This is a genomic window from Sneathiella aquimaris (assembly GCF_026409565.1).
Taxonomy (GTDB): Bacteria; Pseudomonadota; Alphaproteobacteria; order Sneathiellales; family Sneathiellaceae; genus Sneathiella; species Sneathiella aquimaris.
On sequence record NZ_CP112881.1, the window covers coordinates 2,947,601 to 3,408,973 of the forward strand.

At 48.7% G+C, this 461,373-nt stretch carries 428 protein-coding genes, 4 tRNA genes, 2 other RNA genes and 1 pseudogene (2 of these 435 only partly in view); 234 read left to right on the forward strand and 201 right to left on the reverse strand.

Annotation, left to right across the window (positions count from 1 at the left end; genetic code table 11):
- The 6 genes from OIR97_RS13830 to OIR97_RS13855 form a co-directional block, all read right to left on the reverse strand.
- Positions 1–1,155, reverse strand: partial view of a xanthine dehydrogenase family protein molybdopterin-binding subunit gene (locus OIR97_RS13830; protein ID WP_169542848.1) — the 5' portion only. Its footprint begins 1,005 nt before the window's first position; 1,155 of the gene's 2,160 nt are visible here — the first part of the coding sequence; it begins with the start codon at positions 1,153–1,155; its stop codon lies beyond the left edge, outside the window.
- Positions 1,152–1,619 (reverse strand): (2Fe-2S)-binding protein, encoded by a 468-nt coding sequence (locus tag OIR97_RS13835; RefSeq protein WP_169542849.1) that lies wholly within the window; start codon positions 1,617–1,619, stop codon positions 1,152–1,154. The genes OIR97_RS13830 and OIR97_RS13835 overlap by 4 nt, the downstream gene beginning before the upstream one ends.
- Before the next feature lie 112 nt (positions 1,620–1,731).
- A complete protein-coding gene (gene speB / locus OIR97_RS13840; RefSeq protein WP_219821517.1) occupies positions 1,732–2,634 on the reverse strand; it encodes an agmatinase in 903 nt (300 codons plus the stop codon).
- 5 nt (positions 2,635–2,639) lie between these two features.
- Positions 2,640–3,668, reverse strand: coding sequence for a 1,9-bis(guanidino)-5-aza-nonane synthase (locus OIR97_RS13845; protein ID WP_169542850.1), 1,029 nt, complete (start codon positions 3,666–3,668; stop codon positions 2,640–2,642).
- A 7-nt stretch (positions 3,669–3,675) separates the two neighbouring features.
- Complete coding sequence (locus OIR97_RS13850) at positions 3,676–4,875, reverse strand: type III PLP-dependent enzyme (protein WP_169544244.1); 1,200 nt, start codon at positions 4,873–4,875, stop codon at positions 3,676–3,678.
- 185 nt (positions 4,876–5,060) lie between these two features.
- Positions 5,061–6,965: an ATP-binding protein gene (locus tag OIR97_RS13855; protein WP_246201898.1), complete on the reverse strand. Its 1,905-nt coding sequence runs from the start codon at positions 6,963–6,965 to the stop codon at positions 5,061–5,063.
- A gap of 258 nt (positions 6,966–7,223) precedes the next feature.
- Between OIR97_RS13855 and OIR97_RS13860 the strand changes: the two genes are divergently transcribed.
- Entirely contained in the window at positions 7,224–7,532 is a 309-nt protein-coding gene (locus OIR97_RS13860; RefSeq protein ID WP_169542852.1) for a putative quinol monooxygenase, read from the forward strand.
- A gap of 36 nt (positions 7,533–7,568) precedes the next feature.
- Here the strand turns inward: OIR97_RS13860 and OIR97_RS13865 are convergent, their stop codons facing one another.
- The gene (locus OIR97_RS13865; RefSeq protein ID WP_169542853.1) at positions 7,569–8,486 is read right to left on the reverse strand and encodes a LysR family transcriptional regulator; all 918 of its coding nucleotides are present in this window, start codon (positions 8,484–8,486) and stop codon (positions 7,569–7,571) included.
- A gap of 115 nt (positions 8,487–8,601) precedes the next feature.
- Between OIR97_RS13865 and OIR97_RS13870 the strand changes: the two genes are divergently transcribed.
- From OIR97_RS13870 to OIR97_RS13885, 4 genes are all read left to right on the forward strand, one after another.
- On the forward strand, positions 8,602–8,895 hold the full coding sequence (locus OIR97_RS13870; RefSeq protein ID WP_169542854.1) for a DUF1127 domain-containing protein: 294 nt from the start codon (positions 8,602–8,604) through the stop codon (positions 8,893–8,895).
- 244 nt (positions 8,896–9,139) lie between these two features.
- Positions 9,140–9,901: a crotonase/enoyl-CoA hydratase family protein gene (locus tag OIR97_RS13875; RefSeq protein ID WP_169542855.1), complete on the forward strand. Its 762-nt coding sequence runs from the start codon at positions 9,140–9,142 to the stop codon at positions 9,899–9,901.
- Positions 9,902–10,002: 101 nt separating this feature from the next.
- On the forward strand, positions 10,003–10,446 hold the full coding sequence (locus OIR97_RS13880; protein ID WP_169542856.1) for a macro domain-containing protein: 444 nt from the start codon (positions 10,003–10,005) through the stop codon (positions 10,444–10,446).
- Positions 10,447–10,556: 110 nt separating this feature from the next.
- Positions 10,557–11,783, forward strand: coding sequence for an MFS transporter (locus OIR97_RS13885; protein ID WP_169542857.1), 1,227 nt, complete (start codon positions 10,557–10,559; stop codon positions 11,781–11,783).
- Here the strand turns inward: OIR97_RS13885 and OIR97_RS13890 are convergent.
- On the reverse strand, positions 11,774–12,484 hold the full coding sequence (locus tag OIR97_RS13890; protein WP_219821520.1) for a trimeric intracellular cation channel family protein: 711 nt from the start codon (positions 12,482–12,484) through the stop codon (positions 11,774–11,776). The genes OIR97_RS13885 and OIR97_RS13890 overlap by 10 nt on opposite strands.
- Positions 12,485–12,523: 39 nt before the next feature.
- Between OIR97_RS13890 and OIR97_RS13895 the strand changes: the two genes are divergently transcribed.
- Positions 12,524–13,720, forward strand: a complete 1,197-nt coding sequence (locus tag OIR97_RS13895) for a serine hydrolase domain-containing protein (RefSeq protein ID WP_169542858.1) — start codon at positions 12,524–12,526, stop codon at positions 13,718–13,720.
- A gap of 42 nt (positions 13,721–13,762) precedes the next feature.
- On the opposite strand, the gene OIR97_RS13900 is transcribed toward OIR97_RS13895, so the two are convergent.
- From OIR97_RS13900 to OIR97_RS13915, 4 genes are all read right to left on the reverse strand, one after another.
- The gene (locus tag OIR97_RS13900; protein WP_169542859.1) at positions 13,763–15,190 is read right to left on the reverse strand and encodes an MATE family efflux transporter; all 1,428 of its coding nucleotides are present in this window, start codon (positions 15,188–15,190) and stop codon (positions 13,763–13,765) included.
- A gap of 188 nt (positions 15,191–15,378) precedes the next feature.
- Complete coding sequence (locus OIR97_RS13905; protein ID WP_169544248.1) at positions 15,379–16,818, reverse strand: aldehyde dehydrogenase family protein; 1,440 nt, start codon at positions 16,816–16,818, stop codon at positions 15,379–15,381.
- A gap of 207 nt (positions 16,819–17,025) precedes the next feature.
- A complete protein-coding gene (locus OIR97_RS13910; protein WP_169542860.1) occupies positions 17,026–17,562 on the reverse strand; it encodes a hypothetical protein in 537 nt (178 codons plus the stop codon).
- 32 nt (positions 17,563–17,594) lie between these two features.
- Entirely contained in the window at positions 17,595–18,617 is a 1,023-nt protein-coding gene (locus tag OIR97_RS13915; protein ID WP_219821521.1) for an adenosine deaminase, read from the reverse strand.
- 213 nt (positions 18,618–18,830) lie between these two features.
- Between OIR97_RS13915 and OIR97_RS13920 the strand changes: the two genes are divergently transcribed.
- Together OIR97_RS13920 and OIR97_RS13925 are read left to right on the forward strand one after the other, a co-directional pair.
- Positions 18,831–19,481 (forward strand): hypothetical protein, encoded by a 651-nt coding sequence (locus tag OIR97_RS13920; RefSeq protein WP_169542861.1) that lies wholly within the window; start codon positions 18,831–18,833, stop codon positions 19,479–19,481.
- 143 nt (positions 19,482–19,624) lie between these two features.
- Positions 19,625–20,113 (forward strand): thermonuclease family protein, encoded by a 489-nt coding sequence (locus OIR97_RS13925; RefSeq protein ID WP_169542862.1) that lies wholly within the window; start codon positions 19,625–19,627, stop codon positions 20,111–20,113.
- 75 nt (positions 20,114–20,188) lie between these two features.
- Here the strand turns inward: OIR97_RS13925 and OIR97_RS13930 are convergent, their stop codons facing one another.
- Positions 20,189–21,496 carry an alpha/beta hydrolase family protein gene (locus OIR97_RS13930; protein WP_169542863.1) on the reverse strand — a complete coding sequence of 436 codons (1,308 nt, stop codon included), beginning with the start codon at positions 21,494–21,496 and terminating at the stop codon, positions 20,189–20,191.
- A 232-nt stretch (positions 21,497–21,728) separates the two neighbouring features.
- On the opposite strand from OIR97_RS13930, the gene OIR97_RS13935 reads away from it, so the two are divergent.
- The 6 genes from OIR97_RS13935 to OIR97_RS13960 all read left to right on the forward strand — a co-directional run bounded on the left by OIR97_RS13935 (position 21,729) and on the right by OIR97_RS13960 (position 26,723).
- On the forward strand, positions 21,729–22,616 hold the full coding sequence (locus OIR97_RS13935; RefSeq protein ID WP_169542864.1) for an ABC transporter substrate-binding protein: 888 nt from the start codon (positions 21,729–21,731) through the stop codon (positions 22,614–22,616).
- A 210-nt stretch (positions 22,617–22,826) separates the two neighbouring features.
- The gene (locus OIR97_RS13940) at positions 22,827–23,282 is read left to right on the forward strand and encodes a PAS domain-containing protein (protein WP_169542865.1); all 456 of its coding nucleotides are present in this window, start codon (positions 22,827–22,829) and stop codon (positions 23,280–23,282) included.
- Positions 23,283–23,458: 176 nt separating this feature from the next.
- Positions 23,459–24,007 carry a DUF3429 domain-containing protein gene (locus tag OIR97_RS13945; RefSeq protein ID WP_169542866.1) on the forward strand — a complete coding sequence of 183 codons (549 nt, stop codon included), beginning with the start codon at positions 23,459–23,461 and terminating at the stop codon, positions 24,005–24,007.
- Positions 24,004–25,008, forward strand: coding sequence for an NAD(P)/FAD-dependent oxidoreductase (locus OIR97_RS13950; protein ID WP_169542867.1), 1,005 nt, complete (start codon positions 24,004–24,006; stop codon positions 25,006–25,008). Before OIR97_RS13945 ends, OIR97_RS13950 begins: the two co-directional genes overlap by 4 nt.
- Positions 25,001–25,720: an SDR family NAD(P)-dependent oxidoreductase gene (locus OIR97_RS13955; RefSeq protein WP_169542868.1), complete on the forward strand. Its 720-nt coding sequence runs from the start codon at positions 25,001–25,003 to the stop codon at positions 25,718–25,720. Before OIR97_RS13950 ends, OIR97_RS13955 begins: the two co-directional genes overlap by 8 nt.
- 199 nt (positions 25,721–25,919) lie before the next feature.
- On the forward strand, positions 25,920–26,723 hold the full coding sequence (locus OIR97_RS13960) for a substrate-binding periplasmic protein (protein WP_169542869.1): 804 nt from the start codon (positions 25,920–25,922) through the stop codon (positions 26,721–26,723).
- Positions 26,724–26,963: 240 nt separating this feature from the next.
- On the opposite strand, the gene OIR97_RS13965 is transcribed toward OIR97_RS13960, so the two are convergent.
- Entirely contained in the window at positions 26,964–27,344 is a 381-nt protein-coding gene (locus OIR97_RS13965; RefSeq protein ID WP_169542870.1) for a VOC family protein, read from the reverse strand.
- A gap of 149 nt (positions 27,345–27,493) precedes the next feature.
- Positions 27,494–28,432: a DMT family transporter gene (locus OIR97_RS13970; protein ID WP_169542871.1), complete on the reverse strand. Its 939-nt coding sequence runs from the start codon at positions 28,430–28,432 to the stop codon at positions 27,494–27,496.
- Positions 28,433–28,605: 173 nt separating this feature from the next.
- Here OIR97_RS13970 and OIR97_RS13975 point away from each other — a divergent pair, with 173 nt between their 5' ends.
- The 5 genes from OIR97_RS13975 (at position 28,606) to OIR97_RS13995 (ending at position 33,139) form a co-directional block, all read left to right on the forward strand.
- Entirely contained in the window at positions 28,606–29,484 is an 879-nt protein-coding gene (locus tag OIR97_RS13975) for a helix-turn-helix transcriptional regulator (protein WP_169542872.1), read from the forward strand.
- Positions 29,485–29,499: 15 nt separating this feature from the next.
- On the forward strand, positions 29,500–30,015 hold the full coding sequence (locus OIR97_RS13980) for a hypothetical protein (RefSeq protein WP_169542873.1): 516 nt from the start codon (positions 29,500–29,502) through the stop codon (positions 30,013–30,015).
- Between the two features lie 138 nt (positions 30,016–30,153).
- Entirely contained in the window at positions 30,154–30,966 is an 813-nt protein-coding gene (locus tag OIR97_RS13985) for a hypothetical protein (protein ID WP_169542874.1), read from the forward strand.
- Between the two features lie 185 nt (positions 30,967–31,151).
- Positions 31,152–31,937: an AbiU2 domain-containing protein gene (locus OIR97_RS13990; protein ID WP_169542875.1), complete on the forward strand. Its 786-nt coding sequence runs from the start codon at positions 31,152–31,154 to the stop codon at positions 31,935–31,937.
- 176 nt (positions 31,938–32,113) lie between these two features.
- On the forward strand, positions 32,114–33,139 hold the full coding sequence (locus tag OIR97_RS13995; protein ID WP_169542876.1) for a hypothetical protein: 1,026 nt from the start codon (positions 32,114–32,116) through the stop codon (positions 33,137–33,139).
- A 145-nt stretch (positions 33,140–33,284) separates the two neighbouring features.
- Here OIR97_RS13995 and OIR97_RS14000 read toward each other — a convergent pair whose 3' ends face one another.
- Both OIR97_RS14000 and OIR97_RS14005 read right to left on the reverse strand, forming a co-directional pair.
- Complete coding sequence (locus OIR97_RS14000) at positions 33,285–36,572, reverse strand: adenylate/guanylate cyclase domain-containing protein (protein WP_169542877.1); 3,288 nt, start codon at positions 36,570–36,572, stop codon at positions 33,285–33,287.
- Between the two features lie 479 nt (positions 36,573–37,051).
- A complete protein-coding gene (locus OIR97_RS14005; protein WP_169542878.1) occupies positions 37,052–38,599 on the reverse strand; it encodes a winged helix-turn-helix domain-containing tetratricopeptide repeat protein in 1,548 nt (515 codons plus the stop codon).
- 125 nt (positions 38,600–38,724) lie between these two features.
- Between OIR97_RS14005 and OIR97_RS14010 the strand changes: the two genes are divergently transcribed.
- The 3 genes from OIR97_RS14010 to OIR97_RS18820 all read left to right on the forward strand — a co-directional run bounded on the left by OIR97_RS14010 (position 38,725) and on the right by OIR97_RS18820 (position 40,961).
- Positions 38,725–39,327 (forward strand): DUF1326 domain-containing protein, encoded by a 603-nt coding sequence (locus OIR97_RS14010; RefSeq protein ID WP_169542879.1) that lies wholly within the window; start codon positions 38,725–38,727, stop codon positions 39,325–39,327.
- Entirely contained in the window at positions 39,327–40,112 is a 786-nt protein-coding gene (locus OIR97_RS14015; protein ID WP_169542880.1) for a DUF2182 domain-containing protein, read from the forward strand. Before OIR97_RS14010 ends, OIR97_RS14015 begins: the two co-directional genes overlap by 1 nt.
- Positions 40,113–40,403: 291 nt before the next feature.
- The gene (locus OIR97_RS18820) at positions 40,404–40,961 is read left to right on the forward strand and encodes a DUF6151 family protein (RefSeq protein WP_169542881.1); all 558 of its coding nucleotides are present in this window, start codon (positions 40,404–40,406) and stop codon (positions 40,959–40,961) included.
- Positions 40,962–41,099: 138 nt separating this feature from the next.
- Here the strand turns inward: OIR97_RS18820 and OIR97_RS14020 are convergent, their stop codons facing one another.
- Positions 41,100–41,519, reverse strand: a complete 420-nt coding sequence (locus tag OIR97_RS14020) for a hypothetical protein (RefSeq protein WP_169542882.1) — start codon at positions 41,517–41,519, stop codon at positions 41,100–41,102.
- Between the two features lie 203 nt (positions 41,520–41,722).
- Positions 41,723–41,799 (reverse strand) — tRNA-Met (locus tag OIR97_RS14025).
- A gap of 206 nt (positions 41,800–42,005) precedes the next feature.
- On the opposite strand from OIR97_RS14025, the gene OIR97_RS14030 reads away from it, so the two are divergent.
- Complete coding sequence (locus tag OIR97_RS14030) at positions 42,006–43,220, forward strand: DUF3095 domain-containing protein (RefSeq protein ID WP_169542883.1); 1,215 nt, start codon at positions 42,006–42,008, stop codon at positions 43,218–43,220.
- Here the strand turns inward: OIR97_RS14030 and mnmA are convergent.
- The 3 genes from mnmA to flgK all read right to left on the reverse strand — a co-directional run bounded on the left by mnmA (position 43,198) and on the right by flgK (position 47,502).
- A complete protein-coding gene (gene mnmA, locus OIR97_RS14035) occupies positions 43,198–44,331 on the reverse strand; it encodes a tRNA 2-thiouridine(34) synthase MnmA (protein ID WP_169542884.1) in 1,134 nt (377 codons plus the stop codon). The two genes, OIR97_RS14030 and mnmA, sit on opposite strands and share 23 nt — an antisense overlap.
- Positions 44,332–44,419: 88 nt before the next feature.
- Positions 44,420–45,382, reverse strand: a complete 963-nt coding sequence (locus OIR97_RS14040; RefSeq protein ID WP_169542885.1) for a flagellin — start codon at positions 45,380–45,382, stop codon at positions 44,420–44,422.
- Positions 45,383–45,405: 23 nt separating this feature from the next.
- On the reverse strand, positions 45,406–47,502 hold the full coding sequence (gene flgK / locus OIR97_RS14045; RefSeq protein ID WP_169542886.1) for a flagellar hook-associated protein FlgK: 2,097 nt from the start codon (positions 47,500–47,502) through the stop codon (positions 45,406–45,408).
- A 515-nt stretch (positions 47,503–48,017) separates the two neighbouring features.
- Here flgK and OIR97_RS14050 point away from each other — a divergent pair.
- The 14 genes from OIR97_RS14050 (at position 48,018) to OIR97_RS14115 (ending at position 64,511) form a co-directional block, all read left to right on the forward strand.
- Positions 48,018–49,658 carry a flagellar hook-length control protein FliK gene (locus OIR97_RS14050; RefSeq protein ID WP_169542887.1) on the forward strand — a complete coding sequence of 547 codons (1,641 nt, stop codon included), beginning with the start codon at positions 48,018–48,020 and terminating at the stop codon, positions 49,656–49,658.
- Positions 49,659–49,688: 30 nt separating this feature from the next.
- Positions 49,689–50,390, forward strand: coding sequence for a flagellar hook assembly protein FlgD (locus tag OIR97_RS14055; RefSeq protein ID WP_169542888.1), 702 nt, complete (start codon positions 49,689–49,691; stop codon positions 50,388–50,390).
- 61 nt (positions 50,391–50,451) lie between these two features.
- On the forward strand, positions 50,452–51,780 hold the full coding sequence (gene flgE, locus OIR97_RS14060) for a flagellar hook protein FlgE (protein WP_169542889.1): 1,329 nt from the start codon (positions 50,452–50,454) through the stop codon (positions 51,778–51,780).
- A gap of 152 nt (positions 51,781–51,932) precedes the next feature.
- A complete protein-coding gene (gene sciP / locus OIR97_RS14065) occupies positions 51,933–52,232 on the forward strand; it encodes a CtrA inhibitor SciP (RefSeq protein ID WP_169542890.1) in 300 nt (99 codons plus the stop codon).
- Between the two features lie 233 nt (positions 52,233–52,465).
- Positions 52,466–54,181, forward strand: a complete 1,716-nt coding sequence (gene fliF, locus OIR97_RS14070; protein WP_169542891.1) for a flagellar basal-body MS-ring/collar protein FliF — start codon at positions 52,466–52,468, stop codon at positions 54,179–54,181.
- Between the two features lie 14 nt (positions 54,182–54,195).
- Positions 54,196–55,209 (forward strand): flagellar motor switch protein FliG, encoded by a 1,014-nt coding sequence (fliG, locus tag OIR97_RS14075; protein WP_169542892.1) that lies wholly within the window; start codon positions 54,196–54,198, stop codon positions 55,207–55,209.
- Positions 55,210–55,221: 12 nt separating this feature from the next.
- Complete coding sequence (locus tag OIR97_RS14080; RefSeq protein WP_169542893.1) at positions 55,222–55,863, forward strand: FliH/SctL family protein; 642 nt, start codon at positions 55,222–55,224, stop codon at positions 55,861–55,863.
- A gap of 154 nt (positions 55,864–56,017) precedes the next feature.
- Positions 56,018–56,302 (forward strand): flagellar motor switch protein FliN, encoded by a 285-nt coding sequence (fliN, locus tag OIR97_RS14085; protein WP_343052792.1) that lies wholly within the window; start codon positions 56,018–56,020, stop codon positions 56,300–56,302.
- A 13-nt stretch (positions 56,303–56,315) separates the two neighbouring features.
- Entirely contained in the window at positions 56,316–57,089 is a 774-nt protein-coding gene (locus OIR97_RS14090; protein WP_169542894.1) for a motility protein A, read from the forward strand.
- 19 nt (positions 57,090–57,108) lie between these two features.
- Positions 57,109–58,497 carry a sigma-54-dependent transcriptional regulator FlbD gene (gene flbD, locus OIR97_RS14095; protein ID WP_169542895.1) on the forward strand — a complete coding sequence of 463 codons (1,389 nt, stop codon included), beginning with the start codon at positions 57,109–57,111 and terminating at the stop codon, positions 58,495–58,497.
- Positions 58,498–58,536: 39 nt separating this feature from the next.
- A complete protein-coding gene (gene flhA / locus OIR97_RS14100; RefSeq protein WP_169542896.1) occupies positions 58,537–60,648 on the forward strand; it encodes a flagellar biosynthesis protein FlhA in 2,112 nt (703 codons plus the stop codon).
- Positions 60,649–60,660: 12 nt separating this feature from the next.
- Positions 60,661–61,845, forward strand: a complete 1,185-nt coding sequence (locus tag OIR97_RS14105; RefSeq protein ID WP_169542897.1) for a flagellar biosynthesis protein FlhF — start codon at positions 60,661–60,663, stop codon at positions 61,843–61,845.
- Positions 61,842–62,651, forward strand: a complete 810-nt coding sequence (locus tag OIR97_RS14110) for a MinD/ParA family protein (protein WP_169542898.1) — start codon at positions 61,842–61,844, stop codon at positions 62,649–62,651. The genes OIR97_RS14105 and OIR97_RS14110 overlap by 4 nt, the downstream gene beginning before the upstream one ends.
- 15 nt (positions 62,652–62,666) lie before the next feature.
- Entirely contained in the window at positions 62,667–64,511 is a 1,845-nt protein-coding gene (locus OIR97_RS14115) for a hypothetical protein (RefSeq protein WP_169542899.1), read from the forward strand.
- A 6-nt stretch (positions 64,512–64,517) separates the two neighbouring features.
- Here OIR97_RS14115 and OIR97_RS14120 read toward each other — a convergent pair whose 3' ends face one another.
- From OIR97_RS14120 to fliI, 3 genes are all read right to left on the reverse strand, one after another.
- Positions 64,518–64,943 (reverse strand): hypothetical protein, encoded by a 426-nt coding sequence (locus tag OIR97_RS14120; protein WP_169542900.1) that lies wholly within the window; start codon positions 64,941–64,943, stop codon positions 64,518–64,520.
- A 4-nt stretch (positions 64,944–64,947) separates the two neighbouring features.
- The gene (locus tag OIR97_RS14125) at positions 64,948–65,367 is read right to left on the reverse strand and encodes a hypothetical protein (protein ID WP_219821523.1); all 420 of its coding nucleotides are present in this window, start codon (positions 65,365–65,367) and stop codon (positions 64,948–64,950) included.
- An 85-nt stretch (positions 65,368–65,452) separates the two neighbouring features.
- Complete coding sequence (gene fliI / locus OIR97_RS14130; RefSeq protein WP_169542901.1) at positions 65,453–66,799, reverse strand: flagellar protein export ATPase FliI; 1,347 nt, start codon at positions 66,797–66,799, stop codon at positions 65,453–65,455.
- A 184-nt stretch (positions 66,800–66,983) separates the two neighbouring features.
- Here fliI and ctrA point away from each other — a divergent pair, with 184 nt between their 5' ends.
- On the forward strand, positions 66,984–67,685 hold the full coding sequence (gene ctrA / locus OIR97_RS14135; protein ID WP_169542902.1) for a response regulator transcription factor CtrA: 702 nt from the start codon (positions 66,984–66,986) through the stop codon (positions 67,683–67,685).
- 135 nt (positions 67,686–67,820) lie between these two features.
- On the opposite strand, the gene OIR97_RS14140 is transcribed toward ctrA, so the two are convergent.
- The 6 genes from OIR97_RS14140 to OIR97_RS14165 form a co-directional block, all read right to left on the reverse strand.
- Complete coding sequence (locus OIR97_RS14140) at positions 67,821–68,657, reverse strand: CheR family methyltransferase (RefSeq protein ID WP_169542903.1); 837 nt, start codon at positions 68,655–68,657, stop codon at positions 67,821–67,823.
- Positions 68,654–69,778, reverse strand: coding sequence for a protein-glutamate methylesterase/protein-glutamine glutaminase (locus OIR97_RS14145; RefSeq protein ID WP_343052793.1), 1,125 nt, complete (start codon positions 69,776–69,778; stop codon positions 68,654–68,656). Before OIR97_RS14145 ends, OIR97_RS14140 begins: the two co-directional genes overlap by 4 nt.
- Before the next feature lie 44 nt (positions 69,779–69,822).
- On the reverse strand, positions 69,823–70,188 hold the full coding sequence (locus OIR97_RS14150; RefSeq protein WP_169542904.1) for a response regulator: 366 nt from the start codon (positions 70,186–70,188) through the stop codon (positions 69,823–69,825).
- 24 nt (positions 70,189–70,212) lie between these two features.
- The gene (locus tag OIR97_RS14155; RefSeq protein WP_169542905.1) at positions 70,213–70,668 is read right to left on the reverse strand and encodes a chemotaxis protein CheW; all 456 of its coding nucleotides are present in this window, start codon (positions 70,666–70,668) and stop codon (positions 70,213–70,215) included.
- The gene (locus OIR97_RS14160; protein ID WP_169542906.1) at positions 70,665–73,484 is read right to left on the reverse strand and encodes a hybrid sensor histidine kinase/response regulator; all 2,820 of its coding nucleotides are present in this window, start codon (positions 73,482–73,484) and stop codon (positions 70,665–70,667) included. The genes OIR97_RS14155 and OIR97_RS14160 overlap by 4 nt, the downstream gene beginning before the upstream one ends.
- A 270-nt stretch (positions 73,485–73,754) precedes the next feature.
- On the reverse strand, positions 73,755–74,393 hold the full coding sequence (locus OIR97_RS14165; protein ID WP_169542907.1) for a histidine phosphotransferase family protein: 639 nt from the start codon (positions 74,391–74,393) through the stop codon (positions 73,755–73,757).
- A gap of 111 nt (positions 74,394–74,504) precedes the next feature.
- Between OIR97_RS14165 and OIR97_RS14170 the strand changes: the two genes are divergently transcribed.
- Genes OIR97_RS14170 through OIR97_RS14185 form a run of 4 tightly spaced genes read left to right on the forward strand, consistent with a single transcriptional unit; the run spans position 74,505 to position 79,849 of the window.
- Positions 74,505–74,699 carry a DUF3553 domain-containing protein gene (locus OIR97_RS14170; protein ID WP_169542908.1) on the forward strand — a complete coding sequence of 65 codons (195 nt, stop codon included), beginning with the start codon at positions 74,505–74,507 and terminating at the stop codon, positions 74,697–74,699.
- A 31-nt stretch (positions 74,700–74,730) separates the two neighbouring features.
- Positions 74,731–76,434, forward strand: a complete 1,704-nt coding sequence (locus tag OIR97_RS14175; protein WP_169542909.1) for an NAD(P)H-dependent oxidoreductase subunit E — start codon at positions 74,731–74,733, stop codon at positions 76,432–76,434.
- Positions 76,431–79,166, forward strand: a complete 2,736-nt coding sequence (gene fdhF, locus OIR97_RS14180) for a formate dehydrogenase subunit alpha (protein WP_169542910.1) — start codon at positions 76,431–76,433, stop codon at positions 79,164–79,166. The genes OIR97_RS14175 and fdhF overlap by 4 nt, the downstream gene beginning before the upstream one ends.
- A complete protein-coding gene (locus OIR97_RS14185; RefSeq protein ID WP_169542911.1) occupies positions 79,166–79,849 on the forward strand; it encodes a type 1 glutamine amidotransferase in 684 nt (227 codons plus the stop codon). Before fdhF ends, OIR97_RS14185 begins: the two co-directional genes overlap by 1 nt.
- Here OIR97_RS14185 and OIR97_RS14190 read toward each other — a convergent pair whose 3' ends face one another.
- Entirely contained in the window at positions 79,850–80,731 is an 882-nt protein-coding gene (locus tag OIR97_RS14190) for a DMT family transporter (RefSeq protein ID WP_169542912.1), read from the reverse strand.
- Positions 80,732–80,835: 104 nt separating this feature from the next.
- Between OIR97_RS14190 and OIR97_RS14195 the strand changes: the two genes are divergently transcribed.
- Positions 80,836–81,534 (forward strand): HAD family hydrolase, encoded by a 699-nt coding sequence (locus tag OIR97_RS14195; RefSeq protein WP_169542913.1) that lies wholly within the window; start codon positions 80,836–80,838, stop codon positions 81,532–81,534.
- Here the strand turns inward: OIR97_RS14195 and OIR97_RS14200 are convergent.
- The 3 genes from OIR97_RS14200 to OIR97_RS14210 form a co-directional block, all read right to left on the reverse strand.
- Entirely contained in the window at positions 81,521–81,898 is a 378-nt protein-coding gene (locus tag OIR97_RS14200) for a RidA family protein (RefSeq protein ID WP_169542914.1), read from the reverse strand. The genes OIR97_RS14195 and OIR97_RS14200 overlap by 14 nt on opposite strands.
- A gap of 73 nt (positions 81,899–81,971) precedes the next feature.
- The gene (gene mmsB / locus OIR97_RS14205; protein WP_169542915.1) at positions 81,972–82,859 is read right to left on the reverse strand and encodes a 3-hydroxyisobutyrate dehydrogenase; all 888 of its coding nucleotides are present in this window, start codon (positions 82,857–82,859) and stop codon (positions 81,972–81,974) included.
- Between the two features lie 62 nt (positions 82,860–82,921).
- On the reverse strand, positions 82,922–84,415 hold the full coding sequence (locus OIR97_RS14210) for a CoA-acylating methylmalonate-semialdehyde dehydrogenase (RefSeq protein WP_169542916.1): 1,494 nt from the start codon (positions 84,413–84,415) through the stop codon (positions 82,922–82,924).
- 116 nt (positions 84,416–84,531) lie between these two features.
- Between OIR97_RS14210 and OIR97_RS14215 the strand changes: the two genes are divergently transcribed.
- Both OIR97_RS14215 and OIR97_RS14220 read left to right on the forward strand, forming a co-directional pair.
- A complete protein-coding gene (locus OIR97_RS14215; RefSeq protein WP_169542917.1) occupies positions 84,532–85,431 on the forward strand; it encodes a LysR family transcriptional regulator in 900 nt (299 codons plus the stop codon).
- Between the two features lie 85 nt (positions 85,432–85,516).
- On the forward strand, positions 85,517–85,915 hold the full coding sequence (locus tag OIR97_RS14220) for a DUF3775 domain-containing protein (protein WP_169542918.1): 399 nt from the start codon (positions 85,517–85,519) through the stop codon (positions 85,913–85,915).
- Positions 85,916–85,926: 11 nt separating this feature from the next.
- Here the strand turns inward: OIR97_RS14220 and mobA are convergent, their stop codons facing one another.
- A complete protein-coding gene (mobA, locus tag OIR97_RS14225; RefSeq protein WP_169542919.1) occupies positions 85,927–86,535 on the reverse strand; it encodes a molybdenum cofactor guanylyltransferase MobA in 609 nt (202 codons plus the stop codon).
- Complete coding sequence (locus tag OIR97_RS14230; protein ID WP_169542920.1) at positions 86,532–87,398, reverse strand: formate dehydrogenase accessory sulfurtransferase FdhD; 867 nt, start codon at positions 87,396–87,398, stop codon at positions 86,532–86,534. Before OIR97_RS14230 ends, mobA begins: the two co-directional genes overlap by 4 nt.
- 109 nt (positions 87,399–87,507) lie before the next feature.
- Between OIR97_RS14230 and cysQ the strand changes: the two genes are divergently transcribed.
- Complete coding sequence (cysQ, locus tag OIR97_RS14235) at positions 87,508–88,275, forward strand: 3'(2'),5'-bisphosphate nucleotidase CysQ (protein ID WP_219821525.1); 768 nt, start codon at positions 87,508–87,510, stop codon at positions 88,273–88,275.
- A 37-nt stretch (positions 88,276–88,312) separates the two neighbouring features.
- Here cysQ and OIR97_RS14240 read toward each other — a convergent pair whose 3' ends face one another.
- Entirely contained in the window at positions 88,313–89,632 is a 1,320-nt protein-coding gene (locus OIR97_RS14240) for a dihydroorotase (RefSeq protein WP_169542922.1), read from the reverse strand.
- A 133-nt stretch (positions 89,633–89,765) separates the two neighbouring features.
- Between OIR97_RS14240 and ygfZ the strand changes: the two genes are divergently transcribed.
- From ygfZ to OIR97_RS14260, 4 genes are all read left to right on the forward strand, one after another.
- Entirely contained in the window at positions 89,766–90,665 is a 900-nt protein-coding gene (gene ygfZ, locus OIR97_RS14245; protein WP_169542923.1) for a CAF17-like 4Fe-4S cluster assembly/insertion protein YgfZ, read from the forward strand.
- Between the two features lie 76 nt (positions 90,666–90,741).
- Complete coding sequence (locus OIR97_RS14250) at positions 90,742–91,341, forward strand: DNA-3-methyladenine glycosylase I (RefSeq protein WP_169542924.1); 600 nt, start codon at positions 90,742–90,744, stop codon at positions 91,339–91,341.
- A gap of 12 nt (positions 91,342–91,353) precedes the next feature.
- Entirely contained in the window at positions 91,354–91,542 is a 189-nt protein-coding gene (locus OIR97_RS14255; protein WP_169542925.1) for a hypothetical protein, read from the forward strand.
- Positions 91,543–91,581: 39 nt separating this feature from the next.
- Positions 91,582–91,923 carry a DUF1491 family protein gene (locus OIR97_RS14260; RefSeq protein WP_169542926.1) on the forward strand — a complete coding sequence of 114 codons (342 nt, stop codon included), beginning with the start codon at positions 91,582–91,584 and terminating at the stop codon, positions 91,921–91,923.
- On the opposite strand, the gene OIR97_RS14265 is transcribed toward OIR97_RS14260, so the two are convergent.
- Positions 91,920–93,518 carry a glycosyltransferase family protein gene (locus OIR97_RS14265; RefSeq protein ID WP_169542927.1) on the reverse strand — a complete coding sequence of 533 codons (1,599 nt, stop codon included), beginning with the start codon at positions 93,516–93,518 and terminating at the stop codon, positions 91,920–91,922. The genes OIR97_RS14260 and OIR97_RS14265 overlap by 4 nt on opposite strands.
- A gap of 122 nt (positions 93,519–93,640) precedes the next feature.
- Between OIR97_RS14265 and OIR97_RS14270 the strand changes: the two genes are divergently transcribed.
- The 8 genes from OIR97_RS14270 (at position 93,641) to OIR97_RS14305 (ending at position 98,375) form a co-directional block, all read left to right on the forward strand.
- A complete protein-coding gene (locus OIR97_RS14270; protein ID WP_169542928.1) occupies positions 93,641–94,435 on the forward strand; it encodes a thymidylate synthase in 795 nt (264 codons plus the stop codon).
- A 15-nt stretch (positions 94,436–94,450) separates the two neighbouring features.
- The gene (locus tag OIR97_RS14275) at positions 94,451–94,966 is read left to right on the forward strand and encodes a dihydrofolate reductase (protein ID WP_181017824.1); all 516 of its coding nucleotides are present in this window, start codon (positions 94,451–94,453) and stop codon (positions 94,964–94,966) included.
- Positions 94,967–94,980: 14 nt separating this feature from the next.
- Positions 94,981–95,310, forward strand: a transfer-messenger RNA (tmRNA) gene (ssrA, locus tag OIR97_RS14280).
- Between the two features lie 39 nt (positions 95,311–95,349).
- Positions 95,350–95,871 carry an SspB family protein gene (locus OIR97_RS14285; RefSeq protein ID WP_219821526.1) on the forward strand — a complete coding sequence of 174 codons (522 nt, stop codon included), beginning with the start codon at positions 95,350–95,352 and terminating at the stop codon, positions 95,869–95,871.
- Between the two features lie 86 nt (positions 95,872–95,957).
- On the forward strand, positions 95,958–97,571 hold the full coding sequence (locus OIR97_RS14290) for a fumarate hydratase (protein ID WP_169542929.1): 1,614 nt from the start codon (positions 95,958–95,960) through the stop codon (positions 97,569–97,571).
- Positions 97,555–97,806: a ribbon-helix-helix domain-containing protein gene (locus OIR97_RS14295; RefSeq protein WP_219821527.1), complete on the forward strand. Its 252-nt coding sequence runs from the start codon at positions 97,555–97,557 to the stop codon at positions 97,804–97,806. Before OIR97_RS14290 ends, OIR97_RS14295 begins: the two co-directional genes overlap by 17 nt.
- Positions 97,807–97,893: 87 nt before the next feature.
- Positions 97,894–98,088, forward strand: a complete 195-nt coding sequence (locus tag OIR97_RS14300; protein WP_169542930.1) for a DUF4169 family protein — start codon at positions 97,894–97,896, stop codon at positions 98,086–98,088.
- Positions 98,089–98,216: 128 nt separating this feature from the next.
- Positions 98,217–98,375 (forward strand): hypothetical protein, encoded by a 159-nt coding sequence (locus OIR97_RS14305; RefSeq protein ID WP_169542931.1) that lies wholly within the window; start codon positions 98,217–98,219, stop codon positions 98,373–98,375.
- 71 nt (positions 98,376–98,446) lie between these two features.
- Here OIR97_RS14305 and OIR97_RS14310 read toward each other — a convergent pair whose 3' ends face one another.
- Positions 98,447–100,075 (reverse strand): 3-(methylthio)propionyl-CoA ligase, encoded by a 1,629-nt coding sequence (locus OIR97_RS14310; protein ID WP_169542932.1) that lies wholly within the window; start codon positions 100,073–100,075, stop codon positions 98,447–98,449.
- A 222-nt stretch (positions 100,076–100,297) separates the two neighbouring features.
- On the opposite strand from OIR97_RS14310, the gene OIR97_RS14315 reads away from it, so the two are divergent.
- The 4 genes from OIR97_RS14315 to OIR97_RS14330 all read left to right on the forward strand — a co-directional run bounded on the left by OIR97_RS14315 (position 100,298) and on the right by OIR97_RS14330 (position 102,955).
- Positions 100,298–100,723: a hypothetical protein gene (locus OIR97_RS14315; RefSeq protein ID WP_169542933.1), complete on the forward strand. Its 426-nt coding sequence runs from the start codon at positions 100,298–100,300 to the stop codon at positions 100,721–100,723.
- Positions 100,710–101,621, forward strand: coding sequence for a sterol desaturase family protein (locus tag OIR97_RS14320; protein ID WP_169542934.1), 912 nt, complete (start codon positions 100,710–100,712; stop codon positions 101,619–101,621). Before OIR97_RS14315 ends, OIR97_RS14320 begins: the two co-directional genes overlap by 14 nt.
- Positions 101,622–101,656: 35 nt before the next feature.
- Complete coding sequence (locus OIR97_RS14325; RefSeq protein ID WP_219821528.1) at positions 101,657–102,325, forward strand: ureidoglycolate lyase; 669 nt, start codon at positions 101,657–101,659, stop codon at positions 102,323–102,325.
- Between the two features lie 108 nt (positions 102,326–102,433).
- Entirely contained in the window at positions 102,434–102,955 is a 522-nt protein-coding gene (locus OIR97_RS14330) for a DUF1499 domain-containing protein (protein ID WP_169542935.1), read from the forward strand.
- On the opposite strand, the gene OIR97_RS14335 is transcribed toward OIR97_RS14330, so the two are convergent.
- Complete coding sequence (locus tag OIR97_RS14335) at positions 102,952–103,875, reverse strand: alpha/beta hydrolase (protein WP_169542936.1); 924 nt, start codon at positions 103,873–103,875, stop codon at positions 102,952–102,954. The two genes, OIR97_RS14330 and OIR97_RS14335, sit on opposite strands and share 4 nt — an antisense overlap.
- A gap of 135 nt (positions 103,876–104,010) precedes the next feature.
- Here OIR97_RS14335 and OIR97_RS14340 point away from each other — a divergent pair, with 135 nt between their 5' ends.
- On the forward strand, positions 104,011–105,417 hold the full coding sequence (locus OIR97_RS14340) for an aspartate aminotransferase family protein (protein ID WP_169542937.1): 1,407 nt from the start codon (positions 104,011–104,013) through the stop codon (positions 105,415–105,417).
- Between the two features lie 18 nt (positions 105,418–105,435).
- Here OIR97_RS14340 and OIR97_RS14345 read toward each other — a convergent pair whose 3' ends face one another.
- The gene (locus OIR97_RS14345) at positions 105,436–106,173 is read right to left on the reverse strand and encodes an SDR family NAD(P)-dependent oxidoreductase (RefSeq protein WP_169542938.1); all 738 of its coding nucleotides are present in this window, start codon (positions 106,171–106,173) and stop codon (positions 105,436–105,438) included.
- 146 nt (positions 106,174–106,319) lie between these two features.
- On the opposite strand from OIR97_RS14345, the gene OIR97_RS14350 reads away from it, so the two are divergent.
- Positions 106,320–106,661 carry a PilZ domain-containing protein gene (locus OIR97_RS14350; RefSeq protein ID WP_169542939.1) on the forward strand — a complete coding sequence of 114 codons (342 nt, stop codon included), beginning with the start codon at positions 106,320–106,322 and terminating at the stop codon, positions 106,659–106,661.
- 5 nt (positions 106,662–106,666) lie between these two features.
- Here OIR97_RS14350 and OIR97_RS14355 read toward each other — a convergent pair whose 3' ends face one another.
- The 3 genes from OIR97_RS14355 to OIR97_RS14365 all read right to left on the reverse strand — a co-directional run bounded on the left by OIR97_RS14355 (position 106,667) and on the right by OIR97_RS14365 (position 113,209).
- Positions 106,667–108,712 (reverse strand): ATP-binding protein, encoded by a 2,046-nt coding sequence (locus OIR97_RS14355; RefSeq protein WP_169542940.1) that lies wholly within the window; start codon positions 108,710–108,712, stop codon positions 106,667–106,669.
- Positions 108,713–108,977: 265 nt separating this feature from the next.
- A complete protein-coding gene (locus OIR97_RS14360) occupies positions 108,978–112,085 on the reverse strand; it encodes an efflux RND transporter permease subunit (protein ID WP_169542941.1) in 3,108 nt (1,035 codons plus the stop codon).
- On the reverse strand, positions 112,082–113,209 hold the full coding sequence (locus OIR97_RS14365) for an efflux RND transporter periplasmic adaptor subunit (protein ID WP_169542942.1): 1,128 nt from the start codon (positions 113,207–113,209) through the stop codon (positions 112,082–112,084). The genes OIR97_RS14360 and OIR97_RS14365 overlap by 4 nt, the downstream gene beginning before the upstream one ends.
- Before the next feature lie 121 nt (positions 113,210–113,330).
- Here OIR97_RS14365 and OIR97_RS14370 point away from each other — a divergent pair, with 121 nt between their 5' ends.
- The 6 genes from OIR97_RS14370 to OIR97_RS14395 are packed head-to-tail and all read left to right on the forward strand — an operon-like array spanning position 113,331 to position 119,432.
- Entirely contained in the window at positions 113,331–114,260 is a 930-nt protein-coding gene (locus tag OIR97_RS14370) for a histone deacetylase family protein (protein ID WP_169542943.1), read from the forward strand.
- A 32-nt stretch (positions 114,261–114,292) separates the two neighbouring features.
- Positions 114,293–114,544 carry an exodeoxyribonuclease VII small subunit gene (locus tag OIR97_RS14375; RefSeq protein WP_169542944.1) on the forward strand — a complete coding sequence of 84 codons (252 nt, stop codon included), beginning with the start codon at positions 114,293–114,295 and terminating at the stop codon, positions 114,542–114,544.
- Positions 114,545–114,583: 39 nt separating this feature from the next.
- Entirely contained in the window at positions 114,584–115,474 is an 891-nt protein-coding gene (locus OIR97_RS14380) for a polyprenyl synthetase family protein (protein WP_169542945.1), read from the forward strand.
- 29 nt (positions 115,475–115,503) lie between these two features.
- Positions 115,504–117,414 (forward strand): 1-deoxy-D-xylulose-5-phosphate synthase, encoded by a 1,911-nt coding sequence (gene dxs / locus OIR97_RS14385; protein ID WP_169544264.1) that lies wholly within the window; start codon positions 115,504–115,506, stop codon positions 117,412–117,414.
- A 4-nt stretch (positions 117,415–117,418) separates the two neighbouring features.
- Positions 117,419–118,165, forward strand: a complete 747-nt coding sequence (locus OIR97_RS14390; protein WP_169542946.1) for a TlyA family RNA methyltransferase — start codon at positions 117,419–117,421, stop codon at positions 118,163–118,165.
- A complete protein-coding gene (locus tag OIR97_RS14395) occupies positions 118,158–119,432 on the forward strand; it encodes a class I SAM-dependent RNA methyltransferase (RefSeq protein WP_169542947.1) in 1,275 nt (424 codons plus the stop codon). The genes OIR97_RS14390 and OIR97_RS14395 overlap by 8 nt, the downstream gene beginning before the upstream one ends.
- On the opposite strand, the gene OIR97_RS14400 is transcribed toward OIR97_RS14395, so the two are convergent.
- Entirely contained in the window at positions 119,429–120,730 is a 1,302-nt protein-coding gene (locus OIR97_RS14400) for an EAL domain-containing protein (protein ID WP_169542948.1), read from the reverse strand. The genes OIR97_RS14395 and OIR97_RS14400 overlap by 4 nt on opposite strands.
- 709 nt (positions 120,731–121,439) lie before the next feature.
- Between OIR97_RS14400 and OIR97_RS18825 the strand changes: the two genes are divergently transcribed.
- The gene (locus OIR97_RS18825) at positions 121,440–121,661 is read left to right on the forward strand and encodes a sulfurtransferase TusA family protein (RefSeq protein WP_169544266.1); all 222 of its coding nucleotides are present in this window, start codon (positions 121,440–121,442) and stop codon (positions 121,659–121,661) included.
- Between the two features lie 3 nt (positions 121,662–121,664).
- Here OIR97_RS18825 and OIR97_RS14405 read toward each other — a convergent pair whose 3' ends face one another.
- Positions 121,665–122,894 (reverse strand): mechanosensitive ion channel family protein, encoded by a 1,230-nt coding sequence (locus OIR97_RS14405; RefSeq protein ID WP_169542949.1) that lies wholly within the window; start codon positions 122,892–122,894, stop codon positions 121,665–121,667.
- Positions 122,895–123,014: 120 nt separating this feature from the next.
- Between OIR97_RS14405 and OIR97_RS14410 the strand changes: the two genes are divergently transcribed.
- On the forward strand, positions 123,015–125,459 hold the full coding sequence (locus OIR97_RS14410) for a methyl-accepting chemotaxis protein (protein WP_169542950.1): 2,445 nt from the start codon (positions 123,015–123,017) through the stop codon (positions 125,457–125,459).
- 33 nt (positions 125,460–125,492) lie between these two features.
- Here OIR97_RS14410 and OIR97_RS14415 read toward each other — a convergent pair whose 3' ends face one another.
- Genes OIR97_RS14415 through OIR97_RS14425 form a run of 3 tightly spaced genes read right to left on the reverse strand, consistent with a single transcriptional unit; the run spans position 125,493 to position 127,351 of the window.
- On the reverse strand, positions 125,493–126,524 hold the full coding sequence (locus OIR97_RS14415) for a threonine aldolase family protein (RefSeq protein ID WP_181017825.1): 1,032 nt from the start codon (positions 126,522–126,524) through the stop codon (positions 125,493–125,495).
- Positions 126,525–126,550: 26 nt separating this feature from the next.
- On the reverse strand, positions 126,551–126,976 hold the full coding sequence (locus tag OIR97_RS14420; protein ID WP_169542951.1) for a M67 family metallopeptidase: 426 nt from the start codon (positions 126,974–126,976) through the stop codon (positions 126,551–126,553).
- A gap of 12 nt (positions 126,977–126,988) precedes the next feature.
- Positions 126,989–127,351, reverse strand: a complete 363-nt coding sequence (locus OIR97_RS14425) for a hypothetical protein (RefSeq protein ID WP_169542952.1) — start codon at positions 127,349–127,351, stop codon at positions 126,989–126,991.
- A 42-nt stretch (positions 127,352–127,393) separates the two neighbouring features.
- Here OIR97_RS14425 and OIR97_RS14430 point away from each other — a divergent pair, with 42 nt between their 5' ends.
- Positions 127,394–128,368 (forward strand): RluA family pseudouridine synthase, encoded by a 975-nt coding sequence (locus OIR97_RS14430; RefSeq protein WP_169542953.1) that lies wholly within the window; start codon positions 127,394–127,396, stop codon positions 128,366–128,368.
- A gap of 117 nt (positions 128,369–128,485) precedes the next feature.
- Complete coding sequence (gene rpoH / locus OIR97_RS14435) at positions 128,486–129,364, forward strand: RNA polymerase sigma factor RpoH (RefSeq protein ID WP_169542954.1); 879 nt, start codon at positions 128,486–128,488, stop codon at positions 129,362–129,364.
- Between the two features lie 65 nt (positions 129,365–129,429).
- Here rpoH and OIR97_RS14440 read toward each other — a convergent pair whose 3' ends face one another.
- From OIR97_RS14440 to OIR97_RS14470, 7 genes are all read right to left on the reverse strand, one after another.
- Positions 129,430–129,789 (reverse strand): putative quinol monooxygenase, encoded by a 360-nt coding sequence (locus OIR97_RS14440; protein WP_169542955.1) that lies wholly within the window; start codon positions 129,787–129,789, stop codon positions 129,430–129,432.
- Positions 129,790–129,857: 68 nt separating this feature from the next.
- Positions 129,858–130,355, reverse strand: a complete 498-nt coding sequence (locus OIR97_RS14445; RefSeq protein WP_169542956.1) for a hypothetical protein — start codon at positions 130,353–130,355, stop codon at positions 129,858–129,860.
- 8 nt (positions 130,356–130,363) lie between these two features.
- A complete protein-coding gene (locus OIR97_RS14450; protein WP_169542957.1) occupies positions 130,364–132,415 on the reverse strand; it encodes a serine/threonine-protein kinase in 2,052 nt (683 codons plus the stop codon).
- Positions 132,416–132,598: 183 nt separating this feature from the next.
- Positions 132,599–133,891, reverse strand: a complete 1,293-nt coding sequence (locus OIR97_RS14455; protein ID WP_169542958.1) for an adenylosuccinate synthase — start codon at positions 133,889–133,891, stop codon at positions 132,599–132,601.
- Between the two features lie 25 nt (positions 133,892–133,916).
- The gene (locus OIR97_RS14460; protein ID WP_169542959.1) at positions 133,917–135,059 is read right to left on the reverse strand and encodes an ATP phosphoribosyltransferase regulatory subunit; all 1,143 of its coding nucleotides are present in this window, start codon (positions 135,057–135,059) and stop codon (positions 133,917–133,919) included.
- 119 nt (positions 135,060–135,178) lie between these two features.
- The gene (serA, locus tag OIR97_RS14465; protein WP_169542960.1) at positions 135,179–136,756 is read right to left on the reverse strand and encodes a phosphoglycerate dehydrogenase; all 1,578 of its coding nucleotides are present in this window, start codon (positions 136,754–136,756) and stop codon (positions 135,179–135,181) included.
- A 26-nt stretch (positions 136,757–136,782) separates the two neighbouring features.
- Positions 136,783–137,952 (reverse strand): phosphoserine transaminase, encoded by a 1,170-nt coding sequence (locus tag OIR97_RS14470; RefSeq protein WP_169542961.1) that lies wholly within the window; start codon positions 137,950–137,952, stop codon positions 136,783–136,785.
- A gap of 212 nt (positions 137,953–138,164) precedes the next feature.
- On the opposite strand from OIR97_RS14470, the gene OIR97_RS14475 reads away from it, so the two are divergent.
- The 5 genes from OIR97_RS14475 to OIR97_RS14495 all read left to right on the forward strand — a co-directional run bounded on the left by OIR97_RS14475 (position 138,165) and on the right by OIR97_RS14495 (position 142,484).
- A complete protein-coding gene (locus OIR97_RS14475) occupies positions 138,165–138,644 on the forward strand; it encodes a DUF1203 domain-containing protein (protein ID WP_169542962.1) in 480 nt (159 codons plus the stop codon).
- 166 nt (positions 138,645–138,810) lie between these two features.
- Positions 138,811–139,890, forward strand: a complete 1,080-nt coding sequence (locus OIR97_RS14480) for an aminotransferase class V-fold PLP-dependent enzyme (protein WP_219821530.1) — start codon at positions 138,811–138,813, stop codon at positions 139,888–139,890.
- A gap of 1 nt (position 139,891) precedes the next feature.
- Positions 139,892–141,064, forward strand: coding sequence for an aminotransferase class V-fold PLP-dependent enzyme (locus OIR97_RS14485; protein WP_169542964.1), 1,173 nt, complete (start codon positions 139,892–139,894; stop codon positions 141,062–141,064).
- A gap of 162 nt (positions 141,065–141,226) precedes the next feature.
- Positions 141,227–141,673 (forward strand): hypothetical protein, encoded by a 447-nt coding sequence (locus OIR97_RS14490; RefSeq protein ID WP_169542965.1) that lies wholly within the window; start codon positions 141,227–141,229, stop codon positions 141,671–141,673.
- Between the two features lie 16 nt (positions 141,674–141,689).
- Positions 141,690–142,484, forward strand: coding sequence for a putative metalloprotease CJM1_0395 family protein (locus tag OIR97_RS14495; protein WP_219821531.1), 795 nt, complete (start codon positions 141,690–141,692; stop codon positions 142,482–142,484).
- An 11-nt stretch (positions 142,485–142,495) separates the two neighbouring features.
- Here OIR97_RS14495 and thiD read toward each other — a convergent pair whose 3' ends face one another.
- The 22 genes from thiD to OIR97_RS14605 all read right to left on the reverse strand — a co-directional run bounded on the left by thiD (position 142,496) and on the right by OIR97_RS14605 (position 162,335).
- Positions 142,496–143,299 (reverse strand): bifunctional hydroxymethylpyrimidine kinase/phosphomethylpyrimidine kinase, encoded by an 804-nt coding sequence (gene thiD, locus OIR97_RS14500; protein WP_169542966.1) that lies wholly within the window; start codon positions 143,297–143,299, stop codon positions 142,496–142,498.
- A 12-nt stretch (positions 143,300–143,311) separates the two neighbouring features.
- Positions 143,312–144,661: a phosphoglucosamine mutase gene (gene glmM / locus OIR97_RS14505; RefSeq protein WP_169542967.1), complete on the reverse strand. Its 1,350-nt coding sequence runs from the start codon at positions 144,659–144,661 to the stop codon at positions 143,312–143,314.
- Positions 144,662–144,696: 35 nt separating this feature from the next.
- Positions 144,697–145,836 (reverse strand): dihydropteroate synthase, encoded by a 1,140-nt coding sequence (folP, locus tag OIR97_RS14510; protein WP_219821532.1) that lies wholly within the window; start codon positions 145,834–145,836, stop codon positions 144,697–144,699.
- Positions 145,772–147,703 carry an ATP-dependent zinc metalloprotease FtsH gene (gene ftsH / locus OIR97_RS14515; protein WP_169542968.1) on the reverse strand — a complete coding sequence of 644 codons (1,932 nt, stop codon included), beginning with the start codon at positions 147,701–147,703 and terminating at the stop codon, positions 145,772–145,774. Before ftsH ends, folP begins: the two co-directional genes overlap by 65 nt.
- Before the next feature lie 125 nt (positions 147,704–147,828).
- On the reverse strand, positions 147,829–149,154 hold the full coding sequence (gene tilS, locus OIR97_RS14520; protein WP_169542969.1) for a tRNA lysidine(34) synthetase TilS: 1,326 nt from the start codon (positions 149,152–149,154) through the stop codon (positions 147,829–147,831).
- A 20-nt stretch (positions 149,155–149,174) separates the two neighbouring features.
- The gene (ybgF, locus tag OIR97_RS14525) at positions 149,175–150,242 is read right to left on the reverse strand and encodes a tol-pal system protein YbgF (protein WP_169542970.1); all 1,068 of its coding nucleotides are present in this window, start codon (positions 150,240–150,242) and stop codon (positions 149,175–149,177) included.
- A gap of 190 nt (positions 150,243–150,432) precedes the next feature.
- Positions 150,433–150,972 carry a peptidoglycan-associated lipoprotein Pal gene (gene pal / locus OIR97_RS14530; RefSeq protein WP_169542971.1) on the reverse strand — a complete coding sequence of 180 codons (540 nt, stop codon included), beginning with the start codon at positions 150,970–150,972 and terminating at the stop codon, positions 150,433–150,435.
- 137 nt (positions 150,973–151,109) lie between these two features.
- On the reverse strand, positions 151,110–152,450 hold the full coding sequence (gene tolB, locus OIR97_RS14535; protein ID WP_169544273.1) for a Tol-Pal system beta propeller repeat protein TolB: 1,341 nt from the start codon (positions 152,448–152,450) through the stop codon (positions 151,110–151,112).
- A 5-nt stretch (positions 152,451–152,455) separates the two neighbouring features.
- Entirely contained in the window at positions 152,456–153,427 is a 972-nt protein-coding gene (locus OIR97_RS14540) for a cell envelope integrity protein TolA (protein ID WP_169542972.1), read from the reverse strand.
- A gap of 14 nt (positions 153,428–153,441) precedes the next feature.
- Positions 153,442–153,909: a protein TolR gene (tolR, locus tag OIR97_RS14545; RefSeq protein ID WP_169542973.1), complete on the reverse strand. Its 468-nt coding sequence runs from the start codon at positions 153,907–153,909 to the stop codon at positions 153,442–153,444.
- A 4-nt stretch (positions 153,910–153,913) separates the two neighbouring features.
- The gene (gene tolQ / locus OIR97_RS14550) at positions 153,914–154,633 is read right to left on the reverse strand and encodes a protein TolQ (RefSeq protein ID WP_169542974.1); all 720 of its coding nucleotides are present in this window, start codon (positions 154,631–154,633) and stop codon (positions 153,914–153,916) included.
- Complete coding sequence (ybgC, locus tag OIR97_RS14555; RefSeq protein WP_169542975.1) at positions 154,633–155,109, reverse strand: tol-pal system-associated acyl-CoA thioesterase; 477 nt, start codon at positions 155,107–155,109, stop codon at positions 154,633–154,635. Before ybgC ends, tolQ begins: the two co-directional genes overlap by 1 nt.
- On the reverse strand, positions 155,099–156,145 hold the full coding sequence (gene ruvB / locus OIR97_RS14560; RefSeq protein ID WP_169542976.1) for a Holliday junction branch migration DNA helicase RuvB: 1,047 nt from the start codon (positions 156,143–156,145) through the stop codon (positions 155,099–155,101). Before ruvB ends, ybgC begins: the two co-directional genes overlap by 11 nt.
- Positions 156,142–156,774 carry a Holliday junction branch migration protein RuvA gene (gene ruvA / locus OIR97_RS14565; protein WP_169542977.1) on the reverse strand — a complete coding sequence of 211 codons (633 nt, stop codon included), beginning with the start codon at positions 156,772–156,774 and terminating at the stop codon, positions 156,142–156,144. Before ruvA ends, ruvB begins: the two co-directional genes overlap by 4 nt.
- Complete coding sequence (gene ruvC / locus OIR97_RS14570) at positions 156,771–157,286, reverse strand: crossover junction endodeoxyribonuclease RuvC (RefSeq protein WP_169542978.1); 516 nt, start codon at positions 157,284–157,286, stop codon at positions 156,771–156,773. Before ruvC ends, ruvA begins: the two co-directional genes overlap by 4 nt.
- Before the next feature lie 24 nt (positions 157,287–157,310).
- Positions 157,311–158,063 carry a YebC/PmpR family DNA-binding transcriptional regulator gene (locus OIR97_RS14575; RefSeq protein ID WP_169542979.1) on the reverse strand — a complete coding sequence of 251 codons (753 nt, stop codon included), beginning with the start codon at positions 158,061–158,063 and terminating at the stop codon, positions 157,311–157,313.
- A gap of 196 nt (positions 158,064–158,259) precedes the next feature.
- Positions 158,260–159,933, reverse strand: coding sequence for a hypothetical protein (locus OIR97_RS14580; protein WP_169542980.1), 1,674 nt, complete (start codon positions 159,931–159,933; stop codon positions 158,260–158,262).
- A gap of 131 nt (positions 159,934–160,064) precedes the next feature.
- Positions 160,065–160,877, reverse strand: coding sequence for a TIGR00282 family metallophosphoesterase (locus OIR97_RS14585; RefSeq protein WP_169542981.1), 813 nt, complete (start codon positions 160,875–160,877; stop codon positions 160,065–160,067).
- Entirely contained in the window at positions 160,874–161,470 is a 597-nt protein-coding gene (locus tag OIR97_RS14590) for a 5-formyltetrahydrofolate cyclo-ligase (protein ID WP_219821534.1), read from the reverse strand. The genes OIR97_RS14585 and OIR97_RS14590 overlap by 4 nt, the downstream gene beginning before the upstream one ends.
- A 31-nt stretch (positions 161,471–161,501) precedes the next feature.
- A non-coding RNA gene (gene ssrS, locus OIR97_RS14595) (6S RNA) lies at positions 161,502–161,660 on the reverse strand.
- Positions 161,661–161,670: 10 nt separating this feature from the next.
- On the reverse strand, positions 161,671–161,979 hold the full coding sequence (locus tag OIR97_RS14600) for a cell division protein ZapA (protein ID WP_169542982.1): 309 nt from the start codon (positions 161,977–161,979) through the stop codon (positions 161,671–161,673).
- Between the two features lie 5 nt (positions 161,980–161,984).
- Complete coding sequence (locus OIR97_RS14605; protein WP_169542983.1) at positions 161,985–162,335, reverse strand: DUF4164 family protein; 351 nt, start codon at positions 162,333–162,335, stop codon at positions 161,985–161,987.
- 321 nt (positions 162,336–162,656) lie between these two features.
- Here OIR97_RS14605 and tkt point away from each other — a divergent pair, with 321 nt between their 5' ends.
- The 10 genes from tkt (at position 162,657) to OIR97_RS14655 (ending at position 174,083) form a co-directional block, all read left to right on the forward strand.
- Positions 162,657–164,660: a transketolase gene (tkt, locus tag OIR97_RS14610; RefSeq protein ID WP_169542984.1), complete on the forward strand. Its 2,004-nt coding sequence runs from the start codon at positions 162,657–162,659 to the stop codon at positions 164,658–164,660.
- 54 nt (positions 164,661–164,714) lie between these two features.
- Positions 164,715–165,722 carry a type I glyceraldehyde-3-phosphate dehydrogenase gene (gene gap / locus OIR97_RS14615; protein ID WP_169542985.1) on the forward strand — a complete coding sequence of 336 codons (1,008 nt, stop codon included), beginning with the start codon at positions 164,715–164,717 and terminating at the stop codon, positions 165,720–165,722.
- A gap of 26 nt (positions 165,723–165,748) precedes the next feature.
- Positions 165,749–166,945, forward strand: a complete 1,197-nt coding sequence (locus tag OIR97_RS14620; protein ID WP_169542986.1) for a phosphoglycerate kinase — start codon at positions 165,749–165,751, stop codon at positions 166,943–166,945.
- Positions 166,946–166,965: 20 nt separating this feature from the next.
- Positions 166,966–167,976: a class I fructose-bisphosphate aldolase gene (locus tag OIR97_RS14625; RefSeq protein ID WP_169542987.1), complete on the forward strand. Its 1,011-nt coding sequence runs from the start codon at positions 166,966–166,968 to the stop codon at positions 167,974–167,976.
- 144 nt (positions 167,977–168,120) lie between these two features.
- A complete protein-coding gene (gene thiE, locus OIR97_RS14630; RefSeq protein ID WP_219821535.1) occupies positions 168,121–168,711 on the forward strand; it encodes a thiamine phosphate synthase in 591 nt (196 codons plus the stop codon).
- 49 nt (positions 168,712–168,760) lie between these two features.
- A complete protein-coding gene (gene efp / locus OIR97_RS14635; protein WP_169542988.1) occupies positions 168,761–169,324 on the forward strand; it encodes an elongation factor P in 564 nt (187 codons plus the stop codon).
- 44 nt (positions 169,325–169,368) lie between these two features.
- Positions 169,369–170,172, forward strand: coding sequence for an inositol monophosphatase family protein (locus tag OIR97_RS14640; protein WP_169542989.1), 804 nt, complete (start codon positions 169,369–169,371; stop codon positions 170,170–170,172).
- Between the two features lie 193 nt (positions 170,173–170,365).
- The gene (locus tag OIR97_RS14645) at positions 170,366–171,481 is read left to right on the forward strand and encodes an OmpA family protein (protein ID WP_169542990.1); all 1,116 of its coding nucleotides are present in this window, start codon (positions 170,366–170,368) and stop codon (positions 171,479–171,481) included.
- A gap of 2 nt (positions 171,482–171,483) precedes the next feature.
- Complete coding sequence (locus tag OIR97_RS14650) at positions 171,484–172,680, forward strand: flagellar motor protein MotA (RefSeq protein ID WP_181017828.1); 1,197 nt, start codon at positions 171,484–171,486, stop codon at positions 172,678–172,680.
- 17 nt (positions 172,681–172,697) lie between these two features.
- Positions 172,698–174,083, forward strand: a complete 1,386-nt coding sequence (locus OIR97_RS14655; protein ID WP_219821536.1) for a peptidoglycan -binding protein — start codon at positions 172,698–172,700, stop codon at positions 174,081–174,083.
- Between the two features lie 5 nt (positions 174,084–174,088).
- On the opposite strand, the gene OIR97_RS14660 is transcribed toward OIR97_RS14655, so the two are convergent.
- Positions 174,089–175,276 carry a CaiB/BaiF CoA transferase family protein gene (locus OIR97_RS14660; protein ID WP_219821537.1) on the reverse strand — a complete coding sequence of 396 codons (1,188 nt, stop codon included), beginning with the start codon at positions 175,274–175,276 and terminating at the stop codon, positions 174,089–174,091.
- Between the two features lie 70 nt (positions 175,277–175,346).
- Positions 175,347–177,092, reverse strand: coding sequence for an ABC transporter transmembrane domain-containing protein (locus OIR97_RS14665; RefSeq protein WP_169544284.1), 1,746 nt, complete (start codon positions 177,090–177,092; stop codon positions 175,347–175,349).
- 226 nt (positions 177,093–177,318) lie between these two features.
- Here OIR97_RS14665 and rpmE point away from each other — a divergent pair, with 226 nt between their 5' ends.
- A complete protein-coding gene (rpmE, locus tag OIR97_RS14670) occupies positions 177,319–177,540 on the forward strand; it encodes a 50S ribosomal protein L31 (protein ID WP_169542991.1) in 222 nt (73 codons plus the stop codon).
- A 74-nt stretch (positions 177,541–177,614) separates the two neighbouring features.
- Here the strand turns inward: rpmE and OIR97_RS14675 are convergent, their stop codons facing one another.
- Complete coding sequence (locus tag OIR97_RS14675; RefSeq protein WP_169542992.1) at positions 177,615–178,058, reverse strand: DUF1465 family protein; 444 nt, start codon at positions 178,056–178,058, stop codon at positions 177,615–177,617.
- A gap of 196 nt (positions 178,059–178,254) precedes the next feature.
- Between OIR97_RS14675 and OIR97_RS14680 the strand changes: the two genes are divergently transcribed.
- Positions 178,255–178,707 (forward strand): Hsp20 family protein, encoded by a 453-nt coding sequence (locus OIR97_RS14680; protein WP_169542993.1) that lies wholly within the window; start codon positions 178,255–178,257, stop codon positions 178,705–178,707.
- Between the two features lie 18 nt (positions 178,708–178,725).
- On the opposite strand, the gene OIR97_RS14685 is transcribed toward OIR97_RS14680, so the two are convergent.
- The 16 genes from OIR97_RS14685 to OIR97_RS14760 form a co-directional block, all read right to left on the reverse strand.
- Positions 178,726–179,178, reverse strand: coding sequence for an acyl-CoA thioesterase (locus tag OIR97_RS14685; protein ID WP_169542994.1), 453 nt, complete (start codon positions 179,176–179,178; stop codon positions 178,726–178,728).
- An 11-nt stretch (positions 179,179–179,189) separates the two neighbouring features.
- The gene (gene rfbD / locus OIR97_RS14690; protein ID WP_169542995.1) at positions 179,190–180,023 is read right to left on the reverse strand and encodes a dTDP-4-dehydrorhamnose reductase; all 834 of its coding nucleotides are present in this window, start codon (positions 180,021–180,023) and stop codon (positions 179,190–179,192) included.
- Positions 180,020–181,075, reverse strand: coding sequence for a dTDP-glucose 4,6-dehydratase (rfbB, locus tag OIR97_RS14695; RefSeq protein WP_169542996.1), 1,056 nt, complete (start codon positions 181,073–181,075; stop codon positions 180,020–180,022). Before rfbB ends, rfbD begins: the two co-directional genes overlap by 4 nt.
- On the reverse strand, positions 181,075–181,644 hold the full coding sequence (rfbC, locus tag OIR97_RS14700; protein WP_169542997.1) for a dTDP-4-dehydrorhamnose 3,5-epimerase: 570 nt from the start codon (positions 181,642–181,644) through the stop codon (positions 181,075–181,077). Before rfbC ends, rfbB begins: the two co-directional genes overlap by 1 nt.
- Before the next feature lie 15 nt (positions 181,645–181,659).
- On the reverse strand, positions 181,660–183,144 hold the full coding sequence (locus tag OIR97_RS14705) for an amidase (protein ID WP_169542998.1): 1,485 nt from the start codon (positions 183,142–183,144) through the stop codon (positions 181,660–181,662).
- A gap of 80 nt (positions 183,145–183,224) precedes the next feature.
- On the reverse strand, positions 183,225–184,904 hold the full coding sequence (gene ettA, locus OIR97_RS14710) for an energy-dependent translational throttle protein EttA (protein WP_169542999.1): 1,680 nt from the start codon (positions 184,902–184,904) through the stop codon (positions 183,225–183,227).
- Positions 184,905–184,989: 85 nt separating this feature from the next.
- On the reverse strand, positions 184,990–185,703 hold the full coding sequence (locus OIR97_RS14715) for a transporter substrate-binding domain-containing protein (RefSeq protein ID WP_169543000.1): 714 nt from the start codon (positions 185,701–185,703) through the stop codon (positions 184,990–184,992).
- Between the two features lie 208 nt (positions 185,704–185,911).
- Positions 185,912–186,880, reverse strand: a complete 969-nt coding sequence (locus OIR97_RS14720; RefSeq protein ID WP_169543001.1) for an AEC family transporter — start codon at positions 186,878–186,880, stop codon at positions 185,912–185,914.
- Positions 186,881–187,353: 473 nt separating this feature from the next.
- Positions 187,354–187,944 carry a VPLPA-CTERM sorting domain-containing protein gene (locus OIR97_RS14725; protein ID WP_169543002.1) on the reverse strand — a complete coding sequence of 197 codons (591 nt, stop codon included), beginning with the start codon at positions 187,942–187,944 and terminating at the stop codon, positions 187,354–187,356.
- Positions 187,945–188,163: 219 nt separating this feature from the next.
- The gene (locus tag OIR97_RS14730) at positions 188,164–188,967 is read right to left on the reverse strand and encodes an enoyl-CoA hydratase (RefSeq protein WP_169543003.1); all 804 of its coding nucleotides are present in this window, start codon (positions 188,965–188,967) and stop codon (positions 188,164–188,166) included.
- 78 nt (positions 188,968–189,045) lie between these two features.
- Complete coding sequence (locus OIR97_RS14735; protein WP_219821540.1) at positions 189,046–192,549, reverse strand: indolepyruvate ferredoxin oxidoreductase family protein; 3,504 nt, start codon at positions 192,547–192,549, stop codon at positions 189,046–189,048.
- A 164-nt stretch (positions 192,550–192,713) separates the two neighbouring features.
- Positions 192,714–193,409 carry an ABC transporter ATP-binding protein gene (locus tag OIR97_RS14740; RefSeq protein WP_169543004.1) on the reverse strand — a complete coding sequence of 232 codons (696 nt, stop codon included), beginning with the start codon at positions 193,407–193,409 and terminating at the stop codon, positions 192,714–192,716.
- The gene (locus tag OIR97_RS14745) at positions 193,402–194,157 is read right to left on the reverse strand and encodes an ABC transporter ATP-binding protein (protein WP_169543005.1); all 756 of its coding nucleotides are present in this window, start codon (positions 194,155–194,157) and stop codon (positions 193,402–193,404) included. Before OIR97_RS14745 ends, OIR97_RS14740 begins: the two co-directional genes overlap by 8 nt.
- A gap of 1 nt (position 194,158) precedes the next feature.
- Positions 194,159–195,451, reverse strand: a complete 1,293-nt coding sequence (locus tag OIR97_RS14750; protein WP_169543006.1) for a branched-chain amino acid ABC transporter permease — start codon at positions 195,449–195,451, stop codon at positions 194,159–194,161.
- Positions 195,448–196,398, reverse strand: coding sequence for a branched-chain amino acid ABC transporter permease (locus OIR97_RS14755; protein WP_169543007.1), 951 nt, complete (start codon positions 196,396–196,398; stop codon positions 195,448–195,450). The genes OIR97_RS14750 and OIR97_RS14755 overlap by 4 nt, the downstream gene beginning before the upstream one ends.
- Positions 196,399–196,509: 111 nt before the next feature.
- A complete protein-coding gene (locus OIR97_RS14760; RefSeq protein ID WP_169543008.1) occupies positions 196,510–197,784 on the reverse strand; it encodes a branched-chain amino acid ABC transporter substrate-binding protein in 1,275 nt (424 codons plus the stop codon).
- 484 nt (positions 197,785–198,268) lie between these two features.
- Here OIR97_RS14760 and OIR97_RS14765 point away from each other — a divergent pair, with 484 nt between their 5' ends.
- Complete coding sequence (locus tag OIR97_RS14765) at positions 198,269–198,679, forward strand: YbaN family protein (RefSeq protein WP_219821541.1); 411 nt, start codon at positions 198,269–198,271, stop codon at positions 198,677–198,679.
- Here OIR97_RS14765 and OIR97_RS14770 read toward each other — a convergent pair.
- Together OIR97_RS14770 and OIR97_RS14775 are read right to left on the reverse strand one after the other, a co-directional pair.
- Positions 198,672–199,616: a nucleoside hydrolase gene (locus OIR97_RS14770; protein ID WP_169543009.1), complete on the reverse strand. Its 945-nt coding sequence runs from the start codon at positions 199,614–199,616 to the stop codon at positions 198,672–198,674. The genes OIR97_RS14765 and OIR97_RS14770 overlap by 8 nt on opposite strands.
- A gap of 52 nt (positions 199,617–199,668) precedes the next feature.
- Positions 199,669–201,057, reverse strand: a complete 1,389-nt coding sequence (locus OIR97_RS14775; RefSeq protein WP_169543010.1) for an aminotransferase-like domain-containing protein — start codon at positions 201,055–201,057, stop codon at positions 199,669–199,671.
- Positions 201,058–201,153: 96 nt separating this feature from the next.
- On the opposite strand from OIR97_RS14775, the gene OIR97_RS14780 reads away from it, so the two are divergent.
- Positions 201,154–201,762 carry a LysE family translocator gene (locus OIR97_RS14780; RefSeq protein WP_169543011.1) on the forward strand — a complete coding sequence of 203 codons (609 nt, stop codon included), beginning with the start codon at positions 201,154–201,156 and terminating at the stop codon, positions 201,760–201,762.
- Positions 201,763–201,764: 2 nt separating this feature from the next.
- On the opposite strand, the gene OIR97_RS14785 is transcribed toward OIR97_RS14780, so the two are convergent.
- Positions 201,765–203,483, reverse strand: a complete 1,719-nt coding sequence (locus OIR97_RS14785) for a PAS domain-containing sensor histidine kinase (RefSeq protein WP_267177730.1) — start codon at positions 203,481–203,483, stop codon at positions 201,765–201,767.
- Positions 203,484–203,780: 297 nt separating this feature from the next.
- Entirely contained in the window at positions 203,781–204,377 is a 597-nt protein-coding gene (locus OIR97_RS14790; protein ID WP_169543013.1) for a TetR/AcrR family transcriptional regulator, read from the reverse strand.
- A gap of 103 nt (positions 204,378–204,480) precedes the next feature.
- Between OIR97_RS14790 and OIR97_RS14795 the strand changes: the two genes are divergently transcribed.
- Complete coding sequence (locus OIR97_RS14795) at positions 204,481–205,074, forward strand: NAD(P)H-dependent oxidoreductase (RefSeq protein WP_169543014.1); 594 nt, start codon at positions 204,481–204,483, stop codon at positions 205,072–205,074.
- Between the two features lie 26 nt (positions 205,075–205,100).
- Here OIR97_RS14795 and OIR97_RS14800 read toward each other — a convergent pair.
- From OIR97_RS14800 to OIR97_RS14815, 4 genes are all read right to left on the reverse strand, one after another.
- A tRNA-Ile gene (locus OIR97_RS14800) sits at positions 205,101–205,177 on the reverse strand.
- A 150-nt stretch (positions 205,178–205,327) separates the two neighbouring features.
- A complete protein-coding gene (gene rpoD / locus OIR97_RS14805; RefSeq protein ID WP_169543015.1) occupies positions 205,328–207,361 on the reverse strand; it encodes an RNA polymerase sigma factor RpoD in 2,034 nt (677 codons plus the stop codon).
- A gap of 61 nt (positions 207,362–207,422) precedes the next feature.
- Positions 207,423–209,312, reverse strand: coding sequence for a DNA primase (gene dnaG, locus OIR97_RS14810; RefSeq protein WP_169543016.1), 1,890 nt, complete (start codon positions 209,310–209,312; stop codon positions 207,423–207,425).
- A gap of 52 nt (positions 209,313–209,364) precedes the next feature.
- The gene (locus tag OIR97_RS14815; protein WP_169543017.1) at positions 209,365–209,823 is read right to left on the reverse strand and encodes a GatB/YqeY domain-containing protein; all 459 of its coding nucleotides are present in this window, start codon (positions 209,821–209,823) and stop codon (positions 209,365–209,367) included.
- A 211-nt stretch (positions 209,824–210,034) separates the two neighbouring features.
- On the opposite strand from OIR97_RS14815, the gene carA reads away from it, so the two are divergent.
- The 3 genes from carA to greA all read left to right on the forward strand — a co-directional run bounded on the left by carA (position 210,035) and on the right by greA (position 214,995).
- Positions 210,035–211,210: a glutamine-hydrolyzing carbamoyl-phosphate synthase small subunit gene (gene carA / locus OIR97_RS14820; protein WP_169543018.1), complete on the forward strand. Its 1,176-nt coding sequence runs from the start codon at positions 210,035–210,037 to the stop codon at positions 211,208–211,210.
- Positions 211,203–214,427, forward strand: a complete 3,225-nt coding sequence (gene carB / locus OIR97_RS14825; protein ID WP_169543019.1) for a carbamoyl-phosphate synthase large subunit — start codon at positions 211,203–211,205, stop codon at positions 214,425–214,427. Before carA ends, carB begins: the two co-directional genes overlap by 8 nt.
- A gap of 94 nt (positions 214,428–214,521) precedes the next feature.
- The gene (greA, locus tag OIR97_RS14830; protein ID WP_169543020.1) at positions 214,522–214,995 is read left to right on the forward strand and encodes a transcription elongation factor GreA; all 474 of its coding nucleotides are present in this window, start codon (positions 214,522–214,524) and stop codon (positions 214,993–214,995) included.
- Positions 214,996–215,066: 71 nt separating this feature from the next.
- Here the strand turns inward: greA and OIR97_RS14835 are convergent, their stop codons facing one another.
- The 3 genes from OIR97_RS14835 to OIR97_RS14845 all read right to left on the reverse strand — a co-directional run bounded on the left by OIR97_RS14835 (position 215,067) and on the right by OIR97_RS14845 (position 219,004).
- Entirely contained in the window at positions 215,067–216,968 is a 1,902-nt protein-coding gene (locus OIR97_RS14835; RefSeq protein ID WP_169543021.1) for a propionyl-CoA synthetase, read from the reverse strand.
- Positions 216,969–217,119: 151 nt separating this feature from the next.
- Entirely contained in the window at positions 217,120–217,878 is a 759-nt protein-coding gene (locus OIR97_RS14840; protein ID WP_169543022.1) for a DUF1013 domain-containing protein, read from the reverse strand.
- Between the two features lie 124 nt (positions 217,879–218,002).
- A complete protein-coding gene (locus OIR97_RS14845) occupies positions 218,003–219,004 on the reverse strand; it encodes an NAD(P)H-quinone oxidoreductase (RefSeq protein WP_219821542.1) in 1,002 nt (333 codons plus the stop codon).
- A 121-nt stretch (positions 219,005–219,125) separates the two neighbouring features.
- On the opposite strand from OIR97_RS14845, the gene OIR97_RS14850 reads away from it, so the two are divergent.
- The 3 genes from OIR97_RS14850 (at position 219,126) to OIR97_RS14860 (ending at position 222,013) form a co-directional block, all read left to right on the forward strand.
- Positions 219,126–219,308 carry a DUF1192 family protein gene (locus tag OIR97_RS14850; RefSeq protein ID WP_169543023.1) on the forward strand — a complete coding sequence of 61 codons (183 nt, stop codon included), beginning with the start codon at positions 219,126–219,128 and terminating at the stop codon, positions 219,306–219,308.
- 589 nt (positions 219,309–219,897) lie between these two features.
- A complete protein-coding gene (locus tag OIR97_RS14855; RefSeq protein ID WP_169543024.1) occupies positions 219,898–221,214 on the forward strand; it encodes an O-acetylhomoserine aminocarboxypropyltransferase in 1,317 nt (438 codons plus the stop codon).
- A 10-nt stretch (positions 221,215–221,224) separates the two neighbouring features.
- Complete coding sequence (locus tag OIR97_RS14860) at positions 221,225–222,013, forward strand: alpha/beta fold hydrolase (protein WP_169543025.1); 789 nt, start codon at positions 221,225–221,227, stop codon at positions 222,011–222,013.
- Between the two features lie 11 nt (positions 222,014–222,024).
- Here the strand turns inward: OIR97_RS14860 and OIR97_RS14865 are convergent, their stop codons facing one another.
- From OIR97_RS14865 to OIR97_RS14875, 3 genes are all read right to left on the reverse strand, one after another.
- Entirely contained in the window at positions 222,025–222,303 is a 279-nt protein-coding gene (locus OIR97_RS14865) for a hypothetical protein (RefSeq protein WP_219821543.1), read from the reverse strand.
- A gap of 152 nt (positions 222,304–222,455) precedes the next feature.
- Positions 222,456–224,075, reverse strand: a complete 1,620-nt coding sequence (locus OIR97_RS14870; protein ID WP_169543026.1) for an acyl-CoA synthetase — start codon at positions 224,073–224,075, stop codon at positions 222,456–222,458.
- A gap of 42 nt (positions 224,076–224,117) precedes the next feature.
- Complete coding sequence (locus OIR97_RS14875) at positions 224,118–224,606, reverse strand: Lrp/AsnC family transcriptional regulator (protein ID WP_169543027.1); 489 nt, start codon at positions 224,604–224,606, stop codon at positions 224,118–224,120.
- 159 nt (positions 224,607–224,765) lie between these two features.
- Here OIR97_RS14875 and OIR97_RS14880 point away from each other — a divergent pair, with 159 nt between their 5' ends.
- From OIR97_RS14880 to OIR97_RS14890, 3 genes are all read left to right on the forward strand, one after another.
- Entirely contained in the window at positions 224,766–225,746 is a 981-nt protein-coding gene (locus OIR97_RS14880; protein ID WP_169543028.1) for a mitochondrial fission ELM1 family protein, read from the forward strand.
- A 106-nt stretch (positions 225,747–225,852) separates the two neighbouring features.
- Positions 225,853–226,824: a thioredoxin-disulfide reductase gene (trxB, locus tag OIR97_RS14885; protein WP_169543029.1), complete on the forward strand. Its 972-nt coding sequence runs from the start codon at positions 225,853–225,855 to the stop codon at positions 226,822–226,824.
- Positions 226,825–226,956: 132 nt separating this feature from the next.
- Positions 226,957–227,847, forward strand: coding sequence for a LysR family transcriptional regulator (locus OIR97_RS14890; RefSeq protein ID WP_169543030.1), 891 nt, complete (start codon positions 226,957–226,959; stop codon positions 227,845–227,847).
- Between the two features lie 855 nt (positions 227,848–228,702).
- Here the strand turns inward: OIR97_RS14890 and msrP are convergent.
- From msrP to OIR97_RS14910, 4 genes are all read right to left on the reverse strand, one after another.
- A complete protein-coding gene (gene msrP, locus OIR97_RS14895; protein ID WP_169543031.1) occupies positions 228,703–229,674 on the reverse strand; it encodes a protein-methionine-sulfoxide reductase catalytic subunit MsrP in 972 nt (323 codons plus the stop codon).
- Between the two features lie 122 nt (positions 229,675–229,796).
- The gene (locus tag OIR97_RS14900; RefSeq protein ID WP_169543032.1) at positions 229,797–231,824 is read right to left on the reverse strand and encodes an elongation factor G; all 2,028 of its coding nucleotides are present in this window, start codon (positions 231,822–231,824) and stop codon (positions 229,797–229,799) included.
- Between the two features lie 206 nt (positions 231,825–232,030).
- Positions 232,031–233,233 carry a pyridoxal phosphate-dependent aminotransferase gene (locus OIR97_RS14905; RefSeq protein WP_169543033.1) on the reverse strand — a complete coding sequence of 401 codons (1,203 nt, stop codon included), beginning with the start codon at positions 233,231–233,233 and terminating at the stop codon, positions 232,031–232,033.
- Positions 233,234–233,409: 176 nt separating this feature from the next.
- A complete protein-coding gene (locus tag OIR97_RS14910) occupies positions 233,410–234,336 on the reverse strand; it encodes a transcriptional regulator GcvA (RefSeq protein ID WP_169543034.1) in 927 nt (308 codons plus the stop codon).
- Between the two features lie 150 nt (positions 234,337–234,486).
- On the opposite strand from OIR97_RS14910, the gene OIR97_RS14915 reads away from it, so the two are divergent.
- Positions 234,487–234,714, forward strand: a complete 228-nt coding sequence (locus OIR97_RS14915; RefSeq protein WP_169543035.1) for a DUF1127 domain-containing protein — start codon at positions 234,487–234,489, stop codon at positions 234,712–234,714.
- 159 nt (positions 234,715–234,873) lie between these two features.
- Positions 234,874–237,039 carry an excinuclease ABC subunit UvrB gene (gene uvrB, locus OIR97_RS14920; RefSeq protein WP_169543036.1) on the forward strand — a complete coding sequence of 722 codons (2,166 nt, stop codon included), beginning with the start codon at positions 234,874–234,876 and terminating at the stop codon, positions 237,037–237,039.
- A gap of 19 nt (positions 237,040–237,058) precedes the next feature.
- On the opposite strand, the gene OIR97_RS14925 is transcribed toward uvrB, so the two are convergent.
- Positions 237,059–237,517, reverse strand: coding sequence for an SRPBCC family protein (locus OIR97_RS14925; RefSeq protein WP_169543037.1), 459 nt, complete (start codon positions 237,515–237,517; stop codon positions 237,059–237,061).
- A gap of 140 nt (positions 237,518–237,657) precedes the next feature.
- Between OIR97_RS14925 and OIR97_RS14930 the strand changes: the two genes are divergently transcribed.
- The 10 genes from OIR97_RS14930 (at position 237,658) to OIR97_RS14975 (ending at position 246,360) form a co-directional block, all read left to right on the forward strand.
- Positions 237,658–238,581, forward strand: a complete 924-nt coding sequence (locus OIR97_RS14930; protein ID WP_169543038.1) for a TraB/GumN family protein — start codon at positions 237,658–237,660, stop codon at positions 238,579–238,581.
- Between the two features lie 169 nt (positions 238,582–238,750).
- Positions 238,751–239,728, forward strand: a complete 978-nt coding sequence (locus tag OIR97_RS14935) for a calcium/sodium antiporter (RefSeq protein WP_169543039.1) — start codon at positions 238,751–238,753, stop codon at positions 239,726–239,728.
- A 51-nt stretch (positions 239,729–239,779) separates the two neighbouring features.
- Positions 239,780–240,520, forward strand: a complete 741-nt coding sequence (locus OIR97_RS14940) for an SDR family oxidoreductase (RefSeq protein WP_169543040.1) — start codon at positions 239,780–239,782, stop codon at positions 240,518–240,520.
- Between the two features lie 4 nt (positions 240,521–240,524).
- Complete coding sequence (gene folB, locus OIR97_RS14945) at positions 240,525–240,947, forward strand: dihydroneopterin aldolase (RefSeq protein WP_169543041.1); 423 nt, start codon at positions 240,525–240,527, stop codon at positions 240,945–240,947.
- 405 nt (positions 240,948–241,352) lie between these two features.
- Positions 241,353–243,251, forward strand: a complete 1,899-nt coding sequence (gene uvrC, locus OIR97_RS14950; RefSeq protein ID WP_169544289.1) for an excinuclease ABC subunit UvrC — start codon at positions 241,353–241,355, stop codon at positions 243,249–243,251.
- A gap of 82 nt (positions 243,252–243,333) precedes the next feature.
- Positions 243,334–243,906 (forward strand): CDP-diacylglycerol--glycerol-3-phosphate 3-phosphatidyltransferase, encoded by a 573-nt coding sequence (gene pgsA / locus OIR97_RS14955; protein ID WP_169543042.1) that lies wholly within the window; start codon positions 243,334–243,336, stop codon positions 243,904–243,906.
- Positions 243,903–244,403, forward strand: a complete 501-nt coding sequence (mobB, locus tag OIR97_RS14960) for a molybdopterin-guanine dinucleotide biosynthesis protein B (protein WP_169543043.1) — start codon at positions 243,903–243,905, stop codon at positions 244,401–244,403. The genes pgsA and mobB overlap by 4 nt, the downstream gene beginning before the upstream one ends.
- A gap of 3 nt (positions 244,404–244,406) precedes the next feature.
- On the forward strand, positions 244,407–245,660 hold the full coding sequence (gene moeA, locus OIR97_RS14965; protein WP_169543044.1) for a molybdopterin molybdotransferase MoeA: 1,254 nt from the start codon (positions 244,407–244,409) through the stop codon (positions 245,658–245,660).
- On the forward strand, positions 245,657–245,908 hold the full coding sequence (moaD, locus tag OIR97_RS14970) for a molybdopterin converting factor subunit 1 (protein WP_169543045.1): 252 nt from the start codon (positions 245,657–245,659) through the stop codon (positions 245,906–245,908). The genes moeA and moaD overlap by 4 nt, the downstream gene beginning before the upstream one ends.
- A 2-nt stretch (positions 245,909–245,910) precedes the next feature.
- Positions 245,911–246,360, forward strand: a complete 450-nt coding sequence (locus OIR97_RS14975) for a molybdenum cofactor biosynthesis protein MoaE (protein WP_169543046.1) — start codon at positions 245,911–245,913, stop codon at positions 246,358–246,360.
- A 33-nt stretch (positions 246,361–246,393) separates the two neighbouring features.
- Here OIR97_RS14975 and OIR97_RS14980 read toward each other — a convergent pair whose 3' ends face one another.
- Together OIR97_RS14980 and OIR97_RS14985 are read right to left on the reverse strand one after the other, a co-directional pair.
- Positions 246,394–247,836: an SEL1-like repeat protein gene (locus OIR97_RS14980; protein ID WP_169543047.1), complete on the reverse strand. Its 1,443-nt coding sequence runs from the start codon at positions 247,834–247,836 to the stop codon at positions 246,394–246,396.
- 182 nt (positions 247,837–248,018) lie between these two features.
- Positions 248,019–248,903: a branched-chain amino acid aminotransferase gene (locus tag OIR97_RS14985; protein ID WP_169543048.1), complete on the reverse strand. Its 885-nt coding sequence runs from the start codon at positions 248,901–248,903 to the stop codon at positions 248,019–248,021.
- A 103-nt stretch (positions 248,904–249,006) separates the two neighbouring features.
- On the opposite strand from OIR97_RS14985, the gene OIR97_RS14990 reads away from it, so the two are divergent.
- The 3 genes from OIR97_RS14990 to OIR97_RS15000 are packed head-to-tail and all read left to right on the forward strand — an operon-like array spanning position 249,007 to position 251,565.
- Positions 249,007–249,501: a MarR family winged helix-turn-helix transcriptional regulator gene (locus tag OIR97_RS14990; RefSeq protein WP_169543049.1), complete on the forward strand. Its 495-nt coding sequence runs from the start codon at positions 249,007–249,009 to the stop codon at positions 249,499–249,501.
- 19 nt (positions 249,502–249,520) lie between these two features.
- Positions 249,521–250,204, forward strand: coding sequence for a response regulator (locus OIR97_RS14995; protein WP_181017830.1), 684 nt, complete (start codon positions 249,521–249,523; stop codon positions 250,202–250,204).
- The gene (locus tag OIR97_RS15000) at positions 250,192–251,565 is read left to right on the forward strand and encodes an ATP-binding protein (RefSeq protein WP_169543050.1); all 1,374 of its coding nucleotides are present in this window, start codon (positions 250,192–250,194) and stop codon (positions 251,563–251,565) included. The genes OIR97_RS14995 and OIR97_RS15000 overlap by 13 nt, the downstream gene beginning before the upstream one ends.
- A 10-nt stretch (positions 251,566–251,575) precedes the next feature.
- Here OIR97_RS15000 and OIR97_RS15005 read toward each other — a convergent pair whose 3' ends face one another.
- The 6 genes from OIR97_RS15005 to OIR97_RS15030 all read right to left on the reverse strand — a co-directional run bounded on the left by OIR97_RS15005 (position 251,576) and on the right by OIR97_RS15030 (position 254,680).
- The gene (locus OIR97_RS15005; protein WP_169543051.1) at positions 251,576–251,923 is read right to left on the reverse strand and encodes a hypothetical protein; all 348 of its coding nucleotides are present in this window, start codon (positions 251,921–251,923) and stop codon (positions 251,576–251,578) included.
- Positions 251,924–251,932: 9 nt separating this feature from the next.
- Complete coding sequence (locus tag OIR97_RS15010; RefSeq protein ID WP_169543052.1) at positions 251,933–252,283, reverse strand: tRNA-binding protein; 351 nt, start codon at positions 252,281–252,283, stop codon at positions 251,933–251,935.
- 58 nt (positions 252,284–252,341) lie between these two features.
- The gene (locus OIR97_RS15015) at positions 252,342–252,767 is read right to left on the reverse strand and encodes a hypothetical protein (RefSeq protein ID WP_169543053.1); all 426 of its coding nucleotides are present in this window, start codon (positions 252,765–252,767) and stop codon (positions 252,342–252,344) included.
- 52 nt (positions 252,768–252,819) lie between these two features.
- Positions 252,820–253,629: a pyrroline-5-carboxylate reductase gene (gene proC, locus OIR97_RS15020; RefSeq protein WP_169543054.1), complete on the reverse strand. Its 810-nt coding sequence runs from the start codon at positions 253,627–253,629 to the stop codon at positions 252,820–252,822.
- 3 nt (positions 253,630–253,632) lie between these two features.
- Entirely contained in the window at positions 253,633–254,226 is a 594-nt protein-coding gene (locus OIR97_RS15025) for a type III secretion system chaperone family protein (RefSeq protein ID WP_219821544.1), read from the reverse strand.
- A gap of 130 nt (positions 254,227–254,356) precedes the next feature.
- Entirely contained in the window at positions 254,357–254,680 is a 324-nt protein-coding gene (locus OIR97_RS15030; RefSeq protein ID WP_169543055.1) for an accessory factor UbiK family protein, read from the reverse strand.
- Positions 254,681–254,802: 122 nt separating this feature from the next.
- Between OIR97_RS15030 and lgt the strand changes: the two genes are divergently transcribed.
- From lgt to OIR97_RS15095, 13 genes are all read left to right on the forward strand, one after another.
- Positions 254,803–255,609 (forward strand): prolipoprotein diacylglyceryl transferase, encoded by an 807-nt coding sequence (gene lgt, locus OIR97_RS15035; RefSeq protein WP_169543056.1) that lies wholly within the window; start codon positions 254,803–254,805, stop codon positions 255,607–255,609.
- Positions 255,609–256,691 carry a class I SAM-dependent methyltransferase gene (locus OIR97_RS15040; protein ID WP_169543057.1) on the forward strand — a complete coding sequence of 361 codons (1,083 nt, stop codon included), beginning with the start codon at positions 255,609–255,611 and terminating at the stop codon, positions 256,689–256,691. Before lgt ends, OIR97_RS15040 begins: the two co-directional genes overlap by 1 nt.
- A 2-nt stretch (positions 256,692–256,693) precedes the next feature.
- A complete protein-coding gene (gene pgeF, locus OIR97_RS15045; protein ID WP_169543058.1) occupies positions 256,694–257,464 on the forward strand; it encodes a peptidoglycan editing factor PgeF in 771 nt (256 codons plus the stop codon).
- Between the two features lie 84 nt (positions 257,465–257,548).
- Positions 257,549–258,406 (forward strand): hypothetical protein, encoded by an 858-nt coding sequence (locus OIR97_RS15050; RefSeq protein ID WP_169543059.1) that lies wholly within the window; start codon positions 257,549–257,551, stop codon positions 258,404–258,406.
- Between the two features lie 153 nt (positions 258,407–258,559).
- The gene (locus OIR97_RS15055; RefSeq protein WP_169543060.1) at positions 258,560–259,495 is read left to right on the forward strand and encodes a ribose-phosphate pyrophosphokinase; all 936 of its coding nucleotides are present in this window, start codon (positions 258,560–258,562) and stop codon (positions 259,493–259,495) included.
- A 96-nt stretch (positions 259,496–259,591) separates the two neighbouring features.
- Positions 259,592–260,230, forward strand: coding sequence for a 50S ribosomal protein L25/general stress protein Ctc (locus OIR97_RS15060; protein ID WP_169543061.1), 639 nt, complete (start codon positions 259,592–259,594; stop codon positions 260,228–260,230).
- A 14-nt stretch (positions 260,231–260,244) separates the two neighbouring features.
- Positions 260,245–260,850: an aminoacyl-tRNA hydrolase gene (pth, locus tag OIR97_RS15065; protein ID WP_169543062.1), complete on the forward strand. Its 606-nt coding sequence runs from the start codon at positions 260,245–260,247 to the stop codon at positions 260,848–260,850.
- 2 nt (positions 260,851–260,852) lie between these two features.
- The gene (gene ychF / locus OIR97_RS15070) at positions 260,853–261,950 is read left to right on the forward strand and encodes a redox-regulated ATPase YchF (RefSeq protein ID WP_169543063.1); all 1,098 of its coding nucleotides are present in this window, start codon (positions 260,853–260,855) and stop codon (positions 261,948–261,950) included.
- Positions 261,951–262,002: 52 nt separating this feature from the next.
- Positions 262,003–262,467 carry a MaoC family dehydratase gene (locus OIR97_RS15075; RefSeq protein WP_169543064.1) on the forward strand — a complete coding sequence of 155 codons (465 nt, stop codon included), beginning with the start codon at positions 262,003–262,005 and terminating at the stop codon, positions 262,465–262,467.
- Positions 262,464–262,934 carry a MaoC family dehydratase gene (locus OIR97_RS15080; RefSeq protein WP_169543065.1) on the forward strand — a complete coding sequence of 157 codons (471 nt, stop codon included), beginning with the start codon at positions 262,464–262,466 and terminating at the stop codon, positions 262,932–262,934. The genes OIR97_RS15075 and OIR97_RS15080 overlap by 4 nt, the downstream gene beginning before the upstream one ends.
- A gap of 112 nt (positions 262,935–263,046) precedes the next feature.
- Positions 263,047–264,027: an SPFH domain-containing protein gene (locus tag OIR97_RS15085; protein WP_169543066.1), complete on the forward strand. Its 981-nt coding sequence runs from the start codon at positions 263,047–263,049 to the stop codon at positions 264,025–264,027.
- Entirely contained in the window at positions 264,027–264,494 is a 468-nt protein-coding gene (locus OIR97_RS15090; RefSeq protein WP_169543067.1) for an NfeD family protein, read from the forward strand. Before OIR97_RS15085 ends, OIR97_RS15090 begins: the two co-directional genes overlap by 1 nt.
- A 3-nt stretch (positions 264,495–264,497) precedes the next feature.
- Positions 264,498–265,169, forward strand: a complete 672-nt coding sequence (locus OIR97_RS15095; RefSeq protein ID WP_169543068.1) for a dienelactone hydrolase family protein — start codon at positions 264,498–264,500, stop codon at positions 265,167–265,169.
- Between the two features lie 21 nt (positions 265,170–265,190).
- On the opposite strand, the gene OIR97_RS15100 is transcribed toward OIR97_RS15095, so the two are convergent.
- The 6 genes from OIR97_RS15100 to petA form a co-directional block, all read right to left on the reverse strand.
- Positions 265,191–266,048, reverse strand: a complete 858-nt coding sequence (locus OIR97_RS15100; protein ID WP_169543069.1) for a VOC family protein — start codon at positions 266,046–266,048, stop codon at positions 265,191–265,193.
- A 17-nt stretch (positions 266,049–266,065) separates the two neighbouring features.
- On the reverse strand, positions 266,066–266,602 hold the full coding sequence (locus OIR97_RS15105; protein WP_169543070.1) for an adenine phosphoribosyltransferase: 537 nt from the start codon (positions 266,600–266,602) through the stop codon (positions 266,066–266,068).
- Positions 266,603–266,609: 7 nt separating this feature from the next.
- Positions 266,610–267,485 (reverse strand): S-methyl-5'-thioadenosine phosphorylase, encoded by an 876-nt coding sequence (locus OIR97_RS15110; protein WP_169543071.1) that lies wholly within the window; start codon positions 267,483–267,485, stop codon positions 266,610–266,612.
- A gap of 123 nt (positions 267,486–267,608) precedes the next feature.
- On the reverse strand, positions 267,609–268,376 hold the full coding sequence (locus tag OIR97_RS15115) for a cytochrome c1 (RefSeq protein WP_169543072.1): 768 nt from the start codon (positions 268,374–268,376) through the stop codon (positions 267,609–267,611).
- Entirely contained in the window at positions 268,369–269,607 is a 1,239-nt protein-coding gene (locus OIR97_RS15120; RefSeq protein ID WP_169543073.1) for a cytochrome b, read from the reverse strand. Before OIR97_RS15120 ends, OIR97_RS15115 begins: the two co-directional genes overlap by 8 nt.
- Before the next feature lie 12 nt (positions 269,608–269,619).
- On the reverse strand, positions 269,620–270,147 hold the full coding sequence (gene petA, locus OIR97_RS15125; protein ID WP_169543074.1) for a ubiquinol-cytochrome c reductase iron-sulfur subunit: 528 nt from the start codon (positions 270,145–270,147) through the stop codon (positions 269,620–269,622).
- A gap of 147 nt (positions 270,148–270,294) precedes the next feature.
- Here petA and OIR97_RS15130 point away from each other — a divergent pair, with 147 nt between their 5' ends.
- Together OIR97_RS15130 and hemF are read left to right on the forward strand one after the other, a co-directional pair.
- The gene (locus tag OIR97_RS15130) at positions 270,295–270,753 is read left to right on the forward strand and encodes a tRNA (cytidine(34)-2'-O)-methyltransferase (RefSeq protein WP_169543075.1); all 459 of its coding nucleotides are present in this window, start codon (positions 270,295–270,297) and stop codon (positions 270,751–270,753) included.
- 15 nt (positions 270,754–270,768) lie between these two features.
- Positions 270,769–271,611 carry an oxygen-dependent coproporphyrinogen oxidase gene (hemF, locus tag OIR97_RS15135; RefSeq protein WP_169543076.1) on the forward strand — a complete coding sequence of 281 codons (843 nt, stop codon included), beginning with the start codon at positions 270,769–270,771 and terminating at the stop codon, positions 271,609–271,611.
- A 694-nt stretch (positions 271,612–272,305) separates the two neighbouring features.
- Here the strand turns inward: hemF and upp are convergent.
- Positions 272,306–272,956 (reverse strand): uracil phosphoribosyltransferase, encoded by a 651-nt coding sequence (gene upp, locus OIR97_RS15140; RefSeq protein ID WP_169543077.1) that lies wholly within the window; start codon positions 272,954–272,956, stop codon positions 272,306–272,308.
- A 153-nt stretch (positions 272,957–273,109) separates the two neighbouring features.
- Here upp and OIR97_RS15145 point away from each other — a divergent pair, with 153 nt between their 5' ends.
- Positions 273,110–274,213, forward strand: coding sequence for a C45 family autoproteolytic acyltransferase/hydolase (locus tag OIR97_RS15145; protein ID WP_169543078.1), 1,104 nt, complete (start codon positions 273,110–273,112; stop codon positions 274,211–274,213).
- Positions 274,214–274,228: 15 nt separating this feature from the next.
- Here OIR97_RS15145 and OIR97_RS15150 read toward each other — a convergent pair whose 3' ends face one another.
- Positions 274,229–274,780, reverse strand: coding sequence for a hypothetical protein (locus OIR97_RS15150; protein ID WP_169543079.1), 552 nt, complete (start codon positions 274,778–274,780; stop codon positions 274,229–274,231).
- 48 nt (positions 274,781–274,828) lie between these two features.
- The gene (locus OIR97_RS15155) at positions 274,829–275,035 is read right to left on the reverse strand and encodes a hypothetical protein (RefSeq protein WP_169543080.1); all 207 of its coding nucleotides are present in this window, start codon (positions 275,033–275,035) and stop codon (positions 274,829–274,831) included.
- Positions 275,036–275,264: 229 nt separating this feature from the next.
- On the opposite strand from OIR97_RS15155, the gene OIR97_RS15160 reads away from it, so the two are divergent.
- Genes OIR97_RS15160 through add form a run of 10 tightly spaced genes read left to right on the forward strand, consistent with a single transcriptional unit; the run spans position 275,265 to position 287,682 of the window.
- Complete coding sequence (locus OIR97_RS15160; RefSeq protein WP_169544292.1) at positions 275,265–276,248, forward strand: BMP family ABC transporter substrate-binding protein; 984 nt, start codon at positions 275,265–275,267, stop codon at positions 276,246–276,248.
- A gap of 21 nt (positions 276,249–276,269) precedes the next feature.
- Entirely contained in the window at positions 276,270–277,838 is a 1,569-nt protein-coding gene (locus tag OIR97_RS15165; RefSeq protein WP_169543081.1) for an ABC transporter ATP-binding protein, read from the forward strand.
- On the forward strand, positions 277,838–278,959 hold the full coding sequence (locus tag OIR97_RS15170) for an ABC transporter permease (protein WP_169543082.1): 1,122 nt from the start codon (positions 277,838–277,840) through the stop codon (positions 278,957–278,959). The genes OIR97_RS15165 and OIR97_RS15170 overlap by 1 nt, the downstream gene beginning before the upstream one ends.
- A gap of 7 nt (positions 278,960–278,966) precedes the next feature.
- The gene (locus tag OIR97_RS15175; RefSeq protein ID WP_169544293.1) at positions 278,967–279,932 is read left to right on the forward strand and encodes an ABC transporter permease subunit; all 966 of its coding nucleotides are present in this window, start codon (positions 278,967–278,969) and stop codon (positions 279,930–279,932) included.
- Positions 279,932–280,798, forward strand: a complete 867-nt coding sequence (locus OIR97_RS15180; protein ID WP_169543083.1) for a purine-nucleoside phosphorylase — start codon at positions 279,932–279,934, stop codon at positions 280,796–280,798. Before OIR97_RS15175 ends, OIR97_RS15180 begins: the two co-directional genes overlap by 1 nt.
- Positions 280,779–281,771, forward strand: coding sequence for a deoxyribose-phosphate aldolase (deoC, locus tag OIR97_RS15185; RefSeq protein WP_169543084.1), 993 nt, complete (start codon positions 280,779–280,781; stop codon positions 281,769–281,771). The genes OIR97_RS15180 and deoC overlap by 20 nt, the downstream gene beginning before the upstream one ends.
- A gap of 10 nt (positions 281,772–281,781) precedes the next feature.
- Positions 281,782–284,166, forward strand: coding sequence for an aldehyde dehydrogenase family protein (locus OIR97_RS15190; RefSeq protein ID WP_169543085.1), 2,385 nt, complete (start codon positions 281,782–281,784; stop codon positions 284,164–284,166).
- A gap of 5 nt (positions 284,167–284,171) precedes the next feature.
- The gene (gene deoA, locus OIR97_RS15195) at positions 284,172–285,509 is read left to right on the forward strand and encodes a thymidine phosphorylase (protein ID WP_169543086.1); all 1,338 of its coding nucleotides are present in this window, start codon (positions 284,172–284,174) and stop codon (positions 285,507–285,509) included.
- On the forward strand, positions 285,506–286,714 hold the full coding sequence (locus tag OIR97_RS15200) for a phosphopentomutase (protein WP_169543087.1): 1,209 nt from the start codon (positions 285,506–285,508) through the stop codon (positions 286,712–286,714). The genes deoA and OIR97_RS15200 overlap by 4 nt, the downstream gene beginning before the upstream one ends.
- Positions 286,711–287,682 (forward strand): adenosine deaminase, encoded by a 972-nt coding sequence (gene add, locus OIR97_RS15205; RefSeq protein ID WP_169543088.1) that lies wholly within the window; start codon positions 286,711–286,713, stop codon positions 287,680–287,682. The genes OIR97_RS15200 and add overlap by 4 nt, the downstream gene beginning before the upstream one ends.
- A 2-nt stretch (positions 287,683–287,684) precedes the next feature.
- Here add and OIR97_RS15210 read toward each other — a convergent pair whose 3' ends face one another.
- Together OIR97_RS15210 and OIR97_RS15215 are read right to left on the reverse strand one after the other, a co-directional pair.
- Entirely contained in the window at positions 287,685–288,269 is a 585-nt protein-coding gene (locus OIR97_RS15210) for an OmpH family outer membrane protein (RefSeq protein ID WP_169543089.1), read from the reverse strand.
- Positions 288,270–288,390: 121 nt separating this feature from the next.
- The gene (locus OIR97_RS15215; protein WP_169544294.1) at positions 288,391–288,951 is read right to left on the reverse strand and encodes a nitroreductase family protein; all 561 of its coding nucleotides are present in this window, start codon (positions 288,949–288,951) and stop codon (positions 288,391–288,393) included.
- A 261-nt stretch (positions 288,952–289,212) separates the two neighbouring features.
- Between OIR97_RS15215 and OIR97_RS15220 the strand changes: the two genes are divergently transcribed.
- Positions 289,213–290,037, forward strand: coding sequence for a universal stress protein (locus tag OIR97_RS15220; protein WP_169543090.1), 825 nt, complete (start codon positions 289,213–289,215; stop codon positions 290,035–290,037).
- Positions 290,038–290,095: 58 nt separating this feature from the next.
- Here OIR97_RS15220 and OIR97_RS15225 read toward each other — a convergent pair whose 3' ends face one another.
- Positions 290,096–290,677, reverse strand: a complete 582-nt coding sequence (locus tag OIR97_RS15225; protein WP_181017831.1) for a pseudouridine synthase — start codon at positions 290,675–290,677, stop codon at positions 290,096–290,098.
- 223 nt (positions 290,678–290,900) lie between these two features.
- On the opposite strand from OIR97_RS15225, the gene OIR97_RS15230 reads away from it, so the two are divergent.
- Positions 290,901–291,926, forward strand: a complete 1,026-nt coding sequence (locus OIR97_RS15230) for a DNA-binding response regulator (protein ID WP_169543091.1) — start codon at positions 290,901–290,903, stop codon at positions 291,924–291,926.
- 230 nt (positions 291,927–292,156) lie between these two features.
- On the opposite strand, the gene OIR97_RS15235 is transcribed toward OIR97_RS15230, so the two are convergent.
- Entirely contained in the window at positions 292,157–294,292 is a 2,136-nt protein-coding gene (locus tag OIR97_RS15235; RefSeq protein ID WP_169543092.1) for an HD domain-containing phosphohydrolase, read from the reverse strand.
- Between the two features lie 224 nt (positions 294,293–294,516).
- Here OIR97_RS15235 and OIR97_RS15240 point away from each other — a divergent pair, with 224 nt between their 5' ends.
- Positions 294,517–295,125: a transglutaminase-like cysteine peptidase gene (locus OIR97_RS15240; protein WP_169543093.1), complete on the forward strand. Its 609-nt coding sequence runs from the start codon at positions 294,517–294,519 to the stop codon at positions 295,123–295,125.
- Between the two features lie 82 nt (positions 295,126–295,207).
- On the opposite strand, the gene OIR97_RS15245 is transcribed toward OIR97_RS15240, so the two are convergent.
- Complete coding sequence (locus OIR97_RS15245) at positions 295,208–296,551, reverse strand: TolC family outer membrane protein (protein WP_169543094.1); 1,344 nt, start codon at positions 296,549–296,551, stop codon at positions 295,208–295,210.
- An 869-nt stretch (positions 296,552–297,420) separates the two neighbouring features.
- On the opposite strand from OIR97_RS15245, the gene OIR97_RS15250 reads away from it, so the two are divergent.
- Genes OIR97_RS15250 through OIR97_RS15265 form a run of 4 tightly spaced genes read left to right on the forward strand, consistent with a single transcriptional unit; the run spans position 297,421 to position 303,823 of the window.
- Positions 297,421–299,688: a type I secretion system permease/ATPase gene (locus OIR97_RS15250; RefSeq protein WP_169543095.1), complete on the forward strand. Its 2,268-nt coding sequence runs from the start codon at positions 297,421–297,423 to the stop codon at positions 299,686–299,688.
- 43 nt (positions 299,689–299,731) lie between these two features.
- Positions 299,732–301,060 (forward strand): HlyD family type I secretion periplasmic adaptor subunit, encoded by a 1,329-nt coding sequence (locus tag OIR97_RS15255; RefSeq protein ID WP_169543096.1) that lies wholly within the window; start codon positions 299,732–299,734, stop codon positions 301,058–301,060.
- Positions 301,060–301,761 (forward strand): transglutaminase-like cysteine peptidase, encoded by a 702-nt coding sequence (locus OIR97_RS15260; protein WP_169543097.1) that lies wholly within the window; start codon positions 301,060–301,062, stop codon positions 301,759–301,761. The genes OIR97_RS15255 and OIR97_RS15260 overlap by 1 nt, the downstream gene beginning before the upstream one ends.
- Positions 301,754–303,823, forward strand: coding sequence for an HD domain-containing phosphohydrolase (locus OIR97_RS15265; protein WP_169543098.1), 2,070 nt, complete (start codon positions 301,754–301,756; stop codon positions 303,821–303,823). The genes OIR97_RS15260 and OIR97_RS15265 overlap by 8 nt, the downstream gene beginning before the upstream one ends.
- 57 nt (positions 303,824–303,880) lie before the next feature.
- Here OIR97_RS15265 and OIR97_RS15270 read toward each other — a convergent pair whose 3' ends face one another.
- The 3 genes from OIR97_RS15270 to OIR97_RS15280 form a co-directional block, all read right to left on the reverse strand.
- Positions 303,881–304,201, reverse strand: coding sequence for a hypothetical protein (locus OIR97_RS15270; protein ID WP_169543099.1), 321 nt, complete (start codon positions 304,199–304,201; stop codon positions 303,881–303,883).
- A gap of 223 nt (positions 304,202–304,424) precedes the next feature.
- Complete coding sequence (locus OIR97_RS15275) at positions 304,425–305,213, reverse strand: trypsin-like serine peptidase (RefSeq protein ID WP_169543100.1); 789 nt, start codon at positions 305,211–305,213, stop codon at positions 304,425–304,427.
- Positions 305,214–305,258: 45 nt separating this feature from the next.
- Complete coding sequence (locus OIR97_RS15280) at positions 305,259–305,516, reverse strand: hypothetical protein (protein ID WP_169543101.1); 258 nt, start codon at positions 305,514–305,516, stop codon at positions 305,259–305,261.
- Positions 305,517–305,632: 116 nt separating this feature from the next.
- Between OIR97_RS15280 and OIR97_RS15285 the strand changes: the two genes are divergently transcribed.
- Together OIR97_RS15285 and OIR97_RS15290 are read left to right on the forward strand one after the other, a co-directional pair.
- Positions 305,633–306,196 carry a DUF924 family protein gene (locus tag OIR97_RS15285; protein WP_169543102.1) on the forward strand — a complete coding sequence of 188 codons (564 nt, stop codon included), beginning with the start codon at positions 305,633–305,635 and terminating at the stop codon, positions 306,194–306,196.
- Positions 306,197–306,233: 37 nt separating this feature from the next.
- Positions 306,234–307,004 carry an SDR family NAD(P)-dependent oxidoreductase gene (locus OIR97_RS15290; protein ID WP_169543103.1) on the forward strand — a complete coding sequence of 257 codons (771 nt, stop codon included), beginning with the start codon at positions 306,234–306,236 and terminating at the stop codon, positions 307,002–307,004.
- 5 nt (positions 307,005–307,009) lie between these two features.
- Here the strand turns inward: OIR97_RS15290 and OIR97_RS15295 are convergent, their stop codons facing one another.
- Both OIR97_RS15295 and OIR97_RS15300 read right to left on the reverse strand, forming a co-directional pair.
- Positions 307,010–307,750, reverse strand: coding sequence for a hypothetical protein (locus OIR97_RS15295; RefSeq protein ID WP_169543104.1), 741 nt, complete (start codon positions 307,748–307,750; stop codon positions 307,010–307,012).
- A gap of 68 nt (positions 307,751–307,818) precedes the next feature.
- Complete coding sequence (locus OIR97_RS15300; protein WP_169543105.1) at positions 307,819–308,604, reverse strand: ABC transporter ATP-binding protein; 786 nt, start codon at positions 308,602–308,604, stop codon at positions 307,819–307,821.
- Positions 308,605–308,766: 162 nt separating this feature from the next.
- On the opposite strand from OIR97_RS15300, the gene cobA reads away from it, so the two are divergent.
- Positions 308,767–309,543, forward strand: a complete 777-nt coding sequence (gene cobA / locus OIR97_RS15305) for a uroporphyrinogen-III C-methyltransferase (RefSeq protein WP_219821550.1) — start codon at positions 308,767–308,769, stop codon at positions 309,541–309,543.
- A 9-nt stretch (positions 309,544–309,552) separates the two neighbouring features.
- Here cobA and hrpB read toward each other — a convergent pair whose 3' ends face one another.
- Both hrpB and OIR97_RS15315 read right to left on the reverse strand, forming a co-directional pair.
- The gene (hrpB, locus tag OIR97_RS15310; protein ID WP_181017832.1) at positions 309,553–312,057 is read right to left on the reverse strand and encodes an ATP-dependent helicase HrpB; all 2,505 of its coding nucleotides are present in this window, start codon (positions 312,055–312,057) and stop codon (positions 309,553–309,555) included.
- A gap of 17 nt (positions 312,058–312,074) precedes the next feature.
- A complete protein-coding gene (locus tag OIR97_RS15315; protein ID WP_169543107.1) occupies positions 312,075–314,183 on the reverse strand; it encodes an efflux RND transporter permease subunit in 2,109 nt (702 codons plus the stop codon).
- A gap of 69 nt (positions 314,184–314,252) precedes the next feature.
- On the opposite strand from OIR97_RS15315, the gene OIR97_RS15320 reads away from it, so the two are divergent.
- Positions 314,253–315,029, forward strand: a complete 777-nt coding sequence (locus OIR97_RS15320) for a GNAT family N-acetyltransferase (RefSeq protein WP_169543108.1) — start codon at positions 314,253–314,255, stop codon at positions 315,027–315,029.
- On the opposite strand, the gene OIR97_RS15325 is transcribed toward OIR97_RS15320, so the two are convergent.
- The 5 genes from OIR97_RS15325 to OIR97_RS15345 are packed head-to-tail and all read right to left on the reverse strand — an operon-like array spanning position 315,002 to position 318,745.
- Positions 315,002–315,514: an ureidoglycolate lyase gene (locus OIR97_RS15325; protein WP_169543109.1), complete on the reverse strand. Its 513-nt coding sequence runs from the start codon at positions 315,512–315,514 to the stop codon at positions 315,002–315,004. The two genes, OIR97_RS15320 and OIR97_RS15325, sit on opposite strands and share 28 nt — an antisense overlap.
- 10 nt (positions 315,515–315,524) lie before the next feature.
- On the reverse strand, positions 315,525–316,529 hold the full coding sequence (alc, locus tag OIR97_RS15330; protein WP_169543110.1) for an allantoicase: 1,005 nt from the start codon (positions 316,527–316,529) through the stop codon (positions 315,525–315,527).
- Between the two features lie 33 nt (positions 316,530–316,562).
- On the reverse strand, positions 316,563–317,075 hold the full coding sequence (gene uraD / locus OIR97_RS15335) for a 2-oxo-4-hydroxy-4-carboxy-5-ureidoimidazoline decarboxylase (RefSeq protein ID WP_169543111.1): 513 nt from the start codon (positions 317,073–317,075) through the stop codon (positions 316,563–316,565).
- Between the two features lie 3 nt (positions 317,076–317,078).
- The gene (puuE, locus tag OIR97_RS15340) at positions 317,079–317,990 is read right to left on the reverse strand and encodes an allantoinase PuuE (RefSeq protein WP_169544298.1); all 912 of its coding nucleotides are present in this window, start codon (positions 317,988–317,990) and stop codon (positions 317,079–317,081) included.
- A gap of 23 nt (positions 317,991–318,013) precedes the next feature.
- Positions 318,014–318,745 carry a GntR family transcriptional regulator gene (locus OIR97_RS15345; RefSeq protein WP_169543112.1) on the reverse strand — a complete coding sequence of 244 codons (732 nt, stop codon included), beginning with the start codon at positions 318,743–318,745 and terminating at the stop codon, positions 318,014–318,016.
- A 314-nt stretch (positions 318,746–319,059) separates the two neighbouring features.
- Between OIR97_RS15345 and uraH the strand changes: the two genes are divergently transcribed.
- From uraH to OIR97_RS15405, 12 genes are all read left to right on the forward strand, one after another.
- A complete protein-coding gene (uraH, locus tag OIR97_RS15350; RefSeq protein WP_169543113.1) occupies positions 319,060–319,413 on the forward strand; it encodes a hydroxyisourate hydrolase in 354 nt (117 codons plus the stop codon).
- 72 nt (positions 319,414–319,485) lie between these two features.
- Complete coding sequence (locus OIR97_RS15355; protein ID WP_169543114.1) at positions 319,486–320,838, forward strand: uracil-xanthine permease family protein; 1,353 nt, start codon at positions 319,486–319,488, stop codon at positions 320,836–320,838.
- 109 nt (positions 320,839–320,947) lie between these two features.
- A complete protein-coding gene (gene xdhA / locus OIR97_RS15360) occupies positions 320,948–322,417 on the forward strand; it encodes a xanthine dehydrogenase small subunit (protein ID WP_169543115.1) in 1,470 nt (489 codons plus the stop codon).
- Entirely contained in the window at positions 322,410–324,761 is a 2,352-nt protein-coding gene (gene xdhB, locus OIR97_RS15365) for a xanthine dehydrogenase molybdopterin binding subunit (RefSeq protein ID WP_169543116.1), read from the forward strand. The genes xdhA and xdhB overlap by 8 nt, the downstream gene beginning before the upstream one ends.
- A complete protein-coding gene (gene xdhC / locus OIR97_RS15370; RefSeq protein ID WP_169543117.1) occupies positions 324,758–325,810 on the forward strand; it encodes a xanthine dehydrogenase accessory protein XdhC in 1,053 nt (350 codons plus the stop codon). The genes xdhB and xdhC overlap by 4 nt, the downstream gene beginning before the upstream one ends.
- An 80-nt stretch (positions 325,811–325,890) precedes the next feature.
- A complete protein-coding gene (locus OIR97_RS15375) occupies positions 325,891–327,444 on the forward strand; it encodes an ABC transporter ATP-binding protein (RefSeq protein ID WP_169543118.1) in 1,554 nt (517 codons plus the stop codon).
- Positions 327,437–328,510, forward strand: a complete 1,074-nt coding sequence (locus OIR97_RS15380) for an ABC transporter permease (RefSeq protein ID WP_246201913.1) — start codon at positions 327,437–327,439, stop codon at positions 328,508–328,510. Before OIR97_RS15375 ends, OIR97_RS15380 begins: the two co-directional genes overlap by 8 nt.
- Positions 328,507–329,436 (forward strand): ABC transporter permease, encoded by a 930-nt coding sequence (locus OIR97_RS15385; RefSeq protein WP_169543119.1) that lies wholly within the window; start codon positions 328,507–328,509, stop codon positions 329,434–329,436. The genes OIR97_RS15380 and OIR97_RS15385 overlap by 4 nt, the downstream gene beginning before the upstream one ends.
- Positions 329,437–329,469: 33 nt before the next feature.
- Positions 329,470–330,546 carry a BMP family ABC transporter substrate-binding protein gene (locus tag OIR97_RS15390; protein WP_169543120.1) on the forward strand — a complete coding sequence of 359 codons (1,077 nt, stop codon included), beginning with the start codon at positions 329,470–329,472 and terminating at the stop codon, positions 330,544–330,546.
- 82 nt (positions 330,547–330,628) lie between these two features.
- Positions 330,629–331,639 (forward strand): adenosine deaminase, encoded by a 1,011-nt coding sequence (locus OIR97_RS15395; protein ID WP_169543121.1) that lies wholly within the window; start codon positions 330,629–330,631, stop codon positions 331,637–331,639.
- Positions 331,636–332,799, forward strand: a complete 1,164-nt coding sequence (locus tag OIR97_RS15400; RefSeq protein WP_169543122.1) for a cysteine desulfurase family protein — start codon at positions 331,636–331,638, stop codon at positions 332,797–332,799. The genes OIR97_RS15395 and OIR97_RS15400 overlap by 4 nt, the downstream gene beginning before the upstream one ends.
- Positions 332,800–333,243, forward strand: coding sequence for a group III truncated hemoglobin (locus OIR97_RS15405; RefSeq protein ID WP_219821552.1), 444 nt, complete (start codon positions 332,800–332,802; stop codon positions 333,241–333,243). It begins immediately after the preceding gene.
- Here OIR97_RS15405 and OIR97_RS15410 read toward each other — a convergent pair.
- On the reverse strand, positions 333,235–334,131 hold the full coding sequence (locus OIR97_RS15410) for a LysR family transcriptional regulator (protein ID WP_169543123.1): 897 nt from the start codon (positions 334,129–334,131) through the stop codon (positions 333,235–333,237). The genes OIR97_RS15405 and OIR97_RS15410 overlap by 9 nt on opposite strands.
- Before the next feature lie 136 nt (positions 334,132–334,267).
- Here OIR97_RS15410 and OIR97_RS15415 point away from each other — a divergent pair, with 136 nt between their 5' ends.
- A complete protein-coding gene (locus tag OIR97_RS15415) occupies positions 334,268–335,470 on the forward strand; it encodes a urate hydroxylase PuuD (RefSeq protein WP_169543124.1) in 1,203 nt (400 codons plus the stop codon).
- Between the two features lie 88 nt (positions 335,471–335,558).
- Entirely contained in the window at positions 335,559–336,578 is a 1,020-nt protein-coding gene (locus OIR97_RS15420) for a glycosyltransferase (RefSeq protein WP_169543125.1), read from the forward strand.
- Positions 336,579–336,596: 18 nt separating this feature from the next.
- Here the strand turns inward: OIR97_RS15420 and OIR97_RS15425 are convergent, their stop codons facing one another.
- The 3 genes from OIR97_RS15425 to OIR97_RS15435 all read right to left on the reverse strand — a co-directional run bounded on the left by OIR97_RS15425 (position 336,597) and on the right by OIR97_RS15435 (position 339,442).
- Complete coding sequence (locus tag OIR97_RS15425; RefSeq protein WP_219821553.1) at positions 336,597–337,373, reverse strand: class II aldolase/adducin family protein; 777 nt, start codon at positions 337,371–337,373, stop codon at positions 336,597–336,599.
- Positions 337,374–337,402: 29 nt separating this feature from the next.
- Positions 337,403–338,557 (reverse strand): acyl-CoA dehydrogenase family protein, encoded by a 1,155-nt coding sequence (locus OIR97_RS15430; protein WP_169543126.1) that lies wholly within the window; start codon positions 338,555–338,557, stop codon positions 337,403–337,405.
- 78 nt (positions 338,558–338,635) lie between these two features.
- Entirely contained in the window at positions 338,636–339,442 is an 807-nt protein-coding gene (locus OIR97_RS15435; RefSeq protein ID WP_169543127.1) for an IclR family transcriptional regulator, read from the reverse strand.
- 147 nt (positions 339,443–339,589) lie between these two features.
- Here OIR97_RS15435 and OIR97_RS15440 point away from each other — a divergent pair, with 147 nt between their 5' ends.
- The 11 genes from OIR97_RS15440 (at position 339,590) to OIR97_RS15490 (ending at position 352,113) form a co-directional block, all read left to right on the forward strand.
- On the forward strand, positions 339,590–340,735 hold the full coding sequence (locus OIR97_RS15440; RefSeq protein ID WP_169543128.1) for a TAXI family TRAP transporter solute-binding subunit: 1,146 nt from the start codon (positions 339,590–339,592) through the stop codon (positions 340,733–340,735).
- Positions 340,726–342,729 (forward strand): TRAP transporter permease, encoded by a 2,004-nt coding sequence (locus OIR97_RS15445; RefSeq protein WP_169543129.1) that lies wholly within the window; start codon positions 340,726–340,728, stop codon positions 342,727–342,729. The genes OIR97_RS15440 and OIR97_RS15445 overlap by 10 nt, the downstream gene beginning before the upstream one ends.
- A 280-nt stretch (positions 342,730–343,009) precedes the next feature.
- Entirely contained in the window at positions 343,010–344,173 is a 1,164-nt protein-coding gene (locus tag OIR97_RS15450; RefSeq protein WP_169543130.1) for a TAXI family TRAP transporter solute-binding subunit, read from the forward strand.
- Positions 344,174–344,193: 20 nt separating this feature from the next.
- Positions 344,194–346,185 (forward strand): TRAP transporter permease, encoded by a 1,992-nt coding sequence (locus tag OIR97_RS15455; RefSeq protein WP_169543131.1) that lies wholly within the window; start codon positions 344,194–344,196, stop codon positions 346,183–346,185.
- A 3-nt stretch (positions 346,186–346,188) separates the two neighbouring features.
- The gene (locus OIR97_RS15460; RefSeq protein WP_169543132.1) at positions 346,189–346,914 is read left to right on the forward strand and encodes an AsmA family protein; all 726 of its coding nucleotides are present in this window, start codon (positions 346,189–346,191) and stop codon (positions 346,912–346,914) included.
- A gap of 80 nt (positions 346,915–346,994) precedes the next feature.
- Positions 346,995–347,360, forward strand: a complete 366-nt coding sequence (locus OIR97_RS15465) for an ArsR/SmtB family transcription factor (protein ID WP_169543133.1) — start codon at positions 346,995–346,997, stop codon at positions 347,358–347,360.
- Positions 347,332–347,799 (forward strand): SRPBCC family protein, encoded by a 468-nt coding sequence (locus tag OIR97_RS15470; protein ID WP_169543134.1) that lies wholly within the window; start codon positions 347,332–347,334, stop codon positions 347,797–347,799. Before OIR97_RS15465 ends, OIR97_RS15470 begins: the two co-directional genes overlap by 29 nt.
- A gap of 112 nt (positions 347,800–347,911) precedes the next feature.
- The gene (locus OIR97_RS15475) at positions 347,912–348,520 is read left to right on the forward strand and encodes a TetR/AcrR family transcriptional regulator (RefSeq protein WP_219821554.1); all 609 of its coding nucleotides are present in this window, start codon (positions 347,912–347,914) and stop codon (positions 348,518–348,520) included.
- A gap of 318 nt (positions 348,521–348,838) precedes the next feature.
- Complete coding sequence (locus OIR97_RS15480) at positions 348,839–350,659, forward strand: 2-oxoacid:acceptor oxidoreductase subunit alpha (RefSeq protein ID WP_219821555.1); 1,821 nt, start codon at positions 348,839–348,841, stop codon at positions 350,657–350,659.
- Position 350,660: 1 nt separating this feature from the next.
- Positions 350,661–351,683 (forward strand): 2-oxoacid:ferredoxin oxidoreductase subunit beta, encoded by a 1,023-nt coding sequence (locus OIR97_RS15485; protein ID WP_169543135.1) that lies wholly within the window; start codon positions 350,661–350,663, stop codon positions 351,681–351,683.
- 100 nt (positions 351,684–351,783) lie between these two features.
- On the forward strand, positions 351,784–352,113 hold the full coding sequence (locus OIR97_RS15490; RefSeq protein WP_169543136.1) for a TraR/DksA family transcriptional regulator: 330 nt from the start codon (positions 351,784–351,786) through the stop codon (positions 352,111–352,113).
- Here the strand turns inward: OIR97_RS15490 and OIR97_RS15495 are convergent, their stop codons facing one another.
- The 3 genes from OIR97_RS15495 to OIR97_RS15505 all read right to left on the reverse strand — a co-directional run bounded on the left by OIR97_RS15495 (position 352,114) and on the right by OIR97_RS15505 (position 366,109).
- Positions 352,114–352,398: a DUF6460 domain-containing protein gene (locus tag OIR97_RS15495; RefSeq protein WP_169543137.1), complete on the reverse strand. Its 285-nt coding sequence runs from the start codon at positions 352,396–352,398 to the stop codon at positions 352,114–352,116.
- Positions 352,399–352,554: 156 nt separating this feature from the next.
- Positions 352,555–360,885, reverse strand: coding sequence for a calcium-binding protein (locus OIR97_RS15500; RefSeq protein WP_267177731.1), 8,331 nt, complete (start codon positions 360,883–360,885; stop codon positions 352,555–352,557).
- Positions 360,886–361,147: 262 nt separating this feature from the next.
- Positions 361,148–366,109, reverse strand: coding sequence for an Ig-like domain-containing protein (locus OIR97_RS15505; protein ID WP_169543139.1), 4,962 nt, complete (start codon positions 366,107–366,109; stop codon positions 361,148–361,150).
- Positions 366,110–366,440: 331 nt separating this feature from the next.
- On the opposite strand from OIR97_RS15505, the gene OIR97_RS15510 reads away from it, so the two are divergent.
- The 8 genes from OIR97_RS15510 (at position 366,441) to OIR97_RS15550 (ending at position 375,952) form a co-directional block, all read left to right on the forward strand.
- On the forward strand, positions 366,441–366,830 hold the full coding sequence (locus OIR97_RS15510) for a flagellar biosynthesis repressor FlbT (RefSeq protein ID WP_169543140.1): 390 nt from the start codon (positions 366,441–366,443) through the stop codon (positions 366,828–366,830).
- A 313-nt stretch (positions 366,831–367,143) separates the two neighbouring features.
- The gene (locus OIR97_RS18715; protein WP_169543141.1) at positions 367,144–368,322 is read left to right on the forward strand and encodes a flagellin; all 1,179 of its coding nucleotides are present in this window, start codon (positions 367,144–367,146) and stop codon (positions 368,320–368,322) included.
- Between the two features lie 224 nt (positions 368,323–368,546).
- Entirely contained in the window at positions 368,547–369,332 is a 786-nt protein-coding gene (locus tag OIR97_RS15525) for a DUF1217 domain-containing protein (protein WP_169543142.1), read from the forward strand.
- 72 nt (positions 369,333–369,404) lie between these two features.
- A complete protein-coding gene (locus OIR97_RS15530; RefSeq protein WP_169543143.1) occupies positions 369,405–371,663 on the forward strand; it encodes a methyltransferase domain-containing protein in 2,259 nt (752 codons plus the stop codon).
- A gap of 278 nt (positions 371,664–371,941) precedes the next feature.
- Positions 371,942–373,135: a flagellin gene (locus OIR97_RS15535; RefSeq protein ID WP_169543144.1), complete on the forward strand. Its 1,194-nt coding sequence runs from the start codon at positions 371,942–371,944 to the stop codon at positions 373,133–373,135.
- Positions 373,136–373,196: 61 nt separating this feature from the next.
- Positions 373,197–373,598, forward strand: a complete 402-nt coding sequence (gene flaF / locus OIR97_RS15540) for a flagellar biosynthesis regulator FlaF (protein ID WP_169543145.1) — start codon at positions 373,197–373,199, stop codon at positions 373,596–373,598.
- A 101-nt stretch (positions 373,599–373,699) separates the two neighbouring features.
- The gene (locus tag OIR97_RS15545) at positions 373,700–375,253 is read left to right on the forward strand and encodes an acyl-CoA carboxylase subunit beta (protein WP_267177732.1); all 1,554 of its coding nucleotides are present in this window, start codon (positions 373,700–373,702) and stop codon (positions 375,251–375,253) included.
- A gap of 60 nt (positions 375,254–375,313) precedes the next feature.
- The gene (locus OIR97_RS15550) at positions 375,314–375,952 is read left to right on the forward strand and encodes a YbhB/YbcL family Raf kinase inhibitor-like protein (RefSeq protein WP_219821556.1); all 639 of its coding nucleotides are present in this window, start codon (positions 375,314–375,316) and stop codon (positions 375,950–375,952) included.
- 34 nt (positions 375,953–375,986) lie between these two features.
- Here the strand turns inward: OIR97_RS15550 and OIR97_RS15555 are convergent, their stop codons facing one another.
- Entirely contained in the window at positions 375,987–377,726 is a 1,740-nt protein-coding gene (locus tag OIR97_RS15555; RefSeq protein WP_169543146.1) for a thiamine pyrophosphate-binding protein, read from the reverse strand.
- A gap of 1 nt (position 377,727) precedes the next feature.
- Positions 377,728–379,338, reverse strand: a complete 1,611-nt coding sequence (locus OIR97_RS15560; RefSeq protein WP_169543147.1) for an FAD-binding dehydrogenase — start codon at positions 379,336–379,338, stop codon at positions 377,728–377,730.
- A gap of 153 nt (positions 379,339–379,491) precedes the next feature.
- Between OIR97_RS15560 and OIR97_RS15565 the strand changes: the two genes are divergently transcribed.
- Positions 379,492–381,087 carry a DUF427 domain-containing protein gene (locus OIR97_RS15565; RefSeq protein ID WP_169543148.1) on the forward strand — a complete coding sequence of 532 codons (1,596 nt, stop codon included), beginning with the start codon at positions 379,492–379,494 and terminating at the stop codon, positions 381,085–381,087.
- On the opposite strand, the gene OIR97_RS15570 is transcribed toward OIR97_RS15565, so the two are convergent.
- The 9 genes from OIR97_RS15570 to OIR97_RS15610 form a co-directional block, all read right to left on the reverse strand.
- Positions 381,084–382,361: an amidohydrolase family protein gene (locus tag OIR97_RS15570; RefSeq protein WP_169543149.1), complete on the reverse strand. Its 1,278-nt coding sequence runs from the start codon at positions 382,359–382,361 to the stop codon at positions 381,084–381,086. The two genes, OIR97_RS15565 and OIR97_RS15570, sit on opposite strands and share 4 nt — an antisense overlap.
- A gap of 12 nt (positions 382,362–382,373) precedes the next feature.
- A complete protein-coding gene (locus tag OIR97_RS15575) occupies positions 382,374–383,315 on the reverse strand; it encodes an ABC transporter permease (RefSeq protein ID WP_169543150.1) in 942 nt (313 codons plus the stop codon).
- Positions 383,316–383,326: 11 nt separating this feature from the next.
- Positions 383,327–384,376, reverse strand: coding sequence for an ABC transporter permease (locus OIR97_RS15580; protein ID WP_169543151.1), 1,050 nt, complete (start codon positions 384,374–384,376; stop codon positions 383,327–383,329).
- Positions 384,366–385,913 (reverse strand): ABC transporter ATP-binding protein, encoded by a 1,548-nt coding sequence (locus OIR97_RS15585; RefSeq protein WP_169543152.1) that lies wholly within the window; start codon positions 385,911–385,913, stop codon positions 384,366–384,368. The genes OIR97_RS15580 and OIR97_RS15585 overlap by 11 nt, the downstream gene beginning before the upstream one ends.
- A gap of 54 nt (positions 385,914–385,967) precedes the next feature.
- Positions 385,968–386,942, reverse strand: coding sequence for a BMP family protein (locus OIR97_RS15590; RefSeq protein ID WP_407696683.1), 975 nt, complete (start codon positions 386,940–386,942; stop codon positions 385,968–385,970).
- Between the two features lie 334 nt (positions 386,943–387,276).
- Complete coding sequence (locus OIR97_RS15595) at positions 387,277–387,924, reverse strand: glutathione S-transferase (protein ID WP_169543153.1); 648 nt, start codon at positions 387,922–387,924, stop codon at positions 387,277–387,279.
- Between the two features lies 1 nt (position 387,925).
- On the reverse strand, positions 387,926–388,555 hold the full coding sequence (locus OIR97_RS15600) for a LysE family translocator (RefSeq protein WP_169543154.1): 630 nt from the start codon (positions 388,553–388,555) through the stop codon (positions 387,926–387,928).
- Positions 388,556–388,565: 10 nt separating this feature from the next.
- On the reverse strand, positions 388,566–388,763 hold the full coding sequence (locus OIR97_RS15605; protein WP_169543155.1) for a DUF1737 domain-containing protein: 198 nt from the start codon (positions 388,761–388,763) through the stop codon (positions 388,566–388,568).
- Positions 388,764–388,765: 2 nt separating this feature from the next.
- Positions 388,766–389,314, reverse strand: a complete 549-nt coding sequence (locus OIR97_RS15610; protein ID WP_169543156.1) for a hypothetical protein — start codon at positions 389,312–389,314, stop codon at positions 388,766–388,768.
- Positions 389,315–389,566: 252 nt separating this feature from the next.
- Here OIR97_RS15610 and OIR97_RS15615 point away from each other — a divergent pair, with 252 nt between their 5' ends.
- A complete protein-coding gene (locus OIR97_RS15615) occupies positions 389,567–390,775 on the forward strand; it encodes a hypothetical protein (protein ID WP_169543157.1) in 1,209 nt (402 codons plus the stop codon).
- Between the two features lie 169 nt (positions 390,776–390,944).
- On the opposite strand, the gene OIR97_RS15620 is transcribed toward OIR97_RS15615, so the two are convergent.
- Entirely contained in the window at positions 390,945–391,811 is an 867-nt protein-coding gene (locus OIR97_RS15620; RefSeq protein WP_169543158.1) for a LysR family transcriptional regulator, read from the reverse strand.
- Positions 391,812–391,912: 101 nt separating this feature from the next.
- Here OIR97_RS15620 and OIR97_RS15625 point away from each other — a divergent pair, with 101 nt between their 5' ends.
- Positions 391,913–393,484, forward strand: coding sequence for a proton-conducting transporter transmembrane domain-containing protein (locus OIR97_RS15625; protein WP_169543159.1), 1,572 nt, complete (start codon positions 391,913–391,915; stop codon positions 393,482–393,484).
- 12 nt (positions 393,485–393,496) lie between these two features.
- Positions 393,497–395,929: a YbcC family protein gene (locus tag OIR97_RS15630; protein WP_169543160.1), complete on the forward strand. Its 2,433-nt coding sequence runs from the start codon at positions 393,497–393,499 to the stop codon at positions 395,927–395,929.
- A gap of 101 nt (positions 395,930–396,030) precedes the next feature.
- Here the strand turns inward: OIR97_RS15630 and OIR97_RS15635 are convergent, their stop codons facing one another.
- Positions 396,031–396,276 (reverse strand): hypothetical protein, encoded by a 246-nt coding sequence (locus OIR97_RS15635; protein ID WP_169543161.1) that lies wholly within the window; start codon positions 396,274–396,276, stop codon positions 396,031–396,033.
- Positions 396,277–396,704: 428 nt separating this feature from the next.
- Between OIR97_RS15635 and OIR97_RS15640 the strand changes: the two genes are divergently transcribed.
- A complete protein-coding gene (locus OIR97_RS15640; protein ID WP_169543162.1) occupies positions 396,705–397,916 on the forward strand; it encodes a DNA cytosine methyltransferase in 1,212 nt (403 codons plus the stop codon).
- A gap of 1 nt (position 397,917) precedes the next feature.
- Positions 397,918–398,532, forward strand: coding sequence for an Eco29kI family restriction endonuclease (locus OIR97_RS15645; protein WP_169543163.1), 615 nt, complete (start codon positions 397,918–397,920; stop codon positions 398,530–398,532).
- Positions 398,533–398,575: 43 nt separating this feature from the next.
- Here the strand turns inward: OIR97_RS15645 and OIR97_RS15650 are convergent.
- The 4 genes from OIR97_RS15650 to OIR97_RS15665 form a co-directional block, all read right to left on the reverse strand.
- A protein-coding gene (locus tag OIR97_RS15650) for an IS3 family transposase (RefSeq protein WP_169543164.1) occupies positions 398,576–399,714 on the reverse strand; the annotation gives its coding sequence in 2 pieces (ribosomal slippage) (positions 398,576–399,477 and positions 399,477–399,714; 1,140 coding nt in all).
- Positions 399,715–399,770: 56 nt separating this feature from the next.
- On the reverse strand, positions 399,771–401,540 hold the full coding sequence (locus OIR97_RS15655; protein ID WP_169543165.1) for a site-specific integrase: 1,770 nt from the start codon (positions 401,538–401,540) through the stop codon (positions 399,771–399,773).
- A gap of 84 nt (positions 401,541–401,624) precedes the next feature.
- A tRNA-Thr gene (locus tag OIR97_RS15660) sits at positions 401,625–401,699 on the reverse strand.
- Positions 401,700–401,924: 225 nt separating this feature from the next.
- Complete coding sequence (locus tag OIR97_RS15665; protein ID WP_169543166.1) at positions 401,925–402,488, reverse strand: DedA family protein; 564 nt, start codon at positions 402,486–402,488, stop codon at positions 401,925–401,927.
- Positions 402,489–402,737: 249 nt separating this feature from the next.
- On the opposite strand from OIR97_RS15665, the gene OIR97_RS15670 reads away from it, so the two are divergent.
- Positions 402,738–403,145 carry a MarR family winged helix-turn-helix transcriptional regulator gene (locus tag OIR97_RS15670; protein ID WP_169543167.1) on the forward strand — a complete coding sequence of 136 codons (408 nt, stop codon included), beginning with the start codon at positions 402,738–402,740 and terminating at the stop codon, positions 403,143–403,145.
- A 423-nt stretch (positions 403,146–403,568) separates the two neighbouring features.
- Here OIR97_RS15670 and OIR97_RS15675 read toward each other — a convergent pair whose 3' ends face one another.
- Both OIR97_RS15675 and OIR97_RS15680 read right to left on the reverse strand, forming a co-directional pair.
- Complete coding sequence (locus OIR97_RS15675; RefSeq protein WP_169543168.1) at positions 403,569–403,781, reverse strand: hypothetical protein; 213 nt, start codon at positions 403,779–403,781, stop codon at positions 403,569–403,571.
- Between the two features lie 99 nt (positions 403,782–403,880).
- Complete coding sequence (locus tag OIR97_RS15680; protein ID WP_169543169.1) at positions 403,881–404,621, reverse strand: hypothetical protein; 741 nt, start codon at positions 404,619–404,621, stop codon at positions 403,881–403,883.
- 214 nt (positions 404,622–404,835) lie between these two features.
- On the opposite strand from OIR97_RS15680, the gene OIR97_RS15685 reads away from it, so the two are divergent.
- From OIR97_RS15685 to OIR97_RS15750, 14 genes are all read left to right on the forward strand, one after another.
- Positions 404,836–405,234, forward strand: coding sequence for a helix-turn-helix domain-containing protein (locus OIR97_RS15685; protein ID WP_169543170.1), 399 nt, complete (start codon positions 404,836–404,838; stop codon positions 405,232–405,234).
- A gap of 105 nt (positions 405,235–405,339) precedes the next feature.
- Entirely contained in the window at positions 405,340–405,510 is a 171-nt protein-coding gene (locus tag OIR97_RS15690; RefSeq protein WP_169543171.1) for a hypothetical protein, read from the forward strand.
- Positions 405,511–405,605: 95 nt separating this feature from the next.
- Entirely contained in the window at positions 405,606–406,160 is a 555-nt protein-coding gene (gene dcd / locus OIR97_RS15695; protein WP_169543172.1) for a dCTP deaminase, read from the forward strand.
- 135 nt (positions 406,161–406,295) lie between these two features.
- A complete protein-coding gene (gene murA, locus OIR97_RS15700) occupies positions 406,296–407,585 on the forward strand; it encodes a UDP-N-acetylglucosamine 1-carboxyvinyltransferase (protein ID WP_169544307.1) in 1,290 nt (429 codons plus the stop codon).
- Between the two features lie 25 nt (positions 407,586–407,610).
- A complete protein-coding gene (locus OIR97_RS15705; protein WP_169543173.1) occupies positions 407,611–408,057 on the forward strand; it encodes a DUF2948 family protein in 447 nt (148 codons plus the stop codon).
- Between the two features lie 126 nt (positions 408,058–408,183).
- Positions 408,184–408,786: an ATP phosphoribosyltransferase gene (hisG, locus tag OIR97_RS15710; protein ID WP_246201915.1), complete on the forward strand. Its 603-nt coding sequence runs from the start codon at positions 408,184–408,186 to the stop codon at positions 408,784–408,786.
- Positions 408,776–410,077: a histidinol dehydrogenase gene (gene hisD, locus OIR97_RS15715; RefSeq protein WP_169543175.1), complete on the forward strand. Its 1,302-nt coding sequence runs from the start codon at positions 408,776–408,778 to the stop codon at positions 410,075–410,077. Before hisG ends, hisD begins: the two co-directional genes overlap by 11 nt.
- 20 nt (positions 410,078–410,097) lie before the next feature.
- Positions 410,098–410,580 carry a UPF0262 family protein gene (locus tag OIR97_RS15720; RefSeq protein WP_169543176.1) on the forward strand — a complete coding sequence of 161 codons (483 nt, stop codon included), beginning with the start codon at positions 410,098–410,100 and terminating at the stop codon, positions 410,578–410,580.
- 7 nt (positions 410,581–410,587) lie between these two features.
- Positions 410,588–411,055, forward strand: coding sequence for an arsenate-mycothiol transferase ArsC (locus OIR97_RS15725; protein WP_169543177.1), 468 nt, complete (start codon positions 410,588–410,590; stop codon positions 411,053–411,055).
- A gap of 132 nt (positions 411,056–411,187) precedes the next feature.
- Positions 411,188–411,406: a translation initiation factor IF-1 gene (gene infA, locus OIR97_RS15730; protein ID WP_169543178.1), complete on the forward strand. Its 219-nt coding sequence runs from the start codon at positions 411,188–411,190 to the stop codon at positions 411,404–411,406.
- A 42-nt stretch (positions 411,407–411,448) separates the two neighbouring features.
- Positions 411,449–412,093, forward strand: coding sequence for a Maf family nucleotide pyrophosphatase (locus tag OIR97_RS15735; RefSeq protein WP_169544308.1), 645 nt, complete (start codon positions 411,449–411,451; stop codon positions 412,091–412,093).
- Positions 412,090–413,478, forward strand: coding sequence for a ribonuclease E/G (locus tag OIR97_RS15740; protein ID WP_169543179.1), 1,389 nt, complete (start codon positions 412,090–412,092; stop codon positions 413,476–413,478). Before OIR97_RS15735 ends, OIR97_RS15740 begins: the two co-directional genes overlap by 4 nt.
- The gene (locus OIR97_RS15745) at positions 413,475–413,657 is read left to right on the forward strand and encodes a DNA gyrase inhibitor YacG (RefSeq protein WP_169543180.1); all 183 of its coding nucleotides are present in this window, start codon (positions 413,475–413,477) and stop codon (positions 413,655–413,657) included. Before OIR97_RS15740 ends, OIR97_RS15745 begins: the two co-directional genes overlap by 4 nt.
- A 151-nt stretch (positions 413,658–413,808) precedes the next feature.
- Positions 413,809–413,884, forward strand: a tRNA-Phe gene (locus OIR97_RS15750).
- 429 nt (positions 413,885–414,313) lie between these two features.
- Here the strand turns inward: OIR97_RS15750 and OIR97_RS15755 are convergent.
- The 7 genes and pseudogenes from OIR97_RS15755 to OIR97_RS15785 form a co-directional block, all read right to left on the reverse strand.
- Positions 414,314–414,540, reverse strand: a pseudogene (locus OIR97_RS15755) (IS3 family transposase); the annotation flags it as partial.
- An 87-nt stretch (positions 414,541–414,627) separates the two neighbouring features.
- A complete protein-coding gene (locus OIR97_RS15760; RefSeq protein WP_169544309.1) occupies positions 414,628–416,274 on the reverse strand; it encodes a tetratricopeptide repeat protein in 1,647 nt (548 codons plus the stop codon).
- A gap of 296 nt (positions 416,275–416,570) precedes the next feature.
- Positions 416,571–417,308 (reverse strand): proteasome-type protease, encoded by a 738-nt coding sequence (locus OIR97_RS15765; RefSeq protein WP_169543181.1) that lies wholly within the window; start codon positions 417,306–417,308, stop codon positions 416,571–416,573.
- 33 nt (positions 417,309–417,341) lie between these two features.
- Entirely contained in the window at positions 417,342–418,142 is an 801-nt protein-coding gene (locus tag OIR97_RS15770; RefSeq protein WP_169543182.1) for a transglutaminase family protein, read from the reverse strand.
- 3 nt (positions 418,143–418,145) lie between these two features.
- The gene (locus OIR97_RS15775) at positions 418,146–419,087 is read right to left on the reverse strand and encodes an alpha-E domain-containing protein (RefSeq protein ID WP_181017861.1); all 942 of its coding nucleotides are present in this window, start codon (positions 419,085–419,087) and stop codon (positions 418,146–418,148) included.
- Between the two features lie 6 nt (positions 419,088–419,093).
- The gene (locus tag OIR97_RS15780; RefSeq protein ID WP_407696684.1) at positions 419,094–420,506 is read right to left on the reverse strand and encodes a circularly permuted type 2 ATP-grasp protein; all 1,413 of its coding nucleotides are present in this window, start codon (positions 420,504–420,506) and stop codon (positions 419,094–419,096) included.
- A 701-nt stretch (positions 420,507–421,207) separates the two neighbouring features.
- Positions 421,208–421,831 (reverse strand): substrate-binding periplasmic protein, encoded by a 624-nt coding sequence (locus OIR97_RS15785; protein ID WP_169543184.1) that lies wholly within the window; start codon positions 421,829–421,831, stop codon positions 421,208–421,210.
- A 435-nt stretch (positions 421,832–422,266) separates the two neighbouring features.
- Between OIR97_RS15785 and OIR97_RS15790 the strand changes: the two genes are divergently transcribed.
- The 5 genes from OIR97_RS15790 to OIR97_RS15810 all read left to right on the forward strand — a co-directional run bounded on the left by OIR97_RS15790 (position 422,267) and on the right by OIR97_RS15810 (position 427,966).
- Entirely contained in the window at positions 422,267–423,157 is an 891-nt protein-coding gene (locus OIR97_RS15790) for a DUF2189 domain-containing protein (protein WP_169543185.1), read from the forward strand.
- Positions 423,158–423,414: 257 nt separating this feature from the next.
- The gene (gene arsB / locus OIR97_RS15795) at positions 423,415–424,437 is read left to right on the forward strand and encodes an ACR3 family arsenite efflux transporter (RefSeq protein ID WP_169543186.1); all 1,023 of its coding nucleotides are present in this window, start codon (positions 423,415–423,417) and stop codon (positions 424,435–424,437) included.
- 129 nt (positions 424,438–424,566) lie between these two features.
- The gene (locus OIR97_RS15800) at positions 424,567–425,793 is read left to right on the forward strand and encodes an MFS transporter (RefSeq protein ID WP_169543187.1); all 1,227 of its coding nucleotides are present in this window, start codon (positions 424,567–424,569) and stop codon (positions 425,791–425,793) included.
- Positions 425,794–425,899: 106 nt separating this feature from the next.
- A complete protein-coding gene (locus OIR97_RS15805) occupies positions 425,900–427,210 on the forward strand; it encodes a sulfite oxidase (RefSeq protein ID WP_169543188.1) in 1,311 nt (436 codons plus the stop codon).
- A 57-nt stretch (positions 427,211–427,267) separates the two neighbouring features.
- A complete protein-coding gene (locus OIR97_RS15810) occupies positions 427,268–427,966 on the forward strand; it encodes a c-type cytochrome (protein ID WP_169543189.1) in 699 nt (232 codons plus the stop codon).
- 8 nt (positions 427,967–427,974) lie between these two features.
- On the opposite strand, the gene OIR97_RS15815 is transcribed toward OIR97_RS15810, so the two are convergent.
- Both OIR97_RS15815 and OIR97_RS15820 read right to left on the reverse strand, forming a co-directional pair.
- The gene (locus OIR97_RS15815) at positions 427,975–428,751 is read right to left on the reverse strand and encodes an anti-sigma factor family protein (protein WP_169543190.1); all 777 of its coding nucleotides are present in this window, start codon (positions 428,749–428,751) and stop codon (positions 427,975–427,977) included.
- A 4-nt stretch (positions 428,752–428,755) separates the two neighbouring features.
- Positions 428,756–429,307, reverse strand: coding sequence for an RNA polymerase sigma factor (locus OIR97_RS15820; protein WP_169543191.1), 552 nt, complete (start codon positions 429,305–429,307; stop codon positions 428,756–428,758).
- Positions 429,308–429,508: 201 nt separating this feature from the next.
- On the opposite strand from OIR97_RS15820, the gene OIR97_RS15825 reads away from it, so the two are divergent.
- Both OIR97_RS15825 and OIR97_RS15830 read left to right on the forward strand, forming a co-directional pair.
- Positions 429,509–430,228 (forward strand): haloacid dehalogenase type II, encoded by a 720-nt coding sequence (locus tag OIR97_RS15825; protein ID WP_169543192.1) that lies wholly within the window; start codon positions 429,509–429,511, stop codon positions 430,226–430,228.
- Positions 430,229–430,272: 44 nt separating this feature from the next.
- Complete coding sequence (locus OIR97_RS15830) at positions 430,273–431,025, forward strand: SDR family oxidoreductase (RefSeq protein ID WP_169543193.1); 753 nt, start codon at positions 430,273–430,275, stop codon at positions 431,023–431,025.
- Between the two features lie 51 nt (positions 431,026–431,076).
- On the opposite strand, the gene OIR97_RS15835 is transcribed toward OIR97_RS15830, so the two are convergent.
- Positions 431,077–431,826, reverse strand: a complete 750-nt coding sequence (locus OIR97_RS15835) for a dienelactone hydrolase family protein (protein WP_169543194.1) — start codon at positions 431,824–431,826, stop codon at positions 431,077–431,079.
- A 256-nt stretch (positions 431,827–432,082) separates the two neighbouring features.
- Between OIR97_RS15835 and yghU the strand changes: the two genes are divergently transcribed.
- A complete protein-coding gene (gene yghU / locus OIR97_RS15840; protein ID WP_169543195.1) occupies positions 432,083–432,961 on the forward strand; it encodes a glutathione-dependent disulfide-bond oxidoreductase in 879 nt (292 codons plus the stop codon).
- Positions 432,962–433,016: 55 nt separating this feature from the next.
- Here yghU and def read toward each other — a convergent pair whose 3' ends face one another.
- Positions 433,017–433,529 carry a peptide deformylase gene (gene def / locus OIR97_RS15845; RefSeq protein ID WP_169543196.1) on the reverse strand — a complete coding sequence of 171 codons (513 nt, stop codon included), beginning with the start codon at positions 433,527–433,529 and terminating at the stop codon, positions 433,017–433,019.
- Between the two features lie 138 nt (positions 433,530–433,667).
- Here def and OIR97_RS15850 point away from each other — a divergent pair, with 138 nt between their 5' ends.
- The 4 genes from OIR97_RS15850 to OIR97_RS15865 all read left to right on the forward strand — a co-directional run bounded on the left by OIR97_RS15850 (position 433,668) and on the right by OIR97_RS15865 (position 437,824).
- Positions 433,668–434,789 (forward strand): acyl-CoA dehydrogenase family protein, encoded by a 1,122-nt coding sequence (locus OIR97_RS15850; RefSeq protein ID WP_169543197.1) that lies wholly within the window; start codon positions 433,668–433,670, stop codon positions 434,787–434,789.
- Positions 434,790–434,799: 10 nt separating this feature from the next.
- The gene (locus tag OIR97_RS15855) at positions 434,800–435,840 is read left to right on the forward strand and encodes a DUF2804 domain-containing protein (protein ID WP_169543198.1); all 1,041 of its coding nucleotides are present in this window, start codon (positions 434,800–434,802) and stop codon (positions 435,838–435,840) included.
- Between the two features lie 124 nt (positions 435,841–435,964).
- Positions 435,965–436,828, forward strand: a complete 864-nt coding sequence (locus OIR97_RS15860; RefSeq protein ID WP_169543199.1) for a DMT family transporter — start codon at positions 435,965–435,967, stop codon at positions 436,826–436,828.
- A gap of 93 nt (positions 436,829–436,921) precedes the next feature.
- Positions 436,922–437,824 carry a TauD/TfdA dioxygenase family protein gene (locus tag OIR97_RS15865; protein ID WP_169543200.1) on the forward strand — a complete coding sequence of 301 codons (903 nt, stop codon included), beginning with the start codon at positions 436,922–436,924 and terminating at the stop codon, positions 437,822–437,824.
- Here the strand turns inward: OIR97_RS15865 and OIR97_RS15870 are convergent.
- Positions 437,804–438,709, reverse strand: coding sequence for a LysR family transcriptional regulator (locus OIR97_RS15870; protein WP_169543201.1), 906 nt, complete (start codon positions 438,707–438,709; stop codon positions 437,804–437,806). The genes OIR97_RS15865 and OIR97_RS15870 overlap by 21 nt on opposite strands.
- A 166-nt stretch (positions 438,710–438,875) precedes the next feature.
- On the opposite strand from OIR97_RS15870, the gene egtD reads away from it, so the two are divergent.
- Positions 438,876–439,844, forward strand: a complete 969-nt coding sequence (gene egtD / locus OIR97_RS15875; RefSeq protein ID WP_169543202.1) for an L-histidine N(alpha)-methyltransferase — start codon at positions 438,876–438,878, stop codon at positions 439,842–439,844.
- Positions 439,841–441,130: an ergothioneine biosynthesis protein EgtB gene (gene egtB, locus OIR97_RS15880; RefSeq protein ID WP_169543203.1), complete on the forward strand. Its 1,290-nt coding sequence runs from the start codon at positions 439,841–439,843 to the stop codon at positions 441,128–441,130. The genes egtD and egtB overlap by 4 nt, the downstream gene beginning before the upstream one ends.
- 4 nt (positions 441,131–441,134) lie before the next feature.
- Here egtB and OIR97_RS15885 read toward each other — a convergent pair whose 3' ends face one another.
- Positions 441,135–441,515, reverse strand: coding sequence for a winged helix-turn-helix transcriptional regulator (locus OIR97_RS15885; protein ID WP_169543204.1), 381 nt, complete (start codon positions 441,513–441,515; stop codon positions 441,135–441,137).
- A 135-nt stretch (positions 441,516–441,650) separates the two neighbouring features.
- On the opposite strand from OIR97_RS15885, the gene gstA reads away from it, so the two are divergent.
- The 4 genes from gstA (at position 441,651) to OIR97_RS15905 (ending at position 443,660) form a co-directional block, all read left to right on the forward strand.
- Positions 441,651–442,265, forward strand: a complete 615-nt coding sequence (gene gstA, locus OIR97_RS15890; RefSeq protein ID WP_169543205.1) for a glutathione transferase GstA — start codon at positions 441,651–441,653, stop codon at positions 442,263–442,265.
- Positions 442,266–442,305: 40 nt separating this feature from the next.
- A complete protein-coding gene (locus OIR97_RS15895; protein WP_169543206.1) occupies positions 442,306–442,680 on the forward strand; it encodes a nuclear transport factor 2 family protein in 375 nt (124 codons plus the stop codon).
- A 12-nt stretch (positions 442,681–442,692) separates the two neighbouring features.
- Positions 442,693–442,899 (forward strand): tautomerase family protein, encoded by a 207-nt coding sequence (locus OIR97_RS15900; protein WP_169543207.1) that lies wholly within the window; start codon positions 442,693–442,695, stop codon positions 442,897–442,899.
- Positions 442,900–442,961: 62 nt separating this feature from the next.
- Positions 442,962–443,660, forward strand: a complete 699-nt coding sequence (locus tag OIR97_RS15905) for a VOC family protein (protein ID WP_169543208.1) — start codon at positions 442,962–442,964, stop codon at positions 443,658–443,660.
- Positions 443,661–443,715: 55 nt separating this feature from the next.
- On the opposite strand, the gene OIR97_RS15910 is transcribed toward OIR97_RS15905, so the two are convergent.
- Positions 443,716–444,312 (reverse strand): HD domain-containing protein, encoded by a 597-nt coding sequence (locus tag OIR97_RS15910; protein ID WP_169543209.1) that lies wholly within the window; start codon positions 444,310–444,312, stop codon positions 443,716–443,718.
- Positions 444,313–444,511: 199 nt separating this feature from the next.
- Here OIR97_RS15910 and OIR97_RS15915 point away from each other — a divergent pair, with 199 nt between their 5' ends.
- Positions 444,512–444,757, forward strand: a complete 246-nt coding sequence (locus tag OIR97_RS15915) for a YdcH family protein (RefSeq protein ID WP_169543210.1) — start codon at positions 444,512–444,514, stop codon at positions 444,755–444,757.
- Here OIR97_RS15915 and OIR97_RS15920 read toward each other — a convergent pair.
- Complete coding sequence (locus OIR97_RS15920; RefSeq protein WP_267177733.1) at positions 444,754–445,431, reverse strand: putative 2OG-Fe(II) oxygenase; 678 nt, start codon at positions 445,429–445,431, stop codon at positions 444,754–444,756. The two genes, OIR97_RS15915 and OIR97_RS15920, sit on opposite strands and share 4 nt — an antisense overlap.
- Positions 445,432–445,608: 177 nt before the next feature.
- Between OIR97_RS15920 and OIR97_RS15925 the strand changes: the two genes are divergently transcribed.
- Entirely contained in the window at positions 445,609–447,024 is a 1,416-nt protein-coding gene (locus OIR97_RS15925) for an amidase (protein WP_169543212.1), read from the forward strand.
- Entirely contained in the window at positions 447,021–447,950 is a 930-nt protein-coding gene (locus OIR97_RS15930) for an arginase family protein (RefSeq protein WP_169543213.1), read from the forward strand. Before OIR97_RS15925 ends, OIR97_RS15930 begins: the two co-directional genes overlap by 4 nt.
- A 1-nt stretch (position 447,951) precedes the next feature.
- On the opposite strand, the gene OIR97_RS15935 is transcribed toward OIR97_RS15930, so the two are convergent.
- From OIR97_RS15935 to OIR97_RS15960, 6 genes are all read right to left on the reverse strand, one after another.
- On the reverse strand, positions 447,952–448,653 hold the full coding sequence (locus OIR97_RS15935) for an ABC transporter ATP-binding protein (protein ID WP_169543214.1): 702 nt from the start codon (positions 448,651–448,653) through the stop codon (positions 447,952–447,954).
- Position 448,654: 1 nt separating this feature from the next.
- A complete protein-coding gene (locus tag OIR97_RS15940) occupies positions 448,655–449,425 on the reverse strand; it encodes an ABC transporter ATP-binding protein (RefSeq protein ID WP_169543215.1) in 771 nt (256 codons plus the stop codon).
- Complete coding sequence (locus tag OIR97_RS15945) at positions 449,422–451,287, reverse strand: ABC transporter permease (RefSeq protein WP_169543216.1); 1,866 nt, start codon at positions 451,285–451,287, stop codon at positions 449,422–449,424. The genes OIR97_RS15940 and OIR97_RS15945 overlap by 4 nt, the downstream gene beginning before the upstream one ends.
- A 75-nt stretch (positions 451,288–451,362) precedes the next feature.
- The gene (locus tag OIR97_RS15950; RefSeq protein ID WP_169543217.1) at positions 451,363–452,580 is read right to left on the reverse strand and encodes an ABC transporter substrate-binding protein; all 1,218 of its coding nucleotides are present in this window, start codon (positions 452,578–452,580) and stop codon (positions 451,363–451,365) included.
- Between the two features lie 212 nt (positions 452,581–452,792).
- The gene (locus OIR97_RS15955) at positions 452,793–453,875 is read right to left on the reverse strand and encodes an SO2930 family diheme c-type cytochrome (RefSeq protein ID WP_169543218.1); all 1,083 of its coding nucleotides are present in this window, start codon (positions 453,873–453,875) and stop codon (positions 452,793–452,795) included.
- Between the two features lie 10 nt (positions 453,876–453,885).
- Positions 453,886–455,169, reverse strand: a complete 1,284-nt coding sequence (locus tag OIR97_RS15960; RefSeq protein WP_219821562.1) for a parallel beta-helix domain-containing protein — start codon at positions 455,167–455,169, stop codon at positions 453,886–453,888.
- Between the two features lie 178 nt (positions 455,170–455,347).
- Here OIR97_RS15960 and OIR97_RS15965 point away from each other — a divergent pair, with 178 nt between their 5' ends.
- Positions 455,348–455,959, forward strand: coding sequence for a TetR/AcrR family transcriptional regulator (locus OIR97_RS15965; RefSeq protein ID WP_169543219.1), 612 nt, complete (start codon positions 455,348–455,350; stop codon positions 455,957–455,959).
- Here the strand turns inward: OIR97_RS15965 and OIR97_RS15970 are convergent.
- Together OIR97_RS15970 and OIR97_RS15975 are read right to left on the reverse strand one after the other, a co-directional pair.
- A complete protein-coding gene (locus OIR97_RS15970) occupies positions 455,956–456,705 on the reverse strand; it encodes an SDR family oxidoreductase (RefSeq protein WP_169543220.1) in 750 nt (249 codons plus the stop codon). The genes OIR97_RS15965 and OIR97_RS15970 overlap by 4 nt on opposite strands.
- A 17-nt stretch (positions 456,706–456,722) precedes the next feature.
- Positions 456,723–458,090: an MFS transporter gene (locus OIR97_RS15975; protein ID WP_169543221.1), complete on the reverse strand. Its 1,368-nt coding sequence runs from the start codon at positions 458,088–458,090 to the stop codon at positions 456,723–456,725.
- A 244-nt stretch (positions 458,091–458,334) separates the two neighbouring features.
- Here OIR97_RS15975 and OIR97_RS15980 point away from each other — a divergent pair, with 244 nt between their 5' ends.
- Positions 458,335–458,868 carry a hypothetical protein gene (locus tag OIR97_RS15980; protein ID WP_169543222.1) on the forward strand — a complete coding sequence of 178 codons (534 nt, stop codon included), beginning with the start codon at positions 458,335–458,337 and terminating at the stop codon, positions 458,866–458,868.
- 10 nt (positions 458,869–458,878) lie between these two features.
- Here the strand turns inward: OIR97_RS15980 and OIR97_RS15985 are convergent, their stop codons facing one another.
- Entirely contained in the window at positions 458,879–459,607 is a 729-nt protein-coding gene (locus OIR97_RS15985) for a hypothetical protein (protein ID WP_169543223.1), read from the reverse strand.
- A gap of 161 nt (positions 459,608–459,768) precedes the next feature.
- On the opposite strand from OIR97_RS15985, the gene OIR97_RS15990 reads away from it, so the two are divergent.
- Both OIR97_RS15990 and OIR97_RS15995 read left to right on the forward strand, forming a co-directional pair.
- Entirely contained in the window at positions 459,769–460,983 is a 1,215-nt protein-coding gene (locus tag OIR97_RS15990; protein ID WP_219821563.1) for a multidrug effflux MFS transporter, read from the forward strand.
- Positions 460,984–461,373 carry the 5' portion of an MFS transporter gene (locus tag OIR97_RS15995; RefSeq protein ID WP_169543225.1) on the forward strand. 867 nt of this gene lie beyond the right edge of the window, so 390 of the gene's 1,257 nt are visible here — the first part of the coding sequence; it begins with the start codon at positions 460,984–460,986; its stop codon lies beyond the right edge, outside the window.

Here is a 461,373-nt window from a genome sequence, read left to right on the forward strand (position 1 = left end):
GATTTGATCTTCGCTGAGGTCAAAAAAATCGGCGATTTGGCGATGAGCAATCGTTACATCCTGAGATCCCGTCCAAATTTCGAGTTGCGGATGTTTACTCTGTTGATAACGCGCAATGGCTGTTCTTGGCTCCATCGCAGCATGGGCGGCCAATGGTACGGTCAGCGTTATATCAAGTTGGGGCTTACCCTTCCCTATGTCACCCTGATGCGCCAGCACATGTTCTAGAGATCCCGGTTCTGTGTGACCAGATAACGACAAACCGTCGTTCTGCACGGGCTGGGCAGGCAAATCCCAACTCGCCGTTCTCAGATATTCCGCGTGAACCCTTTCAAGACTGTTTCGGTTTGTAGCGACGACAGCCAACAAACCGTCCTCCTGCACAAAATCAACATACCCCGGGATGTCCGGCGCTTTATTCTCCGCAATGGAGGCCAAGCCCCCGTTCGAATTCGGGGATGTTAAAAGGCGGGCATAGACCATATCCGATAAATTGATATCATCGACAAACATAGGTTGAGACGCCGTCACCAATGACTTTATGAGAGGCGTCGGTGTTGCCTGACCTATGAACCGCCCTGTTCGCCCGGCTTTGAAAGAAACCGGCTTTGCCTGACCAATTAGATCTTCACTCAGCAATAACGGCTCTGCCAGCAACTCAGCCAATGGAATTGATTGTTTGTCTGGCAACTTGAACGTTGCACCATGAATAACACCTTCGTCACCCGATCTGCCCAGTTTGGCGTCAGCGCGCCCAACAAGCTCCTTCCGAATGGCCGCAGCAGCAGCCGCGATCACTGGCCCGAACGAAAGAATTGATTCAGACCCCACGGTCGCCTTTACTGCGTTAAAACGATCGGTTCGCGGATGAATATACCGAACTTGATGGAGGTCAATTCGAATTTCTTCAGCAATAATCTGTTGGATTCCAATGGAAATACCCTGCCCCATCTCCGCGCGCGGGCTTACAAATTCCACGGTGCCATCTGGCAATAAGGCGATCCATAACCTTGCCTCTTCCGCAGTTGGATCATTCCTATGCGGTAGCGGCGGAAACGCACATCCGTTCAGGCAGGTTGCAGAGATACCGGCGGTAGACCAGCCGAGTAGCTTTAAGAACTCTCTTCGGGACGCCTTGGAGAGGTTGGATGTCATTTTGTACCTCCCATTTTTAACTGAGCCTGCCGAAGGGCCTTTCTTATGCGCGGCTGGGTTCCACACCGGCACCGGACCCCACTCATTTGCTCTGTGATTTCTGCCTCTGTCAACGGTGGGGTTGATGCCAGTAACGCCGCGCCGGTCATAATCTGACCATTTTGGCAATATCCGCATTGCGGAACATTTTCCTTTATCCAGGCTTCCTGAACCGGGTGCAGATCATCAAGAGTGGCCAACCCCTCCAATGTGACCAGATCACTGTTTTCGATGTCAGATACTGTTAGGGAGCAGGATCGTTCCACATTGCCGTCCACATGGACACAGCACGCACCGCAAACACCAATCCCACACCCGAATTTTGGACCTGTAAGCTTAAAATGATCTCGCAAGACCCATAGCAACCGATAATCTGACCAGTCATTTGGCACTGTGACAACGGTTCCGTTTAGATTGAAATTCATCGCGCACCCTCCTTGAATAAACAGAAGGTACCCAATTCACATTCAATTTGATTGAACGATTACGCCAAAAAATCAGCTTCGTTTCAGGCGATATCTGGCTTCCGAAACGTAGCTATTTAGCAAGCGCGTAATTCAAGATCTTATAAGCGAGTTTCGCAGCGAGAAAGTTTGGCGCAGAGAAATTCGGAATGGGTGCCAATTCATTGATGTCAGCACCGACAATTGTTCCCATACCAGAAGCAGCCCGAATAATATTAATCGCCTCCGACCAAAAGAAACCACCGGGCTCCGGGGTGCCGGTTGCAGGCATCAGGGAGCTGTCAAAACCATCCAGATCAAAGGTAAGATAGATGGGCCGGCCTTTTAAAGGTGAAACAATCTCATCAATATTCCAGCTTTCACGATCTTTTCCCCAGTGAACTGTAATACGATGGCTGTTGGCCTCCAGAAACGGGATCTCTTCTGCAGAAATATTTCGAATGCCGACAGACACAATTGAAACCGTAGGATGATCCAGTACCCGGCGAATGGCTGCCGCATGCGAAAAATGTTCACCCTCATAACCATCTCGAAGATCAGCATGTGCATCAAAATGCAGGATGATCAAGTCATCAAACTTCTTTAGAAACGGCCTTATTGCTCCTGGAGTGATGGAATGCTCCCCACCAAAAACCAGCGGAAATTTCCCGGTCTCTAAAATCGCATGTGTAATGTTTTCAAGCCGGGTCAAAGCCGCCGCTATATTTCCGCTTTCTACGGGCTGATTTTCCAACGTTGTCAGCCCGTATTTCCGAAAAGGCTCGCACCAGAATTCCTCGTCAAACAGCTCAACCTGATGACTTGCTTCAATCATAGCGGCAGGCCCCTTGGAAGTACCCCCACCATAACTGACAGATGCCTCCAGGCCAAAGGGAACGATCACAGCCTTTGCATCAGATACGGCATGACTGTCTGATTCTGGCAGCCCCAGAAATCCATCTTCTGAGGGCATAAACGCAAGGTCTGTGATCGACATAAGAGTTACTTTTCGAAAAGTTTTGCAAAATTCCGACGCGGTCGATCTTTACCGCCGCCATCATGGTAAACAGAGGAGGCAAGCAAAGGAACAACCGTTGTCGCTTCAGCATACACCATCTGCTCCAGGGCCGTATCAACCTTACCCCAACTGGATGCCTCTTTTAAAGTAGAAGACGAACAGGCACCATCACGCACATCAGCAACAGTAATCTGCACTGCGTATTTATGCATATCAACTTCTTTACCCAGAATTTCCGCGCAAACGACGGTGTCTTGGACAAAGTTTTTAGGAACACCGCCGCCAATCATCAACAGCCCGGATGTACCCGCCGCCATTTTGATTTCCGTAAGCTCCCTAAAATCCGCAACGCTATCGATGCTCATATAATTGCCGGGATTCTCCACCTGGTGTTTCACAAGACCGAAGCCCGCGGAACAATCGGAGAAAGCAGGCACAAAAATCGGCACATTATGGTCATAGCAGGTTTCGATGAGGCTCTCTTTCTTGACAGCGTTCTCCTTCAACCAGCGCCCCATTTCCCAGATAAATTCCCGGGAAGAATAGGGACGCCGCTCTAAACTGTCTGCAATGACTTTTGTTGCTTCATCGCAGGCCTGAAGCTGTTCTTCATCAATATAGGTATCGTAAATTCGATCAATGTAGAGATCTCGTAATTGGGTATCATCCGCAAACGGGTCGCCTTGATAATGCTTGAACCCAAGAGCCTCAAAAAAGTCCATATCAACGATGGACGCGCCGGTCGATACAATGGCATCAACCATGCCAAATTTCACCAGATCCCTATATACGTCCATGCACCCGCCAGCAGAGGTCGACCCTGCAAGGGTCAAAATGACGGCACAATCCGGATCCTTCACCGCCATTTCAAAAATCCGTGTCGCACGCGCCAGATCCCGGGATGAAAAAGACATATTTTCCATGGCCCGCACAATGGGACGGGCGTCAAAACTCGTGATATCGATATGCTCGACGGGCTTGATCAATAAATCAGATTTTTTTGTCATACTCATGCGTTCCTTAATCGATCGCAACAACTGTTTCTGAATAAAACCCGTTAAACTGGGTCTGCATGGCGTAACCGTACGCGCCCAGATTCTGAAACAGGATCCAGTCTCCTTCGTTGATGGTTGCATCCAGCTGGAAAGGTCCGCGCATCACATCAAGGCTATCACAAGTCGGGCCATACAATTGAAAATTAGCGCCGGGGCCCGCCTTTAAAGCACCTTCGCTTGAATAGACTTCCAAAGGATAGGGCCATTTGGAAATGCCAGCATCGAACAAAGAGCCATAGGTCCCATCGTTTAAATAAAGCGATTTCCCTTTTCTAAGTTCCACCCGGACAGCCACACTGCCGGCTTCCGCAATAAGGGCTCTACCCGGCTCACAAATAATATCAACATCCGCCAGACCTGCTGACTGGATAGCAGTGTCAATCGCATCAAAGTAGGATGTGAGTGGCTGCACGTCCATGCCCGGATAATAGACAGGAAATCCACCCCCTACATCAAGCCGATCAATAGGGATACCTGAGGAGGAAAGCATCGCCGCAATCTGATGAATGGACCTGCCATAATCCTGAGGGTCCATACACTGCGATCCGACATGAAAAGTGACGCCAATTCTTGATGCATGCAAAGAGGCCCTTTGCAGCAATAAAGGGGCTTCATGAATGGACGCACCAAATTTACCGTTGAGCGGATGGACGGCTGTTTTCTGTTCAACCTGAACCCGCAAATACAAATGAAGCCCTTCCACCTGAGCGGTTTCGATTTCAATTTTCTTCAGCTCTTCCAGACCATCAAAAGCAAAATGCCGAACACCCATTGCACAGGCTTCACGAATGGCACGGCGGCTTTTCACCGGATGCATAAAATACAGCGTTGCTTCTGGAAAAAGACCAAGAACATATTTCACTTCCCGAAGGGAGGCGACTTCAAAATCACGAATGCCTTCATCCCACAATAATTTCAGAACAGCCATATGCGGGTTGGATTTAACCGCATACATGCTTTTTCCTTTAAAGTGGTCCCTGAAAAGAGATGCCTGCATCCTGACTTTTTCGCGGGAAAGAAGATGCAACGCGTCCTCGCATTCTTCTGTGACAATCGCATCAGAAGGGCTTCTATAAACGCGCAGATCAGTCAACGCGCAGAGATCGGATGCACGGTGAAGAGAATTCTCAAAAGCAACAAACTTTGGTTGTGACGGTCGGACCATGTCAGCAAACCCCTCAATCAATCCAGCCGAATAATTCGGCAAACCAAAAAAGGACATTTGCGTCGTTGCCCGTACAATATCTCAAAAATTGAGGAACGCGTCGTGGCACGTGCGCTTAAACGTCGAGGCACTTCTGCATTTAAACAAATTCAAAAGCAAGCGGTTTTTTACCGGATCAGTTGTCTCTAGTCAGACAACAGGATGACAGGGGAATTGACAAGTCTTTTGTAAGGCAAGCGAATTTCAACACGAGTGCCTTCATTTTCCCGGCTTTTTAATTTCAGATCGCCATCATGCATTTCAATGATGGATTTTGAAAGGGGCAGGCCAAGGCCCGTTCCTTCAATAGAGCTGGACGTCGAAAATGATGTCCGAACAAAAGGTCGCATTACAGAATTAATCTCTGATTCTTCTATTCCATGACCATTGTCTTCGACAATAATACTGAAGTAATCCTCGCGATCAGCCGAAACCGAAATCTTTACATACCCATTTTCAGGCGTGAATTTTACCGCATTACTCAGCAGATTAATCATGACCTGCTTCATTTTTCTCTTATCCGCCAGAATGCGGTAATTGGTTTGCTCGCAGACGTCAATTTGGATTGATTTTTCTCGGGCCTTTGTTTTCAGCATGACCACAGTCCAGTCAATAATTTCGGCCAAAGAAAATTCTTCTTCATCCAGTTTCTGTTCTCCCGCTTCCAGACGGGAAAAATCAAGAATATCATTGATCAGCGACAAAAGATGCTGTCCGGACGATAAAATATTTTCAGAATATTCATGGTATTTCGCGTGGTGGATCGGACCAAATATTTCCTTTGCGATTACTTCGGCAAAGCCAATGATGGCATTTAACGGCGTCCGCAGTTCATGGCTCATATTGGCAAGGAACAATGACTTGGCTTTTGTGCCTTCCTCCGCTTGCAATTTCGCATCTATCAGTTCAAGTTCTGCGAAATGTTCCTGCGTTATGTCCTGCAAGGTCCCCCCCAGCAAAACGGGCTTTCCGCTTTTATCAAAATGTAACCGTCCAATTTCCCGAACATAGATCATTGTCCCGTTCGGACGCACCATCCGATATTCAATTTGATAATCATCATGATTTTCAATTGCCCATTTGACAACGGAATCCATGCGCTCCAGATCATCCGGGTGGACCCTGCTGCGATAACTTTCCGCCGCCGGCTTTATGTCTTCCGGATCGTATCCCATAATCCGTGATGTTTCTCGCGACCAGTCATAGAAATCGCCGTCCAACTCGTGAATCCAGTTTCCAATATGGGCAACGGACTGGGCTTCTTCGAAACGCTCGTTCAAGTGTTGAAGTGCTTTTTCCCGCTCTCTGAGTTCCGTAATGTCCGTCCGAATTGCAACAGTACCGCCAGAGACAGTCTTGAATTCTGACAGCCTGTAAATCCGTCCGCCTTCGAAAATCTGTTCTTTTGGTTCAGACGGATTTCGATGCTCATGAAGTCGCGCCTGCACCCATTGTTCGGCCGCGTCAAGATCAACAAAATAATTAGACTGTGCGGCTTGATGACGGATAAGCTCTTCGAAATGCACACCGGGTGCCAGAATATCCTCAACAGAAGAAAAAAGTTCTACATAACGCTTGTTAAAGGCGACAACCCGATCATCAACATCAAAAATAATGAACGCATCCGAGATGGATTCCAGTGCCTCCACTAGAACCTTTTCTGCTTTTTCGGCGCGCGATTTGGCGATTTGCAAATCCGCGGTTTGGGCCAGAAGTTTTCGCTGCGTAACCTCCTGGCTTCCCACTTCCGCATTTAGGGACGCTATTGCAGGCAGAAAAGCCGAGATACCAAAGGAAATGAAAATCAACCCCGGCAGATACCCGAAGATCCGCCAGATTTCGATAAATTCCTCACCGGAAAGACTGACAGGCGCTGCGAAATTGGGTCCAACAAAAAGAAAATCGAAAAAAGACGTAAAACTCACCAATCCCAAGCCGATGGTCAACAAACTATGGCCAATTTTTACCCGCGAAAACTTGCTTCGCTGAACTATAAAATAGGCAAAGGAAAGGAATAAGCACAAAAACAGTACAAGTTCGCCAAACACCATCACTGTTTTACATATTCCTTATCTGAGCGAGGTCTAGACCTCGCCGTTATTTTTTTCGACAGTATGACCTGTGAATACCACAGCAGCAATCTAGATATACAAAATATGTTGCTGAGTTGTTAAGAAACAAGTGAATTCACCTTTTAGGTTTTTTGCGAAAGGCAAAGAAGGATTGTTGAAAAAATCCTTTTTCACTGCGTATTATTCTGTAAGCTGTGATCCAGCACGATAAAAAAACGAAAAAGAAAAGGAACGCAGATGCTGAATATTGTTGCCATGATTACCACAAAACCCGGGAAACGCGCCGAAGTCCTGGAAGCTTTTAATGCTAATGTTCCTGCCGTGTTGGCAGAAAAAGGATGCATCGAATATGCCGCGGTCGTTGATGCCGAAGACATCGGTCCCTTTCAAGCAAAACTGGGCGAAAACTGTTTTGCTGTTATTGAAAAATGGGAAAGCAAAGAAGCCCTTATGGCTCATGCGGTTTCACCACATATGAAAGAATACGGCAAGAAAACTAAAGACATGGTCGAAGATAAGGCCATTCACATCTTGTCAGCAGTCTAACCAGACCCCCGGGGTATGCAGTGCTCTGGATATCCCTTACAAGCATTCCAGTTCGCCGACCTTGAACGCTTCAAAGCTGGCGATAACATGTTCGCGCACAGCTTGAGCGACCTTGTCAAGGTCTGGGCGCGCACGCAACCGGATCTGATAGACACCGAGATCCTGAAACCCTTCTGTCTCAGTTAAACGAACAATTGGCTCATCGATGAAGGATCTCGGGGCGACAGCAACAGCCAGATCCGACTGGATGGCGGCTCTTTGTGCAACCGTCGAAGAGGTCATATACGCTGATCTGTAGCTTCTGTTCATCCCTTGCAAGGACCGGATCGCCAATGCCCGCCAGACGCATCCCGCTTCCCACATGGCAATCGGCAGAGGGTCTTGCAGATGAGCATGCCCCCCTTTCAATCCCACCCATACCAACGGCTCTTCCAATGCAACGATTTCATCTTTATGCATTGGTTGATCAGGAGAAGCTGTCAATAATATAACATCCACTTCTCGTTCTTCCATTCGCTCAATGAGGCGCTCGGTTGTATCAATAACCACATCTACGGTCACCTGTGGATGAGTACAGGCAAATTTCCGCAAAATAACCGGCAACAATCGGCTACCATAGTCATCAGGCGACCCCAGTCGCACAGTCCCTGTCATTTCAGGTTCTAGAAAACGCGCCAATACTTCATTATTCAACGCCAGTATCTGTTTGGCATAGCCCAGCAACATTTCCCCATCTTCGGTCAATCTCACTGATCGCGCATCTCGCACAAATAATGAAGCTCCCAGCGTATCTTCCAGTTTCTTTATCTGCATGGATACTGCAGACGGTGTTCTAAAGACCTGTTTGGCTGCCTTTGAGAAGCTTCCAACTTCGGCAATGGCGATGAATGTTTTCAAAAACTCCATATCCAAACTTGACAGCAATTGATCTTTAAAAATTTCGGCTGGTTTCATGCAACACCTCCGTGTTCAAAAAAATTGAACGTTACCTTCAAATCTATTCGTTTGATTGAACCATCAATATCATTAAATGTCCAGTTATAGAAACTCTGATGAGAGGAGAATAAAAATGACATCCCCAGTATGCTGCGACAATGGTTATGGAAAATGCCACAATGCCGAACCTCTGAACCCGACTTTGAGGATCTGGGAATGGGCAGCCCGGACCTTGAAAAAATATCGTGATAACCGAGCCAGTCAGAAAACGTTCAGTTTATTACTCGAACATGATGATTATATACTCCGGGACATCGGGATTAACCGAAATGACATCTACCGCCTGAGAGCGCAAAGTTTCGATTACGATCCTATTGTTGAGTTACAACGCCTGCGACGCGAACGGCTCCGCAATCCTACGGATTAATCACCGACCGGGCATCACCCTTGGCACAATCACACCAGCTGACTTTGGGGGGGCTCATCCCCAAAGTTAAGAATGATTTGTTGTCCCCAACTTGGTCCGCACCGTTTCTTCAATTGAAATGGTGCCTACCTTTTAAAGACTGACCCTGCACTGTCATATCCAGCAAGGACGATCAATCATACGGGATAAATCAGTTTGCTCTTCCTCCCCTTCTCGTCAATACTGATACAAAAAGGAGAGCAAAATGGCTCAGAAAATCCTGATCCAGAAAGACGGCCCGATCACCATCATCACGCTTAATCGGCCAGAAGTCAGAAACGCCCTTGATCACGAAAGTGCTGACCTTCTTGCGGCCGCATTGCAGGAATTTGATCAAGATGGTGAGCAGCGCGTTGGTATTATTACAGGCGCAGAAGGGAGTTTTTGCGCTGGTGCCGATTTAAAGGAAGCGGCCGAGAATATTAATTACAAAGCCTGGGCCGGTCATCCTGACGGCCCGCTGCACAAGCCTTTATCCAAGCCTTTGATTGCCGCTGTCTCTGGCGCGGCTGTCGCTGGGGGTCTGGGTATCACCTTATATTGTGACATTCGAATTGCCGATGAAACCGCTGTTTTTGGGGTTTTCTGTCGGCGATGGGGCGTCCCGATGAGTGATGGAACGCCGACCCGACTGCCGCGGCTGATCGGAATAGGGCCCGCGATGGATATGATGCTTACAGGCAAAGGCGTGACTGCCGGGGAAGCGAAAGAGCTTGGTCTGGTAACCCGATTGAGTAAGTCGGCACACCTTCTGGACGACGCAAAGAAACTGGCTCATCAAATTGCGGCGTTTCCGCCTCTCGCGATGCTGTCAGACCGTCATGCTCTACTGGATCAGGAAGGCCGGACTGAAGCAGAAGCCCTTCAACGCGAAATGGAATTTGCACAAGAAGCACAGTTCAATGAAGCTCAATCTGGTGCAGACCGTTTTGCTAAGGGAGAAGGCCGACATGGACGATTTCATTAAAGTACCTCCTGTAAAATGAATGACAGAGGGCAAGTCGTCAATATAGACGGACCAATGAGGAGAATAGCCCATTGTTTGTGGAAACCGGCAGATTCATATGTATGGCGAGCCTAACACTCACCCTGTCAGGCTGCACGAATGTGGCTCGCGTTGAAAGTGAGCGCGCAAAAACGGACTTGATAGGCCTGACCAAGACAGACTTGATGACCTGCGCTGGCGTTCCTGAACGTGTCGGGCAAACCACTGATGGACAGGAATTTTACAGTTATTCCAGCAAGAAATCTGTTCAAGTACCCTCAGATGCAGGCTATCCCGGATTTTATCCGAGTGTCGGGCTCGGGGGCCGGCGCCACAATATGTTTGGGACTTGGCACTTTTATGGGGGAAGTCGCACCGAAACGCGCGAATGCGTTGCAACGATTGGTCTAAAGGATGACAAAGTTGCATCGATTTCCTTTCGGCAAAATGATGCTGATGGGTTTGCTATTGCACAATGTTATCAGATAATCCGAAACTGCCTTCCGCCTGCCAAAAACAAGCAATAGCCGCAAACACCTTGCGAATGTCAAAAAGAGTAGCCTTTCCTAAAGTGCTCCTTATGCTGTCCTAAACCTATTTCAAAATCTGGCCAATTACTGGAATTCGGATCGCTCTTATGTTTTTAACGTCCAGCACATTGCCATTTCTAATTCGGGAATGGCGGTTTTTACTATTTGGCCTGTTGCTTACTTTCTGGTCCGGCCCGGGGCAGACATTTGTGATCTCATTGTTCGGCAAACAGATCCGCCAGGATTTTTTGTTAAGCCATAGTGAATACGGCGCTTTATATACCGCAGGCACGTTACTAAGCGCCCTTTGCCTTTGGAAAGCAGGTCCGCTTGTCGATCGAACTCCCCTCAGACAAATCGCTTTTAAAATGGCCGTCTTAATGGTTGTTGTGACGGCTTTATTCCCCTTCGCGTTTGACCTCATCAGCTTGTTTCTTGGTATCTTTGCCTTGCGCTTCTGTGGTCAGGGAATGCTCAATCATATCTCGCTCACTGCCATGGCACGCAGGTATGAAAACGAGCGAGGACGGGCCCTTGCGATTGCCGGTCTCGGGTTTCCTCTAGCAGAGGCCCTGCTGCCCCCATTGATCGTTTACGGACTTGCCATCACTCAATGGCAGACCCTCTGGTATCTTCTTGCAGCCTGCATGGCCCTGACATTACTTCCCCTTATCCCATATCTGATTGTACGCACCCCTGATCAGGACGGCGGCGGAGCGTCCACGGCTGATGGACAAAGGGAAGATCAACAGACAAATTGGACAAGGGCACAAATTCTGAAAGACGGTCGGTTTTACCTGATTGCCATCACACCGATGATGCAATCCGCTGCCATCACTGCGTTTTTCTTCCATCAGGTCTTTTTAATCGAAGAAAAAAACTGGTCCTTTGGATGGTGGAGCCTGTGTTTTACATTTTTTGCGGGCTTTAGCCTGCTCGGTGGTGTTTTTTCGGGCATTCTGGTGGACCTTTTCCGAGCACGCCGGCTAGTGCCCTTCATCCTTCTCCCTCTCGCGTTAGGGATCTATCTTTTCGGCCAATCCGAACAATCGTTTATGGCAGCGGTTATTATGTCTACCTTGGGCTTTGGTGCCGGCATGACAAACCCTGTTATGTCGTCCTTGCTACCCGAACTATATGGCACCCGCCATTTAGGAGCGATCCGGGCAGCCGCGACCGTTGTCATGGTGTTTGGATCCGCCCTTGGACCAATCCTTCTGGGATGGGCCTTGGATGCGGGTTTTGATATCATCAATATTTCCAACAGTATTGCAGTCGCTGGATTAATCAGTGGGTTACTTTGCTACATTGCGGTTAAGCAGGATCAGCCGTAATCCCGCCCCGCGCGCCCTTTATACCTTGGCAATGACCATCCAAGTGCTATCCCGCCTGCTCGGATCAGGAAACCTACCAATATGGCAATAAAGACAGCGAAAACCTGTGCAAGTCCTGCATAGGTAAGGCCAAGATAACTTCCGGCCGCGAATAAAGCCGCCGTTACATAAACTTCGGGCTGTAACAGCAACGGTTTTTCGCCAGCAGCAATGTCGCGCGCCAATCCGCCAAATGTTGCTGTCATAACCCCAAAGGCGACAGAAGCCAACGGAGATGCCCCACTTTTCATCGCAATATGCGCGCCCATCACACCAAAAGCGGACAGTCCGACCGCATCTGCCCACAACAACGCTACATAGCGTTTTTGAAGTTTATGCGCCGTAAAGAAAACAAGAACGGCAACTCCAAAACAAACGACAAGATATCTTTGGTCCGTGATCCAAAAAACCGGGCGATCCAAAATGAGATCCCGCAAAGTACCTCCACCAATACCGGTCAATGTCGCCATCAGGGTAAATCCGACGATATCCATTTCCTTGCGGCTGGCGACCAGGCTCCCGGACGCTGCAAAAACGGCAACTCCCACCAAGTCGAGTATCGAAATGAGCAAATTTAATTCCATGGTCAAACTATGGCATAGAAGCTTCAGCAGGAAAACGCTTGATAACAAAACAGCACCCGCTAAAGTAAAATAACTCAATAATAATACTTTTCCCCACCATCCGGGAGGCAACATCGCATGAGATTTCTGACATTCGCCGCCATTTTATTGCTGTTCTCAGGTCCCGTAATTGCCGAAGAAACAACACCGCCCGAAAAAGTTGGATTGTCGTCAAAGCATCTTGAAAAAATTGACCAGGGCCTGAAGGACCATATCGCAGAAGGAAAAATAAACGGTGCCTCTCTCTCCATCATGCGTAAAGGAAAATTGGTCTACCATAAGGCCTTTGGTACCCGCGGCGGCGACGCAGCTAAAGGGCCATTGAAGGTAAACGACATCCACCGGATCTATTCGATGACCAAGCCGATCACCTCTGTCGGCATCATGATGCTCGTTGAAAAGGGGAAAATAAACCTGAACGATCCGGTGTCCCGATACATTCCTGCTTTTAGCAGATCAAAAGTTTTGAAACAGGGGCAGCTTCTGCCCGTGGAGAAGGCCATCACCATCAAGGACCTGCTTCGTCACACATCCGGTATTGTTTATGGTTTCTTTGGAGATACAGAAGCACGAACAGAATATAAAAAGATAAATCTATACGATATAAACAAACCAACTGCGCAGATTATTGATGAGATTGCGTCTCTGCCGTTAGAGCACCAACCGGGAACAACATGGGAATACAGCCATTCAACAGACGTTCTTGGTCATATTATCGAAATTGTTTCGGGCCAAAAACTGGACACTTATCTGTCAGAGAAAATTCTGTCCCCGCTTGGAATGAAAGATACAGCCTTTTCCGTCCCGCTTGCCAAGAAAAACAGAGTTGTTGAACCAACCTTTCAAGGATTAAGCGACCCTTTTGCGGATCGGAATTACCTCTCAGGCGGCGGTGGATTATTTTCAACATCAGAAGACTATCTTAAGTTTACCTCAATGATGCTGAACAAAGGCATCTATGACGGCACCCGTTACCTCGAAGAGAAAACCATTGAGATGATGACAAGCAATCAACTGGGCAGCATCAGACCCGGTAATTATGATTTGCTTGGAAAGGAAAACGGCTTCGGTTTGGGCGTTTCTATTCGGCTCACCAAGGACGGGCAACCCGCAGGTAGCAAAGGAGATTATTGGTGGGGTGGTTACGCCGGCACCTATTTCTGGATTGATCCACAGAAAGAAATGATCGCAGTGTATATGATGCAACAACCGGATCAACGCCGGGCCATGCGGTCATTGATCAGAAACTGGGTCTATGCTGCACTCATGGATTAATACCAGTGGCGATAGGGAAAAGGGCTACTGAAGGCCCTTTCCCTATCCAATTGTTGAATTTGACGCACCGCCGATCAAATGGGCTCGATTGGCACGCCGCCACGAACCCAGAAGTAGTGGAAGGGCAGAAAAAACGCCATAGGCCACAAAGCTGGCCGCAATACAGTACAACAACGCCATAAACGAGAACGTTTGCGCTACAACCAGATGGCCCAAACCGACAGCGATAATCAGCCGACCGATGCCAGCAAGGACGGGCCAAAGAACAGCGTGGGCGCCTTGTGAAGCAAAATATAAAGAAAGACCAAGCCCAAAGAAAAAATAACAGGGACCAACGACCGCAAGATACTGTCCTGCAAACCCAAAAACAGCCATATCTTCAGTAAACAAACCCGCCCAGCTTGTTGGAAACAATCCAACCCAAAGTCCAATTCCCCCACAGACACCCGCCGCGATACCGCCGCCAATCCAGGCGATCTTCTCTGCACGCTTGACCTGCCCGGCACCAATATTACTGCCGACAAGAGAGATCATCGCGGCCCCCAACCCAAACACCACAGGAACCAGCACAAATTCAAGCCGTGCGCCAATACCAAACCCGGCAAGAGCCTGCTCACCAAACGTTGCGACCAGTGAGGTCAGAAAAACAATTGAGGCGATCGATAAAAACGGATTGAGCGAGGCAACCATTCCTACCTTAAAGAAATCACCCCAAATGGACCGGTTCATTTTGAAAAATTTCTGTTCAAAAGAAATTGTAGATTGCCCTGAATGAATTTTCAGAAACACAATTAATGCGCCGATCGCGTTCGCAATGACCATCCCCCATCCAATACCCGCGATACCCAGATTTGGCATGCCAAACCATCCCTGGCTCAATCCCCCTCCACAAAAAATTTGAATAATTGCAGTCAGGATCATTGCCCGAGCCGGAGATTTCATATCGCCAGCGCCCCTCAATAGGCTACACAAAATATTGAAGAACCAGACAAAAACCACGCCTGTAAACAGTGCTTCTGCATACAGAACCGCCTGATCGAGGCTCTCTCCTTTTCCGCCGACAAGACCAAAAATTTGCACACTGAAATTCAGGAATATCAACGAAAATAAAACCGGCGCGAAAACGGCGACGACACTAGCATGCCAAACAATGGCCTGCGCTTTCGCATGATCCCCGGCACCAAGAGATCTTGCCAGAGTGGCAGCTATAACACCCCCCATCGACCCGGCACTCAACATCTGCATCAATATAACCATCGGAAAAGCGAGAGCCAAACCAGCAAGCGCAGAAGTCCCCAACTGACCAACGAACCATAATTCGGCCATCGTTACCAACGCCATAATCACAAATCCTGCAATATTGGGCGCGGCTAGTTTTAGAAGCGTCGGAACAATGGGCGCCGTCAAAATCCTGGTAAGGGGCGGCACCGTCATTTTAGGGGGCCGTTGGTCGATTTTGGGTCTGGTCATTCCAAGAACGCTCCGTAAGTTTATTTTTTGTACTCACTACATTAATGAACAAATCCACATTGTCAATCACTCACCGTGTCTTGTTTATTAAATTTAACCGGTTTATACTATTTTACATGAATTACATTGAGGGCAATAAAAAAGGCGCCAAATTTCGGCGCCTTCTTCTTAATGATACTCGTTCAGGATTAGTTGTTGCTCCAACCACTAACGGATTTCACTTCAAGGAAATCTTCGAGTCCCCAAACGCCACCTTCGCGACCATTACCGGATTGCTTGTATCCACCGAAAGGTGCTCCGGCACCGCGCATCTGACCGTTCATTTCAACCATGCCCGAACGCAACCGACGTGCGACCCGGCGAGCTTTGTCCATATCCGTTGTCTGAACATAATTGGTCAAACCGTAAACAGTGTCATTGGCAATTTCTACCGCTTCCTCTTCCGTATCAAACGGGATCATTGCCAGAACAGGACCAAAGATCTCTTCCCGCGCAATTGTCATCTCGTTATTGACATCCGCAAAAACAGTAGGACGCACGAAATAACCTTTTTCAAGTCCTTCTGGACGCCCTAACCCGCCAGCAACAACTCTTGCACCTTCAGAGATCCCTTTTTCAATCAATCCCTGAATTTTATTGAATTGGGCTTCGGAAACAACCGGTCCAATATGGCGACCTTCTTCAGCAGAAGGGCCAACAGCAACACCAGCAGCAACTTCTGCAGCAATATCAACCGCTTTGTCATAAATTGACCGCTCGACCAACATACGGGTCGGTGCATTACAAGATTGGCCAGTGTTATTCATGCATTGGATGATACCGCGCTTGACCGCTTTTTCATCCGCGTCGGCGAAGACCACGTTCGCGCCTTTACCGCCGAGTTCCAACGCCACCCGTTTGACGGTATCCGCAGCGTTCTTCGAAATGGCAATACCAGCCCGTGTAGAACCGGTAAAGGAAATCATATCAACGTCTTTGTGGCCAGAAAGCTGGCTTCCAACGCCCATGCCATCACCGTTCACCAGATTGAAGACACCGGCGGGAATGCCTGCTTCGTCTACAAATTCTGCAAATAACAGTGAAGACAACGGTGCAATTTCAGATGGTTTCAAGACAACAGTACAGCCGACTGCCATTGCTGGAACTGCCTTCAACGTCACCTGGTTCATTGGCCAGTTCCAAGGCGTGATCAGACCACACACCCCCACCGGCTCATATAAAATCTGATCGTTGGGCGCATGCGCCCCTAGTTCACGGTCGAATTCAAAGGATTTGAAGGCCCGGATAAAATTCTTGATATGCGCGTATCCAGACCCGGACTGAGCAGTCTGTGCCAAAGAGATGGGGGCCCCCATTTCCATGGAAATGGCTTCACCCATTTCAGCGCTGCGTGCTTTATATATCTCAGCGAGCTTTTCGATATAACCAATGCGCTCTTCTGCTGATCTTTCGCTCCACGGAATAAAGGCATCTTTAGCCGCTTTAACAGCAGCATCTGTGTCTGCCTGACTACCCAGTGAAATAACCGCACACGCTTCTTCCGTAGAAGGGTTAATCACGTCCAGGTCATTTTCCTTGGCCGGTGAAACCCACTGACCATTGATATAAAATTTGCGTTTGTCTAACACAATTCGGCTCCCGTTCTTTTTCATTTTTCTACACCAGCATTTTAGCCTTCATCACATATGAGATGAATTCCGGTCCAAAGGCTGTCGATAAATAGCTCGTGTTTCTGATAGACTAAAGGTGCAACTAATTACCGCACTGCACAAGTCAAAATTTCGGATTATTTATGTAAGGTCTGCAAATCATCTTCAGAACAGGCCTATTTCCAATCACACATATTGCAGCCGTTTCTTAGGATCAAAAACCGGCTCGTGATTATAAACCAAAAGCCTGAGCTTGTCTTTGCTGGTCGTTGCGTAGAAATCATCACCCGCTTGATCCCATTCCCTGTTGCCGCCTGTTAATTTATTGTCTGCCCGGCGAATGGAATGGCAGGGCCGGTTACCTAAAAAGGCAAGGCGCGCCTTGCGGTTGTTTCCCCACACTCCCATTCCCCGGAATTCGGGCCGCACCGCGACCCAACAGGATTCAACACTATAAGGATTATACATTTCGATAGCGCCCGCCCTCTCAAACAGATGACGATGATAGGCTTCCTGTGCGAAACGAACCGCCCCAACGCCTAAAATATGAGAGGTTTCATCAATGGTCAGAAACAGCATCTCCGACATCGGTAATCCCCGCTTCAGATTTGCCAATGGGACTTCACCGCTGGCCAGAACAATTTTCGCAAACGCATCCAGGGCTTTTTCCGGGGCATTTACAGGACGCACACACAAGGTGCGTATTTTTTTAACCTCTACCATCGGGCTCTCTCCTCATTCCGGGGAACAGCTTTTCAGGAAACCTGTGTAGTCTCACTGTAGGTATGCAATTGCGACAACATAATCTGTTTTTCCGTGTCGCTCAGCCATGAACCGCTAAACGCATTTTTTACTAACGTTGTCACGTCCTGCTTTGTTAATCCTGCGTCCCGTTGCGTCGCAATCAGATTTTCGTTCATGTAACCCGGAAAATAGGCAGGATCATCTGAATTGATCGTGACCCGCATTCCCTTTTCAAGCATTTTTTTAACCTCAGCCGTTTTACGGCTTTGTGTCACATACCCATTTGAAATTGGGCAGACGGTCAGCACCATTTTTCGCTTGACGAGTTCCCGACACAAAGCCTCATCTTCCAAAGAATTCACACCGTGATCAATTCGATCAACGCCGATCTCGTTCAGCGTTTGCCATATATGATCAACGGAACTCATTTGATCCACATCACAGTGCATGGTCAGTTTATATCCCTCATTCCGGGCGTTTCGGAACACCTCTTTGAATTTAATTGGTGGATTACCTGCTTCATCAGAGTCCAGCCCGACACCGACAATCCAGTCCTTATAAGGGATTGAAGCCTCCAGGGCATCCTGCGCCGACGCAGCGTCCATATCCCGCAAAAAACACATGATCAATTGGCTCTTCACGTCCCAGCGTTCCTCAGCCTCCAATTGGGCCCGACGGATCCCTTGAATTACCGTGTCAAATGATACACCACGTACCATATGGGCCTGAGGGTCAAAAAAGAGCTCGGCATAGATGACATTCTGTTCAACACATTTCTTAAAATAAGCCAGTGTCAGATCATAAAAATCAGTTTGCGTGAGAAGGACACTCATTCCCTCGTAATACACTTTCAGAAACGAGGGCAGATCATCAAATCCATAAGCCGCGCGCATCTCCTCAACCGTGTGGTAAGGCAGCTTGATGTTATTTCGTTCAGCGAGTTGAAACTTGAGTTCCGGTTCCAAAGTTCCCTCAATATGCACATGCAACTCTGCCTTTGGCATCTGACTGATATACTGATCCATTTTTGACATTTCAAAATCCTTCTACTGAACGACCGCACTGTAAAACACGAAAACAGTGAGAGCAATACGAAGTGCCAACCACCAAAAAACAATTTAATGGGGTTTTATATTTAAAAAATACACCTATATGTTTTTTAATGACTAAAAACAGGAGCAAGATTGATGGAGCCCCTTCACCCATCTGACATATTCCCATCGAAAACCCAATCTTTGGAAAATCAGATGAACCAAATTCGAGAAGACCTCGAAAATGGACGGCCTGCCGGCACTGTTCTTGTCTATTTGATCACCCTTGCTAAAGCCTTTAATGCAGAAAACGCCGATCAGGAGAGGAAGGAAGCGGGCAACAAGAGCGAAGCCTTGCCACCACTAGACTCGTTTCTGATTGGACCGCGCCACGTGAACGAAATTGTAATCATGCGCGTTGAAAAAATTGTGGAAAAGATATTGTGGGGCCTTGATGGTTGGCTGGATAAACGTCTTCTGTGGATAGCCGCACAGAACGCCCCCCAAGAAACCAGTTTTCCCAATCAGGAGCAGAGACAGGACGAACCTCAATCATTGACATTCTCCTATCTACAATCGTTGCTCAACCAAATGGAACAATTATCCCAAGACCCCTTGGAAAATGACGCCTTAAATCAGCTCATTCATCTGCAAGATCTGGTTACCGGTATTCATCAGAAAATCATCCGATTAAGACAAAAGCTGATACTGCTTGTCTGGCGAAGCACCGCATCGCATTTCCCTATTGACCTTCACCACCAACTCGGAAACGAAACGATGACTCTCATCATGAGTTATTTCCTGGATGATATACCCGCAAGGAACCTACCGGACAGATCGGCATTGGAACCCCCTGGTGCCCGCTAAAAATATGGACAGCAGCAAGCGAAACAAATACCCAACCCGCCCTGTCAAAAGACGATCGGTTTTGGCGGACAATCTTGAACTGCAAATCCTTTTCACCTTAGGATAGGCGCCAACGCAGCAGATATGGAAAACTAGGAGGTCACATGATCAACAACAGAATATGGCTCTTGTGTGTTCCAATATTCCTTTTGATGATCTCCTCTTCCTGGGCGAAAGGACCTGAATATCCCGGTCCCTACTCGGCAGAGGTTTATTATATCACCGATGGTGATACATTTTTCGCACGGGTCAATCTATGGCCAGGCATCTATACTGACGTCAGTATTCGCATCCGAGGTGTAGATACGCCGGAAAGTTGGCGGCCTAAATGTGATCAGGAGAAAATTGCAGGAAAAGCAGCAACGGACTTTCTGATCAATCGTTTCAATAGTCCGTATCGAGGCGCCGTTTTAGGAAAACCAATGGCCAAGGTTACCTTAAAAAATGTTAAGCTTGGCAAGTATGCCGGCCGAGCCCTGGCAGATGTACTACATGATGGCGAGGATGTTGCAAGCCTTATCATCGAAGAAGGCCACGGCAGGCCTTATCAGGGCGGTAAACGTCAAAGCTGGTGCTTACCGGACGATGACTAATCAGGTGCTTACCGCAGATAAACCGTTCAATAGGACCGATGCTATCACGGGCCCTATTGAACCATTTCCCACAGTTTATTTTTTAGGTAAATACTGAAGCTTCAATCCCTTTGCAGTCCGATTGGCAAAGCCTTTCCAATAGGTATGCTCCGGTTTCAAAGTACCGTCTTTTTCGGCGGCATAGACACCCTTTTGCGCATCTTCCACTAAGTCCAGATAGGGCTGCATTTCTTTATCTGCCCGCAAATATTTTCCGAAATACGCCGTCGCAAAATGCTGCGTAATGTTATTCATGCGAAGCGTATCCCAAACAGCGTCAGCATAATGGGCAAACGGAATGAAGTCTAAATGCTCGCTTGGTTTCCAGGCCTCTGCCGGGGCAGGGATTGGTGCCGCTGCATTATGATTTGCGTTCTCAAACGTCAGCAAATACCGATCAATATTCACGGTATTTTCAAAAATAGCCTTTGTCCCTTTTTCGTAGCCAGAAACGTCATCAACACTGCCGGCCATAAAGAAGATGGGAACACGAACGCCTTCTAGTCCCTTGGCATCCCAAAAACCAGTATTCATTCCCCACGGAGCAATAGAAATTATCGCCTTGAAACGATCATCCATCAAAGCCTCATGCTCCTTTGATCCCGCCATCATCCGCGTTAAAGTTCCATCAGGTGCCCCCCACTTATATTCCGTACTTGCTTTTGTGACGCCGCCGCCTGCCGTGATCACCGATCCGTATCCGCCCATAGAATAACCGATCAAGCCTGTCGTCGACGCATCGACGATACCCTTCAAGAAATGACCGTCCTGTTTACTGAGCCGGTCGATTTCGTTTAGTACGAAATTTTGGTCCAATGCTCGGTTAACCAGCGTGCTGCCAAAGGCGGCTTTGTAATCATAGGTACTTTCCGTATGATCGATGGATACGACGACATATCCCTTGGACGCCAGATTTTCACCTAAATGGCTCATCAAAAAGCGGTTTCCCGGATATCCGTGCGAGATAAGAACCAACGGGGCCGGTGAAGCTGGCTTTACCGGCTTTGCATCGCGAACGGCCTTACCATGGAGGGTGACCTTTGTTTTTCCGTCGCGAATATAAACATTTTCATACTGTCCCCCTTCCCGGTTCTCCGCCGAGGGATACCAGACTTCCACTGTCAAAGGACGATCATAGGTTGGATGCGGTTCGCCTACTTTTACATTCAGGATGTCGGTCTGTTCTTTGTGGACCAACTGCAATGTCCGCACCCCAATTTTCTGATCTCCCGGCGCGGCCAGCTCCGGCGCATCCGGTCGCAATCCGTCAATTCGATTATCTGCCGCCACCCCAGTATTTGCGATTAAAATTCCCAACGCCACACCCATCACGAGTTTTTTCATCAAACTCTCCCATAGTTATTATTCTTATATGCCAAGCCATACGAGCTTAGTCTTTTCACCTTGATACTGGAATAGAATTTTTAGCCACCACAATGAAAAGCGAACGAACCGAAGGAGCATTCTGTGCGAGCAGTCGCTGTAGGCAGCCGCCTTTACATAAGAAGAGGACAATATTAATCTGTGCTTCCCATACAATAAACGCACAGGGTGCAAAAAAAGGAATTTAAAGGCTATGGAACAAATCAACATTCAGTTCACGTTATTCTCAGCCTTTTATTCTCCCTTGATTTGCACGATCGCCGGCCCCTTTTTAAAAGAAGAAGGCCTGACACCCGATTGGTCTGTTGCCGCCCCCGGTGTGTCGGCCATTAGCGCTTTGGAAAATGGTACAGCCCATGTCGTACAATCTGCACTGAGTCAGGGTTTTAGCGTTCTAGATCAGGGGAAGGTGCCAACAGCCGTTCATTTTGCCCAAATCAATGAAATGGATGGATTTTTCCTAACGGGACGCAACGCCGATCCAGACTTTACCTGGAACAAGCTGGAGGGTGCTGACGTCATTTTGTTCGGGGGTGGACAACCTCTGGCGATGTTTAAATATGCCTGCCACAAAGCAGGGATAAACTATGAAAAAATCAATGCCCTGCATGTCGGCAATGCAGTTGAAATGGATAAAGCTTTCCGGTCAGGGAAAGGGCAATATATTCAGCAACAAGGCCCGTTCCCACAACAGCTGGAAGCCGATGGCATTGGGCATATCGTCGGGCAGGTTGGAACATTAATTGGTCCGTGTGGTTTCTCAAGCCTTGCGGCAAAACCGGATTGGCTGGCCAGTGATATGGCGGGGGCATTTATGCGCGCCTACCGGAATGCCCGTCACTACATAAATGACGCCCCGGCGGCGGCGATTGCTAAACTGGAAAAACCGTTTTTTCCTGAAATTGAAGAACCTGTTCTTGCCAAATGCATAAAGAGTTATCAACAGCTAGGATGCTGGACACCTCATGTAGAGATCACCCAAGACGCATTTGACGCCACTGTGGAAATATTCGCGTATAACGGCCTTGATGTTAAGAAATACAGGTTCGATCAGATTTGCGCATCAGAACCAGTTGGTTGAACAGGCCTAAGCGATATAAAACGCTGGACCATCCAGTTAATGTTTATTTGATATAAACAGCCATATAGGCTACCCTGACGCCTTTATTATTGCCAAAAAAGTTAGCTTGTGTACGTGAATTCGGATGAGTCAAAAAAAATAATAAACTGGCAATATGGTCTCTGCCCTCTGACCTCAGACCCAAACCTTTTTGGACCCTTTGAAGGCTTGGTGTCTCTTTGGCAAAGCAAATGTACCCCGACATCACTTCCGCATAGAAAAGATTTTGACTTTCCGGATTTTCGGGGATGGTGGGGTAAGATTGCGATCGTAAAGTTTGAAAAAGACCCCTTTAACGTGCGTTTTGTTTTATGGGGCAGCCAACTGACCGAATGGTGGGGCGTCGACTACACCAACAAACTTCTGGGAGAAGAATCTCTTTCGCCCGCTATCTGGGAAACGGTAGAAGGGCGATATTTCAAGGATATGGTGAAAAACCCTTTCATTGGCCTTGTTCAGGGACAACTGGATCAACATGACCGCTCGCACAGGAAAGTTGTTGGCGTTGACCTCCCACTAATTGATGGCAATGAAGTAACGCAGGTAATTCTAGCTCATTTAGAACTCGAAGAGGGAACGACATTTGATGACCTTTTCCCCAATGATCCAAGCACGCGATACTTCTGACAGGGTTTCCCAGTCTCCTCGCCATGCACCGACGTTTATCCAGAATATCCTGAACAGTACTTTTATTTTCCGAATATTTTCATGATCCTGACGAAAGGGTTCGGGAAAGAAGTCGCGTTGCCAACATACATGCTTTGTGTGGCAGGGCCGCTTACTGCCTCTGTTAAACACCATTGATGAAGGCGATGCCTTTAATACTCTCCCACCACTTAAGAGCCCCGAACCTAAACCATTTGCGCCCCTGCTACGTATACAGTTCGAGCAGTAATGAAATTCAAATGAAACAAGGATGTATGAAAGCTTTCTATCCCTATCTGACCTTGTCAGGCGCACTTCCTTTTATTTTCTGTTCACTCCTGCTTTTTGCCGGGGTAGACACGGTTCCGTTTTTTGGAAACACTGAACATGTTCTAAAAACCTATGCTCTCATAATTGCATCTTTTCTAACAGGCATTCACTGGGGACAGCATTTGAGTCTGACAGGAAAATGGAGCCGTTATCTTCCTGTTTTAAGCAATATCAATATCATAGTGCTTTGGCTCTTATACTTAATGCTGCCGTTTCAAGCTTTGCTCTTTGCTTTTGTCCTGAGCTTTTTGACGTCTCTCGCAATTGACCGAAAACTGTATCAAGAGGCACTTATTACGCCGGTTTATTTCAAAACCCGCTGCAGCGCATCCGTTCTTGTCATTCTCTCTTTAATAGCGTCAGGATTTTTCATGTGATCAACATCGCAATCATTGGCGCAGGTCTGTCAGGCCTGACCGCTGCAAATATGTTAAAAGACCGGTTTTCAATTACACTTTTCGATAAATCGAGAGGTGTCGGCGGACGCTTGGCGACACGGCGTTCACACCCTTATAATTTTGACCATGGAGCACAGTTCTTCTCTCCCAAAACAGATGACTTCAAAGCCTTCATCGCACCGATGATCCAAGCCGGTGTCATTGAACCCTGGGAGGCGCGGTTTGCAGAAATTGACGGAAGGAAGGTGACGCAGCAATGGCAATGGGACACACAAAAACCTCACTATGTTGGTGTTCCCGGCATGAACGCGATTGGGAAATATTTGGCAAAGGGCCTAGAGGTCAAACTGAACACACCTGTAAAATCTATAAAGCAGATTGGCGAAAACTGGCACCTTGACGATGAACATGGCAATGCTTTGGGGGCCTTTGACTGGGTTATATCAACAATTCCCCCGAAACAGGCTGCCCAACTAGTTCCTGCCAATGACCCTGTACAACAAATCCTGGAGGCAACTTCAATGAGCGGGTGCTTCTCAGTGATGCTCGGATTTGAAACACCCTTGCCGCTTGCGTTTGATGCCGCTTTGGTGGTCAACGAGAATATCAGCTGGATTTCGGCGAACCAAACCAAACCCGGCAGAGAAAATAGCTATAGCCTTTTGGTTCATTCAACAAACAAATGGGCAGATGCCCATCTGGATGACGACCGCGAGGACGCCTTGAAATATCTATGCGAACATGCCAGTGAGATTGTTGGTCACGACCTAAGCAAGGCAGTACACAAATCGATCCACGGCTGGCGCTTCGCCAACATTGAAAAGCAATCAGGGCCATCGCATTTTTGTGATGCGCAGAGAAAAATCGCCCTCTGTGGCGATTATTTCATTCAAGGCCGTATGGAAGCGGCGTTCACCAGCGGCAAACAGGTTGCACAAACTGTTCTTTCGGCTGCATCGCAAGGAAACACTAATGCCTGAAAACATCGTCATCATTGGCACTTCTGGCGCAATCGGGAGTGCTTTTACACGAAGAATGTCTGCTTTGCACCCGGCTTCAAAGATCCATGCGTTTTCTCAATCGTCAACGCCAACATCTGAGGGTAATATCACCTATCACCCGATCTGTTATGCTGACGAAGCCTCCATACAGGATGCTGCCTCACTTGCCGCAGAAACGGGCCCGTTGGACACTGTCATTGTTGCAACCGGTCTATTACATGAGGGCGATATTAGACCTGAAAAATCACTCAAAGACCTGTCGGCGAAGAAATTCATGAAAATTTTTGAAGCAAATACCATTACTCCGTCCCTTCTTGCGAAACATTTTATACCCAAACTAAACAGAGACAACAAAGCAACCTTCGCAGCAATCTCCGCACGCGTCGGCAGTATTTCTGATAACCGGCTAGGGGGCTGGTACGCCTACCGCGCTTCAAAAGCAGCGCTGAATATGATCCTTAAAAACGCCGCATTAGAAACTGCCCGGCGCAATAAGAATGCGGTCATTATTGGCCTGCATCCCGGCACTGTCGATACTGACCTGTCAAAACCGTTTCAGGCAAATGTGCCATCCGGAAAACTCTTCACGCCTGATTTCGCAGCAACAAAAATGCTAAAAGTCCTAGACTCGCTGTCACCTCAACACAGTGGTAAGATTTTCGCCTGGGACGGTCAGGAAATTTCCCCCTAGATCTACAAAAAATCAATATTGTATTGGAGGTTCATTGACGAACGTCAGAACCACGATCAACAGGGCCTGTCAGCCTCATCAAGCGTTCCGGATATTGATTTAGTTAGTGTTTGGATTTATCGTCATCACCCTAATTGATCTGGACTATACGCTTCCATCTGATAGTCCAGTGCCAAAGGAATAAGGAGCATTACGATAAATGCTTTCAATCAGCCTGAGACCGCAGCCGATAACAATCCTTCAGTTCTTATTGATCTTTTTGATTGGCCTTGCGCTATCGGCGGCCACTCAAGCAAAACCTCTTAATAAGTTTCAACTGATAACCGAACATTGGGCTCCTTATCAGTATGAAGAGAAACAGGAGCTAAAAGGGTATGCGGTTGATGTTGTAGTAGAAATATTGAAACGGGCAGGTTCCTCCCAAACAAAAGAAGAAATACAGTTACTTCCGTGGGCCAGGGCCTACCGCCAACTGGAAACCACTAAAAACACTCTTTTATTTTCTGTGACAAGAACACCCGAACGTGAAAATAAGTTTAAATGGGTTGGCCCTATTTTTTATAATACGACCTATTTGATCGCACTTAAAGACAGCCACATAAAAATAGAAGACGGACATTCTTTAAATAAATATAAATTTGGAACAATTCGAAACGATGTGAGCGAGCTGTATCTTAAACGGTATAATGTCGCCCCCCGAAACTTCTCCCATCATAACGATACAAGATCAAATCTGGAGATGCTCATGCGCCGCAGGATTGACATGATCGTGGTGGGGTGGGAAGCGTTCAAAAATGATGCCCAGTCCCTCGGCCTAGAGCCCGATAATTTCGAAAAGGTCTTTGAATTGGACAATTCCGAAGTCTCAATTGCATTTCATCCAGAGACCCCTAACTGGATAATCGCTCGCCTTCAACGCACGTTGGATGAAATCAAATCAGAAGGTATATTAGAAAAATTCAAACAAAAATATGGCATACAAGAACCGATAATGCCTCATTAAAAAACGCAGGAGCAGTTTGCCTGTTTTGTTTGACTAACGTTGATAAATAAAACGATAAGTTGGCTAAAATGAATGGCAGCCAACGAATAAAAAAACGCCGCCAAAATCAAATATAACAAATTGAAAAACCACTCCCCGGCCCAACAAAGAACCGGGGATATGAAAAGTGTCCTATTGAACAGAAATTAAAAAGCGCTTATCAGCCAATAATCACGTTCAGAACCTGCTTTGTTTTATCTGCTAGCCCATGCGGTGGAGGGCGCAGATTTTATTACCTGAAGGATCGCGCAAATATGCAAGATACAAATCACCTTTAACGCCTTCACGCACGCCCGGAGGATCTTCGCAAGTCGTACCGCCATGTGCAAGGCCTGCTGCGTGCCACTTGTCTGCAGCTTCCGGATCCGCCGCAGTAAAACCAATGGTGCTACCATTGCCGTGGCTGGCGGCCTTTCCGTCAATGGGTTTCGAGATGGAAAAAATACCTTCTCTTGTGAAGTAAAAGCACCGCCCTTTGTCGTCCATTACACCTGGTTTATGTCCCAACGCGCCAAGGATAGCATCGTAAAAAACCTTTGCTTTTTCGACATCATCTGCCCCGACCATAATATGACTAAACATCTAAATTCCTTTTTCATTCTTATATATTCTGGTATTCCGCGGGCATGTTAATATGACTGACTTAAGATTACGAACATTTTACGGCCCGACTAGAATATTTTAAGAAATACCCCCCAAAACTCAGGCCCTTCGTTATGCTGTGCCGGAGTTCAACGTGCTCGCCCGTGTTCCATCTCTCGTTCAGACCGTTTGAAAAATTTTGATAAAACCTGGCTAACGAAATTTGCGGGCATAAAAACAATCGCGTTGCCCAGAAGGACGATGATGATGCCTGATGTGGCAACCATGTTCCAGAAATACCCCTCAAAAAAAGAAGAGAACACCAGCGCTATGACAGGAAATAGCACGGTGGAATAAGCCGTCTTTTCCGGACCAATGCGTCCCACCAATGACAAATAGGCTGTAAAACCAATCACCGATCCCGGGATCGCCAGATAAAACAGGGCCCCAATATAGGAGAGCGAGAAATCAATTGTCAGAGGATCTCCAAGGAAAATTGTGAACGCAAAGAGGACGGACGTGCCATACAGCATCGCATAGGCGTTGCCGGTTATTGTATTCACATTATTGGCCGCGTTCCACTTTCCAATCATATTGCCCAACGAAAAGAAATAGGTACCGCAAAATGCCAGAAGCAATCCAATAAACATGTCTAAAAAACTCCGACTTCCATCCAATGTCGGCAGTAACAGCAAAATAAGACCGATTAACCCCAATGCGCCGCCGAACACTGTCTTTAAAGAAATCGCAGTGTTGAAAAACAACCGGCTATTCAGCACGTTAAAAATCGTCGCGAGGGAGAATACAACAGAGACAAGCCCGCTTGGAATGCGATCTGTCGCATAGTAGAAGCACATGAAATTAAGTGAAAAAAGGCACAGCCCCTGCCCAAACAACCTTAAGTGAGCCTTTTGAGGCAAGCGCATCCCCTTTCGCATAATCACAAGGCCGCTGAATAAAACAATCGACGCCAAGGCAAACCGATAGGCGATTGATTGCGCGACAGGGACAGTTCCCAATTGCAACGATATTGCGAACCATGTTGTCCCCCAGATCATTACAGTCAAAATGTACAAAAAACCTGACATAAAACACTCCTTAAACAGGGCTGCTGTCATGCCAGAACCGTTTGCGCCGTTCTTTCACCTTCTTGCATTTTTTACATATTCTTGCGGTTTAGTGACGCAGACCAAGAGCCGCCTATTGTCACCGGTTTCCATTCGCCGTATTTAGAGAGGGAAATGTCAACAAATGGACCCCAATGAACAACCCAGTTTCTGATCAAGATGTCTTTGGTATATTGAAGGATGCAGGCGCGACGATCCTGCGATCCGTGGACATTGGCAACGGCCTGTCGGCCGCTCAGTGGTTCAATCAAAATGGTGAAGCGGCGTATGATCAACCGGGCCATCACACCTTCAGTGTTTACTTGAACGGCGGCGAAGCGGTAGAGCGTATTGACAAACATGGCGCACATATTGGTGGCGCGCCCGGCAAGATCTGTTTGTTGCCTGAAGACCACAGATCTCGATGGAATATTCCGCAGAAACTGGAAATGTTTCACCTGTATTTTGACTCTCAAAAGATTAAATCGCTGGCGTTACAGGCTTTTGATCGGGACCCGCGTCAAGTAGAATTGCAAGATCTGACATTTGAGGCAGATACCTATGCAGAAAACATACTAAAGCATGTCATCCTTCCCTTGGATTGGTCGGAACGGGCAAACCGACTGGCATTATCAAGTGCAGGCGACCTGTTGCTCATCCATATCCTGAAAAACTATTCACAAACACCGCTAAACTTGCCTCCTGTCACAGGCGGCTTACCGCCGTCAATTCGCAAAAAAATCGCCGATTACCTGGATTCACATTTCGGCGACCCCATCAGCATCGACACCCTGGCCAGTCTTGCCGGATATAGCAGCTTCCATTTTGCTCGCATGTTCAAAGAGAGCTTTGCCCTCCCGCCTCATCGATATCTGGAAAAAATCAGGATTAAAAAATCAAAAGAAATGCTAAGGGCTAACGATACACCTTTGGCACAAGTCGCCATAGCTTGCGGATACTCTTCACAGGCTCACTTTACCGCTCGTTTCAAAAACGCTGTCGGTCTCACGCCAAAACAGTTTCAAAAACTGTAGTTCGGAATGGAGCCCTTGCAGCAAGCCGAAAAAACAAACATCCCGGATGGCAGTTTCATGCAGGTTTACGACAAAACACCCGGCTGTTTAACTGATGCATTCCGCTGCAAAGTCGATTTCTCCGTTAATCTGGAACATTTTATTCAAGCTTTCTTTGACAGCTCTGTTTTTAGGCTGGAACGGCTACTGATCCAGATCCTTACCCGCAAGCAGGCGGACTTAACACAGGTAAAAAAACTGGCCTCTGGCACAGATAAGACGTTTGCCGTCTGGCAGGTCGCACAAAGATCCAACTTTGAAATACTGATGAAGGTCGGTACCGGCCCAATTAGAAGCTGGCTTGCAGCCTATCCGGATCAGGATGGAGGGACATCCCTCTATTTTGGCTCCGCTGTCCTCCCGACAAAAGGGGACAAAAATGGAAATCAGCAGGTTGGTTTTTTATTTCAGGCAACAGTTTGGTTTCATGAATTTTATTCTCGTCTGCTTTTAAAGTCAGCAGTAAGAACCTTGACGAAGCAACCGGCCTAACGCTAGGGCACCCAGAACCGAGACTTGCCTGAACGACATCAAATACATCATATCGGTGTATTGTATTTTAATTTCACTAGTTTAAGTTATGTTGCACCTCACCTAAGTGCATTCCTTTAGCGCAAAAAAGGTAATGCCATGAAGCCACTCACGTTATTTAACATTTTCATTGAAACCAGATATCCGGATGATGTCCCTCTCGGGACAATTTATGGCGATCTTTGCTACGGCAGATCACCTGGTGAAACCCTTGAGCAACTCGCCCGCCTTGGAAATGGAGAAGAAGCCGTCCAGGAGGAAAAAGACGATGCAATCGACAGCGCAGAGCTGGACCTTCCTTCCTTCCCTCGTCTTGGAAAATCCAGTATTGAGGCTATGGTCGCCCTGAACAGCAATGGTATCCTGGCGCAAATGCTGGGCGGAATAAATATCTGGCTTGAAGAATGTGACAATTTATCAGATCAGGAACTATTCAATGCCTTCATGAGAGGGCAAGCCGGTGACAATTACGAAGATGAACTGAACCCTTACGAAAATCTGAACTTTGCCTATCTGAGCTATCTCGCCGGTCAACTCAGAACCGTAGGAAGGCTCTTTCGCGCCCGCGACGTTGAAAATGAAATGCAGGAAAGGCCGATTGCCCTTCTTCAACTGACCCAGAGGCTCGTTCACCGAATCCGGCACCGTCTTCCCTTCGTTCTTTGGCAAAATGCACGACCAGAAGTAAAGGAAAATCTGAACCCGACGTTAAATGATGACATTATGAACATTATCCTGGGTTATTGCATCGATGATGAATTGGCCGCTGTAATATGCCCCCCTGCCCCTTCATCTGCCGGCCCTTCAAGATCGGCAAGGCGCATGGCGGCTGACCTATCCCGATTTAAAAATGAAGAGGGAAAAGAAGACGGCCCCGAAGACGACGGAGGCGATGGTCCCGCACAAGGCTAACCCCACTCCCACAGAAGGAAGCTCATCCGAGCTTCCTTCCCGTTTTTTGACCATCCAAACACCATAAGTTAGATTTCTAGTTACGAGTTCTCTCCATCAAAATGGATGCAACCAAAAGACCAATGGCCCGACAAGCGAAGAACCTGACATTGAGGAGCGCAAGCACGCGGGAGGAGGAGGGTAAAATGACAAAAAACAAGAAAATGAAATGGCCCGAAAATCTCTCTGATGAGGAGAGGATACAAAAAGCGAAAGAGTTGACCGACATACTTGTTGATCACGCTCGCGCTTTATTGCCGGTTCAGGCAAACGCTCAACATATTGTCTATTCCTCTTCATTAGCCAACCAGATCCCCATGTCATATGCAGCGAACGCGTTCATCACCTTGCAATATAGTGTGCATTTTTTTCTACTCGTACGTCTTTGCGCAATTTGGGATAGCGGGGCAATTGACCGTGAAAGTATTTTAACGGTCCATGCACTTATCAACACACCGCAGATAAAAAAGAAGATCGTCGAAGATATCTGTCAATGGCACCTCGATGATCGGCAGTTCCATCCAAATTCGGCTGATGATACTGAAATTTTCAGAGCCGAACTCTCACTCGATCAAAAAAATGCTCAACAACCCTCAGAAACAATAGAAGGCAAAACAACACAATGGCTCGAAGATGTGACCACCAGGATTGAAAAAGCAAACACCCGCTATGTCGATAAAAAGCTCAAGGCAAATAGGGACATGTTCATTGCCCACAATCTGGCATTGGCTGTGGGGCACAAGCAATTTCCCGAAAAAATTAAATATGGTGATGAAAAACCGCTACTCGCTGAAACAATTAAAATTATTACCCTCTTGCATCGGGTGCTCAACAACGCGGACTTTGATTGGGACAAGGCCAAAAAGCAGACCGACCGGAATGCAGAACAGCTTTGGTCAAACTGTACTTTTTCAATTCAAAATAAGCATTGAAGCAATAACAGACAGACGAGGCCCAACAACTCCTTAATCGCAATCCGCTTTTCTTGAGACTGGATCATACTGCGCATCTTGAAGTTTTTATGACTTGCTCTTTATTTTATATTTTTCTAATGTAAAATTATGCCATTACATTGTTGATGGCTATAAAACGGTTCTGGGGGGGAACAATGAAAAATATATTCAAGCGAATTCCCGTATATTTAGCGTTTTTCTTTATACCGTTATCAGCCTGCGCCCAACAGCCTGTTCCAGATTCTACTGGAAAGCCATGGCAGGCAATAACACCAACCAATTTGGTCCTTGCAGAAAATTTTGACCTGGCAGCCATGAGGCCTGCGAAACCCCGCGCGCCAATGCCTGTCAATAAGGCGCTTTCAAGTGAAGAAAACCTGGTTGAAGCCCTGAAAATCTTTAATTCGATCAAAAAAGGCGATGACAAGGCAGGTTATTCGCTAACCCAGTTGTGGAACGAAGTCACTACGCAAAATGTTCCGCGTACGCAAAATGGAATTGGAGGCGTTCCGTCTTATGCTTTTTTATCGGCTGCAGGAAAGGCACTTCTATTAACGACCGATCCTGGAGGGCCCGTGAAATTTAACAATTCTGTCCGTGTCAGGCTTTCCATGTCCGGCCAAATACTGAACTACAAATTTGACAAAATGACAGGCAGCGGCGTGTTGATTGCTGCAACCTACCTGACCACAACGGTAACGCCCGTTGTCACTATGACAAATCCTTTCTCAAACTCCCCGAAACCCGAACCCGTAATGGGACAGGCAAGTGTCGAAGCTGAAGCCTTCATTTGGAAAGTCCGTGTAAAACCGGGTGGATTCACGATTGTCAATAAATGGCGCGATGATGATCCTTTTCCCGGAACAATTCCTTTTACGCGTGAAATGGTGGCAAGATCAAATGCATTGGGTCACAACTACAAGCTTTGGGCGAAAGGTAAAAAAATAAGGATCAAGGATGTCTGGCATGCTGAGATGTTGAACGGAAACTGGAATTGGGAAAGGGTCGATAATTCAAGCTCGTCCACCTCTCCCTATAAGCACCTTTACACCTCTAGCGACGACAATTGCATTGATATGCTGTTTCAGGGATACCCTCCAGCCGATCTGGCAGACATGGCGCCGCCGCTCTATTGTCTGGGCCGATGCACGAACCCGCTTATCGTCAATACAGGCATGTAAGCCATCCAGCACCGAGTTCACCATGGCTTTCACTTTAACGGCTCATTCGTTTGATGGGCCGGAAAGATTGATCATCGCCAATCTCAATTCTGCTCACCAAGGCCGCCATGCCAGCCCCTAACCGGCTGGGATTATCGGACCTTTGTCAGTTGATCTTTTGCAGCAGACGGGACTGTAAAACAACGCCGTAATATGCTTCAATTCCAGAGGCAAGCTTTGCGATCTTCTCTTCTGTAATTGCGTTGGTTCGCGCCGCGTTGATCAAGGCGCGTTGCTCCAGCGCCAAAGCCTTTTGTTGCCTGGCAACAGCCATGGCCTTGTTCAGACAATCCTGTACCAAAGCAGAACCCGGATTAACCGAATGGGTAAACTGGCTCATCAAGCGCAAGGTTTCCGCTTCATAAAAGCTGACGTCGGTTTCGCTGTTTTCAACCAAGGCCTGTTGCAACAATCCCAAACCCGTTTCATATCGGCCCGCCCAGCCGTGGATCTCGGCCTCCAGCGTCAGGCTGTAGGGCTTAATCTGCAAGGCCCCGGTACTTTCATATATCGCCTGTCCCTCGCGCAATATCTTTAGCCCCTCATCGCACTCCCCCGACCCGGCGATAGACCATCCGAATATAATCGACGCCCACCCCAACCAATAGGGAAACGAAAACTCAGCCGCAATCTCTCTGGCTTCAGACGCATACTTTTGGGCTTTTTTATAATCCTGATCTGTTTGGCAGACTGAGGAGGCAATCGATTTTGCATATGCCGTGCTGAACGGATGATTTAGTCTATCCGCAAACGCGATTGCTTCTTTCATCTGCTTATTGGCCTCGCCGGTCTTACCCAAAAACCAATTTGCCCAACTTCTTACGCTGACGGCAATGACGTTTGGATCCGTTCCCTGATCAAAAGCCTGAACGCTGTGCAATTTCTGATCATACAGTGAGATAGCCTGAGACAAGTGATCCGCCGCATATCGAAAATCACCTGCAAAAAATCCACACATGCCAACAGATCGATGTCCCCCCATCAATAACGTCTGATCATTTTGCTCGATCGCTGTTTCCAGTTCCTGATCTGCAAGCGTTCGGGCATCGTTGATTTTACCGTTCAGGAAAAAGACATTGGCAAGTCCATGCGAAGCGGCCACCCGTTGATGGATCGTTCCAACCTTCTTCCCTAACGTTGCGGCCTTGTCGTAGTTCTCTTTGACGTCAGACGCTGACCAACCATGTATCGCCAGTAAGGATGCCCCGAGGGCAAGGCGGATACCCAGCTCATATTCGTCCTGTTGGACATCGACAGTAAAATATTTCAATTCACGCAACGCTTTTTCAAGGTTGAACACTGCTTCTTGTTGTTCTGACCTTTCAGCCGCCCGCTTACCCGCCAATATCCAAAAATCTGCCGCTTCAACAGGTCGGTGCGCCTTGGAAAGGTGATGGGCAATTTGCTGTGGATAGTCTGAGATTACTTCAGGATAGTCGCGGATATACACATCCGCAATCTGGCTATGATAGGTCAGCCTTTTGCTTTTAAGAAGCGCTTCATATGCGGCGTTTTGAATTAACGCATGCTTGAAAACATAATGCACGTCCCCGCCATGTTGATGTTCCGTCACCAGGCCGGAGCGAACCAAAAGGCGAAGCGTGTGCTGGATATCCTCTTTATACATTGGCACCAGCATTTCAATTAACGTTCCGCTGAATTCACGCCCGATAACCGCTCCAATCTGGGCAACAATTTTCCCTTCTGCCAGACGATCCAAACGCGCAATGAGCGACGCCTGCAGGGATATCGGTATTTTTTCCGTTTTCGATCCATTGTCGAGCAACGAACGGGTCATTTCCTCCACATATAGTGGAATACCTTCCGCTCGTTTAGCAACTTCCTCAATGACCTTGGGCTTTAAGACATTACCCCCAAGTCTGTTGGCTATCTTCCTGCAATGCTCCATTCCAAGGCGCTTGAGATTGATTACTGTTGTCGGTGTTTCACTGCTGGAAGGAGGGGTATAATCCGGGCGATGGGAAACTATCATCAGAATAGGAAGATCTTTTAGAAATGGCATGATTTCCAAAAACAATGTTTCCGTTGTCGGATCAATCCAATGAGCGTCTTCCAGCACGAACAGTACCGGCTGCGACTGAGCGCATTTCTTTAATTGATTTACAATGGCGTCCATCAACAGAACGCGCCTTTGATGAGCGGGCAAATTCAACGGCTTGTATTGTCCGAGATAAGGTAATGAAAGAAGCGAAGCGAAAAGAGGGACATCTCGCGGCAGATCTTCTGAAATATCCTCCAGCAACATCTCGAGTTTATTAAGGCGATTTTCATTCGTGTCGTCATACGTAATATTGGCCGCCAGTTTAATGCGCTGAATGATGGGGAAAAATGCACTATTTGCATGAAAAGCCGAGCATTGATGCTGAAGGTCAAGGTGGCGCATTCCTCGTATCTCATGCCGGATCTCTTCAATAATCCTCGACTTCCCAATTCCCGCTTCCCCTGAAATAATCAGAAACTGGCCCTGCCCATGGCAGGCCCGACTCCAGGCATCTCGGATAATCGACAATTCCCGTGTCTGCCCTACAAATTCTGATATCATTTTTTCATGAAAAATGCTGAACCGACTCCCCACTGACGCCTCTCCAACGACCAACCACATGGGGACTCGCTCTTCAAATCCCTTTAAATTAACAGGAGCCAATTCTTCAAGGATGAAAGACTGCCCAACCAGCTCCTTTGTCATGGCACTGATTGCAATTTGATCTGGTTTCACCGCGCTTTGTAGACGAGCAGCCAAATTGGGGGTCACTCCTGTGACCTCACCGATACCCCGCTCTGTTTCACCGTCCAGATTACCGACGACCACTTCTCCCGAAGCGATACCAACGCGCGTTCTCAGTTTCAGGTTTCCAATGACCGATAAATCCTTCACCGCCGATATAATATCCAGACTGGCATATATGGCCCGCACGGCCTGATCTTCATGGGCCAACGGCCACCCAAAATATATTAACGCGCCATCCCCCAGAAACTTAGCAACGAACCCGCCATACTTTTTCACCACAGTGATGATGGTATTTTCATATTGATTTATGAGATGGCGAAGATCCTCCGGATCAAGCTGTTGTGATAACGCCGTAGACCCAACAAGATCACAGAAAACGACTGTCAGAAGCCGACGCTCTGCTGCGGTTCGCGGGATCTCTGCCAACCCTTTTAAAACAGATCCAGTGCTTTTATCTGGTGTCAGGCCTGCTGGATTTACCGCGCGCAATATTCTTTTCCGAGGACCCATTGGCAGTCCAAGTTCTTTTAAATCCGCATCGTTCAGATCCGAAACATCCTCAAAAGTGATCTCATTTTCCCGAAAAACCTCGATATACTTATCAAGGTCAAGATCAGTCAGCCATTGTCGTAAAGTATCGGACATCGACATTTCTCTTTATTTTGACGACAGGAAAGAAATTTACAGTTGGAACAAGCGTATATTCAGGGGAACTGTAATAATAAGAGTAGTAAATCGCGCCTTATACTTCCCGAACAATATTCTTTATATCAGAATTAAAGAATATAGTTAAGATATCAAGTAGAACCCCAATTATCCCGGATGTTAAAAGCTTGGCTTGGGCAATTCTCCAGTCGCAAAAGGGGCACCTGTCATGGATATCAACAGATGTTCGATTGCCCTTGATCTACGTCAGTTTCATTGAAAAGGATCAATTCTGTTTCAGATCAAAGCATGGTTTACCCGAAGATTTGAAGGGTAGCCCTCCAAAGAATGAATTTTGTTCTGTAACCATTTCCGGGCCAGACACCGGGATATGACAATCAGGGAGACCGTTTCAGGAGTACTTAAAACCCGCCTGTTTCGACCAGATTGAAACGATTTCGTGGTCGCCATTCGGCTTCCTATTCAGGGTGGCCGGCCTTACGCAAACCTTCCATAATGTGATCAAAATCATCCGGTGCCAGGTTCCATTTATGCATTTCAGCGGCAACGGAAATATCTGGCTTCAGTTTGTTCATCTGATCAAGCGAGCGCGCCGCTTCCTCTCGGCCCAATTGACCCAAGGCAGCCGCATTCAGAAGATGTGTCCAGTAAAAATCAGGCATGCTGATACGGGCAATATCGACAAGCGTCTCTTCATAGGCGCCTTCATGATAATGGAACCGGGCATTAGCAAAATGATACCACCCCGGATGCAGTGGGTTTAATGCCTGTGCCCGTCTTGACAACTCGGTCCCGCGATCAAATTCTCCCATATAAGCAAGGAAATGACCAATATCGGCTAGAATTTCTGGATCATTCGGATTGAGATCCAAGGCCCGTTTGGCCTCAGCCTCGAACTTTGCGTTGTCTTTTTGGAAAAAATGGACAATTGCCAACCAGCAATGAGCGTAGGCATTTTCTGGATCGAGCCGGGTAGCCGTAAGCGCCATCCTCAAGGCACGGTTCACAGGGTCAGGCCGCGGGTTGGCATCAAATCGATATTCTGCGAGATAAACATTGGCAAGCAACGCATATGCATCAGCATAATTCGGATCAAGCGAAATAGCTTTTTCCAGGAGATCGCGCGCCTCGGCATGCATTTCCTCGTTAAGTGTTGCGGTGTAGCGCCGGGCCCGTAGCAGGCAATCATACGCGTCAAGGTTCGAAGGACTTTTTTCAAGCGACCGCGTCAACGCAGCGTTTTGAATTTTAATGCCCAGGGAAGCAACAATCATGTGGGTCACGGCATCCTGAACAGCGAACAGGTCCGACATTTCCCGATCGTACCGATCCGCCCATATGGAAACACCACTGGCGGCCTCAACCAGTTGAACGGCAATACGCAATCGTTCTCCGTCACGCCGAACGCTCCCATCAACGATGAAATCGGCCTGCAGTCTTTCGGCGATTTCAGAGGCTCTCAATAACCGATCTTTAAAATGAAAGGACGACCCTCCGGCAATCACGCGAATTTCACTGAAATGAGTTAGGTTGGAAATTATGTCTTCGGTCAAACCATCACAGAAATACTCATCAAAGCCGTTACTTGATTTCTTGAACGGCAAAACCGCCAGTGTTGTCGTGACCGTTGCTTTGCAAGGCGTTACGTCAGGCAGAGGCCACAGAGTATCAGAACTTGCCGGATCGCTTGATGCCTCGTTCGCAGTTACCTCGCCGACAAACCGAAAACCACGACGCGGAATGGTGCGAATAAGGGCTTGGGTCCGCCCCGTATCGCCAATGGCACGCCTGGTGGCAAAAATTCGGCTGCTCAACGTGGTGTCAGAAATTGCCCGCCCATCCCAGATTGCGCTAATCAGCTCGTCTTTTGACACGACACGATCCCGGTTTTCGACAAGATGCTGAAGCAAACTGAATACTTGGGGCTCTATATCCAGTGCCTCTCCGTCGCGGTTGAACTCAATTTTCACCGTATCCAAATGGTATTCGCCAAACCGGTAAATCATTTTTTAGCCCAATCATGACCAGAAATCATTGGAATCTGAATGTAATCTCAATCTTCTCTTCAAGCAATGGTTGCTGATTGCTCCTAACGTCGGATGGTCATTCTTACTAAAAAAGGAAGAAAACCATGTCCTGGTCACTAAGCGGTACCTATTTTGAAAGCTGTAACTGCAACGTTGTCTGCCCGTGTATTTTCTTAGGCCCGCCAACCACCGGTGAATGCACCGCCCTTGTTGGCTGGCATATTGACGAGGGGGATGACGAAGGGGTTTCACTCTCAGGCTTGAATGTCGCGCTTGCGGTCCACACTCAAGGAAATATGGCTGAAAACCAATGGAATGTCGCCGTCTATGTTGATGCGCGTGCCGACGAAAAACAGAATGCCAGTCTCATGAAAATTTACGGCGGTCAGGGCGGCGGACACCCGGCCCGTCTTGCCAGCCATATCGGCGAAATTGTCGGGGTCAGACAAGTGCCCATTGAATTCACATCTGCCAACGGCAAGCATTCTTTAAAAATACCCGAAATTGCGCATACCGAGATTGAAACCAGCACCGGGCAGGGAGATGGACCAATTTCAATATCCGGCCATCCTTTATGCATTGCACCGGGACAAACCCTGACAGTGGCAAAATCAAACAGCTTTTCCTATGCTGATCATGACATGGCGTGGGAGTTTTCTGACAAAAGTGGTCTTTTCTCGCCGTTCAGCTATCAAAGTGAACAATAATGACCGACGGAGCAAAAGCCAGCACGGGTTCGCCCTCCTCTGTCGCCAGACTAGCCCTCGTGACAACCGGACCGATTGCCATTGCAATTGGCAGCTGGATCTATCTAGGGGTAATGATTGCCGATATGTCTGCCATTCCGGGCATGTCGGCAATGATGATGAACCCCGCAATGCTCGATCCACTGCAACTTTTCGGGTTGTTTTTAATGTGGGCGATAATGATGGCTGCCATGATGCTTCCGACAGCCGCACCAATGATCATCGCCTATGCCCGCATGCAGATGGTGGATCGGAATAATGGCGCAGGCTGGATGCCCGTCTTTATGTTCTCAGGCGGCTATGTTGTCGCCTGGGCAGGCTTTAGTCTGGTGGCGGCAGTCATGCAGGCAGGCCTTACTGAATTTTCCGCGATGTCACCGATGATGATGAAGGTGGCCGCGGGCCCGATTGCCGGCACAATCGTTATCATCACCGGAATATATCAGTTTACGCCACTCAAACAATCGTGCCTGCGTCAGTGCCAATCGCCGATCAGTTTCCTGATGACCCGATGGAAAAACGGTAGCAGGGGCGCTCTGCGAATGGGACTTTCGCACGGTTTGTTCTGTGTTGGCTGTTGTTGGGCGTTGATGGGATTGCTATTCGTCACCGGTATCATGAATACAGGCTGGATCATCGCCATTACCGCCTATGTATTGATCGAAAAAATCGTGCCCAGCCCCCAACGTCTTTCAAAACCAATTGGGGCAGTCTTGATTGCCGCCGGGCTTTGGATGGTATTCTGAAACGCCCGGAGATCTCTCTGCCGGCATCATCTGTAACGGCGCCCGCAAACGAACAGTGACCACCGGACAAAAAAAGCTTGAACATACTGTCTGACGAGGGCTTGCAGCACCCTTACGGTCGTCGATTAATGCACCAGTATTGGATGCTGACTGCGCGTCCAAAAATGTCTTGGTCACAAAAAGAACACAGGGCACGCAAAAATTGTATATCAGATAAGCTTAACCCCTTTCATCCTTTCATAACACTGATAACGTGGGAACATCCAAGCGTGATGACAGACAGGATACCCCATGAAAATTCAATGCCAGTGCGGCAAGGTTCAGGCTCAACTGACAGGCTTTCCAAGACACACACCCGGTAGGCTTGTATGTTATTGTAACGACTGCCAGAATTTTCTGGAAAAAATCAACCGTACCGATCTTTTGGATGAGTACGGCGGAACCGAAGTCATTCCAGTTTACCCGAGTGAAATTGAAATTCTAAAGGGCAAGGAATTTTTGCGGTGCAATCGCCTTACTCCGGAGGGCCTAAACCGATGGACGGCTGACTGCTGTAATTCACCCATTGCAAACACCAAATCCAATTTTCCTTGGGCGGGTTTAATGCACTCAGTATTTACGGTGGAGGATCCCAATTTTCTCCAAAATTTCGGCCCGATCCGCGCCCGGATCATGGGGCAATACGCAAAGAATAATCCGGCATTTAAAATTTCAGACAAAATAAGCCTCTTGGATATGCTCAAAGTTTTTCCCTTCATACTCAAAGGAAAAATCCTGAAAAAACACAAACACTCACCATTCTTTGAAGACGATGGCACAACGCCAGTTTCGCCGCCAAAACTGCTTTGATCGTTGGTGGGTCGTCCTCCCCCCATCTCCAGATCGGCCGCCGAAGGTTCCGTCAACGATAGGATAAGTAGCATTACGAGAGGCTATTCGCTGTCAATAAAACCGGGCGCTATTTAATGGGTGGGAATATTAGCTATACTAACCTAACGCATATTCGCTCAAGCACCTCTCCAACACCACACTTGGTTTCGCTGTTGAATATACACCTTCCGAATTCCACTGGACTTCTTCGCCCTTTTTCCCAACATTTTCTCGAAATATATCCAGTAGAATATCGTGTTCTACGAGATACCATCGCTTCGCTTTTTTTATCGGAAAAGCAATGCAAATGTCTTTATCCGTATATTTTTTAGAAACAGTTGGTCGTGCCTTTAATTGTACTTTTAGTGTTAGATCCCCATCGCAATGAACGGCTAAAAAATCTGCACCGCCCCAATCGTCTGAAAGCTTTATGCAATTGAATCCGTATTCAGCCAATTGTCCAGCAACAACTTGAAAATTGTAGATTTCTTTTTGCTTCGCATTGAGTTCTTTATAGTTGATCTTGGTAAGCTTCATTATGGAATTAGGCCCCAACCCATTACGTGCACAAAGGCATCTCAGACACCGCAGTCAGAGTGTACACAGCCAGTGCCCAACGAACCAAAAACACCCGCACGGCCATCGACATTCTGGAACAATAAGACAACAAAAGTGGAAAACCATAGTGGAAAACTACAGCAGCTATACTGTCGCATATTTTGATAAGTGATTGAAAGTATTGGTAGCGGAGGAGGGACTCGAACCCCCGACACGCGGATTATGATTCCGCTGCTCTAACCAGCTGAGCTACTCCGCCACACGGTATATGAAAACATATACGAGGACACCCGAAGGTGTGTCTGGAAGCCGGTTTTTAGGGTCTTTTTACAGCGCTGTCAAGCGCGTAAATCAAGAAAATGCATGCTTATTTCGACGGTATCCTGTTTTTTACTTCTCAATTTCTTTTGGATGCCTATCCTAATAGAAATCAAACTGAAAATTTTACTAAGGCAATTCCCGTTCATGGAGCAGTCAAAAGATTTTTTTGCGTCTTTAACGCCCGTTTCAGAATTTTCTGCCGTGACCCAGAATGATGCCTATACGCCTTTACCTAAAGACTGGATCATTGTTCTTGCTGATGTAAAAGGATCGACCAAAGCCATTCAGGAAGGTGCCTACAAGAACGTCAATATGGTTGGCGCGGCCTGTATAATGGGCATTCTTAATCTGCTTGATGAAACGGACCTGCCCTATGTTTTTGGCGGCGATGGCGCGACCCTAGCGATCCCTGCCTCTTTTCAACAGGTCGCAGAAACATTTCTGATCCAGATCCGCGCTCTGGCCGCCACAAATTTCGGCCTCAGCCTGCGGGTTGGGATCATCCCGGTGTCAGATATTCTGGATAAAGGGCATTCCGTTGATGTTCTTAAATATGAGGTCAGTCCGAATTTATTCCTCGCAATGTTCTCTGGCGGTGGCCTTCTGGAAGCTGATCGTCTGCTGAAGGATGAGTCCCCGGACAACCCCTATATCATTTCTCCCGAGGCGAAACCTGAAACACCGCCTGACCTCCATGGCCTTTCCTGCCGCTGGGAGCCCATCGTCTCGCGCAATGGCCGAATGGTCAGCCTGATGATTAACAGCCCCTCAGGAAGTGCGGACGAGAAATCCCGCTTATATCGTGACATTCTTGAAAAACTGAACAGCATTCTGGACCAGAGAGTGGCCGCCTTTCGGCCGACGACCGAACAAAATCTTAAACTGCGCTGGCCCCCGCGCGGTTTGTGGGCAGAAGCCAAGCTCACCGCGCAAAACCAGAATGTGCTGAAGGTCTTTGCCGGATTGATCTGGCAAAGCTTTATCCATTACGTTCTGGATGCATCCGGTAAAAAGGCAGGCAGCTATGACGGCACGGTTTACCGAACAGAGCTGATCGCCAATACTGACTTTCAGCGTTTTGACGACATGATCCGACTGGTCTTGGATTGCCGCGAAAATCAGATCGCTGCAATGGAAACCTATCTGGATGCGCTCCATGAAGAGGGGAAAATTGTCTATGGTATGCATCAATCAGACTCTGCCTTGATGACCTGCCTGATTTTCAATCTGGCGAAAGGCGCCCATATTCATTTTGTTGATGGCGGAGATGGCGGCTTTGCCCTTGCCGCGATAAACATGAAAAAACAACTGGCAGAGCTCGCCCAAAAGAAGGTGTCTAAGCAGACTGAGAAACCGTAACCGGTGCTTCCGTACCGGCAATCCACCCGCCGCCTAAAAGACGCTCCCCGTCATACATGACGCACGCCTGCCCCGGAGAAACGCCCGCTTCCGGATCCGCTAACCGCACTTCAGCCCATCCATCGGGCGCACCGAAAACAGTCGCTTTCATAGGCTCCTGCGTCGAGCGCACCTTGACCATGACCTCTGTTCCCTGGTCAGAAAGCGGAGTGTCACCAATCCAATTCATCTCCCGCAGGGAAATCCCGGCAACAAGAAGGGCTTCAGGCGGACCAACAATCACACGGTTCTGAACCGGATCCAGACGAACCACATAGATCGGTGTCCCGGTGGCAATGCCCAAACCCCGCCGCTGCCCAATTGTGTAATTAATAATACCAGAATGCCGGCCCAGTATATTGCCGGCCAGATCAACAATGTCGCCTTCTTTGCCCGCACCAGGGCGGATCCGTTCGATCACGCTGGCATAATTTCCGTTGGGCACAAAACAGATATCCTGACTCTCCGGCTTCGCCGCCACAGACAAATTGTATTTTTCGGCAAGCGCCCGGGTTTCTTCTTTCGTCAATCCCCCCAACGGAAAGCGCAAATAATCTGCCTGTTCCTGTGTTGTTGCGAACAGAAAGTAGCTTTGATCTTTTATCGAATTCTGCCCGCGATAAAGCCTGGCATTTTTAAGCCCGCCTTCCCGGCGAATGTAATGACCGGTCGCCAACGCAACCGCCCCCAAATCCTGAGAGGTTTCCAGCAAATCGCGGAATTTAACAGTTTGGTTACACCGAACACACGGCACCGGGGTTTCTCCGCGCAGATAGCTATCCGCAAATTCATCCATTACGCTGTCTTGAAAGCGATTTTCATAATCCAGCACGTAATGGGGAATACCGATCGCATCGGCAACACGCCGCGCATCGTGAATGTCCTGACCGGCGCAACAGGCCCCTTTTTTCTGAACCGCAACGCCATGATCATACAGTTGTAGCGTGATCCCGACGACGTCATAGCCCTGATCTTTCAGCAGGGCAGCCGTAACCGAGCTGTCCACGCCACCAGACATGGCAACGACAACGCGGGTTTCTTCCGGTGCTGTATCAAAACCTAATGAATTCATGGCGCGCACTATAGGCCCCATTTAGCAGGATGCAAGTTTTCTGAGCGCAGGCGTTATCGCCATCACATTTTAAGGCCTAAAAAGCCCTTTAACGCAGGAAATTAAGAAGACTAAGCCGGTTTACCTGACTCAATACATTATAGGACGCTTCCAGCGCAAAATTCTTCTGATTGAGATTCGTAATAGCCTCTGCCGCATCGACATCTTCAATATTACTGATAAACACTTTTGACTGGTCGATCTGCGCATCCAGTGAAACAAGTGTCTCATCAACAATCTTCTGGTTAAGACCATTAATACCCCGTTTTTCAGCAAGATTTTTTACCAGATCTTCCAAATTCGCGATTTCACCGGTCAGGAAAGCCTGATCAGAAGCACTCAGCGGCGTTGATGCTGGTCCTGCCGGACCGGCCGGAACCGGGGCGGTCGATGGAACAGTACCATTTTGCCATAAAACGATGCGTTGGATGGCCGTCATGATTTCAAGGCCGACATCATCCGCCAGTATGCCCAGCTCGATCGACCGGTTTTCATCAATTTTGATTGTCTTTTTCAAAGAGTTGTTTACGAAAATATCAGTTGGAGGCTCTGCCGCTGTTAGCAAGTCACTCACCTGTGTGATATTCAGCGGCGATGTATCCTGTTTGGAGCCACTGAACAAATATCCTTCACTGGTCTGACTGTTCAAAAAATTCATCGTTGCCTCAAAGGCCCCTTCAATCGCAGCATCAAAACCCAGTGCCGTCGATGAGTTAATCGCGCCGATGACAGCCTCTTTCACATCCGTACCCGCCTTTTCAAGCCCGCCCAATGCTTGATCGTAGCTGAAGAGTGTCGATTTGATGACCCCGCCATTTTCTTTATGCTGCTCCAGGCGAGCAAGCAACGATTTTGCGCCCGTCAGGCTTGCCGTATCCTGATAAATATCCTTGTAGAAGTCCGCGACATGACCCGTGGACACCTGCCGTTGAGCCTTGTTCGCGGCCTGCTGGTTCTGCAACATGTCGTTTAACAGAAGCTGACTTTGCTGAAATGTTGAAACTCGTGTCATTTCTTTTCTCCTACAGGGCCCACTTAAACAATATTAAGCAGGATATCGTACATATCGCGCGCTGTTGTAATCACTCTAGCCGCCGCGTTATACGCATTTTGATACACAATAAGGTCTGCCAGTTCCTCGTCCATATTGACGCCGGAAATCGTCGCGAGCTTGTTTTCCAGTACCCCTTTTAACGCTTCACGATCTGAATAAAGGCTATCCGCACGGGCAGCATCCAGTCCGGCTTTGGCCAGAATTTGAGAAGCGTATTCTGACAGGGTAACATTTGATCCCGGCAGGCCACCGACCGTGCCAAAATTGGTTTTTGTCGATGTCAGGTTTTGAAATGCCAGTGCACCACGGTTATCAGAAAGGGTAATGGCCGGGGAGCCGGTTGGATCGATGTCGGCAAGTGCCATTGTCATTGGCAACACCAGAATATCGGACCGCACGGTAAAGCCCAACGCCTGATCTCCTGGAAAACGTAGACCAACACCAAACATATCGGGGAAGGATAAATTGGTGGCGCCACGCACAGTTGAATCATTTGAAACAGATAGTGTGTAGTTTTCGTAACCCGTTGCATAACTGATCTGAATGGAACCGTCGGAGGCAAGTGATGCGGTTCCGGCAGAACCAAGCCCCGTATTTATTTCTGTGATCACATCGTTCATCGTGGCCCCTATTGCGCCGAAATCCACCGTAAAAGTTGATGAATTTTCGCCGTTTGGACCCCGCACGATCATTTCTGTTATACCGGTAAAACCATGGCCATCCGTGCCTGACAGGCCGGTTGCAAAACTGGATTCTACTGTTGCTTCAACAAGATCGTTCATTCCGAAAAAATGAGAAAAGCCTTTACCGCCACGTTCTGAGGGCGTTGTTGCATCTTGCGCCATTCCAACGCCCGTTGCACCGCCTTGCGCGGTCATTGCCATGACCCCATTGGTCAGCGTCAAGGTTCCCGCGCCCAACGCACCATTTACTTCTGCCATTACATCAGCAACTGTGACCGTCCCGACATTATCAAAATCAACGGTGTAAGAGGCCGCGATATCATTATTGGCATCAAAGCTGTAAAAAGTCGCCTGCCCCGTAAATCCATGTGCATCAGTCGACAAAACACCAGAATTCTTTCCCGTCAATGTTGCCGGTGGCGGCACGGCGATATTATCGTTATGAACCGCATTGAACTGTTCTGCAGTTGCCGCAGCAAGGGTACCGATCTGATTATAAAGCGATGGCAATTCCACATTGCGCATATCAAGCCAGCCACGCAGCGAACCACCTGTCAATTCCGGGTCCAGTGGCAACCCGGTTGGTTCAATTGTCTGCGTGATGGTGTCGTATATGTTCAGGGAAACCTGATCAAAAACTGTTTCTGATGTTACCGTCGCAGCCGCATCATAAACAAGCTGCCTTGGCTGAAAATCAAGCAATTGCTGACCCGCGTTAGTGACGATCGCAAGTGATCCATCGCCTTGCGGGTAGGTTTTGACATCAACGATTTTCGAGATTTGATCAATGGCCTGATCCCGTTGATCTTCAAGTTCCCCCGTTGGCTGCTCTCCAACCGTTGCTGAAACAATCTCCAGGTTCAGCTCATAAATTCTTAAAATGGCCTGATTTACTGTATTGATTTCATTTTCAATGCGATTGTCAGCTTCTTTTCGAAGGCTCTGGATTTGCGTTTGCAATCGGTTGGTTTCAATTCCAAAGTTTTGAATTTCAGTCAGAGCTGCCGTGCGGGAAACTGACAAAGAGGGATCAACTGTCATCGCCGCAAAGGACGTGTGAATGCTATCCAGCTTGCCTGTTAAAGAGGTGTTTGCCGCTGGGTCCCCCATAAGCGCCTGTAAATCGCCATAAATCTCAGACATTGCACGATATTGTTCTGAACCAGCCGTTGATAGTCTCAGCTCTTTGGTAATGAACTGGTCTGTCACACGCCGGACATCTTCAACATTAACGCCAGATCCAATGCCGTTCAGCACCACAGAGGAATACAGAACCTCTTTTCTGGAATAGCCTTCGGTTTGGACGTTGGCAATATTGTTAGATGTAACGGACAGGGCCTGCTGATGAGACAGCATACCACTGACGCCAGAATTCATAATTGATGACAAGCTCATTTCAGGTTCTCCCGACTATTGGATCATCGCTAGGTAAAAAGATCCCTGAAATCTGTGTTTGACCGAAAATGTCATCCTGACGGCAGTTTTTTCCACACTGAAAAAACCGGACCCTTTCCAAACCAACACATTGATTTTCATATCTTTTTTTCAAAACAAACCTATTTTCTGATCCATAGATAACGACACAAATGTCGCGCTTTGACCTTTACAATGCAAAGAAGATGCCAAATCGATCTGTTTTGAGGAAACGCCAATTTTCCCTCTCACACGCCCCTATATATAAAGAGTGAAAACGTGATTTCAGAGGCGACATTTCCTGCCCGGCAGTTTTGGGCAATGATCCGGAAGTTTTTTCCCGCACCTCACAAACAGGGCCAGGTTGCTTTCACAATATTTGCCTGAAATGCCCGTAAAACTGCCAATTTAATTTTCTTCCCAAAACTGGCCCGCAGTTTGCATTAGTTAGGGCGAGACACAGACCGCAATAGGTAACTTGTAGAGAAAGTAAGAAAATGGATGTATCACAAACAGGAAAAAGTGAACGCACCCAATTTGCATGGGACATCGCCTATAAGAGTTCGCACACTGAAGATTTCTCCTCTTACATCAAAGAGGATCGAAACGCAGACGAACCTGTGCGTGAAGCCAAAGAAAAGCCAAGATATGACGATCGGCTGGAAGACGAACAGGATTATGATAAATCTGATGACGATCGTGACGCAGATCCCAGCGCCGCTTCTGACCAGCAGGATCTTAAAACCGACCCTGCTTATTCATCCATAGCTGCAGCCGCCCCAGTAAATACGGAAAGCACAGATAAATCAGCCACCTCTGCTGCGAACGCAGCCCCAATAACAGGCGCGGCAGAGAAAACAGCCGCCCAGACAGCGGCGACAGACGTTAAAGGTGCCCCATCCGGATCGGCGGAAAAAGCAGCGTCCGCTCCTGTCGCACAACAGGGCTTGACTGCCGGCACGACAGACCAGACGGCGGAACAAATGGCAGCCGCTTCCCAAAGCGAACCAGCCGACAAAGCCAAAGGCCCGCAGAAAGCAGCTGAACTGGGTTTGGCGGCCCAAGGGAACGCCGCAACAAACGCGATGGTTGGAAATGCAGCCGCTGCGGCGCAGAAAAACAATTCAAAAGCCAAGGGTGTTGACACAGTCACAAACCCGAATGCCGCATCTGCCCCAGGAAAACAGAGCGATCTACCGGTTAAAGCAGCCGCCGCTGAACACTCTTCTTCGGCAAAACAGGCTGAGTTACCGGCTGGGACTAATAAAGAGCAACCCAACGCATTAGGACTATTGCGCGCTGATGAAATGGCAAAAATGTCTGAAAAGGATGTTCTTTCTGCAAAAATCACTGAAATGCTCAACAGTGCGAAAGGGAAAGTCTCCCTGACCAGCACGCAGCCTCAAACAGCTGCGGGATCGAATTCCACCTCCCTGTTAAGCAACCAGACAGCCTTCTCTGCAACATCAGCCGCGACCCAAAATGCTGCGAACGGATCCACGGCAATAGACACGGTAACGCAGGCTGCACAGCAGGCTGAAACCCCTATTCACGTTCAAACCCCGACAACAGCCCCTGCTCCGATTATCCAGCAGGCATCAACGGACCCTTCATTAACAGGGAATTCATCCATGCAGGGTGCCGCCATTCCGGGTGTGGAAGCATCGTCAAGCAGTAGCAATAGCCAAGCAGCCAATAGTGCCCGTGCGACAATGCATGGAGGAAGCCCTGCTGAACAGGTTTCCAGACAAATTACCGCGGCCGTGAGAGAAGGAAATGACACGCTTAAAATCCAGCTCAACCCGGCAGAGCTCGGCCGCGTTGATATCAAACTGGAAATCGCACAAGACGGCAGAATTCTAGCGGCCATTGCGGCCGACAATCAGGACAGCCTTGATCTACTGCAACAAGATTCAAAAGCCTTGGAAAAAGCTTTGCAGGACGCTGGATTTGAAACCAGTGAAGACAGTCTGAGCTTTAGCTTGAACCAGCAACAACACCAGGACCGTGACTTTGATACCGCGCAAAACGGCAACACAGATGGAACGGAGCCCGCATTGGAAGAAACTGACACCAATCCAACCCCTCAACAAATTGCAAACCAGCTGAGTGACGGCGGTTTGGATATCGCGGTTTAAGATGCGGATCCGGAAACAGGAGTAACGTTAATGAATATTTCCGAGGCAAATGCCCAATACTATAACGAGGAGTCGAAGGCGGGCCAATCTGCGGTCAAGCTTGCCGATAACTTCGATGACTTCCTGACCCTGTTGACAACACAACTGCAAAATCAGGATCCGCTGAACCCAACAGATTCAACTGAATTTACCAATCAGCTGGTTTCCTTTACACAAGTTGAGCAAAGCATTGCGTCCAACCAAAATCTGGAAGCACTTATTAATCTGCAGTCGATCAGCCAGCAGAATAATGAGGCAACCATTCTTATTAACTATCTGGGCAAAACCATCGGATCGAACCTCAATATTGCAGGGCTCGACGAAGGTGAAGCAACCTGGAATATGGAGTTTGGCGCTACCGCTGACGAAGTCTCTTACTCGATTTATGATGAAGCGGGTAACAAAGTTTATACCATCGATGACACGGATGGTGTGGGCAAAGGACCGAATACCTTCACTTGGGATGGTACCATTAATGGCGGTGGACAGGCCCCGGAAGGTACTTACTTCCTAACCGTCGATGCCAAGACTGAGGGCGGCAGTGTTCCTGACGTCACCTTTAACTTCAAGGGACTTGCAACAAGTGCAGAAACAGTCAATGGCGTTCCCGTTTTGATGGTCAATGGTCTTCCAATCGGACTTTCAAATATCACCTCTGTTGAGGTTCCAGATTCATCAGGAGGAGCATCCTGATGTCATACACATATTTAAAATTGCTTATGGCAGGCAAGCAGTATTCTAAAGGAGTAAAAAAATGAGTCTTACAGCAGCAATGTTTTCCGGTGTATCCGGCTTGGCAGCACAATCCATGTCCATGGGAATGATCTCAGACAATATCTCCAACGCCAATACAATTGGCTATAAGGATACGCGCGCTGTCTTCTCTACCCTGGTAACAGAAAGCGCAACAGCCACAACTTATAGTCCGGGTGGTGTTACAGTTCACCCGACATCCCGTGTGGATCACCAAGGGCTGGTAACCGGATCATCCAACAGTACCAATATGGCCCTCGCTGGTCAGGGGTTCTTTGTTGTGCACACACTGGCCGACACCACTCAGTCTGGCGGTAACTATCTGTTTACCCGCGCAGGAACGTTTGAGCCGGATAGCGAAGGCCGCCTGAGAAACGCGCAGGGTTACTATCTGCAAGGATGGGAAATTGATCCAAACGGAAACATTCCAACCAACCAGTCAGATCTATCTGCATTGGAGCCAGTAAACGTTTCAGGTTTGACCGGTAACGCCGAGCCAACCTCTACTATTGGCCTTAAAATGAACCTGGCAAAAACTCAGGCAAGCTTTGGCGCGGGTTATGTTGCTGGCGACATGACAAACGGCACAACGACACCTCATTTCGTCCGTTCTTTCCAAGTCTACGATAGTGTTGGCGCGGCTCACTCCGTCAGTTTTAATTTCCTGAAAACGGGAACAGGTGCCACACCGAACGAATGGACTGTGGAAATCACCGCGGATCTTGACGACGACGGCACAGAAGATGTTTTGTCCACAGAGGTCGTGTCCTTTAACACAGACGGCACCCTTGATCTTTCTTCTGGTAATACGACCCAGACGAATACGATTACAATCCCGTGGGCCGCCACATTAGGTATTACAAGCCCGCAAAACATCACCCTTAATTTCGGGTCAGATGATCAGTCGGACGGCTTCACCAGTTTTGCTGGGAACTCGGAACTGGTTTCATCAGAAGTAAATGGTGCGCTTTTCGGAGCCTTTAACTCTGTATTTATTGATGAAGAAGGTAACGTTATTGCGAAATTCGATAATGGTACATCCCGTTATATCTATAAAATACCGGTCGCGACCTTCCCCAATCCTAATGAATTGACCAATAAGGACGGGAATGCGTATGACGAAACCCCTGAATCAGGGACCTTCACCCTGCGAGAGGCCACGCTTGGCGGTGCCGGTCGAATAATCTCCTCGGCAACGGAGGCATCGACGGTGGATATTGCGGAAGAATTTACCCGAATGATTGTCACCCAGAGGTCATATTCAGCGGCAAGTAAAATCATCACGACAGCTGATGAAATGCTTGAAGAATTGATCAGAATTAAACGATAACTTTTAACCTATTGATTTAATTAATGTTTCGCTCTCTTAAGTCAGAAAAAGGGAGCGAAACAAAAAATTAACCAACCTCTTTAGCGGTTTGTTAAATCCACGGCGGTACATTGGCCTCATAGGAAGTTAAGTCGGAGCAAGGTAGCGCCAACATGCAGTCCCAAACTGACATAAAAATTAGCCAGATCATTGGATTGGACGGAAAGCCCATGACAATAGAGGATCTGCCACCAAAGAACACGAAGAGGTGGGTCATTCGTCGTAAAGCAGAGGTCGTGGCCGCTGTTCGAGGCGGCCTGATCAGCCTGGATGATGCGTGTAATCGGTACAAACTATCGGTTGAGGAATTCTTATCCTGGCAGAAAGCTATTGATAAGCACGGCCTCCCCGGTTTACGGACAACCCGTTTACAGCAATACCGTCCCCCCGGTTTTCCGGTCGTCGGCGATTAACCTCGCCCATTACCATAACGAATTCATCCGCAAGATTATAACCCGGCGTCTAAACGTCGGGTTTTTTGCGTTTTATTTTACTTATCTAATTCAAACACTTACACAGATAGGCAAAAATTTCCTGTTACTGGGCAAATATTGCCGCTTGTTAACGTTCTGTTTATCAAGTCAGTCTAAATTCCGTTCTAGAGGATAGTCTTCGACGTCAATACTTTTTGCTTATAGGTGCCCGCGTGAACGGTTTAAACCAATTACTCCAAAGCCTCGGAACAGTGCGAATAGCGATACTTGCAGGTGTCGCTGTTGGTTTACTCGCATTGATAATGTTCATGGCAACCAGAATCAGCAGCACAAATTACGAATTATTATATGGGAATTTGGAAGCTGAAGATTCAGGCGCGATTGTCAGTAAGCTTGAAGAATTGAATATTCCCTACGAATTAAGCAATAATGGCCGAAGCATTTTAATTCCGTCGGATCAGGTTTCTCGTATTCGCCTGCAGATGGCACAGGATGGTGTTCCAAACGGTGGCTCGGTCGGATACGAGATCTTTGACAGTTCAGATACCTTCGGCACGACTAACTTTGTCCAAAATGTTAATCTCATTCGCGCTTTGGAAGGCGAATTGAGCCGGACCATTCGTGCCATGAAAAATGTCTCTGCTGCACGTGTACACCTGGTTTTGCCTAAAAGAGAAGTCTTTAGCCGCGAAAAACGCGAAGCATCCGCCTCAATCGCCCTAAAGCTAAAAGGTCGTTTGATGGAAGAACAGGTTACTGCCATCCAGTATCTGGTTGCAGCGGCTGTCCCAACGCTGAACACCAACCGAATTTCAATCGTTGATGATCGCGGAAATCTGCTGGCGCGTGGCGATGGCAAAGATACCCCCGGCAATGGTATGGGCAGTCAGACTGATTATTTACGCATTACCCATGAAAGCCGCTTGAAAGACCAGATTGAATCACTTCTTGAGCGGTCTCTTGGTAAAGGCAACGTGCGCGCTGAAGTAAGCGCCGTCATTAACTTTGATCAAAGAACAGTTCAGTCTGAAACCTATAACCCTGATGGACAGGTTGTTCGCTCGACACAGGTCGTCGAAGAAACCAGCTCTGCAAATGAAGGGGAAGGCGGAAATGATGGTACCGTAACGGTTGCCAACAATCTTCCAGAAGCAGACGCTGGAAATGGCGGCGGGACGACCAGCCAGAATTCAGCCAGCAGAACAGAAGAAACCGTCAATTACGAAATTTCCAAGACCGTAACGACCGAGGTTCGTGAAGCCGGCCTCATTCAGCGGCTTACCGTGGCTGTTTTGGTGAACGGGCGTGCCGTTGTCGATGCTGACGGCAATACGACTTATGAGCCATTGGATAATGATGCGCTTGAACAGGTTTCCGCGTTGGTCAAATCCGCAATCGGGTTTAATGAAGAACGCGGTGACGTGGTGGAAGTGGTCAATATGCCCTTTGTGCAGATCCCAACCGAAGTTATTGAAGGCGACCCGGCGGAAGAAGAAATCTTCATGGGCTTGAACAAAAAAGACCTGTTCAAAATGGGGGAAATGGCTGTTCTCGCGATCGTCGCAGTCCTTGCATTGTTGCTGGTTGTTCGCCCTCTTCTAAATCGCGCCTTGAATATCGACAGTACAGCAGACCCCCTTATTGGCGCTGACGGTTCAATGGGAGCCCTAGCCGGTGCGCTTCCAGGTGGTGGAACCGCTGCCCTCCCGGGAGGTGGTGGCGTTGATGGCGGCAATGTGCTCACTGGACCCGACGGCGAAGCTGGCCTGCAGTCGGAAACACTGACAGAGCTCGACGAAATGATCGACATGGCCAAGGTCGAAGGTCAGGTAAAAACATCAGCCCTTAAAAAGGTCGGTGAAATCATTGAAAAACACCCAGATGAAGCGGTCACGATTGTTCGTAGCTGGCTTTACCAAGACAATTAATTCAGGACAGAATTATGGCTATCTCAGATATTAAACAACTTTCAGGTCCCGATAAAGCCGCCGTCCTCATGCTGGCGCTTGGTGAAGAGCATTCTGCAACCATCTGGAACCGTTTGGACGACGAGGAAATCAAAGAAATTTCACAGGCAATGTCTTCATTAGGTACGGTTCCAGCTGAAGTTATGGAAGCCCTGTTTATGGAATTTGCGGGCAGCATCTCGTCAACCGGTAACCTGATCGGTAACTATGAAGCCACCGAGCGTCTTCTGCTTAAGTCGTTACCAAGTGACCAGGTCGAAGGCATCATGGAGGAAATCCGTGGACCAGCCGGCCGAACCATGTGGGACAAACTGGCGAATGTGAACGAAGCCGTCCTCGCCAACTATTTGAAAAACGAATATCCGCAAACTGTTGCTGTGGTCATGAGCAAAATTAATCCAGATCACGCGGCCAAGGTTCTCGCAACACTGCCCGAGGACTTTTCGTTGGAAGTGGTCAACCGGATGCTTCAGATGGAGTCTGTACAAAAAGAGGTTCTTGATAAAATTGAAGACACCTTACGCAGTGAATTCATGAGCAACCTTGCGAAGACCAGCAAAGCCGACAGCCATGAGATGATGGCCGATATTTTTAATAACTTTGACCGAAACACGGAAGGCCGCTTCATTGCCGCCCTGGAAGAGAGAAACAGAGATAGCGCCGAAAAAATCAAGGCGCTGATGTTCACCTTCGAGGATCTGTTGAAACTGGATCCTGCTGGTGTTCAAACACTGCTTAGAAATGCCGATAAAGACCGTCTTGGCATTTGCCTGAAAGGTGCCTCTGATGCAGTAAGGGATCTATTTTTTACCAATATGTCTGAACGCGCGGCAAAAATCCTGCGCGAAGATATGGAAGCCATGGGCCCTGTTCGCCTGAAAGACGTAGATGAAGCACAGATGGAAATTGTCTCTGTCGCAAAGGATTTGGCAGATAAAGGTGAAATCATGCTTGCCGATAGTGGCGGTGATGATGAGCTGGTTTATTAAGGTCATTAGTTTATGAGTAGCAACTCCAAATTTCTGTTCGATACTGAGTTCGGGACGGCTTCAATTCCTTCGAAGAAGACGGAAACGGAACCGGAAGCGCCGCCCTTATTGTACACCGAAGAAGATAAACAGGCATTGTGCCTGGAAGCACAGCAAGCCGGATTTGCCGAAGGTCAGGCTCAGGCCTTGAACGGTGTTGAGGCCGCGATTACGCAAGTGCTGGAGAATATGAACCAGCAGTTGCAGCAATTAAGCCAACAGCATACTGGACAGCTGGAAAATATGAGATGCGAAGCCGCAAGCATGGCCTATGCCATCGCTGACAAGCTAGCACCGGCCTTGATCAGTCTTCATCCTGAAAAAGAAGTAATGAAGATGATCGAAAACTGTTTGATCGATTTACACGACGAGCCGCGGATCGTTGTCCGCGCCAGTGAGCCTGTTTGTAATGCCCTATCCGAAAGAGTAGAGACACTCACTCAGGCAACCGGGTTTCAAGGCAACGTTATTTTGCTTCCCGATGATACCAAACAAAATGCGGATTGCCGTGTTGAATGGGCCGACGGCGGCGTGGAAAAGAACCTGGACGACACCCGGGAAAAAATCAGTGAAATTGTTGACCGGTTTGTTCGGTCTGGCGGCAACACCAATTAGAAAATTCACCAATATTCGACTTGGTGCTTAAAGGAGAAGAACTGTGGCAGATAATGAAGATCTAGAATTGGACGAGCTCACAGCGGAGAACGCTGGTGACACCACAAATATGGATCCAGACGCTGAAGGCGGTGAAAACGCTGACACGTCCAATATGGACATGCCATCAGATGATTCAGAAATTTCAAGGACAGCCGCCGATCTGGAAGCCGTGTTCGATATCCCCGTTCATGTATCGGCCGTTCTGGGCAAATCACGCATGCAGGTCAGTCAGCTTTTAAAGCTTGGCCGTGGCGCGGTAGTAGAGCTAGACCGCAAAGTCGGTGAAGCGATTGATATATACGTTAATAATAGATTGGTTGCCCGTGGTGAGGTTGTTGTGGTTGAGGATCGCCTTGGTGTCACGATGACCGAAATCATCAAATCGGACCGCCGATAGGAAAATAACAAAAATGAATCTTGATTTCGCAACACTCTTTGGACTTTTTGGCGGCTTCGCTGTTGTTACAGCGGCTGTTATTGTCGGGGGCTCTATGACAGCCTTCTACAATCTGCCCTCTGTCCTCATCGTTATCGGGGGAACCTTTCTGGTTACGATGATGAGTTTTTCAATTCTGGAAGTTCTGAGATCGCAAAAACTGATTTTCAGAACTCTTCTGACTGCAAACCGAAAAGCAAATGACATTGCGGTCAATATGCTTGAGCTTGCTGAGCAGTGCCGGGGCAAAGGCGTCCTGCACCTGCAAAACCATTTGCAGTCTGTGAGCACGGAAAGCTTTCAGCATAAAGCCCTTCAACTGGTCGTCGACGGATTGCCTGCAGAAGAAGTAAACCGTATCCTGATGAACGATTTAAACGGCATGATGGCCAGGCACTCGTCGTCTGCGGGGATCCTGCACAGAGCCGCAGAAGTGGCGCCTGCAATGGGATTGATCGGCACATTGGTCGGCCTGGTTCAAATGTTGAGCAATCTGAACGACCCGTCGGCGATTGGCCCGGCGATGGCTGTTGCGCTATTAACGACATTCTACGGGGCTGTGTTGGCAAATATGTTTTTCAGCCCACTCGCCACCAAGCTGGAGCGGAATTCCGCTGAAGAAGTTCTAATGAACCGTATCTATATCGCTGGGGCGACGTCTATTGGACGTCAAGAAAACCCACGCCGCCTCGAAATGGTACTTAACACATTGCTGCCGCCTGAAGAACGCGTGCAGTTTTATAAATAAGTTGTAGGAGAGTAAGCAGATGCGTTTGCTTATAATTGGATCACTAAACGGTCAAATCGGTGCTGCTAGTCAGATTGCAATGTCACGCGGGGCAAAGGTAAGCCAGGTGGACGATATTGAAATGGCATTATCATCCCTGCGTTCTGGTAAAGGGGCCGATATGGCAATGATTGACGTCAATCTTGCGATCAGTCATCTTGTCGAAAGCCTGATCAATGAGCGGATCAATCTTCCTATCATTGCCTGCGGGGTCAATACAGAAGCCACTGCAGCCGCCAATGCAATTCGGGCCGGCGCAAAAGAGTTTCTTCCCCTGCCCCCAGATCCAGAACTGATTGCCGCCGTCCTTGAAGCCGTCGCGGAAGAAAGTTCTCAGCTTGTCTTCAGTGACCCGGCAATGGCCGAAGTTGTCAAGTTAGCCGATCAAATTGCCCCGTCAGCGGCTTCCGTTCTCATCAATGGAGAAACCGGAACCGGTAAAGAGGTTATGGCGAGCTACCTGCATTCGAAAAGCAACCGCGCGGACAAACCTTTTGTCTGTGTGAACTGTGCTGCTATTCCAGAGAACCTGCTTGAGTCAGAATTATTTGGCCATGAAAAAGGGGCTTTTACCGGCGCGATCGCTCGGCGCATTGGTAAATTTGAAGAGGCCAATGGCGGCACGCTTCTTCTCGATGAGATCAGCGAAATGGACATTTCGCTCCAGGCCAAATTGCTACGGGCTATTCAGGAACGCGTGATTGATCGTGTCGGCGGCACTAAGCCGGTCCCTGTTGATATTCGCATTCTCGCAACGTCAAACCGCAATCTGGCGGAAGCCGTGCAGGAAAAAACGTTCCGCGAAGATCTTTTGTTCCGCCTTAATGTGGTGACCCTTAAAATTCCACCGTTGCGCCAACGGCCTTCTGATGTCGTAACGCTGTCCAAACATTTCGTGAAAAAATATTCCGAAATGAACGGTATTGAATTACGGGAAATAAGTGACGCCGCTATGGCCAAACTGAAAAAGAATCCGTGGCAGGGCAATGTCCGGGAGCTGGAAAACAGCATTCACCGCGCCGTTCTATTGGCAACCGGTCCGGATATCGGCCCGGAAGCAATCTTAATGCCTGACGGCAGTGACATCCCCTCTTCTGCGATGAGCAGCACTCCTTCCGTCACCTCGGCGAGCGGATCTGCTGGCTCTCCTGAGGGTCAGGGCTCTGAGGCAGCGCTGGTCGGCCGAACCGTCGCGGATGTGGAAAAGGACTTAATTCTGAATACACTCGAGCATTGCCTTGGAAACCGGACACATGCGGCTAATATTCTTGGCATCTCCATTCGGACGTTGCGCAATAAATTGAAATTGTATTCCGGTGAAGGAACCCCTGTTCCTCAAGCGGGAACTGCCCAGCGGGCACTCTATTAAACTCTGACCTTCGGTTGGAAACAGAAAGTCCTGATGTAAATGAGTGATAGCCAACAACAGCCTGCTGGAGACCAAAAGGGGTTATCTTTTGGAAAACTGGCGAGGATTATGGGACAGGGCGATATTGGCCTGGCCCTCGGTGTGGTCGGGATCCTTGTGGTTCTTATTCTGCCGATGCCAAGCTGGCTTCTGGACTTCAGCCTGGCGATCTCCATCACCTTCTCGGTCATCATTTTGATGACCTGCCTGTTTATCAGCAAGCCCTTGGATTTTTCGTCTTTTCCAACGGTTTTGTTGATTGCGACCATGCTTCGCCTATCGCTTAACCTTGCATCAACACGATTGATTTTATCCGAAGGCCATACAGGTCCCGGGGCTGCTGGTAGTGTTATTGAAGCCTTTGGTGACTTTGTCATGGGCGGTAATTTCGTAATTGGTATTATCGTCTTTGCCATTCTGGTGATTGTAAATTTTGTCGTTATTACAAAGGGTTCAGGCCGTATCGCCGAAGTCGCAGCACGGTTTTCTCTGGACGCAATGCCCGGTAAACAAATGGCGATCGACGCCGATTTGTCTGCAGGGATGATTGATGAAAATACTGCTCGGGCCAGACGGAAAGAACTGGAAGATGAGAGTGCCTTTTTCGGATCGATGGATGGTGCTTCAAAATTTGTTCGTGGTGACGCCATTGCGGGCCTGCTGATTACATTCATCAACATAATTGGCGGCATCATTGTCGGCGTTGCACAGCAGGGAATTACTTTCTCTCAAGCAGCAGAAAGTTATACTCTTCTTACCGTTGGCGATGGTCTGGTCAGTCAGATTCCAGCACTTATCGTGTCTGTTGCCGCAGGTATGCTTGTATCCCGCGGGGGTGTTGTCGGAACGGCAGACAAGGCGCTTATCGGGCAGCTTGGCGGCTATCCACGGGCACTTGGTGTCAGTTCATTTTTATTGATTTCCCTTGCCCTGTTACCCGGCATCCCGATGCTTCCCTTCCTTCTGCTGGCCGCAGGAACTGGCTACGCCGCCTTCGTGATGTCCAGACAACGAGAACAGGTTGCAGAGGATGAACAGCAGCAACTTCTGGAAGAACAGAAGGAGGCCGTGCCTGCAGAAGAGCCGATCTCAACGGCATTGGCCATTGACGACTTGAGGCTAGAGCTCGGTTATGGCCTCCTAACACTCATCAATGACAATGAAGGATATCGCCTGACCGACCAGATCAAGGCTCTTCGTCGGCAGATCGCAAGCGATATGGGATTTGTGATGCCCAGTGTCCGCATTCTGGATAACATGCAGTTGCCAGCCAATAACTATGTCATTCGCGTGAAAGAACTGGAGGCCGGTGAAGGCAACGTCCGCCCGAACCACCTGTTGGTTATGGACCCACAAGGTCTTCCAATCGACCTGCCGGGTGAAGAGACAACGGAACCAACTTTTGGCCTTCCTGCCGTCTGGGTGGACGAAGGACAACGCGAAGAAGCCTCCTTCCGTGGCTACACCGTCGTTGACCCGGCGACCGTCATCACCACTCACCTGACCGAGCTTATGAAAGACCATATGCCTGATCTGCTCTCTTATGCGGAAACGCAGAAGTTGATGGATGAACTTCCAAAAGCACATCAGAAACTGGTGGCCGACATGATCCCGACAATGATTTCTGTAAGCGGGGTTCAGCGTGTTCTTCAGAACCTTTTGACGGAGCGCATCTCTGTACGGGATCTGGCGACCATTCTTGAAGGAATTTCAGAAGCCTGTGGGTACACTCAGAATATCAATATGATTACTGAACATGTACGCGCACGCTTGGCCCGCCAGATTTCTGCGACAAATACTGCGATGGATGGTTTTATTCCGCTTGTCACCCTGTCCCCGCAATGGGAACAGAATTTTGCAGAAAGCCTTGTTGGACAAGGTGAAGAAAAACAATTGTCCATGGCCCCTAGCCTATTGCAGGAATTCATTGGCAATGTACGCGAAATTTTTGATACCCTTGCCCAGCAGGGGCACAATCCAGTTCTTCTGACAAGCCCGGGAATTCGCCCTTATGTTCGCTCGATCGTTGAAAGGTTCAGGCCGTCAACTGTGGTCATGTCGCAGAACGAAATTCACCCAAAAGCAAAACTTAAAACACTTTCGCAAGTCTAGGGAAACTAAAGGATGCGTATAAAATCCTTCACTGGACCAACGGTTACAGACGCCATGAATAAGGTTCGCCTTTCTCTGGGTGATGAAGCCATCATTCTGGCGACTCAGGATCTGCCTACCGGAGAAATTCAGGTAACGGCGGCGATTGAACAACCGGATCCGACACCGCAAAAAATAAAACTGGAAGATAATTGGGCTTCCGGTTGGGATAGCGACTGGAAATTGGAAGCGGATCAACAAAAGCCAAAGAAAGCGGCGGCAACGAAAGTAGCCTCTAGGCCAATTGATCCAACACCTGAGCCGAAGCCCTTTGTTACGGCGAAGCAAACCAAGACTGTCCAAAAATCGCGCGACGTGGCGCCAAAAGCGGCCCCTGAAAAGCCTAAGGCCGAGGCCGTCACGCCCGACATGGAAATGCTGGTTCGCGCAATGGCATATCACGGCATTCCAACGCTGCTTGCAGAACGCATTTGCAGAACAGCCCTGTCGGTTGAAACCGATGATCTGGCATTGGCGCTGGCTGCCTCACTGGATCGCCATTTTAAATACTCACCGCGATTTTCTGCCCGCAAAGCACCCTTGATGTTAATCGGGCCTCCCGGGGTTGGTAAAACGATGACAATTGCAAAAATGGCAGCGTCCGCGAAAATGGAAAACCGGGATGTCAATGTTATTACAACGGACATGAGCCGTGCTGGTGCCGTCGACCAACTGAAATCGTTCACCGATATTCTGGGTTTGCATCTGCACGTGGTTGAAAATGCTGAAGCCCTTCATAAACTAATGCAGAACAGGAAGTTTAAGGACGGCACCCACACCCTTATCGATACGGGCGGCATTAATCCATATGATGAAGAAGAGGTTGGAGACCTGACCGCCAAAATCATCGCAGCACAGGGTGAAGCCGTCGCTGTGCTGGCGGCTGGAACCGACAGCTCCGAAATGAGTGACATGGCAAATCGCTTTGCTTCAATTGGCGCGAAACGCCTTATCGCAACACGGTTAGATACAACCCGCCGGTATGGTGGATTATTTACCGCCGCAGATACCGCAAATTTAAGCTTTTCCTACGCGAGTGTGTCCCCAGCAGTTGCGACAGGATTACATGCAATTACCCCCGTCAACCTGGCACGACTGATCCTCAGAGATCCGACCCAATCTGACATCAGTAACGAATTTAGCAAGGCAACAAAATGACAGAACTAGAAAGCCCAATGACACAACGCCCTGATGCGCATCCTGCGACACAGGGAACCGGGAAAAATCTAATCACCGTTGCTTCCGGTAAAGGGGGCGTCGGTAAAACAATCCTGTCCACCAGCCTTGCACATGCGCTGGCAAATGCCGGTAAAAAAGTATTGTTATTCGACGGTGATGTTGGCCTCGCTAATGTGGATATCCAACTGGGACTCATGCCGGAATTTGATCTGGCGTCGGTGATTGCCGGGGACAAGAAATTATCTGAAGTGGCCTTTCATTATGAGGAAGGTAATTTCGACATTATTGCAGGACGGTCTGGTTCGGGGTCGCTGGGTACTCTCGATAGTGAGCATCTTAGCGCTATCCATCAGGAACTCATTCGCTTGGGAAGTGTCTACGATTTTATTATTCTTGATCTTGGTGCTGGTATTGATGAAGCGGTTCGCACATTAGCATCGGCCTCCGGACCAAAGCTGGTCGTCACAAATGGAGAACCGACCTCTCTTACAGATGCTTATGCCTTCATCAAAGTGACTCATCAGCAACAAAACGGTTCTGATACCAGAATTCTAGTAAATATGGTAAAGTCAAAGAATGACGGGCAAAAAGTCTATGATAAACTACTTACCGCCTGCCGCAATTTTCTGAAATTGGACCCACCGCTTGCCGGTATTGTTCAACAGGATGATAGGGTTGCAGGTGCTATTCGGTCGCAGGCCGCATTATTAAGTCGTTATCCGACAAGCCCGGCAGCAGCTGATATCGAAGCCATAGCGGCTTCGTTAATCCGGAGTTCTGTTTAATGACAGAAAGGCACTATGAGCGGGATAAAATCGACACCTGGTGGTGCAGTCACACCGTCTGTTGACACCAATAGAGGGGCATCTTCTACACAACAGCAGATCACCCCGGTCACACCCACATCCCCTACAGGAGGGGGAACGGGTTCGACGATTCCACATGCCTCCAGCGTTTCTGATCTTTCTGAAGGGGCGCGAATTGCGGCCATTGTAACCGCCCGGGCATCCGGTGGTGATACCATGCTCCATGCAGAGATTGGCAACTTCAGAATGACAACAGCAAACCCGTTACCGGTTGGCGCGCACATCGTTCTGGAGGTCGACACGGTTGACGAATTGATCGTCGCCAGGATTATTGCGATCAATGGTGAAAAGCTCGCCGCACCTCCTTCTGTCAAACTGCTGTCCATTGTACCGGCACGAACTCCTCTGGAAGGATATGGATCCGGCCAGATTCCAAAAACCGCCGACCTGCCTGCTCTTTCAAAAAACCTTGCGGAAATTTTGGGGCACAAAACACCCTCGTTGTCGCAAGCACACCCATCGGCATCGGCGGCGGCGGCATCAACGTCATCCACGACAACAACAGCACCGGCTCCGTCACAGGCAACCGCTCAGACAACAGCACCAGCACCAACGCCCGGAAGTAACTTTTCGAATGTTTCAGTGCCGTTGGCATCGATGAATGTTGGCGACGGAAAGGTTCCTGGCGGACAATCTGCTCAGTCTGGCGTCGCCGCCTATGCACATACCAAATCACCCGGCATTCCCTTTATACCGCCATCTGTTAATCCCATGGCAACCAGAATGGATCCGATCCCTGAAGGTTCGGTTATATTGGTGCGGGCAACCGTGCTTAATACTGATCAAAACCCTCTTACACGATTTGGCGCCCTGACCAGCGGCGAAAAAATATCGTTATCCATCGCGCCGAATTCAGCAAAAGCCTCCCTTCCGGCCGCGTCACTAGCTTTAAACGGCGTTATAACAAGCGCGACGACGCCAAAAATTACTGGAATGGGCCAAAATATTGCTGTGTCAAATGTTACGGCGCTAGTTCAAGGGCTTGGTAATGTTCAATATTCGGCCCAAACCGCGCCGCAAGTGGGCGTACAGATAACGGCCGCTTTTCGGGAAGATTTGCAAACTTTTCCACTTACAACACCTCCCACAGCCACAGGCATCTTTAAAATTCCCCACTTGGCAATTCTGAACGATTGGGAAAATCTGCGCGCAGCAATGAACCTGCTTGCGCTGCAAAATCCAGAGCAGGCAGCCGCCCTGATGAACACCCGAATTCCAACGGCCAATAACCAGCTTGCCAGCAGTCTTCTGTTTTTAATTTCTGCATTAAATGGTGGATCTATGGATAAATGGCTTGGTCAGGAGTTCAGGCGGTCGCTTGAAAGTACGGGCAACAGAAATCTCCTTCAAAAGCTCGACGATGATTTCTCAACATTTGCGCGATTGAACACCGATAGTGGTGGTCAGGACTGGAAACTATTTTCATTTCCCTTCCTTCATGAACACGCGTTACGACAGATCAAAATGTATTACCGCCAGCATCATGAAAACCCGGACACCAATGAACGCGAATCAACCCGGTTTGTTATTGAACTGGATTTAACGAAAACTGGTCCTGTGCAATTGGATGGCTTATTCAAGGATGCCCGTTTTGATTTGGTTTTCAGATCTCAGCTTCCTGTTGAAGACACCTTAAAACAACAAGTGGGCGAAATATTCACGACGAACCTTGAAATAACAGGAATTAAAGGAAGCCTTGTTTTTCAGAAAATCATGCCGTTCCCGGTTCATCCGACGGAAGAATGGGAAAATACCGGGCCTGAATTCATTCGCACATGATGCTCGCTATCCGCTGACCATCTTCCGGCGATGCATTTCGATGGACAGGGCGTCCATTTCTTCCTGTAGTCGCTTGTTTTGCTGCTCTTTTAGCAAACGCAGGCGGGTTTCCTCAGAAATTTCGTACTTTTTAAGATCCTGAAAGATTTCGGCAACTTCTTCTTGTGCAATCGCGACCATCTGTTCTGTTTCTTCAATGCTCGCAATCAAATTCTGCCGACGCGCCTTTGCAGCTTTCGCATAATTGGCATAGGCAAAACCCGTCTCTGCACTTTCTGATGCTATCCGTTGCTCCACTTCTTGCTCTCGATCGAGCTTAGCAAGCTGGTCCTGAAAACCGGCAAGCAGGTGCTCCATATCGGAAATTGCCCGACGTTTTTCGTCCAATTTCCATTTATGGATGCGGATCAGATTTGTAATGCCATTTGCCACCAACTTATGCCTCCGCTTCGCCTTGTAATAACAGAATATATTCTTCAACCTGCTCTAGTTTCAGCTTTGTATCCGGATTGTCCTTTTTTAAGCCCGCATATATTTCTTCCGCCGACTGACCGCTTCCATATCCCTTAGCTATTTTGAGCTTTGTTTGCTCCCGATTCTCTATCGAACTGGCAACAGCAATGCGAACCGAGGCATCCTTTGCTTCCAGCAGACGCTGCAAGGCAATCATTTTTTGCGGATGATCCGGCAACGCATCAACAAGTGAATGCGCCAGCGTGTGAAAAGGCTTGCTGAACTGCTGGAGACTCGTCGGTAAATGCCCATAATCAAAAAATGAAAGCATATCCCGATAGGGAGCTTTGCGAATTTTAGCGTGGCGTTTCATGATCCCCTCGAGTTTGTCAACATCTGACATTTTCGCATTCCTTTTCACTGGGCTGTTCACTAGCAACAGTACGCAACGATGATTTCCAAAAGGTTATCAAGGCAGGAAATAATTTTTAGTTTTGTTGAAATTCTTCCTGCTCAACCGTCATTTCTGTATTCAGAATGCGAGCAAGTTCAGCGTAGCAGTCCTCAAGGCTGGTATTTTCTTCTTTTTGCTGAGACATGAATTTTTCCAACAAGGGGAAATAGAACATTGCGGCATCAACATTCGGATCTGTTCCACGCCGATACGCCCCCAGGCGAATCATTTCTGACATGTCGTCATAAGTGGACAATAACTGTTTTGCGACACTAACAATCTGGTTCTCTTCTTCATTGTTACAGCCAGGCATTGTGCGCGACACAGATTTCAAAACATTAATTGCCGGATACCGGCCCCGTTCTGCAATTTTCCGTTCCATTACAATATGCCCATCAAGGATACCGCGTACAGCATCCGCGACCGGCTCATTATGATCATCGCCTTCGACCAAAACAGTAAACAACCCTGTAATGGTTCCTTTACCGGGTCCAGGCCCTGCTCTTTCAAGCAGCTTGGGCAATTCACTGAAAACAGTAGGCGTGTAGCCTTTGCTGGCTGGTGGTTCGCCCCCGGAGAGGCCAACATCGCGCTGCGCCATGGCAAAACGGGTTACACTATCCATCAAACACAGAACATCCTTATCCAGATCCCTGAAATATTCAGAGAGCGCAAGGGTCAGATAAGCAGCCTGTCGGCGCATCAGGGCCGGCTCATCAGATGTAGCAACAACAACAATACTGCGGGCAAGGCCTTCAGGACCCAAATCATCTTCAAGAAATTCCTGAACCTCGCGTCCCCGTTCCCCAATCAGGCCAATCACATTCACATCCGCGGCTGTATTCCGCGCAAGCATGGATAAAAGAACTGATTTACCAACACCAGAACCAGCAAAAATGCCCATCCGTTGGCCCCGGCAGCAAGTCGCAAATGAATTTAGCGAGCGCACACCCAAATCGATTTTTCCGCCCACCCGTTGCCGGGAATGCGCAGGCGGCGCGAGACTTTTGAGCGCGACCCCAATATTTCCTTTTCGAAGCGGCGGCCCCCCGTCTACCGGCTCACCCATGGCATTCACCACTCGGCCAAGCCAACTTGCATCGGGATAGATGACAGGATCCTGTTCTGCTATCAGCGCCTTGCACCCCATGCCGATCCCATCCAGCGATCCGAACGGCATCAGTAAAGCCCGGTCATTTCGAAATCCAACAACTTCACATGGCACCAGATTATTCCCGCGAGCCAACAATTCAACGCGACTACCAATGCTTAAGTGGCGCTGAATACCGCCCACCTCGACAAGCAGTCCCTGAATGCCCGCAACCCGGCCATAAAACTGTTCAGGACTCACTCGATGAATTTCAGAAATTACACTTAGCACGACGTCTCCACAGCACCGTTAATAGGATTTCTTATCGAATGAGAGCATACTGACATCTAATTTTTAAGGTTTGGTTAAGGATAAATCCGCACCCCCTGTTAATTTTAGTTAATTTTTATTTATGGCATTTACCTTTTATTAAGTTAAAATGTTAACAATATCGCCTTACAGGAGGTTTATCTCAATGCGGGTATTATTGATCGAAGACGACAGCTCAATGGCGAGAGGCATCGAATTGATGCTGAATGCAGAAGGGCTCAACGTATATTCCACGGATCTCGGCGAAGAGGGCGTGGATCTTGGTAAGCTGTATGACTATGACATCATCATTCTGGACCTTGGTCTCCCTGATATGTCCGGTTACGATGTTTTAAAGAAACTGAGAACAGCTAAAGTGTCGACACCTATCTTAATCCTGTCAGGCATGTCTGAACCGGATGATAAGGTTAAGGGGCTGGGCTTTGGTGCAGATGATTATCTAACCAAACCTTTTAACAAGGACGAACTTGTGGCACGGATACACGCCATCGTCCGACGCTCGAAAGGTCATGCACAGTCCACAATTAACACAGGAAAACTGACTGTTAATCTTGATTCTAAATCTGTCGAGGTCGATGGGCAGCGCCTTCACCTTACCGGTAAAGAATACGGCATGCTGGAGTTACTCAGCCTTCGCAAAGGAACGACCCTGACCAAAGAGATGTTTCTAAATCATCTTTATGGCGGTATGGACGAGCCTGAACTGAAGATCATCGATGTATTTGTCTGTAAGCTCCGTAAGAAACTTGCATCGGCCACAAACGGCGACAACTATATTGAAACAGTCTGGGGACGTGGTTACGTGTTGCGTGATCCGGATGAAGGCAATCAAGCCAAGGCCAGTTAAACACCAATTCAATCAAAAAAAACCGCATCTGACACTGTCAAATGCGGTTTTTTATTGAGCAAATTCTAGAGTTAAGCAATCCAGCGGAACTTTGAACACAAACGAAACATCAAGAGGCGGCCTGTCGTTCTACGCCTACCCTGTTTGCGCCATCATTCCGGCTGACGCTGATGTATACACACCTTTCAGGCCGGTAATCGGTTTAAGCTCATCGCAAATACCCAAGACAGTCTCGGCACCCCCCAAGAACAACGCACCGTCTTTTTCAAGAATTTTGTGCATTTGGGTAAGCACTTTCCCTTTGGTTTCATGATCGAAATAAATCAGGACGTTACGACAGAAGATCACGTCGAAACTGCCAAGAAGGGCAAGGTTGTCCAAAAGGTTCATTTTCTGAAATTTGACCATCGCGCGGATAGAGCTGTCAATCTGCCACATTTCGCCCATCTGCTGAAAATATTTAATCAGCAGCTGGATCGGCAGGCCCCGCTGCACTTCGAACTGAGAATATAATCCGGCTTTGGCTTTTTCCAGAACCTCATTGGATATATCAGTAGCAAGAATTTCTACGCGCCAGCCTGCCATCTTGGCCGCTTCTTCTTTTAGAAGCATTGCCACCGAGTAAGGCTCTTGCCCAGACGAACAGGCCGCATTCCAAATCCGTAAGGATTTCTTTGAACTGCGGGTTTCTAGCAGGCGGGGCAGTACAGTTTCCTTGAAGATGTCGAACGGTTTTGTGTCTCTGAAGAAAAACGTCTCATTCGTCGTCATTGCTTCAGTTATTTCTTCTTTCAGCTTCTCGTCATTCGTCCGGCGAAGTTCGTTTGCCAGATCTTCAAGGGTGTTCATTCCTCTTTGACGGGCCAACGGAACAAGGCGGCTTTCAAGAAGATAAACTTTTTCTTCTGTCAAAACCAAGCCGGACCGTTCAAAAACAATACCGCTTAAAAGTTGGAAGTCCTGAGTGTTCATAGAGGCCTCCCCATAACTGCGTTTTCAATTGCTGCTGGAATATCCTGTATTGGAAGAACGGAATTGCATAAGCCGGCTGTTGCGACGGCTCCAGGCATGCCCCAGACAACACTTGACGCTTCGTCTTGTGCAATAAGGGTACCGCCAGCCTGCGAAAGGAGTTCACTTCCCTTTAATCCATCATGTCCCATTCCTGTCAAAATTACAGTCAGAACGCGAGATCCGTAAACATCGATCAGGCTACGCAACATTGGGTCCACTGCGGGACGGCAGAAATTTTCAGGGGGGTTTTGATTCAAACTCAGAACCGTGTCCGTACCGTCTTTCTTTACCGTCATATGCCAATCTCCTGGCGCCAGATAAACTCTATTGCCAACAACCTTTTCTCCATCAATGCCCTCTGCAACAGGCAATCCGAAGATTTTGGTCAGGTGTTCGGCAAGAATTGCTGTAAATGTGGCAGGCATATGTTGAGTTACAAAGATGGGCAAAGAAATTTTGCCTTTTAACTTTTCGAAAACCGAAAATAGTGCCTGCGGTCCACCTGTGGATGACCCGATTGCCAGCGCCTGCGGCAATCCAATCGCTTTATTCGGGCGTAATGTTACCGTTGTATTTCGATATAAACTCTTCTTAACCGGCTCAGCAGAGGCCGTTGGCCGTTTGACCTGCCCATCTGATGAAGGCGCCGCCTGACCAGATTTTTTGCGACGGGTTGCCCCCAGCGCCTTGATCTTCTCAACAAGTTCCCGTTGGAAATTGTCTTTGTCTTTGGCTTCGCGTGTGCTTTCAGGCTTTGGAATATAGTCTGCCGCGCCTTTGGCCATTGCCTGCATGCTGATATTGGCATTTCGTAAGGTCAAGGTTGACGCCATGATCACTTTTACATCGGCATCCATCTCGATCAATTTTGGCAGGGCAGTCATACCATCCATCTCTGGCATCTCAATGTCCAGAACAACGACTTCAGGCCGCGCCCGCTCAAACTCACGAAGGGCATATACGCCATTACTTGCAGAAGCAACAACTTCAATTGACTCTTCGTCTTTCAGCCATCGGGTCAGAAAACCTCTGATCACAGCGGAATCGTCAACGATCATTACCCGATAGGGATGTTGCATTTTACCATCTGTTTCTTTTACTACGGGTGTCCCCAGAACGCTCACTAGAGTACCCCTACCTGAGAGAATTTTGCTTCGATAATCGCTCGGTCGAACGGCTTCATGATATATTCATTGGCACCGGCCGAAATGGCTTCACGGATGTGGGCCATATCATTTTCTGTTGTACAAAAAACAACGACCGGATCGGCACCTCCTTCGGTCTGCCTAAGAGAATGCAGAAACTCGATGCCGTTCATGACCGGCATATTCCAATCCAGCAGAATGACATCTGGCATCGTTTCAAGGCACTGATCTAAGGCACCCCTGCCATCTTCCGCTTCCAGAATATCAAATTTCAGGTCTTCCAGAATACGTCGGGCGACCATTCGTACCACTTTTGAATCATCAACAATCAGACAAGAAGCCATAATAACTATCAACCTTGTTTTGTGTTAGGCAGCGACATTTGCACCGACGGCAAAGTCCAGAAGACGGTCAATTTGAAGAATTACCAACAGTTTATCTTCCGTCCGATAGATACCAGAGGAGACTTCGCGCCAGCGAGCATCCATCGTGCCTGGATTCATTTCCAGTTTATCCTGGCGCAGGCTCAATACCTCTCCGACTGAATCAATCAGGAGACTATATGGCTCTCCGTGATGTTCAACGACCACGCTCATTGGATTTTTATGTTCCTCTGAAGGGCTCAGGCCAAGGCGTTTGCGAACATCGATGCAGGTCACAATCCGACCGCGAAGGTTCAGGGCGCCGGCAACTTCAGGCGGTGCCAAAGGAATATTTGTCAGTTTTACACTGCCAAGGACATCATGCACCTGCAATACGGGGATACCAAATCTCTGATCAGCAATCCTAACGGTTACATATTCCTGCATTTCAGTGTTACTCATTTTGCACCTCCACTCGCGCGCAACGTCTGCGACAATGTATTCATCAAGGCATCCCGATCAAATTTTGCGACATAATCAGAGAACCCGACTTTGCGCCCACGATCAAAATCCTGTGGTGTTGTATGAGAGGACAAAGCGACAATCGGGGTGTCGGCCCAGCGTTCATCTCCCAACACTTCTTCAGCAAACTGGAAACCATCCATTTCCGGCATTTCAATATCACTCACGATGACGTCAAAATGCTTGCCCGCATCTCTCATTGACAATGCTTCCAACGGATTTTCTGCGGTACTGACTTCATATCCAGCAACAGACAAAAGAGGGACCAGCATGTTACGGAAGAACGGACTGTCATCGACGAGCAAGACACGTTGTGACGAAGACTGGCTGCCATATGCGGCGGTTTCACCAGATGCAAACCAATCACCAAAACATTTCTGCAGGTAGAACCCGACATCAATAATATCGGTCGCCTTCCCACGAATGACCGCGCTACCAATCGTACCTTCAACGCTTGATGCCATCTCAACGTTCAGTTGCTCGTCCACGATGTCGACGATTTCATCAACAACCAGCCCCATCGTCCGGTCATTATCGCTGAACACCAGAATAGGCTGTCTGCCAGTTTCGACAATCTTCGCATCTTCGTTCATTGTAACCAGTGGCATGATTTTACCGCGATACTGAACGACCATCCGACCATTTGTCGTTTCAATCGTATCAACGTCGACCTCTTCCAAACGAGCAACCAGAGACAGTGGAACTGCTTTTGGCTCTTGCCCGCCTGCCCGGCAAATCAACATCGCAACTTTGTCATTTTCAGCCGAAACGTGTTGACCTTCTTCTTCAATAGAGTGATCACCCACAACATTTTCTCCGGATTTGGCAGCAATACCATTCGGATCAAGGATCATAATAACGCTACCATCACCCAGAATTGTATTTCCAGAGAAGATAGACAGATCCCGCAAGATCGGGGCAACCGGTTTCACAACAATTTCTTCTGTGTCAAACACACGGTCAACAACGATACCAAACGTATAGGCACCAACCTGACTGACAATAATGAACTCTTCAGAGCCTTTATTTTCACTTTGTTCGGCGACTTCGTCCGCTGCCGTTTCAAGGCGAAGAATATCATTAAGGTGGACCAGTGGCAGTAGTCGATCCCTCAATCTCAGGACTGGACTGTCATTGATCATTTCAATTGTGTTATCACTACGACCATCTGTAGAGGCGCGGACAAGCTCCACTACACTGATCTGAGGAATAGCAAAACGTTCATGGCAACATTCGACGATCAGGGCGGAAACAATTGCTAAGGTCAGCGGGATTTTGATAGTAAAGACTGAACCCTTACCATCTTCTGATTTAAGCTCGATTGTTCCGCCGATTTTCTCAATGTTGGACCGGACAACATCCATACCAACACCACGGCCCGAAACGTTTGTTACTTTTTCAGCAGTCGAGAAACCGGCGCGCATGATAAAGTTCTGAATTTGCTGGGTGTTCATTCCATCCAGTTCAGCTTCAGAAGCCAGGCCATTTTCCATAACCTTGGCTTTAATTTTATCACTGTTCAAACCGCGACCATCGTCAGAAATGGTAATGATGATGTGACCACCTTCGTGATACGCATCCAGTACAATTTTACCCGTTTCTTTTTTACCAGCAGCCAGACGCTCGCCCGGTGTTTCAAGACCGTGATCAGCAGAGTTCCTCACCATGTGGGTCAACGGATCTTTAATAAGTTCCAGCACCTGTCGATCAAGTTCCGTTTCGGCGCCATGCATGATCAAATCAATTTTCTTGTCCAGATCATGGCTGAGATCACGTACAATACGCGGTAACTTCGACCAGGCATTCCCAATCGGCTGCATCCGGGTCTTCATCAGACCTTCCTGCAATTCTGTTGTAACGTGACTTAGACGTTGCAACGGCACCGTAAATTCGTTGTCATCCATACCCCGAACCATCTGAAGCAGCTGATTTCGGGTCAGGACCAGTTCACTCACCATCGTCATCAGATTTTCAAGCAATTCGACGTTGACGCGAATACTCTGATTGGCAAGCGATGTTTCTTTATGGGCCACTTCAGGGGCAGCTTTTGCCTCTTTGGCTTTTTCTGGAACAATCTTTGGAACAGGCGCGACTTCGACTTCTTCTGCAACAGGTTCGGCAATTATCGGATCTGCTGCAACATCGTCTTCGGGGCCAGGTGCGGCTGCGAAAGCGGCTTCCAATTCGGCTTCAGAAACTTCTCCAGGACGCAATTCAGGCTCACTTTCTGCAGCAAGCTCCTCTGGTCCTGGGGCCGATGCAAACGCGGCCTCCAACTCAGCTTCAGAAACTTCACCGACCTTCAACTCTCGTTCCTGCACAACCGGTTCCGGTGTTGGCTCAGGCTCTGGTGCTGCGGCAGGTTTTGCCGCCGCGCCGCCGCCATAAGCGACTTCGTTCAAACGTGTAATAAGATCAGCATCGTTCCCTTCTGGTTCCGCTTCCGTTTGCTCCAGAACTTCAAGAACGTCTTTAATGACATCCATTGCTTCGAGAATGATGGTGACGACATCAGCGGTAACCGCAAGTTCGTTGTCTCGTATTTTACCTAGAACATTTTCACCGGCATGAGCAACGGCTTCCAATCTTGGAAGGCCCAAGAACCCGCAGGTTCCTTTGATGGTATGTACCAGTCGGAAAATATTATCGATCTGTGTACCGTCATCCGGATTTTGCTCAAGCGCAACCAAAGCCGCATCTACAATACCGATATTCTCGTTGGTTTCGGTCAAAAATTCGCTTAACAGGTCATCCATGGTGCTCTTCTCTCCCTACTCAATCGCAGGTCCGCAAATAAACAATTTAGTCTTCCCAATTTGCGTTAGAATGCGCGAAAGAGGTTAACAAGCAGTTACGGTAAACGGATCGAGAAGCAGAAAAATCAAACTTATCTAAAATATTGTCTATCCCAAGGGAGTTGAAGCGTAATGCGGGCATTAAAGGGCCTAATTAGCGGCTCAATCTGCAATCGACATAAAAAAAGCCTGACAGAATGCCAGGCTTTAAATCAGTAAATGTGAAAAAACTTAAGAAGACGCCACACTCAATACAACTTTATCTTCTTCAATAGAATCGATCGCAACCTTAAATCCATTATTTGCAGATAGCGCCATTATATATTGGGCGGCCACATTCTGCGCGGTCAGCTGTTCTTCATCATAGCCATCCAGCAATGTACGGGTAATTTCTTCCCGCAAGCCCGCCCGTGGTCCTGTTGCTGTGATGGAAAAGCCCCAATTTTCTGATGTCACGTCCCCGGCAACCACCAGATTTCCGCCCCGTGGCAGGGCTCCCGCCGCAATTGCCACAAGATTACAGACGATCTTCACGGCATCTTTTGACAGACTGTCTGCGGCCCCAGCATCATCGGGCCAATCTAAGGTAACTTTGCCGTAACTCATAAATTCGCGGCATAATGTGCGACCATCACGGATCGAAACCTCTGCCCCCAATCCACCTGCCATGCCAAATGCCAATCGGTAAAACTGGAGCCTGGCGGCTGCTTCGCCAGCACTTTGGCTAACAAGATCCATTGCCTGGTCTCGCATATCAGCATTAGATTCGTCATTTAAAAGCTCCACGCCATTGTTAATGGCACCCACCGGCCCAATAACATCATGGCAGAGTTTCGAGCTCATCAAGGCTGCCAGCTTTAAATCTATCATTCTTTCACCATACACATGACCATTACCTATGAGACACAATGGAACAATTTTTGTCGTCTCGGCAACAGTTTGCTACACTCCCTATGTAACAATCAACAGAGTGATGTAATTATGTTAGCTTTTTTTTCGCCGGGACAATATGTCAAGCATCCTCAACAACCGGACTGGGGGATTGGACAGGTTCAATCCTGTGTCGCCGACAGAATTACAGTGAATTTTGAACATGCTGGAAAGCAACTCATTATTGCCAGCGTAATTGAACTCGTCACGGTAAGTGAGGAAGACGTTCGCAAAGAACGAAATTAGACATTTACGCGGCTGGGTAGGGAATAAGTCTATGGGCAAGTCTGCCTCATTTCAATTAAGTTCAAAGGCGCCAGGCCTTGGAAAACGAAAAGCCAAACACTATGCGAAAGGGCGCCAGCCAAAAAGCGACGCCGTCGCCGATGTCAAAGCGCTATTAAGCAATCAACCGTCTGGGCGTGATCAGCTCATTGAACATCTCCACCTTCTGCAGGATCATTTTGGGGCGCTCACCCACGATCATCTGGTCGCCCTTGCGCAGGAAATGAAGCTTGGCTTGGCTGAAGTGTATGAAGTTGCAACTTTTTATCATAATTTCAACGTTGTCGGAAACCTAACCGACATTCCTGAAATGACTATTAAGGTATGTGACAGCCTGACCTGTGAACTGGCAGGTTCCAAGGCACTCAGAACAGAACTCCACCAGATTTATGGAGATAAAATCAAGGTTACGCATGGTGCCTGCATGGGACGCTGTGACAAGGCCCCCGTTGTCCGACTGAAAAACCAGTATGTTGAAACGGCGACAGCCACAAAAACAAAAGATGCTCTGGCCGAAGAAGGAACACCACAGGATCCCCCTCAACCGACTGTCTCTTATTCAGACTATTGCACATCAGGCGGCTTTAGCGTTCTGAAAGATTTACAGGCCTCAGCCCTTACCGCCGAAGAAATCATAGAACAGTTAAAGACCAGTGGTCACCGTGGTTTAGGCGGGGCGGGCTTTCCCCATGGCGCTAAACTTGAATCGGTTCTGTCCATCCCCGGACCAAGATATATGGCCGTGAACGCAGATGAAAGCGAGCCCGGAACTTTTAAAGACCGGCATTACATGAACACCAACCCTTACCAGTTTCTGGAAGGGATGCTCATCGGCGCCGAAATCGTCAAGGCAGAGGCTATATATATCTTCCTGCGCGATGAATATCCTGATACAGCCCGGATTTTATCCAAAGCAATTGAGACCGTTCAAAGCGAAGGACTGAACAAGGAGCGTCCTATCTTCTTGAGGCGAGGGGCTGGCGCCTATATTTGCGGTGAAGAAAGTGCCATGCTGGAAAGCCTGGAAGGAAAACGCGCACTGCCCCGCCATAAGCCCCCCTTCCCTGCACATGTAGGGTTGTTCGGCCGTCCGACCCTGATCAACAATGTGGAGACGCTTTATTGGCTCCCTGAAATTATTGCAAAAGGCGCAAACTGGTATCAGCAGGGCGGACGACACGGATCAAACGGATTTCGAACATTTTCTCTGTCCGGACATATCAACAAACCCGGCGTCTATTTAACACCCGCCGGTATAACAGCTCAGGAACTGATTGATGAATTCGGTGGGGGCATGAAAGACGGCCACAGCTTTAAAGGATATCTGCCAGGCGGTGCCTCTGGTGGTATTCTGCCTGCCTCAATGGCCGATATCCCGCTGGATTTTGGCAAACTTGAACCCCACGGGTGTTTTGTCGGATCTGCCGCCGTCATCATTCTATCCGATAAAGATGACCTGAAATCGGTCGGCCGAAACCTGATGCGTTTCTTTGAAGATGAGAGCTGCGGACAATGCACACCTTGCCGGGCCGGCACTGAAAAGGCTTTGGCCCTTATGCAACATGAAAATTGGGATCAGGACCTGTTGATTGAATTAAGTGATTGCATGAGGGATGCCTCCATTTGCGGGCTGGGCCAGGCTGCTCCGAACGGCCTGCTCTCGCTTATCAAGTTTTTCCCGGAGGATTTGGCATGACCGATTTAGTAACCTTCTCCTTGGACGGAAAATCAGTAACCGCTCGCGCTGATCAATCCATTTGGGATGTCGCCAAAGAAAAAGGAACCTTAATTCCCCATCTTTGCCATGCTGACAAACCAGGCTATGAAGCCGATGGAAACTGTCGGGCCTGTATGGTTGAAATCGACGGAGAACGTGTGCTCGCCGCTAGTTGCGTTCGCAAGCCTGCAGAAGGCATGGTCGTCTCGACTAAAAGCAATCGCGCCAGCAATGCTCGAAAGATGGTGATTGAACTGTTAAACGCGGACCAGCCCAAAGGGGCGCGCGGCTATACAAACGGCAGTCATTTTGCAAAAATGGCAGACCTCACGAACACCCATGGCAGTCGGTTCCCCCGCAGATCTACACCTGCCGCGGATGTCAGTCACCCTGCAATGGCCGTCAATCTGGACGCGTGCATCAATTGCAATCTGTGTGTTCGCGCCTGTCGAGATGTTCAGGTGAATGATGTTATTGGCATGGCTGGCCGGGGGGCGCATTCAAAAATCGTTTTTGATTTCGATGACCCCATGGGATCAAGTACCTGTGTTGCTTGCGGTGAATGTGTTCAAGCCTGCCCAACCGGTGCTTTACTCGAAAAAACGATGTTAGACAGCCCTGGAACTGAAAAGGAAATTGATAGCGTATGCCCCTTCTGCGGGGTGGGGTGCCAGCTGACCTATAAAGTGCGGGACGAAAAAATTGTAGCCGTTGAAGGAAGAAATGGACCAGCCAACGAGGGACGTTTATGCGTGAAAGGCCGGTTCGGTTTCGACTATATTCACAACCCGGAACGGTTGACTAAACCTCTTATTCGTAAAGAAGGCGTGGCAAAAAGTGACGTCTCGACACTTGATCCGGCAAACCCCTTCACCCATTTTCGCGAAGCAAGCTGGGAGGAAGCGCTTGATATCGCGGCCAACGGCTTGAAAAAAATAAGAGACGAACAAAACGGAGACGCCTTGGCGGGCTTTGGCTCAGCAAAAGGGTCAAACGAAGAAGCATACCTGTTTCAGAAACTGATCCGGACTGGCTTTGGTACAAACAATGTCGATCATTGTACTCGTCTGTGCCATGCATCCTCGGTTGCAGCCCTGCTTGAAACCGTTGGTTCTGGCGCCGTATCTGCGCCGTTTAACGAGGCTGCCAATTCAGACGTGATCCTGGTGATAGGCGCTAATCCAGCCGTCAACCACCCAGTGGCAGCAACCTTTTTCAAAAATGCTGTGAAACGAGGGGCGAAACTCATCGTTATCGACCCTCGCGGCCAACCTTTATCCAGATTGGCGACCCATGAATTGAAAGAAAAACCAGGGTCTGATGTGGCATTGCTGAATTCAATCATGCATGTGATTGTTGAAGAAGGTCTGACCGATGAAGATTATATCTCTCGCCACACAGACGATTTTGTGGCATTGGCCGATCATCTAAAAGACTATGATCCAATTCGTATGGAAGAGCGAACGGGAATTGCAGCGGAAGAAGTCCGAACTGTTGCTCGCCTCTTTGCCACTGCGAAATCGGCCATCATTTTCTGGGGAATGGGCATCAGCCAGCATGTTCATGGGACCGATAATTCCCGTTGCCTGATATCACTGGCCCTAATGACAGGACAAATTGGCAGACCCGGAACCGGCCTGCATCCTTTGCGGGGGCAGAACAACGTGCAGGGGGCATCCGATGTTGCGCTGATCCCAATGTTCTTACCAGACTATCAATCCGTTGAAGATCCTACGATCCGGGAAAAGTTTGAAACCTTCTGGGGCACCAAAATTCCGGAAAGAAGCGGACTAACGGTTGTTGAAATTACCGAAGCGATCCACAAAAAAGAAATTACCGGTATGTATATCATGGGCGAAAATCCGGCGATGTCAGATCCCAATGTCACCCATGCTCGTGAAGCCCTATCCATGTTGGACACCCTCGTCGTTCAAGACCTGTTTGTCACAGAAACCGCCGCCTATGCCGATGTCATTCTACCCGCATCTGCATGGCCTGAAAAGGATGGCACTGTTACAAACACAAACCGTCAAGTCCAGATGGGCCGTGCTGCTGTTCCTTTACCGGGGGATGCTCGCCAGGACCTTTGGATCATTCAGGAAATTGCCAGAAGAATGGGTCTGAACTGGAACTACACGCACCCGAAAGAAGTGTTTGATGAGCTTACCCAGGTCATGAACAGCATAAAGGGACTTAACTGGGACCGTGTTGACCAGGAAGATGCGGTTATTTATCCGTGCAAAACTACCGAGGATCCCGGGCAGGCCATCATTTTCACCGATACATTCCCGACCGTATCGGGGCGGGGTAAATTTGTGCCCGCAAGTCTGATTTCACCGGATGAGACACCCGACAAGGACTATCCTGTTATTCTGACGACGGGTCGCTTGCTGGAACATTGGCATACCGGATCTATGACCCGGCGGTCCCATGTGCTGGACGCCGTCGAGCCGGAACCTACCGTTCAGATGCCCCCATCGATGTTCGAAGAATTGGGCATCAATGCCGGAGACAAGGTCTCTATATCATCACGGCGGGGTCATTTGAAAATAAAAACACGCATGGATAGCGCCGTTCAAAGTGGCATGGTTTTTATCCCCTTTTGTTTTACAGAGGCAGCCGCTAATCTTTTAACGAACGATGCGCTTGATCCATTTGGTAAAATCGCTGAAGTGAAATTTTGCGCCGTAAAAGTTGAAAAATTAGCATAATGAAGAAAACAGTTGGTATTTTACGCACCGGATATATTGGTGGCTCTCTGGGCGCTGATCATGGCGAATACCCAGAAATGTTCATTTCAATGTTGGGCGAAAATCGGTTTGACTACAGAACCTATTCTGTTGTTGACGGAGAATTTCCCGATGCACCAACGGACTGCGACGCCTGGATTATCACAGGCTCCAAACACGGTGTTTACGAAGATCATGCCTGGATACCGCCACTCGAGGATTTTATTCGCCAATTGGCGGCAAGCCAACAACCGACTGTCGGGATCTGTTTCGGCCACCAAATCATGGCGCAGGCACTGGGCGGAAAAGTTGAAAAATCGACCCGCGGCTGGGGGATAGGACCACATGAATATCTGAATGTGCGTTCCGGAGAAACAGTGAAACTTCTCGCGTTTCATCAGGATCAGGTTGTTGCATTGCCGCCCGGAGCAGAAATCACTCACCGGTCTGATTTTTGCCCCTTTGCAGGTCTGCAATATTCAGAAACGTGCTATTCTTTACAACCACACCCGGAGCATACACCCGACTTCGTTGCTGATTTGATTTCCGAACGACGGCGCACCGTCTTACCCGATGACCTTGCGGAACGAGCTTTGTCCCGCCTTCCCCAACCTAACCATCAGGATGAATATGGGCGGAAAATCAGCGCTTCTCTGGACAAATAATTATAAGGCTTTGGACCGCTTTTGCTCACGGTAAAAGGTATAAATACCCATCGCAACAACGATTGAACTGCCGACGATTGTCCACTGATCGGGATAGTCACCGAAAAGAACGATCCCAAGCAATATTGACCAAAGTAAAATCGTATACCGAAAAGGGGACACGAAAGCGATTTCCCCAATCCTGACCGAGGACACGCTTAAGACATACCCAAAAACGACGAAAAATGAAGCGGCCATTAAAAACGATACATTATGAACAGATAATGGCGTCCACTCTGAAAATGGAAGCAGGGCACCGGCAACAATCATTATGGCAAGTGATGTAAGAAACGAGACCATTAACGAAGAAACAGACGATGATATTCTTCGGGTAGATAGATCACGAACAACGATAAACCCAATGGCAGCAATAGCGTAAAAAGCATAGCTGTTAAAGCCTTCAGCGCCCGGCCGAACGATAATCAGAACCCCGGTAAATCCGATCAAGATCGCACCATATCGACGCCAACCAATTTTTTCCCCCAGGAACAGACCTGCGCCCAGCGTCACAGCAAGAGGCAAGGACTGTAAAATCGCTGTTGCATTAGCAAGCGGCATATTAAAGATGGCGGTCAAAAAGAAATAGGCCCCGCAAACCTCCGCGGCCACACGCACCGCGATTAATTTACGGTCTTTAGACGGCACCACCGACTTGAAGGCCCCCTTATAATAAGCAAATGCCCCGATTAGAACAGTCGTGAAAATAGATCGGACAAAGATTGCCTGAACCAGAGAAAAATGGTCTGAACCCAGCTTCATCAACGCATCGTTGATCCCAAAAGCCGCCATGCAGGCAGCCATAAAAAAGGCCCCGCGAATATTGTCTGAATTTTTTTCTATCATTTTGTATTAGTCTGCCAGATTGTATGAAAGCGCAACTTTATTTGGCAGGCAGGAAAGCCTATCCTAACGCATAAGCATGAATTTCTCGTCTGTAAAGGTTCAACATGTTATCCACCCTCGCTTTTGATGCTGACGACACTTTGTGGGAAAACGAAGAGATTTTTCATCTGACGGAAGCGCGGTTTCATGACCTGATCGCGCAGCATGTCGATGCGGCAGATCTGTCAAAAACATTAATCGCCACGGAAAGGCGCAATCTGGGTTATTACGGCTATGGGATCAAAGGATTTACTTTATCCATGATCGAAACCGCAATTGAAGTCACGGGCGGTCAAATCCCCGCGCAGGATATTCAGGAAATCATACAGGCAGGACGAGAAATGAAGGACCATCCAACGGCCCCGCTTGCTCATGTTGAAACTGTTTTAAAACAGTTATCTGACGATTTTCGACTGATCGTCATTACAAAAGGCGATCTTTTTGATCAGGAACAGAAGCTGGCGCAATCCGGTCTCGGTGACTATTTTGACGGCGTTGAAATTGTCAGCGAAAAGTCAAAAGAAACCTATCAAACTATTTTTGATCAATATGGGGACGGCCCGAAACGAAGCATGATGATCGGAAATTCACTAAAATCTGACATCCTGCCCGCCCTTAACGCTGGTGCCTATGGCGTTCATATACCCCATAGCAAAACCTGGGCCCTGGAGCATGCGGAGACCCCGGAAGACAGCCATCATTTCTGGCAACTCGATTCTATAAGCGCGTTGCCTGCCCTCGTTCAGAAACTTATGAAAGCCTAGCCGTCACTTCGATTTCTATCTTCATATTCGGATCCATCAACCCCGCAACAAACATGGTGGCCGCTGGCTGCGCCACGCCTAGATTTTCCCGAATAATTGGCCAGCAGGCAGGGAAATCATCCCGGTTGGGCAGGATATAGTGAACCCGCACCACATGATCTAGCGACGAGCCGGCATTTTTTAGTGCTTCTTCTATATTCTTAAAACAAAGCACCGTTTGTTCCTCAATGCTTTCAGGCAAGGTCATTGTTTCATAGTCAAACCCGGTTGTACCCGAGACGAAAACATAATTTTCATCCACGACAGCCCGGGAATAGGCAATGTCTTTTTCAAACGTTGAACCAGATGTGATTTTTTTTACCATTCACCCCTCCAATAAAAATCCCGGACAAGCTACGCCTGCCCGGGATGATATCTAGCAGAATAGCTGACAGATGTCAGGATTCTCGGATCATATTGATTATACCCGAGAAATCGGCGGCTTCGCCGTCTCCAGAAACGTAGCTCTTATACAATTCTGTCGCAGCTTTACCCAAGGCCGTTTCGGCATCAAAACCATCGGCAGCTTCTTGAGAAAGCATCAGGTCTTTCAACATATTCTGCGCAGAAAATCCTGGCTTATAATCGTTGTTAGCCGGTGAGGCCGGCACGGGACCCGGAACCGGGCAATAACTTGTCAATGACCAGCATTGCCCTGATGCGGTGGAGGCAATATCGAAAAGCGTTTGATGTTCAAGACCCAATTTTTCGCCCAGAACAAATGCCTCAGAGACTGCGATCATGGAAATACCCAAAATCATGTTATTACAGATTTTGGCAGCCTGTCCGTTCCCTGAAGCGCCCGTATGCACAATATTTTTGCCCATCGCTTCAAGGATAGGTTTCGCCGCTTCAAAAGCGCCTGCTGGACCGCCAACCATGAAGGTAAGGGTTCCAGCCGCTGCCCCGCCAACACCGCCACTTACAGGCGCATCGACCATCAGCATGCCTTTTGCCGCCGCAGCGCCCGAAACTTCGCGTGCTGTTGCAACATCAATTGTCGAACAATCGATAAACAATGTGCCTTCGTCTGCAGCTGCAATCGCTCCGTCTTCGCCAAGATAGACCGCCCGGACATGATCCCCTTTTGGCAACATACTGACAACGATATTAACGCCTTTTGCGGCGTCAGTCGCACTTTCGGCGGCGACACCACCTGCATCCGTGCAAATCTTGACAGCTTCTTTTGACAGATCAAAAACCGTAACCGAATGACCCGCTTTCAATAAATTGAGGGCCATTGGGCCGCCCATGTTACCGACACCAATAAAACCGATTTTTGCCATGATATCCTCCCGAATTGCTTTACGCCCCGGTCATCCGGAGCGTAAAGCATATCAACTGATGTTTATTTATGCGTCGGCATCACGAATTCTGCACCGGCTTTAATTGAATCCGGCCAGCGAGACGTTACAGTTTTAACTTTCGTGTAGAAACGAACACCTTCAGGGCCGTGCTGGTTATGATCGCCAAATGCAGACGCTTTCCAACCACCAAAGCTGTGGAATGCCAGCGGAACAGGAATAGGAACATTCACGCCGACCATACCAACTTCAACATTGTTCGAGAACGCACGAGCCGCGTCACCATTACGGGTGAAAATAGTCGTACCATTTCCAAATTCGTGCTTATCGATCATTTCGATACCGGCATTAAAATCAGGCGCCCGAACGACGGACAGTACTGGTCCAAAAATTTCTTCTTTATAGATGCGCATATCTGTCTGAACATTATCAAACAGGCAACCGCCCATATAGAAGCCATTTTCATAACCCTGCATAGAGAAATCACGGCCGTCGACCACAAGGTCGGCACCTTCTTCGATACCAAGATCGACATAACCCTTAACTTTGGCAAGATGTTCTGCGGTTACCAGTGGTCCCATATCGCCATCAGCGGCACTCGGTCCAACTTTCAATGCGCGCACGCGCGGGGCCAAACGTTCAACAAGCTGATCACCGGCATCACCGACAGCAACCGCGACAGAGATTGCCATACAACGTTCACCGGCAGAACCATAACCAGCACCAATCAACGCATCTGCGGCTTTATCCATATCAGCATCCGGCATGATCAGCATGTGGTTTTTAGCGCCACCCATTGCCTGAACGCGCTTGCCAGCGGCGGCTGCACGTGAGTAAACATACCGCGCAATAGGAGTGGACCCGACAAAGCTGATCGCCTTTACACGCTCATCGTCAAGCAACGTATCAACAGCGACTTTATCACCATGAATAACGTTCAGGACACCTTTTGGCGCGCCCGCTTCCAGCATCAGTTCAGCCAACCGTGTTGGCAGTGAAGGATCTTTTTCAGAAGGCTTCAGAACAAATGTGTTACCGCAGGCAATGGCCACAGCAAACATCCACATTGGAACCATAGCCGGGAAGTTAAAAGGTGTGATACCTGCAACAACGCCCAAAGGCTTGCGCATGGAGTACATGTCAATGCCAGAAGAAACATTATCAGAGAATTCGCCTTTTAGAAGATGCGGAATACCGCAGGCAAACTCAACGACTTCCAGCCCACGAATAATGGAGCCTTTCGCGTCGGAATGTACTTTACCGTGCTCAGAAGAAAGCAACGCTGCAAGGTCATCGATATTGGCTTCAACAAGTTCTTTAAACTTGAACATCACACGGGCGCGGGTAATCGGCGATGTTGCCGCCCAACCCGGGAATGCTTCCAGACTGTCCTGAATGGCATTGCCGACTTCTGCTTCTGTCGCCAGTGGTGTTTCCGCAGACTGTTCACCTGTGCTTGGATTATAAACCGGACTAAAACGCCCTGATGTACCGGCAACATGCTGTCCGCCGATATAATGCTTGATCTGTTCTGTCATTTGTTTCGCTCCCCGCGAGAGATTTCGATTCTTCGACTTTACATGGGTAAAAATGCAAAGTAATTAGATAAGATTGCACAAGCTATGTGCATATTTACACACTGAAGAGGGGCACCATGTTCGACTGGAATGACATACGATTTTTCCTCGAACTCTGCCGGAAAGGCCGCTTAACGGAAGTCGCAAAAGCCTTAAAGGTGGACCATACTACCGTCAGCCGCCGCATCCTGTCTTTAGAAAAACAATTAGATGCCAAATTGTTCGAAAGCACAACCCGCGGATATGTTTTGACACAAGCGGGTGAACGGTTGCTTCCACATGCCGAAGCAATGGAGAGTGCGTCTGCAACCATTCAGGATCATGTGGGCGGCGAAAACCGAAACCTTACAGGTGTGGTTAGACTTGGCGTTCCAGAAGGATTTGGCAGTCAGTTCTTATCCAAGGATATGCCTTCCTTTCAGGCCCTGCATCCGGAAATCGAGCTGGAATTTGTTGCCAATGATCGGTTTGTAAGTCTTTCCAAAAGGGAAGCCGACCTGTCCATCACCTTGGAACGGCCACGTTCAGGCCGGTTGATTTCAAAAAAACTGACCGATTACAGTCTTCGGCTTTATGCAAGCCGCGATTACTTAGCAAAACATCCCCCCATTAAGACGGTGGAAGATCTGAAGGATCACAACTTCATTTCCTATATAGACGAGCTGGTACCCGATCCACAGATGCTATACTTGAGCGAGTTTGTCGCAAGCCCCAATGTGACTTTGAAAAGCTCAAGCATCGTTTTTCAGTTTCAAGCGACTGTCGCCGGTGCCGGGATCAGTATCATGCACTGCTTCGTCGCAGACGAGCACCCCGATCTTGTGTGTTTGCTCCCTGAAGAGATAGAGGTGAATAGAACTTTTTGGCTGAACACACCGGAAGATATTCATGATCTGGCACGAATAAAGGCTGTAACGCAGTTCTTGACCGAACTTGTGGATCGCCAAAAGAAGAAACTCCTCGGCGTGCTCGAATAACAATCAGAATTAAGGCAGCTCTTGATAATAGTTTTAATTTAGATTTTTATGATATAGTTTTAATTTCAGATAGGAGGAACGCTGAATGCTTCAAATTGCTGTCGAAAAAGTCTGTGATCTGATTATCAACTCTTTAGCCTTGAATGCGACATTAGACTCAGGCGGCGATGATTTCAGTGAAATCCCTACGATTGATGAAACAATCGAATTTTCACCCCCAAAGGATGATCGATATCTCGATCTCAAACGGATTATAGATAAATTCAACGAAGAAGAACGGCAGCATCTGGTTGCTCTAGCCTGGCTTGGGCGCGGAACGTTCTCTCTTGATGAATGGGAGGATGCACTGGAAGAGGCGACTCAATTGGAAGATACTCATATTTCTGACTATCTGGTTCGAATGCCACAGTTGGGAGACTATCTCGAAGAAGGACTGGCTGAACTTGGCTATTCTTCTGAGGGGTTTGAAACTGGCATTCGTTGATTCCCAGCGCGTCAAGGCCCCAGCAGTTTTTCCGCTTCAGAAAAATCTTCTGGTTTATTAATATTATAAAACGGATCCCCTTCCTCTTCTTTCCAATACACTTTGCTAAGACTATACCGTTCCGCAAACACCAAAATCTTTCGAAGATCCTCTTTACAAATAGCTTTGCGCAAGGCCCCTGCCAATGAGAAGGGCCACAAAGCAACGACGGGATGAATGCGCCCTTTCGAATAGGCCATGACAATGGCGGGCGACGATGAAGAAAGACCCGCCTGCAAACGGGTGACCAGATTATCGGGAATAAACGGAGCATCAGCGGGAATGCTCAACATATGCGTCCCGGCATCCCCTTTTTCCAGAAAATACTCCAACCCTGTCAATATCCCGGCCAAGGGTCCCAAATGCCCCCCCAGACAATCAGGCACAACAGGGTAACGCATTTCGTCCAGATCAGAGTTGCTACTGATCAGAATATCGCCAACCTGCGGCTCAATTGTATCCAGAACATGATCCAGAATTGATCGCCCCCCAAGACGTTTCAGGAATTTGTCTCCCCCTCCCATCCGGCGCGACTGTCCACCCGCTAACACCAGGCAAGGAATTTTCGTAAACTCTGTCATAAGCTGGACTTTCTTTTATGTTTCTTTTCTTCATCCGGAACGAGATCCGGGTTTTCATCATACAGCAAACGTTCAGGGGCAGATAAACAGGTAAATCGTTTTCCTTTCGCGCGACCAATGAGCGTGAGATTAGCCTGACGGGCCAGATTAACGCCCCACGCCGTAAAGCCACTTCTGGAAATCAGAATCGGAATTTGCATTTGAACCGTCTTTATGACCATTTCCGACGTCAGCCGACCTGTCGTATAAAAAATCTTGTCCGGCGCCGAGATTTTGTGTTTCCACATGTAGCCTGCGATTTTATCAATTGCGTTATGACGCCCCACATCTTCCATATAAATCAGTGGTGTATCGCCGCAACATAAAACACACCCATGAATGGCCCCTGTTTCAAGATACAAAGACGGTTGCAGATTTATTTTTTTCGACAATTTATACAACCAGGATGTTTTAAGGGTGGCGTCAGGGGACAGAGAAATCTCGTCAAATTTTTCCATCAAATCGCCAAAAGCGGTGCCTTGAGCACATCCAGAAGTTTGTGTTTTCTTTTTGAGTTTTTCTTCAAAATCCGTTTGCCGGACAGTCCTGACAATCACAACGCCGAGATCGTCATCATAATCAACGCCTGTCACTTCGTCATCCGCTAGCAACATATTCTGGTTGATAAGATAGCCCAGCGCCAGATATTCAGGATAATCACCGATCGTCATCATGGTGACAATTTCCTGCTTGTTTAAAAACAGCGTCAGCGGTTTTTCCACAACAACCGGAATTTGGACGGGATTTCCCAGATGATCAAGGCCGCTGATCGTTTCACTCAAAGCGGGGTTTTTTGGATCTGGTGTCAGTTCAAACTGTTTCATATAGTCTAATCAATCCAAAGGCCGAAGGATCTGACAATCAACAGGTGACAGATCAACAGATATCGATATTGTGCAGCTTATCGCAATGCCTATGAATGCAGGAAGCCCAATGTTGAGTGATCGAAAAAAATTATGTGAAACCATCACTGATATTGCCCTGAAAGCCGGGGAAAAAATCCTGTCGATTTATAACGAGGATTTTGATGTCTCACTGAAAGGTGATCAGTCACCTGTCACTGAAGCTGATGTCGCGGCTGAAAAGATCATCATCGACGGATTGCTAAAAGCCACACCAGAAATTCCGATCCTCGCTGAAGAAAGCGTTGCAGGTGGCCATATTCCCGACTTGTCTGGTGGCACCTTCTGGCTGGTTGACCCTTTGGATGGGACAAAGGAATTTGTCCATAAACGCGGTGAGTTCACTGTAAATATCGCGTTGATCGAAAATGGTAGGCCGACGATGGGCGTCATTAATGTGCCTGCGAAAGACATTACATATTTTGCTTTCGCAGAAGGAGAAGCGTGGATGTTCAATGGCGCAGACACACCAACCCGGATTTCTGCTCGGACGGCGCCAGCCAACGGCCTGACAGTCGTCGCCAGCCGATCCCACCGCACGCCCGAAACAGACGCCTATATTGCCAAGTTCGAAGTTGCTGAACTCGTCTCTGCGGGATCCTCGTTAAAGCTATGCTTGCTTGCTGAAGGCAAAGCAGACCTTTACCCAAGGCTCGGCCGGACAATGGAGTGGGACATCGGTGCCGGCCAAGCGATTTTGGAAGCGGCGGGCGGATCCGTTGAAACGCTGGAAGGCGCTCCGCTGAGATATGGCAAAGACGGCTATGACAACCCTGATTTTGTAGCAAAAGGCAAATAAGAAGCCTGCGCCCTTAACAGGACCGCAGGCTAATCTATTAAAGCGTTTCCTGAAAGCGCACTGGTTGACCGGCTGACGATCCAAGCAATTGACCGTCGCGCATTACCTGCCGGCCCCGAATAATGGTCCCTACGGGCCATCCGGTAACGGTTTTTCCAGTAAACGGTGACCAGCCGCATTTTGAGGCAAGCCAGCTTTCTTCTATTTTCTGTTTTCGTTTTAAATCAACCAGCGTGATGTCCCCATCAAAGCCGAGGGAAAGCCTGCCCTTTCCGGCGATACCATACACGCGGGCTGGCCCCGCCGACGTAAGGTCCATCAGATGCTGCAAGGACAGTTTGCCGTTGTTACAGTGATCGAGCATCAGAGGAAACAAAGTCTGCACCCCAGGCATACCAGACGGCGACTGAGGATAAGGTTTTGCTTTTTCCTCTTTGGTATGCGGAGCGTGATCCGATCCAATGACATCCACGACACCTTTTTGCAAGGCTTCCCAGAGGCCTAACCTGTGTGTCTCTTCCCGAATTGGTGGGTTCATCTGCGCATAACTTCCCAATTCTTCATAACAATCCGGGGCCTGCAAAGTCAGATGCTGCGGGGTCACTTCAACGGTTGCGACATCCTTGTATTTGGCAAGCAGTGCCATTTCTTCTTTCGTTGTAATATGCAGAACGTGGATTCTGCGACCGGTTTCACGGGCAATCCGCAAAACCCGCTCTGTCGCCAGCCTTGCACATTCCACATCACGCCATACCGGGTGATTGACGGGCGTATCGACCGCAAGATGCTGGCGTGCCAGCAACCGGGGCTCATCCTCCGCATGAATTGCCACGCGGCGAACACCATTTTCAAGGACTTTGCGAATATCTTCATCCCGGTCAACCAGAAGGCTTCCTGTAGAGGATCCCATAAACAACTTAACACCAGCAACGCCTTCCTGACGTTCCAGCGACGGTAGATTTGGAACATTTTCTGCGGCTGCACCGATGAAGAATGCAAAATCAGTCCACGCCTTTTCCCGGCCGCGTCTTACTTTGTCGGCCATATCCTGGGCTGTCAACGTCAAGGGTTTGGTGTTTGGCATTTCAAAAATTGCGGTAACACCGCCCATGGCTGCAGCGGCCGTACCGGTCGCCAGATCTTCTTTATGCTCCAATCCTGGCTCGCGAAAATGAACCTGACTATCAATAACACCTGGAAACACATGCAGTCCGGATGCATCTACTTCCTCGCTGGCCGACCAGTTGGATAAAGATCCGATTGCAACGATTTTCTCGTTTTCAATCGCAATATCTGCTTGTTCAATTCCGCGAGCAGAGACAACGGTTCCGTTTTTGATCAATAGATCGGCACGCATGTGTTTAGCCTTTCAATTTAGAATGCCCTTTATTACCCCCACCGTCACAAAATGCCAACCCCCCAGCCCTTGCATACTGAATAAGGGATGGTAGGATACCCACGCCCTGCATTTCAAAAAAAGAAGCTGTATTATGTCTGTCGCATCCATTGCAAAACTTGAAAACCGTTGCCTGTTGTCTCTCGCTGGAGAGGACGCTTTTGCGTTTCTGCAAAACCTTGTGACCAATGATCTAACGCTTTTGGAAAAAGCACAGGCTATTTATTCAGCGCTCCTAACACCGCAGGGTAAATTCCTGCACGATTTTATCATCAGCAAGAAAGAAGATGCCCTTTATCTGGATTGCCCGGCAAGCCGCAAAGATGATTTAATCAAACGGCTGACGATGTATAAACTTCGGGCAAAGGTCGACATTCAGGATGTCACGGCTGACTTTCACCTTTATGCACTATTTGGAGATACTGCACAGGCTTTGGCAACATCCTACCATGATCACCAGGGCGCACAGGAGGATAAGAGCAGCCTCCTTTTTGCGGATCCCCGGCTACAGCAACTGGGCTATCGTTTCTATTGCCCGGTCACAGCGGCACAACCCGACTTTTTTTCAAGCGCCGCGCTTGTCCCCTTTGACGACTATACGAAATTCAGATTGGCCCTTGGTGTGCCTGAGGGCGGCAGCGACATCGAACCTGAGAAAAATTTCCTGTTGGAAATTAACTTTGAAGAGCTAAACGGGGTCAGCTTCTCAAAAGGGTGTTATGTGGGACAGGAACTGACAGCCAGAACCAAGCACAGAGCAAAAATTCGCAAGCGCCTGTTTCAGTTTACAAGCGATGAGAATATTTCTGTCGGCGACGTTTTCAAAGTGGACGGTAAGGAAGCCGCCACTGTTTTATCCTTCACCGCCCCCTTTGGTCTTGCCCTTACACGACTGGATGCGTGGGAAAAAATTGAACAAGGTGCCCCCGTTAGCCCGGAGAATATTGCAATTAGCAAGCCGGCTTATGTTCATCTGCCGGAACATTCTGAGTAAATATTGTTTGCGAAACACAAAAATTAACGATAATTATTTGCTGAGAACAAAAAAAGAACATGAGGATTAATCCGTAATGCTTGGCGATGTAAACGTAGATGCGAACGGAATTCGGCGCTGTAAATGGTGTGGGGATGACCCACTTTACCAAGCCTATCACGACACCGAATGGGGCGTCCCGGTATGGGATAGCCGTGCTCTTTTTGAAAAACTCATTCTGGATGGTTTTCAGGCCGGTCTATCCTGGATCACCATTTTAAAGAAACGGGACAATTTCATTGCTGCCTTCGATGGATTTAATCCCGAAATCATCGCCCGCTACACGCCGGAAAAAATTGAAAGCCTGATGCAGGACAAGGGCATTGTAAGAAACAAGGCCAAGATTCTGGGAACAATCACAGGGGCGCAGCTTTTTCTGGAGATAGAAGAAAAAGAAGACGGTTTTTCAAACCTCCTTTGGAATTACCTTGATGGTGTTCCCCTCCAAAACAGCTGGACCAATATGGCAGAGGTGCCGGCTCAGACCGCGCTTAGCCAGCGCATTTCAAAAGATCTTAAGAAACGTGGGTTCAAATTTGTCGGACCGACAATCGTGTATGCCTTTATGCAGGCAGTGGGAATGATAAACGACCATCAGGTTGATTGCTTTCGCCATACCGAAGTCAAACCAGAGTAGAGGAGAGTTTTAATGAGCCGTCATGAACGCTTGTCTTTTACACTTTGCCAGCACTACCAGAATAAATACGGACCGGATGTTTTGGAAAGGCTGGAACAGGACGCTTCGTTTTGCGAAACTCAAAATGATCTGAGACGGCGAAATTTGTTGCTTCGGGTACGCGACCAGATCCTGCTTGAGGAAGCAACCATTTCCCCGTAGGGTCTGCCGGATTTACAGAATGATCGGACAGGAGATCTTATGGAACCGCGACTGAAAGCTGAGATTTGGATAAAAGCGCATATTCGTAAATGCAGTTTTCTAAACATCCCTGTTTTTGTGACCAGACGCGGAGATGAAACAGCTGGATCCGCGCTCATAAAAGTAAATCGACTGAACAATCAATGTATGGTCTTAACCCCAACAACCAACTTTGAAGATGGCTCTCGCAAATGGCTACAGGGAACCGGTGCCAACTGGGTCGATGAAGAAACCGCCGATCGCTATATTGAAAAACAAATCAATTTCGACAGGGATTTATGGGTTTTGGAAATTGAAGATACCGAGGGCCGTCACTTTCTGGATGAAAAAGTAGAAAGTTAGCGGGCAAAATGGGTTAAACGCTCGGCTAACGCATCGTCCAGCTTTTCAATGTCTTTTAACAAACCCCGATACCAGTTTTCACGCTCGGTCAGATGCAGGGAAAGCAGTCTGTTCTTCCGCACATACTGCACGCCGTTTTTCTGAAGTCTCTGCCGTTTTTCAGTATTGTTTAATAGCTCCGCGACAGCCTCCCCAAACGCCTCGTCCTGATGACAGATGATCGAAAATTCACCCTCTGGGTCACATGCAGGATAGACCACTGCACTTGCGATTGGCACCGCGCCATGCCCCGCAGCTTCGACAAATTTCAAGTCAGACTTCATCCGGTTAAAGGTCGTGTCCTGCAAGGGAATGAGCACAATATCCGCCTGTCTTAAATGAGACTTGTAAAGATCATAATGACAAAGTGGTGTGAACGTCTTCTGATCTGTCTCCAGAGCTTCATAAAACTCTCTGTCCATCACAACATCGACCCAATAGGATGCCTTCGCCTCTGATAGTGCCTTGTTAAGCGATGGCATGATTGGCCGCCAATCATCCCCGCGGTTGATCGCACCAAAGAACAGCCGAACCGGCGCTTCACTGGACTTCTGGTGTTCAGAAGGTAACCGATCCAATTGGTTTGCAAATATCTTAACAGTCGGATTAAACTCTCGAAAATACTTGGCGAGTTCGGGCGTGGTTGTCTGAACAGCATGCACTCCCCGAAACGAGAGATATCCATTTTTTTCGATTTCCGGCCACAGAGAAGGGTAATCGTCAAATTCAGTTATGATAAGATACCCCGCTTCGCGCATCTTTTGTATCTCAGCCAATGCAGGCTCGATTTTCAAAATGGGCCGGTGGAGAAGAATGATTTTATCAACATTCGCTGGTTGCGGCTTCAAAACAACCTGCCTAGACGCATGACAAGTCACCCCCGGCAATGACGCCATCGCGCGCAGCGGCTCATTTATACGGACATCGTTGACCCCGCCCACAGGTTTGAGAACCTTCGCCTGAATTTGCAAGCGGGAAACAGGGTTTGGTGTAAGGCGATATAAAAAAAACGGAGCACAAAGCAGTTTTTTCATCTGAGGGGAAAGCCCGCTCTGGATCGCATAACCATCCATCCACGCTCCAAATTCCTGGACCGAGCTGCGCGATATCCGGGTCTGGTCAACAAAAAAACCACTGTCCCCCAACCCATCCAAAATGTTCTTTTTCGTATGGGCCCATTGTTTTTCAAGGGCGGTCGATTCCCATTTTTGGCCCGGCAGCAATTTGAAAAACAGAGGGTTTTTTATTTCCAGAATACAGACGCCTGATCCTGAAATAACAGTTTTTGCATGCTTCAATATACCCTTTAAACTCTGTGTTTGTGCCGAGCAGCCGAGGAAAAGAAGGCTTTCGAAGGAGTGAGTAGGATCGTCATTCAAGGCCGCCGGGTCAGGTGTACATGTCACGTTACCAACTGGGTTGATCGACCTGTATTCCTGTGCGAGCAGTTCTGCTCCCGTGCCGACAATCCCTACAGATAAGGCGTTATGAGGCAAAAACCTTAAACAGTTTTCCGCACGGGCTGTTGCTTTGACGCCTTGCTTCTGCAAATTCATTAATTGTGAAATTTCCCTACTTTTTCTGAATAAACGATATTATGCACTGTCAGAGAAGTCGCAAGTATTCTATCTTGCTTGCGAGTAAAATTTTGACCGAAAACTTCAAGCACAGAAGAATTATGCAACAGTATCTGGACCTTCTTAAAACCGTAAAAGAAACTGGAACCTACAAATCCGATAGGACCGGTGTCGGTACCTATAGTATTTTTGGTCACCAAATGCGCTTTGATCTGAGTGAAACATTCCCTTTGCTGACGACCAAGCGGCTGCATTTAAAATCAATCATCCACGAATTACTTTGGTTTTTAGCAGGCGATACCAACATAAAGTATCTGAACGATAATGGTGTTCGCATCTGGAATGAATGGGCCGATGAAAATGGGGACCTAGGGCCCGTTTACGGATCACAGTGGCGATCCTGGCCCGGACCAAACGGGACGACGATTGACCAGATAAGCAACCTGTTAGTGCAACTTCAAACCAACCCTGATTCCCGGCGCCATATTGTGTCCGCCTGGAACCCGGCAGAAGTTGAAAACATGGCATTGCCGCCCTGTCATTGCCTGTTTCAATTTTACGTGGCCGACGGAAAACTCTCTTGCCAGCTTTATCAGCGCAGTGCAGATGTCTTTTTGGGGGTGCCCTTCAATATTGCATCTTACGCATTGCTCACACGCATGATTGCACAGGTTTGTGGATTAAAGGCTGGTGAATTTGTTCACAGTTTTGGCGACACCCACCTCTATGCCAACCACGTTGATCAAGCAGAACAGCAACTATCGAGGAAACCCGGTCCCCTTCCAACGTTGCATATCAATCCGGACGTGAAAGATCTGTTTTCGTTCACATTCGACGATTTTGAAGTGCGTGATTATATTGCAGAGCCGAACATTCCGGCGCCAATCGCGGTTTAACAGCAGGGTATCCCGATGATTATTAGTGCTGTTCTGGCAGTTTCGGAAAACAACGTAATCGGATCTGACAATTCCCTTCCGTGGCGTCTATCCAATGATCTTAAATGGTTCAAAAGCAAGACACTTGGAAAGCCAATGATCATGGGCCGTAAAACATTTGAATCGCTTCCCGGTCTTCTTCCCGGAAGAACCAGCATTATCCTGACCCGTGACACCGATTATTCAGTGGACGGCGCTATTGTTGCCCATGACATGGATCAAGCCCTCACACTTGCCGAACAAGATGCAAAGAAAAAGGGGGGGGATGAGATCACAATCGTTGGTGGCGGTGAAATTTACAAACTTTTTGCCGACAGGATCGACCGCTACTATCTGACGCTCGTCCATACAAACATAACCGGCGACACTTACTTTTCTCCCTTAAACGAACAGGATTGGCAAACGATCTTTTCTGAATTTCATGTAAAGTCAGAAAAAAATGATCACGACCATACGTTTTTCATAAAAGAGCGCCGTTTACAGCCCATTTGAAATTTCCAAACTGCCCCCTTTCAATCTGTCGAGCAAGTATCTATATTACGCTTGTTGGGTAACCAACTATGGCGATAAACGTTGCGTGGAATAAACGTTGCGGACCCGGGGGCGGTACCCGGCGCCTCCACCAGAAAAACAGGGGAAAAAAGTTCTGTTTTTCTGCTGGGGGCGAAATAGGTTCGACGCGCGCAGTAAAGATGTAATTTTCGCTCGGCATGATACCACCGTTACCGGGGTCAATTTTACAAATGCTAACGATAACAACGAAGCATTTGCCGTAGCCGCCTAACAGCCGCTACACGGGGTTCGGAGGGGCACCTGGCAACAGAAGCCCCTCCACTTGATTGAGAAGAACATACCGCAACTGCGCCGAAACGCAGGTGACACGAGAAAGCTGGAGTAAGGTTGGCGTGATGGACGGCGAAATAAATTATAATCAACTGGTTGAAAAAGCGCTGATGGAAGTTGTCAGGGAATCCCTTCGCTGTGCAGCCAAGGACGGACTGGTTGGTCAACAACATTTTTACATTACCTTCAAAACAAATTATCCCGGTATTAACCTGCCCGCACATTTACAGGAACGATATCAGGACGAAATGACAATTGTTCTTCAGCACCAATTCTGGAACCTGACCGTTGAACAGAATAAATTCAGTCTTGAATTAAGCTTCAACCATCAGAGGGAACTCCTTGAAATTCCGTTTGACGCAGTAACAGCGTTTGCCGATCCGTCTGTACAATTCGGCCTGCAGTTTAACCTAGGGCCTGATGACACCCTTGAGACTGCGGACGCAACAGCGACACAGAATGATGAGGCGCTAGAAGATGTGTCTGCAAGTGACGAAAAAGAAGAACCAAAAGCGGGTGAAGTGATCACTCTGGACGCCTTTCGTAAAAAATAACAAAAGACGTTGAAGGCCATTTGTCGTTTTCAACTGCTTGCGAAACCCAATTAATTTCCAAAACAGTTACGCCAGGATGAAAAGAGATGCCAGAATTTCAATATCAGGAAATGTTCCAGCTCGGTGAAAGTGCGACTCCTTACCGCAAACTCACGGATGACTTCGTTTCCACAATCGATGTGGACGGCAAGCAAGTTCTCAAGATCGAGCCTGAAGCACTTGAACTTCTATGCGCCGAGGCAATCCGGGATTCTTCTCATCTTCTTCGTCCTGCTCATCTGGCCCAGCTTGCCAGCATTCTGGAAGATGACGAAGCGTCCGAAAATGATAAATTTGTCGCCACAGAATTACTGAAAAATGCCAACATCGCAGCGGGAATGGTTCTGCCCAGTTGTCAGGATACAGGCACAGCGGTCATAATGGGCAAAAAAGGCCAGTATGTCTGGACCAGTGGCAATGACAAAGAAGCATTGTCAAAAGGCGTCTTCAAAACCTTTACCGAGACAAACCTTCGCTACTCTCAGCTTGCCCCGATCAGCATGTTTGACGAAAAAAATACCGGAACAAACCTTCCGGCACAGATCGATATTTACTCGACAGACAGCGATATTTATGAATTTTTGTTCATTGTTAAGGGCGGCGGATCTGCCAACAAGTCATTCCTCCATCAAGCCGTCCCAAGCGTTCTGTCCCCAGATCGGCTGCTCCCATTTATTGAAGAGAAAATAACTGAATTGGGAACCGCGGCCTGTCCGCCCTACCACTTGGCCATTGTAATCGGCGGCACCTCTGCCGAAGATACAATGAAGACCGTGAAACTTGCCTCGACCAAATATTATGACGAGCTTCCAACCACAGGAAACGAACTCGGCCGCGCCTATCGAGATGTCGAGATGGAAGCTGCTATCCACAAGATTTCCCAGAATATTGGTATTGGCGCTCAGTTTGGCGGAAAATACTTCTGCCATGATGTGCGGGTCATTCGCATGCCGCGTCATGGTGCAAGTGTCCCGATTGGAATTGGTGTTTCCTGTTCCGCAGACCGTCAGGTTAAAGGCAAGATTACTAAAGAAGGTGTTTTTCTTGAACAGCTGGAAACAGACCCGGCCAAATACCTGCCAGAGATCTCAAGCCAGCACTTGAACGAAAATGTTGTAAAAATAGACCTTAACCAACCGATGGATGAACTGCTGAAAACACTCAGCCAGCATCCTATCCGTACTCGCCTAAGTTTGACCGGTACGATTATCGTTGCACGCGATCTTGCACACCGGAAACTTCGGGAGAGATTGGAAGCCGGTGAAGATCTGCCACAGTATTTTAAAGACCACATCATTTATTATGCAGGTCCTGCCAAAACGCCTAAAGGATATGCCTCCGGATCGTTTGGGCCAACAACCGCCGGTCGGATGGACGGGTATGTAGATCAGTTTATGTCCCATGGCGGCAGCATGATCATGCTGGCAAAAGGAAACAGAAGCAAAATGGTCGTTGATGCCTGCGCCAAACATGGTGGCTTCTATTTGGGCTCAATTGGTGGCCCAGCGGCCATTCTTGCGCAGAACAATATCAAAAAGGTTGAAGTTCAGGAATTTGAAGAACTTGGCATGGAAGCCATCTGGCGCATCGAAATCGAAGACTTTCCAGCCTTTATCGTAACCGATGACAAAGGCAACGACTTCTTTGCCCGAAAAAAATAAAGACAGCCAGCCTGATATGCCCGACGAAATCATCAAAAGATCAGTCAGCATATCAGGCCATCGCACCAGCATTTCTGTCGAAAAAGAATTCTGGGATTTGTTCTGCCAGATGGCAGAAGATCAATCAATCAGCATAAACACTCTGATTAGTCGTCTGGATGAGGAACGATCGGGGAACCTCTCCAGCGCCGTGAGGCTATATGTTTTGCGCAAACTCCTTGAAATGTCCGAATAATGTGACCTATTTGTGGCTTAGCTTGCATTTACCTAAAAAAATTCTAATGTTGAATGAGGGGTCGTTTCACACAAGGGTCAAATCGTAATGGGTGATGTTGTTAATCTGAATAAATTCAGAAAACAGAAAGCAAAAAAAGAGGAGGAAAAAGTCGCCTCTTCCAACAGGGTGCTCTTTGGGCGAACCAAGCATTCAAAAGAAATCGATAAAAAGAAGCAGGAAGCTTCCCGCAAAAAACTGGATGACCTGAAAATAGACCCGACAGAAACCGATAAATCTTAACGCGCCCAAAAACCCGGCGATTTAAAGTCTGTGCCAGCCTCATATTTTCTAAACAAAATGTTCATAAAAGCGTCGCATTCCATGTGTACTTGAGAGCCATCGAATTTAGATGGCAAAGGAGCCACACGATGAAAAGCGATGGTCACATACATTTAGAACCCAAAATAGATGAGATATTTTCCGACCCTATTTTTCTCGCCGTTTTGAAGAGAGATGGCCTGACAATCGATGATGTTGTTCAGGTTATCGAAACCTATAAACAGAACAGGTGTGGCAAACCGAATTAACTACGCTTCCAAATTAGACACAAAAAAGCACGGCCAAACAGCCGTGCTTTTTTGTTACGAAACACCAACGACTAAGCGGTTGGAAGCTTGTAGTCTTTGAAATCTTCGCGCAGCTTCGTTTTCAATAACTTACCTGTTGCTGTGTGCGGCAGTTCGTCAACAAACACAACATCATCAGGCAACTGCCATTTTGCCAGTGTATTTTCCAGATGATGGATAACATCCTCACGGGTGACAGAATGTCCACTTTCCTTCACTGCAATAACCAACGGGCGCTCGTCCCATTTCGGATGGGGCACAGCAATTACGGCGGCTTCGACAATACCAGGACAACCAACTGCTTCGTTTTCGACATCAATGGATGAAATCCACTCACCACCTGACTTGATCACGTCTTTGGATCGGTCTGTGATCTGCATATAGCCATCAGGGTCCAAAGTGGCAACATCGCCTGTATCGAACCACATATCCTCATCAATGACATTACCGCCCTCACCCCGGAAATACCCGCTTGTGATCCAAGGACCGCGAACCAATAACCGGCCGAACGCGACGCCGTCACGCGGTTGCTCAACCCCTTCATCATCGACAATTTTCAGATCAACACCAAAAACGGCGCGCCCCTGCTTGAGGCGAATGTCAATTTTCTTGTCTTCCGGTAAATCTTCATGCTTCTTGAGAAGGTTGCCCGTTGTACCCAGCGGACTCATCTCTGTCATGCCCCATGCATGAACAACATTAACCCCATAATCATTGACAAAAGTTTCAATCATGGAACGTGGTGCTGCCGATCCGCCGATGACCGTCCGGTTCATGGATGAGAACTTCAGATTATTTTCTTTTACATGACCCAACAGCATCAACCAAACGGTTGGAACACCTGCTGAGAGGGTGACATTTTCAGCTTCCATTAGTTCATAAATAGAGGCACCGTCCATGGCGGCGCCAGGCATTACCATTTTCGCACCAGACATGGCCGCAGCATAAGGAATACCCCATGCATTGGCGTGGAACATCGGGACAACCGGCAAAATGCTGTCCTGATTGCAGATACCCAACCCATCATTGGTGCAAACACAGAAACTATGCAGAACTGTTGATCTGTTGGAATATAAGACACCTTTCGGATTACCGGTTGTTCCTGAGGTATAGCACAAGCTGGAAGCGGTATTTTCATCGAAAACGGGCCATTCATATTCCCCATCTTCCGCTTCCACCAATGTCTCGTAACAAAGCAGGTTATCCAGCTTGCTCTGGGGCATATGGGCTTCGTCCGTCATGACAATAAAGCCTTTTACATTCGGCAGATGCTCTGCAACGGCTTCTATCAATGGCACAAAGGTCAGATCGACGAAGATAAATTTGTCTTCTGCATGATTGACAATATAGGCAATCTGCTCTGGAAAAAGGCGAGGATTAATCGTATGGCAAACAGATCCCATGCCCGAAACACCAAAGTAGATTTCGACATGGCGATAACCGTTCCAGGCCAACGTTCCAATACGATCACCTGTTTCGACGCCAAGCTTTGCAAGCGCCTGAGCGAGCTTCTTTGCTCGAAGATTTACTTCACGGTAATTGGTCCGGTGAATAGGACCTTCTACAGATCGTGAAACGATCTCAACATCTCCGTGATAAATTCCGGCATATTCAATTAGCGAGGATATCAGCAATGGCCGATCTTGGATAAGACCCAACATAGTTTGTTCCCATATCAGTTTATTGGTTTTTGGTTACACGCAACATAGGCAAACTGCCAAGATTGGTAAAGAGTAATCGCACAGAAAACGGCGATATTGCAGCAATATGGGCATGCCCCTACGTCAGGCGGGCAAACCAATCGGTTTCACTAAATACTAGTTGTCTCTGGCCCATAAAATTGGTGATAATACAACATGACAACATTCTTATAGGCGGGCTTTATGCAGATTGAACCCTATATTCTGATTCCGGCGGCCGCTCTGGCGGTCCTAATTATGATCGGTTTGATCCGCCTTATTTCGGGTTCCAAAAACTTATTGCTCAGTGAAAAAGCAATCAGGACCCATTTACGGTTTGAACAACCGGATCTCGAGATCCAATCCATTTTAGTGAGCACGGACAAACACGCCGCCCTTGTCGTCCCCGTTCAGGATAAGACCCTCCGTTTGGTCAGAAGCTTTGGCAATAAAATTGTAATGCAAATGGTCGAACGTGATGGCCTGCACCTTACTGCAGCCTCCCCCACCACAACCCTCATCGACCGACAGGACTGGGGGCATCCGGCGCTCAAACTCTCATTTGAGGAGAAAACCATACAGTCTCTTAAAAAGTTGCTTTTGGAGGAACAAAGCCATGTCTCTCCCTGATCCGGTTACCTTTGCTATTCCCGCGTTCGTTCTGCTTATTATCATCGAAGTAATTTTGGGACGTTTTTTCCCTCGCAAGTCAAATTATGAGACCCGAGACAGTGCCGCCTCTCTTGCAATGGGACTTGGTAATTTCGCAATTGGACTGATTAATCTTGGTATCGTCGCCAGCGTTTCGCATTGGGTCTATCAATATCGTTTCTTCGATATCGGGTATCACTGGTATGCCTTCGTTCTGATCTTTTTCGCTGAGGATTTCTGCTATTACTGGTTTCATCGGCTCAGTCACGAGCACCGTATTTGGTGGGCAGCTCATATCAACCATCATTCTTCACAATATTATAACCTGAGCACAGCCCTCCGCCAAACCTGGACCGGCGGTCTGGCTGGCACCTGGGTGCCTTGGCTTTTACTCTCTATTTTAGGCTTCCCCACGGCGCTTATTGCCTTTCAGCAAGGTATTAATCTTGTTTATCAATTCTGGATCCATACTGAATGCATTCAAAAGATGTGGCGCCCTTTTGAATATATCTTCAATACGCCATCGCATCACCGTGTCCATCACGCGATCAACCCGCAATATCTGGATGCCAACTACGCGGGAACCCTGATTATCTGGGACAGAATGTTTGGCACATTTGTACCTGAAGATAACGCCGAGCCTTGCCGATACGGTATCGTCAAACAGATTGCCAGTTTCAATCCGATTGTTATTGCGCTGCATGAATGGGCAGGTCTCTTCAAAGACATTCTTTCTGCACGGAGTCTGAAATCATTTTGGATGTATATTTTTGGCCCGCCTGGATGGAGCCCCGACGGATCCCGCCTAACATCAAAACAAATCAAGGAAAAAGACGCTGCATTTAAAATAAAAAGGGCCGGAACACGCGCCACCTAATCGATGAACGAAGACAATCAAGTCAGGCTGATCTGATGGAAAGAAACACAATGCATAGTGCTCCTACCTACTTATTTGACGCTCAGGAAAAACCATCCCTCCCCTTGTGTGATGTCCCTTTGGTCCGCGCAACAGAAAAAACTGTCCGTGGTTACGGTATGCTTGTCGATAGCCCTGACGATCTAGACATCGAAATCGTCCGTTGGCCGGCGCAGGGCTGGCGTCCTGTCGACCCTGATACAGGAGACGAAGGAGGATTTGTCGAAGGGGTTTTTTCCGGGCGTTGGGAAGGCGATGTTCTGATGGGGCGCAATGACGCCGTTTCTGGTGAATATGTTCTCGGTTGGGCCTGTGACCCGCAGCAGGCCTCGAATGAGGCACCAACGGTTGCGCGAAATCAGGTTCTTCTTTGGCATATGAATTACCACCCGGATGGCGGCCAGCTTTTCTTTCCATTGAGCAACCAGCCTTTTGTTGTTCCCCTCGCACTTCCGGGGGACGATATCAGCCCTGACAAAGTTGTGGCTTTCTGGTGTGATGGCTCGCAAGGCTTATATATTCACCCGAATATCTGGCATGAAGGCATCTTCCCCATCGAAACTGAACAACGTTTTCTGGACAGGCAAGGTCGGGTCCATGCTCGGGTTTCCTGTGATTTTGGAAAAGAGTTTGGCGTATATCTGAACGTTCCCCTCTTCCTTTAGTAAATCACGTTTTACAGCAAACAATTCTGGTTCGCGAATACGGTGCTCTGTGTTACAAGAAGATTACAAATCAGTTTCGAGAACCGGAAGCATTGGAAACAAAGCTGTATGATTAAAAAAATCCTGAAAGTAATCCTATGGTGCATTGTCACATTGGGTGCCTTCAGCATTCCGATTTTCTTTACACCGTTGGGCGAGATTCCACTGACGGCGCTGCTCCGTGTTGGCGATGTTGAGCCCACTAATTTCGAAACGCTTCAACTATCTGAAAACCCCAATCAGTTTCTGATCTGCCCCCCCTCTGCCTGTATCGCACAAGAGCAACAAACCAGTCCGGTTTTTAACGTCCCGCTTGAGGAACTCAAGCGAAACTGGGCAGCAATGCTGAAAGAGCAAAAACGGATCGAGAAACTTACAAAACTGGGGACCAACAACCAGCAGGACCTGGTGCAGAGAACCCGCCTTGTCCGATATCCCGATATCGTATCCGTTAAGTTTTATGCGCTTGGCAACGGGAAAAGCAGCCTCGCAATATACAGCCGTTCCGTTTATGGCCGTTCGGATTTCGACGCGAACAAAATACGGATCGAAACGTGGATCAAACGCCTGAAAGAAATGACACGCCGCTAATTTTGCACCGTTTTCTCAATCCAAGTCAGTAAATCTTTCATGACCTCATCCCGATTGGTCTCGTTCAAGATTTCGTGCCGCCCCCCGACATAGAACCGATGCTCGATATTCTTGAAGCCATTTTTTTGATAGGCTTTAAGCAGTCTCTCGACCCCTTTAGTTTTCTCACCCACCGGATCTTCAGTTCCAGAAAAAACGTAAATCGGCATTTCTTTGTCCATTTGCGACATGGCCTGATCCGACCCAATACGGGTCAAAGCATCCAGAAGGCCGATCCATGTCGCAATGGAACAATCAAACCCGCATAAAGGGTCTTCGACATACATATCGACTTCCAGTTCGTCACGGCTGAGCCAGTCGAATTCTGTTCGGTTGGGTGCAAACGCTTTGTTGAAAGCCTTAAACGACATGTTGGCAAGTAACGTACTGTGTCCTTCATTGCCATTGCGCAACTTTTCAATGCGAGACACAAGCTGCGCAAGCTTTCCTAAACCGCCTGGGGGACCGTTCGTCGCACTTAACGCGGCTCCGGCGATTGTATCCCCATAGCGCGCCATATAGTCCTGTACCATAAAAGACCCCATGGAATGCCCCATAAGGATGACCTTCTTATTAGCATGGCGCCGCCTGATCTCTTCATTGATCAGAGATAAATCATCCACCGCCAAACGCCATCCTCCTTTATCCGCCATATGCCCGGGCACTTGACCCTCAGGGATTGTCAATCCGTGGCCGCGATGATCATTTGCATATACCGCATAGCCTGCGCCATTTAAAAATTCAGCGAGACGCTGGTATCGCGCCCCATGCTCTGCCATGCCATGTGCGATCTGAACAATGGCCTTGGCCTCACCTTCGGGCAACCATTCGTGGACATGAAGCGACAAACCATCCGCTGACGTAAGTTTAAGAGCACCCATCAAAATTCCCCTCTTTTTTCACTATTTACACATGTTCTGATTTTTCTGGCAACCGCTCTTCCCCAATTGACGACCTCAAGACAGAAGAGTAGCCTGAACGAAAACATCAAGTAACCCACCAAGAAAGATATCCAGATGAGCAGCTCCAATTTTACGCAAGGCAATTCTTTAGCCAGCCGTGATGTCCGAAATGTAATCCATTCCTACACCAATCTGTCTGCACATGAAAAAACGGGTCCGCTCATCATCGAAACGGGTAAAGGCATTTATGTTTATGATGATAACGGGAAAGAATATATCGAAGGACTGGCAGGGTTGTGGTGCACGTCTTTTGGTTTTGGTGAAAAAGAGCTGATCGACGCCGCAACAAAGCAGATGCACAAACTTCCCTATTATCATTCCTTTGCCAGCAAATCGACAGAACCCGGTATTTTACTCGCGGAAAAGCTGCTCGAGATAGCGCCATCAAGTGATCTGTCCAAAGCTTTTTTTGTCAATTCCGGTTCAGAAGCCAATGATACTGTCGTAAAGCTGGTCTGGTATTATAATAATTCAAAGGGTCGCCCTGAGAAAAAGAAGATTATCAGCCGGCAAAAGGCCTATCACGGCGTAACCGTGGCAGCAGCCAGCATGACGGGTCTGCCACCTTTACATAATGACTTTGACCTTCCAATTGAAAACATCACTCACACCAGCTGTCCGCACTACTACCGTTTTGGGTTGGACGGCGAAAGCGAAGATGAATTTTCAACCCGCATGGCGGTCGAATTGGAACAAAAAATTCTGGCCGAAGGGCCTGAAACGGTGGCCGCGTTTATCGCTGAACCAGTGATGGGAGCCGGGGGTGTCATTGTACCGCCCAAAGGTTACTTTGAGAAAATTCAGGCGATTTTGAAGAAGTACGACATTCTGATGATTGCGGATGAAGTCATTTGTGGCTTCGGCCGGACCGGAAATATGTGGGGATCGGAAACTTTTGGCATCAAACCAGATATCCTCAGCTGCGCCAAAGCACTATCAAGCGCGTATCTGCCCATTGCGGCGGTTCTGGTGTCACAGGAAATTTATGGTGAACTCGTTCGCCAAAGCGAAAAGCACGGTGCTTTTGCACATGGATACACCTATTCGGGTCATCCTGTTCCTGCCGCAGTGGCGCTTCGGACATTGGAGCTGATGGAAGAAAGAAATATTCTGGAGCATGTCCAACAAGTCGCTCCTTTGTTTCAAAAACGCTTCAACGACTTACAAGATCACCCCCTTGTTGGCGAGGTTAGGGTCTGCGGCCTCGTTGGTGCTGTTGAAATTGTCGCTGACAAGAAAACGAAGGCCTCCTTCGATCCGAGCCTGACTTTAGGCGCAAAAGCTGTTGCCTATATGCAGGATGAAGGGTTGATCAGCCGGGCCGTTGCCGGTGATAATGTGGCTCTGTGTCCACCCCTTATTATAACAGAGGACGAAATCAACACGATGTTCGACCGGTTTAAACGGGGTCTGGATCGGGTTGCGGCCGATGTGGATGAGAATAACTGGCGCGCAGGCTAACCAGTGATGTGGGCAGCATTAAACATGTTGCCCACCATTGATATGAACCTCAGCCCCAGTGACATAAGAAGACGGTGCATCACATAAAAAGTAGATCGTCGACGCAACTTCTTCAGGGCGCCCTAAACGCCGAAGCGGAAGCTCTTTCACCATTTCTTCTGTCCCAGGCGACAGAATAGCGGTGTCAATTTCACCGGGTGCTATTGCATTGACCCGAACTCCAAATGGTCCAAAATCTGCGGCCATTTCACGTGTCATGGCCGACAACGCGGCCTTTGATGTACCATAGGCGGAACCGGCAAAAGGATGGACCCGGCTGCCCGCAATAGACGTCACATTAACAATGGCGCCTTTAGCAGCCACCAGTTCATCAAACAATCCTTGCGCCAATAAAAGCGGGGCAAACAAGTTCACGTTGTACACATGTAACCAATCCGCATATCCGGAATTCAACGTGCTGAACCGTTCTCCATTGGGTCCTTTAGGTGAAATTCCTGCGTTATTCACAAGGGCATGTAAAGGGGAGCCGTTCAATTTTTCGCGAATGGTTTCAATCCCGGCCGCCAATCCATCTGTGTCTGATAGATCAAGCTGAACATGGCTTTCTTCGCCACCCTCCCAGGGACAATGCTCGGAAAAAGTCTGTCGGGAAACAGTTAGAACCCGCCAGCCTGCAGCACTAAATCTTTTAACAGTGGCATGGCCTATTCCGCGGCTTGCGCCTGTGAGCAGTAAAACTTTTTGAGGATTTGACATATAAGGGGCACCGGATCCAGAAGTTAAGATAATCTTAAATTTTCCCGTTAATAGTGTATTTAATTATTGTAACACGCATTAACAACTAGTGTAATATAATATCGATAGCCCAATTGAACAAAATTGGCAGGAAACAGGATAAAAAAATGAACGATATTCCTGACGATGAAAATAGGCGCTTGTATCACAGAAATACGGCACCGCGCGTTGTGGTCATTATTGCTGAAAAGGCTTACCTCGCCAAAGACTGGTCACCCGCCGGTTTTTGTATCGAAAACACCGAGGGCAGCTATTCAGTCGGAGAGGATATCTCCGGTGAGATTGACATATTTGGTGTCAATGGAAAGGGCCAGTTTACCGGAACAGTCGTCCGCAACACTCCTTCTCCAGAAATTGCCGTGAAATTCGAGCATCTCAGCGCACATTCACATCTTGCATTATGTACACGCATTTTTCTTGAAGACAGAGATTTCGACACAACAATCTAAAAGCTTCAGGCCGCTTTATTACTCGGAAAATTCAGACTACAGGTGGTTCCGACGCCCAGTCGGCTGCTAATATCGAAAGCCCCCCCGTGGAGTTCAACCAAGGAAGCGACAAGAGGCAGGCCCAATCCTGTCCCCGGATACTTCCTGTTGAACGCATTTTCAATTTGTCCAAATGGCTGCATGGCAATCTCAAGCGATTTATCTTCCATACCAATCCCAGTATCCTTGACCAGGAGAAGAACATCGCCGTTGGTTGATATATTCAATACCACGTCGACAGCACCGCCATTTGGTGTGAATTTGATGGCATTGGAGAGCAGATTAAGCAGGATCTGACGGACTGCGTTTTCATCTACCCGAACCAAACCGACTTTAACCATCTCGCTAAATGACAGGGTTACACCCGCTTCATCTGCTTGCTTTTGACAGTAATTCAAAGTGTTCTGAACCAGATCTGAAAGATGGACGTCCGTTTCCTGTAGCTCAAACTTTCCTGCTTCAACCTTTGATAAATCCAGAAGATTATTGATCAAATGAAGCAAATGAGAGCCACTGTCATGGATATGATGAACATATTCAACATACTTTTCATTTTCAAGTTTGCCGAAAACCGACTTATTGATCATTTCAGCAAAACCAATAATGGCATTTAACGGGGTCCGCAGCTCATGACTGACACTGGCCAGGAAGTTTGTCTTACTGACACTGGCGGCTTCAGCCCGTTCTTTTGCAAGACAAAGTTGAACTTCCCATTCCTTTTGACGGGTAATATCGGTGAAGGTTAAAACGAACCCACCGTTCTCAATATAATTTCCAGAAACGCTGATCATGTTGCCACTTGCGCAGCGATGCAAATATTCAAAATCCTCTGTTACTTCCACCCAGGGGCATTTCCCCTGCATCCGATCCGCAACATCACCACGTTCGAACAGATAGTCATAGATGACTTCAATCTTTTGACCTGTGTGGAGCAAATCCGCAGGAATATTCGTCAGGGTCAAGGCCTTCTGATTGAATTCCACAATCTCCAGATCGGCATTTAGCAGAACTATTCCTTCGTTAATATTCTCAAAGGTAAGCCGCAGGCTATCAGAGGTTTGTACGGATTTTTCCTGAGCATATAGGGCCCTGATTGTCTCGCGCGAGTAAGCCGCCAGAATAAGGACAATATCGCGATCATCTTTTGTGAAAACCATATCCCGCTTCCCATGAAGAGAAAAGATACCGATCATTTCACCATTCTTTTGAGCAAGAGGATAAACCAGCATATTGTCAGCCTTATACCCCTCCCAACCACTTGTCTTATAAACATTCCCGGCCTGACCTCCCGTGTGAAGATACGGCTCTCCTGTTCTGAAAACCTGCTCGAAAATACTTCCTTCTTCGAGCGGGACAGATAATTTCATCGGGGCATGCCCCGGATCCAAAGAATGCACCTGCTTCAAATGGTCCCCTTCGAGCAGATAAAAACTGCCGCCGGTTGCCCCTAATACAGATCCTAATTTTTCCAACAGCTTTGTACAAACCTCATGAAGAGACCCGCATTGTGCCAACTCGCCAGCTGCCTTTACAACTTCACGAACCTTGAAATTTAACGGACTGGCTGTTTGCATCAGCGCGTTGTTGGCCGACGCCAATTTAGGCGCTGGCATTGTTAGCAGACAATCCAGACAGGATTGACCGACCTGTTCTGCCAGCCCCTCAAATTTTGAATTGAGAACAATATAATCATCAACCCCCATTTTCATGGCGCGAACAGCACGTTCAGGGGTTGCGGCATAATCAAGAAAGAAAAAACCGGCGTTAGGCGCCAGCGTGCGGAACTTCGAAAAGGTGCGAAGAGACAGATCGATGTCAGACTCGCCAACATGAAAAAACACCAAATCCATCGAACTGATCTGCGCCCGGATGTTTTGATCATCCCGAGGAGAGGTAACTGAAAAATCAATGGCTGGATCGTTCAGTTGGTCAGTCAGAACAGCCAAAGCTTCCTTCTCTTCAGACAAAAAGAGTAATGAAACACAGGCTTTGTTTATTTTTGGTAATCCCATACTGATCTCTTTTTATTCCTGAGAACCATCTTCAACGATCTATCGGTTTTGAGCACCAATAATTTCGAATTAAGGAGCGCCAGCCTGTGCTCCCTCTACAAAGAAATTGGTTCTGCAAACGCAAAAGATAGGGTTGAACACCCGTCGATACGTTCATTTTTAGATAGAATTAAGTAGAAAAATATGAAAACAGACTTAAAATATCGTTAAGGAGATAATTTAGCCGAAATGCATTCAACCAAATTTGTTCTCCCATCACTCTCAGTTATTTATTCAGAATACTATGCTTCTCTTCCAATTGCGTCAGACGTTCTGCAAGGTAACTTGACGGTTTACTGAAGCGGGCGAGTAGAAGGTAGAAAACCGGAACAACACCCAGAGACAAAAAGGTCGAAAACAGGACGCCACCCATGATGACAACGCCGATCGCTTCCCGGCTTTCCGCCCCGGCACCCACCGCCATTGCCAGCGGCACAGCCCCCAGCGCTGTTGAAATAGTGGTCATCAATATTGGACGCAGGCGGATAACAGCGGCTTCAACAATCGCCTCTTTTAACGCCTTCCCTTCGTCCCTGAGCTGGTTGGCAAATTCCACGATCAAAATGGCATTCTTCGCCGTCAGACCAATCAGCATGATAATGCCAATTTGACTGTAAACGTTTAAAGACAGGCCATACATCAGCATAGCACCCATCGCACCGGTAACTGCAAGCGGGACCGACGTCATAATAATAATCGGGTGAATAAAGCTTTCAAATTGTGCTGCAAGAACCAGAAAAACGACAAGAAATGCCGTTATAAAAGTAAAAAGCAACGCTTTGTTAGAATCTTTAAAGCTTCGACTAACGCCTCCGAAAGAAATACGCGCCTGATCGCTCTCTTCACGAACAAGCGTTTCCAGATAGGTCAGCGCCTCGTCAAGTGTATAACCATCTGCCAAAGAAGCAGTTATCCGAACGGCCCGCAAGCGGTCGGAACGCTTTAGTTCTGCCGATCCTGCAGTTTCTGTCAGACCCACAAAATTCGAAAGCGGGATAAGCCTGCCAGACTGGTCTGAACGGACATAGACTTTGTCCAGATCCCCCTTCGAGCTTCGGTCTTCCTGCCGGGCGCGCATGATCACATCATACTGTTTGCCGCCCTCTTCATAAGTACTGACTGTCCGCGCACCCATGAGTGTTTCAAGTGTCCGCCCAATCGTTTGAATTGAAACGCCAAGATCGGATGCCCTGTCCCGATCAATATTCAGCCGAATTTGAGGGAGGTTTTCAGAATAGTCTTTGTCCACATTCAACAGTTTGGGGTTTTCCTGAGCCCGCTCTATGACCCGATCAACCCAAACATTTATTTCATCATAAGAAGGGCCACCAACGATCACATCAACGGGCGCGCCAAAGGATCGCTGTCCGAGACTCGCTGGGTTAATCGCAAAGGCCCGCACTCCCGGAATGGATAACAGCCCTGGAAAAATCGAGCTGACTATCTGCTGCTGAGACCGTCCCCGTTTTTCCCAGGTTACTAGGCGGGAAAACATAAAGGCTGTATTCACAGGACCGGGTCTCGAAAAACTGCCCACCAAGGCGAAAACACTCTCCGCCTCCCCATTTTCAAGAAGTGGATTGAGCAATGCTTCAATTTTTCGAACATTTCGTTCTGTATAATCAAAGCTGGCCCCTTCAACGGCTTTGACGGGGATATAAAAAAATCCACGATCTTCCGTTGGTGCAAACTCTTTTGGCAGCTGATTATAAAACTCGTAGGACAGCGCAGAGACACCGATCGCAATGGCAATGACAATCGCAGGCGTGTTCAGGGCGAATTGCAATCCTCGCCGATAAAGGGCCTCTAGTCCGTCAAAAACAAATTCAGTAGAACGGTAAAAGAGTCCTTCCTTATTTTGACTGACAAGCAACCTCGAACACATCATTGGTGTAAGGGTGAGCGCCACAAAACTCGAGAACATGACAGCCGCAGCGACCGCTAGGCCAAACTCTCGAAACAATCGACCTGTTGTGCCTTCCAGAAAGGAAATTGGCAGGAACACAGCGACCAGAACGATCGTCGTCGCGACAACGGCAAAAGCCACCTGCCGCGACCCTCTGGCTGCGGCAAGCAAGGGAGGTTCCCCCATTTCGATACGCCGGTGGATATTTTCCAACACAACAATGGCATCATCAACCACAAGCCCGATGGCCAGCACCAATGCGAGCAAGGTCAGTACGTTCACAGAGTAATTCAGCGCTGCCAGAATAATCAGTGTTGCGATAATGGATACGGGGATCGCAACGGCCGGAATTAAGGTTGCCCGCACAGATCTCAGAAAGAAAAAAATCACCAGGACGACAAGCGCCATGGCAATACCAAGTGCGATGAAAACTTCGCGTATTGACTGGCTGATGAAAATTGACTGATCGTAGGAAACTTTGAGTGTCACCCCTTGAGGAAGTGACGTTTGAAGGTTATCAACAACAACCTTCACATTATTTGCAACCTCAAGCACATTGGCTCCGGATTGACGAATAATACCCAGGCCGATGGAATCACGGCCATTTACGCGTAATCCTGTTCGTTCATTTTCAGCGCCAACAACAACCCGTGCCACATCCCCCAGTCGAATAACACCCCGATCATCATTTTTAATGATCACTCTGTTGAATTCATCCGGTGTTCGTAAATCTGACTCTGTCTGAATGTTAAATTCCCGTTCCACAGATTCAATCCGACCGGATGGCAATTGCACATTCTGTGCCTTGATTGCCGTTTCCACATCCTGGACCGTCAGGCTATGAGCTGCCAGCGCTTCTGTATCCACCCAAATACGCATTGCGTACCGTCGTGCACCGCCAATCCGCACACTTGCAACACCATTGACCGTGGAAAGCGGGTCGACAAGAGTTCGTTCTGCAAAGTCCGTCAGCTCCAAAGATGTGAGACCGGTACTCGCCATCGACAGCCACATTATCGGCCGCGCATCACTTTCTGTTTTGGAGATACGCGGCGCGTCCGCTTCATCCGGCAGTTTTGAGATCACACGTGATACCCGTGCACGCACATCATTTGTCGCACTTTCGATATCTCGGGACAGATTGAACTCTACATTGATAGAAGAAGACTCTTCCCGGCTACTGGAATTAATGCGCGCAACGCCCCCAATGCCGGCGACAGCATCTTCCAGAACCTGCGTGATCTGGCTTTCAATAATTTCGGCAGACGCCCCTCGGTAGGTCGTACTGATCGACACATTGGGTTTGTCAACGTCAGGGTATTCCCGCACGCTTAAGGACTGATAGGAGAAGGCGCCAAACAAGATTAAAACCAGCGACATGACGATCGCCAGCACCGGCCGTTTAATGGCAAGATCAGAGATAATCATTCTGTTGCAACCTTACCCAATTTCTTTTTTCCGTCTTTAGCCGGGTTTCCCTCTGCCATGATCCGCACAGGTTGCCCGTCTCTCACCTTTTGAAGACCTTCTGTGATCAACACTGCATCGCCAGAAATTCCCTGCAAGGCTTGCGCCCAGCCTGGAATTCTTTCACCAATTTTGATCCTTGTCCGATGGGCAACGTCCTCTTTAACAACAAAAACAAAATGCCCTGCGGCTGAGACCACGATTGACTGCTCTGGAACCATCACAGCATTTTTCTGCAGCCCCGTTTGAAGACGGACAGACAAAAACATGCCCGGCTTCAATAATCCGTCTTTATTGAAAAGAAGACCCCGAACCTGGACGGCCCGGGTAACCGGATCAACACGTGTAGAAATAATCTGGACCTTGCCATCAAATAACCGATCAGCATAAGCCACGCTGATGGCCTGGAAATCCTGTCCTTCGCGAATATGGGCCAGATAACTTTCAGGTAGATTGAAGTCCAGTTTCAAACTCGAAACGTCATCAAGGGTTGTGATTACGTCACCCGGCCGAACCAGCGATCCCGCACTCACCTGACGAAAACCAAGCTTTCCTGAGAAAGGTGCTTTCACCTCATAATCATTAAGGCGCGCCTTGTTGGCGGCAACCTTTGCTTCGGCAATTTGCAATTCGGATAACAACAAATCCACCCTGGCTTTAGGGGAATTGCCACTTTTAAAAAGTTTTAGTGTCCGCTCGTATAATTTTCGGCTGTTGATCAGCTCTGCCTGTGATTCGGCAAGCTCCGCTTTAGGCTCGGTCGCATCCAGCGTAAAAAGGACAGTTCCCTTTTCAACGAAGCTGCCCTCTTCAAATTGAAGGCTCAAGATCTTCGCCGTTACTTTCGACGTAATATCAACCGCTTCCAGCGCCTGAAGGCTGCCAACCGCTGAAATCGTTCTCTGAAGATCCCGAACCTGAACAGGTTCAGCAATAACGGAAACGGCGCGCGCCTTACGCCGGGGTGATTTTTCGCCTGCCTGTTCTGAAGCGCCGATAAAGGGCAGTTCATCTTTATAATGCCAGGCACCAAAGCCCACAGCGAGTAACAGGACCAGAATTATTATTTGATTAATTATTTTCATAACTTAGTTCTAACGCCGTTTCATAAGATTTCCGTCTATTTTGACTGACAAAATTTGAAATCAATAGAGAAATCTGACAAAAGTGAACGATCATTTATGTAGCATACGTTCAGGAAGGCCCATGGCGACACATCTTTTTACGCACCGTGACTGTCTCTTTCATGATGCAGGACCCGGACATCCAGAAAAAGCCGACCGGTTAAGAATGGTCTTAAACCGTCTTGAAGGAGAAGCATTTAGCGGCCTTGTTGAACACAATGCCTCAAAAGCATCTCGCAAGATACTCGAACTTGCCCATACTGATAAATATCTGGACAGCATCGACGCGAGTGTCCCCAAATCGGGTATTGTCCAACTCGACCCGGATACTTTTATGTCTCCAGGATCAAAAGACGCCGCCCTTCGCGCAGTTGGCGCCGTCTGCGATGCAGTTGATCTTGTTCTGACAGAAAAAGAAACCAACGCCTTTTGCGCGATACGGCCCCCGGGCCATCATGCCGAACCAGACGTTGCCATGGGGTTCTGCCTTTATAGCAATGTGGCCATCGGTGCGCTGTATGCCCGCGAAAAATTTCGGCTACAGAAAATAGCAGTTGTCGATTTTGATGTTCACCACGGCAATGGTACTCAGGCGGTTTTTGAAAGCGAAGAGAACTTTCTTTATATTTCCACCCATCAGGAAGCCCCCTTTTATCCCGGCACGGGTCATGCTTCGGAGACAGGGAAGGGAAACATTTTGAATATTCCCTTGCCTTCTGGCGCAGGATCAGGTGAATTCAAAAAGGCAATGACTGAACAGGTTTTCCCTGCCCTACAGGCTTTCAGGCCAGAGCTTATCTTCATTTCCGCAGGCTTCGATGCCCATGTTAAGGATGAGAGAGCCAATATGAACCTGACCGAAGCAGACTATGACTGGGTTTCAAAGCATCTCGTACAAATTGCCGCACAATGCTGCGACGGTCGCCTTGTCTCGGTTCTGGAAGGGGGTTATGACCTTGTTGCGTTGGCAGACTGTGCAGAAATCCACGTGAAAGCGTTGCTAGAGGCGTAAGGGAAGAGTATAAGGGCGCAAAAGGAGACAGCATGGCAGATACGGCGAGTATTCCAGACGATATTGCAGGGCTTAGCTTTGAAGCAGCCTTGAAGGAATTAGAACAAATTGTGGAAAAGCTTGATTCAGGAAATGTCGATCTGGATCAATCGATCGAGATTTACACACGCGGGTCTTTGCTGAAACAGCATTGTGATGACAAATTACGTTCTGCACAGGAAAGAGTGGATAAAATTGTCAGCCAAAATGGCAATCTCTCAACACAGCCGGCGAATGTCGAATAGTCCTACATTTTTAGCATAGCCAGAACGAAGAGTAACCGTATGGAAGATCGATTTGCCAAGGCGCTGCGTCAAACCGCAGCCTTGATGGACACGAAACTGGATCAACTCCTCCCCGTCAATAAAGGGTTGGAGAAAGACCTCCATGAGGCAATGCGGTACGCTGTTCTGGCGGGCGGCAAAAGATTGCGTGCGTTTCTCGTCATCCAAAGCGCAGATCTTTTTGATGTCTCCCGGGACTATTCCGTGCGGGTTGCCGCGGCCCTTGAAATTCTGCATACCTACTCTCTCATACATGACGATTTGCCGTGCATGGATGATGATGATCTGCGCCGTGGGCTTCCAACGGTGCACAAAAAATTTGATGAAACACTCGCCGTTCTGGCCGGGGACGCCCTGCAGGCTCTAGCCTTCGAAATTCTAGCCCATCCAGAGACCCATCCATCTGGCAGTGTCCGCGCCTCTCTCGTTCACAGGCTTGCGCTCGCCTCAGGCGGCCATGGCATGGTCGGAGGGCAGACTATGGATATTTATGCGGACCCTGACGAAATATCGCTCAGCACCATTACACGTTTGCAGCAGCTAAAAACGGGAGCGCTAATACAGTATTCCTGTGAAGCAGGCGCTATCCTGGGACATGCAGCCCCGGCTCAGATCACAGCCCTTAAAGCCTATGCACATGATCTGGGTCTGGCTTTCCAGATTGCAGATGATATTCTTGATGCAGAAGGGGAAAGCGATGAGATGGGCAAAGCCACCCGAAAAGACGCGGATGCAGGTAAAGCCACATTTGTTTCCTTGATGGGCCTTGAAAAAGCTAAAATTCACGCGAAAATGCTTGCGGATCAGGCTATCAGCCATTTGTCCCTTTTTAATAGCAATGCTGACTTACTTCGAGACGCTGCGATTTTCACTGTTGAACGCAAAAAATAGGATCGAGTTATATCGTGACTAAAATCTCTATGACGCCCCTTCTGGATCAGGTCAAACACCCTAAAGACATGCGCGGTTTTTCCATGGAAGAGCTTCTTCAACTCGCAGAAGAACTTCGCAAGGAAACCATTGATGCTGTTTCGGTGACGGGGGGACATCTGGGCGCTGGTCTGGGCGTGGTAGAATTAACCGTTGCAATTCATTATGTGTTTAATACTCCGGATGACCGATTGATCTGGGATGTCGGGCACCAGTGTTATCCTCATAAAATTCTGACCGGCAGACGGGATCGGATCCGCACGCTGCGTCAGGCGGGTGGCCTGTCCGGTTTCACTAAAAGGTCCGAAAGCCCCTATGACCCGTTTGGTGCCGCCCATTCGTCTACATCCATTTCCGCCGGTCACGGCATGGCGGTCGGGCGGGATTTAAAACATCGCGAAAATAATGTTGTGTCCGTTATCGGTGATGGTTCCATGAGTGCTGGTATGGCCTACGAAGCCATGAACAACGCTGGGGCAATGAACAGCCGGCAGATCGTTATTCTGAATGACAATGATATGTCGATTGCCCCACCGGTGGGAGCGATGAGCGCGTATCTCTCACGGCTCCTGTCAGGGCGTTCCTATCGCAGTTTGCGTGAATTGATGAAGCAGGTCGCGTCTCATCTACCGGATCCGCTGGAAAGAACAGCAAAGCGCGCAGAAGAATTTGCCCGTGGGATGGTCACAGGCGGTACATTATTTGAAGAACTTGGCTTTTATTATGTCGGCCCCATTGACGGGCATAATCTGGAACATCTTATTCCGGTTCTGAAAAATGCCCGCGACTCAGAAAATGGCCCCATTCTTATTCATTGTGTAACGCAAAAGGGCAAAGGCTACGCCCCGGCTGAAGCGGCGGAAGACAAATATCATGGCGTCTCCAAGTTTGACGTGATCACCGGTGCACAATCAAAAGCAACTCCGAACGCCCCGTCCTATACAAAGGTTTTTGCCCAAAGCCTTATTCAGGAAGCCGAAGCCGATGACAATATCGTTGCGGTGACCGCCGCAATGCCTGACGGAACTGGCCTTAACTTGTTCGCAGAAGCCTTCCCGGACCGATGCTTTGATGTGGGCATTGCCGAGCAGCACGCCGTAACCTTCGCTGCCGGCATGGCGACAGAAGGGATCAAACCCTTTGTTGCGATCTATTCAACGTTTCTTCAACGAGCCTATGATCAGGTCGTACATGACGTTGCCATTCAAAACCTACCTGTCCGTTTTGCCATCGACAGAGCGGGCTTGGTTGGCGCGGATGGCGCCACGCATGCTGGTTCATTTGATACAACCTATCTGGCGACCTTACCCAATATGGTCGTCATGGCCGCCGCGGATGAAGCGGAACTGAAGCATATGGTGGCCACTGCTGTTGCCTATAATGACGGTCCGATTTCATTCCGCTACCCGCGCGGGGAAGGTGTCGGCGTCGATATGCCTGAAAAAGGTATCCCTTTGGAAATTGGTAAGGGGCGCATACTCAAGCAGGGGAACAAGATTGCGATCCTGTCGTTTGGCACCCGACTGGCAGAAGCCTTGAACGCTGCTGAAACACTGGAAACAAAAGGCCTGTCTACGACAGTCGCCGACGCACGTTTCTGTAAACCACTGGATGAGGATCTGGTTCGGCAACTCGCCGAAAATCATGACGTTCTCATCACTGTGGAAGAAGGTGCCGTTGGCGGGTTTGGCAGCCATGTCATGCAATTCCTGGCTATGAACGGTTTAATGGATAACGGCCTAAAAATTCGACCGATCTGTATGGCGGATCTATATATTGATCAGGACAAACCTGAAAAAATGAATGACATTGCCGGTATTAATGCTCGCCAGATTATCGATATCGCCTTAACGGCACTGGATCATAAAACTGACGCCAGTTCCACCTCAAACGCCCAGTAAGCTCATGAGAGAAGCAGGAAAAAGACTGGATCTGGAGCTTGTTGCCCGCGGTCTTTGTGAAAGCCGGGCAAAAGCTCAGGCGATGATTGCGGACGGACGGGTGACGGTAGAGGGTTTACCTGCGCGAAAGCCAAACCAAAAAGTCTGGGATTACACACCGATTGAAATTGCCGCGGTTGAAATCGAATGGGTCGGACGCGGTGCACACAAAATTATCGCCGCCATTGACCATTTCTCGCCGGTGATAAAAGACCGTGTTGCCGCAGATATTGGGGCGTCAACTGGCGGATTTACACAGGTTCTCATTCATAAAGGCGCGGCTAAGGTTTTTGCTGTCGATGTTGGTCACGATCAACTTCACCCCAGCCTGATCGATCATCCACAAATCATCAATATGGAAGGCATGAACGCCCGTCATTTGACGACGGACGATATACCGGACCCTCTTGACTTGGTTGTCACCGATGCCAGCTTCATTTCCTTAAAGAAACTTCTGCCGGCGTCTTTAGGGCTCTGTGCGCCCGGGGCCATGCTACTGGCGCTGGTTAAACCGCAATTCGAGGTTGGTAAAGGCAATCTTGGAAAAGGCGGCGTTATTCGGGATATCGAACAGGCAGAAGCGGTGAAAGAAGATATGGAACGCTGGATCAACCAAATGCCCGGCTGGCGATGCCTCGGCTCTATTGACAGTCCGATCACGGGAAGTGATGGCAATCATGAATATCTGATGGGAGCTCAGTTTGATGGATAAGCTGGAACTAACGGTCGATCATATCGGAATGAACGGCGATGGCGTTGCCTACCACAACGAGCGACCCTATTATATCCCGTTCACTGCCCGTGGAGATCGGATTCTGGCGACGGTCGGAGAAAAACGGGGTAAAGGTTTTGCCGCGTCTATTGACACAATCCTTTCCCCCTCTCAGGATCGCCAGACACCAAAATGCCGGCATTTTGGAAGTTGTGGCGGATGCGGTTTGCAACATCTCAAACCAGATGTGCTGGCGGATTGGAAACAAGAAAAAATCCGGCAATCCCTTCAATCAATCGGCGCGGCAAAGACAACCGTTGGCCCGGTTAGAACCAGTCCTGAATACTCACGCCGGCGGGTAGAATTTATCGCCGCCAAGCGAAAGAAAGGCGTCATGGTTGGCTATCATCTTCGCCGAAGCCATCAGATTTTTGATGTTGGGGAATGTCCGCTGATCACATCGCCACTTCTTGCGCTGGTTAAACCCTTAAGAACGGTTCTCGCAGACGTTATGCCACGCAACAGTCAAGCCCGCTTAACAATCAGCGACACTTTAAATGGTCCTGACTTGTTGATCACCGGTCCCATTACCGCAGATCTTGATGCGCGTGAGCGCCTTGCGACATTTGCGCAGACAGAAAAATTGTCCAGAATTGCCCTGATCAATGAGGGCGACAACATGCTTGAGGTCATTGCCGAACTCAAACCGCCCCTGATCCAAGTTGGCCGCAACACGGTTGCTATTCCCCCCGGTGGGTTTTTACAGGCCACTCAGGAAGGACAGGATGCCCTGATCGAGATGCTATTGGATGTCCTGCCAAAAGACGCAAAAGTTCTGGATCTCTTTTCTGGATGTGGCAGTTTCTCCCTGCCTGCGGTTCATCAGGCTAAATCCGTACATGCGGTAGAGGGGGACAAGTCTTTGACAGCAGCGCTTCAAACCGCCGCAAACTCAAAAATGCTCCCTATTGAAGCAGAATACCGGGATTTGTTCCGGCGACCGCTCCTACCCGAAGAGTTTGCGCCCTATGATACAGTTATTATTGATCCGCCGCGCGCAGGGGCGAAGGCACAGGTGGAAGAACTGGCGTTCAGTAATATCAAGACCATCATCTTCATTTCCTGTAATCCAGTCAGTTATGCGCGGGATGCAGAAATTCTTCTGGATCGGGGATATATATTGTCAAATGTAACACCGATCGACCAATTCCTCTGGTCATCCCATGTGGAATTATTCTCGGTATTTACCAAGGCCCAGGCGTTTTAGGGTCGTTTGATAGAAAAAGGACGGATTGGGCTGTCCTGACAGTTACTAATGGCAGGACCACCCACATAATCGACACCGAGCCTGAACGCCAATCGGGCAACCTCATCCGTTTCGACATTGCGCCATACAGACCTAATCCCTTTTTCTTTTGCCTGCAAAATGAGGGTCTGGATCCACGGAATGTCTTCTTCCTCATTGCTGGAAGCGACGATCGCCCGAACCGGTAGGTCGGAAATCGCATGGAAACAATCCCAATCCTTATCGACCTCTAATGAAAACCCCAACACATTTGGCGTTACAGAGGTTAAAATCTGCCGATACCGACTGTTGGGAATCCCGCGACCGATCCCCTCAATATTCAAAATCAGATGCTGTTTCGTATAATCAGGAAGGCGGTTCATCATATCCTGAAAATTCTTGCGGCAATAAGCGTTTGCCAGTGTCTCCAGACAGATCGACAGAAAGACAATCGGTTTATTGCCCTTGCGGCCCATCTCTCGCATTGCTTGACCGGTTTTTTCCAGGGCCATCAAGTCAAGATCTGTTCTTGTTCTCGTGGAACCCGAAAGCATTGGATCAGAATGAGACAAAACGGTGGTATCATCCCCTTTTCTAAGCGCGAAAACCACCTCTGTCGCCGAAATGAATTGTTTAGGATGATTAAGAACAGATCGAAACTGAATGGTAAGTTCTTCTTCTACTTCCTTTAACTGTGTCGTTTCCCGTTCACTTGCTTCTGCAATCGCATCTTGAAAGTATTCGATAACCTCTTCCAGGTTTTCAAAACTCTCTAGATCCCCGATCAAATTAACATCAAGAACCATGGCTTCGACTGAAATAAGTTCCACACCCGGCATTTGCCCAAAAAGCAGGTTAATCAGTTCGCGGGATAATTCAAGCGCTCGAGCCTGCCCCTCTTCCCGGGTCATATTTGCAAAAATCAATGCAAAGCGGCCTTCAGCCAATTGAACAAACGTATCTTGCTTTCTTAATTTCTTAGTGAAAAACGCATTAATCGCTGTTTCGACACGATGTTCGATTTTTTCCCATTTGCCTTCATACTCTTTTTTAACATCGTCAAGCCCGACAATTTGCAGGCTACTCGCCATCAGAGTGTTCACAACTTCTTCTTTGTTGCGACCAAAAGCTTTAAGAAAATGTGCCATTTCGCCGATTTGGTGATGCTCAACCGGTCCGGTTTGCACAATCGGTTTCGTTGGCACAGGGTCGCTGTCACCCGCCATCATGCCAGCTGATTCTGCTGGTTTATGCTCCTCTGCTTGAGACATCAACGACATTTACCCCAGTATTTCCTTATAAAACTTGGCAAATTTATTCTATTCAATCCTACGATAGTTGGCAGAATACCGTATAAAAATGGTTAATTTTCTTTCCATCCCAAAAATATCCAGTACTTAAAGAAAAAAGTTTTCGAAAATTAACCTTGCTTCTCAACGCCCTGTTAAGAGGTTTATGCGATACTTATATTTCAGTTGGATTGTACCCAAACACTTCATTTGAACTGGCAGGTATCGCAATGGCAGTCGTGATTAAGTTAAACGATCACATTTCGGAAAGGACCGAAATTTTCGAACCGATGCAAGTCGGCGTCCGTCCATTGTGCAAAAGCGATATTGAAGTTGTCGAGACACTTTTCAAAGGAAAAGCCTGCTCCTCATCCTGGTGCGGATTTTCAGTTCTCCACCAACTTCCAAAGACCCTTGTTCCGGCCAGAAACTCGGATTATTCACTTGAGCGAGCCTGCATCGCACTGTTCTTGGCAAGCCCAAACAACATACAATTCCTACTGCAAGAAGAGCGTGGCCGATACGAACGCTTTGACCAATCAGGTACCCTTCTAAAAAGAAACAACACCATACGCGGCTTAATGCACGAATTTTTCGTCCTTTAGCCGCGCGAAAATGCCGTCACCTCAGCCTTGCCTTCGATCTTGCAATCGATATAGTGTGCCCGCACAGTCTACAGCAGGTAATTTTCTTGAACACAATGTCTCACATCCTTGATACATCGGGCCTTAGTTGTCCGCTCCCGGTATTAAAAGCCAAGAAGAAAATTAAAGAACTTCAATCCGGGGACATATTGACGGTCATTGCGACAGATCCCGCATCCAGAATAGACATAGACCATTTTTGCCATATTTCGGGTAACCCGCTTCTTTCGAGCGAAGAAAAAAATGGGGTTTTTACCTACCGAATTGCAATTTCCTAGCGTTCAGGTGCTTCCTTCGTTCCCCGCCTGAAAAGCCTGCACCTCGCTCGCGGACTTTTTTGACGCCTCAGATGGCGGAATATAGGCTTCTGGCTGATCAGCTTCAGTCCCTTGATAAATAGACATGGACGGAAAGGCGAATCCAGTGCCCGCACCTTCAACGATCTGTTTAATCGCATGGGCAAAGTCTTGCTTGATATCCAACCATTCCCCCCAATTGGTCGTACGGGTAAAGCAATAAATCATGATATCGATGCTACTTGAATTGAAACTATCAGTGACCACAAAGAGTGTCGCTTCATCGGGTTGCGCAAAATCACTATTCCCAAGCAGATATTGTTTTATCTGCCCGGTAATTTCCTGTAACTGTGCCACTGATGTTGAATATTCAACGCCAATTTTCCAGTAAATCCGGCGATGGGTCATTTCAGAAAAGTTGGTCACGGCTTTATCAGCAAAAACAGCATTCGGGACAATTGTCGCAGCTTTGTCAAAACGTCGTATCATGGTCGAGCGAAACCCAATTTTCTCGACCGTTCCTTCGACAACACCGGTCACCAACACCCAGTCACCGACATGAAAGCGTTTTTCTGCCAGGATTAAAAATCCGCTGATCAGATTTTTAAAGAGATCCTGCGCACCGAGGGCGACCGCGACTCCAACAAGACCAAAACCGGCAATAATCGGGCCAACTTTAATCCCCCAAAGCTCTAATACTGTCGCCACGCCAATGCTGATGATAATCCCCTTCAACACTTTCAATAGGAAGGAAACCATCTCGGCTGAGAAAACTTCTTCCAACCGACCCAAAAGAAATGTGAGAGGATTTACCAGACAATAAAGGCCCCAGAAAAGGTTCACGACAACGAGTGAACGCACAACATCTTCAGCAAAAAGATCGATGCCGTCTTTATCTGCAAGACCACTGATTTCAATTGCAAAATAAACGCCAATGACGACCGGTACGAAGCGGATGGGTCCTTCCAGTGCCTCGACAATTTGGTCATCAAGCCGGTTTTTGGTTCTGCCCGTGAACCGGACTAATCGGTTAATGATAATGCGTGTGAAGACACCTCGTAATCCCAACGCAACAAGAAGTATCCCGAGTGCAGGTATTAAAGAATTGAGATCCAGACCTAAATAACCTGACGTCCAAACATCTTTAACAATATCCCAGAATTTCAATAAGCTTTCCTGCACTGACTTTCCCCTTTCTTGATAACTAAGGGTCATATTTCGGCCCCCCCTTCGAAAGTGTCAAGCGTGTAGAGAGAAATCGCGGTAAGAATTTAGAAATATTTATCTAATATTATTTCTTTTTTATAAAACAATTTATTTTATGAGATTTTCAATATGTCATTAGACAAAGCCAAATCCCTGTTGCGCACACTTCTACCGCCCTTCTCCGGAAAAACGCTTTTCTGGACACCCAGAAAAATACTGGTGGTTCTGGCTGTGACAATGTCTGCTGCTCTCATGTTCGGACAAATTAAAGTCTCTGATAATTTCATGCTTTTTTCATTAGATGTTTTCCGCAACAACTCCGCCGAAACCCTTAAGCATTTGGTGAATGATCGGATCAGGCTACAGTATTCAGAAAAGTTAAGCCCTCATGTGGGGGACTGGTCGCGTTTCAGTCTTTTGGTAAAGGCAGTAAAAGAAAAAAATGAAAAAACGATGACCGCCGCTGTTACCAACTTTCATGATGATAAAGTCTTCCGAAATGGGGAATTCTTTTTGGTGACAGCAAACGTCTTTGACAAAGACATGAACAGAATAGCCACATCGTCCTTGGGAAAGGGAGAAACACTCACCAAAGACACGGCCATACTGAAACAGTTGCAGGCTCGCGAAAAGGCCGACCAGAGGCAGCAATTCTCATATTACTGGCGCTCTGAACAGGGGCTACCCGTTCACAGTGTAATCGCACCGATTGGCGGCTTTCGAATTGCCGGATTTATTGAAATCGTCACTAATCCGCTGATGCATCTCAAAGGACTAGCTGAATATCTAGATGGTGATCTGGTTTATAGAAGTGTGAACGGTAGTCTATTGTTAGAGGATAATTTCCGAAATTTTACGTCCTCATCCAATCCTGAGGCTTTACCGCAATCAAATGAACACCCTTCACAAGAGGGCACGGGGGAATCAGCAACAAAGGCTGTAGCCGACACAGCAGACACAGCAGACAAAGAGACTGCCGGATCACAGGACGTGCAATTGAACAGCCTTGATATTGATATTCCTGCATCTAACGGGGATGTCTGGGCGATCGCCACTTTGACCCGGGATGTCAGTCGTTTCGCACAAGAAAGTGAAACCATTCGAAATTCAGCCCTGATCTTTATTTTTGGTGGTGTTGTTATCGCGTGGGCAGTGGGTGCGTTACTCCTCAAGTTTTCATTGTTTGGAAAACTGCAATCCTTTGCCAGAGCGCTTGGCGAGATCAGCAAGGGCCGTACCGATATTCCGTTGCCTCGCGTTGGTAAGGATGAATTCAAAGAAATGCTGGATGCTTTAACTGCTTTGCGAAAAAGCGTTGAAGACAGCTTTCAACTCCGCCACATGATAGAGTCAAGCCCCGTTGCGACCGCGCTGGTTGGAATGAAAGGCAGCATCTATTTCGTCAATGCGGCAGGACAAAAAACGACCACAGATGATCATGAACCTGAAAAAATATGGGATGCAATCGGTGTTGACGCAGAGAAACTGGCGCCTATTTCCGACGCCAGTAAATTACCCCATTCTGAAATCATTTCAATTGGATCTGAACTCTATGAATTAAGGCTCGCTGCTGTTGAAAACCCGGAAGGAAAACATGTTCGAACCATGGTTTCATGGGAAAATGTGACAGAACAGGAAACCATCGCAGCCGAGATAAAACAGCAACGTCAGCAAGCCGAGGAGAGGGCAGAAGAAATCAGCCGTCAAAAGCTTAAAGACGAGAAACGATCACAGCAGATCGAAGAGCTTATTCATGAATTTGACGCGTCTGTCGAAGGCATGATGCAAACTGTTACAAGTTCTGCCGAGAACGTGAAAAACAATTCTCAGAGCATGTGGTCAATGATTCAGGAAACAGTATCCAAATCGGCCCATATGAACGCGAAATCTGCTGAAACATCAGACAATGTCAGTCATGTGGCCAAAAATGCCGAAAATCTGTCTTCAACAGTTGGCAATATGCGCCGAGGGGTAAAACATTCAACCGAAATCAGCCGAAAAGCGGCCGAGCATGCCAGTCAGGCCAACCAGACGATTAACGGGCTGGCAGCAACCGCCGCAAAAATTGGCGAGGTTATTTCTTTAATTGAAAATATAGCCAGCCAAACCAATTTGCTTGCGTTAAATGCCACGATTGAAGCGGCCCGGGCGGGTGAAGCAGGAAAAGGATTTGCTGTGGTTGCCTCTGAAGTCAAAAGCCTTGCCAGCCAAACTGAAAAAGCGACTGAAGAAATCTCAACGCAGATCACAGATATTCAGAATGCCACCAGCTCTACTGTGAAAATGACAGAAGAAATTACCGAGACAATTTCCCTGATCAACCAGTCAATGGATGAAATTGAAACAACACTGGGTGAACAGGTAAACGTCATTGATGAAATCACAACAACAGTCGATCAGGCGTCCAGTGCGACGCGGGATGTGTCCGTAACCATCGCCGAAGTGGAAGATGGGGCGAACCGATCTGAAGGAGCAGCACAGGAACAACAAAATTCAGCGGATCACATGTCCAGAGAGATTGGCAATCTGTCGAACACGATCCGGGAGTTTTTGAATAAAATCCGGGCAGCCTAGGCTGCCCTGGATTGCCTCTGCTCTGGCTGGGCGTTAAGCACAAACGATGTCAAGAAACTGGTCGACATCGTCAGCCGTTGTATTCCACGATGTGACAAGGCGCACTCTTGCCTGATTCCGGGTGCCCATCACATAGAAAAGAATTCCTGCCTGTTCCAACTGATTGACGATTTCCTCAGTCAGATGAACAAAAACGATATTTCCTTCAACCGGAAATTCAGGCTGAAACGGGCTCATTTTTTCCAGCCCTTCTGCCAGACGCCTGGCCATAGTGTTTGCCTGAGACGCCAGCTTTAACCACAGCTGGTTCTCAAGATAGGCTTCCAGTTGGGCGGAAAGATACCGTTGTTTCGAAAACAGGTGCGCGCCTCTTTTCCTCCGAAATTCGAACTCTGCGGCTTTTTCCATATCAAAGAAGATAACCGCCTCAACCGACATGGCTCCATTTTTGGTTCCACCAAACGACAAAACATCAACACCCGCCTTCCACGTAACATCCGCAGGGTGACAATTAAGGGATGCAATCGCGTTGGCAAAACGTGCGCCATCCATGTGAAGCCCAAGGCCGTGCTCTTTGGCAATATCTCCAATTTTTGACACCTCTTCAGGCGTATAGACGGTGCCACTTTCAGTTATCTGGGTCAGACTGATTGCCGCTGGTTGCACATGATGAACAACGCCTTTCCCTGCTGACAGAAGGGCTTTTGAAAGTGTATCCGGATCGATTTTCCCATTCTCTCCGTCCAGTAGGGCAAGCTTGGCACCGCCTGAATAGAACTCGGGTGCACCGCATTCATCCTCCTGAATATGCGAACCGCTATGACAGTAGATAGACCCGTAAGGCGGCGTCATCGTTGCCAGTCCGAGGACATTGGCCGCAGTTCCCGTCGCCACCGGAAAAGCTTTCAAATCACAACCAAACAAGGTTCTGAACGCATCTTCCATACGGCGGGTTGTGTCATCATTTCCGTAGCCTAATCTAGGCCCATTATTTTCGGCAGCAAGCGCAGCCATAAGTTCGGGGCAGACGGGAGCCGCATTATCACTTGCGAAATTAATAGTCATTCCATTTGTCCTTCTAAACTCTGCTTTTATGCGACCCGTAACATAATCGGGCGAAATCCCTGCCCCTCTGCCTCCGGTTCAAAAGCGTTCAGGTTCTCGATCCCTTCCTTACAGGAAGAGGCAATCAACCAGATCAGGGATGGCTCATAAATCATGCGCTCATCCGTTTTGGAAGGACGTGCATTACCCTCCGGATGGGTGTGAAATACTCCAAGCAAACACTGATCGGTTTTTCTGATTTCTTTTTCAACCGCGATCCGCTTTGCGGGATCCACCTCGAAATACCGAAATGGGTCTTCCGCAATGTTTTTTGACAACACCACAGACGAAACTCTTGCACTGTACTTCCCTGACTTTTCTCCGACAAGCAGTGCGCAGGCTTCTTCCGGAAAACATTTGGCGGCGTGGGAAGATAACAGGTCATAATCTGAGGCAGAAAGTCTGATTTCCATTTGATCCTGTCTTCAAAGACGAATACGTCCGATTTCTTCACCAGACTTCTGGCTCAGGATAACCACCACTTTAGGCGTTGCTTGATCGGTTCCATAGATCACCAGTAAGCGGTCATCCGATATGGTCACTCCGATGGCACTCATGCCTTCAGGCGCCTTTATGTCAATGTCACCAAACTTCCGTTGAACTACAGACAATGCCTGCGAGACGGCAAGCGGCGCCTCAGCTGTCTGCGCTGCTTCTGCCTGCGGGGTCGCGGTTGCCCGTTTATACAGGATAACGCCAATCGCGGCAGCTACCCCGATGATCAGTATCCCCAGAATAATTACTACTGATTTTAAAAAAGTAGTGTTCGGAACTTCTTCTTCTGTCATAACAGCAACCATAATCATTATTTATAAATCGGTGCTTCCCATATGCCATCACCTGAAGGTACACATCAAGTCGAAGTTTCAGAAAGCGACGCCGGAGAGCGTCTCGACCGCTTTCTTGCAGAACGCCTCGGAGGACTTTCAAGAAACAGGGTTAAGCCTTTAGTCAAAGATGGCCACTGTTTCTTTGAAGGCACTGCCATCACGGATCCATCCAAACGTGTCAAACCCGGTGAAATATACCAGATTACAGTGCCGGAAGCATCGGATCCGGATCCCATTGCGCAAGATATTCCTTTGGATATTGTCTTTGAAGATGAGCACCTGATTGTCGTCAATAAGCCCGCCCGAATGGTTGTTCACCCTGCCGCAGGAAACTGGACAGGAACCTTGGTAAATGCCCTTCTTTTTCATTGCGGCGATACGCTATCCGGCATTGGGGGCGTCAAACGGCCCGGAATAGTCCATCGCATCGATAAGGAAACAAGCGGTTTGATGGTCGTGGCCAAAACGGACCAGGCACATCAGGGGCTTGCTGCGTTATTCGAAAAGCATGATATCGAACGAACGTACCGGGCCATTGTCTGGGGCCGGGTTTATCCTCCTAAAGGTCAGGTGGAAACCAATATTGGCAGAGATCCACACAACCGAAAACGTATGGCTGTCATGGAAGGTGGCGGTAAATGGGCCCTTACCCACTATGAACTTGAAGAAAATTTTGATGATATCGCCTGCCTTGTAAAATGTAATCTGGCAACTGGCCGCACCCATCAAATCCGCGTTCACATGGGCCATTTAGGGCATCCACTGGTCGGAGACCCGGTATACACCCGCCCTAAACTCAGCCGAACAAAATCATTGCCAGACGCCCGGCAGAACGTCATTCGGAAATTCCCCCGGCAGGCTCTGCACGCACAGACACTCGGTTTTGTGCATCCCGTCACTGACAAGCCCTTGAAATTTGACGTAGAATTCCCATCTGACATGAAGAAACTACTCTTTGCGTTCCGCGGAAAGTAGTTTTAGTCTTTTTTATCCTGTTTTACTTCAGATAACAGGGTTATTGGGGGTCCCAGAAAACTTGGCTTCTTAAGCAAGTAAAGTGGACTTGCCGCATGGACAGAGAGGAATTGGACTATGGCGAATACACCGATGCCGACACTTACCCCAGAGGGGGGGTTGTCCCGCTACCTGCAAGAAATCCGTAAGTTTCCAATGTTGGAGCCGGATGAAGAATATATGCTGGCAAAAGCATGGCGGGACCGCGAAGATTCTGAAGCTGCTCACAAAATGGTAACCAGCCACCTGCGTCTTGTCGCGAAAATTGCGATGGGCTACCGTGGGTACGGGCTGCCTGTTGGAGAACTCATCGCCGAAGGGAATGTCGGCATGATGCAGGCCGTCAAACGTTTTGAGCCTGAAAAAGGGTTCCGTTTGTCTACTTATGCAATGTGGTGGATCCGCGCTGCAATACAGGAATATATCCTGCGCACCTGGTCTCTTGTGAAAATGGGAACAACCGCGGCTCAGAAAAAGCTGTTCTTTAACCTTCGGAAAATCAAAGGGCAGATCCAGGCGATTGACGAAGGCGATATGACCCACGAACAGGTAAAAACAATTTCAACAAAACTTGGTGTTTCAGAGACGGAAGTCATCAATATGAACAGACGCCTGACTGCGCCTGATCACAGCCTGAACTCACCCATGCGCGCTGATAGTGAAGGCGAATGGATGGATTGGCTGGAAGACGACACCCCCGATCAGGAAACGGTTTATGCCGAGAACGAGGAGCTAAAAAGTCGCCGGGCAATGCTTGAAAGTGCAATGGATTGCTTGAACGAACGGGAAAAACACATCTTGACGGAACGGCGTCTTCGCGAAGACCCCCTTACATTGGAAGATCTTAGCCAGGAATACAATATCAGCCGTGAACGCGTCAGACAGATCGAAGTGCGGGCATTTGAAAAAATTCAAAAGGCTGTAAAAGCAAAAGCTCTGGAAGAGAGATTGAATTAACGTCTCTCTCCCTTAACGTTGCAAAACATTGAAAGCGGCTGAGAAATCAGCCGCTTTCTTTAATTTTAGCGGGAAAACCCTGCTGCCGATTTCATGGCAACATATCCCATTGGCTTCATCGCGTCGCAGACCGCATCACTGGGCTCACCGTAGAGCGTGCATCGAAACGGTTTAAGGACACCCATAAACTGTTTCGCAAATTTTGACCCAAAATTCCCCATATGGATCATGGCTGCATCGGAAGAAGCGTATCGTTCGAAAATATGGCAGATGGTTTCGTCTTCGCTAAGAGACCATTCGTAATTCAGCGCTCCAGGCTCATCTTCCATTGTTGCAGATGACATTTCCTGCATCAGGGTCTTTAATTCTTGTAATTTTCCATCGCGAACATTCGCTTCAATAATCCAGTAAACATGATCTGACATTTGCTTCCCCTGATTGGTTTTGGATTTTCTTTGATCAGGGGATATTAGTACAGACGATATAAAAAAAACTATTTCTTTGTTCCATTATTCTTACTGGCCGGCTGGATTTTTGCGTCTTCAATAATCTGCCCACCCCATTCTTCGATCAGTTTCGCGCGCCGGCGATGCAGTCGCTTGACCACCTGCGCCGCCTGCACTTCATAGACACCTTGGACAAAAATCGGGACCCCCCATAACAGAAAGCCCGCCACGCCCGCACTTCCGAACATCAGCAACCACATATAAGGGTCAGAAAGAAGGCGCACCGCCTGATTAAGCGTATGCCCTCGATCCCACAAAAAGCCGACAACCGGTAATACACCAGCCAAATTACAAGCGAACATGGCCGCAATGCTGCCGCGAACTTTTGATGTGTTTAGAAATATCGCAATGACGCTGGGGATCATGCCGCATGCCAGAACCAACATTGTTGGCGGGGCAACAACAGAACACACTCCGATGAAAACCATCAGCGGAAATAAGGAAGCACTGCGACTAGCACCTTTTGATTTTGATTTTGCGGCCATCTTATCCTCTAAACGAAATACATGTATGAGAGCCCCATACTGGCCAGCAGTGCGGAGATGGAAATGACAGAGGCGATCCACTGACCATATTTTTGGGCGGCGCGTTTTCTGTATTCCCGCCCCCCTTCCAGGGCTCCAATACTGTTTTCAACAGCAACAAATGCCTTAATAGCTTGCTCATACTCTTCCGCATCCCGGCGCAGGTTATTTTTTAGGTCCACTGCTTTCAGAATTTTTTCGATACTGCCGGATTCTTTGACTTGATTATACTTTGACTTCACATATTCCCGGCGGATATCAGAATGAATGCTATTTATCAAAGGCTTAATCACTTCCCCCACCCATAAGCACATACCCGGCTTTGGACCGGGGCTCATCATGTTTTGCATTCGGGCAAAAAGATTGACCAGCCTATAAACATGCTCAACCGTTCCTTCTTTTTCATTGCCGACTTCCTGAACGCTTTTAAACAACCGCTTCGAACGCGCTGCAATAAAGGCGGCAATATGCCTGTCATACGGTTTGATTTTTCCATTATTTTTAAGGGCAAGATGCTCAAGAACGTCCATCAATTGAACCGTATCTTTTACGTGGCATCCTCCCAGGGATGTACTCAGGCAAGAGATGGTCGAGTTAAGTTCATACAGGCATCTTTCCAGACCAAACCCGACTTGCTCTTTTTTCTCCATAAAGCTGAAACATTCGGTGGCAAGCCCAAGCTTCATCCACCCTTCGCCTCGCTTCCGCTCGCCACTTCGCTTTCCGCTCTCACTGTAAATAATATCCAGCAGTAACCCGCTTTCCAGAATTTCGGCCAGCGTATTTTTTATACTGCCTCCAACCTGAAAGGCATAGGCTATCAAGCCGCTCATCCCCCCTCTGGAAAAGGTGACGTCTCGATACCAAAGCGACCCTTGCCGGTCTAAAATCGCAGCGGCGCGGGAGATTGCCTGAATTTCATTCCGGCGCAACCCTCTGGACGTGTTCCGTGCCCGCGAGACAACCTCGGCGAATTGTGCCCCCGCCTCTTTGTCATTCAGCGAGTTTTTGACCCAGCTTTCCAGCTTTCCGTTTTCCAGCATCACATAGCCTTGAGACGGACGCCGGCATAAGGCCATGGCCAACAAGCGCGGAGAGACATATTCAATTTCTTCAAAAACAATCGGGCCAGGGGCTCGCCGATCACCAAATCCGGGACGGGGACGCTCGTAAACACCATCTCTCCAACGTCTCAATACCTCTACATTCCAGCGCCGCGTCGGGTCATCATTAAGCAGCCCTGCCAATAAAAAGCCAACCCGTGTTGATGCCGGGATTTTCGGAACAAGAACCGCATAACTACCATGCTGCAATTTTGCCGCATAAAGTTCACTTCTTGATCGCCCGGCACCTGGAAGAACTCCACCTAACAAATGAACGATCAACACTCCAAGCGCATAGATATCAGCCATGACGGTGGCGTTCCCACGCCCATATTCCATTGAATTCGCGCTCTCAAGAGGTTCATAGATATCCGGTTGCAACGAGCCAGCTGGACTGGTGACACACTCACCAAGAACAAGCCCGAGATGGTTGTCATCCATGTAAAAGAGGTTGTCAGCACGAATAGCCCGATGACTTTCCTCACGCTCCGCGAAATCCAGTATGGTATCCAGAACACGCGGAACAATTTTATTCAAGACATCCTGTTCTTTCAACGGGCCTGTTTCAGACGAAAATACCCGGCCATGAACGGGCAGATCAAAAACAAATACATACCGTATGTCCGCAGGCCCAAACGAAACCAGGCCATGGGAGTGCAACTCAACCATACCTGGCGCACTTCTGGCTGTCAGGCGCTGCGCGAGTTCTTCACGGTGGGGAGTGCCAGGGTCCGAAATTAGCGCGTACAGAACGGCGCTTGAATTTTGAAGGTCATCAACGGCATAAGCCTTATTGTTCCCACTATCCATATGCGGAAGCGGGTTCATCAGCAGGATCTTAAATCGCCCTCGGAGCATTCCAAGGGTCTTATCCTGCTTTTCATTCTTACCAGAATTTTCGTTCTTCTCAGATGCCATTGACCCAATTAACCAAACTTTTTACCACGCTATAAAATGGCCAATTGATCTTAATATGAAGTTAAGTCAGGTAAGGAATTTCGCGTTTTCTTCGGGAATAGGAAAGATATCTAAATCGTTGACACGCCAATAAAAAAGGCGGCCTCGATAAGACCGCCTTTAAAAAATCATGAAACCGGTTTCCTAGTCGGAAAAAGGATCCCGAACCAGAATGGTATCTTCGCGCTCAGGGCTTGTTGAAACCAACGCAATCGGTGCCTCAATCAACTCCTCCACCCGGCGAATATATTTAACGGCTGTCGCCGGTAGATCGTCCCAGCTACGGGCGCCAAAAGTACTATCTTTCCAACCTTCCAGCGTCTCATAAATAGGCTCTACTTTGGCCTGATCAATCATATTTGATGGATAATAATCCAATGTCTGATCTCCCAGACGATATCCAACACAGACCTTCAATTCATCCATGCCATCCAGAACATCCAGCTTGGTCAGGGCAATACCGGAAATACCGCCCGTTTTAACTGCCTGACGAACCATAACAGCATCGAACCAGCCGCATCGTCTTTTTCGGCCCGTGACAACACCAAACTCGCGTCCGCGTTCACCAAGTCCCTGCCCGACTTCGTCAAGCAGTTCTGTTGGAAACGGACCTTCACCAACCCGGGTTGTGTACGCTTTGGTAATACCAAGCACATAATTCACAGCGCCCGGACCAACACCACTTCCAACAGCAGCCTGTCCGGCTAACGTGTTTGATGATGTGACAAACGGATAGGTGCCATGATCATTGTCCAGCATTGCGCCTTGAGCGCCTTCAAACAAGACCAGCTTACGTGCCTTGCGAGCTTCATCCAACCGGCGCCAGACAATGTCCGAAAACTCAAGAACCTCAGGCGCAATTTCCAGTAATTCTGTCAGAAGTTTATCGCCGTCAATGGGGTCTGCCCCCAAGCCTTTACGCAACGCATTATGATGCATCAACAATGTCGCGATCTTATCTTTAAGCAAGGCTTCATTTCCAAGATCACTCACACGGATGGCGCGACGGGCGATTTTGTCTTCGTAAGCCGGCCCAATACCGCGGCGTGTTGTTCCAATTTTCACAGCCGCGGTTGCATCTTCGCGAAGCGCGTCCAGCTCGCCATGCAAAGGCAGGATGATGGTCGCATTTTCGGCGATTTTCAAAGACTCTTTGTCAATGACAACACCCTGCGCGCGCAAAGTGGAAATTTCCTTCTTCAACGCCCAAGGGTCGATAACAACGCCATTGCCGATGATGGACATCTTGCCGCCCCGGACAACACCCGAGGGCAGAAGGCTTAGCTTGTACACGTTACCATCAATTACGAGCGTGTGACCTGCATTATGACCGCCCTGAAAACGCACAACAACATCTGCTCGTTCAGAGAGCCAGTCCACAAGTTTACCTTTGCCTTCATCCCCCCACTGGGATCCGACAACTGCTACATTCGCCATAATACCTAAGTCCTTAACTACTGAGTTATAGGGTGATTTCTGTACCACTCTCTTTAACAAAAAGATGAGTGCATCCGAGGCGCGTTGCCTCGACTTCGTTCTTCTGTTCCTGTTTCAAACCGCAAACCGTGATCCAGCCATCAACGCGATACTGCCTGGCTTTCGCCCGGTCCGTTCCAAACGGAATATAAATCTTCTTCTCTTTCTTTCTCGCTGGAACCGCCCGCAGAACGCTATCCAGAAAAAGAGTAAATCCTGTTGCCGTTTCGCCGTCTACCAGATGATATCGGCCCCCGCGCCCCAATTCACCACGCACATTTCGGGCAAACAGGGTAAAACTTATTCCGGTTTGATATTCAAAGCCCCGATACTCGCCCGGATCAATCGTCAATTCGAGATCCGGAGACGCTTCCTTCAAGGTTTCAACCAAGATCTGAAGATCTTTAATCTGCCGGGACGACTGTTCTGGCAGGTCAAGGGTTGTCAATTTTTTAAGGGCAAGATCGGCAGGGCCTGCTGCATGCAGCAGACTATTCAGGATCGGTGAAAGCACGTCGCCAAAATTATCAAGGACGGCCGCGTCCTTTTGATCGAGCGCCTCACGCGCCTCCTTGGTTTGCTCGGCATCGATCCCCAATTCCTGGCAGATGGTCGGAAGCAATGTCGGTAAGGTTAGATCAATGGAACATTCGTCAATATGCAGCTGATCCAGTGCTTCAGCAGCAAGAAGAATGAGTTCTGCATCTGCTGATATTTCCGGGGCACCGATCAACTCGACACCGGCCTGTGCAAACTGGCGTTCGGGTCGAAGCTGGCTGCCATAAACCCGAAGAACCTGTCCTGCATAAGACAGTCTTAATGGTCTGGCTTCCTGTTTCATACGGGTTGTTGCGACACGCGCAACCTGCAAGGTGATATCGGTTCGAATACCCATCATTCGATGGGAAACCGGATCCATCACCCGAAACATCTTGGAAGACAGTGCTTCGCCTGCACCTTCCAGAAGATGTTCTTCAAACTCGATAAGAGGAGGCTTAACCCTTTGATAGCCGTTTGCAGTGAAAACACCCATAAGGGCCTCACTAACCTCGGCTTCGGCGGCGGCGGCGGGCGGTAACATGTCAGCCAATCCAGCTGGCAGTAGCCCTTTTTTGGAATAATTATTCATCACATGGGCTTATAAAGCATATTTCACAAGAATGTGCCAACAAGAACAATAAAGAAGCGGCACTTTTTAGGTGCCGCTTCTTTATTTTTACCGTTCTTTTGCAGAAAACTGCTGTTTGATTAGAACTTGAGCGATTTTACCTGCTCAACATGGGACAAAGATTGCACCTCTGCGAGCGTTTGAGCGGACAATTCCGAATCTATTTCGATCAGGGCGATGGCTTCACCCACCTCAACATTACGGCCAAGATGGAAGGTCGCGATATTAACACCAGCGGAACCAAGCAATGTTCCAAGAGAACCAATAAAACCAGGTTTATCCTTATTGGTAACATACAGCATGTGCGGACCGAGTTCTGCTTCCATGCTGATCCCTTTGATACTGACAATGCGCGGACTTTTATCACCATACAGAGTACCCGCAATGTCGCGGCTGCGTTGTTCCGTTGTAACTGTGACCCGGATCAGTGTCTGATAATCATCCGCCTTGTCATTAATGCTTTCCATGACGTCGATGCCGCGTTCTTTTGCAACAACGGGTGCGTTGACCATATTAACACTATCAAGCAATGGACCCAATAACCCTTGCAGAATGATGGATGTCAGCGGCTTGATGTTCAAACCTGCCGCCTGACCTTCATATTCCACATGAACTTTTTTCAGGCCGCTTTCCGTTACCTGACCAGCAAAACCACCAAGCTGTTTTGCAAGATCCATATAAGGCTTCAGCTTCGGTGCTTCTTCCGCCGTTACAGAAGGCATATTCAACGCATTCGTCACAGACCCCACCAGAAGATAATCTGCCATCTGTTCTGCAACCTGAATGGCTACATTGACTTGTGCCTCATTCGTTGAGGCTCCCAAATGTGGTGTACAAACAACATTTTCGACACCAAACAGCACATTTTCAGTCGCGGGCTCTACCGCATACACGTCCACAGCCGCACCGGCAACTTTACCGCTTACAAGGGCAGCTTTTAAGTCATCTTCGACGATCAAACCGCCACGGGCACAGTTGATGATCCGTACACCATCTTTCATTTTGGCAATATTTTCGGCATTGATGATATTGCGCGTGCCATCGGTAATTGGCGTGTGCAGAGAAATGTAATCCGCTTTCGCGAACAGTTCATCCAGCTCTACTTTTTCAACGCCTAATTCCACAGCCCGTTCTGGGGACAGAAACGGATCGAAAGCCACAACTTTCATCTTAAGGCCAATGGCACGATCAGCAACAATCGAACCGATGTTACCGCACCCGATAATACCAAGTGTTTTACCATAGAGCTCAACACCCATGAATTTGGATTTCTCCCATTTCCCGGCCTGCGTTGACTGATTGGCGGCAGGGATATGACGAGATACGGCAAACATCATGGCAATGGCATGCTCGGCCGTTGTAATTGCGTTTCCGAACGGCGTGTTCATGACGCACACACCAGCCGCCGTTGCCGCGGGAATATCAACGTTATCGACACCGATACCAGCGCGTCCAACAACCTTAAGGTTGGTTGCCGCTTCAATGATCTCTTTCGTTGCTTTTGTCGAAGAACGAATTGCCAGCCCGTCATACTGATCGATACAGGCTTTTAATTCTTCCGGGCTCATACCGGTGATTTCGTCAACTTCTACACCGCGTTCGCGGAAAATTTCCGCAGCTTTTGGACTCATCTTGTCGGAGATAAGGACTTTAACCATTTTCGTGATCCTTCCTGGAAGGCAGATTATTTCTGGAAATTTTTCTTCAGTTCGGCATAGCCCCAGTCCAGCCAAGGCATCAGGGCCGCCAAGTCATCGGCTTCAACCGTTGCACCTGCCCAGATCCGAAGACCTGCAGGCGCATCCCGGTAAGCACCAATGTCCAAAGCTGCTCCCTCTCCTGCAAGAATGGAAACCAACTGTTTCGCAGCTTTCGCCTGATCGTCTTCAGACAAACCAGCGAACCAGTCATCTGTAATTTTCAAACAAACAGAACTCGGGCTTCTGATCTCTGGGTTGGTTGCCAGATAATCAAGCCAGTCTGACTGTTCAACAAAATCGGAGATAACTTTGGCGTTTGCAGTTGTCCGGGCAATCATACCCTCTTGACCGCCAATGCTTTTCGCCCATTTCAAAGCATCCAAAACATCTTCAACCGCCAACATGGACGGCGTATTGATTGTTTCACCTTTGAAGATACCGTCAATCAGTTTGCCGCCTTTCGTCATGCGGAAAACTTTTGGTAATGGCCAGGCGGGGGTATAGCTTTCCAAGCGTTCAATTGCACGAGGGCTTAAAACCAGCATCCCGTGGGCAGCCTCACTGCCTAACACCTTCTGCCAGGACCAGGTCACCACATCGAGTTTTTCCCATGGCATTTCCATGGCAAAGACAGCCGATGTCGCGTCACAGATTGATAGACCTTCCCGGTCGTCTGCAATCCAGTCGCCATTTGGCACGCGAACACCAGATGTTGTTCCGTTCCAAGTGAAGACGACATCCCTATTCCAGTCAGTCGCGTTCAAATCCGGAAGCTCACCATATCCGGCTGTCACTACTTCCGCATCGGCCAGTTTCAACTGTTTGACAACATCTGTTGCCCAACCGGAACCAAAACTTTCCCACGCAAGAATTGTTGAAGGGCGTGCACCCAACAGCGACCATAACGCCATTTCAACAGCGCCGGTATCTGAACCCGGAACAATCCCGATTTTGTAATCATCTGGAATGCCCAACAGCGTGCGATGCTCATCAATCACAGCTTTCAGGCGCGCTTTTCCTTCAGCGGCCCGATGAGACCGGCCGAGAAATGCATTTTCAAGAACTTGGGGGGACCATCCGGGGCGTTTTGCGCAAGGGCCGGATGAAAATAGAGGAGAGTTAGGGCGTCTCTCCGGACGCAATTCTTCTGTCATAATAAACTAAACCTTCCAGTCTAGAGCATCCCGGTGGGGGGATGTGGCCCGCCGCAGACATTAGGGATCGAAATCAACTTGTCAATTAATTTTTGCTGCAGCGCGAAAAGAATAATCTGACGGAGAAAATTTGATCTCGAATTCCGGATATTTAATAACCTTGAAATCAGGAAACTCCGGGAACCCAGAAATCTAAATTCAAGAGGTCCTGCATGAGCTCAATAAAATACACCCCCTTGCCACCTGAAATTGTAGAAAAACTGCGAACGAATGGCCGTGATGCTCATGGCAACCCACCCGAGCATTTCATCTCTGACGGAGACGGGCTCCCCTGTCGTCATTGCCTGAATTTTATCGCTCAGGGAGAGCCGTATCTTGTCCTCTCCTACAAACCTTTTTCAACGAGCCAACCCTATGCCGAGCAAGGTCCTATTTTCCTGCATGCCAACAAATGTGATTCTTTTGACGCCTCACAATCCCGGCCTCCAATCCTTTCAGAAAACGGTGCCATTCTGATCCGGGGCTACACTGATGAGGAGAGAATCATATATGGAACGGGCCAGATAATTGCTAAACACGATCTGGAAAAATCAGCGGCGGCCCTGTTCGATCGCGCGGAAGTCGCGTTTATTCACGTTCGCTCAGCGACCAATAATTGTTTTCAATTTCGTGTTGATCGCACACCTAGCTAGCTTAAGATCAAGTTTATTGTCTTCGATACAATAAAAAGACTAAAAAAAATGCTGGATATACATCAAAATTGCCCCTTACTTGCTAAACTTGAGGTGCCTGATGTTATCCAGCCAACGCTCCCTTTTCGATATACCCGATGATATTTGCTATTTTAATTGCGGATACATGTCCCCGCTTTTGAAATCTGTGGCCAAGGCTGGTGTTGAAGGAGTGATGAAAAAGGCCACCCCATGGACATTGACACCTACAGATTTTTTCACTGAATCCAATGCAGCCCGCAACCTGTTCGCTCAGTTGATAAATGCTAAGGCTACTGACATCGCCATCATTCCATCCGCGTCTTACGGTATTTCAGTAGCAGCGAAAAATCTGAAGATAGAGGGCGACCAGCATATCCTTGTGCTCAATGATCAGTTTCCATCCAATATTTATAGTTGGCAGGAACTCTGTAAAGAAACCAGCGCGCACATCAAGACGATTGCACAACCCTTGGATCATGATTGGACATCGGCTGTTCTGGGCGCCATTACGCCGAAAACGGCAATTGCCGCCCTTCCCAATTGTCTTTGGACAGATGGTGGTTTACTGGATCTTGAAAAAATTGGCGAAAAACTCCGCTCGGTTGGAGCAAAGCTTGTCCTTGATGTCACACAGTCCTTGGGGGCCATGCCATTGGACATCCAAAAGGTTCAACCGGATTTTCTAATCGCAGCGTCCTATAAGTGGCTTTTGGGTCCCTATTCCGTCGGGTTTCTGTATGCAGCTCCGCACCAGCAGAACGGATTACCGATTGAGCATAACTGGCTGAACCGAAAAGGATCTGAAGACTTTTCAAAACTGGTTGATTACCAAGATGACTTTCAGCTGGGCGCCGTTCGTTTTGACATGGGCCAGCGTGCAAATTTCGCGTTAATGCCAATGGCCGTTGAAGCCTTGCGACAAATCCTTGAATGGGGGGTCGCTGAAATATACGAAACATTGACTCACCGAACCGGTGAAATTGCTGAATATGGTACAAAACTTGGCCTGGCCTCAGTTCCTCTAAAATACCGGGCTGGCCACTTTTTAGGTCTTGAGTTTAAGGGCGGTGTCCCGGAAACCCTGTTAAAGCAACTGGCAGCGGATAATATTTTCGTGTCAGCACGTGGAAACTCTTTAAGGGTTACACCGCATCTTTATAATACTGATCACGATGCAGACAGGCTACTGAACGCTTTGAAAAAACATCTGGGAAAGATATCCTGACATGACGCTTGATCTTAACAAAATCCGCCAAGATACCCCCGGCACACAAAACCATATTCATCTTAACAATGCGGGTTCAGCCTTGATGCCCCTGCCGGTATACCGTGCTGTTGTTGACCATCTTGACCTGGAGATGGAAATCGGGGGTTACGAGGCCCACGCACGAGCCCAATTTGCCTATGAACGGGTATATGATGCTCTCTCAGAGCTGATCAATGCAGAGCGGTCAGAAATTGCGTTGGTTGAAAACGCTACAGTCGGATGGCTTATGGGGTTTCATGGACTGCAATTTAAAGCTGGTGACCGGATTCTGACGGCCGAGGCTGAATATGCCAGCAATGTGATTTCCTATCTCCAGGTCAAACAGAAGTTTGGTGTTGAAATTGACGTTGTCCCCAGTGATGAAACCGGGCAAATCGATGTTCTTGAACTGGAAAACAGAATCACGGATAAAACCAGACTGATTTCAATCAGCCATATTCCAACAAATGGAGGATTGATCAATCCTGCAGAAGCCGTGGGCAAAATTGCTAAGAAATATAACATCCCATATCTTTTGGATGCCTGCCAGTCTGTTGGACAAATCCCTGTCGACGTTGAAAAAATCGGCTGTGACATGCTATCTGCAACAGGCCGAAAATATTTGCGAGGTCCCCGCGGTACAGGCTTTTTGTATGTTCGAAGTGGCTTCCTCGAATGTCTGGAACCTCCGTTTCTAGATTTACATAGCGCAACATGGACGTCTCACGACAGTTACGAAATGCGGAGTGATGCCCGGCGATTTGAAAACTGGGAAAGTAATTTTGCGGCGCAAATCGGATTAGGGGTTGCTGTTGACTACCTTCTGGATATCGGGGTAGACGCAGCTTCTGACAGGCTTTGTGCCCTGGCGGCAACAGCGCGGGAGCAACTGTCGTCTCTCAACGGCGTAACCGTTCAGGATATTGGCCAAAAGAAAGGCGGTATGGTCACTTTTTCCCACAATCGGCTTTCAGCGGAAGAAATCAAGGCCGCCTTGGCGCGCGATAACATCAATGTATCAACCTCTTCGGTTTCGTCGACCCGTTTCGATATGGAACGTCGCAAGTTACCAACCTTGGTACGCGCATCTTTCCACTATTATAACTCTGAAGACGAGCTTGCGACTTTCATTCAGAAAGTTGCAGCCTTATAAGCCCCAAATCGATGCAATTTTCCAGTCTTCACAATTCCGTCAGAAGACTGGAATTGCTTGGGTTTTAGGCATAAATTAAGAGTTTGTTAAGGAATTTATATTAGGAATACGGTACTTAGCCAGAAGGCGAACAACGGTATAGAATTTCCGAAAGGTGAGTATATGTTACCCACATCCATTGGCTCCCAGACAGGAGGCATCCAACCTTCTGTACTGGTTCAGAAGCCAGAAACGGACCAACAATTTGCGGAAGCCGAAAAAGCAAAAGCAGCAAGCCCTGCGCCGCAAAATACTTCGCAGCCCCCTGTACCAGCCACAACGGGAGTCTCGATCTCCGTTGAAGCGGTGACCGCCCTACAACAGGTACAAGAAGCAAATACAACTGAAGCCCGCAATGAAGTTCGCCGTGATGACGCCTCAAATGCACAGGCATCTGTGCAGCAACAGCAGCAGTCTGATCAGGTAACTGAGCAACAGGCAACCCGTTCCGATCAACCTGTACAGCAGGTAACAGAAGATCGATATGAGGCCCGCGCCGAGATCGCTTCAGGTGAAGAGACAGACGGTGCCGGTCGTTCCGCACGCAATCCGTTAAACCTCCAGATTTAATCCAGGCCTCCTCGGAATGATGATTTCCCAGGCTTCATTCGTTCCGCCCCCAACCGTCCCCTCTTCGGTTGGGACCGCAGCACAACCCACTGCGGCAGCAGGCGCACGCCCAGCAGCCGTTATCCCTGAAAACCAAACCGTTATCGCGACGGCCAAAAGCCCGTCAGTAAAAGCAGATAATTCTCCTCTGCTTTCACTTTCCAATGAGGTATTCAGCGCACTTCATGAGGACCGTAACCACAATCCTGCCATTGAGGGGGCTGAACATATGCCTGAAGAACCCGCAGAAAACAAAAATCCGGTATCTTCCAAAATCGAGACTACAGATCCATCTGGATTAACAGAAGCGGAGCAAGAACAGGTGGAAACTCTGGAACGGCGGGATCGAGAAGTCAGGAACCACGAACAAGCTCATGCAGCTGCCGGCGGGCAATATGCAGGGTCTCCGAGTTACGAGTATCAAACAGGTCCAGACAATCAACGATATGCCGTTGGCGGTGAAGTAAAAATTGATACAGCACCCATAGCAGGAGATCCAGCGGCTACAATCACTAAAATGGACGTGGTCATACGGGCCGCGCTGGCCCCGGCAGAACCCTCTGGTCAAGATAAGGCCGTAGCGGCTGCAGCATCCCAGCGACGCGCAGAAGCACAGGCCGAATTAAGTGCTCAACGTCAGGCTGAACTCTCTGGTAATCTTGAAGAGGCAACAAAATCCGTCAATACCGGTCCATCAGGCGCGCCCGTTTCAGAGAGAGAACGGCCAAAGTCAACGGTTGATCCTAGTGCCATAACGGACCTGTTCGCTTAATCGCCCCCCCTCTAACGAAACGCACCGATCGTGTGACCATGAAGAAGGGGGCCGTGGCCCTCTCCCAAGCCTGGGGCTTTTTGAATAGCAATTTCAACATATCGCAACCCTCGATCCACACTGTCATGCAAAGAAAGGCCTTGCGCCAATCCCGTGGCAATCGCAGACGATAAGGTACAGCCCGTGCCATGCGTATGCCGTGACTTGATCATCGGGTGACTGAATTCATAACTCTGTTCTGGGGTCACTAATAAATCCGTAATAACCGGGCCTTCCCGGTGACCGCCTTTCAACAGGATGGCAGACGGCCCCATTGAAAGCATCTTATCCGCCGCCGCCCGCATATCATCCAGATCCTTGATCGCATGCCCAACAAGGCTTTCTGCCTCAGGAATATTGGGGGTTAGCAAAGTGGTATGCTTTGACACCAAACGCGAAATAATGGCCTCCTGTGCATCATTTGCAAGAAGCGCGGCCCCACCCTTCGCAATCATCACCGGGTCCAGCACAATCGGTGGCAAATCACGCACACTATCCAGATAATCACCAATCGCATGAATAACTTCCGCACGGTGCAACATGCCCATTTTAATCGCATCAAAACCAATATCGTCGAAAACCACACGGATTTGCTCGACAACAAATTTGGCGGGAATAGGTTCGATGGCAAAAACACCTTTTGTGTTCTGCGCGGTCAGGGCTGTCAAAGCTGATGCCCCAAACCCACCCAACGCAGTAATGGTTTTCAGGTCGGCCTGAATCCCTGCGCCCCCGCCAGAATCTGATCCAGCGATTGTTAATACACGCCCTAACATTGATTATGCTCCTTAACCGGCAACTTTCTCGACTTCATGGACGATCTCGTCAACGACCTGATTGACAACATCAATATTCTCCCCTTCGCCCATAACGCGAATAAGAGGTTCCGTTCCCGATTTACGAATTAACAATCGTCCTGTACTGGCGAGTTTTTTCTCACCTGCTGCGATCGCAGCTTTTACAGCAGGGCTTTCCAACGGTTTTCCGGCTTGGTATCGGACATTTTTCAAGACTTGTGGATAAGGATCAAAGCTTCGGCAGACTTCGCTGACAGGACGCCCTTCATTAATAATCACAGACAAAACCTGCAATGCAGCGATCAAACCATCTCCTGTTGTTGCAAAATCGTTCAGAACCATATGCCCCGATTGTTCACCTCCAACATTAAAGCCATGCTTGCGCATATGTTCAACGACATACCGGTCACCAACGGCCGTTCGCACCAGATCAAGGCCTTTGTTGGCAAGGAATTTTTCCAGCCCCATATTGGACATAACGGTCGACACCAACCCGCCGCCTTTCAACAAGCCCCGATCCGCCCAGCTCGCAGTGATCAATGCCATCAGCTGATCGCCGTCGATCAGATGCCCTTTTTCATCACAGATAATCAAGCGATCTGCATCGCCGTCCAAGGCAATACCGAGATGCGCGCCCTCTTCAACCACTCTGGCGCACATGGCGTCTGTTGATGTCGAACCGCAGTTGTCATTGATGTTAAAGCCATCGGGGTTGTCGCCCATGGCAATGACGTCAGCCTCCAACTCCCAAAGGACAGTAGGTGCGACTTTATAGGCCGCACCATTAGCGCAATCCACGACAACCTTGAGTCCTTTTAAAAGCTGATCACGCGGAAAACTGCTTTTGGCAAATTCAATATAGCGGCCTCGCGCATCATCCAGCCGGGTGGCCCGGCCTAACATCTTGGGAGCTGAAAGACTGATTTTGTCGGGATTATCAATCCCCTGTTCAATTTCCAATTCCACTTGATCGGACAGTTTATACCCATCGGGGCCAAACAGTTTGATCCCGTTGTCCTGATAAGGGTTGTGAGACGCAGAAATCATGACGCCTAGATCTGCCCGCAATGAACGGGTCAACATCGCAATCGCCGGCGTCGGCAAAGGGCCAACCAAAATCACATCCATACCAACGGAGACAAATCCGGCGGTAAGCGCGGGCTCGACCATATACCCGGAAAGGCGGGTATCTTTTCCGATCACAACCCGATGACGAAAATCACCACGACCTGTAAATTTCCGGCCCGCCGCCATCCCCACTTTCAAGGCAATATCCGCGGTCATCGGAGACTGATTTGACGTCCCTCGAATACCATCTGTTCCAAAATATTTGCGCGTCATATCCCCTCGCCGCTTTAAATTCTATGCCTTCAAGGCTAAATTGATTGATCGCATTTATCAATGCCTGACCAGACGGCAATCGCCTGACGGCTTTCTGCCACGTCATGCACCCGGAAAATCTGAACTCCAGCGGTTAAACCATATAGCAATGCGGAAAGTGATCCCCCTATTCGGCTCGCTGCTTCACCGGGACGATCAATTTTTCCGATAAATGATTTACGGGAAACCCCCAACAAGACCGGACACCCTAAGGCATGGAAATAAGGCAAACCCTTTAATAGGATCAAATTATGATCCAGCGTCTTTCCAAAGCCAATCCCCGGATCAACACAAATACGCTGAAGTTCAATGCCAGCGTCTCGGCAAAGCATTATTCGCTCTTTCAAATAATCCAGTACGTCAAATAATACATGATCATAGGTCGGGTTATCCTGCATGACTTTTGGATCTGCAGAACTATGCATCAAACAAACTCTTGCATTACTTCGCGCAACGACTTTCACGCTGTCCGGGTCAAATTCCAGGGCTGTAACATCATTAATGATTGCGGCCCCGTCTTTTAATGCAGCCTCCATTATCCTGGGTTTCCGGGTATCCGCCGACAGCAGCACAGGCCAGTTCTGACATGCTTGTAAAACAGGTCTTACGCGGGCCAGTTCTTCTTCCTCTGTCACGGCATCAGCACCCGGGCGCGTACTTTCACCGCCAATATCCAGAATATGCGCGCCCTCCTCCATCATCGCCTTCGCATGGCGAATTGCGTGATCCGCGTCAAAAAATTCGCCGCCGTCTGAAAAGCTATCGGGTGTCACATTGACAATACCCATAATGGCAGGTTTCGGAAGCCCCCAGACATCCTGCGCGCTCATTGCTGTACGAATATGGGCCAATTGCTGGTTAATCTCCTCTTTAAGAAAAGGATAGTCTGCAATCAATGCCTCAATCTCTTCGCAGCTCGCCACAAAAGAATGAACCGATTTATCATGCTTTCGAATGGTTAGCCGAAACTGCGCGCTCGCCATCTGTGGGCCGGGAGCCAAATAAATCCGGTCAGAACAGGAAAGGCCCCGCGATAAAGCGGAGCCTTTTAAGAAGTCATTCATTGGCAGATCACGAACCGGGTTGTGGTTCTGGTTCCATGCCGCCAGAACCCGTGTCAGGCTTTTTATGGCCATCTGCTTTTGGCACCGCAGAGCCCGGACCTTTGTCCATTGGTGTTTCATCATCCTCTGGACGGTTAAGATCGCCACCTTCCATCAGAATTTTGATTTCATCACCGCTTAGCGTTTCATATTCCAGAAGACCTTTGGCAATACGATGCAACTGCTCTTCATTTTCAGTCAGAATTTTCTTGGCTGTCGCTTCACCTTCTTCAACAAAGCGGCGAACCTCCTGATCGATAAGTTCAGCTGTCGCGTCAGAAACATTTTTCTGCTGTGCAACTGAATGGCCCAGGAATACTTCTTCCTGATTAGCACTATACATCAACGGTCCCAACTTGTCGGACAGTCCCCATTCAGTTACCATCCGGCGGGCCATATCCGTCGCCATTTTAATGTCACCAGAAGCGCCTGTTGTCACGGCATCATGACCAAAGATCATTTCTTCAGCAATCCGGCCACCCATGGCAACCGCCAAATGGGCAAGACACTGATCACGACGTAACGAGTAACTGTCCTTTTCAGGAAGCCGCATCACCATTCCCAATGCGCGACCGCGCGGGATGATTGTCGCTTTATGAACCGGATCCGATGCTTTCATATGCATACCGACCAAGGCATGACCACCTTCATGATAAGCGGTCAGTTCCTTTTCTTCTTCAGACATCACCATTGAGCGACGTTCTGTGCCCATCATGACTTTGTCTTTTGCTTCCTCGAATTCCTGATGTGTAACCAGACGCCGTGATTTACGCGCGGCCAGCAAGGCAGCTTCGTTCACCAGGTTGGCCAGATCCGCACCCGAAAAGCCAGGTGTTCCGCGAGCGATTGTCCGAGCATTAACATCATGTGCCAAAGGAACTTTGCGCATGTGAACTTTCAGGATTTTTTCGCGACCAATAATATCAGGGTTAGGGACAACAACTTGACGGTCAAAACGTCCCGGGCGCAACAGCGCTGGATCCAAAACGTCCGGACGGTTTGTTGCAGCAAGAAGAATAACGCCTTCATTTGCTTCAAAACCATCCATCTCGACCAGCAACTGGTTCAATGTCTGCTCACGTTCATCATTACCGCCGCCTAAACCGGCACCGCGATGGCGGCCGACGGCATCAATCTCGTCGATGAAAATAATGCATGGTGCATTTTTCTTACCTTGCTCAAACATGTCTCGAACGCGGCTAGCGCCAACACCGACAAACATTTCAACAAAATCTGAACCGGAAATCGTGAAAAACGGGACATTCGCTTCGCCCGCGACAGATCGCGCGAGTAGAGTTTTACCAGTACCGGGAGGACCAACGAGCAAGCAGCCTTTTGGAATCTTACCACCAAGGCGCTGATATTTCTGCGGGTTTTTCAGGAAGTCGACAACTTCTTCCAATTCTTCTTTGGCTTCTTCGATACCTGCGACATCTTCAAAGGTGACACGACCGTGCTTCTCTGTCAGCAACTTGGCTTTTGACTTACCAAAACCCATGGCTTTTCCGCCGCCGCCCTGCATCTGGCGCATAAAGAAAATCCAGACACCGATCAACAGCAGCATCGGGAACCAGGAAAGCAATGTCGCCATCAACAGGCTGCCTTCTTCTTCCGGAGCCGCCTTGATAACAACGTTATTGGCTTCAAGCTTATCAACTATATTGCTGCCTTGCGGCGTATAAGTTGAGTAAGAAGTCCCGTCACCGGCTGAACCTGTGATGGTTTGACCTTGAATTGTTACCTGACGGATATCACCGTTTTCGACTTTTTGCAGAAAATCGGAATACGCAAGTGATGTACCCGGATTCCGCTGCGATGAGTCATTGAATATATTGAAGAGGGCAACAACAAGCAGTGCAATCACTACCCATAGAACCACATTTTTTCCAAAGAGATTCACGAAAAATCTTCCCTTGCACATCCGGCCATCATTTGGCCAGCATTATTAAACCACGCCCATTTTCATGGAGACATCATAGATATAAGTCAAATATGCGAACATCCAATAGGCAGTGTTACACAGACTCACGATAAAAAATGGCATTTGGGTTTGAATACCATTTCAAAGCGCCCTTGCGCAATGCCCATGGCATCTAAATTATAGGAAAACAGAGGCATAGAGACGATTTTGGCACCAATCCAAATAGAAGGAAGGTTTTTTTTCACAATAGAAGGCAACGGATCGGGCATTTGCCATTCCAGCGATTCTTTTAATTGCTGCCAACCATCGTCCCCAATAACCCGCACTCGAGGACAGTCTTGTTCGCTGATATTTGTCCCCGGCACCGTGTCTCTAATTTCAAAACGGTCATCCCACAGGCATACCCTGTTATTTGTTAGTTCTTTTTCCGGAAGATCTGTTCGTCCCGGCTCACGACATAAAATCCAATGATCGCGCTGCGGCAATAACTGGCAGCCAAATAGAGTTTTGGCCTTCGACATCTGTTCCGACTTCAGAGAGTGCTGCAACCGTTCCAACGCATTCATTTGCGGCCCCTGCCCCATCCCTCTGACAAAAATGAACAGTCTTTGCAGAAACCGAATGGCAATCTCGTCAGGCATCTCTTCAATTGCTGCCTTTGAAAACCTGACAAATCCCAGCGGGCTTTCAACAACATGGGCCCGCAAATACTGTTCAGTGATAGTACTAAGAGCCCGATCAGCACGTTGTGTGCGAGTGACGCTTAATTCCAAAGATTGCAGATTACTTTCTGGGAGATCTACTAGGATCTCCAAGGCCTGCCCCAGATGCGTTCTTGTAAAAACCGGATTGTCATTGCTTGGATCATCAATCCACTGCTGATCAGATTTTTGTAAAAAGGCTCTTAGTTGCTGCCGACTGACTGACAGAAATGGACGACTTATAATAATCCCGTCCTGTTCGCGAGTGGCAGGCATGACGCTTAACCCCTGAACCCCGCTTCCTTTCGCCAGGCGCATCAGGAATGTTTCAAGCTGATCCTCCAGTTGATGGCCCATAATAAGAAGATTAGCACCCAACTGCTTGCATTTTTCCCTTAACAGACGGTAACGGGCGTTTCTTGCCGCTTGTTGAATACCTGCGCGTGGATGAGGTCCTTTCCAAGTAAGGATGTGGTGTTCCATTCCAATCTTTAATAGCCATTCCGCAACCAACTCCGCTTCCTGCCGGGCTTCTGGCCGCAAGCCGTGATCAACAGTCAGTCCCACCACTTGAACACCCGTACGCTGTGCCCAATCCATAGCCGCCAGACAAGCGGCCATGCTGTCAGAACCACCAGACACGGCAACGCCCACCTTTAAGATGTCTCCCTGAGGAATTTCAAGGGACTTGAGGTGGGCGTCAAAAATGGACTGTACGGATACTACCATGTCACGTCATATGTCTGATCTTACTGGCATCCGAATTTTTGTTTTTCCAAACCAGCAATCCGTTTAAGACGGGAAGACAGATTATTGAACTGTTTTTCCAACTGCTGGAAGGTTGCACACGCTTCTTCTTTTTGCTCCATCCGGCCGAGGGTCATTGCCAGTTTCAACAGATTGTCAGCTGCTTTGGAACTGTCCGGATAATTTTGATAACCGTTCAAAAATGAAGAGGCGGCGTTGGGATAGTCTCCTCGCACGTAATAGGTTTCACCCAGCCAGTATTGTGCATTGCCGGCGAGTTCATGTTCTTTATTGCTTTGTAGAAACGCTGCAAATGCTTGTTCGGCACCTGCGAAATCATCCTTACTCAACATTGAGAAAGCCTGATTATACTGTGCCGCCGGGTCCAGATTTTCAGTCGGAGCGACTGCCGCGACAGAAGGTGCACTTTCATTGGCGGGCGCAGCAGTGTCAACCGGCGCGGTACCATCCGCGGGCACCCGCAAAGTTCCAAGCAGCCGCGTCCCTTTTGGTAATCCCGCTGCCGCCGTTCCAGAGGCAGATCGAGATACATTATCCGCTGTTGCGGATTGCGGGTTATTTTGAGGGGCTGTGCCTGTTAAGGGTAAGTTGGAAGCTGGCACCGTATTCTGGCCAACGATCGACTGACCGCCATTTAACCGTCGTTCAATATCTGTGAGACGGAAATCAATATCCAGAACAAGCTTATCCAACCGATTTTTCAACTGATCCAGCTTGAAAGTGATTTCCTCAAGATTTCCGGTTGCCCGTCTCTGCTCGCTTTCCAACGCATCAATCCGGGACGACAACAAGGCCGCAGCTTCCCCACCGGCAATGGCGCCACCGCCAGAAGAAACTGTAGGTGCCGGAACATCTTGGCCCTGGAATACTTTTCTCTGCACATTCGTCAGATCAGCTTCCAAACGATTAATACGGTCCAAAAGCGCCTGAACATCACTGCTTTGCGCCTGAGCCGAAGAAAAGGCCAATGTTGAAAACAAAACGGTTGTCGCAGCAAACGCGATCAGGACAATTGAATGACGATGTCCAGTTTTTGATTTTTCTTTCACCTTAGCACCTATTTTCGAACGCTTTCATCTGGGACGGGCCAAAAGACCGTTAAATTCGGAACATTATATAAGGGAATATTGTGACCAAACAGAGGCTTTTATCCAGACTTGTATTTATACATAAAAAAGCCCGTTGCCGGTCTACAGCAAGCTGGACCGGCAACGGGCTATGCATCAAGTAGTCAGACTGTTAGTTGACAGCCAAAACGCCACGACGGTTCTGAGACCACGCAGCTTCGGTATGACCCAAGGCTACTGGACGTTCTTTACCAAACGAAATCGTTGAAACACGTGAGGCAGAAATGCCCAATGTTACAAGATAGTTTTTAACAGCAGTTGCACGGCGTTCGCCGAGTGCAAGGTTGTATTCACGTGTACCGCGTTCGTCCGCATGACCTTCAACAGTGACAGTCACTGTTGGGTTCGCTTTCAACCAGGCGGCCTGACGCTGGACAGTCGCCCGCGCTTCGTCGCTAAGATTGAATTTGTCGAAACCGTAGAATACACGATCACCAACATTCAGAACCAAGTCTTCCTGGCTACCAGGCTGAACCTGATTTGAACCAGTGCTTGCAGAAGTACCGCCAGTTGATCCAGAAGAGCTGCCAGCCTGGGACGATGCGCCCCCACCAGTGCTGTCGCCGGAGTCCGTTGGCGCTGTTTCACATGCTGCGACCAATGTCAGTGCAGCAAACATACTCAAGAATTTAAGGCCAAGATTGAGCCGCATTTACTTAACTCCCATCCTCTGGAAATCTAAATTTTTGGGTATTCCAAGTAAAACGACGTCCAATTGAAGTGACGCTGCCCCTCCCTGAAATATACTCCCCCTAGAAAATCTTACTTTTTCACTATACTTATGCTCACTCACGGAAGCAAGGGCGACCATGCTGGATCAGACCCATCCCGCGGAGTGATCATTTCTCTTTCGTTATAACCTGTCAAATCCACAGACCACAAGCTAACTTTATCACCAACCCCGTTCTTATTTCCCGGTACTTGTCGGAAAAACACAAGAACACGCCCATTTGGTGCCCAAGAAGGGCCCTCATTATGAAACCCTTCAGTCAGGATGCGTTCCTGCGAACCGTCAGTTCTCATCACGCCTATGGAGAATTTACCACCCGTCAATTTTGTAAAGGCTATCAAATCTCCACGGGGGGACCAGACGGGTGTGCCATAATTACCACGACCGAAGCTTATCCGCTTCACATTTGAGCCATCTGCGTTCATTACATAGAGCTGCTGACGACCGCCACGGTCTGATTCAAACGTGATCCGCGTCCCGTCCGGAGAGAAGGAAGGCGCCGTATCAATGCCCGGATGCTTGGTTAAACGTTTTAAAGAACGCGTCCGCAAATCCATCAGGTAAATATCCGAATTGCCGTTCTCAGCCATACTCATCACAACCTGATTTCCGGATGGAGAAAAGCGCGGGGCAAAAGTCATCCCCGGAAATTCTCCCAGCACTTCCTGCTGCCCGGTATCAATGTTGAACAGATAAACCCGCGGACGATTGTTGAAATAGGACAGGTAAGTAATTTCCTGCTGTGTTGGCGAAAAGCGGGGGGTCAAAACAAGATTGCTGCCATCCGTCAGGAATTGATGCCGTTCCCCGTCCTGATCCATGATCGCAAGACGCTTCACCCGCCGGTCGGCTGGACCACTTTCCGAAACATAAACAATCCGGGTGTCAAAATACCCTTCTTCACCGGTTAGGCGCTTATAAATCTGATCCGCAATCAAATGGGCCGTACGACGCCAATTGGTCGCGGCACTTTTATATCCAAAACCGGCCAGATACTGCTCGGAAAAAACATCCCATAAGCGGAACTGTACATTAATTCGCCCATCGGGCAGCGCCCGCACCATCCCGGTAGACAGGCCTTGTGCATTAATTTTGCGCCAGTTAGAAAAAACCGGAGTTGCCTGAAGATCGACAGGTTTTTGCAGGAATGCCCGCGGGTCAATCGGGGCGAACAGGCCAGATCGTTCCAAATCAGCCCGGATAACCTCGGCAATCTTCTGACCAACCAGCCCGGCTGTTTCCGTTTCGCTATAAAAATCAGTAATTGCCACGGGAAGAGGCTTGATATTACCTTGCGTGATATCAATAACCAGTTCAGCACGAGCAGGTGAGGCAACTGCGATTGAAAGCACAAGGCCTACTGCAACCCAATACCCCCAGTTAGCAAATTGGCGTACCATATTTCTCATTGTCCAAACATCTCCCTTGGGTTGAACTTTAATCTAGTATCCCGCCAACGTTCATATTTATCAATTGGCAATCGATACGGCTGACATTGCAGGACGGCTCGAATAGCACTTTCAGCAGCAATTCTTTCAAAATTGTCGCCAAATGACTTGTTTCCAACCAATTCCGGTCGTCCCTGGACCGATCCATCCTGATTAAGCGTAATACGCAACTCAACAATTAGCTCTTCCGCCCGCACACTTCCTGTTGGCGGACTCCAACATCTTTGAACCTGCTGTTTGAACGCATCTTTCTCGCTTAAACTTAAAGGCAGTGACCTGTCTGCGGCCCGATCGGACGCAGCAGCAACCCTTTCAGCAGATTTGGACTTTTTTGTGTCCGACGTTTCATCCGTTCGTTTCGCCTGTTCTTTTTTCTTCTTGTCCAGCAAGGCAGATATCTGACTAAGGTCAAACTTCTTCTTTGGTTCCTCTTTTGGTTCCGGTTTTTTCTGAACAACCTTTTTTTCCGGCCGTGGTTTAATCTTTGGCTTCGGAATGGCCTTTGGTTTTTCAACCTTTTTGACCTCTTCTTTTTTTGGTTCGGGTTCCGGCTTCGGCTCTGGCTCAGGCTCAGGCTCCGGCTCTGGCTCTGGCTTCGGAGCTGTCTCCGGCTCAGGTTCCGGTGTTGGCTCGGGCTCTGGCTCCGGTTTAGGCTCGGGCTTTGGCTCGGGCTTTGGCTCGGGCTTTGGCTCGGGTTTTGGCTCCGGTTTTGGCTCGGGTTTTGGCGGCTCTTTAGGTTCGGGCTCTTTTTCTTCTGGTGCCGGCTGGTCTTTTGGCAAATTCGTGATATCGGCAATATCGACGATTTCAACCTGAATAACCTTTGGCTGGTCCAAAAGTTCGGGATCCTGAAACAAAGGCAAGCCTGTATACATGAGCAATAAAATAAGCCCGTGCAAACCAGCAGATATGACCGTTGATACTTTCATCAAAGAAGACCGGCCTATTCTTTTTTCTCAGTCTTGGCTTTCGCCTTGTCAGCTGAGCTACTCGATACCATCGCGACTTTGGTAAAGCCAGCGTCATGGATTTCACCCATCACTTGCAGAACCCGGCCATAATTAACGTTCTTATCGCCCCGAACAAAGATCCGTTGGTCTGCCTTCGCACCAACAACAGCCTGTAGCTTTGGCACCAGATTAACCAACTCAATTTCCAGATCTTCCAGATACAAGCGACCGTCCACATCAACACTGATAACCAGCGGCTCATCATTTCCCTGAACCGTAGAAGACTTTGTTTCAGGTAAATCCAGCGGCACACCTACAGTCAGTAATGGGGCCGTCACCATAAAGACGATCAGCAACACCAACATCACATCGACAAAAGGCGTCACATTGATTTCGGACATTGCCTTAAGTCGGCGTTTCCGGCCCTGCCCTGTAAAAGCGTCGTAATGATTGGTGTCCATACCTTTATCCTTGATCCAACTGACGAGACAGGATGGCAGAAAACTCACCGGCAAAGCCTTCAAGTCGGGTTACAATGCGCTGTAAATCATTGGAAAATTTGTTATATGCGACAACCGCAGGGATCGCAGCAACCAGTCCCAGCGCCGTTGCGAAAAGGGCTTCGGCGATACCAGGCGCGACGACAGCAAGACTGGTGTCCTTTGTTGCGGCAATCGCCTGAAAACTATTCATAATGCCCCAAACCGTCCCAAACAAACCAATGAAAGTCGCGGTAGAGCCCACTGTCGCCAGAAATCCGAGATACTTCTCCAGACGCTCCACTTCCCGATCAATGGCAACACGCATCACTTGATGAATACGCGCCTGCAGGCCGGTATGACTGTTTTTATCCAGTCCTTTTTCTGTCGACCGCAACCATTCCCGCATTGCAGTTGAAAAAAGCATTGCAAGTGGATTGTCAGGGCTGTTCCCCACACGTCGATAAAGGTCTTCCAGATTACCGCCCGACCAGAAGTCATTTTCAAACTCGTCGGAGTCTGCGGTGACACGGCGATATTTCAGGATCTTGTCGATGATGATGGCCCAACTCCAAAAGGAAGCCAGTATCAAAACAATCATAACAATTTGAACAACAATATCGGCCCTCAGGAACAGGCCGAGCATAGACAAATCATGAGAGACACCGCCCAAAGACTGGGCAGCTACAAGCGCGTCATTTTCCATTATTTCTTCATGGCTCCTGAAAAATCAGTGATTGATAGGAATTTATCCCTTATTTGCGGCGAAAAGCGGGCAGCTTTTCCGTTCTTATGTAAACAGGCCACCCGAACGGTGCTTTTTACCAAAAGATCGTCGCCTCGATAGACATCCTGTTTCATCCGCAAGGTTGCCCCTTTCAATTCGAAAAGGTGCGTGCGCACATCAAGCGCGTCATCCATACGGGCTGGGCTCAGATACTCAACCTGGCACTCTCGTACAACGAAATTAACATTTTCCGTGATCATCAGCTGTTGTTGATTGATACCGATACCGCGGAGCAAATCTGTCCGCGCCCGCTCGGTAAATTTTAAATAATTAGCGTAATAAACAATCCCGCCAGCATCCGTATCTTCCCAAAAAACCTGCACGGGAAAATGATGCAAAGGGCCTTGCTCACCGGAAAAGTCAATCCTACCGATCATTGCCGGATCACTGCTCACGGGGCGGCTCCTCAATCAGATCCAGTTGCGAGGCCAATTGTTTTGGAAAGCTAAAGCCCAGATGATCAAAAGCCGCTTTTGTCAATAAACGCCCACGAGGTGTTCTTTGCAGAAACCCCTGTTGAATAAGGTAGGGCTCAATGATGTCTTCAATCGCGTCACGAGGCTCGGACAAAGCTGCTGATAAGGTTTCCACACCGACTGGTCCTCCTCCAAAATCCTGGGCGATACGGGTCAGGTAACGTCGGTCCATTGCATCCAGTCCGCGCTTATCCACTTCCAGACGGTTCAACGCTGCATCCGCCTGCTCGGCAGAGATCACATCAACACCAGCCACAGACGCAAAATCCCGAACACGTCGCAACAACCGTCCTGCAACACGCGGTGTGCCACGGCTTCGATTGGCAATTTCCTGGGCGCCTTCATCACTGAGTTTGACGCCAAGGACGCGCGCACCACGGGCAACGATCAACTGTAACTCGGCGGGTTCGTAAAAATTCATCCGAAGCGGAATGCCAAAGCGTTCGCGAAGGGGTGTTGTGATCAGGCCGGAGCGGGTTGTCGCCCCAACCAGCGTAAACGGAGGCAAATCAATTCTGACGGATCGGGCGGCAGGGCCCTCCCCAATAATCAAATCAAGATGAAAGTCTTCCATCGCCGGATACAGAATTTCTTCAACCGCCGGGTTCAATCTGTGAATTTCATCAATAAACAGAACGTCATTTTCTTCGAGGTTCGTCAGCAATGCCGCCAAGTCCCCGGCTTTACTGATTACCGGTCCGGCTGTTGCCCTGAAATTAACACCCAGTTCGCGCGCAACGATCTGTGAGAGTGTTGTTTTCCCTAGGCCCGGAGGGCCAAAAAACATTACATGGTCAAGAGCATCTCCGCGCGCTTTTGCAGCCTGAATAAAAACGCTTAGATTTTCCCGGACTTGTTTTTGACCAATGAAATCGCCTAAAACCTGGGGCCGAAATTGTTGCTCATAATCATCCGATCCTGATTTTGTCGCACCGATTAAACGATCATCGGTCATGCAGCCAGCTCCTTCAAGCCTTCGGTGATCAGGGCTTCAACCGTTGCATCTTCACCAAGGCGCCGTCCCGCCGCCGCAACAGCACCGAATGCATCTGCCCGGCCATAACCAAGATTGACAAGTGCAGAAATAGCATCATTTGCCGCGACCACTGGTGTTGTCTGGCCAGCTGGTTTCGACTTGGTGATTGTATCATTTGCTGTAAAGGCAGCTGGGCCGAGGTTCATTTTCGCCACTTTGTCTTTTAGCTCAGTGACAATCCGGCCTGCTACTTTCGGCCCAACACCACTCACGCGGGTCAAGGCGGTCTTATCGGCAGCCGCCACAATTTGAGTCAACTCATCACTTCCGAACAAAGACAGAATTCCCAAGGCAACTTTCGCGCCAACGCCTTGGACTGTCTGTAATAGTCCAAACCAGCTTTTCTCTCCCATATCCTGAAAACCATACAAGTGGATATGATCTTCGCGGACGTGGGTTTCAATGTGAAGCGAAACTGTCCCGCCTATCTCTGGAAGGGCACGTAATGTGCGTCCAGAGCAAAATGCCAGATACCCCACACCGCCTACGTCCAGAATGATCCAGTCCTCGCCGGTGCTATCCAGTATTCCGGTTAATTTTGCAATCATACTTTACCCCCGGCCATGGTTATCGCTTTCCCCAGATGTCGACGGCTTCCCGCATAATGAGCGTGACAAATAGCAACGGCCAATGCATCAGCAGCATGCTCATTGGCAATTTTACAGCCCGGTAGCAGCATACTGACCATCGCATGAATTTGTTCTTTCCCTGCGTGACCCGCGCCAACAACTGATTTCTTGATTTTATTGGGCGCATATTCTTCAACGGCCAGATTATGAAGGGCCGGAACCAGCAAAGCGATGCCCCTTGCCTGACCAAGCTTCAGCGTAGAGACTGGGTTCTTATTAACAAAGGTTTCCTCGACAGCCGCCTCTTGAGGCTGCCAATCTGCGATCACTTTTTCAATACCTTCAAAAAGCTGAACTAGACGACCTGCAAGATCAAGGGACGCATCTGATGCAACAGCCCCGTTGGCAAGATGCCGAAGAGAGTTCCCCTCGGCTTCTATGATCCCCCAACCTGTATGTCGCAATCCAGGGTCCAGACCTAACAAACGCATTCTATAACATGACCTTTCAGCCGCTCAGGTCTCCAGCTTTTCCATGATTTCATCAGGAATATCGAAATTGGCAGACACTTTCTGCACATCATCATTATCTTCCAGAACATCAACAAGCTTAAAGATTGAATTGGCTTTTTCTTCGGTTTCAACGGGCACACTATTTGTTGGCTTCCAGATAATGCCGGCTTCCTGCGGCGTGCCAAATTTCTCTTCCAACGTGGCCTGAACATCATTGAAATCTTCCATTGCGCAGGTGATCTCGTGGACTTCGTCATCACTCTCTACATTGTCAGCCCCGGCCTCTAAGGCTGCTTCAAAAACTTCGTCGCCATCGATTTCTGAAGCGCTGTACACAATCTGCCCCATATGTTCGAACATAAAAGAAACGGATCCTGTCTCTCCCAATGCACCGCCAGCCTTATTAAAGGCGGCACGAACTTCGGCTGCCGTCCGGTTTTTGTTATCGGTAAGTGTCTCCACGATTACCGCGATACCACCGGGGCCATAGCCCTCATACCGGATTTCGTCATAATTTTCGCCTTCACCACCGCTCGCCGCACGCTTGATGGCACGATCGATGTTATCTTTCGGCATATTATCTGATCGGGCCGCCGCAATCGCGGTTCTCAATCTTGGGTTCATATCAGGTTCTGGCAGGCCCGACTTCGCCGCTACTGTCAATTCCCGGATATGCTTAGCAAAGATCTTGGCGCGCTTTTTATCCTGAGCGCCCTTACGATGCATGATATTTTTAAACTTGGAATGTCCCGCCATACTTCTTCTCTTAGTCATCCATGGAAAGTCATTTTCCATGTCATCAAATCACAAAAATGAACAAATCAGATAACGTAATCCGGAGCTGCCCATTTATTTTCCTGATTACTATTTAACGCAAGGGTAGACTTCACCCAAGACAAGAATGAATTTTTTGGGAAAATAATTCGAACTTCGGTCGTTTCGGAAGATAGGGCTAACGGATATTGATTTTCTCAAGAGCGGTATAGAATGTCTTGAAAAACTCGACCTGTGACGCGCCTGTTTGGGCTTTCTTTTCCAAATCTGCCATAAAATCAGCCGAAATGATCGTTTTTCTGGTGAATTCATGAACCATTCTGGCACCTTCCGGCTTCGTCAGTTTATCGGAAGCCAGCAACTGCAACAACGTCAAGCCAAGCTGGGTGTTATCCGCCGCACGTTTTTTGAAATTTTCCAGAACGTTCAACTCATTCATCAGATCCACAGACATTTGGTCCAGGCGCTCAGAGAGCTTTTTACAGTAGAACTCCTGAAAATCAGATCCTGCAACCTTTGACTGTAGTTCTTGCAGGCGCGCAAGGATTGTCAGTGGTGGTATTTTGCCGGATGTAAGATATTGAAAATTTTGTCCACTCTCCAATAAAGGAAGTAAATAATTGGCGATGGTTCGCTTGCTAACCGCGCCGACGAGCCCCTGGCTGATCGTCAGCAAGACATCAGCACGATCCAACGGGTTGTCATGGCCAGCCAGCATGTTTCCTATTGTCGTACTGCCCGTCATCTTTTCGCTGCGCATTCGTAACGCTTCAACGACTTCCTGCCCGCCCACATGCTCCTCGCTTCCGATTTGGGTCCGAGACATCAACTTGCTATGATAAATTGCACTTTTAAACGGGTCTCCAGAAACAAATGACGCGTTGCCTTTCAAGGTTTTTTTCAGTTTTAGCGTCAACGCCATACGCGTTTCTGGCAGGAACTGATCCCGTAACAGCGCGTTCACACGAACGCCGCCCGGATGCGCCCCGGCAGGGAATTGGCGGGCACCTCGAATAAGGTCAACGAGGGAGAGCATCGCTTCGCCGAGATTCTCCTCCTCACCCAAAATAAGTCTTAAATACGATGATGAAGTCAGGAAATCTGCGACATGGCGATCCAGCATTTCCAAGACATCAGGATCGTCGTACTGACCTAGCCAGTTCAATACGATGCCGAATTTTTCATCGATCGTTTTAATGTCGCTGAGATAGCGTGCCATTGACATCAAAAACAACTGACGCCAGTGCTCATGATCTTTAACCGCGCGCATTAGCTTAACGAGGTTATCATCTTCAATTTCTGGAACAATATCCAAAGAGTTGAAGTCTTTCAGGTTTTTAAGGACTTCATTTGTTATACGGTAAAGGTCCAAAACACGGTCATTAACTTTCTGGCCAGTGCGCTGCACCTGAGAGATTGCGACCCGTTGAACAGCCCCCTGTAGGATCTGACCAGTATCATTCAATTTCTGTAAATGTTTGCTGTGGTAAAGCAGTTCCAATGGTGTAATTTGCCATTGTGTCATGGGCTTCAGAAGAAGCTGACCGATCGCACGCCGCGCACTGGGTTGATAGACCTCAGAAGCGGATTGACAAATTGGTTCAATCAGTTCTACGCCGGAAACAGAATTCGGCTTATCCCGCTCCCCATCAAAGTATACTTCTTTGTCATGAAAAACCGGATCATTAGAATCAAACTTGACCTGCAACACCTTGACCGAGGCTATATTTTGCCCTGACTTAAGTATCTTGGCGAAATCAATGGCGACATCTTTTGAGTCACAGACCTTCTGCACAGTCCAGCTTCCGGCCTGTTTTCCATGAACTTCAAAATGGGTTTTAGGTTCGGACAATGTTATCTCCGCCGAATACTTAGTACTATTACATCTACTCGGAAGCTATCATTACACTCTTAACAAACTACAAATATTTGAATATTCCTCATATAAGCACACCCGGAGGATCAATTGAAACAAGAAGCAGATTAATCTGGCACATGTTGCAATAAGCGGGCGCCAATACGAACAGGTTCTATTCGCGTTGTAAAACCCGTCTTATCATCGGTTTCAATATAGATTCCACAAAGCGTGCCAGGCCCCAAAGCTGGCGTGAAACGGCTGGACGGTATTTTCCGGGTAAACCGCCGGATTGGCTCTTCTTTTTCCATGCCGATGACAGAGTTGTAATCCCCGCACATTCCCGCGTCTGTCTGATATCCGGTTCCGCCCGGCAGAATTTGTGTATCAGCTGTCGGCACATGTGAATGACTTCCAACTACAGCTGAAACCCGTCCATCACAAAAATGCCCCAGAGCCATTTTTTCAGAGGTCGCCTCACCATGTACATCAATCAAAATGAAATCATATTTTTGCGCCAGACGACCGGATTTCAAAATTTTATCAACAGCTGCAAAAGGATCGTCCAGCGGGTCCATAAATACACGCCCCATCACCTGCACTACCAACACTGTTTTGCCAGCACGGGTTTTAAATGCTGACGCTCCCCGCCCAGGGGTTCCTTCCGGGTAGTTAATTGGACGGATAAGCCGGGCATCTTCAGACATATAGGACATGATATCCTTCTGATCGAAGCTGTGATTACCAAGAACAATACAGTCCGCCCCAGCCTCATAAAAACCGGCGCAGATTTTTTCGGTTATACCAAATCCTGATGCCGCATTTTCTCCGTTTACAACGACAAAGTCGAGAGCCAACTGTTTCCTCAGCGTTGGCAAATGCTCTGAGATCGAATCACGACCAGAACGACCAACAACATCACCGCAATACAACAATTTCACGTGAACTTCCTTGCTTCTTTTTCGGTCACAACCCAATCCAAGGGTTGATCAAATTTGTCTGTGGGGAGGTTTTCCACCTCTTGCCCGGCATAAGCATATCCAACAGCGAGACAGTGTCCGGCGCCCCGCAGCTGCGCCAGTGTCCGATCGTAAAACCCACCGCCATATCCCAAACGATAGCCTGTGCGATCAAAGCCGAGCAACGGCACAACCAGAATATCGGGGATCACGATCTTTGCGGAAGCGACAGGAACAGGAATATCCATCACACCCTTTTCCAGAACATCATCCTTATGCCATTGCCTGAAAACCAGCGGCTGCGCTATCGCTTCCACGACGGGAAGCGCGCAGATACATCCCCCATCAAGCAATGGATCGACCAGAGGGGATACATCAATCTCGCTTCCGATCGGCCAATATAATGAGACGACCGTTCCTTTTTTTAGGGGAATGCTATCAAGAAAATGTCGGGCAGCCGAAACACCTAGCCTTGTGCGGTGCAACTGTTTACGCAATGCAGAGGCTGCTTTTCGAGCAGATTTTTTTTCAAGAGCGACCGTATTCAACACGTAGCCCCACTCTGGATCAGGCAAACAAAAAAGGATCCGATATCTAAAAAATTAGGGTTGCACCACCATAGCCGTCGAACGAATGAAATCTCTGTGGCCTGACAAGTCAGGTGGGAGCCGATATAATAGGACCACGGTCCAGTCAGGGATTAGCCCCCAGGATTTCGGTATTGGCCCCAGGATATCTAAGAACTAACGCACAAGGCAGTGCAACTGAAGTCTATTTAGGCAGTTTCTAACTGAAGTGCAATAGTTTCCAGTTTCTCAGCCCACTCTTCCAACTTATCTTCTGCGGTATTTTCCGCACTATCTTTCAGTTTATCGATACTTTCGTAGGCCTGAGATAAATCATCAGCGATCAACAAAGAAGCCATGAGAAGCAACTGTGTTTCCGTCGCATTTGCGATTGAATTGCTTAGATCCTGGACTTTCTTGTCCACAAACTCAGCCAGGTATTTAAGATGATCTTCTTCACCATCACCACAAACAATGGGGTAAGGCCGCCCATTTACCTTTACTGTCACCGAAGCCATGTCATCTACTCCAGAATTGCGCCGATATCATCTATTGTCTTGTCCAGTCGACCTGAGACAATATCCGTACGCTGCTTTAGCGCCTGATATCGCTCCGTCAAATCACTGATTTCCCTTCGAAGAGACGCATTTTCCGACCGCAGGCTTTCCAGCTCTGCATCCTGATCAGAACGTCCCCGCATATCCAGCAACCCTTGAGCGGGTTTGTCAGACAATGTTTCTGCAGCTTTTTCCAGCCTCTGAAGCGCTGCCTCAATTCTCGATTCGGTAATCTCTTCACCCCTTATTCTGGAATTCCCCTGCTGATGCAAGAAGCGTGCGACAGTTTTCCCGAAAACAATACGACCCCAGGACAACCTCCGTCAACCTCTGTTGGAAATTGGTCATTCCGCACAGAATATACAATTTTCATGTACAAAAGATGAACTAAGCGGTTGACGTGCGCGCCCATGAACGGCATCTTCGCCTCGATTCCAGAACTGGTCTGCATGGCATTTTCTGAGGTTTGACATGCCTTTTTTCACAGGTACAAATCAGAGTATCATGTAGATTGGATACCGAAATGTGACCCGCTACGGGCGCTGGCGTCTGAGACGATTTACAGCTGTAGAACGCTTTGAATAGGGTTTTCGCTGCGAATACTGTACTTTCTGCCGGTGGATATGAATGAGTCAAATATGAACGATAGTGGCGCCAATACTTCGCCTTCTGCCTCCAAATTTATCGAAATGGCAAATGCAATTCGTGCACTTTCCATGGATGCAGTCCAACAAGCTAATTCAGGACATCCAGGCATGCCGATGGGTATGGCGGATGTTGCAACTGTCCTGTTTTCAAAATTCCTGAAATTTGATCCGTCCAAGCCGAACTGGCCTGATAGAGACAGATTTGTTCTCTCGGCTGGCCACGGCTCAATGCTGCTTTATTCCCTGCTACACCTCACAGGGTACAAGGATATGAGCCTGGAAGAGATCAAAAACTTCCGGCAACTTGGATCGAAAACAGCCGGGCATCCCGAATATGGCCACGCCGATGGTATTGAAACCACGACAGGTCCTCTTGGTCAGGGCCTGGCAACAGCGGTTGGTATGGCGCTTGCCGAAAAAATGCAGGCCGCTCGCTTCAAGGATATTGTCGACCATCATACCTATGTCATTGCGGGTGATGGCTGCCTGATGGAAGGTATCAGTCACGAAGCCGCGTCTTTCGCAGGCCATCTTGGGCTGGAAAAACTGATTGTTCTTTGGGATGACAATGAAATCAGTATCGACGGAAAAACGGATCTGGCTGTATCAGACAACCAGCTAAAACGCTTTGATGCGTTGGGTTGGGACACACAAACGATTGACGGGCACGACCCGGACGCGATTGAAACAGCAATTGCCAAAGCAAAAGAGAGCAACAAACCCTCTCTTATTGCTTGTAAAACCACCATTGGATACGGCGCTCCGAACAAGCAGGGCACCTCTGGTGTGCATGGCGCGCCCTTGGGTGCAGAAGAAATTGCTCTTGCCCGAAAAGAACTGAATTGGCCGCACGCACCTTTTGAGATTCCAGCAACAATCCGGGATCGCTGGCGTGCTGTTGGCACCAAAGGGGCTCGCATCTCCTCTGCTTGGGAAAAAACCTTCGACGCCCTCAGTACAGATGAGAAATCTGCGTTTGAAACATCGTTGTCTGGCGAGCTTCCATCCAGCCTTGATGACGCTATGCTGGCCTATAAAAAACAACTGACCGAAGATGCGCCAGGGTGGGCTAGCCGGAAAGCCAGTCAGGAAGCTCTCAATATTATCAATGAGCATGTCTCGACGACAATTGGGGGTTCCGCTGATCTGACCGGATCAAATCTGACAAAAACGTCTCATTTGGACCCTGTAACGCCAGAGGACTTCTCTGGCCGCTACGTCTATTACGGCGTCCGTGAATTTGGAATGTCCGCAATCATGAACGGCATGGCCCTGCATAAAGGGTTCATTCCATACGGTGGTACCTTCATGGTCTTTACTGATTATGCGCGCCCCGCAATCCGCCTTTCCGCCTTGATGGAGCAGCGCGTCATCTATGTTATGACCCACGATTCCATTGGGCTTGGTGAAGACGGCCCAACACACCAGCCTGTTGAGCATCTTGCGTCCTTGCGGGCCATGCCAAACGTGAATGTCTTCCGTCCAGCCGATGCCGTCGAAACTGCGGAATGCTGGGAAGTTGCATTAAAATCCAAAAAGACACCATCTGTTCTGTCTTTGAGCCGTCAGGGTCTTCCGCTGGTGAGAAACGATTACACGTCTGAGAATCTTTCTGCAAAAGGCGCGTATGAACTGTCTGCTGCCAATATAGATGCACAAGTAACTCTGTTGGCCACTGGCTCAGAAGTCGGAATTGCACTCGACGCACAAAAAGCCCTTGAAGCAGAAGGCATTGGCACACGGGTTGTATCGGTTCCCTGTACCGATCTGTTTGATGCGCAGTCCCAGAGCTATCAGACGGAAACGCTGGGCCCCGGCACTGTCAAGGTTGCCATTGAAGCCGCTAGCTCATACGGTTGGTCTCGCTATATCGGTCGTGAAGGTGAGTTTGTAGGTCTCGATAGTTTTGGTGCCTCGGCCCCTGCTGGAGATTTGTACAAGCATTTCAACATTACGAGCGAAGCCGTTGTGGAAGCGGCAAAAAAACAGCTTTGATGATAACCGGGCGGGTTTTTCCGACCGTTTCTGTTTACAGGAGTGTATGACAAGATGACTGTTCGTGTTGCAATTAACGGGTTTGGACGTATTGGCCGAAACGTCCTTCGTGCAATCTATGAGTCGGGTCGCACGGATATCGAGGTTGTCGGGATCAACGATCTCGGTTCTGTTAGCTCCAATGCGCATTTGTTAAAATATGACAGTGTGCATGGCCGTTTTCCTGGCGACGTAACAGTCACCGAAGACAGCATGGATTTGGGGCGCGGTCCTATCCGGGTTACCTCAGAGCGCAATCCCGCCGATTTGCCGTGGGGTGAATTGGATGTTGATGTTGCCTTCGAATGCACCGGTATTTTCACCCATGCAGATAAAGCAAAGGCCCACCTGGAAGCCGGCGCGAAAAAAGTGTTGATTTCAGCCCCAGGCACTGAGGTGGATTTGACCGTCGTGTATGGTGTGAACCATGATAAACTGGAAGCCGGGCACAAGATTGTTTCCAACGCGTCCTGCACAACCAACTGCCTTGCGCCTGTTGCCCAGGTCCTGAATGACACCGTTGGCATCGCCCACGGTTTCATGACAACTGTGCATGCTTATACAGGCGATCAGCCCGTTTTGGACACGTTACACGGTGATATGCGCCGGGCACGGGCCGCTGCCATGTCAATTATTCCCACATCGACAGGAGCCGCGAAGGCGGTTGGTCTGGTGCTTCCAGAACTTGCAGGAAAACTTGACGGCACATCCGTTCGGGTGCCCACGCCAAACGTTTCCATGATTGACCTGACTTTTGTTGCGAAACGCTCAACAACCGCCCAGGAAATCAATGAGGCTGTTCTTGAAGCTGCAAACGGACGCCTCAAGGGCATTCTAAACGCAAATGATGAACCGCTTGTATCGATTGACTTCAACCACAATCCAGCCAGCTCTTCGTTTGACCTAACCCAAACGCAGGTCATTGAAGGCACGTTCGTTCGCGTTCTAAGCTGGTATGACAATGAATGGGGTTTTTCAAACCGTATGAGCGACACGGCTCTGCTTATGGCAAATCTCGGATAATTCAAAGGATAGTGGAGTACACTTAAATGACAGCATACCAGACGCTTGATCAACTAGAGGCGAATGGAAAAACTGTTCTGGTTCGTGTGGATCTGAACGTTCCCATGAGCGACGGTAAAGTATCTGATTTTACCCGTATTGACAGAGTGGCTCCAACTATCAAGGAACTTACTGAAAAGGGCGCGAGGGTCGTCCTTCTCAGTCATTTTGGCCGCCCGAAAGGCCAAATTGTTCCCGACATGTCATTGGAACCGGTTGCCCATGTGATGTCAGAAAGACTAGGAATAGAAATTAATTTCGTTAATACCTGTGTGGGCAATGAAGCGATCGATGCCGTTCGCTCAACCGGTAACGCAGGTGTGATCTTGATGGAAAATGTTCGCTTCTTTGCAGGAGAGGAACAAAATAATGCTGATTTTGCAGCTTCCCTCGCGGCCCTTGGCGATATCTATGTTAATGACGCCTTTTCGTGTTCTCACCGGGCTCATGCCTCGACTGAGGCCATAGCGCGTTTACTACCAGCCTATGCTGGCCGAAACATGGAAGCCGAATTAACGGCCCTTTCAGCGGCACTTGAAGTTCCGGCCCGGCCCGTAATGGCCATAGTGGGCGGTGCAAAAATCTCGACAAAACTGGACTTACTTTTTAATCTGATTGAAAAGGTCGACAATCTTGTGATCGGCGGCGGAATGGCGAATACGTTCCTGAACGCAAAAGGTGTCGATGTTGGTGCGTCTCTGTGTGAACATGATCTTGCGGACACGGCCAATGAGATCCTTGCGAAAGCTGAAGCCGTTGGGTGCGACATTATCTTGCCCGAGGATGGCGTTTTGGCAAAAGAGTTCAAAGAGCATGCAAAAAACCGGACAGCAAATGTCCTGGAAGTCGACGCCGAGGAAATGATCCTTGATGCGGGGCCTGCGACTGTCTCGCATATCTGCTCACGTTTGGCCGATTGCAAAACCCTGATTTGGAATGGCCCGCTTGGCGCCTTTGAAATCGAACCATTTGGCACGGGAACCTTTGCCGTTGCGGAAGTCGCCAAACGGCAGACACAAAATAATAAACTGGTATCTGTTGCGGGTGGTGGGGACACCGTCGCCGCCCTCTCCAGGGCGGATGTCACCGATAGCTTTACTTATATTTCAACGGCCGGCGGTGCCTTCCTGGAATGGATGGAAGGAAAAGATCTGCCTGGCGTCAAAGCGCTGATGGCGCAGTAAATTTTAAAAGGACTGGATGAATGACTGAAATCCTAATGGAAGATTTGGCCCTCCAACTGGTCGAACGCAGCAAAGGTATTCTTGCCGCGGATGAAAGTACAGGAACCATCAAAAAACGGTTTGACACGATCGGTGTTGAAAACACTGAGGAAAATCGCCGTGATTACCGGGAAATGTTATTCACGGCTAAGGGTGTTTCCGACTATATCAGCGGCGCCATCCTGTATGACGAAACATTGCGACAACAAGCAAGTGACGGACGCTCTATCCCTCAACTTCTTGAAGAGCAAGGCATCATTCCGGGTATCAAAGTTGATATGGGTGCCAAGCCGCTGGCGTTTTCCGATGGTGAAAAAGTTACCGAAGGCTTGGATGGCTTGCGGGAAAGATTGGCCGATTATTACCAACTTGGCGCCCGTTTTGCCAAATGGCGCGCTGTTATTGAAATCAATGACGGGCTTCCCAGCACATATTGTATTGAAACGAATGCTCATGCTTTGGCACGATACGCCGCCCTGTGCCAGGAGGCCAATATCGTCCCGATCGTCGAGCCAGAAGTATTGATGGATGGATTTCACTCAATTGACGAATGTTATGCAGTGACAGAAACCGCCCTTAAATCAGTTTTCGACGAATTGTATAAGCAGCGGGTTGTACTTGAACAAATGCTTCTTAAGCCGAACATGATTGTATCCGGCCTGCAATGCCCCGAGCAGGCGGAGGAAGATGAAGTCAGTGCCAAAACAATTTATTGCTTTGAACAAACCGTTCCCGCTTCAGTTCCCGGTATCGTCTTCCTGTCAGGCGGTCAATCCGAAGAGCAGGCAACAGCAAACCTCAATAAGATCAATCAATCCGGTTCGCATCCATGGGAGCTGAGTTACTCTTTTGGGCGTGCCTTGCAAACATCTGCACTATCAACCTGGCAGGGTAAAAAAGAAAATGTAGACGCCGCTCAGGCCGCGTTTATCAAGCGATGCAAATTAACCAGCCTGGCAAGAGACGGCGAGCTTTCTGAAGAAACCAACTGATTGAGCCTTGTTGATGAGCAAGCTTTATTCGATCAGGCCTGTACTCTGTTACAGGCCTGATCTATTTTATAACAAAGCAAACGGAGCAAGATCATAGAAACAATTCGCCCTCGGCTATACCTGATTTCTCCGCCGACAATCGACTTGGACGACTTTGAGAACGCATTTTCAGAGGCCGCGTCCGGTGGGGATATTGCTTGTTTTCAACTTCGTTTAAAAATGGCGGATAAGGCTGAAATTGCGGCAGCAACCGAACGCCTGATGCCCATCGCAGAACGTTATGGCATTGCGTTTCTGATTAACGACAATCCGGCCCTTGCAAAGGAACTGGGAACGGACGGGGTGCATATTGGTCAGGAAGATATGCCCTATAATGAAGCCCGGCAGATTGTTGGAGACGACATGATCGTTGGTGTTACCTGCCACGACTCACGCCACCTGGCTATGGAAGCTGCGGAACGGGGGGCTGACTATGTTGCCTTCGGGGCTTTTTATCCCACGACAACAAAAGTAGCGAAAACTGCGGCAGAACCTGAGATTCTGCAATGGTGGACCTCCCTTTGTGAGATCCCCTGTGTTGCGATTGGCGGGATAACTGTTGACAATGCGGTTCCACTCATTAAAAGCGGGGCAGATTTCCTCGCAATTTCCAGTGGTGTGTGGCAGCATTCTGAAGGCCCGGCCCACGCTGTTGAAGCATTGAACAGGATCATTGATAACCGCTCGGCAACCTGATAGGTTCCGCGCCGATATATTTTACGAACGAAATGGACGAAAACCAGTCATGAAGATTAATGGCAATGCAATTCGCCCCGGAAATGTAATTGAACATAAAGGTGGCCTCTGGGTCGCTGTCAAAATTCAACATACGCAACCGGGTAAAGGAGGCGCCTATCTGCAGGTTGAACTAAAGAACCTGCGCGATGGGACCAAACTCAACGAACGTTTCCGTTCTTCAGAGACAGTGGAAAGAGCGCGGCTTGAGCAAAAAGCCCACCAGTTCCTGTTCGAAGATGGCGATTTGCTGACTTTCATGGACACCGACACTTACGAGCAGGTCTCCCTTTCAAAGGATCTGGTCGGTGACAAGGCTCAGTTTCTTCAGGACGGCATGTCCATGGAGATCGAGTTTTACGAAGATGAACCCCTTAATGTTCTGTTGCCTGAACATATCACTTTGGAAATTTCTGAAACAGAACCAACAGTGAAAGGTCAGACCGCAGCATCGTCTTACAAGCCTGCCATTCTGGAAAACGGAATGCGGATTATGGTGCCACCGTTCTGCAGTAGCGGCGAGAAAATCGTCGTAAATACAGAAACATCCGAATATGCAAAAAGAGCAGAATAGACTGCTCTTTTTTCTCCCTAATGAATTAGTAATCAGGTAACAACATGGCCCGCAAAACACCCCTTATTAACGTTATGGAAACTGCTGCCCGCAAGGCGGCTCCAAAACTCCTTCGCGATTTTAACGAAGTCGAGAATTTGCAGGTTTCCAGAAAGGGCCCTGCAGATTTTGTTAGCAATGCCGACATTGCTGCAGAAAAAACCATCCGCGAGGAACTGAGCCGGGCCCGTCCTGACTTCGGTTTCAAGATGGAAGAAGGGGGTGAAGTCCCGGCAAAAGACGGAACTCACTACTGGATCGTTGATCCTTTGGATGGAACCACAAATTTCTTGCATGGCATTCCTCACTTTGCCATCTCGATTGCCGTCATGGAAGGCAAGGAACTAATCGCTGGTGTTATTCTGGATTTGACAAAAGATGAACTCTTTTGGGCTGCCAAAGGGGAGGGCGCTTTTGTGAACGGCCATCGTCTTCGGGTTTCAGGACGCACCAGAATGGCCGACTGTGTTCTTTCGACTGGTATTCCGTTCCTCGGGCGGCCGGGTCATGAAGAATTTCTGCGCGAAGCGAACGAAATCATGGCTGTTTCGGCAGGTATTCGCCGGTTTGGATCCGCTGCCCTTGATCTTGCCTATGTTGCCGCTGGCCGGTACGACGGCTTCTGGGAACACGGTCTGTCTTCATGGGATATGGCGGCAGGTATTGTCATCGTTCGAGAAGCAGGCGGCCTTGTAAGTCAGATTGATGGTGGCGAAAAAATGCTGGAAAAAGGCGATATTCTTGCCACTAATAGCGGAATCAACAGTCCAATGAAGGACATATTGCGTAAAGCTCGTAAAAAACGCTAACCAGAATGTGGGGCGCCCTTTTCACTAAAAAGTTGAGCCCCGCCCTTCCCTTCGTTATTATTTGTTCAGAAACCTTTTACGGCCCTTAGTTTGTCATATTTTTTTGACAAACTAAGGGTTGGAAACAGGCGTTGAATAGAGTTTGGGTTGCAGAACCATCTGGTCGCAACCAATAGTAATAACGGGGGTATTTATGGCGAATGTCAAAAGACGAACGTCCCAGACGTTGAAACGTAGTCGTTTGCTGGCCACATCCGCTCTTGCAATTTCACTTTTCATCTCTTTACCTGCACACTCTCAAACCGTTGTCATTGGCGGCCCCGGCGGTGCTTCCGTTCAGGTTAACATGGGCGCCGTCTACCCGCAGCAGCCCCCCCTTTACCAATCGGTCCCCTCACCCGCAGGCGCGCCGCTTCAGGACTATTCCAAGAGCAGCCGGATTGTCGATGGCGACGAAGTCATTCAGTTGGTTCCGCCAGGAAGCCGGCCCAAAAGGAAATCAGCGGCAAAGGCACCGCCTCGTAAAAAACAAATCGCCAAAAAAGTTGAAACGGTTGAAAAAAAGCCTGAACCAACTGAAAAACCTGTGGTTCAGATGAAGAAGCTGTCTGAGAAAAAAGAAGAAACTGTTGCAGAAAAGCCAACAAAAAATATCGAAAAAACAGTAGCAACCCCAAAACAAACAACGGCAAAAACCGAAACAGAGACACCAGCGGTTAAGAAGCCTTCAAATCAGGAGGCAGTGGCGACGAAAACAACGGACGTCGCTGCAAAACCGGTACAGGAAGTCATGCCTAAGAAAAGCAGCTCGCCAAATGCGACTGACATGACTTCAAGCAATGAGACCACGGCCGCAAAAACAACACCAGAGCAAAAAGTTGTAGAGGCACCGTCAGTTAAAGACGACCAGAAAGACATGCAGGTCGCCGCGATCGAGCCACAAAAATCGATAGACCCTGCCGCCAAGAAGGTCGTACCTGAAATGCAGACGCCGCCTGCGAATTCGACAGAACTGAAACAAATTTTCTTTTCGCCGGATACATCGACCCTTCCAAGTTCAGCAGAGGCCGATCTAAAAAAACTGGCGGAGCAAATTTCATCCTCTGAAGACCGGGTTCAACTGCTTTCCTTCGCTGACGCTGGCAGCAACAGTGCTGCCCGGCGTTTATCCCTTGGGCGTGCTTTGGTTGTCCGCTCCAAACTCATGAAACTGGGCGTCCCAAATAATCGGATTGAGGTTAGGGCTCTTGGTAAACCAACAGATGGATCCGCCCCTGATCGGGTCGACCTTATAGTGATAGCGCGGTAATCATGACAACACTTCCAGGATTAAATACGTCAGGAGACGTGAGAACACCGAAGATAAACAAGCCCCGTCGCCACCTTATTCGCATGCTGATTTTCATCGCGATTGTAGCCGGGATCTCTGTGTTCCTGTTTGGACCCGCAGAAAAAGCCTTTTACGCCAATCCTTATCTGAACGGTCTTATCTTTGCTGTTCTGTTCTTTGGTATCGGCTTTATTTTTCGGCAGGTCTTTATGCTCAACCGGGAAATCAATTGGTCCGAAAGCCTGAAGAAAACAGAGGGCGGGATGTCTCTGCAGTCGTCTCCTGTTTTACTATCCCCACTTGCGACCATTATTCGGGAAAGCAATGGTCCGTTACGCTTGACAGCGGTTACCATGAACACCTTGCTGGACAGCATCAGCGCTCGCCTTGAGGAAGGTCGAGATATCTCCAGGTACATGATCAATGTATTGATTTTCCTGGGACTGCTCGGCACATTTTGGGGCCTTCTTGAAACGGTCTCCTCTGTTGGCGCCGCAATATCCACTTTGAATGTGGGTGACGGAGATTTTACAGCGATCTTTGATGAGCTGAAAAAGGGACTGGAACGACCTCTCGATGGGATGGCGATTGCTTTTTCATCTTCATTGTTCGGTTTGTCTGGGTCTTTGGTACTGGGATTTCTGGACATGCAGGCCGGACAGGCACAAAACCGGTTCTATACAGATCTGGAAGAATGGCTGACATCAATCACCCGATTTTCCTCTGCTGGCCCCGCCGGGATTTCAGATGGGGACCAAAGTGTCCCGGCCTATGTCAGTGCTTTGCTGGAACAAACAGCAGAAAGTCTGGACAGCCTGCAACGGACGTTAGCCCGAAATGAAGATCGGCGTCATTCTGGCGAGAATGCGATGAATTCTGTCAGCGAGAAACTCGCGGCGCTAACGGATCAGATGCGCGCCGAGCAGGACCTTATGGTCAAGCTGGTCGAAGGGCAGATGGAATTAAAACCTGTCTTGCAAAGAATGGCTCAGGTTCAGGAACAGGGCGGTTTAGATCAGGCTAGCCGAAATCATTTACGCAACCTGGACGTATATATGGCCCGCCTTCTTGAAGATATCGCAGATGGGCGAAACCAGATAACGCAAGAAATTCGCAGCGATATTAAACTTCTGACGCGAACCATCGCCGCTATTGCCGAAGAAGACCGGCGCAGTTGAGTATCCTTGAGAGGTAGATGATGGCACGCAGACGCAATGGACAACGCGCCAATTACGAAATCTGGCCAGGTTTCGTGGATGCTCTGACGACTCTTCTGCTTGTGATAATTTTCCTGCTGGTCGTTTTTGTTCTGGCACAGTTCTTTTTATCACAGGCGCTTTCCGGCCGTGACGCCGCGCTTGAACAGCTTAATCAACAAGTGAACGAACTGGCGGACTTGCTGGCATTGGAACGACAATCAAACGCTGACCTACAGCGTGATCTGACCAACATCAACATTACGCTTTCCAAATCCAATCAGGAGCGGGATGCTGCCATCATTCGGTTGGACACCGTGACAGCTCGCGCCCTTGACGCCGAAAACAAACGCGACGAACTAACCTTGTTACTTAGTAAGCAGGAAACCAAAACCAAAGAAACTGAAGAGGCCCTGAAGGCGGCGGAAACCAGAATTCAGGCCGAAAAGGAAACGGTCGCTGCGAACCTCAAGGAGATTGAAAGCCTGAAACGGGATATCGACGCGCTGAAGGCCGTTCGAAAAGAACTTGAAGACAGTGTCAGCAAGCTGGCCGGCAAACTTTCCGACAAGGAAATTGAAATTGGCGAGCTGCGCGACAGAAGCAAGGAGCTTGAAGCAAGTCTGAACGACGAACAAGAGCGGACTGTTCTTGCGCAAAAAGATATTGAAGAGCGTGAAATCCGACTTGCAGAATTACAAACCCTCTATCTTCAAACGCAGGATGCGCTTAGCGAAGAAGAAAAAATATCGATCGAGGCCAAGGCTCAGGTGGAGCTTCTCAATGCACAGCTTAATGCTCTAAGGGAGCAGCTTGCTAAAATTGAAACCGCTTTAGAGACTTCAGAAGCAAAGGATAAAGAACAAAAAGCACAGATTGCGGATCTTGGAAAACGGCTTAATCTTGCGCTTGCCCAGAAAGTTCAGGAACTCCAGCAATATCGCTCCAATTTTTTCGGTGAATTGCGCAAAGTGTTGAAAAATCGCCCCGGCATTAGCGTGGTTGGCGACAGATTTGTCTTCCAGTCCGAAGTCCTGTTTGGTCTGGGAGAGGCTGAACTGGGAGCACAGGGGCGCGAAAGCATGGCAACCTTTGCCCGAACACTTTTGGAAATTGCAAAATCCATCCCCGATGAAATTGATTGGGTCCTCCGTGTAGACGGTCATACGGATCGCCAACCCATCAAAACAGCTCGATTTCCGTCAAACTGGGAGTTGTCTATCGCTCGGGCTTTGTCTGTGACGAAGTACCTCATCGCCCGCGGTGTTCCGCCAGAACGGCTGGCACCCACCGGGTTTGGTGAGTTCCAACCCCTCGATCCTCGTGACGATGAAATTGCCTTTTTAAGAAACCGGCGGATCGAACTGAAACTGACGGAACGCTAGGCCCCTTACTCAGCGAGCCGGACAGCGCGGCCCTCAGACAACTGGTCAATTTCTTCTTTCGAATATCCAAGCTCTTCAAGCAAGGACGCCGTATGCTCCCCAAGTTCAGGGGCAAGGTCCATACCATCAAATGGTGCTTGCTCGAACTGTGCGGGCGGCCGTGCCTGATTAATATTTCCATAGCCTGGAACGTTAAAAGTATGGATGGACCCGTTGGTCTGTATTTGCGGATGATCTTTTAATTCATCGCGTTTAAGGATCGGCGCACAGGGCACATCTTCGGCATCCAGGCGCGCAAGGATTTCCTCGCTCGTCCATTTGGCGATCTCTTCGGCAACAATCTGCTTTCTGATTTCAGCATGATTAAACCGCTCGATCGCGTTGATAAAGCGGGGATCTTCAATCAATTCGCTCCGGCCGAACGCCCGGCACATCCCGGCCCATTCACTATCGGCAATTGACACCGCCGTAACATGGCCATCTTTCGTTGCAAAGATAGGCTCAACCGCGCTCATACTTTTAGAGCTGTCGACTTCATACTCATCATATGTCAGCCCTGTCATCCCCTCCGGCCAGAAGAAAGAAAGCATGCTATCCAGCATCGAGATTTTAACGTGCTGGCCTTCCCCTGTTTTCTCCCGTGAATAGAGAGCTGAAGAAATAGCCTGCGATGTTGTAAGGGACGTGATTTTATCTGCGATAATCAATTTGAAAAGATGAGGCTCGCCCGTTTTATGATCGCCCTGAATATCTGCCGCCCCTGACAAGGCCTGAATAACCGGATCGTAAACGCGTTTTTGAGCATAGGGTCCTTCTTCACCAAACCCACTGATCGAGACAAAGATAAGCGATTTGTTCTTCTCCCGCACTTTTTCCGCAGAAAAACCCATTTTTTCAATTGCACCGGGACGGAAATTTTGAATTAAGACGTCGGCAGTTTCGATCAGACGCCACAGAACTTCTTTCCCCTGTTCAGATTTCAGGTTCAATGAAATTGATTTTTTACCCCGATTACAGGAAAAGAACATCGGGTTGACACCGAAATGCGACGACCGAACATGGCGCATCTGCTCTCCATGCAAAGGCTCCACCTTGATTACGTCGGCCCCTTGATCGGCCAGAATAGTTGCCGCGACCGGGCCTGAAACCATGGTCGTGAGATCTAGAACTCGAATATCTTTTAACAATTCCACGGGATACTCCTTTATTATTGTTATCTTCCGTGACAGGAGATGATTTTACGCCCCTCAATTATTGTATAACCTAAACCGTCATCGCGTCTCGACCAATATCAAACTGCAAACGGGCCAATTTTGCGTAAAGTCCGTCTTCTCTCATCAACTCTTCATGAGTGCCTTGCGTGATAACGCGTCCGCTCTCCAAAACAACGATCCGGTCGGCGTTCAAAACCGTTGCCAGACGGTGCGCGATAACCAGCGTCGTACGATCCTTCATCAGATTTTCCAACGCCAGTTGGACCAATCTTTCACTTTCAGCGTCCAGTGCAGATGTGGCTTCGTCCAACAAAAGAATTTCCGGATCTCGCAAAATAGCCCGTGCGATGGCGATCCGTTGTTTCTGTCCGCCAGAAAGTGTTATGCCGCGTTCTCCAAATTCAGTCTGAAATTTTTCAGGAAGCGCATCAATAAAATCACAGGCTGCGGCTTCTGCTGCGGCATATACGTCCTGGTCGGAGGCATCTGGGCGGCCATACCGAATATTATTCATTGCCGTATCCGCAAAAATCACAGGGTCCTGTGGTACCAGACCGGTAAGCGATCGGATCGCCTTCGGGTCAGCCTGAGTGATATCTGTACCGTTCACCAGAAGGCGTCCGGACTGCGGGTCATAAAATCTCAACAATAACTGAAAGACAGTTGTTTTACCCGCCCCGCTTGGTCCGACAATGGCCACGGTTTCCCCGGGTTCGATTTTTAAAGAAAAATCGTTCAGCGCAGCCGTATCTTTTCGAGACGGGTAGTGAAACTGAACGTGGTCAAACTCGATCCCCTCTGTAAGCTCCTGAGCGACCGGCACAGGGTTATCAGGCGCCTTTACTTCAACATCCTGCGTGAGCAGCTCCAGCAAGCGCTCAGAGGCACCCGCCGCCCGTTGAAGTTCACCCCAGACTTCACTGAGTGATCCTAAAGAACCGGCGACGACAATGGCGTAGAAAACGAAAGACCCTAATGTACCGGGAGACATGGCACCATTGACCACATCTTTCGCCCCGATCCACAGAACAAGATCAATTGCGCCAAATACCAGCAGGATAACAAGCCCCGTCAACCAGGCCCGCGCCCGAATTCGTTTAATCGCGATCCGAAAGCTAAACTCCACATCTTCCTTAAACATCTGCCGGTCGACATCTTCGTGCGTATAGGCCTGAGACGTCTGGATAGATCGCAAGGTTTCATCTGCACGGGCACTGACGCGTGCAATGCCATCCTGATTGTCGCGGCTTAGCTTGCGAACCTGACGCCCGAAAACAATAATTGGCACAACGATGCAAGGAACCACCAGTAGAACCATCCCTGCCAGCTTTGGACTGGTATAGACGAGAAGCGCCAAGCCCCCCACAAAAGACAAAAGGTTTCGAAGTGCAACAGATACAGAAGACCCAATGACTGTTTGAATGAGTGTTGTATCCGTGGTCAGGCGGGAGAGGACCTCACCGGTTCGGGTCATTTCAAAAAATGCGGGGCTGAGTTTCAGGATATGACTGAATACAGCCGTTCGAATATCCGAGATCACCCGCTCTCCAATCCAGGAAACCAGATAATATCGCGCAAAAGAAGCAACCGCCAGCAAGGCGACAACTGCCATCAAGCCTATGAAATACTGATCCAGATTGTCAGAGCCTGCTGAAAATCCATTATCCAGCAACAAGCGGATCGCCTGCCCGATTAAAAGAAGGGCTGCGGATGCAAAGACCAGCGCAATCATCGCACCGATGAACTGTTTCGAGTATGGGAAGACGAATCGGCCAAGTTTCCATAGCCGGTTCATAACCAGGCTAGACTTCACTTTTTCGGTGGATTGTGGATTTTCCAATTGCGGGGTATTTGTCACTCTATCACTTCCAAGCCGTGCTTTTCAGCCTTTGGATTTAAACTTAGCAGTTTTTTTTGCAAGAAAATTCTGAAAAACGCATATCTTTGCTTGCCAGACTACCGAACCTTTTATATAAGGCCCGCTTAGTGAATTCCAGCATCCCCGTGAGGGTAGAGGCGATATGAAAAAAGATATACACCCAGACTACCACACCATCACAGTCGAAATGACAGATGGTACAACTTACGAAACCCGTTCCACATACGGTTCTGAAGGCGATGTACTGAAATTGGACATTGATCCAACATCACACGCCGCATGGACGGGTGGGCAGCAGCGCCTTCGTGAAGATGGCCGTGTTGCAAAATTCAACAAGCGTTTCTCTGGTTTCGGTCTTAAATAAGATCAATCAAAGACACCTGCACGAAAATGGCGCCTTAACCGGCGCCTTTTTTATTGGGCTTTCGATAGCCCGCGTCACGAGTCTCGAAAACTTGCAATGGCCTGCTTATCCAGTCTGTCAATTCGACGGTAAAGGGCTTCACTTCTTTCGAGCAATGAAATCAGGCCCGCTGGCAGAAGTTCCAGCTCTTCCTCATCGGCATCAGGAAGACAGGTTGTCTGATATTGCAAGTGACACTCATCTGCCTGTGCCTCTTCAGGTGAGATTTCTCCTTCGAGAACCGCCCTTTGAAACATCAGCCACGACATCGTTTCGGTCAAACGTGTGGTCAGGCGGAGTGATTCTGTTGCATAGCGGAAGTTTCCCTCGCTCGACAAGTCTCTGACGGCGATACGTCCCGGGCCCAGCAGGTATTCTCGCGCTTCCATAACCAAGCGAAGCGCCTCATCATAGGTTCGTGAAAAGAAAATGGTGCCTGCAGCTTGAGGTACGCGTGATTGTTGCTCGCCAGGTCCCATGGTTATCCTTCCTGCCTTTTCCAATCATCAGTTTAGGACATTATTCGTTAATTTTCTCTATTTTGTCCTCTTGAATGAGAAAATCTTCCTTCCTACATATTAGTCATCAGGCGCCGTTATCGGGTCTGATCGTAAAACAGGGCTTCGCCGATCGTCGGGAGGCCCACGCACATATTGCTCTGAAGGAGGATAGATAATGCGTCATTTTGATTTTACACCCCTCATGCGTTCAACGATCGGATATGATCGGATTGGGCAACTTTTTGAAGGGTTGGAGCAGGCATCAACTGCCGATAAATTCCCCCCTTATAACATCGTGAAGAAAGATCCAGACCATTACAGGATCACGATGGCTGTTGCCGGTTTCTCTGAGGACGAAATTGAGATTACAGCGACACAGAATTCTCTCAAAATCACGGGTAAATCAGTCGTGGAAGAAGAAGATGGTGTCGAGTATCTTCACAAAGGAATCGCTGGACGGGCGTTTACCCAGACCTTTGAGTTAGCGGACACGGTAAAAGTGGCTGGTGCCTCAATGAATAATGGGTTACTGCATATCGAGCTGCATAGAGAAATACCAGAGGCTCTCAAGCCTCGGTCGATCAAAATCGAAAAGCAGAAAATGCTTGAAGGTAAAAAAGCAGCCTAAAGAATGGACTGGCGCGGATCATTCCGCGCCAGTGTCCAATTGGTATTGAAGATCAATTGACCGAACAATAGCCCGTATTTCGTCGGGAACCTGCATTGTCTTATGGCTTTTCTGATCTGTCAGCACCCATATGATTTCTCCATTTGCATAGCGCTTGTCGCCATTTTTCTCGAAAATTTCCAAAATAAAAGTGATCGAACTATTGCCAATTTTTTCGGTCCGGCACCCCACTTGAATTTCAGCATCAAATTCAATGGGCCGCTCATAATTGACCAATGACTTTACAAGATGAAAATCCGCGCCTGACTGTTTAACAAACTCTGAGTAGTTAAAATCCGGGCGTCGCAGATACTCTGTAATCGCTGTGTCAAAATAGGTCAGATAGTGGGCATTGAAAACAATCCCCTGACCGTCAATCTCAGAATATCGAACTCTGAAGTCGAAGAAAAAGCCAAAATCTTCTCGTGCCATTTTTTTCTTTCTTATAGGTTTGTTTTCCAGTCCGGCTGCTCGATACCAAAAACAGATCTAATCTTCTGGCAATTCAAGACAGAATTGGATGGTCGCCTTGCAGGCGTGGGATATTCTGTTGTCGGAATGGGATGAATAACCAATTCTCTATTATCTTTCAGAATTTCACAGGCAAATTCATACCAGCTAACTGACGGCGTGCCTGTATAATGATAAACGCCCCATTCATTGAAACCGGCTTCTATCGCTTTTTGCGCCATCACCAATAATGCCGCGGCAATATCAGTTGCGGAGGTGGGGCCACCAAACTGATCATTAACGACTGAAATCTCAGGGCGTTCAGCACCCAGCTTCTGCATTGTTTTTACAAAATTATTCTGACCACCGAACACCCAGGCTGTCCGCAGGATAAGATGCTTCTTCCACGCCAGCTTTATCTGATTTTCTCCGGCCAGCTTACTCCGCCCATAAATACTAATTGGCTGACACGAATCCGTCTCCAGATAAGCCCCTTCTTTTTGTCCATCAAAAACAAAATCCGTAGAAATATGCAAAAACGGAATATCTTTTTGAGCGCAGCACAAGGCGAGTAGTTCCGGCCCATCCCGATTAATCACAAAAGCAGTTTCGACATCCTCTTCCGCCCGATCAACCGCTGTATAGGCCGCGGCATTTATAACAACGTCCGGCTCGGTCTGAATAAGCCTGTGCTGAATGTGGTCGGAATTGGAAATGTCCAGTTCAGATCGATCATACCCAAAAATCCGGATATCCGGATTGGCTTCAGCGGCCTTCATGAGCGCCGATCCTACCTGACCATTTTTTCCTGTGACAAGAATCTTCACGCAGATTTACCTTCCAGTCCACGGCGGTCTTTTTCCACACCACCACCGACGCTTCGAACCCAGTCCAGATTATCAAGATACCAGGACACTGTTTTCTCCAGTCCCTCATCCAGTGAAACCGATTGCGACCAGCCGAGCTCTCGCTCGATCTTGGAACAATCCACAGCATAGCGCGCATCATGACCCGGCCGATCCGTCACAAATTTAATCAGATTCTCACGGGGGGTATCCGTTGGGATTTTTTGATCCAGTATCTGGCAGATTTTCCGGACCATTGTAATGTTGGTCTGCTCAGCGCGACCGCCGACCATATAGGTCTCCCCAACAGAACCCTTTTCCACGACAAGCTGTAACGCACTTGAATGATCATGGACATATAACCAGTCCCGGATATTCTCACCAGTTCCATAAACCGGGATCTCCCGCCCTTCCAGCGCATTTAGAATAACAACAGGCAATAGTTTTTCAGGGAACTGGTACGGACCATAGTTATTTGAACAATTTGTCACCAAAACCGGCAGACCATAGGTTCTCTGCCAAGCACGCGCCAAATGATCGGACCCGGCTTTACTGGAGGAATATGGAGAACTGGGTTCATAGGGGCTGGCTTCAGAGAACAACCCTTCAGGCCCTAATTCACCATACACTTCATCTGTGGAAACATGCAGGAAACGAAAGGCCTCTTTTTCCGGGCCTGTCAATGCACGCCAATATTCCAACGCCGACTGAAGCATAACGAAGGTGCCAACAAGATTGGTCTGAATAAAGTCAGCAGGACCATCAATAGACCTGTCCACATGACTTTCAGCGGCCAGATGATAGACCGCTCTCGGTTGGTATTTCTGAAATAGTGCTGCGATTGCTGGACTGTCGCAAATATCGGTCTTTTCAAACACATGATTATTAGAGCCTGAAATCTCAGTCAAATTTTCAAGACTACCAGCGTAAGTCAGCTTATCGATTGTGACCACCCGCTCCTTTTCCTGAGAGACAAGATCACGGACAAGAGCAGATCCTATAAATCCCGCACCACCTGTTACAAATATGGTCATCAAAAATCTCCGTAGTCAAATAGCCTGTCCTGATCAGCCAAACGCGGCAGGATTTTATCCTTTTCAGACAATATCGGTGTAACCGCGCCCAATCGCCAGTCAATGGCAAGCTCAGGATCATTATAAAGAATGCCAGCTTCATCCTCCGGGCTGTAGTCTCCCGTTACTTTATACAAAAATTCGACGTTATCGCTCAAAGTGCAGTATCCATGAGCAAATCCCGGCGGCACCCATAGCTGTGCCCAGTTTTCAGCAGAAAGCTCAACGGCGACATGCCTGGCAAATGTGGGGGAGCCTTTTCGAATATCAACAGCAACGTCTAGCGCCACCCCGCGGGTCACGCGCACTAACTTGCCTTGCGCATTGGGAGCCGTTTGATAATGCAATCCACGTATAGTCCCTTTTTCAGCACTAAAAGCGTGATTATCCTGAACAAACGAAACAACCAGCCCCGCTTCTTTCATACGTTTCGCATTCCAGACTTCCGAGAAAAAACCACGGTCATCCCCAAAACGCTTAGGCCGGATTATTTTGACGTCCGGTATGGCGGTTTCTTCAATATCAATCATTCCCAATTCTTTCCATCAAACAAGAAGCTGTGGCTTACGCTGGTGCCAAGGCATCGCAACCTCCAACTGCCCCGCAAGACTATATAACAACCGTTCATTACCATACGCGGCCGCGAATTGGACACCAACAGGCATTTTGTCATTGGTTTCAAACAAGGGGAGCGACATCGCAGGCTGCCCTGTCTGATTAAAAAGTTGCGTATTCGGCGTTGCAGAAAGAGCCTCTTCCGCCAAGGCGTCCAATGCCTGATTAAGCAAGCTTCTCAAAGGCAGCGCCGCAAGTATGTTCATCGAAAAAGCATCTTTCCCAGAAGGGTACAAGGCTCCGATCTCCGCCGCAGGGCGGGCTGTTGTCGCTGTCAAAAAGACATCATATTTTTTGTGGAATTCACCCATCATTCGGGCGGCTGAATGGCTGGCGTGAATGGCTTTGGTCAGATCAAATCCAGAATTTTTTCGACCCACAAGCCCCATGACCCAACTGGTCAGCTCATAATCACCTTTTTCTGCTTTTTTCCCGGCTTTTTTTGCACTTTCTTCAATTTCCCATGCCACCCAGGCACAGACAATCTGTAGATAGGATTTAGCCAGCAAATGACGATCGAATTCGGGCCTGTCCTGAACAACCGTATGGCCCAGGTCTTCCAATACCTTCACGGTTTTTTCGACAGCACTCACACATTCCGGATGCGCCTCAGCGCCATATAATGCGTCTGTTGTATAGGCAATTTTAAGCGGCTGGCACGGGGCCTTAGCCGCCGACAGGAACGATCCTGTTCCAGCTTCTATTCCATATGGCGGACCGTCGTCCGGACCTGCAAGGCAGTCCAGCATCGCCGCACTGTCGCGAACGGACCGGGTTAAAACATGTTCTCGCGCCAATCCTCCCCACGCCTCGCCTATCTCAGGACCAATTGGGTTCCGGCCCCGACTGGGAAGCAGCCCCACAAGACCGCAATAAGAGGATGGAATACGAATAGACCCCCCGCCATCCCCGCCATGCGCCATAGGAACCAGACGCCCCGCAACAGCCGCAGCAGAACCTCCACTTGAGCCGCCCGTACTTTTCTGCAGATCCCAAGGATTATGAGCGGCCCCAAAAAGACGCGGCTCTGTAATTCCCATAATACCAAATTCTGGTGTATTGGTTTTCCCGAAAATCAGCAGACCTGCTTTTTTAAAGCGTGTGACAAGCTCAGAGTCATTATCAGCATTGATCGCCTGAAGAATCTTACAGCCTGCACTGGTTGGAGCCCCTGCATAACTGGAAATCAGATCCTTGATCAGGAAGGGTACACCGGCAAAAGGGGCAGAATAATCTTTAAAATTCCGGGCCTCGGCACGCGCGCGCTCAAATAATGGGTAGATAACCGCATTAAGATGCGGGTTTAGCGCTTCGGTTTGCTTGATTGCAAGCTCTAATAATTCAATTGGCGATATGTGCCGCTGCTGAACAAGTTCAGCAAGTCCGAGCGCATCATATTCTGAATAGTGATCCATAACTGTCCCCCCACAAACAGTTATAGACTAAACTGATATTACAATCAGGTACAAATATGAACGCGCTCGTCCTGGCATCTTTATCGACTAATCGGCTTATATTTAATACGGTGCGGTTCAGTGGCCTGAGCCCCTAGGCGCCGGCGTTTGTCTTCTTCATACGCTTCGAAATTACCTTCGAACCATTCCACATGGCTATCACCTTCATAAGCAAGAATATGTGTCGCAATCCGATCAAGGAACCAGCGATCATGGCTGATCACCACAGCACAGCCAGCAAATTCTAGAAGTGCCTCTTCAAGTGCCCGCAATGTATCAACGTCAAGATCGTTGGTTGGTTCGTCAAGCATGAGGAAATTAGCGCCTGATTTCAGCATTTTTGCCAAATTCACCCGGTTTCGTTCACCACCGGATAACTGGCCGACTTTTTTCTGCTGATCAGCGCCTTTGAAATTGAAACCAGACACATAGGCACGGCTGTTTATTTCACGTTTTCCAAGATAGATAATCTCATTACCTTCAGAGATTTCTTCCCAGACATTCTTATTCGGGTCTAGCGTATCGCGGTCCTGATCCACATATCCGAGTTTCACTGTCGATCCGACATTAAACGATCCCGCATCCGGTTTTTCGACGCCTGTGAGCAACTTAAACAACGTTGTTTTACCGGCACCGTTAGGGCCAATCACACCAACAATCGCTCCCGGTGGCAATTTGAAGTTCAAATCTTCAATCAGCAAGCGATCTTCAAAGCCTTTACTGACCCCCTCAGCCTCAACAACCAGATCACCCAGACGCGGACCGGCCGGAATAGAGATCTGCATATTATCAGCGCGTTTTTCTGCTTCCTGCCCAAGCAATTCTTCATAGGCGCTAATACGTGCTTTCGATTTGCTCTGACGACCTTTGGCCCCTTGACGGATCCAGTCCAGTTCCTGCTTCAATGTCCGGCGACGGGCGTCTTCTGACTTACCTTCCTGCTCCAGACGTTTTTCTTTTTGATCCAGCCAGCTTGAATAGTTGCCTTCCCAAGGAATGCCATGCCCGCGATCCAGTTCCAGAATCCAGCCTGCAACATTATCCAGAAAATACCGATCATGGGTAACGGCGACAACGGTTCCCTTGTAATCGTGCAGAAAACGCTCCAGCCAGGCGACACTTTCCGCATCAAGATGGTTGGTAGGTTCGTCGAGAAGAAGCATATCAGGCTGGGACAAAAGAAGACGGCACAGCGCCACACGCCGACGCTCTCCCCCAGACAGGGTCGTCACATCAGCAGACCCCGCTGGGCAACGCAGGGCATCCATTGCAATCTCAACCTGACGTTCCAGGTCCCAAAGGTCCTGTGCGTCAATGGCTTCCTGCAAGTCACCTTGCTCGGCGATGAGGTCGTTCATTTCATCGTCGGTCAGATCTTCAGCAAAACGGGCTGACACCTCATTAAAACGATCGAGTAGCGCCTTTTTCTCTCCAACGCCATCCATCACATTGCCAAGCACATCCTTGGTCGCATCAAGCTCAGGCTCCTGCGCCAGATAGCCGACTTTCACGCCCTCTGCTGCCCACGCCTCGCCGGTGAATTCTGTTTCGATACCCGCCATAATTTTCAGGAGAGTAGATTTACCCGCGCCGTTCAAACCCAGAACACCAATTTTGGCGCCAGGAAAGAAGCTTAAACGAATATCTTTAAGAACCTGCTTGCCGCCAGGATAGGTTTTCGACAAGCCGTTCATTACGTATATATACTGGTAGGAAGCCATGGAATTTATGCTCCGAAATTCGGTAAAAATCTATTGCAGTTGTTGTATCCAATCAGCAATGATTTAGCAATCCGAAGCTCCCTTTTCAGCGGTATTTTTCGTGAATTCGGTCATATGTCCCGTCAGCCTTTATTTCGGCAAGGCCTTTATTAAATTGCCTGACAAGTTTTTCAGACTCTGGCCACATCCGGCTTAAGCAAAGATGATATTGCAATTTCCGCAAATCGAAAAACCCGATACGATCTGAATAGCCGCCTTTCTTCGCCTGATATTCCATGAATTCGCGTGTCGAATAAAAAAGATCATAAGACCGTTCCAGCAGCAGACTGATAGCATGATTATCTGTATTGGTCGTTTCATAATTCACGCCGGCTCGCTTTAACTCGGCTTCTGACGAATAGCCGGATACAACAACGACTTTCAATCCGTCGGCATCTTCCACAGATTTCAGGGGTTTTCCCCGGTAGCGATCGGTATAAACATAGGAATGTGTACTGGTACTGATCGGATCAGTAAAATAGAAATAGCGTTCCCGTTTCTTTTGGTAGGCACAAGAAACGGCCCCTGCAATCTCCCCACCCTCTCCCAGAAGCATAATTCTTTTCCAGGGCATAAAAGAGACAACCGCATCAATGCCGGAACGCGCGAAAGATTCAATTACGACATCTACATCAAAACCAAGCAAACCGTCTTTTTCAGGCTCCTCAATCTCGTATGGCGGATAGTTGACAGCATACAGAACCAGCTGTTCTGCTGAAGCAGGTTTCGCCCCACCTCCCAGCACAAAAAATATACTCACGATGTACAACACGAATTGAACAGTTTTATACATAGGCCATTCCGTTTGTAGATTTATCATAACCCCCTACTACAACTGCCTTATCCCTTGTCCTTCAACAAGGTACTCAATTTTTACCTGACACTCATATAACGAGAACGAGCACATATTCATGGTAGCGCTATTTTTTTCAATAACAACACTAGTAATTCAAATCTAAAAGAAAATCCTACAATGCGGGAAAGAGGTCGGGCGGGAAGAAACCACTTTTGATTGCATATATCACTGCACTCACAGTCACCACAGACAATATTGTGTTGATAAGTATACTTGCGGATGCCCGCTCAATCCACACGCCGTATTGTTGCGCGAGAACAAAAACATTTGTCGCTGTGGGAAGCGCCGCCAGCAGGACCGCCGTATAAACCCAGATAGGATCAAAATCACCAACCCAGCTTAAAAAGACATACATCAAAATCGGGTGCAGGATAAGATTTCCAGGCACGATATAGGTCAGTTCAACGGGCAGCCGTTTCAGCGGACGTAACGCCAGACTAACACCCATCGCAAACAAGGCGCAAGGCGCTGCGGCTTGGGCAAGGTAGTCAACCAAGCCTTCGACCGGGCGCGGCAGGGAAAGATCAATAAGCGCTGCTGAAACACCGAGAAAGGTTGCAATTATAAACGGGTGAAACAGTATTTTCCGAAGAATACCGACAATCAACTGGATCACATTCTGCTTTTGCGTGCTGGCCACTGCCATCATCGTGGGCGCAACAATAAAATGCATCATATTTTCAAAACAAAAAATCAATGCAACCGGGACAGCTGCCTTCTCTCCAAAAGAGAGAATGGCAATAGCAGGCCCCATATAACCGATATTACCATAAGCTGAGGCAAGCCCCTGAATAGTTGCCTCAGCGACCTTGGCGCGCAAAATCAGAAACGCGATAAAGAAAACAACAAGGAACACGAAAAAGGTAACGGACAGGTTTGCCAGAATAAAATCCCAACTCGCCAGCTGCTCTACAGGTGTTTTGGAAAGTAACTTAAAAAATAAAGCCGGAAGGGACACATAGATAATAAAGGTATTGAGCCACCCCAGTGCGTGCTCCTTCTGCTTTGTTATCCGAGCGGTCAAATATCCGAGAAAAATAAGACCGAAAAGCGGCAAAATCAAACTGGCTATTTCGGTCATAAATCGGCTTTCTACAGGTCAGGTCCGTCGACTGATTTTAAACCGACGACAATAAGTCGCTCGGATGTACCGCTGGATCAACCCTTTTTGGTCTTTGGAAAACAGTCTTGTGCAGTAATGCTGATTAACGTGATAAAAACCAGAGGAACCAATGTCAATGCCGGAATGATAATTGCCGGATACCCAAAAACATATATGGCCAGCAGCCAGGCCATTCCCAAATTCAATATGAAACAAACTTTACAGGTAACCGAGCCATTAATAGCATCGTTAACGAACCAGTTCAGTACTGGAACAAGCTTCAATAGCCGTATGATGAAATCCACAAATATACCTCGCAAAAAAATCGAACAATTTGATTGCGATCATTTTATGGATAAAAAAGCAGGTCTCAAGTCTTTGGAAAGCGACATAAAGTCACATACGCTGCGCACAAAAAAACAGCGCTTATGTCAAAAGCCAGAAAGCGCGGGCTACGCCGCGGCCTTCATCTTTCTTCTCCGAAGGAAAGCGAGCCCGGCAAGTCCGGCTGCGAAGAGTGGTAGCCCGGCAGGAAGGGGAACTGTTGTCAAAGAAGACGCAGAATAATACACAGAAAGATGGGACAGGCCTTGTGCACGACCATGTCTATTGGTGAGTACATTTGCAGTTGTCCATTCACCAGAATTGAATGCCGTATCAATTAGATATGCGGCAAACCGGCTTCCAGATTTCAAGGTAAGCATGACAGTTGTGTAGCCCTTAAAATCAGCAATCGTCCAATCGCCGGATGTGCCACCGTTTGTCACACCTGAAAGCTGAAGCTTTCCGTCCCCGCCAGGACCATCGCTTTTAGCGGACAAGACCCAATCGTTGAAGCCAAACGGATTAATGGAAGAGCCGATCTGATTAGTATCATTTCCCAAATGAAATTCACACTGAGTAGAGGTTGTCAAATCTGCGCCAGAAACACCATTAAAAAGGGAAGCACCGGGTGTACAAGTTGCCGCAGTGACACTTTGCGCCGATACGAACCAAACCACTGCAGTAGAGATCACTGCAACTGCTTTTAAAATGCGTTTCATTATTCCATTCCTTCAGAAAACAACGTTTTCACTCAGCACTTTTATAATCCTGTCAGCAGCCTCGTAGAAGCATTTTCTTACAATTAACCATATTTTTGAGCAGATTTTGACCGATCTCACTCAAATGAATGATCGGATTTTGGTTAATTTATTACGAAATAATCAGACCTAACCATTTTCGTCAGGCCTGATTCGTATTGAAATATCCAAACTTCTAATTCACTGACCATTGAATACAGGCATTTTCTTCTCGACAAATGCTTTCGCCGCACCTTTATGGTCTTCGGTTTCAAAACTACTCATCATATGAACAGCTTCCCAATCAAGAACCGTATTGAGATCAGAATGAAGCGCTTTGTTCAGGTTCTTCTTCATGAAACCGACGGCTACAGTCGGCAACGAGGCGAGTTCTTGGGCGAAGGCTTTTGCATCTTTTTCAAGGGCCTCCGCTGTCGAAATTCTGTTGACCATTCCAAGGTCAAGCGCCTCGGCACCAGACAGAACCCGGCCTGTAAAATACAGTTCTCGCGCTTTCGCCGCGCCGACGAGGTTCGTCAGGAAATAAGATCCGCCAAAATCACCAGACAGGCCAACCTTTGAAAAGGCAGTCGTAATTTTTGCGGTGTCGAGGGCAATTCGCAAGTCGCAAGCCATCGCAAGCGAGAAGCCAGCCCCTGCGGCTGGTCCCGGGATAACGGCCAAAGTCGGTTTTGGCATTTCGTGCAAGAAACGGCTGACTTCCATCCGCGCCCTGAGTTCGTCAACCTTTAGATTGAAGTCATATCCCGAACTGTCCGCCTTATCGACATTGTCGGCGAAAGATTTTACATCTCCGCCCGAGCAAAAGGCCCCTTCCGCACCCGTCAGCACCAACGCCCGTACTGATTTATCCGCGGCCAGACGCGGCAGCGCCTCCAACATGTCTGCAATCATGCCGCGTGTAAAAGCATTGCGGGCACTGGGTCGGTTCATCGTAAGGGTTGCCACACCGTCTTCAATTGTCTCAAGCAGATCCTGTGTCATTATTTGTTCCTTTTTTTATATATTTCACAAGTACAGATTACGGTTCCGAACGATTGGACTTAAATGCCTCACTCCTCTTTATTCGGCCGCCAGCTTAGTATTTTCGCCATTCCGGAACCGGGACAGCAGACTTTCATGCTGAGCTTTTGCCGCCAGAAGGTGACGGTCTTTAACATGACCAAACCCACGAATATTCTCAGGAACCTCAGCAATTTCGACTGCCAGCGCATGATTTTCAGCGCTCAGTTTATCCAAAAGTTCACTGACCGTTTCGCAATATTGTTGAATAAGAGCAACTTCGCCTTTTCTTTCCTCGGTTTTTCCAAACGGATCCAAAGACGTGCCGCGGAGGAATTTCAACCGGGCAAGCAACTTGAAGGCCACCATCATCCAAGGGCCAAATTCCTGCTTCTTCAGATGTCCCGTCTCTTTATCTTTTTTAGCAAGAACGGGCGGCGCCAAATGAAACTTGAGCTTGAAATCACCCTCAAACTGTTCCGCAATCTTTTGTGCAAATTGCCCGTTGGTGTACAAGCGTGCGACTTCATATTCATCTTTATAAGCCATCAATTTGAACAGGTAGCGGGCAACAGCTCGGGACAACATGTCATTTTGCCCGGGGAGGGCCGCTTCTTTTTGCCGTACCTTTTCGACAAGGTTGAGATATTGTTTTGCGTATCGCTTGCTTTGGTAGGCGGTCAAGAAGTCAAAACGATGTTTGATCATCTCGTCCAGCGTTTCAGGCTTTTTCTCAAACGACAAAGGAGTTTCAGGCAACGCTATTTGCTTAACCAGCGTTTCATCCGTAACCGCCTTGCGCCCCCACGCAAAACTGCGTTTATTTGCCTCAATCGCGACACCGTTCAATTCGATCGCCTGCTCGATAGATGCAAGCTTCAATGGAATGGTCCCTTTTTGAAATGCGACGCCCAAAAGGAAGAGATTGGCGGCAATGGAATCGCCCATTAACGCTGTCGCAAGCGTTGTACTATCAACAAATTCCGCTTTTTCCCGACCGATTGCGTCCGCAACCAACTGAGTCAATGCTTCCCGGTCCATCGCAAGATCCGGGGCTAATGTAAAGGCAGCAACCGGAACCACATGGTCATTAATAATCGCCCGAGTTCTTCCCAACCCGTAACTTTTAAGAGCATCCTGTCCGGCAGCAACCACCAGATCGCACCCAACAACGAGGTCTGTTTGCTGATTGGGAATGCGCGTGCCTCCGAGATCAGCCGCTGTTGGCGTGATACGAACATGGCTCATTACCGCACCATTTTTCTGCGCAAGACCAGTTTGATCCAGAATAGACGCGCCTTTTCCTTCTAAGTGGGCCGCCATCCCCAGTAAGGCGCCGATTGTTACGACACCTGTTCCGCCAATACCCGTGACAAGTATATTATAGGAGCCGGATATTTCGGGTGTCGTTGGTTCAGGCAAACCCGCGGCGGGATTGGAAACGTCAACATCAGAAGAAGAGACTTCTTTTTTCTCAGGCTTTTTCAACGCCCCGCCTTCGACCGTCACAAAACTGGGACAAAACCCTTTGACACATGAAAAATCCTTGTTGCAGGAAGATTGATCGATGACCCGCTTACGGCCAAGCTCCGTTTCAAGCGGTTTAACAGAAACGCAGTTGGACACTACACCGCAATCCCCGCAACCTTCACAGACCAGATCATTGATAAAAGCGCGCTTCGCAGGATCCGGGAAGGTCCCTCTTTTGCGGCGGCGACGTTTTTCAGCGGCGCATGTCTGATCATAAATCAAAACACTAACACCCTTAACGTCTCTTAAGGTGCGCTGTACACTATCCAGATCATCCCGATGATGGATGGTAACACCGGGCGCCCACCGCGTCTGGCTATCATATTTTTCAGGTTCATCCGTTACAACGACGATCTTTTTCGTTCCCTCAGCATGGACCTGTTGACTGATTTGCCAAGGACTTAAAGGGCCATCAAAAGGCTGCCCACCGGTCATGGCAACGGCATCGTTAAACAATATTTTGTAGGTGATATTCACATCTGCGGCCGCCGCTGCCCGGATCGCCATTAGACCAGAATGATAATAAGTCCCATCCCCCAGATTTTGAAAGATATGTTCTTCATTGGTAAACGGTGCCTGACCAATCCAGTTAGCCCCTTCCGCTCCCATATGAGTATATGTCTGCGTGCGCCGATTAGGCATATAAACAGCCATTGTATGGCACCCGATACCAGCCATGGCACGACTGCCTTCCGGCACATTCGTGGACGAATTATGAGGGCAGCCTGAACAAAACCAAGGGGACCTTGACACCGGTGCTGCCGGCATTGCATTTCCGCTTTCGTTCGCTTCTGCGACGGCAATTCCGTCTATCAGTGATTTGGGCAAGTCGCGAATTTTTAATCGAGACGCGATTGCGCTTGCAACCTCACCAGGCGTTAGTTCTCCATCGGAAGAGAGAAGAAATGCGCCTGCCGGGTCTGTTTTACCGACCAATCGTGGACGCGCTTCCATGTCGTAGAGAATGCGTGCGGCCTGCTCTTCAATCAGGCTTCGCTTCTCCTCGACAACCAGGATTTCGTCCAGACCCTTGGCAAAATTTTGTAAACCTGTCGGCTCCAACGGCCAGGTACAGGCAACCTTATAAACGGAAAGACCAATTTCTTCGGCGATCTCTTGAGTAATACCAAGATCTGACAGGGCCTGCTCAACATCCAGCCAGGATTTACCGGTTGTGACAATACCAAACTTTCGGGTCGCGCTGTCTTTGGTGATCTTATCCAACCCATTGACCCGTACAAATTCCTTAACCATGGGAATTTTATGGCGCACCAGGCGTTCTTCTTGTGCGATTGCACTATCTGGCCAACGCAAATGTACGCCGCCCACAGGCTCTTCGATTGTATCCGGAATTCTGACCTGCACCCGATCGTCGCCCACATAGGCCGTCGCAGAACTTTCCACTGTATCGGTAAGACATTTCATTCCCACCCAGCAGCCGCTGTAACGACTCATAGCCAGTGCATAAAGACCATAGTCCAAATATTCCTGCACCGTCGCCGGGTTCAAAACAGGGATCATCGCCGCAGCCATCGCCTGTTCACTCTGATGGGCAACCGTTGATGATTTTGCAGTATGGTCGTCCCCCATCAATACGAGGACGCCGCCATTTTTTGATGTTCCGGCCATATTGCCATGTTTGAAGACATCACCGGACCGATCGACACCGGGCCCCTTGCCGTACCAGATACCAAAAACACCGTCATAATCTGATTTTCCAGACAAGTGCAGTTGCTGGGTTCCCCAAATGCTGGTTGCCGCCAGATCCTCATTCACGCCGGGCTGAAATTCAATATTATTATTTTTTAGAAAGGGTTTGGCTTTCCATAAACTCTGATCGTAAAGCCCCAACGGAGATCCCCGATATCCCGAAATGAACCCGCCTGTTTTCAAGCCTGCTGCGACATCCCGCTGTCTTTGCATCATCGGAATACGAACCAACGCCTGCGTCCCTGTAATAAAAACCTGACCTTCATCAAGTTCATATTTATCGTCCAATGTGACCGGGTTTTCGCGCATGGAACTGTTATTCATGAAGTGGCCTCTTGCTCAGACATTTATATTTTTCACGCCAGAGATATGGGCATGGCGCTTTTGAGGTGATCATACAGGAAATAAAGTACGATCAAAATAAGAAAGGCGGCGCCCGCCCGGGCAGCCGGGTTGGCACCGCCTTCTCAACCGCTATCAAACAGGGCCTAGACCTCGAGCCATTCCTTGCGGATATGCTCATTAGCCTTAAGTTCATCAGGTGTTCCCTCGTACACCATATGACCGTGCCCCATTACATATAGTCGGTGAGAAATCTTCAAGGCGATCGCCAGTTTTTGTTCAACCAGCAAGATGGAAACACCTCGATTAGCAATTTCCGAAAGCAATCGGCCGACCTGCTCTACAATTTTAGGCGCAAGCCCCTCTGTAGGTTCATCGATCATAACGAGATCAGGATCCCCCATGAGCGTTCTGCACATCGTCAGCATTTGCTGTTCTCCACCAGACAGCACACCAGCATCAACATCCGCCCGGGTTCTAAGGTTGGGAAACATTTCAAACATGTCTTCCATCTTCCAACGCCCCTGCTTCTTCATATCCTTGATACCAAGAAGCAGGTTTTGCCGGACCGTCAGCCCAGGAAAAACATCGCGGTTTTCCGGAACATAACCAAGCCCCGCGTTGGCGATCTCATGTTCCTTCATGCCCGCGATTTCCTTGCCTTTAAAACGGACTGAACCATGTGGCGGAACTTCACCCATTATAGACTTAATGGTTGTGGAGCGCCCGACACCGTTCCGCCCGAGAAGAGAGACAATCTCCCCTTCTTTCACATGGAAATTGACCCCTTGCAAGATATGGCTTTTGCCGTAGTAGGCATTTAAATCAGTTACCTCAAGCATGCTCTGCCTCCGCACCCAGATAGGCCTCCTGGACCGCTTTATTATTCCGGATATTCTGGGGTGTATCCGTTGCGATAATCTCGCCATACACAAGCACAGAAATCCGATCAGCAAGATCAAAAACCACGCCCATGTCGTGCTCAACCATCACAAGGGTCTTGCCTTCAGTAATTTTTCGGATCAACGCCATGGCCTGATCCGTTTCGGAATGGCTCATACCAGCGGTTGGTTCATCCAGCATGATCACATCGGCGCCCCCCGCAGAGGCAATACCAATTTCCAAGGCCCGTTGTTCAGCATAGGTCAAAACACCGGCAGGAACGTGCTGACGTGAGGTCAGTCCGATCTCTTCCAGCACTTCGGCCGTTCGTTTATTCAGCTCTTTTTCCCGGTCAACCAGATGCCAGAAAGAATATTTGTAATCCTTTACCCACATCAAACCGCACCGAACATTTTCAAAGACGCTTAACATCGGGAAAATATTGGTAACCTGAAAACTCCGGGACAGACCCTTACGGTAGATTTCATAAGGAGGAAGGTTGCTGATATCTTCACCGTTCAGCGACACTTGGCCTCCTGACAAATCGTACCGGCCACTAATCAAGTGAAACAAAGTTGATTTACCGGCCCCATTCGGACCAATAATCGCATGTCTTTCACCCTTTGCGATGTCCAGATTAACACCTCGGATAATCTCGGTCGGCCCGAAGCTTTTCCGAACATCTTCCAGTAAAATAGCAGACGTCATTTTACGCTCCCTCCTCTGAGTTTAGAGGTGCGTTAGCAACCTCCCAGGCTTCTCGCAACTGAGGCATTTGAGTTTTCGTTAAATAAGCACCGACGGTTCCAAGAATACCAACGATCACCCATGGAAGAACTGTATGCGTATCAAAATCCATTCCGATCAATGTCATCTGGGTTTCACCAACAGCCGCAGAACGAACGTGGTGGATCATTTCAAGGAAACCAACAATACCGGCCAGCATCATCAATGTTGGAATGCCTGCCCGAATGTAGGGAACCAGCAAACCGTTCAGCCGTTTCATCCGATAGGCTGGAATATGCATCGCCATAATGCCGGTCAGTCCTTGCGGAACATACATAACCGTCAGCACGAACATAACACCAACATAGAGCTGCCAGATTTCCGTGTAATTGCTGAGCAGCGTTTGCAGAAGGGTAAAGATGACAGCGCCAACAATAGGTCCAATAAAGAAGCCTACGCCACCGATATACGTCATCAGAAGTACAACACCCGATGTTAGAGCATTGAGGTTTTCCTCTGTTACAATCTCAAAGTTGATCGCAAACAGTCCCCCGGCGATACCCGCAAAGAAGCCTGACGCACAAAATGAGATAAACCGGACTTTCCGCTGCGAATAGCCGATAAACTCGATCCGTTCGTCATTGTCACGTACAGCGTTCGCCATACGTCCCATTGGCGTACGGGAGAACAGATACATCAAACCGATTGTGACAAACGCCCAAGCGGCAATCAGGTAATAGACTTCGATATCCTGGGCAAAATCGACATCCATAATAACCGGCCCCATGGTCCGATCACCGCTGACACCTTCTTCGCCACCAAAGAAGGCAACAAAGATCAAAGAACTTGCCGCAATCAGTTCGCCAATTCCCAACGAAATCATCGCAAAGACGGTGCCGGCGCGCCGTGTCGAGAAACTGCCGACAATCACCGCAAACACCAAACCGATCAGGCCACCGAAAATTGGAAGGAAAATCATCGGAAGAACAATGATTTCATCTTCAATATAATTCATGAAATGGACGGACATAAATCCGCCAAGACCGAAATAGACGGCATGGCCGAAAGACAGCATCCCACCCTGACCAAGAAGCATATTATAGCTCAAGGCAAAGATGATAAAGATACCCATCAGGTTCATCGTATAAACAGCGATATTACTGCTGAAAATAAACGGTAAAACGATAAGTGTTACAGCAAGGAAAATCCAGGGACCAAAACGCTTTGCGAACGGTGCGGACATTCCTCCTGCCTGCGCATTTGTAATTTCACTCATGTTTCACGCTTCCCAAACAGACCTGTCGGACGGAAGATCAGGATCAACACCAGCAACAAATATGGTAAAATTGGCGCCACTTGCGGCAGGGACAAAGTCCACAAATCCCGAAGGGCACTTTCTGTATCTGTTGTTATGTTGAAGGCGGATAGAAGATCGCTGACGGAATAATCCAATGCAATTGCAAAGGTTTGTAGCAAGCCGATCAATAGCGATGCAACAAACGCACCTGCCAAAGAGCCAAGGCCACCAACAACCACAATCACAAACACGATACTTCCAAGCACCACGGCCATTCCGGGGAATGTTCCCAGCGCCGGACCAGCGATAACACCGGCCAGACCCGCAAGGGCACAGCCTACGCCAAATACACCCATAAACACCAACGGCACATTATGCCCCAGCATAGCTGTCATATTAGGTTGCGTGATCGCTGCCTGAATGATCAGCCCTACACGAGAGCGTGTCAGAATGAGCAGGAGCATTATGAAGATGGCGATGGAAACCAGCAGCATGAACGCTTTGTAAGCCGGAAAGTCCTGACCGAAAAAGGTAAATAGAGAAAACTGCAGGATTTCTGGCTCGTGGTAGGCTTTCGTATCTTTACCCCAGATGAACTGGACGATTTCTTCGATAAGGAAGGCGAGACCGAAAGTAAAGATCAGCTCGGCAACATGTCCCCATCGGTGAACATATCGTAATCCATATCTTTCAATCATGGCTCCTAACAAGCCAACAACAATCGGGGCAACAATCAACCCGATCCAAAACCCGACATATAGACTGATTGTATAGGCAAAATAAGCGCCAAGCATATAGAAGCTGGCGTGGGCAAAGTTCAAAACACCCATCATAGAGAAGATTAGTGTCAAACCACTTGCCAACATGAAGAGCAACAGCCCTGTCACAATCCCGTTTAATAGGGAAAAGAATATCAATTCAAACATTGGTTGAATCTCTTTTACGCAAAATGAGAGGGAACAGATCTTACGTCTGCTTAAAGAGAGCTGCCTGACACAGAGTCAGGCAGCTCGAGTAACCCTAGAAGTAAAACGCCATTATTTAGGCCGGCGCATTTTGCAGGTCGTAGGCAGAGCGGTATCCGCTGCTGCAACAGTGCTTTCTGTTCTCATGCCAAATCCTGAATTATCAGAATCAAACGTGATATTTTCGTCAGTATGAACAGAAACATGGATCGGCTGGATAAGCTGATGGTCATCAGCACGCATCACTAGTTTTTCACCATGCAAAGAGGTGAATTCCATGCCTTCAAGTGCAGCCGCTACGTCGATTGGCTTTTCACTTCCACTTTTCTCCATTGCAGCTGCAAGCATCTGGATTGCATTTGCAATACGGAACTGAGAAATATCTTTTTCAGGATTTTTCGCTTTAAATCCTTTGTGATATGTCGTGTAAGCATCTGTGCTCGGAGGGTTCAAAGGACCTTCATGGACCAGGCGAATTTTGTTCTTACCGCTGGCACCAATTGTTTTCGTAATACCATCATTGGCGGCATAGTATGTGTAAATCGGAACATCAAGACCTGTTTCACCAATGGCCTTACCAAGACCAACCATATCGGCACCCCAGTTACCTGTGATAACCGCATCAGCACCGGAAGCCCGGATTTTAGTAGCGTATGGTGTAAAGTCTTTCACTTTTCCGATCGGGTGCAGCTCGTTGCCTACGATTGTAATATCAGGGCGTTTTTCACCCAAGAATTTAACAGCCGCAGCAGCAACAGCCTTACCGAAGGAATAATCCTGACCAATCAAGTACACTTTTTTAATGCTCTCTTTGGTCTTGATCACGTCCGTCAATGCGTTCATTTTGATGTCAGCATTGGCGTCAAAGCGGAAGTGCCAGTAGTTACATTTTGCGTTTGTCAAAGCAGGATCAACTGCTGAGTAGTTCAAAAACAGAACCCGATTTTCCGGATTACGCTTATTGTGCTTTTTAATCGCATCCGTGAGGGCGTTCGCAACACCAGAGCTGTTGCCCTGGGCAATATAGTGAACACCTTCACCGATCGCCCGTTTCAATTGAACGAGGCTTTCTTTAGGGCTGATTTTGTTATCGTAAGGAACGATTTCAAATTTCTTGCCACCGAGAACACCGCCCTTTTTGTTCACGAGTTCTTCAACAGCATATTTAAACTGGGCCAGTCCATTTGTTCCGGTTGCGGCAAACGGTCCTGAAAGTGGATCGATAAATCCAATTTTAATCGTGTCTGCTGCTTGTGCAGAAAATGCAGTAAGGGCTGCGAGGGTAGCGCCTGTTAGGATCTTGGATCTTATTTTCAATTTTTCCTCCCATCGGGATTGATTATCCATTTTTCTGCCTGGTCTATTTTTTTCTTATTTGGGAAAAACATCCGGGGTTTAGATTAACTCTTTATCCTTCCCGGTACTTCCGTGCGTTTTTATAATATTATTGTTGAACCCATTTTTGTGACCGAAGCTCAAACAGTATAATTTTCATTTCTCAAAGATTTCAACCCAAAAAGTCGCCCAGTTGCGCCTAAAAATTAGGCATTTCCCATTATTTAAATTGTTTTATGAAAAACATACCTCTCCTGAAAGTAATAGAGCTGGCATTTTCAATAAAACAGTTTGAGTACTTCAGCCCGCGACTATACATCGCAGTAAATAAATAAATTCGGGTCTTTCCGCGGACAATAAGGCCCAACCGAAGGGCACTCACGTGCCTCAATAAAATTTAATTGTTAAACCTTGCCTGCGAAGAATGTTTGAACCTCAAGCAACAAACAGTTACAGTCCCCCCCAACACACATAGAACGGTCCCATCGGCACAATTATGACTGAGAAATCCAAAAAAATTGTTCTGATGTTTATCGGCTGGTTCTTTGTCGGACTAGGGGGCGTAGGCGTAGTCTTACCCGTCTTGCCAACGACCCCGTTTCTCCTTATTTCCCTATGGGCGTTTTCCCAGTCTTCCGATCGGTTTCATGACTGGTTATATCACCACAAACTGTTTGGCCCCCCTCTTCAGGAATGGTCGAAATATGGCGTTATCCCTTTGCGTGCCAAAGTATTTTCCATTGGAACGATGGCAATCAGCGCGACCCTGGTAGTCCTTTTTTCGAACGTCCCCTGGTACGGATTGTCCGGCATGCTGGCACTGATGGCCGTTGGCGCAGGCTTCATCCTTACCCGCCCGAGCAAACGCCCATCAGTGCCGACAAAAGACGTTCCACCTGTCAGCTAAACCGTGCCAACCTGTCGATAAGCAGATTAAAAAAACCGTCCACATTTAACCCGTCACAAATATAGGCATTCGGTGTCTTTTCCTGAATGTCCCACCAGTCGGCCAGGGTTTGCCCCATCGTCAATTCAGATCCGATTTCGATATCTAGAAAGACTTTTCGTCCAGAAAACAACTCCGGATCGATGAGATATGCAATGACGCATGGATCGTGCAAAGGACCTCCATCAAAGCCATATCGGGTCATGTCAAACCGATTAAAGTAATCCAACATGCCGCCGCAAACATCGCCAACTGGCGAATCAAGGTCTATCATGCGCTTAAGCCGTTCAGGCGTAACCAACGCTTTATGGGTGACATCCAATGGCATCATCGTGAATTCCACACCTGCATCCAGAACGATTTTAGCCGCTTGCGGATCTACATAAATATTAAACTCAGCCGCTGGCGTTGTGTTGCCCAACTCCTTGATCGCACCTCCCATGCAAACGATTTCCTGAATTTTGGGAACGATACCGGGCTCCTTCATCATGGCGAGGGCGATATTTGTCATCGGGCCGATCGGACACAGAGTAATCGACTTATCATCCGCGGCCATGCAGGCTTCAATAATAAAATCAACCGCGTGCTGAGATTGCAGAGGCATCGTCGGATCTGGAAGATCAGCGCCATCTATCCCTGTACGTCCATGGATCCATTCTGCCGTGACCAGCGGACGCATCAACGGCTGGCGGGCCCCCGCAAAAACTTTAACATCCGGACGGTTGGCAAGCTCACATATTCGGCGCGCATTGCTTTCAGTCAAAGAAAGCGGGACATTGCCCGCCACCGTCGTAATACCAAGCAGCTCTATTTCTTCTTCAGATGAGAGTGCCAGCAGGATGGCTAACGCATCATCCTGACCTGGATCGCAATCTAATATGACCGATCTTTTTTTCATGCGCGTAAATTCCACTGACTGGCTGCCGCTGTCAAGATGTCCTGCGGTAAAACTAACTAATCAACGCCCGCGTTTCGCCAACCTGCAATAACGCCTTCAATCGGGACAATGCATTTTCCAGAACAGAGTAATCGGGGACACTCATCAAACAAACCCTGACGTAATTATCATCAAGTTGCCGGTTCATGGCAAAGCGGTCCCCGCCAATCAGCAGAATACCGTCTTCTTTGGCCTGCGTTACAAAATCAGTGGTCGCCATCGTGGCCGGCAGTTTCACCCAAATATGGGAAAGAGGACTTCGGACATTCATCTGTCCTTTTGACATCCATGGCTCAAATAACTTGCATGCCAGCGAATACCGTCTCTGATTTTCAGTCAATAAGTCGTCCTGTTGCTGATAAAGCGTCCCCATTTTCAAAAGCACGTTCACCACATCCAGAGTAAGCGGAGACGTCATCCAGTTTATGACCGTCATCCTGTTCACTAATCTGGGGATCAGCTTATCGGGCGCAACAATATGACCAACCCTTAGTCCGGGGCTGAATAGTTTGGAAAAACTGGTCAGATATAAGGATATATCAGGAGCCAATTCCCAAAAGGACGGTAACCGATTACGTTGCAACGGATTGTAAACACCATCTTCGACGATCGAAATATGGTGCTCTCTGGCAATCGTGACAATTTTTTTTCGCCGATCAAGGGACAGAGTTGACCCCGTTGGATTGTGATTCGTTGGTACCGTCACCAGAATTTTGAGTTTACCGCGCCTTGCAACACTCTCGAACGCTTCTGGGATCATTCCCTGATCATCCATTTCAATCGCACTAATCCGCAAACCAAGCTCTTGTGCCGCGGCCTTGATACCTGGATACCCAAATTCCTCAGTAGCAATACTATCCCCCGCATTCGCCAAAGCGGACATCGCTAAAAATAATCCGGACTGTGCCCCTTGTGTGATGAGGATATTCCTCTTCTCCAATGGCCCGATGAGAGACTCCATCCATTCCTGAGCTGCCGCGGCATCCACTGGGCGCCCCCGACAATCAAAGTACCGGCTATAATCTTCAACATTAAAGTTTTTGGAAACCAGCTCTAACGCCTGCTTATAGGCCATCTCAATTTGGGGATGATAAAAACGGTTAAGCGACAGATCGATCAGCTGATCCGGCTCCTGACGCGTATTGTCAGCCGTTGGCATGAACATGCCCGATCCGATCTCCTGCTTATCGCGGCCTGTGCCAAAAACGAAGGTGCCACGCCCAACCTGTCCATAAACGATACCGCGACGCTCAAGCTCTGCATAAGCCCGTGTAACGGTCCCCACGCTACACTTCATATCCCAAGCCAACTCTCTGTGGGTGGGCAGACGATCCCCTGGCGCCAGTTCACCTGAGCCAATTTTCGTCAGCAGCCGGTCCACGATCTCGCCAGATTTAGCCATACTTCCCTCAAATTGTAGTAGATACAATATAATTTTTGACACATCAATTAAAGGGACAATATAACGACAATTAGTTTTGTATCAAGGAATATTGCCATGCCAATAGAGACAATCGCACTTGTTTTTTTCTTTGCTGTATCCATGGTGGGTTCTCCCGGGCCGGCCAATATGGCTTTAATGGCTTCCGGTGCCCGTTTTGGATATCGGAAATCAGTCCCATTTCTTTTTGGCACTTTGTCAGGATTTATTCTGGTAGGGATCGGTGTTGCTGTTGGTGTCGGCACCTTATTCGCAAACTTCCCCACCCTAAAAACGACGTTTCTCGTATTGTCTGCTGGCTACATTCTCTATCTGGCCTACAAGATTGCGTTTCAAAAACCCAAATCTGGCGAAACGCTGGAACAACCGGGCTATTTTGCGGGTTGCCTGATCCATCCTCTAAATCCAAAAGCCTGGGTTATGATGATTGCTGCCCTGTCTCAGTTTGTGGATCCCGGCAAAGCGCAGATCATCCAGCTTGTAACAATTCAGATTGTCTTCAGCCTTACCGGCGTGGTTCTCAATTCACTTTGGGTTTTTGCAGGAGCCCTTGTCCACAAGCATGTTAAATCAGAAAAGCTTATGAGCCGGATCAACCAATCTCTCGCCGTCCTAATGATCATTGTCGTGGCGCTTGCAGTATTCCGCTCTGGAATTTTGGACTGAGATTATGCCCGCACCTGTATTGGCACTATACGGGAGGCGGGCAGAATAACCGTACAGGTCGTTCCAACGCCCAGCACACTTTCCAACTTAAAGGTTCCCCCATGAATTTCGGCGATCAGCTGTACCAATGTGAGGCCCAGTCCTGTCCCCTCTGACGCGCGGGCGTAGGAATTTTGCGCCTGCCCGAAACGGGAAAGGACGCGGGGGATATCTGCATCAGCAATACCAATCCCGGTATCAATCACCTGCAGGGCCAAACACCCATCTGGTTTTACAAATGCCTTTACAATAACAGTCCCGTTATTTTCCATAAACTTAACCGCGTTACTGACCAGATTGACCAAGATCTGCTTGATCCTCGTTTCATCCGCAATCAAGTTAGGGATGTCGGCCGGAATGTCACTTTTTAGGCTAACACCAGCCTGATCAGCGCGAACCGACAGCATCCTGAAGCAGGTATCAACAGAATTCACAATGTTGATTTCCCGTTCCTGCAACTGCATTTGACCGGCTTCAATTTTCGCCACATCAAGAATATCATTGATGACCTGAAGCAAATGTTCGCCCGCAGAATGAACATCCCGCGCATATTCTTTATAATTTTCGTGCCCCAAACTTCCAAAGACTTCCGATTTGATCAATTCTGAAAAGCCGATTATCGCATTAAGCGGGGTTCGTAGCTCATGGCTCATATTTGCAAGGAAAACCGATTTTGCACCATTTGCAAGTTCCGCGGCTTCCTTTGCTTTTCTCAAGCTTAACTCTGCCTCAACCCGTGCTGTCATATCCGTGAAGGTGCCTTCAAAATATTCGATCTGTCCATTTTCATCAAAGACAGGATGGGCATTGACCGCGCCCCAGACATACCCTCCATCGATTTTTGTCCATCGATGAACTTGATCAAGCAAATTCTGGCCTGACCGTAATCTGTCCAAATGCTTTCTTGCAACCGCTGGCTCTCGATAAAAACTCTCGAAATTTGGCTCATGACTCTCTAAAAGCTCCAGCGAATCCTGATACCCCAACAAATTGGCTAGCGCGGGATTAACATCCAGAATCTCGCCCGATAAAGTCAACTGATAGATACCCTCCGTCGCGTTCTCGAAAATACGGCGGTGACGCAATTCGCTTCTTTCCAGCCCCTTACGTGCTCGATGGCGCAAATAGGCAAAATACATCATACCAGCAGCCATCAGGAAGACAGCGACGAAAACCATCCTCATACTGTTTCTAAATTCCTGGACTTTTTCAGCTTGGCGGTGAAGCTCACTTACCGCCAGATCGAGCGCATTATCCTGAAGAACAGCGGCGGTTTTGAGGATATCTCTCAAACCAGCAGTAATTTCATCAAAGGCTTTATCGTATTCTTCCGGGTTCTCACGGGCAACAATGGTGCGCAAACTATCGATTTGCACTGAAAGGGATTCTGCAATCGCGCCCAAGCTGTATTCTACAGACACCTGCTGATCAAAACCAAGGCTGACGGCAGACTGAAGATCAGATTTCTGGCTTGATAGGGTGTATAATACAGATCGCAGAAGTTCGAGTTGCGCCTTATCAGCCAACTCTCCACCGAGCTCCAACTGCTCGATCGCTTCATATGTCTGAGAATAAAATTGATCGACGATCATCTGCTCGTAAAGCACCGGAACAGGCAGGCTTTCCTCCACCTCTCTCAATGAGAATTGCACGTAGTAAAAAAGAGCTCCTGTAAGTGCCAAAAAAGTAGCTGCCCACAGTATAAACCCGCCATGCAAGTAACGTTTTTTCCGGTTATCAGACACTCGTTTTCATTCTTCCCATTGCAACAGAAAACTTTATTTCTGCCAAACTATTCGGGGTATCGGCAATGACCTAAACGCCCTTAAGTTTTATGACCATTGAGTATAGGTAAATTTCGTTAATTTTATGTAATGATCATAGCCTGACGCCAACGATCCTCGTTGAGGTGGATCAAGCCAAATACAAATCAGGCAAGGAATATTCTTATTCTATCGCGAAGGAGACTCCAAACGATGTTATTTTTGGTTCAGGGGCGCAGCGGGAGGCAATAGCCAAGCCCGCATATAGACTTCCAATTGCTGGTGCAATGGCTGATCCCCGTGTCGGGCACAAAAACGCAGCGCCATTGCCTGAGTAGCAAACGCCTGAACGCCCTCCGCCAGAAGGACCGAAGAAACATCCCGTCGGAAGCAAGAGCGCTCAAACCATCCGGCAAAAACATGAATGGATCGCTCAAACGTTGCCGCGATCGGACCAATCTCGGTAATTCCGGCAGCCCCGGAATATCGCAAAATTACATCAAAAACGTATCGCTCACATGTCATAAACTCGCAAAGCGGGATTATCGCCTCTACAAATTCTTCAACATTTTGCGGCGGCGGCATCGCCTGTAAATCATCCAGATAACCATCGATACGGGCACCGATGATGAGATCCATCAGTGTATCCTTATCTTTAAAATGCGAGAAAAATGTTCCCTTAGCTGTTCCCGCGCGCAGGACCACCTGCTCAACCCGCAACGCTTCAAAGCCATCTTCCTTTATGATTTCTTCAGCGGCTGCAACCAGACGGGCACGGGTTTGTAATGTTCTTTTTTGTATCGCTCTTGTCATGCCTGCTTATGACAGAAAAATTGACCACAGTCAAATTCACTATTGACCGCGGTCAATTTAAGGGCTTATAAAATGACCACGGTCAATTATAAGGACATTTACCATGAACGCGAAACGGATCTACATCCTCAACGGTCACCCGGCCGCCAACTCATTAAACAGGACATTGGCGGAAGCCTACGCGAACGCTGCGCGCGATGCGGGTCATGATGTTCGGCTCACCCATCTGTGCGATTTGGATTTTGATCCGGATTATGGTTTCGGCGGATTTGAACAACACAAACCCCTTGAAGCGCCCCTAGAGCAGGTTCTTCAGGATCTGAGTTGGAGTGAACATCTCGTTATAACAACCCCGCTCTGGTGGGGCGGGTTTCCGGCCAAGCTAAAAGGTCTGATCGATCGAGCCTTTCTTCCCGGCCGAACCTTTGATACGCGCACAACCAATTGGCTTGGAATGCCCCAGCCCCTCCTGACCGGCAGAACAGGTCGTATTATTATGACTTCGGATACGCCGGGCTGGTTTATGCGCTGGATCTATCGCAATGCTGCCCTACGGCAGTTGCAGGATCAAATTCTCGGATTTGTCGGTATCAAGCCAACCCGGGTCAGCTTTTTCGCCGGCGCGAGCCACCCTAAATCTGGCCATGTGGAAAAATGGATCAGCGAGGTTCGGAAATTCGGACTGACAGCGGCTTAATTGAAAAACCTGAAGAAGATAAGAAATGGTGGGCCCGGCAGGACTCGAACCTGCGACCAGACCGTTATGAGCGGTCGGCTCTAACCAACTGAGCTACAGGCCCACCGAAGCGCTTACGCGCTAACAAAACGAAACACGTCCCGTTTCGTGATTATTTACCGCGTTCGGAAGAAAGAAGCAATTCCTGAAACGCACCAACCACAAAAAAAGCGAACCGTTGTTCGGTTCGCTTTTTTCACGTCGTCTTGTCGTTTTAAGTATCGAGGAAACTTCTAAGCTTTCTGGACCGGCTTGGATGCTTCAGCTTGCGAAGTGCTTTCGCTTCAATCTGGCGAATACGTTCTCGGGTAACCGAGAACTGCTGACCGACTTCTTCCAGCGTGTGATCCGTATTCATTCCGATACCGAAACGCATACGAAGAACCCGTTCTTCACGCGGCGTCAAAGAGGCCAGAACGCGGGTCGTTGTTTCGCGCAGGTTTGATTGAATGGCCGCATCAAGAGGCTGCACCGCATTCTCATCGGGAATAAAGTCGCCCAAATGACTGTCTTCTTCATCACCAATCGGTGTTTCAAGACTAATCGGCTCTTTCGCAATTTTCATGACCTTGCGCACTTTTTCAAGCGGCATGCCCAATTTAACAGCAAGCTCTTCCGGTGTTGGCTCCCGGCCAATTTCGTGAAGCATCTGACGGGAAGTCCGAACCAGCTTATTAATCGTTTCGATCATATGGACCGGAATACGGATTGTCCGCGCCTGATCCGCAATCGAACGCGTAATCGCCTGCCTGATCCACCAAGTCGCATAGGTTGAGAATTTATAGCCGCGGCGATACTCAAACTTGTCCACGGCCTTCATCAGACCAATATTACCTTCCTGAATAAGGTCAAGGAACTGCAGGCCACGGTTTGTGTATTTTTTCGCAATAGAGATCACCAGTCGCAGGTTGGCTTCTACCATCTCTTTTTTCGCCCGGCTGGCTTCTTTTTCACCGGTCTGCACTGTACTGACAATCCGGCGGAATTCAGTCATTGGCATACCAAATTCTGATGAAATCTTGATAATCTCACCGCGAATTTCGTTAATACCGCTCAATTCATTTCCGGTGAAATCTTTCCACCCCTTGGCTTTAAGCTTGGAAACTTTTTCCACCCAGTTCGGGTCCAGTTCCGAGCCAAAATAATTTTCAAGAAAACTTGTCCGCGCGACTTTGTTACGCTCAGCCAACCGCAGCAGCTTACCCTCCAGGCTCATAAGCCGGCGATTGATGCCGTAGAGCTGGTCAACAAGAGCCTCGATCCGGTTATTGGTCAGATGGACATCGTCCATCAATTTCACCAACTCGTTTTTCAGCTTGTCATATTTCTTTTCCTGCGTTGCAGGAACGGCTTCATTCTCCATTGCAGCCGTCAAACGGGCTTCCTGAAGCTTATGAAGTTTTTTGTATGTTTTCGCGATTTCATCAAAACGCTCATAAACCTGAGGTTTCAGCGTTTCTTCCAGCGCCGCGAGCGACATGGTGTTTTCTTCGGCATCGTCCGCATCATCATCATCACGCTGAACAGGGTTACCGTCTTCATCGACTTCCTGTTCTTCGCTCTCATCGTCGTCGTCATCGGATGAGTCATCACTATCGCTCAAATCCGCCGCCGGCAAATCGTCGTCTGCATCTTCATCGAAGCCTTCCTGCAATGCCTTTTCAGCCGCAGCGCCTGCTCCGTAAGTGGCGTCCAGATCAATTACATCCCGGAGGAGCAACTGCTCTTGCAGCATCAATTCGCGCCAGTTAAGAATTGCCCGAATGGTCAGCGGACTTTCACAAATCGCACCAATCATCTTGCCGCGCCCCGCTTCTATGCGCTTGGCAATCGCAATCTCACCTTCGCGGGACAGCAATTCAACTGTTCCCATCTCACGAAGATACATGCGAACAGGGTCGTCTGTACGGTCCCCGGTCGTGGTTGGTTTGTCTGCTGGCTTTTCAGGAACTTTTTCGTCAGAAGTTTCTTCATTTTCATTCGAAGAGGCTTCTTCTCCGGCTTCGTCATTCTCGACGACGTTAATGCCCATCTCCGAAAGCAAGGACATTGTGTCTTCGATCTGCTCGGACGACATCTGGTCCTGCGGCAAAACTTCGTTAAGCTCGTCAAATGTCACGAAGCCTTTTTCTTTTGCCTTTGCCAGCATGTTTTTAACAGCAGCCTGCGAGGCATCGATCAGCGGGCTATCTGGTGCATCTTCCCGTTGTTCCGGTGCTTCCGCTGCTTCTGCACTTTTCATGGCCATATATTTCTAACTCCTGAATTGTACCGACAACGGATCCAAAGCCCGAAATCGTACCTAATCTTCAAAATCCGGTATTCCGGCCAGATGCCACTCCAAAACCATCAAGATCCGCTTCATTTCCCTCTGCTTCCTGCAGAGCTTTTTGCGCAAGCTTCAAACGGTCGAGATTTTCGCGTGTCACATCCTGTTCTAAATTCTTTTGCGCTACCTTCAGATCCTGCTCTAACTTCACGCGCTCGTATCGTGCCACCAAATGCAACCAACCCTGTGTAGCATCTTCTAAAGCAGCCTCTTTCTCTGCGAACCAGTCCAGGCTCCCAGATGTGTCCTTACTAAACTTCTCCACCACGCTAAAAAGACTACGTTTGGTTAAGTGGTGCTTCATTCTATCGTAGTCAAGATCTGATTCGGAAGTTGCAATTTCTATGATTGCATTATGGAGCCTGTCAAGATCAGCTGAAAAAAGTTGAATCGCGGCGAATTCATCAAAGTAACTTTCCAGTATTTCCGGGTGGTTAACGACTGTTATCAGCAACAGTTCTTCCCGACGACCCATCTTTGTCGACTTGGCAATCGGGGTTTCCGCGACCTGGTTTTTTCCAAATTTATTCTTTTGATTCGCGAATCTCCCGAATCGCTCCGGTTTTTTGCCTGCCGAATAAGACCCCTTTTGCTGAAACGACTGCTCGCGGCTCCAACGCCACAAACGATCCTTAAAGTGCTTTATATAATAATCGCGAACAGTCTGGTCTTCCATCTGATCGCATAAAGACATAAGAGATCGTTCAAAGGCAGCCTTTTGCTCGGGCGTTTTAACAGCATGCCCTTCCAGCTCTTTTTTCCATAGCAATTCAGAAAGCGGTAGCGCTTTGTTTAGGATATCAGCCATCGCCCGCGGCCCTTCAGACTTTATCAAATCATCTGGGTCCACACCTTCCGGCAGCAACGCAAATCGCAGGGATTTGCCCGGCATTAACAGAGGCAACGCCCGTTCCGAGGCCCGTTGCGCGGCTCTCCAACCAGCGGCATCCCCATCGAGACACATAATAGGCTCAGGAGCCATCTTCCATAAAATGCGAAGCTGATCCTCGGTTACCGCTGTCCCGAGAGGGGCCACAGCCTGCTCAAAGCCAGCCTCTGCCAACGCAATGACATCCATATACCCTTCGGCCACGATGACATTCCCCGCATCAAATGCTTTGCGCCGTGCAGACGCCATATTATAGAGAATATGTCCCTTATGAAAAAGTGGCGTATCCGGTGAGTTCAGATATTTTGCTGGCGCATCGCCCAGCGCTCGCCCCCCGAAAGCAATGACACGGCCCTGCCGGTCGCCAATTGGAAACATCAATCGATCTCTGAACCGATCGTATGAGGGACGGCCATCATCAGGCTGAATGATAAGCCCGGCCTCCATCATCAGATTTTCAGTAACCCCGCGGGCAAGCAACGCTTCTTTCAGGGCAGTTCTTGCTGATGGGGCGAACCCAATGCCAAACTGACTAACCGCCTGATCAGAAACCTTACGGCGTTCCAGATAGGCGCGGGCGGCCGTCCCTGCCTGTGAGGAGAGCTGAGCGGAAAACCATTTCGCAGCAAGATCCATTACCTCGTGGAGTGTCGCCGACTTTTGCTGCTGCTGCTTTTCATGCGGATCCTGCGCCGGCATTTGCAAACCAGCCAGATCGGCGAGTCTTTCGATCGCTTCAGGAAAAGAGACGCCCTCGGTCTGCTTGACGAATTCAACATGATCCCCATGGGCCCCACAGCCAAAGCAATGGTAGAAGCCTTTTTCTTCGTTCACTGTAAAAGAAGGGGATTTTTCATTGTGAAAGGGACAGAGGCCAGAATATTCCCGCCCCTTTTTGGTCAGCTTTGTGCGTCGGCCGACAAGGTCCGATAAACCGACACGCGCTTTTATTTCCTCCAGAAAATGTGGTGGAAAAGCCATTTAGTCTCCAATGAAAAGCCGAAAAAAACTTCAGCAGCAATACCGGACGACTTTACGCCCCCAGCGCCGCTTTTACAAATGCATTGGCTTTCGAGAAATCCATGCGACCTGCATATTTGGCTTTTAAGGCACCCATGGTTTTACCCATATCCTTAAGTCCAACAGCGCCAATTTCGGCGATGGTTTCTTCAACTGCTTTTTTTGTCTCATCTTCGCCAAACTGCTTAGGCAGATATTCGGAGATGATCTCGATTTCCTCCTGCTCAGAAGTCGCCAGATCAATTCTGCCGCCTTCTTCGTAGGCTTTGACGGACTCGCGGCGCTGACGGACCATAGTGGTCAGCATCTGGAGAATCTCATCTTCGCCGATTCCATCTTCAGATCCCTTCTCCCGGCCTGCGATATCCCTGTCTTTGAGGGTAGCCAAAATCAAACGCAAAGTGGAAACTTTCCGCTTATCCTTTGATTTCATTGCCTCTTTTAAAGAGTCTTTCAATCTGGTGCGTAACATAATTCATTAAACTATTGTGAAGAAAGGAGCCATACTAACTCAATGGTCGAATTATAGCAAACCAAATTTTTTATGTAAGTCATTGTTTTTAAAGGGAAATTTTTGCAAACGAGAACTTGACCTTAAATGCTGTTTCGCTTAATGTCCCGCGTCAATATCAATATCGGCGGAAGGAAGCGGCCCAGCAGTATCGCAGGGGGTCCCTATAGTCATGTCTAAATCGATTAATATTACACAATTGCATGCAGAGCGGACGCCGACGGCCCTGCTCGTGCTCGGTGACGGCACCATATTCCATGGCTTTGGAATTGGACAAACTGGCGAAACGATCGGAGAGGTTTGCTTTAACACCTCCATTACAGGTTATCAGGAAAGCCTGACAGACCCATCGTTTGCCGGACAATTGATTACCTTTACATTCCCTCATATCGGGAATGTCGGGTTTAACGAGGAAGATATCGAAACCGCAGGTGTTGCAGCAGGCGGATTGATAATCCGGGCAGATATTACAGACCCAGCAAACTGGCGCGCTGTTGGCGACCTTGACGATTGGTTGAAAGCGCGGGGGCTGACGGGCATTGCCGGTATCGACACTCGCCGCCTCACTCACGTCATTCGAGAAAGCGGCGCCCCGAACGGTATCATCGCTTTTGATCCTGAAGGCAAATTTGATATTGAAGCCCTTAAGAAAAAGGCGGCTGAATGGCCCGGCCTTGAAGGAATGGATCTTGCCAAGGAAGTTTCCTGCAAAGAAAGCTATACCTGGACCGAGACCAACTGGACTATGAACGACGGCTTTGGCAAACAGCAATCCCCTAAACGGCATATTGTCGCTGTGGATTATGGTGTGAAACGGAATATTCTGAGATGCCTCGCCTCACTTGGTTGTTCAATTACGGTTGTTCCGGCATCAGCGACCTTTGCGGATATCATGGCGCATAACCCTGACGGCATTTTTCTGGCAAATGGGCCGGGGGATCCTGCAGCGACAGGAAAATATGCTGTACCAGTTATTAAAGACTGCATCGAAAGCGGCATTCCCACCTTTGGTATTTGTCTAGGCCACCAAATGCTTGCCTTGGCGGTCGGGGCACAGACGGTAAAAATGATGCAGGGGCACCGCGGCGCCAACCAGCCGGTAAAGGATCTCACCACTGGGAAGGTGGAAATAACATCGCAGAACCATGGCTTCGTGGTGAAACGCGAAAGTCTGCCTGTCGGAGTAACCGAAACCCATAAGTCTTTGTTTGACGGTGTCGTTGAAGGGATCTCTCTTGATGGCAAACCTGTCTTCTCTGTCCAGTACCATCCGGAAGCAAGTCCCGGACCGCAGGACAGCCATTACCTTTTCCAACGCTTTGTAGATATGGTGGACGCACATGCCTAAACGTACCGATATCCAGTCCATTATGATCATTGGTGCCGGACCGATTATTATCGGTCAGGCCTGTGAGTTTGATTATTCGGGAACACAAGCCTGCAAGGCGCTTAAAGAAGAAGGGTACCGGGTTATTCTGGTCAACTCCAATCCAGCCACGATCATGACAGACCCTGGTCTGGCCGACGCGACCTATGTCGAGCCGATTACCCCTGAGGTTGTCGAGAAAATTCTGGAAAAAGAAAAACCAGACGCCCTTCTGCCAACAATGGGCGGACAAACGGCCCTGAATACAGCGCTTGCCCTAGCCGAGAGTGGCGCGCTTGATCGTCTCAACGTTCAGCTGATTGGCGCCAACCGCGAAGCTATTTCAAAAGCAGAAGACCGGGATAAATTCCGGACTGCCATGATGAAAATTGGCCTCGACATGCCGATAAGTGCGGTTGCACACAGTCTTGAAGAAGCGTGGACCGTTCTTGAGGAAGTTAAACTTCCCTGCATTATTCGCCCTTCCTTTACGATGGGTGGCACAGGGGGCGGTATCGCTTATAACCGTGAAGAATTTGAAACAATTATAGCTTCTGGTCTGGACGCGTCTCCAACAACGGAAGTGCTGGTCGAAGAAAGCATTGTTGGCTGGAAAGAATATGAAATGGAAGTTGTGCGCGATCAGGCGGACAATTGTATCATTATCTGTTCCATTGAAAATGTTGACCCAATGGGCGTTCATACGGGAGACTCCATTACAGTTGCGCCAGCCCTGACGCTGACGGACAAAGAATACCAGATCATGCGGAACGCATCTTTGGCAGTCCTTCGGGAAATCGGTGTTGAAACAGGCGGGTCAAACGTTCAATTTGCCGTAAACCCTGAAAATGGACGCCTGATTATTATCGAAATGAACCCAAGGGTGTCTCGTTCCAGTGCTCTGGCGTCAAAAGCAACAGGCTTTCCGATCGCCAAAATCGCGGCAAAGCTGGCTGTTGGCTACACGCTGGATGAACTCGACAATGATATCACGGGGTCCACGCCTGCGTCTTTCGAACCAACGATCGACTATGTCGTTACCAAAATCCCGCGCTTTACATTCGAAAAATTCCAAGGCGCGGAAGCCATTCTTGGCACTGCGATGAAGTCGGTGGGCGAAGCCATGGCGGTTGGACGCACATTTCAGGAATCCTTGCAAAAAGCCCTTCGCTCGCTTGAAACCGGCTTAACCGGCCTGAACGAGACTGACATTGGCAACGACAAACAAGGCATCATGAACGTGCTGGCCAAAAGCACACCTGATCGGCTTCTGAATATTGCGCAGGCCTTCCGGGCCGGCCTGACATTTGAAGAGATCAAAGCGTCCAGCAAGTTTGAACCCTGGTTTCTCTCACAAATTGAAAGCCTGGTTCTTGCTGAGGAAGCGGTTCGTGAAAAAGGTCTTCCGACCAACAAGGGCGGATTGCTGACCCTTAAAAAAATGGGCTTTTCGGACGCGCGCCTTGCTGAAATTTCAGGAAAAACCGCGGAAGAAGTCAGCGCCTTACGCGCTACCCTCGACGTCCAGCCGGTCTACAAGAAAATCGACACCTGTGCAGGTGAATTTACCTCACAAACCCCCTATTTATATTCCACTTTTGAAGGAAATGAATGGGATCCGGCGGTCTGTGAAGCAATGCCAACCGACCGGAAGAAAGTCATCATTCTGGGCGGCGGCCCAAACCGGATTGGTCAGGGGATTGAATTTGACTATTGTTGCGTTCATGCAGCGTATGCCATGGAAGACGCTGGTTACGAATCCATTATGGTCAATTGCAATCCGGAAACCGTGTCCACTGACTATGACACATCAGATCGATTGTATTTCGAGCCTTTGACGATCGAAGATACCCTTGCGATTATCAGAAAAGAGCAAAGCAACGGAAGTCTGCACGGTGTTATCGTGCAGTTCGGCGGGCAAACACCTCTGAAGCTTGCTGCCGGCCTGGAAGCGGCGGGCGTTCCGATTTTGGGAACAAGTCCGGATGCGATTGATCTGGCCGAAGACCGCGAACGTTTTCAACAACTCCTCCATAAATTGGGGCTGGTCCAGCCTGAAAATGGGATTGCACGCTCAGTTGAAGAAGCGTTTGAAGCAGCCCATAAAATTGGTTATCCCGTTGTTGTCCGTCCCTCCTATGTTCTTGGTGGCCGTGCGATGGAAATCGTTCGCAGTGATGACGCCTTGAACCGCTATATGACAGAAGCTGTTCAGGTGTCTGGCGAAAATCCAGTTTTGATTGACGGCTATCTTCAGAACGCCATTGAAGTTGACGTTGATTGCCTCTGTGACGGCAAAGACGTGTATGTTGCCGGCATTATGGAACATATCGAAGAAGCGGGCATTCACTCCGGTGATAGTGCCTGTGCCCTACCGCCCTACACATTGAGCGAAGACACAATCGCTGAAATTCGCAAACAATCTGAATCGCTGGCGATTGCCCTCAACGTTGTCGGACTGATGAATGTTCAGTTTGCGGTTAAAGAAGGCACCGTCTACATCCTGGAGGTCAATCCAAGAGCAAGCCGGACAGTTCCCTTCGTTGCAAAAAGCATCAACTATCCGATTGCTAAAATTGCTGCACGGATCATGGCTGGCGAAACACTTGCATCCTTCAACCTTGAAGAAAAAACGCTTGATCATGTTACGGTCAAGGAAGCGGTATTCCCGTTCGCACGGTTCCCGGGCGTTGACGTTATTCTCGGACCGGAGATGCGTTCTACAGGTGAAGTCATGGGCATAGACAAAGACTTTGCCTCTGCTTTCCTGAAATCACAGATGGCCGCAGGGGTCGTTTTGCCAACGTCGGGCAATGTATTCATTTCAGTGAAAGATCTGGATAAACCATTGGTCAAAGATGTCGCCTTAAAACTTGTAGAACTGGGCTTCAGTCTTGTCTCAACAGCTGGTACTGCCGCCTATTTCGAAGAAAACGGAATAGACGTCTCTCGCATCAATAAAGTGATGGAAGGGCGCCCCAACATTGTTGATTTCATGAAAAATGGAGAAATCGCAATGGTTATTAATACAACTGAGGGTGTACAGGCTCTAAAAGACAGTTATGATATTCGCCACACAGCCCTTGTAATGAAGACGCCATACTCGACGACGATCGCTGGCGCCAGAGCATCTGCAATGGCAATTGAGAAAATTAAGTCGGGAACACTTGAAGTCAATCCACTTCAATCCTATTCTTAACTCTTTGTGCAAACGAAAAGAGCATTAACACGATGCGTCTCAAACATCAGACGCAACAAGAGAGCATTTGCGTGATAGCGTAAACAGAGATTTTATGGAAAGATTACCTATGACTGCAGCTGGTTTCGACCGGCTGGAAGCAGAACTGAAAAACCTTAAGTCCAACTCACGCCCAGCTGTTATTCAGGCGATTGCCACAGCACGCGAGCATGGTGACCTTTCGGAAAATGCAGAATATCATGCTGCAAAAGAACAACAGTCTCACATCGAGGGTCGCATCGCGGAACTGGAAGACAAGCTTGGACGGTCGGAAGTTATCGACGTTGCCGCCATTACGGGTGGCCAAATCAAGTTTGGTGCGACCGTTCTGATTGTTGATGAAGACACCGATGAAGAAACGACCTATCAGATCGTTGGTGAGGATGAGAGCAACATTGAAGAAGGTCGCCTCTCCATTCGGGCGCCTCTTGCACGCGCATTGATCAATAAAGAGCAGGGCGACAGTGTTGAAGTCACAACACCTGGCGGCTCAAAAGCTTACGAGATTCTTGAAGTCAAATATGTCTAAACTGACTGTAAGACGAAAAAAAAGCCCCGTGTAAAAACGGGGCTTTTTTGTTTGGCTGGTTTCCAGCATTTTTACTGCTTTGGATACCCGACTTTCTTGAGAATTTCAGTGATTTCATCCAGGATCGCCGGGTCGTCGATGGTTGCCGGAGGGTTGTAAGGTTCACCATCTGCAATCTTTCTCATAATGCCGCGCAAAATTTTACCCGACCTGGTCTTGGGTAGACGATTAACAATCATCGCTTCCTTGAACGCTGCAACCGGCCCGATTTTTTCGCGAACCCGTGTTACCAATTCCTTCACGATATCAGCATCCGGACGATTGACACCGGCGTTCAGGACCACAAATCCCATAGGGATTTGTCCCTTCAATTGATCCTTTGCGCCAATGACTGCGCATTCGGCGACATCTTTATGCCCGGCAAGCACTTCTTCCATTCCGCCGGTAGATAATCGATGCCCCGCAACATTGATGATGTCATCAGTACGCGCCATGATAAACAGATAACCGTCCTCATCAATATATCCCGCATCGCCCGTTTTATAATAACCAGGTATTTCACTCATGTAGGATTTGATAAGCCCTTCATCATTTTCCCATAAGGTTTTCAAGGTCCCCGGCGGTAACGGTAGCTTGACAGCAATGACACCAATTTCGCCCACTGGCATCTGTTTTGACGGGTCTTCCTCATCAATAATCTGGATATCGTATCCCGCAACAGGAAGCGTTGGGCTACCCAACTTCACAGGTTTGATCCCATATCCCGCGCAATTCGCCCCCATGGGCCAACCTGTCTCTGTCTGCCACCAGTGGTCGAGCACAGGCACTTGGAGGGTCTCCTGCGCCCAAATAATTGTGTCAGGATCCGCTCTTTCGCCCGCCAGGAAAAGGGTTTTGAAATGGCTTAGATCATAGTTGCCAACCAGTTTCCCTTCCGGGTCCTGCTGTTTAATCGCTCGAAAGGCCGTGGGGGCCGTAAACAGGGCCTTGACGTTATGGTCCTGAATAACCCGCCAGAAGGTGCCAGCATCAGGCGTACCCACAGGTTTCCCCTCAAACAAAATAGTGGTACAGCCATGAAGCAGGGGGGCATAGACAATGTAGGAATGTCCGACCACCCAGCCCACATCGGAGGCTGCCCAGAATACTTCGCCCGGATCAATGTCATAAACATGCTTCATCGACCATTTGAGCACGACAGCATGACCGCCATTATCACGAACGACCCCCTTGGGGACCCCTGTTGTTCCAGACGTATACAGAATATATAGTGGATCCGTTGCCGCTACAGGAACACAATCAACAGGCTCTGCCTCCGCAACGAGTGCTTTCCATTCCACGTCTCGGCCGGGGATTAAATCAGCTTTTAGTTCAGGACGCTGAAGAATAACGCAGTTCTCTGGTTTATGGGCCGACAGTTCAATGGCTTCATCCAACAGAGGCTTATATTCAACAACCCGCCCCGGCTCCAGTCCGCAGGATCCTGCAATTATGGCAACCGGTTTGGCATCATCAATGCGGGTTGCCAATTCCTTGGCCGCAAAGCCACCAAAAACAACCGAGTGGATAGCACCGATACGGGCGCAAGCCAGCATCGCAATAGCCGCTTCAGGGACCATCGGCATATAGATAATGACCCGGTCTCCCTTCTTGATACCAAGAGAGGCAAGGCCCCCTGCAAACCGAGCGACGATTTCTGTCAATTGACGATAACTGAATTTCTCGACCAGATTTGTCATGGGACTATCGTAGATCAGCGCTGTTTGCTCTCCTCGGCCTTCTTCGACATGCCGGTCCAGACAGTTATAGCAGGTATTCAGCTCCCCCCCAGGAAACCATCGGGTAAAGGGAGACTTTGAATCATCCAGCACCTGATCCCACTTTTTAGACCATTTCAACTCGTTTGCCGCGTCCGCCCAAAACCCCTCAGGATCTGTTAGTGACCGTTGGAAATCCTCTTCATAGGTTGGCATTATAGCGTCCCTCCCACCATTTTGATTAATCCGGGCAGTGCTCGTATTCGTTCGAGACTTCTTTACCCTACGTCCGATCCTACTATGCCCATAATTCAGACATAAAAAAAGCCGTGAAAGACATCACGGCTTTTTTTTAAATTTTTGCTAGTCAGTCCTTGTTGGATTTAAACAAATCCTCAAAATTCTTGACCGCTTTTGCTTTTTCTTCACTTCTGGAACTGCTGCTGCTGCCAAAAACAGCATCCGCATCTGCCTTAGGATTATATTCTTCTTCTTTTTGCATCTGCATTTTCTTGCGTTCATATTCCGTAAGAGGAACAGAGGCCGCATCAGCTGCCACTTTCGCGGCAACTTCATCCATCAGTTTTTCACGATCGTCATCATTCCGCAGATGAGCAGATTTTTTGACAAATTCGTCGAGTTCAAGCTGTGTACAAATACCAAGGCTTACCGGATCACGTGGCTTAATAGCCTGCGCGTTCCAATGTGTTTTCTCCCGCACGGCGCTGATCGTCGTTTTCGTCGTTCCGATCAATTTTCCGATTTGCGCGTCTGAAAGTTCCGGATGGAATTTCAACAGCCAGGAAATCGCATCCGGGCGATCGCCACGACGGGATACAGGTGTGTACCGGCCACCACTTCTGCGGGGCTGCGGTACATCTCCGACAGGTTTGGCCAATTCAAGCCGCGCCTTGCTATCTTTTTGACAACGATCCAGTTCTTCCTGGGTCAACTGACCATTTGCAACAGGATCATGACCAACAATACCAAAAGCAGAATCTCCATCTGCAATTGCTTGAACTTCCAGACGATGCAGACCGCAGAAATCTGCGACCTGTTCAAAGGACAGCATTGTGTTATCAATCAGCCATACAGCGGTTGCTTTTGGCATCAACGGCGTTGACATATCTTCTCCTCACTCGAAGGCGGGACAACCCCGCAATCGTTTCGCACTATTACATGCATATATGGCTGAAAACCGACCGGAAGTCTAGGGCCGGCTCTCAATAATCGTGCAGTTTGCACCAATTCTATGAAACTGTCAGAACAATTTTCCCGATATGCCCGGAATCATCAATTCTCCGGTGTGCAGCCTCCGCCTCAGCCAAAGGAAAGCTACTGTCAATGATCGGTCCAATTGTCCCTGCGGATAAAAGTGGCCAGACATTTTCAATCAGTCTCTTGCCGATTTGAGCCTTTGCCTCAATAGACTGCGGACGCAATGTAGAACCGGTAATTGTCAGCCGCTTCAACATAACCGGCGCAAAATTGACTTCAGCCTTGGGACCGCCCAGAAAAGCAATATACACCAAGCGTCCCTCAACCGCCAAAGCGGTAATGTTCCGCTGGATATAGTCGCCGCCGACCATATCCAGGATCAGGTTCACCCCTTCTCCATCGGTCAGCTCTTTTACGACTTCGACATAATCTTCGGTCTTGTAATTAATGCCTCTTTCCGCCCCCAACGCTTCTATTTCACGGCATTTTTCATCTGTTGACGCCGTCGCGAAGACCCGCGCGCCTACCGACTTGGCAAGCTGGATCGCGGTTGTTCCAATTCCACTGGCACCGCCATGAACCAGAAACGTTTCGCCGCCCGTCAAACGGCCCCGGTCAAACACATTGGTCCAAACCGTAAAATAGGTTTCAGGAATAGCGGCAGCCTGTACCATGGTCATTCCATCCGGGATATCCAGGCATTGGGCTTCGGGGGCAACGCAATATTCTGCATATCCACCGCCGGCCACCAACGCACAGACAGTATCACCGACTTTATATTTTGTAACGCCACTGCCAACGGCGGCAACGGTTCCGGCCACTTCAAGCCCCGGAATATCAGACGCCCCAGGAGGCGGTGCATATCCACCCATCCGCTGAAGCACATCCGGTCTGTTCACGCCCGCGGCCTCAACCCTGATCAGGATTTCGTCATTTTCAGGTGACGGTACTGGACGCGTTGCAGGGATTAGGTTTTCTGGCCCGCCAAACTCCTTGATTTCGATTGCAGTCATTTCCGTCGGTAAGGAAGTCATTTTTCTCTCCAGGTCCTACATTTTATTCTGTTATTGTCACAATCCGAAGATACGTAACTTTGTTATCAGCATGGCCCCTACATACTGGCGTGGGATACATACAATATTCAGGAATTCCGTTATGGCAAGTGATGAGAGTAAGCAAATACTGCAATCCCTCAAGGGTGATCAGTTAAACGAAATGTCAATTGAAGAACTGAAGCATTATATTGAAGAACTTCATTCAGAAATAGAAAAAGCAAAAATAGCGATCGACACAAAAACCAAAGCTGCGGCATCAGCCCATAGTATTTTTAATAACTAAATCCAAAAAACCCGCTTATTGCTGCAGTTGGCATACATTTTTTGCATTTATTTCAAAAAAAGACGTTTTATGACTCTTTTTTTGTATTCGTTAATTGTAATTTAATAAAATGGTCCTAAATTTATCTATAGCAGCCGAGAAATTGGTTGCCGATTGGATCTCATCCAATCTGTTTGACGCCTCCCTGTTGACTTGAGCCGCCTTCTGGCGGCTCTTTTTTTGCCTGAATTTGTCAAGAAATATTTTTAGCATATTTGTTATTTTTTTATGACACTTCTCCTTGACTCTTATCTCAATAAATCGTTTTATTCCTCCCAACATGTCGAGTCTGACAGGTTGAGGTTAAAAACAAAACGAGGGGGCGCTTTAACCGGCAGCCCCCTCACTAATTTTCAGAGATTTTATTTCTACCGTCTTTGTTAGGCGCGTCTTTATTAAGAGCGTCTTTGTGAACCTCCTGAACATCCCTTAAAATGCAGATCTGACGGGGCACCCGATAAATCCCGTCCCGCCTTTTGATTTAATCTGGACCTGTTTTCTCACTCAGTATAGCTTGCTGCAAAAGAAAACATTCAGTCAGAGGACGCACATGGCAGATCCAAATTTTTTAAAGTTCGATACTCTTAGCCTTCATGCAGGTCATCGCCCTGATCCCGTAACCGGATCCCGTGCTGTTCCTATTTACCAGACAACGTCCTACGTGTTTAAAGATGCAGACCATGCTGCCTCATTGTTTAATCTGGAAGCAACGGGCCATATTTACACACGACTGTCCAACCCAACGACAGCGGTTCTGGAAGAACGTCTGGCCAGCCTGGAAGGGGGTATTGGTGCGATCTGTACAGCCTCTGGTCATGCAGCCTTGCATCTGGCCATCGTAACGCTGATGAGCGCCGGGTCTCATATTGTTTGTTCAGGGTCTGTTTACGGCGGCACCTATAACTTCCTGAAACACACAATGCCGCGATTTGGCATTAACACGACATTTGTAAACCCGCAGGATACGCAGGCCTTTGCCGATGCGATCAATGACGATACACGACTGGTTATCTCTGAAACCTTTGGTAATCCCGGCCTGGAAGTGACCGATATCCGCAAAGTCTCTGACATCGCCCACGCCGCAGGAATTCCACTCCTGATCGACAACACCTTTGGTACTCCCTATCTATGCCGTCCATTCGAATTTGGTGCCGATCTGGTAATGCATTCCGCAACCAAGTTTTTGGGCGGACATGGCATTGCAATGGGCGGCGCCTTGATTGATAGCGGCAATTTTGACTGGGAAAAAAGCGGCAAATTCCCGACCATGACTGAGCCATACGAAGGATATCATGGTATCCAGTATGCCGAAGAATTTGGTCCCCTTGCCTTCTTGATGCGGGCGCGAACCGAAGGTATTCGTGATTTCGGTGCCTGCATTAGTCCGACAAACGCCTTTCAAATCCTTCAGGGTGTCGAAACCCTGTCCATTCGAATGGAAAAGCACGTCACGAACGCCCGCAAAGTCATTGACTTCCTCGTAGGCAATGACGCGGTGGAAAGCGTCTCCTATCCGGAACTTCCCGACCATCCAGATCATGAACTTGCCAAACAGATGTTCCCCAAAGGCTGTGGCTCTATTTTCAGCTTCACAGTTAAGGGGGGCCGCGAAGCGGGTAAAGCATTTATTGGCGCATTGCAGGTATTCTCCCATCTCGCCAATGTGGGAGACGCCAAAAGCCTTGTTATTCATCCTGCGTCAACAACCCACCAGCAAATGGATCAGGAAGCTTTGAAGGCCGCTGGAATTTCAGAAGGCATGATCCGTCTTTCAGTGGGCATTGAAGATGCTGATGACTTGATCAAAGATTTGAAACTCGGCTTGAGATCGGCTGCGAAAGCTGCTGAAAAAGCAAACGCTGCGTAACGAGGAAATAATGAAAATAAACGTAAACGAGATACCAGTATTTGCGGCAACAGGTGGCCAAGCCTACGACGCCGAAAAACCAACGATGATTTTTTTGCATGGTGCCGCGATGGACCATACGGCATGGGCCTTGCAAAGTCGCTATTTCGCCCATCATGGGTACAATGTATTCGCGCTGGATTTACCGGGTCACGGGAAAAGCGGTGGCGACATCCCGGCAAGTATCGACGACCTTGCAGATGCGGTTGTCGCTTTTATGAATTGTGCCAAAATTGATCAGGCCGTTCTTGTCGGTCATAGCATGGGTGCCCTGACGGCGCTTTCGATTGCCGCTCGGCATTCCAACCGTGTCAGTCATCTGATTATGATCGGTGTTGCCTTTCCCATGGTGGTCGGAGAATTCTTCCTTAACAAGGCGAAAGAAAATAGCCCCGATGCCTTTCAGATGATGATTGACTGGTCACATGCGCGCCCATCCCACATCGGCGCCTCAGAAGTGCCCGGACTATGGATGATCGGGAATGCATTAAAAACAGTTGAGAATTCAGGGGACGACACATTGTACAAAGGGCTGTCCATTTGCAACGGCTACGAAGGCGGTTTCGACGCGGCCAGCTCTGTCGTCTGCCCTGCTCTGTTTATCCTCGGTGAAAATGACATGATGACAATGCCCCGGGCGGCGCAGAAGCTCATCAAAACAATTGAAAACAGCGAAACAGTCCTGTTAAAGGACTGTGGCCACATGCAAATGATCGAGAAAGCGGACGAAGTCAGGGCCGCCATTCGCGCCTTTTTATAGAGCAACAGCCATCACGCTTTGACACCAATGCGTGGTGGCCCCCCTTTTGACGCCTGACTAGGCCCGAAAGCCTTGTCCAGAATACGCGTGCTGTCATCGGCCAATGCAACAGCATCTGTCAGCAATCCTAAAATCTTCATATTGTTGGCAAGCACGGCTTGTGCTTCCGGACGACTATCATCAACAATAAGCGTACAGCGGTTAACAATATCAGCCCGCACCATTGCCAGTATTTCTTCCAGTTTATGCCCGCCGGGATTCTCTTCAGTTACCAGAAAATGGGTCATCATCTTTAACCTGCATGCAGTTAGTGGTTAAAGGAGCATGCAATATTCCTGGTTAAAAAATAGATAACAGGATCAACGCGACAGGCTAGCCCTTGCCAAGCCAGTCAACGCCGTCACCCTTTTCCTTATCTGGACGGATAGACGTCAAAAGACGCTTAAAGATTTCGTGCCCGTTCGCGCAGGACAAATTTTTGCACCTTCCCCGTCGATGTTTTGGGCAAGTCATCAAAAACCACTGTTTTAGGGCATTTATAATGGGCCATGTTATCCCGGCAAAAGGAGATGATTTCTTTGTCTGTTGCCGTCATTCCCTCTCGCAAGGTAACAAACGCGCAGGGTGTTTCGCCCCATTTTTCATCCGGTCTTGCAACGACCGCGACATCAAGAACGGCAGGATGTTTGTATAAAACGCCCTCCAGCTCGATGGTCGAAATGTTTTCGCCTCCTGAAATAATGATATCCTTTGAACGGTCTCTAAGTTCCAGATAGCCATCCTCGTGAATAACGCCCAGATCGCCGGTCCGAAACCAGTCCCCTTCGAAAGTTTTTTCGGTGGTTTTCGGATTTTTCAGGTATCCTTTCATGATGAGGTTCCCGCGCATCATCACCTCACCCATGGTGTTCCCGTCGCGCGGAACCGGCTTCATGGTTTCCGGATCCAGAACATCCAGTTCACTAAGGGCGTGATACCGGACCCCCTGACGGGCTTTCAGTGCCGCGCGGTCCTCAACGGATTTTTTATTCCAGTCGGAATTCCAATCGCAATAAACCGCCGGTCCATAGCATTCTGTCAGTCCGTACACATGGGTTACATCAAATCCCAAACGATCCATTTCCGCCAGTACCGTCGCAGGAGGGGGCGCCGCAGCAACCATAACCTTGATACCCTTTTGGGCTTTGGCTTTATTTTCGTCAGAGGTATTGATCAGCATGGACAAAACAATAGGTGCGCCGCACATGTGATCGACTTTGTATTTCCCCATTGCGTCAAAAATACCGTCCGCCTCAACCTTTCGAAGGCACACATGAGTGCCACCAACCGCTGTGATCGTCCATGGGAAGCACCAGCCGTTACAGTGGAACATGGGCAGCGTCCATAAATAAACCGGATGCTTTGCCATATCCCATGACATCGAATTACCCGTTGCTGCCAGATAGGCGCCCCGGTGATGATAGACGACCCCTTTAGGATCCCCGGTGGTGCCTGACGTATAATTCAGAGAAATAGCCTGCCATTCATCGTCCGGCCCGGCCCAGGGAAATGCCTCGTCCCCTGTTTTCAGAAAATCCTCATAGTCCATTTCCCCGATGCCTTCACCGCCAGCGCCGAGAATATCGTCAATATCAATGACGATTGGCGTGCAGCTGGCCAGCGACAGCGCCTGTTTCATCACTTCGGAAAACTCACGGTCAACAAAAAGGAGCTTGCATTCTGAATGATCGAGTATGAAGGCAAGCGTTTCTGCATCCAGCCGGGTATTCAAGGCATTTAACACAGCCCCGGTCACCGGAATGCCAAAGTGGCTTTCCAGCAACGCCGGAATATTCGGCGCAATAATGGAAACAGTATCTCCTTTACCGATACCCCGCTTGGAAAGAGCGCTGGCCAACCTTTTGCACCGGGCAAAAAATTCTAAATAGCTATACGACCAGTCCCCATGGATCATCGCTGTCTTATCAGGGTAAACCGATGCTGACCGCTCTAAAAATGTGAGTGGTGAAAGCGGATCGTAATTTGCCCGCCTTTGTTCAAGCCCAATATCAAACAGACCCATTCTTCCCGACCCTATGCTTTAATCAGTTTTCTTATTCCGAGTTTAACTACCACTATTTTCCAAATTCACCGGAACCCCCGGTACAAACTTGGACACGCGAATACCAAGCGAGGTTTTCACATGTTCGACATTTGGCGCAGCTGTCAATTCATGGGTCAGAAATTGCTGATAGGCATCCCAATCCTTTGCCACAACTTTTAAGATAAAGTCGTTTTCACCCGCCAACATGAAACATTCTCGAACCAAAGGCCAATGCTGGACACGTTCTTCAAAAGCGTTCAGGTCGGTTTCAGCCTGACTTTGCAAGCCAACCAGCGCAAAAACCGTCACGCCAAATCCCAGACTCTCTGAATTCAGTTGTGCATGATATCCTTCGATATAGCCCGCCTCTTCAAGGGCACGCACCCGCCGCAAACAGGGCGGCGCCGATATTCCAGCATTTTTCGCCAGCTCTACATTCGTAATCCGGCCATTTTCCTGTAAATCGTGTAATATACGCCGATCAATATCATCGAGTTTTACTCGTTGCATAAATTGTCTCCAACAATCAATTTCACGCAACATTATTACAACAACAGCATAACGCCAAGGCTTAGAAAGTTTGATTTTGCGAATTTAAGGGCTTGACCGACAGGAATAAGAAGCTTTAGTCCACACTAGTGGTCTGTTTATTGTGGAGAAACCGCCTGAATGCCTACTGATATGCCCAAATCCATCAAATCCTGTTGGATCATTACTGATGGAAGCGCGGGAATGGAGAATCAGTGCGTTGGTTTAGCGGAAGCCATGGGAGTCCCGTTTCTGGTCAAGCGCATCAAAACAGCAAAACCCTGGAAATGGCTTCCACCTCAACTTTGGTTGGCACCCTTGCGTTTTCTCAAGAACGACGGGGATCTGGCAATCCCTCCTTGGCCCGATCTTGTCATATCCTGTGGCCGACAAGCCATCCCGATCAGTATCGCCGTTCGAAAAGCAAGCCAGAATCAAACCTTTACGGTCCATATTCAAACGCCAAACATTCATCCGTCCGCATTCGATTTGGTAGTCGTCCCCGAACACGACAAATTGCGCGGGCAAAATGTAGTCGTCAGTATGGGATCACTTACACGTATCACCGCAGAAAAACTCAATGCCGAAAAACAAAAGTTTGATGCTGACCTTCGAGATGTTCAGTCTCCTGTTGTGACCGTCTTGGTGGGCGGCCCCAACCGTTGTTATGACGTTACCCCTGAGACGATGGACACGTTGTGCCGGCAACTGACCGCGCTTCACAAAAACAGCAGCTGCGAATTCCTTGTCACCACCTCCCGGCGCACAGGACCAGAGAACACGGAAAAGTTAAAACAGGCTCTCCAGCCGCTTCCGCACAAAATGTGGTCGGGCGACGGGGAGAACCCTTATTTTGCTTATCTGGAAAAAGCAGACGCCGTTATCGCAACCTCTGATTCGGTCAACATGATCTGCGAAGCCGCGACAGCGGGCAAACCGGTCCTGGTTTTTCCCCTTCCCGGCGGCAATCGGAAATTCAATTTCTTTCATCGATCGATGCAGGAGCAGGGGTTTTGCCGCCCCTTGAGCGATGAGCTTGCTATTTGGACCCCTCCCGCCCTTTCAGAAACAGTGCGCATCGCAAAGATCGTTGAGAATATGTGGCGCACTGATAAGAAATAAGAAGTTCGAATTTTTACGCGCTTGCCCCCTTGCCAGCAGAAGAACGGCATAATACATAATGGCAACTGCCCAAAATGGGCAAAATGTTTGTCAGGAGTCGTCAGATATGGCTGAAACCCATAAAACCAGTGTTTTGATTATCGGATCCGGCCCTGCCGGTTGTACTGCGGCCATTTACGCGGCGCGGGCCTCCCTCAATCCAATCATGGTGCACGGCATTCAGCCGGGCGGGCAACTCACCATCACGACTGACGTGGAAAACTATCCGGGTTTCGCCGATCCCATTCAAGGCCCTTGGCTGATGGAACAAATGGAAGCTCAGGCAAAAAATGTCGGCACAGAGATCCACAATGATGTCATCACCAACGTTGACACCTCCAAACGCCCTTATGTGGCGACGGCTGATTCTGGCGCAACCTATATCGCAGAAAGCATCATTATCTCGACAGGCGCGGCCGCAAAATGGCTTGGACTTCCGTCTGAAGAAAAATATATGGGCTTTGGTGTCTCTGCCTGCGCAACCTGTGACGGGTTTTTCTATCGCCAAAAAGAGGTTCTTGTTGTTGGTGGCGGAAACACAGCGGTGGAAGAGGCCCTGTATCTGACTAATCATGCCGACAAGGTAACAATTGTTCACCGCCGGGACCAATTCCGCGCGGAAAAAATTCTAGTCGACCGCCTGCATAAAAATCCAAAAATCGACGTCATCTGGGACCATGTTCTTGAAGAGATTCTGGGTGAAGAAGATCCTTTTGGCGTCGTGGCGGCACGTTTGAAAAATACCAAGACCGGCGAACTCAGAGATATTTCAGTTCATGGCGTCTTTATTGCAATCGGCCATAGCCCGAATACAGACTTGTTTAAAGGCAAGTTGGATATGGACGATGAAGGGTATTTGATTACCGCCCCTGATTCGACAGCCACCAACCTTCCCGGCATCTATGCCTGCGGCGATGTTCAGGACAAAATCTACCGTCAGGCCGTTACCGCTGCGGGTACCGGCTGTATGGCTGCGTTGGAAGCCGAACGGTTTATTTCTGAGCTGGAAGATGCAGGAGCCAGCGCTGCCGCTGAATAGTGCTGCTGCGCACTAATCGGCACTCTAAGCTGTAGAAAGTTAAATAATTGGTAGGTTCTGCGCCTTTATTCTGATTGAATGAGGGTCTGACACGTCACGTTCGGCATCCGTACTTTATTGGGGGGACAGGTTATGGATTGGGATAAATTGCGCATTTTTCATGCTGTTGCTGAAGCGGGGAGCTTCACACATGCGGGCGAAATGCTCCATTTAAGTCAATCTGCGGTTAGCCGTCAGGTGAGTGCGCTTGAAGAAAGCGTTAAAACACCTCTTTTTCATCGCCATGCCAGAGGCTTGCTGCTCACAGAACAAGGTGAAATGCTATACCGGACAGCTCATGAATTTTCAGCCAAACTGGCCATGACAGAAGTCATGCTAACGGATACAAAGGAAAAACCTTCTGGCGAAATCAAAGTGACGGCTACCGTTGGGTTGGGGTCAAACTGGCTGACGCCCCGCATCCGTGAATTTACCGAGTTATACCCAGATGTCACGGTCAATCTGATCCTGGCTGACCGGGAATTGGACCTGAGCATGCGCGAAGCGGATATCGCCATTCGTTTGCGGGCCCCGGTTCAACCGGACCTTATCCAGCGGAAGTTAATGGCGGTGCGCCACCATCTTTACGCGTCCCCGGAATATCTGGAAGCGAACGGCACCCCAACTCGGATTGAAGACCTGACCGACTATAATATTCTGGTATATGGCGAAGAAGCCCCGTCCAACATCTCAAATATAAACTGGGTTCTTCATACCTTGCGCGAGTATGACAAAAGCGTTGACCCCGTTTTTAAAGTGAACAATGTCTATGGCTTGCTACTGGCTATTCAAAGTGGCCTTGGTATTGGCAGCCTGCCTGACTACATCGTTCAGGGGCATCAGAATATCGTAAAAGTCCTGCCAGAGATCGAGGGGCCCAGCTTTGATACCTATTATGTGTATCCAGAAGAACTGAGAAAATCGAAAAGAGTGACAATCTTCCGTGATTTTCTCATTCAGAAAGTTGCGGAAACCCCCTTTTAAAGCGTAATTTTTGGCAGAAATCATGGCCCTTGGAGGTGCTATGCAGCAAATGCATATCGGATCTGCCAATATTGAACTACTCATTCATGAAATATTTTCGTAAAAACGGGATGTCGATGCCGCTTATTAGCGCATCCTATTCGCGACAGTCTCCCAACTCTTCGCGAATTGACTGTATGTTCTCTCCCAAGACATACAGATATTCATGCCCTCCCAGGCATGAACCTCCCTGTTAGACTTGCCAACCTCTTTTGAGGTTGGCTTTTTTTTGCTTATTTTGCTGCATCGCAACTAACTTTTTTTTACGCAAACGCCTTATAAATAGCCAAAAAATACAGAGTTGCAGAGAATGCATAGGTGCACTGCAAAATAATTAGTGGTATTTTTTGAGCAGTTGCATATATTTCAATCATCAGCGCTGCACTGCAGCAATGATCGAGTATCAACCTCATATTGTTGGTGCTCCCGTTACTTGCCTTCCTCCCAGTTGCAAGTAACGATATGTCATCTCTGGATGACATACCTCCCTGTTAGACTTGCCAGCCTCTTTTGGGGCTGGCCTTTTTTTTGTTTAAAGATATGCAAAAATCGCATGGCAGACATGCATTTTCATCAAATCAAAAACTTCCGGGCGCTACCTATATGTAGGATAGGGCAAGGCCGTCCCCCAATACGGGCTTGCCTCACCGGTTTAGTCCGGTTACCGGCGATCAACATCTCCCAAGTAGATCGCCCCCTGCTTTTAGCAGGACCTCCCTGTTAGACTTGCCAGCCTCTTTTAGGGGCTGGCGTTTTTTTTCCAAAGAAAAAGCCCGTAAAAAACGGGCTCCATCAGATCTTCAGCGGATCTGCTTGTTACATAAACAAGCGCTCGTTCCCAAGGTCCTTATAAAGCGAAGCAACCTCGTTCGCATATCCATTATACATTAGTGTTGGGATACGTTTACCAGTTTCAAGATCCCGTTCTGTTGCCTGAGACCAGCGTGGGTGGCGAACTTCGGGGTTCACATTGGCCCAAAAACCATACTCACGGCTATTCAGTTTCTCCCAGAAGGTTTCCGGACGTTTATCCGTAAAATGAAACCGGACAATAGATTTAATCTGTTTAAACCCATATTTCCATGGAACCGCCAAACGAAGCGGCGCACCATTCTGTTTTGGCATCGGCTTGCCATACATGCCGGTGACCATAAACGCCAACTCGTGCGTTGCTTCGGCCATTGTCAGGGCCTCTGTGTAAGGCCAAGGGTACCAAAACTGCTTCTGACCAGAGGCCACAGATTTATCTTCAAAGGTTTGCATTACCAAATATTTCGCTGATGTTGTCGGAGCCGCCAGCTTAACAAGTTCACTCAGTTGAAAGCCGCTCCATGGCACGACCATTGACCATGCCTCAACACAACGATGGCGATAGACCCGCTCTTCCAAAGGCATCTTTGCCAGAAGATCGTCTATACCGATTTCCATCTCTGTTTCGACCATGCCGTCGATCTTGACTGTCCAAGGCCGAACTTTTAGCGCCTGTGCCGCCTTGGAAATATTTTTGTGAGATCCAAATTCATAGAAATTATTATAGGTCGTCGAGATTTCTTCAGGCGTAATCGGACGTCCTCCGACAAATGCGTCATTCCTGGGCACAGGATATAACGCTGCACTCGGATCAGTTTCAGCAGCGCCCGGTATGCCAGGGAAGGCAAGACTGGAACCACCTGCGATCAATCCGCCAATCCCCATCATTTTCAGCAGATGTCGCCGATTTAAAAAGACATCTTCCGATGTCGCCCTGTTTTCGCTGATTTCCCAGCCTTGTTTATTCCTGATAAGCATGCGGCCCTTTGCCCTCCAGATATCATATGAGATATTCAGACTAACAAATGGATCATCGGGGGCTTAAACTCAAGTTAACTGTCTGTGAGAAACCTGTGAGCAAAAAGACATTATCCTTGCCGCTAATGCTTCTCCGAAGAGTGCGACTGGATGACCTTATCTGCAATATGGCCCGTCAATTCCTGCAAATGATCATACTCATACCGAAACGTGCCAACTCCCGACGTTGCAGATCGCAAATCGACAATTAAATCCTGCAATTCGCTTTCTGGCATCATGGCGGTCAACACGTCCCACCCCACCCAGCCTTCTTTAGCATCAAAGGCCAAGATCTGTCCGCGGCGTGAACTTACAATCCCGTTTACCCTGGACGTATATTCACTGGGCATCGATATTTCGACCTTGTAGACCGGCTCCAACAATACCGGCGAGCATTTGGGCATACCCTCGGTCATTGCAATCCGGGCCGCTGAACGAAACGAGTTTTCAGAACTATCGACAGAATGGTGTTGCCCATCAAACAGGGTCACAGCAATATCAACTACTGGAAACCCGAGGGGGCCTTCAATCAGCGATTCTTTCACACCATTTTCAACAGCAGGTATATATTGCTTGGGAACCGATCCGCCCACGACCTTTTCCTCGAACAGGAACCCGGACCCTCTTGGCAATGGATTTATTTCGATCTGAACATCCCCAAATTGTCCATGCCCGCCACTTTGTTTTCTGTAGCGCGCATGTTGCACCACTTTTTTGCGAATTGCTTCTTTGTAAGCGACCTTTGGCTTCCGGGATGCAACGTTCAGGCCATACTTATTGCGCAGCCGTTCCAGCGCGACCCGCAAATGGATTTCCCCCTGTCCCTTTAACAATAATTCCTGTGTTTCCTGCTTATGCTCAGCAATCAGTGAAGGATCTTCCTCAACCAGCTTGCTCAAAGCTGCGGACAGTTTCACATCGTCATCCCGGTTATCGGAATACAGCGCATAATTATAAACAGGGGTCAGAATTTCGGTCGGCTCTACAGACTGCTGATCACCCGCCTGCAGAAAGTCACCGGTATGCAGATCATCCATACGGCCAAGCGCTACTACTTCTCCTGCAACAACGGATGTTACTTTTGTGGGTTTACTCCCCTGTAACTTGAACATGCCGCTTATCCGGCCCTTTTCAAAACTATCCCCATCCTTCAGCTGACCCGACCAAACCCGGACTAAAGACAGTTTTCCACCCTGTGCACTCATATAAGTTTTTAAAACCTGTGCAACCGGCTGCCCGTCCTCTCTATAAAGACCTGCTCGCTTCGCAGTGGTCGCTGCTGCGGGTACTTCATGGCGCAATGCCTTAAGCAGCCTGCGGACACCAAAGCCTTGCTCTGCCGACCCTAAAAAGACGGGCAGGACAAATCCTTTTTGCAGGTCTTCACTCAGTAAACCATAAATTTCGTCTTTTTCCGGCTCAATATCCTCTAGTAATTCTTCCATCAGGTGATCGTCAAAATCTGCCAGAGTTTCCAGCATCGTGAAACGCGAGCTCCCCTCCTCCTCCGCCATGTACGGGGGCATATCGATAACGGTGGAAGGCTTTCCTTCCTTGTAAACATACGCGCGTTCAGACGCGAGATCCACATAACCGGTCGCGATCCCATCTTTGACAATGGGAACCTGCCGTAAAACAAGATCACGGTTTGAAATCGATTCCAACGCCTGGAACAGATCGCTCACCGTGCCATAGGCCGTATCGATTTTGTTCACAAAGATGAAGGTTGGAATTTCTCTCCCTTCCAAAAATTTCATCAAAGGAAGCAGTGTGACAGATCTATCTTCAACGGGTTCGCAGACAATAATTGCCGCATCGACACCAACAAGAACATTTTCACTCTCTTGCAGAAATTCGATTGAACCGGGACAATCCAGAATATAAAAGTCATCCCCCATAAATGAAAAATGAGCGGAGTTTACCTCAACGCTCATTTGCCTGTCCCGCGCCTCTTTCGACGCGTCTCCAACTGTTGTCCCCTTTGAAATACTGCCTTTCCGATCCACCTCCTTGCAAATATGCAAAATTGTTTCCAGTAGCGTTGTCTTTCCACTTGAATAGGGACCTATCAGCGCAATGCTGCGAGGCCCCGTTGGCTTGATTGAGCTCATACCATGCCTCCCTATTCTTTAGACTATTCTAATGTTCTTAACTTCAGAAGAAGAAGCAAGTAGAATCTCGGCAGGGCTCTAGGGGCTTGGAGACATGTTCTTTTCTCCGTCAGGTCAAAGATGCTTACCTTTTTGCCTGTGGCCAAAAACGGAAAAAGGCAGCCGAATCAATGGCTGCCTTTTAAACTTCGATTAAATCGGGTTGCTTAAACCAGACTTGCGCAGAATTTTTGTATACGGGTACAGGCTTCTGTCAATGCCTCTGTTGAAGTTGCATAAGAAGCCCGGAAATAAGGAGACAGACCAAACGCTTCACCATGCACAACGGCGACGCCTTCGGCTTCCAGCAATTCACTTACAAAATCCAGATCATTTTCGATGACCTTGCCAGACGGTGTTTTCTTACCAATACAGCCTGCAACCGACGGATAAACGTAGAAGGCACCTTCGGGCATAGGACACAGAATACCCTCAGCCGCATTCAGCATGTCGACAACCAGATTGCGACGTTCCTCAAAAACTTTTGCGCGACTGGCAAGGAAATCCTGCGGGCCGTTCAACGCTTCAACCGACGCATATTGACTGATCGAACAAGGGTTTGATGTACTTTGTGACTGAACCTTGGCCATCGCCTTGATCAGGACTTGCGGTCCAGCAGCATAGCCAATCCGCCAACCGGTCATTGAATAAGCTTTGGAAACGCCGTTCATTGTCAGCGTCCGATCATACAGCTTTGGCTCCACCTGAGCTGGTGTCACGAACTTAAAATCATCATAGACCAGATGCTCGTACATATCGTCCGTCAGGATCCATACATGCGGATGACGCACAAGAACGTCTGTCAGCTCTTTTAGCTCTTCTGCTGTATATCCCGCACCGGATGGATTGCTGGGTGAGTTAAAGATCAGCCATTTGGTTTTTGGTGTGATCGCCGCTTCAAGATCAGCAGCCTTCATTTTAAAGCTGTTTTCAACGGTTGTTTCTACAAAAACCGGTTCACCACCGCCCAGAAGGACCATATCTGGGTATGAAACCCAATAAGGCGCAGGAATAAGGACTTCATCGCCAGGATTTAGCGTCGCTACCATGGCATTGTAAATAATCTGCTTTCCGCCACTGCCAACAGTAACCTGTGAAGGCTCGTAATCCAGTCCATTCTCGCGCTTGAATTTTGCGCAGATTGCCTGCTTCAGTTCAGGAATACCGTCGACCGCTGTGTATTTCGTTTTGCCTTCATCAATTGCGGTTTTTCCGGCCGTTTTAATATTGTCCGGCGTATCAAAATCAGGCTCACCTGCGCCAAGACCAATAACGTCGCGACCAGCTGCTCGTAATTCTGCTGCTTTGGTTGTAACAGCAATTGTCGGGGATGGTTTAATTCGCCCCAGACTTTCCGCAATGATAGACATAACCTTTTCTCTCAATTTTAAGTGTGAAATTCACAATGGCTCCCATAGCCTTGGCCAAGCTACGCCTGTCGAGGGAAGGTTTCAACGATTAAGCCGAGACAGACCCCAGATAATTGCACTTTTCGTTAAAACTGTCGTGAACTGTAACCGGTTAGTCACTCTCACCGAAGAAAAGATCAAATCTCAGACAGTTCGTCTGGTGTTGACATGAAGCGTCCCGGATCTGTCGCCGCCTCTGACATAAGCCAGTCACGGAACGCGACAATGCGTGGTCGTTCAACCATATCTTGCGGGCAGACAACGAAATAGGCATGTCCCGCTTTCAACTCCTGCTCAAAAGGTTTGACCAGAACCCCCGATGCCAAAAGGTCGGCTGCCAACGTACTGCGGCCCAGCGCAACCCCTTGTCCCGTTATCGCCGCTGTCAGCACCATAGACGAATCATTAAAACTCAACCCCTTGCGAGGGTCGACCCCTTTTACATTCGCAGCGTAAAGCCAGGTTTCCCAATCAACCCGCAAATCATCATGTAACAGATTATGATGTACAAGATCTTCAGGCGTGTTCAGCGGATGCTTTCCTTCCAGCAGGCTCGGACTGCAAACCGGAAACAGGCTATCTTCGGTCAATAATTTTTCAACATGCAGCCCCGGATAGTTTCCGCTGCCATACCGGATAACCAGATCGACAGGGTCCTTGGAGAAATCCGTAATTATATCGGTCGCAGAAATCATCACATCAATATCCGGATGCAATTCCCGAAATCTTCCGATGCGTGGCAAAAGCCATCGGGCGGCAAAGGACGGCAATGTACTGACGGTCAGTGCTCCGGACACCTCCTGTTTCATCAGTTTTTCAGTTGCATCGTTAATCGCAAACAAGCCTTCTCGAATGCCGACGACATAGGACTGTCCCTCGTCCGTCAAAATCACATTACGGTTCATTCTTCTAAAAAGAGGAAACCCCAGCCATTCTTCCAAGGCTTTTATCTGATGACTGATGGCTGCCGGGGTAACAGACAGTTCGTCGGCGGCCTTTGAAAAGCTTAGATATTTGGCTGCAGACTCAAACGCCCGCAATGCATTTAGAGGCGGCAACCGCATTGGCCTTCCCTTTCAGATTAGAATTTCTAACAAAGACTATTAGAAAGTATCGTTTGAAACCAACCTTTTTTTATTCCATATACAGATCATCGAAAAAGCACAGAGTTTTTTCTCATCGCTCCATCAAACTGTAAGAAAGGAGCCATCATTATGTCAATGAAAACACTATACGCCGGGCATTCCAACAATTTCGGTTTCGACTCAAAGGCCCAGAAGTCTGGACCACTTGCAGCTTTGACACGAACAGTTATCGGATGGCAAGAGCGTGCTTCAATGCGTTATCAGCTCGCCGCCCTTACTGAAGAAAATTTGAACGACATGGGATTGTCATTTGAAGAAGTTTCAAAAGAAACAAGCAAATACTTCTGGCAAAACTAAGATTTCCCAAGCCATCTGGAGCCAACTTAAAATTCCTTCCTGTCTTTTAGTTTCTCCGGATGGCACCCAGCCTTTCCTCTCCATATATTTTACAATTTAATTTTTGTTCCACTGCTCTTTTGAATTGGCAATTGACCAATCTCGGCTTATATACAGCCCATGGAAAACGAGAACAAAACTGCAACATCAGAGACCTTTCTCCCTCACCGTCCGGAACGACCTGAAAAAACGCAGGGCGGCATTCCCTTTGAAGTCGTCTCGGAATATGAACCCGCAGGCGATCAGCCAAAAGCCATAGGCGAACTGGTCACGGGCATTGAAGAGCTTGACAAAGATCAGGTTCTGCTTGGTGTTACAGGGTCAGGAAAAACCTTTACAATGGCTAAGGTGATTGAAAAGGTTCAACGTCCTACGCTTATTCTCGCACACAACAAAACACTGGCCGCTCAGCTATATGGCGAAATGAAGTCGTTTTTTCCCAATAATGCTGTCGAATATTTTGTCTCTTACTACGACTACTACCAGCCAGAGGCCTATGTCCCGCGCACAGACACCTATATCGAAAAAGATGCATCCGTAAACGAACAGATTGACCGGCTTCGACATTCAGCAACGCGGGCTCTGCTGGAGCGGGATGATGTTATTATCGTTGCCTCGGTTTCCTGCATATACGGTATCGGGTCCGTAGAGACCTATAGTGAAATGACCCTCACTATCAAAAAGGGAGAAATGCTGAACAGACAGGACCTGTTAAAAAGACTTGTCGAAATACAGTATCGCAGAAACGACGCCAGCTTTACGCGCGGTACATTTCGGGTGCGTGGCGACACCGTCGAAATTTTTCCAGCCCACCTGGAAGATCGTGCCTGGCGGTTATCCCTATTTGGCGATGAGCTTGAAAGTATCACCGAATTTGACCCCCTTACCGGAGAAAAAACCGGAAAGCTGGATGAAATCCGTATTTACGCGAATAGCCACTATGTCACGCCAAAACCGACATTGCGTCAGGCGCAACAGAAAATTCGGGCTGAACTAAAAGAACGACTGGCTGAGTTTGAAGAGCAAAACAAACTATTGGAAGCGCAACGGCTTGAACAGCGTACCACCTTCGATCTGGAGATGATGGAAGCCACCGGTGCGTGCGCCGGCATTGAAAATTACTCCCGCTACCTTTCAGGCCGCAACCCTGGAGATCCGCCCCCCACACTTTTCGAATATCTTCCGGACAACGCCATGATCATGGTGGATGAAAGTCATGTTACCGTCAGTCAAATCGGCGCAATGTATAAAGGCGATGCCCGGCGCAAATCAACATTGTCCGAGTATGGTTTCAGATTACCTTCCTGCAAGGATAACCGGCCTCTTAAATTCGAAGAATGGGACCTGATGCGCCCCCAGTCAATTTTTGTCTCCGCCACGCCTGGAAAATGGGAACTTGAACGTACCGGCGGCACCTATGCAGAACAGGTAATTCGGCCGACCGGGCTAACCGATCCTGACTGCTTTATCCGCCCTGTCGAAAGTCAGGTTGACGACCTGATGGCGGAATGCCACGAATGCGCCAAAAAAGGGGAGCGCGTACTGGTCACGACCCTCACCAAGAAAATGGCCGAAGACCTGACCGAATATTTTCATGAAAACGGGATTAAGGTACGGTATCTGCATTCAGACATTGATACCCTGGAGCGCATCGAGATTATCCGTGACCTGAGGCTTGGCGCGTTTGATGTTCTTGTTGGCATTAATCTGCTCCGGGAGGGTCTGGACATTCCGGAATGTGCATTGGTTGCAATATTGGACGCCGATAAAGAAGGATTCCTGCGGTCAGAAACTTCGCTTATCCAAACAATAGGACGGGCAGCCCGACATGTTGACGGCCGTGTTATCCTCTATGCGGACAAAATGACAGGCAGCATGGAGCGCGCCCTAAGCGAAACCAAACGCCGTAAAGACAAACAGGAAGCCTATAATGCTGAACACGGCATTACCCCGCAATCTGTCCGCAAAAATATTGGCGACATCATGGAAAGCGTTTACGAGCAGGACCACCATGATTTGGATATTGGCCTTGAAGACAAAAACAATATGGTGGGCCATAACCTGTCGGCGCATATTGAAGAACTCGAGAAAAAGATGAAAACGGCGGCAGCTGATCTTGAATTTGAAGAAGCCGCCCGTCTTCGAGATGAAATCAAGAAACTGCAAGACAGAGAACTTGGTATCGGTGCACCGCGCAGCGGAAAACCGCAAGGCCGTTCACGGGCCGGAAAATCAGGCAGCGGTCACATCCTTGGCGGCCGCTCAAGTAGCGGAAAACGGAAATAAGCCCATCCGTCTTTTCCTGTTACTTCTGGGCCTGCCGGGCTTCTACATTGGCTTTGATGTTGGCAAGCGATAAAGCCGCCTCTTCATTCATGGCTTTGTTGGCCGCTTCTGTTATCGGTTTTGGACGATCAGGGTTGGATACAATGCGCGTATAGAGGCTACGGCCATCATCCAACGACACCACCTTATAGGTAATTAGAATTGGTCCTGTGAAAGGTGTGCTGGTTTCGCATTTCCACACATACGGATGCTCCCGTTTTGTCACTTTCCACCTTAATTGAGCTGGCCCTGTTCGGGTTTGCCATTGCTCAATAAATGTGTCGCCCTCTTCTAGTGGCCGGTCCGGGCTGTCCATTTCGTGAGAGGCTGCAATCCATTCCGGCCATGAATTTGGATTAGAAACATAATCCAGAACCGCTCCCGCAGGCGCATCAATGATAATCTCATGGGAAAAATGGGATGTAATTTTTTCTGCCATGCCGCTTCCTTTTTATGTTTCTTTTTGTGGCGCAGTCCTTAGTTTTGATTTCATGGTGTATGGTTACCCCGTTAAATTCAAGAAAATTTCGGGTTTCTTCTCACTTGTGATGGAAACACCAACTTAACAAAGGGCGCATAATGCGGAAATCTTGGTTGCTCGGCTTTCTTGTAATCTTTATCGGGATCATCGTTTCAGATGCCTCCCATGCGCGGTATACTGAGCCCGAAAACTGCACCGAAATTCCCTTTGGTAATGGACGGCTCTTTTCGATAACCAAACCCGGTTTACCAAAAAGCTATGCCTTTGGAACGATGCATTCTGGTGACCCAAAGATCATGCAAATGCCGGGCCTGATTTTACAGGCCTTCAATGCAGTCAATACCCTCGTTGTCGAGATTTCGCTGGCAGATAGCAATCCCCAGAAAAGCATGAGTATGATGTTTCGGAAACCGCCTTATAGCCTCAAAAGAACCATTGGCGCCAGCCGCTTTTCCCAGCTCGAACAGATAATGATCGGTTACAAAATTCCACCAGAGCTGCTTGATAAAATGGAGATTTGGGCCGCGGCAACAATCGTCGGACAACCGCCGGAAAAAATCAAAGGTTCAAACAACGAAATAAAGTATCTGGACAAAGAACTGGAAAAAATGGCCCGCTTGCAAAAGAAGCAGGTTTTGTCTCTGGAAACCATAACGGAGCAGCTTTCCTTATTTGCTGATCAGCCTGAGAACCTACAAATCGAAATTCTGGATGAGGCAATTCAGGACCATGTAACCCTGGAGGAAGAGTTGAGCCGTATGACGGATTATTATATCAGGGGCAAAACGGGTTGGATTTATTGCCGGATGATCAACCAAATGAAAGGAAGCAGCCGCGCCCTTAATGATTTCATTCGCCGAACACTGCTTGTTGATCGCAATGTTACAATGGTCAAACGCATCAAAAATATCTTGCCAAGAGGCGGTACTTTTATCGCCGTTGGCGCCTTGCATATGCCGGGAGAAAAGGGGATTCTTTCAATGCTGCAAAAAGAAGGCTATGCAGTAACCCGAGTATATTGATGCTAATTAGTGTGCTTTCCCATGCACATTTTTACCACTATTTCCAAATTTGTTGGCTTTCCCCCTTTTACTGCCTAAAAGGCATGTCTATATATCACCAATCAAATTCGTATTGTATCAAGCGTTGTAAAGGGCACCACATGAACCGCCAAGAAGGTAGATATCCTGTATGATGTATCTCCAAGTAGCGGCTGGATTGGTCATTTTGCTCATTTGTGGTGAACTTCTTGTACGGGGTGCTGTTGCCCTTGCAGAACAATTTGGCATTTCCAAGCTCATTATTGGTTTTACAATTGTCGCCTTTGGCACATCCGCGCCTGAACTGGTTGTCTGTATTAATGCAGCGCTGGAAGGGGCGCCCGGCATCGCCTTTGGTAACGTTGTCGGAAGCAATATCGCCAACGTTCTGTTGGTCCTTGGCGTTCCTGCCCTCATCTACCCTTTGGCCTGCGACAACCAATCCGCGATGCGCGACAGCATCATAATGATCGGCGGATCAATCTTGTTCGCAATACTTGCGTGGACCGGCTTTATCGGATTCTGGCAAGGCGCCATATTGGTCGCGGCGCTGGCGTTCGTCATTTTTCTTGCCTATCGCAGAGCCAAGGAGACAGGCGAAGACAGCGCGGATGACGCGCTTGAAGAATACGAAGAGAACATGCCGAAAAGCAAATGGATGAGCTTTCTGTTCATCTTCATCGGTTTGATTGGTTTGGTTGCGGGCTCCCGCTTGCTCGTCGATGGTGCCGTTATGATCGCAACCGCGGCAGGTGTTTCAGAAGAAATTATCGGCCTGACACTTGTTGCTTTGGGAACGTCCCTACCCGAACTGGCAACATCCCTGATAGCAGCTTTTCGCCGGCATGGAGATGTGGCTATCGGAAATGTTCTTGGCTCTAACCTGTTTAATATCACAGGCATCATCGGTGCCACGGCGATCATCAAGCCCATGGAAGCCCCGTCTCAGATCCTCCATTTTGACCTCAACATCATGCTTCTCACTTCGGCAAGCCTGATCTTCATCTTCTGGACACGAAAACCTGTCGGTCGGGTCCTCGGAGCTGTTTTCTGCATCGCGTATCTTGCCTACATTTCAGCTCAGTTTCTGGGGATGTCGGGTGTTCATTCTGTCGCGATGATGTCATAATCAAACCAACATTTGGAACAGGCGCACGCAAAAGAAGGACAGCCTCCGGTCATGGAAAAAAATGTTCTTATAACGGGAAGCAGTCAACGTATCGGACGCGCTATTGCAATCCGCCTCGCTAAAGCCGGTTGGAATATTGCCCTTCATTACCATCGTTCAGAAGCCCAGGCCGCCGATCTCGTTCGGACAATTGAAGATCTTGGCCAGAAAGCCATCCCGATCCAGGGGGATTTAACCTCCTTCGATGCACCACAATTCATCATGGGCATGGCAAACGAACAGCTTGGGCCCATTACAGCATTGGTCAATAACGCCTCGCTGTTTGAACATGATGACTTGGCGACGATCACAGAAAGCAGTTACCATGCCCATCTGGCAGTCAACCTAACCGCACCGGTCCTTTTAACAAAAGCCTTTGCCGCGCAGATAAAAGACGGCACAGGGAATATTGTTAACATCATTGACCAGCGCGTACAGAATTTGAGACCGGGCTTTTTATCCTATACATTGGCTAAATCTGCGTTATGGACACTCACGCAAACCTCCGCGATGGAACTTGCGCCCACAATACGGGTTAATGCCATTGGGCCGGGGCCGACACTGGCTAATAAAAGACAGTCAGCGGCGAAATTTAAACAGCAGTGCGAAGCTGTCCCGCTAGAGTATGGTCCCACACCAGACGAAATCGCCGATGGGGTCTTGTTTTTAGTGAACAGCCCGTCCATTACTGGCGATATTATTATGATGGATGGCGGGCAACATCTGCCCACCTCCCGCGCGGAAGAGGATTAGGCGAATGACCCAGATTGAACCCAGTAAAATCAGTGCCCTTCCGCGAGTAGAACCAGCAGAAAGAACACACCAGATATTCATCCGTGACTACCTGATCGACATGCAAATTGGTGTTTACGAACATGAGCAGGGTATAACCCAACCAGTCCGACTGAATGTGGACCTCACCGTGACCGACCATTTGGGCCCGATGAACGATGACTATCACAATGTTGTCTGCTACGAGACGCTGGCAAAAGCCATCCATGCCTATGCCTTGAAAGAACATATCAACCTGGTTGAGACACTTGCTGAAGGCGTTGCAGACATCTGCCTTGAACATCAGCGTGTCATTAATGCCAAGGTCAAAGTCGAAAAACTGACGGCAGTTGCAAACACGGCCAGCGTCGGCATCGAAATTAACCGGTCAAAGCACCTAAATCGCTGAAAATACCTCGAAATTCGCGATTCGTTGATTATCCATCATCGCAGTTGTGCACAGCAAAAAAAAGCAATGCTAAAAAATGTTGATTTTAAAAAAAAATATTGAAGGAACAGGCTCAGGCGGTCTTGACAACAATAAATATTAACAAAAACAACAGCTTAGATAATTGCACAAAAAATAGGCAATGAGTTGAAACCCTAGGTATAGAGTGAGATACAGCACGATGTCATCAGGTTACACACAAAGTTATCCACAACTTCGGTGGATAGTGTAAAAAAACTGTAAAACAGTTAACCTGCAGGTAGAATTCGAACTCTAATGTTTGTTTTCTTTAAGGGGTTTAGGGCATTTTATTCAGGGTTATCGTTCGGAAAGCCCTCCAAAGTGAAGACAAAAAGTAGTCAGAAAATGGAAGAATCAAAGCTTGGAAATCTCGAATCGCCGTTCCAAAGAGGCGCAAAGGTCATCCAGAAGTTTTTGAAGACACTCCCCTCGTCTCCCGGGGTGTACCGAATGATCGATGCCGATGATCAAATCCTGTATGTCGGCAAAGCCAAGAACCTCAAAAACCGGGTAACAAGCTATACAAAATCCAACGGTCAATCATCGCGCATTTTGCGCATGGTGTCTCTCACCCATGCCATGGAGTTTGTCTCCACCCATACAGAAGTGGAAGCCCTTCTCCTTGAAGCCAACCTGATCAAAAAACTAAAGCCGCGCTATAATATCATTTTGCGCGACGACAAATCGTTTCCCTATATCCTGATCACGGGCGATCACGAATGGCCCCAAATCACCAAGCATCGCGGAAGCCGGTCTCGCAAGGGCGAATATTTTGGACCGTTTGCGTCTGCAGGCGCGGTCAACGAAACACTGGCAACATTTCAACGCCTGTTCCCACTCAGATCCTGTACAGATTCTGACTTCCAGTCCCGGACGCGTCCCTGTCTGCAATATCAAATCAAAAGATGTTCCGCCCCGTGCGTTGATCGTATTTCACATGAAGACTATGACGTCGTCGTTGCCGAAGCCAGAGCCTTCCTTTCGGGCAAAAGCCATACCATTCAGCAACAACTTGCAGATAAAATGCAGCAGGCAAGTGACAATCTGGACTTCGAACAGGCCGCCGTACTTCGAGATCGCCTGAAGGCAATGGCGCATATCCAGTCCAAGCAAACCATAAATCTAAGCAATGTTGACGAAGTCGATGTTGTCGCGGCCCATCAGGAGGGTGGGCAAACCTGCGTTCAGATCTTTTTCATTCGTTCCGGACAGAATCTGGGCAACAGGGCGCATTATCCATCCCATACCAAAGAGGCCACACCCGCTGATGTTATCAGCGCCTTTTTGAGCCAGTTCTATGATAGCAGACCCGCGCCAAAAAATATTTGGGTGAGCCATGAGTTGGAGGAGAGCAGCCTGCTTGAGGAGGCGTTATCCATTGCGGCAGAAAAGAAAATTTCCATTTCAACACCGAAGCGGGGCGAGAAAAAGGAAATGCTGGATCATGCGATTTTCAATGCGAAAGGGGCTCTCTCCCGAAAAATGGCCGAAAACGCGTCTCAGAAAAAACACCTGCAGGCAGTTGGTGAGTTATTCGAAATGCCACATCCTCCCAAACGAATTGAGGTTTACGACAATAGCCACATTTCCGGCACCCATCAGGTGGGCGGCATGGTGGTTGCGGGCGAGGAAGGTTTTGTTAAAAAAGCCTATCGAAAATTCAACATTAAGAATGCTGATCTCGCGCCGGGTGACGATTATGGAATGATGCGTGAAGTCCTGACGCGACGCTTTACCCGTTTGCAAAAAGAAGATCCCGACAAAATTGGGGAAGGATCCGGCTCCCGTGAGCAATGGCCCGATCTCGTTTTAATCGACGGCGGTCAAGGGCAATTAAGCGCCGCACTGGATGTATTTAAAGAACGACAAATAAAAGACGTGACTTTGGTCGGCATTGCAAAAGGACCTGACCGAAATGCCGGGCGAGAACGGTTTTTCATGGAAGGAAAAGCCCCTTTCTCCCTACCTGAAAAGGACCCTACTCTATATTTTCTTCAACGTTTGCGTGACGAAGTACATCATTTTGCCATCACGACACATCGGGCAAAACGATCTAAGGCAATTGGTAAATCACCATTGGATGAAATTCCGGGGATCGGCGGCAAACGCAAAAAGGCTTTACTGAACAGATTTGGCTCTGCAAAGGGCGTCGAAGGGGCGGCCCTTGCCGACTTGGAAGGCGTCGAAGGGATATCCTCGGCACTGGCACAATCCATCTTTGATTTTTTCCATGAAGAAAGATGAATTGCGGCCTTTAATTCCGAGCAGCCTGTCCTTATACTGACGCCAATTCAACACCGTCAACATATGTCAGGATAATTCGGATATGTTGTTTAGTCTTCCCAACATTCTGACCTTATCCAGAATAGTTGTTATTCCGCTTTTACTTGCGGCCTTTTATCTTCCGGGTAAGGCATCAAGCTGGGTCCCGCTTGTCCTTTTTATTGCGGCAGGTATTACCGATTTCTTCGACGGCTATTTTGCACGCAGAAACCGCCAGACGTCCAACCTTGGTCGTTTTTTGGATCCGGTTGCCGACAAACTTCTTGTCGCTGCCGTTTTATTATTTCTTGTAGGGGTCGACCGTATTGCTGGTTTGGCCCTGATCCCCGCTGTGATTATTCTTTGCCGGGAGATTATGGTTTCTGGTTTGCGTGAATATCTGGCTGAACTGCGTGTGGGCATGCCTGTTAGCAAACTGGCCAAATGGAAAACGGCTTCTCAGATTTTGGCCCTGTGCTTTCTTTTAGGTGGACCCGCCGTGCAAGAGGATTTCGACGCCTTGCTGACCGGAGAAATTCTTTTATGGATTGCCGGTATTTTGACCGTTTGGACGGGGTATGATTATCTGAACCTTGGATTAAAACACATGATTGAACGTGACGAGGATGGTCAATGAAAATAATTGGCATTTCCGGATGGAGTGGAAACGGTAAAACCACACTACTTGAACGACTGATCCCTTCTCTCATGTCAAAGGGCTATAGCGTCTCAACGCTCAAACATGCCCATCATCATTTTGACATCGATAAGCCGGGGAAAGACTCTTTTCGGCACAGGGAAGCCGGGGCAACGGAGGTTTTGATTTCGTCGTCAAACCGTTGGGCTCTCATGCATGAAAACCGGGATGGTCAGGAAGCCGACATGGTAAGCCTGATTGCCCAAATGACTCCTGTTGATATTTTGCTGGTTGAAGGCTTCAAATCTGAGAATTTTCCGAAAATCGAAGTCTGGAGAGAGGAAAGCGACGCGCCGCCTCTTCACCTGAATGATGATACCGTCGTTGCTGTTGCAACAGATAGTGACACGTTAAAAACGGATCTCCCTCTTCTGGATCTAAACGATGAGGCGGCCGTTGCAGAATTTATCATACAAAAATTCATGACAAGGGCCTGAATAATGCCTCGCCTGCCCAATGACTGCTTTGCAAACTCAGCTGATATGATCTCTGTAGATCAGGCGCGGGAACAGATTGCCAAGGTCGCAAATACATGCGCTGACATTGAACAAGTTTCGATCGACAAGGCGGGTTTCAGAATTCTGGGCGAAGACATCATCGCAAATATGGATGTCCCACCAGCAGGGAATTCAGCAGTTGACGGCTATGCATTTTCATTTGCCAGTTACCAAGACAGCAAAACCCTGGTGTGTGTTGGAAGAAGCGCCGCTGGCGCTCCCTTCTCGGGTTCTGTTCAAAAAGGGGAATGTATCCAGATTTTTACGGGTGCCCTGCTACCTGCTGGATGCAATACGATTGCGATGGTCGAGGATGTAACCGTTCACGGCCAAAAGGTCTTCTTCCCTGAAGGCTTGAAAGACGGGGCGAACCACAGAAAAGCAGGGGAAGACCTTAAAAAAGGGAGCCTGATACTCAAGGCCGGCACACGTTTGAGGCCACAGGAACTGGGTCAGCTGGCCTCGATCGGGAAATGCGAAATACCGGTTTACACAAAATTGAAGGTTGGCCTTTTTTCAACAGGCGACGAATTGTGCAATCCAGGCGATGCTCATAAGCCCGGCTCTATTTTTGACACAAACCGCTTCATGATCCGAACCCTCCTCGAGAATTACGGTTGCTGTATTCAGGATTACGGCATACTGGAAGACAAACTTGCCACGGTCAAAGACGCGCTTGCCAAAGCTGCGGATGAGTGTGATTTAATTCTGACGTCGGGCGGCGTCTCGATGGGTGACGAAGATCACGTCAAGGCCGCCGTAGAAGCGACGGGCAATCTCCACTTTTGGCGGATTGCCATAAAACCCGGACGCCCTCTTGCCATGGGTCAGGTCAAAAGCGCGGCCTTTGTGGGCCTCCCGGGAAATCCCGTAGCAGCCCTCGTCTGTGCCCTGCAATTTGTTCGCCCCCTTATCACAGGCCTCTCGGGACTGAACATGAAGGATGCGGCATTACCGGTATTTGGCAAAAGCAGCTTTCTTATGGATAAAAAGCCCGGACGGACAGAATGGTTGCGGGGACGCTACCGGATAAACGAACAGAACGAACCTGTTATTGACAAATATTCCCAAGATGGATCCGGTATCATTTCGTCTCTAACATGGGCCAACGGCTTGATCGAACTTGGAGAAGATGTGAACAGGGTGGAGCCTGGCAATATGATACGCTTCTATCCGTTTACGGAGTTATTTAAATGAAAATTTTGTATTTTGCATGGCTTAGAAGCAAACTTGGTATGGCTGAGGAAACCATCACTCTGCCCTCTGACGTCACGACACTTTATCAACTGGTCGATCACCTGAAATCGCGCGGTCCCGCTTTTGCCGAAGTCTTTGATGATCTGGATGTCATTCGCATCGCTGTTGATCAGGAATATGTGACAACGGATATTCCTTTGGCAGATGCTTCTGAAATCGCGTTCTTTCCCCCCGTTACAGGAGGATAGAAATGGTCATTGTCCAACATGATATTTTTGATACCGGAGAAATTCTAAGAAAAGCGGTAGAAAATAGAACCGATATTGGGGCTGTTGTGACATTTACCGGTCTGGTGCGTGATTTTAATGAAGGGGCGGCCGTTCGCACGCTCACTCTGGAACACTATCCGGGAATGACGGAACGAGAATTAGAGAAGATCGAGACCGAAGCACGCAGTCGCTGGGATCTTCAGGAATGCATCCTTGTCCACCGCTATGGAAAAATGGAGCTTGCCGAACCCATCGTTCTTGTCCTGACAGCCTCCAAACACCGTCAGGATGCTTTTGATGCCGCACAGTTCCTAATGGATTGGCTTAAAACGAAGGCGCCGTTTTGGAAACTTGAAGCCGGCGAAGATGGAACAGAAGACTGGGTCAGCGAACGACAAAGTGATCATACAGCAGCCGACCGCTGGAAGTAACAGAACGCTGTTTCATCGGTATTCCAGAGCGTTTTATTGCCGTTTTTGACGCTTGCTAATCCACTCCGCTGCCAAACGATTGGCTTCTGCTATCTGCACCGGGCTCATGCTTTGAACAAGAATAGCGTTCATCTTTTTTGCACTTCCCTTGCCGCGAGCGGCAGAAATCAAAGACCATTTAAGGGCCTCAATATCAGTCCGGCCCTTGGAAATTTCGGCTTTCGCTGCCGGTGTATCAAGCGGAACCCGGTTTGCAGCGGCAACAATCTCGGTAATCACCGCCGCATCTAATCCATTTGTAAGAACGGGTACAGAAACTTTCGGCGAGGCCGCCTTGGCGACCACAGAAGCCTGTTTCGATGCAGTCGTCTTCGCGGCAGGAACTTTCGTTGCCTGTGTCAGCGTTGCCTGTGTCGGCGTTGCTGCTTTTACTGCGGGGGCCTTAGCAGGAATATTCTTTATAGTTGGTGCTTGTGTGGATTGCGTGGCAACGGTTGGCGTCTTTACAACGGGTTGCGTTTGCACCGGCGCGGACATAGTTGTGTCCGAGGCGGCGTTTGTTTTACTCGCAAGGCTCTGGCTCGGTGCAGCTTCAATAGCTGGTGTCGGGGCCGCTTTGGCGACAGGCTGGCTACGCGCCGTTGTAGCGGCAGGACTGGTTTGAACCGTTGGCTGGGCGGCGGCCACTGTGGCTGAAGACTGGCCTGCAACAGGCTGGGTGGGGGAAGCCTGAGGGACAACAACCGCGCCCCCATTGCTTTTTGCCTGTAACTCGGCAAGGCGTGCACGCGCGTCGTTCATTTGACGCTGCTTATCCTGTTCAGCCTGCAACGCCGCAAGGCGTTCCTCTTCTTCACGGCGGCGCTGCTCAATCAAGGCGCGTCTTTTGGTTTCTTCTGCCTTTTCCTGCGCAGCTTTAATTGCGGCCTGCCTGCTTTCGCGCTCTAACTGGTCCGCCAGTTGTGCATCTGCTTTACGTTGTTCTGCTAAATCTCTCTGGCGCTGTGCCCGTGCAGCCGAGGCTTTACGCTCGACCTCCAACTGGGCTTTTCGGTCCGCTTCCAGTTTCGCTTTAGCGGCCTGATACTCGGCCTCACTCCGACCAATATTTTTCCGGAACCATTTGCCGAAGATCTGTATTGCCTGTTCGTTACCTGCATCGATTTGACCGGCGGTCATAATCGGTTTGATCCGGGAAATGGCTTGTTCTGCTTGCGGCGCTCCTTGAGCGGCGGCCAGACGGTACCAGCCATAGGCTGCACTTAGGTCCTTAGGAAAACCCTCAACACCTTTTTCAAACAGCAGTCCCAAATTATATTGTGAATTGAGATCGCCTTGAGACGCCTCATTGGACCAGAGTTCTACAGCCAGAGAAAAATTGTTTTTGTTATAAGCGTCCAAACCTGACTGAAAATCCGCCCATGCCTGTCCAGCTGTGAGAAGAGCTAACCCTACAACAAATCCAACTCGCTTCATTATCTTTCCCGTGCGCCTCCGCGAACCTTAAAAGGTTACGCATTCCATATGTCCAAGTTGCGGCCCAGATGACCGCTTCCCATGCATACCGTGATTGCACGTTATTATAAAGGAAAATCAAACCGCCAACAAAAAAGCCGCTGCACAAAGTCAGCGGCTTTCAAAATGTCGTAGCGGTATGATTATGCGGGCACTTTTCGACGAACACAGTTTTCGTAGTCTTCGATCAAGGTCTGACAAATTGTACCCGGTGTGAATTTATAATCATTGATTGCCCCAACGGGGGTTACTTCCGCGGCCGTGCCGGTCAAGAAACATTCTTCAAAATCAGCCATTTCTTCAGGCATGATGATCCGTTCGACGACTTCAATCCCCCTTGCTTTCGCAAGATCAATCACGGTGCGCCGAGTAATCCCATCTAGAAAACAATCAGGTGTAGGGGTATGCAAAACACCATCTTTGGTGAAGAAAATATTTGCGCCGGTTGCCTCTGCAATGCGACCCCGATAATCCAGCATCACCGCATCATCAAATCCGTCAGATTCTGCTTTATGCTTGCTCAATGTACAGATCATGTAAAGACCCGCCGCCTTGGACTGTGTTGGAATGGTATCTGGTGACGGCCTGCGCCAATCAGAAATCTGCAGACGGATCCCTTTCATCCGCGCTTCCGGATCAAAATAGCTAGGCCATACCCACGCCGCGACAGCAAAGTTGATTTTATTCTGCTGTGCCGAAACACCCATCATTTCAGATCCGCGCCATGCAACAGGCCGCAAGTATCCGTCCACAATGTTATTGGCGTGCATTGTATCAAGGCAGGCCTGATTAATTTCATCAACCGTCAAGCCAAGATCAAAACCCAGAATATTTGCAGATTTGATCAAGCGTTCGCTATGTTCAGTTAATTTAAAAATTTCACCGTCATAGACCCGTTCCCCTTCAAACACACTACTGGCATAATGCAGTCCATGAGTGAGGACGTGGACATTGGCATCTCGCCAATCGACCAATTCTCCGTTAAACCAGATAAAGCCGTCCCGTTCGGCAAAGGAGGTGGTATCCATTTTTATACACCTTGAGTTATAATATATCGTTTTATAGCATTAATTGTTCGATTATTACTCATCGAATTCGGTTTTGGTAACATTATGAGAAAAATAAGTCAACATGACTGACGTAAAATCTGGAACAAACCCTTTATTTTTGAGGGAAGAAGAACTCAGACAATGTGCAGAACTGCTTTTTTTCGCGTATCGCGACTTTACGGCAGGTCCTGATGAGATTCTTAAAGACTATAATTTTGGGCGAGCCCATCACCGCGTTATCCATTTCGTGGGCAGCAACCCCGGAATCACGGTATCCGAACTTCTGGATATCCTGCGTATCACCAAGCAAAGTCTAAGCAGGGTTTTGAACGCGCTTGTTGAAAGAGAGTTTATTCATCAAAAACCTGGGGTTACCGATCGACGTCAACGGCTTCTCTACCTGACGGAGGAAGGTAAAAAACTGGAACAGAAAATCAGTGCGGTTCAACAGAAACAGGTCGCCAAAGCATTTCGAGAGGCTGGAGGCGATGCGGTCGCCGGGTATCGGAAAGTCCTGGAAGGCCTGATTGATGAAGACGATCGCGAACAGGCACTGAAACGAATACAGAAAAAATAAGGTTACGGATGTCTTCCCTATGATCGATAATGCGTCTCATATTCTTGTCGTCGATGACGACGCCCGGCTGGCCTCTTTGCTGAAGCAGTATCTATCCGATAATGGATACCGGGTCACTGTGGCAGAATCGGCCGCTATTGCGCGACAGAAAATGAAGGGTCTGACCTTTGATTTGATGGTTCTGGATCGCATGATGCCTGGCGAAGATGGGTTATCACTTGCACGATCAATTCGTGCCGATCAAATTGCGTCCAAAACCAAGCCAATTCTGATGCTAACTGCCATGGCCGACTCTTCTGACAGGATCGACGGACTGGAAGCAGGCGTTGACGATTATCTTACAAAACCTTTTGAACCCAGAGAACTTCTGCTGCGCATCGAAGCAATCTTGCGACGCGCCAAGATTGAGACAAACAGCCGAATTGTTTTTGGCGACTTTTCGTTTGATCTGACAAAAAGCGAGCTGACCCAAGACGGAACCATTGTCAATTTGACCTCCAGCGAGCAGATCCTCTTAAAAACATTAGCGGAAACACCAGGCGTTCCCATTTCACGGGATAATCTGTCCTTATCCAGTGGTGCGCAAGGACGGGCCGTCGATGTGCAGATCACGCGTCTGAGACGAAAAATCGAAGAAGACCCCAAATTACCACGTTACTTACAAACCGTCCGCGGCGAAGGATATGTTTTATGGGCAGACTAGGGGCTAAAATTAAAAACGAAGCCTGGCTGTTATCCACGTTCTTCAGGTTGTTGAAACGACTGATGCCAAATACGATGTTTGGCCGTTCGCTGCTGATCGTTGTCCTGCCGATTATCCTGCTACAGGTTTTGGTAACCTATATTTTCTATGAACGTCACTGGGATAATGTTGCCCGCAGATTGGCCCAGGGCGTCGCAGGGGAAGTTGCAGCTGTCATCTCGCTAACTGATCGGTTTCCAGGGCCTGAAGCCCGAGCCAGCATCCTGACAATTGCCCGGGACCAAATGCGTCTTGCCATTTCTTTTGAAGAAAACGGGCAACTGAATGAAACTGAAATCCAGAGGGAACATTCCGGTTTTCTCGATCGTCAACTTGCCAGGGCCCTTCAGGAAAGTTTGCCGGCCCGCAATTTCACACTCACCAGCAACGAAAAACTGGAAAGTGTCGTCATCCGCCTTCAGTTGCCCAATGATGTCCTGCAAATTGTCGTGCGGGATAAACGGCTTTTCTCATCCACAACCTATATTTTTGTGATGTGGATGATTGCAATTTCCCTCGCCCTGCTGGGCATTGCCGTTATCTTTTTACGCAACCAGATGCGACCGATCAAACAATTGGCCTCAGCCGCAGAAAAATTCGGTCGTGGTCAGGAAGTCGAAGATTTCAAACCCTCCGGCGCCCTAGAAATTCGCTCAGCGTCCAAGGCGTTCCATGACATGAAGCACCGAATATTAAGGCAAATAACTCAACGCACTGAAATGCTGGCCGGTGTAAGCCATGACCTTCGCACTCCGCTCACACGCATGAAACTCCAACTGGCAATGATGCCCGAGGATCAAAGCCGCGAGAATTTACAAAGTGACGTGGAGGACATGCGGAATATGGTCGAAGGGTATCTTGCCTTTGCAAAAGGGCAGGAAGCGGAAACTGTACAGGAAGTCAACGTGACTAGACTAATTGAATCCGTCGTCGAAAATGCCCGCAGACAAGGGGCGCAGATCACCCTCACAGCGACGCCGGAAATAAGAACATCCATTCGCGCCAACAGTGTCAAGCGCTGCCTGACAAATCTCGTCGAAAATGCCCGTCGCCATGCTACGGAAATCGCTATTGCAGTATATCCAACGGATAGTCAGATCGTGATTTCGATAGACGATAACGGACCGGGTATTCCCTTAGAGAAAAGACAGGACGTCTTTAAGCCTTTTCATCGGCTGGACACATCCCGCAACAGTGAAACCGGTGGTAGCGGTCTGGGCATGACCATCGCCCGTGATGTGGTACACGGACATGGTGGCCAAATTGCACTCGGCCGCTCTTCCATGGGCGGTTTGCATATTGAACTTACTTTTCCCTACTAGAACCCCTTGTTCAGGTTTTAAGGGATTGAAAGGCCGCCTCGATTGCTGATGTTGCCGACAATTCTGTCACCGAAGCCTGAGCAAAAGCCTTGTTTGCTGCAGCCAGAACAACGGGAACGGCCGCAGCGGCCAGTTGGGGCGTTGTTGCCGCCTTGGCAATCATCAAAACCTTCATAACCTCTTCTTCATAAGTTGCGGACAAAGCCTGTACCTCCGCATCCCGTGATTGAAATACCAGGAACGCATTTGTTGACGCTTTCTGAGCCGCCTCCAGCTTAGCCTGATGGTCTTCAAATAACGAAGACAGATCAGGCGCTTCTGGCATGGCATCGTCAACGTCTGATGTGTCTTCTGTCATTTCTATTCCTTAATGCAATCGTCCGCCGATCGGCACATCATGATCAGGCGAAATGAGTGAAATCTGCCCGTTTGCATCACTAAAGCCCAAGACAAGAACCTCTGACATAACGGGACCAATCTGTCGGGGCGGAAAATTAACAACGGCCGCCACCCGTTTTCCGACCAAGCTTTCTAGCGTATAGAGATCCGTAATCTGTGCCGATGTTTTGCGAACACCGATCTCCTCTCCAAAATCAATTTTAAGCTTATAGGCCGGTCGACGCGCTTCCGGGAATTCCAATGCTTCCAACACAATTCCTACCCGGATATCCACTTTTAAAAAATCTTCTATTCCTATTTCTTTGGCTTTCTCGGTCATTCAACCCTCCACTTTTTTTGGGGATGCTAGGGCAATGGCAAACCCAAAACAAGCCTTCTTAGCCACCAGAGAACTTTTTTGCCACGTCTTCAATTACGCTCATAGATTGTGTGAAAGACTGGGTCAGCGTCGCATTGGTTTTCACGGTAGACTGCATCATCTTGGACGCGGTCGCGCTAAACGAATTTGCAGCAAGCATATGGCCATCCAGAATAGTCCCGATATCCGGTACCGAATTCGCCGCCCCTCCGGCCTTTTGACCTTCCAATTGAAGACCGGCCGCCATCCCTTGCAGGACAGATTGTAGGGTTGCCTGTTGTTCGGCGCAGATGGTTTGAAGGCTATCAGCCATTTCGGTGCTGATCGACGATATCGCCTCAACATTTTGTTTCTGGGATTCAGTGATTGGGGTCAGGTCAGGAATGATAACCTTTCCTGCCAAGGTAGGGGCCCCCATTCCTGTTGAGGGTTTTGCATCCGACATAGCATCCTCCAAAAGAGGGGATATGGGGTCAAAAATACAACTTTAAAGTGCGTTAGCTTAATTCAATTGATCGTTTCTTGGCGGCTTCAACTGTTTTCGTCATTAATTCGATCAAAGAATTATTCGCCATCAACACATCAAGGCCAGCGGCAGTCGTTCCATTTGGACTTGTCACATTCTTTCGTAGTTGGGCAACATCCAAGTTTGACCTTTGGGCCAATTCACCTGCACCAGCAACTGTAACCTTGGCGAGCGTTGTCGCCAGATCTTCGGGCAAACCCGCAGCCACCCCAGCCTTCGTCATTGCTTCGATCATATGAAAAACATAGGCTGGGCCTGAGCCGGACAGCCCGGTCACAGCATCCATCATATTTTCATCATCCACCCACGCCGTTGTTCCAATCGCTGACATCAGACTATCACAAAGCCGGCGATGCTCCTGCGTAACAGAAGGGTTCGGAACTGAGACAAGCATCCCTTTGCGGACCGCCGCAGGCGTGTTTGGCATGGTCCGAATAATCGCAGTGTCCTTACCAAAATAATTTTCGAAAACGTCAATTCGGGTTCCTGCGGCAATTGAAATAATCAGCGCACCCTTGTCTGCATATTTCTTATAGGTCGGTATAACCTCCGTCATAACTTGTGGCTTCACGGCCAACACAATGACATCCGGTTGATAATCTTCTTCAATCAACAAAGGAGAAGTAAAAATTCGACAGCCAGAGCGGGACGCCAGCTCCAAATTACTCGTCGATGGATCAACCACCAGAATGCTGTTCGGTTTAATATTTTTTTCGATCCAGCCATCGAGCATGGCACGGCCCATATTACCGCAACCCACCAGCAAAATTGTCATAGACATGATTTAAGCTTCACCCATTGTTTCTAACATGGCAGATTCAATTGCCTCTTCAGGAGTTTTTCCGCCCCAAATCGCGAACTGGATGGCGGGATAGAATTTTTCCAATTCACTCATGCCAATTTCAACAAGATTCTGAATCTGTTCAGCATTCATGTCGCAATTTTCATTTAGTAAAAGTGCATGCCGGAACATAACAAGCCCCTCTTCACGCCAGGTATCAAAATGACCGATGAACATTTTTTCGTTCATCCTTGCCAGCAATTCATAGATCGCATCATATTTCCGGTCCGGAACCTTCACGTCATAGGCGCAGGAGAAATGGATCGCCTTGATATCAGCACGCCATGAAAACCAAAGGTGATACTGACACCAGCTCCCCTCTACGCCGACGGTCAGTTCATTCCTGCCCTGCCGTTCAAAGGACCAGTCATTAGCAGAAATAATGGATTCAACAAGGTCGAGAGGATTGTGGTCTTCGAGTTCTTCTTGGGAAAAATACACAGTCGTCATGCCAAGACTCCTTTGCAAGATCCCCGCTTTCATCATGCCAACCGTTACAGGCCGCACAATTCCATCGGGAACATCGATTTGGGCCATATCTGGTACCCTAGAAAAAAGAATACCATACATTTAGCGTAAAGCGCCTTTCACATTGGCGCAACACCCAAATCAGTTTTTGTGCAACTTTCTTGTGGATAACCGGCATTTTAAAGCCTTGGGGGGAAAACTACTCAGCCGTTTTAGACGCTGGCGTTTTTTCCTTTTTTGCTGCCGATGCTTTTTTGGCCGCAGGTGCTTTTTTTGCCGCCGCGACTTTCTTTTCAAGCTCAGCAATTCTGGCATTCTGCACTTCAAGTGTATCGCTCATGGCGACCAGCATGGCCTTCATTGCATCGAATTCCTCGCGAGGAACCAAATCCATATCAGCCACCAGCCGTTCGATCCGCTGATGCACCAGATTTTCCCACTCGGATTTCATCCCTTGTGCAGTTCCGAGCGCGCCAGACGCCAACCGGGCAATGTCATCAAAGATACGTGAATTTGTCTGCATGAAACTGGGTCCTTTCAAGTTAATCGCACTATGACGTGCAGCAACGGGAAAATCAATTGCTTTAGACGTTTTAAACAATTGTCCTACTTGCGCAGTTCGGTGCATCCTTTATATAAAGACTTATGAACTCAGCGATACAATTTCTAGCAGTTTCCTTTCCGGAAATTGACCCCATACTCATCGAATTGGGCCCTTTTGCCATTCGCTGGTATGCCCTTGCCTATATCACCGGTCTTATCCTTGGCTGGCGATTGATGCTCCACTTTGCCAAATCCGATAAATCTCCGCTAACGCCAGAGCATATTGATGATTTTCTGGTTTGGGCGACTCTGGGTGTCATTCTGGGCGGACGCCTTGGCTATGTCCTGTTCTACAAGCCGGATTATTACATTACCGACCCGCTGGAAATCGTCAAAATCTGGGAGGGCGGCATGTCTTTTCATGGGGGCTTTCTAGGCGTTGTCATTGCAGCGATCCTGTTTTCTCGAAAACGGTCAATTCCTCCGCTGGCGCTGGCTGATATGCTGGCGACGGTTGCACCGGTGGGGTTATTCTTTGGACGGATCGCCAATTTTATAAATGGAGAGCTTTTTGGACGCGTAACCGATGTTTCCTGGGCGATGGTTTTTCCAAATGGCGGGCCCTTGCCGCGCCATCCCAGTCAACTATACGAAGCGCTTCTGGAAGGTGCCGTTTTGTTTGTCCTTGTCATGATCCTGCGGCAAACGAAATTCGGTCAGAAACCCGGACTGCTGACGGGTACATTTTTAGTCGGTTATGCCGCTTCACGTGGTTTTGTTGAACTGTTTCGTCAACCGGATGCCCATCTTGGATTTCTGTTGGGAGGCGCCACGATGGGGCAGCTCCTCTCAATACCGATGGTGTTGATCGGACTCTATTTCATCCTTCGCCCCGCCGCATCCCGATAATGACCGAACTTGAAAACATCCTGAAAAGACGCATTGAAGAATGCGGCCCGATTTCTGTTCATGACTATATGTCTGACGCGCTTCTTCATCCAGAATATGGCTACTACCAGCGTTCCAACCCTTTTGGCCGATCCGGTGATTTTATTACCGCCCCGGAAATCAGCCAGATGTTCGGAGAACTTATCGGCCTATGGTGTGTGGACTGCTGGGCGAAAATGGGAGGGCCTTCCCGCGTCAATTTGATTGAGCTGGGCCCGGGCAACGGGACCTTGATAAAGGATGCCCTGAGAAGCACCAAACTGGTCCCGGAATTTGTTAATGCCGTGTCATTGCATCTTGTGGAAGTCAGCGACCGCCTCAAAAACAAACAACAAATGGCCCTTTCCGACCATTCCGTCCAATGGCACTCGCATTTTCCTGAAGATCTGGATGGCCCTTATATTGTTATAGCCAACGAGTTTTTTGACGCACTGCCCATCCATCAGTTTCTGCAGTCCGAAAGCGGCCCCAAGGAACGCGCGATCACCTATGCAGATGACAAACTGACATATACCACAATGGCCGTTGCACCTGACGTGCAGTCATTTTGCAATCCAGCCCATCTTGAAAAGCTGGAACCGGGCGAAATTTATGAAGTTTGTCCGTCTGCGCTCTCCATAATGACAGGCATCGCGCACCAAATCGCCGAAAAAGGCGGTGCGGCTTTGACCTTGGACTATGGACCTGAAAAAAGTGCACCCGGAGATAGTTTCCAAGCCCTCAAAGACCACAGAAATGTCTCCGCACTGGAACATCCGGGGGAAGCTGATTTGACGGCCCATGTTGATTTCGGTCGTTTGGCAGACGTTGCGCGGGAGAGTAACGTGACGGTCGCCCCAATAACCTCGCAAGGCCGTTTTCTGGAACGCTTGGGTATCGAAGCCCGGGCGCTACAGCTTTCTGCAAAGGCAACGGATAGCCAAAAAGAGAAAATTGCCAGCGATCATAAACGGTTGGTCAGTTCAAGCGGAATGGGGACTCTTTTCAAAGTGCTCTGTTTTCATCATACTCTCTGTGCATCGCCCGCGGGCTTTGGGGAATAAAGATGATCAAAAGCGATATATTTAATGAAAGTCAAGTTAGTCACGGATTTTTCACACGTAAAAACGGCGTCTCTAACGGTATTTACGCGAGCCTCAATTGTGGTGCGGGTTCCAATGATGCAATTGACAATGTCATAAAAAACAAGGAAATCGTTGCCAAATCGCTACTGGTTTCGCCTGAAAATTTAACGACACTATATCAGGTTCACAGTTCCGACGTGCTTACTCTGACTGAACCGGTAGATACAGAAAACAAACCCAAAGCCGATGCCATGGTGACGAACGTTTCGGGTCTCGCATTAGGGATCCTGACAGCAGACTGCGTCCCGATCCTTTTTGCCGATTCTGTCAATCAGGTCATCGGGGCAGCTCATTCGGGGTGGAAAGGCACAATCGGTAATATTTCAAAGGCCGTGATCGAGGCTATGATAGAGCTTGGCGCCTCCCGCAGTTCGATCTGTTGTGCCATTGGTCCGGCAATTCAACAGGCGTCTTACGAAGTCGGACCCGATTTCCCGGCTCCGTTTATTGCACTGGATCCAGCGTATAAATCATTCTTTATTCCGTCCGAGCGTGAGAAACACCACATGTTTGACCTCACCGGTTTTGTAAAAATGCAACTACTGCAACAGAATATTAAAGCGGTTGATCTGATAGACAATGATACCTGTGCGGATGAAGAGTATTTTTATAGTTATCGACGGATGTGCAAACGGGGCGAGCCTGACTATGGTCGGCAAATCTCCGCCATCGCCCTCCGCCCGCAAACCTGATTATAATTGTTCCGATTTGAGAGAGACGCATGCCTCATCTGGTAATCTTTTTTGTTCTGTGCCTTTTAGGGCTGGTGGCAAGTTGTGCGTTATAATCTAATCAAAATCCTCTTGGTTGGCGCCCTTGCTTTTGCATTATCGGCATGCCAACCGCTTGAGCGGCCTTTTCAGCCAAAATCCAAAAGTGCGATGCGCAATGCAGCACCGGGTCCGCGTGCGTCGCTTTATATTGAACCGGTTCAAAATGGCCCGGAGGAGCTTTCGGAAATCCTGTCAGAAAAGTTGCAAGATCTTGGCATTGCGGCCTTCTCAGGGGAGGAGCCGTTCAACCGCTACAAAATGAGCAGTCGGATCATCCTGAAAGACGATGTCAGCTATATTCTGTGGACACTGGTCGACCCAACGGGGCGAGACACCAAGCTGCGAACCTTGCAAAAGATCGGGGAAATAGTTCCCGGACCAGATCATGCGGGGACAGACTACGAAAAAGTCGCGCTACACACAGCCAGTGATATCGATATCATGCTCGGCGGTGCCGGCATAAATTTTGAAGCCATGTCAACGCCGCGACTTTTTGTTCCGATCGTCGAGAATGCGCCCGGAGATGGCTCGGAAACTCTGGCATCCGCCATGCAAACCCATCTTGTAAAAGCCGGACTGGATGTCCAGCCGGACCAATGGCAGGCAACCTATATTCTGAAAGGCAGCGTTGATCTGACCAAACCCATGGGAGGCATGCAGATCGTCTCGATCATCTGGAAGCTGGAACGACGGAACGGTGAATATGTCGGCAAGGTTGAACAAAAAAACAGAATCAGGGCGGGAACGCTGAACGGTCCGTGGGGCGAGGTTGCGATTGCAGCTGCCCAAGGTGGCGCCAGAGGCATCCTGAATTTGCTTCGCCAAGCAGAACCTGCATATTTTAAAGACAAAAACGGATAAATATTCTTATTTCCTCAAAAATCGGTGTTTAAGGCGTTTACAGAATTGAAGACCCTTGGTAAGTTCCGCCCCGCAATCGAGGGGTAGTTTCTGCCTCTCCCCTTAAAATTGTTTGACTGAGTCAGGCCAGTAGTCGCCTAAAGGACCGTTCACATGAAAGTGCTTGCGGGGAACAGTAATCGCCCATTGGCAGAAGCTGTTGCATCTTATCTTGATTTACCCTTGACCGACGCTGCTATTCGCCGTTTTTCGGATCAGGAAGTTTTCGTGGAAATCCATGAAAATGTTCGGGGCGAGGATCTCTTCATTATCCAGCCCACATCCTTTCCAACAAACGACCATCTGATGGAGTTGCTGGTTTGTATTGATGCCTTGAAGCGGGCGTCTGCAAAACGAATCACTGCCGTTTTACCGTATTACGGATATGCCCGTCAGGACCGTAAACCAGGCCCACGGACACCGATTTCAGCAAAACTTGTTGCTAATCTTGTCACAACAGCCGGGGCAGATCGCGTCTTGACGCTGGATCTGCATGCAGGTCAGATCCAGGGCTTTTTCGATATTCCGACCGATAACTTGTTCTCTGCACCAATTATCGTACCAGATATTGAAGAAAATTACGGCCGCGGAGGAGAAATCACAATCGTCTCTCCGGACGTTGGCGGCGTTGTGCGGGCACGGGCCTTCGCCAAAAGGCTTGACGCGAACCTGGCAATCGTTGATAAGCGCCGTGAAAAAGCGGGCGTTTCTGAAGTCATGAATATTATCGGCGACGTCAAGGGACAGACCTGTATTCTTGTGGACGATATCGTAGATAGCGCGGGAACATTGTGCAATGCAGCGGCAGCCTTGGTAGATCAAGGCGCTAATCGCGTTGCGGCCTATGTGACCCACGGCGTCCTCTCAGGAGGCGCGATCAACCGGGTACAGGATTCCGCTATGGAAGAAATGGTAACCACAGACAGCATTCTGGCAACCGAGGCGTTCAAGGCCTCTCAAAAGATGCGTCAAATTTCAATTGCCCCCCTTATCGGTGAGGCGATGAAACGGATTTCACAGGAAACTTCGGTTTCCAGCCTGTTTGATTGATTTAAACAGGATCACGATGCGCGCACCCCTGGAGGCACGCATCACCACTGACACCGGGACAGTTTCCCGGTGTTGCTCGTTAATAGGAGAAGAGTAATGAGCGAAAATGCAATTCTAATTGCTGAAACGCGCGATCGGGTAGGAAAAGGGGTCTCCCGTGCTTTGCGTCGTGAAGGCCGCACCCCAGCGGTAATTTATGGTGATAAAAAAGAACCTGTTTCTGTTTCTTTGGAAACAAAAGAACTTGTTAAAGTTCTGAACACAGGTGCTTTCATGTCAACAATTTATACAGTTCAGGTTGGCAAAACTAACTATAACGTGTTGCCACGTGATCTGCAGCTGCATCCGGTAAAAGATAGCCCGGTTCATGTTGACTTCCTCCGCGTTTCCGCGAAATCCTTGATTGCGGTTAATGTTCCTGTTCACTTCCTGAACGAAGACAAATGTGTTGGTCTTGTTCGCGGTGGTGTTCTGAACGTTGTCCGTCACGAAGTTGAAATGCTTGTTCCTGCAGGCGATATCCCTGAATTCCTTGAAATCGATCTCAGCGAATTCGATATCGGTAGCAGTGTTCATATTTCTGACTTCTCGCTTCCAAAAGGCACTGAGCCTACGATCACTGATCGTGACTTCACTGTTGCTACAATTGCCGCGCCAAGCGGTGGCACAGATGAAGAAGAAGGCGGTGAAGCAGACGCAGAAGCTTCTGAAGGCGAGAGCTCAGAAGAGTCTTAAGTTGGGATGCATCGATGATTTTGCTGGTTGGACTTGGTAATCCTGGAAAAGGGTATTCTGATAACCGGCATAATTATGGTTTTATGGCGGTGGATGACATCATTCACCGCCATTCTTTTGGACCAGAGAAAATTCGATTTCAGGGCATGATTTCCGAAGGTCGTATCGGTACTGAAAAAGTCCTTGCCCTAAAACCCACGACCTATATGAACGAGTCTGGCCGTTCTGTCGGTGAAGCCGCCCGGTTTTACAAGATTCCCCTTGAAAACATCATTGTCCTGCACGACGAACTTGATTTGCCAATGGGTAAACTGCGAGTCAAAACAGGGGGTGGCCATGGCGGGAATAATGGCGTTCGATCGATTGAAGCCCATATGGGGAAAGAGTTTCACCGTATCCGCATGGGGATTGGGCATCCTGGTGACAAAAGTCAGGTTTCAAGCCATGTCTTGAAGGACTTTTCCAAAGCGGATCGAAAAATTGTCCAAACGGTAATTGAGGCTGTGTCCCGTCACATCGAAAAAATGATCGACGGAGATGCTGCAGGATTTATGAACAAAGTTGCGCTGGAATTGGCTCCGCCCAAGAACAAAACAGCGCCAGAAGCCAAAGGAAACTGAGTATGGGATTCAAGTGTGGTATTGTCGGCTTGCCCAATGTTGGAAAATCAACGTTGTTCAATGCACTGACCCAAACTGCTCAGGCAGCCGCTGAAAACTACCCTTTTTGTACGATTGAGCCGAATACCGGACAGGTTCCCGTCCCGGACAGCCGCATGCAGGTTCTGGCCGATATTGCGCACTCTAAAGAATTAATCCCGACACAACTGGAATTCGTTGATATCGCAGGGCTTGTCCGCGGTGCCGCAAGCGGCGAAGGCCTCGGTAACAAATTCCTGGCTCATATTCGGGAAGTCGATGCCATCATCCAGGTTATCCGCTGTTTCGAGGATGATGACATTACGCATGTCGATGGCAAAGTTGATCCCCTTTCAGATGCTGAAACCATCGAGACCGAGCTTATGCTGGCCGATCTGGAAAGCCTTGAAAAACGCACAGAGAATCTGGTTAAAAAAATCCGTGGCGGCGATAAGGAAGCCATTCAACAGTCTGATCTGATCGATCGGGCACTGGCAGTCCTGAAAGATGGTAAGCCGGCCCGTATGGTTGAACTCGCTCCTGAAGAAATACGCCCGTTCAAAATGCTTCAGCTATTGACGGCAAAGCCAATTTTATATGTTTGTAACGTGGATGAAGACAGTGCGGCAACCGGTAATGAGCTATCCAAGCGGGTCGAGGAAAAAGCCGCGGCCGAAGGCGCTGGGACGGTTGTCATTTCAGCTGCGATCGAAGCCGAAGTCGCTCAGCTTGATGACGAAGAAAGAACAGAGTTTCTGGCCGATCTAGGATTGAGCGAGACAGGTCTTGGCAGGATTATCAAAGCGGGCTACGACCTCCTTGATTTGATCACCTATTTCACAGTCGGCCCGAAAGAGTGCCGAGCCTGGACCGTCACTGCCGGGACCAAAGCACCACAGGCCGCTGGCGTCATTCACACAGATTTTGAAAAAGGCTTCATTCGCGCAGAAACGATTTCTTATGATGCCTACGCGACCCACAAAGGGGAAGCCGGAGCTAAAGAAGCCGGTCAAATGCGTCTCGAAGGCAAGGAATATGTCGTTCAGGACGGAGATGTCCTGCATTTCAGGTTTGCCAACTGATTTTCCGGTTTATAATAGGTGTGACTATGCCCTTTATAAGCCAGAGACAAGAATGACAAAAACCTACTGGGAAGACTTTCCGGTTGGTCGAGAAGACACTTTCGGCCACCGGATCGTTGATGAAGACGAAATCATCGAATTTGCAACAGAATTTGATCCACAGCTTTTTCACATCGACAAGGACTTGGCTAAAGATCACTTTTTTGGTGGCATTATTGCTTCAGGATGGCATACGGGTGCCATGCTTATGCGGCTGATCGTAGATAATCTGCTGCAGAATTCCACCTCTGTTGGATCCCCAGGGATTGAACAGCTTCGCTGGAAAGCGCCAGTTCGTCCCGACGACATTCTTTCCGCCCATAGTGTTGTCTTGGAGACAACTGTTCACAAAAAGAAGCCCGATCGGGGGTTTACAAAATTCGAGTACACCGTGTTCAACCAGCACGATGAGGTCAAAATGACGATGGTCTCGACTATTATTTTCCTCCGTCGCCCTGAAACGGTGGTGCCATCATGACCAATGGATATTTTGAAGATGTCGTGGTCGGCACCGTATTGGAGTTTGGCAGCAAAAAAGTCAGCAAGGAGGAAATCATCCACTTTGCAACAAAGTATGACCCGCAGCCTTTTCATATAGACGAGGAAGCTGCGCAAGCCAGTCCCTATGGAGGCATCATCGCATCCGGGTGGCACACGGCGGGAATGGCCATGCGCATGATGGTCGATAATATGATCAATGACCGGGTTGGCTTGGGATCTCCCGGTTGGGACAACCTGAAATGGCATCTCCCGGTACGCCCTGATGACACCCTTCGTGTCAGAACAGAAGTAATCCGCAAGAAACGATCTGTATCGAAACCGATGATCGGCACCATTTTCGGGTCAATGAAAGTCCTCAATCAACATGACCAGATTGTCATGAGCGTTGAAACGATTGGAATGGTCAAAGCACGCACGACCGGTGAAGCAGGGCAAAACAGGTAGGGCTGTCAACAACTTACACGACTACCAATAGACACCCCCCCTTTTTATGATATGATATCCGGGTATAACCGCTACACGTGCTGGGCGTGAAGCGTACACAGGGGGCACCTCAATGGATATGGTATCAGGTTTTGCGTTATTGGTGATTTTCGTCGTTATTCTAGCGCTTGTGATCGTATTCATGGGCGTAACAGTTGTGCCGCAAGGGTATCAATATACGATCGAGCGTTTTGGTCGGTATACCCGTAGCTTGACGCCTGGCTTGAGTTTGATCCTGCCTTTTGTTGATCGGGTGGGTGTTAAAATCAACATGATGGAACAGGTCCTCGATATTCCAACACAAGAAGTAATTTCCCGAGACAACGCAATGGTACAGGTCGACGGTGTCCTGTTTTATCAGGTATTGGACGCTGCTAAATCTGCGTATGAAGTTCGGGACTTGCAGCGCGCCATTCAGAATTTAACACAGACCAACCTCAGAACCGTTTTGGGCTCAATGGATCTTGATGAAGCCCTCAGCCAGCGGGATAGCATCAACACGCGACTGTTGAACGTAATCGATCAGGCGTCAACCCCATGGGGCATCAAAGTGACCCGTGTCGAAATCAAAGACATCACGCCACCGGGCGATCTTGTGCAGGCAATGGGCCGCCAAATGAAAGCTGAACGCGAAAAAAGAGCCGTCGTGTTGGAAGCGGAAGGTGTCCGTCAGGCCGAGATTCTGAAAGCGGAAGGCGAGAAAAAGTCAGCTATCCTGGAAGCGGAAGGCCGGCGTGAAGCAGCCTTCAAAGATGCGGAGGCTCGGGAAAGACTGGCAGAAGCGGAAGCAAAAGCAACCCGCGATGTGTCCGTTGCGATTGCTGAAGGCGATATTCAGTCCATCAATTACTTTGTCGCGCAGAAATATGTGGAAGCGATGAAAGAAATTGGCTCCGCCCGGAATTCTAAAGTCGTCCTCATGCCAATGGAAGCCAATGCACTGGTTGGAACATTGGGGGGCATCGGAACGATTGCCAAGGAAATATTTGGCAATGGAAATGGAAACGGAAACACTAAGAACGTGTCGACAGGCAGCGTTCCAAAGAGCGAATAATGGAAAATTTTAACGCCGCAATCCAGTGGGTCGCCGATCTGGAATATTGGGCCTGGTGGACTTTTGCAATCTTTCTAGTGATAATCGAGATATTCGCCCCTTCCTTCGTCTTTCTCTGGTTGGGCTTATCCGCAGCCGTAGTCGGGCTTCTGGTCCTTTTGCTTCCCTCACTTAGTTGGGAGTATCAATGGGCGGCCTTTGCTGTCTTCTCGGTGATCAGTATCGTCGTCACCCGCCTTTTCCTGTCAAAAAACCCCGGTGTAGAAGACAATTTGAAGCTGAACCAGCGTGGCGCCCAGTATGTGGGACGGAGCTTCACATTGAGCGAAGCAATCGTGAACGGCCGCGGCAAAATTCATGTAGATGACAGCCAATGGGCCATTTCAGGCCCCGATATGAGTGAAGGGTCGACGGTTACTGTAACCGGTACAGATGGCACTCTATTGATTGTCGAAGCGAAGGAATAAAGAATGTCTCAGATGATCTCCTTAACAGCAGGTGATAACCATCAATTTCAGGGATATCTGGCATCCCCAACAGGATCGTCGAAAGGTGGGCTGGTTGTTGTACAGGAGATTTTTGGGGTCAACAGCCACATTCAATCTGTTTGTGACAGATTTGCCCGGCAGGGCTTTACAGTTCTGGCGCCCGCGCTTTTTGACCGAGTCTCTCCAAATACCGAATTGGGGTATTCCCCCGAAGACATTCAGTCGGGCCTGGCCATACGTTCAAAAGTCAGTACTGAGGATGCCTTACGCGACATTCATGCGGCCGTAAACTATTTGGACGATGAAAGCGATGAAAGCACTGTTTCGGTGATTGGATATTGCTGGGGTGGGACGCTGAGCTATCTCTCAGCCTGTCGGCTCTCCGGTATTTCCAAAGCCGTTGGATATTATGGCGGTGGTATCAACGAGCATATACAGGAACAACCCCAGATCCCAACGCAGCTGCATTTCGGCGATCAGGACGGTTCTATCCCAATGAAGCATGTGGATGCCATTATGAACGCCCACCCGGAGCTTGATATTCATGTGTATCAAGCGGGGCACGGCTTTAACTGTGATTTACGAAAAGATTATAACGCACCGGCAGCAAAGCTGGCCCTTGAACGCAGCCTTGCCTTCATCACCGGCACGTAATCTTTAATCGCTTGACCCCGTTTAAGACGCGACAAACTCCAAAACAACGCCATGTGTTTCTTTTGGCGACAGGCGCAATGCACCGTTGGCGATTTTCTGAACTGTCAAATCCGTCCCGGAAAGATATTCCTCAGCCTGCGAGAAATCTTTCACTGCGAGCGTCATGGCGATCAAATATGGAAATTCCGGGAAATCTCCGTCCATAACGAGACCGGGAAACAACAAATCAAGATCATTGTCTGACACAAAAATCATCGTCATGCGCCCGACCCGAACACTCAGGGTCGAATCCGTCAATGTCACGTTCAATACACCACAAAGCCGCTTGTAGTAGTCCTGAAGACTTTTAGGGTCCTCAACAACAATCACAACAGACTTGATATGATCTGTCGCATTCTCATGCGTCTCCCATTCCGGGCGGCGGATCAGTTCAGGCGTCAAGTGATGGCAGATAAACAAGTTGCGCTCAGACAGCCCTTCAGGGCGAAGGCGCAGAAGCTTGAACTCCGGAATGACATCCCCCTCCGGCAATTCAAGTTTCCGTTTTAAATCCAGTAATTCGCTTGGGGCCAAGCCTGCTTCTTGCAACGAAGATCTGGTTCTTTCTGGATCACTGCTGGCGAAGGCCATACCCAGAAGCCCCTCCCCGCGTTCCTCAAGAAGCGTGTCCAGACCATTGGACTCCCGTGCATCATCCACAATGCCCAGAAGCTCGATATAGTCTTCGCCAAACATGATGCAGTAATTTGCAGTCCCCCAACCGATATGGGATCCACGCGGCGTCACTGTAAATCCGATTTTTTCGTATGTTTTTTTGGCTTCTTCCAAATCAGACACCCCAATGAGTGTATGGTCGAGACCCGTCAAATAATGAGCCATATCCCCCCCTTTACCCGTTAATCGCCTTCAAACTCACACAGCGTCTGCACATTCACACCCATCTTTTCGATCCGTGCCCGTCCGCCAAGGTCGGGAAGATCGATGATGAAGGCCGCACCAACAATTGTGCCTTTTGCCCGTCGGATAAGTTTAATTGCCGCCTCTGCTGTTCCGCCGGTGGCAATCAAATCGTCCACGATCAGGATATTTTCCCCTTCTTGAATGGCATCTTCATGTATTTCCACGATATCAGTGCCATATTCCAGCTCATATTCTTCTGCGATCGTTGCCGCCGGTAATTTTCCCTTTTTTCGGACGGGGACAAATCCAACACTTAACTGATGCGCAATGGCACCTCCCAGGACAAATCCGCGTGCCTCAATACCCGCGACTTTATCAATGCGAACTCCGGTATAGGGCCAGACTAATTGATCAATCGCGGTCCGCAGACCCGTGGCGTCCTGCCATAAGGTCGTAATATCCCGGAACATAACTCCTTCTTGTGGATAGTGAGGGATTGTTCTGATGTATTTTTTAATATCCAATTTACGCATTCCTATTTTAAAGAAGCCGACCAGCGACGGCATCGAGTTTGTCAATCATAGCCGCATCACGGGCTTCCGGAGGGGTAATCAGCGCATATTCGAGTGCCATATGGCAACCTGCGTGGCAGGAACCGGTATGCGCGCCCAAGGGTGCTGCAACCTCTGACACAAGCGACCGAGCATTGTCCGCATTTTCCCCTAACACCTTTATTACCGCCGAAACATCGACATCGTCGTGATCCGGATGCCAGCAATCAAAGTCAGTTACCATCGCAACCGTTGCATAACACATCTCCGCTTCGCGGGCCAATTTTGCCTCTGGCATATTCGTCATACCGATCACCTGGCATCCCCAGCTTCGGTACAGGTTTGACTCAGCCCGGGTCGAGAATTGCGGCCCCTCCATCGCAAGATAGGTCCCACCGCGCACCAGTTTGACGCCCGTGTTGCTTGCCGCCACTTCCAGCTGATCTGCCAGCCGCGGACAAACCGGATCCGCCATACTGACATGCGCAACAAGACCGGTTCCAAAAAAGCTCTTCTCTCGGGCAAATGTCCGATCGATGAACTGATCAACCAGAACAAACGTTCCCGGTGCAAGATCTCCATCCAAGGAACCACAGGCACTTACCGATATTATCTCGGTAACCCCGGCCCGCTTCATCGCATCAATATTGGCGCGATAGTTGATTTCTGATGGCGAAATCTTGTGTCCGCGACCATGACGCGGAAGGAAAACCATATCCACATTTCCAAGACGGCCAAACAACAATTGATCAGATGGCGTACCGAACGAGGACGCTACCGTTTCCCAGCGCTTGTCTTCCAACGCATCCAACTCATAAACACCACTTCCACCAATAACGCCGATGACAGGCCTTTTTTCCGACATACCGTATTCTCCTTTGGGTCGATCCTATCCTCTAACGCCAAACAGGTCAGCATCAAAGAAACGATAAAACACAAAAAAAGGGCGCCTTATTCAGGCGCCCTTCTTAGATTTTCCTTGTCTAACTCAGTGAAGGTCAGACCAGACTTTACGTTTAACCGCGTAGAACAAGCCGCTCAGAAGCAGCAGGAACAAAATCACTTTCAGTCCCATATTCTTGCGCTCTTCCAATTTTGGCTCGGCAGCCCATGCGAGAAAAACAGTGACATCTTTTGACATCTGCTCAACGGTGGCTGGCGTACCATCTGAATATTCAACAGCATCTTCAGAGATTGGTGACGGCATCGCAATTTGATGATTTGGGAAATAAGCATTGTAATGCATTCCTTCCATCATCTCCATGTCTGCAGGCGCATCTTCATACCCAGTCAGCAGTGAATACAAATAATTCTCAAAACCAACGCGGGATTTAACGATCAAAGACAAATCAGGAGGATAGGCGCCACCATTTGATGCCCGTGCCGCTTTTTCGTTGGCAAAGGGTGATGGAAACTTATCGAAAGGCTTACCGGCCCGCTCGAACATATCCCCGTCATCATTTGGGCCATCTTCATAAGTCGCTTCCGCTGCCAGTGCTTTAATTTCATCTTCATTAAAGCCCAAATCTGCCAGGCTGCGAAAAGCCACCTGTTTCAGACTATGACAGCCCGCACAAACTTCACGATAGACCTGGAGGCCGCGTTGTGCCGCCGCCCGATCATACGTTCCGAACATACCAGTATGCTGCCAGTTAATGGACTTATACTCGATACTCGCACCCGCCGCTTGCACACCGGTGAACGCGACTACTGATAGAAGAGCAGCAGCACTCAAAGACTTGATCAACTTAAGCATTGCTTGCCTCCTCAGCAGAAGGTTTCTTGGCCAAGACTGCCTCTGAAATACTTGCGGGCAGTGGTTTGGGTTTCTCGAACCATCCGACAAGCGGTAGCAAGATCAGGATATGAACGAAATAGTAGGCTGTCGCCAAACGACCGATCAGGATGTATGGCTCTTCGGCTGGCTTACCACCGACATAAGTCAGAACAATGCAGTCGAGAACAAAAATCCAGAAAAGCTGTTTGTAAATCGGACGGAAACGCGCAGAGCGAATACGACTACGATCAAGCCAAGGCAGAGCAAACAGAACGGCAATCGCACCGAACATCAGCAACACACCGCCAAGCTTGTCAGGAACCGCCCGCAGAATTGCGTAGAAAGGCAGGAAATACCATTCAGGCACAATATGCGCAGGTGTTACCAACGGGTTGGCCGGGATGTAATTATCCGGATGTCCCAGGTAGTTTGGTGCATAAAACAGGAAGGCCGAGAAGAAGATCAGGAAGATCGCCAGACCGAACAGATCCTTGACTGTGTAGTAAGGATGGAACGGAATGCTGTCTTGCTTGTCTTTGATCTCGATACCTGTCGGGTTGTTTGAACCATTATGGTGCAATGCCCAGATATGCAGAATAACAATACCAACGATCACAAATGGAAGCAGGTAATGCAGGCTGAAGAAGCGGTTCAAGGTTGGGTTATCAACTGAGAAACCACCCCAGAGCCAAGTTACAATAGTTTCACCAACCACTGGAATCGCGCCGAACAGGTTCGTAATAACGGTTGCACCCCAGAAGCTCATCTGTCCCCAAGGAAGCACGTAGCCCATAAAGGCTGTTGCCATCATCAAGAGGAAGATAACCAGGCCAAGCCACCAAAGTAGCTCGCGCGGGGCTTTGTACGATCCGTAATACAGTCCACGGAAAATATGCAAATACACAACAATGAAAAACATGGAAGCGCCGTTGGCATGCATATACCGGAGCAACCAACCATAGTTCACATCCCGCATAATGTGTTCCACGCTATCAAAAGCAAGGTCAACATGGGCGGTATAATGCATGGACAGAACAACACCAGTGACAATCTGGACGACCAGCATGAAGCCCGCAAGGGATCCGAAGGTCCACCAGTAGCTTAAGTTCTTAGGTGTTGGATATTCATACAGAGCGTGATGCATCATGCCGGTGATCGGCAGACGATCTTCTACCCATCTAACGACAGGGTTTTTTGGTTCAAATGACATATCGTACCCCCTCTAGCCGATCTTCACGGTGTTATCGTCAAGGAATTCGTATGGTGGCACTGCCAGGTTGGCAGGTGCAGGACCTTTACGAATACGGCCGGATGTATCGTAATGAGAGCCATGGCATGGACAGAACCAGCCATCGAAATCGCCTGATTCTTTAAGCGGCACACACCCAAGATGTGTACACACGCCGATCATAATCAGCCATTCGGGCTTTACAATACGATCAGAATCAGCTTGCGGATCTGGTAGGGACGCTACATCAACGCTTTCAGCAGCTGAAATTTCATCTGCAGTACGATGACGAATGAACACAGGCTTACCTTGCCATACGGCGGTAATCTCGGCTCCTTCTTCAATAGCACCTAAGTCCACTTCCGTGGAGGAAAGGGCCAAAACATCTGCGGATGGGTTCATCTGATCCACGAATGGCCAGATTGCTAATGCTGTCCCCACGGCACCAACGCCACCAGCAGCAATATATAGAAAGTCGCGACGCTTTACGCCGTCTTCTTCTACAGGGGTGGTAGTAGTCATTAAACTTCCCCGGGTTTCCAAAATAAATCTCTAGCGAACGCTTTTTGTCACCATAATTGCCCAATGTCCAGCCCCAACGCAAAGAATGTGGCAATAAGTAGCAGAATTGCTTTGTAATTGTGGCACGAAAGCCATTAAAACACGGTTATGGAGCTCGCACTATACCAACCGGACATTGCGCCAAATGTAGGCACACTCATGAGAATGGGAGCCTGCCTTGGCCTGAAAGTCAATATTATTGAACCTTGTGGTTTCCCTTTTGGCGCTAAAGACATGAGGCGCGCCGCCATGGATTATGCGCAGTTTTCGGATGTTGAACGTCATTCTTCTTTTGAAAGATTCTGTGAAAACCGTCGCGATAGCCGCCTCGTCTTGCTGACAACCAAGTCTGCGGAACCTTATACAGACTTCACTTTTCACGCCTCCGACATCCTTTTATTGGGACAGGAGAGCAAAGGCGTTCCTGAGGAAGTCCATAATCGGGTACAGGCGCGGATCACAATCCCCATGCAACAGGGCATGCGATCTGTCAATGTGGCGATTGCCGCCGCCATGGTAACCAGCGAAGCACTGAGGCAGACCGGTGGCTTTCCAACCAGTGACTGAAAACGAGGCTTTTTTATGACTATCGAGATTCAAAAGCAGACAGCCGAAAACTGGTTTCGCACGCTGAGAGACCAGATTCGAGACAGTTTTGTCGCGCTGGAAAACGAACTGACAGGCAGGAACAGCGACCAGGCCCCAGGCACGTTTACAGTAACAAAATGGAATCGCCCTGAAGGCGGCGGCGGGGAAATGTCTGTTATGAAAGGCAGGGTTTTCGAAAAGGTCGGCGTTAACATTTCTACGGTCCACGGACAGTTCTCAGAAGAATTTCGTAAAAATATTCCTGGCACAGAAGGATCCTCTGAATTCTGGGCAAGCGGAATTTCTCTTGTTGCCCACATGAGATCACCTTTGGTACCGGCGGTACATATGAACACCCGCCATATTGTGACAGGCAGGTCTTGGTTTGGCGGCGGTGCAGACCTGACCCCCATGTATCCGGATGATGCGGACACGGCGCTGTTTCATGCAGCCTTTAAAGAAGCATGCGATAAACATGACCCGGACTATTACCCGCGCTTCAAAAAATGGTGCGATGAATATTTCTTTTTGCCCCACCGCAATGAACCGCGAGGCGTAGGGGGTATTTTTTATGACAAACTGGAAGGAAACTGGGACGACAACTTTTCTTTTACCCAAGATGTTGGTCGTGCTTTTCGTGATGTATACCCGCAGATTGTCAAAAAACACATGAACAAAGACTGGACGCCGGAACAGCGCGAGCATCAATTGATAAAGCGAGGCCGGTATGTTGAATTTAACCTGCTCCATGACCGAGGAACGACATTTGGATTGAAAACGGGCGGAAATACCGAGGCTATTTTGATGTCAATGCCGCCCGAAGTGAAGTGGCCATAGAACCAAAACCACGCCGCCAATACACGAAAAAATGATGCCGTGTGATCAATTGCACAGGGCAAAAGCTTGGAAAATCAGACAACTCGCCCTACGTTCCTATTGACGCATTTATATGACGTCACGGGATCAAAAGAAAACCTTGGTTTTGTCATCTCTCCCTCCTTCAGGTGCCTAACGACGCCACCTGAAGTCTGATTGCAAAGCCAACGAACGCTAGAGACCCTGTAGCGAGGTCGGCGCAAAAGGCAGAATTGCACCGATTGTTAAAACTTCCCTCGAAAAAGGCCCCGACTTAGCCATCGGGGTCTTTTTACATTTTACAAAAATATAACGAAGCGGGATGTTTTTTTCGCAGTTTTCAGCGGTTCCTGTATACACAAGCCAACGAAATGAAATGCTGTGTGACAACGCGCACATTAGAATAGCTTTAATCTGGAATGAATTTTTCGTAAGATCTCTTCATCAGCCGCTTTGGTGCAGGAGATTATTATGGTTCGTTTCAGATACAGTTTATTGACAGTTTTCGTCGACCTTTACGAAACACTTTCTCACTTTTCTCTGAAAAGCGAGATGACCATGAGAAACTGCCAACCAGGAAATTGCCCCGGGAAGTAACTCCCTCATTATTTCCCGATGCAAAAAAGGCCTTGTTCTTGAACAAGGCCTTTTGTCATTTCGAGAGATCTCGAATAAGTTAAAGGGTCCCGTATAAACGGTCCCCAGCATCCCCCAGCCCCGGCACAATATAAGCATGATCGTTCAGCATATCGTCCAGTCCTGCTACATATACTTTAACCTTGGGATGCTTATCGAGCATAACCTGCACGCCTTCCGGAGCTGCAACAAGCGCCATAAAGCTGATCTGTTCAGGCTGAACACCATGATCAAGCAAAACATCCACACCGGCAGCAGCCGAATATCCAGTGGCCAGCATTGGATCAACAAGAATAAACAGTCGATCTCCAGCAGACGGTAGTTTGCGTAAATATTCAACGGGGCGTTTCGTTTCAGGATCCCGATACATGCCGATATGTCCAACACGCGCTGAGGGCATCAATTCCATCAAACCATCAGCCATCCCCAATCCTGCGCGTAGAATTGGCACAATCGCCGCTTTTTTCCCTTCAAGAACAGGAGCCTGCATCTCACAGATTGGCGTGTTAATTTCTTCAGTAGTCATGGGTAACTGACGGGTGATTTCATAGCCCATCAACAAGGCGATCTCTTTTAGGAGCTGCCGGAAAGTCTTTGTTGATGTTTCTTTCATCCGCATGTGACTGAGTTTGTGTACAATCAATGGATGGTCGAGAATATGGAGATTTGGAAAACGTGGATCGATGGCCATAGGTTCAATTTACCTGTCAGTTTGAATTTGCAGGAGAATACCGCGTCTTCATTATCGGCGGCAAGATGTCTTTGGCCCGTTTCAAATTTTTCTGGTCTGGACTACCGGGTAAGTTTATCGTTGTAAAAACAACAATAACCAAAAGGAGAAAACATGCAGCTTCTGGATTTGACGGGGACACCGTATGAAAGAGGGCTTCTTCATGGCTCCAAAATGGCCCCAAATATCAAGGCAAATGTTCAAACCTATTTAAATCGCTTCTTGATGGGAGGAGCACCCCGCGACGTTATTTTTGACGAAGCGAAAGCGTGGACACTTCGTTTTGAGAATCACGACGCCGGATATTTTGAGGAAATGAAAGGGATTGCAGACGGGTCCGGAATTTCACTTGCAGAAATCGGATTGCTTAATGCCCGCTACGAGCTTTCCTATACGCTGTACACCAACGAAGCGGCTGCGGCAAACGATCAGCCCTTAAGCCACGAACCGGAAGGATGCACCGCTTTTGGTATTCAGCCTGAATATACCAGCTCCGGTGCGACAATCATGGGGCAGAATTGGGATTGGCTGGAAGGGCTGCTTGGCAATATGTGCCTTTTACGAGTTAGATCCGACGATCATCCGGCCTATCTGGTCCTAACGCAAGCCGGTATCGTCAGCGGCATGATTGGATTGAACGAACATGGGATTGGTCTGTGTGTAAACGGACTTTCCTCTAAACGCGATGGAACCCACCTGCACCACCGACCCTTTCACATACGGGTGCAGGACATCATGCGATCCACCACCATGAACGAAGCCATGAAGATCATCCTGTCGTCAGACAGGGTTTGCTCAACCAACTGGATGTTAGGCTGTAAAGGCGGGGAAGTTCTGGACATTGAAACCTCTCCTGATGTAGCCCATGCGCTTTACCCAAAGGACGGGTTAATCACTCATGGGAACCACTTCATCAATCAAACCGGCATCGAAACTGAATTTGAACGAATTGCGCCGTGCAGCTTGTACCGAACCCCAAGGCTGGAACGTCTAATCCGCCAAAACCAGCAAAAATGGGATATGGAGCATTTAAAAGCGACGCTTAAAGACGGGTTTGGCGCCCCAAAAGCGATTTGTCGATATCCCAACCCCGACGATCCAGAAAACGCCAGAACAGTCACTGTTGCGTCCGTTGTGATGGATCTGGACAACCTGACCATGGACATTTCAGACGGACCACCGGACGCATCGCCTTACAAACGGTATCGTTTGTCGTAAGGCGGGATAAGCTTGCTATTTTCCTGAAAGCCGCTTCGCCAGCACGGTCCCCAGTGTTTCTGCCAGAACATTGGTGTTGTTTTCCAGTGTCTCGATGATGCAGGACCTGTCGCAGTCTGGCGATGCTTCCAATATGCCGGGGAGTGGCAGATCAAAACGGGCGAGGACATCCTGACTTTCCACATCAATCATCCGGCCCTTTATTTCAATATCCACCCGAGTGCCTTCAGATAATAATATGGTATTGGCAAAAACCCTGACCACAGCGACATACTGGTACAGCCCATTCTCTCTCAATCGTATCTGAGACAGTAGATCCGCATCACTTGACGTCAGAGAGTAATCGCCCCCCTCCTTCGCCTGTATGCCCGCCTTCTCCATATGGGCTGAAATTTTATTCACAACATTGGCATACAGTTTTGACGCAATCGTGCTTTCATCCAGACCTTTCCCGGTCAAAATAAGAACGGTTCTGTCTTCTGCCATAGCCACGGGATCCCAAAAGAGCACCATCCCGCAAAAAACGGCAAGCATCAACGCAACACAAATACTTTTAGGACGGCTCACCTGATCACACCCTTCTTGATTTTTTCCGGACCGATTTTAGATCACTGATTATTTTCGTGCGCTGCGCTTGCGCCGTCTCGGATCATTATTCTGGGCAACCAGTTTTTCGGCCAGTCTGCCTGCAAGAATTTCAGAGTAGCCTTGCATGCCATGTTTACTCAACATTTTGGAATTCCCGAATCCTTTTTCCCCTGAAAGATGCGCCGCCACTTCCGCATTTACATCGATCGTCTTTTTTTCTGAACCTGACATCATTTACCTGCATTATTTGAGCCTAAAGAACCGTTATACCTATGATTTGACAAATAAACACATTTTTTGCACCTGTTTTCCTGTCAAATCCCTAGGCCCATCCATTTTTGAGCCCTATACTTTATACGAGTTATGAAGCCTTGACCAATTGGTCAAGTTTTGTATTAGATAGTACTGGGATGTAATCCAAGACTTGAGGATAGACCTCGAACAGGGAGACTATAAACACATGATGAAAAAATGGAAATTGGCGGCGCTAGCGGCGGCTGCAGTTGCTGTCACAGGCGTTGCAAAAGCGGATGACTTCAAGCCCGCAATCGTCTTCGATATGGGCGGAAAGTTTGATAAATCTTTCAACGAATCTGCTTACAACGGTGCTGAAGAATTCAAAAAAAGCACTGGCATTGACTATATGGAGTTTGAAGTAACTCAAGTCTCACAGCGGGAACAGGCTGTTAAGCGGATGGCCAAAAAAGGCGCGTCTGTTGTTGTTGCAATGGGTTTTGCACAGGCTGCCGCTGTTGAAAAAGCTGCAAAAGCCTATCCTGATACAAAATTCACGATCGTCGATATGGTCGTTGATCTGCCAAACGTCCAATCAATTGTCTTTAAAGAACATGAAGGCTCGTTTCTGGTCGGTATGGCTGCTGCAATGACAAGCAAGACCGGTAAAGTCGGCTTTGTTGGCGGTATGGATATCCCGTTGATCCGTAAATTTGCACTTGGTTATGCTGAAGGTGCCAAATATGCCAATCCAGATGCTGAAGTCTTTCAGAACATGACCGGCACAACACCAGCGGCCTGGAACGATCCGACGAAAGGCGGCGAACTTGCAAAAAGCCAGTTTGATCGTGGCGCTGACGTGGTTTATGCAGCAGCTGGCGGTACGGGCATCGGTGTTTATCAGGCTGCCAAAGATGCTGGTAAATTTGCAATCGGCGTTGATAGCAACCAGAACTACCTGCATCCAGGAACCATGCTGACCTCCATGACCAAACGGGTCGATGTTGCTGTTCGCGAAGCCTTTGAAACAGCAAAAGCCGGCACCTGGAAGCCAGGGATCAAGGTTCTGGGCCTCAAAGAAGGTGGCGTTGGCTATGCGGTTGACGAGCATAACAAGTCTGTCCTGAGTAAAGACGTTATTACCAAACTTGAACAGGCGCGCGCTGACATCATTGCGGGTAAAATTCAGGTTAAAGAATACAAACCAAATTAATTGACAGATTGATCTATCAATATGACAGCAGAAAACACGGCGCTTGAACTGCGCCGCGTCAATAAGTGGTTTGGCTCGGTCCATGCGAATAAGGATATTTCCTTATCCGTGGACCGAGGAACCATTCATGGCATAATCGGGGAAAACGGTGCGGGCAAATCAACGCTCATGAGCATCGTTTATGGGTTTTATCAAGCTGACGAAGGCGAGATTTTTGTTGGTGGCAAGAAGTGCCAGATTGACAACCCTCAGGCCTCGATCGAGGCAGGAATTGGGATGGTTCATCAGCATTTTATGCTGGTGGATACGTTCACTGTTCTCGAGAATATTATATTAGGTGTCGAAGGTGGTGCCCGTCTTTCCGATGGGATGAACAAAGCCCGCAAGGAGCTGCAACGCCTTGAAAAAGAATACACGCTCGAAGTCGATGTCGACGCCTTGGTGGGAGACCTTCCCGTCGGGCTGCGTCAACGGGTCGAAATTTTGAAAGCCCTATACCGCGGGGCCGAGATCCTTATTCTCGACGAGCCAACGGGCGTACTGACTCCACAGGAAGCAGATCATCTTTTCCGGATCCTGCATACCCTTCGGGAACAGGGAAAAACAGTTATCCTGATTACCCATAAGCTGCGCGAAATCATGGCAATCACGGACAATGTTTCTGTCATGCGTCGGGGCGAAATGGTTGCCCATGTTGCAACAAAAGAAACAGATCAGGCAAAATTGGCAGAATTAATGGTGGGGCGGAGCGTCCTTCTGCAGGTTGAAAAAAAACCGGCCGTTCCACAAGAAGAACTCATGAAACTTACCGGTGTCACCTATCTGGATGACGACGGGGTTGCCCGGCTGAAAGACATTAATCTGACCCTTCGGGCGGGAGAAATTTTGGGTGTAGCCGGTGTTTCTGGCAATGGCCAGTCGGAACTTCTTGAAGTATTGGGCGGAATGCGACGGCCAACTCTTGGCAGCATAAAGTACAAAGATCAGGAGCTCGTCGGCAGCAAAGATTATACGGCCCGTGGCTTGCGCAAAATTGGCCTTGGACATGTCCCGGAAGATCGGCATAAAGCAGGCCTTGTCCTGAATTTCAGTGCCAACGAAAATACGATCCTTGGTTACCACGATCTTGAGATGTTCAACAAAGGAACTCAGCTGGATCATGCCCAAATGGTCGAAACATGCGAAACATATATCGAGAAATTTGATGTGCGCCCGCCCAACCCGTATTTGAAGGCCAGCGGATTTTCCGGCGGAAACCAGCAAAAACTTGTTCTCGCCCGAGAGATGGAACAGGACCCCGATGTGTTGTTGGTTGGACAGCCAACCCGCGGTGTCGACATTGGCGCCATCGAGTTCATCCATAAACAATTGATCAAAATGCGCGATGCTGGCAAAGCAATTTTGGTCGTCTCTGTTGAAATTGACGAGGTAATGTCACTCGCGGACAGGATTGCCGTTATGTTTGATGGCAAAATTGTCGGGGAGCTATCAGCAGAAGAGGCGACAGAGAAAAAACTTGGTCTGATGATGGCTGGGATTTCTGAAAATGAAGCAGACGTGACACCTGTAGGGAAAGAGGCCGTAATCTGATGGCAGACGCAAAAGCCAAATTTGGGGCACCGTCAAAGGTACCAGCCTGGGTAAATCTTGCCCTGATCCCGTTTCTCAACCTTCTGGCCGCCTTTTTTATCTCTGGACTGGTTATTCTGGTGGTCGGGGACAACCCGCTCAAAGCACTTGAAGTATTGTTTTACGGGGCCTTTGGATATCCCGAAGCGGTTGGATATACCCTTTATTATACGACCAATTTTATTTTTACCGGTCTGGCCGTTGCGATCGCGTTCCATTGCGGTCTGTTTAATATCGGTGCTGAAGGTCAAGCCTTCATTGCAGGGCTAGGCGTGGGATTAGCTGCTCTTTACCTGGATTTCCTGCCCTTTTGGGCGATTATTCCAATCTCAATTTTTTCAGCCGCGTTGTTTGGCGGCGCCTGGGCATACATCCCGGCTTATCTTCAGGCCAAACGCGGCAGCCATATCGTAATCACCACGATCATGTTTAACTTCATCGCCTTTTCGGTCATGAACTATATCCTTGTGGAAGTGCTTATTTCCCCTGACGCAGGTGGGTCACCGGAAACCCGTGAATTTGGCGAAAACGCTTGGCTGGCTTATGCCCCGGATTTTACAGGCATGTCCGAGTCTCCGCTGAATTTCAGCTTCTTGATTGCGTTGGCTTTAAGTGCTGCTTTTTATTATTTTGTCTGGCACACCCGTTGGGGATACGAAATCCGCGTAGTTGGCGAAAACGAAACGGCTGCCCGTTATTCTGGCATTTCTGTTCCACGGAACATCATTTTGGCAATGGTTATCTCAGGGGCACTGGCGGGCTTCGTGGCTGTCAATGAACTGCTGGGGGTTCATCATAAGGTGATCATGGATTTTACCGGCGGTTATGGTTTCGTTGGTATTGCGGTTGCCCTTATGGGCCGTAATCACCCTGTTGGTATATTTATGGCAGCTCTTTTGTTTGGAGCTATTTATCAAGGCGGTACTGAGCTTGCCTTTGAAATGAACACCATTAACAAAGAAATGGTGATTGTCATTCAAGGACTGATCATTCTTTTCTCTGGCGCCCTTGAAAACATGTTCAGACCGAAAATAGAAGACTTCTTCCGACGGCGTCCGTCCGCCCGCACGGCGGAGGTATAAAATGGAAATGTTTGAACTAATCGTTCTTTTGCTGGACGCGACGTTTCGGGTAGCCACCCCTCTTATTCTGGCCGCCTTGGCCGGTATGTTTTCCGAACGGTCGGGCATTGTGGATATTGGGTTGGAAGGTAAGATGCTGGGCGCGGCTTTTGCCGCCGCTGCCGTTGCAGCCGTTACCAATTCCGCATGGGTTGGGTTGGGCGCGGGTATCCTGACATCTCTTACCCTGTCCTCATTACATGCCTATGCCTGTGTGACCCATAAGGGTAATCAGGTGGTGTCCGGCATGGCGATCAACATCGTTGTCGCCGGCCTGACACCAACCCTTGGTTTTGCCTGGTTTAAACTGGGCGGCCGAACACCATCGCTCAACGGTGATGCCCGCTTCAGCAGTCTCACCCTGCCCTTTGCAGACGCTGTGAGAGATATTCCTGTTGTAGGATACATTTACGCAGAACTGATCTCTGGTCACAATATCATCGTCTATATTGCCGCCGCCGCCGTGCCATTAGTCGCCTATGTTTTATACCGCACCCGGTTCGGTCTGCGTGTTCGTGCCGTAGGTGAGAACCCGCATGCGGTGGATACGGCTGGCATTAATGTTGATATCATGCGTTATAAAGCCTTGGCGGTGACAGGTTTGCTTTGCGGGTTTGCCGGTTCTTATTTATCAACTGCCCATGGGGCTGGATTTATCCGGGACATGACAGCAGGCAAAGGATATCTTGCGCTGGCAGCCTTGATTTTTGGCAAATGGAAACCCGTGCCCACCATGTTGGCCTGCCTGCTATTTGCCTTTACAGATGCGTTGCAAGCCCGTCTTCAGGGTGTTGATCTACCAATTATTGGCGTTATCCCGGTTCAATTTATCCAGGCACTGCCATATATCCTTACTGTACTGCTTCTTGCTGGATTTGTCGGCAAAGCGCATCCGCCGAAAGCAATTGGCGAACCATATATCAAGGAACGATAATGGGACTTAATCCATATAATGCGGCTGATTTCATTCAGGAAACAGCCCCGGGCTTTCGGCCCCGTGTCGGTATCATTCTTGGTTCCGGACTTGGGGGCCTGGCCGATCGAATTGATGTTGTTGCCAGCATTGAATTTAAAGACATACCGGATTTTCCGCAGTCTTCTGTAGAAGGTCATGCCGGTCGGCTTATTCTTGGACGACTGGGCGGGATGCCTATCGTTTGCATGCAAGGTCGCATCCATTTGTATGAAGGCGCTGACCCACAAGATCTGGCTGTGCCGGTCCGCGTCCTGAAATTATTGGGCATTGAAATCCTTTTGGTGACCAATGCGGCAGGAAGCTTTCACAAAGATGTGGGTCCCGGTCGGTTAATGTTGATTACAGATCATATCAACATGACGGCCAGAAACCCGCTTGTTGGAGACAATGACGACCGGTTTGGCCCGCGTTTCTTTTCCATGGAAGATGCCTATGACCCCACGCTGCGGGATCATTTCAAAGCCATCGCAAAAGAAATGAAAATTGAGCTCGCAGAAGGTGTTTACCTTCATTATCTAGGCCCGAATTTCGAAACGCCTGCTGAAATCAATGCGTTTAGAATTCTTGGCGCAGACGCTGTCGGCATGTCGACGACACCGGAAGTTCTGGTAGCGCGTCACTGCGGACTAAAGGTCGCCGCCATATCCAATATTACCAATCTGGTTGCCGGGCTGAGTGAAACAAAACTCAGTCACGAACAGACACTGGAATGTGCGAAACTTGCGGCTGAAGATCTTGAACAACTTATTATCATCTTTTTGGAGACCCTTAAGCGGGAACTCCTGAAAACACATATTAAGGAGGATGACAATGGCAACAGTTAGCCAGCTTGAACATCCAGCCCACACGCATGCCCGTAATCCCGGACTACCGTTCAATAAAGATGCGGTTGAAGATGTATATGTCAATCTTAGCGCCGTTGAACGCCGTTCCAGCACGCTTGGTGGGCGGCGATCTGTTAAAAAAGACTATCAGGCGGCCTGGTTACTAAAAGCAATATCCTGCATCGACCTTACAACGTTAAGCGGCGATGATACGCCCGGCCGTGTGAAACGACTTTGTGCCAAAGCCCGCCAACCTGTTAGACCCGATCTATTACAAGCACTTGGTATGGCCGACAAAGGCCTGACCACGGGGGCAATCTGTGTCTACCATACGATGGTGGAAACGGCTGTACAGGCGTTGGAAGGAACGAACATTCCCGTCGCGGCCGTATCAACCGGCTTTCCCGCCGGTCTCAGCCCGTTTGAATTGCGTGTGAAAGAAATTGAAGCCTCGGTTGCGGCAGGGGCAAAAGAGATCGATATCGTTATTACCCGCGGCCATGTTCTCACTGGAAACTGGCAAGCATTGTACGATGAGGTAAAAGCCTTTCGTATTGCCTGCAAGGATGCGCATCTTAAGGTCATTTTGGGAACCGGTGAACTTGTAACCCTGCGCAATGTTGCCAAGGCCAGTATGCTGTCAATGATGGCGGGCGCTGATTTCATTAAAACATCGACTGGTAAAGAAGGGGTCAATGCGACCTTGCCTGTCAGCCTTGTCATGATCCGGGCCATTCGGGAATATCAGGAAATGACCGGGTTCAAAATCGGTTACAAACCAGCTGGCGGTATCAGTGCTGCGAAAGACATCTTGGGCTATCAGTTCATGATGAAGGAAGAACTCGGCAATGACTGGCTGCAACCGGACCTTTTCCGCATTGGCGCCTCCAGTTTACTCGGAGACATCGAGCGTCAGTTAGAACATTTTGTAACCGGTAGATATTCTGCCGATTTCCGCCACCCAATGGGTTGAGGGCAAAAAGATGAGCATAGCAGAGATATTTGATAGCATGGAATATGGTCCAGCCCCTGAAAGCGACGCAAACGCCCGGCAATGGCTTCAACACCATGAAGGTACATTTGATCTTTTTATCAATGGCTCCTGGACGAAAGGGACAGCAAACACCCGCTTTGCCTCTATCAATCCGGCAAATGGTGAAACGCTGGCACAGATAACACAGGCAAGTGCTGAAGATGTCGAAGCGGCCGTATCAGCCGCTCGAAAAGCACAGGCGAAGTGGGAAAAATTAGGCGGATATGGACGGGCCCGCCATCTCTATGCCCTCGCCCGTATTCTTCAACGCAACGCCCGGCTGCTTGCGGTTCTGGAAAGTCTGGACAATGGAAAGCCGGTACGTGAGACCCGGGATATTGATATACCTTTGGTTGCCCGTCACTTTTATCACCATGCTGGCTGGGCGCAGTTGCAGGAAAGCCAGTTCCCCCATCATGTAGCCATGGGTGTAATCGGTCAGATCATACCGTGGAATTTTCCATTGCTTATGCTGGCCTGGAAAATTGCCCCTGCAATCGCGGCTGGAAACACCGTTGTCTTGAAACCAGCTGAATTCACCTCGCTCACAGCCCTTTGCTTTGCTGAACTTTGTAAACAGGCCGGTCTTCCTGATGGGGTTGTCAATATTGTGACCGGGGATGGACGCACGGGCGAGCAGATTGTCGGCCACCCGGATATCAACAAAATTGCGTTTACCGGCTCTACTGAAGTCGGACGCCGGATCAGGGAAGCGACAGCCGGCACAGGCAAACATTTAACGCTGGAGTTAGGCGGCAAGTCCCCGTTTATCGTTTTTGACGATGCTGACCTTGATAGCGCCGTTGAGGGCGTAGTCGATGCCATTTGGTTCAATCAGGGACAAGTCTGCTGTGCGGGTTCGCGCCTGTTGGTCCAAGAAGGCATTGCTGAAAAATTCTACCGTAAATTACGCGCCCGAATGGAAAATCTCCGGCTAGGAGATCCTTTGGATAAATGCATCGATATGGGGGCCATTGTCGCACCGGTTCAGCTGCAGACGATTGAGGCGCTTGTGCAAAAAGGGTGCGATGAAGGCGCCGACATGTGGCAGCCCAGTTGGTCTGTGCCAAAAGACGGCTGCTTTTATCCACCAACTTTATTTACCAATGTTGCTCCTGCGACAACCATCGCGCAGGAAGAAATCTTTGGCCCCGTTGTTGTCGCCATGACGTTTCGTACCCCAGGCGAAGCTGTTCAACTGGCCAACAATACCCGATATGGTCTTGCAGCCTCTGTTTGGAGTGAAAATATCAACTTGGCGCTGGATATTGCACCAAAGCTTGATTGTGGAGTGGTCTGGATTAATAGCACCAATCAATTTGATGCCGCTTGTGGCTTCGGGGGCAACCGAGAATCCGGCTATGGTCGTGAAGGTGGCATTGAAGGTATGCAGGAAATATTGAAACCAAAATTCCTGTCCAAACTGCCAGCCTACAAAGAGACCCCTTCGCAGAAACAGTCCGGCAAATCAGCGTTATCCCCTGTCTCAACGGTAGACCGAACCGCGAAGATGTATATTGGTGGCAAGCAGTCCCGGCCCGATAGTGGCTACAGCCTGCCAGTATTCTCCGCAAAAGGGGATCTCATTGCCGAGGTTGGCGAAGGGAACCGAAAAGATATCCGAAACGCAGTTGAAGCGGCCAGAAAAGCAACGGCCTGGACCAATACGACAGCGCATAACCGCGCGCAGGTTTTGTATTATTTGGCTGAAAACCTGGATATCAGGCGTCAGGAATTTGCGGATCGCCTTTCGCAAATGACCGGCGCGTCAGCCAAGGATGCCCAGAACGAGGTCGCCGTCGCCGTTCGGCGTTTATTCACCTATGGCGCTTGGGCTGACAAATATGAAAGCCGGGTTCATAATCCGCCCATGCGCGGGGTTACACTTGCAATGAAAGAGGCAATTGGAACAATTGGCATTATATGTCCGGATGAAAACCCGCTTCTGGGTATGATTTCACTGGCAGCGCCGGCAATTGCTATGGGGAACCGTGTTATTGTCGTCCCCTCGGAAATGCATTCTTTAAGCGCAACGGATTTTTATCAAGTACTGGAAACATCGGATGTTCCGGCGGGCGTGTTCAATATTGTCACGGGCCGAAAATCTGATCTGGTTAAACCCTTGGCCTCCCATGATGATGTGAAATCCCTCTGGTATGTTGGATCCGCTGAAGGATGTGCTCTTGTCGAGAAATCTTCATGTGGCAACATGAAGCGGACATGGACCAATCATGGCCTCAAGCGGGACTGGTTTGTTCCGGAACAGGCCGAGGGTGAAGAGTTTTTGCAGCATGCAACTCAGATTAAAAATATCTGGATCCCGTACGGAGAATAATCATCATGACCGCTGATTTTTTTCCGCAAGAGATTATCCGCAAGAAAAGAGATGGGGCAGCCCTTAGCAAGGCTGAAATCGATTTCATGGTCCGCGGCATCACAGACAATTCTGTAACAGAAGGACAGATTTCAGCATTTGCGATGGCCGTCTATTTTCAGGATATGACGATGCAGGAACGGATTTGGCTGACAAAGGCAATGGTCCATTCCGGGGACGTGATGAGCTGGACAGATGCCGATCTGGGCCGTCCTGTTGTAGACAAGCATTCGACCGGTGGCGTTGGCGATAAAGTAAGCCTGATGCTGGCCGCCATTGTTGCCGCCTGCGGCGGTGCGGTCCCAATGATCTCGGGCCGGGGATTGGGGCATACAGGCGGTACACTGGATAAACTGGACAGTATTGAAGGATACAACACAGCCCCGGACCCAAAACTCCTGACCAAAGTAGTAAAAAATATCGGATGCGCGATCATTGGGCAGACTGCGGACCTTGCCCCTGCAGACAAGCGCTTCTATGCCATTCGGGATGTTACCGCGACCGTTGAGAGCATTTCGTTGATCACGGCTTCCATCCTTTCAAAAAAACTGGCGGCGGGACTGGATGCCCTTATCATGGATGTGAAATTCGGTTCCGGCGCCTTTAAACAAAAGATTGAAGATGCCGAAGAGCTTGCGCGCAGTATTGTAACTGTATCCAATGGTGCAGGGGTTCCAACAACGGCTCTCTTGACCGATATGAACGAAGTCCTTGGAACGACAGCTGGAAACGCCGTTGAAGTGCGCGAAACCATAGATTACCTGATGGGGCGAAAAGTCGATGAGCGGCTCAATACGGTTGTTGTTGCGCTCTGTTCGGAGATGCTGGTGCTGGCGGGTATCGCGGATGAGACCACAGCACCCCTTGCTGTAAAAGGAGCCCTGTCCAGCGGAACCGCCGCAGAAAAATTTGCCCAAATGGTGGCTGCCCTTGGGGGCCCAACAGATTTAATGACCAATCCCGACAAACATCTTCCGCTCGCGCCAATCCGTCGAGATGTTATCGCCCCCAAGCGGGGTTTTATCAAAACGCTCGATACCCGAGAAATGGGTGTTTCTGTTATGGATCTCGGCGGCGGACGTCATGCCGCAAGTGATCCTATTGATTATGGCGTTGGATTGGTCAACATTAAGGGAATTGGCGCAAAGGTTGGACCGCGCAATCCTGTCGCTACGATTATTGCCCGCACGGAAGATCAGGCTGATCGTGCTGAAAATCGGATTTTGGCTGCCCTAACCATCGCTGGCGAGGCTCCGACCAAAACGCCTATTGTCCTGAAACGTGTTACAGGAGAACATTCATGAGCCGGGCCTTGTTACTTGTCTTGGATAGTTTTGGGTTAGGCGCTGCACGTGATGCTGCCGATTTTGGGGATACCGGGGCCGATACCTTTGGCCATATTCTGGATGCCTCCCTCACAGGAAAAGCCGATAACGAAAACCGCTCAGGCCCTTTACGCCTCCCCAACCTCGAAGCATTGGGGCTATACAAAGCCCATAGCCTGCACACCGGAAAAGGCCCGATACGCCAGAGCAGCTATACCGGTCTTTACGGCTATGCACAAGAAATGAGTAAGGGGAAGGACACGCCATCTGGCCATTGGGAAATGACGGGGGTCCCCGTCATGTTTGACTGGGGTTACTTCCCCAAAGAAATCCCCTGTTTCCCTGAAACACTAACCAGTGCACTAATCAAGAAATGTCAATTACCGGGCATTCTTGGTAATTGTCATGCCTCAGGCACTGATATTATCGCGCGCCTCGGGGACGAGCATGTCGAAAGCGGAAAGCCGATTTTTTACACATCCGCCGACAGTGTCCTGCAAATTGCTGCCCATGAAGAAAGTTTCGGCTTGCAACGCTTATATGACCTATGCGCCGAAGCACGCACACTCGTCGATGATCTGGAGATCGGGCGTGTCATTGCCAGGCCGTTTGTCGGATCTACAGGGGCCTATACCCGAACGAGTAACCGAAAAGACCTTGCCGTCCCCCCCCCAGAACCTACGTTGCTGGACGCCCTGAGCACAGAAGGCAATCCAGTTATCTCCATCGGTAAAATTGGCGACATATTTGCCCATCAGGGAACCGGAACTGAAATCAAGGCAAATGGAAATATGGCTCTGTTTGATGCCACACTTACGGCGTTGAACGAAGCAGAAGACGGCAGCTTTATTTTTACGAACTTTGTGGATTTTGACCAATCCTATGGCCACCGGCGAGATATCGCGGGTTATGCCCATGCGCTGGAAGAGTTTGATCAGCGCCTGCCTGAGCTTTTTAGTGTTATGGAAGACGATGATCTTGTTTTAATGACGGCCGATCATGGATGCGATCCCACTTGGCCGGGCTCGGATCATACCCGTGAGGTCGTGCCTGTTCTTGGCTATGGCAAAAACATTCCAGGGCAGTTCATTGGGGAAAGAGACACCTTTGCCGATATCGGCCAGACGATCGCCACGCATCTGGGGATTAAACCACTGAACAAGGGATCATCCTTTTTGTCATGAAAACAGTAAAAAAAGCAGAACTGCACGTTCATCTGGAAGGGACTGCCACCCCTGCCCTTGTAAAAAAACTTGCGGCCAACAATGGGGCTGAACTGGATCCGTCGACTTTCAAGTCTGACGGAGAATTTTCCTGGTCGGATTTTTGGGATTTTCTACGCTGTTATGACAAAGCCGCTGCCGCCATTCAAAGCAAGGACGACTACCGCGCCGTTACGTATGATTATCTCAAACGTTGCGCGCTGGAAAATACAATATACGTGGAAACCTTTTCCTCTCCTGACCATGCGGCCAATGCTGGCATCAGTTACACAGATCATTTAGAGGGCATTGCCGCAGGCATTGACGATGCCCGGCGTGATTTTGGCATAGAAGGACGGATTATTGTCACGTGCGTCCGTCATCTGGGTCCCGAAAAGGCTAACTCTGTAGCCCAAAAATTTGTAGAACACCCTCATCCCTATGTGGTTGGTTTCGGCATGGGGGGTGATGAAGCGCAGTACCACCCAAAAGACTTTGCTCCTGCTTTTTACAAGGCGCATGATGCCGGTTACAAGACGACAAATCATGCGGGTGAATTCGGAGATTGCCAAAGCATCAAGGACACCCTCACCCATCTTCCCGTCAGTCGGATTGGCCACGGTGTGCGCGCTATCGAAGATCCACATCTGGTCGCTGAGCTCGCCGAAAGACAAATCCCTTTGGAACTCTGCCCCGGAAGTAATATCGCAACCGGCCTTTATGATGGATACGAACAGCATCCTTTTGATCAGCTAAAACAAGCGGGCTGTATCGTCACACTGAACTCCGACGACCCCCCTTTCTTTGCCACATCCATCGGCAAAGAATATGAAAGGATCGCCGCGGTGAACAGGTATGATGAGAAGATCATGCGGCAGATCACCATTAACAGCCTGAAATCGGCCTTTTGTGATGACGCCCTGAAAGAAAAACTGATTGCGACAGTTTAGGTTTATTGGTTTTTATCGACAGTAATTTCAACCTTTGTTTTGGACGCATTAAACCGTTTCAAAACTTCCTTGGTGATATCCATCCCGTCATTGAAGAATATGACATTGTTTCGATCGAAGCCAATATTCATGCCTTTTTCCGCGGCAACATTAGCCGCCAGCTTGACAATAACACCTCGAAGCTGGCCCCGCATGCGATTGAGGACATCATTCACTTTAGCATTGGAAATCTGCGCCTCACGCTGGAGACCCAACTGGTCTTTCTGAATTTCGCGAGCCTTGGCCTGGAAAACATCCGGTGCAAGAATTGTCTGCTGCCGCTTCAATTCATCGGCGCGGACTTTAAGTTGTTCTTTTTTTACATCAATTTCTTTTTGAACATCATCGACACGGGCTTTCATTTCTTTCTCAGCATTTTTCCAGGTCTCGGAGCTGTTCAAAATAAACGTGACGTCCACGATCGCTGCTTTTGCTTGTGGAATAGTCGTTTGTGCCAAAACATCTGAATTGATTAAGCCACTGCCAAATACAGAAAAAGTAACAGCCAGACCAACAGCAGCTACACGGCTTTTGAAAAATTGAATCACTAATCAGCTCCGATATTTTGAAAACAGGGTGCCCAAGACACCGATATGTGCAGACCATAACAAAAGGCAGCAGGGAACTGCAACTATTGTTAAGGTATAAAAGCAGGCAAATCTGTCAAGATTATGCGGATCGCCACTCGCTTACATAATCCGCCAACGACAAGTCCGGCATCGGCGGGACCGTTTTGGCCGTTCCAAGATACAGAAATCCAACAATCATATCGTCGCCGATTGCCCCCAATCGGCTGCGCACATATTCATCAAAACACGGAGAGCCCGACCGCCATATTCCAGCATATCCCATGGCATGCGCTGCAATCATTATGTTCTGGGCCGCTGCTCCTGCGGATATGATTTGCTCAACGGCGGGCACTTTGGGGTGCTCCTGTACTTTCGCAATGACTGCGATCACCAATGGCGCACGCAACGGTTTGTTGGCTTCTTTTTCAAGGGAAGCCTGTGTTGCTTCAGGGTTGTTTTTTTTCAGCGCCTCAACAAAAATCTGCCCAAGCTCATGCCGCATTTCATCTTTGAAATATATAAATCGCCAAGGACGAATACAACCATGATCCGGCGCCCTTACCGCCGCCTGAAAAAGTGTCTGCAATGCTGCATCGTCTGGGGCCGGCTCAACCAGCTTTGCCGCAGATTTTCGAGTAAGCAACGCATCAATAGCATTCATCACAAAGATTTCCCTAGTCCTGTTAACGTTAAAGGAGCAAACTAAACCGGGTGATCCAAACGAGCAATAAAAACCCGGCATTCTTTTTGAGCACGCCCTGTACCTCCTGTTACAAATACCTAAAAAAGCATTTTCTTAACTGAAGACAAAGAGAAACAAAGTAACATCTTATTTATTCAGATTGTTCCAGATCAATTCGTGATCTAAAAATATAGGCTAGTACTAGGATAACAGCTAAATACTAACACGACGAGGCATACCATGTCCTTCAAAACCATCTTATTGCATTTGACCAATGATGAGAAACTGGAAGCGTCTATTTCCGTCGCCTTGAATCTGGCCGCCGAAAATTCGGCTCATATCGTCGGTCTTTACACGATTGCACCTGTAACCCCTCCAACCTCGTTCATGGGATATATCCCACCAGAATTCATTGAACGCACACGAGGAATTGAAGCAGAAAACGCAAAACAGGCATGCGAACGACTAACGGCAAAAGCAACGGCCGCCGGAGTAGAGTTTTCCTGCGTTCAGGAAGAAGGCTATGCGCCTGATGTTATTCAGAAGCATGCGCTTACCGCCGACCTTGTCATCCTGGGCCAAATCGACCCAAGCAATGAAAAATCTGCACAATATCAAAACCTTGCAGATGAACTTGTTGTTGGATGCCCCTGTCCGGTTCTGACCGTGCCATACGCTGGCAACTTTGAGAAATTTGGGTCTCATATTCTGGTCGGGTGGAACAACACGCGTGAAGCATCGAAAGCTCTGCGCGGCGCACTTCCCTTCATTAAAAAGGCCACGAAGGTAACACTTCTGAATGTAAATCCAACATCGGATCAAAGTATTGGAAATGACGCTGCGAAAAAATTTCTGGAACGTCATGGTGCCACCGTTCAGGTGAAAATCGGACACTGGCCAGATGTAGGGGTTGGCAATGCGCTGCTGGATGCTCTGGTCGACTATGAGGCAGACATGCTTGTAATGGGCGCATATGGCCATAGCCGATTAAGAGAAATGATCCTTGGAGGAGCGACCCAAGAGATTCTCGGACATATGACCGCACCGGTATTGTTCGCACACTAATCGAAGGCATTAGCCTTCGGCTTTGAAAGGGGGCGTCCTGTTCTCTCCACTCCATCCATCACGAAGACAGGATGTCCTCTTTTAAAATTTCACGCCATTGCCCGGGCTCCAGATTCTCTAGCGACAAATCTCCAATGGCAATGCGGATAAGCCGTAGCGTGGGAAAGCCCACCGCGGCTGTCATCCGGCGGACCTGCCGGTTTTTCCCCTCAGTCAGGGTAAGTTTCAACCACGTGGTCGGTATATTTTTTCTCTCCCGGATAGGTGGGTTCCGTTCCCCGATCAAGGGTTGCGGTTCCGGCCTTTCGACAAGACATTCTTTTGTTTTATAGCCTTTGATGACAGGCCCCTTCCGCAGCGCATTCAAATCCTGATCCAGGGGATCTCCTTCAACCTGCACCAGATAAGTCCGTGGATGTGCAAATTTCGGGTCCAGCAGTTTGTTTATGAAGGGGCCGTCATCGCTTAAAATTAAAAGCCCTTCACTGTCCCGGTCCAGTCGCCCGGCGGCATAAACCCCTTTCGGTAGTCCAAATCCTTCCAGAGACGGGTGGCCTCCCTCGCTCGTGAACTGGCTTAAAACACCGAAAGGTTTATGAAAGGAAATGTAGGTATATTTAGATTTAGGAATGAAAGACAATTTTGAACCTTATGGCTAATAGGACACAATGGACAGATTTCTGCCTTAATTAAGGTGAGTTAGAAACAATTTTGTTAACATTCTCTCGATACTTTAATAAACAGAAGGCATTGGTTTTACCGCGTTTTCACAAATGAAACAGTATAAAAACCTGCCAGTATGTTTTGTAAAATGATCGTATCAATATTCTGAATTCGTTTGAACCGTGGAGCAATAAAACCAGATGAACGAGATTTTAAATGCAAAAATCCTGTTTATCGGAAACAAGGATGGAGACGCACAGCAAATCGGCTGGCTATTGGCAAATATCTCCAAACCTTCCATGGATCTGATGCATGTGCCTGATGCGCACGCTTTTATCAATCAGCAAAGCGCCGCAGGCGCCGATGTCATCCTGCTGGATCAAGACAGCACTGGCGATACCGCTTTTGAAACCCTCAAAGACCTAAGAAGAAATATCCCGTCTGTTCCGGTTGTCATTTTAACAGATGATGAAGAAAACACCGGTCAGGAGGCTATTCGAAGTGGCGCTCAGGATTATGTTATCCGGAGCCAGTTAACCAGTAGCATCATGGCCCGCAGCCTGATTAGTGCGATTGTGCGGCATCAAGGTCAAAGCAACGCACCGGCGACAACGCCTCTGTTGGAATCAGCGACGGCTGTACTTAACAAGCTCCCTTTGGGTGTCATTCTGATGACCGAAAGCTCTCAGGTTCTTTTCTTCAATGATAAAGCAAAAAAATATCTGGAAAAAAAGGACGGCCTCATACTGGATTCAGAACAGAAATGCCGGGCAACCGTGGCCAGTGAAAACAAAAAGCTGGCGGAGCTTCTGACAAACACACTTTCACCGGAAACCAATGGAAAGGGGGAACTGGATTTCGCCCTGACAATCACCCGTGAAGAGAGTGATACACCGCTTACCGTTATGCTCGCCCCAATCGGAACCGGAATAGCCGGCAAAGGAGCCGTTCTTTTTGTCTCAGACCCTGCAGAGCCTGTGGAGCTCTCTATCGATACAATTTGCCGTCTTTACGCCTTAACACCCGCCGAGGGTAGGCTGGCTCTGGGTCTTACAAATGGCAGTAAACTGGATGATCTGGCTGAGGAATGGGGCGTTAGCATGCATACTGTGCGTTCTCAATTACGGCAGATTTTCCGAAAGACCGACACCAGTCGCCAAAGTGAACTGGTTAAGCTCATTCTAACTGGCCCCGCCGCACTTCAGGCATCCCCTGCAATTTTATAGAAAATACCCGTAAGCGGGCGGCCCGGTATGGATTAAATCCATATAAACCAGTTGGATAATCTAACCGAAGATTGCATCCCTCGCACTTATCAGCTGGCTATACCGCAGGGGGGGCAATACGGGCCGCCGCAACAGGGAAAACCGACGAGGTGCATCCGGGGCGTGGCCCACGGCAGCACTGGTGGCAATACTTGCACGGTTAGAAATGACCCGGCGACAAGCCCGGTCTTTTAATCACCGGGCTGTTCGTCTGCTTCCGGATCTGGAAGGGTATTCGAGAAATGCTGCCATTTTTCGCGGCCCCCGCCATTTTCAAGAAAATTAATGAGTGCACTAATGGGTTTGCGATCGTATTTCTTGTCCGCTTCTTCCAAAAGAATGCTGACCGCTTTATTGAAATCAAACGCATCTCGGTAGGCTCTCGGGCTAACCATACCGACAAAAGCGTTTGCAACGGCAACAATCCGCGCCGCTTCATTGATAGCGGTCTCCTTTAACCCACGAGGATGGCCGGTGCCGTCCCAATGCTCCTGCAATTGACGGAGGGTTTCCGCAATAGGCAGATCAAATTTTACATTTTCAAGTAAATCCGCACTGGAAACGAGGCTTTCTCTAATGATACGCAGCTCCTCTTCCGTCAATCGTTCCGTCTTGGTCAGAATTTTGGACGGCACCAAAATCTTACCCAGGTTCATCAAATTACCGGAAATATCGACGGTTCGGATGACCCGTTCTGACGCTTTTAACTCTTCGGCAATCGCAACGGCTACTTCCGCGACCCAGACCGACTGATGAGCGGAATACGGATCCCGCTTATCAACAAAGGCCACCAATGCAGACACAAGACTGCGCAATACATTTTCCCGGCGCTCCCGCTCGGTCACGACTTCAGTTATGTCCTGAAATACCGCGAGCATGTTTTGCACATCATTTTGATCTGTTCTGAGCGGAATAATGTCAGACTTAACAATGCGATCCCCGTGCTGTGGATCCGGCAAATTCATAACCGCAGACTGAACCGCGTTATCCTGCCGGGCAAAATGAAGCATATCCAAAAGTTTTTTGGATGACTCAGGGTTCATAACGCTGGATAGTTTCCGGCCCAGAATTTCATCTTGAAGCAATTCTACATTATCTGCTGCCAACTTATTGGCAAATGCATATCGGTCACCCTGATCAAACACGGCTATTGCTGTTGGTTGCTGATCCGTAACGACTTTCAAAAATTCAGTACGCTCACGAAGTTCTTCGGCAACCTTTTTGTATTTCTCCGCAAGTTCCGCCGCTCTCAGCGACGTGCCGTGTCGCCAAACGGCCACAACGGTTCCGGTAATTCCCAGGATCAACAACAGAAAAACCCCCAGCATCGCGTTCCGCCGCTCCCGCGTCTCGGAAAGAGCTTCGATTGTCGTAACACTCCGCACCAGAAACCACGGTGCCCCCGAAATGGCCCGACCGGTCACAAGGACTTCATCTCCCAGATAGTTTGACTTAATTGCGAACAGACCCGGGTTCCGCGCCGCAAAGGCCGCTGCCAGCTTATCATCAGAGCTTACTCTGCGTTTGAGTGCAGGCGTTCCGTCCGCCAGCGGGGAGATATATTCGGTCAACGCTCCTCGTTCGCGGACGAGAAGGGTTTCCGCTGTTTTCTGAACTTCACCTGGCTGAAGAAGAAGGGGAAACAGGGACTTTCGGACCGTTCTAAGTCCAACGACAAATCCAATAACCTTGTTTGTATCCCCTTCTGACTGAACGGCAAAGATCGGATAAACAAACCCCATTGTCGGCTCGCCATCCAGCCCCTCATACAAATCTATTACAGCGGGTCTCCCTCGATCTGCCTCAGCGATGGCTGCACGGATTGCCGGATTCATCGGTGGCATATTTCCGCTGGAAACCAGAAGTGTTCCAGTCCGATCCGTCAGCGCAATCCCTGCCCGTCCCGGACGTGCGACATTGGCATTAATCTGTGGCTCCTCTGGCTCCCAAAACCCACTTATAACCGCATGATTGTTTAACAGGTTTATCAGATATCCAGCTTCAGGTACCTCTGTAACCTTAAGACCGTTTTCTTCCGTATCAAGAACCAGTTGAGTAAGATAAACCTGCAGGGACGCGTTCTCAGAAAGACTACTGATCGCTGATTTTTGTTCGGCCAACCACCCTTCAACCGCTGCCACACGGCTATCGGCGACAATACCCAACCGGATCTCCCAGTTTTGGATATCCCGATCATGCTGTTTTCCAACAAAGCTGATTGTACCCCAAACGCCCAGCGCAACCACGAGAGCAAGACTTATTGCACCCAACCATACCATCCGATAGGTCCGTTTGTTTTCATAAGTCTCTTCTTGAATGTCTGACATACAATTATCCCGCGATTTTTCACAAAATATGCCTGCAATGAGTTTACGAAACGTAAACCATACTGACAAAATGGCGAGATAACGAAAAATTCATCACACCATCCCCGTTATCGTTAATAATTTTTAACGATATCATTGCGTATATTAGGTGATAACAAAGCAAAATGAATAGATTTATTAGTAGGCTCATGAACAGATATACTAAATTGCCGAGGCGATTGCTGATGACCTGCACATTTGCGTGCAGTTTGATGATGGTACCTCACATACCATCTGCTCAGGCTGTTGGTATTTTCGGTTTTAAAGAATATGCTCATGATGATCTGAAACCGTTTCCTAAATGGAAAAATGTTTTGGAAACTTATAAAGATACCCCGGGCGACTGCGATAATGGTCAGCTAAACGCCTGCGCTTATGCCAAATGGGAAGAACTTGTCGAAGGATTAAAGGGCAAGCCGAAAAAGTATCAGTTAGAGCGGGTTAATACCTATATCAACCTCCACAGATATATCCTGGATCCTATCAACTGGGGCGTAAAAGACTATTGGGAAATACCCAAAGAATTTTTTGCCCGTTTTGGCGACTGTGAAGACTATGCCATCGTCAAATATTTCACGCTGCGTTCCTTGGGCTGGAAAGCCGAAGACATGAAGATCGTGGTGCTTCAGGATCTGAACCTTAGAATAGCCCATGCGGTGTTAGCGGTTCAATTCGACAAAAAAGAAGTCGTGCTCGATAATCAGATCGGACTGGTTATTGATGCAAAAAGAATAAGGCATTACCGACCCATCTATTCGGTAAATGAACAAGGCTGGTGGCGTTATAAACCTTAAGGTCTGAGGACAAGCGTTTTGAATAAAAAAGGCCGCGTCTGGATGTTTCAGACGCGGCCTTTTTAATGATATTCCTAAAAGATTAGCTGTCGCCGTTTGGCAATGCATCTTCAAGAAGTGTAACACCCAGTGTGCTGTTCAAACGACCCATGGACGCCAGCAACCGGTATTTGGCAAATAGAACCGCATATTCGACAGTTGCCAAAGATGTTCTTGAGTTGAACAGTTCGTTATCCGAATCGAGCATATCAAGAAGATCTCGCTGTCCGATCTGGAATTCCTGACGGTATGTTGCAGCAACCTGACCGTTTGCAACAACCTGATCACTCAGAGCAGCTGCCCGAGCCTGTGATCGTGCAAGAGCACTCCAGCCCTGGCGAATTTCTTCTTCAACAAGACGCTCGAAACGCATCTGACGCTGTTTTGATTCTGAGTTACGTTCAACGGCTTCCCGTTGACGACCCAGATCAATACCACCGCGATACAGGTTGTACCGAAGACGAACCATTGCAGTGAAGTCTTCGTTATGCCCTTCAACACCATCAAGATTGTTGTCAGCGGACGCATCAAGTTCAAGATTTACAGTAGGGTAGAAATTCGCTTCTGCAGCGGTAATTTCGGCAGTCGACGTCCGAACATCTGCTTTCGCAAAACGAATGTCTGGATTACTTTCCATTGCGATTGCAATGATATCTTCCAGATTTTCGGGAAGGGCACCATCGTTAAATGTTGGCAATTCCAGATTTACAGGAGCTTCACCAACCAGGCGGCGGTATGCGATTTCAGACGTATCGAGCTGACGCAGAGTTTCGACAAGAACAGCTTCCGCAGCGGAGACCCGCGCTTCAGTTTGTTGCGTGTCACCAACGCCGCTTTGTCCAGCTTCAACGCGGTCCTGAATTTCGCGAAGTGTCCGTTTGTGGATTTCGAGATTTTCTGTTGCCAGATTAACAACCTCTAGGTTCCGCAAAACATCGAGATATGCCTGTACAACATCCAAGCCAATCGCTTCAGAGCGTTCGCGAACCCGATAAGCCGCGCCATCGATCCGATGTCCCTGACGTTCAACTTCCGCAGCACGCGCGCCACCGTCAAACAATGTCTGGGAAATTGACAGGCTGCTTTCTGTGCGGCCAAGCCACTCTTGGTTAATGGACGTTGTATTTGTCCATTCCTGTCCACCGCCAATGGCGATATCAACAGTTGGATAATAAAGGCCTTCAGCCTGCTTCAGCTCTTGTCCGATCGCCCGGCGGTTTGCAGCCGCTTCAGCGATTTCCGGATAATTGCTTACTGTGGATTGCACGGCTTCGGCAAGCGTACCCGCCATAGCTGACGTTGAAAATAGCGCGCTACCAAAAATGGCTGCGACGACCGCTTTCGAAATCACAGTCCGAGTTGTGCTCGTGACTTCCATTGATTTCATACCCCTCTCCCAAATCTTGTTCAAATTCGTCAAACTCTAAATCGAGTACCCCTACTACCAATAGTTGGCTGGGATACCCGTTTGTTCCAGTACTGTCAAACATGGAGATGAGCAGACTGGGTTTAAATTTGTCCTAATGTACTCAAAGCGCTTGCATACAAACAACTGCATTATGGCAGTATCCATAAATAATCCTCGAAAATTCGCCGTTTGTGTCTTATTTGCAACGAATATTTCGCTTCAGTAATGATATATCCACACAAACCATGACGCGTGACAGAATCAATTCCACACAACATGGCATTCAGCGTCCTCGCTAACACGCTCCTGTCATTGCAAGAATCACGATATATCTTGCTCTTCTCCAACCTGTCACCTTCGAACGATGCTCTTTAAGAATCTTTTTGCTGTTTGGCATTGTTGCAGAGAGTCTTCACTGAACGCACTCTCAAATTTTATGGTTAACGGATATGTCTTATTTTATTGCGTCTTGTCCCAAAGTAACACCAACATGCAGGAAAATAAGGGTTTAATGGTGATGGGGAGGTCTCGATTTATTCGATTTTAATGGAAAAGAAGCGGGATTAAAGCGGGCATTAACAGCTTTTTCATCAAATAGCCGTTCAATGTCACGACATTAGGTAAAATTTTAGGCGTTGTTTTTCGACCATTTGACCGAAAAAGCAACATGGGGGATACCGCTTTACCGGGGTAAATCGGGAAGAAAACACATCTTTCGATACACGGTCAGGGCGTATTACTAGGATTTGCGAAAAGGGACAGGGGAAAAGGTATTTGATTCTTGATAATGGCTTTCAGCACATGTCACATCGATCAAATATCTGTTTCAACTTTGGAAACAGAAAACTATGACAGATAACAGTTCGACATCCGGTTTTGCCGCAGGCACTAAAGAGCAGACCGTAAACCAACAAGAACCCGCAGCGACAGAAGCCGCCGCAGGTTTAGAAACAGAAGATTGGGATATACGGCTATCTGATATTTCCAGGGCTGATTTGGATCCTCTATTAGGGTGTCTGGTTGCCCTAACCAAGATTTTTGAAGATCCTCGAACCCCGGATGCCTTGATATATGGTCTTCCACTAGAGGAAAACCGGCTGACGCCTCAGCTGTTCATGCGTGCCGCTGGCCGGGTAGGCATCAGTGCCAGAATGACCAATCGTAAACTCAACAAGATCCCGTCGGTCGTTCTACCGTCGGTTTTGTTGCTAAAGGATCGCAGGGCCTGCATCCTGCTAGAAACAAACGGCAAGTCAGCAACTGTGGTTTTCCCGGAATCGGGAGAAGGATCACAAACCATTTCAATGGATGATCTCGACGCCCAATATGCCGGATACGCGATTTTCCTGAGGCCGAAATTCAAATTCCGCGTGGAGCGGGACGAAACGCTATATGCCCGCAAAGGGTCATGGTTCTGGGGAACCATGTGGCAATTCTGGCCAACCTATCTTCAAGTGATGATCGCAGCAATGCTGATCAACAGCTTTGCCATTGCAAGCCCGCTTTTTATCATGAACGTTTATGATCGCGTGGTCCCGAACAAAGCGGTAGAAACACTTTGGGTCCTTGCCTTTGGTGTGATTACCGTTATCGGCTTTGACCTCGTGTTGAAATCCCTCAGGTCCTATTTTGTCGATAACGCGGGGAAAAGGGCGGACGTTCTGTTGTCCAGCCGCATTTTCGAACAGGTTCTCAACATTCAGGTTAAAGCCCGCCCCGCCTCTGCTGGTGCCTTTGCAAACCATTTGCGTGAATTTGAAACCTTGCGGGATTTTTTCGCGTCTGCAACCGTAACTGCGTTGGTGGATTTACCGTTCCTTGGGATTTTCCTGTTCATCATCTACCTGATCGGTGGCCCGATTGTGATCGTTCCAGCCATTGCCATACCAGCCGTTATTCTGATCGGGTTGTTTCTACAGTGGCCCATGCGCCGGGCTGTCGCCCAGAATACCGAAGAAAGCTCCCAGAAACATGGCGTAATCATCGAAACCATTTCAGCATTGGATACGGTCAAGAGCCTGGGTGTTGAGGGGCATATGCAAAAAGAATGGGAACGCTTCGTCGGACAAACGGCGGAAACAAGCGTCAATTCCCGCTTCTTTGCGGGGCTGGGGATAAACCTGTCGGCCGCGGCGATGCAGTTGGTGACCGTCGCTGTTGTTATTTACGGCGTCACTGAAATGACCAAACCTGACTCGACCATGACTGTTGGTGCATTGATTGCATCCACCATTCTTACGGGCCGAACAATGGCACCGCTCGGACAGATTGCCGCTCTGCTAACCCGCCTCAACCAGGCGATTGTTGCGCTAAAAGGCCTGAACCAGATCATGAACCTGCCGGTGGAACGCTCCTCTGAAAAAAGACAGTTGAGCAGGCCACATATTTCCGGTGATGTCGAGTTCAAGGATGTCACTTTCAAATACCCTGGAACAGACCTGCCTGCGCTGTCGGACGTCTCGTTCAAGATCAAGGCTGGCGAAAAAGTAGCGATCATCGGTCCCGTCGGGTCAGGCAAGACAACGATTTCCCGCTTACTGATTAATCTTTACGAACCGGATGAGGGCGCCGTTCTGGTGGATGGAACAGACATTCGTCAGATTGATCCTTCTGATATTCGCAAGTCCATTGGAAGTGTCATGCAGGATGTCACACTTTTCCACGGAACCGTTCGCCATAACATAACAATGGGACACCCTCAGGCGGATGACGAGATGATCCTCAATGCAGCCAAACTTGCTGGTGTCCATGACTTTATCAGTCGCCATCCGCATGGATATGACCTCCATGTGGGGGAAAAAGGTGCGACCCTGTCCGGCGGACAAAGACAATCGCTGGGCATCGCACGTGCCTTGCTTCCCAATCCACCCGTCTTGATGTTCGATGAACCGACCAGCTCCATGGACTTGAACTCTGAACGCCGCTTCATCAATCGATTGAAAGAGTATGCAGAAGACAAAACCCTGATTCTGGTAACTCATCGCACGTCACTATTTTCACTTGTCGATCGGATCATCGTTCTGGGCAATGGCAAGGTTGTTGCCGATGGCCCTCGCGATGAAGTGCTGAAGGTTGGGCAACGCCCAGGCCGTAAACCTGCACAAAAAGCTAGCTGAACCGAAGACAAACTGAGTGAATGAAAGACAAATAGGCAAAAAAATGTCCGACAAAATTCAATGGAGTGATACCGATTTTACCTCAGATGTTGTGTCAGCGAAGATGCAGGGCCCAAACCCTAAATCCTTTCTGCTTCTGTTTGGTGTAATCGCGTTTTTTGTAGCCGCTTATATTTGGGCGGATAATGCAATTCTGGACGAAGTGACCCGCGGTGATGGAAAGGTTATTCCATCAAGTCAGGTACAGGTTATTCAAAATCTTGAAGGTGGTATCCTGAAAGAACTGTTGGTACGAGAAGGCGAAGTTGTCGAGAAAGGACAAATCCTCCTACGGATCGATGATACTGGATTTGCCGCTCGGTTCGGTGAAATCGAATCCAATTATATGAATCTGATGGGGCGGGTAACCCGTCTGCGGGCTGAAGCCAACGGCACAGCACTTGAGTTCCCTCCGGAACTGCTGGCTGAAGCACCCGAAATCTCCGTTCGTGAACAAAATCTTTTCAATGCTCGTCAGGCTGAATTGCAATCTCAGATTTCTATTCTGCGCCAGCAGGCCCAACAGCGGAAGCAGGAGATTGCTGAAATCAATGGGAGGCTTGCACAGCTTCGCTCCAGCATAGCATTGGTCAATGAAGAACTGGCCATTACCGAGCCGCTGGCGGTAAAAGGAATTGTGCCAAAGGTGCAGCTTTTGCAGTTGAAACGACAGGTCAATGATCTGAAGGGCCAGATTTCGGCCTCGACATTAGCGCTCCCCAGAGCAAAAGGGGCCGTAAAGGAAGCCAATCAAAGGATTGAAGAGAAAATTCTGAACTTCAGAAGTCTTGCTTCTCAAGAGTTGAGTGTGGCGCGCGGTGAGTTTGAAGGCGTTCGCCAAACCATTCTGGCAGCCAAAGATCGGGTTACACGTACAGATGTCCGCTCCCCCTTGAAAGGGGAGGTCAAAGAGCTCAAAATCCAGACCGTCGGCGGGGTTGTTCGCCCCGGTCAGGATATTGTCGAGATTGTGCCTATTGAAGATAACCTGCTTGTGGAAGCCCGCATCAGACCTTCTGATATTGCGTTCCTACGCCCTGGTCAGAAAGCGACTGTCAAAATCACCGCCTATGACTTTTCGATTTATGGAGGACTGCCCGCTGAACTTGAACGGATTAGTCCAGATACCATTGTTGACGAAAAATCAGGAGAGACCTTCTATAAAATCATCGTCCGCACTAAAGAAAATTCTTTGAAACGCGGCGAAGAAATATACCCTATCAAACCGGGTATGGTCGCAACCGTGGATACCCTGACAGGTCACAAATCAGTCTTGGATTACATTTTGAAACCAATTCTGAAAACCAAAAATACCGCGCTGAGAGAACGCTGATGATCAGGAAATCATTCATCTCAACGCTTGCTGTCGCTGGTCTGATATCGATCGCGACAGGCAATGCCCGCGCTATTACGGACACAGATCTTGGCTTATTCGGAACGATTGAGATCGCCTCCGATGACCTGACATCGTTGCCGCAGTGGAAGAGGGTCATTTCCAGCTTTAAGGAGTTGGATAAACAGGCCGCCTTATGCGACCGGGACATCCAGAAATGTAAATCGCAACAAATGACCCTATGGCGCGCAAAGATTCAGGAATTAGAGCTGGAAACAGCCAACGCCAAGGTCCGACAAGTAAACAGCTTCATCAACAAATGGCGTATGACCACGGATGAAGAAACCTACAAACGTTCGGATCACTGGGCGGAACCGCTGGAATTTATTGTCAATGGCGGCGATTCCGAAGACTTTGCGATCATGAAATATATCAGTTTAAAGGAACTGGGCATCCCTGCATCAAGTATGAGAATTGTTGTGACCAATGATGTTCTTCGGGGGAAGACACACACCATACTCAGCGTTGATACAGGAAGTGAACGCTATGTTCTGGATTCTCAAAATAATACGATCTTGAGAGAGGATCTTGTGCGCTATTACGTTCCTTTTTACTCGTTAAATGAAACAAAAAGATGGGCCCACGTTCCTAAGCAGGCTGCCGATCTGAAAAAGGCAGCAGGGGTTGAAAAAAATGACTGAAACAATGGCCAGGTTAGAACTTAACAAATTCATGTCGGATGATGTACCGGATGAAAAACTGCCGTCTACATCCAGACCCCTGAAAATCGGGGCCTTAATAGCGATTGTTCTGCTGATCATTTGCTACTTTGCATCCGACTTCTTTATTAATAAGCAAAAAGCACAGATCCTGCAGGAATTGAAAACCCGCCAGGAAATCACCGTTGTCAGCAAAGCCGAAATTGTTCGAACCTGGATTGGCCAGACGGGTCAACGGGCCAATCAAATTGTGAACAATCCGTTGTTTCGTCTTTTTGCGGCTGAAATCAATCAAGCAAAAACAGACGACTTACCCCGGGCACTGGCGGAGCAACTGCCCTATATGCAAAATGCGATTACCAGCTTCACACAGGAAAGCGATGTTCTTTCAGCCTATCTTGTGGGGGCGAATGGTCGGGCCTATCTCGCCTCCAGCGGGGCTTCGGGTTTGAGTGATCAACAACGTGAGCTTGCGATCGCGCAATATGCTTCCAAATCAATTACAACCTCCCCTTTACGGGTCGTTGGAGAGACCCTTGTTTATGACTTTCTGATCCCTGTCCTTCCGGCGCAATCTGCTGACTCAGCAGAAAATGCAAAAGTCGCAGGTGTTCTTGTTATGACCGTACCAGCGTCTGGTCAGATCGCGGAAATTCTTAAGCCATCGCGTATTTCAACATCTGGCGAGAGGACCCGTTTTTATCAGATTTCGAATGATAACTACTTTGAGATCACTCCAACGTCACCTCCTTTTCTTGCAGAGCAGGCCTCGGAATTAACAAACCAGAAACCTCGCTCTTTCTCTGCCAAACAGCTTGAAGGTGAGCCTGATAGCGTTTATGGAATTGGTACAATCGTTCAAGGAACAAACTGGTATATTCTACAAGGCGAGACAGAGCGATCCGCCTTCGCCCCGCTAGAGACCTATGCGCTGGTCATCTACGGTATTGCTGCCAGTATTTTTGTTGTGGCCATGAGTGTTTTGGTTGGAATCTGGTTAAGCCTTCGCAGTTCAAATGCTAAAGCAATGGCCGACCAGTACCGGGATTTTGCCCATCAGATCAACGCGCAACGCCGCTTGTTAGGCAGTATCAACAACACAATTGATGACCTGATTTCTTTGACGGATGCGTCTGGGCGGTATGTTTATGCCAATCCGGCGCTCGCCCGTTTTGTTAATTTTCCAGTGCAATCCATTGCCGGCAAATCAGATCGGGACCTTTTTGGGGATGTTATTGCCCGGAAACTGACCGACCTAAACCAGCAAGTCATGGATACCAAGGAAACAGCCAGTCGAATTGTTGAAATGGAAATCCAAGGGGAAACACGTATCCTTCGCATTGAAAAAAGCCGCCTTATGGATGATGACGGCCAATTTATGGGTATCGTTTCCGTTGCTGGTGACATTACAGATTTCATCATGCATCAGCGCCAGAAAGAAGAACTCGGTCGCAAGACAATCTCGATTTTGGTTCACATTATGGAAGAAAACGATCCGTATTTGGCCGGGCATTCAAGCCGCATGAGCGAATTGTCTAATGCCGTAGCTGAAATCATGGAACTTCCCGAGGCAACAAAAGAAGCCATTCGCACAGGCGCCAATCTTTCACAGATCGGCAAGATTTCCATCCCGTCGGAGATCCGAACCAAGGAAGGTCGTCTAACCGAGCAGGAAATGGAGATTATGCGGGGCCATGTTGGCAAAGCAAAATCTGTCCTGTCTGACATGGAAATCGACCAATCGGTAGTTACTGCTGTTACCCATATGTATGAGCGACTGGATGGAAGCGGTTATCCAGCGCAGCTGAGCGGTGCCGAAATTGATATGTCCGGTCGAATTCTTGGCATTACAGATATTCTCGTGGCCCGCCTCTCACCCCGGTCTTATCGTGAAGCGATTAGCACTGAAGAAGCAATGGAAGTCTTTAGAAGCAATCCGGAGAAGTATGATCAGGACGTGGTCGTTGCACTGGACCAGTTCCTGACGACACCGGAAGGCGAGGCTTTCAAAGAGAATGTGAAAGAGGCCGCTATTCTAGAATAATCGGCGAACAGAATAGTCCAAACACTAAAGAAAGAGGGTCAGAAATGATCCTCTTTTTTAGGACTCGTCGGAAGGGAATGTTTCTTTCAATACCGCATCATCCACTGCGGATACTACACTATCCATACCACTGGTTAGGTTGTCAGCGTTCAACGCTGTATTGGGCACAGTGAGAACGCCGTTCTTTTCGCCCGGCACTGTTTCAAACTGGATCTCGTCCAAATGATCAGATGCTGCAATATTCAGGGCGTCAAATAACGCATCAAGATCGACAGGCTCTTCTTCCACAACGGCCGTAACTGCCTCTTCAGCCACTGATGGGATTGCATCAGCAGAGACTTTACCCAGCTCGTTTTTTGTTTCATCAGAGTTCGTCATACTCATCACCTATGCCGTCAGATACAAAACCAATGTTTCAACGGCTTCATTGCTATCACTAGAAAGGGCGCAAATTAAGCGTCAACCTATTAGTGCAATCTATAGAAAGTAAGGTCTGCAAACATCCCTCATATGAGGTATCTTCTTACAAATATGGTTATTTTTTAATAAAATTTTCGATATTTTTTAATAAAACCGCCATCAATTCGAATGAAATGGGCAATTAATCGTTTGAATTAAGGGTGTTAGAAAATTGGAAACTGGGGACTGCGATCCCCAATGCGGGCTGGTTTTTAGCCCGTATCGTTGCGGAATGAATACCTATTAAAGTATAGGTGTTTTCGGTTTTTATGAACAAGGGCGACCCTGAATCCCCATTGGTCGCATCGCAATCATGCAAAAATATCGGGGCTTTTTCCCCGTTCAATGTTCCGTACTGAACAATATCGCACCCCCGATGAACTGTCAGAACATGCGCAAAATCCCGACTGTAGCCAGCTTGAATGATATCGCCGGGCGAGCGGTTCTCTTTTATATACCTGCCCCCTTTTGATGAAGACACGGACACAAAGCCAAACTGATCTCCAAGGTCTTTATCAATCGTCAACACGGCCCAGTCATTCTGACGCTTCAGCGGATATTGATTGAGGTCCGGGAGTTTCTTAAACGCAGTTTTGTAAGAAAGGCCCTTTGCGGCGGCTACATATTTTCCTTTTTCATAGCCAAGAACGAAATGGAAATATTTTGCCTGCGACCAGCGTCGGGTTTTCTTATTCCAAAAACAATGCGCCGCGGTTAAAACCTTATTCCTTGCAATCAGGATTCCCGTACAAAACGAGCCATCTTTATTGATCCGGCCAATCGTATTCCAGGGAAATTGCTGAATATCAACCCGTTCGCGATCGTCATTGCCTTTGATACCCTGCAACTTCAAAGGGGCTGCGCCGGCAACAACGGGCCCAAGGCACAGCATAATACTGACCAGCCCGAACAGACGGGATAGACGGGGCAAACAGCAAAAGACCCTAGATTTTGGGAACATAAACGGCCATCCCAATTAAGAACAAATCATCCGCATGGCCAAAGAGCCTGCGACTGTGTAACAAACGTCGCCTTCTGATGTCTTGTAACGCCAGTGCCGTAAAGCACCGTCCTCGGCAATTTCATCGGGCTCTCCGGCCGCTTCCAGAATACCTTCAGGCGACGTCGTGCCGGCAATTTTCTCCAGAAGTTCCGCCTGCGATCGATCATTGCAGGCAGACAAACCGGCTGCTAAAAAACTTAGGAACACCAGATGAGATAAATATTGTTTCATCTATTGAGCTGACCTTCCAATTAAAGGGGTTGGAATAAACGGCAGTCTATTCAGACAGCCCTAGTCTAGCGAAAGAAAGTTGCAAGGACATTAACTGCCCCGCAAAGGAAATAAATATGAAACGACAGCAGGAAATCCTGGATTTTTGGTTTTTACCGCCAACCCATCCCGATTACGGAAAACCGCGAGAAGAATGGTTCTCTAAAAATGAGGAATTTGACGCACTGGTTCGAGATAATTTTCTTGAAGATTTTTCCAAAGCGATCGAGGGGCATTACCTGGATTGGACGGATACCGACATGGGATGCCTGGCACTAATCCTTTTGCTGGATCAGTTTTCCCGCAATATGTTTCGTGATGACCCAAAAGCGTTCAGTGCCGATGCAAAAGCAAGAGAAATTGCACGGCACATGATTGACCGGGGCTATTTTGACGGCTTGTCCACGCTGCATAAAAAGTTTGCCGCCCTGCCGTTCGAGCACAGCGAAAGTCTTCAGGATCAAGAATATTCCATGACGTTATTTAAGACATTTGGCGGAGAAGTCGACATAGACTACGCTCAACGACACTACGACATAATAAAAAAATTTGGTCGTTTTCCCCATCGAAACGCTGTATTGAACAGACAATCCACAGATGAAGAACGCGCATTTCTGAAAATGCCGGGCTCTTCCTTTTAAATCTATTGGGCGCGTAAAACAAAAACAGGAAATATCCATGAGCAACCTGAACGGAAAAGTTATTATTATTACTGGCGCCAGCCGGGGTATCGGTGCGGCCGCCGCAGTGGAATGTGCACGTCAGGGCGCAAAACTATCCATCAGCTCCAGAAACGCTGCTGACTGTGCAAATGTGCTTGAACAGATTGATGGAGTTGGTGGTGAGGCATTTGCAGCGAGCTGTGACGTTTCAGATTTCAACGCCGTCGAGCAATTGGTGAAAGAAACCATTGAACGGTTTGGCAAAATTGATGCAATCGTGAATAATGCGGGAATTGTAGACCCTGTTGGATTGATCGAAAATACAGACCCACAGGAATGGGCACGCAATATTTCCGTAAACCTTGTTGGTGTTTATAACGGCATCCGCAGTACCTTGCCGTATTTCTACAAGCAGGGCTCAGGAACAATTATCAATATCAGCTCTGGGGCTGCACATAACCCGCTTGAAGGTTGGAGCGCCTATTGCAGTGGCAAGGCGGGCGTCTACATGATGACCCGAGCAACGGCCCATGAAGCCGGTGAAAAAGGGGTAAAAGTCTTTGGTTTTGCCCCAGGTGTTGTTGATACCGACATGCAGGGTATCATTCGGGCCTCAGGTATTAACCGGGTAAGCCAGCTTCCACGGGAAAATCTGTCCCCATCCCACGAACCCGCTGCGGCAATTGCCTGGTTATGCGGCGAGCAGTCGGATGATCTTGCGGGTCAGGAACTGGATGTTCGCAACGAAGACCTGCGCAAACGCGTTGGCCTTCCTGCGATCGCTTAACCTGTTTAATTCAGGGTTCCCCAAAAGTCGTTTAACTCTTCTATTGAGATAGCATAGATTTCGGGAACCCTGATTTTATAATGCTCGCACTGGCATTTCAGAAATTCCAGTTCATTCAGATACTCTTCCTCTTTTTTAAACCGGATACTGATTTCCTCACGGCTCATGAGCTGTAAGGATCGGACACTCATCAAGACACGCCGCCGGTTTGCCTGTGCTGACTGATCCATCGATCGCGTCAACAAGCCGACAAATAGTTTGGACATGGAAAATAAAAGGTGCGACGGATATACAAGAACGCTGCTTCTAATGAATTTCCGCTGCTGTCGTTGTGAAAAAGGACCAATCACGTCCATTTTCGAGTTCAAATAAAGCCGGACCGCCTCTCTTCGACAACAGATGAGCGATCGTGGCATCATTATTGCCAGTTGAACAAAAGCAGGCAGATAAACACAAAGCTGCTCCAGCCTCAAAATTTTTGCCATAAATCGAAATTCAGCAAGCCAGAAACGTTTGTCGATGGACGGAAGGGCTGCCAGTTGCTCTTCAACCATCTCAATGAGATAATCCCGCTCAGATTGTTCCTGCTCCAGTAAATCGCGACGAAGATCGTTTGTCACCTTGTTTTCGATCAGGACCGGTCGTGCCCACGGAGAGAGAAACCCATTAACATTTTTCCACTCGATATCGTGCCGTGGCAACAATAGGGACGTAATTTTTTGAGAAGATACAGTATTTGAAGACACACGAAACCCCGATAGATTTAATCTCTGATCGGATAAACGTTCGGTGCGGGCCTAACGTGAGAAAAGCGTTAGAAGGAGAGAGACGCCACGGCCATTTTAATCGGCCCATCTTTCTTCTTATTCCAAAATTGCTCCACATACGCATTCCCGGTATCGGTGATTGTATCCCCCGGGCCAGACCATACACAGCGTCCTTCGTGCAGCATCGCAATATCATCTGACACTTTTGCCGCCGTGACCAGATTACTGGTGACAACAATGGCCGTACTACCCAGTTTACGGACATTTTCAATGATCAGGTCGTTGATCACATTACTCATGATCGGGTCCAGACCCGCGGTCGGCTCATCCAGAAACAAAATCGGTGGTTCTCCCGCCAGCGCACGGGCAATCCCAACCCGTTTTTGCATTCCACCGGACAATTCAGAGGGGAAAAGATCCACAACATCCGCTGACAGGCCGACGGCTCTCAGCTTTTCAACCGCTATTTCGCGGACATGCTCCCGACTGTTTCCTTTTTCCTGCAACAGACGAAAACCAATATTTTCCCAGACCGGCAGACCATCGAATAAGCCTGACCGCTGAAACAGAATGCCAAACTGATGTAAAAAATCGTCTCGCTCTGCACTATTGATGGACGGAGCTTTCGATCCTGCGATTTCGATTAATCCCGCATCAGGCTTAATCAAGCCAAGTATTGTTTTCAGCGTAAGCGTTTTTCCACTGCCTGATGGCCCGATCAGCGTCAGGATTTTTCCGGTTTCGACAGAAAGGGATACATCTGCCAGAGCCTGCACTTTGCCAAACCGCTTCTGTAATCCTTCGACCCGTATTTTCATCTGTTTTTGAGGCATGTATTTCTCTCTTTAAACGCTGAGTTTGCAGGCTACAGGATCGCCTTATGGAAGAAAACACGATAAATGCACAACCAAACTGTTTTTTGATCTTCCTGTTTTATTGGAATGCATATTGGCGAAGGAGAAAATGCAGTGTAAAAGAATTTTATGGACAAAATAATGAGCAAAATCCCCCCTTTTGAACCAGGCAGTGTCTGGTTGGTCGGGGCAGGACCGGGCGACCCTGGACTATTAACCCTCTACGCCATTGAAGGACTACGGCAAGCCGATGTCCTCGTTTACGATGCCCTTGTCAGCAAAGAAATCCTCTCGCTGACAGGTGAAGATTGTATTTTGGAATATGCGGGCAAACGGGGCGGAAAACCCTCGGCGAAACAAAATGATATCACAGAGCGCCTTGTCGCCCTTGCAAAAGAGGGCAAACGCGTGCTGCGCCTGAAGGGGGGCGATCCGTATATTTTCGGGCGGGGCGGTGAAGAAGCGCTGACGCTGGAAGCCAATAACATCCCCTTTCGTGTTATTCCTGCCGTCTCATCTGGCGTTGGCGGCCTTGCTTATGCAGGCATACCGCTTACGCATCGAAATACAAATTCCGCAGCGACTTTTTTAACCGGTCATGATGTGAACGGTGAAGTCCCAAGTGTCAATTGGGAGCATATTGCCAAAGGTTCTCCCGTCATTGTCGTTTATATGGGGATGAAACATATCCGCATCATTACCGAAAAACTGATCGGATTTGGACGGGACAAAGACGAGCCTGTTGCCATTATTGCGAATGCGACCCTTGCCAACCAGCAAGTCCTGAAAACAACACTTCAGAACGCTGGGGATGATGTGGAAAAAAGCGGCATTCAGCCCCCGGCCCTGATTGTTGTTGGACATGTGGTCGATCTGTCAGACCGGCTCGGCTGGTTTGCCAAAGTGGCGCAACCCTAACGCAAAGGTTTATTTTTTGCGGGGTTTGGCCTTTGCTGTCGGCTCTGCCTGCAAGGGGTCATCCGGCCAATAGTGTTTTGGATACTGCCCCTTCAGGTCTTTTTTGACGGCCGTGTAACTGGTTCTCCAAAAACCGGCCAGATCTTGTGTTATCTGTGCGGGCCGTCTGGCAGGACTGAGCAAATGGATCGTTAGTGGAACACGCCCCCCGCCGACAGGCTTAACGTCCGCCTGCCCGAACATTTCCTGCAAACGAACGGCGAGAACCGGCGTTTCCGGGTTGGCGTAATCCAGCCGAATACGGGACCCTGTGGGAACTTCGATATGAGACGGCGCAAATTCATCCAACGCCTGCTGTGCGGACCAATCCAGTCTGGACTTCAAGATATCAGCCAAATTCAACTGTCCTAAATCCGCAAGCCTGCTTTTCCCTGTCAGATAAGGGGCGAGCCAAATATCCAGGTCTTCCAGCAAGGCCTGTTCCGAAAGGTTTGGCCAAATATCAGGATCCTCTGCATGATATCTTGCAAAGGTGACCCGTTCGATAAACGATCGACTGGCCGCATCCCATGGCAGGTCGCGCATTTTACGCTCTCGGATAACCGCGAGAAAGGTGCGCTCAACCGCTTCTGGATCCGGGGATCCGGCGCGCTCAGAAGATAAAACCAACGCCCCCAGCTTGCTCTCCCGCATTCCCAAAACCCTGTCTTTTAACGGATCCCAATAAATTCTCTCGGTATCGTGAATTGACCCTGAAAAATGCGCAATGATTTCAGAATATTGAATGGGCGCTGCCAAATATACCCGCGCGTCCCGGCCTTTTCCGTCCAGATCAGCCACGACAAGATACGGCTCCCTTTGCAATCTGTCACCCGCGGGAAGATGAACACCCCGTCCGCCAGATAAATGATAATGAGCATCACTTTCATTGCGAAGACTACCAATCCGATCAGGATAGGCAAACGCAAGGACAAGCCCGGCTTCAGAAACAGAACTGGCCGCCTTTCCAACCTTAAACCGTCGGCGCAGATCATCTGCGTTTCGTTTTACCGCTTGAATATTGGGGATATTCTGGCTCCCCGTACGGGACCGATTTAAAATTTCAAGTCTGGCGCGGATATCAGTATTTGGATTGTCTCGCCCGGTTTTTAAAATATCCCGTTCTGACAAAATTGCCGCAAGATCGCATGCAACTGCCTGTTTTCCGACCGTCTGAGCCTTTATCAGCATATGGGCCAATCTGGGATGAAGAGGCAAACTTACCATTTTTTCGCCAATCGGCGTAATGCGCCCCTGATCATCCAATGCGTCAAGAGAGCCCAGCAAATCTTTCGCCTGCGCCATCAGTGCAGGCGGAGGTACTGTCATCCAATTCAGGTTTTCAGGTGTCGTCTCACCCCATTTGGCCAGCTCCAGCGCCAAAGCAGATAAATCAGCAACCGCGATTTCTGGTTCGGAATGCGGCGATAGTCCCCGATCTTCTGCTTTAGTCCAAAACCGATAACACAAACCCGGGGCTTGCCGCCCTGCCCGCCCGCGCCGCTGATCGGCAGATGCCCGCGAAATACGCTTTGTTTCCAGCCGGGTCATGCCACTGCCCGGATGGAACCGCGGCATGCGGGCCAGCCCCGCATCGACAACAATATGAACACCCTCGATCGTCAGACTGGTTTCCGCAATATCTGTTGCGAAAACGATTTTTCGACGCCCATCCGGGTCCGGAAACAGAGCTTTATCCTGATCTTTTTGAGACAGCGTTCCATAGAGCGGATATAGGGCAATCTTGTCCTTTCGTGCATAGTCCTGCAACAAGGCCATTGTCCTGTTAATTTCGCCTGCACCCGGCAGAAAAACCAGTATATCCCCTTGTTCAGCTGCACAGATTTCTTCAATTTTCCGAGCGAGAGCAGGTTCCAGACGTGTCTTGGGCGCCCTCTCCAGAAAGCGCGTTTCCACAGGATAGGACCGCCCTTCGCTTTTGATAACCGGCGCATTCGACATTAAATGGGAGACCTGATCGGTATCAAGGGTTGCCGACATGATAACCAGCTTCAAATCTTCCCGTAGGACCTCCTGACATTGCAACGCCAATGCCAAACCCAGGTCCGTTTGTAAATTCCTCTCATGAAATTCGTCAAAAATAAGGACCCCCGTATCTGACATTTCCGGGTCTTGTTGAAGTTTTCGGGTCAGGATCCCTTCCGTAACCACTTCAATACGGGTCCGCTCACTTACTTTTGTATCCAACCGGATCCGATACCCAACTGTTTCCCCAACCGGCTCACCCAAAAGGTCCGCCATCCGCCTCGCAGCAGCCCGTGCGGCCAGTCTGCGGGGTTCAAGCATTACTATTTTTTTGTCCGTCAACCCCAATAACCAAAGCGGCACAGTTGTCGTCTTTCCTGCCCCCGGCGGGGCCTGCAATACGGCACTTTTCCCGTTTTTTAGCGCATCGAGAAGGGAGGGAAGAACCTGTTCAACGGGCAATCCGATTTCTGGAATTTTATACGTCATACTCTTTCTATATCAGGTCACTGCCGGACAAAAAACCGGGCAAACAGCGGAAACGCTGCCAAAGCAACAAAAACAGCCAATAATGAGCCGCACACGACCATCAGGCCAAACCGGACAGTCGGGGGGAAATCCGAGAAGGAAAAAATAAGAAACCCGATTGAGATAACCATGGCTGACGTAATAATTCCGGGGCCCTGCTCCTCGATCGCTTTCAACCAGACCGTCTGTTTTTCCATATCCGCCCCTTTTCGTTTAACCGCCATCGCCAAATGGATCAGTGCGTCAACAGCCAACCCGATCGTAACACTTATTGCGGGGGCAGAAATAATATCAACAGGGATAGAGAACTGACCTATTCCTCCCAGTAGAATAAAGGGGATCATACTGGCCGCGCCTCCCATGACAAGCGCCATTGGGATCTGCCTTGTTACGATCCAGCTGACCCCCACGAACAGCAAAAGCAACCCCAAGACACCACTAATCAAGCTCTGGCCAACCAGATCTGCCAGTTTCGCTTGCAGGAAGTAGACGCCGCCTGTCAGGTCTAACCGAAAGCCCGATTGTTCGACAATCGATCGGATATCATTAATCACTGTCAGTCGAGGGCTCTCGCGACCCTGCTCCTTCATTCGAATAAGAAACAGCGCCTGCTCACGATCGTTGGTCAGGAAATTTTCAACAACACTTTGGTTCATATCCAGGGAAAGCAGTGTCACGATTTCCCGCCAGGGCAACAAGAACGCAAAAGGATGGTTGTTTGCCTCTGCCAACAATGCGGGAAGGGACAAGACTGTTCCTACTTGAGAGTGTTCCGCTAGTTTCTTGTGAAGGGTCCATAACTTTTTATAAGCCTCCTCATTATCCAACGAGTTCGCAGACTTTAACGAAACAACGAGAAGCAGAGGACTACTTCCTCCATTTTCATCAATGCGCCTCAACCCCGTTTCAATATTTGTGTCTTTTTTGAAATAGGACAAAAGGCTGGGGTCTGTATTGAGTGTCCAAAGCCCAAAAAAGGAAAATCCCATGGTAAACAATAAAACCAAGGCGCTAACCGCCTGAAACGCTGCCAAGCGACGCTCGGAAAGTTGGACATCTTGCTTGGCTTGTTTAATACGCGCAAACACCAGAAATGATGGAAAAATAAAATAACAACAGGCGAGTGCTGAGAGAACAGCGACAATTCCCCCCGCACCCAGTTGCCGTAACGGTTCCGCAGACACGAACAGCAATGTCAGAAAGCCCAACAATGTGGTCAGCGCACACCAGCAGGAGGGCTTGAATGTCTTACCCACGGCCTGACGCACGCGCCATTTTGCCGTTTGCTTTTTGTCTTCTCGCAACCAGTTGTTCGTAAGATAGATAATTTGGGACTGGACCAGAACATAAACAATGATCGACAGATTTGCTGTCAGAATACCAATCGGTTGCCCAAGCACCTGAAGGACAATCAACGTCATGAAAATAGCACACAGCCCACTTATGCAAGAGCCAAGCGCAATCATTGCAGACCGGTAAAAGAAACCCATCAGCGTTATAAAAACAACAAGCGCAAGGCTGCTGAAAATCTTGACATCCCGCACCAGACTTTGCCGGATTTGTTCAGCGATATAAGGCATACCGGATAGCCCGATCCGTGTAAGGTCCGGACTCTGCGCCGCCGCCTGACTGATCTCGTCAATTTTTCGCACCAGTAGCGACTGCCCGTCTTTTTCTACAAAAACAAGGATCAGGCTGGCCGTTTCATCCCGGTTGATTAACAAAGGACGCCAGAACGGGCTTTTCCGGGCATCCTCTGCAGTAGCTGGTCCATTCGACAGGCTAATCAGGCGGTTGGTTCCCGGCAGCATAGCCAGTTTGTCAGACAGGGACTTTATCTGACGGTAATAGGGGGCCGAATAAATGTTATGACCACCGACACTTAGTAAAAGAAATGACTCCGACGGGAACAGTTCTCTTATTTTCTGGGCTTGCTGGGCGGCCGGGTCTTTGCTGCCAAAGAAAAAATCTTCGGTTATTTTGGGCTTAAGATCGACCCATACAGAAAAAACGGTAAACAGCAGCAGGGCAGCAAGAAAACTGCCCCCCAGATAAAATTTTGCTGATTTATCCCCGTCTGATATCATATGGGTTCGCCCGCCTTGCCTTTATTATTCTCACTTCTTTTAATTAATAGCGTTCTGATCAGAATGACAATGTCCCTTTCAGAAAATCAGGTTACTAAAATCAGGCAGCTTGAAGATCATTCCTTTAAAGCCGTCCCCGCTGAACAGGAAATCGATTTGGATGGCTGGCGCATCAGAATATCAGGCGGGCATACCAAACGAATAAATTCTGTCAATTTTCTGACGCCCGGTCAAAGGCCGACAGATGAAAAAATCAAAACAGTTGAAGCGTTGTTTCAGACTGCAAAAAAGGCCCCCTGTTTTCGAATGACGCCCTTGGCATCCCCTGAAAACCTGAAAGAAATTCTTCGAAAATCAGGATATTCTGAGATTGATCACACAGATGTTCGTCTGCTGGATCTTACGTCCTTTCAAGGACAGGATGTTGTCGCCTCTCTTGAAACAAGCAACAGCTTAACATCAGACTGGATCACGGCCCATCTTGCAATAAAAGGGCTAGGTGACGATCTCAGGGAGCCCCTCACGGCGATGTATGAAAGGATCGATTTGCCGACCGCTTATGTCAGTTACCGTCTGAACAACAGGACTGTTTCTATCGGAATGGCCGTTTTTTCAGAGACCTGTGTCGGCCTGTTTGATTTCATGACAGATCAAAACCATCAACGTAACGGATTGGCCCGGGACATTGCGGTATCGCTACTAACGACCGCAAAGAAACGGTCGGTCAAGACCGCTTATCTGCAGGTCGTAAAGGACAATATCGGTGCACAAAAGTTCTGGCAGTCTGTCGGCTTCAACGACATTCTGTATTCTTATTGTTACCAGATAAAATCGTCCACTGACTGACCAAGCGTGATATCATCTTGTTCTTCAAAGAACCACTCGTCGCAATTTTCACCGTCACCCCCCCGATCAACCACCAAAAAGTCACTTATGTCGTGGAGGGCCAGAACGGGATGATGCCAGGTTCCCGCGTGATAATTGACGCCTTGATCACCGTCTGCGTAAAAAGCCTGAAGATCGCCGGGATTGACGTTCTCCCCGGCCGGTGCGACAACCACAAGATACGGCCGACCGTTCATGGGAACGAAGGCCTGACTGCCCAGCGGATGCCGTTCGACCATCGTAATTTTTAGCGGGTAGGTAAGCGGCGTTGCCCTGAAAATATTAATCAGGGCCCGACCGCCGTTCAACAACTGCACTTTCGCCAGATCGTGATAGCGTTCCGTAGATCCGTTGTTGATCAGGAAATGATCATTTTCACGCACACTGATGACATCCCCAAAAGGCGCGAAGGCTTCTTTTGTCAAAGGCCGGATGTGAAGCGTCATAGTTGTCACCCTATTGCTCTATTTTTCCGAAAAGACGCAACCGGCTTATACCGCCATCGGGAATAATGTTAAGCCGCACATGTGTTATCGGCCCAATATCCTGAACCTCATGTTCAAATTTATGAATAGCATCCATGGACAGTTTCTGTTCCGGTAGCAGGGTTTTCCAAAACATGCTTTGCGTAATGATTGACTGTTCCGTGCCGCCCTTCATATAAGCTGCCTGAAGAGTGCAGGCCTCCGGAAAGTTTCCTTTAAAATGAGCCGTATCGACTTCGATGGCGCTCACCGTGCCGGGATGGCCCAGCGCAATGATTGCCCAGTCATTGCCCGGTTCACGCCGACGGCGTGTTTCCCAGCCGTCTCCCATATTCACCCCTCGGCCAGGCGCCAGAATATTCGTCGGTGAGCCATAATGTGAATTATTTGCAGCAATTCCCCGGCCACCATTAACCAGCGCCGCAAGATCAACAATTTCGTTCGGGTCGCGTGTTCCCCAATTGCAATTGATCTGCCCATAGACCCGAAGGCGCGCAACCCCACCATCAGGATAGATATTAAGCCGCAAATGGCTCCATGTTTGCTCGCTTTCCACAGCCACAAGATGGTGGCTATCCGCCCCAAGGGTCACGGACGGCACAATCTCCTGCCAAACCGTTTCCCCATCAGGGTCCCCCTCGCAATAACAGCCATCGATAGAGGCCGCGGGTGGAAAGTTTCCGGTAAAATGACTTGTATCGATATTTACGCCATGAACAATGCCCGGCAAACCCAGTCGAATGATGCAATGATCATATCCTTCACCGCGCTTTCTCCGACTTTCCCAGCCATCCATCCATTTTCCATGATCATCATATTTATCATCAATAAATACCGGCTCGGCAGGATCGATCAAACGCGCTTTATCCGCAAAAAAATCATCAGTCGCATATATGACCTCAGACCCTAAACGTGGCTGGGCAAGATCTGTATAACGACTGACAAAACCAGCTTCTTCTGCAGTGAGTAACTTCATTCTATTTAACTCCGATAGCCCCTTGAAGGGTGCTTATAATTCCTGCAGGCGGAAGCCTGCGATTTTGTCTATTTCCTGCAATGCTGCATTGAACTCTGTTTGCGGATCATTCTTCAATCGCTCTTCAAAGCCCGCCAGAATTTCATGCCGATTGCTGTTCTTAACGGCTTTGATAAAAGGGAAGCCGAATTTGCTTTTGTAAGCGTGGTTATACGCCTGAAATTGCTCAAACTCTTCCGCCGTACATTCGTTCAAGCCAGCGCTTTCCTGTTCAGATGTCGACGAATGTGTCAATTCCCCCTGAACGGCAGCTTTGCCCGCCAGATCAGGATGCGCCTTTATCAATGCGAGTTTCTCAGCATCCGTTGCCTCGGCAACAATCGTCGCCATCAGCGTTGCCAGCGCTTCAGCCTGATCGAAATCCGATGCCTTTATTTTCGGCCAGGCGCGCTCTGCAACCCACGGGGAATGTTCATATATCCCGCCGAAAGTATCAACGAACGTATCAACATCCATTTCACTGGGAACATTTTTTAACGCTGTCATTTATTATCCTTCAACGGGGTGATGTTCATGCCAGTGCCGGGCAATATCAATACGCCGGGCAAACCAGACATGCTCATGTGAACGCGCATATTCCAGAAAACGCTTCAAAGCTGCTATTCTGCCGGGTCGGCCAACCAGACGGCAATGCAATCCCACAGACATCATTTTAGGAGCCTCCGCCCCTTCTTCATAAAGGGTATCGAAACTGTCTTTGAGATATGTAAAATACTGATCTCCGCTGTTAAAGCCCTGCAACGCCGCAAATCGCATGTCGTTAACATCCAGTGTATAGGGAACAATCAGCTGATTTTTATCGCCCACTGTCGCCCAATATGGCAGGTCATCATCATAGGCGTCAGCATCATATAGAAAACCGCCTTCTTCGGCGACAAGTCTGCGCGTATTTGGACTTGTCCGGCCGGTATACCAGCCCAGGGGTCGCTGACCTGTCAGGGAAGTAATGATCTCGATGGCTTTGTGCATATGCTCCCGTTCCACGTCTTCGGGTACATATTGGTAATTGATCCAACGATATCCGTGACTACAAATTTCATGTCCGGCATCAACAAATGCTTTGGCCACAGCAGGGTTTCGCTCCAAGGCCATAGCGACCGCAAAAATCGTCAGGGGAATATCGAATTTTTTGAACAGCCGAAGCAGCCGCCAAACCCCTGCCCGGCTCCCATATTCATAGATGGATTCCATGCTGATGTGCCGTACATCCGGCAACATATCAGCCCCGATGATTTCTGATAGAAACGCTTCGGAGGCATCATCGCCGTGCAGGATGTTATTCTCCCCGCCTTCTTCGTAATTCAAAACAAATTGTACGGCAATCCGCGCCTTGCCGGGCCATTCCGGATCTGGTGTTTCAGCGCCATAGCCGATCATATCTCTTGGATAATCTGTGTTGATTGTCATTCTAAGGTCCTGCCCTATCAATCTGCTGCGCTGGAAAAAATTTTGTAGAGATCACTGACTGGATCGGCACCGTCCAGCTTCAATTGCTCTTCACAGGCCTGAAGGTGATCATGCATCAGCTTAACGGCTTTTTCCTCGTCCTGATCACGAATGGCGGCAATGATATCGCCATGCTCATCGCAAGAACAACTTTGATTGCCTACGCGGCCAGTTTGATATTGAACCAATATCAACGAGGTACGCGAGACAAGTTCCCGAAGGTAATCCTGCAAGGGCGTGTTCTTTGCGATTTCTGCCAGGGCGAGATGGAAATCACCGGAAAGAGCGACCCATTTACTATATTTACCCTGCTCAATACTGCCCGCCTCGTCAGCCAACATTTTTTCCAGACGCTTGATATCCGCTTCTGTTCTGTTTTTGACAACCTTACGAATAATACCCGCTTCAACAATTTTGCGAGCTTCCAGAACATCGCGCGCTTCATCAGGGGAGGGCTCTGACACATATGCCCCACGATTTGGAAGGATCCGCACCACTTTTTCGTAAGCAAGACGTTGCAGGACTTTGCGGACGACAGTTCGGCTAACACCAAAAATCTCACCCAGAACATCTTCAGACAGCTTCGTGCCTGGCGACAATCTTTGTTCCAGTATCGCAGACAGCATCTGATCATAGATATGCTCATCCTGCTGATTTTTCTTTGCTGGTTTTTGCCGTGTTGTATCAACAGCGCGCAACATATCGCTCATTCGTCATCCCAACCAAGAAGGAAAATTCAATAGCCTCAAAACAATATGTTCAAATATTGTATACAAAGCAAGTGCATATTGATCCACACAAGAAGAAAAAAAGGGAGTAATCCGTACGAATTTTGATTATTTTTGCAGCAATTGCTCAAAATTTAGCGTCCAAGCAATTTCCATAAAAGTAACCTCAATACAAAAATGACGAAAAATGTAGACAATTTTTTACTTCTCGGGCATGGTTTTCTGATTGGGGATTTTTTTATAAACGTAAATATCGCGTAAATCAGGCAAACTGGTAAGCGGTTACAAGGCATCGTATGGGAAAGCTAACAACACATATCCTGGATACTGCAGCAGGCATTCCGGGCAAAAACATTCAGATTGATCTGTACATTCTGAAAGACGACAGTTGGGAGCTATTAAAAACTGTTACTTCTAATGAGGACGGTCGCTGTGACGGCCCCCTTCTTGAAGGCGCAGACCTTGTATGTGGCCAGTATGAACTGGTTTTTCATGCGGGGCAGTATTTTGACGCCTGCGGCCAGGATCTGCCAGAACCAAAATTCCTTGATGAAATTGTCATAAGGTTTGGGGTACCCGACGCAACCGAGCATTATCATGTTCCGTTACTTGTGTCCCCCTATAGCTATTCAACATACCGGGGAAGCTAACCTCGGAAAGCAACTGACGAGAAAGCAAGGGAGAGATGCTTTCTCAGAAAAGCCTATAACAGGGGGCATATTATGAGTGAAATTTCACAATCGGGGAAAACCGGCAGCTTCAACAGTGAAGCCCTCCGCGATCCCAATTACACACCACCATTGGGGACCGCAATCCCCCTTGGCATCCAACATGTACTGGCAATGTTTGCCGGTAACGTTACTGTTCCAATCATCATTGCCGGGGCAGCAGGCCTTGCCGGGGGCGACAAGGTTTTCCTGATTCAGGTTGCAATGCTGGTCGCCGGTCTTGCCACCCTTTTACAAACAGTTGGCGCAGGACCCATCGGTGCCCGCTTGCCGATTATGCAGGGAACCAGCTTTGCCTTTTTGCCTGTCATGATACCGATTGCGGCATCTGTAAAAGGAACAGACGCCCTGGCCGTCATCTTCGGAGCAACGATCGTCGGCGGTATTTTCCACTTTTTCCTTGGCACCTTCATCGGTCGTTTTCGCGGTATCCTGCCGCCACTTGTAACAGGCCTTGTTGTCGCGACAATCGGCCTGTCCCTGCTCCCGATCGGCGTCGAATATGTGGGCGGCGGTAAATTTGCCAAGTTTGTCACCAAAGATTTTGGTGCCTGGTATCATCTCGTTCTCGGGTGCTCTGTGATTGTCATTATTCTAGGTGTGAAATTCATGACCAAAGGAATGACGTCGGCATCAGCAATCCTGATTGGCCTTGTGGCCGGTTATCTGCTTGCGATCCCAATGGGTATGGTAAAATTCAGCGGCATTTCGGATGCAGCCTGGTTTGCCTTTCCCGAACCCCTCAAATTTGGACTGAAATTTGAAACTGCGGCCATTATCGGGATGTGCCTGATGGCCATCGTATCGGCTATTGAAACAGTGGGCGATATATCCGGGATCACAAAAGGCGGCGCTGGCCGGGAAGCAACCGATAAGGAAATCGCTGGCGGCACTATGGCTGACGGCCTTGGCACGGCGATTGGCGGTCTTTTCGGTTCCATGCCCAACACGTCCTACAGTCAGAATGTGGGTGTCGTATCTCTGACCGGTGTCATGAGCCGGCATGTTGTCACCATAGGTGCCATCTTCCTTCTGGTTGCAGCGTTTGTACCGAAAGTCGGCGCCATTGTATCCGCGATGCCATATGCCGTTCTGGGCGGTGGCGCCGTGGTCATGTTTGGGATGATTGCCGGTGCAGGCATCAATCTGCTCAGTGATGTAAAAATGAACCGCCGTAACATGGTTATCATTGCGGTTTCCCTAAGCGTTGGCCTAGGCTTGAAAGCCGAGCCTGATGTGGTTGGCATATTCCCGGACTGGGCAAAAATGATGCTGACTTCAGGCTTATTTCCTGTCGCATTCCTGTCTATCTTGCTGAACTCGATTTTGCCGCAAGAAAAAGACTGATGTGAGCTTAAACTCTGGCTGCACTGAAAGTTCAGTGCAGCCTCTCTTATTTTAGTTATATTTTACATGCTGCTAGCCCTATATATAAAAGTATTCTTCGGAGGAACCAATGCGTCATAAAATCAGGTTCGTCCATAATGGACAGGTTAGAGAGTTGGAAGATTGCGACCCAACACAATCAGTCTTGAATTTTTTACGATATGAAGATGCTCTCACAGGAACAAAAGAAGGCTGCGCAGAAGGCGACTGCGGCGCCTGCACTGTTGTCCTGGGAGACCTTCAAAAAGATGGATCCGTTCGCTATCAGGCCGTCAATGCGTGCATTCAGTTTATGCCGATGCTGGACGGCAAAGAACTTTTGACGATTGAGGATTTGAAATCACCTGATGGTGATCTTCATCCCGTTCAAGACGCGATGGTAAAAAACAATGCAACTCAATGCGGTTTCTGCACCCCCGGATTTGTTATGTCGATCTTTGCGGAACGGCAAGGCCGGAACTCTAAGGATGCCGCGGACATCAATGATGTTCTGGCTGGCAACTTATGTCGCTGCACCGGGTATGGTACGATCATTCAGGCCGCTAAAGACGCCGCGGACCATCCCGACACTACACCGCTTGATCCTATTGATAGACAATCAGCAGACCATCTTCGAAAGCTGAAGAATGATCCATCTCTTGGCTATCAATGGAATGATCGCCGGTATTTTGCGCCAAAAACCAAAAAAGAACTTACCGTATTGCTGGAGGATCATCCAAACGCTGTTCTTTTATCTGGCTCCACAGATGTTGGGCTATGGGTTACCAAACTGCATAAAGAATTAAAGACAATCATTTATCTGGGCCAAATTGAAGAACTGCAACAGATAAAAATCACCGAAACGGATCTCACCATTGGCGCCGGCGTTACCTACTCTGAGGCATGGCCAGTTTTATCCGAACATTTTGAAGATCTCGGCGAATTGGTGAGGCGCATAGCCTCCACGCAGATCCGCAATTCAGGCACCATTGGCGGTAACATTGCCAATGGCTCCCCAATTGGCGACATGCCGCCAGCCCTGATCGCGTTAAACGCGACATTGACGCTGCAAAGCGCTGCGGGACGCCGGGATATTGCACTGGAAGATTTTTTTATTGAATATGGAAAGCAGGACCTTCGAGAAGGCGAATTCGTCGAAGAGGTCAGCATTCCGTTGTCGGCAAAAGAAAACCACTTCAGGAACTACAAAATATCAAAACGGTTTGATCAGGACATTTCCGCCGTTTGCGGCGCATTTTACCTGTCCCTGAAAGGCGACACCGTTGAGGATGTTCGTATTTGTTACGGCGGAATGGCGGGCACGCCTTTACGGGCATCTCTGGCAGAGGCGGAACTGCGCGGAAAAGTGTGGAGACAGGAAACCGTTCAGCAGGCTATGGCACTGATGACACAGGACTATCAGCCAATGTCAGATATGCGGGCAAGTAGTGAGTATCGGATGATGGCTGCACAAAACCTGCTACAGAAGTTCTTTGTCGAAACGACAGCCCCCGAGGTTCAGACAAGGCTTGTCGGCAAGGGAGGATTGAGCCATGCGTAATCCAACACCCAGCAAAACCGAAATTCGAGGCAAGGTTCACAAGCCTCTTATCCATGACAGTGCAATAAAGCAGGTTTCTGGTGAAGCCGACTATATCGACGACATTTCAGAGCCAAAAGACCTGCTGCATTTATATGTTGCCCAAAGCGAAAAAGCGCATGCGGATCTGGTCGAACTGGATGTAACAGATGTCAAAACAGCGGATGGCGTTGTCGCTGTTTTCACAGCAGCAGACGTGCCCGGTGTAAACGATGCGTCTCCTGTCCTTGGGGATGATCCGGTTTTTGCCGAAGATATCGTAGAATATGTCGGACAATCCCTGTTTGTGGTCGCCGCAGAGAGTATTGAACAGGCGCGACGCGCAGCAAAACGGGCGAAGGTGGTGTATAATGAAAAACCCGCGATTTTAACCGTTGATCAAGCAATGCAAGCAGGCTCTTTTGTTCTTCCGACCCGTCAGTTAAAACGCGGTGCACCAGAACTGAAACGGGAACAGGCCGACCGCCGACTGTCGGGCCGCCTAGAGATCGGCGGACAGGACCACTTTTACCTTGAGGGACATATCTCCCTTGCAACCCCTCGTGAAGATGGGGATGTTCATATTCATTGCTCAACACAGCACCCAACAGAAGTACAGCATAATGTCGCAAAATTTCTGAATGTTCCGGATCACTCCGTTACTGTCGAAATTCGACGAATGGGCGGTGGATTTGGCGGCAAGGAAACCCAGGGGGCATGGTTTGCAGCAATGGCGGCCCTGGTCGCCACTCGAACGGGACGCCCTGCCAAGCTTCGTCTTGATCGCGATGACGATATGATCATGACAGGTAAACGCCACGATTTTGTTGTGGATTATGATGTATCCTTTAACACGAATGGCGTTGTTCAGGCTGTCGAGTTTGTCTTTGCCTCTCGATGTGGGCGTTCGGCGGACCTTTCAGCTGCAATCAACGACCGAACAATTTTTCACGCGGATAATTGTTACTATTTCGAGGACATTTCGATTATTTCCCATCGATGCAAAACCCACACTGTCTCCAATACAGCCTTTCGCGGCTTTGGCGGCCCGCAAGGAATGGTTGCCGTTGAACGCATGATGGATGCAATCGCGCATGATCTGGGCAAAGATCCACTTGAGGTTCGCAAGGCTAATCTTTATGGCAAAAACGAGAGAAACGTCACCCCTTACCACATGACGGTTGAAGACAATATTGCACCTGAAATTATTGCGGAACTTGCTGAAAAATCGAATTATTCGGCCCGACGGGAAGAAATTCGGGAATTCAACAAAAATAGCCCCTATCTCAAAAAAGGCCTATCCCTGACACCTGTAAAATTTGGGATTTCCTTTACAACCACCTTTTTAAATCAGGCTGGCGCGCTTCTGCATGTTTATACGGACGGCAGTGTAATGCTCAATCATGGCGGGACGGAAATGGGACAGGGCCTGTTCGTCAAGGTTGCCCAAGTGGTCGCGGAAGAACTGCAAATTGATATTGAGCGCGTCAAGATAACGGCAACGACAACGGATAAGGTCCCGAACACTTCTGCCACTGCGGCCTCTTCAGGCTCGGACATGAACGGAAAGGCGGCCCAAGCGGCCGCGCGGACAATCAAAGAAAGACTTATCGAATTCGCTGCGGAGCATTTTAAGGTGGCGCAAAGCGCTATTCAGTTTATGCCCAATCGGATTTTGATTGGCGATAAAAAGACCCTGACCTTCGCTGAACTTGTTCAATTGGCTTATCTAAACCGGGTCTCCCTGTCATCGACTGGATACTATCGCACGCCAAAAATTCATTATGATGCTGAAAATTATTCCGGCCGTCCTTTTTACTATTTTGCCTATGGTGCCGCGGTCTCTGAAGCCGTTGTAGATATTCTAACTGGCGAAAACAAGATCACCCGGGTCGATATCATTCACGACACGGGTAAAAGCCTGAACCCGACGGTCGATCTAGGCCAGATTGAAGGGGCTTTTATTCAAGGAATGGGGTGGCTTACGACAGAAGAGCTTTTCTTCGATGACAAGGGAAATCTGAAAACACACGCCCCGTCCACTTATAAGATTCCAGCCTGTAGTGATCGGCCTGATATATTCAACATGGCGTTATTCGAAAATGCCGAAAATGTTGAAGACAGTATTCACAAATCCAAAGCCGTGGGAGAGCCTCCGTTCATGCTGGCAATCTCTGCATTTAACGCGCTGACAGAGGCTGTTTCCAGTGTGTCAGATTACACGCTCTTTCCGGAATTGGATGCCCCTGCAACACCAGAGCGAATATTAAAATCCGTACGAAAAATGCAGACTGGCGTGACTACAGACAGATCGGCAGCCGAATGATGAACTGGTCCGAGATCCTCCGTCTTCACAAAAAGGCCGATGAACACTCTGTCTTGCTGACGGTGGCCGCGACACAAGGATCAACACCCCGTGAAACAGGCGCGTCCATGCTTGTGACCAACGATAGTGTGCACGGCACAATCGGAGGCGGAGAACTCGAATATCGAGCCATTGCAAAAGCAAAAGAAGTGCTTTGCTCTGAAAAACCGATGGCCCAACTCCTGGACATGCCGCTTGGACCTGAACTGGCACAATGTTGCGGCGGAACCGTGCGTCTTCTGGTGAGCCCCCTGCAGCGATCAGATCAGATCTGGATGGAAGCCCTTTGCCAGAATATGGATAATAAGGTTCTTGTAACCAACTGGGCGGATAGATCCCTGACACGCGATGTTGTTACCTATACGGCAGGCACACAAATGCCCCATGCCGCACTGATTGAACAGTGTTTAACCGAACACCGCAGTAAAATTGTTACCGCCGACGATGAGGCCTTCACATTGATCGAACCCGCCTCCCCCTTTCGGTTTCATCTAACCCTTTTTGGGGCCGGACATGTAGGCAAAGCCATTGTAAACGCTTTGTCCCCCCTGCCCTGTAAAATCGACTGGGTTGATGAACGGGCGGAGATGTTTACAAGCAACCTTCCAGCTAATGTCAAACCCATCGTCGTCAATGATCCAAGCACTGCCGTTTTGGATATGCCTAAAAACGGGCATTGCCTCATTCTCACCCATAGCCACCAACAGGATCTTGAGATATGTGCCAAGGTCCTTAAACGAACAGATGCAGGATTTGTTGGTCTTATTGGATCGGATACGAAACGGGCTAAATTTGAACGGCGACTAAAATTGCGGGGCGTCGATGAAGCCTCCCTTTTGGCGCTGGTCTGCCCGATCGGAATTACTGACTTGCGTGGGAAAGCCCCTGCGGAAATTGCCATCTCGGTTTGTGCCGAATTGCTGATCTATCAACAAAAAATGGAAGATAAAAATATGGGGACCTCGAACGAGAGAAAAACTTTGTTCGGATCAAAATCGAGAAAAGGTTAAAAACCCCGAATGAATATAGTAATGTCACGGTTCTGGCCGTTTTGAAATCAGGCCGGGCAAAGAGCAGGGAGAATTAGTAAATGGAAATGGGAGAGGCTGCGACACCGCGCCTTGAGCTACGGGGAATTACCAAGGCTTATCCGGGTGTTCTGGCGAACGATAACATCGACCTGAAAATTCTTCCTGGCGAAATTCACGCGCTTCTGGGGGAGAACGGTGCCGGGAAAAGCACGCTGGTGAAAATCATTTATGGTGTTCTGCGGGCCGATAGCGGCAGCATGCACTGGAACGGCCAACCCTTGGAAGTTGCAAACCCTCATGCCGCCCGTAAAACCGGTATTGGGATGATTTTCCAGCACTTCTCGTTATTCGAGGCAATGTCCGTTACCGAAAATATTGCACTCGGTATGCCCGGTCGGCAAAATATGGCAGAGCTGGCCAGACGCATTACCGAAATTTCTGAAAATTATGGCTTACCATTGCAACCTGACCGTCAGGTTCACACCTTGTCTGTGGGGGAAAAGCAGCGAATTGAAATTGTAAGGTGCCTGCTGCAAAATCCAAAACTTCTGATCATGGATGAACCGACATCGGTTTTAACACCGCAGGAAGCGGATAAAATGTTCGAGACCCTCCGCCGGCTTGCAGATGAAGGTGTCTCTATTCTCTATATCAGCCACAAACTGGACGAAATCAAAAATCTTTGTCACAAAGCGACAATTCTTCGTGGCGGTAAATATATTTCAGAGTGTGACCCGACAGTGGAGACCGCAAAATCCCTGGCGGAAATGATGATCGGGACAAACCTGACGGCGCCAAAGCATCTGGACGACGAAGCCAAAGGCCCTGTGCGACTGAAAGTGCGGAATATGTCACTGGACAGCACGGATCAGTTTGGCGTTGACCTGAACCTTGTAAATTTTGAAGTACGGCGGGGTGAAATTCTTGGAATTGCGGGAGTTGCTGGCAATGGTCAAGTGGAACTTCTCGAAGCGTTGAGCGGGGAAGCATTACTTGAAAATGCAAACGAAATCCTGCTTGAAGAGCAACCCATTGGAAAATTGGGACCAAACGAGCGCCGCAAACTCGGCATGGCGTTTGTTCCAGAAGATCGGCTGGGACATGGATCAGTCCCTGACATGAGTCTTGTCGATAATGCCTTCCTGAGTGCCTATGGCCAGAAAAAACTGTTGAAAAACGGTTTGATTGAAAGCCGGAAAACAACAAACTTCGCTGAAGAAATCGTCTCCAAATTTGATGTTCGGACAGCTGGCGTTTCACATACTGCCGGTAGTTTATCAGGGGGAAATCTTCAAAAATTCATTGTTGGCCGTGAAATGTTGCAAGATCCCGGCCTGATCATTATTGCCCATCCGACATGGGGCGTTGATGCAGGCGCGGCGGCGTCTATCCATCAGGCTATGATTGATCTGGCTGAAAAAGGGGCGGCTGTTCTGGTGGTCAGTCAGGATCTGGATGAATTATTCGCCATCAGCAATCGAATTGCGGTGATCGCTGAAGGTCGACTGTCAGTGAGCCGTGGCATTAATGAAATCACCATTGAAGAGATCGGCCTCTTGATGGGTGGAACGCATGGCGCCGGATCAGGTAAGGAAACTGCTAGTGTTGCTTAAGATCGAAAAAAGGCCAGAACCCTCCCGTTCCATGATCTATGCAACACCGGTTCTCGCGTTGTTGCTAACGATTTTGACAGGGATTGCCTTGTTCACATTTTTGGGTGTTGATCCTCTGGAAGCGCTCAAAAACTTCTTTATCGTACCGATTAACAACCCTTACGGTTTTACCGAACTTCTGGTCAAGGCAACACCCTTGGTGCTGTGTGCCATTGGGCTTTCAGTCGGTTTCAGGGCCAATGTCTGGAATATCGGGGCGGAGGGTCAACTGACAATGGGGGCGATTGTCGGCGGGGGTGTTTTTATCTACCTGCATGATGTTGATAGCGTCTTTCTGTTGCCGCTGATGATTGTCTTTGGTGTTATTGGCGGGGCTCTCTGGGCAGCAATACCAGCCTTTCTGAAAACCCGGTTTAATGCCAATGAAATTCTGACAAGCCTGATGCTGGTTTATGTCGCCATCCTTGTTCTCAGTTTATTGGTTCATGGGCCATGGCGCGACCCTGACGGCTTTAACTTCCCGGAATCCCGAACCTTTTCCGAGAGCGCGACCATGCCAATCCTTTGGGAAGGCACCAGGCTGCATTTTGGATCGATCATTGCCCTACTTGTGGTCTTTGGGACCTGGATCATGTTGTCCAAAACATTGATCGGTTTTCAGATTAAAGTAATCGGGGCCGCCCCGAAAGCGGGTAGCTATGCCGGTTTCAGCCAGAAAAAAATTGTCTGGTTCTGCCTATTATTCGGCGGGGCCATGGCAGGACTTGCTGGCGTGGCAGAGGTATCTGGTCCAGTAGGCCAGCTTCTTCCGTCCATTTCGCCCGGCTATGGTTTCACCGCTATCATCGTCGCCTTTTTGGGTCGCCTGCATCCCATCGGTATTGTTTTCGCCGGTTTATTAATGGCTCTTACCTATCTGGGCGGCGAAACCGCTCAGATTAATCTGGGACTGCCGGTCGCGGTTACAGGTGTCTTTCAGGGTATGGTACTCTTTTATTTGCTGGCCTGTGATGTGCTGGTCAATTATCGCTTTCGCTTCGCACAGTTTGGAAAGGCCGCATCATGAACGGGTTTGAATGGATTGTTCCGGTCATCCTGACCGTTATTACTGCCGCAACACCGCTTGTTTTTGCCGGTATTGGTGAATTGGTTACCGAAAAATCTGGCGTCCTTAATCTGGGTGTTGAAGGCATGATGGTGATCGGTGCTGTCGCCGGATTTGTAACCGCGACCCTTACAGGCAATTACTTACTGGCTATTCTCGCCGCGGCACTCGCCGGGTCTTTTATGGCTTTTCTTTTTGGCATCCTCACCCTTTCCCTGATGGCCAATCAAGTGGCAACAGGTTTGGCACTTACCCTGTTTGGTGTAGGCCTGAGCGCGCTTATCGGTCAGGATTTTGTGGGTGTCCCCGTTGAAAAACTGCCCCAACTTAATATTGAAGGTCTGAGTGACCTGCCAATTATTGGGACTATTTTATTTGGTCAGGACATTCTGGTTTATTTCTCCTTCGTCATGGTTGGGGCGGTTAGCTGGTTTCTGTACAAGACCAAAGCGGGCCTGATCCTGCGGGCTGTCGGCGATTCTCATGATGCGGCTCATTCAATTGGCTATTCTGTCATTGGGATTCGTTATCTGGCTGTCATTTTCGGCGGAGCAATGTCCGGGATTGGCGGGGCTTATCTCTCTCTTGCCTATACACCAATGTGGGCTGAAAACATGACAGCGGGTCGCGGCTGGATTGCCCTTGCCCTTATTGTGTTCGCCACCTGGAAGCCGGGTCTGGTTCTGGTTGGTGCCTATATGTTTGGCGGCATTACAATTTTGCAGCTGCACGCACAGGCAGCAGGACTTGACTTACCTTCGCAAATATTATCCATGTTGCCTTATCTGGCGACGGTCATTGTCCTTGTCCTGATTTCCAAGGATGAATCACGTATTAGAAAACACGCTCCTGCTTGTATCGGAAAGATTTTCCATCCTGCAGCGTAAAAAGCAAAACAAGTTTTGACAGAGGAGAAGACTATGAAATTTAAGTCCGTTATTTCCCTAGCAAGTGCGGTTGCCGTAGCAGGCACTCTATTTGCCGGGGCTGCTACTGCTGAAGACAAAATCGGCTTTGTCTATGTTGGACCAGTGGGTGACCACGGTTGGACCTACCGCCATGACATCGGCCGTCAGGCTGTTGTAAAAGCGTTCGGCGACAAAGTAAAAACGACGTTTGTTGAAAGCGTAAAAGAAGGTCCGGATTCAGAACGTGTTATCCGCCAGATGGCGGCTGATGGCCATAAAGTGATTTTCACGACTTCGTTCGGTTTCATGAACCCAACCTTGAAAGTGGCAAAGCAGTTTCCAAACGTGAAGTTTGAACACGCAACCGGCTATAAACGTTCAAAAAATGTCAGCACATACTCCTCTCGTTTTTACGAAGGCCGGTATGTCATCGGTAAAATTGCCGGTAAAATGACTAAATCCAATGTCATTGGATATGTCGGATCTTTCCCAATTCCAGAAGTTGTACGGGGCATCAATGCTGTTGCGCTTGCAGCCAAAAGTGTAAACCCGGACATCCAGATTAAAGTCGCCTGGGTGAACACATGGTATGATCCTGGCAAAGAAGGGGATGCTGCGAAGGCCTTGATTGACCAGGGTGCAGACATCATTTTACAGCACACAGATAGTCCAGCGCCTCTTCAGGTTGCGGAAAGCCGGGGCGTCTGGGCTGTAGGCCAGGCGTCTGACATGCAACATTTCGCACCAAAGGCTCAGCTAACAGCCATTATTGATAACTGGGATGGTTATTATGTGGATCGTGTGAAAGCAGCGTTGGATGGTTCCTGGAAATCAGAAGACGTCTGGGGCGGACTGAACACCGGAATGGTTGAACTGGCTGACTATAACAAAGCAATCCCTGCTGATGTTGTAAAGCTGGCTGAAGAAACAAAAAAAGCCATCATGGACGGATCCTTGAAACCGTTTGCCGGCCCGATCAAAAAACAGGACGGTACAATTGCTGTTCCTGCGGGCGAAGAACTGGATGATGGTGCTTTGCTTGGTATGAACTGGTATGTTGAAGGTGTTCAGGGCAAACTGCCTAAATAAGAACCCGAAGACGATCATGACCCTCGCTGGACTTGATATGTCTGGCGAGGGTTTTATGTATCTAAAAGGAGAGAAACATAAAATGTCCACGCTAAAACACTTTATTGAAGGCTTGCCAAAGGCAGAATTACATCTTCATATCGAAGGCAGCCTTGAGCCTGAACAGATGTTTCTTTTCGCCCAACGCAACAAGATCGATCTTCCCTACAAATCCGTCGAAGATATTCGGGCAGCCTACGAGTTTACCGAGCTGCAGGATTTTCTTGATATTTATTATCAGGGGATGGGTGTTCTGCAAACAGAACAGGATTTTTACGATCTGACATGGGCCTATCTGGAAAAGGTACACGCCCAAAATGTCATTCATGTTGAAATTTTCTTTGACCCGCAAGGCCATACAGATCGCGGCATCCCATTCAGCACCGTCATCAATGGCATCTATAATGCCTTGATCGAAGGTGAAAAAACACTTGGCATTTCCTTTAAACTGATCATGAGCTTCCTGCGCCATCTAAGCGAAGAAGAGGGCTTCAAGACGCTGGAAGAAGCGTTACCCCATAAGGACAAAATTGCGGCCGTCGGGTTGGATTCCTCTGAATTGGGCCATCCACCGTCAAAGTTTGAACGGCTTTATGCCCGGTGCCGGGAAGAGGGTTTCCTGAGCGTTGCCCATGCGGGAGAAGAAGGCCCGCCTGAATATGTTATTGAAGCGTTGGACCTGCTGAAAGTCGATAGACTGGATCACGGAAACCGTAGTCTGGAAGACAGTGATTTGACTGCCCGCCTGAGCCAATCCGGTATTGCACTAACCGTCTGCCCGCTCTCGAATTTCAAACTGGCGGGTGTAACCGATATGCGCAGGCATCCCATTAAAACCATGCTGGACAAGGGTTTAAAGGCCACGGTGAATTCAGACGATCCCGCTTATTTTGGCGGCTATATGAATGAAAATTACCTGGCCATCTCGGAAGCCCTTAATCTTTCAAAAGAGGATCTGATAACCCTATGCCGAAATGGTTTCGAGGCGACCTTCTGCACACCTGAACAAAGGCGTCAACATTTGGACCAGTTAGAAAACTACCTTTCCACATGACCAATATTGGGGATCATATCAAACTGATCGAGTTTGAAGGAGAAGAAATTCTCCTCCCCCTGTTTTTGGACCACCAGTCAACAACGCCCCTTGCACCTGAAGCAGAACTTGCGCTGTTCAACGCTTTGGAGCATCCGGGTAATCCGCAAAGCAAAGACCATATTTTTGGCTTGAACGCAGCCCATTTGATTGAAAAATCCAGACAGGATGTAGCCAATCTTATCGGGGCAAAACCCGATGAAATTCTGTTTACGTCGGGCGCAACGGAATCCAATAGGATTGCATTCCAGCTTTTCCTGTCCAACCGTGAGGCACCTGCCCATATTATTTCATGTGTCACGGAACATCATTCGATCCTTAAGCAGCTGTCATACTATCAGGAAGAAGGCCATACGGTGACGTTCCTTCCCGTCGACCCGACGGGACGCATTTCTCTTCAAGAATTGAAGGAAGCAATGCGCCCTGAAACGGCTTTAGTAACCTTGCAAGCGGCCAATAATGAAATTGGCACACTGCAGGATATCTCTGCTATTGATGAAATCTGTGCTATTAACGACATCCCTTTTCACAGCGACTGTGTCCAGCTTCTTGCCTCCAACAAATTAGATGTCAGTGCCCTGAAAATAAAGGCAGCCAGCCTTTCCGCCCATAAGCTATATGGGCCGCAAGGCATTGGTGCGCTCTACGTCAGGAGGGGGGTCAAAATACCCAAGCGGGTGAGGCCAAGCGGAACACAATCGGCAGCCCTCGCTGCCGCTTTTGGTGCTGCTGCAACCCTGATCTCACATTCTCGTGCCGCAGATAATGCTGAACTTCACCAGCTCTCCAAAACCTTGAAAAGCCATCTGATTGGCAAGCTGGGCGACGCTATTCGGTTTAATGGTTACCCAAAGATGACGCTCCCAGGTTGTCTGAGCATTACATTCAAACATGTATCAGCAGAAGACCTGTTGGCGGCCTTGCCTATGCTTGCTCTATCAACAGGGTCGGCCTGCCTGTCCCATGATGGAAAGCCGTCTCACGTTTTGAGAGCCATTGGGCTCACCCCATCAGAATGTGACAGTACAATTCGGATTGGTCTGGGGCGTTATGTCACAGAGACTGAGGTGCGCTACGCCGCTAGTATGATCGCCAATGCCTGTCAGACGTTAGGTACGTAAATGATCCCTCCCATTGAAAATCCCCGACACGTGTCGCGCACTGCTCGTATGCCAAATGATGAAATCATCAAAATGGTGGATCGCTTTTATGAGAAAGTAAAAGTCGACGACATCCTTGGTCCTATATTCAATTCAGCAATTGGGGATCACTGGGACGAGCATATGCCTAAAATGTACCGGTTCTGGTCATCTGTCCTGAACGGGAGTGGTCTTTATTCCGGTAACCCGATGAAGGTGCATATTTCACTGAAATCCAAAGTCGAACCGGAAAACTTTGATCGATGGCTTTCGTTATTTCATGAAACCCTGACGGACCTGTTCTGCGAAGACGACGTCGCCTTTATTTTTGGCAAGGCTGAAAATATTGCCCAAAGCCTATCCCTTGGCATGTTTTATAATCCAGCCAGCCCACATATGCTACAGACGCCGAAAAACTCAACCTAAGCCCGCAGATACTTTCTCGGCCAGATAATCAATCAACAATCGAACCTTCATAGGGGTCATTTTCCCATAAGGGTAAAGAGCTGAAATACTCACCGGAGATGGTGGAAATTTTTCCAAAACCGGGATCAGGCGGCCTGCCTTAAGATCGTCTTCGATTTCCCATCTGGATTTCAACACCAACCCGCGCCCTTCCAGCGCCCATTGGCGAAGAACATCGCCATTGTTACTATCCAGTTGGCCGCGAACCGGAATGGTTTGCATACCGGTATCGGTCTGCACGCGCCATTGAAACTGGGTTGAACCCGGAAAACGAAGGAGCAGACAATTATGCCGCAGCAAATCATCCGGCTTTTCAGGGCAACCGTTCACTTCCAAATAATCTGGAGAGGCACAGATAACCCGAGGGCTTTCTGCCAACTTCTTCATCACCAGAGACGAGTCTGATGGATCGGCAATACGAATAGCCATATCCATACCTTCGCCCACAAGATCCACAAAGTGATCGGCCAAATGCAGTCGGATTTGTAAATCTGTATATGCCAACTGAAATTCCGAAAGAAGCGGCGCAAGGTAGCGGCGACCGAATACAACTGGCGCCGTGATCTTCATGCTTCCCGAAGGATTTTCCCGCCTGGAAGATAAACTGGCTTCGGCTTGCTCAACTTGCCCCAAAATATTCTTGCAATCCTGATAGTACCGTTTGGCTTCTTCAGTCGGCACAACCTGACGGGTTGTCCTATTCAGCAGTCTTACACCGATCTGCCTTTCAAGCCGCGCCACGCGTGCGCTGATAACCGCAGTTGACACTCTGAGTTCCCGCCCGGCGCTCGAAAAACTACCCTGCTCCACAACCGCGACAAATGCGGCCATATCCGTTAATGTTGCCATTTTATTATCAAAATTATTTTGAAACTATATATTCTTTATTTAGACTTCCAATATAATAAAAAAATTCGCACAATTGTCGATCAGTCATTTGCAGGATAAAAGTAATTGGGGACTGACAGGATGAGTGGAGAGACTAATGGGCATTGATCTGATGGAGTGGCTTCTTCTGGGAGTAAGATGGATCCATATCATAACCGGGATCGCATGGATTGGTGCATCCTTTTATTTCATTTGGCTGGATATGAACCTGACGCCCCCCAAAGCTGGTGGACGAAAAGACAAGGATGGTGTCGGGGGTGAACTCTGGGCCATTCATGGGGGTGGTTTTTATGAAGTTCAAAAATACCGCGTTGCCCCGCCCGCATTACCAGACCATCTTCACTGGTTCAAATATGAGGCCTATTTCACTTGGTTAAGCGGCTTCGTACTGCTGACATTACTATATTACTTTGGTGCGGAGATTTACCTGATCGACAAAAGTGTCGCGGATATTTCTACAGACACCGCCATTTTGATCGGCTTGGGATCACTGGTCGGCAGCTGGATAGTTTATGATTTCCTATGTAAAACCCCGCTTATTCGGCATCAGGGCGTTTTTGGTCTTTGCCTGTTTTTGTTACTCACTGCCGCAGCCTGGGGGTTAAGCGAGGTGTTTAGTGGTCGGGGAGCCTTCATCCATGTAGGCGCCATTATCGGGACCATTATGGCGGCGAATGTCATGATGGTGATCATGCCCGGCCAGCGGGCCCTTGTTGGCGCCGCAGAACGCGGCGAAACACCTGATCCTGCGCCGGGCCTAAAAGCGAAACAGCGATCCTTGCATAACAACTACTTCACCCTGCCCGTGCTGTTTATCATGATCAGCAATCACTACCCAATGACCTTTGGCCATGAGTTCAGCTGGCTGGTACTTGCCGCAATTGCCGCTGTTGGGGTCTTGGTCCGGCATTATTTCAATATGAAAAACCAGGGAAAATCGAAACAGGGAATGGTTCTGTTACCCATTGCCTTTGTTTTATTCTTTGCTATTGCCTGGGCTGCCACCCCAAAAACTGAGGACTTCTCAGGCGCTGATAAAGTCTCATTTACAACCGTCCAAAAAATCATACAGGATCGATGCGTCAGTTGTCATGCCGCCAAACCCACGAGTGAGGATTTTGACACTCCGCCAAAAGGAGTGGTGCTGGAAACCGCGGCACAAATACTTCGAGAGCACACGCGCATTCGCCAGCAGACTGTCGATACGGATGTTATGCCCTTGGGCAACATTACGGAAATGACTGAGGCCGAACGGAAACTTGTTGGTCAGTGGGTCGCACAAGGCGCCAACGCAGACTAATCAGTTCTTTACTCAATTACGGAATTGAAAGGGCCGCTTTGCAAAAAGCGGCCCTTTCAGTATAAAGACCACAGGCAGGAGGGTATTCATGAAAGTCATGCAAGCGATTGGCGGCGCCGGGCACGGCGGAGCAGAAACATTTTTCGTCAATCTGGCGGGTGCTTTTCATCGCTCCGGATTTGATCAGCTTCTGACAATGCGGGCGAACGAAACCCGGAAAATACAATTGCTCGAACAGGGCCTAACGCCCATCGAACTCCGGTTTGGCGGAAAATTCGATTTCTTTACCCGGCGTAAGCTCCAACATATGGCAAATACGTATAAACCCGATATGTTTATGAGCTGGATGTCGCGGGCTTCCGACCTGACCCCTGACGGGAATTTCCCAAAACTTGCCCGGCTTGGAGGCTATTACAAGCTTAAGTATTTTCAAAAAAGCAATCATCTGATTGGTAATACCGAAGCGCTCTGTGACTTTATCATTCAGCAAGGTTGGCCTGCACAGAGAACCCATTATATTCCCAATTTTCTAACCTGGAAATCCGTGCCGCCCATTGATCGGGCTTCCTTAAACACCCCGGAAGGCGCTACAGTGCTACTGTCCTTGGGACGCCTGCATCATAACAAGGCGATGGATACTGCGCTCAAAGTTCTCGCTGATCTGGACAATTGCTATTTGTGGATTGCCGGTGCCGGTGATTTATTGGCCGATCTTCAAAAACTGGCAGACACCCTTGATGTTACCGACAGAGTTCGTTTTCTTGGGTGGCGTACGGATAAGGAGGCCCTGTTTGCAGCGGCAGACATTTGTTTATATCCATCCCGCATCGAACCATTTGGAAATGTTACATTGGACGCTTGGGCATCCGGCACCCCCATTGTCGCAGCGGCCTCTGCCGGACCAGCGGCCTATATCACGCATGGCGTGAACGGATTACTGGCAGACGTCGATAACGTAGGGGAACTGAGTGCGCATGTCAGATCTGTTGTTGAAGAATCCGGCTTATCGGAGACGCTCACGAAAAATGGTCTTGCAGAATATAATCAAAAATTCACGGAACAGGTCGCTGTTCAAAACTGGAAGTCCCTTTTTGAACAGGTAACCTGACCCGCAACAAGCCTGATCCTAGTGACGGAAATTACTTCCTTTATTGTCAAGAATACGCAGCAGACCATCCCATTCGAGGACATTCCGGCTACTCAGTGATTTGAATTGCTCCAGCGCTGTTTCACACACTTCAACCGGCGGAATAATAATTTCTGATCCACCACTCAAGGCTTGAATTTGAGCCTGACAGGCTTTTTCAAGATAGAAAATGCGTCGGAACGCTTCTGCAACTGTCGTACCGACTGTCAATAAACCATGGTTGCGCAGGATCATGGCAATATTATCTTCACCCAAGTCCCGAACCAGACGCTCCCGTTCGTCCAGATTAAGGGCAATCCCTTCGTATCCGTGATAAGCCAGTCTGTTATAGAACATGAGTGAATGCTGTGAAATTGGAAGTAAACCCTGCTTTTGCGCAGAAACCGCCATGCCTGAAACTGTATGTGTATGCAAAACGCATTCAACATCATGCCGTGCGCCATGGACAGCACTGTGAATGGTATATCCCGCAGGGTTGATGAAAAAATCGGTTTCATCCAGGACGTTTCCGTCAATATCAACCTTCACAAGGCTGGAAGCTGTAATTTCATCGAAAAACAAGCCATAAGGATTGATCAAAAACTGGTCATGAGACCCGGGAATACGGGCCGAGATATGTGTGAAAATCAAATCCGACATATCATAATGAGCGACCAACTGATAACAAGCGGCAAGATTGACACGAGTTTCCCATTCTTCGTCTGACACCTTGCCTTTCAGGCTGGGCACCATCTGTTTAATTTTATCAACTCCCATTTTCAGCTCCTTTGTTCCATTATTTATTATTAGCCGTTTACTGATTTCAGCATATTTCTGCCAATAACCAGTTGTTGGATTTGTGTTGTGCCTTCATAGAGTCGCAGCAACCGAACATCGCGGTAAAACCGCTCGACCTTATATTCCGACATATATCCGGCCCCGCCGTGGATCTGAACGGCCTTATCCGCGATACGTCCGGCGGCTTCCGTTGTGAACATTTTACAACAGGCCGCAAGCATCGCAATATCCTCTCCGGCATCATAACGGCGGGCCGCATCAAGGGTCATTGATGTTCCAGCATACAGATCCGCCTGACTGTCAGCAAGCATGGCCTGTACCAATTGGAACTCTCCAATGGCTTGACCAAACTGTTTGCGATCCGCGGCATAAGTCAGGCCCTCATGCAGAATACGCTCGGAAATGCCGGTGGCGACCGAACTCAAATGAAGGCGCCCACGATCCAGCACTTTCATAGCAGTATAAAAACCCTGCCCTTCTACGCCACCAAGCAGGCAATCTTTAGGGACCCGCACATCTTCAAAAATGACATCGCTGGTCTTCGTGCCGCGCTGTCCCATTTTGTCGTCCGCCTTGGCAATTGTAATGCCCGGCGTAGCAGGGTCGATTAGAAAAGCGGAAACACCGGAGGCACCTTTTCTGGAAATGTCCGTTCGTGCCATAACAGTAAGCATGCCCGCCCGCAAAGCATTGGTGATATAGCGCTTTGTTCCGTTTAGGACGTAGTCATCACCGTCTTTGATCGCGGTGGTCTTGAGCGATGCAGCGTCTGAGCCGGCCTCTGGTTCGGTCAGACAAAAGGAAGAACTGATCTCTCCCGTTGCAAGCCGTGGCAAATATTGTTGCTTCTGTTCTTCCGTACCGGTCATGACAAGGCCCTGACTGCCAATTCCAACCGTTGTTCCAATGACAGAGCGAAATGAAAGTGATGCCTGGCAAATCTCATGAATGATGCCGCATTCCTGCTCCATATTCAGGCCGATCCCACCATATTCTTCAGGAATGGAAAGACCAAACAGGCCAAGTTCCTTCATTTCCTCGATGATATCTTCAGGAACATCGTTTGTTTGTTCGACAATATCTTCGGCAGGAACAAGACGTTCTCGGACGAAGCGGCTCACCGCTTCTTTCATTTGTGAATAGGTTTCCTGATCTAATGCCATTGCACCAAGTCCTTTTTTGTTTTTCTTGATTGAGTGTTAGTAGTTAGAGGGTCGTTTCTTTTAGAGTTACAGGCAAAGTCAGGACGGGCCACACATGACCTCGACGCCCCTTGCCAACGCAACCAGTTGTGGTCCAATTTCTTCGCGCAGCTTGTCTTCTGACACGAGATAAGCAGATCCACCGCAATTAAAAGACATCAGATCGCCATTACTGGAATCCCAAACCGGAACGCCGACCGCACTGGTCGCGCGCTGCCAGTCACCACTGGACAGACAAAATCCAAAGTCCTGAAAATCCCGCATTGCCTGTTCAAGGCCACTGTTGATTCGGCCCCAGTCGGCGCCCGCATCCCGTTTCACATGATCCAGCAAAAAGTTTCGTTCGTCTTCCTGCATGCGGCAAAGATAAGCGCGCCCCATTGAAGTTGTTGCAATCGGAATATACGAACCGACCTCCAAAACAAGGGTACTAGACACCGATCCTCTCGCGGCCTCAACGTATAGCATTGTCAGCTTTTCCCGAGCCCCGAGTGCTACACTATATCCGGTTTGCTTAGCCATCTCACGCATTGCAGGACAGGCGAATAAGCGCAGTCTGCTATTCGCCAAAACGGTATATCCAAGGGAAAGAACAGCTGGTGACGGCTCGTAACGCCCTATATCTTCTCGGTGAATCAGATATCCAAGCTGAACAAGTGTATTGGTCAATCGCGATACTGTTGACCGCGGCAAAGATGTCCTTTTTGCAAGATCATTATTGCCAACAGCGCCTTCACCAGGTCTGAAGGCCCGCAAGACTTCCAAGCCTCGCGCAAGGGACGTTACAAAATGCCGATCTTTTTCAACCGGATCGTCCACAATTTCTTCAAATTTTTTAATGGTCATCCTCGATCTCAGTTGAATATCAGACGGAATAAAATTAGATAAATACAATAAATTATTGCGGAATTAAATTCTGCTATGCAGAATACCCTTCTAATGGAATCACGAGAAGAAAAAAAGTTCCATTTTCATTGGGAGGAGAAGAAGCATATGAAAACAGGATTAATTTCCGTAGCGTCAGCAATTGTATTCGGGCTTACAGGTTTAGCAACGGCAAGTGACGTAAAATTACCAGGTACACTTGCCTGGAGCGCTTACAACACTGGTACAACAGGCTATAACCAGTCTGTAGCAATTGGCAAGGCACTTAAAGACAAATACGGCGTAAACTTGCGCGTCGTACCGGGCAAAAACGATATTTCCCGCATGTCGCCCTTGCGCACGAACAAGGTTCAGTTTGTTGCTAACGGCGGCGGCACCTATTTTGCTTCTGAAGGCGTGTTTAACTTTGCATCAAAGGCATGGGGACCCCAAAAAGTCAGACTGGTCATGTCTGCAACATCAGACGCGAATATTGGATTAGGCACAGCCGCGGACGCAAATATTCGCAAAATGTCTGATCTGAAAGGCAAGCGCGTCGGTATTGTCCGCGGCTCGCCTGCCCTCACAATTGGTGCGCAAGCGGCTCTGGCATTTGCCGGCCTGACATTTGACGATGTCGAAGTGATCGAATTTGGTGGTTACGGTGCGATGTGGAAGGGCATGGTCAGCGGTCAGGTTGATGCTGCCATTGCGTCAACCGTTTCAGGACCGACAAAAAAACTACAGGCGTCACCACGTGGCATCTATTGGCCAGATTGGCCGCATGACGACAAAGAAGGCTGGAAACGCCTGAATGAGGTCGCCCCTTATTTTGTTCCTCATGTCGCAACACTTGGCACCGGAATTTCAAAAGACAAACCCTATGAAGCTGGGTCCTACCCATACCCCATTCTGATCACACAGGACGATCAGGATCCTGAGCTGGTCTATTCCATGGCCAAAGCCATTCACACAGAATATGATAATTATAAAGATGCTCTTCCTGCGATGTCCGGTTGGAATCTTGACCGTCAGACGTTCAAGTGGGCTGTTCCTTATCATGAAGCAGCCGTTAAATACTGGAAAGAGATCGGCGCCTGGACGGCCGAAATGGACGCCCATAACAATGCCCTGATTGACCGTCAGAATACTTTGGCTGATGCATGGGCAACAATGGCATCCAAAGACCTTTCTGAAGAAGACTTCAAAACCGAATGGATGAAAGTCCGCGCGGCCGCACTGGAAGCAAAAGGCATGAATCCAGTATGGAAATAACCAAAGAGCTGGAAAACAACGTGGCGGAGCCTGAAATTCAGGCCCGCCACCGCACTCTGTCGTCTTTTTGGAATTTAGTACTGATTATTGCCACCCTCATCGTTGTGGCCCTTTCGGTGAACCAGCTCTTTAATTTCGGCTTTTTCATTAATCACATTTGGCTGGACAACAAGTACCAATACGCCCTGTTTGGCCTGCTTGTCCCGTTAGTTTTCCTGATTTTCCCGATGCGCCAACAGTCCAGCACGACACAAGTGCCCTGGTATGACGTCTTGTTCTTCGCCAGCATGCTTGCTGTTTTGATGTTCTTTTTCATCAATGCAGAAAGAATACTGGATAGTGGATGGGAAATGGGGGCACCAGATTACGTTGTGGGCATGGGCCTGCTCCTGTGGGCTTTGGTGCTGGAAGCAACCCGACGGGCAGGCGGAACAGCACTTTTCGTCATTGTCTTCCTGATTTCTCTTTACCCGCTCTATGCTGAAGTAATGCCAGGGCCGATTTCAGGACTGTCCAGTACATTTGCAGATACCACCGCCTACCACACCCTCAGTGCAGAGAGTATGCTCGGCATTCCAATGCAGGCCTTGGCCAACCTTGTCATCGGTTTTCTGATTTTTGGTGTTGCGCTTACACAAACCGGAGGGGGACGCTTCTTTATCAACTTGGCGTTTGCATTACTTGGACATGTCAGAGGAGGACCTGCAAAAGTAGCCATTTTTTCTTCAGGGTTAATGGGTTCCATGAGCGGCAGTGTGGTTTCAAATGTTATTACAACAGGTGTTCTGACAATCCCGGCCATGAGAAAAACCGGCTTTTCAAGAGCCTATGCGGGAGGCGTTGAAGCCTGTGCTTCCACAGGCGGTGTGCTTATGCCACCCATAATGGGTTCAACCGCCTTCATTATGGCCGTCTTTTTGGATGTGCCCTATATCACGATTGCGGTTGCCGCCATTATTCCTTCAATCCTGTATTACCTCGCTCTGTTTATTCAGATCGACGCCTTTGCAGCGCGTAATGACATGCCGGGGATAAAGCGGGAAAATTTACCGTCGCTCAAACAGACACTGCTCGAGGGGTGGCATTTTATCGCTGTATTCGTTCTGTTAATCGTCATGTTGATTTATCTGAAACAGGAAGTACTCGCTCCGTTTTACGCAACGGTCCTCCTGCTGGCGATCAATCAGATATTCCCGCATAGCCGGTGGAACGGAAAAGACTTTGTAAATTTCGTTCTGGCTACGGGCAAATTACTGGCTGAAATTGGGGGTATCCTTGTTGGCGTTGGCCTGATTGTGGGTGCACTTTCCATTACTGGGATGGCAGGAACATTGGTCAACGACCTGATTTTCCTTGCCGGTGGTAACACACTTGTTCTTTTGGTAATGGGTGCGATTACAAGCTTTATTATGGGCATCGGCATGACAGTGACCGCCGCCTATATTTTCTTGGCTATCGTATTGGCCCCCGCACTGATCCAAGGTGGTCTGGAACCGATGTCAGTACATTTGTTCATTTTGTATTGGGGTATGGTTTCTTTCATAACACCGCCAGTTGCTCTGGGCGCCTTTGCTGCGGCATCGATTGCTGGCGCCAGTCCAATGAAAACAGGACTGGAAGCCATGCGGTTGGGATCGATTATCTATTTCGTTCCCTTCTTCTTCGTTCTGGATCCCGCCTTTATTTTGCAAGGCGAAATTGGACGGTCGATGTTACTGTTTGTGTCCGCTGTTGGGGGTGTCATCCTGGTTGCAAGCGCCCTGCAAGGATATTTGATCGGTATTGGCAACCTGCACAGACATCCTGTCTTCGGATGGCTGATCAGAGCCGCCGTCCTTTTCGGAGGCTTACTCCTTGCCACTCCAGGGGGGAGCGATCTGATCCCCTTTAGTGACCTGGAATTAGGCTTGGCAGCCCTCATGTTTACGGGCCCTGCCGTTGCTATGGCGTTTTATTTTGATCGCGGCCACACCAAAAAACAACATATTACCTAATGACCAAACGAGGAGCAGCAGATCTGATTTTGACAAAATAATCAGATCTGCTGCTCTTTTTTCATTGGCATAAATATTATATAAATCAAATACAAAGCACTTTTTTATTATCCTTCCCCCAAGACATACCCGCATTCAGTGTGTGCACTTCACCCGCATTGCGATTCTGCTGCAAGTCAAACAATTTTTGCTCTTGCAGAATGGTGTTCTGCTATGCAGAATGCCCTCGCGTTGGAATGACAAAAACAAAACACTCCAATTCTTATATCGGGAGAAACAAATGCGCATTTCTATAAAAAACTCACTGACTATTGGCTTCGCGGCTGCTGCTGGTTTGGCTGCTGTCAGTGCCACTTCAATTGCTTCTGCAGAAGGCTTGCCCAAATCACTGATCTGGACTGCTTACGGCACCACATCCAGTGGTTACGCTCAGGCAGTTGCCATCGGTAACGTTCTAAAAAATGAATTCGGAACGTCACTCCGTGTCTTGCCAGGCAAAAATGATATTTCTCGCATGACCCCCCTGAAAATCGGCAAAGCTGATTACTGCGCTTGCGGTATTGCCAGCTACTTCGGTCAGGAAGGCGTAATGCAATTTGCGACTGATAAATGGGGCCCGCAGCCACTGCGTGCACTTTTAACATCAAAAGGATCTTTCGGTCTTGGTGTTGCGATCGCAAAAGATTCTGGTGTTGAAAAACTAAGCGACCTTAAAGGCAAGCGTATTGCCTGGGTCCGTGGCGCTGATGGCCTTAACATCGCGTCTACTGCATTCCTTGCCTATGGTGGGCTAACTTGGGATGATGTAACTAAAGTTGAATTCCCTGGCTTCAAAGATTCAATTGATGGCGTGATCAACGGTCAGATTGATGCGGCCTTCTCATCAACCGTGTCTCCACATGTGAAACGCCTTGCCGCAAGCCCTCGTGGCGTTACCTGGTCAACATTGCCAGCTGATGACACCGCAGCGTGGAAACGGATGAACGATATTGCGCCTTATTTCTCACCAGTGAAAGCAACAGTCGGCGCCGACATCAGCAAAGACAAGCCATGGGTTGGCGCGGGTTACCCTTATCCAATCTTGGTGACCAACGCCAGCCAGCCTGCCGATCAGGTCTATACACTGACGAAAGCCATGGTCGAAAAGCATGATGGCTATAAAGACAATGCCCCTGGTGCAAAAGGCTGGGCCATTGAAAACCAGAATTTTGAATGGATTATTCCTTACCACGAAGGTGCTGTTAAATACTTCAAAGAAATTGGTAAGTGGACAGATGCCGCACAGAAGCATCAGGACCGTCTCATAAAACGTCAGGAAGTGCTGGCAACAGCCTATGCCGCGTATAAAGCGACCAATCCATCAGAAGACGCGTTTAAAGCAGGTTGGACGAAAGCCCGTGCGGAAGCACTGGCAGCAGCGAAGCTTGCCGTAAACTTTAACTAATATACTGATCGTTCAGTGTCATGAAAGAGAATGAACATTCTCAAGAGGAAGCGGCGGCGGGATCTTCTCGCCGTCGTTCTCTCGCTGGCGGGTGGGAACTTCTTCCCTATATCTCTGCGATTACCGTCCTCATCCTGTCAATAAATCAGCTTTTTAACCTCGGCTTTTTTGTTGGCTTTACCTTCCTCTCAAACCAGTACGCCTACATCATTGCAGGTTTCCTCCTTCCGCTCATCTTCTTGATGTGGCCAGCCCATTCAAAAGCATCTCTTTCAAAAGTTCCTCTTTATGATGCCTTTCTGGCGGCAATCATGATGGGAATTTGCTTTTACTTTGCCTTCAGCAGTGAAAAAATTCTGGATGAAGGATGGGAATATGCGGCCCCGGATCACGCCATATATATGAGCTATCTGTTTTGGGCGCTGATCTTTGAGTGCACTCGAAGAGCGGGCGGTCTGGCGATTTTTGCGATTGTCGTAGTCATTTCATTCTATCCGACATTCGCAGATATTATGCCGGGACCAATTTCAGGTGCCGCGGCAAGCCTGCCGGACACTGCGATTTTCCATACGATGAGTTCCGAGAGTGTCCTTGGAATACCGTTGCGTGCCTTTACCAATCTGGTCATCGGTTTTCTGGTGTTTGGCGTCGCGCTGCAGCATACAGGCGGCGGTAAATTCTTCATCGATTTCGCATTTGCCCTTTTAGGTCATGTTCGCGGAGGACCAGCAAAGGTCGCAATTTTCTCGTCCGGTCTGATGGGCTCCATGAGCGGAAGTGTGATCACCAACGTCCTGACAACCGGTGTCCTGTCCATTCCGGCCATGCGCCGAGTGGGCTTTTCGCGGGCCTATGCGGGCGGCGTTGAAACTTGTGCTTCCACAGGCGGCGTTCTGATGCCACCCATTATGGGGGCAACCGCCTTCATCATGGCAACCTTTCTGGAGATTCCATATATCGATATCGCCATTGCCGCGATTATTCCATCGGTCCTCTACTTTTTTGGCCTGTTCGTACAAATTGATGCCTATGCAGCAAAGAATGATCTGAAAGGATTGCCGAAAGAGGAATTGCCGTCTCTGGGCAAAACCCTGAAAGAAGGTTGGCATTTCATTGCGGTGTTTGTGATCCTTGTTTGGCTTCTTGTCTTCCTGAAACAAGAGTCTGTTGCCCCATTCTATGCAACAGCACTGCTTATTCTGATCAATCAGATTTTCCCGTATTCCCGCTGGGGATGGCGCGAATTGAAGCAGTTTGTTTTTGGTGCAGCCAGCTTGTTCGCCGAACTGGCAGCCATTTTGTGTGGTGTTGGCCTAATCGTAGGCGCACTCGCTGTAACGGGTATGTCCGGTACAATTGCGAATGATCTTATCTTTCTGGCTGGCGGAAATCCCCTGATCCTCCTTGTGATGGGTGCCCTTACCAGTTTTATTCTCGGCATCGGCATGACGGTGACGGCTGCGTATATTTTCTTGGCAATTTCGTTGGCTCCGGCCGTGATTTCTGCTGGTCTAGATCCGCTCGCTGTCCATCTGTTTATCCTGTATTGGGGAATGTTGAGCTTCATCACTCCTCCAGTTGCACTGGGGGCGTTTGCTGCGGCGACAGTGGCCGGCGCAAAACCGATGGAGACCGGCGTTCAGGCAATGAAACTGGGAAGTATCATCTATTTCATCCCGTTCTTCTTTGTTCTGAACCCAGCCTTGATCCTTCAGGGTGAAACACTGGAGATAATCAAGGTTGTGTTTACCGCGCTCCTGGGTACGTGGATAATTGCAAGCGCTCTTCAAGGGTATCTTGCTTGGGTTGGCAAGCTCGATATTCATCCGCAAGGACGCTGGATTATTCGTGGCTTATTGCTGATCTCTGGTCTTGCTCTTGCGACACCCGGCGGCGGTTTAATGCCGGTCAGCAACAATGAACTGGTCTTCATTGCGGTAGCGCTTGCTGTACCAACCGTTCTCGTCGTATTGTTTGCAAATAGGAGAAATCAAACAATACGGAATGCCTGATTTATGAAACGTGGTTTAACTATTGCGATGGCCGCCGGCTTACTTATCTTTTGTGCGGCCATCGTCACCGTTTATGTCTCTATCGGTTCGATTATCATTGATACGATAGAAGAAGAAGGCACGGCCCTCACCCAAACGGAGGTCACGGTGCAAGACGCTGAATTTGCACCAACAACAGGCACCGCGACGTTGGTTCAGGTAAAAGTCGCCAATCCAGCGGGATATTTGGGAAAAAATGCCTTCTCAATTGACAGGATTGATCTCTGGATAGACCCAGAAACCCTGAACAGCGACATCCTTCACATTAAAAGCATGATTCTCGTCGCTCCGGAAATCAACTATGAAATAGCAACCGAAACAGACAATCTTCGAACGCTAAAACAATATATTGATAATTCCGCACCGACAGGTGGCACCAAGAAGAAATTGATCGTGGACAATTTCTACCTGAAGAACGGGGTTGTCGTCGTACAGGCCAACGACTTGATTGGCCAACGCAAGACAGCCAAATTAGAGGACATTCACCTGACAGGTATTGGACAGGCGGAAAATGGCCTGACACCTGCAGCCCTTGCAAGTCAAATATTGGTTCCTATTCTTCGTAACACCACCCTTGCCGCGCTCAGTACGGATCTCAACCTATCCGATCAGGCCCGAAATATTATGAACGGTGCCCTGGACGAAACCGAAAAAGCGTTTCAGGCAATCCGTCAGCTCCTCAACCAATAAGGAAAGACTAATTTAGTCTATTGACAGACCTCTCCAACCGTTGTATTTAACAATCTAGTTAATTAAAATGAATGTTAAACATGAACACAGATCCTCTATCGACAATTTTTGCAGCGCTTGCAGACCCCACCAGACGGGCCATTATTGACCAATTAACCCATGGCGAGAAAACGGCTGGCGAACTTGCAAAACCGTTTTCCATGTCTGCCCCCGCGATCTCTCGGCATCTGAAAGTCCTGGAAAATGCCAATCTTATTGACCGGACAGTTGATGCTCAATGGCGACGTTGCTCGCTTAATCCAAAAGGCCTCGAAGAAGTAAGTAACTGGGTTTCCCATTATCAAAAATTCTGGGCCGATCGATTTGCCGCGCTCGATGATTATTTGGAAGATCTGAAATCCCAAGGAGATAAAACCGATGAACGTGATGACAAGGGAAGAAAATAAAACAAATATTCAACTGGAACTGGTCCGTGAATTTGACGCCTCCCCTGAGGAGGTTTTCAAGGCATGGACCGATCCGGTTGCCCTGAAGGCCTGGATGGCGCCAGAGGGAATGACGTGCCCAGATGCGGAAGCAAACGCCATCGTCGAGGGTTCTTATAAATTTCCAATGGTCAGTAGCAACGGTGAAGTAGATACGGCCGTCGGACATTACACTTGTGTGGAAGCCCCCTGCAAACTGGCTTTTTCATGGAGCTGGCTTCAAGAGGATGGCTCTGTTGGTCATCCAATGCATGTTACGCTGGAATTTGAACGCTTGCCCGACAATCGCACACGCATGAAAATGCTTCACATTAACCTCGCCGATCAAGAACTGAAAGAACGCCATACATCAGGTTGGGAAAGCTGCTTCAATTGCCTTGATTCGTATTTGACGTCCTAGATCGGGGGCAAAAAACGCCTTAACAAAACAGTTGCCTGTTTTTTTCAGTTGCCGCCCCTCAATTCAGAGGGCATAACCGAAAAGACCAACAACTGTTCGTTAGGGAAGTTTTGTGGCGGATTCAAAAGAAAAACATGACGATGGCCCCTACCGGAGTGACAATCGCCGGCAAGAATTAATGGCCTCTGCAGCCCATCTTTTTAACCAACGCGGTTATGATGCAACTTCCATGCGCGACATTGCTCGTGAGGCCGGCATGCTGGCGGGATCCATGTACTATCATTTCCCGTCAAAAGACGATCTGATCATTGCGACCTATGAAGAGGGTACCCGCCTCATAACCGAAGCCGTTGAAACAGCAATTGATGGCGTTCAAGACCCATGGGAACGCTTGGAAAAAGCCGCCATTGCTCATATGAACACATTGTTCGGTGGCAACAATTTTTCCATTTTATTATGTGCGGATATCTCACGTACAGCGCCCGCCCTTCGGATCAGACTCATTGAAAGCCGGGATAGCTACGATGCCCTTTTCATGGCATTGATTGAGGCCCTGCCGCTTCCTGCCGATGTGGATCCCACTCTTTTGCGACTAAGCCTTTTAGGTTCCCTAAACTGGTCCAGCAGCTGGTATCGCCCCGGCGGACAAACCCCCGCGCAGATCGGCGCCTTGTTTGTTCGCCTCTTGAAAGACGGTCTAAAACTCCCAACTGATAAATAACACACTAAAATTTTGTGTAATTATTTTATTTACATAATCAGATTATAAAATATATTTGCTGTGTGAGTGCAATTATCATTTGTACACATACAATAATTTGCGTTATTCTTTATTGAAACCAAGCCCCCTTGCGGGACTTATCACTAAAAAGAGTGTTTCAGTACGGTATGACAAGGCGTAAGATTAAACCTTACTATGGGTAACACCGGTAAGATCAGAACTGTCAGTGTGAACGAAAATACAATCTGATTGGAAGCGAGTAATAAAGTGAACGAACTAAATACGAAATTGTCGGGACCTTCCCAACACAGAGCAAACGTGCCCTCTGTCGTCATCCGGTTTGCCGGCGATTCCGGTGACGGAATTCAAATCACTGGTAGTCGCTTCACCGATACCACGGCCCTTGCCGGAAATGATCTGGCCACTTTTCCGGATTTCCCAGCTGAAATTCGTGCCCCGGTCGGAACAACCTTTGGTGTCTCTGCCTTCCAGATTAACTTTGGAGCACGGCGGATTGAGACCCATGGCGATGAACCTGATGTTCTGGTAGCGTTAAACCCGGCCGCCCTGAAAGTAAACATTCAGCGGCTACGTAAAGGCGGCTCTATCATTGTCGATAAAGGCGCCTTCAATACGCGGAATTTGAAGAAAGCCGGATATGATACAGATCCTCTGCAAGACGGATCTCTTTCAAACTATAAAATCCTGGAAATCGACATCACCCGGTTGGTACTCGAGTCTGTTAAAGAGTTTGGTCTTAGCCAAAAAGAAGGCCTTAGATGTAAAAACTTTTGGGTTCTGGGGCTGGTTTACTGGATTTATGGACGGGACCGTTCAGACACAACACAATGGTTGAACGTCAAATTTGCAAAACGCCCTGAAATCGCCGCGGCTAATATCGCAGCCCTGAACGCCGGACATGTTTATGGTGAAGCGGCAGAACTATCAGATTCCGTTGGCTTGTTTGAAATCGACCACGCTGAAATGAAGCCCGGCGTATACAGGACTGTCACAGGCGGCGAAGCCCTTGCATGGGGTCTGGTCGCCGGCGCCGAGCTCGCTGGCCTTGATATATACTTCGGCTCCTATCCGATCACACCGGCGTCTCCGGTCTTGCATACACTTGCCAAGATGAAACAATTCGGCGTTAAAACCTTTCAGGCAGAAGACGAAATCGCCGCTATTTGTTCGGCAATCGGCGCGTCCTATGCGGGCGCCCTTGGTATCACGTCTTCTTCTGGCCCCGGCATCGCTTTGAAGGGTGAAGCCATTGGCCTCGCCATTTCAACGGAACTGCCGCTGGTTATTGTTAACTCTCAACGGGCTGGACCGTCTACCGGCTTGCCGACAAAAACCGAACAGTCGGATCTATATCAATCCGTTTATGGTCGAAACGGTGATGCCCCGCTTGTTGTACTTGCAGCAAGTGGCCCGGCTGATTGTTTCGAAGTCGCCATTGAAGCCTGCCGTTTGGCGACCAAATATATGACTCCCGTTATGTTATTGACCGACGGGTATATTGGTAATGCTGCGGAACCATGGCTTATTCCGTCAGTGCAGGACCGTGAGCCTTTCAAAGTCACCCATTACACGGATGCTGAGAGCTTCGCGCCGTTTAACCGGGATCCGGAAACGCTGGCCCGGCCCTGGGCTATTCCTGGAACCGCTGGACTGGAACATCGGATTGGCGGCATCGAAAAAGAAAGTGGCAGCGGCCATATTTCTTATGAGCCCGACAATCACCAAACCATGACGGATTTCCGTAGAAACAAGATTCTGGGGATTGCAAATGACATTCCGGCGCAAAAACCGGCGCAAGGAAACGAGAACGGTAAACTGGCTATTGTTGGCTGGGGGTCGACTTTCGGTCCGATCAGTCGCGCGGTCAGCAACAAGCTGTTGCAGGGTAAAGACGTGGCCCATATCCATTTGACACACTTATGGCCGTTACCTGCTAACCTTGAAGAGTTACTGAAAGGATACGATACGGTTATCGTACCTGAGATGAACGATGGTCAGCTGAAAACAGTCCTAAGAGATCAGTATCTGATCGATGCCCGTCCGATTACCAAAGTAACTGGACAACCCTTTAAAATTGCCGAGATTGAAGAGGCAATTGATCAGGCGTTGGAGAAGTAAGATGAATGTGATTTCTACAAAAGATAAAATGAAACCAGCTGATTTTGCCTCTGATCAGGAAGTCCGCTGGTGTCCCGGTTGTGGCGATTACGCCATTCTGAAAGCTGTTCAACGGACTTTGCCGGACCTTGACGTTCCGAAAGAAAACTATGTTTTCGTATCAGGGATCGGCTGTTCTTCACGCTTTCCATATTATATGTCAACTTATGGCTTCCACACCATTCACGGTCGTGCGCCCGCCTTTGCAACAGGCATCAAGATGACCAATACAGACCTTGACGTTTGGCTGGTCACCGGGGACGGCGATGGCTTCAGTATTGGCGGAAACCATATGCTGCATGTATTGCGCAGAAATGTGGATATTCAGATTCTGCTTTGCAACAACGAAATTTATGGTCTGACGAAGGGCCAATATTCTCCAACGTCAGAACCGGGGCTACGCACCCCTTCATCCCCGACGGGGTCAGTTGACGCTCCGTTGAAACCTCTGGTCTTTTCATTAGGGGCCGGTGCCCGTTTCGTTTCGCGCGGGTACGATACTCAGAAAAACCTGCCAGACACCCTTAAACGGGCGCACGCCCACAAAGGGACCTCAATGGTGGAAATTCTACAAAACTGCATTGTTTACAATGATGCTGTTTTTGATGATGTGCTCGCCCGTGATATTGCCAAAGAAAAACAGCTTCATGTTGAGCATGGAAAACCGCTGATCTTTGGTGCAGAAATGGACAAAGGAATTCGCTTGAACACCCAGTCCCTGACCTTGGAGGTGGTAACACTTGGCGAAGATGGGGTGACGGAAGATGACATTCTAGTTCATGATGAAAAGAATAAAATGATGGCCACCCTTCTCGCTGATATGGGAGGAAATGGTTTTCCAACTGCGTTTGGCGTCCTTTATTGTGACCCTGCACCAAGCTATGAACTCAGTGTGGAAGAACAGATGACCACGGCAAAACAAGCCTCATCAGCCCCTTCTCTGGATGCCTTGCTAAGAGAAGGCCATACTTGGGAAGTCAAGTAGCAGCGTTCCAAATTTGATATCAAGCCGGTGCCCTGCACCGGCTTTTTTTTGCATCCTTTTCAATTTCACGTTAACCTCGGTGTTTTATTAGAAGGCACGGATGAACGTTCAGGAAGCAAAAGAAAAGTTGCTGGCCCGAAAAGCCGAACTAGAAGATATTATGGCGGCCAGTATCAATGATGAAAAACCGGTCGAATTGGATCAGTCCAGGGTAGGCCGGCTATCCCGAATGGATGCCCTGCAAAATCAAGCGATGGCACAGGATACTGTCCGCAGACGCAAAAATGAGATCACACGTATCGACGCGGCCCTCAAACGACTTGCCGATGGCGATTATGGCTATTGCGTAACCTGTGATGAAGAAATATCAGAAAAGCGGCTCTCACTCGACCCCAGCACCCCTGTCTGTATCGAATGCGCTTCGGTTTGATCAATCCGGTTTATCTGTCGGGCGCCCTTTTCGGCGTGACTTTGCCTGCAAAAAATTCATTCCTGCGACAATTGCCCATATGGGAATAACAATGACAGCTCCCAGAAGAATATAGTCAGCAGCCCACCGGACAGTCGACAACGCCATTGAATATATTTCACCGATCGTTCCTGTCAGGTCTTTGAGAAGGTCCAGTGGTGTTATGTCAAACCACGTCAGCATCCAGCCGACAAAAAACGAGCCAATCAAAAGCTTTACAATTAAAGATCCAACATTTTTTGACATACGACCTGCTCATCCATTCACATTGTTCAACGGCATCATACAGTCTATTTGACACCCGATACCAGCCAAAACTGAATAGCTGCCGTGAAACGTGAAAGCCAAAAAAAAGCCCGGCAGATTGCCGGGCTTTCTCAGTTTCATAGAAAGGTTTTGTAATTAGCTTTCGTCACTAACCACAATTCCGTTCTGCGCCAGAAGCTGTTCCTGTGTCAGCGAACCGTCCCCTGTAAGGTCTGATCCCTGAACAGTGATGGAGAAATCTGACTGGCCATCGACGGTAATAACGGTATTGCCGCTATCCAATGTCAGGTTGACCATATCTGCACGGGCATCCGGTGCAATTCCCAGTTCATCAAATACTGCATCCAGATTAATGGCATCATCATTTTCATCGAAATTCAGAATGATGTCATCGCCATCGGTATCGGCATCAGAGTAATGGAATGTATCTTCGCCGTCGCCAGCATCCAACACGTCATTTCCTTCGCCGCCAATCAACGTATCATCACCGTCACCGCCGGAAATCGTATCAGCATCATCACCGCCGATAATGATTTCGTTCGCATCGCCACCGGCAAGGTAGTTTCCTGTCTGATACTGGACGTCAACATGTCCTGTATCTTCCAGATCACCATCACTTACCTGGTAATCATAGTCACGGTCACCAACATAAACGTTGTCAATGTAACCGCCTTGCGTGTCTTCCGTTGGCAAGCCATGGAATTCAAGACGGGTTTCTGTTCCACTACCAGCTTCAACTTCAAAGGAGAACTCTGTCCATCCTTTTGTCGTCCCGCTTAATGTCGTCAGAAGTTCACCATCCCAGTAGACTTCCACGTCGTTCGTAGAATTTGTCGAACGTGGGGAATACCAGAAACTGACAGTCAGCTCTTCACCTGGGGTGGTTGAAACATCCTGATAGACATGAGAGTTGCTTTGTGTGTAGCCCCCCTCGTTATGGCTATCCAGCTCCATTTTTGTGTTGCCGTCCTGAGCACCGATACCACCAGTACCACCAAACTGCAATTCGATCGGCGCATCCGCACCAGCCTGATCAATAAACCATCCAGGGACACTATTGTATGTGGCCCATGAACCATGTCCTACATTCACGTCAGTTCCATGATCTTCGAAACTACCGTTAATGATACGATTTGAGCCTGGAACATAAACGTCATCACCATCCAAAGAAGCATCTGGTGTAACGCTCGCAACATTCAATGGATCACCTTCGATATCAGTATCGTTGGCCAGCATTGCATATTGAGGAACATAGATACCGTCCAATGTATTGGTGATAACAATGTCATCGCCAGCAACTGGCGCATCGTTCACACCGTTGATGTTGATGGTCACAGTTGCATCTTCAACGCCATCTACTGTTGCAGAATAATCAAAAACGATCTGCGCCTGATCTCCATCATCCATAGGATCGTAAATTGTATCCTGACCAGCTGGAACATCCAGACTAACCTGAACATTTTCAGGATCGGAAGCATCGAATGTCAAGGTACCGTAGTTATCAGCACCGTCGACAAGATCGATAGTCCAAACCTGTCCAACCTGGTTCCAGTCCCCTTCGGCAAATGTCTGCGGGAAGGCTGCTCCCGGCATGGTCACAGCGACCGCCCCAGGAGGATTAAAGGATACATCGCCGTCATTCGGAATGAAGTCCTGTGTCGGCGTTGACAGAGTCGCTGTAATCGTGTTGCCAAGGCTGTCAACATTCTCGTCTGTTTCGATAAGATCATCGATCAGGACGGGGATTTCAACATTATCAACCATCACCGCAACATTTTCGATGTTATTGGCAACCAGAGTACGGCCCCCAATTGTCAATGTCGCGTCGGTTTCACCGTTTTCAACACGGTTGGCAAATTCAGCGATTGCATCTTCGTTTGCATCGAACTCTGCCTGTGTGAAGAACAATTCAAGCGTATCGCCATTATTGCCACCATTGTAAGTATCCGTAGAAACATTCTCCTGATCAGACATTGTCCAACGCAGGGTGTCGTTTCCGCGACCACCTTCAACAGTATCGTCACCTGATCCACCGGTCAGCGTATCATGTCCACGACCACCAATCAGATGGTCGTCTCCTGAACCGCCTTCCAGATCATCACGGCCACGACCACCATCCAGAACATCGTCACCCGAATCGCCGCGAAGAACATCGTTGTTCCGACCGCCGTCAATAACGTCATTACCGGCACCGCCTGACAGTGTATCATTACCGTCGCCGCCGTACATGACGTCCGCTCCGCCTTGGCCGAACACCCAGTCATCACCCGCGTCACCGGACATGCTGTCATCACCAGCATCCCCGCGCATGACGTCGTTGTCGTCACCGCCCAGCATGGTATCGTCACCAGATCCACCGCGCATGTTGTCCTGACCGGAACCGCCTTCCATATGATCATTGCCACCTTCGCCGAACATCCGATCGGTACCAGCATCACCATAAAGCAGGTCATCGCCGTCACCGGTCCACATGGCGTCGTTACCGGCACCACCTAGAACCGTGTCCTGGCCGCTATTAATGGAGTTGTCATCAAAGCGATCATTACCATCACCAAGATCAACATAATCATTACCGCTGGAACCCACACCATCGTTGTGGTTGTTGTTACTACCGCCCCAGACAGTATCGTCACCGTCACCACCAGAAATATTATCATCCCCAGCGTCACCGAAGATCAGATCATTGTGGGCACCACCGGACATAACGTCATTACCGGCACCGCCATACATGTCATCATTACCGGCGTCACCATACATAACGTCAGCACCATCATCGCCGAACATCACATCATTACCGGCACCGCCAGACATATTGTCACGACCGTCATTGCCGTACATGACATCAGCTCCGCCTTCGCCGAACATCACATCATCGCCGTCACCACCGCGCATAGTGTCATTGTCACCAACTTCGGCATCGTCGCCGTTGTCACCATACATCAGGTCGTTACCAGCACCACCATCCATGACATCAGCACTTCCGGCACCACCGAACATGGTGTCAACACCGTCGCCGCCTGACATATCGTCATTGCCGCTACCGCCATGCATCCAGTCATCACCAGCGTCACCGGACATGCTGTCATCACCAGCATCCCCGCGCATGACGTCGTTGTCGTCACCGCCCAGCATGGTATCGTCACCAGATCCACCGCTCATGTTGTCCTGACCGGAACCGCCTTCCATATGATCATTGCCGTTTTCGCCGAACAACCGATCGTTACCAGCATCACCATAAAGCAGGTCATCGCCGTCGCCGGTCCACATGATGTCGTTGCCGTCACCACCCAGAACCGTATCCTGCCCACTATTGATGAAGTTATCATCAAAACGGTCATTCCCTTTTCCTAGTTCAACATAGTCGTTGCCGCTAGAACCAGGACCGTCGTTGTAGTTGTTATTACTACCACCCCAGACAGTATCGTCACCCGTTCCGCCAAGAATAACATCATCTCCAGCGTCACCGAAGATCAGATCATTGTGGGCACCACCGGACATAACGTCATTACCGGCACCGCCAGACATTGTGTCATGGCCTCTACCGCCATACATAAGGTCATCGCCTGCATCGCCGGACATGTCATCACGACCTCGACCACCGGACATAAAGTCGTTACCGGCACCGCCAGACATGTCATCATTACCGGCGTCACCATACATAACGTCTTCACCCGTATCGCCGGTCATTGTGTCACGACCGGAACCACCAGACATAAAGTCGTTGCCTGCACCGCCGGACATTTCATCCCGACCGGTTCCGCCAGACATAAAGTCGTTACCGGCACCGCCAGACATTTCATCATTACCGGCATCACCAAACATCACGTCATTGCCTGCACCGCCGGACATTGTGTCTCGGCCAGCACCACCAGACATAAAGTCATTGCCTGCACCGCCGGACATACTGTCGTTACCGGCATCACCATACATCACGTCATCACCAGCACCGCCGGTCATTGTGTCACGACCAGAACCACCAGACATCTGGTCATTGCCAGCACCACCGGACATTTCATCGCGACCGGTTCCACCAGACATGATGTCATCGCCACCTTCGCCAGACATTGTGTCGTTTCCGGCATCACCATACATCAGGTCATTTCCACCGGATGCGGCATCATCGCCATCATCACCAAACATGACATCATCACCGGCTCCGCCAGCCATCGTGTCATCGCCTAATTCAGTTACGGCAAAATTTTCAACAGAAACGTTGAGAGTGTAGCTATCGCCGGCGTCGAGACTAGCGCCGCTGACATTAAACCCGTCAGATGCTTCGGATGGGAAATCTGCAATCGCGATATAATAAACACCAGCGTTCAAAGTCGTACTGAGACGCGGATCAAGATTTGTTTCTACTGATCCAGAATCACGGCCATTGTCGTCGTTAAACGCGATCAGATTACCGGCAGCATCGAATAAGAAAAGTTCCGCGTCTGTGGCCCCTGTTGTATTACTATAGGTCATTCCACCATCAATATCCAAAACGACCAAAGAGCCATCTTCTGTCACGGTGAAGCTATACCATTCTTTTCCACCGTCACTGACAGACGCGACAGATACATGAGGATCCGTTGCAGAATTCTGAACGTTCGGATCTTCTTGCAACCCAAAACCACTATCCAGGTTCTGAGCGGTCAAATGGCTGGTATTACCACTAACACGATTGATATTAACATCACCGTTCGCACTTGATCCATTTTCACCGATGCCATCGCCATACATGACATCTGCTCCGCCTTCACCGAACATATTGTCATTTCCGGCCCCGCCGAACATTGTGTCGTCATCACCGACTTCGGCATTATCACCGTTATCGCCATACATCAGATCATCACCGGCATCGCCATACATAACATCAGCACTGCCGGAACCGCCAAACATGGTATCCGTACCATCACCACCAGACATATCGTCGTTACCGGTACCGCCGTGCATCCAGTCGTCACCATCTTCGCCAGACATGCTGTCATCACCGGCATCACCGTGCATCGTATCGGCGCCTTCGCCGCCCAGCATGGTGTCATCATCTTCACCACCAGACATAGAGTCGCGACCTGCGCCACCATCCATCTGGTCGTTACCATCTTCGCCAAACATGACATCGCGACCGCCATCACCGGACATGCTGTCACCGCCAGTGCCGCCGTACATCAGATCACTGCCACCGTTACCTTCCATGGTATCACGGCCGGCACCACCAAACATCGTATCGCGGCCAGCTCCACCGGACATGTCATCACGGCCAGCGTCGCCATACATGATGTCGTCGCCGTCGTTGCCTTCCATCGTGTCACGACCTGCGCCACCATACATGGCATCATTTCCTGCGCCACCTGTCATATCATCGCCAGCATCACCGCCATACATCAGGTCGTTACCAGAACCACCACCCATATGATCATTGCCTGCACCGCCATACATGATGTCGTCGCCACTATCGCCGTGCATGTCATCACCTGCGCCGCCGCCATACATCAGGTCGTTACCAGAACCACCACCCATATGATCATTGCCTGCACCGCCATACATGATGTCATCGCCACCATCACCGTGCATATCATCGCTGCCTGCGTCGCCATACATGATGTCGTCGCCGTCGTTGCCTTCCATCGTGTCACGACCTGCGCCACCATACATGACGTCGTTGCCTGATCCACCGCTCATGGTGTCGTCACCTTTGCCGCCATACATCAGGTCGTTACCAGAACCACCACCCATATGATCATTGCCTGCACCGCCATACATGATGTCGTCGCCACTATCGCCGTGCATGTCATCACCTGCGCCGCCGCCATACATCAGGTCGTTACCAGAACCACCACCCATATGATCATTGCCTGCACCGCCATACATGATGTCATCGCCACCATCACCGTGCATATCATCGCTGCCTGCGTCGCCATACATGATGTCGTCGCCGCCGTTGCCTTCCATCGTGTCATTGTCGTCGCCACCATACATGACGTCGTTGCCTGATCCACCGCTCATGGTGTCGTCACCTTTGCCGCCATACATCAGGTCATTGTCTTCAAGGCCGAACATACGATCGTCGCCATTATCGCCGAACATTGTATCATCGCCCGTGTCGCCGATCAGCAGATCATGACCGCCGTTACCGCGGATCATGTCATTGCCTGACCCACCCGCAACCGTATCGTTGCCGTGGCCTGCCAAAATAGCATCATCGCCGCCCTGACCGAAAATAACGTCATGCCCCCAGCCGCCGTAGATCAGGTCTGCACCGCCATAGTTCCATTCCACAGCGTTACGGTACGCAGAAACAGCACCTGCTGTACCATTATAGAGACCGAACATGATCTGGAAATAAAGGGAGTTGATGTCATCTGGCGTAAACTCTTCCGCGTCCTGTCCGAATATATCCAGACCCGCATTATCGCCATAAATAATGTCGCTTCCGTCACCTGCAACAATGATATCCCGCATATATTGCTGCGGATCACCGAACTGGTCGTTTCCAATACCGCCCTGTAGAATGTCGTCTTCTACAAACAGAGCATTCGGAGAGAAATCACCATTTTGAATAGGGAACTCTTTTTTGCCGAAATCATTACCCCAGCCACCTGAGATGATTTCATCACCGATCAACAGATCACCCGTCCCGTATTCATTATATCCGAACGGATTTTCATTGCCGATTTCGTCGCCACCTTCTGAACCATAAAACCCTTTACCCAAAGGCAAAGGCTTGCCGATGTCATTTCCAGAACCACCGTCCAGTGTGTCATCTACACCGTCCCGACGACCAAAAATGACGTCAGTTCCAGTGCCGCCAACCAACATATCCCGGCCCTGATCATCAATGATCACATCACCGCCGCTGTCGCCCATCAGAATATCGTTGCCAGCGCCACCGTCCAGATAGTCGTTATGCTCGCCACCGCTCAGTGTGTTTTCTGTTTCGTCACCGATAAGGAAGTCCTGTGCCCGGCCACCTTCGACCACACCAGTTTCATCATTGGTGAAATCTTCGTCATTTGTTCCCACAACGATGACATTCTGACCATCATTATCGATCAGCTCTTCCGGTGTTGGCTCCGGTCCTTCTGCCTGCCCCGGATTCATATCATCATTATACGGATCCTGAGGGTTCGGATCGTAGGCATCATTGTTGTTGCCAACAGTTGGTGTCAGGCCTGTTGTCCAGTCCCCCGCCGTGTTGGTATCGGCATTGTCGACACGCGCAAAAACATTATTAATATCGATGTCGTGGAAGAAATTTTCGCCAAGTGGGCTTTGCGCAACCATGTCATCGAGACTAATAGGCGCATATTCATCGAACACCTGTTCCGCAACAACTTCCTGCGTCGCGATTTGACCATTGAACGTTTCGCTATCTCCAAAGATGTCAAGACCGACACCGCCGTCTGGAGAGCCTTCCCAGCCAGAATTCAAAAAGGCCGGTTCAAACTGTGCACCATTGGCAAGGAACGTATCCAATTCAGTAACGTCACCGTTCAAGGCCCAAGTCAGAAGCACGCCCAATGGCTGTGTTGTGTTGAGACCCATTGGCCAGTCACCACTTGTCACACCGCCAGCACTTTGCGGGACGCCGTCTCCGTCAAAGATAACGTAAATTGTCTGTGGCGCGCCCTCTTCCTCTTGTGATTCAAGCTGCATGATAACCAGCTTACCGTTCGCAGGAATATCAACAGTTGGAAGATCGAAAGTGACCGGGTCACCATCCGGGCCAATAATTGAAAGCGATGTAATGCCGTCACCAACCGTTGACGGTCCGTTGCCAGCTGTCGACTGTACAAGATTTGTCGTGTTGCGAAGTTCAATAAAATCAACAGAACTGTTTCCTGCAGCATCAATGAAATTTGTAACTGTTGGGTTGCCTAATGCCAACAAAGCTTCCGTCAGAGCTTCATCACCCTCGTCTTCGCTAGCAACACGCGCTGAGCGTTCTTGCTCATCCCGTGGTGTCGAGAAACGCAGAGCGCCCAACCCAATTTCATTCAGATCCAATTCAGGGGCGCCAGGGATTGCGATAAATTCTTCTGGTGGGCCATCAGCAGGAAAACCAAGTTCCGTTGGATCAAGCAGGTTAGAAATACCGATACCATCACCAATGCCGTCGTCACCATATGCACCGAAGGAAGCACCGCCGCCCGTTCCGCCAGCACCAGGACCACCCGCTGCTGGGGCAACCAGATCTGGATTGAACTCTTCGACAAGGCCAGTAACATCTGCTGCTGTTACAACAGAGCCATCAGAAAGTGTTAGTTGAGGAGGAAGGTCGGTCGCAGCTTGAGAGAAAAAGCCATCAAGAACCACAGAGGTGCCATCAGCAATTGACGTAATAACCAAGTTACTGCCGTCTTGTGAAAAGACGACCAAATCCGCATTTTCAATATCCAGAAGAATATTCTGACCTGCTTCAACTTCGACAATTGTGCCGCCGGAGGTACCTGTTACTACGCCGTTTTCACTTTTAGCCATATTCGTAATCCTTACCCTCATATCCCCTGATAGGAATGTATTTACCTGTTTCATCCATTGCAGATGACAGAACTATAATTGAGAAGGAGACTATTCAGTTAATCAACTGATGTCATACCTCATAACGGGGACAGGAATGCCTTTTTTGAAATTTCGTCTAAAATAGTTTGCTTTTTTTATCCCCCTTATTGGGGATGCCAACAAAAAGCCCGGCAAAAATGCCGGGCTTTTCAAAGACTTTATATTCAGTGAGCTTCAGAAATCAGCTTTCGTCACCTACGTTAATACCCTTGGCTGTCAAAAGGTCAGAGGCAGAAACGTCTCCGTTATGGTCCCCGAGGTCAACGTTATAAAGGGTTATGGAAAAATCGCTCTCCCCACTAACCGTAATGGTCGTGCTTCCCGCATTTTCGTCCAAAATGACCAAATCGGCCCGATTCTCGGCCCCTGCTATTCCCAATTCATCAAACAAGGCATCCAGATTGACCACATCCTCGTTCACATCAAAATCAAGAAGGATGTCATCGCCATCGTCCACATCATAAAAATGAACGACATCTGCTCCGGCACCGCCTTCGATAACGTCATTACCGCCGCCACCGGCGATCGTATCGTCACCGCCACCGCCGACAATTGTATCAGCCCCGTCACTACCAATTGCAATTTCGGAACGGTCATCACCTTGCAGGAAGCCTGAATGCAGAACCGGTTTTCCAATTCCCTGATCAAAGCCCTGATACTCAACGGTAACATCAGCAGAATCACCATCATTTCCGTCTGATGCTTCATATCCAAAAACAACATCCGCATTTGGATCACCTGATGGTGTAACAGTCGAATATCCACCCGCAGATGTTGCTGGACTATCGACAGAGCCAACAGACAAAGCATCGCCTTCCGGATCAACATCATTCGCCAGCATGCCATATTCAGGAATATCAATAGGGGCTTCCGAATTGGTGATAACGATGTCATCGGCAGCAACAATCGGCTCGTCCTTACCGTTCACTGTGATGGTGATCGTAGCTGTTTCAGAACCTTCCTTATGAGCACCGTAGTCAAATGTTACCGTCCCTGACTGGCCATCAATCAAATCATCGAACGAAGATCCGCCCGCAGGAATATCCAAGGTGACTGTTACATTCTCTGGATCAGACGCATCAAAAATAAGATCACCGTAATCGTTTCCGAAAGCTTCAAGAGACATACTCCAGACTGAACTGCCATTATCTACCCAATTAATTACAAACCAAGTTGTAGTCACATTAGGTACAGCGACAGTCACCTGGTCCGGCATATCAAAAACGGTTCCGCCAGCATTCGGAATAAAATCCTGACCTGGCGTCGCAAGATCCGCTGTAACGCGCGCCGTAATATCCGTATCTTCATCCGTTACGAAACTGTCATCGATCAAAACAGGGATTTCCAGACCATCCACATGAACCGCGACATGTTCAACCTGTTCAGCCGTCAGTGCGCGACCATTAATAACAAGGGTATCCGATTCACCGTTCTCAACGCGATTTGCAAATTCAGCAATAGCAGCCTCATGCGCATCAAACTCAGCCTGCGTCAGGTAAAGCTCAAGTGTATCCGTGCCGCTGCCACCTGAATAAGCATCTGTCGAACCGCCGTCCTCTTCACCGGCTGTCCAGCGTAGAAGGTCGTCGTTCAGACCACCGTCCAACGTATCATCACCGACGTTACCTTCCAGCGTGTCATTACCAGCGCCACCTTCCAGAAGATCAGAACCTGTTTGGCCTGCAAGGAAATCGTCGCCTGCATCCCCGTGCAAACTATCCCCTCCACCGTTACCAAACAAGGTATCCCCGCCGGCGCCGCCGAATAGAATATCATCATCGCCGATCAGGGCATCCGCGCCATCATCGCCATATAGCAAATCATTATTGTCACCACCATACAGGACATCAAAACTTCCACTACCACCGTAAAGCGTATCATCACCCCCAGCGCCAAGCATCACATCATCGCCTGCCTCGCCATACATCAGGTCATCATCCTGACCACCATCCATGACGTCGTTGTCAGCGCCCCCATAAAGAGTGTCGTTGCCGGTACCACCATACATGCGGTCATTACCTGCATCGCCAAACATGCTGTCATTGCCGTCGCCGCCATGCATGTCATCCTGACCATCATCGCCGAACATGGCATCCTGACCGTCATTGCCGACCATTTCATCATTTCCGGCACCGCCATACATAAGATCGTCACCCTGATCACCGTGCATGTCGTCACTGGCGTCGCCGCCATGCATTATATCGTTACCGCTGCCACCGCCAATGTGATCATTACCAGCACCGCCATACATAATGTCATTGCCGTTACCGCCATGCATTTCGTCCCGACCATCGTCGCCATACATAACGTCCTGACCGTCATTGCCGTCCATTTCATCATTTCCGGCACCACCATACATTAGATCGTCACCCTGATCACCGTGCATGTCGTCATTGGCGTCGCCGCCATGCATTATATCGTTGCCGCTGCCACCGCCAATGTGATCATTACCAGCACCGCCATACATAATGTCATTGCCGTTACCGCCATGCATATCGTCCCGACCATCGTCGCCGTACATAACGTCCTGACCGTCATTGCCGTCCATTTCATCATTTCCGGCACCACCATACATAAGATCATTACCAATTCCGCCGGTCATTTCGTCGTTGCCATCACCGCCATAGAGAAGGTCATCATCTTCCTGACCATGAATTACATCAGAGCCGGCGTCGCCATAAATGGTGTCGTTACCTGTATCGCCCAACAGGAAGTCATACCCGCCATTGCCCCGTATTTTATCGGCGCCGGAACCACCCGCAACCGTATCGTTGCCGTGGCCTGCCAAAATAGCATCATCGCCGCCCTGACCAAAAATCAGGTCAGCGCCCCAACCACCATAGATCAGATCTGCGCCACCATAATTCCATTGAACTGCATCGCGATAAACTTCTGCAAAGTCTTCTGCACTGGCGCCATATCCCAGACTGCTCAGGATCGCGTAATAAAATGAATTAATGTCTTCAGGTGTAAATTCTTCTGATGCATTGCCGTAAAAACTAAGACCTGCATTATCACCATAAATAATGTCGTTTCCATCTCCGGCCACCATGATATCGCGCATATATTGTTGCGGATCACCAAACTGGTCATTTCCAAATCCACCAACGAGGATATCATCCTCTACAAGAAGAGCCCGTGGACCAAAATCACCATTTTGCTCAGGACCTCCTTTCTTACCGAAATCATTACCCCAACCACCAGAGATAATGTCATCACCTATAAGCAGGTCTCCCGTACCATACTCGTTGTAACCGAAAGGGTTTTCGTTTCCAATTTCGTCGCCCGCCTCTGCGCCGAGCAATACCTTACCCAAAGGAATAGGCTTGCCGATATCATTTCCTGAACCACCGTCCAGCGTATCATCCTCACTGTCCCGGCGCCCAAAAATCACGTCAGAACCAGTACCACCAACCATCACGTCCTGACCTTGATCATCAATAATCACGTCACCGCCGCTGTCACCCATCAACATATCGTTGCCAGCGCCGCCATCCAGATAGTCGTTATGCTCGCCGCCGCTCAGATCATTATTGTTTTCATCACCAAACAGGAAGTCCTGACCACGCCCACCATTGACCACGTCACTTTCACCGTCTGTGAAGTCATCATCATTAACGCCCACAATAATGACATTCTGACCATTATTGTCGGTTTCTTCCCCGGGCGCCGCCTCAGGCCCTTCTGCCTGACCCGGATTCATATCGTCATTATACGGGTCTTGCGGATTGGGGTCGCTAACATCATTGTTTTCGCCAATAGAATGTGTTTGACCTGTGGTCCAGTCTTCTGCTGTGTCTGTATCCGCGTTATCGACGCGGGCAAAAATATTGTTGCCAGCGATATCAAGGAAGAAAGTCTCCGCAATCGGGCTGCATTCAACCAACTGTTCTGCACTAATCGGTGCATAGGCATCAAAAATACCGGGCGCAACAACTTCCTGCAGAAGGATTTTGCCGTTAAACGTGCCGTTATCTCCAAAGATATCCAGCTCAACAGGATCTCCGCCGACCTCCGGATTGGCAAGCCAACCTGCATTGAGGCTCTCTGGCTCAAACCGGTAACCATTAGCCAGGAAAGTATCCAGTTCAACAACATCCCCGTTCACAGCCCAGCTCAGAAGAACGCCCAGTCCGCTTGACGTATCACTGCCTACTGGCCAAGCTTCACCTCCGTCAGAAACAGTACCCCCACTAACAGGGTCGCCATCGGCATCAAAGACAACGTAGACTGTCTGAACAGCGCCTTCATCTTCTTCATCGTCTCCTTCAAAAGACGCCTGCATAATGACGAGCTTTCCGTTGGCAGGCACCTCTATGACCGGAAGATCAAAAGTAACAGGATCCCCGTTTGGACCAATAATCGAAACACTGGTAACGCCGTCAGGAGAGTTTACGCCCCCATTGCCCGCCGTTGATAACGGAGCATCAGACGCATTCCGGAGCTCGATAAAGTCAACTTTGCTGCGACCTGCGAAATCAATGAAGTCGTCAATTTCCGGATTACCAAGCGCCAACAGCTTTCCGGTCAGCTCTAGATCACCTTCAGGCTCGATATCATCATAAACGCTTTTCTGAAGTGTTGGGATTTCACTCTCATCATTTGGTTTTTCCCGCAGAAACCCGAAGCGGATGGCGCCTAAACCAATTTCATTCAACAACAGATCGGGCTGTCCTGGCAAAATACTAACGAACTCTTCAATGACATCATCCCCACCGAAGCCGAGTTCCGTTGGATCAAGCAGTCCGGCAATACCAATGCCGTCACCAATGCCATCATCCCCATAAGCGCCAAAAGAAGCACCACCACCGGTACCGCCACCAGCGCCAGGACCACCGGCTGCAGGTGCGACGAGATCAGGATTAAACTCTTCCACCAGGCCGGTAACATCTGCTGCGGTCAAAACAGACCCATCAGACAGAGTTAACTGTGGCGGTAGATCCGTTCCTGCTTGAGAGAAAAAGCCTTCCAGAACAATAGAGGCCCCATCTGCAATAGAGGTGACAACAAGATTGCTACCCTCTTGCGAAAAAACGACAAGATCGGCATTGGCGATATCCAGCAGGACATTCTGCCCAGCTTCCACCACGACCAGAGTACCACTTGAACTACCTGTAACCGCGCCATTTTCAGTTTTAGCCATTTTAGTAACCTCTCACACTTCCGAGCTGGAGTGGAACAAATCTATTTATTGAAATCAATATTTCACGGATTTCGCATATTTGACAAAAAACATACAGGGGTAAAAAGAACTCGTCATACCCCATATGGGTGAATTTTAACAAAAAATTTACTTTTATTTAAAAACTCTGAAAACTTCGCCTTGAAACAAAGGAAACCTGCATCGTTTGTGAAGAGTGTGACGGAAAAACCAAGTACGGGAAGAGGCAAAAAACAAATTGTCGCATTTTTTGAGAAGAAAGATTATTGTTACATTTGTTTGTTAAAGCTTGGAACTTGGGGAAGCCAACATAATGTCTTTGAAATTTCGTATTCCAGCCGGAGAAAAAATTATTGTCAACGGCGCCGTCATTACCAACACCAGTACGAAGGCCATGCACTTCTCGTTGGAAAATGACGCTTCAATTATGCGGGAACGTGACATTATTCTTCCGGGCAATGTTAAAACCCCCATTGATGGCGTTTATCTGCATATACAGATGATGTATATCGAACCTGAAAACCATGAGGCCCATTATAGAGCCTTTCAGGAAGCCGCCCAAATCGCGTTCCTTTCCCAGAATACAGAGGACTCACCTATTAAAGCGGTTATCTTTGAGGTTGTCGGCCTTGTAGGCGAACGGAACTTCTATGGCGCATTAAAATTACTTCAAAAAGTAAGGAAGCAGGAAAGCGCGGCCTGATTTTTATTCATATTTTCAGGTTTTTCTGGACTCGCATCCCCTAAAATATTCACAATCCAAAAAAAAATTGAAAAAAATTTCGCCCTGTTTAACTGCGCGCATTTTTACAAATTGGCGGTTTTCCAAATACCCTAGTGGTTAACAAATTCTTTACATTCAATTTTATCTAATTTTCCTTCCTCAAACCCACACAGATTAACGAGTTGTTAGGAAATTCCCCGCATAGTCTGTCTCACGGTTTCGAAGTGAACCGGGGCTCAAACGAGCCGCTTTCGTTGCACAGCAACATCTCTAGAATGAGGAATTTGATAAAATGGCTTTTTCAGTAAACACTAATTCTAATGCCATGGCCGCACTGCGGTCACTTAGCTCCACTCAGAGCAACATTACTTCCATTCAGTCTCAGATTCAGTCTGGTTTGAAAATCGGAAGCGCGACAGATGATCCATCAACATTCGTGATTTCGCAAGGAATGCGCGGCGATGTAGGATCACTGAAAGCTGTTCAGGAAGGACTGAACTTTGGTAAAGCGACTGTTGGTATGGCTCTTGCTGCTGCAACGCAGATCTCAGATCAGCTGACTTCACTTCAATCAAAAGTTACTCAAGCGAAAAACGAAGGCCTGGATACAGCCGTTCTTCAGTCAGAAGCTGACGAGATGGTTGCACAGATCTCTGGTATCGTATCAAGCGCAGAGTTTAACGGTATTAACCTTCTCGACAATGGTGGCACAACATCCGGTCTTAATGTTCTTTCCGGTCTTGGCGGAACAACTTTGACGGTTGCTGAACAGAACGCTACCACAACTGGTTTGGGTATCGACGGTCTTGATTTGACCGCTGAATACGCTCGTATCACAGTTGCAGACGCCTTTAACCCAGCTGAATCAAACACTTTCACAGTGACTATTCAGGATGGTGCAAATGCGGACGTTGAAACACATATTTTTGAATTGACTGGTGACGGCAACGCGCTGACATCTGCTCCAGACGAAAGTAATGCGGTTCCTGTATTTGTCCATGCCGTTGACGTTGACTTCACAGCCAACACAGGTGACTCCGGTCAGGCAATCATTGGTAAACTTGCTGATGTAATGCGTGAAGAAGGCTTCACTGTAACAATCAACGAAAGTGGTTCATTCGACATCTCTAAAGGTGGTCAGGAACTTAACGTTGCAACAACTGTTGCCGCTGGTACAACTGTCGCTATCGACCAAGCTGGTTCAGCTTCAACCGACATTGCTGCTGCCAAAGCTAGCATCGGCGCAATCATGACGACCCTTGGTACTTATTCCAACCGTTTGGATAGTCAGGCTGAGTTTACTCAGGTCCTGTCTGATAAACTGGAAGAAGGCCTCGGAATTCTGGTAGACGCAAACCTTGCTGAAGTCTCCGCTAAACTGCAGTCTGAACAGACTAAAGAACAGCTCGGCATTCAGTCATTGTCAATTGCCAACCAGGCTTCTCAGTCTATCCTGGGTCTGTTCCGATAAAATCGGATTTCATATTGACAATCAAGGCGGCCTTCGGGTCGCCTTTTTTGTTGGCTTGTTCCCGCCAAATTAAAAACATTAACGGAATATTAATACTCCCACTGTTAAAATCATGCTTCCTGAAGTGCGCCTTTTCCACGAATACAAAAAGGCTGCTGCGGGAATGACAAATTACCGCAAGGTAGTCAGTGGCTTTTTTATTTAGGAAAAGTACAGGATCGATTATGCAGTTGTCAGCCAATAGTTCATTGCTTTGGTATAAGCTTGCCGGCACACAAAAAGACGCCCACATGAGATTGTTCGAGGCGCAACCAACAACTGCGCGTGATATTGAAAAATTCAAAGAGGACATTGTCAAGATCACCTCCGTTGAAGAGTTGATGAAAAACAGAACACTCCTTGGTGTTACCCTTTCAGCCTTTCAGCTTGAAAGCGAGATTGACAAAACAGCGTTCGTCAAAAAAATGCTGACGGAAGATCCTGAAAGTGATGACAGCCTTGTTAATAAACTAGTTGAACCGCGTTGGACAAAGCTGTCTAAGGCCCTTTATCCTTTAAATAGCGATCCTGCATTTTTTCAGAACGAGAAAAATGTAGATGCTATTCTGGAAGGGTACAAAACCAACGAGTTTGAAAAATTTGAAGGAACAAATGCGCCTGGCGTTCGTGAAGCCATGTATTTCAAACGTATCGCAGGAGATGTAACTGAGATCCCGCAGGTTCTGGCAGACAAATCCCTGATGACAGTTGTTCGTGTGGGCCTCGGGCTACCCGAAAGCTTTCAATCACTTACCTATGAACAACAAAAAACCCGCCTGGCAAAAGAAGTTGATATCGAAGATTTCGCGGATCCCGCCAAAATCGACAAAATGATTGAACGTTATTTGATCATGACAGAAATCAACAATACGGACGCGGCCTCAAATCCAATGCTGACACTCTTTCAGCCCGTTGGCGGCGGTGGCGGCAGTATTGGCCCGCAACCGATCTCCCTCAATCTGAATGTGTAAAAAAATTCCTTAGATTTTTGTTAACTATAAGTCCTTATGGTTCTCTGATCGAGACATATTGGGCAGGAAAGCATGCAGGATTTTTCTACTAAGGAACAAAAAAAGTTCCATAAGCTGGCGATCAATGCCGCAAAATTCTATTCAAATCATCGCATTAGCGAGGCCCGGCGGCCCGTAAAAAGCCTGCTTGAGAGCAAATGGTCAGACCCCATGCAATTCTTTCAAACCGGAATTGCCGCCTATAATGCCTCTGATCTGGAAAGTTCTCTCGCTCTTTACAAGCGAACATTGACCCTTCCCGGAACAGAAACGGTAAAGCATTCGGATGTCCACTTGGCGATGGGACTCGTCTACGCTGCAAAGCGCGACTATGAAACAGCTATTCAACATTATGACAAAGCCTTCGAAATCAATCCTCAGGATGCAAACATTCTCAACAATAGAGCGATTGCAAATTCCAGGCTGGGAAAACCGGAAGATGCCTTTCAAGATTTAAAGAAAGCATTTTCGATTTGGCCACATAACACAAACATTCTGCTTAATCTTGTGCGGGCGTACCGCGAAAAAGGCGAAACTGAAAACGCCTTGAAGCTTCTGGAAGAAAATCTGCCGTTTAACCCTGATAATGTGGACATTCTGGTTGCCATCGGGAACATCAAAAAACTGACGAACCCCTTTGAAGCCATTCCTTACTATCGCAAAGCAACCCAGCTTGACCAAAACCATACGGTTGCCTTTAATCAGTTTGCTGGCCTGTTCGACCTTATGGGGAACATGAGTACCTATGATGGATTGGATCACGACCTTCTGACGTTGTTATCCAATGATCGGGTCCAATGGAAGAAACTCCATACGGCCATACCGCGACACCTCAAAGCACAACCGGATTTTGCGGAATTACTTCCATTGCTTCAGCAGTCTGTCAACACGGCCAAACCAGCTAATCTGGATTTTGGCAAGGTTGTCAAATGTATGACGAACAATGTGTTGCTGGCAGGGATGAAACGCATTCGTTTGACCGATCCATTTATTGAACGGTTGCTGGAAACGTTCCGGCGCCAGACATTAACCGCCCTTGTAAGCGATATTGAGCTCGACAAAAATCTTTCTTCGCTGCTGCTTGCCGTTGTTGCACCGCTTGTGAACTACAGTTTTTCGTCTGAATATGTTTTCTCGGAAACCAAGGCGGAAGCGGAAGCCTGCCAGAGTCTTCTGGACACCTTGAAGTTGGTTGGCAAAAAACCTACTGAAAACGACCTTCTGAAATTTTCAATTGTCGCCTGTTATCAACAACCATATCGAAATGACACGCTTGTCTCCTTGGCCAAACGCTGGGGGAAAACAGGGAACGCTGCCTTTGACTCATTGATTGAACAAACGATTAACGAGCCTTTATACGAGCAAGACCTCTACCCGAAAATTCCGCAGCTAACACCGATCAATGACGCAATATCATTGTCTGTGCGCGAGCAATATGAGGAAAATCCTTATCCCAGATGGAAACATTTCCCCTTTTTAGGCAGCACCAGCCTGCAGAATAACCTGATCACCATTCTTCCTTCACTAAATGGGCAGACACCAAACTTCCCGGAGAATCCAGAAGTCCTGATCGCAGGTTGCGGCACTGGACAACAACCCATTTCTACTGCGCTCGCCTTTCCAGAGGCCCGACTGACAGCAGTTGACCTTAGTCTTGCCAGTATTGCGTATGCAAAACGCAAATCTAAAGAAATGGGGGTCAAGACCGTTCAATATGGTCAGGCTGACATTATGGAACTGCGGCAGCTCGATCGTCAGTTTGACGTTATTGAGTGTGCGGGCGTTCTTCACCATATGCACGACCCGATTGCTGGCTGGGAAGTTTTATGTGATCTGTTGCGAGATGACGGCTACATGCTCATCGCATTGTATAGTGAGATCGGTCGGCAAGATATCGTTGCTGCCCGACAGTTCATTGAAGACAATAATTTTACCAGTGATGCCCATGGAATTCGCACCTGCCGCCAGACAATACTTACCCTGCCGGATGACAATTTGGCTAAGCATGTCAGTCGTCATGGTGACTTTTATTCAACGTCGGCCTGCCGGGACTTACTGTTTCATGTTCAGGAACACCGTTTTACTATTCCTATGATCGAAGCAGCTCTCGAAAAACTTGGCCTGGAATTTCTGGGCTTCACTATCGCGTTCCAGCACCAGGAGGATGCTTACAAAAAAGCCTATCCTGAGGACACGAACCTGACAAACCTGAAAAACTGGGAAGCCTTTGAGAAAAAGAACCCGGATCTTTTCTCTGCAATGTATAAATTCTGGGTCAGGAAAAAGAGATAAGAGATTGAAACTCCTAGATAGGAATAAAGCGGGTGATTTCGTCACCCGCTTTTTTTGTGACTCTGGTCTATCCTTTCCTAGTTTAGCCCGGCAACTCTTTCCCCGCTAAGAAGAATCTACCATGTTCACGTTTTGATTCATCACACACTTCCCATCCAAAACTTCAAAACCCCCACAAAACTGCCATTTTTTAAAACTGGCACACCTTTTGCTTTTAGTCCTGTGAGTGAAATTGTAATCGAATGATTGCGAGTTGAAATTGCTACAGGAGAAGAAAAATGGCTTTTTCAGTCAATACAAATGTAAGCGCAATGGCGGCTCTCCGCACATTGACGATAACACAAAGTGCTTTGAACAGCACACAGAGACAAATCGAAACCGGCCTTAAGGTCGCCGAAGCCAAAGACGATCCATCAACCTTCACGATTGCCCAGGGCATGCGCGGAGATGTTGGTTCTTTGAAAGCCATTCAGGAAGGGCTTTCTTTTGGTCAAGCAACAGTAAATATGGCCAATGCTGGTGCGTTGCAGATTTCAAACACCATCATTGATATGAACAAAAAAGTGACTCAGTCCTTCAATGAAGGCCTGGATATCACTGTTCTTCAGGAAGAAGCCGACGCTCTTGTCGCTCAGATCAATTCAATTGTTGCCACCACGATCTTTAACGGTGTCAATCTGATCGACGGCTCTGGCACAGACCTTGAAGTATTGTCCGCTCTCGGCGGTGTTACACAAACAGTAACCTCTCAGGATGCGACAACAGCCACTTTGGGTCTTTCAGGTTTCGACCTTTCAGCAACAGCATCCGTTATCTCAATTGACGATAACTATGCAATCGCTGAAAATGACGTTTACACACTGACTTTATCAGATGCAAACGGAACCACTGCGATCCACCGCTTTGAAATCACTGCGGACGGTAACGCCCTGACTTCTGCACCGGATGAGAGTGCAACACCGCCAGTATACGTGCATGCCGTGACGGTTGCCCCAGGCACCCAGTCAGTGCAAGAAATGACCGGTATTATGGCGGGCGTCATGCGTCAGGAGGGATTCGCTGTAAAAATTGGTGAAAGCGGCACAATTTCCATTTCACATGGTCAAAATATTGCAGTTTCTGCTGCCAATGGCGGTAACGATCTGACAACAACACCAGCCCCACCAAACGCTATTATCAATGCAATTGATAACACTGGTAACGACCCACTGGCTGTTCTTGAAAATGCAGAAATGCTTGTTGGACAGATCATCACAACGCTTGGTACTGCGGCTAACCGCTTGGATAGTCAGTCAGAATTCACCCAGCTGCTTGTTGATAAACTGGAGGAAGGTCTTGGTATCCTGGTGGACGCGAATCTAGCAGAGGCCAGTGCCCAACTTCAGGCCCTTCAGACCAAGGAACAATTGGGTATTCAGTCCTTGTCAATTGCCAACCAGCGGCCACAGTCAATCTTAAGCTTGTTCCAGTAAGGGTTTCGTAAGGATTTTCGGTGAAAATCCAAACTCCCTTAGGAAATAGTAGAGTTATAGAATGTCTGTAGCAGCCTATCAAAACGCAAGTCGTGTTACCGAGAATCCGAGACAAACGGAATATCGGGCATTTGCAATCTTCACTCGTGCTTTGGAAGAAGCTGAGGCAGAAGGTCCAGTCGCAGTCGTAAAAGCCGTCGCTGACAACCGTCAACTTTGGCTCACCCTGCAAATGGACCTGATCTCTCCTGAAAACGGGCTCCCAAAAGAGCTTAAAGCCCAGCTTCTTTCCATCGCTATTTGGGTGAACAGATACAGCGACAATGCAATGAAAGGCGAAGCGTCATTGGAGCCTCTGATTTCAGTCAATAAAGAAATAATGGAAGGCCTGCGCGGTGCTCCAAAAAATGATCAACCATCAGAAGAAACAGCGCCTGGGAGCGTAAATCCGGTAAAGGCATAAGGCCTCTCTGGTATCCCTCAAAATTTCAAATACAACATAGCCGCTCATGACCTATTCCGGTACTATGCTTAAAACAAGCCAGTCAAGCGCCGGATGGAAAAATGAGTTGGGAAAAAGAAGTAAACGAACTAGCCCGCATTCGTGAACTCGCGAAAAAACAAGGCGGAGAAGATGCTGTAAAAGCACAGCATGATAAAGGTCGATTATCTGTTAGAGAACGCCTCGACCGCCTCCTCGATCAAAACAGTTTCAAAGAACATGGCAGCCTTGCAGGCGCCGCCACCAGAAACGATGCTGGCACCTTAACTGATTTCACCCCCGCAAATTATGTAACCGGCCTCGGTAAAATTAACGGCAGACAGGTTGCTGTCGGGGGCGAGGATTTCACATTAAAAGGCGGCTCACCGAATGCCGCAGGCCTTAGAAAAAGTGTCTATGCTGAAGAGATGGCGCTCAACTATAAAGTCCCCTTGGTCAGGCTTCTGGAAGGCGGCGGCGGCAGTGTCGCAAGCGGCAAAGGTCAACAAGGTCCTGTTGGAAGTCCTGTTTATGAAAAGCCAAGATTTCAATCAATTTCCAAGCTCATGAGCATCGCTCCTGTTGCGTCTGCGGCCGTTGGGCCGGTAGCGGGCTTTCCCGCCGCGCGCTTCGCAGCATCTCATTTTTCTGTGATGACCAAAGAAATCTCTCAGGTGTTAATCGCCGGGCCAGCGTTGGTTTCCCGTGCCCTTGATGTCAATCTGAGCAAAGAAGAATTGGGAGGTGTTGCCGTTCACGCCAGAAACGGTGTCTGTTCAAACATCGCAAAAGATGAGGATGATGCTTTTCAACAAATCCGTCAGTTTTTGAGTTACCTGCCGACAAATGTGTGGGAACTGTCAGCGAAAACGCCATGTGACGACCCGGTCGACCGGTGTGAGGACAAATTATTAGATATTGTGCCGCGTAACCGCAGACAGCCTTTTGACATGCGAAAAATTATCAAATTCACTGTCGATACGGGCAGTTTCTTTGAAATGCATAAATCCTATGGACCAAGCCTGATCACAGCCTTTGCGCGTCTCAACGGACAGGCTGTTGGGGTTATTGGAAACGATTGTCGGTATTATGCAGGTGCGATGAGTGCGAGCGCTGCTGAAAAAACACGTAAATTTATTGAACTATGTGATCTTTTCCATCTACCCATTTTGAATTTTGTGGATGAGCCTGGCTTTATGATCGGGCCTGATTCTGAAAAAGCCGGAACAATCCGCTATGGTACTTCTGCCGTTGCGGCCGCTGTTCTGTCGGTCGTACCCTGGGCCACAATTGTCGTAAAAAAAGCCTTTGGTGTGGCGGCAGCTGCTCATTTTAGTGATGACGGATATGTCCTTGCCTGGCCAAGTGCGGAAATGGGGGCCCTTCCTGTAGAAGGCGGTGTCGCAGTTGCCTTCCGGCGACAAATCGCCGAAGCAGAAGATCCGGACGCAAAACGGGCTGAACTTGAAGCAGAGCTTGCCGCAAAACAATCCCCTCTTCCGCGCGGGGAAAGTTTCAGCGTTCATGATGTTATTGATCCGCGGGAGACACGCCCTCTTTTGTGTGAATGGCTGAATTGGGTAACCCCCAGCCTGGAAGCCTTGAAAGGTCCCGTCACATTCGGCTTTCGACCTTAACAAGCGGATGATCCTTTGCTAGGCTCAAAAAAAACAGAAACCACGTTCGAGGAGATCACCATGCCTGCCAACCTGACCGTAACGATTGATAGCTGGGAGAACGGACAAGCCATTCCCGGAAGATTTGCATTTGGCGTTCCGGCCACCGAAGGACATGTCGCGCTGAGTGATAACAAAAACCCTGAGATCCAATGGTCAGGGGCGCCGGCAGGAACAAAAAGTTTTGCGCTGATCTGCTCTGATCCGGATGTCCCCTCGTCAGGAGATGATGTCAATCAGGAAGGGAAAACAGTGCCCGCCGATCTTCCAAGGGTCGATTTCTATCACTGGGTAGTATCGGATATCCCAGCGGACCGCACCAGTATTTCAGAAGGAGAAGACTGTGACGGCATTACCCCTAAAGGAAAAACGCCAGGCGAAAAACCATACGGCATTACTGGCTTGAATAATTATACGGACTGGTTTGCCGGCGACGATGATATGGGCGGCAACTATGGTGGGTATGATGGCCCCTGCCCGCCGTGGAACGATAGTATCGTTCATCACTACCATTTCACCGTATACGCCCTCGACATTGAAACAACGCAGCTTAAAGGAAACTTTGGTGGACCAGATTTACTGGCCGCAATGGAAGGCCATATCTTGGCGCAGGGTGAGCATGTCGGCACCTATAGCCTGAACCCGGCCGTTTCCTACTAACAGGACAACCAGTCCCGATTAACCTGAACAGGGCTTAACCCAACACATGCCGGAAGAGCGAACGTCCAAGAAACCGGGCCTTCGTTCCGGCTGGCAAACGCTTGAAGTTGGTCTTTACGGTTCCTTTCGTGAACGCTGTCTTTTTGGAATAATCAATTTCAACATCAACGACCACCGGCTTTCCTGTCGCGGCGATGCTGGCAGCCTCAGCCATGGCATCAGCAGGAGTACTTTGCCCAGACATTTTTAAAAAATGGGAGCCTGTCGCCGTCGCCACCCCTGATAAATCCAGTCCGCCCAAAATAGTACAGGGCTTGCGGTTATAGGGGATCGCCTGTGCCTGGGATATCTGGGAAAGCTCCCCATCATTAAAGACAAAAATTATGACGCCAAGGCCATTTCGAGTAGCCGTCAATAACTCCATACAGGTCATCGTAAATGCACCATCCCCCACAATCGCCGCGACCTGTCGGTCAGGCTGGGCTATTTTCGCCCCGATCGCGGCCGGCACTGCATATCCCATGCAGTTGAAATCAGAGGGGCAGATGAATTTCTGCTTTTCTCCAACCGGGAACAGCTCCGCCGTCAAAAAAGTATGATTACCGTCATCCACCGCAAGAATGGCATCCGGCGATAATTCCCCCTTCAGATCTGCAAAAAATCGTGCCGGATTGACGCGCTGTTTACTGTCATGATCCAGCCATTCTTGAAGATAATCCTGTTTCGATTGAGCAATGATAGCCGGGACTTCACTATTTTCGCGCACTACTTCCCCACTGTCATTCCCAAGGGCGGCAAGCAATCGATCCAAAACAAGACCGCTATCACCAACAAGCCCGGCTGCCGCCGGATAATTGGCGTTTATGACATCTGGATTTATGTCTATATGGATAAGGTTTTCAGGAATTTCACACCCAAAACTGCCCGTTGGAATTTCACTGAAACGGGTTCCAATGGCAATCAGGCAATCCGTATCCCTGAACGCATTTTGCGCCGCCGGGACGCCGGATGGGCCAAACCCCATTCCCGTATGCAACGGATGCTCTGACGGGAATACAGAGAGCCCCTGTAATGTTGTCGAAACAGGAGCTCCCAATCGATCAACCAGAGTATGCAACTGTTTCCGCGCCCCCATGGCGCCCCAACCCGCAAAGACTGTTGGTCGTTTTGCCTTGCGGATTAACGCGACCGCTTTCTCAATGTCCCCCTGGATCGTGTCGCTGATATGGGGAGGATTTTTCTGGAAATCCGGCATCGCGCTCACCGTACCGGACATCAGTTGTATATTAACCGGGATTTCCACGAAAACCGGACCAGGCTCTGATGATGTTGCAGTTTGATAAGCTTCATATAGCATCGGAATAACGTCTTCATGACTTTGAACATGAAACGTCGCTTTCGTCAGTCCTTTCATAAACTGGTGCTGGTCCATCTCGTGAAGCTGGTATCCATAGTCCAGATCATTACGAATGCCACCGCATATAACCAGCATCGGAATGCCGTCCAGATACGCTTCGCCAATACCGCTTGCAGCATGTGTTAATCCCGCGGCTGGCACAACAACCAGCGTCCCGATATGGTTGCTTACACGGCTGACAGCATCTGCCATGAAAGCGCCTCCGCCTTCATGTGTCACCATAATGGGTGTGATCTGCGTTGAATTATTCAGTTGATCGTAAAGTTCAGTGTTATGGACACCTGGAATGCCGAATGTATGTTGAACTCCAATTTTTTCCAAAGCAAAAACAGCAAGCTCCGCTCCCGTTTTCTTCATTTCATTCCCCTTTTACGATTGACCGAACGGCATGCCGCGCTGTCAGGATGCATCCCCCAAGGAATGTACCTTCCAAAGCGCGCAGCCCATGCGCCCCCCCGCCCCCAAATCCGGCCGCCTCTCCGACGGCGTATAATCCACTTACCGGCTCACCCGTTCCATCAAGCACCCGACTTTGCAGGTCCGTTTGAATACCACCAAGGCTTTTCCGACTAATAATAAACTGGCGAATAGCGATTAACGGCAAGGCTTTTTCATCAAGGATCTTTTGCTGTTTTAATGTTCTAAGCTTATCCCCGCGATACTGCCGCAAATGCTGTATCCGTCTTAACTGGTCATCATTTCGAAGAGACACCGGGCGTTCCAGTTGGGCATCATACGCGTGAATATCACGTGCCATCCCTGCAGCATCCACTTGTACCGGATTACCCATATTATTCATTTTTTCAGCGAGTTCGCTGACGGAGCTCGCAACGATAAAATCCGCGCAATTTTCAAGCATGTCTGACAGAAGCGGCTTATTTCCAAACAGCACAGTCAGAATAAATTTCAATTTCTGTTTATCGCGCACGGACGGATTAAACTCTGCGCCGGAAATCGCCAACTCTTTCAATGCAATTTTTTTATTCATTATTGCCCAGGAATATTTATGCTCCTGCGCACAAACCCGCCGAACCAGTTCCCAAGTATCAAATCCCGATACCAATGGTTCAGGACCAAATCGACGCCCACGGGCATCCATCCAAAGGGCAGACTTGCTTGGTACAAGACTTAAGCCATGCCTTTCTTTTCTCGGCCTTGGATGATGGACTCCGGCGGCGTAATTCCACATACGATCCAGATGAGAAACGGTCCCGCCTACTTGATTGGCGGCCTGATGGATTTTTCCGTCTGCAAATTTATGAGAACCGTTCAAGACACGATCAGGGGCTGTTTTTCCCCATCGTTGTGGCCAGTGCTCTCGGATCATTTCATCGTTTCCGTTAATACCGCCTGAGGCGATGATCACGATTGGCGCTGAATAGGAAAAGGCATCACCGGTCGCTTCGCAATAGCCCTGTACACCAGCAACGGCTCCCCCCGTTTTGTCGAATGCCGTGACACATTTTTCAAATATGATCTCGATATTTTTTGATTTGATATGGTCGCGCAAATGTGCGACGAAAATCGAGGACAGTTCATGTCCGGATCCCCAGACCAGATGGAAACGAGGCACCGAATTGCCGGGTTGATATTGACCGCGTTCCACCCAATTGACCACAGGAAAGAAGTCTACACCTCGATTTGTTACCGGCTCGTATATATCTGAAACACTGTTTTCAACGTAACATTGCGCCCATTTCCTGGGCCAATGATCCCCTTCGTCAAATTCGGCGAACTGACACCAGTCTTGCCAGGCAAGCTCTGGGCTGTCTTTTATTTTTCCTTTGCGCTGCTGCGGACTATCAACGAAAAACATGCCCCCAAAACTTTCCTTCGCAAGCCCCCCTAGATTTTCTTTTTTGTCCCGATCAAGCAGCAGTATTTTTTTGCCATTTTCGGCAAGTTCAAGCGCGGCAACAATACCTGCAATTCCCGCACCGACAACAATGGCATCATGTTTTCCCGTCATTATTTCCCTGCAATCTGTTTCCCCCTGTTGAATAATGAAATCAGAAATTAGAAAAGTAAAACATTCTGTGATCGGAGTACGGCCGAAATATTTGCTCTTTCTTCAGAGCACTCTATCCTTGTTGTTGAAACGGCACTTTGGGGACGGCGCAAAATGAAACGACACGAAAATCCGGCTGAATTATCCAGCGGTGCTGATACCGCTTTTTATAGCTTGGATATTTCCCCAGCGGCAAACAGGATCAGAGGCTATAAATCAGGTGTTCTGATCTTTGATTCACGACAATGCTTGTTGATGAACGAAACGCATCATGATCCGGTTTATTATGTGCCAAAAAGCGACATCAATATGTCTCTTCTAACGCTGTCAGAATTCCGCACATTTTGTCCGTTTAAGGGAAATGCCTCACACTGGTCCCTCGAACTTGATGGTCAGAGAACGCAAAATGTTGCCTGGTCTTACGAATCCCCCTTAAAAGATGCTGAGCCAATCAAGGGATATCTTGCTTTTTATGATCTGTCGCTTGACCAGATGTATATCGACGATGATTTAACAAACCCACAGGATCATGATGCACCATCCGGGACGGATTCATTAACCGAATGGTTGGCTCAAGGGCGGTGGAGCAACGACAATTCAATGATGCTGACCCGACAGCTTGTAGACAGATTGTTAGCAATCGGTTTTCCGATAATGCGGCTGAATGTAGCAATCCGTCAGCTCCATCCCTTAATCGCAGGTGAGAGTTATCTTTGGCAGCGCGAGACGGATACGGTGGTCACTAATCAGATGTTTCATGAAAATGCAACGTCAACACAATATCTTCAAAGCCCGCTTAAACTTGTGACAGAAGGACTGGGCGGTATTCGGCAAAAGCTCACGGCAGACCAAACCGAGTTTGATTTTCCTATCATGAAGGATCTAAGGGACCAAGGGGCAACGGATTACGTCGCCTTTCCGCTGATTTTTTCAGATGGACATATCCACAACCTGACCTTGACGTCTGATGCACCTGACGGTTTTTCCACATCACATCTTGGCCAGATCTATGAAGCGCTTCCCATGATCAGCCGTCTTTATGAAGTGCACAAACTGAAAGCCAATGCAAAAAGCCTTCTTCAGTCTTACCTTGGCAAATCTGCAGGTGACAAAGTGTTGTCAGGCCTGACAAAACGCGGAGATGGCGGGACAATCGAGGCGGCTATTCTCTATTGTGATCTGGTGAATTCAACCCTGCTCACAGAAACCCTGAGTCAAGAGGCATATCTGGACTTGCTGAACAGCTTTTTTGACGCTGTGGCCCAAGCCGTCTATGCAAATCATGGGGATATTCTGAAATTCATCGGAGATGCCGTTCTGGCAATTTTTCCAATTGAAGACAGCAGCAACAAAAGCCGGAGAGAAGCCTGTATCAGTGCTGCCAAGGCGACAAAAGAAATATCACACAACATTGCCCAGTCCCCATTTTCGGACAATCTTTCCAGCAAAACAGGATTGCATTTTGGACAGGTTCGATACGGGAATATAGGAAGCGAACAACGCCTTGATTTCACCGTCATTGGAAGTGCCGCCAATGAAGTGGCCCGTATCACTGATATTTGTTCAACCCTGGGAGAAACAGCCCTTGTCTCAGAGCAGATCGCCAGCGATTTATCATCCGGCTTGAAATCTGCCGGTAAATTCAACCTGAAAGGGTTTCACAAAGAACGAGAGCTATTCAGTTTTGACCCTGACAAATTCGAGCCTTAGGTGAATTTGAAATCAATCTTGTTTTCTTCGACTCCCCAATAAACAGTCGTATGCTGCTCGGGTGTAGACGCCAGTAATTTTCCTTTTCGGTACACCCTCAGTCTAGCTGGCTTCAACCGAAGTGCTTCAATTTCATCTTTTGCCTGCAGAACAACCAAATCGGCATGACACCCAACGTCGAGGCCATACTTTTCCAATCCCAACGCCTGCGCGCCATTAACAGTGACAGATCGGAACATTTGTCTCATTTCGTCCTGCCCGGTCATCTGCCCCACATGAAGCCCCATTGAAGCGACCTCCAACATGTCGTGACTACCCAAAGAGTACCAGGGGTCCATCACGCAATCATGACCGCATGCAACGTTGAGCCCTGCCGCCATCAATTCCTTCACCCGGGTCATACCGCGACGCTTCGGATATGTATCATGCCGTCCCTGTAGGGTAATATTGATGAGCGGATTGGCGATCACCTGCAAATCCGCTTCGGCCATCAACGGAATTAACTTGGAGACATAATAATTATCCATAGAATGCATAGATGTCAGATGAGAGCCGGCCACCCGCCCCTGCAATCCAAATCGCACCGTTTCCTGCGCCAGCATTTCCACATGGCGAGACAACGGGTCGTCGCTCTCATCGCAATGCATATCCACACGCAGGCCTCTATCCGCAGCGAGCTTACAAAGCGCGGTTACGGACGCGCTACCGTCTTGCATGCTTCGTTCAAAATGCGGTATGCCCCCCACAACATGAACCCCTTTATCCAATGCCCGGATTAATAGTTCTTCGGCCTGCGGATCTCGATAAAATCCGTCTTGCGGAAAGGCCACCAGTTGAAGATCAATATAGGGCTTCACCTCGTCCACAACTTCCAACAAGGCATCCACCGCCAAAAGGGACGGGTCACAAATATCGACGTGCGACCGTATGGCAAGGGTGCCATTTGCCGCTGACCAACGGCAAAGCTTATGCGCCCGTTCTTTGATATCAGCCGCGTCCAGCGTTGGCTTAACCTCACTCCAGAGTGCAATCCCTTCCAGAAGGGTGCCAGATTGATTAACACGTGGTCTGCCATAGGTAAGGGTCGCGTCCATGTGAAAGTGGCTATCCACAAAAGGGGCCGAGACAAGATGTCCACCCGCGTCATATTCCTCCTGCGCCTCTGCTACCAGGTTTGGCTCAATCGCAATAATCATGCCGTTCTGACATCCAATATCAACCAGCGTTTCAGAGCCACCTGCCCGTCGGGCATTTCGAATGATTAAATCCAGCATAGTAGGTTTTTCCTATCTTTGACCACGTCGGAACGGCACCAAAAGCGCTTTTGGATAGGCCGCTTTGCGAGACATTACAATCAACGCCAGAATACTGAACACATACGGCATCATAAGGTAAAACTGGTAGGGAATAAACGAAGCACTGGATTGTTGAACGCGAATTTGGATCGCATCAAACGCCGCGAACAAAACCGCACCCAACAGAGCCTTTCCCGGCCGCCAGGACGCAAAAATGACAAGAGCCACACAAATCCAGCCCCGCCCATTTATCATATCAAAATAGAAGGCATCAAAAACCGAAATCGTTAAAAACGCACCCCCCACAGCCATAAACCCGCTGCCGACCATAACGGCCGCTGTCCTGACACGATAGACATCAATCCCCTGCACTTCCACGGCCATCGGGTTTTCCCCAACCATGCGAACCGCGAGCCCGACCGGTGTCCGGTAAAGACCATATGCCACGACACCGACCATAATGAAGGCAAGATACGTCAAGGGCGACTGGTTGAAAAAGGCTTCCCCGATCACGGGAATGTCCGACAGGAACGGGACGGCCCAAGACTGGAAAGGTTCGATTTTTGGAGGCGTTGTAACGCCCGGCAATAACATTCTGAATGAATAATAACTCAGGGAAGTGGACAAAAGCGTAATGCCAATTCCCGTCACATGCTGGGAAAGCCCCATATATACCGAAAAGATACTATGTAAATACCCAAACAGCATCCCGAAGGCCGCGGCCACAAGGACTGCCGTCCATAAATCGCCACCTTGATACACCCACATCCAGGCAACCATTGCGCCCGTTGTCATGATGCCTTCAATACCAAGATTAAGAACCCCGGCCCGTTCGCAAATCAGTTCACCAAGCGTTCCGAAAATCAGCGGTGTGGCCATCCTGACTGTGGCAGCCCAAAACCCGATATTAAGGAACATATCAAAGAAATCCATACTGTTCCTCCTTATCCGAACCGGACGCGCATGCGGGTCAACATGACGGCCAACATCACCATTAGTAAAGACGCCGCCGTAATGACATCCGCGATATAATTGGAAACATCCATTGCCCGGCTCATACTATCAGCCCCATTGTAAATGCCTGCAATAAACAAGGCCGCGGCAATGACGCCCAACGGATTAAGCCCCGCCAGCATGGCAACAGCTATGCCCGTATAGCCAAAGCCTGGCGATATATCGAGCGTTAGATATTCTTTTGTCCCGGCTACTTCCGTCACGCCCGCGCAAGCCGCAAGACCTCCGGATATCAAGGCGGTACGGATAATGGTTTTATTTATCGGAATGCCGGCAAAACTAGCCGCATCCTGATTTAATCCAACCGCACGTATTTCAAGTCCCCATTTGGTCTTGCTCATGACAATCCAGATGCAGACAGCGGCCAATACTGAAAAAATCAATCCACCATGAAGCCGGGTCTTCGCGATCAGGTTCGGCAGAATTCCGCTATCAACAATGGGTGCCCCTTGAGGCCAGCCCATCGCCATAGGATCTTTCCATGGTCCGAAAAGCAGGTAGTTGGTCAGCAGCAAAATCACGAAATTCAACAAGAGGGTGGTAACAACCTCATCCACTTTAAGCCGGGTTTTCAGCAAGGCCGGGATCAACAGCAAGACCCCTCCTGCGATCGCGCCCACCACAAACAGAAACGGTATCATCAATGGGGCTGGCAGAGTAATAAGACCAGTTCCAAAATAAGTGGCTGCTAGCGCTCCCATATATAATTGGCCTTCACCGCCAATGTTCCAAAGCTTCGCCCGAAACGCCACAGCGGCAGCCAAACCGGTCAGGATCAAAGGTGTTGCCCGCACCAGTGTCTCCGCTATCGCAAATTTCGATCCAAACGCTCCAACGAACAAAGCAAAATAAGACTCTAGCAAAGGGGCTCCCGCCCAAAGAATAAGCCCGCCGCACAGGATCAGAACGATAAAGACCGCCGCGATTGGGGCAAGGATTGTCATCCAAAGGGGCGTATGGGTTCTCGGTTCAAGCAGCATGGCTGTCCTCCCTATCGGCAGACAAAAACCCTTCGCCGCTCATCAAAAGTCCCAACTGTTGCAGGGTAACCTCTTCTACCGGCATCTGCTTGCTTAGCTGACCCTGATACATCACAGCAACCAGATCCGAAATGGCCAGTAATTCTTCTAAATCTTCAGAAATCAAGACAACTCCTGCGCCCCGGCCACGGGCCTTTAATAACTGTTCATGGACAAATGTTGCAGCCCCCACATCCAGACCCCGCGTCGGCTGGTTGGCCAGAATAATTTGCGGATTATTTTCAAGGATACGGGCAAGAATGACTTTCTGCATGTTACCGCCTGAAAGCCCTCTCACGATTGTATCCGGCGCGGCTCCCCGGATATCAAATGCTTTGATAAGCCGTTCTGCATGCGCTCGGATTGCGCCGGCCTGCAACCATCCCTTTTTTGAAAATTCCTTGTTGGAATATTGTTCAAGGATCAAGTTTTCCTCAACCGAGAAATCCCCAACAACGCCTTCGACATGACGGTCTTCCGGCACTCGCCCGACACCTTGCTCTACCATGTGTAATGGATGAAAATTATGTACCATCTCGCCGCTCATCTCGACGGTCCCCTTGCCGGGTTGAAGGGTACCGCAAATCAGATCGGATAGGGCTTTTTGTCCGTTTCCTGAAACACCGGCTATTCCGACGATCTGGTTTCTCCGTAAATGTAGAGACACTGATTTCAACTGGGTCTGGCCCGATTCATCATCGAAACCAACACCGTCAATTTTCAACAGCGGGTCTCCTGCGGGCAACGTTTCGCGGACCGGCTGCGGGATAACCTCACCCACCATTTTTTCTGCAATAATTTCGCGAGAAGCCTCAGAAACCGGAAAGTTTGCGACAAGTTTACCATGTCGAAGAACCGCAATATCATCCGCAATATTCATGACTTCACCCAATTTGTGAGAAATGAAAATGACGGAGAGTCCGCGCGCCAGCATATCTCTTAGAATAACAAAAAGCTGGTCACTTTCCTGCGGGGTAAGGACGGCGGTAGGCTCATCCAGAATGAGGATTTTAGCGCCCCGATACAGGGCCTTAAGAATTTCTACCCGCTGTTTTTCGCCAACGGTCAGCGATTTAATGGAAGCGTCCGGATCAACGGTTAAACCAAATTCTTCCGATAGAGACATCAATTTGTCTCGAGCCGTTTTCTTTTCCTGTCGAAGGGACCAGAGTTTTTCCGTTCCCAGTATAATATTCTCCAGAACCGTCAGATTATCAGCCAGCGTGAAATGCTGGTGCACCATTCCCACGCCTAATGCAATTGCCTGCGCCGGGCTGGAACTATCCAGCCTTTTGCCAAACACCTCGATATGACCTTCATCGGCGGCATAGTGACCAAAAATGATATTCATCAAGGTCGTTTTGCCAGCGCCGTTTTCCCCAAGAAGGGACAAAACCTTACCTTTTTCCAACGAAAAACTGATGGCATCATTTGCTGTCAGATTGCCAAACCGCTTCGTGATTTGATCAACGCGCAGCACTATCTCAGACTGGGTCAAACCCTTCGCCCCCGAATATATGGAAAAGGGTGAGCGATACGCTCACCCATCATTTTAGAATGTAGATTTTGGTTCGTCGTCGTTGATCTCGACAACGAATTCACCTGACATGATTTTCGCTGTAAGCTCTTCGACTTTTGCTTTCGCAGCAGCAGGAATTTTGCTGTCGAATTCATAGAAAGAGGACAAAGAGGCGCCGCCTTTCTGCATCATCGTCCATTCTTTATAATTGGACGCTGTAAACGTTCCAGCTTTCACATCTTTGATCGCATTATCAATCGCATTTTCCATGTGCCACAAAGCCGAAGCGACGACAACGTCTTTGCCATTTTCTTCTTTATTCATGTCGTTCACATTACCGAATGCCAGAATGCCTTTTTCCCGAGCGGCATCAACAACACCCGCACGTTCTGCATATAAAACATCAACACCAGATTCGACCTGAGCAAAGGCAAACTCTTTTGCTTTTGGTGGATCGTACCAAGAACCAATGAAGGATACTTTGAACTCGACATCTGGATTAACCGAACGCGCACCCGCCATGAAGGCGTGGAAAAGCCGGTTTACTTCACCAATCGGATATCCACCGATCATCCCGATTTTATTGGTTTTCGTCATCGAACCTGCGATGACCCCCATCAGGTAGCATGGCTCGTGGATATAGTTATCAAAAACCGAAAAATTCTTGCCATATTTGTCACCGGGATCGCCCATTAGAAATGCGACTTCCGGATAATCATCCGCCACTTTTCGAGCCTCACGGCTAATACCAAAAGCTTCACCAACAATCAGTTTGGCGCCGCCTTCAGCATATTCGCGCATTACGCGGACGTAATCTGTATTGGCAGTTTTTTCAGAGAAAACATAGTCGATTTTCCCTTCTTTTTCCGCTTTGACCAACGCTCTATGCAATGTGCCAGCCCATTTTTGCTGTACTGGAACTGTGTAAATACCGGCAACTTTCAATTTATCGGCCTGAGCAACGGTCGCCCCCAGTACCATCATCATGCCGACGGCCAAGGCCGTCATCATCTTCCGTATCCCCATCTCGCTCTCCATGTTGGGTTCACATGTCATAACGTGAACCAGATTGACATTCTTAAGCATTCTGGTCTTCAAAAACCGTGCCAGACTTGCTGTCAATTCTTCTCATTAGAAAAACCATACATAAAAACTGACCAATTGGTCAAATTTTCCCGGCATTACTTCTCTAAATTCCGTGCAGAACCGCTCGTTATTCTGTTTAATTCTGATCCCACTTCATAAGGAGTTACCCTTTCTGTTGCAATTTTATTTATCGTTTGCACAAAAAAATAGCATAAAAAAACCTACATCAAATCAATGATGTAGGTTTAGTTTTTGCTTATTGATCGATCACCCAGACTTCTTTTTCAGCCGCTGTACGCCACTCTTCAAATGCCGGCAATTGCCAAACTGCATCGCAATAACGCCGGCAGACATCTGACACCGGAACAGATCGGCTTTTAAGGCGTGCGACAACAGGAGCAAAGGCGGCATCTGCTAAAGATAACGCCCCAAATAGATACGGCCCTTCAGCGGAATACGTCTGGAGACAATCCTCCCAAATCGACAAGATACGCTGCACATCCTGTTCGACATTTTCCGGTAATGGTTGATAGGCTTCACATTTCGAAAGGTTCATGGGAACATGCTCACGCAAAGCAAAAAAACCACCATGCATTTCTGCAACAATTGAACGGGCCCTTGCTCTCGCATGGGGGTCAATTGGCCAAAGTGGCCCGCCCATACTGTTTTCCGCCGCAAATTCCATGATAGAAAGGCTATCCCAAATACTATACCCATCCTCTACCAGAACAGGTACTTTCGGTGGGGCACCCGGCGCCAGAGTCTGAATAGTGGCATGCGTTTGTGTTTCGAACAACGGGACGACCTGCTCCTCGAACTCAAGACCGGCAAATTTCAGGGCCAAAAACCCTCTTAAAGACCACGAGGAATATCGTTTGTTACCCATCACTAATAGCCGCGCCATTTTACGCTTTCTCCATAAAGAATAAATTCAGGGCCAGTCCGACGAACAGACTGCCAGATAAATAAAATAAACATTTTCTCAACACAGGGCGGTCAGACATCACCTGTCCTGCACGCCCCGCCAAAACCCCCACAGCGCCATTGACGACCAAACCACTTACGCCAACAAAACAGCCCATCAAGAATATGGTTAGTGTCAAATGTTGGGTGGTGGGGTCAACAAACTGAGGGAGAAAAGCAATAAAGAACAATCCCACTTTGGGGTTAATGACATTAGTCAGAAATCCACGAAAAAATAAATGCCGCTTTGAAGGATGGGTATCTACGGTCGAGACACGGACCGGCTTTCTGGCTTCCTGAAAAGTCTTAAACCCGACCCACAACAAATATAGGGCTCCTGCCACTCGCAACAGATCATACGCAAACTCTGAACGTGCCAAAAGGGCTGTCACACCAACGGCGGCAAAGGTGGCGTGAACCAGCGCACCAGAGGCAACCCCTGCCGCAGAGATCAACCCTGCGCGGCTGCCCCCTTTCATTCCGCAGGCCGCAGAAAACAGCATATCCGGCCCGGGCGTTAAGTTTAAAACCAGAACGGCTGCAAAAAACAAACCAAAAGCAACTGGATCCATTTTCTGATCTCTACTTCCCTTGCTCGCCTTTTATCACGGCCTGTGCAACCAGCATTCGATTTGCTTTTGGATCAAATGTGCAGGAAGGACTGCCATAAAGAACATATCCCTCTTCCAGCGCTTCACTGACACGCACACAAAAAGCATGAGTATCTTCACCTGTTAGCAAACGATAATATGGTTTTTCTTTATCCTGGTTTTTACTCATTATCAGTTTTTCCTATTTCTAATTTTGCTAAAGACAACAACCCAGCCCAACAAAAAACATCCCCCGGCCAACGCCATCACAGACCAGTTCAAAGACCTTACATTCCGTCGAAACTTCAGCGAAGCACCACGAATGTTGGCTTTTTTCTGTTTTAAAGACCAATTAGCCTGATAAAGACCGTCGGTTATTACATCAAAGGTATCCGCAATATGGGTCATGCGGCTTGCCTCATAGTTTGGCCCCTGGTCCTCTCGCTTCACGACATGGCTGCCATCTGCATTTCCAACCTTTCGGCCTAACGGATCTAATACTTCAACGACATACTCATAGGCATTATTCGTTTCATCCTGAATGTTGATCTCGTAATCAACTGTTACCAAGACCCGAACGGGTGACATTACCGACGTTAATCTCAGGCCGCCGACCTCTCCGGAATTACCCTGCAAAGGATGGACGGATATTTCCTCTCCGCTATTGCTGTAATCATGGAACTCCCAGCCAGCAAGACCGATCGACCCCACAAAAAGTAATAATACCAAGACCTTACTCATAAAGGCCGCTCCTCTATCATCGCCTGAATTAACTTTCCGGATGATGATGCCTGCGTGCAAGCCCCGACGCAAGAAATCTTCGTTTCCTTTTCAACACAGACTTGAAAAATTAAACCACTGCGTGGCTCTTAAACGTAAAGGTGTTTTTTTGATCGTTATCGCATATCATAATTTTCTTTTTGAACCTATTGAGGCCGAACGACGACACACGTGCAGACCCTTTGTTATAAACCAACATTAAGTGGAAAAATCATGAGACAGATTGCAACATTTGCCATTACAGCAATATTAGCAACCCTGCTTGCGTCGCAAAGCCATGCCGTCAAGCCAGCAACACACGGATTGAGCATCAATCAAGAAATCAATGTTCACGATGTTGGCACAGTTCCAACGATTACGGTTCGAAATACCTCTGTAAATAAACAGCTGAGTGCCCTTTCTCTGCAAGCGGAAAAAAACAGCATCCAAATCAAAATGAAAGGTGAAGTCGAGTGCGGCGGTACCTATTTCGATAATTATCGGAAACGCCAGGGATATACGTTTAAAGAAGGTCGTCTCGGTGTCGGAACAGAAGAGGACATCTATTGGGACGTCCAGGCCGGAACAAGCAATAATATTAACAAAAGCAGCCATGCAATTACAAAAACACTCACGGTGAACCTTGCCCATTTCAACGGCACCGAACACGAAATCAATGCCGCTGCCTATGTTCTTCAAAAAGCGAACCAACATGCCGGTAATGGCGGCAATAAAATAAACTACCTCCGTCAGGACCATGTTTATTATGTCAAAGTACCCATTCGTTTTCAGGCAGATTGCCGAAAATTCACTCGCTACAAAATAAAAAAGGAAACGGTGATGGAAAGCGGCGCGGACAATATCGTTGCCACTCGGCTCATCAATGTCAAGATTGCGTATAAAGGAGACAAAAACCTGACAGGAAGCCTGTCGGCTCAACTTATCCCTAATCAAGGACAGGGAAACACGATCAATGCAGGCCCACAGAATTTTATCTCCGTCGACAGCGGAACCTTCCTTCAAGGCATTAAGAAACTGAAAGGAAAATGTGTTCTGGAACCCTTTTTCAAAATTGAATTAAAAGGCTCTGGTAACGGTCAGGTCAAAATACGGATTAATGACGGCGGTTCTACAATTTTAGACAGCGCCCCTGTTACCTTCAGTAAAGGCAAAGCCGTCTTTACCTTTTCTAAGAAAGTCGGTTTACCAGGTTCAAATCAGCTAAACAAAACTTACCAGCATGATTATCAGGTATATGTCCGGACAAAAACCGACAACGAAGCACAATTTCCAGCCGCTTTTCAGATCGTTAATGGTGCGGCTCTTAATTGGGAACACACCTGTATCCAACCCGTTGTTGTTAATCCAGCCATTGGAAATACGGGAAACAATGTCTTCGCACCAAGCACCCCTCAACCAAAACCCGCCCGCAAAATCAACTGAACAAATGGCATGCGAACGATTAGAGGCTGCCTTCGGGTAGCCTTTTTTTGTCGGCGCCCTTTTCCCAAAAAAAGGAGCGGACATGATCACAGGCTTCATACCGATTGCAATCGCACCCGGCACCCAGGAGGTCGGGCTTTGGTTATCCGCGTAAGCAGCCGCAGCCTGATCAGGAAAAAAGCGTCTTGATAAGTGGATTAGGAAACCGCCGTTCCAGCGAAATCGCGAAAAATGTTTCTGAAATACCGGGCAACTGCTCAATCTCCAAAAGGGTGCCCGCCTCCAATTCGTCTTTCACGACAATCGGCGGAATGGCCGCAATTCCAGCCCCTTCGCGCGCCATCAGTCGCATCATCGCCATATCATCAATTTCTGCAGCTATTTGGGGCGTCACGCCCAACCGGTTGATCAAAGCATCAATCCCTCGCCGCAACCCACTGGATCGGGTTGGGAGTAATAGAGGACTGCTTGCCAACCGATCCGGGAGTGACATTTCCTCTGAGCAAAGCCTTTGTAATCCGATCAGACTGACCGGCTGCTCATCCAGTCGATGGGCGATAAACGGGGTCATCGCATCGGCCTGCGGTTCCTGATTGGTAAGCACCAGATCAAGTTGCATGGCGCTCAAGGCGCCCATAAGCTCGGCGGAACTCCCTGTACGCAAAATGATTTCAACATCTGTGCGCCCCAAAATCGGTTTCAAAAATGACAATTGAAAGTTGCGGGAGAGGGTCGATATTGCGCCCACGCGCAACGGCTGACGCGAAAACCCGGTTTGTTGCAGTGTCGCCAGCAATTCCTGCCCTGTCGAAAAGATGACCTCCGAATGATCGAGCGTTATCCGGCCAGCCTCTGTTAAATGCAGAGCCCGACCTCTTCGTTCAAAAAGCTTCAGGCCAAGGCGCTCTTCAAGCTGTCGTATCTGCGAGGATAGCGCCGACTGAGACACATTCAGATGTTCCGCTGCCCGGGTAAGATGTCCTTCGCGGGCGACAACGTAAAAATAATAGAGATGGTGGTAATTGATATTCGCCATATCGTTCACTTTAACAGAACGAAAACTAATAAACTATGTATTTTTATTAATAAAAAATATTCGTTAGCTTCCCGGAATTCGCCATCAAGGAGCTTTGTTCGATGAATTTTTTGTATTTACTGCCGGTCCTCGCATCTGCTCTTTTGTTTGTTGTTGCTGCCCTTGCAATCGTACCCGACACGAAACGATCTGATTTGTTCTTCAAGGGGGCTGAAGGCGCCGGCTTGATCACCTTTCTGATGGCGATCGGCGCAACAGCAACCCTTTTCTCGCACGGGGCGGGAACCAGTATGCTGCTTGGTCTGGGTGATTTTGGCTTTAGTGCCAGAATAGATGTTATTAGCGCAACCATGTTTTGCCTTGTATCCTTCATCGGCTGGATCGTGTTGCGCTATTCACGATCTTACCTGCAGGGAGATGCTAATCAGAAATTTTTTATAGGGTGGATGGCGGCAACGCTGGCGTCGGTTTTGATGGTCGTCTCCAGTGGGAACCTGTTTCAATTGGCGGCCTTCTGGATATTGACCAGCCTGTTTCTTCATAAGCTTCTTCTATTCTATCCAGACCGACAAGCCGCCGTGCGGGCGGCCCGCAAAAAATTTGTGATTGCCCGTGTCGGCGATGTGACCATGGTTGGCGCCTGCATGGCACTTTATCTCAGCTTTTCGACAACCGACATTGCGACCATTCTGACCGTTGCAAAAACAGGAGACGCAACCTTACTCGTTATTCTGGCCACGGTGCTGGTCGCTGTTTCAGCGATTTTGAAATCGGCACAATTTCCAACCCATGGGTGGCTGACAGAGGTTATGGAAGCCCCGACACCGGTATCTGCACTGCTCCATGCGGGTGTTATAAATGCTGGTGGTTTTCTTCTAATTCGGTTTGCCGATGTTATGCTGCTCGCCCCCGGGGTTCTTGCAACTCTTGCAATGATTGGCGGGTTTACTGCCCTGTTTGGCGGCGCGGTCATGCTGACACAATCGGCCGTCAAAACTTCACTGGCGTGGTCCACAGTGAGCCAGATGGGTTTTATGGTCATGCAGTGTGGCCTTGCCCTGTTTCCATTGGCCCTTTTGCATATTGTGGCGCATTCTTTATATAAGGCACATGCATTTCTGGGATCGGGAACAGCAGTTGAACTGGTTTCAAAAAATCGCCAGCCAGGTCCCGTTGCCGTTCCCAATGGGAAAGCGGTGCTGAGGGCCTTTGTCGCCGCGTTGGTAATCTATGGGTGCGTCGGCCTGGGTTTCGGGTTTGACGGCAAATCACCCCAAGCAATTGCACTGGGTGCCATCCTGATTTTTGGTGTGGCCTACCTGATCGCCCAGGGTTTAGCGGACGATGCCCCACGGGCCCTGACCATCCGCACCAGCATTTATGCCCTTGCCGCATCCATCAGTTACTTCACCCTGCAAGAAGGCATCAATTATCTTTCAGGCGCGGCATTACCAAAAACACCAGCACCCGGGCCTCTGGAATGGGCCCTGATCGTTCTGGCTCTGCTCAGCTTCGGCTTGGTTGCCCTTGCGCAATCCACATTTCCCCTTTGGGCTCACCATCCGGCAACGGCGGGCTTGCGGGTCCATCTTGCAAATGGCCTTTATTTCAATGCGATGTTTGACCGTCTGATAGGCGGCTGGGCAACAACCAAGACACACAAAACATCCTGAGGAGACGACCCCATGAATAGCCTTGAAGAAAATATCATCGCGCCGCCCCTTCAATTGAAAAATGCCATTGATGCTGCCGGGCAAATGATCCCGCCCTCGTGGCCTCTGGACAGCTCGGTGGCGGTTAATCCTTTTTTCGGCCAAAGCACAGAAACACTGGCCCATGTTGCAGCCCGACTTGATCGGATTGGTGGCATTGACATTGTGATGCCCAGAAACTGGTATCAGGACAAAATCGAACGGAACGAGATCACTGATCAAGACCTTGAGGATGCCCTGAACGCCACCCCTTATCAGAACAGACCCGCAGATATAGAGGCGCTGAAAAATGCTCTCAACGCCCCCGTTGAAATGGGACGCCGTCTCAATACCGTCTCAGAACTGGCCGCAAAAGCAAGCGGTACGGATTGGGGGAGTATTATTGACGACCGTTTTGGTCTTTGGGCAGGCGGTTTTTTTGATCAGGGACAAGCCCTATGGGCCACGTCCCGCAGAACCGGTGCGTGGAAATCCTGGCGGTCATGGGCAACCCATGACTTAACGCCACAGATTTTGGGCCTGAAAGACTTCTGCACCTATGTGGATCTGCTACCCAGTTCCCCGTTTGAAGCCATAACACGGGTTGTCAGTGCTCTGAACATTCCCCAGCAGGCGATGGACACTTATTTCCACCAACTGTTATTATCGTTAGGGGGGTGGTCCCAATATGCCCGCCACGAAGTCTGGAAAGACGAGTTGGAGGGCAAATCGAACACCATTATGATGGAACTTCTGGCCATACGGCTATGCTGGGAAGAAACCCTTTATCGGCAATACCAAAAGACAATAGAGACAGAATGGCACGCGATCCTGGACAAACATCAGGAACCTGTTGTCCCCTCGTCCCATCAGGTTATCAACGAGATCCTTCAGGAAGCTGCCGAGCGGTCGGTCCAACGGGCCCTTTCCAAGACCTTTGCCTCCAATACCGCAAGCAACACCAGACCATCGGCCCCGCTCCTACAGGCTGCCTTTTGTATTGATGTTCGTTCAGAAGTTTACCGGCGGGCACTGGAAGTAGTGGACCCCGGCGTTCAAACACTGGGCTTTGCAGGTTTCTTTGGTCTTACGACCGAGCATAAAAGCTTCGGTTCTGATGTGGCAGAAAACAGGTTTCCAGTGCTGCTCACTGCCGGATTGACGTCTCGGACGGGGAGTCCAGACGCTTCCATGGACGCGACCGAAAAAAGTCACAGATATCAGGCCCGCTCCCTCCGGGCATGGGGACGCTTCAAGTTGGCGGCGGTTTCCTCCTTTGCCTTTGTCGAGGCAATGGGCCCTGCGTATGTGGTTAAACTGTTGCGGGGGGCCTTTGGATTGCAAAAAATGAAAAAAGGTGACAGCCACGCGCCTCGGTTTGATCCAATGCCGGTTGTTCAGGATCGTATTGACGCTGCCGAAAAAATTCTGCGGGCCATGTCCCTGACCGAAAATTTTGGCAAGATTGTTCTGATAACCGGGCATGGCGGGAATGTGGTCAACAATCCCTTTGCCAGCGGCCTGCATTGCGGTGCTTGCGGTGGCCATGCGGGCGATGTCAATGCCAGACTGCTTGCAACCGTTTTAAACGATAGAGAGGTTCGGTCCGGCTTAACCTCACGCAACATCCACATCCCGGACGATACTCTCTTCATTGGGGCCTTGCATGATACGACCACGGATCGGGTCACGGTTTATGACGGAGACTGCGCGTCGAAAATCCATAAAAACAGCCTCAAGAAGATACGAAAATGGCTGGACAAGGCCAGTGCTCTCGCCAGAAAAGAACGGATGCACAGACTTCCCGACGCCAAGACGGAAAAGGAAATTCGGGCACGGGCGCAAAACTGGGCGGAAGTGCGTCCCGAATGGGGCCTTGCCGGATGTCAGGCGTTCATTGCCGCGCCCCGCACAAGAACCGCCGATCAAAAACTGGATGGTAAAAGCTTTTTGCATGAGTATGACTGGAAACAGGATCAGGCCCATGACTTTAGTGTTCTGGAACTGATCATGACAGCGCCTGTTGTGGTCGCCAGCTGGATCAGCCTGCAATATTATGGCTCCAGCGTTGCCCCGAATGTTTTCGGCTCGGGCGACAAGCTTCTGCATAACGTTGTTGGCGGGATCGGTGTTCTGGAAGGCAATGGCGGAAAACTGCGGGCCGGCTTACCCTGGCAATCTGTCCATGATGGCACCAAACTTGCCCATGAGCCTCTTCGGTTGTCAGTTTGTATCGAAGCCCCGATCGACGCCATGACGGCCATTCTGGACAAACATGAAAGTGTTCGGGCACTGTTCGACAATCGTTGGCTACATCTTTTTGCGCTGGATGAGACAGGCAAAATGGCCTGGCGCTATGCTGGAAATCTTAAATGGGAGCTATTTTCAACCACGGACCACACAACACCCATGGCGAAAGCATCCTGACCCCTGACGCCAGTTCCACAGCCTAAGCAATCAAACAAAAGCTTAGGCTGTGGCCCTGAAAATTGACGATCCCGTCGTAGACCTGCTGTCCCGTGAATGGGTTAAAATATCACTCTGTCAGACTTTTTCTCAGGATATCCAGTATCGATTTTTTTTAATACCTTTTCACAAATATCACTAAAGGTGCCATTCGGCCGCGACCGTAATTCATTATAAGCTTTTTTCATTTCCGAATTAGATATCGAAGGACCAAAGTCCTCCGGATCACGTTCTCTTGCATAAGGAGCCAATTTATTAATGTAAACTTTGAGCAAAACAGTATCGTAAATGAGGGTAACGTCCGGCATTCTAACATCACCTTCAAGAGTAATCCGACTATGGTATAATGAACATCAGTGTCAGCACTCAGAACCCCGCAATTTCCTTGAGGTCAAAGTTCAAGAATGGCAGAGGGTTTTGTGAACACTCTGCTTTGGCTAGGAACTGAACAGAATGTGGAGGTGAGAGGAAAGCTAGCAGTGAAGAAAAAGAATTAGTGGAGGTGTTAGGCGCAGGAAAATGATTGCACAGCCACAGTAGAGTAGGCTTTTTCATCCGCAAGTGGGGCATGGGGGGAGTAAGCCGCGCCAGTAACGTAATATACCCGCTCAGAAATTTGCCTAGAAAAAATGCTTCTTGGTGTTAATTTAAATCTACTCCATTTTTTGGTGTTGTTAATCGAACCCTGAACGTTAATATGTGTTCAACAAGTCAACGATTAAGGGGTGAAATTGTAATGGACACAGTAGAGCTATTCGCAGGCGCGGGCGGGCTTGCAATGGGCCTGAGTTTTGCCGGATGTAAACCTAAAGCAGTTATTGAGTGGGATAAGTGGGCTTGTGATACAATTCGGGAAAATACGACTAATGCTTTTCCTATCGTGAAAGATTGGCCCCTCATTGAGGGTGACGTCAGGGACTATAATTTTCAAACCCTAGAAGGAAAAATCGATATTGTAGCTGGAGGTCCACCTTGCCAACCATTTTCTCTCGGCGGCAAGCACAGGGCGTATAATGACGATAGAGACATGTTTCCTGTAACCGTCGATGTCATCCGACAACTAAAACCAAAAGCCTTCATAGTAGAAAATGTCAAAGGCCTTACTCGACCAAGCTTTGCCAACTATTTTCAATATATTGTTTTGCAACTGACATATCCGGATATAGTCAGAAAGCCTTCAGAAGAGCCGCACCAGCACTTAGCTCGATTGGAAAAAGCCAAGTCATCCAACACTAAATCTAGCCTAAAGTATCAAGTCATTACGAGAGTGGTGAATGCTGCAGACTATGGTGTGCCACAAAAGCGTGAAAGGGTATTTTTTGTCGGGTTTCGATCGGACTTAGGAGTACAGTGGTCATTCCCTGAACCAACTCATAGCTATGATGCATTATTGGAATCTCAATGGATTAATGGAGAATATTGGGATCGTCATAATATGTTTGCCAATGCCAAGCGATTAACCCCGAGGGAAGCAAAAAGAATCGAGCGGCTGAGAAAATCTAATGTTCGCCCGTTGAGTAACAGCAAGCCTTGGATGACCGTACGTGATGCGCTCTTTGACCTTCCTGACCCTGCGTCCCAAAAAAGCTCACTCATCCATCTAAATCATAAGTTCCAAGCAGGAGCAAAACAGTATCCCGGCCACACTGGCAGCCCATTGGATTTGCCGTCTAAAGCACTAAAGGCAGGGGTTCATGGGGTGCCGGGCGGCGAAAATATGATGGTCTTAGATAATGGTCGCGTAAGGTATTTTACCGTCCGTGAAGCAGCCCGCCTGCAAACCTTTCCCGATGGATACCAGTTTCATGGCGCTTGGTCGGAAACGATGAGACAATTAGGGAATGCTGTACCTGTCCATCTCGCTCAAGTGGTTGCCTCAAGTGTCGTTCAGAAACTTTTGACCCGCGAAGAGAGAGAACTCAAACTTCACCATTCAAAATTAAATTAAAATGGATCAAATCAAACCATACAATCCACTAGACAAGCGGCATCTTGGAGAAAGTGTAGCGGAAGCTTTATTGCGAAGCCCAATTCATCCGATGAGCAGCATACCAGAATTTGTCGGCGCTGGTGTTTATGCTATTTACTACACTGGAGAATTTAAGCCTTATTCAAAGATATCAGAACAAAACAAAGAGGAAGAGTACTCACTTCCGATTTATGTAGGCAAGGCCGTACCCGCAGGTGCACGAAAAGGCGGACTAGCCGATGGTGCTCCTCATGGAAAAGCCTTATACAAACGCCTAAATGAACATGCGAAAAGTATTGAAGTTGTAGGCAACTTGGATTTAACCGACTTTGCGTGCAGATTTTTGGTCGTTGACGAAATTTGGATTCCTCTTGGTGAGAGCTTGTTAATATCAAAATTCAAACCACTTTGGAATCAGCTGATAGATGGCTTTGGAAACCATACCCCCGGCAATGGCAGATTTAATCAAGCTCGATCAAGATGGGACACACTCCACGTGGGACGTGAATGGGCTGCAAAGTGCCAAGAAAGAGGCGAAAAGGCAGAAACTATCAGCAATGAAATTGCCTCACACTTAAGAGTAATGTATGGTTAAATCAACCTATCAATCAATCTCCAGATGAATAGCCCCTAGTTTTCTAGACGCCTTCGGTTCTCATTTTCTGCTGCCGTTCGAATTCGATGGGCGACAACATCCCGTTTCTTACGTGTTTGCGTTTTGGATTGTAGAACATCTCGATGTAGTTGAATACATCCTGTCTGGCATCCTCTCTGGTTTTGTAGGTTTTGCGTCGTATCCGTTCACGCTTGAGCAGATTAAAGAAACTCTCTACGACGGCATTGTCGTAACAGTTCCCACGTCGGCTCATGGAGTGTTCCAAATTGTGAGCCTTAAGAAAGGAAGTCCAATCAATACTGGTAAACTGGGAACCCTGATCGGAATGGATCAGGATCTTATTCGTTGGCTGCCTTCGCCATATAGCCATAAGCAGCGCTTGTAGCACCATATCTGTCGTTTGCCTGCTTTGCAGTGACCAACCGACAACACGGCGGGAGTACAGATCAATCACAACAGCCAGATAAGCAAACCCTTCTTGTGTCTTGATATAGGTGATGTCCGTCACCCAGATCCTGTCAGGGGCCGCTACATCAAACTGTCGGTTCAGCCTGTTGTCGACATTCAGCGAAGGTTTACCACCGTAACTGACGGGACGTCTTTTGTATCCGACCTGCGCCTTGATGCCCGCCAGTCTCGCCAGACGTGCGACACGGTTCGGACAAGATGTTTCTCCCTGATCGAGAAGATCATCATGAAGCTTGCGATACCCGTACACCTTGCCACTTGCTTGCCATGCATTGCGGATAAGTTCCGTCTGACGAGCGCCCTCTTTAGCCCGGCGGCTCAGCGGGTTCTTAAGCCAAGCATAGAAACCGCTGGGATGGATGCGGAGGCAGCGACACATTGTCCGCACCGGAAACAACGGACGATGATCGGCGATGAACGCGTATCTCATTTTACATCCTTGGCGAAATACGCGGTGGCTTTTTTTAGGATGTCACGCTCCTCAGTCACTCTGGACAGTTCCCGCTTCAAGCGCAAGATCTCGTCATCCTTGTTGTCCCTGCCGGAGGACGACGCAAACTTCTTCCTCCAAGCGTATAGTGAATGCTGGCTCACACCCAACCGACGCGAAACCTCCGCAACTGGATAGCCCCTTTCGGTGATCTGTGCCACCGCATCTCGTTTGAAATCATCACTGAAATTAGTTTTAGCCATAATAGCCTCCTCCCCTCAAATTTAGGTTAGAAAGTGTCTACATATCTAGGGGCTATTCAAGATGACCTAATCATCAAATGCGTTATTTTAATGTCTCGGTACTGCAGCTTCCGAATCTCCTCATCCAATTTCTTAAGCATATATCCACGGCCATACCGACCTGACATGCCCTCCTCGCCATGCCCCTGCAGGGCGTCCATGATCTCTTTACTGACACTGCTCTCACGGCAAGCATCTTCAAAATTATGCCGGAAACTGTGAAATACTTCTTTGCTTGATTTCTTAATACCAAGCGATTCCAATAGCCTTCTAAAATGCCTTGAGTATGGAGTTGAATAATAGCCGTCCGACCCCATCTTTAACTCAGGGAACAACCTATCTTCCCCCTGACTTCTCCTCAACTTAACCAAATCCAACAACCCAATTTTGATCAAGTCTTGATGAATAGGAATATCTCTTCTAGAAGTACTAGTCTTAAGCCGCTGGTCTTCCTCAGCATTGGTGAGGTGGAAGTAATTAATACCATCCGCTTCTCGTATATCGTTGAGGCGTAGCTGAATAATTTCTCCTGATCGCGCTCCAGTATACAATGCAATCAACGGCACCCAAAAGCGACCATGATCTTTTGGAATATGATTGCCTTTTATGCCCCAATGTCTCGCAGATTTACAGCCAGTATAAAGAGGGCTGGAGAAGATCGCTTTAAGCTCATCCATAGTGAAGGGGTCGCGTTCATCCCTCGCCTTAACTCTGATTTTGATCTTCATTCCTTTAAACGGATTGCTGAGATTTTCATCATAATTGACGGCTGCCCATCCCCAGAACGCCCCAACAAACCCCATCAACTTGTTAATATTCTTGTCCGACATTGGAGTAAGATTAAGCGCAGCGGCCCGTTCAGCTGCATCTGAGATTTTTAGCCCCCTCAGTTCGTCTTTCTTATTCCAATTCGCGGGAAGCCTCATGAGCAAGTTCTTGAATTGTCGTGCATCTGCCTTCCCATACTGATCAATGGGTTTATCTCCAATCACAGAAATAAAGTGGTCCATCCAAACACGGTGCTCTCTCTCAGTTTTCTCGACCCAGTTTCTGACAGACTTCTCTGCAATCCATTCCTCTTTTGCCTCAGATAGAAGCTTCCCGTCTGAATGTTTGGCGCTACTGCTTACATCGGATTGGACAGGACTTGGTGTTTCAACAATCTCACCAGTATTTCTCTGCCGTCTGACTTCGTTTGCTTTTAACAAGACCTCTTGAAGCGTATGGGCAAGTTTCCGCCAACTTTGAGAACCCTCAGATAACTTGAGGGAAATTTCTGGATAGGAGAGAACGCTTCGCACCATATGGTGATCGTCTTCATCGACAATTCGTTGTGCATACTTATGCCGCAGAATTGCATTTACCTCATCGACTTCATCAATATAATCACCAAAGTCAGGTAGCTCCTCCTCCTCAGCAGGGACAACAACTAGAGGCAAATCACGCACTCTGTATTCTCCAAACCCCTCCAATCTTGTCTCCTCGTCCGCCTGCACGAGCTGCTGGAAATACGTATCAGCAATGAACCCGATCTGCTCGTCGGATAGATGCTCCAAAGGAGGTTCCCGATCCTTCACAAGTCGCAACCGATGTTCATCGAATTTTCGATCAACGCCCGCTGCTGCCACGCGAACCTTTTTCAGTGCCTCCTGATAGTCGGAGGTTCCCAGTGAGAAGGTTTCTTCAGATTTAGGGTATGTCGCCTTGATATCTTGAGGGATGGCTGCGCGGTGGTAATACCGGTTGCCACGAAGGATTAGTCTGGGATGTTTGGGCATGTCTTCCATCGCTCCGCTGTAACAGTCCGATGGAACAATGCAATTTCAAATGCCTTACAAATCAGTAAGTTATTGATTTTATTATGGGGAAACTGGTGCCGCCGGAGAGAATTGAACTCTCGGCCTCTCCCTTACCAAGGGAGTGCTCTACCACTGAGCTACGGCGGCGAAATCGGTAGGAACTGCGCGGAATATATAAGGTTTTATGACCTTGTCAAAGAGTTTGTGAAAAATCTCAATTCATTGGAAATTCCGTCTGATCGGGAATAGCGTGCGAAGAACCTCTCTGCCCAAATTCGCCTCATGGAACGGCCGCCCCTTTGCCCGTGATCCGGTGCCTTCATCCCCTGTTACCCCGAAGCCGACAAGTAAACTCCGTCTCAGGCAGGTCCGTCAAATTCGGGTTTGAGTATGCCGGAAAAGCAGGACCGCCGTCAGGATGAAGAGGAGAAGTAATGTCATACTTGCCGCGCCCCAACCTGCGGCGATCGTCTCTGCCAGTTGAACACCCAGAAAATATCCGCAGCCCACCAGAATGCTGGCCCACAGCAATGCCGACGCAGCGTTCAGCATCGTAAACTGAAACCAGGGCATCGGGGTCAGACCCACCGGTAGCGCCCCGATCGTGCGCATTCCTTTAGGATAACGGTACATGAATATATATGTGACACCATATCGGTCAATCAGGCGTCTCGTGGCCTCCATTGGTTTTGAAAGTTTTGGAAACCGCGTGACCAACCCCTCCCCATATTTTCGCGCCACGGCAAAGCGAAGCTCATCACCAAGATATCCGCCCAGAAAGGCTGCGCCACCGATCAGGTAGGGATCAAGGGCCGCTTGGGGCGCCAGCGCCGCCGCTAAAAAGGGCAGCGCACCGCTTTTTAACGCGCAATATGAAAAAACCATCCCATAGACCAGCGCTTCGTTCATCTCCAGCCATGTTAAAATCTGCTGCATCCTGCAATTTTCCAACCGAACATCAGGGTGTCTCCTTATTACGAGACGCGGCGTGGTTTGGATCTGTTTTGGCCGCCGGCCTCGATGAAATACGGCTCTCCTGTTGCGTAATGGCAAGTTTCTTCATCCGAGGCATTGGCGTTCGCTTGTCGCTCGCCTATAGTGAGTGGAGTAACAATGTATCGTGCCCCCTAACGGGCTTGCCTTTCCGATCGTTGTTCAGGAGAGTCAGGCCATAAAGCGAGTGATATGGCAGACCAGTCTCTATCAATTTACGCCGCTATTACCGATTTGTTAGTGGCTATTCAGGAAAATAAGCTTCGCTATAAGGCGCTGAGCCAACCCGTTCAGCAGGAAATTGCCTTTCACATCGAACAGGCTGACCTTTCAAACAAAACAATCGACATTTCAGGTTTGTCTGTTGCAACCAATCATTCTCGCAACACGATTAAAAAACAGCTGAATGCCTTGATCGAGGCGGAATATGTATCCATGATTGTCGACCCGAATGACAGCCGGCGCAAAATTCTAAAATCAACACAAAAATTACGGGAAGAACTTGAAAATTTTGCCAAAAGCCTGTCCCCCACCATCACCAAGGCAAGCTATCAAATTCAAAATACTGCGTGGTCCACGCCTGTCCAAAAATCAGAATAATCGCATTTATGCTCAGTTTTGATCACAATAGTTCTTGCAACCGGGCTTCTAATCCATCAACATTCTAAAATAGAAATGGGCGCACGGCTACTCTCCTTATTCGGGCGATTATCGTATTTTTACGGTTCGGAATAATGCCGCCACAAACGAGTACATTGCAATATTCTAAATTATTCAATGGGTTAAGAGAGAAGCGAACAGATTCCCAAGAAGAGTAAATATTATTTTTTGCCGAATAGGTATGTCATGACCGCCTCTCTAATTACTGGTGGAACTGTCCTGACTACTGTTAATGGCGGACCTTTGCGCCAACGGTTTTGATTACTGGAAAGATGATAGATGCCACTCGATCCGTTACATACCCGCACCTGGCAGGACGAAAGCAGTCGCATTGAAGAGCACCAATTCACGACGGAAAGTGCCTCATTGATTTCCCCGGATATGGACACGCTTATCAAGCATCTTTACCAAATCGGCGAACTGACGACCATTGATGACATCAATTCCGTCGAAAATCTGCGCTGCGGTTTCCCAAATATCCTTTTTCACCGCATTGATGTGAAAGACAACAACCCTTTGCACTACAAGGTTCTGGAATACGACCCTAAGACCCGCATGGATAATTTCCAGGATCACACGGGACTGGTCCTTGGACAGTGGGAAAACGAAATCGCCAAGGAAGCAATAATTCTCGCGTATTCAGCAACAGTGATGACCGGATTGCCCCGTCTCGCCCTAACCACCAAGAGCACGCCGCGGAACAGTCGGAGCTACCTCCATCTGACTTGGCCTTTGCGCGAGAACGGCCAGATCACTCAGATTCTCGTTGCCGCAGTTTACGATAATCTCCTGATCCCGGCGAGCAAGGGCGATAACGTCATCAAGACCCGTCCAGACAAAATAGGCTTTTCGTCGATCATTGGTCGGGGGAAAAAACTCCGTTCCATCAAAACACAGGGCCGAATGGCTATGCCCGTAAACCCTGAATGTAAATCCATTTCCATGCAGATCCGCAAGGTTATGGCTGACGGTGAAATCAATGCCCTGGTCAATTGAAATTAATGACACCAAACGCGGCAAGACCCATGAAAGGCCTTCTTTGCGATGACTTTTTTTAACACAGAGCCCTCCCCGATACAGGATGGATCCGCCCATGCGAAACCCCTTGGGAAGCGCAAGTGTCAGGCGATCGTGGCGCGGATGATCAGCCCAGACTTTTCCGGTAGCCATCATCTCGACGAAGTCAGGGGTATCAAAGCGACGGGCGGCAATGACGGCAACGACCTCCCGTTCGGCGGACGTAACTTCAATCCAATAACTGTTGGATTGATCGCACTGCATAGGATCAAAAGTAGGCATAACCACCTGATGGTCAGGGTCAAGCTGCTGACGGGTTTCCGCCCATCGGCTCATATCAAAACGGACAGCATAACTGTATCCGGCCTGATTTAGAACTGAGACCAGCGGGCGCAGCATTGAAATGAGATTGCCTGATTTAATAAGGTCACGACTATAAGTTGAGTGAAATATATTAATTTCTCCTACATTAATTTGTTCGAATATGAATGATAGGGGAAGACAGCCCCTCTTGCCATCTGAAGCAAGGTTGCAACGAGGTCGCAAACGACAGAAAACTGTCGTTTCGTTGGACAGAGACTTGAAAAAAGCAGCTATTGAGAGAGGATTTATTATGTCTAAAGTAGCAAAACGTGTCGGAGACCATGTGGGTGAACGTATCAGAACAAGACGGACCCAATTGGGCCTGACCCAACTTCAGTTGGCTGAGGCATTGGATATTTCCTATCAGCAGGTTCAGAAATATGAAACCGGCGCAAACCGCATTTCTGCGGGGCGTCTGTATGAGCTTTCCGTCAAACTTCAAGTGGAAGTTTCCTATTTCTTCGGGGATCTGCAAATTCAGGAAAGCACGCCCCCAATGGAGCATGGCGGAAAAGGCCGTGCAACGATCGAGCTAGTGCGAAATTATAACGAAATATCAGACCCTTCCGTCCGGGCGTCAGTAAACAGTCTTATTCGAGCCCTCTCTGACCCCAACACTTCTGAAATGCTGACCAGGGAGGCGATTTAAGACGCCATTATCCCAATTTGATGAAACCTATCATCTCTCTTGTTGTCAATGTCCTGATTTAGCGATACTGAAGGGCATTGACTGAAGCAGAGAAGACAGAGACAGATGACTGACAATCAGGATAAATCGTCCCAAAAACAAAAATTGAAAGATGAAAAAGCCGACCGCCTTGCGGGTGCCTTGCGGGAAAATTTGCGAAAACGCAAATCCTTGCAAAGAGGACGTGGAGAACAGGCGCCGGACGCAATCAAGAACAAAAATAAACTCATCGATTAACATTTCGCCCTAAACAGGCACGGTTATGCCTTGGCCCGTGCTCGAGTTATCTATAAGATGACCCAAATTTCGCACTATTTCTGGAGAAAAGCTTAATGTCCATCCTGTCAGATAAATGGATCCGGTCTGCCGCACAAAATCAGAGAATGATCGAGCCATTTGTAGAAAGTCAGAAACGGGAAGATATGATTTCCTATGGTCTGTCTTCTTATGGATATGACGCCCGCGTTTCCGATGAATTTAAAATATTCACAAATATTGATTCTGCGACAGTAGATCCAAAAGCGTTTTCCAATGACAGCTTCGTCGACCGGAAAACAGATGTTTGTGTTATTCCGCCCAATTCATTTGTTTTGGCGCGAACTGTTGAATATTTCCGCATCCCGCGTGATGTGCTGGTTATCTGCCTTGGAAAATCAACCTATGCCCGGTGCGGTATTATCGTCAATGTAACGCCGCTTGAACCCGAATGGGAAGGGCATGTGACACTGGAATTTTCCAACACGACACCTTTGCCTGCAAAAATTTATGCCAACGAGGGTGCGTGCCAGTTCCTGTTCCTGAAAGGAAACGAGCCATGCGAAGTGTCGTACAAAGATCGCGCTGGCAAATATATGGGCCAGGAAGGTGTGACACTTCCGCGGCTTTAAACGCCCTAAGCTCGACATAATTGATCGGCATAAGGACTTATAATCGAGGGGCGTGGTTTTCCAGGCTCCTTTTGCAATTCTAATAGACAAAAATGGTGCCTGCTCTTTGACAGGCAACCTGGATTGAAAACAAGTATGGACAGTATTCGTATTCGCGGCGGGAAGCCCTTAAACGGTAAAATCGAGATTAGCGGCGCAAAAAACGCAGCCTTGCCCTTAATGGTCGCGTCCTTGTTAACGGAAGAAACTGTAACGCTCAGTAATTTACCCCATGTTGCAGACATCTCGACACTGATCAACCTGCTGTGCCAGCATGGCGCACAAGCCCACTTGAACGGTGAAAACGGGAACAGCAATGGCCGCGCTATTTCGCTTACTGCCAAAACAATCACAAGTACAGAAGCCCCATATGACATCGTTCGCAAAATGCGTGCTGGCGCCTTGGTTTTGGGTCCGTTGCTGGCTCGGATCGGCAAAGCAAAAGTCTCTCTTCCGGGCGGCTGTGCCATTGGAACCCGCCCTATGAACCTGCATCTTGATGGATTGGAAGCAATGGGCGCGACAATCGACATTGTCGGCGGCTATATGGTTGCGGAGGCACCCAACGGATTGAAAGGTGCCGAAATCAGATTTGATACGGTATCGGTCGGCGCAACAGAAGATCTGTTAATGGCGGCCTGCCTTGCCGATGGGGTCACCCTCCTTCAAAATGCTGCGAAAGAGCCTGAAATTACCGATCTGATTCGCCTTCTGAAAGCAATGGGCGCCGAGATTGAAGGCGAAGGGACAAGCAATCTGACCATTACCGGTAAAAAATCCCTGCATGGTGCACGGTATTCCGTAATGCCAGACCGCATCGAAACAGGCACTTACGCTATTGCGGCTGCGATCACGGGCGGACGAATTGAACTCACCAATACCGATGCAGACCTGATTAGCTCAGTCCTTGAAATTCTTGAAGCCGCAGGTGCGGATATTCAGATCACAGAAGAGGGTCTGATTGTATCTCGTGACCCAAAAGACCCGATCAGGGGTGTTGATATCATGACGCAACCCTATCCGGGCTATCCAACAGATATGCAGGCCCAGATCATGGCATTAATGACCGTGTCAGACGGCGCGTCCATGATCACAGAAACCATTTTTGAGAACCGCTTTATGCATGTTCCTGAGCTTACCCGTCTAGGGGCGAACATCACCGTTCATGGACATTCGGCGCTTGTGCGGGGCGTGAAAGAACTTGTCGGAGCCCAGGTAATGGCGACCGATTTGCGCGCGTCTGTTTCATTGGTTCTGGCTGGCTTGGCAGCGGCCGGGGAAACCATTATTAATCGGGTTTATCACCTCGACCGTGGATACGAGCGACTGGAAGAAAAATTAGCCGCTTGCGGCGCTGATATCGTAAGGTTACAAGCGGAACTATAGTCACAAGACAGGTCAGGATAAAAGAGTGGCAAATGGACTAAAACTTAAAGCAGCTGAAATAGAAGACATTTCTGTTTTCTCGGCAGCGATTGAAGGAGCGATTACAAGCCCTGGAGAGCTTGGCTATTCTGCGATCAACCGAACTTTCACCCTGACCGCCTCTCGTTTCATGTGGGAACAGTTCCAGACATCACCGGAAAATGCCTTGCGCACGCGGTGCGGGTTGCTGTTCAGCGATGTATTATCGGTAAAAGCACAAGGGATCTCTCCGGACCGCCCCACTGAAGTACTGGAATTATTGTCCATCACCTGTACCCCGGGTGAGGATGGCAGTGCGATATTAAATTTGATTTTCGCCGGAAACGCGGCCTTGCGACTTTCAGTAGAATGTATAGATATAGCCCTAACCGATGTTGGAGCCCCATGGGAAACCGACAAAATCCCGGACCACGCTGAGACGGATAAAAATTAATCGCCCTCAATGTGAACAACCAGAACAGAATGCCGGGCCCCCCGGATAAAGGAACGGAGCAAACACGTGTCTTCGAGTGAAGAGTTGGTAATCGCCCTGCCAAAGGGCCGAATTTTGAAAGAAGTAATGCCCTTGGTGCGCGCGACGGGAATTGAACCCGAAGCCGCCTTTGACGACCCGGCAAGCCGCCTCCTTCATTTCAAAACCAACCATCCAAATATTTCCATTATTCGGGTACGATCCTTTGACGTTGCAACCTTTGTTGCTTTTGGCGCGGCTCAACTTGGCGTTGCCGGCAATGACGTTTTGCTGGAACATAATTACCCTGAAATCTATGCTCCCGTTGACCTTGATATTGGACATTGTTATCTGGCTGTTGCCCAGCCAAAAAACATGGAGGACGATAAGGACCCCAGCCGGTGGAGCCATGTCCGGATTGCAACAAAATACCCCAACCTGACACACCAGTATTTTTCCTCACAAGGCATCCAGGCCGAGTGTATTAAACTGTCTGGCGCGATGGAACTTGCACCAGGCCTGGGCCTCTGCAAGCGTATTGTGGATCTGGTTTCATCCGGTGCAACCCTTAAGGCAAACGGCTTGGTTGAAGTTGAAAAGATCCTCGACATTACCTCGCGTCTGGTTGTAAACCGCGCGGCTTTGAAAACACGATCCGTTGAAATGAATGACTGGATCCAGAAGTTCAGGACTGTGGTCGATGCCCGTTAAATTATCCGTTCAAGATCAGAATTTCGAGACCGCGTTTCAGGATCTGCTTCTTCAAAAGCGGGAGACCGATGCCGATGTAAGCGCAATTGTTAACGACATTCTCGCAGATGTGCGCAAAAATGGCGACAAGGCGGTCCTTAATTACACAAACAAGTTTGATCGCCTTTCCCTAACATCAGCCGATGAAATCAAAGTCACTGACGCCGAAATAGAGCACGCCCTGAAAAGCTGTGACGCCGAAACGCTGAACGCTTTGAAAATAGCAGCAGCGCGTATTGAAGCCTATCATCAGAAACAAAAACCGGATGATCTGTTTTATACGGATACAGACGGTATTGAGCTGGGTCACCGCTGGACTGCGATTGAAAATGTCGGACTGTATGTTCCGGGCGGCCTCGCCACCTACCCGTCTTCTGTTTTGATGAACGCCATTCCGGCAAAAGTCGCCGGGGCCGAGCGCCTTGTTATGGTTGTTCCAACACCAGATGGCGTTATCAACCCGCTTGTTTTGGCCGCCGCCAATTTGTGTGGCGTCACGGAAATCTATCGGGTTGGCGGTGCACAGGCCGTCGCGGCGCTTGCCTATGGCACGGAAACCATCGCCCCGGTTGATAAAATTGTTGGTCCCGGAAATGCCTTTGTTGCGACAGCAAAAAAACAGGTTTTTGGGACTGTTGGTATCGACATGATTGCCGGCCCGTCAGAAATTCTGGTGGTTGCCGACGGAAAAAATGATCCCGCCTGGATTGCCGCAGACCTCCTGTCACAGGCCGAACATGACCCTGTTGCCCAAAGCATCCTGATCACGGACAATGCGGATTTTGCAAATTCGGTCGAGCAAGCGATTGCGCATATCTTGAAAACATTGTCACGCTGCGAAATAGCCACGGCAAGTTGGGAAAACTACGGCGCAATTGTCGTTGTTAATTCGATCGACGATGCCATCCCCCTGGTTAACCGCATTGCGCCGGAACATCTGGAACTGTGCGTCGATGATCCGGAAACCTACGCTAAAAATATCCGTCATGCGGGTGCTATTTTCATGGGCCGTTATACACCGGAGGCTATTGGTGATTATATTGCCGGTCCAAACCACGTTCTGCCAACAGCAAGAACGGCACGTTTTTCGTCAGGCCTGTCTACTCTGGACTTTATGAAACGATCCTCATTGATTAAACTGGACGCCGACGGGCTGGGTAAAATAGGACCGGATGCTGTCCGCCTGGCAAATTCGGAGGGACTGGGTGCACACGCACTGTCGGTTTCCATCCGAATGAATAAGCCGACCTAACCTGGAAGAAAGTAGCTGCCATGTCACCAGATCATCAGCGTATCGTCAATATAACTCTGGATGAAAAATCCGTTATAAGACGCAATCCCGATATCGAACATGAACAAAAGGTCGCTATTTTTGATCTACTGGACCTGAACCAGTTTACCATCTGTGAACAGGCCGACGCAGGACCGTATTCCTTGCATCTCAGCATTGAAGATAACCGGCTGATTTTTGATATTCGGGACGAAGAGGATACGCAAACCCTGCTCCGTCTTCCCCTTCCGGTTATTTCATTTAAACGTGTCATCAAAGATTATTTTCATATCTGCGAAAGCTATTTTGATGCCATCAAATCAGCTTCCCCGTCTAAAATTGAAGCCATCGATATGGGTCGCCGGGGCCTTCACAATGAAGGAACCGAACTTCTTCTGGAACGACTGAAAGGAAAGGTTGAAACCGATTTTGACACGGCACGCCGCCTTTTCACTCTGATTTGCGTCTTACATATTCGAGGGTGATATCACCATGGATACCGGAGCTTCTCCGGCCACTTTGCTCCAACCGACCAGCGTACTGTTCGCCTGCACCCATAACAGTATTCGCTCTCCTATGGCTGAATGCATCGCCAAAAGCCTTTTTGGACAGAAGATTTTTGTCGATAGCGCCGGCGTCAGGGCAACTGAAATTGACGGCTTTACCGTTGAGGTCCTCGATGAAATCGGTCTGGATGCCTCTGATCATCTCTCCAAAAATTTAGATGAGCTGATGGATACCTCTTTTGACCTAATAATCGCCTTATCCCCTGAAGCCCGCACAAAAGCGGACGAGATCACACGAACCACTGCTTGTGATGTGGAATACTGGCTGACACTTGACCCCTCCATTGCCGAGGGAAACCGTGAAATGCGGCTAAACGCCTACCGCCAGGTTCGCGATGATCTTTACCAACATATCAAAACGCGCTTCGCAACTAATCCTGCCCCCCTTGTGTGAATTATGGTATACTAAAGTGTATTCGTAGCACTCTAAACACAGTTTTATGCGATAAAATCAAACTAAAGCTTGCATTTTTAGAGAAGGCGTCTCATTTTGCACGCAAGTTTCAACAACTGAATTAGGAAATTCATGGCTAAAGAAGAGCTTTTGGAGTTTGAAGGTACTGTAACGGAATGCTTACCCAACTCAACATTCCGCGTCAAACTTGACAATGATCACGAAGTGCTTGCCCACTCGGCAGGAAAGATACGCAAATTCCGTATCCGTATCATTCCCGGTGACCATGTTACCGTCGAAATGACACCATACGATCTGACCAAGGGCCGTATTAAGTTCCGTCACAAATAAACGTTTCGGAATTACGCGGAGACACGATTGGCTGAAATCGACATGACACGCCCTGCGACGCCCGTTGTCTCTGCACAGACCCGCCCGCTTTTGGTGCTTGCCTCCGCATCCCCTCGGAGGAAAGAACTGCTTTCCCAAATTGGACTAGAACCGGACATCATTGATCCGGCTGATATTCCTGAAATTCCGATGCAGGCAGAAAAACCACGGCATTTTGCGGGTCGGTTGGCTGTAGAAAAAGCCGCTGCCGTCGCGGAACAGCACAAAAACGCCTTCGTTCTTGCCGCAGACACAGTGGTTGCTGTGGGACAGCGAATACTGGGAAAAGCTTCATCAGAAACAGAAGCGCGCCGTTTTCTTTCATTACTATCGGGCCGAAAACACGCCGTTTTTACCGGCATCGCTCTGGTTTTACCAAATGGAACCGTTCGCCAGAAAACTGTAAAAAGCACCGTCATTTTCAAACCATTGGATGAGCATGATATTCAAAGCTATTTGAATAGCGGAGAATGGCAAGGCAAGGCCGGGGCCTATGCCATACAGGGTCTGGGCAGTATTTTTACCGCCAAGATCCAGGGTTCATATTCTAATATTGTTGGCCTTCCCCTCCATGAAGTCGCGATGATGCTGGCGGGAAATGGCTTTAACGTCTGGCATCATTCAAGCTTGATGCCTAAAGGCGCATGACCGCCACCGTCCTTTTTGACGATAATGTACCGGGCCTGCGCGCGGCGGTTCTGGATGGTGAAACCCTTACTGATCTATTTGTCTTCCCTCACGGGAAAAGCTCAGAAACAGGCAACGTGTATCTTGGGCGGATTGCGACCGTATCCAAGGAATTAGAGGCCGCATTTGTTGATTTAGGGGAAACAACGCCTGCCTTTTTAAAGTGGCGGGATATTCCTTCTGATATCCACCTGCATGAAGGGCTGAAACTGATTGTTCAGGTCATAAAAGACGCCCATGATAACAAACCAAAACAAATCAGTGCGTATATTCGACTTGAAGGGCAATTCTCCGTTTTTGCACCGAACGGCACAACGCTCTCCTTTGCCAAACAGCTAAAAGATCCTGCATTTAGGGACGCGTTTATCCTCCAAGCAGAAGAGGCTGGCGTCTCTGGCGGGATTACCGTTCGTTCTGCCGCCCGGAATCATCCAATCGATACTACCATTTCCGAAATTGTGCATTTACAGGAGATCTGGCAGGCCACCAATAAAGCCGCCAGGCAGGAGGCATCACCGCGGCTTCTTTTCAGCGGCGAGCCCCCGGAATGCCAAATTGCCAGAACAGCTGGCGGTTCCGACGCGCGCCTGATCACTAACAGTACCCGAATATACAAAAGCCTGAAACAGACCTTCCGTGAAGTAACCCTTTGGAGCCGCGCCGATCTTCTTTTTGATCACTTCAACATTGAAAGCCAGATTGACGACGCGTGCGAGGTTCGTCTTCCCCTTCCATCTGGCGGTTCTGTGACAATTGAAAAAACCGAAGCACTTATCGCGATCGACGTCAATTCCGGCGGAACAGCGACGTCAGCGCGCCAGACGGCTCACACATTGGCTCTTCAAACAAATAAGGAAGCTGCCGCGTTGATCACCGCTCAATTGCGCCTTCGCAATTTGGCTGGAATTATCATCATTGATTTTATCCAGATGAACAATAAACAGGCCATTAAAACACTGACACAGGACCTCAAGCAACTTTGCCAGACCGACCCCAGCCCCGTTCGCGTTATTGGAATGACGGAGCTGGGTCTGATGCAATTGACACGTCAGCGCAAGAACGCCGATCTGCAGACACTTCTTTCCAGCCCTGCAGATCAACGCCAATCAACCCCATCCTTTTTCACTGCAACAAATTTGATAAATGACCTGATGCGGTTTTGGCACAACGAGAAATCTGCCAGCCTGACAATCTTGTGTAGCCCGCAAATCGCGTCTTATCTGGCACTGACAAAAAAAGAGATTGAGGCCCATACAGCCCTTTCTGTAAAATGGACCGACGACCCGAATTCAAAGGATGACGCCTATATCATCCAGACCACAGCAAGAGACGAGACCATACAGTGACAAAAAGTACAAAATCCGCAGGCAAATGCCCCCAGTGTGGCAAAGAAACAGTTCAAAAATACCGTCCCTTTTGCTCAATCCGCTGTCAGCAACTTGATCTGGGAAAGTGGTTTAATGAAAGTTATGTCATTCCCGGAGAAGAAGCCCTTTCCACCAATGACAATGAAGATGATTATTAATCCCGGACAGCGCCGATAGGCAGACGAAAAGAGAAGATAAAAACGCGCCACAAACCTTTTTAAAAAATTTGTTTAAAGGGTATGGACAGCCCCGCGAATATCTTCTATAACCCAGCTTCCTCGCAGGCGCCATGTCCTGCAAGTGAAGGATGCCCAGGTAGCTCAGTTGGTAGAGCAGCGGACTGAAAATCCGCGTGTCGGTGGTTCGAATCCGCCCCTGGGCACCACTCTTTCCCAGAAAATCCGAGTGTTTCCAGTCGCTTCAGCAAAGCATGCTTTTGTGTACCTCTGCGGTTTCCGCTTATGCACTCTTATGCAGTTGAATTTGCACCGGAATAACTAACTGAATCCATTCAGAAAAACGTTAAAGCACATTCCCCCAAAACTCTACAGGCCGTTTTGTCATTGTTATAATTAGTACAACGCAATGAACCATTTCCATTGCTTCAAATACTTATTTTATAACAAGAAAAGACAAAATTTATGCACAACACTCATTCAAGAAATTCAGCGCAAACTATCAAGGATAACGTCAATATATTCCTGCGCGATACCAGCCCATACTATTCCTGCCAAATCAAAAATCCTGACACAGGCAAGTAGGTACAACGTTCTACGAAAACCATTGATCAAGAAGATGAATAGCCCTTAGTTTTCTAAACGCCTTCGGTATTCATTTTCTGCTGCCGTTCGAATTCGATGGGCGACAACATCTCATTTGTTTCAGGTTTACGCTTCGGATTTCAAAGCATGTCGATGTAGTTGAACACATCCTGCCCGGCATCTTCTCTGGCTTTACAGGTCTTGCGTCGTATCCATTCACACTTGAGCCGGTAAAAAGGATCTCTACAACAGCGTTGTCGTGACAGTTTCCGCGCCGTCCACTGTTATGTTCCAAGAAACCAGCTCGACATATACAAACTAAACTGCTTACAGTTCACAATCATAACGGAACCTGAAACTTCATAAGTCAAGCGGCTTCAGGATTGTGTTTTCGGCAATAGCAAGACGCGCGGACCGGAACTGTTGTGCGCGCCATGGCCTGATCCAGCATCAACTTTATATGTTTGATTTCAACAGTTTCGCCGCGCCGGACCAGGCATTCGTGAAGGCCGTGCAAACTCCATACATTCCGAGGATGCTGGCAGGCCCGTGCCAGAGTATTATCAAGCCCCAAATCGGCGCGATACAGGGCCTCCGCCTCTTCAAAGTTCCCCACTTCCATCAAAAGGGCCCCCAAGGCATGCCGCGTCGGCTGCATCCATCCCCATGGCTCATCATAAAGCAACCCATCGTCAAGCTGGACAGATCGCCGCAAATGATTAAGCCCCTCTTCAATATGCCCGGACTTAAAAGCGAGCTCCCCTTCCATCATGGTTTTTCCGATTTCCAGAACATCCTGACAGGTATTATTGAACACCATCCGCCCCTCCGGCACCCGTTTCGCGGCAGTTACGGCTAGCTGTCTTTCTTTTTCTGCTTCTTCAATTCGCCCCAGATTTGCAAGAGCGATCGTTCTCGCCTGATGCATGGCGGTCGTCGTGTAGCTATAAAGATCCTGATCGTCGGGAAAGGGTTCCTCCAGAATCTCACGCCATTGCCCAAAGCGAACCATGACGTGAATTTTCTTGCCGTAGAATGATTCAAACAAATCCGGCATATAACGGACGACGTTTTCAGGCAACATTCTGATCAACTCCTCAGATGCTGCCAAGGCTACATCCGGCTGTCCCAAGAACATTGCGCCATATGCTTCAAAATGAACGTTATGTATTCGGTAAAGCGTATAGAAATTTTCAGCGCCCGCGACGACTTCGTATTTTTGATCGACCTTCGCCGCCCGACTATTTCGATAGACGACATTCTGATATTCCCCGCACAAAACATCGATATGCGTCGCCATATGAACCAAATGACCGCTATCGGGTACAAGATCGACCAATTGGTCCCCGTGACGAAGGGCTTTTTCCGGTGTTGGCGACATTTCCATTAAATGAACATACATATGCAGCAGGCCAGGATGCTCCCATGCCCCGGGTAATTCTGCAAAAGCTGTCTCAAGAACGGAACACGCTTCCAGCGTAGAAGCCCCTTCGGCAGGTTGACCGGATGGCAAATCCCACAACAACCAAGGGGTTCGGTTCATCAGGGCTTCGGCAAAAATGGTCGATACATCAAGATCATTCGGAAATTCGGCGTAAACTTTGCGCATGGAATCGGAAAATGCATCATTCCAAGGTGCGTAATCTTCGATTTCGGGATCGGTCGGAAACCTGTCCGCAAGGGCCTCTATCAACGCCGCCTCTACAGATGAAAGACTGTCCTGTAGCGCGGTTGCCCGCTTAATCGCCTCTTGAGCGCGCTTCAGAGTTTCAACACGCTCCTCTGGCTCGAAAAACTCCCACGGCTTGTTATAATTTGGGCCAATGGCATATGCGACCCCCCAATAAGCCATTCCACAATTGGGATCACTGGCAACCGCCTGCTCAAAACACCTCGCAGCCGCTTCGTGGTTATATCCAAACAGCCAAACCAACCCCTGATCAAAAAGGGCCTTCGCTTTTGGTGATGCTGTAGTAATTTCACGTGTGTATGAACCCAAATCAAAGTCGGTCATCGCAGCCCCCTTCTGTTTAATGACACATCCCATTGCTGGAACATCAAAATACACGAATACTAGAATCATGACACAGTCTTTATAAACGGTCATAAAGCACTAAGCCGATTAGGGATCTAAGACGCAAACAAAGATTGCGAAGCGTTTTAGGGACCGCAATATACGGTCCTCTTTTGCGCGGCGCAGTATATCTGATGGGGAGTTCGAAGTAATTTTCTTTAGGGGCGCGAAATCCACATGCCCCCATGAGAAAACCCGCTTTTCTTGCGGCACGGCCACCAAACAAAAGTATTTCGTCAATCGTTGAATTCGAAATCCGGTAAAGAGAAAAACGCTGTGCGCAATGCTTCGCCCCAGCTATCGGAGATCAGGTTGTAATAGTCATCATTGGGCTCGACCCGAAATTCATGCCCAATCTCAAAGCTGTCCGTTTCATAGGTCTGTACATCTATTGGCAATCCGACAGACAAATTGGCCTTGATGGTAGAATCAAACGAAACCATTAACAGTTTGATCGCATCTTCAAATTTCATATCCGGATCATAGGCCCGAACGATAATAGGTCGTCCGTACTTGGTTTCCCCGATCTGGAAAAACGGCGTATCAGTAGAGGCCTCAATGAAATTACCCTCAGGATAGATCATAAACAGACGTGGTTCCCCCGTTTTGATCTGACCGCCCAGAATAAAAGTCGCGTGAAACGTCGTATCCGCGTTCTGCCCGCCAACTGCATTGGACTGCACCACATCTCTGACAAGCTCACCGACAATTTGTGCGACCTGCACCATGGTCGGGGCTTCAAGGATTGACGGAAAGCGCTCAGCCAAGATTTTGGTCCGCTCCTCGAGCATAGAAACAACGGCTTGGGTCGTGGCCAGATTTCCTGCCGCCATTAGGGTAATGACACGCTCACCCGGTGTTGACCAGGTGCTCATTTTTCGAAAGGTTGCAATATTATCGACACCAGCATTGGTCCGTGTATCAGACATAAAGACCAAGCCACGATTCAGGCACATGCCCACGCAATAAGTCATACTCAGGAAATCCGTGATACCAAAGGCGTTATCTTACTGTTGAACCTGCAAAGACACAATCATCGTTTCACCGCTACTACCGTACCGGACACCGGATATCGGGGCGGCGTCCCGATAATCAAGGCCTGTTGCCACACGGACATAGCGCTCATCGGGGCAAATATTATTGGAAACATCAAAACCGACCCAGCCCAACTCTGGAAGGTAAGCTTCCGCCCATGCATGGGTGGCATCCTGATCAATACGATCATCCATCAGTAGATAGCCACTTACATACCGCGCCGGATACCCCATCATACGGGCCGCAGCACTAAAAATGTGAGCGTGGTCCTGACAAACGCCATATTCACTTTTCAGCGCCTCTTCAACAGTCGTCGCGGCATGGGTTTCCCCCACCTTATAGGAAACCCGTTCTGAAATCAGGCGAGACAATGCATGCATACGCTCGATATCGCCTTCGAACCTGTCCCCCAGTGTTTTTATCAGTTTCTTCAGTTCCCCACCCGGTTGGGTAAGCTCTGTAGTACTTTTGAAATGCCAAAGTGGCGCATATCCACCATGTTTGCCAACAATCCCATGGGTATCGGTCGTCTCCACTTCACCCCATGAGTGAATGGAAATTTCTGATTCCCCCGCATTGAAGCTTATAAGATCAACATGGTTGTTATGCTGATCAATAAACTCCAGCTGTTTCTCTCCGCCCGTGATGGTCGTTTGCCAATTGACCACGCGCTGGTTTTGGTTTGATTTCGGGGTCAGACGAAGCTGGTGCAGGGAATACTGAACCGGTTCATCATAATGATATTGCGTTGTATGAGATATATTTAAGAGCATACTTTATCCATCGAAACGGTAATCCTGTGCAATCTGATTGGCCAGCTGCGCATTACCGTCAATGAAATCAACAATAAATTCATGCAATCCCATATCAAAAATATCATCAATAGGTGTATTGCGTAAACGCTGGTAAAGGACGGCGGCCTGTTCGTGACAGGGGAGTTCCAGATCATACCCTTCTGAAAGGTAATCCAGATTCTCGACAATCTGTTTGTAACAAAAGGCCAACGATCGGGGTAACCGCCTGTCACTGATCAGAAAATCAGCGATAAAAACGGGGTTGATTTCACCAGCATTCAGCCAGCGATAAGCACTTAGTGCAGAAACCGACCGTAGGATGGATTCCCACTGGACATTATCAAGGGACGAACCAACAAAAGACGCCGATGGTAAAAGGACATAATATTTCACATCCAGAATACGGGCTGTGTTATCTGCCCGCTCGACAAAGGTGCCAAGCCGCGCAAAATCATAGGCGTCATTGCGCAGCATTGTCCCGTGCAGCGCCCCGCGAACCAGAGAGCTCTGTTGACGTATCACCGCCAGAATATCCGGGAGTTCGCTGTCGCTGATCTTGCGATCCAATAGACCCTTGAGAGTGATGTAACATTCATTGGTCGCTTCCCATACCTCACGGGTCAGCGCTGTCCGAACAAGCCGCGCATTATTCCGGGCACTTGTGATCGTCGACATAACACTCGATGGATTAGTTGTATCGCGCAGCAGGAAATCGATGACCTGCGGTGCATTAAAGGTGTCATACTCTTCAGTGTAGAGCTGATACGTCCCGCTTGCCGAGACAACCGACGCCCACTCCCCTTCTGCAGCGGCAGAACGCGTAAGCGCCATACGGAAACCGGCTTCCAGAAGTCGAGCGGTGTTTTCACTACGTTCGAGGTTTCGAAACATCCAGAAAAGACCACCTGCATTTTTACCAAGCAACATGACCTATTCCTCCAGAACCCACGTATCTTTTGTACCGCCGCCCTGACTTGAATTAACAACCAGTGACCCTTCTTTCAACGCAACGCGTGTCAGACCACCGGGCGTTATATTGATATTCTCCGGGGAGACCAGAACATAGGGCCGAAGATCCACGTGACGCGGTGCCAATCCTTTATTGGTTAGAATAGGCACGGTCGATAACGATAATGTTGGTTGAGCGATATAATTATCGGGCCGGGCTTTCAACTTGCTGCGGAACGATGCCAGCTCGCGTTTGCTCGCAGCCGGTCCAACGAGCATGCCATAACCACCGGAACCATGAACTTCTTTAACGACCAGATCCTCAAGATTATCAAGGACATACGCCAAAGAATCCGCCTCAGAACATCGCCAGGTCGGAACGTTTTTAAGAATGGCCTTCTCGCCTGTATAAAATTCAACAATGTCCGGAATATACGAGTAAATTGCTTTATCATCCGCAATGCCTGTGCCGGGTGCATTGGCAATGGTAATGCCGCCTGCACGATACACATCCATAATACCGGGAACCCCCAGCATCGAGTCCGGGTTGAAATTCAGTGGATCGAGATATTCGTCATCAACGCGACGGTAAAGCACGTCAATAGCCTCATAGCCCCTCGTTGTCCGCATGGCAACGCGGCCATCGATCACGCGCAAATCGTGACTTTCAACAAGCTCAGCCCCCATCTGTTCAGCCAGAAAGGAGTGTTCGAAATACGCTGAATTGTAAATACCGGGCGTCAAGACAGCAACAACAGGCCTGCCTGTACAGGCTTTCGGCGCACAAGCGCTTAGGCTTCGCCGCAGGTTACGGGGGTAATTACTAACAGGTTGCACCTTGATCTTGGCAAACAACTCCGGAAACATGTGTAGCATTGTTTCCCTGTTTTCCAACATATACGACACCCCGGAAGGCGTTCGAGCGTTGTCTTCGAGGACATAAAACTCGTCTTCCCCGGTACGAACGATATCAGTCCCGACGATATGCGTATAAACATTGCCGGGAGGCGACACACCCAGCATTTGAGGCAAAAAAGCTTCATTTTTTGTGATAAGTTCAGCCGGAATGCGCCCTGCGCGCAATATTTCCTGTCGGTGATAAATATCATGCAAGAAAGCATTTATGGCACGGACCCGTTGCTCGATCCCGCGGGACAGACGGCTCCACTCTCTCTCCGAAATAATCCGGGGGATGATGTCAAAAGGGATTAACCTTTCTGACGCCTCCTCGCGGCCATAAACATTAAAAGTAATTCCAGTACGACGGAAAAACGCTTCTGATGCGGCCTGCTTTTTTTTCAGCCGAGCCGGCTTTTCCGAAATCATCCATTTTTGATAATCTTGATAAGGTTCTCTGACCTTATCATCTGGACCTGACATCTCATTGAAGAACATGTTTTTATTTTCCATGGCTAACAACTTAACAAAAAGCAGTGATAATTCAACCACCCCTCCCTCCAACAAAGAGGACACACTGTCACCTTATCAGCCTGAGACAGCATCAAAATCATGGAGCCAGGCACGCTATTGGCACAACTGCCGTACCAATCCTTACTGGCGCGAAACGACCGACAAAAAACGTCATTAGCGCACTGATTTAATGCACTAATTTATAGAATCAAACATAAAGAAAAGAAGAGATCCGCACGCCTTTAAACGAGGTTTTCCGGCAGCATAAATTTCCGGTCACAGTTCAAAATCCGCGACGCAGAAATAATTTTAAACAAGGCTGAATTTTCGCGATTAAAGACGAAACGTGATTGCCAACCAAAGAAATTTTTCAAAGACAGCGACGAAAAACTGGTTCCTTTTCAGATCCAAAACAAGGGATCCCGCCATCAGCAATGCATCTTCAGGTTTTGGACGGGATACCCTTAAAAGCTGGAACCTGAAAAACGACAAAGACCTGTTGGCAGAACAAAGTTGGGATCACTTCGCCATTAAACCAATACCCCTGACCAGCGCCATGAAGGTGAGCACAGGCGCAGATTTGCACGGCTTCTCAAAGTATCTATTCAATCCTTCTTTACCCAGAGGAATTCGTCAAAATTCAGCCGCGGAATATCAACTCGCTGAAGCCTGGTTTATATTTGGCGCTACCGATATTTGGCTAATATCTTGTCGTAAGTGCCATCTTTTTTAATTTCGGCAAGTCCTGCATTAAATTGCTTTAGCAACGTTTTTGAGCCATTGGCCGACTTGCTGAAACAGGAGTAATAATTCGTAAAAGAAAGTTCATGATAAACAACCTCTTTCGATTTATTTTGCTGTCCCAGATAGTATCGAGTAGGGGCTTCATAGGTATAGTAAAAATCAATACGACCGTTCAGCAGAACTTTTAATCCCTGCTGCTCATCGGACAATTCGATGATATTTGGAACATTCGCTTCTTTCAGGTTCTCTATGATATTGTAGCCGCGCACAACACCAACCGGGCGCGTGCCAATTTCATCGACTGTTTTTAATTTAGGAAAGTTATTTTTCGTTAAACTGAAAACGCCTGACGAAGCTTTTCCCAAAGGGTCCGAAAAATACAAAAACTCCGTTCTTTCCTTGGTCTGAGAACAGCTACAAACGCCGTTAACGCGCCCTTGCCGGGCTTCTTCCAGGGCCCGTTTCCACGGCATATACTGAATTTTTAGATCCACCCCCACTCGTTTGAAAGACTGCCTCAGGAATTCAACGTCAAAACCAGATAAACCGGAGTCACTATTTTCCATTTTATACGGCGGAAATTCGTTACAAGCGAAAACGACAGGCTCATCAGAAAAAGCGGGGTTTCCTGATAAAAGCCACAGAAAAATCAAACAACTCAATACTCTAAAAATTTGAGCCAATAGGCCCTCCAACGAGTTAAGCCGAAATATACCAAAGACTATTGCCAAATTACAGTGGCACCCTAACGAACAAGCGCCTTACATATGCGAACATTAGCATACCAAAAATAATTTTTAATTAATAGGGCGAACAAAGTAAGGTCATTTCACAATCGCTGATATCCGGCCCTTCCCGTTCGGCTCTCTATTGATACCCCATCATTTGGACGCAATAGGTCGTCCAAAAATCTTCTACACCCGTGTATTTCAAGAGACTTTACTATGTCCGGGATTGCTCTTAAGCTTTAGCAAAACGCATGCCTGTGCGCGGAGAGAGACATGACGCAGACAAACAAAACGCCCCCTGTAAAGGACGCACCAATCAGCAGATCAACGACACAGAATCCGCAAAGACCGCTTTTCCTGATCAAGGAAATGGCCTTGGTCGAAAGGGTCGGAACAGAGGATGTTTGGTCATGGCTGGCCGCAGGCTGGGCAGACCTGAAGTCCAACATGACGACAAGTGTTCCCTATGCTGGCCTTTTTATCCTTGTGGGTATCGCAATCTCGTTTGGTTTCTATTTTATGGGCTGGCCATATCTGATTTTGCCTGCGTTAAGCGGATTTCTGCTTGTTGGCCCTGCTGTCGGTATTGGCTTCTATGAAATCAGTCGACGGCAAGCCTCTGGCAGTAAGGCCTCGCTTTGGGACGCGATAACCGCAGCGCGGTACAATAAACTGGGTATTTTTGGCTTTGGCGTTGCCCTTACCTTCATTTTTCAAGTGTGGATCCGTCTTTCTTTCACTGTTTTTGCCCTGAATTTTCCGGGCATCATGCCGGAATGGGACGTTATTCTGTTGCGCAGCTTCAGCATGGAAGGCATCTATTTCGGAATTTCGATTTCCCTCGTTGGAGCCGTTTTCGCTACCGGTATCTTTTTCGTTGGCGCTTTTTCCATGCCAATGATGATGGACCGAAAATCAATGCTGTTGCCGTCGATTATCACCAGCGCTTATGCCGTTTCCCAAAATCGCAATGCCATGCTGTTATGGGCGGCGATCATTGTCATCTTTACCGGTATTGGACTGGTCACCGCAGGAATTGGACTTATGGTAACACTTCCGCTTATCGGGCATGCCACCTGGCACGCCTATAAACAGGTAATGTCTGGCGACCTGCCTGACGGAGAAACACACGCAGCCGGAACCCTTGCATCTAAAAACGAATGACAACCGACAAACCAAATGTCCACCGGCGAGAAAGCACGCGATAAAGACCCGTTCAAAAGAGGATAAAAAAGCTTCTTTCCGCCGTCATCCGGACAGGAAGGCCACTAACGGGGCGGCTCCTCCACTTTAGCCTGTCCTCTCTCACTGCGCCCCAAGTACCACTGAAAATCAGAAAATAGGGGAAATGCAGACAACCCAGTATTTTTCAGTATTTTCTGAAAAAAAGTGAAATCTTGATTTTAAAGAGTAATTCGACAATGGGACGATTTGAACGATATCTATCCGTATGGGTTGCCCTCTGCATTGGCGGCGGCGTTCTTTTGGGAAGCTTTTCACCCGTGACATTTCAATGGGTGGCAACACTCGAATATGCCAATGTTAATTTTATCGTTGCGATCTTTATCTGGATCATGATTTTCCCCATGATGGTCAACGTCAATTTCAATTCGTTGAAAGATGTTGGCAGGAAACCCAAGGGGCTGTGCATTACCCTTGTCATTAACTGGCTGGTCAAGCCCTTTACGATGGCTGCCCTCGGTATACTTTTTTTCGAGCATGTCTTTGCTGGCCTCGTCATGCCGGAAACGGCAAAAGAGTACATAGCGGGTATGATCCTTTTGGGGGTTGCCCCCTGTACAGCCATGGTTTTTGTCTGGAGTCAGCTGGTCAAGGGGGATGCAAATTATACGCTGGTACAGGTTTCCATCAATGATGTGATCATGATTTTCGCGTTCGCCCCCATTGCGGCCCTGCTTTTGGGGGTCACCGATGTTGTCGTTCCATGGGAGACTTTGGTCCTGTCGGTTATTTTGTACGTAGCCACCCCCTTGACCGCGGGCTACCTTACCCGGAGAGCCCTGTCGAGCGGCGGTGATACCGATCGTGTTGCCCGCTTCACCCAGTCCTTGAAACCTTTTTCTATTATTGGACTTTTGGCAACAGTCGTTCTTCTTTTCGGTTTTCAGGCTGAAACCATTTTAACCAAGCCCATTGTTATTGCGCTGATCGCGGTTCCGCTTCTTATTCAAAGCTACGGTATTTTCCTACTGGCCTATACCTGGGCTTATCTGTGGCGTGTTCCGTTTTCCACCGCTGCACCAGCCGCATTAATAGGAACCTCCAATTTTTTTGAACTTGCTGTGGCCGTCGCCATAAGTCTTTTTGGTTTAAACTCGGGAGCCGCTCTGGCGACAGTTGTTGGTGTTCTGGTTGAAGTGCCCGTCATGTTATCGCTCGTTGCCATTGCAAATAAAACCCGGGGCTATTTTCAAGAGGACTGATGCACGGACAGAACACTACACGATTTAAATCTACTTCAGCGTGTTTCAATTAAACCCGCGAACGCACGCGTCTTATTTGCCAAGCCATATTTCAAGGACTATACTCGATCAAAAAAAAGGATCAGTTCAATGTCCACCCTCACCTCCCTTCGGCCCGTTTTGCCTATTCTCATTGCGGCGTCGGTCATGCTGACAATCAGTTTTGGACTAAGGCAAAGCCTCGGATTGTTCATGCCTGCCATCACACAAGACATAGCCGTCACAGTCACTGATTTTACCGCGGCGATCGCCCTGCAAAATCTTGTTTGGGGATTTTGTCAGCCTGTTGCTGGCATTGCAGCCGACAAATGGGGCTTTCGCCCTGTCATGGTCTTTGGTGCCCTTTCCTATGCGTCTGGCATGCTGATACTGGCAACCGCTGAGAGCGTATTTGGGGTCATCCTTGGTGCCGGCATTTGTGTCGGCGTTGGCATGGCCTGCGCCTCTTTTGCAATGACCCTATCCGTCACTTCCCGTTTGGTCCCCCTTTCCATTCGAAGCACGGCTTTGGGCGTTGTTTCTGCAGCAGGCTCGATCGGCGCGATGATTACCGCCCCATATGCCCAGTTTCTGGAGACCGCATTTGACTGGCGTTTCGCCCTCTTCGGGCTAACTGTCCTCGCCGCCCTGATTATTCCGGCGGCCTGGATCGCCGGTAAAGTTGACAAATCTGCGCCACTTGTCCTTTCCGCAAATAATTCGGACCGACTATCGGCGGGCGCTGCCGTCAAAACAGCTTTTCAGAATTCATCCTTTGTTGTTATGGCAATCGCCTATTTTGTGTGTGGAATGCAATTGGTTTTTTTAACCACCCACTTGCCGTCATATCTGCAAATCTGTGGCATGGATCCCATGCTTGGTGCTTCTGCAATCGGGATCATTGGAGGGTTTAACATTGTTGGCAGCCTGTTTTTTGGCTGGGCTGGAGGAAAATGGTCCAAACAGGTGTTGCTGGGAATTATCTATTGCGCGCGTTCGCTTGTTCTTGCGTGGTATTTCATTCTTCCTCCTTCGCCAGAAAGTACTATTCTATTTGCAGCCTTGATGGGTTTTCTATGGTTAGGCGTGTCTCCCCTCGTTGCCGGCTCCGTTATTGAAATGTTTGGATTACGCTGGCAAGCGATGATCCAGGGCCTAGCCTTTTTCAGCCATCAGTTTGGGAGTTTTTTGGGCGCTTTTGGCGGCGGCTGGCTATTCTCCAGATTTGGATCCTATGACTTAGCCCTGACCATTGGTATTTCCATGGGCCTGAGTGCTGGCATCATTCAGATCCTCTTCGCCCTATACAAAACACCCGCAAAACCATTGCCCGTATAGAGATGTAAAAAACCCTAAGAAAAAATGGAATAAAATACAGCCCTCATCCGTTAGTTAAAACAAGGTAGGTAATTAAACCTACTTCAATAAACGGATGGGGAGCGGAATGAACGATCATACCAGCAAGAAAATTACCAAACAATCCATACTTGAAGCATATGAAGAAAATCCAGAAAAGGCCGACCTTGAGATCTTTGGCCGCCGCCCCCATAAAGACCGGCGCGGTTTTCTAAAAGGTGCAGGACTAGCAACCATGGGCGCAATGCTTGGCGCCTCCATTCCTTTTCACAGAAATTTCCCGTCCGGCCTGATCCCGGTTGCCATGGCCGATGACGCAAATGTGTTGGCAGGTAAAGAGGGGCTGACCCTCTTGAACGACCGTCCTGTAAATGCGGAAACACCCCCTCACCTTTTGGATGATGCCATTACGCCTACAAAACGGCATTTTATCCGGAATAACGGCATCCCACCCGAAAGCATGGATCCAGACAGTTGGACCCTGACGATTGATGGTCTTGTTGATAATCCAATGGAACTGTCCATTGCCGATCTTAAATCAAAGTTTGAAGTGGTCACAATGGCCCTCACAATCGAATGTGGCGGCAATGGCCGGGCCTTCTTCAATCCACCCGCAAAAGGCAATCAATGGACTTACGGTGCGGTTGCATGTTCCAATTGGACAGGCGTGCGACTAAAAGATGTTCTTGAGGCTGCGGGTGTAAAAAGCAATGCAATTTACACGGCTCATGTTGGTGCAGACAGCCACCTGTCCGGTAAGGAAGGTAAGCTGCCAATCTCACGCGGAATGCCAATTGAGAAAGCACTGACAGACAATATTCTCATCGCGTTTGAACAAAACGGAGAGGCCCTTCATCCGATGAACGGTGCCCCGCTTCGCCTTGTTGTGCCGGGATGGCCAGGATCATGTTCCCAAAAATGGCTAAAACGGATTTATCTGCGCGATATCGTCCATGATGGTCCAAAAATGACTGGAACAGCTTATCGTGTTCCAAACAGGCCTGTTTCCGCTGGTGAGAAAGTCGAAAAGAAAGACTTTGTTATTATTGAAAGAATGCCTGTCAAAGCGTTGGTAACCGCGCCTGCAACAGGTGCAACACTAGAGGCTGGAAGTGTTGATGTTCGCGGCCATGCCTGGTCTGGGGACCGCGAAATATCCAAGGTCGAGGTATCGATTGATTTTGGCGCAACCTGGCAGGCAACAGAGCTCGACAAACCTGTCAATTCAGGTGCCTGGCAAAATTGGCGGACCAAGGTCTCTCTCCCCCTAAAAGGATATTATGAAATTTGGGCTCGGGCCGTGGACGATGCTGGAGAAGGCCAACCGCAGGCGATCAGCTGGAACCCAAAAGGGTATCTGAACAACAGCGTTCATCGTGTTGCAGTTCGATATTCCTGATCCTTATTCCTGAGCGGTGCCCGCACCGCTCAGTCCTGACCCTTTCGGAGAGTAAGAATGAAAGTAATGTTTACCGCCCTTTTCGGGGGCGTTTTGTTATGTACCTACCCGGTTGCTGCCGATGAGGCGCTGCTTGAAAAGATCGCCACCGCTGACACCCAAAAAGGCGAAAAAGTCTTTAAAAAATGCAAGGCCTGCCACACCGTCGAAAAAGGGGGGAAAGCCAAAACTGGACCCAATCTGTGGGGCATTCTCAATAAAGATGTCGCCAGCAGTGACGGCTATACCAAATATAGTAAAGGCCTGAAAAATTACGGTGGGATCTGGAGCGCCGAGCGGTTGAACGCTTTTTTGAAGAAGCCCAAATCTGAAGTTAAAAAAACAAAGATGACATTTGCGGGCCTGAAAAAAGAGAAAGACCGTCTCAACCTCATTGCATATTTAGGCACTCAATCTGACACACCTGTTGCCTCCACCACAGGCACCGACAGTACTGAGCAGGAACCAGCCTCTGCTGACGAATATGGACTTCTGGTAAACAAGCCCGGCGCCGAAGAAACGTTTAATTACTGTACAGCCTGTCACTCAGAAAGGATTGTCGCACAACAGGGATTGACGGAAGCCGGCTGGGAAGAGCTTTTGGACTGGATGGTCGACGAACAGGGAATGGATCCGATAGACGAACCTGATCGGTCGATGATCATTAAATACTTAACGGAACACTATAATCTGGATAGACCTAACTTTCCGAGGTAGATTTCAGTTCACGCGCAGGGACGGGCGTTTTTATAGCTTTCAAGCATTGCCATTTGCAAGGCATCAAGTCGATCGACCGTCCCTTTAGTCTCCTCAAAGACATAGGCTGCAATTGCCCGGAACCTGCTTTCATCCATACCGTTCGCCAATACTGAAAACTCGTACCCCTTATACGACCAGGTACGCTTCAGCAAACCCGCTGACTTATAAAATTCCACAGCAGGCTCATTTTCGTCCAGCGCCATACCAATGACGGTGAGTTGGCAACCATTTTGCCCCCGGTAATGCATTGCAAACGCGTCACGGCCCGACAGTGGCTGAGTGACAACATCGACAAGTGTCAGAGATGACAACGAAAGATCTGGAATTTGCAGCAGTCCAATACGCGTTGTTGAAACCGCAGATTTGCGAATATTCTCGTCAATGATATAGGTGTTCGACGACAGACCACGATGAAGGTCTAAAGCTGCTAGTGTTCTGTTCGGACTTAAATCCGTCCAAAACACAGCGCCGATACTGATAAAGCCTGCCAATAATGTTGCGGCAAGCAAGGCACCGATCATCCTTTTTTTCGTCCTCGGGATTTCCTGCGTTTCAGCTTCCAGGCTTTCTTGCACTGATTTAAGACCACGCAAAGACGCCTTTAACGAGATCAGACGTTGATACTCTTTCTGAAGTTCCGCGTTTGAAGACAAACGCTGTTCGAATTGGGCAGCCTCTTCCTCTGGCAACTCACCGTCCAGAAAGCTATTTAATTTTTCCCAATCAAGATCACTAACAGTCATTTTTCTAAACTTTACTTCTAAAGGGCGTAACGTTGGATTGCTCGACTTTCGTCAACAACGCTCGACGTGCCCGACTAATGCGACTCATAATGGTTCCTTCAGGAACGCTTAAAACAATCGCTGCTTCAGAATATTTAAACTCAAGAACATCAATAAGATACAATATTTCCCGTTCGACCGCGTTGAGTTGAGTCAACGCCTCCCGGACCAGAATTTCTTCAAGAACCACTGGATAAAAGCCCGCACCGTCGTTTAGCAATTTTTCCTGTTCCAGGGAGTAGTCACGTTGGATTTTTTCTCGCCTTAGCGAGTCTATATGCACATTTCGCACGATGCGGAACAACCAAGGGCGCAAGCCCTGTAAATCGTCGGGTATTTTCTTCGCTTGCAGGGCACGGGCAATCGCCTCCTGAACAAGATCCTCTGCAATATGGGATCCATTCACCAATGCATTGGCATAGGCTTTCAGCTCTGGAAACAGCTTTTTAATTCGTTGCCGTGTCGACATGCTAAGGAAGAAACCGCATTTCAGGAAAGCACCTTTATTTAAACCCATGAACACTCTGTCTCTTAATAGCATATTTGTTCAATTACGCTACTAACTGACGATTGTTTTTGTGCACTTTTTGTCCCTAACGCAATCAACCACCTTATCCCCTGAAAATTTTTCAAAGGTCCGCCGTTGTGAACACGACCACTCCTGTGCAAAATGATAAGATCAGGCGCAACCCTTTATGCTTCAACGATCGGAAGAAGAATGACAAAACCGACACAAGCTCTTTGCTTCGATGTTTTTGGGACAGTGACCGACTGGTATGGCTCAATTCTGAAAGAAGCGCAAAGCCTGCCTCAAACGCGACAGCTTAACATTCCCTGGGATGCCTTTATTCTGAAATGGCGCCGGGATGGCTATTTGGCCAGCCTGAAAAAAATTGTTGCGGGCGAAATGGACTTGATGGCCACCGCAGAAATCAACAAACGAAAGCTACTGGAACTCCTTCAGGAATACGACATACAGGGTCTTTCACCGGGGGAAATCGATCACTTCAATCTCTCATGGAACCGGTTGGAGGCATGGGAGGATGTGGTTGCTGGCCTTCACCAGCTCAAGGAAGATTTTCTCATCATGCCTTTTTCAAACGGGGATTATCGCTGCCTGTTGGACATTTCGAAACGAAACAATCTTCCATGGGATGGGATCATTTCAGCCGACTTCTTCAAAAAAATCAAACCCGACCCGACAATCTATAAAGAGGCAATTGATCTTCTTCAAATGGCCCCGGAAAATGTAATGATGGTTGCCTGTCATGCGCATGATTTAAACGCTGCGAAAAAGGCCGGGATGAAAACTGCTTATGTAAACAGACCGCTGGAATTTGGGGGCCATGACGCAGCGGATGCAGTCAAGGCAGCCTATGATATTGAAGCAACCGATTTCGTCGACCTTGCACGGCAGCTAAAAGAGACTAAGCTTTAAAACAAAAACCGCCATCATAAGAACTCATAAAAAAGGAAAAACAAATGACGCGTTTAAATGGACAGATCGGTTGGGTTACAGGCGGGGGTTCCGGCATTGGCGCGGCAGGGGCAAAAAAATTGGCCCGCGAGGGAATGCATGTCATTTTGTCAGGACGGCGAACAGCACCACTCGAAAAATTAGCACAGTCAATTCGGGATGATGGTGGCTCCGCGGAAATTGCGCCCTTGGATGTGACCGATCAAAATAGCGTTGAGGAAGTCGCAAAAGATATCATCAAAAGGTTTGGCCGCCTGAATCTACTCGTCAACAGTGCCGGTCTGAATGTCAAAGAGCGAAGCTGGGAGCAGGTGAATGCAGAGGGTTGGAACCGTGTCGTCAATGCGGATTTAAATGGTGCATTTTATTGCTGCGCCGCCGTTTTACCGACAATGCGGCAACAAAAGGAAGGACTGATCATCAATGTTTCCTCTTGGGCGGGGGTCCACCCTTCCCGTCTGACAGGTCCGGCCTATACCGCAGCAAAACATGGCATGGTTGCAATGAATGAAAGCCTGAATATCGAAGAAGGTATCAACGGCATTCGGGCCTGTGCGTTATGTCCGGGGGAAGTGGCAACAGAAATTCTGGACGCGCGGCCGATACCACCGTCCCAGGAAGACCGGGACCGAATGCTGCAGGATGAAGATTTGGGTGACACAATCTTATTCGTGGCAACACTTCTTGCTCGAGCATGCGTCAACACGCTCATTATCAGTCCAACCTGGAACCGCTCTTACATTCACAAAGATCTTTGAGTGAGCGGCACGCAGGGCGGAGCGGGTCCGCCTTGCAAGCCGACAGGTAAATCAGAGTTTCAGATTGCGGTCGAATAGAGCCAGCATTCGTTCCCAATGGCGCTCTGCCGCAGGCTTCACATAGGCTGCCCTTTCCGGAAAAGCAAAACCATGGCCTGTGCCGGGGTAGATTTCCATGCGATAGTTTACACCAGACTTATCCATCTCTTCGGGGATGGATTTCAGCAGGCTTGGCGGCACATACTCGTCTTCTTCGGCAAAGGCCAGATAAAGTTCGCCCTTGATCAGATGAGCACTCAGATGCGGTGACTGCTTGTCTTCCGTTTGAATGCCCACACCATAATATGAGGCGATGGCCTTGAACCGATCTGGATAGGTTGCCCCAACCTGCACGACATATTTACCACTCATACAGTATCCCACACACCCAATCGCGTCGGACCTGGCGTTCGGATCACTGTCCAAAAAGGCAAGGATCGCTCTCGTATCGTCGACAATTTTTTCCGTTGTTGCAGCGTTCATCAGCCCGAACATTTTCTCGCGCTCTTCATCCTTTATGCGGATCTGGCTTAATTCAAAGCCATATGCCCCTTCGCGTCCCCAGCGATAATAAAGGTTTGGCAAAATCACATAATATCCGGCTGTTCCAATGCGCCGAGCCATATCACGCAACTCTTCTCTGATACCGGGCGCATCCATATACAGTACAATCGCAGGGAACGGCCCGCCCTCTTCCGGATAGCAGATAAAGGCATCCAGTTGACCATCAGATGTTTCAATAATTATCTGGTTTTCTATCACTACGCTCTCTTCCTCGCACGCTGGTGGTCACGCCATGATGCGTTGCGCATTCTTCACATGACTTTGCAAAGATGCACCCTAGCACAACCCGTCTTTTCCATGTGCCCGGAAAACAAAACCATGTTCCAAAAAACGACAAAACTTGTGACAAATATCAGATAGAGCAAAGATGATAGTTGTTTCTTCTCCGATTTTCGTCAAAATATCGCTCCATGTGGGGCGCCGCATCAAAGAAAATCAATGAATGGAGCCATAAATGAGTAACGAAGCAGCCTATACACCCCCTAAAGTTTGGAAATGGGAAGGCGAAAGTGGCGGTCGTTTCGCTAATATTAACCGCCCGATTTCTGGCTCGACACATGAGAAGGATCTGCCGGTTGGCAAGCATCCCCTGCAACTTTACTCGCTGGCCACACCGAACGGTGTAAAGGTTACAGTTATGCTGGAAGAACTGTTAGCTGCGGGCCATGCCGGCGCTGAATACGATGCCTGGCTTGTAAACATCATGGAAGGCGATCAGTTTGGTAGCGGGTTCGTTGCAGCCAACCCAAACTCGAAAATTCCAGCCCTGATGGATCATAGTTCAGGGTCCCCTGTCCGCGTGTTTGAATCTGGTGCCATCCTTTTGCATCTGGCGGAAAAATTTAATGCCTTTTTACCCACGGACCCGGCCAAGCGCCCCGAGCTGCTCTCGTGGTTATTCTGGCAAATGGGAAGCGCCCCCTATCTTGGTGGTGGTTTCGGCCATTTTTACGCATATGCTCCTGAAAAAATCGAATATTGCATTAATCGATTTGCGATGGAGGTAAAACGTCAGCTGGATGTGCTCGATAAACAGTTGGCCCAAAACCAGTTCATTTGCGGTGATGAATACACCATTGCCGATATTGCCATCTGGCCCTGGTACGGCGCACTGGTAAATAACGCGGTGTATGAAGCCGCTGAATTCCTGGACGCGGCAAGCTATAAGAATATGAACCGGTGGGCAAAAGAAATTGGTGAGCGTCCTGCTGTTAAACGTGGACGGATGGTCAACAGGACTTCTGGCCCTCTCGAAAAACAGTTAAGAGAACGCCATGATGCCAGCGATTTTGAGAACCGCACTCAAGATAAACTGGAACCCGCTGAAGACTAACTGACTGGTGAGACACTAGAAAACCGGTGCTTTTTGGCACCGGTTTTTTTGAGGATCAAGCACGCGATGATCGTCGTAATTTCTTATACCGCCGCAATAGACCATCTTTCTTCACACGCGACAAATGATCCAAAAATGTTCGCCCTTCCAGATAATCCATCTCATGTTGAATGACCGAGGCAAGAAACCCGTCGGCGTCCAGAACCTGCCGCCCCCCTTGTGGGTCAAGATATTCTACGGAGATTTTTGCAGGGCGTGTGACTTCCGCTGAAATCCCGGGAAAACTCAATGATGCTTCCTCAAATGTTTGCATAGCTGATGACCGTTTCAAAACCATCGGATTGATCATTGCGATTGGATCTGGTTTACCCTCTTTTTTCACATCCATGACAATGATCTGTTTCAAAACACCCACCATGTTCGCACCGAGACCCGCGCCCTGCTCGCGGTAGAGAGTGTCAAACATGGCGGTCACAAGGCGCCGAATATCCTCATCGACCTTTTCGACCTTGGCGGCCTTTTTCCTGAAGATCGGATCAGGCGCATAAACGAGGGGCAAAAGGGGCATGGTCTTCCTATCTGTCTTTCAACAATTTCTAAATGCACATACCATACTCAACCAAAAAACCATTGGATTTTATGCGTGAAACTGGTCTAGCGTCTTTCAACCAAATTTGACAAAAGACAACCGTTCAGGAAGCAAACCATGGATAAAACCGCCATAAAAGAAGCGGACCTTCTCGAAAAAGTGGAAGACTTTGCAAAAACCGTTATTTTCCCGCAACGCGAAACACTTATTCGCAGTCCCATCTTTCCGGAAACTCTGTGGCGCTCTTTTATCGACTATGGACTTGCCGGTCTAAGCATCCCCGCAGATTACGGAGGGCAAGGCGCGAGTTTTCAGACCATCGCGCAGGCCGGATATCTTTTGAACCGATATGGTGGTGTGCCCGGCGTCAACCTGACACTTTGTTCACACTGGACCCTTGCCCGCCTGCATTTATTAAAGGGCACATCAGAGCAGCTCAAGGAAAAATATCTGCCCGCTATTGCTGAAGGGACAGAAATACTGAGTGTAGCCATCTCTGAACCTGGTGCAGGCGCTCATCCAAAGAAACTCGGCACAACTGCCATCCGAAATGAGGGCCGTTTTCTTTTAAACGGCGAAAAAGCCTTTCTGACCAATGGGCCATTAGCCACGGCATATCTTGTTCTGGCCATTACCAGCGAAGAAAAAGGGCGGCGGGCTTTCAGCACTTTTTTAATTCCATCAAAAACAGAAGGGCTGGAAAAAACCGCTGGCGTCGAACTGGACTTTCTTCATCCCTGCCCGCATGGCGGGGTACGACTGCAAAACTGTTCCATCAAAGAAGAAAATATGATCGGTGAAGAAGGAACTGCTTTTGAAAGAACATCCCTAAGAATGCGCGCGGTTGAAGACGCCCTTGGTGCGGCCAGCCTACTGGGAACGTTAAGCCATCTTTTATATCATTTCGCCCGAAACGCCCCTCTTTCTACCGCCAGTCAGATCGGCGCGATCGAGACACAGTTACAATCCTTGAAAATAGTCGCAGCCCATCTGGCAAACCAGGCTGAAGAGCAATCGGACGCCCTGAATACCCTTCTGTCATTGTATCTCGGTTTTCGGCAGCAAAGCAAAACCTGCCTGACCGCAATCAGGGACTTGTATGAGACGAGCCCCACTGACCCCTCTGAATATATCAGCCTCCTGTTAAGAGATGTGCTAAAATATAGCTCAATTGCAGGTTCTGCGCATAATAGCCGCTTGTCAAAGGTCGGTCTTTCAATCCTTGGTTCCAACACATAAAAGCAATAAAATGACAATAAACACCAATCAGACTTTTGTTTTACCCGATGGGTCTGTTTCTTTTGGATTTTTTGAAAACTCTGTCGGACGCCTGAATTACGAAGATTTTTCTTTACGCTCCCCCTGCCGTGAACAACTTCCCACAGACGAAAGACTTCGCCGGTTTGTTCACTTTAATTTCATGGGATTTACATCTGACCGATTTATCTCTGGCTGTTCTTTATCCTACGCAAACAAGCAAACAACCGTATTTTTCTACGTTTTCGACAGACATAAAAAAACCATCCTGAAACGAGGTTGTCGTGCCCGAAGCGGGGACATCACCGACATAAATTTATCACCCGATGATGGTATTTCTCACATCATGGGAAAAGGCATGGATGTGCAGTTCATCTCGTCGCCGGGCAACCGGGAAAAAACCCTTATTGTTAAGCTCGATGGATCGGACGTCTTAACGCTTTCATTTCAGGAACAGGAACCGCCTTTTGACACCTTACGCCTGTGTACGCCGGTTGGCCCAAACGGGTGGAGTTATTGCCAGAAAGTGGCAGGGCTAAAAGCCAGTGGGACATTAACGCTGGATGGTGAAGAACATGACCTTCGTCACCAGAACGCCTATGCCCATCATGACTTTACCGGTGGCTATCTAAGGCAGGATACATTTTGGAACTGGGCGTGCTTTACAGGGCAGGGCGACCACGGGAAGGCTCTGGGACTGAACCTGTCCAACGGTGTCAACGAAACTGGTCATTCAGAAAATGTGATCTGGCGCGACGGGAAAAGACAATCATTGGGATTGGCCACATTCGCCTATGACCCTAATGACTTAACAAAGAAATGGACAATTAGAACAGCCGATCTGGGGGTTGATCTTACCTTCCTGCCAGATGGTCAATATGCCGCTTTTCAGCCCGACGGTCCCACTCCGGTCGATTTCACACAACTGTTTGGAACCTTCAATGGCCGCGTGACGCTTGCGGACGGTGAGACAGTTTCCGTTCGACAAATACCCGGATTTTGCGAACGCCAATATTCCGTTTGGTACCCGTAACGAATTCTAGAATTTGACACTCCTGTCCGGTTAGAGGATCATGGTGTTCAATATACCAAAAGGAACCTCAGTGTCCGTTATAACAATAATACGGGAAAACCGTACAATTCAGGGTGTATGCTGGATGATATTAACCAGCTTCCTCTTTGTCGCAATGACCGGCATTGTCCGTCATTTGGGCTCAGATATGCCCGCAATGGAAGCAGCCTTCATCCGCTATTTTCTTGGCTGTCTTCTCATTGCACCACTTTTCTTCAAAAACCGACCCAAGAAATTTGAGCCTGGAATTCTGAAACTCTACGGCATACGCGGATTTGTGCACGGAATTGGCGTTATTCTCTGGTTTTATGCCATGGCACGCATTCCTATTGCGGAAGTGACCGCCATCGGATACGTCGCACCTATTTTCGTTACTCTTGGCGCTGCGATTTTCCTTGGCGAAAAACTTCGGATACGCCGGATAATGGGCGTTGGATGCGGCTTTGTCGGTGCCCTTATTATTCTTCGGCCAGGGTTTCAGGACGTCAATCTTGGGCAATTGGCTCAGCTTTGCGCAACACCGCTTTTCGCGTGTTCATTTTTAATCGCCAAACGGCTTACTGACACGCAAAACCCATCTTTTATTGTTGGCATGCTTTCGATAGGCTGCACGATCACCCTGTTACCGGGCGCCATATATCAGTGGCGAACCCCGACGGCTGAAGAAATCGGCTGGTTATCCCTGACCGCCGTTTTCGCAACGATCGGCCATGTTACCTTAACGAAAGCGTTTCAGGCCGCACCGATTACGGTCACTCAACCCTTGGGCTTCTTACAACTCGTTTGGGCGGCGCTGCTTGGCATTCTTGTTTTCAACGAAGCCTTGGATCCGTTTGTCTTTGCCGGCGGCGGCCTGATCATTGCGGCAACCACCTATATCTCTCATCGTGAGATGCAGGCCAGTCGCGATACGGCTCGTCTTGAAAAGGCACGTCTGTCAGAACTTTAGCTTTGTGGCTCTGTCTATCTGATTTGAAAGAACCATGGAAACGAGCGTATAATAGGCATAACAAAAACAAAAAAAGAGACGCAGGAGGGACCAATGTCTGACTATAAAACAATAACTGTTGAGCCCATTACAGGCACGATCGGCGCAGAAATTTCTGGTGTTGATCTGTGTAATTTGAACGATCAAAACGTCGCAGAAATAAGACAGGCCTTTCTGAAGCATCTTGTTGTTTTTTTCCGGGATCAGGAAATGGATATTCCCGCTTACAAGGCGTTCGCCTCAAAATTCGGCCCATTCGGAACAGAGCCTTTTGTAAAAACAATGGACGAACATCCGGAAGTGATCACTGTCTTAAAGGAAGCCCACGAAACCAATACAATTAATTTTGGGGGTCAATGGCATTCCGACTGGTCCTTTTTAAAAACACCCCCTATGGCAACTATCCTGCATGGCATTGATATCCCACCTTTCGGAGGGGATACGGTTTTTGCGAACAGTTATCTTGCCTATGAGACCCTGTCAGATGGCATGAAACGCATAGTCGACCCCTTGGTCGCCGTCCATTCAGCCCGCCGTCCCTACGGCACAGGAAAAAGCATTTTGGGCGATACTTCCAAAAAATCCATGACCATCATCCGAAGCGAAGAAGCCCATGAAGAAGTAGAACACCCCCTTGTTCGTATCCATCCTGAAACAGGCAAAAAAGTCTTGTTCGTCAATCCGGTTTACACGGTGCGGCTAAAGGATATGACCGAAAGAGACAGTCGGGAAATTCTTGATAAGCTTTTCACACACTCGATTTCAGAAGTGTTTACCTGTCGCTTCAGATGGCGCAGGAACTCGGTCGCCATGTGGGATAACCGATGCGCCATGCATTTAGCGCTGAACGACTATGACGGCTACCGAAGAGAGTTGAGGCGGGTTACCATTGCAGGCGACATTCCGTATGGGGCAGCAAAGCCCGGACCAGACCCGTTAGCGATGGCCAACGGCTGAAAGTTTCCCTTCATAAAGCGGAGCCTTTTGCAGGACAGCACGGGTAATGTGATCTTTAAATATTCTCATTCGGGCAGTTTCTTTCAAGTCCGGGTGAGACAAAATCCACATATCAAAATAAGGATGGCTGATACTGCCGGGCAACCGCACTAAATTCGGGTCTCGATCTGCGGCAAAACACGGTAGAGACGCCATCCCCAACCCTGCCCTGACGGCTTGCAACTGCATCATGCCGTTCGCTAGATTATGACGTCCTGTTACTTCGGGATAAAGACTATCCTTTATCCAGGATGGAGATTTCTCGCGTTCGTCCCATCGGATCCAATGCGCTGGACCGTCCTTCTGGTCCAGATCATGCTCTTGTAAAAACTGGCGAGAGGCGTAATGCGCATAATGGATCGTCGCCAGCTTTCGACCAATAAGATGGGGTGGCGGCAGAGAACCGCATCGCATGGATCGCAAGGCAATATCTGCTTCACGTTTTGATAAATCAAAGACCCGGTAAGATAGAACCAGCTCCAAATTGATTTCAGAATATTCGCGTGAGAAAGTAACAATATCTGGCATCAGAATGTCTGATGTAAGCGAGTCGGGGAAGGTAATGCGTATATCCCCCTCCAAACGACCATCCTGCCCTAATAAACGGCGTTCCAGCGCGTTCATATCCAATTCCATTTGGTTTGCTGTTTCAATCATATCCTCGCCAGCGACAGTCAAAACATACCCCAATGGCGTCCGGTCAAACAGCCGAACCCCGATTTGTTGCTCAAACTGTTCAACACGGCGTGCGACTGTTGAATGACTGACTTGCAGCAACACGCCCGCCCCCCGAATAGAGCCCGCCCGTGCCAACGCCAAAAAAAACCGAACATCATCCCAATCCATCGTGAATCCACCTGTTTCATTTTTCGACCAGCTAGTTCCAATTTCAGGACCTACCGGACCGATTTCGCTACATTATATCGCTTATATACGGCAGAGCTTTCTAAAATAAACGTGATCACAAACATGCGGGAAAGTCTGTTCCAACCTTTTTGCGGGAGCCGCCAATATGTCAGGGAAGATTGCTGCGTTTCACGACTTTGAACCAATTCAGGACGATTTTAGAACTGCCGTTCTGAACGGACTTTCAAGCCCACAGAAATCTATCCCCAGCAAATTTTTTTACGATGAAAAAGGATCGGGGTTATTTGACAGGATTTGTCATCTTGAAGAATATTACCCAACCCGCACAGAACTTGGCATTCTTCAAAAATACGGAAAAGAAATTGCCCATTTTACAGGGGAACGAACGCACCTGATCGAGTTTGGAAGCGGATCCAGCACGAAAATACAAACCTTACTGGATGCGATAAATAAGCCCTTGAGCTATATCCCCATGGACATTTCTAAAGAACATTTACTTGAAGCCGCGAAAAACCTGGCCGCGCGCTTCCCCGAAATCCCGGTAATTGCCATTTGCGCCGATTATACGTCTGACTTTCAATTCCCCGCACTGGTACCTGGCAAACGCACAGGCTTTTTTCCAGGCTCAACCATTGGAAATTTTGCCCCGAAAGAAGCCGCGGATTTTCTAAAACAAACGCGGCAACTGCTGAACGGGGGCAATCTTCTTATTGGCGTTGACCTTGTAAAAGATCATAACGTTCTTTTTCAGGCCTACAACGATCAGGAAGGCGTTACAGCTCAATTCAATCTGAACATCCTTGCCCGGTGCAACGCAGAATTATCCGCCAATTTTGTTATCGACAATTTCGAACACCACGCCCCGTATAACGAAACACAAAACCGCATCGAAATGCATCTCGTTTCTAAAACGGATCAAATTGTCTCGGTCGGGGGAAACACCTTTTCATTCAAGGCGGGCGAAAGCATCCATACTGAAAACTCCTATAAATATACGATTGAAGGCTTTCAAAAACTCGCATCAGATGCGGGCTACAAATCCAGCAAGGCCTGGATAGACGAACAATCCCTGTTCAGTGTTCACTTTTTAAGTTCTTCGGAAGAACCATCATGACACATACCCTGATCCCGGCCCAAAACCAGATGTCCTGCACGGACGACCTGCTGGCACATTTTCATGAGATACGAACATGCACGGGAAAATTGGCGGCGCCACTATCTGACGCTGATGCGACGGTGCAGTCCATGCCGGATGCCAGTCCGGCAAAATGGCATCTGGGTCATACAAGCTGGTTCTTTGAAACCCTTATCCTGACACCATACAAAGAGGGCTATCCCTGTTTCGATCAGCGGTATGCCTTTCTTTTCAATTCCTATTACGAATCCCTCGGTCCGCGCCAGCCAAGGCCGCAACGAGGCATGCTCACCCGCCCCTCACTTGCTGAAATCACCGAATATCGTCAGCATGTTGATCGGCATATGACTGAATTTTTGTCACAGACCCAACGGGACACAAAAATACTCGACCTTGTTGAATTGGGCCTGAACCATGAAATGCAGCATCAGGAACTGCTGCTAACGGACTTACTTCATCTGTTCGCACAAAACCCGATCAAGCCCGTCTATCACGCCTCAGAACCTTTACCCGTAGAAAATACACCCCTACCTGCCACTCCTGACTGGACGAGCTATGATGGTGGACTGGTTGACGTCGGACATGATCAATCGGGATTTTCGTTTGATTGTGAAACACCAAAACATCAGCAGATACTTCGACCCTTTAAATTGGCAAATACACCAATAAACAATCGCGACTGGATAGAATTCATTGACGATGGCGGATATCAAAACCCGCTGTTATGGCTTTCGGATGGATGGTCGACAGTCCAAACAGAAGGCTGGCATGCGCCCCTTTACTGGGGACAGCGCGATGATATGTGGTGGTCGATGACGTTACGGGGGTTTCAGCCGATTGTTCTGGACAGCCCGGTATGCCATATCAGCTACTATGAGGCTGATGCGTTCGCCCGGTGGCGGGGGCATCGCCTGCCGACTGAATTTGAATGGGAAATTGCAGCACAACAACAGGCGATAGAGGGAAACTTTCTGGAAAGCGAAGAGTATCGACCACGCACACCTCCTCGTTCCAAATCCAAAATGATACAGCTATATGGGGATGTCTGGGAATGGACGAGCAGCCCCTATATCTCCTATCCCGGCTTCAAACCGGCGGAGGGGGCCGTGGCCGAGTATAACGGCAAGTTCATGTCCGGCCAGTTTGTCCTGAGAGGCGGCGCTTGCACCACACCGATCCGGCAGATGCGCCCGACTTATCGGAACTTCTTTTATCCCCATCAGCGTTGGCAAGTCACAGGCCTTCGTCTCGCTGCCGATTTTTAAGCCGTCAGGAAGCGATTTTATCCGACTGATTTTCCAGTGAGTCCCGTTTCAACTTGATCTTGTGTCCCACATTGGCAATCGCCTCAATCGCGGGCATCAATTCTTTTCCAAATCCGGTCAAAGAATACTCCACGGATGGCGGCGACGTAGGCTTCACTTCCCGGAAAATAATAAAACGATCTTCCAGTTCCCTTAGCCGGGTCGTCAGCATTTTTGCGGACACATGCGGAATGTCCAGGCGCAGCTCGCTAAACCGTCTTGCTCCCCCCTTTAACGCCCATAAAATATTTGGAGTCCACGCCCCTCCAATTACAGCCATACATTCAGTAAGCGGGCAATTGTTCGGCAGGGACGGGCTCTTGTTTTTTCTCACTTTTAAAGCCATGGTTTTTCCAGTTACTTTAAGTTACCAATCGGAAACGTCATAATTAGATAACATAAAGTTCTATGGTTTACAAATGTAACCTCAGTTTCTAAGTCTTCCATTGTCTTAAGTGTTAAACCAAGAAAGAAGATTATTATGAAACTCTACTTTAAACCCGGTGCCTGCTCTCTTGCCTCTCATATCGTGCTCAATGAAATTGGCTCTTCCTTCGACATTGAAGCCGTCGATACAGCAAAAGGGAAAACAGCATCAGGAGCCGATTACAGAACAATCAACCCACTTGGTTATGTTCCCGCCCTTGAAATTGATCCAGAAAATATTCTGGTAGAAGGTGCCGCTATCCTACAATATCTTGCTGATCAGAACCCAACCCATGCCCTCGCCCCACAGAACGGCACGCTGGAAAGGGCGAAGCTTCAGCAGTATCTAAATTTTATCTCTGCTGAGCTACATAAATCTTTTGGACTGTTCTTTTCCGGCCGTGACTTAACCGCAAGTGAGCGGGAAACAGGCACCTCAAGGGTTTATGATAAGCTGAGATATTTTGAAAATATCCTTTCTGATGGACGCACATTCCTTTTGGGAGACAAATTCAGCGTGGCAGATGCCTATCTGTTCGTGGTGACCTCTTGGACTGGTTTCGTCAATATCGACATTAGCGGGTTTCCGAAGCTGACCGCATTTTTGGGACAGGTTGCCTCGCGGCCAGCCGTACAGACATCCATGAAAGCCGAAGGCCTTCTTAATTAATCCAAATGGGGGCAATCGCCCCCATATCCGGGAGGAAAATATGTCTTCTGAACATGTTCAAATCGGAAACCTGATCAACCAGTATTATGAAGGCCTGTTCACGTGCGATGTACCACTGTTGCAGTCAGTTTTTCATCCAAAAGCGCAGTATTACACCCGCAAAAACGACGATTTACTGCACTATGATATGGATGAATATTTTGATGTTATTCGCAAAAGAACACCGCCCTCAAAGCAGGGGGAACAGAGGTATCTTAGTGTTGGGAGCATTGATATCACCGGCGCGGATACCGCCATGGTGAAACTCAACTGCCATATGATGAACACAGACTATACGGATTATCTTTCTCTAATTCGGATTAACGAAAGATGGCAAATCGTTGCCAAGACATTTCATGCAACCCCCATTGAATAATCGAGGACCATCATGCCTTATGTAAATATAAAAATAACCCGTGAAGGCGGGACAACTGCCGCGCAAAAAGCCGAACTGATTGCGGGTGTCACCAACCTTCTGTCTGAAACACTCAACAAAAACCCGTCCACCACATTCGTTGTCATTGATGAAGTTGATCTGGATAACTGGGGTATCGGCGGATTACCAGTAGAGGATTATCGCAAAAAACACACCTGAAGATACGATTTCCTTTTCTTGTCTGCGCAAGCCTGCCAGAATTGACGGAAAAGGAGAAGTCCATGGATTTGGCAAAGCAGCATCTGGATATCGGTCTTTACACAAACAACAAAGACGCAATGCTGGAATTCTGGCAGCAGGAAATTGGCCTGCCATTCGATCATCTGGGTAAGCTGGGCGGGGGTATTCATCAACATCGTCATTTTCTAGGCGATGGCCCGACCGGTCCGATCCTGAAAATCAATCATGCCAGGGGGACGCTTGAAAATAATCGGCCCTCTGGCATCAGGGGTCTTTATATCGCACGGCGGGATCTTTCCGAACCAGTCGAAAAGACAGACCCTGACGGCAACAAAGTCTGGGGTGTGCCTCATGGATTTCTGGGAATTACAGATACAGCGATTGAACTGCATGTTCGAAAACGCAACCAGTTTGAAGACCATTATGGGCGTGTTTTATCCCTTCCGTCCGAGGAAACCGAAAAAGGAACCGCTTTTCGGTGCGGACGAACTTTGTTATTTGCCGTAGAAGACCCCACCATGCTGCCAACAGGGGACCATGTTGCAAAAGGATACCGCTACCTGACGGCCCAAATTCATTCAGCAAACAAAGAGCATGCTCACATCCTACAGGAAGGCGGCCTTGAAGGCATGGCCCCAAAAACATTGGGCACGACCGTCCGCTATAGCTTTGTCCGCGATCTTGATGGCAACTGGATGGAACTATCCCAGCGGGCCAGCTTAACAGGGTCATTGGATTGACCCTGCAAGCCCCTCGGAATGAATTCAGGGGGCATTACGCTCTTCAATCAGAGAGTCAGACCGTAGCGGTTTCGCTGTTCTTGTAGATTGATTGACGTGGTTTTGCGAGAACCCGGCGAACCATAGGCTCGAAAAAGCTTAAAGGCTTGGCTTCGTAATCTTTATCGAACGCATTCTGATCATATTTTTCGCAAAATTCAGCGCAGGCACCAAAATAAGGGTGATCTTTATATTGATCGCGTAGATTGGGATCCAAACCAATATGCTGAAAGAAATAGTATCCTTGAAAAATCCCGTGGTTTTTCACGATCCAGTAATTTTCGTCAGACAGGAAGGGCTGAAGAATAGCGGCCGCAATGTCCGCATGGTTGTAGGATCCCAGCGTATCACCGATGTCATGGAGTAGTGCCATGACAACATATTCTTCATCCCGGCCATCCAGATGGGCTCGCGTCGCTGATTGCAAAGAATGCTGCAGGCGATCTATCGGAAAGCCCCCAAAATCGCCGTCCAGCAACTTTAAGTGCGTTAGCACCCGGTCCGGCAGATCTTTTGAATATTTCCGAAAGTTATCAGAAATTATAACGTAATCGTCGGCGGTCGCTCCCGTCATTGCTCGAAACGAGGCCCGCTCTGGCGTTTGTCCGCTCATATTGACACCTTTTTGTTATTTTTTCGCATTTAAGCAATTTCTGCTCAATGGCATCTTCGAAAATCAGTTTTCCTTACTTTTCCCAAAAGGTCCAGCGCCCTTTTTAGTTCTCCATCCTTTGCTAATTGATGGAGGTCAATGAAAGGGGCTGAAAATTGGTTCTAGACTGTCTCATCAACACTAAAGAATGGATGGAAAAATGTCTCACGTTGCCCATGAATTAAATGAAGAGTTTCCTGCGGAGAAAGAAAAAATTCAGCAGTTGAACCAAAGCAATAATCATTTTGCTAAACTCACTGAAGAATATCATACAGTGAACCGGGAAATACATCGTATTGAAACCAATGTAGCTCCTGCGGACGAGGGCTATGAAAAGCAGCTTCGCCGCCAGCGCCTTGCCTTGAAAGATGAAATCAGTTTAATGCTGAAACAAGAAAACGCTTAACGAATCGCGCGATTTTTTGCCTTACCCGGGTGAGGCGGAATCCCCACGCTTTCGGACGCGGATCTCTTGGGTAGCGCCTTATCATTTATATTCCAGGCAATTGTTATCCTTGGTTTGTTCCCTTGATAAGGCGTCACCATATGCACGACGGTTGATGGAAAAACGATCATCGAACCTGCTTTAAAGCCCGGCATGAAATTATTGCTCATATAGTTCCTGTCAGCCTGACAGCAAACGCCCAGTCGCGGGTCCGAAATAACAAACTTCCCTGACATTGGATCAAGGTCATCCTCATCCCCCATGGACACAACATACACCAGTGATCCGGTCGAACGGGAATGCGCATGGGGAAGAATATAATCGCCCTTTTGGTATATATTGGCCCAGCTTAAATCGACGACAGATGTTTGCAAACCTGTAATAGCACGGAAAAAAGCCTGCGCCCGTTGATCAATAAACTGAGCTGAGGGAATATCCCAGGCATCCACATGATGGATTTTTGTACTTTTTGCCGAAGACTGCTTGCCCTCCACCGACAGCTTCTCTGACGCTTTCTCCACCAAATACGCTTCCAGTTCCTGATTCATTTCCTCCATATCGGGGAAATCCGTCATCGCAATATGCTTTTCAGGCGTTGTTACATGTTGCCCAAAAGGAAGAAGACTCTTCCCCATAAACTTCTGCTTCGTTGGATCTTTCTTCACGCCAATATCGTCCTGTCTAGCCCGCAATCCGGACCACTATAAAACACATGGATAAAATGTACATTGCTCCTGTTCGTATCAGAGGGATGACAGCGTGAAAAGAATTCTTCATACTGACCTATCAATAATAAAAACATTAGGTGTCACGTGTCCGTTCTCAACATGACAGCAACAGAGCTCTCCAAGGCTTATTCTGAACAATCAACCTCCCCTCTAGAGGTCACCAATCAGGTACTCAGCCATGCAGCCAAACTTGAGCCTGATCTGAATGCATTTCGTGTCATTGATACAGAAACAGCAATAACGCAGGCCAAAAGGTCAGAGGCCCGTTGGCAAAAGGGTGTCCCTTCAGGCCCTCTTGATGGTATCCCCATCAGTATAAAAGACATCGTGGCCGTAAAAGGCCATGCATGCCTGAGTGGTTCGAAAACCAATGATCCGGATCTTGTTTTAGAGCAGGACTGTCCCAGCGTTGCACGACTGCGAGAAAGTGGTGCCATCTTGTTTGGCCTCACCCATACACCTGAATTTGGATGGAAAGGGATCACCGACAGCCCTCAGAACGGCTATACCCGAAACCCATGGAATACAAAACACTCACCGGGTGGATCTAGCGGGGGTGCGGCAGCGGCCGTCGCCTCGGGAAGCGGACCCCTTGCCCTCGGCACCGATGGCGGCGGGTCAGTACGCATCCCGTCCAGTTATTGTGGTCTCTATGGCATTAAACCTACCTTTGGACGGGTTCCTCATACGCCCAATGAGAGCCCTTATGCCACCCTTGTCAGTAATGGCCCCCTCAGCAGATCCGTGCAGGATGCCGCCCTGATGCTGAATGTGATGGCACAACCGGATGCGCGGGACTGGTATGCCGCCGCCGACCAGAAGCTGGATTTTACCAAAGGGATCAATGGCGGCATCGAAGGAATGAAAATCGCCTACAGCCCAACCCTGGGTGGGGCGAACCCCTCTTCAGAGGTAAGGGAGATCATCGACAACGCAGTTGATAAATTTCGTGATCTGGGCGCAAATGTAACCCTTGTTGACGACATTTTCCCTCCGCTTCGCCCTCTGTTCGAGGATTATTGGAAAGCCGGGTTTGGCTACATCTTAAAACAAATTCCACGACGCAAATGGGCCGATTTGGATCCAGGTTTTTTAGCGCTGGCAGAACAGGGACTATCAGTTTCCTTAGGCAGTTATTACGCCGCGCATTCAGAGAGGGTTCGATTGGGCGGAAAAATGGGACAGTTTTTTACCCAGTATGACCTGTTGCTGACCCCCACCATGCCGTCTACTTCCCCGCTTGCAGAAACAGTTTATCATACCGAAGACTATGATCGCTGGGACGATGCGACACCCTACACGGTTCCGTTTAACCTGACCGGGCATCCTGCTGCCTCAATTCCGGCAGGCCGCTCAGCTTCAGGATTGCCGATCGGCCTGCAGATTGTCGGCGCCCGGTATGATGAACCAACGATCCTCAAAGCGTCGAGGGCTTTTGAAGCCGCAATGCCATTTGACACTGCATTGAAAGACTTAATTGAAAGAATGGAAGATCGATGAGAACGGAACGCGAGGGGCTTTTCGTATCGCCCCTATCCTTTGCCAGATTACCTTTTTCGCAGGATTTCCAACACGCTGATATTGCCATTTTGGGTCTGCCGTTCGATTGTGGAAGCCACCCGACCAGACTGGGAGCCCGCCTCGGCCCGAACGCCATTCGGGAACAATCTGTGTTGTCGTTAGAACTGATCGAGGACGCCCGCAATGATCCCCTCCAAAAACAATCGGTTATCGACGCGGGCGACGTCAATTTTTCCGGTGGGGGTCTATCCGCTATTAACGAATTCTACGCCAGGACAGAGCAGGCAATCACATCAATTTTGGACAATAACTGTACGCCTGTTTCCTTAGGCGGAGACGGCGCTGTTTTCCTGCCTCAAATCAGGTCCGTTCATCAAAAATTTTCGGATATCACCGTTTTGCATTTTGATGCACATACGGATTGTTATCCGCTTCGGAGCAATGACCATTTTGACAACGCCACGCCATTTACCCATGCGGCAAATGAAGGGGTATTGGATATTGCCAATTCTGTCCATGTGGGAACAAGAGCACCGGTAAACGCCGATAAAAGCATCGCCTTTACTGAACAGATGGGATATCGCGTGCTGCCTTGGGCAAAGCTGGCACACATGCCTGTCGAACAGGCCAGTACCCTGATCCGCTCCAGCCTTGAAGGGAGGCCCGTCTATCTGTGTTTTGACATGGACTTCTTTGATCCGTCCGCAGCACCAGGCGTTGCCACACCAACACCTGGCGGTCCCACCACATTTGAAGGACTGACCCTTTTAAGGGCCATGAAGGGCCTGAATATTGTTGCCTGCGACATCAACACGGTCAGCCCCCCCTATGATATCAACGGGATAACGGCTCAATTGGCGGCGGCGATCGTGTTGGAATGTATAAGCCTGATCGACGCAAGATAAATCAAACGGCGAGATAAGCATCCCGGATTTCCGGATGTTCTTCCAGTTCCTGAATACTGCCTTGATATTGCACGCTCCCTTTTTCAAGAATGACCGCGCGATCCGAGACCAGTTTGGCAAAATGCAGGTTCTGTTCTGACAATAAAACCGCCAAACCTTCTGATTTGAGGGCCGAAATCGTAATCGCCATTTGCTCAACAATAACAGGGGCAATCCCTTCCGATGGCTCATCGAGTAAAATAGCCGCAGGATTTCCCATCAACGTGCGTGCAATTGACAGCATTTGCTGTTCACCACCGCTCATCTGTCCACCCGGACGGTTCTTCATCTCACCAAGATTGGGAAAGAGTTCAAACAGCTTCTCCGCAGTCCAGAACGGCGCCCCTTCTCGTTTATCCTGACGGCCGACTTCCAGATTTTCCATGACCGAAAGTTCCGTAAAAATCCGTCGTTCTTCGGGAACGTAGCCAAGACCCTGCTGGCAAATATTATGACTGGGAAGGTTCTTTATTGAACTGTTGTTAAACCGGACATCCCCCTCTGTGGAGCGGACCATCCCCATCAGGGTTTTCATGGTTGTTGACTTCCCCGCACCGTTCCGGCCCAGCAACGCAACCACTTCGCCTGCATTAACCGAAAAGGAAACATCCTCAAGAATTTGAGCCTGCCCGTAAAAAGCGTTGATACCATTAATATCAAGCATTCTATGCGACCTCACCTGTTGTATCAAAAGTACTTCCGCCGCCGAGATAGACCTCTTTCACAAGATCGTTCTTGCGGATTTCTTCAGCGGTCCCGGTTGCAATAATTTCACCCCGGTTCAAAACCATCAGACGATCGGAATGCGCAAACACAACATCCATATCATGCTCTGTAAACAAAACACTCACACCTGTACTTTGTGCGATCGAAGCGACAAGTTCCATAAGGGAAATCCGCTCTTTGGGCGCCATACCAGCAGTAGGTTCATCCATGAGCAACAACTTGGGGCCGTGTGCAAGGGCAATGGCAAGCTCTAACCGTTTTAGATCCCCATAAGCCAGCACACCGCAGGCTCTGTGTGCTTGGTGAAGCATTCCCACACGATCCAGCAACGCATCCGCTTCAGCCCGATAGCGAATTTCAGCCCGCCCCCATAAAGAAAAAATCTTCTTATGGTGAGACAAAAGAGCCATCTGGACATTTTCCCGCACCGTCATGGAAGCGAAGGTCGCCGTAATCTGGAACGTACGTCCAATTCCCATCCGCCATATCTCTCGCGGGTTTAAGGACAGAAGTTCTTCTCCGTTATACAGAACAGTACCGGCATCCGCCTTCAACTGACCGTTCAACATATTAAAGCAGGTTGTTTTCCCGGCACCATTAGGACCGATAAGAGCCAGCATTTCACCCACGGCCAATTCAAAAGTGACATCATTGACGGCTTTCACACCGCCAAAAGATTTGGTCAGGCCCTGTACTTTCAATAAACTCATACTCGACCCTCCTGTTCTTTTTTGCCGGTGAGTGCCTTTGGCAGGACACGCCGCGCAAACCCTGCCAGTCCTTCAGGTGCGATGACCACTATAAACAGGATGACACCCCCAAATATAATCCGCCAATAATCCAGACGGGTGACCAAATCCTCCAGCATGGTAAAACTGACAGCACCAACAATAGGTCCAATCAGTGAATGGATCCCGCCCAACAAAACCATCACCAGCCCATCTACCGATCTGGATATTGCTAATTCGTCCGGGAAAATACTTCCCTTTGAATACACATAAAGACCACCCGCAACGCCGGCAAAGATGCCCGCGATCACAAACGCCATCCATTGCTGGGTCTTTAAGTTAATGCCGATTGCTTCAACACGAAGCTGGGAATCCCGCCCTGCCCGCATGGCATATCCAAAAGGCGCATAAACAATCCGACGAATAAAATACACGCCCGCCAGAACCAGCGTCAGTGTCAGATAGTAATAAGCCGCTTTTTCAGATGCCCACTCGGCGGGCCAAACACCTAGAATTCCGTCATCGCCGCCCGTGACTTCTTGCCACTGAAAAGCGACTGACCAGGTAATCTGTGCTGCGGCAAGGGTCAGCATGGCAAGATAAACACCACTGAGTCGAACGCAGAACCAGCCAAAGATAAGAGCCCCAAGCCCGGCAGCGACCGGCGCTAAAACCAATCCCCCCAACATGTCGACGCCAAAATATTTCACAGCCAGCGCCGCCCCATACGCGCCAAGACCAAAATAAGCCGCATGCCCGAAAGACACCAGTCCGCCGGGGCCCATTATGAAGTGCAGACTGACTGCAAACAAAACGAAAATCAGAATATCGGTCAGCAGAACAATGGCAAATTCATCAAACAGAACAGGCGCAAGGACCAAAATCAGAACGAGTCCCAAAATCATTTTCAACGACAGCGGGGTCATTAATTTCAAAGGCTGCTCGGGCGGCCCGTCCGCCCCGCGCAACACGGCGTCGGGTTTTCCAAGCAATCCCCAAGGCCGCACAACCAGGACGACAGCCATAACAAGAAAGGCCAGCACCAAGGTAATTTCTGGAAACACCAAAATCCCGAAGGCATTTAGCTCGCCGATCAGAACGGATGCTAAAAATGCACCTGGAACACTCCCCATTCCGCCAATAACAACAACAACAAACGCTTCGCCAATAACGTTGAGATCCATCAACAGGTTTGCGGCCTCCCGCGGTAGCTGCACCGCGCCGCCGAGCCCGGCAAGGGTTGAGCCCACAAAAAACACACTTGTAAAAAGCCAGCTTTGATTGACCCCCAATGCACTGACCATTTCGCGATCCTGCGTCGCGGCACGGACCAGAGTCCCCCAGCGGGTTTTGTTAAATAACAGCCAGACACCCAGCAGAACCGCAGGACCCAAAACGATAAGCGCGAGATCATATTCAGGAATAGGCTCCCCCAATATTCGAACAGCTCCTTCCAGACCCGGTGCCCTTGGACCGAACAGGTCTTCCGCCCCCCATATCCATAAGGCAAGATCCTGAATGACAAGAACAACGCCAAAGGTTGCAACCAGCTGAAAAAGTTCAGGAGCTTTATAAATTCGGCGAAATAAAGTTACTTCCAGCAGAACACCGATCACGCCAACAGCCAGCGAGGCCGCCAGAACAGACCCCCAGAAGCCCAAAATACCATGAGGCATAAGATCGACGAAAGTATAGGCAAGGTAAGCCCCCAACATAAAGAAGGATCCATGCGCAAAATTTACGATGCGGGTAACGCCAAAAATGATGGATAAGCCGGACGCCACCAGAAAAAGTGACGACGCGCTCGCCAGTCCTGTCAGGAACTGAGCCAGGTAAAAACCCATTGACTACTCCTCAGTCAAGGTAGGAAAAGTGAAAAGCCTCTCGGTAACATGCGTCACCGAGAGGTAGAGGTAGACTTATTGAGCCGCGCGAAGCATTTTGGTTTTTTCAGGTCCTGGCAGATAGTCATTTCCATCTGCATAGAACCAGTCAACCATGATGCCTTTACCGTCTTTAACGGCTGTCCGTCCAACCCAGGCACCCATCGTTGACTGATGGTCGATCGCCCGATATTTAACGCTTCCAGAAGGGCTGTCGAATGTCAGGTCCTTCATCGCAGCAAGGAGTTTATCACGATCTGTGCTGCCTGCTTTTTCAATTGCTGCGGCGATTGTCAAAATGGTGTTATAGCCAACCAACGATCCCGTTTTTGGCAATTCAGAGAATTTTGCCTCATAGGCCGCAACATAATCACTATGGACTTTATCCTTGATAAAATCACGAGGATAACCGGTGACAATCCAGCCTTCTGGTGCTTCTGCTTTAAGCGGGTCCAGATATTCAGGCTCGCCCGTCAACAAACTGGCAACTTCCCGACCTTCAAATAGTCCGCGAATAGACCCTTCGCGCACAAATTTGGCGAGATCGCCACCAAAAGTTACATTGTAGATCGCATCTGGTTTGGCTGCTTCCAGCGCCCGGACGGTTGCACCCGCATCGATTTTGAACAGGGCGGGCCATTGTTCTTCGACGAACTCAACATCAGGCTTCAGTTCTTTCAGAACAGATTTAAACGCGGCAACGGCATCCTTGCCATATGCATAGTTTGGCGCAACGGTCGCCCATTTTTTTGCAGGTAATTTCGCAGCTTCTTTTGCCAGCATAGCAGACTGCATGTAAGTGGAGGGACGTAAGCGGAACGTGTAATCATTTCCTTTTGACCAAACGATCGCATCGCTGAGAGGCTCGGACGCGATGAACAAAACCTTTTTCTGTTTTGCATAGTCAGTCACCGCCAGACCAATATGCGAAAAGAAAGTGCCCGCCAGAAGAGCGACTTTTTCCTTGGATACCAGCTCTTCAGCAATTTTTACGGCATTTCCGGGCTTCCCGGCATCATCCCGTGAGATCACTTCCAGTTTTTTCCCAAGCACGCCGCCGTTGTTATTAATCTGCTCAACCGCCAGTTCCCAACCCTTTTTGTAAGGCTCGGTAAATGCAGGCAAACGAGTGTAGCTGTTAATCTCACCGATCTTGATCGTCTCACTTGCCTGTGCGGCGAACGAGGATCCCAGAATTGCCGCCAGCACAGCGCCGGCCAACGTTTTTGTAACTAAACCTCTTCTTGAAATCATGACTCACGCTCCCTTCAGCTCTTTAAACACCGAAACAGAATGCCCGATGTAACTCCCATTTTAAACAGTGCGCCACGTATTATTAGGGTTCTCTCATGGCTGCTTGTTTACTGTTTGATAAAAATCATGCCCCCATATTTCAGATTTCTCAAGCATTTTATTCGTATACATACAAAATAAACCGAATCCGATCCTGTTAGATTACGGATTGATCAATCCAGTTGCCGAATAAACGCCTCGATCAAAGCGACCCCTTCTTTGTCGATCATCGACCGCCCTGTTTCGGGCATCATAATGCCAGGGTCGTTGCTCTTCATCCGGAAGACAAGAATGGATTTTTCGGGATGTCCCGGATCAATATCAACCAGCAGACCACCTGACCCACGCCCCGCAGCAACCGGGGGCTTTTCGAGTCCCCAATGAACCTCGCGCTTTTCGAGATACCCAAGATATAAACCACTTGTATCAGCGGCCCGTCCGGGGGCATGGCAGTGGGCACAATTCCCATCCAGGTAAGATCGGGCACGATCGACCAGTGCCCCCTCCTCCGAATTAAAGGGGAAAGGTACTTTTGGCATGTCCCCGGTGTCTCGCTTTGGACCTTCAATATAGTCTCTATCAATCAGGTCATGAACTTGATTGCCGGATCCGCTCTGGCTTGTTTTGTTTAAGTTTCGGATTTTTGGGCCGATAGGGGCCAACCGCTTTTCTTTGTCGCCGTGGCAGCCCTTACATTGATTTTTATTTGGAACCGCATATGAAATGACGTCTTTTTCACCGTTTTTCCAGATCACATCGACTTTTAAACGCTTGCCTGCCAGCTTCAACACGGCATCGGTTTGATCGTCATTCCATACATAAGGGTAGCCCACCCAACCCGTTTCCTTATGGATGAGCAATCTGGTTTCAATCTTTCTTACTGGGCTCTGCGGATCCTTAAAACTTTCCGGATAGGAAAATGTCTTGACCAAAACGCTACCCACCGGAAAATCCAACACGCCTTCCGTTTGATAGGTGGCTGGCTTCGCTTCGATCGGCAGATAGAGAAACCGATCCTTTAAGGCATAATCGGTAAACAACGGATTGCTGATCGTATAACGGACAACCCGCTCGTCAGGCCGTTCCAGCCCTGGTCCTGTAAACAACCCATAGTCAGATAACCGGGCCGCTGGCTTCTGCCCCATCAGCAAACGATCCTTCACCTGTGACGCGCCCAAAGTGGTACCTGCGAACAACGCGCAAAGCACCAATCCGAAGAACAGGGAAACAAAACGGCTGATCAAAAAAGCGTTCATCCGGCCGCCCCTACTGAACCAGGCTCTCGGCCGGTTTACCGCGGATGGTGACCGTCACCGGCGGCAAAGACGGGTAGGATTTTTGATACGCCGAAGCGTCAAAATCCGGGCTGTGCAGAAACGGCGCCAAAACATGCATGATCATATTCGCGTTTCCATACGGGCGTACGCCGTCAGAATGTTCGTTATCGTGAATTGCGAGCTGATCGTCTTCGTCCTGGCCAAAAAACAGGTAATCGACAATCGGCAGAACGCCATCCCAAATAATGTCCGGGCTTGGCGCACCTACGGTTTCCTTGACGATGGTTCCAAATTCACCGGTATCATGTTTCATTCCGGATTTGCCAAATTTATTATGATGAATATGGATTTTTCGAGGCGTTGGTTGATAATGTTCGTCGTCGAAATCATCTACATAACTGGCAACAACAATGTTCATCGTATCATTATCAGAAAATTCATTTTCAAAGATCTCTACATTTTCGTTCGCCATGACAATCATGCCGGTTCCGCGCGGGACAATCCCGACAATGTTACCTTCCGGCGCAAAATTATCAGTGTTATTCCCATAGGACCTGTTTCGAAAAAACCGAACATTGTGCCCACCCTGCTGTGGCAGATTGGGCAGATCAAAAACCAGTAAACCGCCTGTATTATTCGTCATGACATTATCAAAAACATCCGCATTATAGCTGTTTTCGATCTCTAGCCCCGCAACATTAAACTCCCCGCGACTGTTGCGAACGATGATCTTATCGCTTTGTCCTACATAGATACCAGCATCAGACGCCCCAATGGCGACAGCACCATCGATATAAACATTTTTTGATTGCACCGGATACAACCCATACGCGCCGTTGGTCGCTTTGGGGCCGCCCGTCCATTCAGTGCGAACCCGGATCATGGCAATGCCGTCTACGCCTTTTGCTTTAATGGCATCGCCTTTTGAATCTTCAACAGCAAAGTCCTTCAACACGACACCATCGGATGTGATCAGCAGACCTTCTGAACCACCTTCCTGATTTTTAAAAGAAAGAACGGACTTATCCATTCCCATTCCCTGTACTGTTACATCTTTCACATCCAGGGAAAGGCCATCCGTTAGCGAATAAACCCCTTCAGATAACTCTATCGTTTGCCCCGGTTCTGCTAGAATAAGGGCCTCTTGCAGGCGCTCCTGCGCATTATCTCCGGCAGGCACCTGAATAATGTCATTGGCGAAGGCTGCGGCAGGCGTCAAAAATGCCACAACCACAAACCCAATCAACACATTGATAATATTATAATTTTTCAATTTACCCCCCAAACCTCCTCAATAAAAGGAAGATATAAATCATATTTTTTTATTGAATTTAGTACAAACACCACTAAGAGCTTATCGCATGTTTGGTTTTTGATCGCCGTTGGTCAAGCTTAACCTGAATTTTTTTCACATTGTGCGTAGTATTGTTTGTCATATGAAAAACGCAAAAATGAGCAACCGGAAAGTGCCGCTACAGTCCCGGTCAAAGGAACGGGTCGAGAAAATTATTAGCTGTGCCGAAACATTACTCAAAACAACAGAGCTCTCAAAGGTAACAACCAGCAGAATAGCCGAAGAAGCCGCAGTTCCTGTTGGTTCGATTTATCAATATTTCAAAGACCGTGATGAGATCTTGCTCGCGCTTGGGGAACAAATTCTTGAAAGAGAAAACAACCTCCTGACCGCCACCTTTGAAGAGCTGGCACCGAAAGCCCACTGGCGCCGCATTGTCGCCGCCTTAATGGAAAACCTTACTGATCTTGTAGCCGGTGACGAAATCCGATATCGGCTGGATATCGCCTTGTCTGGGCATGATGAATGGCAATTGGCAAATTTGGCGTCAGAAAACCAGATGGTTCATCTGTTTGCCGGATATCCGCGTTTTTCGGAGATCGGATATTCCCGAAAACAGGCGGAAGCCGTCGCCAGAACCATCATTGTCTGTGTCAAAGCGATGGTTTTACGGCGCCCGCCAAATTATCCTCTTGGTTATTCAACGGATTTGGCTATAGAAGCAGAAAAAGTTGCGATCGCCTACCTTGCTTCCATCTTTGGAGACTAGCCTCGGCCAATGAACGGCATCTTTGTCGCCATTACTGTCATAAACTGGACATTTGCATCCAGTGACAGACTGTCCATATAGACGATCGCAGACGCGACATTTTCCACATCCATCACAGGCTCTGGTTTGATTTCAAGATTGGCTTGAGGCACCCCTTTTTGCATGACCTCTGTCATCGGTGTTGCTGCGTTTCCAATATCAATCTGCCCGCAGGCGATATCGTACGGCCGACCATCCAGAGACAGACATTTCGTCAGTCCGGAAATCGCATGCTTGGTCGCTGTATAGGGGGCACTGAAAGGCCGGGGAGTTTGTGCAGAGATCGATCCATTATTGATAATTCGCCCGCCTCTTGGTGACTGCCGACGCATCAAAGAAAACGCGGCCCTGGCACAATAAAAGGCACCGTTCAAGTTGGTGTTGACGGCAGCATGCCAATCATCCAGTGAAAGCGCATCCACCGTAACCGGCGGGGCCCCGATACCGGCATTGTTAAACAACAGGTCCAGCCGCCCGAAACGGGTTTCCGTTTCCCTAAAAAGAGCATCCACACTTTCCGGATCAGTGACATCTGTTGCAACAGCAAGCGCTCGCTCTTTGGATGATCCGGCCAGTTCTCTTGTTTCCTGCAGTTTTTCACTGGAACGCCCGGCCAGAACAACCTTATACCCCTTTTCAAGCAGGGCCAAAGAAACCGCCCGGCCAATGCCTGCGCTCGCGCCCGTTACGATTGCTGTTTTTGTCATGTCGAATAATCCTTTTCCTATACGCCGTCCCGGTCTGTCACAATTGACGCTGCGCGTTTTTCCGCCTGCCCTGCAACCAACCTCCTTTTTCGGGGAGCCGTCATCCAGACAGAGAAGATTGAAACAAGGCAGATAGCAAAGGCAAGCCAGAATGCCGCCCGATAATTACCGTTCAGATCGTATAAATATCCGGTTACATAAGGACCGATCCCTCCGCCCATCAATGCGATTAAACTAACAACACCTAAAATTTCGCCATATCGCCGCCCTTGAAACAGGTCAGCAGGCATCGAGCCGAAAATCGCCGCCAACGCATACCCCAGCCCGCCCTGTACAATGACCATGGCATACAACAGGGCCGAATGGCTGTTATCCTCCATCACCAACAACAACAGGTAACATAGTGCAAAGCCGGAGCTTGCCAGCGTCCAGACCCATTCACGCCCGATACGGTCTGACAAGTGACCAAAATAAATTTGCCCCAGAATACCGGCGAACCCGACAAAACCCAGTGCAAAAGACGCCTCCAATGGTGAAATGCCCGTTTCAATTAGATATTTTGTTTGATGGATCTGCACGGCATACCACGCATAAAGCCCGCTACTACAGGTCAGGCACAGCCACCAAAATGACCCGGTTTTCATGGCCTTTTTTAACGTCCAGTCAGTTTGGGTCCATTCCAAATCGACGATCGCATCGGCGATCACACGGACGGTCTGTCCCGTTAAAACATCCTGTTCTTCTCCGTCTGGTTTCAAACCAAGCTCATCCGGGCTTTTGCGTTGCAGGATCAGGTTCAACGGCACCACAACGACAACCAAAAGAACAGCCATCAAAAGGCAGGCAGACCGCCATCCACTCTCTGAAATCGTGCTTTGCAGAATTGGCATCAGAAAGACGGATCCAATCCCGACGCCAGAAAAAGCGAGCCCGATTGCAAGGCCCCGTTTCTGCTCAAACCAGTTGGGTAAAAACATCGAATGCCCAACATACGTCATAACGACGCCCGTCCCGATCATCATGACACCCAGCGTCAGATAGATATGCCATGGTTCCGTCGCATAAATCGATAAGACAAGACCTGCGCTAACCATCAATGCCGATGCTGACAATAGATAGCGCGGCGCTGAAAAATCCATAATCCGTCCAATGATCGGAGAAAAGGCACCCGCGCTGATAAAGCCAACAGTAAAGGCCGCAGCGGTCGTCGCCCGGTCCCAGCCAAATTCTTGCAGAATGGACGGATAAAGAAGAGAAAAAGAGGTCCGAACATTAACCCCAATGCCCATCGTAATGAAAACAATGGCAACCACAATCCAGCCATAAAAGATAGGAATTTTCTTTAAGTGAGCATCCAGACCGGTGATATTATTATTGTTTGACATTTTGTCTCTTTTTTAAGTTTGGACGCTCTGTCGGCGTTCATTTTCTTTCAGGGTAGCGCAAACATTACGACATTAGAAACAAGAATTGACCATAGATAGATAAACAGTATACTCCCGGCAGGTTTCGCTAGGGACGCCTGCCCGCCAAAGATGGATTCACCCTAAATAAGAATGTATTTGTAACCAAATCTTTTCTTTCATGTTGGCTTTGCGGGATGCCACAGAAAACCTGAAGGAAATTGAAATGGCACGAACTGATACGGCCCCTGTTTCAGAACTAAAAATCAAATCACAATTATTGAAAAAATCCTTCCGGCGCGAGCCGACAGGGTTCCATAACTGGATGCAATCCCTGCCCACTCCGGAACTCTGGTCCAATACGCCTCCTAAATTACAGGAGGTGCAGGACTTTATCGCAAAAAAAGCAGGGTTTCATAATTGGCGTCACGCAGTCAATTATCTGAGCGGAGGATGGCATCCCGGAGAAGACGCCGGGACCTTTTGGTATAGCAACCGCTGCACCCCTCTCTTAAACATCTGGTGCCGCAACGAAGAAGAGGCAAAAGCGGAACACCGGAAAATGCCTCACCTCTTGATCCTGCCCTATAAAAAGCAGTTTATTCTGGCGAACGATGATTATTTGACCGCGATCGGAATACAGTCAGTCTGGCAGCAGAAAAAAAAGGCGATTGCAGCCGAAAAATCCATCCGGTATATGGACCCGGATTGGCAGGATCTTAGCTTGGCGCGAATTCGGACCCTGTTCGAAAACCTTTAAATATACAAGGCTATTGGCTCTTTTCTATAGCACTGGAGATTCTCACTTTTGGCCCGGGTAAAATGAGCCCGGGGCAATTGTGAATATAGGAGGTTGACTTCTTTTTTTGCCCTTCAAACGTTTTTCTGGTTTCTTCAAAAGCAAGACAATGTGACCGCCCGGGATACCGCTCGTTTGCCCGTTTAAAAAGGGTCACCCACCAGCGTTTTGATTTTCTCACAACACGGGCATTTTCTCCGCTTGGCAGATTGAACGGCGCCCCAAATCCAGCCACATTGCAGAAAACGAACTTTTCCGCCCGTTCGAACAGGGTGTCCACGACCCAGGGAAGATCTTCTTCAGGAATAAGATCGATCACATTTGTCGCTATGACACCATCAAACCGAATTTTCCGCGACAAAAACTGACGGTTTATCGCCGGATCATAACACGTAATCTCCCGAACATTCCAGAAATCATGCAACGATGTCGCCAGGACGGTACCGTCTCGCGTCAGTTCTTCAGAATATTGCTGCCCCTTACCACTTCCATAATCCAGAATTGTCCTGGATTTGGTGGCACGAATGATCCCCCGAATAGAATAGACAAACCGTTTCACATCGAAACCATTGAACGTGTTTTCCGGCGCAATCTTGACGAGATCATCACCGACGCGGCGATGATATCCCTGCTCATGCATCAAACGATAATGGCCAAGCAACTGTCGGTATCTGGGACTGGGATTTGAAGATGAATACATACCGGAATAAGACTACGGGGAGCGCGGCTTGTCAATTGATCCGAACGGGGGACAAAATAATATTGGAATGGCATCCTAAATAGCGTTAGAAAGGTCACTGACCCACGCGGCAATTGTTCTTGCCTGACTGAATGCATGCTTTCCCAGATGCGGAGTTTCAATTGACATCTCAAACCGGCAAACCGGCAATCGGCTACGTCGAACAGGTTATCCTGCTGGCCCTTCTCTCTTCGTTGATAGCCCTGTCAATCGATGCCATGCTTCCGGCTCTTTCACATATCGAGAAAGATCTTTCGATCAAAGATCCAAACGACCGCCAGTATATTGTCAGCACGCTTTTTGCCGGCATGGCAGTTGGCATGCTTCTGTATGGGCCGATTTCCGATAGTATTGGGCGTAAAAAACCGATCTATATAGGCTTTTCCATCTTTCTGATTGGCTGCCTTCTGTCGATTTATGCAACAGACTTTCCAACAATGCTTGCCGGACGCTTTTTACAAGGGTTGGGTGCCGCCGGACCGCGCGTTGTCTCGATGGCACTGATCCGTGATCAGTATAAAGGCCGCGAAATGGCGAGCTTTATGTCATTGGTAATGACCGTCTTTATTCTAGTGCCTGTTCTGGCACCGGGATTAGGCCAGATTGTTTTGTATTTTGCCAGCTGGAAAGCAATATTTGGCGCCATGTTTGCTCTTGGCACCACGGCGTTCATCTGGTTTGCCTTTCGCCAACGCGAAACCCTTGAAAAAGCGAGACGCCACAAATTTTCTGTCAAGCGTCTCCTACTGGCTTCAAAAGAGGTGGTAACCACCCCTTTATCCTTCGGATATACGATCCTGGCCGGGTTTGTTTTCAGTGGTTTTCTTAGCTATCTGTCTATGTCACAGCAAATCTTTCAGGACCAGTACGGGGTCGGAGACCTGTTCCCGGTTTATTTTGGTGTTCTCGCCCTCGCCATAGGAGGAGCATCCATGGTGAATTCGTCACTGGTCATTCGGCTGGGAATGCAAAACCTTATCAAGAAGGCTCTTTGGGGTTTAACAACGATCTCGGCGATATTTGTCGCCATCAGCTTTATGCTGAACGGTCAACCTCCTTTGTGGAGTTTGATGATTTTTCTTCTGATGACCTTCTTCTGTTTTGGTATTTTATTTGGCAACATTAACGCCGTTGCAATGGAACCTCTTGGTCATATCGCCGGGGTAGGATCCGCAATCGTTACCGCCTTTTCCACGTTTCAAGCATCCATAATCGGTTCATTGATTGCACAGACCTATAACGGAACCATTCTGCCACTGGTAATAAGTTTTGCTGGATTTGGCGCTATTTCATTGGTCGTGATGTATTTCACTAACTCTATCAGCAAAGAAAGTTAGATGCTGAATACCGCAAAATCTGTCGCTTCGCTATTGCTCAGCTATGGCCTCTTGTTGCTGGCAAATGGCATGTTCGGAACTCTGTTGGGTTTGCGCAGTAAACTGGAAGGCTTTTCCACGGAAATTACCGGCCTGATCATGGCGGCCTATTTCATCGGGATGCTTCTGGGAGCCATGAACGCAGCACGGGTTGTTGCAAGTGCCGGACATATTCGGTCCTTCGCGGCCTTTGCCTCGATCATGTCCGTCGCCGTCCTTGCCCATCTTCTTATCCTCAACCCCATTTCCTGGATTATCCTGCGGGCGATCTGCGGTTTTTGTATGGCTGGCATGGTAATGATCGTGGAAAGCTGGTTGAACGAACGATCGACAAATGAAAATAGGGGACGC

What these genes read in the sequence shown, in the direction of transcription:
- OIR97_RS13835 (WP_169542849.1), bottom strand. Translation starts at nt 1,619, where the DNA reads ATGAATTTCAATCTAAACGGAACCGTTGTCACAGTGCCAAATGACTGG.
- speB (WP_219821517.1), bottom strand. Translation starts at nt 2,634, where the DNA reads ATGTCGATCACAGACCTTGCGTTTATGCCCTCAGAAGATGGATTTCTG.
- OIR97_RS13845 (WP_169542850.1), bottom strand. Translation starts at nt 3,668, where the DNA reads ATGAGTATGACAAAAAAATCTGATTTATTGATCAAGCCCGTCGAGCAT.
- OIR97_RS13850 (WP_169544244.1), bottom strand. Translation starts at nt 4,875, where the DNA reads ATGGTCCGACCGTCACAACCAAAGTTTGTTGCTTTTGAGAATTCTCTT.
- OIR97_RS13855 (WP_246201898.1), bottom strand. Translation starts at nt 6,965, where the DNA reads ATGGTGTTTGGCGAACTTGTACTGTTTTTGTGCTTATTCCTTTCCTTT.
- OIR97_RS13860 (WP_169542852.1), top strand. Translation starts at nt 7,224, where the DNA reads ATGCTGAATATTGTTGCCATGATTACCACAAAACCCGGGAAACGCGCC.
- OIR97_RS13865 (WP_169542853.1), bottom strand. Translation starts at nt 8,486, where the DNA reads ATGAAACCAGCCGAAATTTTTAAAGATCAATTGCTGTCAAGTTTGGAT.
- OIR97_RS13870 (WP_169542854.1), top strand. Translation starts at nt 8,602, where the DNA reads ATGACATCCCCAGTATGCTGCGACAATGGTTATGGAAAATGCCACAAT.
- OIR97_RS13875 (WP_169542855.1), top strand. Translation starts at nt 9,140, where the DNA reads ATGGCTCAGAAAATCCTGATCCAGAAAGACGGCCCGATCACCATCATC.
- OIR97_RS13880 (WP_169542856.1), top strand. Translation starts at nt 10,003, where the DNA reads ATGGCGAGCCTAACACTCACCCTGTCAGGCTGCACGAATGTGGCTCGC.
- OIR97_RS13885 (WP_169542857.1), top strand. Translation starts at nt 10,557, where the DNA reads ATGTTTTTAACGTCCAGCACATTGCCATTTCTAATTCGGGAATGGCGG.
- OIR97_RS13895 (WP_169542858.1), top strand. Translation starts at nt 12,524, where the DNA reads ATGAGATTTCTGACATTCGCCGCCATTTTATTGCTGTTCTCAGGTCCC.
- OIR97_RS13900 (WP_169542859.1), bottom strand. Translation starts at nt 15,190, where the DNA reads ATGACCAGACCCAAAATCGACCAACGGCCCCCTAAAATGACGGTGCCG.
- OIR97_RS13910 (WP_169542860.1), bottom strand. Translation starts at nt 17,562, where the DNA reads ATGGTAGAGGTTAAAAAAATACGCACCTTGTGTGTGCGTCCTGTAAAT.
- OIR97_RS13915 (WP_219821521.1), bottom strand. Translation starts at nt 18,617, where the DNA reads ATGTCAAAAATGGATCAGTATATCAGTCAGATGCCAAAGGCAGAGTTG.
- OIR97_RS13920 (WP_169542861.1), top strand. Translation starts at nt 18,831, where the DNA reads ATGAACCAAATTCGAGAAGACCTCGAAAATGGACGGCCTGCCGGCACT.
- OIR97_RS13925 (WP_169542862.1), top strand. Translation starts at nt 19,625, where the DNA reads ATGATCAACAACAGAATATGGCTCTTGTGTGTTCCAATATTCCTTTTG.
- OIR97_RS13930 (WP_169542863.1), bottom strand. Translation starts at nt 21,496, where the DNA reads ATGAAAAAACTCGTGATGGGTGTGGCGTTGGGAATTTTAATCGCAAAT.
- OIR97_RS13935 (WP_169542864.1), top strand. Translation starts at nt 21,729, where the DNA reads ATGGAACAAATCAACATTCAGTTCACGTTATTCTCAGCCTTTTATTCT.
- OIR97_RS13945 (WP_169542866.1), top strand. Translation starts at nt 23,459, where the DNA reads ATGAAGGCGATGCCTTTAATACTCTCCCACCACTTAAGAGCCCCGAAC.
- OIR97_RS13955 (WP_169542868.1), top strand. Translation starts at nt 25,001, where the DNA reads ATGCCTGAAAACATCGTCATCATTGGCACTTCTGGCGCAATCGGGAGT.
- OIR97_RS13960 (WP_169542869.1), top strand. Translation starts at nt 25,920, where the DNA reads ATGCTTTCAATCAGCCTGAGACCGCAGCCGATAACAATCCTTCAGTTC.
- OIR97_RS13965 (WP_169542870.1), bottom strand. Translation starts at nt 27,344, where the DNA reads ATGTTTAGTCATATTATGGTCGGGGCAGATGATGTCGAAAAAGCAAAG.
- OIR97_RS13970 (WP_169542871.1), bottom strand. Translation starts at nt 28,432, where the DNA reads ATGTCAGGTTTTTTGTACATTTTGACTGTAATGATCTGGGGGACAACA.
- OIR97_RS13975 (WP_169542872.1), top strand. Translation starts at nt 28,606, where the DNA reads ATGAACAACCCAGTTTCTGATCAAGATGTCTTTGGTATATTGAAGGAT.
- OIR97_RS13985 (WP_169542874.1), top strand. Translation starts at nt 30,154, where the DNA reads ATGAAGCCACTCACGTTATTTAACATTTTCATTGAAACCAGATATCCG.
- OIR97_RS13990 (WP_169542875.1), top strand. Translation starts at nt 31,152, where the DNA reads ATGACAAAAAACAAGAAAATGAAATGGCCCGAAAATCTCTCTGATGAG.
- OIR97_RS13995 (WP_169542876.1), top strand. Translation starts at nt 32,114, where the DNA reads ATGAAAAATATATTCAAGCGAATTCCCGTATATTTAGCGTTTTTCTTT.
- OIR97_RS14000 (WP_169542877.1), bottom strand. Translation starts at nt 36,572, where the DNA reads ATGTCCGATACTTTACGACAATGGCTGACTGATCTTGACCTTGATAAG.
- OIR97_RS14005 (WP_169542878.1), bottom strand. Translation starts at nt 38,599, where the DNA reads ATGATTTACCGGTTTGGCGAATACCATTTGGATACGGTGAAAATTGAG.
- OIR97_RS14010 (WP_169542879.1), top strand. Translation starts at nt 38,725, where the DNA reads ATGTCCTGGTCACTAAGCGGTACCTATTTTGAAAGCTGTAACTGCAAC.
- OIR97_RS14015 (WP_169542880.1), top strand. Translation starts at nt 39,327, where the DNA reads ATGACCGACGGAGCAAAAGCCAGCACGGGTTCGCCCTCCTCTGTCGCC.
- OIR97_RS18820 (WP_169542881.1), top strand. Translation starts at nt 40,404, where the DNA reads ATGAAAATTCAATGCCAGTGCGGCAAGGTTCAGGCTCAACTGACAGGC.
- OIR97_RS14020 (WP_169542882.1), bottom strand. Translation starts at nt 41,519, where the DNA reads ATGAAGCTTACCAAGATCAACTATAAAGAACTCAATGCGAAGCAAAAA.
- OIR97_RS14030 (WP_169542883.1), top strand. Translation starts at nt 42,006, where the DNA reads ATGGAGCAGTCAAAAGATTTTTTTGCGTCTTTAACGCCCGTTTCAGAA.
- mnmA (WP_169542884.1), bottom strand. Translation starts at nt 44,331, where the DNA reads ATGAATTCATTAGGTTTTGATACAGCACCGGAAGAAACCCGCGTTGTC.
- OIR97_RS14040 (WP_169542885.1), bottom strand. Translation starts at nt 45,382, where the DNA reads ATGACACGAGTTTCAACATTTCAGCAAAGTCAGCTTCTGTTAAACGAC.
- flgK (WP_169542886.1), bottom strand. Translation starts at nt 47,502, where the DNA reads ATGAGCTTGTCATCAATTATGAATTCTGGCGTCAGTGGTATGCTGTCT.
- OIR97_RS14050 (WP_169542887.1), top strand. Translation starts at nt 48,018, where the DNA reads ATGGATGTATCACAAACAGGAAAAAGTGAACGCACCCAATTTGCATGG.
- OIR97_RS14055 (WP_169542888.1), top strand. Translation starts at nt 49,689, where the DNA reads ATGAATATTTCCGAGGCAAATGCCCAATACTATAACGAGGAGTCGAAG.
- flgE (WP_169542889.1), top strand. Translation starts at nt 50,452, where the DNA reads ATGAGTCTTACAGCAGCAATGTTTTCCGGTGTATCCGGCTTGGCAGCA.
- sciP (WP_169542890.1), top strand. Translation starts at nt 51,933, where the DNA reads ATGCAGTCCCAAACTGACATAAAAATTAGCCAGATCATTGGATTGGAC.
- fliG (WP_169542892.1), top strand. Translation starts at nt 54,196, where the DNA reads ATGGCTATCTCAGATATTAAACAACTTTCAGGTCCCGATAAAGCCGCC.
- OIR97_RS14080 (WP_169542893.1), top strand. Translation starts at nt 55,222, where the DNA reads ATGAGTAGCAACTCCAAATTTCTGTTCGATACTGAGTTCGGGACGGCT.
- fliN (WP_343052792.1), top strand. Translation starts at nt 56,018, where the DNA reads ATGGACATGCCATCAGATGATTCAGAAATTTCAAGGACAGCCGCCGAT.
- OIR97_RS14090 (WP_169542894.1), top strand. Translation starts at nt 56,316, where the DNA reads ATGAATCTTGATTTCGCAACACTCTTTGGACTTTTTGGCGGCTTCGCT.
- flbD (WP_169542895.1), top strand. Translation starts at nt 57,109, where the DNA reads ATGCGTTTGCTTATAATTGGATCACTAAACGGTCAAATCGGTGCTGCT.
- flhA (WP_169542896.1), top strand. Translation starts at nt 58,537, where the DNA reads ATGAGTGATAGCCAACAACAGCCTGCTGGAGACCAAAAGGGGTTATCT.
- OIR97_RS14105 (WP_169542897.1), top strand. Translation starts at nt 60,661, where the DNA reads ATGCGTATAAAATCCTTCACTGGACCAACGGTTACAGACGCCATGAAT.
- OIR97_RS14110 (WP_169542898.1), top strand. Translation starts at nt 61,842, where the DNA reads ATGACAGAACTAGAAAGCCCAATGACACAACGCCCTGATGCGCATCCT.
- OIR97_RS14115 (WP_169542899.1), top strand. Translation starts at nt 62,667, where the DNA reads ATGAGCGGGATAAAATCGACACCTGGTGGTGCAGTCACACCGTCTGTT.
- OIR97_RS14125 (WP_219821523.1), bottom strand. Translation starts at nt 65,367, where the DNA reads ATGTCAGATGTTGACAAACTCGAGGGGATCATGAAACGCCACGCTAAA.
- ctrA (WP_169542902.1), top strand. Translation starts at nt 66,984, where the DNA reads ATGCGGGTATTATTGATCGAAGACGACAGCTCAATGGCGAGAGGCATC.
- OIR97_RS14140 (WP_169542903.1), bottom strand. Translation starts at nt 68,657, where the DNA reads ATGAACACTCAGGACTTCCAACTTTTAAGCGGTATTGTTTTTGAACGG.
- OIR97_RS14145 (WP_343052793.1), bottom strand. Translation starts at nt 69,778, where the DNA reads ATGCAACATCCCTATCGGGTAATGATCGTTGACGATTCCGCTGTGATC.
- OIR97_RS14150 (WP_169542904.1), bottom strand. Translation starts at nt 70,188, where the DNA reads ATGGCTTCTTGTCTGATTGTTGATGATTCAAAAGTGGTACGAATGGTC.
- OIR97_RS14155 (WP_169542905.1), bottom strand. Translation starts at nt 70,668, where the DNA reads ATGAGTAACACTGAAATGCAGGAATATGTAACCGTTAGGATTGCTGAT.
- OIR97_RS14160 (WP_169542906.1), bottom strand. Translation starts at nt 73,484, where the DNA reads ATGGATGACCTGTTAAGCGAATTTTTGACCGAAACCAACGAGAATATC.
- OIR97_RS14165 (WP_169542907.1), bottom strand. Translation starts at nt 74,393, where the DNA reads ATGATAGATTTAAAGCTGGCAGCCTTGATGAGCTCGAAACTCTGCCAT.
- OIR97_RS14170 (WP_169542908.1), top strand. Translation starts at nt 74,505, where the DNA reads ATGTTAGCTTTTTTTTCGCCGGGACAATATGTCAAGCATCCTCAACAA.
- OIR97_RS14175 (WP_169542909.1), top strand. Translation starts at nt 74,731, where the DNA reads ATGGGCAAGTCTGCCTCATTTCAATTAAGTTCAAAGGCGCCAGGCCTT.
- fdhF (WP_169542910.1), top strand. Translation starts at nt 76,431, where the DNA reads ATGACCGATTTAGTAACCTTCTCCTTGGACGGAAAATCAGTAACCGCT.
- OIR97_RS14185 (WP_169542911.1), top strand. Translation starts at nt 79,166, where the DNA reads ATGAAGAAAACAGTTGGTATTTTACGCACCGGATATATTGGTGGCTCT.
- OIR97_RS14190 (WP_169542912.1), bottom strand. Translation starts at nt 80,731, where the DNA reads ATGATAGAAAAAAATTCAGACAATATTCGCGGGGCCTTTTTTATGGCT.
- OIR97_RS14195 (WP_169542913.1), top strand. Translation starts at nt 80,836, where the DNA reads ATGTTATCCACCCTCGCTTTTGATGCTGACGACACTTTGTGGGAAAAC.
- OIR97_RS14200 (WP_169542914.1), bottom strand. Translation starts at nt 81,898, where the DNA reads ATGGTAAAAAAAATCACATCTGGTTCAACGTTTGAAAAAGACATTGCC.
- mmsB (WP_169542915.1), bottom strand. Translation starts at nt 82,859, where the DNA reads ATGGCAAAAATCGGTTTTATTGGTGTCGGTAACATGGGCGGCCCAATG.
- OIR97_RS14210 (WP_169542916.1), bottom strand. Translation starts at nt 84,415, where the DNA reads ATGACAGAACAGATCAAGCATTATATCGGCGGACAGCATGTTGCCGGT.
- OIR97_RS14215 (WP_169542917.1), top strand. Translation starts at nt 84,532, where the DNA reads ATGTTCGACTGGAATGACATACGATTTTTCCTCGAACTCTGCCGGAAA.
- OIR97_RS14220 (WP_169542918.1), top strand. Translation starts at nt 85,517, where the DNA reads ATGCTTCAAATTGCTGTCGAAAAAGTCTGTGATCTGATTATCAACTCT.
- mobA (WP_169542919.1), bottom strand. Translation starts at nt 86,535, where the DNA reads ATGACAGAGTTTACGAAAATTCCTTGCCTGGTGTTAGCGGGTGGACAG.
- OIR97_RS14230 (WP_169542920.1), bottom strand. Translation starts at nt 87,398, where the DNA reads ATGAAACAGTTTGAACTGACACCAGATCCAAAAAACCCCGCTTTGAGT.
- cysQ (WP_219821525.1), top strand. Translation starts at nt 87,508, where the DNA reads ATGTTGAGTGATCGAAAAAAATTATGTGAAACCATCACTGATATTGCC.
- OIR97_RS14240 (WP_169542922.1), bottom strand. Translation starts at nt 89,632, where the DNA reads ATGCGTGCCGATCTATTGATCAAAAACGGAACCGTTGTCTCTGCTCGC.
- ygfZ (WP_169542923.1), top strand. Translation starts at nt 89,766, where the DNA reads ATGTCTGTCGCATCCATTGCAAAACTTGAAAACCGTTGCCTGTTGTCT.
- OIR97_RS14250 (WP_169542924.1), top strand. Translation starts at nt 90,742, where the DNA reads ATGCTTGGCGATGTAAACGTAGATGCGAACGGAATTCGGCGCTGTAAA.
- OIR97_RS14255 (WP_169542925.1), top strand. Translation starts at nt 91,354, where the DNA reads ATGAGCCGTCATGAACGCTTGTCTTTTACACTTTGCCAGCACTACCAG.
- OIR97_RS14260 (WP_169542926.1), top strand. Translation starts at nt 91,582, where the DNA reads ATGGAACCGCGACTGAAAGCTGAGATTTGGATAAAAGCGCATATTCGT.
- OIR97_RS14265 (WP_169542927.1), bottom strand. Translation starts at nt 93,518, where the DNA reads ATGAATTTGCAGAAGCAAGGCGTCAAAGCAACAGCCCGTGCGGAAAAC.
- OIR97_RS14270 (WP_169542928.1), top strand. Translation starts at nt 93,641, where the DNA reads ATGCAACAGTATCTGGACCTTCTTAAAACCGTAAAAGAAACTGGAACC.
- OIR97_RS14275 (WP_181017824.1), top strand. Translation starts at nt 94,451, where the DNA reads ATGATTATTAGTGCTGTTCTGGCAGTTTCGGAAAACAACGTAATCGGA.
- OIR97_RS14290 (WP_169542929.1), top strand. Translation starts at nt 95,958, where the DNA reads ATGCCAGAATTTCAATATCAGGAAATGTTCCAGCTCGGTGAAAGTGCG.
- OIR97_RS14300 (WP_169542930.1), top strand. Translation starts at nt 97,894, where the DNA reads ATGGGTGATGTTGTTAATCTGAATAAATTCAGAAAACAGAAAGCAAAA.
- OIR97_RS14305 (WP_169542931.1), top strand. Translation starts at nt 98,217, where the DNA reads ATGAAAAGCGATGGTCACATACATTTAGAACCCAAAATAGATGAGATA.
- OIR97_RS14310 (WP_169542932.1), bottom strand. Translation starts at nt 100,075, where the DNA reads ATGTTGGGTCTTATCCAAGATCGGCCATTGCTGATATCCTCGCTAATT.
- OIR97_RS14315 (WP_169542933.1), top strand. Translation starts at nt 100,298, where the DNA reads ATGCAGATTGAACCCTATATTCTGATTCCGGCGGCCGCTCTGGCGGTC.
- OIR97_RS14320 (WP_169542934.1), top strand. Translation starts at nt 100,710, where the DNA reads ATGTCTCTCCCTGATCCGGTTACCTTTGCTATTCCCGCGTTCGTTCTG.
- OIR97_RS14325 (WP_219821528.1), top strand. Translation starts at nt 101,657, where the DNA reads ATGGAAAGAAACACAATGCATAGTGCTCCTACCTACTTATTTGACGCT.
- OIR97_RS14330 (WP_169542935.1), top strand. Translation starts at nt 102,434, where the DNA reads ATGATTAAAAAAATCCTGAAAGTAATCCTATGGTGCATTGTCACATTG.
- OIR97_RS14335 (WP_169542936.1), bottom strand. Translation starts at nt 103,875, where the DNA reads ATGGGTGCTCTTAAACTTACGTCAGCGGATGGTTTGTCGCTTCATGTC.
- OIR97_RS14340 (WP_169542937.1), top strand. Translation starts at nt 104,011, where the DNA reads ATGAGCAGCTCCAATTTTACGCAAGGCAATTCTTTAGCCAGCCGTGAT.
- OIR97_RS14345 (WP_169542938.1), bottom strand. Translation starts at nt 106,173, where the DNA reads ATGTCAAATCCTCAAAAAGTTTTACTGCTCACAGGCGCAAGCCGCGGA.
- OIR97_RS14350 (WP_169542939.1), top strand. Translation starts at nt 106,320, where the DNA reads ATGAACGATATTCCTGACGATGAAAATAGGCGCTTGTATCACAGAAAT.
- OIR97_RS14355 (WP_169542940.1), bottom strand. Translation starts at nt 108,712, where the DNA reads ATGGGATTACCAAAAATAAACAAAGCCTGTGTTTCATTACTCTTTTTG.
- OIR97_RS14360 (WP_169542941.1), bottom strand. Translation starts at nt 112,085, where the DNA reads ATGATTATCTCTGATCTTGCCATTAAACGGCCGGTGCTGGCGATCGTC.
- OIR97_RS14365 (WP_169542942.1), bottom strand. Translation starts at nt 113,209, where the DNA reads ATGAAAATAATTAATCAAATAATAATTCTGGTCCTGTTACTCGCTGTG.
- OIR97_RS14370 (WP_169542943.1), top strand. Translation starts at nt 113,331, where the DNA reads ATGGCGACACATCTTTTTACGCACCGTGACTGTCTCTTTCATGATGCA.
- OIR97_RS14375 (WP_169542944.1), top strand. Translation starts at nt 114,293, where the DNA reads ATGGCAGATACGGCGAGTATTCCAGACGATATTGCAGGGCTTAGCTTT.
- OIR97_RS14380 (WP_169542945.1), top strand. Translation starts at nt 114,584, where the DNA reads ATGGAAGATCGATTTGCCAAGGCGCTGCGTCAAACCGCAGCCTTGATG.
- dxs (WP_169544264.1), top strand. Translation starts at nt 115,504, where the DNA reads ATGACGCCCCTTCTGGATCAGGTCAAACACCCTAAAGACATGCGCGGT.
- OIR97_RS14390 (WP_169542946.1), top strand. Translation starts at nt 117,419, where the DNA reads ATGAGAGAAGCAGGAAAAAGACTGGATCTGGAGCTTGTTGCCCGCGGT.
- OIR97_RS14395 (WP_169542947.1), top strand. Translation starts at nt 118,158, where the DNA reads ATGGATAAGCTGGAACTAACGGTCGATCATATCGGAATGAACGGCGAT.
- OIR97_RS14400 (WP_169542948.1), bottom strand. Translation starts at nt 120,730, where the DNA reads ATGTCGTTGATGTCTCAAGCAGAGGAGCATAAACCAGCAGAATCAGCT.
- OIR97_RS18825 (WP_169544266.1), top strand. Translation starts at nt 121,440, where the DNA reads ATGTCTCACATCCTTGATACATCGGGCCTTAGTTGTCCGCTCCCGGTA.
- OIR97_RS14405 (WP_169542949.1), bottom strand. Translation starts at nt 122,894, where the DNA reads ATGACCCTTAGTTATCAAGAAAGGGGAAAGTCAGTGCAGGAAAGCTTA.
- OIR97_RS14410 (WP_169542950.1), top strand. Translation starts at nt 123,015, where the DNA reads ATGTCATTAGACAAAGCCAAATCCCTGTTGCGCACACTTCTACCGCCC.
- OIR97_RS14415 (WP_181017825.1), bottom strand. Translation starts at nt 126,524, where the DNA reads ATGACTATTAATTTCGCAAGTGATAATGCGGCTCCCGTCTGCCCCGAA.
- OIR97_RS14420 (WP_169542951.1), bottom strand. Translation starts at nt 126,976, where the DNA reads ATGGAAATCAGACTTTCTGCCTCAGATTATGACCTGTTATCTTCCCAC.
- OIR97_RS14425 (WP_169542952.1), bottom strand. Translation starts at nt 127,351, where the DNA reads ATGACAGAAGAAGAAGTTCCGAACACTACTTTTTTAAAATCAGTAGTA.
- OIR97_RS14430 (WP_169542953.1), top strand. Translation starts at nt 127,394, where the DNA reads ATGCCATCACCTGAAGGTACACATCAAGTCGAAGTTTCAGAAAGCGAC.
- rpoH (WP_169542954.1), top strand. Translation starts at nt 128,486, where the DNA reads ATGGCGAATACACCGATGCCGACACTTACCCCAGAGGGGGGGTTGTCC.
- OIR97_RS14440 (WP_169542955.1), bottom strand. Translation starts at nt 129,789, where the DNA reads ATGTCAGATCATGTTTACTGGATTATTGAAGCGAATGTTCGCGATGGA.
- OIR97_RS14445 (WP_169542956.1), bottom strand. Translation starts at nt 130,355, where the DNA reads ATGGCCGCAAAATCAAAATCAAAAGGTGCTAGTCGCAGTGCTTCCTTA.
- OIR97_RS14450 (WP_169542957.1), bottom strand. Translation starts at nt 132,415, where the DNA reads ATGGCATCTGAGAAGAACGAAAATTCTGGTAAGAATGAAAAGCAGGAT.
- OIR97_RS14455 (WP_169542958.1), bottom strand. Translation starts at nt 133,891, where the DNA reads ATGGCGAATGTAGCAGTTGTCGGATCCCAGTGGGGGGATGAAGGCAAA.
- OIR97_RS14460 (WP_169542959.1), bottom strand. Translation starts at nt 135,059, where the DNA reads ATGAATAATTATTCCAAAAAAGGGCTACTGCCAGCTGGATTGGCTGAC.
- serA (WP_169542960.1), bottom strand. Translation starts at nt 136,756, where the DNA reads ATGGTTAAAGTCCTTATCTCCGACAAGATGAGTCCAAAAGCTGCGGAA.
- OIR97_RS14470 (WP_169542961.1), bottom strand. Translation starts at nt 137,952, where the DNA reads ATGACAGAAGAATTGCGTCCGGAGAGACGCCCTAACTCTCCTCTATTT.
- OIR97_RS14475 (WP_169542962.1), top strand. Translation starts at nt 138,165, where the DNA reads ATGAGCTCAATAAAATACACCCCCTTGCCACCTGAAATTGTAGAAAAA.
- OIR97_RS14480 (WP_219821530.1), top strand. Translation starts at nt 138,811, where the DNA reads ATGTCCCCGCTTTTGAAATCTGTGGCCAAGGCTGGTGTTGAAGGAGTG.
- OIR97_RS14485 (WP_169542964.1), top strand. Translation starts at nt 139,892, where the DNA reads ATGACGCTTGATCTTAACAAAATCCGCCAAGATACCCCCGGCACACAA.
- OIR97_RS14490 (WP_169542965.1), top strand. Translation starts at nt 141,227, where the DNA reads ATGTTACCCACATCCATTGGCTCCCAGACAGGAGGCATCCAACCTTCT.
- OIR97_RS14495 (WP_219821531.1), top strand. Translation starts at nt 141,690, where the DNA reads ATGATGATTTCCCAGGCTTCATTCGTTCCGCCCCCAACCGTCCCCTCT.
- thiD (WP_169542966.1), bottom strand. Translation starts at nt 143,299, where the DNA reads ATGTTAGGGCGTGTATTAACAATCGCTGGATCAGATTCTGGCGGGGGC.
- glmM (WP_169542967.1), bottom strand. Translation starts at nt 144,661, where the DNA reads ATGACGCGCAAATATTTTGGAACAGATGGTATTCGAGGGACGTCAAAT.
- folP (WP_219821532.1), bottom strand. Translation starts at nt 145,836, where the DNA reads ATGGCCATAAAAAGCCTGACACGGGTTCTGGCGGCATGGAACCAGAAC.
- tilS (WP_169542969.1), bottom strand. Translation starts at nt 149,154, where the DNA reads ATGGTAGTATCCGTACAGTCCATTTTTGACGCCCACCTCAAGTCCCTT.
- pal (WP_169542971.1), bottom strand. Translation starts at nt 150,972, where the DNA reads ATGCGGCTCAATCTTGGCCTTAAATTCTTGAGTATGTTTGCTGCACTG.
- tolB (WP_169544273.1), bottom strand. Translation starts at nt 152,450, where the DNA reads ATGGTACGCCAATTTGCTAACTGGGGGTATTGGGTTGCAGTAGGCCTT.
- OIR97_RS14540 (WP_169542972.1), bottom strand. Translation starts at nt 153,427, where the DNA reads ATGAAAGTATCAACGGTCATATCTGCTGGTTTGCACGGGCTTATTTTA.
- tolR (WP_169542973.1), bottom strand. Translation starts at nt 153,909, where the DNA reads ATGGACACCAATCATTACGACGCTTTTACAGGGCAGGGCCGGAAACGC.
- tolQ (WP_169542974.1), bottom strand. Translation starts at nt 154,633, where the DNA reads ATGGAAAATGACGCGCTTGTAGCTGCCCAGTCTTTGGGCGGTGTCTCT.
- ruvB (WP_169542976.1), bottom strand. Translation starts at nt 156,145, where the DNA reads ATGACCGATGATCGTTTAATCGGTGCGACAAAATCAGGATCGGATGAT.
- ruvA (WP_169542977.1), bottom strand. Translation starts at nt 156,774, where the DNA reads ATGATTGCAAAATTAACCGGAATACTGGATAGCACCGGCGAGGACTGG.
- ruvC (WP_169542978.1), bottom strand. Translation starts at nt 157,286, where the DNA reads ATGCGTTTGTTAGGTCTGGACCCTGGATTGCGACATACAGGTTGGGGG.
- OIR97_RS14575 (WP_169542979.1), bottom strand. Translation starts at nt 158,063, where the DNA reads ATGGCGGGACATTCCAAGTTTAAAAATATCATGCATCGTAAGGGCGCT.
- OIR97_RS14600 (WP_169542982.1), bottom strand. Translation starts at nt 161,979, where the DNA reads ATGGCTTCGGTGACAGTAAAGGTAAATGGGCGGCCTTACCCCATTGTT.
- tkt (WP_169542984.1), top strand. Translation starts at nt 162,657, where the DNA reads ATGAACGATAGTGGCGCCAATACTTCGCCTTCTGCCTCCAAATTTATC.
- gap (WP_169542985.1), top strand. Translation starts at nt 164,715, where the DNA reads ATGACTGTTCGTGTTGCAATTAACGGGTTTGGACGTATTGGCCGAAAC.
- OIR97_RS14620 (WP_169542986.1), top strand. Translation starts at nt 165,749, where the DNA reads ATGACAGCATACCAGACGCTTGATCAACTAGAGGCGAATGGAAAAACT.
- OIR97_RS14625 (WP_169542987.1), top strand. Translation starts at nt 166,966, where the DNA reads ATGACTGAAATCCTAATGGAAGATTTGGCCCTCCAACTGGTCGAACGC.
- efp (WP_169542988.1), top strand. Translation starts at nt 168,761, where the DNA reads ATGAAGATTAATGGCAATGCAATTCGCCCCGGAAATGTAATTGAACAT.
- OIR97_RS14640 (WP_169542989.1), top strand. Translation starts at nt 169,369, where the DNA reads ATGGCCCGCAAAACACCCCTTATTAACGTTATGGAAACTGCTGCCCGC.
- OIR97_RS14645 (WP_169542990.1), top strand. Translation starts at nt 170,366, where the DNA reads ATGGCGAATGTCAAAAGACGAACGTCCCAGACGTTGAAACGTAGTCGT.
- OIR97_RS14650 (WP_181017828.1), top strand. Translation starts at nt 171,484, where the DNA reads ATGACAACACTTCCAGGATTAAATACGTCAGGAGACGTGAGAACACCG.
- OIR97_RS14655 (WP_219821536.1), top strand. Translation starts at nt 172,698, where the DNA reads ATGATGGCACGCAGACGCAATGGACAACGCGCCAATTACGAAATCTGG.
- OIR97_RS14665 (WP_169544284.1), bottom strand. Translation starts at nt 177,092, where the DNA reads ATGAACCGGCTATGGAAACTTGGCCGATTCGTCTTCCCATACTCGAAA.
- rpmE (WP_169542991.1), top strand. Translation starts at nt 177,319, where the DNA reads ATGAAAAAAGATATACACCCAGACTACCACACCATCACAGTCGAAATG.
- OIR97_RS14675 (WP_169542992.1), bottom strand. Translation starts at nt 178,058, where the DNA reads ATGGGACCTGGCGAGCAACAATCACGCGTACCTCAAGCTGCAGGCACC.
- OIR97_RS14680 (WP_169542993.1), top strand. Translation starts at nt 178,255, where the DNA reads ATGCGTCATTTTGATTTTACACCCCTCATGCGTTCAACGATCGGATAT.
- OIR97_RS14685 (WP_169542994.1), bottom strand. Translation starts at nt 179,178, where the DNA reads ATGGCACGAGAAGATTTTGGCTTTTTCTTCGACTTCAGAGTTCGATAT.
- rfbB (WP_169542996.1), bottom strand. Translation starts at nt 181,075, where the DNA reads ATGACCATATTTGTAACAGGTGGTGCGGGATTTATAGGATCTGCTCTT.
- rfbC (WP_169542997.1), bottom strand. Translation starts at nt 181,644, where the DNA reads ATGATTGATATTGAAGAAACCGCCATACCGGACGTCAAAATAATCCGG.
- OIR97_RS14705 (WP_169542998.1), bottom strand. Translation starts at nt 183,144, where the DNA reads ATGGATCACTATTCAGAATATGATGCGCTCGGACTTGCTGAACTTGTT.
- ettA (WP_169542999.1), bottom strand. Translation starts at nt 184,904, where the DNA reads ATGGCTTCCTACCAGTATATATACGTAATGAACGGCTTGTCGAAAACC.
- OIR97_RS14720 (WP_169543001.1), bottom strand. Translation starts at nt 186,880, where the DNA reads ATGACCGAAATAGCCAGTTTGATTTTGCCGCTTTTCGGTCTTATTTTT.
- OIR97_RS14725 (WP_169543002.1), bottom strand. Translation starts at nt 187,944, where the DNA reads ATGAAACGCATTTTAAAAGCAGTTGCAGTGATCTCTACTGCAGTGGTT.
- OIR97_RS14730 (WP_169543003.1), bottom strand. Translation starts at nt 188,967, where the DNA reads ATGACACAGGATCTGCTTGAGACAATTGAAGACGGTGTGGCAACCCTT.
- OIR97_RS14735 (WP_219821540.1), bottom strand. Translation starts at nt 192,549, where the DNA reads ATGAATAACAGTTCCATGCGCGAAAACCCGGTCACATTGGACGATAAA.
- OIR97_RS14740 (WP_169543004.1), bottom strand. Translation starts at nt 193,409, where the DNA reads ATGCTTGAGGTAACTGATTTAAATGCCTACTACGGCAAAAGCCATATC.
- OIR97_RS14745 (WP_169543005.1), bottom strand. Translation starts at nt 194,157, where the DNA reads ATGACGTCTGCTATTTTACTGGAAGATGTTCGGAAAAGCTTCGGGCCG.
- OIR97_RS14750 (WP_169543006.1), bottom strand. Translation starts at nt 195,451, where the DNA reads ATGAGTGAAATTACAAATGCGCAGGCAGGAGGAATGTCCGCACCGTTC.
- OIR97_RS14755 (WP_169543007.1), bottom strand. Translation starts at nt 196,398, where the DNA reads ATGTTTGAATTGATATTCTTTTCCCTATTAAACGGGATTGTGACAGGG.
- OIR97_RS14760 (WP_169543008.1), bottom strand. Translation starts at nt 197,784, where the DNA reads ATGGATAATCAATCCCGATGGGAGGAAAAATTGAAAATAAGATCCAAG.
- OIR97_RS14765 (WP_219821541.1), top strand. Translation starts at nt 198,269, where the DNA reads ATGACTGAGAAATCCAAAAAAATTGTTCTGATGTTTATCGGCTGGTTC.
- OIR97_RS14770 (WP_169543009.1), bottom strand. Translation starts at nt 199,616, where the DNA reads ATGAAAAAAAGATCGGTCATATTAGATTGCGATCCAGGTCAGGATGAT.
- OIR97_RS14775 (WP_169543010.1), bottom strand. Translation starts at nt 201,057, where the DNA reads ATGGCTAAATCTGGCGAGATCGTGGACCGGCTGCTGACGAAAATTGGC.
- OIR97_RS14780 (WP_169543011.1), top strand. Translation starts at nt 201,154, where the DNA reads ATGCCAATAGAGACAATCGCACTTGTTTTTTTCTTTGCTGTATCCATG.
- OIR97_RS14790 (WP_169543013.1), bottom strand. Translation starts at nt 204,377, where the DNA reads ATGACAAGAGCGATACAAAAAAGAACATTACAAACCCGTGCCCGTCTG.
- OIR97_RS14795 (WP_169543014.1), top strand. Translation starts at nt 204,481, where the DNA reads ATGAACGCGAAACGGATCTACATCCTCAACGGTCACCCGGCCGCCAAC.
- rpoD (WP_169543015.1), bottom strand. Translation starts at nt 207,361, where the DNA reads ATGGCCATGAAAAGTGCAGAAGCAGCGGAAGCACCGGAACAACGGGAA.
- dnaG (WP_169543016.1), bottom strand. Translation starts at nt 209,312, where the DNA reads ATGGCTTTTCCACCACATTTTCTGGAGGAAATAAAAGCGCGTGTCGGT.
- OIR97_RS14815 (WP_169543017.1), bottom strand. Translation starts at nt 209,823, where the DNA reads ATGTTACGCACCAGATTGAAAGACTCTTTAAAAGAGGCAATGAAATCA.
- carA (WP_169543018.1), top strand. Translation starts at nt 210,035, where the DNA reads ATGTCTAAATCGATTAATATTACACAATTGCATGCAGAGCGGACGCCG.
- carB (WP_169543019.1), top strand. Translation starts at nt 211,203, where the DNA reads ATGCCTAAACGTACCGATATCCAGTCCATTATGATCATTGGTGCCGGA.
- greA (WP_169543020.1), top strand. Translation starts at nt 214,522, where the DNA reads ATGGAAAGATTACCTATGACTGCAGCTGGTTTCGACCGGCTGGAAGCA.
- OIR97_RS14835 (WP_169543021.1), bottom strand. Translation starts at nt 216,968, where the DNA reads ATGCCAACCTATGAAGAGGATTTCCAACGGTCACTAACAGATCCTGAG.
- OIR97_RS14840 (WP_169543022.1), bottom strand. Translation starts at nt 217,878, where the DNA reads ATGTCAACGCCGTTGATGCCAAAAGCAACCGCTGTATGGCTGATTGAT.
- OIR97_RS14845 (WP_219821542.1), bottom strand. Translation starts at nt 219,004, where the DNA reads ATGACTTCCTTACCGACGGAAATGACTGCAATCGAAATCAAGGAGTTT.
- OIR97_RS14850 (WP_169543023.1), top strand. Translation starts at nt 219,126, where the DNA reads ATGGCAAGTGATGAGAGTAAGCAAATACTGCAATCCCTCAAGGGTGAT.
- OIR97_RS14855 (WP_169543024.1), top strand. Translation starts at nt 219,898, where the DNA reads ATGGCAGATCCAAATTTTTTAAAGTTCGATACTCTTAGCCTTCATGCA.
- OIR97_RS14860 (WP_169543025.1), top strand. Translation starts at nt 221,225, where the DNA reads ATGAAAATAAACGTAAACGAGATACCAGTATTTGCGGCAACAGGTGGC.
- OIR97_RS14865 (WP_219821543.1), bottom strand. Translation starts at nt 222,303, where the DNA reads ATGATGACCCATTTTCTGGTAACTGAAGAGAATCCCGGCGGGCATAAA.
- OIR97_RS14870 (WP_169543026.1), bottom strand. Translation starts at nt 224,075, where the DNA reads ATGGGTCTGTTTGATATTGGGCTTGAACAAAGGCGGGCAAATTACGAT.
- OIR97_RS14875 (WP_169543027.1), bottom strand. Translation starts at nt 224,606, where the DNA reads ATGCAACGAGTAAAACTCGATGATATTGATCGGCGTATATTACACGAT.
- OIR97_RS14880 (WP_169543028.1), top strand. Translation starts at nt 224,766, where the DNA reads ATGCCTACTGATATGCCCAAATCCATCAAATCCTGTTGGATCATTACT.
- trxB (WP_169543029.1), top strand. Translation starts at nt 225,853, where the DNA reads ATGGCTGAAACCCATAAAACCAGTGTTTTGATTATCGGATCCGGCCCT.
- OIR97_RS14890 (WP_169543030.1), top strand. Translation starts at nt 226,957, where the DNA reads ATGGATTGGGATAAATTGCGCATTTTTCATGCTGTTGCTGAAGCGGGG.
- msrP (WP_169543031.1), bottom strand. Translation starts at nt 229,674, where the DNA reads ATGCTTATCAGGAATAAACAAGGCTGGGAAATCAGCGAAAACAGGGCG.
- OIR97_RS14900 (WP_169543032.1), bottom strand. Translation starts at nt 231,824, where the DNA reads ATGAGCTCAATCAAGCCAACGGGGCCTCGCAGCATTGCGCTGATAGGT.
- OIR97_RS14905 (WP_169543033.1), bottom strand. Translation starts at nt 233,233, where the DNA reads ATGTCTATCATTGCGGAAAGTCTGGGGCGAATTAAACCATCCCCGACA.
- OIR97_RS14910 (WP_169543034.1), bottom strand. Translation starts at nt 234,336, where the DNA reads ATGCGGTTGCCGCCTCTAAATGCATTGCGGGCGTTTGAGTCTGCAGCC.
- OIR97_RS14915 (WP_169543035.1), top strand. Translation starts at nt 234,487, where the DNA reads ATGTCAATGAAAACACTATACGCCGGGCATTCCAACAATTTCGGTTTC.
- uvrB (WP_169543036.1), top strand. Translation starts at nt 234,874, where the DNA reads ATGGAAAACGAGAACAAAACTGCAACATCAGAGACCTTTCTCCCTCAC.
- OIR97_RS14925 (WP_169543037.1), bottom strand. Translation starts at nt 237,517, where the DNA reads ATGGCAGAAAAAATTACATCCCATTTTTCCCATGAGATTATCATTGAT.
- OIR97_RS14930 (WP_169543038.1), top strand. Translation starts at nt 237,658, where the DNA reads ATGCGGAAATCTTGGTTGCTCGGCTTTCTTGTAATCTTTATCGGGATC.
- OIR97_RS14935 (WP_169543039.1), top strand. Translation starts at nt 238,751, where the DNA reads ATGATGTATCTCCAAGTAGCGGCTGGATTGGTCATTTTGCTCATTTGT.
- OIR97_RS14940 (WP_169543040.1), top strand. Translation starts at nt 239,780, where the DNA reads ATGGAAAAAAATGTTCTTATAACGGGAAGCAGTCAACGTATCGGACGC.
- folB (WP_169543041.1), top strand. Translation starts at nt 240,525, where the DNA reads ATGACCCAGATTGAACCCAGTAAAATCAGTGCCCTTCCGCGAGTAGAA.
- uvrC (WP_169544289.1), top strand. Translation starts at nt 241,353, where the DNA reads ATGGAAGAATCAAAGCTTGGAAATCTCGAATCGCCGTTCCAAAGAGGC.
- pgsA (WP_169543042.1), top strand. Translation starts at nt 243,334, where the DNA reads ATGTTGTTTAGTCTTCCCAACATTCTGACCTTATCCAGAATAGTTGTT.
- mobB (WP_169543043.1), top strand. Translation starts at nt 243,903, where the DNA reads ATGAAAATAATTGGCATTTCCGGATGGAGTGGAAACGGTAAAACCACA.
- moeA (WP_169543044.1), top strand. Translation starts at nt 244,407, where the DNA reads ATGCCTCGCCTGCCCAATGACTGCTTTGCAAACTCAGCTGATATGATC.
- moaD (WP_169543045.1), top strand. Translation starts at nt 245,657, where the DNA reads ATGAAAATTTTGTATTTTGCATGGCTTAGAAGCAAACTTGGTATGGCT.
- OIR97_RS14975 (WP_169543046.1), top strand. Translation starts at nt 245,911, where the DNA reads ATGGTCATTGTCCAACATGATATTTTTGATACCGGAGAAATTCTAAGA.
- OIR97_RS14980 (WP_169543047.1), bottom strand. Translation starts at nt 247,836, where the DNA reads ATGAAGCGAGTTGGATTTGTTGTAGGGTTAGCTCTTCTCACAGCTGGA.
- OIR97_RS14985 (WP_169543048.1), bottom strand. Translation starts at nt 248,903, where the DNA reads ATGGATACCACCTCCTTTGCCGAACGGGACGGCTTTATCTGGTTTAAC.
- OIR97_RS14990 (WP_169543049.1), top strand. Translation starts at nt 249,007, where the DNA reads ATGACTGACGTAAAATCTGGAACAAACCCTTTATTTTTGAGGGAAGAA.
- OIR97_RS14995 (WP_181017830.1), top strand. Translation starts at nt 249,521, where the DNA reads ATGATCGATAATGCGTCTCATATTCTTGTCGTCGATGACGACGCCCGG.
- OIR97_RS15000 (WP_169543050.1), top strand. Translation starts at nt 250,192, where the DNA reads ATGGGCAGACTAGGGGCTAAAATTAAAAACGAAGCCTGGCTGTTATCC.
- OIR97_RS15005 (WP_169543051.1), bottom strand. Translation starts at nt 251,923, where the DNA reads ATGACAGAAGACACATCAGACGTTGACGATGCCATGCCAGAAGCGCCT.
- OIR97_RS15010 (WP_169543052.1), bottom strand. Translation starts at nt 252,283, where the DNA reads ATGACCGAGAAAGCCAAAGAAATAGGAATAGAAGATTTTTTAAAAGTG.
- OIR97_RS15015 (WP_169543053.1), bottom strand. Translation starts at nt 252,767, where the DNA reads ATGTCGGATGCAAAACCCTCAACAGGAATGGGGGCCCCTACCTTGGCA.
- proC (WP_169543054.1), bottom strand. Translation starts at nt 253,629, where the DNA reads ATGTCTATGACAATTTTGCTGGTGGGTTGCGGTAATATGGGCCGTGCC.
- OIR97_RS15025 (WP_219821544.1), bottom strand. Translation starts at nt 254,226, where the DNA reads ATGGCCCAAATCGATGTTCCCGATGGAATTGTGCGGCCTGTAACGGTT.
- OIR97_RS15030 (WP_169543055.1), bottom strand. Translation starts at nt 254,680, where the DNA reads ATGCAGACAAATTCACGTATCTTTGATGACATTGCCCGGTTGGCGTCT.
- lgt (WP_169543056.1), top strand. Translation starts at nt 254,803, where the DNA reads ATGAACTCAGCGATACAATTTCTAGCAGTTTCCTTTCCGGAAATTGAC.
- OIR97_RS15040 (WP_169543057.1), top strand. Translation starts at nt 255,609, where the DNA reads ATGACCGAACTTGAAAACATCCTGAAAAGACGCATTGAAGAATGCGGC.
- pgeF (WP_169543058.1), top strand. Translation starts at nt 256,694, where the DNA reads ATGATCAAAAGCGATATATTTAATGAAAGTCAAGTTAGTCACGGATTT.
- OIR97_RS15055 (WP_169543060.1), top strand. Translation starts at nt 258,560, where the DNA reads ATGAAAGTGCTTGCGGGGAACAGTAATCGCCCATTGGCAGAAGCTGTT.
- OIR97_RS15060 (WP_169543061.1), top strand. Translation starts at nt 259,592, where the DNA reads ATGAGCGAAAATGCAATTCTAATTGCTGAAACGCGCGATCGGGTAGGA.
- pth (WP_169543062.1), top strand. Translation starts at nt 260,245, where the DNA reads ATGATTTTGCTGGTTGGACTTGGTAATCCTGGAAAAGGGTATTCTGAT.
- ychF (WP_169543063.1), top strand. Translation starts at nt 260,853, where the DNA reads ATGGGATTCAAGTGTGGTATTGTCGGCTTGCCCAATGTTGGAAAATCA.
- OIR97_RS15075 (WP_169543064.1), top strand. Translation starts at nt 262,003, where the DNA reads ATGACAAAAACCTACTGGGAAGACTTTCCGGTTGGTCGAGAAGACACT.
- OIR97_RS15080 (WP_169543065.1), top strand. Translation starts at nt 262,464, where the DNA reads ATGACCAATGGATATTTTGAAGATGTCGTGGTCGGCACCGTATTGGAG.
- OIR97_RS15085 (WP_169543066.1), top strand. Translation starts at nt 263,047, where the DNA reads ATGGATATGGTATCAGGTTTTGCGTTATTGGTGATTTTCGTCGTTATT.
- OIR97_RS15090 (WP_169543067.1), top strand. Translation starts at nt 264,027, where the DNA reads ATGGAAAATTTTAACGCCGCAATCCAGTGGGTCGCCGATCTGGAATAT.
- OIR97_RS15095 (WP_169543068.1), top strand. Translation starts at nt 264,498, where the DNA reads ATGTCTCAGATGATCTCCTTAACAGCAGGTGATAACCATCAATTTCAG.
- OIR97_RS15100 (WP_169543069.1), bottom strand. Translation starts at nt 266,048, where the DNA reads ATGGCTCATTATTTGACGGGTCTCGACCATACACTCATTGGGGTGTCT.
- OIR97_RS15105 (WP_169543070.1), bottom strand. Translation starts at nt 266,602, where the DNA reads ATGCGTAAATTGGATATTAAAAAATACATCAGAACAATCCCTCACTAT.
- OIR97_RS15110 (WP_169543071.1), bottom strand. Translation starts at nt 267,485, where the DNA reads ATGTCGGAAAAAAGGCCTGTCATCGGCGTTATTGGTGGAAGTGGTGTT.
- OIR97_RS15115 (WP_169543072.1), bottom strand. Translation starts at nt 268,376, where the DNA reads ATGCTTAAGTTGATCAAGTCTTTGAGTGCTGCTGCTCTTCTATCAGTA.
- OIR97_RS15120 (WP_169543073.1), bottom strand. Translation starts at nt 269,607, where the DNA reads ATGTCATTTGAACCAAAAAACCCTGTCGTTAGATGGGTAGAAGATCGT.
- petA (WP_169543074.1), bottom strand. Translation starts at nt 270,147, where the DNA reads ATGACTACTACCACCCCTGTAGAAGAAGACGGCGTAAAGCGTCGCGAC.
- OIR97_RS15130 (WP_169543075.1), top strand. Translation starts at nt 270,295, where the DNA reads ATGGAGCTCGCACTATACCAACCGGACATTGCGCCAAATGTAGGCACA.
- hemF (WP_169543076.1), top strand. Translation starts at nt 270,769, where the DNA reads ATGACTATCGAGATTCAAAAGCAGACAGCCGAAAACTGGTTTCGCACG.
- upp (WP_169543077.1), bottom strand. Translation starts at nt 272,956, where the DNA reads ATGGCCATCGATCCACGTTTTCCAAATCTCCATATTCTCGACCATCCA.
- OIR97_RS15145 (WP_169543078.1), top strand. Translation starts at nt 273,110, where the DNA reads ATGCAGCTTCTGGATTTGACGGGGACACCGTATGAAAGAGGGCTTCTT.
- OIR97_RS15155 (WP_169543080.1), bottom strand. Translation starts at nt 275,035, where the DNA reads ATGATGTCAGGTTCAGAAAAAAAGACGATCGATGTAAATGCGGAAGTG.
- OIR97_RS15160 (WP_169544292.1), top strand. Translation starts at nt 275,265, where the DNA reads ATGAAAAAATGGAAATTGGCGGCGCTAGCGGCGGCTGCAGTTGCTGTC.
- OIR97_RS15165 (WP_169543081.1), top strand. Translation starts at nt 276,270, where the DNA reads ATGACAGCAGAAAACACGGCGCTTGAACTGCGCCGCGTCAATAAGTGG.
- OIR97_RS15170 (WP_169543082.1), top strand. Translation starts at nt 277,838, where the DNA reads ATGGCAGACGCAAAAGCCAAATTTGGGGCACCGTCAAAGGTACCAGCC.
- OIR97_RS15175 (WP_169544293.1), top strand. Translation starts at nt 278,967, where the DNA reads ATGTTTGAACTAATCGTTCTTTTGCTGGACGCGACGTTTCGGGTAGCC.
- OIR97_RS15180 (WP_169543083.1), top strand. Translation starts at nt 279,932, where the DNA reads ATGGGACTTAATCCATATAATGCGGCTGATTTCATTCAGGAAACAGCC.
- deoC (WP_169543084.1), top strand. Translation starts at nt 280,779, where the DNA reads ATGACAATGGCAACAGTTAGCCAGCTTGAACATCCAGCCCACACGCAT.
- OIR97_RS15190 (WP_169543085.1), top strand. Translation starts at nt 281,782, where the DNA reads ATGAGCATAGCAGAGATATTTGATAGCATGGAATATGGTCCAGCCCCT.
- deoA (WP_169543086.1), top strand. Translation starts at nt 284,172, where the DNA reads ATGACCGCTGATTTTTTTCCGCAAGAGATTATCCGCAAGAAAAGAGAT.
- OIR97_RS15200 (WP_169543087.1), top strand. Translation starts at nt 285,506, where the DNA reads ATGAGCCGGGCCTTGTTACTTGTCTTGGATAGTTTTGGGTTAGGCGCT.
- add (WP_169543088.1), top strand. Translation starts at nt 286,711, where the DNA reads ATGAAAACAGTAAAAAAAGCAGAACTGCACGTTCATCTGGAAGGGACT.
- OIR97_RS15215 (WP_169544294.1), bottom strand. Translation starts at nt 288,951, where the DNA reads ATGAATGCTATTGATGCGTTGCTTACTCGAAAATCTGCGGCAAAGCTG.
- OIR97_RS15220 (WP_169543090.1), top strand. Translation starts at nt 289,213, where the DNA reads ATGTCCTTCAAAACCATCTTATTGCATTTGACCAATGATGAGAAACTG.
- OIR97_RS15230 (WP_169543091.1), top strand. Translation starts at nt 290,901, where the DNA reads ATGAACGAGATTTTAAATGCAAAAATCCTGTTTATCGGAAACAAGGAT.
- OIR97_RS15235 (WP_169543092.1), bottom strand. Translation starts at nt 294,292, where the DNA reads ATGTCAGACATTCAAGAAGAGACTTATGAAAACAAACGGACCTATCGG.
- OIR97_RS15240 (WP_169543093.1), top strand. Translation starts at nt 294,517, where the DNA reads ATGACCTGCACATTTGCGTGCAGTTTGATGATGGTACCTCACATACCA.
- OIR97_RS15245 (WP_169543094.1), bottom strand. Translation starts at nt 296,551, where the DNA reads ATGAAATCAATGGAAGTCACGAGCACAACTCGGACTGTGATTTCGAAA.
- OIR97_RS15250 (WP_169543095.1), top strand. Translation starts at nt 297,421, where the DNA reads ATGACAGATAACAGTTCGACATCCGGTTTTGCCGCAGGCACTAAAGAG.
- OIR97_RS15255 (WP_169543096.1), top strand. Translation starts at nt 299,732, where the DNA reads ATGTCCGACAAAATTCAATGGAGTGATACCGATTTTACCTCAGATGTT.
- OIR97_RS15260 (WP_169543097.1), top strand. Translation starts at nt 301,060, where the DNA reads ATGATCAGGAAATCATTCATCTCAACGCTTGCTGTCGCTGGTCTGATA.
- OIR97_RS15265 (WP_169543098.1), top strand. Translation starts at nt 301,754, where the DNA reads ATGACTGAAACAATGGCCAGGTTAGAACTTAACAAATTCATGTCGGAT.
- OIR97_RS15270 (WP_169543099.1), bottom strand. Translation starts at nt 304,201, where the DNA reads ATGACGAACTCTGATGAAACAAAAAACGAGCTGGGTAAAGTCTCTGCT.
- OIR97_RS15280 (WP_169543101.1), bottom strand. Translation starts at nt 305,516, where the DNA reads ATGAAACAATATTTATCTCATCTGGTGTTCCTAAGTTTTTTAGCAGCC.
- OIR97_RS15285 (WP_169543102.1), top strand. Translation starts at nt 305,633, where the DNA reads ATGAAACGACAGCAGGAAATCCTGGATTTTTGGTTTTTACCGCCAACC.
- OIR97_RS15290 (WP_169543103.1), top strand. Translation starts at nt 306,234, where the DNA reads ATGAGCAACCTGAACGGAAAAGTTATTATTATTACTGGCGCCAGCCGG.
- OIR97_RS15300 (WP_169543105.1), bottom strand. Translation starts at nt 308,604, where the DNA reads ATGCCTCAAAAACAGATGAAAATACGGGTCGAAGGATTACAGAAGCGG.
- cobA (WP_219821550.1), top strand. Translation starts at nt 308,767, where the DNA reads ATGAGCAAAATCCCCCCTTTTGAACCAGGCAGTGTCTGGTTGGTCGGG.
- hrpB (WP_181017832.1), bottom strand. Translation starts at nt 312,057, where the DNA reads ATGACGTATAAAATTCCAGAAATCGGATTGCCCGTTGAACAGGTTCTT.
- OIR97_RS15315 (WP_169543107.1), bottom strand. Translation starts at nt 314,183, where the DNA reads ATGATATCAGACGGGGATAAATCAGCAAAATTTTATCTGGGGGGCAGT.
- OIR97_RS15320 (WP_169543108.1), top strand. Translation starts at nt 314,253, where the DNA reads ATGTCCCTTTCAGAAAATCAGGTTACTAAAATCAGGCAGCTTGAAGAT.
- OIR97_RS15325 (WP_169543109.1), bottom strand. Translation starts at nt 315,514, where the DNA reads ATGACGCTTCACATCCGGCCTTTGACAAAAGAAGCCTTCGCGCCTTTT.
- alc (WP_169543110.1), bottom strand. Translation starts at nt 316,529, where the DNA reads ATGAAGTTACTCACTGCAGAAGAAGCTGGTTTTGTCAGTCGTTATACA.
- uraD (WP_169543111.1), bottom strand. Translation starts at nt 317,075, where the DNA reads ATGACAGCGTTAAAAAATGTTCCCAGTGAAATGGATGTTGATACGTTC.
- OIR97_RS15345 (WP_169543112.1), bottom strand. Translation starts at nt 318,745, where the DNA reads ATGAGCGATATGTTGCGCGCTGTTGATACAACACGGCAAAAACCAGCA.
- uraH (WP_169543113.1), top strand. Translation starts at nt 319,060, where the DNA reads ATGGGAAAGCTAACAACACATATCCTGGATACTGCAGCAGGCATTCCG.
- OIR97_RS15355 (WP_169543114.1), top strand. Translation starts at nt 319,486, where the DNA reads ATGAGTGAAATTTCACAATCGGGGAAAACCGGCAGCTTCAACAGTGAA.
- xdhA (WP_169543115.1), top strand. Translation starts at nt 320,948, where the DNA reads ATGCGTCATAAAATCAGGTTCGTCCATAATGGACAGGTTAGAGAGTTG.
- xdhB (WP_169543116.1), top strand. Translation starts at nt 322,410, where the DNA reads ATGCGTAATCCAACACCCAGCAAAACCGAAATTCGAGGCAAGGTTCAC.
- xdhC (WP_169543117.1), top strand. Translation starts at nt 324,758, where the DNA reads ATGATGAACTGGTCCGAGATCCTCCGTCTTCACAAAAAGGCCGATGAA.
- OIR97_RS15375 (WP_169543118.1), top strand. Translation starts at nt 325,891, where the DNA reads ATGGAAATGGGAGAGGCTGCGACACCGCGCCTTGAGCTACGGGGAATT.
- OIR97_RS15385 (WP_169543119.1), top strand. Translation starts at nt 328,507, where the DNA reads ATGAACGGGTTTGAATGGATTGTTCCGGTCATCCTGACCGTTATTACT.
- OIR97_RS15390 (WP_169543120.1), top strand. Translation starts at nt 329,470, where the DNA reads ATGAAATTTAAGTCCGTTATTTCCCTAGCAAGTGCGGTTGCCGTAGCA.
- OIR97_RS15395 (WP_169543121.1), top strand. Translation starts at nt 330,629, where the DNA reads ATGTCCACGCTAAAACACTTTATTGAAGGCTTGCCAAAGGCAGAATTA.
- OIR97_RS15400 (WP_169543122.1), top strand. Translation starts at nt 331,636, where the DNA reads ATGACCAATATTGGGGATCATATCAAACTGATCGAGTTTGAAGGAGAA.
- OIR97_RS15405 (WP_219821552.1), top strand. Translation starts at nt 332,800, where the DNA reads ATGATCCCTCCCATTGAAAATCCCCGACACGTGTCGCGCACTGCTCGT.
- OIR97_RS15410 (WP_169543123.1), bottom strand. Translation starts at nt 334,131, where the DNA reads ATGGCAACATTAACGGATATGGCCGCATTTGTCGCGGTTGTGGAGCAG.
- OIR97_RS15415 (WP_169543124.1), top strand. Translation starts at nt 334,268, where the DNA reads ATGGGCATTGATCTGATGGAGTGGCTTCTTCTGGGAGTAAGATGGATC.
- OIR97_RS15420 (WP_169543125.1), top strand. Translation starts at nt 335,559, where the DNA reads ATGAAAGTCATGCAAGCGATTGGCGGCGCCGGGCACGGCGGAGCAGAA.
- OIR97_RS15425 (WP_219821553.1), bottom strand. Translation starts at nt 337,373, where the DNA reads ATGGGAGTTGATAAAATTAAACAGATGGTGCCCAGCCTGAAAGGCAAG.
- OIR97_RS15430 (WP_169543126.1), bottom strand. Translation starts at nt 338,557, where the DNA reads ATGGCATTAGATCAGGAAACCTATTCACAAATGAAAGAAGCGGTGAGC.
- OIR97_RS15435 (WP_169543127.1), bottom strand. Translation starts at nt 339,442, where the DNA reads ATGACCATTAAAAAATTTGAAGAAATTGTGGACGATCCGGTTGAAAAA.
- OIR97_RS15440 (WP_169543128.1), top strand. Translation starts at nt 339,590, where the DNA reads ATGAAAACAGGATTAATTTCCGTAGCGTCAGCAATTGTATTCGGGCTT.
- OIR97_RS15445 (WP_169543129.1), top strand. Translation starts at nt 340,726, where the DNA reads ATGGAAATAACCAAAGAGCTGGAAAACAACGTGGCGGAGCCTGAAATT.
- OIR97_RS15450 (WP_169543130.1), top strand. Translation starts at nt 343,010, where the DNA reads ATGCGCATTTCTATAAAAAACTCACTGACTATTGGCTTCGCGGCTGCT.
- OIR97_RS15455 (WP_169543131.1), top strand. Translation starts at nt 344,194, where the DNA reads ATGAAAGAGAATGAACATTCTCAAGAGGAAGCGGCGGCGGGATCTTCT.
- OIR97_RS15460 (WP_169543132.1), top strand. Translation starts at nt 346,189, where the DNA reads ATGAAACGTGGTTTAACTATTGCGATGGCCGCCGGCTTACTTATCTTT.
- OIR97_RS15465 (WP_169543133.1), top strand. Translation starts at nt 346,995, where the DNA reads ATGAACACAGATCCTCTATCGACAATTTTTGCAGCGCTTGCAGACCCC.
- OIR97_RS15470 (WP_169543134.1), top strand. Translation starts at nt 347,332, where the DNA reads ATGAACGTGATGACAAGGGAAGAAAATAAAACAAATATTCAACTGGAA.
- OIR97_RS15485 (WP_169543135.1), top strand. Translation starts at nt 350,661, where the DNA reads ATGAATGTGATTTCTACAAAAGATAAAATGAAACCAGCTGATTTTGCC.
- OIR97_RS15490 (WP_169543136.1), top strand. Translation starts at nt 351,784, where the DNA reads ATGAACGTTCAGGAAGCAAAAGAAAAGTTGCTGGCCCGAAAAGCCGAA.
- OIR97_RS15495 (WP_169543137.1), bottom strand. Translation starts at nt 352,398, where the DNA reads ATGTCAAAAAATGTTGGATCTTTAATTGTAAAGCTTTTGATTGGCTCG.
- OIR97_RS15500 (WP_267177731.1), bottom strand. Translation starts at nt 360,885, where the DNA reads ATGGCTAAAAGTGAAAACGGCGTAGTAACAGGTACCTCCGGCGGCACA.
- OIR97_RS15505 (WP_169543139.1), bottom strand. Translation starts at nt 366,109, where the DNA reads ATGGCTAAAACTGAAAATGGCGCGGTTACAGGTAGTTCAAGTGGTACT.
- OIR97_RS15510 (WP_169543140.1), top strand. Translation starts at nt 366,441, where the DNA reads ATGTCTTTGAAATTTCGTATTCCAGCCGGAGAAAAAATTATTGTCAAC.
- OIR97_RS18715 (WP_169543141.1), top strand. Translation starts at nt 367,144, where the DNA reads ATGGCTTTTTCAGTAAACACTAATTCTAATGCCATGGCCGCACTGCGG.
- OIR97_RS15525 (WP_169543142.1), top strand. Translation starts at nt 368,547, where the DNA reads ATGCAGTTGTCAGCCAATAGTTCATTGCTTTGGTATAAGCTTGCCGGC.
- OIR97_RS15530 (WP_169543143.1), top strand. Translation starts at nt 369,405, where the DNA reads ATGCAGGATTTTTCTACTAAGGAACAAAAAAAGTTCCATAAGCTGGCG.
- OIR97_RS15535 (WP_169543144.1), top strand. Translation starts at nt 371,942, where the DNA reads ATGGCTTTTTCAGTCAATACAAATGTAAGCGCAATGGCGGCTCTCCGC.
- flaF (WP_169543145.1), top strand. Translation starts at nt 373,197, where the DNA reads ATGTCTGTAGCAGCCTATCAAAACGCAAGTCGTGTTACCGAGAATCCG.
- OIR97_RS15545 (WP_267177732.1), top strand. Translation starts at nt 373,700, where the DNA reads ATGAGTTGGGAAAAAGAAGTAAACGAACTAGCCCGCATTCGTGAACTC.
- OIR97_RS15550 (WP_219821556.1), top strand. Translation starts at nt 375,314, where the DNA reads ATGCCTGCCAACCTGACCGTAACGATTGATAGCTGGGAGAACGGACAA.
- OIR97_RS15555 (WP_169543146.1), bottom strand. Translation starts at nt 377,726, where the DNA reads ATGAAGAAAACGGGAGCGGAGCTTGCTGTTTTTGCTTTGGAAAAAATT.
- OIR97_RS15560 (WP_169543147.1), bottom strand. Translation starts at nt 379,338, where the DNA reads ATGACGGGAAAACATGATGCCATTGTTGTCGGTGCGGGAATTGCAGGT.
- OIR97_RS15565 (WP_169543148.1), top strand. Translation starts at nt 379,492, where the DNA reads ATGAAACGACACGAAAATCCGGCTGAATTATCCAGCGGTGCTGATACC.
- OIR97_RS15570 (WP_169543149.1), bottom strand. Translation starts at nt 382,361, where the DNA reads ATGCTGGATTTAATCATTCGAAATGCCCGACGGGCAGGTGGCTCTGAA.
- OIR97_RS15575 (WP_169543150.1), bottom strand. Translation starts at nt 383,315, where the DNA reads ATGGATTTCTTTGATATGTTCCTTAATATCGGGTTTTGGGCTGCCACA.
- OIR97_RS15580 (WP_169543151.1), bottom strand. Translation starts at nt 384,376, where the DNA reads ATGCTGCTTGAACCGAGAACCCATACGCCCCTTTGGATGACAATCCTT.
- OIR97_RS15590 (WP_407696683.1), bottom strand. Translation starts at nt 386,942, where the DNA reads ATGACGGCCTTGGCCGTCGGCATGATGATGGTACTGGGGGCGACCGTT.
- OIR97_RS15595 (WP_169543153.1), bottom strand. Translation starts at nt 387,924, where the DNA reads ATGGCGCGGCTATTAGTGATGGGTAACAAACGATATTCCTCGTGGTCT.
- OIR97_RS15600 (WP_169543154.1), bottom strand. Translation starts at nt 388,555, where the DNA reads ATGGATCCAGTTGCTTTTGGTTTGTTTTTTGCAGCCGTTCTGGTTTTA.
- OIR97_RS15605 (WP_169543155.1), bottom strand. Translation starts at nt 388,763, where the DNA reads ATGAGTAAAAACCAGGATAAAGAAAAACCATATTATCGTTTGCTAACA.
- OIR97_RS15610 (WP_169543156.1), bottom strand. Translation starts at nt 389,314, where the DNA reads ATGAGTAAGGTCTTGGTATTATTACTTTTTGTGGGGTCGATCGGTCTT.
- OIR97_RS15615 (WP_169543157.1), top strand. Translation starts at nt 389,567, where the DNA reads ATGAGACAGATTGCAACATTTGCCATTACAGCAATATTAGCAACCCTG.
- OIR97_RS15620 (WP_169543158.1), bottom strand. Translation starts at nt 391,811, where the DNA reads ATGGCGAATATCAATTACCACCATCTCTATTATTTTTACGTTGTCGCC.
- OIR97_RS15625 (WP_169543159.1), top strand. Translation starts at nt 391,913, where the DNA reads ATGAATTTTTTGTATTTACTGCCGGTCCTCGCATCTGCTCTTTTGTTT.
- OIR97_RS15630 (WP_169543160.1), top strand. Translation starts at nt 393,497, where the DNA reads ATGAATAGCCTTGAAGAAAATATCATCGCGCCGCCCCTTCAATTGAAA.
- OIR97_RS15635 (WP_169543161.1), bottom strand. Translation starts at nt 396,276, where the DNA reads ATGCCGGACGTTACCCTCATTTACGATACTGTTTTGCTCAAAGTTTAC.
- OIR97_RS15640 (WP_169543162.1), top strand. Translation starts at nt 396,705, where the DNA reads ATGGACACAGTAGAGCTATTCGCAGGCGCGGGCGGGCTTGCAATGGGC.
- OIR97_RS15645 (WP_169543163.1), top strand. Translation starts at nt 397,918, where the DNA reads ATGGATCAAATCAAACCATACAATCCACTAGACAAGCGGCATCTTGGA.
- OIR97_RS15655 (WP_169543165.1), bottom strand. Translation starts at nt 401,540, where the DNA reads ATGGAAGACATGCCCAAACATCCCAGACTAATCCTTCGTGGCAACCGG.
- OIR97_RS15665 (WP_169543166.1), bottom strand. Translation starts at nt 402,488, where the DNA reads ATGCAGCAGATTTTAACATGGCTGGAGATGAACGAAGCGCTGGTCTAT.
- OIR97_RS15670 (WP_169543167.1), top strand. Translation starts at nt 402,738, where the DNA reads ATGGCAGACCAGTCTCTATCAATTTACGCCGCTATTACCGATTTGTTA.
- OIR97_RS15680 (WP_169543169.1), bottom strand. Translation starts at nt 404,621, where the DNA reads ATGCTGCGCCCGCTGGTCTCAGTTCTAAATCAGGCCGGATACAGTTAT.
- OIR97_RS15685 (WP_169543170.1), top strand. Translation starts at nt 404,836, where the DNA reads ATGTCTAAAGTAGCAAAACGTGTCGGAGACCATGTGGGTGAACGTATC.
- OIR97_RS15690 (WP_169543171.1), top strand. Translation starts at nt 405,340, where the DNA reads ATGACTGACAATCAGGATAAATCGTCCCAAAAACAAAAATTGAAAGAT.
- dcd (WP_169543172.1), top strand. Translation starts at nt 405,606, where the DNA reads ATGTCCATCCTGTCAGATAAATGGATCCGGTCTGCCGCACAAAATCAG.
- murA (WP_169544307.1), top strand. Translation starts at nt 406,296, where the DNA reads ATGGACAGTATTCGTATTCGCGGCGGGAAGCCCTTAAACGGTAAAATC.
- hisG (WP_246201915.1), top strand. Translation starts at nt 408,184, where the DNA reads ATGCCCTTGGTGCGCGCGACGGGAATTGAACCCGAAGCCGCCTTTGAC.
- hisD (WP_169543175.1), top strand. Translation starts at nt 408,776, where the DNA reads ATGCCCGTTAAATTATCCGTTCAAGATCAGAATTTCGAGACCGCGTTT.
- OIR97_RS15720 (WP_169543176.1), top strand. Translation starts at nt 410,098, where the DNA reads ATGTCACCAGATCATCAGCGTATCGTCAATATAACTCTGGATGAAAAA.
- OIR97_RS15725 (WP_169543177.1), top strand. Translation starts at nt 410,588, where the DNA reads ATGGATACCGGAGCTTCTCCGGCCACTTTGCTCCAACCGACCAGCGTA.
- infA (WP_169543178.1), top strand. Translation starts at nt 411,188, where the DNA reads ATGGCTAAAGAAGAGCTTTTGGAGTTTGAAGGTACTGTAACGGAATGC.
- OIR97_RS15735 (WP_169544308.1), top strand. Translation starts at nt 411,449, where the DNA reads ATGACACGCCCTGCGACGCCCGTTGTCTCTGCACAGACCCGCCCGCTT.
- OIR97_RS15740 (WP_169543179.1), top strand. Translation starts at nt 412,090, where the DNA reads ATGACCGCCACCGTCCTTTTTGACGATAATGTACCGGGCCTGCGCGCG.
- OIR97_RS15760 (WP_169544309.1), bottom strand. Translation starts at nt 416,274, where the DNA reads ATGACCGACTTTGATTTGGGTTCATACACACGTGAAATTACTACAGCA.
- OIR97_RS15765 (WP_169543181.1), bottom strand. Translation starts at nt 417,308, where the DNA reads ATGACTTATTGCGTGGGCATGTGCCTGAATCGTGGCTTGGTCTTTATG.
- OIR97_RS15770 (WP_169543182.1), bottom strand. Translation starts at nt 418,142, where the DNA reads ATGCTCTTAAATATATCTCATACAACGCAATATCATTATGATGAACCG.
- OIR97_RS15780 (WP_407696684.1), bottom strand. Translation starts at nt 420,506, where the DNA reads ATGTTCTTCAATGAGATGTCAGGTCCAGATGATAAGGTCAGAGAACCT.
- OIR97_RS15785 (WP_169543184.1), bottom strand. Translation starts at nt 421,831, where the DNA reads ATGGAAAATAGTGACTCCGGTTTATCTGGTTTTGACGTTGAATTCCTG.
- OIR97_RS15790 (WP_169543185.1), top strand. Translation starts at nt 422,267, where the DNA reads ATGACGCAGACAAACAAAACGCCCCCTGTAAAGGACGCACCAATCAGC.
- arsB (WP_169543186.1), top strand. Translation starts at nt 423,415, where the DNA reads ATGGGACGATTTGAACGATATCTATCCGTATGGGTTGCCCTCTGCATT.
- OIR97_RS15800 (WP_169543187.1), top strand. Translation starts at nt 424,567, where the DNA reads ATGTCCACCCTCACCTCCCTTCGGCCCGTTTTGCCTATTCTCATTGCG.
- OIR97_RS15805 (WP_169543188.1), top strand. Translation starts at nt 425,900, where the DNA reads ATGAACGATCATACCAGCAAGAAAATTACCAAACAATCCATACTTGAA.
- OIR97_RS15810 (WP_169543189.1), top strand. Translation starts at nt 427,268, where the DNA reads ATGAAAGTAATGTTTACCGCCCTTTTCGGGGGCGTTTTGTTATGTACC.
- OIR97_RS15815 (WP_169543190.1), bottom strand. Translation starts at nt 428,751, where the DNA reads ATGACTGTTAGTGATCTTGATTGGGAAAAATTAAATAGCTTTCTGGAC.
- OIR97_RS15820 (WP_169543191.1), bottom strand. Translation starts at nt 429,307, where the DNA reads ATGGGTTTAAATAAAGGTGCTTTCCTGAAATGCGGTTTCTTCCTTAGC.
- OIR97_RS15825 (WP_169543192.1), top strand. Translation starts at nt 429,509, where the DNA reads ATGACAAAACCGACACAAGCTCTTTGCTTCGATGTTTTTGGGACAGTG.
- OIR97_RS15830 (WP_169543193.1), top strand. Translation starts at nt 430,273, where the DNA reads ATGACGCGTTTAAATGGACAGATCGGTTGGGTTACAGGCGGGGGTTCC.
- yghU (WP_169543195.1), top strand. Translation starts at nt 432,083, where the DNA reads ATGAGTAACGAAGCAGCCTATACACCCCCTAAAGTTTGGAAATGGGAA.
- def (WP_169543196.1), bottom strand. Translation starts at nt 433,529, where the DNA reads ATGCCCCTTTTGCCCCTCGTTTATGCGCCTGATCCGATCTTCAGGAAA.
- OIR97_RS15850 (WP_169543197.1), top strand. Translation starts at nt 433,668, where the DNA reads ATGGATAAAACCGCCATAAAAGAAGCGGACCTTCTCGAAAAAGTGGAA.
- OIR97_RS15855 (WP_169543198.1), top strand. Translation starts at nt 434,800, where the DNA reads ATGACAATAAACACCAATCAGACTTTTGTTTTACCCGATGGGTCTGTT.
- OIR97_RS15860 (WP_169543199.1), top strand. Translation starts at nt 435,965, where the DNA reads ATGATATTAACCAGCTTCCTCTTTGTCGCAATGACCGGCATTGTCCGT.
- OIR97_RS15865 (WP_169543200.1), top strand. Translation starts at nt 436,922, where the DNA reads ATGTCTGACTATAAAACAATAACTGTTGAGCCCATTACAGGCACGATC.
- OIR97_RS15870 (WP_169543201.1), bottom strand. Translation starts at nt 438,709, where the DNA reads ATGGATTGGGATGATGTTCGGTTTTTTTTGGCGTTGGCACGGGCGGGC.
- egtD (WP_169543202.1), top strand. Translation starts at nt 438,876, where the DNA reads ATGTCAGGGAAGATTGCTGCGTTTCACGACTTTGAACCAATTCAGGAC.
- egtB (WP_169543203.1), top strand. Translation starts at nt 439,841, where the DNA reads ATGACACATACCCTGATCCCGGCCCAAAACCAGATGTCCTGCACGGAC.
- OIR97_RS15885 (WP_169543204.1), bottom strand. Translation starts at nt 441,515, where the DNA reads ATGGCTTTAAAAGTGAGAAAAAACAAGAGCCCGTCCCTGCCGAACAAT.
- gstA (WP_169543205.1), top strand. Translation starts at nt 441,651, where the DNA reads ATGAAACTCTACTTTAAACCCGGTGCCTGCTCTCTTGCCTCTCATATC.
- OIR97_RS15895 (WP_169543206.1), top strand. Translation starts at nt 442,306, where the DNA reads ATGTCTTCTGAACATGTTCAAATCGGAAACCTGATCAACCAGTATTAT.
- OIR97_RS15900 (WP_169543207.1), top strand. Translation starts at nt 442,693, where the DNA reads ATGCCTTATGTAAATATAAAAATAACCCGTGAAGGCGGGACAACTGCC.
- OIR97_RS15905 (WP_169543208.1), top strand. Translation starts at nt 442,962, where the DNA reads ATGGATTTGGCAAAGCAGCATCTGGATATCGGTCTTTACACAAACAAC.
- OIR97_RS15910 (WP_169543209.1), bottom strand. Translation starts at nt 444,312, where the DNA reads ATGAGCGGACAAACGCCAGAGCGGGCCTCGTTTCGAGCAATGACGGGA.
- OIR97_RS15915 (WP_169543210.1), top strand. Translation starts at nt 444,512, where the DNA reads ATGTCTCACGTTGCCCATGAATTAAATGAAGAGTTTCCTGCGGAGAAA.
- OIR97_RS15920 (WP_267177733.1), bottom strand. Translation starts at nt 445,431, where the DNA reads ATGGGGAAGAGTCTTCTTCCTTTTGGGCAACATGTAACAACGCCTGAA.
- OIR97_RS15930 (WP_169543213.1), top strand. Translation starts at nt 447,021, where the DNA reads ATGAGAACGGAACGCGAGGGGCTTTTCGTATCGCCCCTATCCTTTGCC.
- OIR97_RS15935 (WP_169543214.1), bottom strand. Translation starts at nt 448,653, where the DNA reads ATGCTTGATATTAATGGTATCAACGCTTTTTACGGGCAGGCTCAAATT.
- OIR97_RS15940 (WP_169543215.1), bottom strand. Translation starts at nt 449,425, where the DNA reads ATGAGTTTATTGAAAGTACAGGGCCTGACCAAATCTTTTGGCGGTGTG.
- OIR97_RS15945 (WP_169543216.1), bottom strand. Translation starts at nt 451,287, where the DNA reads ATGGGTTTTTACCTGGCTCAGTTCCTGACAGGACTGGCGAGCGCGTCG.
- OIR97_RS15950 (WP_169543217.1), bottom strand. Translation starts at nt 452,580, where the DNA reads ATGATTTCAAGAAGAGGTTTAGTTACAAAAACGTTGGCCGGCGCTGTG.
- OIR97_RS15955 (WP_169543218.1), bottom strand. Translation starts at nt 453,875, where the DNA reads ATGAACGCTTTTTTGATCAGCCGTTTTGTTTCCCTGTTCTTCGGATTG.
- OIR97_RS15965 (WP_169543219.1), top strand. Translation starts at nt 455,348, where the DNA reads ATGAGCAACCGGAAAGTGCCGCTACAGTCCCGGTCAAAGGAACGGGTC.
- OIR97_RS15970 (WP_169543220.1), bottom strand. Translation starts at nt 456,705, where the DNA reads ATGACAAAAACAGCAATCGTAACGGGCGCGAGCGCAGGCATTGGCCGG.
- OIR97_RS15975 (WP_169543221.1), bottom strand. Translation starts at nt 458,090, where the DNA reads ATGTCAAACAATAATAATATCACCGGTCTGGATGCTCACTTAAAGAAA.
- OIR97_RS15980 (WP_169543222.1), top strand. Translation starts at nt 458,335, where the DNA reads ATGGCACGAACTGATACGGCCCCTGTTTCAGAACTAAAAATCAAATCA.
- OIR97_RS15985 (WP_169543223.1), bottom strand. Translation starts at nt 459,607, where the DNA reads ATGTATTCATCTTCAAATCCCAGTCCCAGATACCGACAGTTGCTTGGC.